This is a genomic window from Salmonella sp. SAL04202, from assembly GCF_046550775.1.
GTDB lineage: Bacteria > Pseudomonadota > Gammaproteobacteria > Enterobacterales > Enterobacteriaceae > Salmonella > Salmonella enterica.
This window is the reverse complement of sequence record NZ_JBGDXK010000001.1, coordinates 1093487-1528977: the sequence shown is the minus strand read 5'-3', so window position 1 is coordinate 1528977 and position 435491 is coordinate 1093487. Positions and strand designations below refer to the sequence as shown.

Below are 435491 nucleotides of genomic sequence, written 5' to 3'. Positions count from 1 at the left end.
CGATGGTGGTGGGGGAAGGATGACTCAGCGCTGCGCGCTTCGCCCTTCGGGTCGTTGCCTGCGGCAACGCTTTCTCGCTTTCGCTCGAATCGAACCTTAGTCGAAGCTTCTCATCCTTCCCGTACGGAGAGATATGAGACACTGTGCTTAACGGGGATAAGATACGCGACGGAAGTGATGGTGGTGGGGGAAGGATTCGAACCTTCGAAGTCGATGACGGCAGATTTACAGTCTGCTCCCTTTGGCCGCTCGGGAACCCCACCAGGGGTAATTCAAATTGTAGGTAAAGCTTGAAGATGGTGGTGGGGGAAGGATTATTCGTCGCTTCGCTCCTCACCCTACGGGCCGTTGCCGTTGGCAACGTTCTCTCGCTTTCGCTCGAGTCGAACCTTAATCGAAGGTTCTCACCCTTCCCCGACAAGTGCAGACTTCTGCATTGCTCATCGAGTTAACTACATCGCTGTAGTGAATAATGGTGGTGGGGGAAGGATTCGAACCTTCGAAGTCGATGACGGCAGATTTACAGTCTGCTCCCTTTGGCCGCTCGGGAACCCCACCACAGGGTAAATTCATTATGCTGCTTGCATTCTATAGCGGGAAGGATTATTCGGAGCTAAAGCTCCTCACCCTTCGGGCCGTTGCCTGCGGCAACGTTCTCTCACTATTGCTTGAGTCGAACCTTGAAGTCGATGACGGCAGATTTGCAGTCAGCTCCCTTATGATCGCTCGGGAACCCCACCACGGGGTAATGCTTAATACTGGCCCGCTTCCTTTCGGGAAGCGGGGCGCATCATATCAAATGACACGCCGCTGTAAAGCATTCCTTTGCCTGAAATGAACTGTTTGCGTACTTTTCATCCGTAACGGATTAAAGCTAATCAATTCATATTACTGACGATTAAAGAATAATCGTCCGATTGCCGTAAACAAAGACCCGCTGCGCCAGAACCTGATACAGCGCGCGGCTTAATACGTTTTTCTCAACGTCGCGCCCGGCACGCATCATATCTTCTGCGGTGTAAGTGTGATCGACATGAATCACGTCCTGCATAATGATTGGGCCTTCATCCAGATTATCATTCACATAGTGCGCGGTAGCGCCGATGATTTTCACGCCGCGCTCATAGGCCTGATGATAAGGGCGCGCGCCAATAAACGCCGGCAGGAATGAGTGGTGGATATTGATAATTTTGTTCGGGAAGCGCGCCACAAAACCTGGCGTCAAAACACGCATATACTTGGCCAGCACTACATAGTCCGGTTGATGGGCATCAATGGCGTCCGCCATCTTCGTGTCATGCTCTTCACGCGTTAATCCCTCATGGCTGACCAGTTCGAAAGGGATCTCAAAACGTTCAACCAGCGAGCGTAACGTTTCATGGTTGCCAATGACCGCGGCGATTTCAACATCCAGCCCGCCATAGTTGGCTTTCATCAGCAGGTCGCCCAGACAATGCGCCTCTTTGGTAACCAGAATCACTACCCGACGGCGTCCGGCGGGATTGAGTTCACGAACAGAGCCTTCCGGTAAGGCGCTGTCCAGATCGGCCAGAAGAGTGGAATCATTGAAGATGCCTTCCAGCTCGGTCCGCATAAAAAAGCGACCGGTGCGATGGTCCACAAATTCATTGTTTTGCACAATATTAAGCTCGTGCTTATAGCAAATGTTGGTAATCCGCGCGATAAGGCCTTTTTGATCGGGACAAATAGTACGCAGAACTTTACGTTGTAGTGATTGCATTGCCGGAAAAATCCTGTTGAGAGTGTTTGCTGTATCGATACTGTCAGGCGTCACTGGCCGCAGCACTTTTTAAATTTTTTGCCTGAACCGCACGGGCAGGGATCATTTCGACCCAACTGCGGGCGGGTACCGTCAATATAATACCACTGACCGTTTTCTTTGATAAAACGAGAACGTTCGATAATCGCCCCGGTTTTCCCTTGTTCGGAAAAACGCGCGATAAAACTAACATACCCTGTATTTTCTGCTTCTGACCAGGTATGTTCAAAAATAGTCAGGCCGAGCCACCTGGTATTGGCAAATCCGGCGATGATATCATCACGAAACGCGGCCGCATTGCAGGTTGGATGCCAGCTCTTAATTAAGTAATCTGCGTCTTTCATCACAAAAGCGCAGTAACGAGAGCGCATGAGATGTGACGGATCGGGTGCTACTCGTTCTCCGGACACAATACGACCACAACATAGGCTATACTCGTCAGCGCTACCACAGGGACAAGGCTGAGACACAATAATCTCCCTGAATATAAAAAACGGCGTTGAACGCCAGGGTGGCATTATGTTAACTGAGCAGTGGCGATGTTGCTACGTCTTGAAGCCAGGGGAAGTCGTTAAGTACGATGAGAAAAATGAAAATAGGGCTGGCGCTGGGATCTGGCGCAGCGAGAGGATGGTCTCATATTGGGGTCATCAAAGCCCTCAAGCAAACAGGCATTGATATTGATATCGTTGCAGGATGCTCAATAGGTTCACTGGTCGGCGCCGCGTATGCCTGTAATAAATTATCGGCGCTTGAACAGTGGGTATGTTCATTCCGCTACTGGGATGTTTTACGCCTGATGGATGTATCCTGGGGCAGAGGAGGGTTGCTTCGCGGCGAACGCGTATTTAATCACTATCGGGATATTATGCCCGTCACGGATTTTGACCACTGTTCAAGACGTTTTGGCGCGGTCGCGACGAATCTTAGCACTGGACGAGAGCTATGGTTTACTGAAGGCGATCTACACCTTGCCGTACGCGCGTCGTGCAGTATGCCAGGGCTGATGTCTCCGGTTGAGCATAACGGTTACTGGCTGGTAGATGGCGCAGTCGTTAATCCGGTACCTGTTTCGTTAACCAGGGCGCTGGGGGCTGATATCGTTATTGCGGTAGACCTGCAACATGATGCCCACCTCATGCAGCAAGATTTGCTCTCTGTAAATGTCGGGAATATCAATGAAGAGAGCGATGATGCGCTGCCCTGGCATAAGCGTTTAAAAGAACGTTTCAGTAGCCTGACTTCACGCCGTGGCGTGAGTTCGCCTGGGGCAATGGAAATCATGACAACCTCCATTCAGGTGTTGGAAAATCGTCTTAAACGTAACCGTATGGCTGGCGATCCGCCTGATATTCTCATTCAACCATTCTGTCCGCAAATCTCTACGCTGGATTTTCATCGCGCCCATGCCGCTATTGCGGCGGGTCAGTTAGCCGTAGAGAAAAAGATGGACGAACTTATACCCTTGGTGCGTACCGACGTTTAATGTACCTTTTACGATCACTTAAGCAAATTCTGACAGGCGCAAGCGGCAATACCATGCCACTATTGATTAAAGCCAGTCAGGGGAGAGAACATGACGCAGCCATTGGTCGGAAAACAGATTCTTATTGTTGAAGACGAGCCTGTATTTCGCTCGCTTCTGGATTCGTGGTTTTCCTCTTTGGGAGCGACAACGGCATTGGCAGGCGACGGGGTGGATGCCCTGGAGTTGATGGGGCGTTTTACCCCTGATCTCATGATATGTGATATCGCGATGCCGAGAATGAACGGTCTCAAACTGGTAGAAAACTTACGTAATCGCGGAGACCAGACGCCTATTCTGGTTATTTCCGCAACAGAAAATATGGCGGATATCGCCAAAGCGTTACGCCTTGGGGTTGAAGATGTCTTGCTGAAGCCGGTAAAAGATCTCAACCGCTTGCGGGAAACCGTATTCGCTTGCTTATACCCTAATATGTTTAACTCGCGGGTTGAAGAAGAAGAACGCCTGTTTCGTGACTGGGATGCAATGGTGAGTAATCCGACCGCCGCAGCGCAATTGTTGCAGGAATTGCAGCCCCCGGTACAGCAGGTGATTTCCCATTGCCGCATTAATTACCGGCAGCTCGTCTCCGCCGATCAGCCTGGACTGGTGCTGGATATTGCGCCGCTATCTGATAACGAACTGGCATTTTATTGCCTGGATGTCACCCGGGCGGGCGATAACGGCGTGTTAGCCGCATTGTTGCTGCGAGCGCTATTTAACGGCTTATTGCAGGATCAGCTCGGCCAACAAAAGCACCGTTTACCGGAGTTAGGCGCGCTATTAAAACAGGTAAATCATCTGCTCAGACAAGCCAATTTACCTGGGCAATTCCCGCTATTTGTCGGCTACTATCACAGTGAGCTCAAAAATTTGATTCTCGTCTCCGCCGGATTGAACGCCACCTTAAATACGGGCGCTCATCAGGTTCAAATTAGCAGCGGCGTGCCGCTAGGAACATTGGGTAACGCCTACCTTAACCAATTAAGCCAGCGTTGCGACTCATGGCAGTGTCAAATATGGGGCGCAGGAGGGCGCCTGCGATTGATGTTGTCTGCGGAATGACCAAACGGAAGAGTGAGCGGAAATTGCTTTACCGGCCTTTCCCGACGAGTGTTACTATCTGCGGCAGATTTATAAGTATTTGTCTTAATTATACCAATATAAGTCCTTTTTGGACCTGAGGCTTGTTCTGGTACTGATATACTGGAACACGATACAGATTAATGAACACGTTCAATACATGAACAGTCCAGGAGAATTTTAAATGGCTGCCCTTAATTCGAAAGTCAAAAAAGCCGTTATCCCGGTCGCGGGATTGGGAACCAGGATGCTGCCAGCGACCAAAGCTATCCCGAAAGAGATGCTGCCGCTGGTTGATAAGCCATTAATTCAGTACGTCGTGAACGAATGTATCGCTGCTGGCATTACTGAAATCGTGCTTGTTACGCACTCGTCTAAAAACTCTATTGAAAACCACTTTGATACCAGTTTTGAGCTGGAAGCGATGCTGGAAAAACGCGTTAAGCGTCAGCTTCTGGAGGAGGTTCAGTCTATTTGCCCTCCGCATGTCACTATTATGCAGGTACGTCAAGGGCTGGCAAAAGGCCTGGGCCATGCCGTATTGTGCGCGCATCCCGTTGTCGGAAACGAACCTGTCGCTGTTATTCTGCCAGACGTTATTCTTGACGAATATGAGTCCGACCTGTCTCAGGATAACCTGGCTGAAATGATCCGCCGTTTCGACGAAACCGGCAATAGCCAGATTATGGTTGAGCCAGTAGAAGATGTGACCGCATACGGCGTGGTCGATTGCAAAGGCGTTGAGCTGGCGCCGGGCGAAAGTGTGCCGATGGTTGGCGTGGTTGAAAAACCAAAAGCGGATGTCGCGCCGTCTAACCTTGCGATTGTCGGGCGTTATGTGTTGAGCGCGGATATCTGGGCGTTGCTGGCGAAAACCCCTCCGGGCGCCGGGGATGAAATTCAGTTGACCGATGCTATCGATATGCTGATCGAAAAAGAAACGGTTGAAGCCTACCACATGAAGGGTAAAAGCCATGACTGTGGTAATAAGTTAGGATATATGCAGGCATTCGTTGAATATGGCATCCGTCATAATTCGCTGGGTGCTGAATTTAAAGCCTGGCTTGAAGAAGAAATGGGTATTAAGAAGTAACGATACGTTATAAATTTTTTAACAGAAGCGCTGGTAAATCCGGCGCTTTTTTTATGCCTGGGGTCGTCAGCGGAGAACTCAGGCATAAAAAAAATCCCGCCAGCGGCGGGATTTTAAGCATCCAGGAAGTAAATTATTCCTTGATCAGGAAATCTTCCAGTTGCTTACCTTGTTCTTCCATTGCTTTTTTGATTACAGCCGGTGTACGACCCTGGCCAGTCCAGGTTTTAGTTTCACCGTTTTCGTCAACGTAGCTATATTTAGCCGGACGAGCTGCGCGTTTAGCTTTGGTGCCGGATTTAGCGGCAGCCATGCTATTCAGCAGTTCATTCGGGTCAATGCCGTCGGCAATTAACATTTCACGATACTGTTGCAGTTTACGAGTGCGTTCTTCCACTTCAGCAGCAGCAGCGCTTTCTTCTTCACGACGCTCATTAACGACAACTTCTAATTTTTCCAGCATTTCTTCAAGCGTTTCCAGAGTACATTCTCTTGCCTGCGCACGAAGAGTACGGATGTTGTTCAGAATTTTAAGTGCTTCGCTCATTGTAGTAATCTCAAACTTATATTGGGGTGGTTTGTTGAGCTAATAATAGAGCGATAAATTCAGTTGTGCAATAGCCAGGAATGTAAGGAATTCAAAATTACGCTTTATTAAGCACACGTTTTAATTATCTCAACTTAAATTTTCCTTGGGGCGCCGCACAAAAAAGAGCTTATTGGCAGGGGGGATACTCACCGTCTGTCGCTAAAAATTTAGGAGTCAGGTCACATTTTATCATGATGAAATACGATCTCATTGCAGAGATATCAATCTCTTGTATTAGCTTTCCTTACAAGAAAACCCTATTACTTTGCACCGGGTATGAGTAACGGTAACAATAAGTACAAGGTTTTCATATTGGCGGGTGATGATAAGCATTGTTGATGAATTTTAACGGCATAATTTGTGAAGGAATGTGTATATACCCTTCATACTTCAAGTTGCTTATGTGTTGGCTACGCTCGCTCACCCCAGCCACATAGATATCTATGCTCCTGGGCACTCACTCCCTTGCTGCCTTTAAGCAACGCGAATTATTTTGGGTATAGTGAGCGATGTTTGTACAATTCTTAATACTCACCGGAGCGCGAGCCGCGCCGTCGCGTCGGTAAATTATGGTACAATCCCGCCAATCTTTATTTCACTCAGGCGAGGTCCTGCGACCAATGGCACAGCTATATTTCTACTATTCGGCAATGAATGCGGGTAAGTCGACTGCACTGCTGCAATCTTCATACAATTATCAGGAACGCGGGATGCGTACCGTCGTATATACGGCGGAAATCGACGATCGTTTCGGCGCAGGCAAAGTCAGCTCTCGTATCGGTTTGTCGTCGCCGGCAAAATTGTTTAACCAAAATACATCCTTGTTCGAAGAGATTCGTGCCGAGAGCGCGCGGCAGACAATACATTGCGTGTTAGTCGACGAAAGCCAGTTTTTGACTCGCCAGCAGGTTTATCAATTATCCGAGGTTGTCGACAAATTAGATATTCCAGTACTCTGCTATGGGCTACGAACAGACTTTCGTGGGGAGCTCTTTGTCGGCAGCCAATACTTGCTGGCATGGTCAGATAAGCTGGTGGAATTAAAAACTATCTGTTTCTGCGGTCGTAAAGCCAGTATGGTTCTGCGCCTTGATCAGGACGGCAGGCCTTATAACGAAGGCGAACAGGTGGTTATTGGCGGGAATGAACGCTACGTTTCAGTTTGCCGTAAGCATTATAAGGACGCGCTGGAGGAGGACTCACTGACGGCGATTCAGGAGCGTCATCGGCACATATGATACCGAGGTAACGATCGGCTTATAAAACGCCCTGTAGCGCTTTGGAGGTCATTATTCAGGCCTCCTGACGAAGGGCGTGCCGTGAACACGTAGGCCAGATGATCAGCATAGCGCCTTCAGGCATCAGATAAACAGGTAAAACAAAAAAACGGCCTCAATTGAGGCCGTTATTGTCATGCTAAAGCAGATAACGAATTAAGCGGATTTTTTCGCTTTTTTCTCTGCTTTCGGTGCGGCAACGACGTCTTTCTTCGCTGCAACTTCACCTTCGGTGAAATCACGACCGTAGTAGGTATCCAGCAGAATCTGTTTCAGTTCGGAGATCAGCGGATAACGCGGGTTAGCGCCGGTGCACTGGTCATCGAAGGCATCTTCAGACAGTTTGTCAACGTGTGCCAGGAAGTCAGCTTCCTGCACGCCTGCTTCACGGATAGACTTAGGAATGCCCAGCTCAGCTTTAATGCTTTCCAGCCATGCCAGCAGTTTTTCAATCTTAGCGGCGGTACGGTCGCCCGGCGCGCTCAGGCCCAGGTGGTCAGCAATTTCAGCGTAACGACGGCGTGCCTGCGGACGATCGTACTGGCTGAAAGCGGTCTGCTTGGTCGGGTTGTCATTCGCGTTGTAGCGGATAACGTTACAAATCAGCAGGGCGTTCGCCAGACCGTGCGGAATGTGGAACTGAGAGCCCAGTTTGTGCGCCATGGAGTGACATACACCGAGGAAGGCGTTGGCAAACGCGATACCGGCGATAGTCGCTGCACTGTGAACACGTTCACGCGCAACCGGGTTTTTAGACCCTTCGTGGTAAGACGCCGGCAGGTTTTCTTTCAGCAGTTTCAGAGCCTGCAGAGCCTGACCGTCAGAGAACTCAGAAGCCAGTACGGAAACGTAAGCTTCCAGGGCGTGAGTTACCGCATCCAGACCACCGAACGCACACAGGGACTTCGGCATATCCATCACCAGGTTGGCGTCGACAATCGCCATATCCGGGGTCAGGGCGTAGTCAGCCAGCGGATATTTCTGACCGGTTGCATCGTCGGTCACAACCGCAAACGGTGTGACTTCAGAACCGGTACCGGAAGTGGTGGTGACGGCGATCATTTTCGCTTTCACGCCCATTTTCGGGAACTTGTAGATACGTTTACGGATGTCCATAAAGCGCAGCGCCAGTTCTTCGAAGTGAGTTTCCGGGTGTTCGTACATGACCCACATGATTTTCGCGGCGTCCATCGGCGAACCACCGCCCAGCGCGATGATCACGTCCGGTTTGAAGGAGTTAGCCAGCTCAGCGCCTTTGCGAACAACGGAAAGCGTCGGGTCGGCTTCAACTTCGAAGAAGACTTCGGTTTCAACGCCAGCCGCTTTCAGCACAGAGGTGATCTGGTCTGCGTAGCCGTTGTTGAACAGGAAGCGGTCAGTCACGATGAGCGCACGTTTGTGGCCATCAGTAATCACTTCATCCAGCGCGATGGGCAGAGAGCCACGGCGGAAGTAGATAGATTTCGGAAGTTTGTGCCACAACATGTTTTCAGCTCGCTTAGCAACGGTTTTCTTGTTGATCAGGTGTTTCGGACCAACGTTTTCAGAGATGGAGTTACCACCCCAGGAACCACAACCCAACGTCAGGGAAGGTGCGAGTTTGAAGTTGTACAGGTCACCGATACCACCCTGAGAGGCCGGGGTGTTGATCAGGATACGCGCGGTTTTCATCATCTGACCGAAGTAAGCAACGCGTTCTGGCTGGTTATCCTGGTCAGTGTACAGGCAGGAGGTGTGACCGATACCGCCCATAGCGACCAGTTTTTCTGCTTTTTCTACCGCTTCTTCGAAATCTTTCGCACGGTACATCGCCAGAGTCGGAGACAGTTTTTCGTGTGCGAACGGTTCGCTTTCGTCAACGACCGTAACTTCACCGATCAGAATCTTGGTGGTTTCTGGTACGGAGAAGCCTGCCAGTTCAGCAATTTTGTAGGCTGGCTGACCGACGATAGCGGCGTTCAGAGCGCCATTTTTCAGGATAACGTTTTGAACCGCTTTCAGCTCCTGGCCCTGCAGCATGTAGCCGCCGTGGCTGGCGAAACGTTCGCGAACGGCATCATAGACGGAATCAACAACGACAACAGACTGTTCAGAAGCACAGATTACGCCGTTATCAAAGGTTTTAGACATCAGAACAGACGCCACAGCGCGTTTGATATCCGCAGTTTCATCAATGACAACCGGAGTGTTGCCTGCGCCTACGCCGATAGCCGGTTTACCGGAGCTGTATGCAGCTTTAACCATGCCTGGACCGCCAGTGGCGAGGATCAGGTTAATATCCGGGTGGTGCATCAACGCGTTAGACAGTTCTACGGAAGGTTGATCGATCCAGCCAATCAGATCTTTCGGCGCGCCGGCAGCGATAGCCGCTTGCAGAACGATGTCTGCCGCTTTGTTGGTTGCTTCTTTAGCGCGCGGATGCGGAGAAAAGATGATGGCGTTACGGGTCTTCAGGCTAATCAGCGATTTGAAGATCGCGGTAGAGGTTGGGTTAGTGGTTGGAACGATACCGCAAATAATGCCGATAGGTTCAGCAATGGTGATGGTCCCGAAGGTGTCGTCTTCAGACAGCACGCCGCAGGTTTTTTCATCTTTATAGGCATTGTAAATATATTCAGAAGCGAAGTGGTTTTTAATCACTTTGTCTTCCACGATACCCATACCGGATTCGGCGACGGCCATTTTGGCCAGCGGAATGCGGGCATCAGCGGCTGCCAGAGCGGCGGCGCGGAAGATTTTGTCGACCTGTTCTTGAGTGAAACTGGCATATTCACGCTGGGCTTTTTTTACACGCTCTACGAGTGCGTTAAGTTCAGCGACATTAGTAACAGCCATAATGCTCTCCTGATAATGTTAAACTTTTTTAGTAAATCATCTGCGCGATACGTGAGTATAGACAGATCGACGATACTTTGTATAAATGCCTGAAATTCAGGTGGTTACTTAACGTCCGTTTCGCTCTGATTTACTAAAAGAGCTTCTGCGTTAGTATCATTTAACTCTAACGCGTTACGTCCAGGTGGCGTAAGCAAGATTACTCACTTCTGAGTAGCGATTGTGTGATCTAAATCAAGATTACGCAAAGCTGACACCTTTCAGCAGGCCATTTTAGCCTTTTATGTAAATTGTTAAGAGATCGTTGTCATGAAGAGTGAGTGGATTAGCATAACGAGTACATATAAATAACAGCGATGAATGGATGAAATTAGGTGTAGATAAGAGGTGAACTATGCGAATAAAAGGCGTATCTTCTGCGCGTTTTGATCATTAACGAACATTGACTTCATCCGGCTAACGCTTCGGAGCTAACCGTGATTCAACCGCTTTTTGATTTTCCTGTTTACTTTAAGTTCTTTATCGGGCTCTTTGCGCTGGTTAACCCGGTGGGGATTATCCCCGTTTTCATCAGCATGACCAGCTACCAGACGGCCACGGCGCGTAATAAAACTAACCTCACCGCGAATCTGTCGGTTGCGATTATCTTGTGGAGTTCCTTATTCCTCGGCGATGGCATCCTGCAGCTGTTTGGTATTTCTATTGATTCGTTCAGAATTGCGGGCGGTATCCTGGTTGTCACCATTGCAATGTCGATGATCAGCGGGAAGCTGGGGGAAGATAAACAAAACAAGCAAGAAAAGTCAGAGACGGCCATACGCGAGAGCATTGGCGTTGTGCCGTTAGCGCTGCCGTTAATGGCGGGGCCAGGGGCGATTAGCTCCACTATCGTCTGGGGAACGCGTTATCACAGCATCGCGCATTTGCTTGGTTTTTCAGTTGCCATTGCGCTTTTTGCGCTTTGCTGCTGGGGCGTGTTCCGTATGGCGCCGTGGCTGGTTCGTTTGCTGGGGCAAACCGGTATCAACGTTATTACCCGAATCATGGGGTTGTTGTTAATGGCGCTCGGCATCGAATTTATTGTCACAGGAATAAAAGGCATTTTCCCCGGCTTGCTCAACTAAACTCCCACCTGTTGATTTACAGGCGGCGCCCTAAGGGGGCCGCCTTGTGACATTCCCAGTGACATTCCCACGTAACACTTCTTACTTTGATAAGCATTCAGCGTTTAAATGATAAAAAATACTAATATAATCTAACGCTATTTATTTTTATTAATCAAACTATTATGAACATTACTGAGTCCGTGAGAAGCGGTAGGTCTGTTATTTTATTCACACCATACTCTGGGGCTTGATGAAGGATTATTGAAATGTTATTAGTTGTTTCAGCTCTATCGTAGATGAATGTGCTAAATAATGAGCATTTGTTAAATTTGTGTGTGTTTTCTGGCGCAGGTATATCCTACGATGTGACAGCGAGGCGATTTTCTTTCAACTTATTGATTATAAAGAATAAATCAAATATTTTTAACATTCTTTAACTGTTTTTCTGAGCAGGAAATTTTCCATAAAAGAGAATTGGTTAACAAAATTGTAAAATGAATTGGCGGTTCAGAAACGCATTTGATACTTTTCGGCCAAACATTTTGCAGAAGATTTCACATTGTTGATAACTATTTTCATTTACATGGTTGTCAGAAATAACGTGCGACGTGGGCAGGTACGTCGTATACCGAATCGACGAAAGGCGATCGAACGAATCGTCAGAATAAATAAAGTCGGTGATAGCAAAAGCAGTGACAGACCTGGCAGTACACCACCAGTGCTGTACAGGAACCCTGACGGGATTAAACAGGCTGGTAAAAACCAGTAATTATAATGAGTGGAGTACAAACACAATGTCTAACATCACGAAAAAAAGTTTGATTGCAGCGGGAATACTCACTGCGCTCATCGCCGCCAGCGCCGCGACTGCGGCAGACGTGCCCGCCGGCGTTCAGTTAGCCGACAAGCAAACGTTGGTACGTAATAATGGATCAGAAGTGCAGTCTCTCGACCCGCATAAAATTGAAGGCGTGCCGGAATCGAACGTCAGTCGTGACCTCTTCGAAGGCTTATTAATTAGTGATGTCGAGGGGCATCCTTCACCGGGCGTCGCGGAAAAATGGGAAAATAAAGATTTTAAAGTCTGGACATTCCATCTACGTGAAAATGCGAAATGGTCAGATGGTACGCCCGTCACCGCCCATGATTTCGTTTATAGCTGGCAACGCCTGGCCGATCCTAATACGGCATCGCCGTACGCCAGCTATCTGCAATACGGTCATATCGCTAATATCGATGACATTATCGCCGGTAAAAAACCCGCCACCGATCTGGGGGTAAAAGCGCTTGATGATCACACCTTTGAAGTGACCTTAAGTGAGCCGGTGCCTTATTTCTACAAATTGTTGGTCCACCCTTCAGTGTCTCCTGTACCGAAATCAGCGGTCGAAAAATTTGGCGATAAGTGGACACAACCGGCCAATATTGTCACTAACGGCGCTTATAAGTTAAAAAATTGGGTGGTGAACGAACGTATCGTGCTGGAGCGTAACCCGCAATACTGGGATAACGACAAAACCGTCATCAATCAGGTAACTTATTTGCCTATCTCTTCGGAGGTGACGGATGTTAACCGCTACCGCAGCGGCGAGATCGATATGACTTATAACAATATGCCGATCGAATTATTCCAGAAACTGAAAAAAGAGATCCCGAATGAAGTCCGCGTAGACCCTTATTTGTGTACCTATTATTACGAAATTAATAATCAAAAAGCGCCGTTTAACGATGTCCGCGTGCGTACCGCGCTGAAACTGGCGTTAGATCGCGACATTATTGTTAATAAGGTTAAAAATCAGGGCGATTTACCCGCTTATAGCTACACGCCGCCGTATACCGATGGCGCAAAACTGGTAGAGCCTGAGTGGTTCAAATGGTCCCAGCAAAAGCGTAATGAAGAAGCGAAGAAATTGTTGGCTGAAGCCGGCTTTACGGCGGATAAGCCCTTAACATTCGACCTGCTGTATAACACCTCCGATCTGCATAAAAAACTGGCTATTGCCGTGGCGTCTATCTGGAAGAAAAATCTGGGCGTCAATGTGAATCTGGAGAATCAGGAATGGAAAACCTTCCTGGATACCCGTCATCAGGGCACCTTTGATGTTGCCAGAGCCGGGTGGTGCGCAGATTATAATGAACCGACCTCGTTCCTGAATACCATGTTGTCCGACAGTTCAAATAACACCGCGCATTATAAGAGCCCGGCGTTTGATAAGCTGATTGCCGACACGCTGAAAGTGGTGGACGATACGCAGCGCAGCGAACTCTACGCTAAAGCGGAGCAGCAGTTAGATAAAGACTCGGCTATTGTGCCGGTGTATTACTACGTTAACGCGCGCCTGGTGAAACCCTGGGTGGGCGGGTATACCGGTAAAGACCCGCTGGATAATATTTATGTGAAAAACTTATATATTATCAAACATTAATGGCAAGACATGGGACAACTGCGGTTGTCCCATGGTGTCTTTTTTCATCGCACTATAACTTTCCCTGGCGGATCTTTTGTCACGTCCGGGAAGTAAAGGCACAGGCCAGAAGGTACGGGCAATGTTGAAATTTATTTTACGCCGCTGTCTGGAAGCGATTCCGACGCTGTTTATTCTTATTACCATCTCTTTCTTTATGATGCGCCTCGCGCCGGGTAGCCCTTTTACCGGCGAGCGCGCATTGCCGCCGGAAGTGCTGGCCAATATTGAAGCAAAATATCATCTGAACGATCCCATCATGACGCAGTACTTCAGCTACCTGAAGCAGCTGGCGCATGGCGATTTTGGACCATCGTTTAAATATAAAGATTACACGGTCAACGATCTGGTTGCCGCCAGCTTCCCCGTTTCGGCGAAACTTGGCGCCGCCGCTTTTTTGCTGGCGGTCATTATTGGTGTCAGCGCTGGCGTGATTGCCGCGCTAAAGCAAAATACGCGATGGGATTATACGGTGATGGGATTTGCCATGACCGGCGTCGTTATCCCCAGTTTTGTGGTAGCGCCGCTACTGGTGATGGTCTTTGCAATAACCTTGCAATGGCTGCCTGGCGGCGGCTGGAACGGCGGGGCGTTAAAATTTATGATCCTGCCGATGGTCGCGCTTTCACTGGCCTATATTGCCAGCATCGCTCGTATTACGCGCGGCTCAATGATTGAAGTTCTGCATTCGAACTTTATTCGTACCGCGCGGGCAAAAGGATTACCGATGCGCAGAATCATCTTCCGCCATGCGTTAAAACCTGCGCTGCTGCCGGTTTTATCCTATATGGGGCCAGCCTTTGTCGGCATTATTACCGGCTCAATGGTGATTGAAACGATTTATGGCTTACCGGGCATTGGGCAGCTTTTCGTTAATGGCGCGCTCAACCGCGATTACTCGCTGGTGTTAAGTTTGACCATTCTGGTCGGGGCGCTGACCATATTATTTAACGCCATTGTCGATGTGCTCTATGCCGTTATCGACCCGAAAATTCGCTATTGATACTGGAGCTCGCGATGATGTTAAGTAAGAAAAACAGCGAGACGCTGGAAAATTTCAGTGAAAAGCTGGAGGTGGAAGGTCGCAGCCTTTGGCAAGATGCCCGCCGGCGCTTTATGCATAACCGTGCGGCGGTGGCCAGTCTTATTGTCCTGTTTCTGATAGCCCTGTTCGTGACAGTGGCGCCTATGCTGTCGCAATTTACCTATTTCGATACCGACTGGGGCATGATGTCCAGCGCGCCGGATATGGCGTCCGGCCACTATTTCGGCACTGACTCTTCCGGGCGCGATCTGTTGGTGCGCGTTGCCATCGGCGGGCGTATCTCATTGATGGTCGGGATTGCCGCCGCGCTGGTGGCGGTCATTGTCGGAACGCTGTATGGCTCGCTGTCCGGGTATCTGGGCGGCAAAATTGATTCTGTGATGATGCGTTTGTTGGAGATCCTCAACTCGTTCCCGTTTATGTTCTTTGTGATTTTGCTGGTGACGTTTTTTGGGCAGAACATTCTGTTGATTTTCGTCGCTATCGGCATGGTCTCCTGGCTTGATATGGCGCGTATCGTGCGTGGCCAAACCCTAAGTCTTAAACGTAAAGAGTTCATCGAAGCCGCGCAGGTGGGAGGTGTGTCGACCGCCAGCATTGTGATCCGCCATATTGTGCCTAACGTCCTGGGCGTAGTGGTAGTGTATGCATCGTTGCTGGTGCCCAGCATGATTCTGTTTGAGTCTTTCCTCAGTTTCCTGGGGCTTGGGACGCAGGAACCGTTAAGCAGTTGGGGAGCGTTGTTGAGCGATGGCGCAAATTCAATGGAAGTCTCACCGTGGCTGCTGCTGTTTCCGGCTGGCTTTCTCGTGGTGACGTTATTCTGTTTTAACTTTATTGGCGATGGCCTGCGTGATGCCCTCGACCCGAAAGATCGTTAAGGAGTACAGCCATGAGCTTATCAGAAACCGCAACTCAGGCGCCGCAACCGGCGAATGTACTGCTGGAGGTAAATGATCTTCGTGTTACGTTCGCTACGCCTGATGGCGATGTGACGGCGGTCAACGATCTGAACTTTACGCTTCGCGCTGGAGAAACGTTAGGCATTGTTGGCGAGTCTGGATCGGGGAAATCGCAAACGGCGTTCGCATTAATGGGACTGCTGGCGACGAATGGTCGAATCGGCGGTTCCGCGACCTTTAACGGACGTGAAATTCTTAATCTACCTGAGCGCGAACTGAATACGCTGCGCGCAGAACAGATTTCGATGATTTTTCAGGACCCGATGACCTCGCTAAATCCTTATATGCGCGTTGGGGAGCAGTTAATGGAAGTCCTGATGCTGCATAAAGGAATGAGCAAAGCGGAAGCTTTTGAAGAGTCCGTCAGAATGCTGGATGCCGTAAAAATGCCGGAAGCGCGCAAACGGATGAAAATGTACCCGCACGAATTTTCCGGCGGAATGCGTCAACGTGTGATGATTGCGATGGCGCTGTTGTGCAGGCCGAAACTGCTTATTGCCGATGAGCCTACCACCGCGCTTGATGTTACCGTGCAGGCGCAGATTATGACCTTGCTTAATGAGCTAAAGCGCGAATTTAATACCGCCATTATCATGATTACCCACGATCTGGGCGTGGTCGCGGGTATTTGCGATAAGGTCCTGGTAATGTATGCCGGGCGTACCATGGAATACGGTAAGGCGCGCGATGTTTTTTATCAGCCCGTCCATCCGTATTCGATAGGCCTGCTTAATGCGGTGCCGCGTCTGGATAGCGAGGGGGCGGAAATGCTGACGATTCCGGGCAATCCTCCCAATTTATTGCGTTTGCCTAAAGGTTGTCCATTCCAGCCGCGTTGTCCTCATGCGATGGAGATCTGCAATAATGCGCCGCCACTTGAAGCGTTCAGTCCTGGTCGCTTGCGCGCCTGTTTTAAACCGGTGGAGGAACTGCTATGAATGCTGTGATTGAACAACGTAAAGTTCTCCTCGAAATCGCCGATCTGAAAGTACATTTTGATATCAAAGAAGGGAAGCAGTGGTTCTGGCAACCGCCGAAAACCCTGAAAGCGGTGGACGGCGTTACGCTACGCCTGTATGAAGGCGAAACGCTGGGCGTGGTGGGCGAATCCGGCTGCGGCAAGTCGACGTTTGCGCGCGCCATTATTGGTCTGGTGAAGGCGACAGACGGTAAAGTCGCCTGGCTGGGAAAAGATCTGTTGGGCATGAAAGCGGATGAGTGGCGCGAAGTGCGCAGCGATATCCAGATGATTTTCCAGGACCCGCTGGCGTCACTCAACCCGCGAATGACGATTGGCGAAATTATCGCTGAACCGCTGCGCACTTATCATCCTAAACTTTCGCGCCAGGACGTGCGTGACCGCGTGAAAGCCATGATGCTGAAAGTGGGGCTGTTGCCGAACCTCATCAACCGTTATCCCCATGAATTTTCCGGGGGGCAGTGCCAGCGCATCGGTATCGCCCGGGCATTGATCCTGGAACCTAAGCTCATTATTTGCGATGAGCCGGTGTCGGCGCTGGACGTTTCTATTCAGGCGCAGGTGGTGAATTTGCTCCAGCAGTTACAGCGAGAGATGGGGCTGTCGTTGATTTTTATTGCGCACGATCTGGCGGTCGTAAAGCACATATCCGATCGTGTCCTGGTGATGTATCTCGGTCATGCGGTAGAATTGGGCACCTATGATGAGGTGTACCATAATCCACTGCATCCTTATACCAAAGCGCTGATGTCGGCGGTACCGATTCCCGATCCCGATCTGGAGCGAAATAAGAAGATACAATTGCTGGAGGGCGAATTACCTTCACCCATTAACCCGCCTTCCGGCTGCGTGTTCCGTACACGCTGTCCGCTAGCTGGGCCAGAATGCGCGCAAACGCGACCGGTGCTGGAAGGGAGTTTTCGCCATGCCGTTTCCTGCCTTAAAGTAGACCCGTTATAATCGCAAGGGCTGACAATTCGTCAGCCCTTCTTTTAGGTGAGGTTACCGTGTCACTTTCTTTGTCGTCGGTTCGCCGTCGTCTTTATCATAATCTGTTCGATTTGACTACGCGCTCAGGTCGCCGTTTTGAAGGGTTATGCGCGCTGTTTGCGCTGCTTAGCGTACTGGTCATTTTTGTTGAATCAGGCGTAGGAACGGAATATCACCTGACATTTGATGAATGGCATATTTTTGTCTGGCTGGAGCTCTGCGTTACCCTGATATTTACCGGTGAATACTTGCTCAGACTGTTTAGCTGGCCCGAACCGGCAAAATACGTTTTTAGTTTCTGGGGATTTATTGATCTGGTGACGATTTTGCCGCTGTACGTCATGTGGCTGTGGCCGGAAATTAGTCTGAACTATATGTTTGCCTGGCGTGCTATGCGAGCGATTCGCGTGCTGCGTATCCTTAAACTGCTACGCTTTATGCCATCCCTGCGCGTATTCTGGAGCGCCATTATTAGCGCGCGTCATCAGCTTATTCTGTTCTATTCATTTATTGCGATCGTGATGATTATTTTCGGTGCCCTGATGTATCTTATTGAAGGACCGAAATATGGCTTTACGACGCTTAATGCCTCGGTGTATTGGGCGATAGTGACAGTCACAACCGTGGGGTACGGTGATATTACGCCGCATACGCCGCTGGGACGTATTGTCGCGTCGGTGCTTATTTTGATTGGCTATTCGGTGATTGCGATTCCTACAGGACTGATTACCACGCACATGAGCAGCGCGTTTCAAAAACGTCACTGGCAGCGAAAATGTCCGCAGTGCCAGCAAAGCCAGCATGAACATAGCGCGCAATATTGTAACCGATGCGGCAGTAAGCTACCGGATTAAACAGGCTTGCCGGAGGGCGCAATCAGACGCCATCCGGCCTGAACCGCTTATTCGCGCCAGAGAATATGGCACAGCTTGTGGTCCTTTTCCCGGCACAGCAGAACGCGGGCGAAAATGTCGTTAATTTCGCCGTCTTCGGTATCCGCCAGGCCAATTACCACCTCGGCAAAAAAGTCTGGATTCAGGTCAAAATCGACGTGCTCTTGCCAGTCTTCAGCGGGATCAAACAACTCCGCGCCGCCGCGCTCCTCGAATTGCAAATTGAACAGAATGATATCAGCCGGATCAAGATTATCCGCCGCCAGCTCAAGAAAAATATCGTAAGCCTGCTCAAGCGTTTCGTCTTCAGTCAGGCGATTGTTCAGATCCATTTCCATAGTGACTACCTGTTTACTCATGTTGGTCACGTTTTACAGCAATGGACTAAAGAAGTAAAACAATCGCTCGGTAATACGCTGCCATAACGGACGTTTTACCCACAAACGCGCATCTAACAGGCGGGAGCGCGAAATATAATCGTCCTGTACCGCAGCCAGATCGGCGCCGAAACCCGTATCATCAATGACCAGCGTAATCTCGAAATTAAGCCACAGGCTACGCATGTCGAGATTCACGGTACCGACCAGGCTCAGTTCGCCATCGACCAGCACGCTTTTGGTATGTAACAGCCCGCCTTCGAACTGATAGATTTTCACGCCCGCCGCCAGTAACTCGCTAAAAAAGGCGCGACTGGCCCAGCCGACGAGCAGTGAATCATTTTTACGGGGCAGGATAATACTGACATCCACGCCGCGCTGCGCAGCGGTACAAATAGCGTGCAGCAGATCGTCGCTGGGGACGAAATATGGCGTGGTCATAATTAAATATTCGCGCGCAGCATAGGTGGCGGTTAATAGTGCCTGGTGAATGAGATCTTCCGGAAAACCAGGGCCGGAAGCAATGGTATGAATGGTATGCCCGCTGGCCTGCTCAAACGGCATAATATTCACATCCGGCGGGGGAGGCAGAATGCGTTTACCCGTCTCGATTTCCCAATCGCAGGAGTAAACAATCCCCATTGCTGTCGCCACGGGGCCCTCCATCCGCGCCATCAAATCGACCCATTGCCCAACGCCGGCATCCTGTTTGAAAAAACGCGGGTCCACCATATTCATACTGCCGGTATAGGCGATGTAATTGTCAATCATCACCATTTTACGGTGCTGGCGAAGATCCATACGGCGTAAAAAGACGCGCATCAGATTCACCTTCAGCGCCTCTACGACTTCAATGCCAGCGTTACGCATCATGGCCGCCCAGGGGCTGCGGAAGAAAGCGACGCTACCCGCGGAATCCAGCATAAGCCGGCAGTGGATGCCGCGGCGGGCGGCGGCCATTAGCGATTCAGCGACCTGATCCGCCATGCCGCCTGGCTGCCAGATGTAAAACACCATTTCGATATTATGCCGCGCCAGTTGGATATCGCGAATAAGCGCCTGCATGACATCATCGGAGTCGGTAAGCAATTGCAACTGGTTGCCTTTGACGCCCGCAATCCCCTGACGTCGTTCGCACAGCTTAAACAAGGACGATGCGACGCTACTGTTTTCTTGCGCGAAAATGTGTTTGCAGGCTTTGAGGTCATTCAACCATTTGGCGGTAGACGGCCACATGGCGCGGGCACGCTCGGCGCGACGTTTGCCTAAATGCAATTCGCCCACGGACAAATAGGCGATGATCCCGACCAGCGGAAGGATATAGATGATTAACAACCAGGCCATTGCGGAGGGAACTGCGCGCCGTTTCATTAGAATACGTAATGTGACGCCGGCAATGAGAACCCAGTATCCCAAAATGACCAGCCAACTCACCACGGTGTAGAAGGTTGTCATAACTTTAAAAATCCTTTAGAAAGCGTGTTGTTAAGAGTTTACGCGTCAGGATTCACATGGCAAATAAAAACACGGGAAAAGCGCTGGTCTGCATCCGGCGAGGGGGTATAATGGCGCTTCTGTTACAGTGAGAGTCGTAAACATGAAGCGTAGTAGAACGGAAGTGGGGCGCTGGCGAATGCTACGTCAGGCGAGCCGCCGTAAAGCGCGTTGGCTTGAAGGGCAATCACGCCGTAATATGCGTATCCATACCATCAGGAAATGCATCTTTAATCGTCAGCGTAATTCATTACTCTTTGCGATTCACGGTGTGTGAGCCAGAAAGGGCACCGTATGCGGTGCCCAACAGGCCATCCTTTTCAAAAGATCTTCTTATATGGTTTGACCGAAACCTGCGCATAGACGCCCGCTGCGACGTAGGGGTCCGCATCAGCCCAGGATTGCGCCGCTTCTAAAGATTCAAATTCAGCAATCACCGTTGACCCGGTAAATCCGGCTACCCCAGGATCGTTACTGTCCACTGCGGGCATCGGCCCGGCAGTTAATAATCGCCCTTCATCATGCAGAAGTTGCAGGCGCGCCAGATGCGCGGGCCGTACCGAGAGGCGTTTTTCAAGCGAGTTGGCATTATCCTGAGCGTAAATAACATACAGCACGGGTAGAGCTCCTTAATCGGTAAAAGTTGCTGATTACGTTATTGGAAAGGGCATTTAACTGCAATGTAAAGATACCGACTTTGTTAAACATGCACATTTTGTGTGGTGTTTTTGCGCGATATCATCTTTTAAATGCCGCTATCGGCAATGCCTTATTGAATATGATTGCTATTTGCATTTAAAATTCAGCTCTGGTTTTTCAACTGAAACGATTATGACTTCAATGACCCTTGATTTACCTCGTCGCTTTCCCTGGCCGACACTTCTTTCCGTAGGCATTCATGGTGCTGTAGTGGCAGGTTTGCTCTATACCTCGGTACATCAGGTTATTGAATTGCCTGCGCCAGCGCAGCCTATCACGGTGACAATGGTTTCACCCGCCGACCTGGAGCCGCCCCAGGCGGTTCAGCCGCCGCCGGAGCCGGTGGTTGAACCCGAACCGGAGCCAGAGCCGATCCCTGAACCGCCTAAAGAAGCGCCCGTGGTGATTGAGAAACCCAAACCTAAGCCAAAACCCAAGCCAAAACCGAAACCGGTGAAAAAGGTTGAAGAGCAGCCGAAGCGCGAAGTCAAACCAGCCGCGCCGCGTCCTGCCTCACCGTTTGAAAATAGCGCCCCGGTGCGGCCAACAAGCAGCACCGCATCGGCGACCAGCAAGCCCGCGGTGAGCGTGCCCACTGGACCTCGCGCTCTGAGCCGTAACCAGCCGCAGTATCCGGCGCGAGCACAGGCGTTACGTATTGAAGGCCGCGTAAAGGTGAAGTTTGACGTGACCTCTGCTGGGCGAGTGGAAAATGTACAGATTCTATCCGCGCAGCCAGCCAATATGTTTGAGCGTGAAGTTAAGAATGCGATGCGCAAATGGCGCTATGAAGCAGGCAAGCCGGGTTCCGGGCTGGTGGTCAATATTATCTTCCGTCTGAACGGTACGGCGCAGATTGAGTAATCTCTGGCGCCGCCAGTAGGAATATACCATCACCTGCTGGCGGCGTAAGCGGGTATACTTAACCCTGAACCGGGAGCGGGCGAGGTTTACCGTCCGGATCGACGGCAACATAAATAAACAGCGCCTCGGTGGCCTTGTAGCGCTGTCCAATCGGTTCTGACGCGACTTTTTTCACCCAGACTTCAATATTGATGCTAATAGACGTCGTACCGCGTTTAACGCAGCGCGCGTAGCAGCATACGACATCGCCAACCGCGACGGGGCGCAGAAATGTCATTCCTTCCACGCGTACGGTTACAACCCGACCGTGCGCGATCTCTTTGGCCAGTATCGCGCCGCCAATATCCATTTGCGACATCAGCCAGCCGCCAAAAATATCGCCGTTCGCATTGGTATCGGCAGGCATGGCCAGTGTACGTAAAACCAGCTCGCCCTGAGGAGTATTATCCATTGTTGTCATTGTAAAACCGACTATCAGAAAAAATTACAGCCGCGATGCTACTATGAATTTTGTGTGGAGAATAGTGGGAATAAAGGTACTGACGGGAAAGCGCAGGGCGTAAAGGCGAAGAAAATATCGCCAGGCGTTCGCAGTCTGGCGATGATAAGTCACGGGAGGGTTATGATTTATCTTCCTGTGGCAGATGCCGGTAGATATAGACGCCGCTCAGCAGGGTAAAAATGAGCGTCAGTGCCGTGAGTCCAAAGACCTTAAAGTTGACCCAGATATTTTGCGGCAACCAGAAGGCGATATAAATGTTAGCCAGACCGCACGCAATAAAAAACAGCGCCCACGCCAGGTTCAGCTTTGACCAGACCTGCTGCGGCAACGCCAGTTCTTTACCTAACATACGTTGGATTAACGGTTTTTTCATCACCCACTGGCTTATTAACAGCGCGCCGGCGAACAGCGCATAAATAACCGTCACCTTCCATTTAATAAATTCATCGTTATGGAAGAAGAGCGTCAGACCGCCGAAGACGGCAACCAGAACAAAGGTAATCAGCGCCATCTTCTCTATTTTCCGATAGCGCACCCAGCTATAAATCAGCACGATTGCCGTCGCGACAATCAGTGCGGAGGTCGCCGCATAGATGTCATAAAGTTTATAAAACGCAAAAAAGACAACCAGCGGTAAAAAATCCAGAAACTGCTTCATTCTTCGATTCCATCATCAACGAGCGTCGAATGCGCCGCGTAACGGCGCATTGCGGATTATTGGCGAATCAACATATACAGGCGGAATAAGTAGATAAGCAATACTGCGGAAATCAGATTGCTCAACGTATTCGCCAGTACAGCGCCTACATTTGGGGTCAGTACAGCGAAGCTGGGCGCGAACAGCAATAGCAATGTTTTAGCCAGTAACCAGCCTATCACCGCGGGCGCGACCAGTCTCATGTTAGCCCAGGCTAAACGCATACTGCTGCGCATTGCGGCAAACACGCCCATTTTCTCTTCAACCAACATCACTGGCGCAAGCGCCAGCACAATGGCCATAATAATCCCCGGAACGACAATCAGCATTATACCGATTTGCACTAACAGGGTAGTCAGAAAAATAAGAATAAACAGTTTAGGCAATGCAGGGGCGCTGGCGCCGATAGCGCGCAGCGCGCTAACCCGATGTCCTGCTGAAACTAACTGAATCATCAGGATGATACCGCCGGCCAGAATAGCATTGCCGATAAGCCCGGAAAACGTCGAGGCGGCAGAGGCGCGCAACAGGATCTGCTGCTGCTCCGGCGTCATATTTTGTACCAGCTCAAACAGGCCAGCGCTGCCTGCCAGATGTTCTCCTTCACTGAGTTGCGCGATTTGCGCATCGCTGGGTGAAAAGGCATGACCTAAGACCACCGTGATAAATGCGCACAGCAACGAAACCAGCAAGATAGTAATAAATTGATTTCGGAAAAAATTTCCGGCGTCACGGTAAACGGACTTCGCCGTGATAGACATGCACTCTCCTTGAGTTTTGCAGGTGTTAATTTGCGGGCAATTGTACCCTGGATAACTCTACAGTGGCAGCATCAGCAGTTGTATGGAAAAGCATATCTTTGTAAAGCGGCGGTAATCCGTATCGCGCGCGGGCGCGATTGCACGCCTCATTCACTTCGCCTCCTTCGCCCGATATCGAAAATTCGCGACAGGTTGAAGGGCGGTTTTCATAAATAGCGCAACTGACGTTTTCACCCGGCGTGCCAATTAGCGCTTTACAGTGCGGCTGTTTTTGGTTGGTACCGGCCATACAACGTAAAAAAGGAGTAACAGGCTCGGTTAATGATGCCGGAACGCGTCCGCTGGCATCGTCGCCTTCAGCCCAATAAAAGGAGACACGAAAATAGGCACAACAGGCACCGCATGTCATGCATGGGTTAAGAACGCTCATGATTCACCTGCAAAAACTCACGTATCAATAGATTACAACGGAAATTAATCTGTCCCGCAGTGTTCGCGAATCTTAACGCCACGCGCCATTGTGGGACATTGATTACCTTAGCCAGCCTTTATCGCCAGGGCAACAGAGCAGACAAATATTTGCATAGCGTGAATATGTCAAAATTGATCTGAATTCCTATAACCAGGATTTTCAATGCAAGTTCTAAATTAATCTGGATCAATAAATGTTAAATTATAAGAACAAATGTGATCTGTGTTAGATCACTTATTACTTCATTGTGGGTATATTCATCACGCTTTTATAACCATAACGATGGAGCGGGTATGAAAAAATTTACAGTGGCGGCACTGGCGTTAACAACTCTTCTCTCAGGCAGCGCGTTCGCGCACGAAGCCGGAGAATTCTTTATGCGTGCAGGTCCGGCAACCGTCAGACCTACAGAAGGGGCGGGTGGTACGCTGGGGCATTTAAACGGGTTTGATGTGAGTAATAACACGCAACTCGGCCTGACATTCACTTACATGGCGACGGACAATATCGGGGTTGAATTGCTGGCGGCTACGCCGTTCCGCCATAAGGTGGGTACGGGCGCGACGGGTGATATCGCCACGGTCCACCTGTTACCGCCAACGTTAATGGCGCAGTGGTACTTCGGCGATTCCAGCAGCAAAGTGCGTCCTTATGTCGGCGTGGGGGTGAACTACACCACCTTCTTCGATAACGACTTTAACGATAATGGTAAAAATGCCGGGCTGTCCGATCTGAGCTTTAAGGATTCCTGGGGCGCGGCAGGGCAAGTTGGGGTAGATTACCTGATTAACCGCGACTGGTTAATTGGCGCCTCTGTCTGGTACATGGATATTGATACTACCGCCAATTATAAAATGGGCGGCGTGCAGCAGCATGACAGCGTGCGTCTGGACCCATGGGTATTTATGTTCTCGGCAGGCTATCGTTTCTAATCGCGTGATGTTGTGACGAAAAAAGACCCCGCCAGGCGGGGTCAAAAAAGGACATGACACACGGATTTTACTTGTCGGAACTCACTTGTCTTCTTTCGGTTCGCCGCAGCCTAGTTCTGCGCCAGTGAGAGGATCAACGGTGGGGTCCGATTTCGTTCTTTCTGCCATCGCTTTGAGCAGCGCCATCTGCTCGCGCGGCAATTTCACTGTCGCCAGGCCATCGCCGCCATCAACAGCAGGCATCGGTTCTGCGACATAGTTGAAGTTCTCATCGCTATTCCAGCTACCTCGCGGATCGTCGCCTTGCGACATGTTGTAGTACACGTCGGTATACTGTTCTACCGGCGGTAATTTACCCGGCGGGAAGTTGTTACGAATCGAATACAGCGCCTTTTCAAAAGAGAGCTGGTGCGCGACTTCACGGGTCATTAAGAAACTGAGCGTGTCTTTTACGCCAGGATCGTCGGTCAGGTTAATCAGGCGTTCATAAATAATCTTCGCTCGCGCCTCTGCCGCGATGTTTGAGCGTAGATCGGCTGTGACTTCGCCGATAGTATCAATATAAGCCGCGGTCCACGGTACGCCGCCGGAGTTCGTCAACGCCGGGCCGCCGCCATACAGCAGAGAGGTGATATGGCTGTCATTACCATTCTGCGTCAACGAGCGATAAAGTTCCGCTTCGCTTTCGATGCCTTCCGCCAGCTCGCCTTTAGCGCCTTTATTAAGCATTCCTACCAGTGAGCCGATAATTTCCAGATGACTCAACTCCTCGGTGGCGATGTCCATTAACATCTCTCTACGACCGGCATCATCATCGCTTAAACCTTGCGTGAAGTAGCGGCAGGCGGCCGCCAGTTCGCCCTGCGGGCCGCCAAACTGTTCCAGCAGCAGGTTCGCTAATCCAGGATTAGGTTCGCTCACTCGCACAGTATATTGAAGTTGTTTTACGTGTCGAAACATATTGCCTCCTGCTTATTATTTATTTTTTGGCTTCAACGCCATCTGCTTCAGATCGCAGTAAAAATTGTTCCGTTGTCTGCGGAATATGTTTGATCAGCCAGTCAGCCATTTGCATTTCTTCTTTCAGAATGGCTTCAATCGTCGGGATTGAGGCAGTGTCGCCAGCTTTTTTTGCCGCCGCCAGCAGGGAGGTATAACAAGCAATTTCGAACTGCTCGAAAACATAACCGCTAATTGAGCCTTTGACAATTTCATCGGAAGGGAACATGCCACCGATAGATTGCCCCATTGCTGCCATTTTACTCATGGAGTCTTTCAACACCGAACGGGAAATGCCATTACGGTCCAACACTTCTTCGAGCATGGTAATTTGATGTTTGGTTTCACTAATATGTTGTTCAATTCTGGCTTTTATATCAGGATAATTTTCAATACGGCTGGCCATAGATTCAAGCATCGATTCTGCCTGTTTTTCCATGGCATGGGCGTCACGAAGCCAGTCATGATAATGTTCAGTATAATTCATTTTAAATTCCTCAATGCGTGATAATCTGCTCCGATAATAAAATCGGAATCATGCAAGCTGATAATTAAAAATATTATTTCGATTTGCGTTCAGCACTTTTATTAACATTGCTGACTGCTAAATCGGTAAGTTTTAAATCAGTTTGTTTTTCCTCGTCGAGGGTTTCTTTGAGCAGTTTTAATGCCTTGCTATAGCCGAGCTGCTCGGCCAGGGTGGCTAGCGTGCCGTAGCTGGCGATTTCGTAATGCTCGACTTTTTGCGCCGCGGCGATAAGCGCTGCATCGCGTACTTCGTTTTTCTCCGTACTTTCGATGACTTCATTGGCTTCTTCAATCAGCCCTTCCATAGCGACGCATTTCATTCTTTTCAGTTTAATGCCAGATTCAGATTCGACGATCTGATCAATACGTTCAATCTGACCCTGGGTTTCTTCAAGATGAGATTGAAAGGCCTGGCTTAATTTTTCATTGGACGTGGCTCTGGCTAGTTTAGAAAGAGCCTTGGTTAATTGTTTTTCTGCACTATAGGTATCTGAAAGTAGATGGATAAAAAGGTCTTCAACGGTTTTGATATTCATAAATCTAATTCTCCTGGGCAAAATACTGCGAGCCAGAAGACTCGCAGATTGCTTGATAAAAGCATGTGTTATATTTACATTACAGTAAATCAGGAATTATCGGATTTACGTCCGCCGTGACTATTCTGACCACCTTTTTTACCGGCTTCAGAAGCTCGTTGCGGATCGTTTTTGAAATTCCCGCCGCTATGCTGACCGCCTTTGCGGCCCGCTTCAGATGCTTTTTCACGATTCTCGGCGAAATTTCCTGAACCACCACGATGTTCGGCCATATTATTTCTCCTGTCTCGTTGCTTGCTGAAAAAATCGGTTTTAACCGTGTCGACACCCTATTAAAATTAGTTGGTTAAACCGATTAGTCAAATTGACGGAAATAGTTGTGATTTACCGCGTAAATAACGCACAAAAAATGGTTTAGAGATAATATATTCTATATTTTCTTTTAGAATAAGCGATTTAACAGAAAATGCTTTGCATTGCTATTAATAACAAGCGTCACTATCTGCGGCCATAGAAACGTTAATGCATTGTTTATTGACATTTCTTTACATAAAGGCGGGGGAAATTGACGTGAAAACGCTAAATTTTTCGGCGTGATTAGGAGTTTTCTTAGCAAAAATTGACTTCAGACTTTTTGAAAGCTGGACAGGGAACAACACCAAAAAGATTGATGATCTACGTCTGAATCGTGATTCTGGTTCGGCGCCAAGCTCTCATTAAGCCGCCAGCGTTATGCTGACGGCTTAACCCGTTATGCGCGGCTGGCGGCTTTCATCGCTGAGACAAAGGACCTGAGCTCCGCCAACATCTGTTCGGGAGACGCGTGGTTTTTCTCGATAATGTTGACAATGGCTGAGCCGGAGATAGCGCCAGCCGCCCCGGCACGCACGGCCGCAGACACCTGTTCCGGAGAGGAGATACCGAAGCCCTGTAACGCAGGCGCGGCATGGTACTCTTTAAGCTTCTCAATGAGATGATGCAACGGCAATGCGCCACGGTTTTCCGCGCCGGTGACGCCCGAACGCGAAAGCAGGTAGGTATAACCGCGGCCGTAAGATGCGACCTGGCGCAGAAGATCGTCATCCGCATTTGGCGGGCAGATGAAGATCGGCGCGATATTATGCCGTAACGCCGCCTGGCGGAAGGGGGCCGACTCTTCAACCGGGACATCTGCGACCAGCACGGAATCTACGCCAACCTGTTCACAACGGGCATAGAACGCATCTATGCCGTTATTGAACACCAGATTCGCGTACATTAGCAGGCCAATCGGAATGGTCGGGTGTTTTTCACGAATCAGCGCCAGCATTTCAAAACACTGAGCCGGCGTGACGCCAGCGGCGAAGGCGCGTAAGTTCGCATTCTGGATGGTAGGGCCATCGGCCAGCGGATCGGAGAAGGGAACCCCCAGTTCCAGAGCGTCGGCGCCAGCGTCAATCAGTGTGTCGATAATTTTCAGTGACTGTTCAATGCCAGGGTCGCCCAGGGTCACGAAGGGGACAAAAGCGCCTTCCCGGCGATCGTTGAGCTGTGCAAATAAATTTTCGTAGCGTTCCATCAGATTTCCCCTCGCGCTTTCAGGATATCGTGTACGGTAAAGATGTCTTTATCTCCGCGGCCAGAGAGATTGACCACCAGCAGTTGCTCTTTTTCCGGCTGCTCGCGCATCATTTTCAGAGCGTGCGCCAACGCGTGGGAGGATTCCAGCGCCGGGATAATTCCCTCATGGCGGCACAACGTTTTGAAGGCTTCCAGCGCCTCATCATCGGTAATGGAGACATAATCCGCGCGTCCGATGCTGTTCAGGTACGCATGTTGCGGCCCAACGGATGGGAAATCGAGTCCGGCGGAAATGGAATAGGACTCTTCAATTTGCCCGTCCGCTGTTTGCATCATCGGCGCTTTCATCCCGAAATAGATGCCAACGCGACCATGTTTAAGCGGCGCGCCATGCTCGCCGGTTTCAATACCGTGACCGCCAGGTTCAACGCCTATTAGCCCGACGCTGGTATCATTAATAAAATCCGCAAACATCCCGATAGCGTTTGAGCCGCCGCCGACGCAAGCGATAACGGCATCTGGCAGACGGCCCTCTTTGTCGAGGATTTGCGCTTTCGTCTCTTCGCCAATCATGCGTTGGAACTCGCGAACGATGGTAGGATAGGGATGCGGTCCTGCCGCCGTGCCGAGCATATAGTGCGCGGTTTCGTAACTACCGGACCAGTCGCGCAGCGCCTCGTTACAGGCATCTTTTAGCGTAGCGGAGCCGCTATGAACCGGGATGACCTCAGCGCCCATCAGACGCATACGGAAGACGTTCGGCGACTGGCGCTCAACGTCTTTGGCGCCCATATAGATACGGCATTTCAGACCCAGCAGGGCGCTGGCGAGCGCAGAGGCGACGCCGTGCTGACCGGCGCCGGTTTCAGCGATAATCTCGCTTTTACCCATCCGTTTGGCCAGCAGCGCCTGACCCAGTACCTGATTGGTTTTGTGTGCGCCGCCGTGCAGTAAATCTTCGCGCTTTAAATACAACGTGGTACGCGTACCGGCGGTAATGTTCTGGCATTTCGTCAGCGCGGTGGGGCGTCCCGCGTAGTTTTTTAGCAGATCGGCGAATTGCGCCTGAAATTCAGGATCTTTTTGCGCGCTGACGAAGGCCTCTTCAAGCTGGTTCAGCGCAGGCATCAGGATCTGCGGCACATACATGCCGCCGAATTCACCAAAGTAGGGGTTGAGAAGTGTTGTCATGTTTTTTCCTTAATATGCGCGCAGTGTCTGAAAAACCGAGGCCAGAAGACGAGCATCTTTGATGCCCGGCTGTGACTCCACACCTGAATTAAAATCGAGACCGGCACAGCCGACTTGCGCCGCCTGGACGCAGTTATCGGCCGCCAGCCCGCCCGCCAGTAACACATCATCCAGCGGTTGCCCCTGTAGCAGTGACCAGTCGAAGCGCTGCCCGCTGCCGCCTTGCCCATTGTCGAAAATGTATTTATCGACATGGTGATAATCGCGTGCGGGAAGGGCATTGCTGACGCTCAGCGCCTTCCAGATTTGCACATTGCGCGGCAACGCCTCGCGCAGCGCGTTGACATACGCCTGGTCTTCGCTGCCATGTAGCTGTACGGCAGAAAGCGCCAGGACGGCGGCTTTCTGGCAAACATCGGCGATATCAGCGTTCTGGAAAACGCCGACATACTGCAATGGCGCGCCGCTTATCACTTCTCGCGCCTGCTCAACGCTCACCGCGCGTGGAGATGAGGGCACAAAAATCAACCCGCCATATATTGCGCCAGCGTCACAGGCCGCTTTAGCGTCCTGGGCGCGGGTCAGGCCGCAGACTTTATTTTCGCCAAGCAGCACGCGACGGACGGCGGCGTTAAGATCGTCATGCGCCATTAACGCGGAGCCAATTAAAAAACCGTTGGCGAAGTGGCTCAGTTCGCGTACCTGGCCATAGGTGTTAATCCCGGACTCGCTGATGACAGTCACGCCGTGGCCCAGTTTTGGCGCCAGCTGGCGGGTGCGATTCAAATCAATCGACAGATCGCGCAGATCGCGATTGTTGATACCTACCACTTTTGCGCCTAACGCTATCGCGCGCTCCCGTTCTTCGTCATTACTGACCTCCGTGAGCACGCCCATTTTCAGACTGTGCGCGACGGCGGAGAGCTGGCGATACTGTTCGTCATCCAGAACCGAGAGCATCAGTAAACAGGCATCGGCCTGATAGTAACGGGCAAGGTAGATCTGATAGGGATCGATAATAAAATCCTTACACAGAATCGGCTGCGGCGCGCTTTGGCTAACGACCGGCAGAAAATCGAAGCTCCCCTGAAAATATTTTTCGTCGGTGAGCACCGAGATTGCCGAGGCGTAATGTTGATAAATACTGGCAATACGCGCCGGATCGAAATCATCGCGAATCACGCCTTTTGATGGCGATGCTTTCTTACACTCCAGAATAAAGGCGGTACGCGCGCCCTGGAGCGCATCATAAAAATGGCGTGTACTTGGCTGGATCTCATTTTGAAAACTGGCCAGCGGCTGTTGCTGTTTGCGGGCTTCTACCCAAATCGCCTTGTCTGCGACGATTTTCGCTAAAACGGTTTGCATTATTTACCCTCTTGCCGCCAGTGCGGTGACTCTGTCATATGCGGTGCCGTTGCGCAGAACATCAAGCACGGTTTGCGCGTTGGCCTTGAGATCTTCCTGACCATGCAGACGCATCAGCATCGCCACGTTGGCGGCGACGGCGGCCTCATGCGCGGCATCGCCTTTACCTTGTAATAACCGCGTCAGAATGTCACGGTTTTCTTCCGGCGTGCCGCCAGCCAACTGATCCTGATGGTAAGGCGTCAGGCCAAAATCCTCCGCCGTAAGTTGATAGCTTTTAATTTCGCCGTCATGCAGCTCCGCGACAATCGTCGGCGCATGGAGCGAAACCTCATCCATGCCGCCGCTATGTACCACCGCCGCGCGCTGATAGCCCAGTACCCGTAAGGTTTCCGCAATCGGCAGCACCAGTTCCGGGCTATAGACGCCAATCAATGCCAGCGGCGGATGCGCCGGGTTGATCAGCGGGCCGAGTACGTTGAACAGGGTTCGCGTTTTTAACTGTTGGCGAACCGGCATCGCGTGACGGAATCCGGTGTGATATTTCGGCGCAAACAGGAAACAGACGCCCAGTTCATCTAACGCCTGACGTGATTTATCGGCGTTCATATCCAGATTAATACCGAACGCCGCCAGCAGATCGGATGACCCCGATTTGCTGGACACGCTACGGTTGCCGTGTTTCGCCACTTTCAGTCCACAGGCCGCTGCGACAAAGGCGCTGGCGGTAGAGATATTGATACTGTTACTGCCATCGCCGCCGGTACCAACGATATCCGCAAACAGATACTCCGGGCGCGGGAACGGGGCGGCATTTTCCAGCAACGCAGTGGCGGCGCCGGCAATTTCATTGGGATGCTCGCCGCGAATTTTCATGCTCACCAGCGCGGCGGCGAGCTGTTCAGGCTTAAGTTCGCCGCGGACGACCGCCGAAAACAACTGATGGCTCTCTTGTTGCGTCAGAGTTTGCGCCTGATAGAGTTTCTCCAGAATTGGCTGTAGGGTGTTGGTCGGTTCCAGCTTTTGCTGCGCCCAGGCTAATGTTTGCTCCAGCAGACGCGCGCCCTGCGTCGTCAGGATGGACTCAGGATGAAATTGAAAACCGCAAACGCGATCCGCATCATGACGTACCGCCATCACCATGCCGTTGAAATGGGCGTTAATGGTCAGCCCGGCAGGAACATTACTGCCGACCAGCGAATGATAACGCGCGACCGGTAGCGGATTCGCCAGCCCGGCGAACATCGCCTGACCGTCATGCTCAATGCTGGAGGCTTTGCCATGCAGGATTTCTCCCGCCTGACCGACATAACCGCCGTAAGCTTCGACAATCGCCTGATGCCCCAGACAAATGCCGATGATCGGTAACTTGCCGCGTAGTCGGGTCAGCAGCTCCGGCATACAGCCTGCCTCGCTGGGAACGCCCGGACCGGGGGAGAGCATTAGCACCGGATTTTTCATTGTCGCCAGGCGATCGATAAGCGTCTGTGCCGGAATATGGTTACGGTAAATCACCACGTTATGACCGTTGGTCCGTAGCTGATCTGCCAGGTTCCAGGTAAACGAGTCGATGTTATCGAGCAGCAGAATATCAGCCATCAGAAGGTCTCCTGTGCATGATGCGCGGTGGCGATAGCACGCAATACGGCGCGCGCTTTATTACGGGTTTCATCGGCTTCAGACTGCGGAACAGAGTCCAGCACAATTCCGGCGCCCGCCTGTACGGTAGCGATACCGTTCTCCACCAGCGCGGAGCGGATAACAATACAGGTGTCCAGATCGCCGTGGGCGGTGAAGTAACCGACCGCGCCGCCATAGCTGCCGCGGCGCTGTCCTTCCGCATCGGCAATCAACTGCATGGCGCGTACTTTCGGCGCGCCGCTCAGGGTGCCCATGTTCATGCAGGCGCGATAGGCGTGCAGCGCGTCGAGATCGTGACGCAGTTCGCCCACTACCCGGGAAACCAGATGCATCACGTACGAATAGCGGTCAACTTTGGTCAGATCGGCAACGTAGCGACTGCCCGGCGTACAGATGCGCGCCAGGTCATTGCGCGCCAGATCGACCAGCATCAGATGTTCGGAAAGCTCTTTATGGTCGGTACGCATATCCAGCTCAATACGGCTGTCGAGATCTCTGTCCAGCGTACCATCGGCGCGGCGACCGCGTGGACGGGTACCCGCGATGGGGTAAATCTCAATCTGACGACTGGCGGCGTCATATTTCAGCGAGCTTTCCGGCGACGCGCCGAAAAGCGTGAAATCATTATCCTGCATAAAGAACATATACGGGCTGGGGTTGCTCTTTTTCAGCACGTAGTAGGCAGCCAACGGCGACGGGCAGGGCAGTGAAAAGCGGCGCGACGGCACCACCTGAAATATCTCGCCCGCGCGGATGGCTTTTTGCAACTGGCGTACCACCGCGCCGAACGCGTCATCGCTCTGATTGCATTCACAGCGCATGTCCGGCACCGGCGTCACCGGCAACGGCGGCGCAGGCTGGGTTAACTGTTGGCTAAGGTACGCCAGGCGGGCGTTCAGGCGCTGTTTTTCCCGGTCGCTGGCGGTAAACAGACTGGCCTGAATACGGGTGCTTTTTTTCTGATGATCTATCACCATCAGCGTTTCCGCTAAATAAAAGCAGTAGTCCGGGCAGTTATTGCCAGCCTCAAGGTGTGGCAGCGCTTCAAAGCCAGCGACCAGGTCGTAGGCAAACAGACCGCCGAAAAACATAGCCTCCCGCTCTTGCGTCGGTATGTTCACCACCCCCTGTAACAGGCGGAACGCATCAAATACCGACAGAGAGCATAAACGGGCGTCTTCATCTAATAATGGGCTGACGGGCGGGAAGCGTAGAACGCGACCGGCAGGCAGGACTTCGTTCTCCACGCCAGCGGGCAGGGCGGTATCCAGTAGCGGCAATAACGAGGCGCCATTATCAGATAACGCCTGAATAGTGACAGTGTCACCTAAAGCGGTAATGCGCAGCGCGCTATCTACCAGCAGCAGGCTTTTTAAATCGTCTTTACTGTCGATATCCGCGGATTCCAGCAGCAGCGTTGCCGGGCGATCGCCGCAGACCTGATGAAAAAGCGCCGTTGGGTTTTCCCGGTAGGCGGCATCGCAGGTCAACAGTTCGAGCGTGGGTTTTGGTGTTTGCATGGTTATTCTCATTATTTTGTTCAAAAAAAAGCCCGCTTAACAGGCGGGCCGGGTATCGTTTGGCTGATTACAGCTGTTCATACACCGCCCGCTATCAGGAAGTGCGCCACCAACCGTGTAATGCAAATGTCGCTGCCATTTTAGATACCCTCTTCATGTGAACTTTCGTACTAGTTAACTAGTTCGATGGAATAATGTCAACACCTATTTCAGTATATTTGCCGGAACCGTTATGATGTACATGACATACCTTTATCTCTATGGGAGCCGCCTTGAGCGACACGAATTACGCAGTGATTTACGATCTGCACAGTCATACCACGGCGTCCGATGGACTGTTGACGCCAGAAACATTAGTACACCGTGCGGTAGAGATGCGAGTCGGCACGCTGGCGATTACCGATCATGACACCACAGCCGCGATTCCTGCGGCAAGAGAAGAAATTTCACGTTGCGGGCTGGCCCTGAATCTTATTCCCGGCGTGGAGATTTCAACGGTCTGGGAGAATCATGAGATTCACATTGTGGGTCTGAATATTGATATTGCGCACCCGGCAATGCGCGATTTTCTGGCGCAGCAGACACAGCGGCGTCAGGCGCGTGGTCGGCTCATTGCGGAGCGTCTGGAAAAAGCCCATATTCCCGGCGCGTGGGAAGGGGCATTGAGACTGGCCAATGGCGGCGCGGTGACGCGCGGCCACTTCGCCCGCTTTCTGGTGGAGTGCGGCAAAGCCGCGACCATGGCGGATGTTTTTAAAAAATATCTCGCGCGTGGGAAAACCGGTTACGTTCCGCCGCAGTGGTGTACAATAGAACAAGCTATTGATGTCATTCATCATTCTGGCGGTAAGGCGGTGTTGGCCCATCCGGGACGCTACGACCTTAGCGCTAAGTGGCTGAAAAGATTAGTGGCATATTTTGCCGACCATCACGGCGACGCGATGGAAGTGGCGCAGTGCCAACAATCGCCCAATGAACGCACCCAACTGGCGACGCTTGCGCGTCAGCATCATTTATGGGCATCGCTTGGATCTGATTTCCATCAGCCCTGCCCGTGGATTGAGTTGGGGCGTAAACTCTGGCTGCCCGCTGGCGTTGAAGGCGTATGGCAGACATGGGAACAGCCGCAAATATCACAGTGAGGGAAGTATGAGCCAGTTTTTTTATATCCATCCGGATAACCCACAGCAACGGCTGATTAATCAGGCCGTCGACATTGTGCGTAAAGGCGGTGTTATTGTTTATCCAACCGATTCCGGCTATGCCCTTGGTTGTAAAATTGAAGACAAAGGCGCAATGGAGCGCATTTGCCGCATCCGTCATCTGCCGGACGGCCACAACTTCACGCTGATGTGCCGCGATTTGTCCGAGTTGTCGACCTACTCCTACGTCGACAACGTGGCATTTCGTCTGATGAAAAACAATACGCCGGGTAATTACACCTTTATCCTGAAGGGAACAAAAGAGGTGCCGCGCCGTCTGTTGCAGGAAAAGCGTAAAACTATCGGCCTGCGCGTACCGTCAAACCCGATTGCGCTGGCGTTATTGGATACGCTGGGCGAACCAATGCTCTCGACGTCGTTGATGCTGCCTGGCAGCGATTTTACCGAGTCGGACCCGGAGGAGATTAAAGATCGGCTGGAGAAGCAGGTGGATCTGATCATCCACGGCGGTTACCTCGGTCAACAGCCTACCACGGTAATCGATTTGACCAATGACTCCCCGGTGGTGCTGCGCGAAGGCGTCGGCGACGTTACACCTTTCTTATAAGGGCGTAAGCCTGTATACTACGCGGCCTTAAAATGGCGCGGCAACGCGCCGTTCATTCTCCTGTTCGACGCCTGTGAAGGCGACACCTGAAGGAAGCTCTATGAGCGAAAAGTTACAAAAAGTGCTGGCGCGCGCTGGCCACGGCTCTCGCCGTGAAATCGAATCCATTATTGAAGCGGGACGTGTCAGCGTTGACGGTAAAATCGCCACGCTTGGCGATCGTGTTGAAGTCACTCCCGGTTTGAAAATCCGTATCGACGGTCACCTGATTTCGGTGAAAGAGTCGGCGGAACAAATTTGCCGCGTTCTGGCCTATTACAAACCAGAAGGTGAACTGTGTACCCGCAATGACCCTGAAGGGCGACCAACCGTTTTTGATCGCTTACCGAAACTGCGCGGCGCGCGGTGGATTGCGGTAGGACGTCTGGATGTCAACACCTGCGGGCTATTGTTATTTACCACCGACGGTGAACTGGCGAACCGCCTGATGCACCCTAGTCGTGAAGTTGAACGTGAATATGCCGTGCGCGTGTTCGGTCAGGTGGATGAATCGAAACTGCGTGATTTAAGCCGTGGCGTACAGTTGGAAGATGGTCCGGCGGCATTTAAGACCATTAAATTCAGCGGCGGCGAAGGCATTAACCAGTGGTATAACGTGACGCTGACGGAAGGGCGCAACCGCGAAGTTCGCCGACTGTGGGAAGCGGTAGGCGTTCAGGTCAGCCGTCTGATCCGCGTTCGTTACGGCGATATCCCGCTGCCGAAAGGCCTGCCGCGCGGCGGCTGGACTGAGCTCGACCTCGCGCAAACGAACTATCTGCGTGGTCTGGTAGAGCTCCCGCCGGAAACCTCGTCGAAGGTTGCCGTCGAAAAAGACCGTCGTCGTATGAAAGCGAACCAGATCCGTCGGGCGGTAAAACGCCACAGCCAGATAGCTGGCGGACGCCGCTCCGGTGGGCGTAATAACAACGGGTAATCTCTACCACGGTCTATAGGCCGAGAATCATCAGACAAGAGGGTTTGTGCCGGATGGCGGCGCAAACGCCTTAATCCGGCCTACGGTTAATAATCAATTCCCATCTGGGCTTTTACGCCCGCGTCGAAAGCATGTTTAACCGGACGCAGTTCGCTGACGGTATCCGCAAGATCAAGAATATCCCGGTGACAGCCGCGACCTGTAATAATCACCGTCTGGTGACCAGGGCGCGCGTTTAGCGCGCTTATGACCTCTTCCAGCGGCAAATAGTCATACGCCACCATATAGGTCAGCTCATCCAGGACCACCATATCAAGCAGCGGATCGGCCAGCATCCGTTTCCCATGCTGCCAAACGGCCATACATGCTGCGGTGTCTGCCTCGCGATTTTGCGTCTCCCAGGTAAATCCCGTTGCCATCACCTGAAATTCGACGCCATGCGGTTCCAGCAGATTACGCTCGCCGTTGGGCCAGGTGCCTTTAATAAATTGCACCACGCCTACGCTTTTACCGTGTCCTACGGCACGGGCGGCAGTCCCGAAAGCCGCCGTGGTTTTGCCCTTACCATTGCCAGTAAACACGATAATAATACCGCGCTCTTCCTGTGCCTGGGCGACACGGGCGTCAACCCGATCTTTTACCTTTTGCTGGCGCTGTTGATAACGTTCATCACTCATTGGGCGATTCCTGGTTTACGGCCCGGTTGGGCGTCAAAGGTCATACCGGTTTTACGGCGACTGTCGTCGCCCATAAGCCACAGGTAAAGCGGCATAATATCGGCAGGCGTTTTTAATTTCTGTGGATCTTCCGTCGGAAAGGCGCTGGCGCGCATACTGGTGCGCGTGCCGCCCGGGTTAATGCAGTTAACACGCAGAGAACGGTTCTGGTATTCGTCCGCCAGCACCTGCATCATTCCTTCAGTAGCAAACTTCGAGGTGGCATAGGCGCCCCAGTTGGCGCGTCCCTGACGGCCAACGCTTGATGACGTAAAGACCAGCGAGCCGGCATCGGACTTCAATAATAACGGTAACAGCGCCTGGGTGAGCATAAAGGTGGCGTTAACGTTTACCTGCATGACATCCTGCCAGATCTGCGGATCTTGTTCGCTCATTGGACCGATTTCCCCCAGTAACCCGGCATTGTGCAGGACGCCATCCAGGCGGGGATAGTGTGCGGCGATGCGGTCGGCCACTTGCCGGCACTCTTCAGCGGTGCAGGTCAGCAGATCGAGCGTAAACCACTGTGGTTGGACATGTTGCTCGTCAGCAATGTGCTGCGCGACCCGACGCAGTTTCTCTTCGTTACGTCCCAGCAGAATCACCGTTGCGCCGTAACGCGCATACGTGAGCGCGGCTTCCCGCCCAATGCCATCGCTGGCGCCAGTGACCAGAATAATGCGGTTTTGCAATAGATCTTGTTTCGGTTGGTAATGCATGGCTACTCCTCAACGGTGTGGTGCACCGTCCTGCCAGGTTGTCTTATCTTCGCGTTAACTTTTCGGGTTTATGCCTGAAAGCGCCTTTTTTTTCAATCAGACAGGGGCGATAACGCCGTAAAATGAACGTCTTGTCATACTTTTTCTTCCTCAACAGGCATACGGATGAAGAGAGACTGACTTCGATGCCTGTTGTACACTGAGCGCAAGTCGCGTTATTTAATCAAGGTGGGAGTCGTGGAATTGTTGTCTGAATATGGCTTATTTTTGGCAAAAATCGTCACCGTTGTGGTGGCCATTGCCGTCATTGTGCTGCTGATCGTGAATGCTACGCAACGCAAACGTCAGCGCGGCGAACTGCGCGTGACCAATTTGAGTGAGCAGTATCAGGAGATGAAGGATGACCTTGCTGCGGCGTTGATGGATGGCCATCAGCAAAAACTGTGGCATAAGGCGCAGAAAAAAAAGCATAAGCAGGAGGCGAAAGCCGCCAAAGCAAAAGCGAAGCTGGGGGACATTGCGACATCGGACAAACCGCGCGTATGGGTGATAGATTTCAAAGGCAGTATGGATGCTCACGAAGTTAATGCGTTACGCGAAGAGGTCACGGCGGTGCTGGCAGTGGCGAAACCCGGCGATCGGGCGGTTGTGCGTCTGGAAAGCCCCGGTGGCGTTGTGCATGGCTATGGCCTGGCGGCATCGCAATTGCAGCGCCTGCGCGATAAAAATATTCCGCTGACCGTGACGGTGGATAAAGTCGCGGCAAGCGGAGGTTACATGATGGCCTGCGTGGCGGAAAAAATTATCGCGGCGCCGTTCGCTATTGTGGGGTCAATTGGTGTTGTCGCGCAAATTCCGAACTTTAACCGCTTTCTCAAAAGTAAAGACATTGATATTGAACTGCATACCGCAGGGCAGTACAAACGTACCCTGACATTGTTAGGCGAGAATACGGAAGAAGGGCGGCAGAAGTTTCGTGAAGATCTCAACGAAACGCACCATCTGTTCAAAAAGTTTGTGCAGCGGATGCGTCCGGCTCTGGACATTGAACAGGTCGCCACGGGCGAACACTGGTACGGTCAGCAGGCGCTGGAGAAAGGACTGGTTGATGAGATTAACACCAGCGATGAGGTTATCCTCGGCCTGATGGAAGGGCGCGAGGTGCTGAATGTGCGCTATATGCAGCGTAAAAAACTGATCGATCGTGTTACCGGCAGCGCGGCGGAAAGCGCGGATCGGCTGCTGCTGCGCTGGTGGCAGCGTGGACAGAAGCCATTGATGTAAACCGCTATTGCCGGATGGCATTCAGCGCCATCCGGCATGGATTAATCCACCAGGTGATACTTCTCAGACAGCACATGCGCCAGGTGTTTAAACATGTTAAACACCGCGGTGCTTTTAGGGGTCGGTAACCCTTGCTCGTCTAAAAAGTAATCGCCGCTAAAAACCAGCACGCCATTTCTCTGCGTTACGCCGGTGGCGACAATACCTGCCATCGTGTCTTCATGTTCCCGAATAATTTTGTTGGCTTCAAGCAACAGTGTTTCGCGATCGATAGGTTGCGTCTCTTTATGCATTTTTTACTCCTTAAACAAGGAGATTAGTCTACGCTGAGCACTTCTGATGGGCAAATATTCTCACAGGAAATTGATGGATTTGTCATGTTGCGTTCACTGGCAAGATTTGTTTTTGCATGCTAATAAAGTTGCGTATCGAATTTTATCAGGTACAGTGTGACGCTTTCGTCAATCTGGCAACAGAATTGCTTGACATTCGACCAAAATTCCGTCGTGCTATAGCGCGTGTGTGCAAAAAAGCCTGTTAACTCAGTCACCTGAGGGTTACATTTCGTACACAAAGCCAGTACAAGGGGTTGATATCCGCAGACGCAGAGACCATATATCGTTGTCTCGTCGCCAGTGGAAGGTGAATCAACGTGCGACGCATTCCTGGAAGAATCAACTTAGGTAAAGGTGAATATGGGTAAAGCTCTTGTCATCGTTGAGTCCCCGGCAAAAGCCAAAACGATCAACAAGTATCTGGGTAATGACTACGTGGTGAAATCCAGCGTGGGTCATATCCGTGATTTGCCGACCAGTGGCTCAGCAGCTAAAAAGAGCGCCGACTCTACCTCCACCAAAACGGCTAAAAAGCCCAAAAAGGATGAACGTGGCGCTCTCGTCAACCGTATGGGGGTTGACCCGTGGCACAACTGGGATGCGCACTATGAAGTGCTGCCCGGTAAAGAGAAGGTCGTCTCTGAACTGAAACAGTTGGCGGAAAAAGCCGACCACATCTATCTCGCAACCGACCTTGACCGCGAAGGGGAAGCCATTGCATGGCACCTGCGGGAAGTGATCGGCGGCGATGACGCGCGCTACAGTCGCGTAGTCTTTAACGAAATAACCAAAAATGCCATTCGCCAGGCGTTTGAACAGCCGGGCGAGCTGAACATTAACAGGGTCAACGCCCAGCAAGCGCGCCGCTTTATGGATCGCGTGGTAGGCTATATGGTCTCGCCGCTGCTGTGGAAAAAGATCGCCCGTGGTTTGTCGGCAGGTCGCGTTCAGTCTGTCGCGGTCCGTCTGGTCGTTGAACGCGAGCGCGAGATTAAAGCGTTTGTTCCGGAAGAGTTCTGGGAAATTGACGCCAATACGACGACGCCGTCTGGCGAGGCGCTACCGCTACAGGTGACGCATCAGAACGACAAGCCATTCCGGCCGGTAAATCGCGAGCAGACGCTTGCCGCCGTCAGCTTGCTGGAAAAAGCGCGCTATAGCGTACTGGAGCGTGAAGACAAACCGACCAGCAGCAAACCTGGCGCGCCGTTTATCACCTCCACGCTACAACAGGCGGCCAGCACCCGGCTGGGCTTTGGCGTGAAGAAAACCATGATGATGGCGCAGCGTCTGTATGAGGCGGGTTACATCACCTATATGCGTACAGACTCCACCAACCTGAGTCAGGATGCGGTCAACATGGTGCGCGGTTATATTGGCGATAATTTCGGCAAGAAATACCTGCCGGATAACCCGAACCAGTACGCCAGCAAAGAAAACTCTCAGGAAGCGCACGAAGCGATCCGTCCTTCCGACGTTGCTGTTATGGCGGAGTCGCTGAAAGACATGGAGGCTGACGCGCAGAAGTTGTATCAACTAATTTGGCGTCAGTTTGTCGCCTGTCAGATGACGCCAGCGCAATATGACTCTACTACGCTTACCGTTGGCGCAGGCGAATTCCGTCTGAAAGCGCGTGGGCGTATTTTGCGCTTTGACGGCTGGACAAAAGTGATGCCGGCGCTGCGTAAAGGCGATGAAGATCGCACATTGCCTGCCGTGAATAAGGGCGATGCGCTGACGCTACTTGAATTGACGCCTGCTCAGCACTTTACTAAACCGCCAGCCCGTTTTAGCGAGGCTTCTCTGGTTAAAGAGCTTGAGAAGCGCGGTATTGGTCGTCCGTCTACCTATGCGTCGATTATCTCGACCATTCAGGATCGCGGCTATGTTCGCGTTGAAAACCGTCGCTTCTATGCGGAAAAAATGGGTGAAATCGTCACCGATCGGCTGGAAGAAAACTTCCGCGAATTGATGAACTACGATTTTACCGCGCAGATGGAAGATAGTCTGGATCAGGTTGCAAATCACCAGGCCGAGTGGAAAGCGGTGCTGGATAACTTCTTCAGCGATTTTACTCAGCAGCTCGATAAAGCCGAGAAAGATCCGGAAGAAGGGGGGATGCGTCCTAACCAGATGGTGCTGACCAGCATCGACTGTCCAACCTGTGGCCGTAAAATGGGAATTCGTACTGCCAGTACGGGCGTTTTCCTTGGGTGTTCAGGTTATGCGCTTTCGCCGAAAGAGCGTTGTAAAACGACCATTAACCTGGTGCCGGAAAATGAAGTTCTGAACGTGCTGGAAGGCGACGACGCCGAAACCAACGCCCTGCGCGCCAAGCGTCGCTGCCAGAAGTGCGGTACGGCGATGGACAGCTATCTGATCGATCCGAAGCGTAAATTGCATGTGTGTGGTAATAACCCGACCTGTGACGGCTACGAGATTGAAGAAGGCGAGTTCCGCATCAAAGGGTATGACGGCCCGATCGTTGAGTGTGAGAAATGTGGTTCCGAAATGCACCTGAAAATGGGGCGTTTTGGTAAGTACATGGCCTGTACTAACGACGAATGTAAAAATACCCGTAAGATCTTGCGTAACGGCGAAGTTGCGCCGCCGAAGGAAGATCCTGTTCCATTGCCGGAACTGCCGTGTGAAAAATCGGACGCGTACTTTGTGCTGCGCGATGGCGCCGCAGGGATATTCCTGGCGGCCAATACGTTCCCGAAATCACGCGAAACGCGCGCGCCATTAGTCGAGGAGCTTTACCGGTTCCGCGATCGCCTGCCGGAAAAACTGCGTTATCTGGCGGATGCGCCGCAGCAGGATCCGGAAGGCAATAAAACCGTTGTTCGCTTTAGCCGCAAAACAAAACAGCAGTACGTTGCGGCGGAAAAAGACGGGAAGGCGACGGGATGGTCAGCGTTCTTCGTCGACGGCAAGTGGGTTGAAGGTAAGAAATAACCCCTGCCTGTCGCCACTGTAGTCAAGCGGGCCGCGTAAGCGGCCCTTTTTTATATCCCCTTCATATTTCAAGTGGCTTATGTGTTGGCTACGGATTACTCGCCCCATCCATGGGCCTCGCCCTGGCGGACCGTCGCACGTGACGTTCAAATCTGCTCCCGGCAGATTTGTCGCTCCCCCCAGTCACATCGTTATCTATGCTCCTGGGAACTCACTCCCTTGTCTCCTTTAAGCAGCTCGAATTATTTTGGGTATAGCGGTCTTATTATTTTATCGCGCTGGCTATACAGTTCAGATATAAATGATATAGTGGTTATAGTTAACACCTTTTTTATTATTAAATCGTATTAGCAGCCCGATTAAGTCTGCAGATAAATGATGGCCTGATGGCGCTAATCTGGATGATGTATTATGAAATTGCAGCAGCTTCGTTACATTGTTGAAGTGGTTAATCATAACCTTAACGTCTCCTCTACCGCTGAGGGGTTGTATACTTCCCAGCCGGGGATCAGCAAGCAGGTTAGGATGCTGGAAGATGAGCTTGGCATCCAGATTTTCGCCCGCAGCGGTAAGCATCTGACTCAGGTGACGCCCGCAGGCCAGGAGATTATTCGTATTGCGCGTGAGGTGCTTTCCAAAGTCGATGCCATTAAGTCGGTCGCCGGCGAGCATACCTGGCCGGATAAAGGCTCGCTCTATATTGCCACTACCCATACTCAGGCGCGTTACGCATTGCCAGGCGTGATTAAAGGCTTCATCGAGCGTTACCCGCGCGTTTCGCTGCATATGCACCAGGGGTCGCCAACGCAGATTGCGGAAGCGGTATCGAAAGGGAACGCCGATTTCGCGATTGCCACGGAAGCGTTGCATTTATATGACGATCTGGTGATGTTGCCATGCTATCACTGGAACCGTTCGATAGTGGTGACGCCGGATCATCCATTGGCGGCAATGTCTTCCGTAACGATTGAAGCGCTGGCGCAGTATCCGCTGGTGACGTATACCTTCGGCTTTACCGGGCGTTCCGAACTGGATACCGCTTTTAATCGCGCAGGATTAACGCCGCGGATCGTCTTTACTGCAACCGATGCGGATGTGATTAAAACGTATGTCAGGTTGGGGCTGGGCGTTGGCGTCATTGCCAGCATGGCGGTCGATCCGCTTGCCGATCCTGATTTAGTGCGGATTGACGCGCACGATATTTTTAGCCACAGCACCACAAAAATTGGTTTTCGCCGTAGTACTTTTTTACGCAGCTATATGTATGATTTTATCCAGCGTTTTGCGCCGCATCTGACGCGTGATGTGGTGGATACGGCGGTGGCGTTGCGTTCTAATGAAGAAATTGAAGCGATGTTTCAGGATATAAAGTTGCCTGAAAAGTAATATCACCGTCGGTTTGCGCCGTAGTGGCATGGCAGACAAAGCCGCCTTTTGCAATATCCCTCTAAGTATTACGGGTAATGATCAGCAAAATAGTGTTGAATTACCCGTCCCGCCAGTTTCTTTTTCCAAATAGTTATCTTGAGTCAAAAGATTGATTTATTCACTGGCAACGATTCGTAAATTGACTGGATTTTTGACTAAAGTTTATTTAGGATTTGTCTCATCTGATGATTAATTGTACCGATTGTTTGGTGCTAAAATGATAAGTGATACCGATAGCATGAGGTTAGTAATGCCTTCTGAAAACCAGGAACCGCGCCGCGACCCTGAGCTCAAACGTAAAGCATGGTTGGCGGTTTTTGTGGGTTCTGCGTTGTTCTGGGTAGTGGTAGCGCTTGTTATCTGGCATTGGTGGGGCTAAGTGAGCATTACGTCGGAACGCGAGCGCGTGATCGCGCCCCCGATTCAATCTTGTGACGATGATAACACCCCGGATACGACCGTTTTTCGGTCTGTTCCGCAACACTGGACGCTCACACCGCAGCAGCGGGCATTTATTGATGCTTTTGCTGACGAGGTGTCACAAAAATAATATTCGTCTTTTTATTGGCGTTACTGTTTTATTAACGCTGTCTTATTACACCGCAGCAACCGTGTGCTGAGCGCTTCTCAGTATTGATTAAACACAGTTGGTGTCGCCTATGTTAACGTCAAATATAAAGTATTGGTCATGGACTGGCGCGTTTATATTATCGCTACTGTTCTGGGCCGAGTTAATCTGGATTGCCGTCTAATCTCGTCAAAGCCCGATAATGTGTTATTTATCGGGCTTTTTCATCTTCGCTTCTCGCCTGTTAGGTTTCTCCTCTTTTAGCAATTTGGGTTGTTATCAAAACGTTACATTTTGTTTGTGTTATCTTTAATACAACCCTGTGGAGAATCAGGGTAACGCAACCCTGTCATTTAAGGAGGAGCTATGTCGTCAACCCTACGAGAAGCCAGTAAGGATACATTGCAGGCCAAAGATAAAACGTATCATTACTACAGTCTGCCGCTGGCTGCCAAATCCCTGGGCGATATCGCCCGTTTGCCCAAATCACTTAAAGTGTTACTGGAAAACCTGTTGCGCTGGCAGGACGGCGAATCTGTGACTGATGAAGATATTCAGGCGCTGGCCGGTTGGCTTAAAAATGCCCATGCCGATCGTGAAATTGCCTGGCGGCCCGCCCGTGTCCTGATGCAGGACTTTACCGGCGTGCCTGCCGTTGTCGACCTGGCGGCGATGCGTGAAGCCGTTAAACGCCTTGGCGGCGATACGTCGAAAGTGAACCCGTTATCGCCGGTTGATCTGGTTATTGACCACTCTGTGACGGTCGATCATTTCGGCGATGACGATGCGTTTGAAGAAAACGTGCGGCTGGAAATGGAACGTAACCATGAGCGTTATATGTTCCTGAAATGGGGAAAGCAGGCATTCAGCCGTTTCAGCGTGGTGCCGCCCGGCACCGGCATTTGCCATCAGGTTAACCTGGAATACCTGGGTAAAGCCGTCTGGAGCGAATTACAGGACGGGGAGTGGATTGCTTACCCGGACTCGCTGGTGGGGACTGACTCCCATACGACCATGATTAATGGTCTGGGCGTATTGGGGTGGGGCGTGGGCGGTATCGAAGCGGAAGCGGCGATGCTTGGTCAGCCCGTGTCGATGCTTATCCCGGATGTCGTCGGCTTTAAGTTAACCGGTAAACTTCGGGAGGGAATCACCGCCACTGACCTGGTGCTAACCGTCACGCAAATGCTGCGTAAGCATGGCGTCGTGGGTAAATTTGTTGAATTTTATGGTGATGGTCTGGATTCGCTGCCGTTGGCGGATCGCGCGACCATCGCTAATATGTCGCCGGAATATGGCGCCACCTGTGGTTTCTTCCCCATTGACGCCATCACCCTGGAATATATGCGATTAAGCGGACGTAGCGACGATCTGGTCGAGCTGGTTGAAGCCTACGCGAAGGCGCAGGGAATGTGGCGTAATCCCGGAGACGAACCGGTATTTACCAGTACGCTGGAACTGGATATGGGCGATGTCGAGGCCAGCCTGGCCGGGCCGAAACGCCCGCAGGATCGCGTGGCGTTAGGCGATGTGCCGAAAGCCTTTGCCGCCAGCGCCGAGCTGGAGCTAAATACCGCGCAAAGAGATCGCCAGCCGGTTGACTATACGATGAACGGACAGCCATATCAGCTTCCGGATGGCGCTGTCGTCATTGCCGCCATCACCTCCTGCACGAATACCTCGAATCCCAGCGTGCTGATGGCGGCGGGATTACTGGCGAAAAAAGCAGTAACGCTGGGGTTGAAGCGTCAACCGTGGGTCAAGGCTTCTCTGGCGCCGGGGTCAAAAGTGGTATCTGACTATCTGGCGCAGGCCAAACTTACGCCTTATCTGGATGAACTCGGTTTTAACCTGGTCGGTTATGGCTGTACGACCTGTATCGGGAACTCCGGTCCGTTGCCGGAGCCTATTGAGACCGCGATTAAAAAAGGCGATCTGACGGTAGGGGCCGTGCTTTCCGGTAACCGAAATTTTGAAGGGCGTATCCATCCGCTGGTGAAAACGAACTGGCTGGCGTCGCCGCCGCTGGTGGTCGCGTATGCGCTGGCCGGAAACATGAATATTAACCTCGCGACAGACCCGCTGGGGTACGATCGTAAAGGCGATCCGGTATACCTGAAGGACATCTGGCCTTCAGCGCAGGAAATTGCCCGCGCCGTTGAACTGGTATCATCGGATATGTTCCGTAAAGAGTATGCGGAAGTGTTTGAGGGTACGGAAGAATGGAAATCGATTCAGGTTGAATCGTCCGATACCTACGGCTGGCAGTCGGATTCAACCTATATTCGCCTGTCGCCTTTCTTTGATGAAATGCAGGCCCAGCCTGCGCCAGTCAAAGATATCCACGGCGCGCGTATCCTGGCGATGCTGGGGGATTCGGTAACGACCGACCATATTTCTCCGGCCGGCAGTATCAAGCCGGACAGTCCCGCCGGACGCTATCTGCAAAACCACGGCGTTGAGCGGAAGGATTTTAACTCCTATGGATCACGGCGCGGCAACCATGAAGTGATGATGCGCGGTACGTTCGCCAATATTCGTATTCGCAACGAAATGCTGCCCGGCGTCGAAGGTGGGATGACGCGGCATTTGCCGGGTACGGAAGCGATGTCGATTTATGATGCCGCGATGCTCTACCAGCAGGAAAAAACGCCGCTGGCGGTGATTGCCGGGAAAGAGTATGGGTCGGGATCGAGCCGTGACTGGGCGGCAAAAGGTCCGCGGCTGTTAGGTATTCGCGTGGTGATCGCCGAGTCGTTCGAACGTATCCACCGCTCAAACCTGATTGGGATGGGGATCCTGCCGCTGGAGTTTCCACAGGGCGTAACGCGTAAAACGCTGGGACTGACCGGGGAAGAGGTGATTGATATCGCGGATCTGCAAAACCTGCGCCCTGGCGCGACCATTCCGGTGACGTTAACGAGAGCGGACGGCAGAAAAGAAACGGTGCCTTGTCGCTGTCGCATTGATACCGCCACCGAGCTGACTTACTACCAGAATGACGGCATATTGCACTATGTCATTAGAAATATGCTGAACTAAAGCCGTTTATCGGGCCTGCCGTAAACAGGCAGGCCCGCGCTTTAATACCGGTGGCTTATTTGCTTAGCAGGTGGCCCATTTTGGCCGCTTTAGTATCGAGATAATGCTCATTATTTGGATTACGACCCACAATGAGCGGAACTCGTTCCACGATATTAATTCCCGCCTCGGTCAGTATTTCGACTTTCTTCGGATTATTGGTCAGCAGGCGAACTTCATCCACGCCCAGTAATTTGAACATATCCGCGCACAGGGTGAAATCACGCTCATCGGCGGCAAAGCCGAGCTGATGATTGGCCTCCACCGTGTCATAGCCTTGATCCTGTAACGCATAAGCGCGAATTTTATTAAGCAGGCCGATATTGCGGCCTTCCTGACGGTGGTAAATCAGAATACCGCGTCCTTCTTCCGCAATATGCGTCAGCGCGGCTTCCAGTTGAAAACCACAATCACAGCGCAGACTAAAAAGCGCGTCCCCGGTAAGACATTCGGAATGAACGCGAGCCAAGACCGGCGTTTTACCTGAAATATCGCCAAAAACCAGCGCGGCATGGTCGTGTCCGGTTGCCAGTTCTTCAAATCCCACCATCAGAAAGTCACCCAATGGGGTTGGCAGTTTGGCTTCTGCCACACGTTTAAGCTGCATGTATTTCTCCAGATTATGCTGACGCCTGCGGTGTCGTCGCCTGTTGGCTTGTATCCCGCTATTTTGCCATAAGGCGGCGGTCATCACCTAATCACTACCACGTAATTGCTCAGGAATGGCACAAATTTGTCAATTTTCCAGTCCGGCGAGAATTTTCAGTTATGATTGTGATACTTACTTATAAAAGGAGCATCCATGCTTTCAATTGCGAAGCGCACCGCGGCAGGCGCCGCCCTGTTGCTTATCATGCCGCTTGCCGTATGGGTATCAGGCTGGCAGTGGCAGCCAGGACATCAGGTCTGGTGGCTAAAAACGCTATTCTGGATAACGGAAACCGTGACCAAACCCTGGGGCGTTATCACGCATGTGATTCTTTGTGGATGGTTCTTATGGTGCCTGCGATTTCGCCTGCGCGCCGCCATTATGCTGTTTGCGATTCTCGGTGGGGCGATTATCGTCGGGCAGGGCGTGAAGTCATGGGTAAAGGAGCGCGTACAGGAGCCGCGGCCATTTGTGGTCTGGCTTGAAAAAACGCACCATATTCCCGTCGATGAGTTCTACACTTTAAAGCGTACAGAACGCGGACATTTAGTGAAAGAGCAGTTGGCCGGGCAACAGAACATCCCCGTTTTCCTGCGTCAGCACTGGCAAAAAGAGACGGGCTTTGCGTTTCCCTCCGGACACACCATGTTTGCAGCGAGCTGGGCGCTTTTGGCCGTGGGTCTGTTATGGCCGCGCAGACGGACTTTCACCATCGCGTTTTTGTTAGTCTGGGCGACCGGCGTAATGGGCAGCCGTTTGCTTCTGGGAATGCACTGGCCGCGAGATTTAGTGGTCGCCACGCTCATCTCCTGGCTATTAGTTACCCTGGCGACCTGGCTGGCGCAGCGAATTTGCGGGCCGCTTATGCCGCCTCGTGAAGAAGCGCAAGAAATTGCTGAACGCGAGCAGGAAAGCTGACAACGGTTGATTTTCTGACTATTGCCCTTAAATCATCTGATGGCGGGCGCATTTCCATTTCGCGCGAGGCGGGAAAATGGTAATTTAGAAGGCTGGATGCGGTAAGTTGGACACGATTTATTCGCGCAAACCACATAACGGGAAGTAATGTGAAATATTTACTCATTTTCTTACTGGTATTGGCGATTTTTGTTATTTCGGTGACGCTGGGCGCGCAGAATGATCAACAGGTGACGTTTAACTACCTGCTGGCGCAAGGGGAGTATCGTATCTCCACGTTGCTTGCTGTGTTGTTCGCCGTCGGTTTTGCGATTGGCTGGCTGATTTGCGGCCTGTTCTGGCTGCGGGTCCGCGTTTCCCTTGCCCGCGCTGAACGTAAAATTAAACGACTGGAAAACAAGCTCTCGCCAGCAACCGACGTTGCGGTCCCTGCCGACTCGTCGGTTGTAAAGGAATAATCATTTATGTTGGAGTTGTTATTTCTGCTGTTGCCTGTAGCCGCTGCCTATGGGTGGTATATGGGTCGCAGAAGTGCGCAACAAACAAAACAGGATGAAGCTAACCGCCTGTCGCGCGATTATGTCGCAGGGGTTAACTTCCTGCTGAGTAACCAACAAGATAAAGCGGTGGATCTGTTCCTCGATATGCTTAAAGAGGATACCGGCACCGTTGAGGCTCATCTCACTCTCGGTAATCTGTTTCGCTCTCGCGGCGAAGTCGATCGCGCCATTCGTATTCATCAAACGCTTATGGAAAGCGCTTCATTGACCTATGAACAGCGTTTACTGGCTGTTCAGCAACTGGGGCGCGACTATATGGCCGCCGGTTTATATGACCGCGCGGAAGATATGTTTAACCAACTTACCGACGAAACGGAATTTCGCGTAGGCGCGTTACAGCAGCTTTTGCAAATCTATCAGCTAACCAGCGACTGGCAAAAGGCGATCGAAGTAGCAGAACGGCTGGTGAAACTGGGCAAAGATAAACAGCGTATCGAAATCGCCCATTTTTACTGTGAGTTAGCGTTACAGCAGATGGGCAACGACGACATGGATCGCGCGATGGCGTTGCTGAAAAAAGGTGCCGCCGCAGATAAAAATAGCGCCCGGGTGTCTATCATGATGGGGCGCGTTTATATGGCGAGAGGGGATTACGCCAAAGCGGTCGAAAGCTTGCAACGTGTGATCGTTCAGGATAAAGAGCTGGTCAGCGAAACGCTGGAGATGCTGCAAACCTGTTATCAACAGCTCGGTAAAAATGCCGAGTGGGCGGAGTTTTTACGCCGCGCCGTAGAGGAGAATACCGGTGCTGGCGCTGAGTTAATGCTTGCCGATATTCTGGAAGCGCGTGAAGGTAGTGACGCAGCTCAAGTCTATATCACGCGTCAGCTACAGCGACATCCTACCATGCGGGTGTTCCATAAGCTGATGGATTACCATCTCAATGAGGCGGAAGAAGGGCGAGCGAAAGAAAGCCTGATGGTACTGCGTGATATGGTTGGCGAGCAGGTGCGCAGTAAACCGCGGTATCGTTGTCAGAAATGCGGTTTTACCGCCTATACCTTGTACTGGCACTGTCCGTCCTGCCGGGCATGGTCGACCATTAAACCTATTCGCGGACTTGATGGGCAGTAGTATATAAAAAAAGCCTCACTTTAGTTACAACATACTTAATGACGTAAAGCTAGAAACGACGCTGGCATCGGCGACCAGGGCTTATCAGGTTGTCAATCGAACCTGTTAATTTCCCTGCGCCGCAGGTAGAATGCACGCCGTTTATCCAATTTGCGCCACTTCCGGTGCCCATCATCAAGAAGGTCTGGTCATGACGTTTACTGCTTCATCTTCTTCCTGCGCTATTACTGAATCGCCTGTCGTTGTGGCGTTGGATTACCATGAACGCGATAAAGCCCTGGCGTTTGTCGATAAAATCGATCCTCGCGATTGTCGCTTAAAAGTGGGCAAAGAGATGTTCACGCTGTTTGGTCCACAGCTCGTTCGGGATCTCCAGCAACGTGGGTTTGATGTCTTTCTTGATCTAAAATTTCATGATATTCCCAACACCACGGCCCGGGCGGTCGCCGCAGCGGCAGACCTGGGCGTCTGGATGGTAAACGTTCACGCGTCTGGCGGGGCGAGAATGATGGCCGCAGCGCGCGACGCGCTGGCGCCATTCGGTAAGGATGCGCCGTTACTCATTGCCGTGACCGTGTTGACCAGTATGGAAACCAGCGATCTGCGCGATCTTGGCGTGACGTTGTCACCGGCGGAGCATGCGGAGCGGCTGGCGCGCCTGACGCAGCAATGCGGGCTGGATGGCGTGGTCTGTTCCGCTCAGGAAGCGGTCAGATTTAAACAGGCCTTTGGCGCTGCATTTAAGCTGGTGACGCCGGGCATTCGGCCCGCAGGCAGCGAGGCAGGCGACCAGCGACGCATTATGACGCCCGAACAGGCATTATCCGCTGGCGTCGACTATATGGTGATTGGCCGCCCGGTTACGCAATCGGTAGATCCGGCGCAAACGCTGAAGGATATTAACGCGTCACTGAAACGGGAGGCATAATGAGCGATTCCAATAGTCGTCTGGTTTATTCAACACAGACGGGGCGCATTGAAGAACCTAAAACGGCGCCGGTTCGTCCCAAAGGGGATGGTATCGTTCGCATTCAGCGTCAAACCAGTGGCCGTAAGGGTAAAGGCGTATGTTTGATTACCGGTATCGAGATGAATGATGCGGAATTAACCAAACTGGCGGCTGAACTGAAGAAAAAATGCGGCTGTGGCGGGGCAGTAAAAGAAGGGATTATTGAAATTCAGGGTGATAAACGCGACTTGATAAAATCATTGCTGGAAGCTAAAGGAATGAAAGTAAAATTAGCTGGCGGCTAATGAAAACGCCACGGTTGTAAATTACCGTGGCGTAAAAGTCAACTTTGTCTATTTTTGTAATCCAGACCTGAAAAGAATAAACGTATTATTTTGAGCCGTTCAATATTTAAACGTCTGGATTATTTTCCAACCTGGTGACCAATCACGCCGCCGACCGCCGCGCCGCCCAGGGTGCCTAATGTACTGCCGTCCGTTAACACTGCGCCGCCTAACGCCCCCGCACCTGCGCCAATAGCCGTGTTGCGATCGCGCTTGGACCAGTTTGAGCAGGCGCTCAGAGACATTGCTACGGTGATTGCCAGCACAGCAGCGGCCATTTTTTTGCTCGTCATAAACATAATACTCTCTCCTGAATTAACGATTCACGGAATTAAGCTCACTATAACTATAGTTAAAATAAAACCTGTTAAGAGATTTTCCGTAAAACCTGATTGCGCAGGGGTATATCACGCAGGTGATAGTCACTTCCTGTTATTTCGCTAATATTAATTTTACGACGTTACGCTCGTTACAACAGGTAAATAGTCTTAATTGGGATGTCAGAAAAGTCTTAGAGAGAGGATGATTTGCCATAGGGCAAACCATCGGGAAATATTTTAAACGGATGAGCCAATAACATTGACTAGCAGCCCCGCATGTTCTAACTGCATTTGATCGCTGGCGGAAATTTTGGAATCCGTAATGACACGATGGAAGCGAGAGAGCGGGCCCAGGGGATAGGGATGCACACAGCCAAATTTGGAGCTGTCGGTGAGGACAATCGCTTCTGAGCCTTTTTCCAGAACAGCGTTAACCACATCCGATCGCATCATATCGCGTCCGGTAAAGCCGGTATCAGCCTGCCAGCCATCAATACCGATAAATGCTTTGCTGAAATGCACTTGATGGATAAACTGTCGCGTCAACGGCCCTACCATGCTTTCACTTTTTTTCTGATAGATTCCACCGAGGAGAATGACTTCGCAAGGGGTTTCTTTGAGCAGATGCGCGATATAACTGCTCACGGTGATGATCGTGACATCTTTTTGTTCCGCCAGCGTCCGGGCCAATAGCGCATTGCTACTGCCATTTTCAATAAAAACGGATTCCCCTGGACTGACCAGCGAGGCGGCGAACTCCGCCAGTCGGCGTTTTAGCGTGTAGTTCGTCATCATGCGAGTCTCTACGTCATCGCTCTCAAGCGAAACGGCGAAACCGTGCGCACGGCGTAAATAGCTCTGTTTTTCCAGGGTATTCAGATCCTGACGAATCGTGACTTCAGATACGCCGGTAATTTTCGCCAGTTCAGCAACGCTCATCTGGCCTTTATCAACCACCATTTGCAAAATTGATTGTTGTCGGGAGTTCATAGTATTAATTTTATACGTTAAGAGGAGTCAACAGACAGTCAGAGAGCCGGGAAGGGCTAACGGCCATCCCGGACAAATAATCGCTATCAGATTTCCCAGGGCGACCCGGGAGCCTGGGATGGCGAGATACCCTCTTTAACCTGATCTAACAGCTCTGCTCTCAATATTTCAAGGTTATTGATGGCCGAGTGGTAATCGCCAGCAACAAGGATATCCAGCACGGTATCAATGCGTGCGGCAATTCGTTGTGCTTCGATATCAGACATGTTTGTCATCCTTAATGTCAGAAAAGGTTTCAATTCATGATGCAGAAATTAATCTGAAAAGAGAAGGGAAAAATAGGGCTATGCCTGTCTGCACAGGCTGTTCTCCCTATTATCGCCGCCATTAACGCATTTTTTTCGTCTGATAACGTTTGTACCAGCGTTCAAAAGAAACGGCGGGCATAGGTTTAGCGAATAAAAAGCCCTGTCGTTCATTGACACCGTTTTTTGTCAGGAAGGCATCTTCTTTAGCATTTTCTACGCCTTCGGCAATCACTTGTAAATTTAGCGCCTGAGCCACCGCGACAATCGCCCGAACCAGAGATTGCGACAGCGGTTGCTTATGGATATCTCTGACGAAAGCCTGATCCAGTTTAACGGCATCAATAGGGAACCGTGCGAGTTGGGAAAGCGAAGAATACCCGGTGCCAAAATCATCCAGATGAATCTGAGCGCCGAGCTGACTAAATTGCTGGATAACCGATAGCGCCAGCGTGTCGTTTTCGATCAGGCAGCTTTCCGTTAGCTCGACATCGATCGGGCAATACTCAAAATTCAGATCGTACAAAGCCTGTTTAAGCGCAGTAAAAAGCGTCTGGTCGGCCAGTTGTCGCGCCGAAAAGTTAACGGCTACGCGCAAGTTAATCCCCTTATCGCGCCATCTCGCAATCTGGCGAACCACATCAAGAATCACCCAGCGGCCCAGCGGGACGATGAGTCCTGACTCTTCGGCATATGAGATGAACTCCAGCGGCGGAATTAATCCGCGTTCCGGCGATTGCCAGCGTACCAGCGCTTCCAGGCTACGTACTTCGCCGCGCCAGGTAATTTTGGGCTGATAGTGAATAAGTAACTGGTCGTTTTCCAGCGCTTTTCGCAGGTTTGTATCCAGCCAGTGATAGTCAAATACGCGCTGATTCATTTCCGGCGAAAAAACGCAGAACTGACCGCGGCCGCCTTCTTTGGCGTTATACATTGCGGTATCGGCAGTGCGAATGAGACTTTCGCTGTCCTGTCCGTGCCGGGGGGCCAACGAAATGCCAATGGCGCATCCCGTGTAAACTTCAATGAGTCCAATGCGAAACGGTTGTCGCAGACGGGTAAGGATTCGTGAGGCTACTGCTTCCAGCGCGGCCTGAGACGTATGGGCAGCGAGGATAATGAATTCATCTCCCCCCAGTCTGGCCAGCAATTGATCTTCCTCCAGACAACTCAACAGCGCCAGCGAAACGGCCTGTAAGAGCTGATCGCCAAACATATGCCCATAGGCGTCATTAATTTTCTTGAAGTTATCCAGATCGAGATAAACGATACCCACTTGCGACTCGCCAGCCGAGGCAATAGCATGATTAATAAATTCATGAATAGCATTGCGATTGGGCAGGCCGGTGACGGTGTCTGTATTCGCCAGTATGCGTAAACGCTCCTGAGCCCGCCTTTCTTCGGTGATATCCGTGCCTGCGCAGATCAGGAAAATTTCGTTTTTTCCGCTACCGTTATGGACGAATTTATTACGAAATAAGAACAGGCGTTGGCCTTTACGGGTCTTTATCCAGCGTTCGATTTCATAGGCATTGCCATTGCGAAAAAAATTCTCAATGTAGTGCCGGGAGGCAACCGCCTCCCGGCGACTCATAAATAATTTAAAGACGCTTTGACCAATTACATCTCGCTCTTTTAAGCCCGTGTACTCTTCGCATAACCGATTAAATCGACAGATTTTTCCCCGACTATCCAGTATCGCAATGACTGAGTTGGCTTCTGATACGATTTGCTCGGCAAAAGAGAGCTCCTGCGCCTGCGTTGGCGCGACGGCAGGCGTATCAGGCCAGGTTGCCAGGTTGCCAGCCCATTCACGGTTATTAATCTTACGGCCTACCAGGTGCACTGCGGTAACCTGTTTTTCTATCAACAACGTTATCAGCAGACTGGACGTAATCGCCGTTATTTCCCGGATACGCCCGGCTTGTTCCGGCGATAGCTCAACCGTTTTTTCTGCATCCGTTTCACCTGTCGGGGAGAGATACAGCACGTTGCGGTCATCAGCCAGACGCCAGTGAGAGTGAAGGGGATTTAGCGCCGTTTGTTCCTGAATCTGTTTCATCATGCGTACCATCCCATTTAAGCGCCAGGTGCCCGAAAAGAAAGGTTAGCCATGTTATAAATAAGGGTAATTATGGCTGAACGTATTGTTTTATCTATGTATTCATATGTAATCCAGATTCTGGAAAAAGCATAGTCGCCAGCTAAAAATAACAAGAAATGGGGCGCTTGAATAAGATTAAACTTAGAGCATGACGGAAGGGAGAAGAAGAAAAGAAACGGCCTTTGCCTTCTCAGCAAAGGCCGTTGAGCGAGCTCAACGTGGTTACGCTGCCGGTCGGGCAATAATGCTGCGGGTTTCCATGCGAACTTCCGCAATAGTGACATCAATGACATCCGTCACTTTATAAACCGTCTCACCTTTAATCTGTACCGTACCGTTTTCCTGGCTGCATACCAGTTCATCGCGAACGGCGTGCAGGAACGGGGCAGGGATAAAGGCGATAGCGCCGTTATCGACCAGTCGCACACGCATACCACCGCGGCTGACGTCAATAATTTCTGCCGCGAAACGGGTATTTGTCCCCGCCTTATCGTTAAGGAAGCGTGCATATAACCAGTCGCCGACATCGCGCTCCGCCATGCGGTTCAGGCGACGGCGTTCCGCCATTTGCTGGGTGATATCTTCCTGCGGACGCGCAATAGCCTCCCCCTTGATGACCGCTTTCAGCAGGCGATGGTTAATCATATCGCCATACTTACGGATGGGAGAGGTCCAGGTGGCATAAGCCTCAAGACCAAGACCGAAATGCGGCCCCGGCTCGGTGCTGATTTCCGCAAAAGACTGGAAGCGACGAATGCGGCTGTCAAGGAAACCGGAGGGCTGCGCATCCAGTTCGCGACGCAGTTTACAGAAGCCTTCCAGCGTCAGCACCTCTTCGGCATCGACATGCAGACCATGCGTTTTCAGCAGCGCGGCCAGCGCGTCGGCATTCGCGGGATCGAAGCCCGTATGTACGTTGTAAATACCGAAACCGAGCTTATCGCGCAGTACGCGCGCGGCGCAAAGGTTAGCGGCGATCATCGACTCTTCTACGATACGGTTAGCGATACGGCGCGGTTCCGCCACAATATCCAGTACTTCGCCTTTTTCGCCAAGCACAAAGCGGTAATCCGGGCGGTCTTTAAAGACTAACGCATGATGATGACGCCACTCACTGCGGCTTAGACAAATACGGTGCAACAGACGAATCTGCTGGGCAATGCTTTCGTTATCCGGCTGCCAGGTGCCGTTATTTTCCAGCCAGTCGGAGACATTGTCGTACGCCAGCTTGGCCTTCGATTCGATCGTGGCCGCAAAAAAGGCGATATCATCGTCAATGGTGCCGTCCGCGGCGATTATCATGCGACAGGCGAGCGCCGGACGCACTTCGTTGGCGCGCAGCGAACACAGATCGTCAGACAGCTCACGCGGCAGCATAGGAATATTGAAGCCCGGCAGGTAGTTGGTGAAGGCGCGAATTTTCGCTGTGTTATCCAGCTTACTGCCTTCGGCAATCCAGGCGGTAGGATCGGCGATAGCCACCGTAAGCTGGAGTCTGCCGTCCGCTAATTCCTCAGCATAAAGCGCGTCATCCATATCTTCAGTGCTGGCGCTATCGATAGTGACGAAATTCAGCGCGGTCAGATCCTGACGCTCCAGCCCTTCGTCAAGCATCTCCGTCGCTACGCCGTTCGGCGCTTCTTTTTCCAGGTTGTGGCGGGCAAGCGTAACCCACCAGGGAACAAAGTGATCGTCGGCAAAGGTGATGTACTGCGTTAAATCGGCGTAAAACGAACGGTCGCCTTTAAGCGGATGGCGGCGCATTTCGGCAACCGCCCAGTCACCTTCTTTGAACTCATGCTGAACGCCGCGCGCGGCGCGGCAGGGAATCGCGTCTTTCAGCAACGGATGATCCGGCACGATGGACAGGCGGTCATTTTTACCCTGAACTTTTCCCACAAAACGCGTCAGGAACGGTTCGATCAGTTCTTCCGGCTCGGCAGACTCACGTTCTTTTTCCGTGTGGATGACCGCGACGATACGATCGCCATGCATCACTTTTTTCATCTGCGGCGGAGGAATGAAATAGCTTTTTTGCGCGTCAACTTCAAGGAAGCCAAAGCCTTTTTCCGTGGCTTTTACGACCCCTTCAGCGCGCGGCGTCTGGGAATGCAGTTGCTGTTTAAGCTGCGCTAGCAGCGGGTTGTCCTGAAACATATTCGTCTATTTTCGTAGCCAAAAGAGCGGCTGACAGTTTTACGCGATTCTGCCTGGCGCAGCAAGCGCTCTTTCTGTAATGGATGAGTTAATAGGTTTCGCCCAACGCGATTTTTAAACGATTTAACCATCCGCACACGCCGCACCAGCCTAACATATTAATGGCCTGCTCCGATGAAACTCCCCTGGTGAGTAGCGGGAAAAAATGCGCGGCGCTAAAGCGATCGGGCGCTCTGGTGAGCCATTGTATCGCCTGTGTCAGTGCAGGCTCAAGTTCCCAACGAGCGATGTCGTCGTCTTCCTGGCGTAACGTGATGACAGCGCGACGCCACGCGCCAGGTTGGGTTGCCTGTTCGTTAAAGCAGGCGGCGCTGCCGTTGATACGTGATGTGAGGAGCGTGATAAGTGGAAGTAAAGAAGGGAGCGACGCAGTGTGTAATGTGCTGGTCAGTATGCGTTCGAGTAACGCGAATGAAGACGGATCGCGCATGAGTACCGGCGCCATCATTTGGCATTGTGAAGACGAATATTGCCGCCGAACTTTGGTATGGGCTGGAGGATATTCTACCAGACTGGCGGCGGGCCGCCATATCGTCTGGGGGTTTTGAAACCGCGCGGCCCTGGCAAAGCGCTGCATCTCCTGGCCGGGCAGTTCGCGCACGGGCAGACGGCAAAACGCCTGAAATATCGCCGCTACCCGCGCCTGAAAACCGATAAACCCAATGATCTGATTGATGAGTACGGTATCCCGGGCGGTTAATCCCACCTCTGCAAGCTGTTCGCGGGCTCGCGTATTGATAACGGAGGGGGAGCCGGCAAGTTGACGAGCGTATTGCGTAATTTGCGCCAGCCGTTGATTGCTCTCTCTTGAGGCGTCAGGGCCAGGTAGCGGCGCCAGACGCGCGGCATAATAGCGGCACAAACGCTGAACCCCAAATACCTGAGCGGCGGTCAGCGCGGTGCTCATACGTTCATAGGCGCTAAACGTATGAAGCCGGTCGTTGAGAACCGTGCGGGGAAATAAGACATCCGCCAACTGGCGAGCGGGCTTTAACCATGACTCAAAAGGCGTCAACGCGGTTTCTGCTACCGTTAAATCCAGTAAAAAACGATCGTTAACATACGCGGCTTCCGGCATTAGCGAAAGCGGGGTTTGTGACGACATAGTGGATTGTGTTTCATGATACCAGTGGCTTTTACCCGCTTTTCGGCATTGTTCCATAGGGTTTCCCGAGGATGAAATGGCGATCGATAATGATTCGGCGTCGGATCGTTTATGCTGGATTATCCTGGCGTATGCGGGAAAGGGATGAAAGATTGTTAGGTGATAACAAATATCAGAACGCTATATAACGAGATGAGTGGTGAGTGAGGGGAATGGGGCAACACAGCCGTGCCGCCCGCTAATAAACTTAATGCGCTTACTTCAGTTCCAGTTCATTCATTGCCGCAATGCTGAACCCGCCGTCAACATGGACGACTTCGCCAGAAATGCCTGCCGAGAGATCGGAGCACAGAAACGCCGCTGAGTTACCCACATCTTCAATGGTCACGGTGCGACGAATTGGCGTAACTGCTTCACAATGCGCCAGCATTTTACGGAAGTCTTTAATACCGGACGCCGCCAGCGTGCGGATTGGACCCGCAGAGATAGCGTTGACGCGAACGCCTTCCGGCCCCATTGCATTTGCCATATAACGCACGTTGGCTTCCAGAGAGGCTTTCGCCAGACCCATGACATTGTAGTTCGGGATGGCGCGCTCCGCTCCCAGATAAGACAAGGTCAACAGCGCAGAACCCGGATTCAGCATGGTGCGGCAGGCTTTCGCCATGGCAACAAAGCTGTAAGAGCTAATATCGTGAGCGATTTTAAAGCCTTCGCGGGTAACCGCATTAACATAATCGCCGTCCAGCTGATCGCCAGGCGCGAAACCAATCGAGTGTACGAAACCGTCAAATTTCGGCCAAACGTTACCCAGCTCTGCAAACATAGCGTCAATGCTGGCATCTTCAGCGACATCACACGGTAAAACGATGCTGGAACCCAGCTGGGCAGCAAATTCTTCTACGCGGCCTTTCAGTTTGTCGTTCTGGTAGGTGAACGCCAGTTCAGCTCCTTCGCGGTGCATCGCCTGTGCGATACCGTAGGCGATGGACAGTTTACTGGCCACGCCAGTGACCAGAATGCGCTTACCGGAAAGAAAACCCATAGCTTTAATCCTTATAGTCATTGCTTATTTTTTGCTTTTACGAACAATGGTTAACAGCAACTTTTCAACATTATTCGAAATTAGTCTGAAATTATATCCCACTCTTGGCCCCGTGTGTCACGCTATTTTTCCGCCGCTATCTCCGGCAGGTGACGTTCTAAAACCACACGGTAACGAAGTCCCTGAAGATTTTGAGCACTCCCCAGGGCCAAACTGGCAAATCAAAGAGTCTAATGGGACAGGCCCTACGGTGCAGTATACCAGCTGGTGTAAGGTTCGCCTCATCCAACCAGAGACACCGGGACGGATAGCAAGTACGATAGCGATGCGCCTTCCACCAGACAAATAAAGGTTCTGTAGGAAGCCTGAATATTCATCCGAATGGTTTACCTCACCTATTAGCGATGTTATATACCCTTCATACTTCAAGTTGCTTATGTGTTGGCTACACTCGCTCACCCCAGTCACATAGTTATCTATGCTCCTGGGGACTCACTCCCTTGCCGCCTGTAAGCAACTCGAATTATTTTGGGTATAGACATGTAATTTTAACCAGCAAATGCTTAACAAAAATAATTTCTTTTTTAGGCGCTGTAAGTTTTCTCTATTTATTGATGCAGAGTAATACTGGATATGAAAAATTTTGGAAATCAGGTGATTACAGTAGTTACAAATCAGGTTTTTATATGTTTGCATGTATATTATAATAAATTTTCAGAGGATGAGACATATGCCGTTTACATTTCATATCGGAAATCATAGTTGTCAGATATCAGAAAAGCATTTAAGAGATATCATCGATAATAAAAGAGAGCATGTTTTTTCAACGTATGAGAAATTCATAGATTTTTTCAGGAATATATTTACCAGGCGAAGTTTAATTTCTGATTATAAAGAGATATATAATCTACTGTGCCAAAAAAACGAGCGTCCCGATATTACGAAGCCTTTCTCGCTACGACCATTTTCGAGGCGAGATGAAGACTGTACACGATGGCGCCCCCTTCTTGGATATATTAAACTTATTGATGCCTCCAGACCTGAAACAAGAGATAAATACACTGTAGAAGTATTAGCGTATCAAGAAAATATGTTACTACTACAGATGTTTTACGATGGAGTATTAGTGACCGAGACGGAGTGTTCTGAACATTGCGTCGATTTTTTAAAAGAAACGATGTTTAATTATAATAACGGGGAAATTACGCTTGCCGCTTTGGATAATGATCACCTGACGCCGAGCGAAGCAGGTAGTAATGGAGTCTATGAGGCTTTTGAGCATCGTTTGATAGACTTCCTGACCACGCCCGCCACGGCGTCTGGTGATGAGAGCTGCGCTACTGATCAGACGGATGCATCACAACCAGCGGCAATAGAGGCGTTTATTAACTCGCCGGAGTTTCAGAAAAATATTCGCATGCGTGATATTGAAAAAAATAAAATAGGTAGCGGAAGTTATGGGACAGTCTATCTGTTAAATGAAGACTTTGTTGTTAAAATTCCAATTAATGAGCGGGGAATAAAAGTGGATGTTAACTCTCCGGAGCATCGTAATTGTCATCCTGATCGTGTCAGTAAGTATTTGAATATGGCCAATGGCGACAAGAATTTTTCTCGTTCGGCCTCCATGAATATTAATGGTAAAGACGTTACGGTTTTAGTTTCAAAATATATTCAAGGTCAGGAGTTCGATATTGGAGATGAAGATAACTATCGAATGGCGGAGGCGCTTCTTGAATCCCGGGGGGTTTATATGCATGATATAGATAACTTAGGTAATATTCTGGTTAAAGGAGGGGATCTTTTCTTTGTGGATGGCGATCAAATCGTGCTGTCACAAGAATCCCGGCAACAGCGAAGCGTTTCTCTTGCAACAAGGCAACTGGAAGAGCAAATTAAGACCCATCACCTGATAAAATTAAAGCGGGCCGAGACCGAAGAAAATACTGAAGATATTGAATATTATAAGTCACTTATTGCGGATCTTGATGCGTTAATCGGAGAGGAAGAACAGACACCTGCGCCAGGAAGACGTTTTAAACTAGCCGCGCCTGAGGAAGGGACTCTTGTGGCTAAGGTATTAAAGAATGAATTAAAAAAATAGCATTTAGTTCAGTTCTTTTCTGCGAATCGCCGGGGGCTCATTCGCTACAGATTTGCCGATCAATTATTGAGAGTTGCTATTCGCTTAAAGGTCGTTCGGGGGATCTGGACAGCCTGTAGCGGAGATGCAACTCGCCATTAGGGTTGGCGATGCCGCGCTGCCATAGTGGGTGAAATGCCTCGCAATGGTGCAACAACATTAACTCGCCTTGATTTTTCCCCTCTGCCTGACAAGAAAAACTTGGCTTTACGGATGGTCTCATGCCGTCGTATTAGCGTTGTTCGGCGTAGTATGTAAATTTCCTTATAGCAATAGAAGAACATTCTCAAAACATAAAATTAGCAAGTTATCATGAAGTTAACATATATTGTTTTTTTCGATCATTTTTTATATATTGATCGTTTTTATTGATTGATTTGCGTTAAAAGCGCATTATCAGGGAGTTAAGATCAAGTGGAGTGGTCACATGCGCTATTTTTTTATGGCAGAGCCGATAAGGGCAATGGAGGGGGATTTACTGGGTGTCGAAATCACTACCCATTTTGCATCGTCGCCCGCTCGTCCGCTACACCCTGAGTTTGTTATCTCGTCATGGGACAATTCGCAGAAGCGCCGTTTTCTGCTTGATCTGTTGCGGACAATCGCGGCCAAACATGGCTGGTTTCTACGCCACGGCCTGTTCTGTATCATAAATATCGATCGGGGTATGGCGCAGTTTGTCCTTCAGGACAAAGATATTCGCGCATTACTACACGCCATGCTATTTGTGGAGCTGCAGGTCGCTGAACATTTTTCATGTCAAGATAACGCCTTAATCGATCCTTTAATACACGCGCTTCATAAGCAACCTAATCCATTATGGCTGGGCGACCTGGGCGTAGGGAACGCAACCGCTGCGCCATTAGTTTGCGGGTGTTTTAGCGGCGTAAAACTTGACCGCAGCTTTTTTGTCTCACAAATTGAAAAAATGACGTTTCCGCTGCTCGTCAAACATATCCGGCATTATTGTGACAAGATTGTGGTGGGTGGTCAGGAAAACACACGCTATTTGCCGGTGTTAAAAACGGCAGGCATTTGGGCAACCCAGGGCACGTTATTTCCTTCCGTTGCGTTAGAAGAGGTTGAAACATTGCTGTTGGGCAGTCGCATGAACACCCTCAGAGAATCGAACTGAGGGTATTTGTTTCGCTTAGCGATCCTTTCGCCATGCGTCAGCGGTCAGCGCCTCGCCAAAATGGCCTGCGATTAAACGGCGGGTAAGCTCATGTAGCGGAGAGGCGAGCACATCGGCGGTGCTGCCGCGTTCAACCACTTCCCCCTGATGCATCACTAATACCTGATCGCTAATATGTTTCATCATGCCGATATGCTGCGTGACATAGATATAGGAGATGCCTTGTTTTTCCTGCAATTCAAGCATCAGATTGATGAGCTGCGAGCGCATGGACATATCAAGCGAAGCCAGCGCTTCGTCCGCGATAATGACTTTAGGGCGTAAAATCAGCGCGCGGGCCAAGCCCAGACGCTGTTTCTGCCCCGGCGCCAGCATATGCGGGTAGTAGCTCACGTGATCGGGCAATAGCCCCACCATACGCATCGTCTCGACAATCTGTTTGCGCCGCTGTTCCGGCTCCAGATCGGTATTAAGGCGCAGGGGGAAGTCAAGGATCTGCGAAATACGTTGACGTGGATTCAGTGACGTTGAGGGGTCCTGAAAAATCATTCGAATACGTTGGCTTCGAAATGAATAGTCGCCGTAATGCAGGGGATGATCGTCAATAAGAAGCTCGCCGCTGGTGGGTTCAATCATGCCGGCCAGCATCTTTGCCAGCGTGGATTTGCCGGAACCGTTTTCGCCGATAATGGCCAGAGTCTGACGCTCACGAAGCGTAAAGCTTAATGGTTTCACGGCGTCGACGGTCTGGCGGCGAAACCATCCTGTCCGGTAGCGAAAGGTTTTACTCAGGTTGCGCACTTCAAGCAGAGTTTCCACCATATCACTCTCTCTCCATATTCAGCGGAAAATGACAGGCATAGAGATGATTTTTCGCGCCGGTTAAGCGTGGCGTGATAATGCATTCTCGTTGCGCGTAAGGGCAGCGCGGCCCCAGACGACAACCTATCGGTAACTGTTCCAGTAGCGGGATCGCACCCGGCAGCGTATTCAGACGGCTTTTATGCGGCATCGCGCTGCCAAAATCCGGAATCGCGCGGATAAGCGCCTGCGTATAAGGATGATGTGGCGTCGTCACCAGATCTTTACTTGGCGCGGTTTCTACCGTCTGGCCGCAGTATAAGACGTTGATTTTGTCAGCCCACTGACTCAGCATTTGCAGGTCGTGGCTAATCAACAGAATGGTGGTATTACTGTTTTGATTCAGTCGGGTCAACAGGCGAAAAATTTGCGCCTGCGTCGTCGGTTCCATTGAGTTGGTGGGTTCATCAGCGATCAGGAGTCGCGGTTGATTCGCCAGCGCGATAGCGATCATGACTTTCTGACACTCGCCATCGGTCAGTTCATAGGGAAAACTGCGCATCGCGTCTTTATGATCTTTAATTCCCACCCGGTGCAGTAATTCAATAGCACGTCGTTTACGCCAGCCTAAACGCTGCCACCAGCGACCTTTATAGGTCCAGGCGGGAATATTTTGCATTAGCTGGCGGCCGACGCGTTCGGAAGGATCAAGGCACGACTGCGGCTCCTGGAAGATCATCGACACATTATGCCCGACCAGCTTACGCCGTTCACGAGAGGAGAGGCGCAGCAGATCGATATCATCAAAACGCATACGGTCGGCAGTGACTCGCCAGTTGTCTTTCGCGACGCCGCAAATAGCTTTAGCAATCAAGCTCTTTCCGGAACCCGATTCACCTACCAGGCCGCGAATTTCGCCTTCGCTTAATGTCATACTGACGCGATCGACCGCTTTTACCCAACCTTCGCTGGTTTTAAATTCAATGGTGAGATTGCGGATATCCAGTAACGGCATTATTCCACCCCCGCAATAATCGCACGACGAATCCCATCTCCGAGCAGGTTTACCAGTAAAACACTGAGCGTTATCGCCGCGCCGGGTAGCATAACGGTCCACGGCGCGACATAGATTAGCTCCAGCGCATCCCCCAACATGGCCCCCCATTCAGGAGAGGGAAGCTGTGCGCCGAGATCTAAAAATCCCAGCGCGGCGATGTCCAGAATCGCCATCGACAGCGCCCGGGTAATTTCGGTGACCAGACCGGCGGTAATATTCGGTAAAATGGCGAACCACAGAATATTCAGCGTTGTCGCGCCATCCAGACGGGCGGCAATGACGTACTCTTTTTCCAGTTCATCATGCACCATGCTATAGACGGAACGTACCATTCGCGGCAACAGGGCCAGCCAGACGGCAAACATCGCGTGTGACAGATGTGGGCCGGCAAATGCCACGACGATAATCGCCAGCAAGAGCGAAGGGATGGAAAGCAGCGTGTCCAGAATATGGTTCAGTACGGCAGAGCGTAAACCGTGCGTCGCGCCTGCCACTACGCCGAGGACTAATCCACATAGCGTAGCCGCCAGCGTTACGATAAACGCGCCGCCGACCGTGGGCGCCGCGCCGCTTAACAGGCGGCTCAGCACATCGCGCCCCAGATCGTCAGTCCCCAGAAAAAAGGAGACTTCGCCATAGCGTGACCAGGAGGGCGGCAGTAGCTGATAGCCCAAAAATTGCTGATCGATGCCATAGGGCGCGATCCAGCCGCCAAAAATACACAACAACGCCAGACCGGCGCATCCATACAGACCCACCATCGCAGGCGCGTCGCTATAAAATTTGCGCCAGGCAGTACGCAGGGTGCCTGGCGGGCGCTTTTCGCTGTAGACGCTATCGTAAGGCATACCATTCCTTATGTTTCAGAGGGTTAGCCATAGCACCCAAAATATCGGAAATCACATTGACCACAATAACCAGCGACCCAATGACCATCACGCCAGCGGAAATAGCGGCATAGTCCTGCTGACGAATGGCGTGAATTAACCATCGTCCCAGCCCTGGCCAGCTGAAAACCATTTCGGTAATCATCGCCAGCGTTAACATGGTTGAAAATTGCAGACCAAGACGGGGAATGACCGGCGGCAGCGCATTATGCAACACGTGACGGCGTAAAATCGTAAAGCGCGACAAGCCGCGCGTGGCCGCCGCTTTAACGTAGTTCTGATCGTAGACCTCAATAGTGCTGATTCGCATCAGGCGGATCACTTCTGTGGTCGGCGCGACGGAAAGCGTGAGCACCGGTAAAACCATATGCCGTATGGCGCTCATCACCATTTCATCACGCCACGGCGAATCTGAAATCCAGGCGTCAATGATGGCGAAACCGGTAACCGGTTTAACTTCATAAAGCAGGTCAAATCGCCCGGATACCGGCAGCCACCCTAGCGTGAGCGAAAAGAACAGTGTGAGCAGAAGCGCCAGCCAGAAAACCGGAATTGAGAAACCTAATAGCGCCAGCGCGCTGATAAAACGATCCGGCCATTTGCTACGCGTCACGCCAGCCAGCATCCCGACCGGGATGCCGACCATCAGCGCAAAACCAAAGGCGAGAATGCACAGCTCCATCGTGGCGGGAAACACCTCTTTAAGCTGCTCGGAGATCAGCTGGCCGTTAATGCTGGACACGCCAAAGTCCCAGTGCAGCAGACCGTTGAACCAGAAAACCCAGGCATTCCATAATGATGCGCCTTGTAGCGGCGCGTGCGGTGTAAAATAGCTCAGGCTAAAGCCGATAAAGGTCAGGAAGAATAGCGTCACCAGCAACAGCAATAACCGACGCAGGGTGAAGATAATCATGGTTTTTTCACCTCTTCGTGTTTTTCGCGGGAGACGCCGGCAAAAGACGCATTGCCGAACGGGCTTAACACCAGCCCTTTAATATCGTAGCGGTATGCCTGCAGGCGTAGTGATGATGCCAGCGGCAGTATCGGCAGCTCTTTCTCCAGGATATTCTGCGCTTCCTCATACGCTTCTATGCGCGAAGCCAACTGCTGCGACGACAGTGCCTTACGTAGCACGCTGTCAAATTCAGGGTTACACCAGTGGGCGAAATTGGTTTGCGAATTGATGGCCGCACAGCTTAACAGTGGTCTGAAAAAGCTATCCGGATCGTTGCTGTCCGTGGCCCAGCCGGATAAGGTCAGATCGTGATTCATATCCATCAGGCGCGCCTCCTGAAAACGACCTTCAACCGGCACAATGACCACTTTTACGCCAACCTGCGCCATATCCGCCTGAATAAGCTCCGCCGTTTTTAGCGGACTTGGGTTCCAGGCCTGAGAACTGGTCGGCACCCAGAGATGCAGCGTAAGATTCTCAATGCCCAGCGCTTTTAGCTGTTCGCGCGATTTTTCCGGATTGTACTCCGTAATTTTGGCATCGTTATCATAAGCCCATGAGGCTCTCGGTAAAATGGAGGCTGCGGTTTCCGCCGTGCCGTAATAAATCGACTGCATCAGACGCTGGTTGTTGATCGATAAGGCCAGCGCATGGCGCACTGCGGGATTATTCAACGGCGGCTTATCGGTGTTAAAGGCCAGATAGGCGATATTCATCCCCGGTCGCAACGTCAGGCGCAAACGCGGATCGTCGCGTAAAATAGTTAGCTGGCTGGCGGCGGGCCAGGCCAGAACATCGCATTCACCGGTCAGTAATTTCGATAAACGCCCGGTACCGCCGGAGCCTAAATCCACCACCACTTGCGGCATCAGCGGTTTGCCGCGCCAAAACCCATCGTGGCGCTGGAGACGAATAAACTGTCCGGCACGGTACTCCGAAAGCTGGAAAGGCCCGGTGCCGACCGGTTGGCGGTCTAGCAGTTCCTGACGATCTTTTCGGCTAAGCTGCGCGGCGTACTCAGCGGACATGACGGAAGCGTAGTGTGTGGCCAGATGCCATAAAAAGGAGGCGTCTGGCTGCGTCAGGCGAAACTCAACGGTGTTATTGTCCAGCTTACGCACGCTTTTTACATTGTCGGCGAACTGTAGGCTATCAAAGTAGGGGAAGCTACTGCCGTTGATGTTATGCCACGGATGCCGACGATCAAAAATCCGCTGAAAGGTAAAGACGACATCATCAGCATTGAGTTTTCGGGTCGGCGTAAACCAGGCGGTTTTTTGAAAGGAAACGTCGCGGCGCAGGTGAAAACGGTACGTTGCCCCGTTATCCAGCACTTCCCAGCTTTCTGCCAGCTCTGGGACTAAACGATAAGTATAGGGATCGACATCCAACAGGCGATCATATAACTGGGCGGCCAGGGTATCGACGATGAGGCCGCTGCTCGCTTTTTGCGGATTAAAGGTGTTGACCTGCCCGCTGACACAATACACAAAGCCGCTATCGCGAATATCTGCACTCGCAGTTTGTTCGGGCGTAGTCGCAGCCGTAGCCTGACTACTCAGTAGACCCGCTATCACGATCAGAGACGATAAAACCAGGCGCATAATAGTTAAGTTTTTGAAGTTCAATTTGCAAAGTGTATCGCACTTCGGCCCGCCACGTAAAAATGTCGGTGGATAACTGGCGTAAATGTCGTCAATTAGTCGGAGAAATAGCTAAAACTGATGCTTTTTAAGCAAGGCGCGAAACTGGTGGTAGGTGAGCGCCAGCAAATCGGCGGCTCGTTTCTGGTTAAATTTCGCCTGCTGTAAGCTACGTTGCAGCAGCGCTTTTTCCTGTTGCAGTTGAAACTCCCGCAAGTTGAGCGGCAGGTCAGGCGTGGCGGATGCCGATGGCAGGGCGGGCGTGGGCGGTTCGGCGGGATGGCGTTGAAAAGGATCGATAACAATTTCATCCAAAGGATGTTCACTGCTGCCGTGGCGATACACTGAACGTTCGACTACGTTTTTCAGCTCGCGGACATTACCCGGCCAGGCGTAATGCAACAACGTTTCTTTTGCCCGATCGGTAAAACCGGGAAATAAGGGCAGACGTAGCTCACGACACATCTGAATAGCAAAATGCTCGGCCATCAGCATAATATCGCTCTGGCGTTCGCGCAGCGGCGGCAGTTGTACAACGTCAAAAGCCAGCCTGTCGAGCAGATCGGCACGAAATGTCCCTTCCTTCACCATGGCGGGTAAATCGGCGTTGGTGGCGCATACTAATCGCACATTAACCTGTAACGGTTGGCTGCCGCCGACGCGCTCTAGCTCGCCATATTCAATCACCCGCAGTAGCTTTTCCTGTACCAGCATCGGCGCTGTCGCCAGTTCATCCAAAAACAGCGTGCCGCCATCGGCGCGTTCAAAGCGACCGGGATGGCGTTTTTGCGCCCCGGTAAAAGCACCCGCTTCATGACCAAACAGTTCGGAGTCCAGCAGGTTTTCGTTAAGCGCCGCGCAGTTAAGCGAGATAAGCGGCCCCTGCCAGCGTGAAGAGAGATAGTGCAGGCGATTGGCGATAAGTTCTTTACCCGTCCCGCGTTCGCCAATAATCAGCACTGGCTTATCCAGCGGCGCGAGCCGGGAGACTTGTTCCAGTACTTCAAGAAAACGGTTTGCCTCGCCGAGCAGGTTATCTTTAAATTCAGCCATGATGAAAATCGCCACTTGTTAGTGTTTTTCACCACTTTATCCTTTTTTGCTGGCGAGGTAAAACGAAACAATTTCTTTATTATCAGTGATATGAAAAGTTGGCACGCAAATTGTATTAATCATGTAGCAGGGCATCGCCCGTTATCAGAACATTATGTGAGGATTGAATTATGGGTATTTTTTCTCGTTTTGCCGACATCGTGAACGCCAATATCAATGCGTTGTTGGAAAAAGCGGAAGATCCGCAGAAGCTGGTGCGCCTGATGATTCAGGAGATGGAAGATACGCTGGTGGAGGTTCGCTCGAACTCCGCGCGTGCTTTAGCGGAAAAGAAACAGTTATCCCGTCGTATTGAACAGGCCACGACTCAGCAGACCGAGTGGCAGGAAAAAGCGGAACTGGCTCTGCGCAAAGATAAAGACGATCTGGCGCGCGCCGCATTGATTGAAAAACAAAAGCTGACCGATTTAATTGCTACGCTTGAACAGGAAGTCACGCTGGTGGATGACACGCTGGCGCGCATGAAGAAAGAGATTGGCGAGCTGGAAAACAAACTCAGCGAAACACGCGCTCGCCAGCAGGCGCTGATGCTGCGTCATCAGGCGGCGAGTTCTTCCCGCGATGTCCGTCGTCAGCTTGACAGCGGCAAACTGGATGAAGCCATGGCGCGGTTTGAATCCTTTGAACGTCGTATCGATCAAATGGAAGCGGAAGCGGAAAGCCATCGTTTTGGTAAGCAGCAATCGCTGGACCAGCAGTTTGCCAACCTGAAAGCCGATGATGAAATCAGCGAGCAGCTGGCGCAGTTGAAAGCCAAAATGAAGCAAGATAATCAATAATGACAATGGCGGCGCCGGTACGCGCCGTCGCTCATCAGCTTTAGGTGTAAGGAGAACGCATGAGCGCGCTATTTCTGGCCATCCCGTTAACCATTTTTGTGTTGTTTGTGTTACCGATTTGGCTGTGGCTGCATTACAGCAACCGCGCCGGTCGGGGAGAACTGTCGCAAAGCGAGCAGCAACGCTTACTGCAACTCACAGACGACGCGCAACGTATGCGCGAGCGCATTCAGGCGCTGGAAGACATTCTTGATGCAGAGCATCCGAACTGGAGAGAGCGCTAATGGGTGGAATCAATCTGAATAAAAAACTATGGCGTATGCCGCAAAAGGGCATGGTGCGTGGCGTTTGCGCCGGGATCGCCGACTACCTTGATGTACCGGTAAAACTGGTGCGTATTCTGGTCGTGCTGTCGATTTTCTTTGGGCTGGCGTTTTTTACCGTAGTGGCCTATATCGTTCTGTCTTTTGTACTGGATCCTATGCCGGATAATCTGGCCGCAGGGAAACCGCAGCCGAGCAGCGGCGAACTGCTGGATACCGTAGACAGAGAGCTTGCCGCAGGCGAAAAGCGTTTGCGAGAAATGGAACGCTACGTCACGTCAGATACGTTCACACTGCGTAGTCGTTTCCGTCAACTGTAAGTGATATATCGGGAAGGTGAAGATGAATACTCGCTGGCAACGCGCCGGGCAGAAGGTGAAGCCCGGCTTCAAAATAGCAGGTAAGCTGGTTCTGTTGACCGCGTTACGCTACGGGCCTGCCGGCGTGGCGGGATGGGCGGTAAAATCCGTCGCCCGTCGTCCGCTAAAAATGTTGCTGGCGTTTGCGCTGGAGCCAGTACTTCGTAAGGCGGCGAATAAAATTTCGCAGCGTTACAAATAGCGAGTCTGGTCATAATATTTCGTTAAGCTCTGGCGTATAGTGTGTGCGAAATACATTACGTGTCAGGACGGAAGTATGTTGAAAAAAGGAATATTTGCGTTAGCGTTATTCGTAGCCATGCCGCTTTATGCCGCAGAATACTGGATAGATGTCCGCATTCCGGAACAATATCAGCGAGAGCATATTCAGGGCGCGATTAATATCCCATTGAAGGAGATTAAATCTCATATCGAAACGGTAGTTCCAGACAGGAACGATACGGTAAAGTTATATTGCAACTCCGGGCGACAGTCGGGCATGGCAAAACAAATGTTGCTTGATATGGGGTATACGCACGCGATGAATATGGGCGGTATCAGTCGTCTTGATATGCCGAAAGTAAAAAAATAGATAATCTATTGCTCAATACTCATACTAACCGCGGCGCTTAATGCGCCGTTGTTGATCTCTCCGGGTAGTTGATAATAACGTTTTTGCACATATCTATAACGCAGGCTCGTTATTATTTTTTCTTCTCTTCAGGCTCAACAGGATGTCAATGAAGCGACTTAAAACTGAACTCAACGCGCTGGTCAATCGTGGGGTAGACAGGCATTTGCGTCTTGCCGTAACCGGGTTGAGCCGCAGCGGCAAAACGGCGTTTATCACGGCGATGGTTAACCAGTTGCTTAATGTCCACGCGGGCGCGCGCTTACCGTTGCTCAGCGCGGTACGAGAAGAACGCCTGCTTGGTGTAAAGCGTGTGCCTCAACGTGATTTTGGTATTCCCCGTTTTACCTACGACGAGGGGATACTTCAGCTTTATGGCAATCCTCCCGCCTGGCCCACACCGACGCGCGGCGTGAGTGAGATTCGGCTGGCGTTGCGCTATCGCTCAAACGACTCGCTGCTGCGCCATTTTAAAGATACCTCGACATTGTATCTGGAGATTGTGGACTATCCAGGGGAATGGTTACTCGATCTGCCCATGCTGGCTCAGGATTATTTAAGCTGGTCCCGTCAGATGAACGGCTTGTTACAAGGACAACGCGCTGAGTGGGCCGCAAAATGGCGGCAACTTTGCGACGGGCTCGATCCGCTGGCGCCCGCCGATGAAAACCGGCTGGCGGAGATTGCCGCCGCCTGGACGGATTATTTGCATCAGTGTAAATCGCAGGGATTGCACTTTATTCAGCCTGGACGGTTTGTTTTGCCGGGCGATATGGCGGGCGCGCCAGCGTTGCAGTTTTTCCCGTGGCCGGATGTGGACGCCTTCGGCGAGTCAAAACTGGCGCAGGCGGATAAACAGACCAACGCTGGAATGCTGCGCGAACGCTTTAACTACTATTGCGAAAAAGTGGTCAAAGGGTTCTATAAAAATCATTTTCTACGCTTTGATCGCCAGATTGTACTGGTCGACTGTCTGCAACCGCTTAATAGCGGGCCGCAGGCGTTTAATGATATGCGTCTCGCCTTAACGCAGTTGATGCAAAGTTTTCACTATGGCCAGCGGACTCTGTTTCGCCGCTTGTTTTCGCCGGTGATTGATAAATTGCTGTTCGCCGCGACGAAAGCCGACCATGTCACCCTCGACCAACATGCCAATATGGTGGCCTTGCTCCAGCAGCTTATTCAGGATGCCTGGCAAAATGCCGCGTTTGAAGGCATTAGTATGGATTGCCTGGGGCTGGCGTCGGTACAGGCGACCACCAGCGGCGTGATTGAGGTCAACGGTGAAAAAATCCCGGCTTTACGTGGAAACCGTTTGAGTGACGGCGCGCCGTTAACCGTGTACCCCGGCGAAGTGCCTTCGCGTTTGCCGGGACAAGCGTTTTGGGATAGTCAGGGTTTTCAGTTCGAAGCCTTTCGTCCGCAGGTGATGGATGTTGATAAACCGTTACCACATATTCGTCTGGACGCTGCGCTGGAGTTTTTAATAGGAGATAAGCTGCGATGAGCGAACCGTTAAAACCGCGTATTGATTTTGCAGAACCGCTAAAGGAGGAACCTACGTCGGCCTTCAAAGCGCAGCAAACTTTCAGCGAAGCGGAGTCGCGTACATTTGCGCCTGCAGCTATCGATGAGCGCCCGGAAGACGAAGGCGTGGCAGAAGCGGCGGTCGATGCCGCGCTGCGCCCCAAACGCAGTCTGTGGCGTAAAATGGTGATGGGAGGGCTGGCGCTGTTTGGCGCGAGCGTGGTCGGGCAAGGCGTACAGTGGACAATGAATGCCTGGCAAACTCAGGACTGGGTCGCTTTAGGCGGCTGTGCCGCAGGCGCGCTGATCGTTGGCGCTGGCGTGGGATCGGTGGTCACGGAGTGGCGGCGGTTATGGCGCTTGCGCCAGCGGGCGCATGAACGCGATGAAGCGCGTGAACTGTTACATAGCCATAGCGTCGGGAAAGGTCGCGCATTTTGCGAAAAACTGGCGCAGCAGGCGGGGATTGATCAATCACATCCGGCATTACAACGTTGGTATGCCGCTATTCACGAAACGCAAAACGACAGGGAAATCGTCGGTTTGTATGCGCATCTGGTACAGCCGGTACTTGATGCGCAGGCGCGACGTGAGATTAGCCGTTTCGCCGCGGAATCGACTCTGATGATCGCCGTCAGCCCGTTAGCGTTGGTGGATATGGCGTTTATTGCCTGGCGTAATTTACGCCTGATTAACCGCATCGCAACGCTGTATGGCATTGAACTTGGTTATTACAGCCGCCTTCGTCTGTTCCGTCTGGTGTTGCTGAATATCGCGTTCGCAGGGGCCAGTGAGCTGGTGCGTGAAGTCGGTATGGACTGGATGTCTCAGGATCTGGCCGCACGCCTGTCCACGCGCGCGGCGCAGGGGATTGGCGCAGGTCTCCTTACCGCTCGACTGGGAATAAAAGCGATGGAGCTATGTCGACCATTGCCGTGGATCGACAACGATAAACCACGTCTCGGTGATTTTCGTCGTCAGCTTATCGGTCAGCTAAAAGAGACGCTGCAAAAGAGTAAGTCGTCGCCTGAGAAATGACCTTCCACAGGGCGCTGATTGCCTGGCTTTACGCCGCAGCGCCCGTTTTTCCGCCATGCTGTCAATATTTGTTGACAGAATCCTTCCTGCCAGCCGAATAGTGGCTTATCATCTATTTAATGGTTCATTATTCAGGTGAAGGTTCCCATGCGTCTGGAAGTCTTTTGTGAAGACCGACTTGGTCTGACCCGCGAATTACTTGATTTACTGGTGTTACGTAGCATTGATTTACGCGGAATCGAGATTGATCCCATTGGGCGAATTTATCTTAATTTTGCTGAGCTGGAATTCACCGACTTTAGCAGCCTGATGGCCGAAATCCGCCGTATTTCTGGCGTAACGGATGTCCGTACCGTTCCCTGGATGCCGTCCGAACGTGAACATCTGGCCCTGAGCGCGCTGCTTGAGGCGTTGCCGGAGCCGGTGCTCTCATTGGATATGAAGAGTAAAGTGGAGATGGCGAACCCGGCGAGTTGTCAGCTTTTTGCCCAGAACCAGGAGCGAATGCGGCATCATACCGCCGCACAATTAATCAATGGCTTCAATTTTCAGCGCTGGCTGGACGGTAACCCGCAAAGCTCCCATAACGAACATGTCGTGATCAACGGGCAAAACTTCCTGATGGAGATTACGCCGGTACATTTACAAAACGAAAATGACGAATACGTGTTGACCGGGGCGGTCGTGATGTTGCGTTCCACGATTCGTATGGGACAGCAGCTACAGAATTTGTCCACGCAGGATCTGAGCGCGTTTAGTCAGATTATTGCCGTGAGCGCAAAGATGAAGCACGTCGTTGAGCAGGCGCGCAAACTGGCGATGCTCAGCGCGCCGCTGCTGATTACCGGCGATACGGGAACCGGCAAAGATCTTTTCGCCTATGCCTGTCACCAGGCAAGCCCTCGTTCAGCGAAACCGTATCTGGCGCTCAACTGCGCTTCAATCCCGGAAGATGCGGTAGAAAGCGAACTATTTGGCCATGCGCCGGAAGGTAAAAAAGGCTTTTTTGAACAGGCGAATGGCGGTTCGGTGCTGCTGGATGAAATTGGCGAAATGTCGCCGCGTATGCAGGCGAAGCTGCTGCGTTTTCTCAACGATGGTACGTTCCGTCGCGTCGGCGAAGATCACGAAATTCATGTTGATGTCCGCGTTATCTGCGCCACGCAGAAAAATCTGGTGGAGCTGGTGCAAAAAGGACTGTTCCGCGAAGATCTCTATTATCGACTTAACGTTCTGACGCTTAATTTGCCACCGTTGCGCGATTGCCCGCAGGATATTATGCCGTTGACCGAACTGTTCGTGGCGCGTTTTGCCGATGAACAGGGCGTTCCGCGACCGAAACTGTCTGCCGATCTGAGTACGGTCCTCACTCGTTACGGCTGGCCGGGTAACGTTCGCCAGCTTAAAAATGCGATATACCGGGCGCTGACGCAGCTGGAAGGGTATGAGCTGCGTCCGCAGGATATCCTGCTGCCTGACTACGATGCCGCGACGGTGGCAGTCGGCGAGGATGCGATGGAAGGTTCGCTGGATGACATTACCAGTCGTTTTGAACGTTCTGTCCTTACTCAGCTTTATCGTAGCTATCCGAGTACGCGTAAACTGGCGAAACGGTTGGGGGTATCGCATACCGCGATTGCCAATAAGCTGCGTGAATATGGTCTGAGCCAGAAGAAGGGTGAAGAGTAGAAAAAAAGAAGGCCTCCGGATAGAGGCCTTCTTGTGACAAAAGAGCACCGCCTGTAGCACTGACAAACGTAGCGCCAGCAGGCGCTGGCTTATGCCTTCAGGACATTAAGCGCGGCGTCGTAATCCGGTTCGTGGGTGATTTCATCCACCAACTGGCTGAAAATAACGTTGTCGTTTTCGTCAAGCACGATGACTGCGCGCGCCGCCAAACCTTTCAGCGGGCCGTCAACGATTTCGACGCCGTAGTTTTTTAGAAACTCGTTATTACGCAGAGTGGAAAGCGTAATAACGTTGCTCAGGCCTTCCGCGCCGCAAAAACGCGACTGTGCAAAAGGCAGGTCAGCAGAAACGCACAATACGACGGTATTCTCCACTTCTGTGGCCAGTTGATTAAACTTACGAACTGATGCGGCGCATACGCCAGTATCAATGCTTGGGAAAATATTCAGCACTTTGCGTTTGCCTGCATATTGGCTGAGGGAAACGTCAGACAAATCTTTTGCGACAAGAGTAAAAGCCTGTGCTTTGCTACCAGCCTGCGGAATAACGTTGGCAACGGTGACCGGGTTACCCTGGAAATGTACAGTCTGTGACATAATTATGTTCCTATTTACTTATAGTTAACGTCGAAATCCAGTTTAAGTCATTATTCATTAACACGGCAAATACTATTTGTAGCAAGCCGCGTCCGGCGCTATCAGAGGGGAAGAGATGAGATCTGTTAAGGTATATGAGGAAACCTGGCCGTTACATACGCCTTTTGTTATTGCGCGTGGTAGCCGAAGCGAAGCGCATGTTGTCGTTGTCGAACTGGAAGAAGAGGGCGTAAAAGGCATCGGGGAATGTACGCCATATCCACGTTATGGTGAAAGTGATGCCTCGGTCATGGCGCAAATCATGAGTATTGTGCCTCAGTTGGAAAACGGGCTGACTCGCGAAGCATTGCAGAAACTGTTGCCGGCAGGCGCGGCGCGCAACGCGGTGGATAGCGCCTTATGGGATTTGCAGGCCCGCCAGCGGCAGCAAAGCCTTGCCGGGCTGCTCGGCGTGACGCTGTCCCCGGTTTTTACTACCGCGCAAACGGTAGTGATAGGTACGCCGGAACAGATGGCAGCCAGTGCGGCGGCACTATGGGAAAAAGGGGCGACGTTGCTGAAAATTAAACTCGATGCTCGTCTGATTAGCGAACGTATGGTGGCGATCCGCTCGGCGGTGCCGGAGGCGACGCTCATTGTGGACGCCAATGAATCGTGGCGTCCGGAGGGGCTGGCGGCGCGTTGCCAGTTACTGGCGGATCTGAATGTCGCGATGCTGGAGCAACCGCTGCCCGCGCAGGATGACGCCGCCCTGGAAAATTTTATTCATCCGTTGCCTATCTGTGCAGATGAGAGCTGCCATACTCGCAGTAGTCTGAAAGCCCTGACGGGGCGCTACGATATGATCAACATTAAGCTGGATAAAACCGGCGGTCTGACTGAGGCGCTGGCGCTGGCAACGGAGGCGCGGGAGCAAGGATTCGGCCTGATGCTGGGCTGTATGCTCTGTACATCAAGAGCGATTAGCGCCGCGCTGCCGCTTATGCCGCAGGTGAGCTTCGCCGATCTTGATGGCCCAACATGGCTGGCGGTTGATGTTGAGCCCGCGCTACGCTTTACGACGGGTCAACTCCATCTTTAGGATGCCAGCGAAGCAGATTCGACATCGCCTGCAAGTATTTTTCGCTGGCTTCATCGGCGGAAACAGGGGGAAACTCGGCGGTAATGCAGTGCAGGTTGAGATCGGCGCACCAGCTGCCAAACGAACCGGGCGTTTCGTAACCTACGCTGGTCACCAGCGGCAACGCAAAAGCATCGGCCAGCCACTCGCCTAGCTCGCTGCGACGTGGATCTTCAATGCAGGCTAGCGGATCGTGAAAAGAGACGACCCAGGCGGGTTGGAGTCGATGAATTAACTGGCAAAGCGCCTGGGTTTCCGGTTCTGAGCCGGGATGGTCGCCGGTTAGCAGCACGACATCACGCTCTTGCGCGCGGCTATTCCAGCGATAAACTGTCTCACCCGCTTTCCAGTTGGCGGCGGGAAAGTTACGGTTTAGATCAATGCCATTCGCATTTGCCCTTAACCCCAGTTGACAGCCATCAGGATTAACGGCAAGTACGACATGATGACGGCGAAGGGTTGGATTTAAGGTGCGTAACGCACAGGAGAGCGTCACCACGGATGAGGTTTCATCCCCGTGGGTGCCAGCCAGTATCAGACCGCTTTCGCGATTGGCGGCAGGCGCCGGAAACCAGATTAGCGGCGCGCCTAGTAGCGAACGTCCATAATGTTCAGTGCCTGGCGGAAATGCGCCGCGCTCGGCACGGGGGCGGGTGACAGTCATACGCGTTTCCCGAAGCTGAGACCAGTAGGGTAATCATCGTAGTGTTGTGTAAAACCCGCCGATTATCAAATGGTTTCTATTTACCCTCTTGTATGGCGCGATATCAACTTTCTGGCGGAAGATAATTGCATTTCTTTCTGCTGAAACAAATAATTACGTTGTCATTTAACTCATCTTTGAGGAACTTCTATGAGGCATTCTGTTTCAGTAACCTGTTGTGCGCTGTTGGTTAGCAGCTTTTCCCTGGCATATGCTGCGGATGTTCCCGGCGGAACGGTACTGGCAGAAAAACAAGAACTGGTGCGTCATATCAAAGATGAGCCCGCTTCGTTAGATCCAGCGAAAGCCGTTGGGCTGCCTGAAATTCAGGTGATCCGCGATCTGTTTGAAGGGCTGGTTAACCAGAACGAAAAGGGTGAAATTATCCCTGGCGTCGCCAGCCAGTGGAAGAGCAATGATAATCGTATCTGGACGTTTACGTTGCGGGATAATGCGCAATGGGCCGATGGAACGCCGGTGACCGCCCAGGATTTTGTCTATAGCTGGCAACGCCTCGTTGATCCCAAAACGCTTTCCCCCTTCGCCTGGTTTGCCGCTCTGGCTGGCATCACTAATGCGCAAGCCATTATCGACGGTAAAGTCACGCCGGATCAGCTTGGCGTCAGTGCCGTGGACGCGCACACTTTGCGTGTTCAGCTTGACAAGCCGTTGCCCTGGTTTGCCAGTCTGACCGCTAGTTTTGCCTTTTATCCGGTCCAAAAAGCGAATGTCGAAAGCGGCAAAGACTGGATGAAGCCGGGAAAACTGATTGGCAATGGCGCGTATGTGCTTAAAGAGCGCGTGGTAAATGAAAAACTGGTGGTCGTGCCTAATACGCATTACTGGGATAACGCGAAAACGGTACTGCAAAAAGTGACATTTTTACCCATTAACCAGGAATCGGCTGCGACGAAACGTTACCTTGCCGGTGATATTGATATCACCGAATCTTTCCCTAAAAATATGTACCAGAAATTATTAAAGGATATTCCAGGGCAAGTTTATACGCCGCCACAATTAGGGACTTATTATTATGCGTTTAACACGCAGAAAGGGCCGACGGCGGATTCCCGCGTTCGTCTGGCGCTAAGTATGACCATTGATCGCCGTTTGATGGCGGAAAAAGTCTTAGGTACCGGTGAAAAACCGGCCTGGCATTTTACACCGGATGTCACGGCAGGATTTAAGCCCGATCCTTCACCGTTTGAACAAATGAGCCAGGAAGAACTTAACGCCCAGGCGAAAACATTGCTGCGTGCAGCAGGCTACGGATCGCAGAAGCCGCTTAAATTAACTCTGCTTTACAATACCTCAGAAAACCATCAGAAAATCGCGATTGCGGTGGCGTCAATGTGGAAGAAAAATCTGGGGGTGGATGTGAAATTGCAAAACCAGGAGTGGAAAACGTATATCGACAGCCGTAATACCGGTAATTTTGATGTTATTCGCGCCTCCTGGGTGGGTGATTACAACGAACCGTCGACTTTCTTATCCTTATTAACGTCCACGCATACGGGGAATATTTCACGCTTTACTAATCCGACTTATGACAAAATCCTGACGCAAGCGACGATGGAAAATACCGCCGAAGCACGTAACGCGGATTACAATGCAGCGGAGAAAATTTTAACGGAACAAGCGCCTATAGCGCCTATTTATCAGTATACCAATGGCCGGTTAATTAAACCGTGGGTAAAGGGATACCCCATTACTAACCCGGAAGATGTGGCCTATAGCCGTACAATGTATATCGTGAAGCACTGATGCGTACTGGTTGCCTTTTGATGAAAGGTAACCACTGCCAAACTCAGAACTGGCGCGGCTTGCAGCGCCAGTTTCTTCTTCTGACCATCTCCTGCTAAAGTTGAAACTGTACTTTCCTGACAGTATTACTGGCGTATTCAAGGAAAAACGGTTGCACTAAATTACGGATAGTACCATCCATTTCCCCTAAAATGGTGGTAGCTTAGAGCAGAGATACCGTTATTTATTCGGCAGGTTGTCGTACACATCCAGTGCGCGTGCTGTGTAGGTGAGGGCTGCCCCAGTGTTCATTTTTATAGCCACGGACAATGCTTCAGAAATCTCTTCCCGGGTTGCGCCATGTTTCACGGCCGCATCGACGTGTACTGCCAGACAACCATCGCAACGGGTAGTAACCGCCACGGCCAGCGCAATCAATTCCTGTGTTTTGGGATCCAGATGCCCATTTTCTAAAGTCCCCTTGTCCATTTGCTGAAAGCCTTTCATGAACTCCGGCTGCAATGTGGCAAATTTACCAATGGCAGCCAGCAGGCCACTACGATACTCATTCCAGTTTGAAAGCATATCTGTTCCTGTTTTATATTAGAGGATTGTGTATTCAGATCACATAATAAATGCGAATATCTGGTGCCTGGTTCAGAAAAGGCTTCAATTCTTCCACAACGTCTTTTGTAAATAATTCACTGGTAAGATACGCCTGCGCTTGAGCAGTAGTTTCAAAGCCATGTAAAACTTGCACGTCTTCATCCCGAATAAGCAATTCTTTTGAGGTCGCTCCGGCAATAGTATTTAAAAATGGCGCTTTATATTTTTGATAAACATTTGCTGCGGCAGGGCGGTTGTGGTTGCTGATATTCAGGGTGATTTGTAAGTAAGCCATAGTATTCTCCTTCAAAAGGGACCGAGATAAGCAAAGTATTCACAGTCATTGACGAATGACAGTAGGGGAATTATCAACATGACCGTCTGATCTAACAAATCACATATTCTTGTGTGGCGGAGAAGATTTTCTATGTTGTGTATTGTCCTGACGAGGACTTAATTCATCTGGGTGAGTCTGGAATATGGAGGCCTCATTAGAATATTTGTTTTGAATAAAGCCCCCTGTATAGGCAATATTAGCGGTGGAGAGGTAGGTTTTTAGTATTGATTGATAACATGGTTTGCCACTTTGCCAGTGTTAAACTCGCCAGTTTTCCCAAAGCCAGATAAAAAGGATGTCCGGCATTCTCAATGAACACCCCGAGGAAACGGGATGACCATGGGAACAGATGCCATGCCAGTAACTGTTCACATTCGCTGTGTCGACGCTGCTCTGCAAGCCAGGCCGCCATCAGTAATAAAGAACCAAAGTGATCTTCTGGCTCATTTTGCTGCATCTCGAACTGAATACTGTTCTCCCGCATCCACTGGCGCAGCGCCAGTGTGGATTCACCAAATAAAACGTTCTCACGATCCAGCCAGACGGAGCCCCATGGCGGTGACGGTAAGGCATAAGGCCCGATAAATAAACGCTGAAAGGACTCAGTAAGAGAGTCATCGCCGCCATCTTTAAACATTCTTGCCAGTTGAGGCAACTCCTCCGACGGCAGCGGCCATTGTGTTTGCCATTCATCAGATGTGAATGCTGAAACCAGCGGAGAGGCTTCAGCACTCTCTGGCGCAAAGTAAAAGAGGGCGCCCAGTACGCGTGCCGTCATGGAAAAATTGTCACATTGTGTGAAATCAGTCATAAAACCATTCCGTAAAGTGCGGGTTCCCCCGCACTAATTTGTTAACCTGCCACTGCCATACCGACAGTCATATGTAGCCCATAAAACAGGCCGCGGCCTAAAATTTCGCCGCCAAGCACCAGGATAAGCCCCAGTAGTAACCCAACAATATGTGGCTCTTTGCGACGTACCAATGGGCAGATCCAGCAGCCCAGGCCGATGACAAGAAGTGCCACACGGCAGACCTGCAATACAGCATAATCCGGTATCAGACTGCTGGCCTGCTGTACTGAGCTATGAATGCTGGCCAGAGCCATACCCTGTAACGCGATGACAGCAATACAGACCAATAGAGCAAGTAAGCTGATGCTGGAAAATATCGTGCTGTTAAAGGGGACTCTGGATGCCTGGAACAGGAGTGCGGCAAACAGTGGGCCGCCGAGGAATGCAGTCAGAAAAAAGGCGAGAGTCGTATAGCCAGTATACCAGGTGGGGACGGTTTCAATCTGATAAACGCGGGTCATCGCCAGGATGAAGATGATACCGAGCACCATACTGATCAGCAGCCAGAGTTTACCAAGCGTTTCTGGCATTTTCCCCAGAACGGCCACCAGCCACCAGAAACCGCCGACAGCGAAAAAGATCGACCCTGCGGCAATTTCATTACTTAATCCGGACGCGCCGACGCGGTTGAGCGAGTTGAACGCCCGCATGGGTGAACCCAGATGCATGATTGACGCCAGAAAGCCCAGCCCCATCACCACCCAAAGAAAAAACATACCGCGTACAATACGCTGCCTGGCGGGCGGATCGTTTTTTTCCGCCAGCCAACCAAGTCCGCTGACAACCAGCGCACCCGCGACACACTGTCCCAGTACCGTAAACAGTACCAGCGGCCATTCATGCCATCCATTTCCCATTTTACACCTCCTTCGGATTGGCCAGATAGCCAGTGGTATCGCCACACGGACGTGCATTGGCATTGGGTTTAATCACTATGCTCGGTTTGGTGAAGTGCGCACCCGGCAATGGCGCTACCGCCGCCAGATCGCCATGTTTTTTGCGCAGCTCGTCGATAGGACCAAAGTCCAGCGCTCGCAGCGGACAGGATTCGACGCAGATAGGTTTTTTGCCTTCCGCCACCCGGTCGTAACAGCCGTCGCACTTGGTCATATGACCTTTGGCCGCGTTGTACTGTGGCGCGCCATATGGACAGGCCATATGGCAATAGCGACAGCCAATACAGACCTCCTCATTCACCACGACAAAACCATCTTCCCTTTTGTGCATTGCTCCGCTCGGACAGACTTTGGTACATGCCGGGTCGGCACAATGGTTGCACGAAATGGAGAGATAATAGGCAAAGACATTCTGATGCCAGACGCCGTTATTCTCCTGCCAGTCACCACCCGCATACTCATAAATGCGGCGGAAGCTGACATCCGGGGTCAAATCTTTGTAGTCTTTGCAGGCCAGTTCGCAGGTTTTACAACCGGTGCAACGGCTGGAATCAATAAAAAATCCATACTGGGTTGTCATCGGTTACTCCTTATACCTTTTCGACCTGAACGAGATTACTGTGCGAAGGATTAGCTTTTGCCAGCGGTGAAGTGCGATGTGTTGTCAGAATGTTAATTGAGCCACCGTGGTCGACTTTGTCACCAAACATATCGGCATTCAGCCACATTCCCTCGCCCATAGCAGTAACGCCAGGCATGATACGAGGTGTGACTTTTGCGGGAATCAACGTCTGGCCATACTGATTAAATACCCGAACGGTGTCTCCGTTTTTGATTCCGCGATCCCGGGCATCAATAGGGTTTATCCAAATCTCCTGTAGGCAGGCCTGTTTCAGAACATCAATATTGCCGTAGCTGGAATGCACGCGGCCTTTAAAGTGGAACCCGGTCATTTGCAATGGATACTCGCGACGGGCTGGATCTTCCCAGCCATTAAAGCCTGGAGTGTAAATGGGTAAAGGATCGATGACTTCATCAGGCTTCAGTTCCCATGTTTTTGCGATATTGGCCAGTCGTTCAGAATAGATTTCTATTTTTCCCGATGGTGTTTTAAGGGGATTGGCAATAGGGTCTTTGCGAAAATCCTTATATGCGACAACATGCTCATCCGGACATTTAAGTTTATAAATACCTGCCGTTTTCATCTCTTCATAATCCGGCATATCGGGATGACGTTCTTTCGTTTTGGCGCAAAGATATTGAACCCATTCATGTTGTGTACGGCCTTCGGTAAAAGTCTGGTAAACATCAGGTCCAAGACGTTTTGCTATTTCACTCATTGTCCAGTAAATGGGCTTGCGTTCAAATTTTGGCGATGTTGATGGTTGTCCCAGAATAACATATGCCATATTCCCGGCCTCTTCATGCGGGATAAGATCTTCCTGCTCAGTAGGCATCAGGTCAGGGAGTAAAATATCGCTATATTTTGCTGAGGCAGTCATGAAATGGTCAATGCAGACAATCATTTCGCACTTATTTTCATCCTGCAAAATATCATGTGTGCGACTAATATTGCTGTTCTGATTTATCAGCGTGTTGCTGGCGTAGCACCACATGAATTTTATTGGCACATCCAGTTTGTCTTTACCTCGTACGCCATCACGAGTAGAGGTCATTTCAGTTCCGCGCTCAATAGCTTCGGTCCAGGTAAAGGAGGATATTTCAGTTTTAACAGAATTTTTTAGAGGGGAAAACATTTCAACACCGAGATCAAAGGTGCCTTCTCGATCGCCAGAGTTGCCGCCAGAAATACCGACATTGCCGGTCAAAATGGCGAGCATTGCAATGGCTCTTGACGTTTGTTCTCCGTTTGATTGACGCTGTGGCCCCCATCCCTGGCAAATATAGGCTGGTTTCGCCTGGCCGATCTCACGCGCCAGCTTAATAATTTTGTCTGTCGGAATACCTGTGATTTGAGCTGCCCACTCAGGTGTTTTTGCTATACCATCCGGACCGTCGCCGAGTATATAAGCTTTATAATGACCATTTTTGGTGCGCTTGCTGGTAACGTAACCTCGTCATAGCCTACACAATATTTATCAAGAAAGGGTTTATCTACCATATCTTCGGTGATGAGAACCCAGGCAAGTGCTGCAGCTAAGGCGGCGTCCGTTCCAGGACGAATAGGTAACCATTCATCTTCTCGTCCGGCTGCGGTATCGTTGTAGCGAGGATCGATAACGATCATCCGCGCATTGGAGCGTTCGCGCGCTTGTTCAACATAATAGGTAACACCACCGCCGCTCATACGTGTTTCGGCTGGATTGTTTCCGAACATTACAACCAATTTAGTATTAGCGATATCATCCGGGCTGTTTCCGCTTCTGCCACCATAGAGATAATTCATGCCCGCTGTGATTTGTGCAGTACTATAGGTACCGTAACGACCTAAAAAGCCACCGCAGGAATTCATCAGGCGGAAGGGCATTGATGATTTAGTAATATTTCCGCCAGCGACACCTGTGGCGTAAATAACATGTACTGCTTCATTGCCATAGTTTGCAATAATTCGTTTCAGATTATCCGCGATAGTATCCAGTGCTTCATCCCAGGATATCCGCTCAAATTTACCTTCACCACGCTTACCAACGCGTTTCATGGGATATTTCAATCGATCAGGATGATTCATACGACGACGAATGGAGCGTCCACGAAGGCAGGCCCGGACCTGATGGTTTCCGTACTCATCGTTGCCTGTGGTATCAGATTCTACCCAATAAACAGAATCATCTTTTACATGCAATCGAAGCAGGCAGCGACTTCCACAGTTTACTGTGCAGGAACTCCAGACGGCCTTATCTTCGACGATAGCGGTTTTGTTCGCGGCTTGACTTGTGAAACTGAATGGTAATGATAATCCTCCCACTGCGGCCATTAGTCCTGTTGTTGCCCCAGCCTGAATTAGCTTTCTCCGGGAGACAGGAACTTCGATTAACCGTTCTTCCTCGCAACGATCCATTACGTTCACCTGTTATTATGACATTGTTTAAAAAGCATACAAAAATAGCCAGTGTTAAAATATGAATATTCATTTTTGTGTAATAATGAATGATATTAATTAACATTAGGCTGGCTTTTATATAATATATATGAGTTAAGGGCGAAGAAAGTTTGAGCTATTTACCTGACGGGTAAAATTCAAATTTTTCTCTATTCGGAAACGAACCCTTTACTTCATTGTGGGTATTATCGAAGTGGATAATGGCACGGGCAAGGGAGATAAACTTTAGTTGCAGTAAAGATTTTCTATCTTAATTGTATGAAAAATAGCCTTTGATGGCTTTAGTCACTAAAATTAAAAGGATGACCTCCTGAAATTCAGGAGGTTGGGCTATTTTTAATCAAAATATCATTAATTAACCAGTCATGAAAAACTTTTACTTCAGGACGCATCACTGCTTTTTGTGGTGTAACAATGTAATAGGACCATGTTAGCGGCCAGCGTATATTTGGATGAAGTTGTATCAGTTGTCCTGTGGCAATTAACTGTTCAACCAGCGCACGGCGGACAATTGCCACACCCTGGCCGCTAAGCGTAGCCATAATAACCGCTGAGGTAGAGTTAATATGCAATCCTGTATAACGCGTAGCTGGAGCTTGCGTTGCGGCTAAGACTTCTTCCCATGAAGGAAAATTTGCACCAGGGTGCAGGGTATCATCATGGATGAGTTTTTGTTCTGCCAGCCATTCGCCGCACGTAATTTTCTCAGGCGGTACAATGCGTGGGCTGCATACCAGAACAGCTTCCTCATCCATTAACCATGTCTTATTTACCCCCGACCAGTCTCCTTTGCCACAACGAACACCAATATCTGCCTCTCCGTGAGCCACATCCATGAGTTTTTCCGTCACATTCAGGCGTAGCTCGATATTTTGATGCGTTTCGGAAAAACGATTTAATTTTTCCATTAACCAGTTCATCACCAGAACTTGTGAGGCCGTGAGAATGACGACGGATCGAGCCTGACGACCGCGCAGTTTATTAAGTCCTGACTCAAGGCTATCGAGCCCTTGAGTGATCTCTTTTAGCGCATCCTGAGCCTCAGTCACGAGCGTGAGCCTTTCTTTACCAGAACGTGTACGGTGTAAAAGGGGGTGGCCTACCCAGTCTTCAAGTGCCCGAACCAGTTGTCCTACGGCTGCCGGGGTGACGCCTAGCTCTTTGGCTGCACCTGTGAAGCTACCATGACGCGCAGTTGCTTCAAAAGCGTGCAGCCATTTCAAGCGATTAAGCGAACGCATTTTATTCTCCATCTCATACAATGGAACTAGTATACGTGATCGAGATAGATTTTCTTCCTCAATTTTCAATGTAAATACTCATGCGGAACCGGATAAACGTTGTTTTGCTTATCTTGAATAAGATAATAAGCTGATGATTTATTTCTTTGTTTATGATGATTTTTTCTGGCATCAGTGATGCCGATACAAAAATCTCTTTAGCGTGTTTTTTTTGCTCCGTCAAGGAATTTATTCTATTTGATGTTGAAATATTTTTTCATTGGTGTTCATTCATTAACAGTGACAGTATATTTAATGTAATAATTTTATATTTTAGGCGATATTATGGAATGGACTTCACTGAATATAGCGCACCATATCACCGCTCCGAATCCGTTAGCCATACGGAAAGAATTTATACCTGCAGCTCATTGTTTTCCTGAGCATAAGCATAAATGGCATCAGGTCGTTTATGCAACAGCAGGTGATTTAATGGTTAAAACAATTGAACAATCATTTTTGATTTCGCCGAAATTACAGGCTGTCTGGTTGCCTGCGGGAACTCAACATCAGGTCGGCTCATCACAAGGGGCTTATTTTAATAGCTTATGGATAGCTAACGATGCTCATAATCAATTTGACATGTCGGAACCTACCATTTTTGATGTTTCCCCATTCCTTAAGGCGCTTATCTTAGAAATATCAGACAGAAGAATAAATGATGAAGTTTATATAGAGAAACTAATACAGTTAATTTTATACCATCTGGGAAATGTTCGTAGCGCTCAATTTATTTTACCCTGGCCTCAAAATCGATCATTGGTAAAAATATGTGAATCATTATGCGAAAACCCGTCGGATACACGATCACAGGAAGAATGGTGCCATGAACTGGGAATGTCGGGGCGTACATTATCAAGACGTTTTACTATCGAAACAGGAATGAGTTTACGTTCCTGGAAAAAACGCCTGCGATTAATGAAAGCTATTGAGTTACTCGACTGTGGTAAAGGAGTAACAGAAATAGCTATAGACTTAGGATATAGCTCGAGTTCTGCATTTGTTTATGCATTTCATCTTACTATGGGACATGCTCCTCTGGATTATATGAAGAGAAGGTATTAGTTTTATTTTATAAATGTGACTTACCTCACTCACTGAATAAGTATGTTAATTTTTATATTTTTCGCTGTAACATAAATGGCGGCTACTCTACATCATTTGTCTTTTTTTAGAAATGACAAACTAGCTATCAGGCGTATAGAATTTTTCGGTACCAAATAATATATAAATGAAAGAACTTAGTAATAACAAAAGTCAGGGCGATAAATTCGGCCAGATGAAAAAATTTATCTAAAGGAGTTTTTAGAGTGAAGATTACGAAGATAGAAACACTTGAAATTGATCTGTCCGGGCAAAATGGACTTGATTTGTGGCGACCAATTTACGTGCGAATACATACCGATGAAGGAATCTCTGGTATGGGGGAAGCGAGCCTTGCTTATGGTACGGCATCAGAGGCTATTGCTCCGATGATTCGTATACTTGCTGAACGTTTTCTTCTGGGACAGGACCCTAATGATACTGAAACGCTATGGGAAATCATGCGACAGCGTTCATTTTGGGCCTTAGGGGGAGGCCCCGTGATATTTGGGGCTATGAGCGCTTTGGATGCAGCACTTTGGGATATAAAAGGCAGAGCCGCAGGCTTATCGGTTCATCGCCTGCTGGGAGCAAAAACACCAGCACCTTTGCGTTGCTATGCGAGCCAGCTTCATTTTGGTTGGACCGATGAATCATTGATGCTTAACGATCCTGCTGAATTTCGAGAAACAGCACAAATTGCGCGAGCTGAAGGCTATGATTGCGTGAAGCTTTGTCCTGTTTATGTTGATGCTAATGGGGAACGTATTCGTAAACGGGGAGTGTTTACTCCAGCCGAACGCAAACTGGCGCGTTCTCGTATGGAGGCGGTCCGTGAAGGAATTGGTGAGGAGTGTGACATCATTATCGAATGGAATTCACTTACTTCAACCTCCGGAGCGTTACAGCTAGCCGATTACTTTTCTGATTTAAATATTTTGTTCATGGAAGAACCTACCCACTACAATAGTCCAGAGGCGCAAATAAAAGTCTCCAGGGAGTCATCCATTCCTGTTGCAACAGGGGAGCGATTATATACCCGATGGGGATTCCTGCCGTATCTACAACAAGGTGCCATCGACATGATTCAACCTGATATTGGCCTGGTTGGTGGTATCACAGAAGGTATGAAGATTGCTCATTTGGCACATGCTTTTGACGTCGGGGTTCAGGCGCATAATTGTGGTTCGCCACTTGCTATCGCGATGGCATTACAATTTGAAGCAGCTATTCCAAATTTTGAGATCCATGAGCACCACTCTTTTAATCTTAAATCTTGTAACCGGGAGTTGTTTGAAGAAGATTTACAGCCAGTAAATGGAAAAATTGCTGTTCCTGTAACACCCGGTTTTGGTATGACACTTAGAAAAGATGCTGAAAAACGGATGAATATAGTAACTATCTGTGAAAAATAATTATTGGTGAAATGAATTCTACTAACTAAATAGTATGGGGGAAATAGATCTGACAGCAGAATCTTTTCTTCCCATATGATCTAAGTAATAAGATCTAATATAAAGCTTTGCCTACTGAACATCTGTCATGGAGTTTATCAATAAATGAAACAAGAAATGGCATTAGACAATGTTAAGGAAAATGTTGGAAAAAATAAAATCCCATTTACTTCTTATGATGTCGGTTGGGTAATAATGTGTATCGGCATGGCAATTGGCTCCGGAATTGTATTTATGCCATTGCAAATGAGTGTTAAAGGTTTTTGGGCAACTGCGATTGCATTACTTATTACATATCCTATAGTTTATCTATTAACAAAATTGTATATTACCTCTCTTTCAGAAACGAAACAGACAGATTATGCGGGGACTATAACGCAATATTTAGGGAGAAACTGGGGGGCTTTTTTGAGCTTCCTCTATTTTTTTACAATATTGAAGGGGATGCTGGGTTATGCGGCTACTATAACTAATGATACTTCCAGTTATTTGCAGCGTTTTGGTGTTACTCAACATTCACTATCCGATACGTTATGGTTTCCTCTGGTATTGTTGGTAGCAATGGTTCTGGTTGCCTCCCGTGGGGAACGTTTGCTCTTTAAAATTTCCGGGCCATTTATTGTATTTAAACTCATGATTATAATTGTGTTAGGTGCATTGATGGTCCCTTATTGGAACATGAATAATGTCAGCATGGCAAGCCCTGATAGTTTAATTGATTTAATGAGAGATGTTTTGGTTTCTCTCCCTTTTGCATTATTTTCGATTGTATTTATTCAGGTTCTTAATCCAATGAATATTGCATTCAGGAAAATTGAATCAGACCCTAAAGTCGCAACATTTCGCGCTCTTAGGGCAAGTCGGATAGCATATATTATCCTTGTTGTGTCTGTTCTGTTTTTTGCGTTTTCATTTATGTTTTCAACCACCCCGGAACAAGCAAAGATAGGGATTTCTCAAAATACATCAGCGCTGGCGCTGATGGCAAAGATTATTCCTGAAAACACTGGCGGATTTATACCAGTACTTTCGGTTTTACTAAGTATTTCTGCTATTTTAACTTCTTTTTTTGGCATTTATCTCGGTTTTTACGATGCATTATCAGGAATTATTATTAATATTGCAGACCGCTTCATTGTACGTGGTAAGAAATTTAATAATTTTCTCCCTTATTTGGTTACACTTACTGCGATCGTGCTTCTTTGGGGATGGGTTGTTGCCGATGTGTCTACAATGGCATTACTCCAATGGACTGTGGGAACCTTTGGATTAGTTTCTTGCCTTATTCCGTGCTATCTGATCTGGCGAGTGCCATCTTTACAAAAATATAAATCCCCTGCGGTAATTTTCGTATCACTAATGGGCTTTATGCTGGTGGTATCGCCATTATTTAAGCTCCTTGAAAAATAAAGGTTTTACAAGTCATTAAACGGTATAACATCTAAGAGAGAATCTGGCTCTTAGATGTTGCTAATTGCGAGATAGATTTTCTTTAGCGGCCAGCAAAATCTTCTGATTCGTCAGTCCTCGTCGTTGAAGCCATCATTAGTTCACATAAAAGCAGTAATCAATTATTTAAGAGGTTAACGATGAGCGCATTATTTACAGGTAAAAAATTGTTAGTAGTAGGTGGTACCAGCGGTATGGGTTTCGAAACAGCGAAACGGGTATTGAAAAATGGTGGTAGCGTGGTGCTGATTGGCAATCGCCAGGACAAAGCAGAGCAAGCCCGTCAGGCTCTGGCGACAGAAGGTCAGGTTGCCATTATTGTTGCCGATTTGATGACAGAAGAAGGAATGAAACATGTGCTGCATACCATCAATGCGGAGCATAAAGACGTTAGCTTGCTGGTGAATGCGGCTGGCGTGTTCTTCCCAAAACCGTTTACCGAGCACGAACCTTCCGATTACGACATGTATATGAGCATTAACCGTGCCACTTTCTTCATTACCCGTGATGTTGTGCGCAATATGGTTAAGGCAGGTATTAAGGGATCTATCGTCAATATTGGCTCTATGTGGGCACGGCAAGCTATAGGCGCTACACCGTCTTCAGCTTACTCCATGGCAAAAGCGGGTCTTCATGCATTGACTAAAAATCTGGCGATTGAGTTGGGCAGTAACGGGATTCGTGTGAACGCAGTTTCTCCTGCGGTCGTACATACACCGATTTACGAAGGTTTTATCCCTAAAGACGATGTGAAGGATGTAATGAACAGCTTTGATAGCTTCCATCCGATTGGTCGTGTGGGGACACCGGTTGATATAGCTGAAACGGTAGCATTCCTGCTGTCTGACAAGACAGGCTGGGTTAGTGGCGCGATTTGGGATATCGACGGTGGTGTGATGGCTGGTCGTAACGCCTGATAACAAGGCCGCACGCGGACAACCGTGTGTGGTTATTAGGGAGCAGATTCAATCCTGTTCACATTATGTCATTGATGCGGATGAACCAGAAGTGTTGGGCGGAGGAAGCATGATAAATTTATTCACATGTTGCCAATCATACGCAGAAAATAACACTAACAAGATTAAGTACGTTATTCGTGTCTGTGGAAATATCCATTAGTTTGAGGAGAGCCATTACTGGGTTATTAATGCCTCACTAAATAGATGGTTTGTGACACAAAACATAACATTGAGGGCGATTTAATTCCGAGCTGGGGCAAAGACGCACTTTACAAGCTAAAAGCAGGAAAGGAACGTTATCAAATTGTACTCGCCATGAATCAGGATAATTTAACTAATGACATTGGAACACACGCTGCCAGTAGCTGCGCAGAATAATAATATCATTCGCTTATCTTTAGCTCAGGCGCTTGCCGGGGCTAACTCTGTAGTCTTCTACGCCACCGGTGCCATTGTTGGTAATGCCATAGCTCCCAGTGGTGCTCTGTCCACACTCCCCATCACTATATTTGTCCTGGGCATGGCCGCCTGCATTCTTCCTTTTGGCGCACTGGCGAAAAAAAAGGGACGTAAAGCCGCATTTATGGTCGGGACGGGGGCCGGAGTGATTACTGGCTTGATTGCTGCCCTTGCGGTTTTTATTGGTTCATTTTTGCTATTTTGTCTTGCCGCTTTCCTGGGAGGGGCTTACGCTGCAGTGGCACTTAGTTTTCGCTTTGCTGCAACGGATGGAGTGACATCCGAAAGGCGAGCGCGTGCATTATCCCTGGTAATGGGGGGCGGTGTGGTAGCTGGTGTCATTGGGCCAATGCTGGTGACGGGAACAATGAATCTTCTGCCACCACACACATTTGTTATTACCTTTATAGCTCAGGCTCTGGTAGCAACCATTTCAGCCTTCATTCTTAAGGGCGTAATTCCTGCCGAGCCAGCCGTGGCAGCCAAATCAGGAGGGCGTTCTCTGAAGGAAATTGTTCGGCAGCCGGGTTTCCTGAAGACCGTGTTTAGCGGCGCGGTTGCGTATATGGTGATGAATTTCCTGATGACCGCCGCTCCCCTTTCAATGCATATGCATGGAATTTCTCAACAAGCCTCCAATCTGGGTATTCAATGGCACGTTATTGCTATGTATGGGCCTGGATTCTTCACCGGTAGGTTAATTAACCGTTTCGGCGCGCTGCGGATTTCCGCAACTGGATTGCTTATTACGGCAGGTTCTGTTCTTGCCGGGCTCAGCGGAACAGATATCTTCCACTACTGGCTCTCTTTGATATTACTGGGAGTTGGCTGGAATTTTGGCTTTACCGGCGCTTCAGCGAAGATCATTGATTATCATCGCCCCGAAGAGAAGACTCAGGTGCAGTCCCTGAATGATTTTGTGGTATTTGGCGTAATGATTGTCGGGTCGTTTTCATCCGGTGCGTTGCTGAATCTTTATGGCTGGAATGCCGTATTATGGGGGTCACTTATCCCTGTTGGCATTGCATTTCTGTGTATCTTAAAAAGGAGTCACAAGACAGTTGTCGTAAAGCATGAGTAATATTTACCTCAGTGTCAGGAAGGTAACCGGTGTAAGTTATGGCAAAATAAGAGGAACGACACCCGCAATCGCAATTCGAGCTGTGGCTTTTTAGTGTTTATCTCTGGGGTGATGAGAACAAGAGAGCACTTTAGTATCATTCTTTCCTTTATTCTTGAGGGCGCATTCAGTTTTGGGCCGGAACCGGAAGCTATTCGTGACGCTATCTCTATGGATTAAAGCGTTTTGTTAAAAGCATCGTTAGATCACAAAACAGAAAACTATTTTCCCTACGGTAAAAATGTCGGCATCAGTTTTTGCAGATAAGAAAAAAGCATTATCAGACATGGTGTTACAGCACGAGTACATAACCAGGCACTGATGCGTACTGGTTTCTTGTTAACTCAAGGTAGCCACGCCCGCCGCCTGATGCTGGCAGAAGGCATGGGGATTAAGCGAGCGCCTGATGCCGCCGTTCTCATTGCTGTGTTTTCAGCCAGGCGGCAATATCCTGTGTCGGCAGATGATGTTGTACATTCCAGGTGTCACTCATCGGCCACCACATACCGTCACCACGCGCGAAGGCGACGCGATAGCGCAGCATTGGGTCATGCGGATGTAAACGGAGTTGCTCCTGTAAGTCAGGTAGCGTCAATACGCCTCGGGTAAAAGTTTGCTGCGTCACGCGTTCGACCGTTTCCGCCAGTTTTGCATAAGAGGTCGTTTCCCCCGCGACAAAGACGACTTCGTTAGTGATACGCGGCTGATGCAGATAAATTTCAGTGGTCAGGCGACCAATATCCGCAGGCGACGTGACGGTGACCTGCCTTTCCCATCCGCCGAGGGCATTGATGGTTTTTTTGGCTAAGTTGACCATATCAAAGGCCGGTTCGAAGAGAAAAGAGGTAAATAAACCGGTTGAAACAATCACCCACTCCGTGACGTTTTGCTCGCGCAAAAGCGTCCTGACGTCATATTGTTCGTCCCACACCGGCTGGCCGCTGCCTTTGCCGACCACATCGTAATTCACGCCAAACTGCCAGGGGAAATAGCGCTTAACGCCCGCCTCCAGTACCGCGCGGGTGATTTTTATCTGGGTACCCGCACCGGCGACAAACCCCATACAATTGATGATCGTATCAAAACCGTGGAATTGATCTTTTAACGCTTCAACTGAACTGCCTGCGATGTCGACCGGGATAAACCGCGCACCGGCATCCGCCAGTTGTTGATGAATGCTGGAACGTCGTTTGCTCTGTTTATCCCTGGATCGCCCTGACACAATAACGCAAACGGAACCATTACGCTGTGTGACCGCCGGAACCAACGACGCCAGCACTGACGCCCCCAGTTGTCCCGCGCCCAGCACCAATACTTTTTCACCCACCTGATTATTGGATTGTTTCATTTGCGCCTCTCTGTGTTGATTCACCTGTAGATAGAGATTACGTCAGGGATCTGCGTTCGATAAGACGCCGAAGACGGGTTAGACTGTTCTGATAAATGGGATAATTGGCGGGGGGAAAATGGACAAGCTGGAAGCGATGCAGGTCTATGTTTGCGTGGTGGATACCCATAGTTTTATCAGAGCCGCCGAAGTGCTGGGCGTGCCGCGCTCAACGGTATCGCGGGTGGTTAAAGAACTGGAATCCTGGCTTAAGATTCAGCTTTTACAACGTACAACTCGCAAACTTAGTGTGACCGCAGAGGGGCGGCGTTACTACGAAGAGTGCAAAAGAGTGCTGGCAGATATCGCGGCCATGGAGTCGTCATTTCCCGGCCGGGCGGCACAACCCAAAGGGCGTTTTAAAGTGGGGATGCCGCAATCTCTCGCCCGACATTGCATTATTCCCACGCTCCCGGCCTTTTTGCGCCAGTATCCGGAGCTGGAGCTGATACTTTGTTCCAGCGATAGCGTGGAGGATATTATCCTGCAAGGGTATGACTGCGTGATTCGGGCCGGCAGGATCGATGATTCCACCACGCTGGTTGCCCGTCCGCTCGCCAGTTTTAACTGGGTGATAGCAGCATCGCCCACTTACATTGAGCGTTACGGTAGCCCTGAAAATTTAGATGATCTGCAAAAACACCATGCGGTCGGCTACCTGAACCACCGCACCGGGCGTACCACCGACTGGTTTTTTACGCGTGAGAGGAAGGATTACGCGATGCGGGTGCAGGAGACGCTGGTTGTCGATGATACGGACGCTTATATTCAGGCCGGAATACAGGGGCTGGGGTTAATTCGCGTCGCCAGCTATCTGGTTGCGCCGTATCTGCACAGCGGGGCGCTGGTGACCTGCATGGACAACCCTTCTTATGATTTGCCGCTTGCGCTGGTCTATCCGCAAAACAGGTTTCTGCCGCCTGCGGTACGCGCTTTTTATGACTGGTGCAAAACGGCGCTGAGCCAGTCGGAGCCTCTTCGCTAAAAAATATTATTCCGGATATCGCATTGCCTGTTCAGAAAACTTTTCCACAGACGTTCAAAATGACGGTACTGGTTTTGACGCATAAGAAAAAGGCATTATCAAACAGGGGGCTACACGGCGAGGATATAGCAAGCACTGAACGTTTGGATGCAATAAAAAATCTGTACAACTGTTATTAATGAACTTTTTGTATAAATATAATCGGATTTAACAATACTCATTGTACCTGTATTTTGCTCTTATCATGGCGTCTTTACGACGAAAGGGTGCTTTAGCGTGGAATATTCAATATTAAGTAACAACCTTAAAATGCCTATGGTGGGTTTTGGCGTTTTTAAGGTAACCGACAAAGAAGAATGTCAGCAGTCAGTGTTAAGCGCTATTCGCAGCGGTTATCGTCTTATCGATACCGCTGCGGTATACGGCAATGAAGATGCCGTTGGTGACGCTGTTCGTGAAGCCATCGCGACAGGTCTGTGTACCCGTGAGGAGTTATTTATTACTTCTAAACTGTGGGTGCAAGATATGGCTAACTACGATCTGGCCAAAGCAGGTATTGAAGCGTCGCTGAAAAAATCCGGGTTAGATTATTTTGATCTCTATTTATTGCATCAGGCAATGGGCGATTATTTTAGCGCGTGGCGCGCGCTGGAAGACGCTTATGAAGCCGGTAAACTAAAAGCCATTGGCGTGTCCAACTTCTATGCGCATGTGTTAGCCAACTTCTGTGAAACCGTCAGAATTACGCCAATGGTAAACCAGGTCGAATTGCATCCATACTTTGCACAACCCGCCGCGCTGGAAACCATGAAGCATTATAACGTTCAGCCTGAAGCGTGGGCGCCGTTAGGCGGCGGGAGACATAAACCGTATGAAAATGTCATGCTTCAAAGGATTGCCGATGCCCATCAAAAAACCATCGCGCAGGTTGTCCTGCGTTGGAACGTGCAGCGTGGCGTCACGGTTATTCCTAAATCCACTCGACAGGAACGCATTGAAGAGAACTTTGCCATCTGGGATTTCTCACTAACGGATAATGAAATGGCTCAAATCAACGCCCTTGATTTAGGCTACGTTGGCGAAGCGGTGAAGCATTTTAATCCTGAATTTGTTCGCGGTTGTCTTGGCGTTAAAATCCACGATTGATCCCGGCGCTTGCGGATGTTTTCTCGCATGAACAGCTTCTAACACGGTTGCCGGAGCGTAGACGGCAACCGTGTGATATTCGCCTGGCCGTCAGGCTCCGAAGGCACCATCGATGGTGTGCATCGCGCCAGTGACGAAAGAAGCTTCCGGACCGGCAAGCCATGCCACCATTCCAGCCACTTCTTCAGGTCTTCCGTGTCGTTTGATTGCCATGAAACTGTGCATCAGCTCTTTCATGGGGCCATCTTCCGGATTGATGTCGGTATCAATGGGGCCTGGCTGCACCACATTTATCGTAATCCCGCGGGGGCCAAAATCACGGGCCAGGCCGCGCGCCAGCCCTTGCAGGGCTGATTTACTGGCGGCGTACGCGGCCATTCCCGGTACGGGCATCCGATCGCCATTCACGGAACCGATAATAATAATGCGTCCACCTTCCGGCATGTTGCGGGCTGCTTCGACTGACGCATGGTAAGGCGCATGGATATTAATACGGAACAAACGATCTATCGCATCGCTATCTTGTTCCAGCGCATCGCCGAAGAGAGCCACGCCCGCATTGACGACCAGAATATCCAGTGGTCCGTACTCACGCACGAGGCTGATGACGGCATCCCGATCGGCGCTATCCGTCTGGATGGCGGTGCTTCCGGTTTCCGCTGCCAGTTTTTCGGCGGCTTCACGCGATCCGGCGTAGCTGAAAACGACCGATGCGCCGTCAGCGCTAAAGCGTCGTACAATAGCCGCGCCGATACCACGACTTCCCCCTAAAACCAGTACAGATTTGTTGCGAAATAGCGTCATCAGGATGTCCTTTATGATATTGTAGTATCCACTACAATATGCGTAATGAAATCATGCCGTCAAGGAGTTATGTAGTAATGACTACAAAACATAGCCGAACGCCGGGTCGCCCTCGCCAGTTCGATCCGGAGCAAGCCATTGAAACCGCTCAACACTTATTTCATTCGCGCGGATACGACGCGGTGAGCGTAGCGGATCTGACAAAAGCGTTCGGGATCAATCCTCCCAGTTTCTATGCGGCGTTTGGCAGCAAGCTGGGGCTGTATACTCGCGTATTAAAGCGTTACAGGATGACCGACGCGATTCCGCTCGGGGCGCTTCTGCGTCACGATCGCCCGACCGCGAAGTGTCTTATCGATGTGCTGATGGAAGCGGCAAGACGTTACGCTGCCGATCCTGATGCCACCGGATGTCTGGTTCTGGAGGGCGCTCATTGTAACGATAAACCGGCACGAGAGGCCGCCTGCGAGTTTTACATCGCTGCTGAAAACCTGATTCGCACTTATGTCGCCATGCGGTATCCGCAAGAGGCTGACCGGACGACGGACTTTATGGGGACGCTAATGGCGGGACTTTCCGCCAAGGCGCGAGCGGGGTATAGCCTGGAGCGTCTTCAGGAGAGCGTGCTTCTGGCTGGGGATGTGCTGGAGCGATTACTGCCGGATTAACGCAGCGCATCAAAAAACCTGAGCCAGTCAGATACGGACAAACAGGGAGCAATAGCCCTAATCATCCATCTTGCCGTTGCGGTATTCGGTAAAGTACATCAAAAATAGAGGTGTCAGGGAAACAAGAAATGCAAAAGTGTAGTCTTATTACGGTACTTAGCTTATCAGTGTTGATGCTAGCCGGATGTACAACGACCTATACCATGACGACCCGGACGGGAGAGATTATTGAAACGCAGGGTAAGCCGGAGGTTGACACCGCAACCGGAATGACGAAATACGCTGATGTTTATGGTTATCATCGCGTTATTAAAACCAGTGAAATAGTGCAGACGACAGAAGGCGCATCGAAGCTGGACTGGTAATGCGCTAAAGCAGTTGGGAGGCCGTGTCCAGTATGGGTACCGGACTGTTTCTGGGCCAGAATTGGATAGAGCGCCTGCATAGCCGAATTCCGGGTCTCGGCTTGATTTGTGTCGTCAGTTATTTGGTTGTTCCCTGTATAGTGAAGATAAACAGTACTCATGGCTAACGGTCTGTTTTGGATTGCTAACTATCCCGGATTCTGCGCGTTTTATTTAGTCACAACCATGGTTAAGAATATTTTGGGTCAGACTTACACGCCGGGTATTAAGATAATCCGTCGCATAGAGAGCTTGATCGGCATCATTCGGTTCAAGAAGAAACGGCGTGACTTTGGGTATGAGATCAGCAAACAGGTTATATTGATCCACAGAGGCAAAATGCCGGGTAGCGCTGGCCCAGGGCATTCGCATCAGCTCTGCGTAAGAAGGGGATAGTTGAACAGGTAAATCAAATTCTTTCAGATTAGCAAGCATCTCCTTATTCATATAAAATGTGACCCTGTTTCGCGAAAAGGTGTTAAGCACTGCCTTCAGTCGTTTAACTTTTGCTTCTTTACTCATGCTATTATCAAAAAAACGTGGTGAAAGCATAATAGCAATCGATGCATTTGATGAAATAACATTATGTAGTGGTTTCAGGGCTACAACAATCTGATCGTTTGTGAAGATACGCTGCGTACCAGAGGAGGTAGTATAGTTTCCACCCAGCCAGATCACATAATCTGTTGTTTTGAGGGGAAGCGCTTTTTCCGGTATATTACCCCTGTCAGGTGCCACTGTTTCAATTGCTAGTGAGTCTTGTCCCCAGACATTATTTACTTTAGAACTCAAAAAATTATATTCTGAAATATTCCTTAGTTTTAGTAGAGTTATCTGCGAGCGGGTAAAAAAGAGATTGAATCTCACTTTGTTCTGCAATTGCCGAAGTAATCTGAGCGTGTTCTGATCGATCAGATGACTATACAGACCAACCGTTTTTCCGGAAAGTATTGCTGAGGCATTGTTTGCAAGAAGCATCTCTTTTATAGCTCCTTGCCCAATAATCAGTACGCAACGGTATTTTTCTGGTCTGATTTTATCTATGGGGATATCGGTAAGATTGACCAGGTCAGGAGTGCCATGCCGCCAATTATCATGAATGACTGTGGCTCCGGAGGCGTCTCCTCCGGCTCCCCTGGTGATAATAAGAGGAGGGTGGGTACTGGCATGTGCGATATACGAAAAACAAGCTACCATTGCTAGCGCTGTGTTTCTGATGGTTGTATACATATCGTCTGCCCTGATTTCGAAAATATGAATAATGTCTCCTCTTATAATGTACATCAAAAAGAGAGCATTTTAATTAAACGTTATCTCAACGAGATAAAAGGTTAGCACAGTAAAGTATAGAGAGAATGTAATCATACCAACATTGTAAATGTGGGAGCATGAAGGCCCCGCAAGCCGCCCGGCCAGCATACTCCCATTAATAGTTAAAGTATGGACTTTGCTTTTACCGTAAACTGTAGCCAGTATTACCTGATTACTACACCGTACAGTACTGTCAGAAATCTGTCTCCGGTGTCGCGTGCACGCAATTTATTTTTTTCAATCCTTTCAAAACGTTAATTTATTTAATAGTCACTTATTTTACCAGAATGAATACTGAGAGTTTTATTACCGTTCTGAAAAGAGAAGACTTTTCAGATGAAATGCGTGGATGGTACGAAGTCATTACAGTACAGGGATGTAATAATAAAGATCGACAATGGATTCATTATTCTGTTGCTGTTGGACGGATGCCAAATGGAAGTATTCAATATCTTCTCCTTCTCTCCTGATAAGATTCAGTTTTGGCAATATACACATATATATTGTATTGGAAAATTGTTGATATTGTTCCTTATGACCAACGAAATGGAATTTTGCATATTTACCACATTTTATTACCCTCGACATGGGTATTTTGCCTCCATCGACGGAATTATGTTCCATACCAAAAAAACTGCTTACGGCGATGACCTGGTCTTTGGTATTATCCGGCTTAAAAGACGAGAGACAATAAACATTTTCGCCCCACGTTCTGAGCGTCTCATGAATGATTTTCCATTTTATAGGCGACGCTTTTTTAGGAAGGTCATTTGTTGCGATCTGATGAGACGTTTGAAATCCGAAAATTTCTTTTGACGTAAGCTGACAAATTTCGAACTGATAATGCTCATCACAGTCAAGCCAGTAGGGAGGCCGTAGGTTTCTGAGATCCCAGAAATCAGCCTTGCGATAGTTATTGGGATTGACGCCAAATGTTTTTTTGAACTCTCGACTATAGGACTGCACTGAATCAAACCCCATTCTGAACGCGATATCTGTGACCGACTGAGAGGTCAGCTTTAGCAGAGTGGCGCTTCTGCTCAACTTGCGTTGTCTGATATATTTTCCGATAGAGACGCCACACTTTTCTTTAAAAAAATCCTGCAAACTCCTTCGCGAATAACCTGTTATAACAACCAGCTTTTCAATATCAATCCTCTCTTCAAGATTTTTTTCTATTTGCTCTAATACTGAGACTATTATGGCTCTTTTCATCATCATTCCTCTTTATTGAAGCCGAAAATATAAACATTTAAGATGTTTGACATACTGTGTTATTAAACTGGTGGGGGTTGTTAGCTTTTCTGGCAAAACAAGAAAGATTTAAATTGCTTGACGTTTCTGAATAAACTTTACACTTGAAGATCGGCTTTTGCCAGTAAAGCTAAGTAATTAGCATGGCGAATGGCATAATTTCACAGGCGGTTAAAATGATTGAATAACCCTGAATTTTTAGCCCGTGAGATTATAAATCTCGTAATTATTTCTAATGATTTAATAAAAGGGAATTGTTTTGTACTTCAAAAGATCTTTATTAGCGTTAGCGATTTGTGCATCCGTGGTCTCAGTAGAGGCGGTGGCGAATACCAGAGCCAATGATATGGCTTCTTCTGCTACGCCTGCTTCTGTTGGTCACCGTCCTGTGGCAACGACTAATGCAAAAAAGATAGAAGTGTCTGGGGAACTGACGACCGGTTCAACCCTCCAGATAGCGGATGTTTTTATTAGGGATGAGGATGGGGATCCCTTATCGCTGGATAAAATGAATAATGCCGACGATATTAAATGGTATCTGGTGGATAATGAGGCCGCCGATCCTTCTGGAACCCCGGCGGCAACCGGGACGGCTTTTACCATTCCTGCTGATGCAGGCGGTAAAAAAATTAAAATCGTTTACCGAATTAAGACGGCAACGGGGACGCCGGATAGTGCATTCTTGCCTGCCACTATCTTATTAACTTCTGCATCTTCTGGGGTGGGCGGCGACTCCGCCGCAGACGGTACGATTTCTAATAAGCTACGTTCTGTCACTATCAATGTGGTGAATGAAAGTGGTAAACCGACTGATGAACTCAACGGTACCAATGACGCCAACACTCCAGTGGTAGGCGGCACCCTTGAAGCGGTACTGGAATGTGCCGCCACAGCGGCGGCTGAGTGTGAGGTCAGTAATTATAACTTTACCTGGCAGATGGCGGATGCCGGGACACCAGATAAGTTCACCGATCTGAATAATAACAACGCTGAAAAACATAAATATATTATTAAGGGAACCGAGCAGAATAAACTGTTCCGTGTCCACGTTACGCCTAAAACGACGAAAGCCACGCCGGAGAATAAACGCGCTATCCGTCGCTGATGGTTATCGCTAAATAAACATCTTATTTAAATACTCCCCCTGCCAGGCAGGTGGGTATAGCAGGAGGCAATAAAGTGGTTTTTTCTAAAAAACCTATTACTAAATATATAACCTGGGCCATTGTTAGCAGTCAGCTTTCACTCCCGGTTATCGCTGATAGCGATAATGAAATTCAGTCGTGGATTGCGGGGACGGCATCGTCTATTTCTCCGCACCTGCAGGAGGGGACGCTGGAGGATTATGCCAAAGGAAAAATAAAGGCATTACCAGGGCAAGCCGCTAATCAGCTGGTGAACGAGGGGATGAAGAGCGCTTTTCCGGAGATTATTTTCCGTGGTGGCGTCAATCTTGAAGATGGCGCGAAATATCGCTCATCAGAGTTCGATATGTTTATTCCCGTCCAGGAAACAACATCGTCTTTACTCTTTGGTCAGCTTGGCTTTCGCGACCACGACAGCAGCAGTTTCGATGGCCGCACCTATGTTAACGTTGGTATGGGTTACCGCCAGGAGGTCAATGGATGGCTGTTCGGCGTCAATACGTTTCTGGATGCCGACATCCGTTATTCCCACTTGCGTGGCGGCATTGGCGGGGAAGTCTATAAAGACAGTCTGGCCTTTTCCGGCAACTATTATTTCCCTCTCACCGGCTGGAAAACGTCAGCAGTTCATGAATTACATGATGAGCGTCCGGCATATGGCTTTGATCTGCGAACAAAAGGCACGCTTCCCGATTTTCCCTGGTTCAGTGGCGAGCTGACATATGAACAGTATTACGGAGATAAAGTTGATCTATTGGGTAACGGTACATTAAGCCGGAATCCCCGCGCCGCAGGTGCGGCTCTGGTCTGGAATCCTGTCCCCTTGCTTGAGGTCAGAGCAGGATATCGGGACGCCGGTAACGGCGGATCGCAGGCAGAGGGCGGTCTGAGAGTCAACTATTCCTTCGGTACGCCGTTACATGAACAGCTTGATTACCGCAACGTTGGGGCGCCGTCGAATACGACTAACCGGCATGCCTTTGTCGATCGTAATTACGATATCGTCATGGCGTATCGGGAGCAGGCCAGTAAAATCCGCATTACGGCAATGCCGGTGTCAGGCTTGTCCGGGACGCTAGTGACATTAATGGCGACGGTAGATAGCCGTTACCCGATTGAGAAAGTTGAGTGGTCGGGTGATGCGGAGCTTCTCGCCGGACTTCAGCTTCAGGGGAGTTTGGGCAGCGGCCTTATCCTTCCTCAACTTCCGCTGACGGCGACCGACGGTCAGGAGTATAGCCTTTATTTAACGGTGACTGACAGCCGGGGTACTCGCGTGACCTCCGAGCGTATCCCGGTCAGGGTGACACAGGATGAGACCAGTTTCCGTTCATGGATAAATGTTATCAATGACGATGTTCAGGTTGAGGACGGCAACTTTGTTATCAGTACGCCGCTTCCTGCCGGAGAAGAGGGGAAGGTTATTGAGTGGCACTACGTGCGCGAGCGTTCTGAAGAGGAGTGGACGTCGCTCAAACCACGTCATATTAAGTATCAATCAGATATGCCGGGTCTGGCATTTAAAGCGCTCGGTGGTACAGAGCGTGACGGCCATTGGGTTGAACGGGTTCTGGTGACCCATATCGGCGATGATGCCCGCTCGCTCAAATTACATATTGAAGCAAGCGGACCAGACGATAAACATCCGGTGAAGGGTACCGTACTACTACAAGCGCAGTCAGACAGTATTGCGCAGAAGGTCGCTTCTGTGGAGGTGCTTTTTACGCCGGGTACTGAAGAAGCCAACGGAAGCGTTACTGCGCCAGTCGTCGGAACAGAAATGCGAGCCAGAACGCTTTGTGTAAATAACACGGACTGTACTGATGCGTTTAATTATCAGTGGGAAATCTCGGATGAAATGAAATCCTGGCAATCCGTACCGGGGGCGACAAAGGCCACCTGGCTTATCCCTTATAGCCTTAACGGGGAACCGCTTCAGAATAAATATATCCGCGTCAGAATTATTTCTGATAAAGAAAATGCCAAGAGTTCTACCGCAGCATCTGATGCGAATTAATGTTTTAAAAAGGATCAACAGTGCGTATGTCGAAACATAATCTTATTATCTATAGCCTGCTTCTGGCGGCTGTGCCGATAAGCGTCTTGGCGGATTCGTCGACAACGTCCGCGGCAACCGTCGGGATGTTTTCTCCTCCTACGGCGCCGAGCGTTGGGCACAGGCCTGGGCAACCGAGGGCTGTCTTCCATTTCCTAAATGAGAAGGGGCAGGCTCTAACGTATGACGATTATTATGTGCCTTTTCCGGGTATGACACTAAAAAGATATTTAAGGTGGCGGGTCAGTGATCCTGATACACAGTATTATCAGGCTAGTGAAACGTTTACTGAGGCATGTACATATTATCTGGTTAATCGAGATGGTTCTCAGCATAAAATTAAACGTGAAAAACCATGTGAATATAGATTTGACTTCAGGGAGGAACATGTTGGTTCAAAACTAAAGTTGGAACTTTATAACGAAACGGATATGGCTTCAGCATCAGGCTACACGCCGGTGCCTACGGTCTCTGTACCCTTCTACTTTGAGTCAAAGGTCATAGTTAATATGCCTCCAGACTTAGCTATCGTGGATATAGATAAACCTGTTCTTTTGCCAGGAGAAAGCGCTATCGTAAAACTTATTTTCAAGGACAAAGATAACAACCCTATAAACGATCTTGAGGTAAGTTATTACTTTGGTTATAATGGGGAATGGGATATTTCCTCGGTCAAGAAAGGTTCTAATCCAGGCGAGTATATACAAACGGTAACCTATAAAGGTGCTAATGGCAGTAGAAACCCAATGGTATTCATCAAATATGATTATCTAGGCAAATCTCTTTTGTCTAAAGAAATTCGGATTACAGGGAAATAATTATGACGCCAACAACAACACAGGATTATATCTCATTGGGTCAGGAACACGCTGTCACCTTTGGCAAAACGCAACTGACCCTCAAACCCGGTATACTGGCTGAAGGCGAACCATTACCCTGCACAAAGGGGCTGGTGAGCCATAATTTATTACCGGGTTACTGTATCCCGGGGATAAAAAAGCAGATTATTGTCGTTCCGTCACTGGATACGCCAGTTTGTGAATGGCAGGTAAAAGACTATAGTGACCGCCTTAAATCAGCGGGTAGCCACTCAAACCGGGCGGTATATGTGCTGAGTATGGATACGCCATTTGCTCAGGCCCGTTTTATTCGGGAACATGATATTCATCCCGGCATAACCTTTGTTTCTGACTACGCTTGCCGCCAGTTTTTGGATAATTCCGGGCTGAAAATTAATGAGCTCAGTATTTTTGCCAGAGCGTTGATAGAGTGCGATGAAAATAATGTGGTTACGCGTGTTAGTGTACCACGAGATATCACTCATCTTCCTGTTTACTAATCACTTATATCAGCACCGTCCCTGCACAGAGAACCGAATAACCGGCAATGCAGGGGCGCAGGCATCCTCCTGTAGTGCCCCCACATTTAACACATATACTATTGCATCACGCATAAGGAACTGAAAATGATGCCAGCGGATGGGGCAGGTTAACGTTATGGCACCCCTGAATTTCTGCAATAATCGTCTGGTAACCGGAAAGCCACTTATGACTTTGTGATTTGGCCTGCTGGTGCTGTAAATTATTTATCAATAGCTCCATTGATTCGCGGGTCTGCCAGTAATAATTATTAACCATTCTTCCGCTGGCGGCATCGGTATAGCTTTCCATCCCAATATAGCCATCAATAGACTGCGTATAGCGCTCAATCCAGCCATCCAGTTGATAAAACTCTTCGTCGTACTCTTTTTTTTCGAAAATAAAACTTGTCAGAAACAGCGACATGGTATTTCTCCTGTTACGCAATATCAATCAAACACCTATCAACGTGGATTCAAAACGTAAACCTGGCATCATTTTTTCAAGGCCGTCAGTCAGCATGTTTCCTGCCGCGTACAATTCATCAACCGGCATTTCCGGCAAGCTTTCAAGGATAAACCACATCGCTTTATCTGAAGCGCTTAGTCGGGTACGTACTCCCTGACGCCAGTTCCAGCGCCGACAGGTGACGCCTCTGTCATCGCGCCAGATAACTTCGCCCGGTTCTGGCGACTCGGTGGCGGGTTGTCCTTCTTTCAGAGTATCAAATGTTTCACTACCGTCTGCGAAAACCAGCCGTGGCGATCCACAATAAGCCGCGCTATTTTCGCCGCCTACCGGTACGGCATAGCGCAGGCTCACCGCGTTATAAAGATCAACGACCGGATCCAGCGCCGCCATTGTTCCATCCTTCAACACGCGTTTTCGTAGCGCTTCAGCCGAGCAGGGGGTGCGCTTTGGTTTTGCGCCGAATGCTTTAAACACTGCATTCCAGGCGTCTATATGCGCCTGTGCCCACGTCGGTTGGCCGTTAATTACGGCCTGACAGGCCTCTTTTAACGCGATTTCTCCGACCTGCGCATCGCGAATCGGAGCGGCAATAACATTAATACTTAATGCACGAAAGCCGGGAGCGATACGGGCCAGTTCCGGGCTGATTGACGGTAACATAGAAGACATCGCATAATCCTGTAATGACTATTTTCTTCTATGATATCGACCAATGACCAAAAAAGTCAACTTATCGACCACGGCGGGCGCCGACGTCAGCACGATAAATGAAGCTGTTTCCCAACGTATCAAACAATTTCGTAGCCAAAAAAAGATGTCGCTGGATGAGCTTGCGCGGCGTTCCGGCGTCAGTAAAGGAATGCTGGTGGAAATTGAAGGCTGTAAAGCCAATCCAAGCATTGCGCTGTTATGTAAGATCGCGGCGGCAATGGGAGTGTCCGTGGCGGATGTTGTTAACGTCGCCAGCGAGCCGATGGTCCATCTTATCGACCGGGATGCTATTCCGGTGTTGTGGCGCGGCGAGAAAGGCGGCAGCGCAAAACTGATGGCGGGAACCAGCGGGCCGGATATGCTGGAACTCTGGCAATGGATAATGCATCCTGGTGAACAGTTTGAATCGGCAGGGCATCCGGCTGACACCTGTGAATTACTGTTTGTTAATCAGGGAACACTGACATTAACAGTCGACGGTAGACGCTTTATTATTCGGGAGGGCTGCTCCGCTGTAGCCAGAACCGACATGCCTCATGCCTACGTTAACGACACTAATGAGGTGCTTGAATTTACCATGACGGTGAATGAAAAGAGCCGTTGATCACCGTAAGGCGCTAACAACCCGTCATTCGGACAGGGAAGCCTCGGCGCCCGATAAGCGTTATCGGGCACCGGCTATCTTTTATTTTGTCGCAGGCGCGGCCTCCGGGTCATCGATATAGAGCGTCTGGCTTGGGAAGGCGAAGTCAGCGCCGTTTTCCTGGACAATCGCAATAATTTTCAGGTAAACATCCTGCTGTACGGCAAGCCATTCCTGCCATACTGTTGTTTTGGTAAAGCAATACACCATAATATTCAGCGAAGAGTCGGCGAATTCATTAAAATAGACCAACAGCGTCTGTTTCTGATCGATATCGCTGTGCGCCTGCAACATGTTTCTGATAGCGTCAACAATGAGGCCAATTTTGTCGGCATCTTCGTAACGTAATCCAATAACCGTTTTTATTCGACGATTGGTCATCCGTCCCGGATTCTCAACGCTAATGGATGAAAAGACGGAATTAGGCACGTACAACGGGCGGTGGTCGAATGTGTTAATTCGCGTAATTCGCCAGCCGATTTCGGCGACCGTACCTTCGATATTTCTGTCAGGAGAACGAATCCAGTCTCCGATACTGAAGGGGCGATCGAAATAGAGCATAATACCGGAGAAAAAATTGCTCAGGACATCTTTGCCCGCCATACCAACAGCGATACCGCCGATACCGCCAAAGGTCAGCAGACCGGACAGACTCATGCCAAAATGTTCGCCATACAGTAAGACAATCGCGACAATAATGGTTATTTTTATGACCCGTGCCAGAATACGGGTACTGGTCACATCTCTACCTTTATTGACCTGTGCTTTTTCAAATTGGTTAATAATCAGGAAAAGTTTTATCGTCAGAATAAGCGCAATGAGCGAGGTGCAGATAAAATCAATGATCCCGGAAGAGATAAAACGCAAATTATAATCTTCAATAGCATTATTCAGGATGCTCCCGATGGTCCCAATAATAATCGCATAAATAAAAAACTGTGCCGCATGGAACGTGAATCCTTTCTTCCACTGTACGTTACGGCTGAGCCAAAATCTCACGACCAGCAACGCCATACCGCAACTGAAAAGTATCGCCAGATTAAATGCGTTTTTGAGAAAAAATTCAGTGAACATTATTGTTTTCCGCTCCTTCCTACGATAACAGCTCAGAATGACCTGATTAACAGGTATTTTACCCAGGATAAACGCGTAGATCATCGATAAGTAAAAAGAAGAAATAGTGCTATCAGCTTTAATCTCAGCGGTTTACTTTTTATGTAAATACAATGTCACGTTTTATGGAGCAGACATCGCGTGATTGTCATGGTATTGTTGCTATCAGGTAACAAAGTCATCTGTAAAGGACAATACTATGATCATGATGAAGCTGAAATCGGCGAAGGGGAAAAAATTTCTGTTATGCCTGCTGGCAGTGTTTATCGTTGCGGCATCGGTGGTAACGCGCGCGACTATCGGCGGTGTGATTGAGCAATATCATATTCCACTGTCCGAGTGGACAAGCTCTATGTATGTCATTCAGTCGGCAATGATTTTCGTTTACAGTCTGGTGTTCACTATTCTGCTGGCGATTCCTTTGGGGATCTATTTCCTCGGCGGAGATGAGTAACAGGAATAGGGTATTGGCCGGATGGCAATGCCATCCGGCAGGACGCAAGAGGGATTAATCGTCCTCGTCGTCCAGTTCCACCGGTGTTTGATACTCATCAGGCTTAATGACTAACAGGTCGCAGCGCAGATGGTCAATGACCTGTTCGGCCGTGTTCCCCAGAAACGCGGCTGAAAGTCCGGTACGTCCAACGGTGCCAAGCACAACGATCCCCGCCTGGAGATGTTCGGCAAGATCCGGGATAACTTCTTCCGGCAAGCCTTTTTCTACATGCGTAACTTTTTCATCGATGCTGAATTTCTGGCGCAGCGCTTTCATCGCCAGTAAATGCTGGCCTCTGATGGCGTCGTTATACACGCTGGGATCAAATTCCGGCAGCTCAATGGCGATATTGATTGGCGTAACGGGGTAGGCGCCGACCAGGTGCACTTCGGTATGATTAACCTGCTCCGCCAATTGTAAGGTCTCTTTTACCAGCTTTTCGTTGAGAGCATTGTGATAGGGCTCTTCGCTTGCCAGGTTCACGGCGACCAGGGCTTTACCGCCCTCTGGCCACGGCTGATCTTTGACCATCCACACAGGGCTTGGGCATTTACGCAGCAAATGCCAGTCGGTAGGGGTAAAAATGACCGCTTCCAGTCGATCGTGCTGATGCGCCATTTTCAACACCAGATCGTGACTGCCGGCGATAACCTCCTGGATGATGGCCTCAAAGGGACGATTGTGCCAGACCACTTTAATTTCAATGGGGACACCGGCTTCAAGATAATATTTCGCCTGCTCACGTATCCAGGCTGTGCGTTGACTTATTACGCCCTGACGCATTGCGGTGCGTTCGTCAGGAGAAAGCAGGGTGGTCATCTCATACGAGAAATCGTAAATAGGCAGGAAAGCTTTAATTTTGCCGCCAATCCGTTGATGCAAATAAACTGCTCGCCGTAATGCGGGTTGGTCGTCCTGATTGGGATCGATGACCACCAGCATATTTTGATACATAGCCATACAGGGTCTCCTTACAACTGTCATCGCAGTTTGTAACTAAAGAGTAACTCAAATATGGTGAATGAAACAGAGGAAGCGCTTCTGCCAGATCAATAAATGAGAAAAATTTAACGATATGGCAGAAGATAACATCAATGGTTTAGCTGACGTTTAAGCGACGTTGCGGGTATGACCGGCGAGGGCCGCCAGCGCATCGCTGTTTTCAATAGTAATATACTTACCTTTCACCGCCAGCATACCGCTTTTCTGGAAACGCCCCAGCAGACGGCTAATAGTTTCGACTGTTAAGCCCAGATAGTTGCCGATATCGCCACGGGTCATCGTCAGGCGGAATTCACGCGGTGAAAAACCACGCTGCGCAAAGCGGCGGGACAGGTTGTAAATAAACGCAGCCAGACGTTCTTCGGCGTTTTTCTTCGACAATAACAGGATCATATCCTGATCGCCTTTAATTTCACCGCTCATCAGACGCATCATTTGCTGACGCAGGTTAGGCATTTTGCCGGACAGGTCATCCAGTGTCTCAAAAGGTATTTCACATACCATTGAGGTTTCCAGCGCCTGTGCAAAGCTCGGATGATGACCGCTGCCAATGGCGTCAAAACCCACCAGGTCGCCTGCTAAATGGAATCCAGTAATCTGCTCATCGCCTTGCTCGGTAATGGTGTAGCTTTTAATCGTTCCGGAGCGGATAGCATAGAGCGATTTCAATTCATCACCTGCTTTAAACAGAGTTTGCCCTTTCTGAATGGGCTTTTTGCGCTCGATGATATTATCAAGCTGATCAAGCTCATGCTCGTTAAGTGTGAACGGGATGCAAAGCTGGCTGATACTGCAATCCTGGCAATGGATAGCACAACCGCCAGACTGAATGCGCCGTATAATTCGCTTTTCCGGGATCATAGGTCTGCTCAAGCCGTAATTGATATTTGTCAATTTTAACATCTTTTTGGTGAGCGCGTAAGTCTGAGCTATCCCGGAGAAGGAATAATTCAAGCATAAGTTTGATGAATACTTTTATCTATTTGAAAATACGTAATTTATTTGTTGTTGCTTTACATAAAAGTGTGACCGATAAGGCACTTTTTGCCTGTATATTCATAATAAAAGATAGCCTTCATGGCGTAATAGCCACTCTTTTCGCTGCACGCCACCAGCGTATCCGGTCAGAGTACCGTTACGCCCAATGACGCGATGGCAGGGAACAACAATACTGATGGGGTTAGCGCCATTCGCAGCACCGACTGCGCGTGCGGCGCCCGGTCGTCCCAGTTGCGCCGCCAGCTGACCATAGTGCATCACCTGCCCGCAGGGGATAGCGCGCAACGCCTGCCATACTTCCCGTTGAAAAGGTGTGCCCCCCGTGGCGGTTTCCAGGGTATCAATTACGGCGAGATTGCCTGCAAAATAATCTGCAAGCTTATCGCTGAGTCCACCGGGGTTAGTCGCAGAAACGCGTTCATAGCCTTCGTGACAGTAGTGGATATTTAGCAGTTGCTCCATACGATCGCGGTACTGTTCCCACTCAATGGCCCGCAGTCGAAACTGCTCATCGCAAACCACCCATAACGGACCTAATGGCGTGGCTATCTTCTCTTCAAGTAATCTCAGCATCCGTTCTCTCACATCGTCTTAATCTAACGTAAGAGACAAGATATCATGCCAGGAATACCCGCAACCATACTCCTTAAAAGATAGTCAGGGATAACACATTTAGCGACAGTAATATCGTAGGCGGAGAAAAAGAGAGCCTGGCGAGGCGGTTAATTGCCTGACATTGTCGCTGTTATTGGAAATAACTGTAAACCGTTGTCGGTATAACAGGGCACGGTTATGATAACGGCAGTCGCAAAAACGCTGGAGGATGAACCATGAACCTTGACGATAAAGCGCTGTTTCTTGACGCCATGGAGGATGTCCAGCCGCTGAAACGCCATACTGATGTACACTGGCAGCCAACGCGTAATCTTAAAACGCCCCAGCGTATCGACACGCTTCAGCTTGATAATTTCCTGACGACGGGCTTTCTGGATATTCTGCCGCTGAATGAACCGCTGGAATTTCGTCGGGAAGGATTGCAGCAGGGTGTCATCGACAAGTTACGCAGTGGGAAATACCCTCAGCAGGCCAGCCTCAATTTGTTACGCCAGCCGGTCGAAACGTGCCGAAAAATGCTATTTCGTTTTATCCTTGAGGCGCAGAAAGAGGGGTTGCGTAATGTCCTGATCATTCATGGTAAAGGGCGAGAGGCGAAGTCGCATGCCAATATCGTCCGAAGCTATGTGGCCCGCTGGTTGACAGAGTTTGAGGATGTACAGGCTTATTGTTCGGCGCTGCCACACCATGGCGGCGGCGGGGCATGTTATGTCGCGTTACGTAAAACGGTGCAGGCTAAACAGGATAACTGGGAGCGCCATGCGAAGCGTAGTCGGTAAATCGTTGCCGCTGGCGGACAGGACCGCCAGCGCAAGCTCGCCACAGTAATAACACGGAGAAACAGTCATTCGCTTATTTAAGCGTCTATTAAAATATACTGGCTTTCGACTTAACTATTAAGCAGAAAATGGTGATAAGTACATCACTTGTCAATATGGATGGATGAATATCCTGGCATAGCGAATATAGGTGATTTTATCTGTTGCACTAAGGGAAATGGCGATGGTCTGGTATTGAATATGGAGAATGTCAAAGAAACGAATGGCAATAGGTATCTGAAATGCTATAAAAATAAAACCTGTCTCCTATCCTGGTTGTAGGCCGTCAAAAATGTTGAGAAATATCAGCGTCAGGACATGCATTATTCTATTCATGGTATGTACGTTTCTTTTGGTGGATACTTTACAAATAGCTTTTCTGCACGATCTCCCTATTTTAATTACGTGTAATATCATTTATCTGATCTCGGCATTACTGCTTTGGTGGTATATGACCTGCTATCTGGTAGTGCCGATTAATACCGTGAAGAAAAGTATTGAAGAGGTCGCAGCAGGAAACTTGTCTATTCATATCTCCGAATTTGGCAATAATTGCGCCGGACGACTCATCCCCGGGATTAATAGCCTGTCGGAGAATATTTCCGCGCTGGTACGTGAAATCAGATCCTCTTCGCAAACGGCAATGACCCTTTCCGAACAACTGGCGGCGCGCAGTATGTCGCTATCCGTAAAGACGGAACAGCAGTCGGCCTCGTTAATTCAAACTGCCGCCAGTATGGATGAAATGGCGGCGAGTACCAAAAACAATGCGGATAATACCCGAATGGCGAGCATACAGGCGGATTGTGCAACCCAATGCGCCCGTAAAGGCGGTGAATTAATGGTGCGGGTTACAGAAAATATGCGTTCTATTACCGACTGTGCCTCGCAGATGACGGAGATTATTTCATTGATTGACGGTATCGCATTCCAGACTAATATTCTGGCGCTTAACGCGGCGGTAGAGGCTGCGCAGGCGGGCGATCATGGAAAAGGTTTCTCCGTGGTGGCCGGGGAAGTGCGTAATCTGGCGCATCGTAGCGCTGAGGCGGCAAAAAATATCAAGGCGCTGATCGACGTTACGCATGACAATGTGCGGCAGGGGGCCGCCATAGTGCAGGAGGCTGAAAAAAATATGCAGGAGATTGTTGGCGGTTCCGGGCAATTAAACGTGCTGATGAGTGAAATTTCCACCACCACGCGGGAGCAGGAAAAAGGCATTAACCAGATAACCCTGGCGTTGAGCGATCTGGAAAGCGCAACCCATAGCAATGTTTTAATGGTTGAAGCGTTATCTGCTTCTTCGGATGTTTTAAAGGCGCAGGTGATCGAGTTACAGACTAAAACCGACAAATTTCGTTTAAGCCAGCCGGGTTACAGTGAACATGCGCTGTCGCGCTCTCATGTATCACCTCTTTCGACCATCACCAGGCGCGGCCAGGCCTGATAATACATGTTTGGTAAGCGCCTGTTGCTAAGGCGCTTTTTTCGCACGTTCCCGTCATTCTTTTTGCGCAATGAGAAAATGAGAGATTGCTTAACCTTTCCCGAAAGCTAGACTAACGGCATGAGAGTTGTAACGTGGAGGCGCTGTGGAAGCCATTAAGGGATCGGATGTGAACGTGCCGGATGCCGTTTTCGCATGGCTACTGGATGGTCGTGGTGGAGTAAAACCGCTCGAAGATAATGATGTGATCGATAGTCAGCATCCCTGTTGGCTACATCTTAATTATACCCACCCGGACAGCGCCCGCTGGTTGGCTTCAACGCCTTTACTCCCCAATAACGTGCGTGATGCGCTGGCTGGTGAAAGCTCGCGCCCGCGCGTAAGTCGTATGGGGGAAGGGACGCTCATTACGCTGCGCTGTATTAATGGCAGTACTGACGAACGCCCGGATCAATTAGTGGCAATGCGTTTATATATGGACGAGCGATTCATTGTGTCTACCCGTCAGCGAAAGGTTCTGGCGCTGGACGATGTGGTCAGTGATTTGCAGGAGGGCACCGGGCCCGTAGATTGCGGCGGCTGGTTAGTGGATGTGTGCGATGCGTTAACCGATCACGCCAGTGAATTTATTGAAGAGCTACACGATAAAATTATCGATCTGGAAGATAATCTTCTCGACCAGCAAATCCCACCGCGCGGTTTCCTCGCATTGCTACGTAAACAGCTAATTGTTATGCGCCGCTATATGGCGCCGCAGCGCGACGTCTATGCCCGGCTTGCGAGTGAACGGCTGCCGTGGATGAGCGACGATCACCGGCGCAGAATGCAGGATATCGCCGACAGGCTGGGAAGGGGGTTGGATGAAATTGACGCTTGTATCGCGCGTACTGGCATCATGGCGGATGAAATTGCCCAGGTGATGCAGGAGTCTCTGGCGCGCAGAACTTATACCATGTCGCTTATGGCGATGGTTTTTCTGCCCAGCACTTTTTTAACAGGGTTATTTGGCGTTAACCTGGGCGGTATTCCCGGCGGCGGATGGCGGTTCGGCTTTTCTCTGTTTTGTATTCTGTTAGTTGTCCTGATCGGTGGTGTTACTTTATGGTTGCATCGCAGTAAATGGTTGTAACAAAAGCGCTTTTCAGACCATTTCGGGTGAAAAAACGCCGAGAAATTTGAGCGAAGTCAATAAACCATCTACCTATTCGGGGCAATATCTCTCTCGCAGGTGAATGCAACGTCAAGCGATGGGCGTTGCGCTCCATATTGTCTTACTTCCTTTTTTGAATTACTGCATAGCACAATTGATTCGTACGACGCCGACTTAGATTAGTCGGCTTTTTTTTGCCTGTAGAATATCAGCGTCTACCCTTTAAGAGTCTGAATGACATTCTGGAGGGTAATATGAGCTGTCTTTTGACCTTATTATATCTACACTCGTCCTTGTCGGACCCGATTCCCACTGACCCTGTTCCCATTCCTGAGCCGCTTCCCCGTCCTCAGCCGATGCCCGACCCGCCGCCGGACGAAGAACCGATTAAAATGTCGCATCAAACGCGCGGATCTGCGAGGATACGCGCCTGCTGACTATGAGTCGTTACCGCGAGAGTAAATTGTGACCGCTTTTTCAACCCTGAATGTTTTGCCCGCCGCCCAGCTCAATAACCTTACTGAGCTGGGCTATCTTGAGATGACGCCTGTTCAGGCCGCAGCATTACCTGTCATTCTGGCGGGAAATGATGTGCGTGTGCAGGCCAGGACCGGTAGCGGCAAAACGGCGGCGTTTGGTCTTGGGCTCTTGCATCGAATTGATGTCACTCTGTTCCAGACACAGGCGTTAGTGCTTTGTCCGACGCGGGAGCTGGCGGATCAGGTTGCCGGAGAGTTACGTCGCCTGGCCCGTTTTCTGCCAAATACCAAAATTCTGACCTTGTGTGGCGGGCAACCCTTTGGCGCACAGCGCGACTCGCTTCAGCACGCTCCGCATATCATTGTCGCGACGCCGGGGCGCCTGCTGGATCATTTACAAAAAGAAACCGTATCGCTGGATGCGCTGCACATTCTGGTAATGGATGAAGCAGACCGAATGCTGGACATGGGATTCAGTGACGCCATTGATGAGGTGATCCACTTTGCGCCTGCGACGCGCCAGACGTTATTGTTTTCAGCAACCTGGCCTGAGGCCATTGCGGCGATTAGCGGTCGTGTACAGCAGCAGCCAATACGTATTGAAATCGATACGGTAGATGCGCTACCGGCTATCGAACAACAGTTCTTCGAAACGTCTGCGCATGAAAAAATTTCGCTGCTACAAACGTTGCTTAGCCAGCATCAGCCAGCGTCCTGCGTGGTGTTTTGCAATACCAAAAAAGATTGTCAGGCCGTTTGTGATGCGCTTAATGCGGTAGGACAAAGCGCGTTGGCGCTCCACGGCGATCTGGAACAACGCGACCGCGACCAGACGTTGGTGCGTTTTGCAAATGGCAGCGCGCGCATTCTGGTTGCCACCGACGTTGCCGCGCGAGGGTTAGACATTAAATCGCTCGAACTGGTGGTTAACTATGAACTGGCCTGGGACCCGGAGGTGCATGTCCATCGTATTGGCCGTACGGCGCGCGCGGGAAGCAGCGGCCTGGCGATCAGTTTCTGCGCGCCGGAAGAGGCGCAGCGGGCGAATATTCTTTCAGAAATGCTGCAACTCAAGCTGAACTGGCTGAATGCGCCCGCCCGGCAGCCGTTACTCCCTCTGGCCGCAGAGATGGCTACCCTATGCATTGACGGCGGCAAAAAAGCGAAAATGCGTCCGGGAGATATTTTAGGCGCGCTGACCGGCGATATTGGATTAGACGGGGCGGATATTGGCAAAATTAACGTGCATCCCATGCACGTTTACGTCGCCGTACGTCAAGCAGTAGCGCAAAAAGCCTGGAAGCAGTTGCAAAACGGGAAGATCAAAGGCAAGTCATGCCGGGTACGGCTATTAAAATGATCGATAGCATGGCGTCTCAGCGGAGTGCTGAGACGCCTGCAGATTATTTCACTTCGATAACATCAAGCCGCAACGCCTCTAAGGAGGTGTCATCTTCTTCCGGCTGCCAGCCAGCGGGCTGCAAGGGAATCTCTTCACGATCGAACGCTAAATCGCCGCCGTCGACGACCTCGGAACCGTGAGTGATCCCTTTGAAATCGAACAGGTTAGTGTCACAAAGGTGAGACGGCACGACATTCTGCATGGCGCTAAACATCGTCTCGATCCGTCCAGGATAGCGTTTATCCCAGTCGCGTAGCATGTCGGCAATCACCTGGCGTTGCAGGTTGGGTTGCGAACCGCACAGATTACAAGGAATGATAGGAAAGGCTTTGGCCTCAGCAAAACGGATAATATCTTTCTCGCGGCAGTAAGCCAGCGGGCGGATCACGATATGTTTGCCGTCATCGCTCATCAGCTTCGGCGGCATCCCTTTCATTTTTCCGCCATAGAACATATTCAGAAACAGGGTTTGCAGAATATCGTCGCGATGGTGGCCCAGGGCGATTTTGGTCGCGCCCAGTTCAGTCGCCGTACGATACAGGATACCCCGACGCAAACGCGAGCACAGCGAGCAGGTGGTTTTTCCTTCCGGAATCTTCTCTTTCACAATGCCGTAGGTGTTTTCTTCGACGATTTTATATTCTACGCCTAGCTGCTCAAGGTAGGCTGGCAGGATATGCTCCGGGAAACCTGGCTGCTTTTGATCGAGGTTGACGGCGACCAGTGAAAAATTGATCGGGGCGCTTTGCTGCAAATTACGTAAAATTTCCAGCATCGTATAGCTATCTTTGCCGCCAGAAAGGCAAACCATAATGCGATCGCCTTCTTCAATCATATTAAAATCGGCAATCGCTTCGCCAACGTTACGGCGCAGGCGCTTTTGCAACTTGTTGAGGTTGTATTGCTCTTTCTTTGTATTCTTTTGAATTTCTTGCATTATTTCAGTTCTCTGGTACTAAATGGGGCAAATTGGGGGCAAACTTTGCAACTACGATAACCGCGCATTCAACATCGCTACTTGTTCGTCGTTCATGTCATCAATCTACATACCGTAAATTTCATACACCATCTGCGCAGTTTCATGCCCCATTTGGCTGGCGATAAATGCCGGTTCGCTCCTGCCGTCAACAGCCAGCAGGCAAAAGTATGTCGCGTATGGTACGGATTACGGCGACGAATGCCAGCACGTTTTAATAGAGATGGTACCTTCGGATATTGTCAACTGTATACATCATGCAGCCAGGCCCGTTAAGAAGTGACGGGCTCAACTGAAATTCAGGCGCTGCTGCGTCCTGATGATGGTACGTTTCAAGTAGTTCCGTGCGGTGAACCGGGACAGGTATAAAATGATATTCGGCACACCTTTTTGCTTTTTATTGGCGATATAAAATAACGTATCAGTATTTTATTATCTAATAAGATAGTGCAGAGTGTTTAATTATCGTTGGGTAAGATCGGTTTACCGTATACTATTTAAAATTTTCTTACCTATTCTGATGATCGTATTGAATTAAAAATAGCCTGTATCATATGTACAGTTCAGACAAATTATTTGCGATGAGAATTGCTACCTGATATCTACATCTTATGATGTATACCATAATTCTGGCTGGAGAACGTAATGCGTATAACAGTAAGTGATATATCAACCAGAGAATCACAGCAGACGGTACAGATACAAGCTATCAGAAGTTGGGATACCATACCGTACCTTTCAATGTTGGATGGACTTTATCAGGACGATATCTTTCATGAGCAAATATCTAATTTACCAGAAGAATATATTAAGCTGGATGAGATGGCCAAAGATGAAGAAAAGAACAGCTTAAATATTTATGAATTCTTCTTTGAGCCAACACATGAAATTATATGTGAAGAAATCCAATCAACATTGGATTTTTATTATTCAAATAGCGCAACCTTCCGTAGGCTGGTTAATTATAAAGTAGAGCGTAGTATCAATGACGATGTAGATACCAATAAATGCGAGTTAAAGATATCTCTAAATTACAGTTACAAAAATATTGATGGGAGGCGAGGATATTTATCGCTTCCATTTGATCAAAACGGCTATCCAATTTCCCCTGACTTTCACAACTGTGCAGATGGAATTACATCAGAAAAATTGTTGTTAGATTTATTTCTAAAATATATTTTGCACGATCATTTAAATGCAAACGGTGAAGTTACAAACGTTTACGCCAATGTTATTTATAAAGAGATTGATCCCGCTGCAATTGCACATACATCGTCGTGTTTTTCTCAGGTAACGATGAGTGGTGAACATGAGCTATTTAATGTGGATAGCGTAACTGTTCCACCTAAAAGTACTGAGCAAATTATATTTGAGGGAAAGGAAATTCAAAAGCAAATTTTCTTATCTTCTCATAGCAGCAATCATCTTCAGCCAGTAACCATTCATAAAATGGACAGGAGTATTAAAAATATTGCAGTAACTAGTTTGTTATTATCATCACGATTAGCAGTAACATCTGGTGATTATAGGATAAAAAATGGTAATTCAGAAGGTGAGAATAATTTTTTACCCGTTAAAGAATTACAGAGATATGAAAGGGCTCTCCCGGAGGATCATCCTGCCCCAACTACGGAGCCTAACCTGGCAGGTAAGGTGTTAGATGGCCTATTTGAACACTTTACATCTATGGCAGGGGGACGCCTTATCTCAATACTTAAACTACTGGTAAAAGAACAAGAGGCAAATAGTTATAAAAGAGGCTATCATGAATTACTTGCGTTTTCTCAAACTGGGCAGTGGACGCATGATGGAAGAGTTATTGCTGCTGAATATATGCTCAAAGGTCTTTTAGTTCATTTAAGTGATCGTCTCATCGTTCTCGGTGAGGGAAGTTTCGTTTCTTTTCTATCTTTTGTAAGAGAAAATATTCAACATCAATATAAAATATATGAACTAATGGCGCGTGATATGTTGGTTCATCCTATGCATTTCAGTACTGAGCCTGAACCACCCATGATAGACAGGCCTTTATGGACAAGGGAAAGCCATTATGCGAAAGTCCTGTATGAAAAGTTTCCTGCTATTTCTGGTTCAAGCTTTGACGTTTTCTATGGTAAGGATGCTATTATTACAGCATTAGAAATAGTATCTTTCAATAGACAAGAAAAAGGAAAGAGCGCTTTTAATAAAAAAAGGATGAATCATCTTTTTAAGCTGGTTCAATTAGTGATACACCATTTATCCAGCAATGGTGGTGATAGAGTATTGCTTAGCCCTGAAGGCATAAAAAATAATTTTATTATTATGCGTAATATTATTTTTTGGTGTGCAAAGATAACGGGGCCAGTTAATGATAAAAAAATAGACACAATAGCAAGAAAAATTGTGGTTAATAATAAATTTACCAAAGGTGTTAGATCAACACTTCCCAAAAGTAACGAGCCTTTAAAATTGTTAATGAAAGCCGCGATCAATAAGCAGCTAGACTGGGCGGAGAAATATTATCGAGCAGAGACTCATATGAAGGAACATATGCAGGAGTGTGATATCTTAGGACTCATGGATATCAACAAAATGGTGCAAGAGGCCGTTGTTGGGCTTATTCACGAGATCAGTGATATTGCGCAAAGCAGTTGGCTGACATTAGAAGAACAACATGAGAGACAGGCTCAGGCTCTCGAATCGTTCAAGGAGAAGCTTTCCTCCATGAATGGCGGGCAAGAATTCGTTTATGCATTTAATAAGATTATTCAGGAGGGGTTGGGAGGATTAATTGAGCTGAGTTTTGATCTTGATGATACTATACATCATCGCACAACTTCCTCATTAAGTCCGGCTGCAAGAGCAGGACTTCACCTCTTAGGAACGGTCTGGAATATTGTAATGGGGCTTATCCCTGGTTTTAACGCTCTGGCTGGTACCAGCAGTATTCTTAATCGGGCTGTTGTGGAAAACTCTGCGGATGTATGCGGTTACGTACAGGATATTATTCGTATCGGTATGGAGGCTGTTCCTGTTGCTGGAGCGAAGTTCACAGAAAGAGCGGCAAATGCAAAGTATACGGGTCTCCGATTTGTTGAAAATAAAATACAAAGAGGTGTGGTACGAGCGCCGATTCAAAAGGGGAGTAATTATAAAATTATAGAGTCAATAGAAAATACAGATTTTATTTATCAAAAAAGTAATCAGAAAGTTCTTGAGTTAGGTCCAGCGGGAAACGATGGGCTCTATCGCGCTACCGGTTTTGATAAACAAACGTATGGTTATTACAAACCGTCAGGAGAAGGCTTTTACAGAAAACAAGCCTCATATCCACCGCAGTCATCGGAAGCGCCTAATACGATAAAATATGGCGACAGAGAGCTCGTTTTAACTAAAGAACCAAATTCAGAAACGTATCAGGCAACCTATTCGGATAGCGGAAAAAATTCAGTCATGACATTTTACCGATCTTCTGATGGAAGATTTTATCAAGCGTCAGGGCTGAAAGGTGGGGGGCTTATTCGCCATATTGATAAGCCTTATTCAGAGTTAAGAGAAGGAGACGCGGGTTATGATGAAGAACTGCTGGATATAACGGATGATTCCCCCTTACTGGAAGATATACTGGCCTCCCTGTCAGAAGATTTATACCCTACATCAGAAGAAAATGTACAAAGTATTTATAAGAAATACCAGAGTGGGGATGCTGCAGCAGGGGAGACTGAAGTTGTATTATGCCGAGGTACAATAGGTCCGCAGGCTGAAAATATTGTTATTTTTAAAACAGCAGGCGGTATTGAGGGGGGCGATGTAGAGGTATTGCCTGTCTCTGCTGAAATAGCCAAAGAGCAGGTTCGAAGTGGAAGAATCGTACCTGAATATACCACCGATCTTAGTGTTGCCGACAGGTTCAGCAGGGAACATTATCTTATTATCGTTAGGGTAAAAGTCAAATATCTTACACGAGGTAGCGTCAGTGAAAGCGGCTGGGTTATGCCAAAAAACACACCAGTGGACCCTGTTGGTATAATTGATAGGACATATGGTAAAGCAGAAAATACGGGGCAGGCAAACGCTTCTAAGTAATCATAAATCCTGAACAAGTTTATTGTTTTTATCTCTTGTGTATAAAAGATTGCTTTTATACTTTAAATAATTCGAGTTGCAGGAAGGCGGCAAGCGAGCGGATCCCCAGGAGCTTACTCAAGTAAGTGACTGGGGTAAGGGAACGCAGCCGCAGCACATGCAACCTGAAGTAGGTTATGGCGAGATACGCAATGGTTCAAAAGCGTCTTTATTCTGTCATCCGTATTAATTAAGATGTCACCACGACCAGAAAAATATCGGAACGAAGAGATGTATGACTAAAGAAGCTGTAATCTTTCTATTTATCGCCATCGTGGTAGAAGTTATCGCCACGATCTCATTAAAATTATCGGATAGTTTTACGCGTCTGGTACCGAGCATCGTTACCATCATCGGATATTGTATCGCGTTCTGGTGCCTTACCATCCCAATGCGAACCATCCCTGCGGGTATCATTTATGCCATTTGGTCTGGGGTAGGGATTGTTCTTATTGGATTGATAGGATGGTTGTTTCTTGGCCAAAAACTGGATGTGCCGGCTATTATTGGCATGTTGCTTATCATCTGCGGCGTAATCGTAATCAATCTGTTTTCAAAAAGCGTCAGTCACTAGGCGATGATGATGGTTGATTTGAGCCCGCACTCTCTTATGCGGGCTCGGGTATTTAGCGCACCACCAGTACGGAGCATTCCGCATGACGCACAACGGCTGCGGCGTTGGAACCCAACAGATAGGTAGTAATATCCGGACGATGCGAGGCGATAATCACCATATCGGCCGGTAATTTTTTTGCCATTTCCAGAATCTTATCTTTAGGAGAGCCTTCTGCAACGTGCGCCTGCACGCGGTCCGCGGGAAGGTTGAATTTCTTGATAATCGCTTCCAGTTGAGATTTTGCTTCGGCTTTCAAATCGTCCATTGCGGGGAGCTCTGCTGAATAAGCCAGTCCCAGTGAAGCGTAATAGGGCAAAGACGGGATTACAGTCAAAAAGTGCACTTTAGCGTCGTCAATCTTTGCTTCGGCTTCAACATGTGAAATCACGCGTTGAGTTAATTCTGAATCTGAAATATCGATGGGTACAAGAATCGTTCTGTTCATAAAACCTCCTGTTTAAGTATCCACTGAAATTCTACTCCCTAAAGGCACTTTATGTACAATGACATACGTCACATTTTAGGTGCTGCTCCACGATACTCTGCGGGGACTACCAACAGGGGAGGACGGCGTAATATTAAGCGCATTCCCCGTAAATAATCAGCGAGTTGACGTTAAAACGTTATTTATGCCTTGTCAGGAAAGACCTAAAAAGAGATGTTACCGTTTAATTCAATAATTAATGAAATAATTCGCAGTGAAATAGATATAATTTATACGAATGCTTTTGGGGGTATTATACGAAATAAAAATTATACAATATCATTCGGTTACGATATTCTACGCCTGTTATATGCCTTTATTGTCACATATTCATTTTGTCGCTGGGCCATTGCGTTAACCTTTGCTTTCCAGCGTATAAATTGACAAGCCCGAACGAATGTTCGGGCTTTTTTTGTTTCCAGGTTAATCCTTAGAATATTTTTTAATCTGCGCCGGTTTTTTCCGCTTTTCCTGCCAGCAAGGCAAGAAAGTCATAGCGTTTTTGCAAATCCAATGCGGCATCTCGCCATAATTGTTCAGCTACTTCAGGCTGTTGCGCATTCAGGCGACGGAAACGCTGTTCATTAAGCAACGTTTCCGCCAGGGCATCAGACGGTGGCCGAGAGTCCAGCGCCAGCGGCGGCTTGCCTTCATCCGCACGGCGGGGATCAAAGCGGTATAACGGCCAGAAACCGGTCGCCGTTAACTGGCGCATCTGGTCATGGCTTAGCGCCAGATCGTAGCCATGTTCCTCACAGGGGCTATAGGCAATGATCAGCGACGGTCCTGGCCAGGCTTCGGCCTCCTGGATGGCTTTCACCGTCTGGTTTAACTGCGCGCCCAGCGAGATTTGCGCGACATAAACATGACCATACATCATCATGCTGACGCCAAGATCTTTACGGGCTTTACGCTTGCCATGTTCGCCAAATTTAGTGACGGCGCCAAGCGGCGTCGCCTTCGACGCCTGGCCGCCAGTATTGGAGTAACACTGCGTATCCAGAACCAGAATATTGACGTTCTCCGTCAGGCTTAACACATGGTCTAAACCGCCAAAGCCGATGTCGTATGCCCAACCATCGCCGCCAATCAGCCAGATTGATTTTTCTACCAGCGCATCAGCATCCTTTAACAGTTCCTCTGCGCCCGCAACCGATTTCAGATGTTGGCGTAATGCGGCGACCTGCTCACGCCGAACGTCAGGCGTTGCTTCGGCATGCAGCGCATCGTTTAATTCCGCCGGGATGCGATCGGCGAATTGCGCCAGTAAACGCATGACGCGCGCCCGGTGCTGATCCACGCTCAGACGGAAACCGAGGCCAAATTCCGCGTTATCTTCAAATAACGAATTCGCCCATGCCGGGCCGCGTCCGTTGGCATCGGTGGTATAAGGCGTTGAGGGTAAGTTACCGCCGTAAATAGAGGAACACCCCGTGGCGTTAGCGATTAACATTCTGTCGCCATATAACTGAGTCAGCAGTTTAATATACGGCGTTTCACCGCAGCCGGAACAGGCGCCGGAATATTCAAACAGCGGCGTAATAAGCTGCGATGTGCGGATATCAATTCGTTCCAGTTTGCTGCGATCGATTTCCGGTAAGTCGAGGAAAAAGTCATAATTCACTTTCTCTTCTTCCACATGCTCCAGGCGCGACATCATGTTAATCGCCTTGATCTGTGGATTTTGCCGATCTTTAGCCGGGCAGACCTCTACGCATAAATTACAGCCAGTACAGTCTTCCGGCGCGACCTGCAGCACATATTTCTGGCCGCGCATATCGCGGGACTTCACGTCCAGCGAATGCAGACTGGCTGGCGCGTTCTCCATCGCCTGCGGGGAAACGACTTTTGCACGAATCGCCGAGTGAGGGCAGGCGGCGACGCAGTGATTACATTGTGTACACAGTTCCTCTTTCCAGACAGGAATCTCTTCGGCGATATTGCGTTTTTCCCAGCGGGTGGTGCCCATTGGCCATGTTCCGTCCGGCGGCAGCGCGGAAACAGGCAGTGCGTCGCCGAGGCCCGCCAACATGGCGGCGGTAACGGTTTTCACGAAATCCGGCGCGGCGTCGGAGACGACCGGCGGGCGATGCGCGCTATGCGGATTAACCGCCTGCAACGGCACTTCCGCCAGCGATTCCTGCGCCAGAGCCAATGCCTGCCAGTTACGCTCAACCAGATCCTGTCCTTTGCTGCTATAGCTTTTGGCAATCGCGCCCTGCAGCTCAACCAGGGCGCTATCGCCCGGAAGAATATGCGTCAGGTGGAAGAAAGCCATTTGCATGACGGTATTGATGCGGGCGCCAAGTCCACATTCGCGGGCGATTTTCGCCGCGTTAACCACGTAAAAACGCGCCTTTTTCTGATTCAACACCGCCTGAACTTCTTGCGGCAGACGCGACCAGACCTCGTCGGCGCTGTACGGCGTATTAAGCAGAAATATACCGCCGGGCTTCAGACGCTCCGCCATCTGATATTTATCGATAAACTGTAATTGATGGCAGCCGACAAAATCCGCCTGAGCAATTAAGTAAGCGGAACGAATGGGTTTCTCGCTGACGCGCAGGTGCGATACCGTGAGCCCGCCAGCTTTTTTAGAGTCATAAACGAAATAACCTTGCGCATACCACGGTGTAGAATTACCGATAATTTTAATATTATTTTTCGTGGCGGATACGCTGCCGTCGCTTCCCAGACCGTAAAATAACGCTTCAAGTTTAGCGCTGCCGGGCAGGGTATTTTCCGGTAATGGCAGCGAGAGGTTAGTAACGTCATCATAAATGCCCACCGTAAACCGTGGCTTGGGTTTCGCATGGCTGAGTTCATTAAAGACCGCCAGTACGCACGCCGGGCCGAACTCTTTGGATGATAGCCCATAACGGCCGCCAATGGTGCGCGGCAACGTTTCGCGCTCGCCATTATTAAAGGCTTCCGCCAGTGCGGTCATCACGTCCAGATAAAGCGGCTCGGCCTGCGCGCCAGGCTCTTTGGTGCGATCCAGCACGGCGATAGCGCGAACGGTTCCCGGTAATGCCTGTAACAAATGTTTGGCGGAGAAGGGACGGAACAGACGGACTTTCAGAACGCCGACCTTTTCTCCGCGTATCAGTAGCTCGTCCACGACCTCTTCGCAGGTGCCGAGGGCGGAGCCCATCATAATGATGACGCGTTCAGCCTGGGGATGGCCATAATATTCAAATGGCTGGTACTGACGGCCCGTAGCGTCGCCAAATGCCTTCATCGCCTCTTCAACATGATCATAAACGGCGTTGTACCACGGATTGGTCGCTTCGCGAGACTGGAAGTAGGTGTCCGGATTCGCTGAAGTTCCACGAATCACCGGATGTTCCGGATTCAGCGCGCGGGCGCGGTGAGCGTCGATCTCCGCCTGCGGCATCAGGTTCAGAATGGTTTCATCCGTTAGCGGTATAATTTTGTTGATTTCATGCGATGTACGGAAGCCATCAAAAAAATGAATAAACGGAACGCGGCTTTTCAGCGTAGCCCTGTGCGCGATCAGCGCAAAATCCTGCGCTTCCTGAACGCTGGCGGCGCATAACATCGCGCAGCCTGTCTGGCGGACCGCCATCACATCGGAATGGTCGCCAAAAATAGAAAGCGCGTGTGTGGCGACAGTGCGCGCGGCAACGTGCAGTACAAACGGCGTGAGCTGCCCCGCCAGTTTATACAGCGTTGGAATCATCAGCAGCAGCCCCTGCGATGATGTAAATGACGTAGAAAGCGAACCGGTTTGTAACGCACCGTGAACGGCGGCGATCGCGCCGCCTTCCGACTGCATCTCTACCACGCGCGGCGTATCGCCCCAGACATTTTTAAGCCCATTACCGGCCCAGGCATCCGCTTGTTCAGCCATTGTTGAACTGGGCGTAATCGGGTAAATGGCGATAACCTCGCTGGTACGGAACGCCACCGACGCTACCGCGCCATTACCGTCAATTGTTTGCATATGACACCCTTACATTGCGCAAAAAAGAGGGACACGCATAATCGTGAGCGCATCCTGTAGTTATCCTTTTATTTTAGCAAAGCCCTTCAAGCCCCATTTTCGCTTTTGTGTCCCTGGCGGGAGGAGAATGACGATTTCTTGCCGAAAAGACGTAAAAAATTGCCAATAAATGTTAATGAAGCGCATAAATGCGCGCTTTGCCTCTCGACGCGTCAGTTTCTGCTGCCTATTATTTAGGGCGGTGTCGTTTGGATGAATAAACAGAGGGGAGAGAAATGCGCGCAGCGTTTTGGGTGGGATGTGCCGCGTTATTATTGTCGGCTTGCAGTAGCGAACCTGTTCAGCAGGCAACCGCGGCGCATGTTTCGCCAGGGATGAAAGCGGCGATGTCCAGCGCCGGCGAAGCGAATTGCGCTATGATTGGCGGTTCGCTTTCAGCGGCCCGGCAGCTTGATGGTTCAGTAATTGGTATGTGCGCGCTACCCAACGGCAAACGTTGTAGCGAACAGTCGCTTGCCGCCGGAAACTGCGGGAGTTACTAAGCGCGGCGTTTCGCCTGACGCGTATAACTTTTCACTTAATGGCTTAGTGCGCTAAATCCGCCAGTTTATACATTAGCGTTGTTTCTGCCGTCGCCAGCGTTAATTGGTTCGCAGTTAAATCGACCTGCGCGCCTTTGCTGAAGAGCTCGCTGAGGGTGCCGTCCAGCGCATTAAGCTGCGGATCGGCGCACATCATTCGGGTCATCGCTAAATTTTTCACTTTTAATTCGCCGTCCGACAGTTTTCCTTCGCCGGTGAATTGATTGCACATTTTGCCGGATACCGTCATGTCCTCGCCAAAGCTGAGCTCCGGGCCGGTGACCGTTTTACCGTTTACGCTTTCCAGAACAAAGCGGTGGTGCTCCAGTTGCTCGCGTTTGACGGACACTTTTCCACTGCTCACACACCCCGTCATTATGATGCTCAGGGCGACCAGCGTGACGATTTTCTTCATTGATATTCTCTGTAATCTGATAGTTAACACTGACTATAGTAATGATATGACCGGATAGATCTTCAGGGGTTATCCGAAAATGCTCCCCTGAGCGCAGGGGAGCGACAGGATTAGAACAGCGCGTTCGGGCAGGCTTCGCCCTTCTCAAGCTGGCTTAAGTTTTGTAACGTGGTTTCAGAGATGCTGATCAGCGCTTCTGCGGTCAGGAATGCCTGGTGCCCCGTAAACAGTACGTTATGGCAGGCCGACAGACGGCGGAAAACATCATCCTGGATAACATCGTTTGACTTATCTTCAAAGAACAGGTCGCGTTCGTTTTCATACACATCCATCCCCAGCGAGCCGATTTTCTGATTCTTCAGAGCTTCGATAGCCGCCTGGGAATCAATCAGCGCGCCACGACTGGTATTAATGACCATAACGCCATTTTTCATTTGGTCGAATGCCGCATGGTTCAGTAAATGGTAGTTTTCCGGCGTGAGCGGGCAGTGCAGGGAAATGACATCCGATTCGGCAAACAACGTTTGCAGATCCACATACTCGACGCCGAGATCAAGCGCGGCGGTGCTGGGATAGGGATCAAACGCCAGTAAACGCATTCCAAAGCCTTTCAGGATACGCAGCGCGGCGACGCCGATTTTACCGGTACCAATGACGCCAGCGGTTTTTCCGTGCATGGTAAAGCCGGTCAGTCCCTCAAGGGAAAAGTTAGCGTCGCGGGTGCGTTGATAAGCGCGGTGAATACGGCGGTTCAATGTCATCATCATGCCAATCGCATGTTCAGCGACGGCTTCCGGAGAATAAGCCGGCACGCGGACCACCTGCAAACCGAGCTCTTTAGCGGCATCCAGGTCGACATTATTAAATCCGGCGCAACGCAGCGCGATGTATTTCACGCCGTGTTTTTTCAGCTCTTCCAGTACCGGTCGGCTCCCGTCGTCATTCACGAAGATACAAACTGCTTCACATCCATTGGCGGTTTTCGCTGTTTTCTCGGTCAGCAGAAAATCAAAAAACTCCAGTTCAAAACCGAACGCTTCGTTCACTTGCTGTAGATATTTCTTGTCATACTGTTTGGTACTATAGACGGCGAGTTTCATATGACCTTCTCCAGTGATGTTAGAATCACACAAATATGCTTAAAATTATCTTACAAAAAATCAAAAATAATTGATAGTCATACATATAATGAATAATTTTAGGTTATCATTCTCCACAACGCCTCAAATAGCCGGAGGGCGCCCCTGCAACATGAACTATTAGGCTATGTACGGGCAATCATGCCAAAATAAAGAGATAGCCGACTGAATTTTTCGTTAAATCAGGAAATTAATGGCCCATGAAGGGTAAATATAAAGCCGCCCTTGCGCTACTGTTACTGCTGATTCTTGTCCCTCTGACGCTACTGATGACCCTCGGGCTGTGGGTTCCCACTCTGGCGGGAATTTGGCTACCCGTCGGTACCCGTATCGCTCTGGAACAAAGTCCACGCCTGACACGTCATGGGTTAGTGATTCCCGATCTTCGCTATCTGGTCAATGATTGTTCGTTAGCGCATATTACCCAGGCGGAACTGACGCATCCCAGCCGTTGGTTGCTGAATATTAAAAGCCTCAAACTGGATGCCGCGTGCCTGGCGAAACTGCCCGCTACGGAAGCTTCTCCCGCCGCGCCGCGTACGCTGGCGCAGTGGCAGTCAATGCTGCCCAATACCTGGATTAACATCGATAATGTTATTCTCGCGCCCTGGCCGGAATGGCAGGGCAAGCTGGCGATCTCCATGACGCCGATCATTCAGCAGATACGTTATCAGGGCGAAAAAGTAAAATTTCAAGGGCAGCTACGCGGTCAGGCATTGACGGTGAGCCAACTGGAGATCGCCGCGCTGGCCAACCAGCCTCCCGTTAGCCTGGCGGGGGAGTTTATGTTGCCGCTGGTACCGGATGGCCTGCCGGTCAGCGGTCATGCGGCAGCGACCTTGCGTCTGCCGCAGGAACCGTCGCTGGTGGATGCGGAACTGGAGTGGCGTGATAATGCCGGACAGCTCATCGTGATGGCGCGAGGTAATCCTGATCCGATTCTCGATCTCCCCTGGGCGGTAACGCGTCAGCGGCTTACCATCAGCGATGGCCGCTGGAACTGGCCATATCAGGGATTCCCCTTGAGCGGACGTCTGGCTTTTAATATCGATAACTGGCAAGCCGGACCAGATAATGCGCGAGTCAGCGGACGCCTGAATATTCTGACCCAGGGCGATGCCGGTAAAGCGAACGCGGTACTGACTATCGGCCCGGGAAAACTCAGCATGGATAGCAGTGAGATGCCTCTACAGCTTACCGGCGAGGCTAAACAGAAGGATTTAATCTTTTATGCCGTCTTGCCCGCTATGTTCCGCGGCAGTCTGGTCGATCCGCAGCTCACCTTTGCACCTGGCGCATTGCTACGCTCACGTGGGCGAGTGATTGATGCGTTAGATATTGATGAAATTCGTTGGCCGCTGGCGGGCGTTAAGGTGACGCCGCGCGGCGTTGATGGTCGATTACAGGCTATTTTACGGGCGCACGAAAATGAGATGGGCGATTTCGTTCTTCATCTTGATGGCCTGGCCAATGATTTTCTCCCTGATGCTGGTCGCTGGCGGTGGCGCTATTGGGGGCAAGGAAGCTTTACGCCAATGCGCGCCCGCTGGGATATTGCCGGACAGGGCGAATGGCATGATAACACCATCAGGTTGACCAGTTTGTCCACCGGTTTTGATCAGTTGCACTATGGCGCAATGACTGTCACATCGCCAAGACTGGCGCTGAATAAACCTATTGTCTGGGTTCGCGACGCCACAACGCCGTCGCTACAGGGCGCGCTGTCTCTGGAGGCGGGAAAAACCGTATTTACCAGCGGGAGCGTGCTGCCGCCTTCTACCATTAATTTTAGCGTTGAAGGGCGCGAGCCAACCCTGTTCCAGTTTAAAGGCGACCTTCGGGCGGGGGCGATAGGGCCGGTACGGCTGAATGGGCGCTGGGATGGCGAACGCCTTCGCGGACAGGCCTGGTGGCCGAAGCAGTCGCTTATCGTTTTCCAGCCGTTGCTTCCACCAGACTGGAAAATGACGCTGCGCGAAGGCTCACTGTATGCGCAGGTGGCTTTTTCCGCCGCACAGGGGCAGGGGTTTGAAGCGGGTGGACACGGCGTGTTAAAAGGCGGCAGTGCCTGGATGCCGGATAACAAAATCAACGGCGTCGATTTCATTCTGCCATTTCGCTTCCACAACGGCGCGTGGCAATTGGGGACGCGCGGGCCCGTCTCGCTGCGTATTGCCGGGATAGTTAACCAGGTCACGGCGAAAAATATCACCGCTGATTTACAGGGCGGTTATCCCTGGAGCGAGTCGAATCCATTACTGCTAAGCGATGTCAGCGTAGACGTGCTGGGCGGTCAAATCATTATGAAACAGTTGCGAATGCCGCAGCACGACCCGGCGCTTTTACGGGTGCAAAATATTTCATCCAGCGAATTGATTAGCGCCATAAATCCAAAGCAATTCGCCATGTCTGGTCCGGTTAGCGGCGCGCTGCCGCTGTGGCTGAACAATGAAAAATGGATAATCAAAGATGGCTGGCTTACGAATCCCGGGCCAATGACGTTGCGTATCGATAAAGATACTGCGGATGCGGTGGTGAAGGATAATGTCACGGCAGGCTCGGCGATCAACTGGCTACGTTATATGGAGATTACGCATTCGTGGACGAAAATTAACGTTGATAACCTGGGCGTACTAACGATGCAGGCGGCCATTACCGGCAAAAGCTGGGTAGATGGTAAAACCGCGATCGTTAACTTGAACTATACCCATGAAGAAAATGTGTTTACGCTGTGGCGCAGTTTGCGTTTTGGCGACAATTTACAGGCATGGCTTGAACAAAATACAGCGTTGCCGCAACCTCCTTGCCGGAAAGACAAGGACTGTGAGGATAAATAATGAAAATGAGTATTGCCATGCTGTCAGCGCTTGCGTCATTTATCGTGGTGGGCTGCACGCCACGTATTGAAGTCGCCGCGCCGGAACAGCCGATTACCATCAACATGAATGTAAAGATCGAGCATGAAATACATATCAAAGTCGATAAAGATGTTGAAGAACTCCTGAAATCACGCAGCGATCTATTCTGAGGCCATAATGAAAAAGTATTTAATGCTATGGGTGCTGACGCTGAGCTTGCTCACACCTTCTGTGTGGGCCTTAACCCTGGACGAAGCGCGCACGCAGGGCCGGGTCGGGGAAACGCTGAATGGCTATCTGGTGGCCTTAAAGAATGATGCCGAAACCCAGAAACTGGTGCTTGATATTAATCATGCCCGCCGCGCCAGTTATCAGCAGTTAGCGGATAGCAATCATCTTCCCGTGGACGAGGTGGCGAAGATGGCAGGGCAAAAACTGGTTGAGCGCGCCAGGCCGGGAGAATATGTCCAGGGAATTAATGGCAAATGGATGCGTAAATAACCGCTTCCCGACAATTTTTTTACCGCAAAATGCATTTTTATATTGGTAATTTCTGAATTTAGCCGTTTGCGCCGAAATTAGGATAGCCGTGCGGCGTCATCTCTGATGGAGTGTCTCGCGTTGAGTCGTTTTTCAGAGAATACCGATGACGCTTTATCAAATTAAACCTGCTTTTCAGGCGCTGCTTCGCCCCGTAATGGCATGGCTATATCGGCATCATATTACAGCCAATCAGATCACCCTTTCCGCTATGGCTCTCTCTATTGCGACCGGCCTGATATTGATTGTAGTGCCCCTGTATTTTCTGTTGCCCATCGTGTTATTTGCGCGCATGGCGCTCAACGCGCTGGATGGTATGTTAGCGCGCGAATGCCGCCAGCAATCTCGTTTAGGCGCCATTCTGAATGAAACGGGCGATGTGATTTCAGACATCGCGCTTTACCTACCGTTTCTTTTTCTGGCCGACAGCAGCGCGCCATTGGTGCTCGCCATGCTCCTGGCGATGGTGATGACTGAGTTTTGCGGAATATTAGCGCAAACGATCAACGGCGTACGTAGTTATGCCGGACCGTTTGGCAAAAGCGACAGAGCGCTGGTGTTTGGCGCAGGGGGGCTGGCGCTGACCTTTTGGCCTCAGGTGGCGCAGTGGAGCAATATAGTCTGGAGCATTGCTCTCGTATTGCTGCTTTGGACGACAGTAAACCGTTGTCGAAGCGCATTAATTGCGGTGGATGTCAAATGATGCTGCTCGAAAAATCCCTGCTCGTCATTTTTGCGCTTTTGCTGGTGGCCACTCTGGTAAATCGAATTCTGGTGTGGCGTCGTCCTGATAAGGACTGGCGCGAATTGGCGCTACGCATTCGGACCTGGTGGCTAATCATCATTCTATTTTCGCTGGCGCTATTGAGTCCGACCTGGCTGGCATTGACCTTTTTCGCCTTACTCAGCTTTATGGCGCTAAAAGAATTCCTGACGCTGGTTCCCTCCCGTCATTCTGACCGAATGCCGCTGTTGTGGATGTTTATCGCGATTCCCATCAATTATTGGCTGATTGGAATTGGCTGGTACGGCATGTTCGTGGTGTTTATTCCGGTTTATGTCTTCTTATTTTTACCGGCGCGTATGGTGATCGCGGGTGATACGCAGGGGTTTTTACGCACCGCGTCGCAGCTTCACTGGAGTCTGATGACCACGGTTTTTGCCTTTAGCCATGTCGCTTTTTTGTTGGTGCTGCCTGCGGACGGCAAACAAACCGGCGCGCTACTGGTATTGTTTCTGGTCGGGCTGACTGAGTTTAACGACATTGCTCAGTATTTATGGGGTAAATCATTCGGGCGCATCAAAGTGACGCCGACCGTAAGCCCGAATAAAACCCTGGCCGGGTTGGCGGGGGGCGTGATGACAACGACGCTGGCGGGACTGGCATTGGGACCGTTACTCACCCCACTAAATGCGCCAATGTCAATACTGGCCGGGTTAATGATTGGCGGCACCGGGTTTTGCGGCGATGTGGTGATGTCCGCCGTAAAACGTGATGTCGGCGTAAAAGACAGCGGTACATTGTTACCCGGTCACGGCGGCTTGCTTGATCGGCTGGACTCCCTGATCTTTACCGCGCCGGTGTTTTTTCATTTTATTCGTTATTTTTGCTACTGAACCGTTATGAACCGATTTCTTCGCACCTTATTTACGTTGTGTCTTGTCTGGCCCGTAATCCGGTTGTGGCTTGGGCTGCGGGTGAAGCACCGGGAGCGACTTCCCCATCGCGGCCCGCTGATCGTGGTGGCCAATCATAATAGCCACATGGATGTGTTTGCGCTTTTGTCGCTGTTTTCACTACGTCAACAGGGTTATGTTCATCCGGTCGCTGCCGCTGACTATTTTTTGCGTAACAAGTGGATGGGCTGGTTTGCGATTAACATTCTTAATATTGTTCCTGTAACCCGCAAAGGCGGAGAGGCAAACCCGCTGGCGCGGTGCGAGCAAGCGTTGCGTGATAATAAAATCCTGATTTTGTTTCCCGAAGGAACGCGCGGCGAACCGGGAATATTATCGCCGCTGAAATCAGGAATCTGGCATTTGAGCCAGCGCGTGCCGGAGGCGAGCGTGGTCCCCGTCTGGCTATGCGGCACAGAGCGAATCATGGCGAAGGGGAACCGCATCCCGCTCCCGCTCTTTATTGATGTCACGATTGGCGATGCGTTGCATTCACACCCCGAAAAAAAGCAATTTATGGACGATCTCAGGCACAGACTGCTTGAGCTTCAGCAACAGACGTCAGGGAATCTTACTCATGCCTCACCTTCGCACGCCGAATAAACGGTGTTTTTTGACGAGTGACAACACTGAACTCTTCTACCGTCACTGGCCTGCAATGTCGGTAAGCACAACGCCGAAAGTCATTGTTTTATTTCATCGCGGCCATGAACATTCGGGGCGCCTGCAACATATTGTCGATGAGCTGGCGATGCCAGAGATGATATTTTACGCATGGGATGCCAGAGGACATGGATATTCTCCTGGCCAACGCGGCTATAGCCCGTCGCTCGCCCGCTCGGTACAAGATATGGACGAGTTTATTCGTTTTGTCGCCGCTGATAGCCAGACTCCGTTGGAAAATATCGTTGTAGTGGCGCAGAGCGTCGGCGCGGTGTTAGCGGCAACCTGGGCGCATGATTACGCGCCAAACATTCGTGGTCTGATACTGGCTTCTCCGGCATTTAAAGTGAAACTGTATGTACCGTTTGCACGGGCAGGGTTAGCCTTGTGGCATCGTTTGCGAGGTCTGTTCTACGTTAATTCCTATGTAAAAGGTAAATATCTGACGCATGATCCTGAACGCGTGACAAGTTTTAATCATGATCCACAGATTACCCGCGCTATTGCGGTGAATATCCTCCTTGATTTGTATAAAACATCGGTACGTATTATCGCCGATGCCAGTGCGATTACTTTACCCACACTGCTACTGGTATCCGGTAAGGATTATGTCGTTCACCGCCAGCCGCAGGTGGATTTTTATCAGGGGCTACGTAGTCGACTGAAAGAGCTTCATGTTTTTGCAGGTTTTTTTCACGATACGCTTGGCGAAAAAAACAGACATCTGGCATTTGAGAAAATGCGTTGTTTTATTGAGACGCTGTATAACTTGCCGCCGCAGCGTTTTGACTACCAGCATGAAGACCGCTGGAGTCCGGGCGCGGATACCTGGCGTGTACTCAGTGGAGGGGCTGCTCCCTGTTCATGGGATGATATCGCTTATCGTAGTTTGCGTTATGTAATGAAAAGATGGGGCGCTCAATCGGCGGGTATACGCCTGGGGTTTGAGACGGGATTTGATTCCGGTAGTACGCTGGATTATGTCTACCGTAATCAGCCGCAGGGAGGCAATATAGTGGGACGTTTAATCGATAAAAATTATCTTAATAGTGTCGGCTGGAAAGGTATTCGTCAGCGTAAGATTCATTTGCAAAACCTTATCCGTCAGGCGGTTCAAAAGCTGACAGAGCAGGGAAAACCGGTCCGGGTAGTAGATATTGCCGCAGGACACGGGCGTTACATCCTTGATGCGCTGGAAGATGAGGCGGCGGTTAGCGATATATTATTGCGTGATTTCAGCGAATTAAACGTCGCACGAGGGCAGGAGATGATTGCGAGCCGAAGAATGTCCAGCAGAGTGCGTTTTGAACGCGGTGACGCCTTCAATAATGACGAACTGGCGGCGCTGAAACCACGTCCGACATTAGGTATTGTCTCTGGTCTTTATGAACTTTTTCCGGATAACGCTTTGGTTCGACGTTCGCTTGCTGGGCTGGCTGCCGCTATCGAACCTGGGGGCATGTTGTTATATACCGGACAACCCTGGCATCCTCAGTTGAAAACTATCGCCTGGTCGCTTACGAGCCACAAAGATAATAAAGCATGGGTTATGCGTATACGCACGCAGGGTGAGATGGATGCTTTAGTGCATGAGGCGGGATTTGATAAATGCGCGCAGCTAATTGATGAATTCGGGATTTTTACCGTTTCGATGGCGGTGCGCCGTGGAAACTGAGCGTCGCAAGGTATTCATACAGGGTGCTGGCTGGCTGCTGCTACTGGCGCCGTTTTTCTTTGTCACCTACGCAAAAGTAAATCAATTTACCGCCTGGCGAGGTACCCAATCCCATGATATTGGGAGCGTGGTACTTGGCTGGGAATCTGCCATTCCCTTTATTCCGTGGAGTATTGTTCCTTACTGGAGTCTGGATTTGCTCTATGGGCTGTCACTATTTATCTGCGCGACAAGCTTTGAACAATGTCGGCTGGTGCGCCGTCTGGTACTGGCGTCAGTTATAGCCTGCGTTGGATTTCTACTTTTCCCTTTACAGTTTAGTTTTACGCGTCCGCCTGTTTCCGGCGTTGCGGGGTGGTTGTTTACGCAACTTGAACAGTTCGACTTGCCATATAACCAGTCGCCGTCGCTACATATTATTCTTTGTTGGCTGCTGTGGAGGCATTTCAGCCGCCATCTTTCCGGTGGTTGGCGCAGGCTGTGCGATGGCTGGTTCCTGCTGATTGCCATTTCGGTTTTGACAACCTGGCAACATCATTTTATTGATATTATTACCGGTCTGATGGTGGGGATGTTGATCGACTGGATGGTGCCGGCCCAGAGTCGTTGGCACTGGCAGGCACCCAACGCGGTTCGGTTCCGGTTGGTACGGCGTTACGTATTCGGGATGTCCTTATGCATTATTGTGGGGGTATTGCTGGCGCCATGGTCATTCTGGCCGTCGGTGTGTCTGTGCTGGCCAGCATTATCCTTGTTGATTGTGGGACGCGGCTATGGCGGATTCGGCGCTGCAGCGTTGTGTAAAGACAAAGAGGGGCGGTTATCGCCTTCCGTCTATTGGCTAACGCTTCCGTGGCGCTGTGTGATGTGGTTATCGATGCGTTGGTTTACGCATCGTCTGCCCCCGGTCAATCACATCGCCGCCGGCGTTTATCTTGGTAGTTATCCGCGCCACACCCCCATGCAAAACGCGGTGCTGGATGTAACCTGCGAGTTTCCTCGTGGCCAGGCAACAAGGTTGAAGACCTATTATTGCGTACCGATGTTGGATCTGGTTACGCCGGACGATGCGCAGTTACGGCAGGCGGTGGCTATGCTGGAGGCGCTGCGTGAGGAACAGGAAACGGTGTTGGTACATTGCTCGCTGGGGTTGTCTCGTAGCGCGATGGTGGTTGCGGCATGGCTATTATGCTATGGCCATGCCGCAACGGTAGAACAGGCGGTAGCATATATTCGTGCGTGTCGGTTACAAATTGTGCTAACGGATGAACATCTGGACGAACTGCGGCAATGGCAATAAAAAATGACACTGTAACAAATGGAGATATACTTCAGCGCGAGTTATTGTCGCAGACGTTAGCGAGTTGGCGATTTTTTCTACTTTTTACTCTCCTTCCTGGTGTATGGGTGATATTTATCTCCCCGCCAGGGGCGCTGCGCGTGGTTATCGCATTGTTGTGCGGCACGGCCTGTTTCGGCTGTTGGCGGATCTGGTTAGATAAGCGCTATTTTGTGCTGATTACGCAGGAGAATAACCAGCAAGCTGGGGAAGGGCTTTTTATTATCTGGCGGCGCGAAAGAGTGCGAACGCTAACACTAAGTGAACGTCAGCAGGGGGCGCTCAAACAATTTCGCCGCACGCTGGTTACGATAGTCGCGCTTTGGGGGATATGGCTATTCGCGCTTGCTCTTTGATTATCGCGAGACACGACCCCTACTCGCTGAGAGCCAACTTTCGGGGCAGTTTGAGCTATCAGGCAGCCACGACGCTGTCAATCGCGGCTTTTGCATCGGCCTGGGCTTTAGCTGCCACTTCCGGCCCGTAGGCGATGCCTTCGGCAAAGACAAAATTCACGTCGGTAATACCGATAAAACCAAGGAACACTTTCAGGTAAGGCGCAATCAAATCCGTCGGGGTGTCTTTATGGATACCGCCGCGGCTGGAGAGAACCACCGCGCGTTTACCGGTTACCAGACCTTCCGGGCCTTTTTCGGTATAGCGGAAAGTGATACCGGCGCGGGCAATCAGATCAAAGTAGTTTTTCAGCTGCGTCGGGATATTGAAATTGTACATCGGCGCCGCAATAACGATGACGTCGTGGGCTTTCAGTTCAGCAATGAGTTCATCAGACAGCGCCAGAGCGTCCTGTTGACGTGGCGTTAAAGGCGCATCGCCCGGACGCATCGCGCCCACCAGCTCGCTATCCAGCACCGGAACAGGGTTGGCCGCCAGATCGCGGACAGTAATTTCATCTGCGACGTGTTTTTCGCGCCATTGTTCAATAAAATAGTCAGTCAACTGACCAGACTGAGAGTACCCTGCCAGAATACTGGATTTAAGAACTAATACCTTGCTCATGGGTGTTTCCTTTTATGTGTTTGAAGGGGCGTGCCCCGTTGCTTGTTGACACTTTATTCACAAATATGTCGCAGGGATAGCGCAATATATCGAACCCTTTGTTCGAAATTATTGAACAACACAAAAAAAGCCCCAATGTGGTACTCTATACCTATCATTTAAAACGATTTTAAACAGGCAGAATGCTGCCCAAGAGCTTTATGACTGAACAATCTATGTTGACGCTTCAGGTGTTACAGCAGCGGCTGGATGCACTGATGCTGCGCGACAAACAGCGCTTTGCGCGCCGCCTGCATGGCGTAAAGAAAGTAAAAAATCCTGATGCGCAACAGGCCATTTTCCAGACGATGGCGAAAGAAATTGAACAGGCTGCGACGCAGGTCGCTCTCCGCGAAGCGGCGCGTCCCTCAATCACTTATCCGCAAAATCTGCCTGTTAGCCAGAAGAAACAGGACATTCTGGAAGCGATCCGCGATCATCAGGTAGTGATCGTGGCAGGGGAAACCGGTTCCGGTAAAACCACCCAGTTGCCGAAAATTTGTATGGAACTGGGACGCGGAATTAAAGGACTTATTGGACATACTCAACCGCGTCGCCTGGCGGCGCGCACCGTCGCTAACCGCATTGCCGAAGAGTTGCAAACGGACCCAGGCGGCTGCATCGGCTATAAAGTTCGTTTCAGCGATCATGTCAGTAGCAACACCATGGTCAAACTGATGACGGACGGTATCCTGCTGGCGGAAATCCAGCAGGACAGGCTATTGATGCAGTATGACACCATCATTATTGATGAAGCGCATGAACGCAGCCTGAATATTGACTTCTTGCTCGGCTATCTGAAAGAGCTTCTGCCGCGTCGCCCCGATCTGAAAGTGATTATTACCTCTGCGACCATCGACCCGGAACGCTTCTCGCGCCACTTTAATAACGCGCCGATTATCGAAGTCTCTGGCCGAACGTATCCCGTAGAAGTTCGTTATCGCCCCATCGTGGAAGAGGCTGACGACACTGAACGCGATCAGCTACAGGCAATTTTCGACGCTGTTGATGAACTGGGGCGTGAAAGTCCCGGCGATATCCTGATTTTTATGAGTGGAGAGCGGGAAATCCGCGATACCGCCGACGCCCTGAACAAGCTGAACTTACGGCATACCGAAGTGTTGCCGCTGTATGCACGCTTGTCGAACAGCGAACAGAACCGCGTTTTCCAGTCGCACAGCGGACGCCGTATCGTGCTGGCAACTAACGTGGCGGAAACGTCGCTGACGGTGCCGGGTATCAAGTATGTGATCGATCCTGGCACTGCGCGCATCAGCCGCTACAGCTACCGCACTAAAGTGCAGCGCCTGCCGATTGAACCGATCTCACAGGCTTCCGCCAACCAGCGTAAAGGGCGTTGCGGACGCGTATCGGAAGGGATCTGCATTCGTCTGTATTCGGAAGATGACTTTTTGTCACGTCCGGAATTTACCGACCCGGAAATTCTACGTACCAACCTGGCGTCGGTTATTTTGCAGATGACCGCCCTGGGGCTGGGTGACATTGCCGCCTTCCCGTTTGTCGAAGCGCCGGATAAGCGCAATATTCAGGATGGCGTGCGTTTGTTGGAAGAGCTGGGGGCGATTACCGCCGACGAACAGCAATCGGCATATAAGCTGACGCCGCTGGGCCGACAATTATCCCAGTTGCCGGTCGACCCGCGCCTGGCGCGTATGGTTCTGGAAGCGCAAAAGCATGGCTGTGTGCGCGAAGCGATGATCATTACTTCCGCACTCTCTATTCAGGATCCGCGCGAGCGCCCAGTGGACAAGCAGCAGGCTTCCGATGAGAAACACCGGCGCTTCCATGATAAGGAGTCCGATTTTCTGGCGTTTGTTAACCTGTGGAATTACCTCGGCGAGCAACAAAAGGCCCTGTCGTCGAATCAATTCCGCCGTCTGTGTCGCACCGACTATCTGAACTATTTACGCGTGCGTGAGTGGCAGGATATCTATACCCAACTGCGTCAGGTGGTAAAAGAACTGGGGATTCCGGTAAACAGCGAACCCGCAGAGTACCGGGAAATTCACGTTGCGTTGTTAACGGGGCTGTTGTCGCATATCGGGATGAAAGATGCCGATAAACAAGAGTACACCGGCGCGCGTAACGCCCGATTCTCTATTTTCCCCGGTTCCGGTTTATTCAAAAAACCGCCGAAATGGACAATGGTCGCCGAGCTGGTGGAGACCAGCCGTTTGTGGGGGCGCATCGCTGCCCGTATTGAGCCAGAATGGGTGGAACCGGTAGCCCAGCACCTGATTAAACGTTCATATAGCGAACCGCACTGGGAGCGGGCGCAAGGCGCGGTGATGGCGACGGAAAAGGTTACTGTCTACGGTCTGCCGATTGTCGCCGCGCGCAAGGTGAATTATAGCCAGATTGACCCGGCGTTGTGTCGCGAGTTGTTTATCCGCCATGCGCTGGTGGAGGGGGACTGGCAAACCCGTCACGCCTTCTTCCGTGAGAATCTAAAATTGCGTGCGGAAGTCGAGGAACTTGAGCACAAATCTCGCCGCCGCGATATCCTGGTGGATGACGATACCCTGTTTGAGTTTTATGACCAGCGTATTAGCCATGACGTTATTTCCGCCCGCCACTTTGATAGTTGGTGGAAAAAAATCAGCCGCGAGACGCCGGATCTGCTCAACTTTGAAAAAAGTATGCTGATTAAAGAAGGCGCGGAAAAAATCAGCAAACTGGATTACCCGAATTTCTGGCACCAGGGCAATCTCAAGCTGCGTTTGAGCTATCAGTTTGAACCGGGCGCGGATGCTGACGGCGTGACCGTCCATATTCCGTTGCCGCTACTTAACCAGGTTGACGAGAGCGGTTTTGAATGGCAGATCCCAGGGCTGCGCCGTGAATTAGTTATTGCGCTGATTAAATCGTTGCCAAAACCGGTACGTCGCAACTTTGTTCCGGCGCCAAACTATGCTGAAGCGTTTTTAGGTCGCGTAACGCCGCTGGAGCTGCCGCTGCTGGACGCTCTGGAGCGTGAACTGCGCCGGATGACCGGCGTCACGGTCGATCGGGAAGACTGGCATTGGGATCAGGTGCCCGAGCATCTGAAAATCACGTTTCGCGTGGTGAATGACAAAAACAAGAAACTGCAGGAAGGGCGTTCGCTCGCCGAGCTTAAAAATGCGCTGAAAGGCAAAGTGCAGGAGACGCTCTCGGCGGTGGCGGATGACGGCATCGAGCAGAGCGGGCTGCATATCTGGAGTTTCGGCGAGCTGCCGGAAAGCTACGAACAGAAACGCGGTAATTATAAAGTGAAGGCGTGGCCGGCGTTAGTGGATGAGCGTGACAGCGTCGCTATCAAATTGTTTGATAATCCGCTGGAACAACAACAGGCGATGTGGTGCGGTTTACGCCGTCTGCTGTTGCTCAATATTCCTTCACCGATTAAGTATCTGCATGAGAAATTGCCGAATAAAGCCAAGCTGGGGCTGTACTTTAACCCGTACGGCAAAGTACTGGAGTTGATTGATGACTGTATTGCCTGCGGGGTAGATAAACTGATAGATGCCAACGGCGGGCCGGTGTGGAGCGAAGCAGGTTTCACCGCGCTGCACGAAAAGGTACGCGCCGAGCTGAATGATACTGTGGTGGATATCGCGAAGCAGGTTGAGCGCATCCTGACGACCGTATTCAATATCAATAAGCGTCTGAAAGGGCGGGTGGATATGAGCATGGCGTTGGGGCTTTCCGATATCAAGGCGCAGATGAGCGGTCTGGTATACCGTGGTTTTGTGACTGGCAACGGCTTTAAACGTCTCGGCGATACGCTGCGTTATCTGCAGGCAATTGAAAAGCGGCTGGAGAAACTGGCTGTCGATCCGCACCGCGATCGGGCGCAAATGCTGAAAGTCGAAAGCGTCCAGCAGGCGTGGCAACAATGGATAAATAAATTGCCTCCAGCGCGTCGCGAAGATGATGATGTTAAAGAGATCCGTTGGATGATTGAAGAACTGCGTGTCAGTTATTTCGCCCAACAGCTCGGTACGCCTTATCCTATTTCCGATAAGCGTATTTTACAGGCCATGGATCAGATTACGGCCTAAAAAGCCAGGCGACGATGTCTTTCAAAGAGATCCGGTACAAGTTCGGAACAAAAAGGAGGAATTATGAATACAACGCCATTTCCGGCGCTCTCTGCGGAAACATTGCTGGCGGTGAATACCGTCGGACAGTGGCTGGCGCAAAATGATTTTTCCGGCGAACAACCTTATTCGTCGGATTGCGTCGTCCTGGCGGGCAATGCGGTGATCCCCACTATCGACGCGGCCTGTCGCATCGCCAAAGCGCAAGGCGTTCCTTTACTGATTAGCGGCGGTATAGGTCATTCGACGCCGTTTTTGTACGCCGTGATTGCCCGGCATCCGCGCTACCATACTATTCGCACAACCGGACGCGCTGAAGCCGCGATCCTCGCGGATATCGCGAACCAGTTCTGGCATATTCCGGCTGAGAAAATTTGGCTGGAAGATCGGTCAACTAATTGCGGCGAAAATGCCCGTTTCTCCTGCGCACTGATCCGTCAGGCGAAAGAAAACATTAACACGGCTATCGTTGTACAAGACCCCACCATGCAGCGGCGCACTATCGCGGCATTCCGGCGCGTGACAGACGACGACACCGATGCGCCGCGCTGGCTGAGTTTTCCTGGTTTTGTTCCGGTACTGCGCCACCTTAACGGCGGTACACATTTTGCCAACGTTGAAGAGGGCATCTGGACGGTGGAGCGTTATCTGTCTCTGATTGCCGGCGAGCTGCCACGTTTGCGTGACGATGAAACAGGGTATGGACCGCGTGGTAAAGATTTTATCATTCACGTTGATATCCCACGCGATATTGAAAAGGCATGGCAGGTATTGCAGGCAGATACGACGCTGCGCAGTGCGTTAGAACAGAGAGCTTTACGCTAAAAATCGCCCGTTTACGAGGGTGAACGGGCAAGTGCGACCACCATTTCATAAATTTGATGAATTATTTATAAAAGCTGGTTATGTTGTCGCTTTACGGTTTTCATTCAGGACGCGCTATGGGCAATAAGTATTCCGGCCTGCAAATTGGTATTCACTGGTTAGTCTTTTTTCTGGTTATTGTGGCTTACGCCGCGATGGAGCTACGCGGTTTTGCGCCGCGTAGTTATCGGCCCTGGTTTAATATGACGCATGTTTCATGTGGCATCACTATTTTGCTTTTAATGGTGGCGCGCTTGATTATTCGGCTGAAATATCCCACGCCGCCCATTGTTCCTCGTCCAAAACCGATGATGACCGGAATGGCGCATTTGGGACATCTGGTGATTTACCTGTTATTTATCGCGCTGCCTGTTATTGGTCTGGTCATGATGTATAACCGCGGCAATCCCTGGGTCGCATTTGGCATTACTATGCCGCATGCCGCCGAAGCTAACTTTGAACGCGTAGATATGCTGAAATCCTGGCACGTCACGCTGGCGAATCTGGGCTATTTTGTTATTGGACTTCATGCCATCGCTGCTTTGATGCATCACTATTTCTGGAAAGACAATACGCTGTTACGGATGATGCCGCGTAAGCGTGACTGACCGTCCTGCATGACGTTTGTCGCAGGTGGGGTTAACTGCTTCAGGCAAACAAGGCATCTATCAGAGGGGATTGCGTATTCCATACAGAAAACGCCTGCGTCTAACCAGGACCCGTGACGCAGGCGAAGGAGGACGGGTCTACATCGGAAGCGGGTATTATACTTATTTGTATGACAAATAAAATAAACAATTACTATTCCGTAATCCAATGTTTAATCAACGGGTTAAACCCACATGATCGCGCTGCCGACCGCCCGGAAGTGCCTACACTTACAATGAACGTGGCATAGTGGCGGAAAATAGCGCAACGGCGCCATGTTGCTCCAAAGTCACCTTAGCGAAATGTTCGTCCAACACGCTGCGTAACGTATCGGCTGAATCATTGGTATTACTGAATATTCCTTTCTTGTTATAAACAGCCATTAATTTCTTACCAAAAGCATTGTGAGGAACCTCTTTGCCCAGAATCGTGGCGCCAAAAAGTGTGCCGCCGGGTTTAAGCGCCATACCGGCATTTTTAATTGCCTTCGCTTTTGTTGTCATCTCACCAGGTAAGCAGTGCAGAAGATAGTACATCGAAACGGAATCGAAGCGCCCGTGCCAGTCCGCCGGGAACGTGTCGAAAACATCGTGTTGTAGTGTGGCGCGGATTTTCGTATTACCCACTCGGCTGGCGGCTATTTTCAGGCTCTCCGGATTTAAATCCATCAGCGAAATGGCATGAGTCGCAGGTGCATGTTTCAGGTAATAACCTGTACCTACGCCAATATCCAGGTGAGTCTCGCCTATGTGATGCAGGAAGAAAGGAAGTAGTCGCGTATCAGTAGGACACTTCCATGCATATTTGTTTGAGATATTGAGTACCCACCAGTCATATAAGCTAAGCGTGAATGGGTTATAGACTTTTGCGCCTGATTGTTGTGTATGCTTCATTGTTCTCTCACTAAATAATTTCGCGCTGGAATTAAAACAACGAAGCAATCGTTAGGCAAGCATTAATCAGGTGAGTGAGTAATTTAATGCGATGAATAAAGGAGATATTATGAATTAAGCGGCTATCTTAAAGAATATAGAGGATAATAATAGCTGATAAATGAATTGATCAGTCATATTATTATAAGCTGATAATTAATAATCGTTAATATAAATATATTAAGCCTTATGATAATAGCAATGCAATTAAAAGCATGAGAAACAATATTTATTCATACACATAAAGCGATTATTGCACATTAATTGATATTTTAAATGTTACGCTGAGATAGCCATCTTTATTTAATATCACCTACCTGGAGGCGATATGATTGAGGTTTTTGAAGCGTTTGGCTGGACCTTACTTTTAGGCGGTCTGGCAGTGGCAGTACTGTTTATCACTGCACTGGATAGAAAACGGTAATCATTGCATTTGACGCGCCTGTTGAGTTGGTATTACAAATAATTGTACCTGAAATCTACCACTTCTGAATTTTGCGATATTTTGCCATTCTGACGGCAAGGGGTAATCCTGACTAAAGTTACCGCCGCTTACCAACCAGACACGATGGTAACTTTTTGAAAGCGTTGTCAGAGTATCAATATATGTCTGATCGGCTTGCGCATAAAACAGTGAACCAAAGCCATAGGCATTCGGTCTGCCTGATGTTCCGTGTGCGTTAGGCGGTGTATAAAGAAACGTACGATAATCTCGCTTATTATAATACACATAACTTAAATAATCGAACATTTTACTGACTACCACGGCATCATTAGGCTGGTGACGGGTATTAATATAGTTTACCAGTGGTTTAAACTCGTCTATGTGCTCAGGGTTATTATGATATGAACCATAGCCGAATAATAAGATGAATAAGATAAACCAGAAGCCACAAACCGCTTTTTTTGCGCGGGTAAGTAATACCGCGAGCAGGGGAGGAATGCTCAGCGATGAGAAGAAGAAATAACGATCGATAAATAACGGCATCCACCAGGAAATGATGAAGACCAGCATTACAGGGATGACCAGATTACAAAATAATATCAGCTGATATCTTTCATATTCTCCGTTGCATAAAGATATTCGCCCCACAGTACCGATAAAACCTCCCACAGCCAGCCACAGAATGAACGACGGAAAACCCTGTCCGTTGTTTCCGGTAAAAAAATGCCAATACATCGCAGGCAGGTCACGCCATGTTACGGGGGGAATCCAACCGATATCATTACCGGCTCTCAACTGCGCCAGATGAGTCAGTAAATTAAACAATACGGGCAACCAGGGGAGATAAGCGACAGCAATCGCCAGGTTAGCAAACCACCAGCCGGGAAGTTTAAGGTAGCAGGCCGTTTTATGGCTTTGGCAGGATAATATTGTTACTGCGATCCAGTGGGCAATAAGTGTAAATAGGGTGAAATAATGGGTGTAAAAGCTGAACGTCATAAGTAAAGCATACGCGACAAGATAGCGATTATGGGTGGGTGTTTTTATCCACATCATCAATGCTAACGCGGCAGCGAGCGTTAGCATTCCCATTAACGCGTACATGCGCGTTTCTTGACTGTAATGAACTGCCATCGGCATCAGGGCGGCGAACCATCCCGCCAATAAGGCTGTACGTTCATTTGCCAGCCATCGCGTAAGCGCGATAACCAGCACAACTGTCAGGATCCCAAAGAGTAGACTGAGAGAGCGTACCGCTGCAATGCTATCACCCCATAATATGATCCAGTCATGCAGTAACAGATAATAAAGCGGGGGATGCACGTCAAAAGCGGCATGGAATAGCAGATTATCTACGCTATGTCGACTAATCAGCACGCTGGACGCTTCGTCACACCAAAGGTAGCGGTCAGTTAAAAACAGCAACCGTATAAGGACGGAGAATATGACAATGAGACAAACATGATATTTATACTTTATTTTCCTTAACCCATCGCCGGGCTGCCATATTGATAGTTGTGGTAGCGCCATAATATCCTCAATGGAGTAAGACTTAGACCAGAATGGACACCTAACGCAATAATGAAGGTTAAAATCTTAACCAACACTAAATAAAAATAACTTTGATAATGTCAGCGGTGAATTAATCAGAATAGTGCAGTACAACTCAGTAATCCTGACCGTAATGGCGAAGCAGTCTATGCTCTAAAAACCGGGTCAAACCGACAATAAAGGTAACGCCAATAAGGTACACTATGGCGGCAAAAAGGTAAGCATGGAAGAATTTAAAGCTGGTTGCAGCAACCTCCTGAATTCGCGCGAAAAACTCAGTATATTGGATAAGAAAAACGATGGTGCTGTCTTTAAGGTTATTAATCACCTGATTCGTTAAGGCTGGAATGGAAGACAGCAATACCTGAGGCAGTATAATCCACAAAAAGACTTGCCGTTTGTTCAACCCCTGAACGACTGCTGCCTCCGTTTCATACTTATTCAATGCGTTATAGGCCGTTGTCATGTACGCGGCATTATATGCGCCGACATTCAAGGTAAAACCTGTAACCGCCACGGTAAAAGAGGACAGGTGAATGCCAGATTGAGGTAAACCATAATAGATAACAAACAGAATAAGAATGAGTGGCGTACCGATAAAAAAATCCATGTACAGCCGAGTTATGGCTTTTACCACGGGGCGATGGCTCAGGCTCAGAAAGAAAATAATAATTCCCCACAAAAAACCGGTGATGGAAACAATCAGCGCAAGTTTACAGGTTTCTTTAATACCGTCCACAACAAGTGGCAGTTGTTCAGTCAGGTCATTAAAGAAGAGAGACCAGCCAGCGATCATCGTTGTGCCTCGCTAAAAAAACAGTGGATATCTGGATCCGTTTCTCGTAAGGCAAGATCGGTAAAAGCGCCTTCTGCACGAATCTTGCCATGATTAAGAAACGTTACGTTATCGCTTAGTAATCTGGCGAGGCGAATATCATGAGTGACGCATAATATAGTGACGCCATTGTCGTGAAGTTGCTTGATCAACATTCCGACTTCACGAGTCATGAGCGGATCAAGCGCAGACGTCGGCTCATCAAAAATAATGAGTTCTGGGTCGGTGACCATTGTACGGGCCAGGGCGACGCGCTGTTGCTGGCCGCCCGATAATTGCGAAGGGTATTTCGCGCTATGCGAGACCATATCAAGTTTTTGTAGCTCATGTAAGGCTTTCTCCCGAGCTAGTTGTCCCGGCATGCCAAACACTTTACATAGGGCAAGGGTAATGTTATCCATGACGTTAAGATGGCGATACAAAGCGTAATTCTGGAAGACACAACCGACTTTTTTTCTGAACTCAAGAATAGTAAATTCCTTGTCATAAATATTTCTCCCGTGAAAATAAATATCACCATAATCAGGCTCTTCTAATCGAAGCAGACAGCGTAAAAGCGTCGTTTTTCCACAACCCGATGGCCCCATGACTACTTTCATGTCTCCCGATTGAATTTTCAGACTAACCGTATCAAGAACCTTTTTTCCTGAATATTCCTTACTTATCTCTTTTAATTCCAGTAAAGCCATGAGTATCACCTCTATTTTTATGCTTCAACTGATGCGATATTTTTTCTCAAACACTCCGGCCAGAAGAGTAAAAACTTTATAAATAATGAAATATAATACCCCGGCAAGAGTATAGATCTGTAACCCGTTCAGCGTGATGGCTGTCAGTGACATTGCCTGCTTCGTTATTTCAGCGATACCTACAGTATAAGCAAAGGGCGTCGCTTTTAATACAGAAGAAAACTCATTGATAATACCGGGCACAGAAAATCGCAACATCTGTGGCAGTTCAATATTTATTATAACCTGTAATTGACGCATTCCTGCTACTTTCGCTACCGTAATTTCGTATGGCTCAACTAATTTAAGCGCCCCTCTGAACACCTCGGCAAGATAACTCCCGCTGATTAAGCCGACGCTGAGGTTCATGGCCACCAGAGGTGAAACATATATGCCAATCGATGGCAATCCAAAATAAACAAGAAAAACAGCAATAAGTATTGGAATTCCCCGAAGAATAAAGACCAGTACGTCGAGTATCTTCTGTAGTGGAAGGGGGGATAGTCGCCGTAATACGGCGACTGTAAGCCCGAACAAAAACGCTGAGAGAAAACAGGTAAATGTTACAAGCAGCGTATTACCAATCCCTTCCAATAGGAAATAAAAGATAGCCAGCATATTACCTGATGACATAGCTTACTATTTCATCCAGTTATCGACGATGCCAGATATTTTTTGTGGCCCTTGCTCTTTAAGCCATAAGTTAAAATCATCGCGCACGGAAGAGCCTTTCTTAAAGGCAATGCCAAGCTGATCAACATTCTTGAAAACATAACGACTTTCTATCGGTATCTTTTTCTTATTTTTGAAGGTAAAATAAACCGGCTCTTCTATAAAAGCCAGATCAAGATTGCCATTTTTTAGATCAGCCATCGTCTCATTATAGGTTGGATACAATTTTACTTTACTTAACGAGTAGTATCCTTTGGGCTCCAGATCGTTTTTGATAAGGTCGGAGTAAGCCATTCCTCGAGGGTATCCAATAGAATATTGATTTAATTCATTGAGGTTATTGAGCGTTATTTTATGATTGGCCATACTGACCAGATAAAAAGAGTTGATGTAATAAGGTTCAGAAAAATCAATAACTTTCTTACGTTTATCTGTGATTGAAATTCCCGAAAATGCGACATCTGCTTGACCACTCGCCACTGCGCCAAGCATTCCATCCCAGGCATATTCGGTGATGTTTAGCTTACAATGCCGTGACTGACAGTAAGACGAAAAAAGCTCCAGATCTATCCCCTGCAATTTGCCATCAGCACTTTTAAATAACATAGGGGGAGAGGCCGGTGATACTGCGACATTGAGTGTTCTCCCTTCAACGATGCTATCAGCAAAAGCTGAAGACGACATTATTCCCAACACTATCATTGATAAGCCAATTTTTTTGGATAACATGCTATCTATTTCCTGTGGTAAGGTAATGCGTATTATAAATTAAGCATTAGGGCGTGAACCTGACATTTGCAGGCGTAAAGTACTTAACGTTATGTATTCCATCGCTGTTAACTAATTTAATCAGGAGGTTTGACAGGAATCATCAAAGGGAATGGATTGAATATACCATGAGATATCAAATGGATATGAGTGCAGCGACCCCATGAAAGGTGAAAATGTAAAGATACCATAGACATTAGTATACTGGACATAGTTTATGCTCCATTTACGCATACATATTTACATGATAAGCAGATAAATGCTTCAGTGACGGTGTATTTAATGTCTCTAAGTATCATCTTATCACTCTATCCAGGGCCAATATAAAGACTTATCTTTGCTTGTCAAATACATTTTCTGAGTTAAGTTGATTTGCGTGCTATCTATATTTGCAAGCATATAAATTATTTATCCTAAGAACAAGCGACAACAAATCAGGAGTTCTGACGATGTTGTTATGTTTATCAAAACGTTAACTTGTTTTAATCGATAATAATCTTAATTCAGAAATGTCTTAATATATGCGGTTGTCGAGATAAAATTCTCAAATTAACATCGTACATCTTATGTAATAAATATAAATACGATAAATAAATCCAAAACTGAGACTGCCAACCGGATAACAAACAGCAATAAAGAGGGTTCTCCATTAAGTTATCCTGGCAATGGTTAAGGTGGTAACATTTTTGGTGGCTTTACCCATTTTAATCGTGTTCACAACACGTTAATTACCTTATGATTACCATGGTAATTAAAAATCAATCCTTAATGACTCGTTGGCTGAGTGAAAAAAATTCTACATCACATAGGCGCATGTATCGCGTATAATGGGCTCCGATGACCCTAATTATTGCTATGACATAATGATATGTATCTTAACCGCTTTTGTTATTTACTCCTGCTCTTCGCTGCGGTCGGAAGCATTTTTACATCGCATCCCGTCGCGATGTGGTTCCTGCTCGCCAATGTGCTAACGCTGGCGATCTACGGTATAGACAAAACGGCGGCACGTAAAACCTGGCGCAGAGTGCCGGAATCCACTTTGTTGGTGTTTGGGATTGTCGGTGGGTGGCCTGGTGCGATTGTTGGTCAACAACTCTTCCGTCATAAAACGCAAAAGCAGCCATTCAAAACATACTTTATCGTCAGTGTGATAGTGAGTATTGTAGTTACGGTGGCGATCTATCGACTCTATCCATTTTTGTCCTACTGAACATAGAGTATGGATCACTTATTGACCAACCGGCAGCAAAGACAGCCTCATATTTTCATGCCACCGGCACTATGATATTGAGCGGTGTTTTGCTCAAGGCGTACCGCAGCCGATGGAACATTATTCAGTGGAATAATGATGAGCTATAAAACTTTCTAACATTGTGGCAAAACAATGATGGACTTCCTGGGTTGGATGGACAAAGTCATTGAAGACGTATTGCGGACATATATCCAGCTGAGGGTCTTTAGCCCCTAGAACATGTACATAGCCGTGGTGAGTATAAGGGTTTTCCGTATCATAACCAATATTACTGGCCACCTCCATTATTATCTTAAATACATCGGCAGTCTCGAAATAGCATATTTTGTGCTGGGGGTATTTTTCTTTTAATTCTTCAACATTAGCTTTTAACAGGGCATTGTGAGCGATGCTTTCATCCTTAAGTTTTCTTTTTTCATCAGATTGTTTGCCATAGGGCGTTAAAGACAAATCGGGAATCCCCATGACTAAAACATTATTAACTCCACCGGAAATTATTTTTTCAATATCATCAATTTGTTGCTCAACGACCATCATTACATTATCTTTGTGTAGTGTCATATAGTCATTAGCCCCCAATAAAAATATCGCCAGGTCCTGGTGAGAAGGGGTGTAAGATGCGACTTGTCTGTCCGTATTTGATACAAAGTCACCGAGGCAATTAAAGCAGGAATAGCTTGCCGATGTACTTCCCCCTTCAGCAAAATTAAGCATCTCTTTACCTAAGAAGTGTGGAGATGATAAAAACTCAGTCCAGGTAAATCCATTAGTAAACCTTCCGCCAAAGTATTGACCATAGGAGGGTAAGATATGATGTGTTTTTTCAAACATACGCCCCATGGAGTCAGATAAACTGTCGCCAAAAAATACCAGTCTGGTAATATCACCTAAAGAAATATTTTTTGGCTTGGGATGTAATTTATTGATTTCTTTGGCAAGACCAAAAGGTTCCGGATGACATTCAACCTCAATAGATAAAATATTTTCATCATTATCATCTTTAATAATCAACTTATCGGCGTGTGCCTGTGATTCTATAATAAACTGTTCTTTACATCCCTGAGACGCTAAGGCTCGAAGCTTGATGTAGGCTCCGCGAACCTGTACCGGTGTTAGATTCAGTTCCTGATAGTGGTAAAGTTTAAAGATACATTCGAGCGCCTCTGCATGGTAAGTGGTGAAGAAATATGCTTTGATTTTCTCCCATAAACTTAATTCCGGAGGGCGTGCGCTTTCTTTTATCACATTAAATCTTTCAGAACTGATAGATGATGTGAAATAACCCTGTCCAACACTCAATGGCATAGTATCCTCCTTACTATATTAATCACGCTTTAGCAAAACATTAATTAGCAAATATTAGCAAGAAAAGTAATCAGGTAAATAGTGTATATAGAATGGCGTTTCTTTAACAGTTTGTCGCCGTCAATAAAATATATGCAGTGTATATTGTTTTTCAGCGAAGTAAATACATCATCAACAACGTGAAGTTAATACCGGGTACATGTTATCTGACTGCTATCATTATTGAGTATGCGCCTGGCTAAGGCAAAGATCTAAAAAGCAGCCACTCCTGATTTTAGTGTGCTGGCGTGAGTATGAGCTGGCTTGATATTCAGTAAAATTAGGTAAACTTATCATTCAACTATTATTATTTCCAAGGGGGTGGTGTTTTATATAATGTGTTGATTTCTATTTTCATATTAAATATTTCTTAAGTGAGTTAACTATAATGAGTGATGATTCAATTATTAAAAACTCTTCAATGCTTTTGGCCTATTTAGGTGGTCTGGGATGGGGGAGCGCCTATTTTTATGGCTGGGGCGTCTCCGCGTACTATGGTTTCCCGTGGTGGTATGTAGGCGTCGGCCCTGACAACATTGCCCGAAGTCTATTCCATGCGATTAGCCTGATGGCTATATTCATAATAGCATGGGGAGTGGGTATTCTATTATTTTTTCTAGTAAAGCAAAAAGCACGTATCCACGACCTTAGCTTCTTACGCCTTTTTTTGGCAGCGGTTTTGTTCTTTATTCCAATTGTTATCGAGTTTTCTCTCTTAACAGAATCGTTTTTGTGGGAGCTTTTTTTTATCATTTTACTGGTGGCTTTATGCCTGTCGGTGGGGATGCGTTTTTATAGTAAATTGATGCCAGTGATTTGTTTTACGCAACTCAGTTGGGTGCGAAGACATTGTTTCACTATAGTTATGATTGGTTTTATTATATATTTTTTTATATTTTCTTTTTTTGTTGGAATCTATAAGCCACAATTAAAGAAAGAATACGAAATGATATTGTATGATGGAGGCTGGTACTACGTCCTGGCCAGATATCATGATAGTTTTATTTTGTCGAAATCCTTTACTAAAAATAACAATAGATTTATTATTTTTAGACCAGAAGATGGACACTCTTATGAAATTACCCTGGTAAAAGTCAGACTTTAATAAAATACTGGTTGGCAAGAGCGTGAAATGACGCCAGAGCTTCCCATAGCAGAGATTAGAGAAAGAACTGAGCGCCCATATCTGTAGGCTGTGGAATAGCAATGCCGGGAAGGGCATGGCATGACACTTTATCTGACATTACCATTTGAGTGACAGGTTAGCAGATGTTTCAGGCCAAACCCAAGTTGAACTGGAGCGCTCAGAAGCCGATTACCTACATAACAAATATTGGCCGCAAGCTTATGCTGTGGGCGAAATATACGACCGCTATTAGCCAGACTGGCTGTTAACTTATTTACCTTCCCATAGTAACCTATAACAGGGCTCCCTGAGGCATTGGCTAGCATCTGTGCATTGGAAAAACATCTTCCATTTGCACTATAGCAACTTATAAAGTTTATTGCCTCATGAGAGTTGCTAATATGGCGGATTGATTTGAAAAGTGATGATGACTGACTTGCCCCGGAACCGTACCGATTTTCATGTTGAACAACAAAAGGGGCACCATGTTTACAAATCGAAATAGGCATGGATTATTACCTGAGATTGATTTCAAATTAACAATAATGATGACACTTTTGGGTATTAAAAAACTTTCAAATAACGCTCATTTGATTTTTTGTCCACATTGATTAAGCCTGGAAAGACACAGGGTTGAGATATTTTCGCTACCCGACGGCGGTGTATCGCAGTTGTGATGTTACGTTTTTACAAGACTGACATCTGCATATCATAACCTTTATTCATTACCACCTGATGATTATATAAAAACTATTGAGCAAATATTTACTTCTGGGTAATGGGACTGGATTCACACGGCATTACCTCTGTGCCCCAGTCGGGCAGAACATTGCAGCTTAGAAAGGAAGCTTTGGCGTTTATTGTCTGTGGCCAGAAAAAGTTCCCGTGAGCTGAATATGCTGAATGTGAACTGATTCTTGATGACCTATGCCGGTAAGTTATAAGCGATTGATTTTTATATTGTGTGTAATTTTACAATTACATAAACATTAAATTCTGATAGTATACTACCCTATAGTATATGGAGGCCGAATGCCGCATTCACCTGAAGATAAAAAACGTATTCTTACCCGTGTTCGTCGCATACGCGGGCAGGTCGAAGCGCTGGAGCGGGCGCTTGAGTCTGGCGAACCTTGTCTGGCGATTCTGCAACAGATTGCCGCCGTGCGCGGCGCGTCTAATGGCCTGATGAGTGAAATGGTTGAAATCCATCTGAAAGATGAGCTGGTCAGCGGGGAAACTACGCCAGATCAGCGCGCGGTTCGGATGGCGGAAATCGGCCATCTTCTTCGCGCTTATCTAAAATAACAATTTCCCTCACCGTAACAGGAAGAGATATATGAAATCACGTGCAGCAGTTGCTTTTGGTCCCGGTCAGCCGTTAAAAATTGTCGAGATTGACGTTGCGCCGCCGAAAAAAGGCGAAGTTCTGGTCAAAATCACTCATACCGGCGTTTGCCATACCGATGCTTTTACCCTTTCCGGCGATGATCCGGAAGGCGTATTCCCGGCAGTCCTGGGTCACGAAGGCGGCGGCGTGGTAGTTGAGGTCGGCGAGGGGGTAACCAGCCTGAAACCCGGTGACCATGTTATTCCACTGTATACGGCGGAATGCGGCGAGTGTAAGTTCTGTAAGTCCGGTAAAACTAACCTTTGTCAGGCCGTACGCGCCACTCAGGGAAAAGGGCTGATGCCGGATGGCACTACCCGCTTTTCTTATAACGGCGAACCCGTTTATCACTATATGGGAACCAGCACGTTCAGCGAATATACCGTTTGCGCGGAAATTTCTCTGGCGAAAGTGAACCCGCAGGCGCCGCTGGATAAAGTGTGTCTGTTGGGCTGTGGCGTGACGACGGGTATTGGCGCCGTCCATAACACCGCTAAAGTGAAAGCGGGCGACACCGTTGCCGTTTTTGGTTTAGGCGGTATTGGGCTGGCGGTTATTCAGGGCGCGGTTCAGGCTAAAGCCGGGCGTATTTTAGCTGTCGACACGAATCCGGAAAAATTTACGCTGGCGGGCGAAATGGGGGCCACGGACTTTATTAATCCGAATGATTACGACAAACCGATCCAGGACGTTATTGTTGAGCTTACTGATGGCGGCGTAGATTTCAGTTTTGAATGTATCGGCAACGTTAACGTGATGCGAGCGGCGCTGGAATGTTGTCATAAAGGCTGGGGCGAAAGCATTATTATTGGCGTAGCGGGGGCAGGGCAGGAAATCAAAACCCGTCCCTTCCAGCTAGTGACCGGTCGCGTCTGGCGTGGCTCCGCCTTTGGCGGCGTGAAAGGGCGCACGCAGCTGCCAGGGATGGTAGAAGATGCGATGAACGGTAAAATCCGTTTAGATCCTTTTATTACTCACCGCCTGCCGCTGGAGCAGATTAACGATGCCTTTGAACTGATGCATCAGGGTAAATCCATCCGTACTGTTATCCACTTTAGCGATAACTGATTCATCCGCCAGCGGATTTTCCGCTGGCGCTTTTCTGAATTTTCTGGAATGAATGTTGTGAAAATGTGACGAAGGCGATGCTTTTCGCGGTAAGCAAACGTCACGAAGTGCCGATGACTATCTAACGGGCGTGTTTTACGCATAAAACCTACAAGAGAGTCGACGGTCATGGGCAACACATTCTCGATGCAAGCCTCGCATAAACTGAGCTTCCTGCATCATATTCGGCTGGTTCCGCTGTTTTCCTCCATTCTCGGTGGCATCCTTCTTCTTTTTGCTTTGAGCGCCGGGCTGGCAGGCTATTTTCTGTTACAGGCCGATCGCGATCAGCGTGATGTCACGGACGAGATTCAGGTACGGATGGGATTATCCAACAGCGCTAACCACTTACGTACCGCACGTATCAATATGATCCACGCTGGCGCGGCGAGCCGGATTGCCGAAATGGATGAAATGAAAGCCAATATTGCCGCTGCGGAAACGCGGATCAAGCAGTCTCAGGACGGCTTTAACGCTTATATGTCCAGAGCGGTGAAAACACCCGCCGATGACGCGCTGGATAACGAGTTAAACGCCCGCTACACCGCCTATATCAACGGCCTGCAACCGATGCTGAAATTTGCCAAAAATGGCATGTTCGAAGCGATCATTAATCATGAAAACGAGCAGGCAAAACAACTAGATGCCGCATATAACCATGTCCTGTTGAAAGCGATTGAACTGCGCACCGAGCGGGCGAGACTACTTAGCGAGCAGGCTTACCAACGTACCCGGCTCGGTATGATGTTTATGATTGGCGCATTTACGTTGGCGCTGGTATTGACGTTAATGACCTTCATGGCGCTGCGTCGCACGGTGATACAACCCTTGCAGCAGTCTGCGTCACGTATCGAACGCATTGCGGCGGGCGATCTGACCATGGCTGACGAGCCCACAGGGCGCAGTGAAATTGGTCGCCTGAGTCATCATCTTCAGCAGATGCAGCATGCGTTGCAACAAACGGTAGGGGCGGTGCGTCAGGGGGCGGAGGAAATTTATCGAGGCACCAGCGAAATTACCGCCGGTAATACGGATTTATCTTCTCGTACTGAACAGCAGGCTGCCGCCATTGAACAGACCGCGGCCAGTATGGAACAGTTGACGGCAACCGTTAAGCAGAATGCGGATAATGCGCATCACGCCAGCAAACTGGCGGAAGATGCTTCCGGTAAAGCCAGCCGCGGAGGCCAGATGGTTTCCGGGGTCGTACAAACGATGGGGAATATTTCCACCAGCTCGAAAAAAATCTCGGAAATTACCGCCGTCATTAACAGTATCGCTTTCCAGACCAACATCCTGGCGCTAAACGCGGCGGTCGAGGCGGCACGCGCCGGGGAACAAGGACGCGGTTTTGCGGTGGTCGCCAGTGAGGTTCGTACCCTCGCCAGTCGCAGCGCGCAGGCGGCAAAAGAGATTGAAGGCTTGATCGGCGCATCGGTCAGCCTGATTGAACAAGGATCTGAAGAGGTTATCGCTGCGGGGAGCACCATGAATGAGATTGTGGATGCCGTCAAACGCGTCACCGATATTATGCTCGATATCGCGGCAGCCTCTGATGAGCAAAGTCGCGGTATTGTTCAGGTCAGTCAGGCGATTTCTGAGATGGACAAGGTTACGCAACAAAACGCGTCGCTGGTCGAAGAGGCGTCCGCGGCGGCGGCTTCGCTTGAAGAACAGGCCGCCCGCTTGACGCAAGCCGTTGATGCGTTTCGTTTACAGGATACTGGCGCGACGATGCGATCATCCTTCCTTTAATAAGCGTCGCGCCAGCGGGCTATTTTAGCCGCGGGCGCGTTTAATGTCCGACAGCCGCTATCACAGCGGCATCGATTTACGGATCGCCGCAATCAGCATTTGCGCCCCGGTTGAGAGCGGGATATCAACTCGCGTAAGAATACCTATCGGTTCGCCTGCGCTCTGGGTCGGCACGGGTAATGAGACCAGCGTCGCCTGGCGAAGATCTTCTTTAACCGCGCCAGAGGGGACGAACCAGACGTAATCGTAATCTACGGTCAGTTGTCGTGATAACGATGCGGATAGCGTTTCGATACATCCGGCAGGCATTTTACACCCCTGGCTTTGCAACAGGGCTTCCGCATTCTGGCGCGGTACCGTGCCTTTTGGCGAGACGACTACCGGCCACTCCATAACCCGACTGAGCGTGATCGTCTCCTGTAACAGGGGATGACCGGGGCGTACCACTAATTTAAGCGATTCTAAAAACAGCAGTTCGTAATTTAAACCGCCCATTAATTCCGGGTCTGACATGCGGCCAATACCCAGATCGATCTCGCCTGATTTCAGACCTGCAAGCAACATCGTATTGTTCATGGTCGCGACCTGTAACGAGGTCGATTTTTGCTGTTGATGGAACCGCCCAATAGCCGCCGGGAGTATACCCAGCGCAGCGGTGGGGAGCGCGCCAACACGCACCACATCGGCGCTGGCGTCCTCTTTGCGATTCAACGCCTGCCCGGCGGTATTCAATGCATCTAATACTTTTACCGCATGAGTCAAAAATTGTTCGCCAGGAACCGTTAATTGCGCGCCCAGTCGCCCGCGTTCGAACAGACGGGTTCCGGTGAGTTGTTCCAGTTCGTTCAGCGTTTTAGAAAGCGCTGGCTGGCTCAGGTTAAGAGTTTCAGCCGCGCGCCCCAGAGTTCCCTGTTGCGCAACGGCGACAAATGTATGAAGGTGGCGCAACCGAATGCGCTGACTAAACAGACCATTTTTTTCCATAAGCGATGTTAAAAACAGAGCCGTGCGGGTGACAAGTAAAGTTGTTTGTTTTTGATAACCTGATAGCAAAATATTATTAACATTTTACCATTTCAAGTTACAACTGTTTTATTTTACTGATGATTCAACTGCCGTTAAGCGTGTTAAGCCGCGATCTGGTCGGGGATATGCCAGCTCATGTCAATCCGTTCTGCATAATGAATTCAGGTCGGATCACACTTTATAAATTCTTCTCCCCGGAATGGATGAGGTTTTCTACACTCCAGGTAACATTCACTGGAGGCATGACATTATGGCGAACACCATCACGGCAGATGAGATTCGGGAACACTTTTCGCAGGCAATGTCGGCAATGTACCAGCAGGAAGTTCCGCAGTACGGTACGTTACTGGAGCTTGTGGCTGACGTGAATCTGGCGGTGCTGGAAAATAATCCCAAACTGCATGAGCAGTTGGCTAATGCCGATGAACTGGCGCGATTGAACGTGGAACGACATGGCGCCATTCGTGTTGGCACCGCAGAAGAACTTTCTACCTTGCGTCGGATATTCGCCATCATGGGGATGTACCCAGTAAGTTATTACGATCTCTCTCAGGCGGGCGTGCCTGTGCACTCCACGGCATTTCGTCCCATTGACGAGGCTTCGCTCTCGCGTAATCCCTTTCGCATGTTCACTTCGCTATTACGCCTGGAGCTCATTGAAAACGCGGCATTACGCCAGCGGGCGGCGGAAATCTTATCGCAGCGGGATATTTTTACATCGCGCTGCCGACAATTGCTGGATGAGTACGACGAGCAGGGCGGTTTTAGTGCTGCTCAGGCCGAAGAGTTCGTCCGTGAAACGCTGGAGACTTTTCGCTGGCATCGTCAGGCTACCGTTGATGAAGAAACGTACCGCAGCCTGCATCGTGAGCATCGTTTAATTGCCGACGTGGTCTGTTTTCCGGGATGCCACATTAACCATCTGACGCCACGTACTCTGGATATCGACCGGGTACAGGCCATGATGCCGGAGTGCGGCATTACGCCTAAAATTCTTATCGAAGGTCCGCCTCGCCGCGAAGTGCCTATTCTGTTGCGGCAAACCAGTTTCAAAGCCCTGGAAGAGCAGGTGCTCTTCGTTGATGAAAAGCAGGGTACGCACACGGCGCGCTTCGGCGAAATTGAGCAACGTGGCGTCGCGCTGACGCCAAAAGGTCGTCGATTATATGACGAACTGTTGCACAAGGCGGGAACGGGTAAGGATAACTTCACGCATCAACTCCATTTGCGGGAGGTCTTTAACGCCTTTCCGGATAGCGAATTTCTGCTTCGCCAGCAGGGGCTTGCCTGGTTCCGCTATCGCTTAACGCCTTCCGGCGAGGCGCATCGTCAGGCGATCCATCCTGGCGACGATCCGCAGCCGCTTATTGAGCGCGGTTGGGTAATCGCGCAGCCGATTATCTATGAAGATTTTCTTCCGGTCAGCGCAGCCGGCATTTTTCAGTCGAATTTGGGAAATGAAACGCTGGCCAGAAGCCACGGCAATGCCAGCCGCGACGCCTTTGAACAGGCGCTGGGATGTGCAGTACGGGATGAATTTTCGTTATATCAGGAAGCGGAAGAACGCAGTAAACGCCGTTGCGGTCTGCTTTAAAAGCGGTAAGCTTCACAGGCTGTGAGGATACTGTAAAAGGAAGGCGTTATGTTGAATCCCTCCATCCCGCTGGTGGCGACGCGTCACGGTAAAATCGTGGGCGTCGTACAGGAAGAAATCCATATCTGGCGCGGTATACCTTATGCCGCGCCGCCAACAGGGGAGCTACGCTGGCGTGCGCCGCAGCCTGTTACGCCCTGGCAGGATGTGCGCCAGGCGGATTGTTTCTCCTGCGCCAGTTGGCAGGATATTACCTGGTGTCGCGAACTCGGCGGCGGCGATCCGGGAAATTTTTCCGAAGACTGTCTCTATCTGAACGTCTGGGCTCCCGCCGTGCGTCATGAACCGTTGCCGGTCATGGTCTGGCTACACGGCGGCGGTTACACCATTGGCGCGGGGAGTTTGCCGCCCTATGACGGTCAAGCGCTGGCGAAGCGCGGCGCGATCGTGGTGACGGTCAATTATCGGCTTGGCCATCTGGGCTTTTTCGCGCATCCGGCGCTGGAAGGCGAAGAGGCGGAGTGTATTCATAATTTTGCTTTACTCGATCAAATCGCTGCGCTGCGCTGGGTGCAGGACAATATTGCCGCGTTTGGCGGCGATACGCAGAATGTGACGTTATTTGGCGAATCCGCCGGCGCCCGCAGCGTGCTGTCGTTGATGGCTTCGCCGTTGGCGAAGGGGCTTTTTCATAAAGCGATTATTCAGAGTGGTTATACGCTGCCGGATACGCCCCGCGAGGTGGCGCTAAAAAAAGGCGTTGCGCTGGCGGAACATCTTGGTTTAGCCCATGCCACTGCCGAACAGCTACGCGCTTTACCGGCAGAGACGTTTTGGCCGCTGGACGCGCCTTTTAAAATTGCGCCGACGCCGATTTCCGGAGATGTCGTGCTGCCGCATCCGATGCTGGAAACCTTCTTTGCGGCGAAACAGCATCCGATACCGGTGATGATCGGCTCGAATAGCGATGAAGCCAGCGTATTGGCAGTTTTTGGCGTCGATATTGCCGGTCAAATTCAAAAAATGCGCCGTGAGCGGCGTGTTGGTCTGGGGTTAATCCGGCTGCTTTATCCTGGAGTGAAAGGCGACGAAGCGCTAGGGCGGCAGGTCTGTCGGGATATGGTATTTACCACGTTGGGCTATGTCGTCATGCAAGCGCAGCAGCGGATCGGCGAACCGTGCTGGCGTTACTGGTTTGATTATGTCGCCGAAGCGGAGCATAACACCTACGCGAATGGTGCCTGTCATGGCAATGAAATACCGTATGTATTCGATACGTTAACGCGGGCTGAGCCCACATGCCATTATGTGAATGAGAATGACCTGGCCTTTGCCTCGCAGGTGGCGGATTACTGGGTGAATTTCGCTCGTCATGCCAGCCGCACGCGCGACGTGCTGCACGGCCCGGTTCGCTGGCCCGCCAGCATTCGGGGGCGAGATCGTCTGTTGCGGATTGGGCTGAACAAACTTGCCGGTTTTAAAGTGGAAAACCGCTTTATGCGTGCGCGTCTGGCGCTGTTTAAACGAGTCATGAAACATCACGTTAGTCTGGAATAAACTTTTCATAACCTGAAGAATGCTGCGTGAGGTTTACATCCGATTAGGTCGGTTCTTATCGACATAAAATATTTACGCTTTTGCACAGTTTCCAGGCGACCAACAATTGGATTATTAATGAATTTTGTCTAGAGTGAGCGGTCAGAAACGGGCACATTCTTGCTGCTGAAAAAACCAGCGCGGGACCATTCACAAGACCAGAAGGACTCATTTTCAGGTATGAATCGTAGACGATTTATTAAAGGTTCAATGGCAATGGCCGCCGTGTGCGGTTCCAGCGGTATTGCTTCCCTCTTTTCTCAGGCGGCGTTTGCCGCGGAATCCGATATTGCGGATGGTAAAATTGTCCGTTTTGATTTTGCTGGTCTGCAATCAATGGCCCAGGCGTTAGCGAAAAAGCCCTGGGGCGGCGCGCCGGGACCCTTGCCGGATACGCTCGCCAATCTGACGCCGCAGGCCTATAACAGCATTCAGTATGACGCGGCGCATTCACTCTGGAACGGTGTTGCCAACCGGCAGCTCGATATTCAGTTTTTCCACGTAGGGATGGGCTTTCGTCGTCGCGTACGCATGTTTTCCGTTGATACGACGACGCATCTTGCTCGCGAGATTCATTTTCGCCCGGAACTGTTTAAATACAACGATGCCGGCGTCGATACGACGCAACTGGAAGGGCAGAGCGATCTCGGTTTCGCCGGTTTCCGTGTCTTTAAAGCGCCGGAACTGGCGCGGCGCGATGTCGTCTCCTTCCTGGGCGCCAGTTATTTCCGGGCGGTAGATGATACTTATCAGTATGGCCTGTCGGCTCGCGGGCTGGCGATAGATACCTATACTGACGGTCAGGAAGAGTTCCCTGACTTCACCGCATTCTGGTTTGACACCGCGAAGCCGGGCGATACTACGTTTACCGTTTACGCTCTGCTGGACAGCGCCAGCGTGACGGGCGCGTATAAATTTGTGATTCATTGCGAAAAATCGCAGGTGATCATGGATGTAGAAAACCATCTCTACGCCCGTAAAGATATTAAGCAACTTGGCATTGCGCCGATGACCAGTATGTTTAGCTGTGGGAATAATGAACGCCGGGTATGCGACACCATTCATCCGCAAATTCACGATTCCGATCGGCTGGCGATGTGGCGGGGTAACGGCGAGTGGATTTGCCGCCCGCTGAATAATCCGCAGAAATTGCAGTTCAATGCATATATGGACGATAACCCGAAAGGGTTCGGCCTGCTGCAACTCGATCGCGATTTCTCGCATTATCAGGATGTGATGGGCTGGTACAACAAACGTCCGAGCCTGTGGGTGGAGCCGCGCAGTAAGTGGGGGAAAGGCGCGGTTAGCCTGATGGAGATCCCAACCACTGGTGAAACTCTGGATAATGTGGTCTGTTTCTGGCAGCCGGAAAAAGCGATCAAAGCCGGGGATACGCTGGCGTTCAATTATCGTTTGTACTGGAGCGCGCAGCCGCCGGTACAATCGCCGCTTGCGCGGGTCATGGCGACCCGTACAGGGATGGGCGGCTTTCCCGAAGGTTGGGCACCGGGCGAACATTACCCGGATAAATGGGCGCGCCGTTTTGCTATTGATTTTGTCGGCGGCGATCTGAAAGCGGCCGCGCCAAAAGGCATTGAGCCGGTAATTACGCTCTCCAGCGGTGAGGCGAAGCAGATTGAGATCCTCTACGTAGAGCCTTTCGACGGTTATCGTATCCAGTTTGACTGGTATCCGACCTCGGATTCTACGGCACCGGTGGATATGCGTATGTTCCTGCGCTGCCAGGGGGAGGCTATCAGCGAAACCTGGCTGTATCAGTATTTCCCGCCCGCGCCGGATAAGCGCCGTTATGTTGACGATCGTATCATGCGTTAGTCAGTTTGCCTTCTGTACCGCCACAAAGGCGGTACAGGTTGCGGAAATTGCCCTGGCATAAACCCATTCGTGAGCCGCTGTTTTTGTAACACGGCCTTTTCATCGTTCTATTTTTGCAACAGTCCTTCCTGTTTATCCCTCTCGATCCTGCGGACAGGGGACATTAAGATAGCTTCACCTTATTTAAGATATAAAGTGAATATAATGAAAAAGAGTTTTTTTGGTGCTCTCCTGTCTCTGGGTTTATTAAGTGCTGCTCATGCAGATGTATATAAATTTGATAATACGCATACCAATGCGGTATTTAATATCGATCATTTCCAGACCTCAACCAATCATGGCGGGTTTTATGCTATTAGCGGCGAACTGAAATATCAGCCGGAAAAGCAAGATGCAGAGATGCGTGTGACGATTCCCGTGAGCGCCTTAAATACCGGGGTGGATGCGTTTGATAACCATATCCGCAGTAGCGATATTCTGGATGCGGAAAAATATCCAGAGATGGTATTTAAATCAACAAAATGGCATTTTGAAGATAATAAACCGGTTTCTATTGACGGTTTGCTAACAATGAAGGGAGTAACTAAGCCCGTTACCTTAACCACCACCAAGTTTGGCTGTTATATGAGCCCGATATTCAAGGCGCAGGTTTGCGGTGGTGATTTTGTCACGCAAATAGATCGCACCCAGTGGGGGATAGATTATCTGGTCGATATGGGGATGACGAAAGTTGTCGATATAAAAATCCAGGCAGAGGCGGTTGAGCAATAAAGGGAATGATGATGAAAATTATTGTATGTTAAGGGGGATTGGCTATTTGAAGCTTCGCTGATTTCAGGCCGCACTGCCACGATTTTAAAGTGGGACTATGTCACTAAATAGTTGATGGCAACTATTTCGGATTCAGATATGTTAAATTGTCCTACTACTTGAGCTTGTAACCAACGGTTATTTTGTCCCTGATGTCTCTGTAGATTTGATTTTTTCGATCGCAATAATATTGCCTGACATCGCTTCATTGAGCACTTCGACGGCCGTGCTGGCATCGCGATTCTTTATCGACATGTAGACCTTGATATGGGCTTCCACACTTTCAAGGGTAATACCCAGCGCACGGTTAAGCTCTTCAAGATAGTAGTAATAGATGTCTTTAATCGAGCTCATCACGTTGTAGAACACGCTGTTGTGCGATGCTCTGACAATCGCCAGATGGAACTCGTAGTCCGCTTCCGAGTATTTTTTATAATCACCTTTGTGGATCAGCATGTTGTTCAATGCTTCCTCGAGCTGGCGAATGTCATCATCGGTGGCGTGTGTGACGGCGAGCTCCACGCATTTGAACTCCACGGTCTGACGAAAAATCATCATATCGTGAAACTCTTCGCGGCTAAGGTGCATGATTGGGCGGGGATCGTTACTCAACATCTGCGGAGTGAAGTTTTCGCTCACGTAGCTGCCGCTGCCCTGACGCGTCACCACAATCCCCAGGTCACGAAAACGCTGTACTGCGCTGCGAACGCTGACCCGGCTGACGTTAAATGAGGCGGTCAGTTCCGCTTCTGAGGGCAAACGGCTACCCGGCGCCCAACTGCCGTCCAGCAGTTTGCTGCTTATCTGATCATAAATTTCATTTACAACATTCTGTTTTTGAATGGATTTTATGCTCAAGATGGGTATCCGTTAAGATGTCGCTGAAGTGCTTTATTATATAACAATTCTCTTTTAAGAACAAAGCGCCCGGCCGGGCGCTTTTCACCGTTAATCGAAACGAATGAGTACCTTAGCAGAGACATTTTTGTCTGTGGCGGTAATCAGCGCGTCTTCAATTTGCTGGGGCGGGAACTCGGCGCTGATAAGCGGGCGAGGATCGACACGCCCATCTTCCAGCCAGCGTACCGCGGTGATGAACTCACCGATAAAACGGAATGAGCCGACCCAGTTGAGTTCTTTAACCAGCATCGTTGACACCGGCCAGCTTACCGGGCTGGCGCCCATCCCCACCTGAACGATAGTGCCGGCAGGGCGGGTGAAGTCGACGGTGGATGCCACGGCAATCGGCGCGCCGGAGGCCTCAAACACGACATCAAAGTAGCCTTTATGCTGCTGATAATGGGCAACCTGTTCTTCATCGCGCGGATCCATCACCGCTGTGGCCCCCATCTGGCGTGCCAGTTCCAGACAGCGTGGGCTGAGATCGGATGCCACCAGTTCAGATGCTCCGGCACTGCGTGCCGCCGCGAGGATCAGACAACCAATGGGGCCTGCTCCAATCACCAGTACGCGTTTGCCGGTCAACTGGCCCGCCTTTTTTACTGCATGAATGGCGACCGCTAGCGGTTCCGAAAAGGCCATTACGTTTGCGGGCACGCGCCTGTCATAAGGAATGCATTGCTCCGGTTTTACCACCACGTATTCAGAAAAACCGCCATTCACATGCGGATTGAACTGCGCGCTGCCCATAAAGCGCATGGAGCCGCACAGATTTTGATGGCCGGAAAGGCACATCTCGCACTGATTGCAGGGGCTGGACGGGTTCACCGCAACCGTCTGGCCCACTTCCAGGTCGCTGCCTGCTGGCACTTTGCTGATCACGCCAACAAACTCATGGCCAATCACCATCGGATGCTTGAGGACAGACATCCCCGCGCGGCCATGCTGATAGTAGTGAATATCAGAGCCACAGATGCCGCCGCAGGCGACCTTCACGACGACGTCATGTTCACTGTGCTCGATTTCACGTGATTCAAAGCGTACGTCTTTTTCCGCATGGGCCAGACAAGCGTTACAGGTTATTTTTTCCATTTTGATAATGACCTCATTATTTGTTGGCAGTTGCCGGGTTAATGGCATTCTTATCCACAGTGTCGGCATTCTTTTTTTCAGGCAGGATCACTTCAATTTTGCCCACCAGGAATATGTAGGCTAATAAGCCCAGTCCGGCGACGCCTGCGATATACCACATGGCATACTGGAAGTTTTGCGTGCGCTGGAGAATAACCCCAATAACAATTGGGCTAACGATCCCCGAAAGGTTGCCGCAAATATTTAAAAAGCCACCCATAGTCCCGAGAAAATTACGGGGAATTACATCGCTCCAGACCACCCAGCCCAGGTTTGAAAAGGCGTTGGCAAAGAACGCAACAGACAGAATGACAATCGCAATAACCGGCTGGTTTTCAAAGAAATTGACCAGGCCAATAATCATGGTGACGCACAGGCCAGCCATAACGGGTAATTTTCGTGCCAGCGTTCGGGATTTTCCTTTTTTCAGCAGCATGTCGCTTAGCGTACCGCCACAGAGCACCCCAAGCATCGCCATAATATAGGGCAGCATGGCGCCTATCCCGGCTTTGGAAATAGAGAGATGCAGTCCTTTTTCCAGGTAAACAATAAACCAGGTCAGGAAAAAATAGAGCGTAGACGAGCAGGCAAACTGGGTGATGAACAAACCCCAAATCGTTTTTTTGCTGAGGAAGAATTTAATATTTTGCCAGCTGATTTTTGCACTCACGGAGGATTGGTTCTCCGAGCCATAGCCGCCGCCTGCTTTGATATAATCCAGTTCGGCCTGGTTCACAGCAGTGCTGTGCTGTGGATCGCGGTAATACATAAGCCAGTAGATGCCAAACAGAATACCGGCGCCACCGGACAGATAAAACGACATTTCCCAACCGTAGTTAGCCACAATAAAGGCGAGGGCAGGCGTCAGCAGCGCGAGACCGATATATTGTGCACTGGAATAAATCGCGGTCGCACGGGCACGTTCATGGTCCGGGAACCAGGTGGCGATTATTTTTGTGTTAGACGGGAAGGATGGCGCTTCGGCAACACCAATTAATGCGCGGCAGGCCAGAAGCATTGCAAATGAAGCGGTTGCCGTCGCGAATAAATGGTGTGAGGCGAACCCCATCATAAAGGTAAAAATACTCCACAGAATAATCGCACCACCATAAAGAATACGTGAGCCAATGCGATCAAGAACATAGCCGACAGGAATTTGACTGGCAGCGTAGGCCCAGGTAAACATGGAGAAAAGCAAACCCAGTTGTGTTGGCGTCAGACTGAAATCATTCTGGATATTCGAACCAGCAACGGCAAGATTGGCGCGATCCATATAATTAATTGCAGTCACAATAAACAGCAATGTGAGAATAAAGAGTCGTTGTCTTGAAGCCTTCATAATAATACCTGTGTTATATCGGCATGCATCGGGGTAAACACATGCCATCAATTTTAAAGGCGAGTAGGTAGAGTGCGGGCGACTTATAAAACTGCGAGCCAGCCACCATCGACGTAAATAATCTGCCCGTTGATATAATCTGATGCTCTGGATGATAAGAAGATGGCGGTGCCGATGAGCTCTTCCGGACGACCCCAACGTTGAGAAGGGGTGCTGCTTTTCACCCAGCTATCGAACTGCTTGTCTTCAATAAGCGCGGTGTTCATGTCGGTCAGAATGTAGCCAGGTCCAATGGCGTTGGTCTGGATATTAAACTGCGCCCATTCAGCAGCCATCGAGCAGGTGAGCATTTTGATGCCGCCTTTTGCTGCCGTGTACGGGGCAACAGTCGGGCGGGCCGCCTGGCTGGTAAGCGAGCCGATATTAATAATTTTACCGCCGCTGTTGCGGGCGATCATCCGTTTTGCCGCCGAGCGGGAGACTAAAAATGCGCTGGTCAGGTTAGTGTCGATCACCTTCTGCCAGTTTTCCAGCTCCAGCTCGACCATTGGTTTGCGGTACTGAATACCGGCGTTATTGATCAGGATATCAACATGGATCCCTTCTGCATCAAGTTTGCTAAAAGCTGCCTCAATCGCCAGTTCATCGGTGACGTCAAAAGCCACGCCATGCGCGTCGTAGCCTTTTCTGGTCAGCGTATCCACTGATTCGGCCAACAGCGTGGCGCGAATATCATTCAGCATAACCCGTGCACCCGCAGCGGCAAGACCCTCTGCGTAGGCAAAGCCCAGTCCTCGTGCAGAACCCGTTACCAGCGCCGTTTTCCCAGTTAAATCAAATAAAGCGGTCATGTTGTTTCCTCACTTGTTTAATTTGTATGACGACTATCCTTTTTTAGGTTGAATTTTCGCCCTGATAAAATCAACAGTTCACCCATGAATTTGCAACAAGGATCACAAACAGCTCCACATAGCGACCGCGTAATTAACATTAATTAATTGAATTATATGTATATATTTGATTTGAATTTAACGCAGTTTTGATCGCTGTCACAGAATGGCACTCGCAGCGATCCGCTGTAAAAGAAGCGTGATATAACAGCATAAAGTTGTAGGACAACTTACATATATCTGTTGTATCATCCACAACGGTATGACATGCGGTAAATTCGCTGAGTTAAGGAGTGAAAGTGAGTAACCTGAAAATTACCAACGTGAAAACGATTCTGACGGCGCCGGGCGGCATTGATTTGGCAGTCGTTAAGATAGAAACCAACGAGCCAGGGCTGTATGGGCTAGGATGCGCGACATTTACCCAGCGTATCTTCGCGGTAAAAAGCGCGATCGATGAGTACATGGCGCCTTTTCTGGTTGGCAAAGATCCGACCCGTATTGAGGACATCTGGCAGTCAGGCGTGGTGAGCGGCTACTGGCGCAATGGCCCGATCATGAACAATGCATTGTCCGGCGTGGACATGGCACTGTGGGATATCAAAGGTAAGCTAGCGGGGATGCCGGTTTATGATCTGCTGGGCGGCAAATGTCGTGATGGGATCCCACTGTACTGCCACACCGATGGTGGTGATGAAGTTGAAGTGGAAGATAACATCCGAGCCAGAATGGAAGAGGGTTACCAGTACGTTCGCTGCCAGATGGGAATGTATGGCGGTGCGGGGACCGATGACCTTAAACTGATCGCCACGCAGCTAGCTCGTGCGAAGAACATTCAGCCGAAACGTTCACCGCGCAGCAAAACGCCCGGCATCTACTTTGACCCGGATGCCTACGCCAAAAGCGTTCCGCGTCTGTTCGACCACCTGCGTAACAAGCTCGGTTTTAGCATCGAATTTATTCATGATGTACATGAGCGCGTGACCCCGGTGACTGCCATTAATCTGGCCAAAACGCTTGAACAGTATCAACTATTTTATCTTGAGGATCCGGTGGCACCGGAAAACATCGACTGGCTGAAAATGTTGCGCCAGCAGTCTTCCACTCCGATATCCATGGGTGAGCTGTTTGTGAATGTGAATGAGTGGAAGCCGCTCATCGACAACAGGCTCATCGACTACATTCGCTGCCACGTGAGTACCATCGGCGGCATTACGCCGGCAAAGAAACTTGCTGTCTACAGCGAACTGAACGGTGTGCGCACCGCATGGCACGGGCCGGGCGACATTTCTCCAGTCGGGGTTTGCGCCAATATGCATTTGGATTTGAGTTTACCGAACTTTGGCATTCAGGAATACACGCCAATGAACGACGCGCTGCGTGATGTCTTCCCGGGCTGCCCTGAGATTGACCACGGTTATGCCTATCTGAACGATAAGCCGGGTCTGGGTATTGACATTGATGAAGCCAAAGCGGCGAAATATCCGTGCGAGGGGGGAATCCCATCCTGGACAATGGCGCGCACACCAGACGGTACGGCCTCAAGACCGTAAGCAATGAAGGCCCGGCTTACATCTGCCGGGTCTTATTCCCGACGTCCTGATGGACTCCGTTTTAGAAACAGGAATTATTGTATATTGAGGCTGCTTTTTAATCAGTGACCACTTCTCTATAAGGAGCCTGAATATTTCCCTCAACAACGCTTCCGGTAGAAAATGACGCGCTCTGTTTCCTCAAATCCTAACGCCTGGTGAACTTTCTGGGAAATTGTATTTTCCGGCGAGGTATCGGAGGCCATTTCCCGACACCCTTTATTCGTTCCCCATCGTTGCACCGCTGCAATCAATTGTTTCGCTACGCCGCGTTGACGGAATGAGGGGAGAACAAAAATACCTTCAAGGAAAGCCACGGGCGAACTGTCACAGCCATTGACATAATCGTGGCGGATTGAGGCATCCGCAAAGCCAATCGCCACCCCGTCTGCCATCGCAATAAATGATGCCAGATGATCGGCTTGCAGAATTTCTTCGCCGTCCGCCAGATGGGCGTCATCCGGGTGACCAGGCCAGAGCTGTTTTCGCAATCCGCGCCAGTGATCCAGATGGGTTCTGTTCATTTGCCTGATGTCCATTAACGCGCTCCTGATGAGGGGTCTGACATGATGAGACGGCATCCCGCCTGCTGATAACGTCGGGCGATAGCAGACGGGAGCGCACTGTCGCTAAGAATGGTAGTAATACAGGACAGCGTCGCCACCGCATGGGGTTCTACAGTATCAAACTTTGAGTGATCGGCCATCAATATGACCTCGCGTGAGCGCTGAATAATGCGCGTTTTAACGCCCACTTCAAACATGGTAGCGTTGGTGATGCCCGTTTCAATCGACAGCGCATCGCAGGAGATAAAGGCGCGTTCAACGGCAAAGGCGTTAATCATCTCCAGCGCCAGACTCTCGCCCACCGAAAAGTAACCGGGGCGAATCAGTCCGCCGATAATGTAACTCTCTACGTGTGGGAAGCCACCCAGTTCATTAGCGATTTTGATGTCATTGCAAATGACTTTTACTTTGGCGTCGACCAGACATTTTGCCAGTTCCAGACAGGTGGAGCCGGAGTCGAGAAAAAAGCAGTCTCCATCCTTGATGAACGTGCGGGCGAGGGCGGCGATTTCGCGTTTCGCCTCGCTTTGTAACGTTCGCTTAACGTCGAAAACATATTCTTTATCTTCCGTACTGTCGTCGAAGTCAATACAACCATGGCCGCGAACCATACCGGGATAACGGCTGGCAATATAGTGAAAATCCCGGCGCACGGTTGCCTCTGCATAGCCAAAAAGCTCAATAGCTTGTTGTGTTGAGAGGTGCCTGTGTTGCCAAAGGTAATGCAACATCTGTTTGATACGGTCGGGGCGCTGTTGGCTCATCAGCATATGACTCCTTTATAGCGCGGTGAATTGTGACAACGTCACATCATAGTTCGCCGTCGTGAATAACGCCCGGCCAATCACCAGATGCTGTGCGCCTGCGGCGGCAAGCAGCCGTGCGGCGCGAAGTGTAATACCGCCGTCCGCCCAGCATTCCGCAGCAGGGAAATGCTCTCTGCTTTGGCTCACTTTTTCACACATCGTGGCGATAAATTGCTGCCCGCGCCCGTCAGGTTCGCTGGTCATGATCATCAGCGCATCCAGTTGCAATGCCAGATAACGATAAGGCAATAGCGGCGTTGCCGGGTTAAGCGCCAGTCCTGCTTTCGCCCCGATAGCGCGAATATCCGCCAGAATCTCCGGGGGGTTTTGCACGCTTTCGGCATGAATGAAAATCCAGCCGGGGCGGATAGCTGCAAGCCAGGGTAACCAGCGTTGCGGTGATGAGACCATCAGGTGCAATGAGAGCGGATGGCGAGTGTGTTGTGCGACTGCCTGAATGGTTTTCATACCGAAGGTAATATTGTTGATGAAACTGGTATCTTCGATATCCAGATGCAGCGAGCCGAGAGGCGCATCGTGTAAAGCGGTCAACGCCTCGGCATAGCGCAGCGGATCGGCGGAGGCCAGTGAAGGGTGCAGGATCATCGAAACCTCCATCAGCGCAATGCGGTTAATTGCGCGAAAAGCGCGGCGTCATTTGGCGCATCTTGCAGCATCGCGACGCTTTTCGGCGAGTCGAGCCACTGGCTGATGCGTTGAATGGTGCGAATATGTGCTTCGGCATCCGTGGCGCTGGCGCAAAGCAACAGCCAGATGGGATCGCAATCCGCATTGCCGAAAGCGACCGGCGTTGCTAACGTAGTGACGCTGATTTGATTATGGTTAGCGCCTTGCTCTGGTCTGGCATGGGGCAGCGCAATCCCCGGCGCGATAAGATAATATGGCCCCCATTTAAGGGTGTTCTCAATAATACCGTCCAGGTAGCAGGGGGCCGCCGCGCCGAAGGTAATCAGCGGACGAACGGCGATATCCAGCGCGTGTCGCCAGTCGCTGGCATGGCGTTGCGCCTGAACCCACTTAACATCATTAATCATCGATCGTTGACTCCTTGCCGGTTCGGGTTACTCTGGAACCGATCCCCGGCGTGTCTTTTGGCGAAGGCGACGGAGATCGGCAGAAGAGTTATCGCTCTCTGCAGGGGATAAGCGTTTTGCTTATCCCCATTTTATTGTCGGATATGGCGTACTTTCTCCATAAACTTCGCCACGCGCGCCTGGTCGACAAAGTTGGCGAAGACGCCGTCTTTTTTAAACGTGGTTGCCGTTACGCATCCGTCGGCAATGCAGAGCTGCTCCTCGACGTTTTCCAGACACACCCCGGTATTCGCCAGCACGACCGTGTCGGGGACGGTCTCTTTTACCCGCTTCAGTATGGCGCTATCCGTGCGAGCGCCCGCCGTCAGTCCCGAGACGCACAGGGCATCGGGGTTATTGTTAAATACGGTCGATTTCGCAATTGAACAGACATCCCGGTTACCCAGATACACCGCCGCTTCCGGAACGATGTTAAACAACGTTTTCACGTGGCCTGCGCCGATGCGATGCTGATGGCGAATGGTTTCGCCGACATTCGTATCCCAGACGCCAAAATCGCTGGCGTAAGCGCCGGTGAAAATTTCGCGAATAAATTTTGCGTCGGTCGCCATCGCCAAATCAAACGAGGCCACAGGGTCCCACAACACGTTTACCCCAAACGGTACGCGAATTTCACTCATTAACTGACCGATGATTCTTGCCATCGCGGCGGTCGTTTCCGGTCTGACTTTCGTTAAATAAGGCAGACTAAATTCGTTGGAGAACATCACCGCATCCACGCCGCCATTTTGTAGCGCCATTAAATCGTCATGGGCGCGGTCAATTACCCAGTTCATGCCTTTCCTGGTATCGAACCCGGGATCGCCCGGCAACGCCCGTAAATGGCACATGGCGATAACGGCTTTTTCTGTTCCTATTACCTCTTTTAGCCAACTCATTCTGGGTTGCTCCTTATTCCGGTAGTTCACGTTTACGTAAGACAAGTATGATGCTGGCGACAATGCCGACCACAATAACCACGCCAATCATGCCCAGCGACATCAATTCAGATATTGACCAGCCAAACATATTTCCCACCGACAGCGCGGTAATTTGCGCGTTTTCAGCGGCGAAGCTAAAGCCGCCTTTGAGCGCCATATCGGTAAAGTACGGCGCGAACTGGGTGGCGATCAGCAAAACGGTAATCATGACAATGATGCCGCTGAGCAGAGTACGAATCAGATCGCCGCGATGAATAACCGTGGCCATGCAGATAAAAAACGGCGCAACCGGTAAATCAGCCAGCGGCAGGACTTTATTGCCCGGCAGTATGCTCGCCAGAATTAACATGATGGGAATTAACAGCAGTCCAACCGCGATGGTGGTCGGGTGGCCTAACGTCACTGCGGTATCCAGACCGATAAAGACCTCGCGCCCTTTAAAGTGTTTCTGGAAGAACTTACGCGCGCCGTCGGAAATGGGCATTAATCCCTCAACGATAAGGCGAATCATGCGCGGAAACAGCACCATAATCGCCGCTACGGTAATCATTAAGGTTGCGCACCCTTTAAAGCCTTCGCCTGCGGCAAGTCCGAAGATCAGCCCGAGAACAACGCCAATGATCACCGGGTCGCCGACCATCCCATACCGTTTTTGGATCTCCTGAGCGTCAATATTGCGTCCTTTCATAAACGGTATTTTTTCGTATATCGCATCCAGTAATACGAACAACGGCACGGAACTGGAGCCATACCCTTGCGGAATAGAAATCCCTTCCAGACCCACAATGTTCTGTACCCGTTTCGCCGTCCAGTCGGCCATTTTCAACGACAAGGCGGCGTGGCAAATCGCGCCCAGTACGCCATAAATCAGACTGCCGGTCATCAACTGGACGACCGTTCCGGTAATGGCGTAGTGCCAGTAGTTATAAATATCAACGTTCATGGTTTTGGTCAGTCGAGTCACCAGCATACCGACGTTGAGCAGAAAGATAACGGGAATGATCATCGCGCCGATGGCCGTCGCATAGCCGACGCCGGATGCGGGTCCGGCGCCGACGTCAAACACATGCAGCGTCAGGCCAAAACGCTCAATCATCACTTTAATCGGCGGACTGAGACTGTCGATCGCCATGACGATCACCAGCCCCATGCCGACAAAACCGATGCCGACCGTCACCCCCGCTTTCACCGCCTGCAGCCAGGGAATACGAAAGATTAAGCCGATGATAATCATAATGATGGGCACAAAAACGGTGCCGCCGAGAGACAGGATGTAATCAAACATAATGCCCCCTTTATTGTGTTAACAGCGCCTTGATTTCTTGTTTTAATGCGTCGTCGTTGATGCCTGTCAGCAGGGCGGCGCCGTTGAGCGTCGGGATGCCATAGTCACTGTGCGTACGCATGGACGTTACGATGAGATCCATACCGTTACAGTTCAACGGGATCTCATTCAGACAACATTGCGCCGTGGTTGCCGCAATGCCTTGCTCCGCAAGAAAGTCCTGCAGTTTTTGTGCAATCATGGTTGATGTCGACATGCCGGTACCACATGCCACAAGGATCTTTTTCATCATGGTCGTGCCTCTTGTGTAGCGCCTGTTTCAGGCTCAATGGGAAACTGTTCTGGCGACATGTTGGCCAGCGCAGTCAGTAAACGGATACAATCAGCCAGGTCGCGCAGGCTGGCGACTTCGGCTGGTGAATGGGTATAGCGGCAGGGAATAGAAAGACTGGCGCAGGGAATACCGTCCAGTTCAACCTGAATGTAGCCGGTTTCGGTGATGACGCCTGGCGCGACTTCTCGCTGTACGGGAATATTATTTTCGTGCGCGGTGGTCTCCAGCATCCGCAGCAAACGCGGCGGCGTAATCAGTCCCGCCAACGTACCGCGTCCGTGATAGTTCAGACAGGTGATGCCGACGCCGTGGTTGACCCGCACATCAGAGTAATCCTGCAGGTCAGGCGTGTCGCAGGAGGGGGTGATATCAATACCAATCGCCAGGTCGGGGCGCACGCGTCGTAAAACGGGAACAATACCGCGAATATTGAACTCTTCCTGTACCGACGCGACCAGGAATACCGCGATATCGAGCGGTGTGGAGGCGAGGGCCTCGGCGACGCCCAGTAGCGCCGTACACCCCAGCCTGTCATCCAGCGCCTTACTGCACACCAGGTCGTTGCCCAGACAGTGCGGCGGGTTGTAAAGGGTTACTGGCGTCCCCACCTGAATACCCATTCGTTCAGCATCCGCTTTATCTTTTGCGCCGATATCAATCCAGAGTTTATCGAGAGCGGGTGGCTGGGTGCGCTCGTCACCGTTCGCGAAGTGATATGCTTTAATACCGATACAGCCCATGATATCGCCTGAACGTCCGGCAAGCGTCACAATCGAACCGGGCATAGTAATTTGCGCCGGGCCGCCCACGCGTTCAAAACGTAAAAAACCGGAGGGTTCGATCTTGCGTACCATAAAACCCACTTCATCCATATGCGCAAAAATCATCAGGCGAAGCGCGTCGGGTTTATCGCTGCCATAACGGGCAACGACATTGCCTAAGCGATCCCGCCAGACGTCTTTGGCCTGCTGTTCAAACGCGTGCTGCATAACGTTTGCAATACTGCTTTCATGTCCTGAAATCCCGTTTAGCCGCAGTAAAGAAAAAAGCGTTTCCTGCACAGAAAAGGTCATTGGCGTCTCCGTGGTGATAAAACAATCAGTCGTTGAGCGTTTTATAGGCGGAGAATGGTTGGATAAGTGTGAAATGTGTCACGCGGAAATACGCTAAATATGGCCAATAAAAAATAATGTGATGGCGATACAATAAAAACGCTCATATCACCTGCGGGTTATCGGTAAACCAGGCTATTTATGTGATCACGACCAACAACGAAGAAGGGCAACGCGATGGTGGAAATTATTCCTGTTAGCACGACGCTGGAACTACAAGCGGCAGATGAAAGTCATGTTCCGGCGCTGCACCAACTGGTACTCAAAAACAAAGCGTGGCTACAACAGTCGCTCGACTGGCCGCAATATGTCACGTCGCAGGAGGAAACGCGTAAGCATGTGCAGGGTAATATGCTGTTGCACCAGCGTGGTTACGCCAAAATGTACCTGATTTTCTGCCAGAATGAGATGGCGGGCGTACTCTCATTTAATGCCATCGAACCGATAAACAAAGCCGCCTATATCGGTTACTGGCTGGATGAGTCCCTCCAGGGACAAGGGATAATGTCGCAATCATTACAGGCGCTGATGACACATTATGCCCGGCGCGGCGATATTCGGCGCTTCGTCATTAAATGCCGCGTTGATAATCAGGCCAGTAACGCAGTCGCACGGCGCAACCATTTTACGCTGGAAGGCTGTATGAAGCAGGCGGAGTATCTTAACGGCGACTATCACGACGTTAATATGTATGCCCGCATTATTGATGCGGATTAAAGGGAACCGACTAAGGGGGTACGCGTAATACGATCCTCGCCATTGATCACTTTTGGGCCGCGCAGGTGAATAGTATTGCCGTCAAAGGCTATCACCGCCGCCCGTCCGCTAATCTCGACCTGGTGCTCAATCAGAATTTCGCCCTGTATACAGGCATGGCCTTCAATCAGCACGCGGTCGTCCAGTAAAATCGGGCCTCCGCGTACCTCAGCATGTCCGCCTACCAGCACATGATGTTTTAACACACAGTTGCCTTCGATTAACGCATGTTCCGCTACCTGTGAGCTGTAGCGAAGGGTAGGGATAGCATCTTCCTCTGTGCCGGCGATAACCCGCGCATGGCCATAGACTTTGGCGCAGTCACAGATCCAGACATTATTGTCTTTGTTGCCTTCGATGAGCGCGAAATCAAAGACCTCCGCCCGGTGCTCAATAAAAGCGTGTGTGATAGTGGCGTCGCCATAAAGCTGTACCTGATGGACAATCCGCGAATGGTTCACGGTGGCGCGATCGTAAATTTGTAAAATCTGCGCATGTTCATGCGTTAGTCCCTGAACGGCGAGAATTTCTGACTGGTTTAACACGCGGGCATCGCCATAAATCGCACACTCTCCGCGCACGGAAGAGGACTGAATGGTGACGTTGTCACTTATCCGTGCGCCATCGCTGATATCAGCGCGATCAATCCAGACGTTATCGCCTATTCGCACGTTATTGTAGAGCGTGCACGGCTGCGTGATACGCGCGTTCCCCGTAATTTCCGTGCCCGCAAAGGCCATCGCGTTTTCATCATAAATCCAGCAATCCCCCTGTTGTGACAGCACATTATCGGCATCAACCCAGCCGCCGGAGGTTCCGGCTTTAACATCGTTAAAATCCGTTACGGCAATAACTTGTCGTAATAAGACGCTTTTCTTCTCACCGTCTACCTGATAAGTAAAAGCACGAGGTTCTTCACTCAGTCGATATTTGGTCATAGGGAAATTCCGTGTGAACGATTAAGATAACCGTAGCAAAGGTACTGGCGAAACAACCAGAAATTCCATAAAATGCATTTCAAATATACTTTATAAATTAAACAAAATGCGTAATCACAAGCAGAGCGATCGCGTGCTCAATCTGCCTGCGGGCTATTTTGGCATCGTCCTTGGCACTATCGGTATGGGATTCGCCTGGCGTTATGCCAGCCAGATATGGGGAATAAGCCACTGGCCCGGCGACATCATGGTGATCCTGGCGATGATTATTTGGGCACTCTTGACCCTGGCGTTCCTTAGCCGTCTGGTGCGCTTTCCCCATAGCGTGATGGCTGAAGTGCGACATCCGGTAATGAGCAGTTTTGTCAGCCTGTTTCCCGCCACCACGATGCTGGTCGCGATCGGTTTCGTTCCCTGGTATCGCCCGTTGGCCGTTGCGCTATTCAGCGTGGGGGTCGTCATACAACTGGCGTATGCCGCCTGGCAGACGGCGGGACTTTGGCGCGGAGCGCATCCGGAAGAAGCGACAACCCCAGGACTTTATCTGCCCACGGTAGCGAATAATTTTATCAGCGCTATGGCCTGTGGAGCGCTCGGTTACAATGATGCCGGACTGGTGTTTTTAGGCGCAGGCGTCTTTTCGTGGTTAAGTCTGGAGCCGGTTATTTTGCAGCGACTGCGTAGCTGCGGCGAATTACCGGCGGTGCTGCGTACGTCGCTGGGTATCCAACTGGCGCCCGCGCTGGTCGCCTGTAGCGCCTGGCTGAGCGTCAATGGCGGGGAGGGCGACACGCTGGCGAAAATGCTATTCGGCTACGGTCTGTTACAACTTTTATTTATGCTGCGATTAATGCCCTGGTATTTATCACAACCGTTTAATGCTTCCTTCTGGAGTTTTTCGTTCGGCGTTTCCGCGCTGGCGACCACGGGGTTACATCTTGGTCACGGTAGTGAATCAGGGCTTTTCCATATTCTGGCCGTCCCGCTGTTTATTTTCACTAACGCTATTATCGCCTTATTGCTGGTTCGTACATTTCTATTGCTGGTGCAGGGGACGTTGCTTATTCGCACTGAGCGCGCTGCACTGTTGAAAACGGAGGAAAAAAATGACCGTTCGTGACGAAAATTATTTTACTGAGAAATACGGATTAACCCGCACGCATTCGGATGTGCTGGCGGCGGCAAAGGTTGTCGCGCCGGGCCGAACGCTGGATTTGGGATGTGGCAATGGTCGCAATAGTCTGTATCTGGCCGCGAACGGTTATGATGTTACCGCGTGGGATAAAAATCCGGCCAGTATGGCTAACCTTGAGCGTATTAAAGCGGCAGAAGGGCTGGATAATCTGCAAACCGACCTGGTCGATCTGAATACATTGACCTTTGACGGCGAGTACGATTTTATTCTCTCGACGGTGGTTATGATGTTTCTTGAGGCGCAAACCATTCCCGGTTTAATTGCCAATATGCAACGCTGCACAAAACCCGGCGGGTATAATTTGATTGTTGCGGCAATGGATACGCCGGACTTTCCCTGTACGGTGGGATTCCCGTTCGCTTTTAAAGAAGGCGAATTACGCCGCTATTACGAAGGATGGGACATGCTGAAATACAACGAAGATGTCGGCGAGCTTCACCGCACGGACGAAAACGGCAACCGTATCAAACTGCGCTTTGCTACGATGCTGGCGAGAAAAACGGCCTGACCGATGCAAGTTCTGTAAGTCTCGCAGCGTTCGGCATTTTTTTGTCGGGCGCCGCGTTCAAATTGTGCTGTCGTTACCATTTTTAGTGCATCCAGAATGATTTCGTTTTGCTATTATTTCCTTTGCATCATTGCGAAGACTAAAGGGATCGTTTCATGCGTACTCATACTTTATTTAAAGTTGCAGTGCTTACTGGCTTGCTGGCGTTATCCGGCTGTGCGTCCAAAGTCACACAGCCGGATAAGTATTCTGGATTCTTAAAAAATTATTCGGACCTGCAGGAAACTACCTCCGCCACGGGAAAACCGGTGTTGCGCTGGGTAGATCCACATTTCAATGACTCTAACTATGACAGTATTGTTTACAATCCGATAACATACTATCCCGTCCCCAAACCAACGACCCAGGTCGGGCAGCAAGTTCTTGATAAACTGCTGGCTTATACGAACACTAAAGTAAAATCAGCAATTGAACAGCGCAAACCGCTGGTCACGACGCCAGGGCCGCGCAGTTTGATTTTCCGCGGGGCGATTACGGGCGTGGATACCAGCAAAGAAGGGCTGCAATTCTATGAGGTAATCCCTGTAGCGCTGATTGTGGCGGGCACGCAAATGGCGACAGGCCACCGGACCATGGATACCCACCTCTATTTTGAGGGTGAGCTGATAGATGCCGCGACCAACAAGCCGGTCGTCAAGGTAGTACGTCAGGGTGAAGGTAAAGACCTGAGCAATTCCAGTACGCCAATGGCGTTTGAGACGTTGAAACAGGTCGTGGATGATATGGCTACGGATACCTCTATGTTTGACGTTAACAAAAAATAATTCTGCGGCGCCATCGCAAGATGGCGCAAACCCCGGCAGATTAGCGGTCACCATCAGCCAGACAACGATGGGCGGCGCGTTCTCGTTAATACTGCGTAGCCTATCCCACCAGCGATCAACCCCCAGAATGCCGATCCGATGCCCATCAGCGTTAGCCCGCTGGCGGTGACGAGAAATGCGATAACTGCCGCGTCACGCTCACTTTCGTGAGTAAGCGCCTGATACAGGCTACCGCTAATCGTACTTAACAGTGCCAGACCAGCCAGCATTTGCACCCAGCTAACCGGCAGGGCGACCATCAGCGCGGTTATCGAACCGCCAAACCACCCGGCAAGTAAATAAAAAACGCCTGCGGCGGCGGCCGCTAACCAGCGACGCGTTGGATCGGGGTGCGCGTCCGGGCTTTGACAAATGGCGGCCGTAATGGCGGCAATGCAGATAGAATAAACGCCAAATGGCGAAAGCAGCAGCGCCAACAATCCGGTAAAAATCATTAACGGAGAGACAGGAAGCTGATAGCCAGACGCCTTCATTGTGGCGACGCCGGGGGCGTTTTGCGATGCCATCGTCACCAGGAAGAGCGGTACCGCGACGCTCAGGCTTTGAGCGAATGAAAAGTGGGGGGGAACGAAGGTGGGCCACACCGGCGCGAAATGAATACCGCCCATCGCCACCTTACCCTGGATGAGCGCCACCGTTATTCCCATCACCATGGCAGCAATAACGGCATAGCGGGGCGCGAATACTTTAAAGAGTAGCCACGCCAATAGCATACCGCCGCACATGACAAACTCTCCGTTGAGCGTCCCGAACGCCTGCAGGCCGAAGCGTAGCAGTATTCCCGCCAGCATTGCGGCGGCAAGAGAATGGGGGATTATCCGCATCAAACGCGCAAACAATCCCGTGACGCCGCACAGCACAATCAGGGCATTGGCGACAATGAATATGCCCACGGCGTCTGGCAACGATAATCCCTGAAGCCCTGTTACCAACAGAGCGGCGCCAGGCGTTGACCAGGCGGTTAAAACCGGCGCACGATACCACAAGGTTAACGTTAGTGTGCTTATGCCCATGGCTATACCGAGGGCGGTCATCCAGCCGGCGATCTCTGCGGGTGTTGCGCCAGCGGCAAGCGCCGCCTGCCAGATAATGGCGGCGGAACTTGCATAGCCGACCAGAACGGCGACCAGACCAGATAATACAGTAGGTAACGGCAGTGATAACAGACGCATGATCGCCTCTTGTGCGTTATAACGGTCAGTCAATGTAGCATTGTGCGTTATAGCGTACAAGTGATACGCTATGGCCTTACAGGGGGGGAAAATGGATAACCTGACACACTATCTGGCGACCACGTTAAGAACGTTACGCCATCAGCGAGGCTGGAGTTTATCGCGTCTGGCGGAGATCTCCGGCGTCTCAAAAGCCATGTTGGGGCAGATAGAGCGTAATGAATCCAGCCCGACAGTCGCAACGCTGTGGAAAATTGCGACGGGCCTGAACGTTCCATTCTCAATGTTTATTTCGCCTCCGCAGGCCGAATTTCCGCCAACCTTCGATCCCCAGCAGCAAGCGATGGTAATTACACCGCTGTTTCCGTGGGACCCTGAACTCTGTTTTGACTATTTTTCCCTATTGCTGGCGCCTGGCGCGTGCAGCGAATCAGCGCCGCATAAAGCCAGCGTTATCGAACATGTGGTGGTGATTCAGGGTCGGCTGGACATGTGTACTGGTGGGGTATGGCAAACCATAGACGCCGGTAAAGGTTTGCGTTTTGCCGGCGATACGGCGCATACCTATCGCAACAGCAGTGACCAGACGGTTCATTTTCACTCGCTGATCCATTACCCGCGTGATTAAGCGGGAAAACTATTTCGTTAGTTTGCGCTTCTGACTACAATAGCCGCCATTTCGCTGCTATTGGATAAGAAAGACTGTATGCGCCAGCAACCTCACTATCTCGAATTGTTAAGTCCGGCCCGTGACGCCGCAATTGCTCGCGAAGCGATTTTGCATGGCGCAGATGCCGTCTACATCGGCGGACCCGGTTTTGGCGCACGTCATAACGCCAGTAACAGTCTGCGCGATATCGCCGATCTGGTTCCGTTTGCTCACCGTTACGGCGCCAGGATTTTTGTCACGCTGAATACTATTCTGCATGATGATGAGCTGGAGCCCGCGCAGCGGTTAATCACCGATTTGTACAACACCGGGGTGGATGCGCTGATTGTGCAGGATATGGGCATTCTGGAACTGGATATCCCGCCGATTGAGCTTCACGCCAGTACACAGTGTGATATTCGCAGCGTGGAAAAAGCGAAGTTTCTTGCCGATGTCGGTTTTTCACAGATTGTACTGGCGCGCGAGCTTAATTTGAGTCAGATAGCGGCTATTCATCAGGCTACTGACGCCACGATTGAGTTCTTCATTCATGGCGCGCTGTGTGTCGCTTATTCTGGGCAGTGTTATATCTCTCATGCGCAAACCGGGCGCAGCGCCAATCGGGGCGACTGTTCGCAAGCCTGTCGCTTACCGTATACGTTAAAAGACGATCAGGGGCGGGTGGTCTCTTACGAAAAACATTTGCTATCGATGAAAGATAACGACCAAACGGCTAACCTCGGCGCGTTGATCGATGCAGGCGTACGTTCCTTCAAGATTGAAGGGCGCTACAAAGACATGAGCTATGTCAAAAACATCACCGCGCATTATCGTCAGATGCTGGACGCGATTATCGAGCAACGTGGCGATCTGGCGCGTGCGTCGGTTGGTCGGACCGAACACTTTTTTGTTCCCTCCACGGAGAAAACCTTCCATCGCGGCAGCACCGACTATTTTGTTAACGCGCGGAAAGGCGATATTGGCGCATTTGATTCACCAAAATTTATTGGCTTGCCGGTAGGCGAGGTGCTGAATGTGGCGAAGGATTATCTCGACGTAGAAGCTACGGAGCCGTTGGCGAATGGCGATGGTCTGAACGTGTTGATTAAGCGTGAAGTGGTAGGTTTTCGCGCCAATACGGTGGAGAAAACCGGTCATAACCGCTACCGCGTTTGGCCAAATGATATGCCTGCCGACCTGCATAAAGTCCGTCCGCATCATCCGTTGAATCGTAATCTGGACCATAACTGGCAGCAAGCGCTGACAAAAACCTCCAGTGAGCGCCGTGTGGCGGTTGATATCATGCTGGGCGGCTGGCAGGAACAGCTTATTCTGACGCTGACCAGTGAAGACGGTGTCTGCATCACGCATACGCTTGACGGGGTATTTGAGGAAGCCAATAACTCTGAAAAAGCGTTGAATAACCTAACAGCCGGACTGGCGAAGCTGGGACAGACGCCTTACTACGCGCGTGATATGCAGGTGACATTACCGGCGGCGTTGTTCGTGCCAAATAGCCTGCTCAATCAGTTCCGTCGGGAGGCGATTGATATGCTTGACGCGGCGCGGCTGGCCCATTATCAACGAGGTCGTCGGAAACCCGTGGCGCAGCCTGCGCCGGTCTATCCGCAAACGCATCTCAGCTTTCTCGCTAATGTCTACAACCACAAAGCGCGGGAATTTTATCACCGTTACGGCGTACAATTGATTGATGCGGCCTATGAGGCGCATCAGGAGAAGGGCGAGGTACCGGTCATGATCACCAAACACTGCCTGCGTTTTGCGTTCAACCTTTGTCCTAAGCAGGCGAAAGGAAATATTAAGAGCTGGAAAGCCACGCCGATGCAGTTGGTGCATGGCGATGAAGTACTGACGCTAAAATTCGACTGCCGCCCTTGCGAAATGCATGTCATTGGCAAAATTAAAAACCACATCTTAAAAATGCCCCAGCCCGGCAGCGTTGTCGCTTCAGTGAGCCCTGAAGCGCTGATGAAAACGCTGCCGAAGCGTAGGGGCGTTTAATTAACGAAAATAGCTCTCTGGTTTGCGCGATTTCTGCCAGTTGTGGTGCTCGCGCAAGCCTTCCGCGGATTCTTCTGCTGCCGCCCGTAATTCATCACTGTCGGCTTCGTGTCTAAGCTGGTGCCCTCCCGTCGCAAACCATACGAATGCGTGGTCTTGCTGTTTCGCCAGTAACTGGCCTGAAAACAGCGCACAGGTCAGTAAAACTACTGATAACGTTTTTGTAAGCATCATGCCACCTTCCAGTTACGTCGTGAGGCTATGATGCCAATAATTTCTTTGAGTTATTATTCAACACTTCAAATTAGCGAAAACGGTTTGTCAATAAGTGCGATAAGTTGTATGAGAAAATATACTTATACTCAGGATATCAATTATAAAAATAAGAACCAATTCGCTCTATAGTAAATCCATTACTCCATGGAAGTATATTTTAAAGGTATTGTATTAGATGGTTTTGGTATTGCCAGGGGATTGTAAGCCATACTATTTATGGTGTGGTCAACTCTGGTGATGAGCCTCATTTTTTGCTGTCTCAACGAGTGAAGATAAATCTTCAGAAAAAAGGCTGTTATGAACTTGTAGCGCTACATATTCAGCAAGATCGTTTAAACATAGCAGGTCATGAGAGGAATTTTCTTCCAGCATATTTATTAATATCTCATTCTTAAACAAACAGGAATAAACTAGTTGAGTAACTGAACTTTGTGTATGATTGGGCTCAAATATTGCATTCGTTAAGTTAGTATTCTCAATAACCTTTGCGGCTATTTTATTTTTGATAGCGTCGTCAATAGCTGTTACACCTGACTGGGCGATGCCCAGATTAATCCTGGAGGAGATGGCGGCTTTTCTTTCCTGTTCCTTCCAGTCACATAAATTACCCTTTTCTGACATGGCGATAAGCGTCTCTTCTATATTTTTTAGGTCAACGGGAAATGTTATACCGCCGGATAGCGAGAGTAGTAACCGCTCAGGGAACAAGCAACATAGTGGTTCACAAACATAAGTGCTAGCTTTTATATTAATATCAGAATATCTTTTCAGGTGGGCAGACTGAGTATCAACACAGAGCACTGTTCTATTCATTATCTCATAATAGTAGTGATCCTGACGTATCATAATGCATAACGGAATATCTTCGCCATCTTTAATACAGAGATTTGTATATTGACACTCAGCATCTTTATAGTGCTGAAAATGGAAATTTCCTCTGCATGATGGTGATGATAATTCATATAACGCACAAAATAAATCAAATAAACGTTGCGCGTCAGGCGGAGAGGCAACATCACATAATTCCTTTATATATTGATCGGCAGTGGATCTTTGCGTGTCACAAAAAAAATCTTTAATCTTTTCCCATAGTAACGTAAAGAAGGAGCGTTGAGAGATGGCACTTTGGGAAAACATCTCACTTTTTAGAAACCCTCTCCCGATAGTAATTGGCATAATGTAGACCACAAGTGAGTATATAATACTTCATTACTGGATATAGGTGGTATTCAAAATATTATCCCATGTTGCCCATCGGTTTGCCTATCGGTGAAACACCTGATTTTTGCTTTGTCCTGAACCGTCAACATTATTGTTCAAATCGACCCGTAGCTTTAGTCATGCCCACGCCTCCTGGTCATGAAGTATGTCAGGTAAAACGAATGAAAGTAAAATGGTTTTCTTAATTCTCACATCATCATGTACCATGAGCAATGATTAATTACGCGCTATATTATTTTTAGAGAAAGTAAATAGTTGCTCAACCGTGTAGAAATTGTCTTATAAGAAGTTAAACTAAAAGTATTATTAGGCTAACAACAATGAGATATTTAGCGGCAGGGCAGAAGGCCAATACTGATAGCACTTATGATATAAACACCTTACTCTTTAGTTTTTGTCTTAATTATATTTGTTGTAACGATTAGCTGACGGCTTTATTTCCTGTTGGGCGATAAAATTATAAAAACCTGCGAGGAGGCTCAAAATGAAGAAATCAGATGGTGAAATTCACGAAAAGACAGCATCCTGGAGCATTTTGCAGTCAGAATGGCTAAGAAAATGTGGACGGCTATTATTGCTGTTACTTTACCGTTTCGTTATCGGATGGGCTTTTTTTCAATTACTTGCCATGATCGTGGCAGGGATATTTTTGTTAGGCGTCTTATTATTTCATCCCATAATATTTGTACAGACTATCGCAATCACTGAGAAGTTAAATCATGCTTCGCTTGATTTATGGCATATCCTTAAGTTATGCCTATGGCATTACGGTATCATCGCAGGGTTTATTTTTATGGCGGAGTGTACGTTAAGTAAAAGTATACGGCAGGTTCAGCGCTTGTCCAAAAAGCTTGGGGCACAGGATTTTTCTTCACGCCCGTGATCCGCCGCTGCAACCTGCGTTGTTACTGAATAATGGCTATGACCAGCAGACCGAATTATCTCGGTTCGAGGGGGATTCTATGTGTTTGCACAACTGCGGTGAATCGTAATTTCAGATGCATTATCGCCGACAATTGGCGCGTTCCTCACTAATTGTCTTCCTGACTATATAGTGGTCTTATCTTTGGCGAAATAATGTTATTTAGTTATGGAAGGCGACAACAACTGTACTACTGATTATCAAATAACCTTTCTGGTCAGGTAGACTCGCCTTTGTGAAAACACATCGTTATCTGTGTTCCTGGGGCTCACTCCCTTGCCGCCTTTAAGCAACTCGAATTATTTTGGGTATAGAACAGGCGGCATCATGGTCATATAAGCAAAATATAACCTCTCCGTTTGTGATAAGGCACAGATTACAGGGGGAATGATGTTTATTTTAACCATCTGTTTAAGCGGTGTCCGCTAATCTTTACCTGCTCAAATACATAATCACCCCTGTGACTCTCGCGAGGTGTAACATATGGTAAAATGCGTATCTTCTTTCCTCCTGTTCAGCCTGTTGTCCGTTCAGGCAATGTCAGCTGAAAGCCATATTGATCTCCACCAGCCAAAAGACTTTGTCGATATTACTACGGTCACCCCCGACGTACAGGTAGACATGCGATACTTCACTTCCCATAACTTTGTTGGTCGCCCCATTAAAGGCTATAACGCGCCTGTTTGCCTGTTAACACGACCAGCCGCGAACGCAGTGAAGCAGGTCGCCGATCGTTTACGCCCCTTCGGACTTACCTTGAAAATATATGATTGCTACCGTCCGCAAAGCGCAGTGAACGACTTTATCGCGTGGGCCAAAGATCCTTCTCAAAACCAAATGAAAAACGAATTTTATCCGCTGGTAGAGAAAAAGCGTCTGTTTGAGGAAGGTTATCTTGCCGCCAGATCCGGCCACAGTCGGGGAAGTACGCTTGATCTAACAATTGTTCCACTCGACAGTAAAATACCGATATACCATCCCGGACGACCACTGGTGAATTGTACTGCGTCCGCGGCGCAACGCTCGCCAGATAATAGTCTGGATTTTGGTACCGGCTTTGACTGTTTTAGTCCGTTATCCCATCCCGATAATGTCATGCTTACCGCTCAGCAACGCGCAAATAGGTTGTTATTACAAACGTTGATGCGTGATGCGGGCTTTACGCCACTGGATACCGAATGGTGGCACTTCTCCCTTACTCATGAACCATACCCGAACACCTGGTTTGACTTTCCCGTTAAGCAGAGACCCTGAAACGGCGTTTTGTTGCGAAATCTAATCATTACGCCTGTTGGAAAGCACCATAACAGTTAGCAAATCATTGTTAATTTTAACAACTGATATACACTGCGGTTGCCACCTGCAAGCAGCGCTCAATGAGAACGAATAATGAAAAAATATCAACGTCTGGCGGAGCAAATTAGAGAACAAATCGCCTCTGGCGTTTGGCAGCCCGGCGATCGATTACCCTCGCTGAGGGAGCAGGTCGCCAGTAGCGGCATGAGTTTTATGACTGTCGGTCATGCGTACCAGTTGCTGGAAAGTCAGGGACGGATTATCGCCCGTCCGCAATCCGGTTATTATGTCGCGCCGCATCCGGTTTGTCGGTCAGTCGCGACGGCAGCGCACGTTATTCGGGATGAAGCCGTAGATATCAATACCTATATTTTTGAGATGCTGCAGGCGAGCCGTGATACCTCTGTGGTGCCCTTTGCCTCAGCGTTTCCCGATCCGCGTCTGTTTCCCTTGCCGCAATTGAACCGCTCTCTGGCGCAGGTCAGTAAAACCGCGACGGCAATGAGCGTCATCGAAAACTTGCCGCCAGGTAATGCAGAATTGCGCTATGCGATAGCACGCCGTTACGCGCAGCAGGGGATTACCGTTTCTCCTGACGAGATTGTCATTACCGCCGGCGCGCTGGAAGCGTTGAATCTTAGTTTACAGGCGGTGACGGCGCCGGGAGACTGGGTGGTGGTGGAGAACCCCTGTTTCTACGGTGCGCTACAGGCCCTGGAGCGATTGCGCCTGAAAGCGTTGTCGATACCTACCGATGTTAAAGAAGGTATCGATCTTATGGCGCTGGAACAGGCGTTACAGGAATATCCGGTGAAAGCGTGCTGGTTAATGACCAACAGCCAGAATCCGCTAGGATTCACGCTGAGTGCTGAGAAAAAAGCGCGGCTGGTCGCGTTACTCACGCACCATAACGTGACGCTAATTGAAGACGATGTTTATAGCGAACTCTACTTTGGCCGCGAGAAACCTCTGCCTGCCAAAGCATGGGATCGCGACGATACCGTGTTGCATTGTTCGTCTTTTTCCAAATGTCTGGTTCCCGGTTTTCGCATTGGCTGGGTTGCGGGAGGAAGCCATGCCAGACAAATTCAGCGTTTGCAGTTAATGAGCACATTATCCACCAGTTCCCCCATGCAATTGGCGTTAGTGGATTATCTCTCGACACGTCGATATGACGCACATCTGCGCCGATTGCGAAGGCAGCTTGCCGAACGTAAACAGCAAGCCTGGCAAACCCTTTTGCGCCATCTCCCGGCGGAAGTAAAAATTCACCATAACGATAGCGGTTATTTTCTTTGGCTGGAGCTACCTGAGCAGCTTGATGCCGGTGAACTTAGCGCCAAAGCGCTTGAACACCTTATCAGTATCGCGCCGGGGAAAATGTTTTCAACGTCCGGCGCCTGGACGCGTTTCTTTCGTTTTAACACCGCATGGCATTGGGGAGAACGGGAAGAACAGGCCGTAAAACAGCTTGGAAGCCTGATTCGCGAGATGCTGAGCGCTAAAAGCCTTGTGTGAGGTGGAATGCGTGTCAGCTCACAACCTGACTAAATTTCCCGAGTGTGCCGGGTGAGCATCTGGCGCGCCGTCTATTTTTAGGAAAGCGGCGGCCCGTTCGCCGGAAATCGATTAATGACGATATGGGAAAATGCTATGCAATATCAATTACTGATTAATGGCGTGCTGGTGGACGGCGAGGGAGAAAGGCAGTCTGTTTATAACCCGGCGACAGGCGAGGTCATACTTGAGATTGCGGAAGCGTCGCCCGCGCAGGTTGACGCCGCAGTGCTGGCCGCCGATAGCGCGTTTGCCGAATGGGGGCAGACCACACCCAAAGCACGGGCGGAATGTCTGTTAAAACTGGCGGACAGCATCGAGCAAAACGCCCTTGAGTTCGCCCGGCTTGAATCGCAAAACTGCGGTAAGCCTTTGCACTGCGTAATTAATGATGAAATTCCGGCAATCGTGGATGTCTTTCGCTTTTTTGCCGGCGCGGCCCGTTGTTTGAGTGGGCTGGCGGCGGGCGAATATCTGGAAGGACATACGTCGATGATCCGCCGGGATCCGATTGGCGTGGTTGCCTCTATCGCGCCGTGGAATTATCCGCTCATGATGGCGGCCTGGAAGCTGGCGCCAGCGCTTGCGGCAGGTAACTGCGTGGTGATTAAGCCTTCTGAAATCACGCCGCTGACGGCGCTTAAACTTGCCGCGCTGGCGAAGGATATCTTTCCGCCGGGGGTGCTCAATGTCCTGTTCGGACGAGGGCAGACTGTTGGCGATGTATTGACCGGTCATGAAAAAGTACGCATGGTCTCTTTAACCGGTTCTATCGCGACCGGGGAGCATATTCTGCGCCATACTGCGCCAGCGATAAAACGTACGCATATGGAACTCGGTGGTAAAGCCCCGGTAATTGTTTTTGATGACGCCGATCTGGATGCGGTGGCGCAGGGCGTCCGGACTTTCGGTTTCTATAATGCCGGACAGGATTGTACTGCGGCGTGCCGTATATACGCGCAGCGCGGTATCTATGATGCGCTGGTCGAAAAGCTGGGGAACGCGGTGAGCAGCCTGAAAATGGGCGCGCCGGAGGATGAGTCGACAGAGCTGGGGCCGTTAAGTTCGCTGGCGCACCTGAAGCGCGTCACAGCGGCTGTAGAGGAGGCGAAGGCCCTCAGCCATATCCGCGTGATTACTGGTGGAAGTCAAACGGAAGGTAAAGGTTACTATTTCGCTCCGACGTTGCTGGCAGACGCAAAACAGGAAGATGCCATCGTGCAACGCGAGGTCTTCGGCCCGGTGGTCAGTATAACCGTCTTTGATGATGAAGATCAGGTTCTGAGGTGGGCCAACGATTCTCGCTATGGTCTGGCATCCTCCGTCTGGACTCAGGACGTCGGGCGGGCGCACCGGCTTAGCGCCAGATTGCAGTATGGCTGTACCTGGATTAATACCCATTTCATGTTGGTTAGCGAAATGCCGCATGGAGGGCAAAAACAGTCGGGATACGGCAAAGATATGTCATTGTATGGTCTGGAAGACTACACCCTTGTCCGCCACATCATGGTTAAGCATTAAGGATCATTTACTGTTCAGAAAAATCGTGAAAAAATAGGCGGGTGTCGGCGGAGAGGGGGACCTCCCCGCCGACATGCGCAGCAAGTACTCAAAGGTTGAACACCTCAAGCAAACCAGCCGAATCTCAACGAGATCAGACCCAAAAGTCCTGCAGCAGCAAAGACATTAATCAGCACGACGGTTTTACTGGAAACATTCATTTTCGCCACCTTTCATCATAACCCCTATGGGTATAGTACGGGTTGGCGAGATCCGCAATAATACGTAAACAGGATATTCTGTGAGCGGAGCCGTGCATTGGGAACGTTTTGCTGTCAAGGCTGAAAACCTTGATGTGTGTCAAATAAAAAGAGCATATTGCGCGCGTTTTTTCCTCTGGTTGGCGCGGATGCCTGATATGACCCTCTTTCAAAAGATATTAATTTTTTACGCCGTCATGGCGGTGATATCATCCCTGATCACCTGGTTTTTGACTCATGACAAAAAACGAATTCGTTTCCTGAGCGCCTTTTTGGTTGGCGCGACATGGCCGATAAGTTTCCCCGTCGCATTGCTGTTTTCGCTTTTCTGACCTCAAGCCCGATACACGTTACCGGGCATGGTTTTTCCGCAAGGTCAGGCTATCAGGGCAATTAATTGCGCTCTGTCTACGTCGGTAACATCCTGCGGATGCCGATATCCTGCGTTCTCATTGGCCAGGGTATACAGCGCAACAAGCCAGTCATAGACATAGCGGCTGGCGGCGTGAACGGGCTGTTCGTCAAGCTTTGTTAGACGCAACATTGTCGAACGCGGCGTTGCGGCGAAAATGGCTGCGCCTTTCTGAACGCGGCTGGCCGGGCGTTGGGCCTCCTCGATATTGGCGTAGCCGAGCCAGGCGATGAAGTTACCAATGATGGCATGAAGCTGCGCGCCGCTCACCTCCTCGCGCTGCATGGTTTTCTGTAACTGCTGAGGTAAACCGAGGCGATAGCTGGCGGTAATTAAAATCTCCGCCACGGCGTTGAGCATCTGCGGTTCCAGTCCCAGACGCTGCGCATTATCCCGGCAATGGGCCCACTGGCGCAGATGATTGATCCACATTTTGTGCGCCTGGTAGCCTGTTTCATGACCTTCTGACGCTGAAGCGCGCGTTGGTTCGTCGGCAAAGAGATCGATCGCGTCATTAAATAAACCGCTGACCTGTTCTTCTCGCGACTGTCGGGTGCGCAGCAACGCTTCGAAGTTCTGTACCGGCGGTAACAGCCCGGCCAGCAGGTCGCCATGTCTGGCGGCCTGGGCCTGAAGACGCCGGATCACGGTTTCAACCGGTAGCCGCGCGTCATCAAACATCGGTAACAGATCGCGCACGCGGCCTCGCAGTTGTTCGCGTAACGCCTGTAAGCGTGCCTGTCGCTGTGGTGCCGATGTCGCCTGCGATAACCACTCCACCAAACGCTGCATACTGTGTTTATCCAGCGCCTGCAACGTTCCCCAGTGCACGCCAGGTTTACCCATCAACTGCTGGACGGCTTCATCCAGATTTTGCTGGGTGGCAAAACGGGCATCCTGTGGAGTAATAGCCCAGACGACGCCGGGTAACGCTGATTCATGCTGCGGCTGCGTGGCGTTAACCCACTCCAGTAAGTGACGGGCGGCGGCGGATGTTTGCGAGCGAGATGCCAGAGCATTGCAAATCACCAGAACATCGGGCTGTACCTGCTGACGGTAATGGGCCAGCATCCAGCCTAATTTCGCCCGCCATAACGGATGAGGATGACTGTCTGGCGCGACCGGAATATCCAGTAAATCAACGTTATCCAGTACGCTGTTTTCAACGGTTAGCACCAGTTCGCGGGTAAGCAGCGCCAGAGAATCAAGCGAAAGGCTGACCGCATTGAGCAGTCGGCCTTCCTTAACCGGATGCACCACCACATCGCTTTGCGTATCGCTGGCGGTTAGCGCCATTTGCGTCAGGAAGTTTTCCGCCGGTAAGCCAAAATGATCGACCAGCAGGCTGAGCGGCGCCGCCAGTTCCCCGGCATGGCTGGTTTGTTGCAATATATGCGCCAGCGCCAGCCATTGCTGGGTGATCTCCGGTTGCTCTCCCCACAGTAATGCCCAGGCGTGCGCCCGTGTCGTGAGATCCAGTGCAGGCAAGAGCGAGGCAAAGTGTTGCCATGTCGCATCATCAATATGTTGTCTGGCGGACGGCAGGCAAGAGCGCCAGAAACTCGCGATGGTCGCTACCTCTTCAGCGGTAACGCCGGGGACGGGCTGCGGTTGGCGAAGCGATTGCCATTTCTCCAGGCGTGATGTGATAATGGATTTTTCGACCTGGCGACAAACGGGGGACGAGCTGGTCCAGGCAATAAAGATCTGCACCAGTTCGGCTTCACTGATCAAGCGCAGGCGCAACGGCCAGCCGCTCTCGTTTGAAAAAATGTCGCGCGTAAAGCGAATAGCCATATTCGCTGGCGCATGACCCGGATTGATGTGGCTGAAATAATCATAGTCACGGTCCGGCGTGATAATTTCCAGCTTGCCATTCTCGTTACCGCATAGCGTCGTTAACAGATGCGCTTTTGCGGATTGCGCATACCCGTACAGACCAACGCAGCCATGTGATGCGCAGGCGGCGTTGAGCGCTGACTCATCCGCTGCGGCAAGCGTAAGTTGCGCCAGCAGAGCATCGGCTTCATCATCCAGCCGCGTTGCGTAACGGCGCGTGTTGTTAACCCACTCGATAACAGCCTGGGTGGCGTTTAACGGTTTTGTCATTTCAGGTATACACTCCCGCTATCTATCCAGTAGTGGCTGCCGCTGTGGCGACGGTCAGCCAGCGTATTCAATTTTAATGTCAGCGCATCGGCGGCGACCGGCGTCCCGTCCTGGAGCCAGGCATCACTTAATATGAACGATTCCGGGGCGCTATCTTTGCTACTGCCGCGTAATTTCAGTCGCACATTCAGTACGCCGTCGCCAGCGATGGTTTTCGCCAGTTCGGCGGAATTAATGCTCAGGCAATAGAGTGGGGTTGCCGGCCAGCGACTATTCGCCAGTTGACGAAAGCCCAACGTCACGTTGCCGCGTAGCGGAAAATGCAGGCGAGCGTCCAGCGTCGCGCCGGGTTTATCCAAATCGATCTCGTGATACCAGATGTTTTCATCGCGAAGGGTATTAACGGTATTATCCAGTACGCCAAGATAACGCACAGTCGAATACGCGCCGATATCAGCCGCTTTAAAATTGAAACGCGGCAGACGTAAGTCCAGCGCCAGGCTGCATAACATCGCACCCACCGCAGCAGTGGATTTTGGATTACCGATACGCCCTTGTTGACTGAAGGGATACCATTCATGTACCTGATACTTATCCATCCACACAATGCGATTAACCGGCACCGGTTGTAAGTGCCGGATGAGCGCCTGTACGCCGGGTAAGCAGGTCGGTCTCCCCGTCACCAGCAAGATATCGCAGTGATAGTGGGAGATCGCTTCGCAGACCGCATGAAGCGGCGTTGTCAGCGTAAACTGACCGGCCAGCAGAGCCTCCTGAAGCTGGCTAAACTGAATTTGCAACGGCACATTGAATATATCAAATGTCGGCGAACCAGACGGTAAGGCATGATCGATCGCCTGCTGGATATAGTTCATCACGTTGCTTGTTGGGCGGCGGATCAGCAGATCGCCAAATGTTGCATGTAAACCAGCAAACGGATCGTTAATGTCGCTTTGCTCCCAGGCGGAAAGTACCGCATGGCCCAGCGGCATAAATAATTGCAGCGCCGTTTGCTGGCGCAAAATGGCCTGAGTATCAATTCGTCCCGAATCGCCAAATAAGGTCGCCAGCAGGGCGGCGGCATCCGTAACGCCTGCCCGTTGCAACGCCGTTTGCAGGGAAGGGAGTACGCAGCGCTGAATGATATCCAATAGCAGATCGTCCCCGGCGACTTTAAAACCTTCGCGAAACAGGAGATGAGGCGTAATTTTTACATTGGCCCCCACGCCGTCATCTAACTGATAGTGAACGATCGCCATATCCGTCGTGCCGCCGCCGATATCAATCGATGCCACGCGCAACGCGCGTCCGGGGACGACGCCGGGTTCAGGCTGGCGATCCGGTCTGGCGAGTGCATTAAAAAAGGATTCGGTACGCCCGGCGTAATGCGAAATGGCTTCGTTATAAAGCCATACCAGTTGGCCGCAACTTGCTTCGTCCCATTCCATCTGTATTTCTGGTACCGGCACCACGCTTTTTTCACGCTGCTTAGGCGTGGTGAAATCCTCATCCTGCGGATGCCAGCCCATGGCTTTCCAGACCAGCGCCAGCGCTTCAAACATTCGCTGGCGGAAAATTTCTCGTTCCTGTTTCGGCATGGCGGAAGGCAGCGTTAAAATCAGGGTGCGTAGCTGGCGCGGCGAGGCGGGAAAGCCGAGCCGCAGCCGGGTGGCGACGCTGTTAATTTGCCCCAGCGCCTGAGCCAGAATTTCGCACAACATATGCGTCATCAAGGTGCTACGACTGTATTGCGGCGAAAAAACCGGTAGCCTTTCTTCATGCGGCAGGCGGAATAACGGCTGTCCGTCGTCGTTCATCAGATTCATCAGCGGAAACGCGGTGGCAAGCGGTTCGCGCTGCGTTTTACCGTGGATCTGGCTAAAGCGCCAGTCCTGCAAGGCGGGGGTTTCATCCCACAGGTAGCGGCGCGGGCTGGAGATACCGCTGCTGCCTTCGGTGCCCACACGCTGCATAGCAAGGGCGCGAGCCTCGTCGCCCACACGCACAATGGAAGGCCAGACAAAGGCGTCGTCTCGTCCGCTTTCGACAGAAAAGTGTTGCTTGCCAAAGCGTGCTTCCGAGAATTCTACCCGGCTGGTAAATAAAGGATCGTTCAGATACTGCGGCTCGCTTAAAGAACGCACCTGAAGCTCTGCCGTCTGGCGTAAGCCGTCATTCGCGTCGCCATGATCCTCGATCAAGACGCCGCAGGTATGCGTATTGCCGACATCCAGAATCAGATCGACCGGGATTGCGGGCGTGCTTAACGTATGTGTCACAAACTTCACTTCCGGCACCGTAAGCTGTTCGCCTAACAGCGTCAGTAAATTCAACCAGTGCGCCTGATACTCAAAGCTACGCAGCGCTTGTTGTATGGCCTGTTCCGGACGGTTTTCCACCTGTGAGGCATACTGAAGAAACGACTCGCGCAGCCAGCCGTCAATCCATGTCTGGTCAAGAAAATCGGCAACTTCTTCATCGCGCCAGGCGAGCGCAAAACGTGTGCCATTGAGCAGATCGTTTTCGCAAGGCGCCAACGCCGCAGGCATATTTTTGGCCAGTTGACTGTCGAAGGCGAGGGTGATGCGGTGTGTGTTTCCGGCGCTATCTGGCTCGCTGAGTTTACGTACCTGAATGCGCGCCCAGTTATCCGGCCCGTCAATAAAGGTACGCGGCGGATTAAAACGCAGGAACGGCAGGGGGAGCCAGATTCCGTCGAGTACATCCAGAGAATAGTGCAGCATCTGAGTGCTTTCCGGTTTCACGACTTCGGGTTGGCCGCCAGCACGTCCAGGCAACGTGTAGCGCCCGTTGGTCAGATCAAAATCGAGGCGCAGTAGCGGACCGTTTGCCGTTTTGCGCACAAAACGTCCGTAGTGGGCCGACTCTTGCGGCGTTAAGCCAAAATCAAGAAACTGGACGCCGCTGTTTGCAATGAGCGTGACGCTCTGTTTGTAATCACACAGATTGACCAACATAAAATCAGGCACCTATCTTTTTAAACGTCAACGGAATTGCCGCGTGGTCGCCATAACGGGCGGTACAGGTTGCGACGTCATTGACGCCTGCTTTACAGGTAATTTCCGGCATCGGATAACGTGAGCCGTCGGTGCAGCGCGCATTGCCGCGACTTTTAATCATCAGCTCGCCCGTTTGATGCAGACCAGAGAAAATTTCCGCCCGACAAACCACGTTATCGCCATGTACTACGCGCGCGATACCTTTGTTATTTTGGATCTGATAACGCAGAGAGGGCGGCTTGCCGGTAATCGGATCTTTGACATCCACGCTGACCCGCCAGCTACCGTTTAAAAAGCGCGTGGTTCCAAGCTTCATCTGCGTACTGTCCATCACCAGCGCGTCTTTGGGGATAGCGGCAATGATAACAGGCGCTTCCGGCAGCGGCGCCGCTTTGGGGGCGGGCGTCACCTCAGCGCGATGCAGCGGCAAATGCGCGGTGAGTTCAGGCAATGGGGTAACGTCAGTTTTCGCGGTAGCGACAGGCGCGGCGCGAACAGGAGAGGACCCGTTAACGGATGAAGATGGCCAGAAAAAAGGCGTGGCGACGGCGGCGATAACCACGGCAGCGACAGGTAAGCTCCACAGCGGTAGACGGCGAGCTCTTTTCGCCTCAGCAACCGGGATGGGTGTGGCCGTCTTCGGCTCGCTAACGATAACGGGCGGCGCAACAGGTTCCTCCGGCATTTTCGGCGGCTCAATGACAGACGTTAACAAGGGTTCATCCGCCTGACTAAACGCCGCCTCTACCAGCGGCTTTTCTTCGGGCTCCGGCTCGACCAGAGGAATGTCGGGGATTGCCTCGGTTATCCGCAGGCAGTCCAGCACATCATCGCGTGTATTTTCGTTGAGATTAACGAATCCCCAGAAGGTGATAACCGGTTTGCCGTTAACCAGGAAAACATGATTTTCGCCGGGAAATTGCGTCGCTTTCTCAAGTAGCGACCCAAATAGCTGGAGCGCTGTTTTACCGGATTGCAGACTTTTGCGACTGAGTGCAGCCGCGCTTTCAAAAGTGCTGGCTAAATAACGTAAAGCCCGAGAACGTGTCTCTTCGTCAGCCGCTTTCCACGCTATCGCCTGACCTTCAATCGGCGAATACCAGTCAACCCGATCGCCATTATCGTTAAGTTGCGGAATCGCCAGACAGTCAACCATCGCCTGCTGTTTACGCAGACGAAGCGTTTCGCGAATTTGCAATGCTGATTCAAATACGGCCTGACCGCCGCCGCCCACGGCCTGATAATCATCCAGATTGCCGCTGCGCAAGAGAGATTTTGCCACGTTGTTATCCCTTAGACTTCTTCACGCGTCTACTTTACGGGGTCTATACGCAAGCAAACGGCGGAAGAAAGGCAAAAAGGCGCGAATTCTCGGTCTATTAAGCCCCGTGTTTCCACTTGACGTAAGTTAAATCAGGGTGGCGGCGGCGAATTACCGCATCGGGCGACAATAACGCGTATAATAGGCGAATCATGCTGTTACAGAATAAAGAGTAGGAGAGCTTATGTCGCACCTGGAGGAAGTGAGCGCCCGCGTGGATGCCGCCATCGCGGAGAGCGTAATTGCCCATATGAATGAATTGCTGATTGCCTTAAGCGATGACGCTGAATTACGTCGCGAAGATCGTTATGTGCAGCAGCAGCGTTTACGCACGGCTATCGCGCATCACGGCAGGCAATATCAAGAAGATCGGGACGCGCGCCGCGAGCAGCTCACCAAAGGCGGCACGATCCTGTAACCCATTAAAACTGGCGCTTCGCAATCAGCCATGCGCCAATGACCAGCAACAGCGCGCCAAACGCCGGCCCGACCATTGCGCGTAACGTGACGCCGTGGCTACGCGCGATATCCAGCGCCAGTCCGCCGATTAACTGGCTGGCGACCAGTACCGCGATAGTCGTCGCGGCGCCAACGTTCTGATACCCGCTAATGCTGGCAAATACAAAAAATGACCCCAGCAAACCGGGGATCAATGTCCACCAGCGAACGCTGGCGACCAGCTCGCCGAAGCCCGTAGCGCCTTGCTTAAACCACAATATCGTCACAAATAAAACGATCCCTACCAGCGAGTTCAACAGCATAGCGATCAGAATCGTCGATGATGTCTGCGTAATACGCACCATAATACTGTTTTGTACCACCAGCCCGACGCCGGCGGCGATCAAAAAGATAAGCGTCAGCGACTGGTTCATCAGCAGGCGTCCGGCGCAGCGTGTTCATCAAGCTGGAGCTGCATAAACGTAAGATCTAACCAACGGCCAAATTTTACGCCGACCTGTGGCATTTGCGCGGTGACGGTAAATCCCAGCGAATGATGCAGGCGTATCGAGGCGGCATTCTGTGACTCAATACCGGCCACCATCACATGCTTGCCGCAGCGTCGGGCTTCGTCGATCAGTCTGCTGAGCAGTTTTCGCCCCAGTCCTTTCCCCTGGTGCGCCGGATGAACATAAACCGAGTGCTCGACGGTATAGCGAAAACCGTCGAAACTGCGCCAATCGCCAAATGATGCATAGCCAGTCACCACGCCATTTTCTTCGCTTACCAGCACCGGATAGCCCAGTAATTGACGGGCCTCATACCAGGCAAGGCGATTATCCGTATCGACCGTCCGATCGTTCCAGATGGCCGCAGTATGTAATACCGCATGGTTATAGATTTCGGTAATCGCGGCGCAGTCTGCTTTATCGGCAAAGCGAATCGTCATAGGGAACCCCAGGGAATGTTTACGATAGTGTTAGAAATACTATTGAAGGCGGCATAAATCAACGAATTAGCGCAAGAATTCATATTTAGCGAGAGGGGAAAGAAAGTCGTTCATAAAAGCGCACAGCCTGATATCTGAGAGTGTTTAACTCCCTCAGAAAGCTAATGTTCGACTATTATTGATGGATTATGCCAGGCATGAGGAGAATAGAATGAAGCAACAGACCAACCGAAATCGTCGTTGGGTTTTGGCCTCGCGTCCCCACGGCGCGCCGCAGATGGATAACTTCCGCCTCGAAGAAGATGACGTCGCGACGCCCGGTGAAGGGCAGGTGCTATTGCGTACCGTTTTTTTATCACTCGACCCTTATATGCGTGGCCGCATGAGCGATGAACCCTCTTATGCGCCGCCAGTTGAACCTGGCTGCGTTATGGTTGGCGGTACGGTCAGTCGCGTTGTCGCGTCAAACCATCCTGATTACCGACCAGACGAATGGGTGTTGAGTTACAATGGTTGGCAGGATTATGACATTTCAGATGGCGAAGGGTTGGTAAAGCTGGGTGATAATCCGCAACATCCTTCCTGGTCATTGGGTATTTTAGGAATGCCGGGGTTTACCGCCTATATGGGGTTACTGGATATCGGCCAGCCGAAAGAGGGCGAAACGCTGGTTGTCGCCGCCGCCACCGGCCCCGTAGGCGCAACGGTTGGGCAAATTGGCAAGCTGAAGGGCTGCCGGGTCGTGGGTATTGCTGGCGGCGCGGAAAAATGCCGTCATGCGACAGGCGTTTTGGGATTTGATCTGTGCCTTGATCATCACGCTGATAATTTCCCACAACAGCTTGCGCAGGCCTGCCCGCAGGGTATCGATATCTATTATGAGAATGTCGGTGGTAAAGTCTTTGACGCCGTCTTACCGCTACTGAATACGTCGGCGCGGATTCCGCTCTGCGGTCTGGTCAGCAGCTACAATGCGACAGCGTTGCCGGACGGTCCAGACAGACTGCCTCTGCTGATGGCGACATTACTTAAAAAGCGTATTCGTCTGCAAGGTTTTATCATCAACCAGGACTATGGTCACCGGATACATGAGTTTCAGCAAGAAATGGGGCGTTGGATCAAAGAAGGGAAAATACATTACCGGGAGCAGATTACTGATGGGCTGGAAAATGCGCCAGAAGCGTTTATGGGGCTGCTGGCGGGGAAGAACTTTGGCAAAGTCGTGATACGTTTAGCGGACGATGCGTAAAGAAAAAATGGCGGCATTATGTCGCCATAAAAATGTGCAAATTTTAAAATTCCGGCTTTACTTATATTCATCATTCAGATCGCGGTGGGGCAGCTTGTCTCCCTCAGCGGCCTGAACCGGTCAAAAATCTCGATACATGAAGGAATGACGGAGATAAAACGGTTGCCATAAAGAAACCTGTATTCTTGTAAAAGATGAGAATATCACGCAAGTAAATTATCACTTTTATTTATTTGGCCGTTCAGGCCTGGATTATCTTTTTTACAATTAAGTTCCGAAACTTCTTCGGGACTCGATTGCGATGTTGTTCTGCCAAGAGGTGAAGGAAGGAAAATGCCGGGTACGGAAAAAACACAACATATAAGCCTGACCACACAGGTTGAAAATCGGTTAAAGCATCAATTGTCTATTGGCGCATTAAAACCAGGCGCAAGGCTTATCACTAAAAATATCGCTCAAGAGTTAGGCGTCAGTATTACGCCGGTGCGTGAGGCCCTGTTAAGGCTGGTCTCTTCCAGTGCTTTGGCGGTGGCGCCAGCACAGGCGTTTATGGTGCCGGAGATCTCGCTGGAAAGTTTGCTGGAAATTAATACGATTCGTACTGCCCTGGAGGAGATGGCGGTGGTCGCCGCTGCGGGTAAGATTACCCCGGATCGCGAGCAGACGCTGAATGCGCTATTAGATGAATTTCAACAGGCGCTGGAAAGTGGCGTTATGGAGAAAATTCTTTTGGCCAACCGCGCATTCCGCTTTGAGATCTACCACTACGCGGATATGCCAACGCTGTATGCCATGATCGAGCAATTATGGGTACGCCTGGGGCCAAGCCTGCATTTTTTATATGATAATTTTAAACTTGATGATTATCAAAACGGCGTTAATCTGTACAGAAAATTGCTTAATGCGTTAGTGACTGGTGATAAAGAAGCCAGTCGCCACTGCCTACAGAACGTTTTGCAACAAAACGTAGCGACGATTAAAAATCAGTACTTCATGTAACCTTCATGAAACTATGACTTATCAATAGCGGGGATTCCCCGCTATTGCCGGATATTTGCCGGATATTTATTCAAACTGCCATGCCAGATTAATCCCCACGCCATAGTTACGTCCTGGCGCTGGCTCATAATATCGGCCATTAGATTCATTAACGATCACCGAACCGATATATTCTTTATCAAATAGATTATCTACCCGCCCAAAAATATCGACGGTAAGCTGACTGTAATTAAATTTATACCCTGTATTTAGTCCAACAACGGTATACGAAGGCGCTTTGGCGGTATTTTCATCATTGGCCATGATATCGCCCATATACCGCACGTCTGTTCCGGCGTACCACCCCTCATCCGGGATAAAACCTAATGAGGCGAATCCCATATTACGGGCGATGCCGGGCATCCGGTTTCCATCACAGTTTTGCCCCTGACAAACGTTACTGCGATAGGTCGCATCCAGCCAGGTCCATGATGCTTTCACCCGCCAGTCGCCGGCGAAGCGCTGGTCCAACGAGAGTTCTGCGCCCTGGCGGCGTGTTTTGCCCGCGTTTTTGTAGGTAGTGCGTCCTCCCATACTACTGGCGACGACAATTTCATCATCGGTATCGGTTTGAAATAACGCGGCGGTCAACAAGCCGTTGCCAATCCGCGTTTTACTGCCGACTTCCACCGTATCATTGGTCGACGGTTTGAGGTCAAAGTTGAACCCGCTTTGGCCGTCAGCGCGATAAGAAAGCTCATTGATTGTAGGAGTTTCAAATCCGCGACCGGCAGCAAGATAGAGATTCCAGGCGTCAGTTAACGCATATTTTAGCGATCCGGCGGGTAGCCAGTGGTGATAGCTGGCGTCGCCGCTGTCATCGCCATTGCCGGGCGCGATATAGTGATCGTTAGAATCGAACCACACGGAACTGTAGCGCACGCCAGCATCCAGCGAGAGTTTTTGCGTAAGCTGCCACTGGGTTTGCAGATAAGGATCGACATTCCACATCAGGTTACGCTCATCCCGGCGTAAATCGCCTTTATGCCCAAACTCAGGGGTGCCGTTGTTGAGACGGAAATTATTGTAACCCTTGCGGTTTTCGCTCATGTTTTCATAGTTTACTCCGCCAGTGAAGGTGACCGGCACACCTAATTCTCCCCGGTGAGTCCAGCGGGAATCAATGCCCTGATAGTGGCGTTGCAGTGTAATTACGCCGCCAGCCTGGGCCGGTTTTAGCTGTGCCACCAGGGGAATAGACTGGTATTGCGTGGTTTCCCGCTCTCCGGCGTAGGCCATCACGCTGATATCATCCTGCGCGCTGAGCTGACGTTCATAACGCAATCCTGCCTGAGTTTGTTTGATGGTTTTACGCGTATTGTACTGTTCAGCGCGGGGCGCCTGTTGCGGATCGGCTTTCCATTCAGATTCGGTAAGTCCGCCGGGATCGTCCGCCTTAATGTCCACACTATTAAAAATCAGCGAGAGTTTACTGACATCGTCAAGGCGCACGCCCAGTTTGGCATTAGCCAGATTTTTTCGCGCGCCGCTGTGATCGCGGTAGCCGTGGGTGGTGAAACGGGTAGTTGATACCGTGTAATCCACGTCGCCAGGCTGTGTGCCGTCACCCATCGCGCCCGTGGCTTTTAGCCCATAGCGCCAGCTTCCATAACTGCCGTAGTAGCTGCTGGCCTCAAGGGTGGGCGGCTGTCTCCCGGTTTCGGTGGTGACATTTATCACGCCGCCGGAAGCATTGCCGTATAGCGCTGAGAAGGGGCCGCGTAACACTTCAACGTCTTGTATGCTGTTAATATCAATATTCGAAATCTGGCCTTGTCCATCCGGCATGGTGGCGGGAATGCCATCAACATACAGACGAATGCCGCGCACGCCAAAGGCGGAACGCGAGCCAAATCCACGGATAGAGATTTGCAGATCCTGCGCGTAGTTCTGCCGGTTCTGCACCTGCAATCCCGGGACGCTGGTTAAAGACTCAGATAAATTGACGCGCGGCGTCGCCAGACGCATGTCTTCTCCCTCAATGACGCTAACGGCGGCAGGTGTATCCAGTTCGGATACGGTTTGCGGCGTTGCGGTGACTATCATGGTTTGTTCATTGGGCGCGCTGGCGGCCTGAAGAACCGGGGAGAAGGTCAGAGGCAATAAGAGGGCGGGATAAAGTCGCTGTCTAACGGAAATAATTTTCATGAAAATGCCGGATAAATGTAAGCGTATCAACGGAAAACGTGACATTAAGGGTAGTCAATATGTAAAGTTTTGAAATTTTAATCGCACATTAAGTTAAGAAAATGTGCGGTATTTAAGAGCCATGACATTCGCAGGCGAGGAAAAGCTCCACTTTCTGATAAATAATGATTATTATTCTCAACTTATAATAAGTGCGGAACGAAGATCCCGCGCAGCGAAGTAGTGTGAAGCAGCTATACACGTTTTTATCAAAGGGAGTCGTCATGCACTTACGTCATCTTTTTTCGCCGCGCCTGCGTGGTTCTTTATTGTTAGGTTCGCTCCTCGTCGCATCCTCATTTAGCACGCTGGCGGCGGAAGACATGCTGCGTAAAGCGGTAGGCAAAGGCGCTTATGAGATGGCCTGGAGTCAGCAAGAAAACGCGCTCTGGCTGGCTACATCGCAAAGCCGTAAACTGGATAAAGGCGGCGTAGTTTATCGTCTCGACCCGGTGACGCTGGAAATCACGCAAGCGATTCATAACGATCTCAAGCCGTTCGGCGCCACCATCAATGCCGCGACCCAAACGCTGTGGTTTGGCAATACCATCAACAGCGCTGTTACCGCGATTGATGCCAAAACGGGTGATGTAAAAGGTCGTCTGGTACTTGATGCGCGCAAACGTACTGAAGAGGTTCGTCCGTTACAGCCCCGTGAGCTGGTTGCCGATGCGGCGACCAACACGATCTACATTAGCGGTGTTGGTAAAGAGAGTGCTATTTGGGTAGTGGATGGCGAAACCATCAAACTGAAAACGACGATCGAAAATACCGGCAAAATGAGTACGGGTCTGGCGCTCGACAGTAAAGCGCAACGCCTGTACACCACCAATGCGGATGGCGAATTTATCACCATCGATACCGCCAGCAATAAAATTCTCAGTCGTAAGAAGTTGCTGGATGACGGTAAAGAACACTTCTTTATTAACCTGAGTCTCGATACCGCAGGTCATCGCGCGTTTATCACCGACTCGAAGGCAACTGAAGTCCTGGTTGTCGATACCCGTAATGGCAATATTCTTGCCAAAATCGCGGCGCCTGCCTCTTTGGCCGTCCTGTATAATCCGACACGTAACGAGGCGTATGTGACGCACCGTCAGGCAGGGCAGGTCAGCGTGATCGATGCGAAGACCTATAACGTTGTTAAAACGTTCGATACGCCAACGTACCCGAATAGCCTGGCGCTATCGGCAGACGGTAAAACGCTCTACGTCAGCGTGAAGCAGAAATCGACACGTGAACAGGAAGCGACGCAGCCGGATGATGTTATTCGCATTGCTCTGTAAATAGGATATGGAGGGGGAAACCCCTCCAGTCATCTCTTTAAACGCACCGATACGCCTCGTTACACCCCGCCGATAGCCTGATGATTCTGTGAGAATTACACTGCCTTTTTGCTGTAGTTAACTCATTATATTCACGAGGAAAATATGAAAAAGTTATTTATATGCTCAGGTTTGGGCATGATGTTTTTTATGCTTGCGGGTTGCACAACCAACTATGTGATGACGACGAAGAATGGGCAAACGATCGTAACTCAGGGTAAGCCGCAGTTAGATAAAGAGACGGGGATGACCAGTTATACCGATCAGGAAGGCAACCAGCGGGAAATTAACAGCAATGATGTGGCGCAGTTGATTAAGGCTGACTAAGCATTGGGCGCGATGCGGTGTTGGCGGCAATGCGCATTAAACCCGGCAGGCCTGGGGCTGCCGGGGAAGGGGAATGTTATGTCGCTGCTTCTTCTTTCAATACGACACTCTCTGTCGAATCCGCCGTTACTGGCGCAGTGCGATGGATCTCCGCCACGCGACGTCGCACGCCAAACCAGCCGGCAACCAGCAGAATGGCGATCAGCGGCAACGAGGCGATAGTGTAAGTTCCATTCGGGTAGTCAAACGCCATGAGTACCAGCACGCTTAGTAAAAACAGCAGCGTTAGCCAGGAGGTAAAAGGCGCGCCGGGCAGTTTAAAACTGACGTCTGCGGCTTTGCCTTCTTTTATCGCCTGGCGTAAACGCATCTGGCACACCATGATAAACGCCCACGACGCGATAATGCCGAGCGAGGCAAAATTAAGAACGATCTCAAACACGCGGGAGGGGACCAGGTAATTCAGGAACACGCCGACCACGTAAACCACCAGAGTCGCCAGAATACCCGCATAGGGCACATGCTGACGGCTCATTTTCGCCATGAATTTCGGCGCGGACCCCCCCATCGACATTGAACGTAAAATTCTCCCCGTACAGTAAAGCCCGGAGTTCAGGCTGGAAAGCGCGGCGGTTAACACCACGATATTCATAATACTGCCGATATAAGGCACGCCAAGTTTAGAAAAGAAGGTGACAAACGGACTTTGCCCCGCCTGGTAGGCGTTCCACGGCAGCAGCAAAACCAGCAATACGACCGATCCTACATAGAAAAGACCAATACGCCAGATCACGCTATTGATGGCTTTTGGCACCATCGTCTGTGGATCTTTGCACTCCCCAGCGGCGGTACCGACCAGTTCAATCGAAGCAAAAGCGAACACCACGCCCTGAATCAGTACCAGCGCGGGCAACAGGCCGTGCGGGAAAAAGCCGCCATTATCTGTAATCAGGTGAAAACCGGTGGCATTACCCTCAAGCGGTTGACCGGTACCGAGAAAAATCGTGCCTACCACCAGGAAGATAACAATGGCGAGTACTTTTATCAGCGCGAACCAGAACTCCATTTCGGCAAACCATTTTACGCCGATCATGTTCATGGTACCGACAATGGTTAACGCGCCGAGCGCGAACACCCATTGCGGAACGTCGCCAAATGCGCCCCAGTAGTGCATGTATAACGCCACTGCGGTGATATCGACGATCCCGGTCATCGCCCAGTTAATAAAGTACATCCAGCCTGCGACGTAGGCCGCTTTTTCACCCAAAAATTCACGGGCGTAGGAGACGAAACTCCCGCTGGAAGGGCGATGCAATACCAGTTCGCCCAGCGCGCGTAAAATGAAAAAAGAAAAAATGCCACATATCAGATAGACCAGCGCCAGTGCCGGTCCGGCCATTTGCAATCGGGCGCCTGCACCTAAAAATAAACCGGTGCCAATCGCGCCGCCGATAGCAATCATCTGAACCTGACGATTCCCCATCGCTTTGTGATACCCCTCTTCATGGGCGTTCAGCCAGCGTCGTTTCGCCGCATGTTGTTCTGCGGCGTGCGTAGTCTGTGTTTTCATTACGTTACCTGTTATAGCCTGTCCTGACAGAAAAATTCCTTATGCCGCGACGGGCGCTCACCAATCGATTGCCTGCAATGGCGAATGCCGCTTTTCCCTGATTCTGTGACAAGGATAAAACCGCCGGCGGAGCATCCTACCTGCAATTGTTAAATGACGCAAAACATACGGGAAGAACAAAATGAGGATGTCGAGTTTATTTGTGTGGTCAGATGTGGTGCGGTGTGGTCACGATTCAGCCAGATAAGACGCCAGCACAAATCCGCAGTGCTTGCGTTGCGCAATAATTAACCAGCGCTAATCACTTGTGGGATTTATGGTCATAGATATAACCTCGAACGGTAAACTACCTGACGATATTGCAGCAGCATAAGATAAGGCCGTTGCGCCTGTTATTCTCATTTTCTCCTGAAAATATATGCCTTTGAGCAATTTTGTTGATTGACATATCGTCATAATGAGAGAGGAGTAGGACATATAAAGCTATTGAGCAAAATTTGAAGGAGCAGGATATGCCACATACATCAGTTTCTACCTATGCCAGAGCTTTATCAGGAAATAAGCTACCTCATGTTGCTGCAGGAGATTATGAAAATAAATTATCAACAAAAATCATGAAAGGCATCTTGTATGTGCTTACCGCAGGATTAGCCTACGGATTTACAAGAGTAATTGAACATTATTGCAATGTTACGCCTAAAGTTGAGGAGTTCTGTGCCAATGCAGGGAATATCCATAATCACCTTGCTGATGCTGTGTGTGATGGACTGTTTACTATAGATGTCGAGCTTTCTGATGGTCGGATGTTAACATTCGAACAACTCTCGCTGATAGCTGGAGGTGAGCCAATCGTCAGGATATCGGATGGCGAACATACCGTTGAGGTTAAGGGGTCCTTTGAAAAGATCTGTATGAAACTGGAAGAGGGCTTTTTTGAAGCGCCAGCGTACTATAATTATGATATTGATGAAAAATATAAAACCGTCAGCGAGCGAATAGCAGCATATAATGCCTTACCTCAGGCATTAGGCGCCATTCCAAGTTTAGAACATTATATCGCTCGGGCCAGCGACATGCAGGAAGCGAAAGCGCAACGGGCGGCCGACATAAAAACTCGCTACCATAACTATTTGGACGCTTATTAAAAAGCGTTTATGTTTAGCCAGTTTTGTTAGAAATCAGACTCGCTGAGCTGACGTTAAAAATTTTAACACGCCGCTATTTTGGCGGCGTGTCGCAAAGAGATTCTCAGAACCCGATTTCCGTTTGTAGGCCAAAATCCCACGTACCTCCGGCGGCTGTAGCCGGCCTGTCTTATTTTTTCAAAAGTATCCAACGCTATTCCACGGATAGGGTATCCTGTTGCGCAGCGATATCCACCTCAGCCTGTGTGCCGAACGCAAGCATTAATGTTAATGGAAGCCTCAGATGACCTCTTTTTTACATGCTTATTTTACGCGATTACATTGTCAGCCGTTGGGGGTTCCTACGGTTGAAGCGCTCAGAACGCTTCACTTAGCGCACAACTGCGCGATTCCTTTTGAAAATCTGGATGTGCTACTGCCTCGTGAAATACAGCTCGATGAGACGGCATTAGAGGAGAAACTGCTTTATGCCCGACGCGGTGGATACTGTTTTGAACTGAATGGCCTGTTTGAACGCGCGTTACGCGACATCGGTTTTAACGTCCGAAGCTTATTGGGGCGGGTCATTCTGTCTCATCCCGCCAGTTTACCGCCGCGCACGCACCGTTTGCTGCTGGTTGATGTTGAGGATGAACAGTGGATCGCGGACGTGGGGTTTGGCGGCCAAACGCTAACCGCGCCGCTTCGTCTGCAGACCGAAATTGCCCAGCAAACGCCGCATGGCGAATACCGCCTGATGCAGGAGGGGAGCACATGGATTTTACAATTCCACCACCATGAGCACTGGCAGTCGATGTACTGTTTTGATCTGGGGGTGCAGCAGCAGAGCGATCATGTGATGGGCAATTTCTGGTCGGCTCACTGGCCGCAATCCCATTTTCGTCATCATTTGTTGATGTGCCGCCATTTGCCTGATGGCGGCAAGCTGACATTAACGAATTTCCACTTCACGCGTTACCACCAGGGACATGCCGTTGAACAGGTCAATGTACCGGATGTACCGTTGTTGTATCAGTTACTTCAGCAGCAGTTTGGTCTCGGCGTAAATGATGTAAAGCACGGTTTTACCGAGGCGGAACTGGCCGCGGTAATGGCTGCATTTGATACCCATCCGGAGGCGGGAAAATAATTTTTTGCCGCGAGGATTTGCGGGCCTGACAAAGATTAAAAAGTAATGGCCCATTCGGCATGAAACAGAATGACCGCCTGGCCGGAGATGGTGACGTTTTCCGGCTGGTTATCGCGAATGGTGACGGTAACATCAACAGTACCCTCTTTGCCTAAAGCGCGCCCCTGATGGCCTTGAATCTGCAGCGTTTTACCGTCATGCACCATCAGACCATGATGGACGAGCCATGCACCCATCGGGCCATTGGCGTTTCCCGTTACCGGATCTTCCACAATCCCTATCGCCGGGGAAAACATTCGCCCATCGGTTTCGTTTTTTCCCGGACGAATCTGGAAAGGAAAAAAGCCGTTACAGCCAATTTGCTGGCTGATTGCCGTCAGGGCTGCCAGATTCGGAGAAAGGGCATCAATATCAACGTCTGGTTTGAGCAGGATCATCACTTTTGCATGTCCTGTTGAAGCCACCTGAATTGGCGCTCCCGGCACGATATCATCTTCAGTCAGGTTCAACGCGGTGATGATGGCAGCCCGAATTTCTCCGACTAGCGGTGGTTCAAAAGAGGGCTGACCTTGTTCCAGCGTGATGCGATAGTCGTTGTGTTCGGCATGAATTTCAACGCGATGACGGCCCGCTAACGAGGTTTGCCAGACGGTGGTGTTTCCCAACCCCAGTACCGTTGCCCGAACATAATGCGCGGCCACAGTGGCATGACCACAGATGGGGACTTCTACTGTCGGTGTAAAGTAGCGTATGCGCACATTACTCTCTTCGCTTTTTAGCAAAAAGGCGGTTTCCGAGTGACGAAGTTCACGGGCAATCAGCTGCATCTGCGCGTCGCTTAGCGTATCCGCATGTAAGACAACGCCAGCAGAGTTGCCGCGAAAGGGTTCGCTGGTGAAGGCGTCAACATGGTAAATCTGCGGTTTCATTGATGTTCTCCTTTGACTGAAGAATCATCATAGCCTGTGCGTTGCCGAATGACGACGCCCAGGCGTTTTTCTTTGCCCGGTAAGCGTACCCCCGGGCAAAGAGAATTAGCGGCGGGTACGAACAATCTGGTAGCGACGGGTGAAATACTCAAACGGCGCGCTCCAGACATGAACCAGGCGGGTGAACGGGAAGAGCAGGAAAATAGTCATTCCCAGCACCAGATGAACGCGGAAAACAAACGCCACACCGCTCAGCATTTCCGAAGACCCGCCGCGGAAGGTGACAATACTTTGCGCCCAGCCCACCAACTTCATCATTTCGCTGCCATCCGGATATTGCGCCGAAAATGGAATGGTGCTCAGGCCAAGCAGGCACTGAATCAGCAAAATACTCATGATGATAATATCAGGTGTAGTGGATGTCGCCCGCACACGCTGATTGGTCAGACGACGCCACAGCAATCCCGCGCCGCCGATCAACGTTAATACGCCGCACACGCCGCCGAGGATCATCGCCATCTGCTGTTTTACCGCAATCGGCAGGAACCAGGCATACATCCAGTGTGGCGTCAGCATCCCAAACAGATGGCCAAAAAAGATCCCCAGAATGCCAATATGGAACAGATTCGACCATATCACCATCCCACGCTTATCCAACATCTGGCTGGACGACGCGCGCCAGGTATATTGTCCGTAGTCATAGCGCAGCCAACTGCCGAGGAAGAAGACCGTGGCGCAAATATAGGGGTAGATATCGTAAAAAAAGACGTTCAGGTACTGTATCATTTCGGGCCTCCCGCGCTGACGTCGACGTACTGCGGCGCCGCGTCCTGGCTAAAGCGTCGTTGATAATGGTGTAACGGTGAACTGTCACAGGTCGTGGCGTTATCTTCGATAAACTTCACCTGTTCTTCTTCCCAGACGGCATCCAGTGCCTGACGGGTATCATCCCGCGATTCCTGAACAATCTGTTTGGTGACACTGTCACTTGTAAGCGTACTGCCCGCCAGCGTCAGCAGGGCGTCAAACAGTTGATACCACGGCGCTCCTCGCTGTTTCAGACGACCGCCCAGTAGCGCCAGAATAGGGGCAATATTCTGTAATCCCTCGCGCGCTTCCGCTTCCGGCAACACGCTTAAGTACTCCAGATAGAGTGGCAGGTGATCCGGCAGTTCGCGGCAGTTGAGGTGCAGGCCCACGGTTTCATACTGGCTTAACAAATCGACCATCGCCTGGCCGCGATCGCGGGACTCCGCATGAACATGCTCGAATAACAGCAATGAAGTGGCGCGCCCGCGGTCAAACACTTCGCACCATTCTGCTTGTTTATCCAGTAACGGCGCATAAAGCAGCTCGCGAGTGAAGTCGGCCAGCATTGGCGCATCGTGTTGGATAAGGGCAAGCGCTTCATCCCGACATTCCCACAACTCGTCGTCCGGATACTCCATCAACAGGCCAATCGCTTTGAGGATTTGCATTATTCCCCCTCCGCTTTATCACGTACTTCGGTGATATTGATGGCATCAATACGGCTACTGTTGAACAGGTTGAATTTGGTATCCGACCCGTGGCAACCGTCGCCAAAAGTAAAGCCGCAGCCGTTGCGCTCCGGAAAGGCATCGCGCGCCATTTCCCGGTGGCTGGTGGGAATGACAAAACGATCTTCATAATTGGCAATCGCCAGGTAGCGATACATCTCTTCAACCTGTTGTATGCTCAGACCAACTTCCTCAATGGCGCGGGTATCCGTCACGCCTTCAACCGTCTGCGAGCGCATGTAGTGGCGCATCGCCATCATCCGCTTTAGCGCCCGAATGACCGGGCCGGTATCGCCCGCGCTGAGCATATTGGCCAGGTACTGAACCGGAATACGCAGCGTTTCCACCGCCGGCAGAATATTGCCATTGTGCGGCAACCCGCCCGCGTCAGCGTATGACTGGATGGGCGATAGCGGCGGTACGTACCAGACCATCGGCAGGGTACGGTATTCCGGGTGCAGCGGAAGCGCCAGCTTCCAGTCCATCGCCATTTTGTACACCGGCGACCGTTGGGCGGCGTCGATGACGTTTTGCGGGATGCCTTGTTTAAGCGCCTCTTCGATAACCGCCGGATCGTGCGGATTGAGAAACACATCGCACTGACGTTCATACAAATCTGTCTCGTGTTCGGTACTGGCCGCTTCTTCAATCCTGTCGGCGTCGTAGAGCAGAACGCCAAGATAACGGATGCGCCCGACGCAGGTTTCCGAGCAAACGGTCGGCTGGCCGGATTCAATACGCGGATAGCAAAATATGCATTTCTCAGACTTGCCGCTCTTCCAGTTAAAGTAGATTTTTTTGTACGGGCAGCCGCTGATACACAAACGCCAGCCCCGGCATTTATCCTGGTCGATTAGCACGATGCCGTCTTCTTCACGCTTGTAAATAGCGCCACTTGGGCAGGTGGCGACACAACTGGGGTTCAGGCAGTGTTCGCACAGGCGCGGCAGGTACATCATGAAGGTGTTTTCGAACTGACCGTACATCTCCTTTTGTATGTTGTCGAAGTTACGGTCGCGGGCGCGTTTTTCAAACTCGCCGCCGAGCAGCTCTTCCCAGTTTGGCCCCCAGATCACCTTGTCCATCCGTTTTCCGTCGATCAGTGAACGTGGACGGGCAGTGGGCTGATGCTTACTCTCCGGCGCTGTATGTAAATGCTGATAATCGAAGGTAAAGGGTTCATAGTAATCATCGATTTGCGGAATCACCGGGTTGGCGAAAATTTTGCTAATTACCCCCATTTTGCCGCCCAGACGGGGCCTTATCTTGCCATTAACATCACGAACCCAACCGCCTTGCCACTCCTGCTGGTCTTCCCAGTTTTTGGGATAGCCGATGCCCGGTTTAGTTTCGACGTTATTGAACCATGCGTATTCCATCCCTTCACGTCCGGTCCAGACGTTTTTACAGGTGACGGAGCAGGTGTGACAGCCAATACATTTATCGAGATTCAGTACCATCCCAACCTGTGAGCGTATTTTCATTTTTTCGCCTCCTGTACCTGATCCCGGCCCTCATCATCCAGCCAGTTAATGTTTTTCATCTTCCTGATCATGATGAATTCATCGCGATTCGAACCCACGGTTCCGTAATAGTTGAAGCCGTAAGCCAGTTGCGCATAGCCGCCGATCATATGCGTCGGTTTTGGACAGACCCGGGTCACGGAGTTATGGATCCCGCCGCGCATCCCGGTGACTTCCGAACCCGGAATGTTCATAATCCGCTCCTGGGCGTGGTACATCATGGTCATACCCGGCGGGACGCGCTGGCTGACCACCGCACGAGCGGTAAGGGCGCCATTAGCGTTGAAGGCTTCAATCCAGTCGTTATCTTCAATACCCAGTTCACGGGCATCGGCTTCGCTGATCCAGACAATCGGCCCGCCGCGCGACAAGGTCAGCATCAGCAGGTTTTCGCTGTAGGTGGAGTGAATTCCCCATTTCTGGTGCGGCGTCAGGAAGTTAAGCGCTTTTTCCGGGAAACCGTTGGGCGGAATTTCTCGCATTTCGCTGACGCTGCGGGTATCAATCGGCGGACGATATGCCACCAGGCTTTCGCCAAAAGCGCGCATCCACGCATGATCCTGATAGAGTTGTTGCCGCCCCGACAACGTACGCCACGGGATCAGTTCATGTACGTTGGTATACCCGGCGTTATAAGAGACATGTTCGCTTTCCAGTCCTGACCAGGTCGGGCTGGAGATAATTTTGCGCGGTTGCGCCTGGATATCACGAAAGCGAATTTTCTCATCTTCTTTATTGATGGCCAGATGGGTGTGCTCGCGCCCGGTCATCTCGCCCAACGCCTGCCAGGCTTTCACCGCCACCTGGCCGTTAGTTTCCGGCGCTAAGGCAAGAATCACTTCCGAAGCATCCAGCGCGGTGTCTATTCGCGGACGTCCTTTCGCCGGACCATCGTGTTTGGTGTAATTGAGCTTACCGAGGAAATTGACTTCATCTTGCGTATTCCAGGCAATACCCTTACCGCCGTTGCCTAATTTATCCAGCAGGGGACCCAGAGAGGTAAAACGTTCATAGGTGGCCGGATAATCGCGTTCAACCACGACGATATTGGGGGCGGTTTTGCCCGGAATAAGTTCGCACTCGCCTTTACGCCAGTCGAGAATATCAAATGGCTGCGCCAGTTCCGCCGGGGAATCATGCTGGAGCGGGTGTAACACCACATCGGTTTCCTGTCCGAGATGTCCGACACACACCTCAGAAAAGACGCTGGCGATACCTTTGTAGATCTCCCAGTCGCTTTTGGATTCCCAGGCAGGATCGACCGCGGCGGAAAGGGGGTGGATAAACGGATGCATATCCGAGGTATTCATATCGTCTTTTTCATACCAGGTGGCGGTCGGCAAGACGATATCGGAAAACAGACAGGTACTGGACATACGGAAATCAAGCGTGACCAACAGATCGAGCTTGCCCTCAATCGCGGCGGACTGCCATTCCACCTCTTCAGGCTTAATTCCTTCGCTGGAACCCAGCGCTTCGCCCTGGATACCGCTGTCGGTGCCCAGCAGATATTTGAGCATGTACTCATGACCTTTCCCGGAGGAGCCGAGCAGGTTAGAGCGCCAGACAAATAAATTTCGCGGGTGATTATGACCACTGTCAGGCTGTTCGCAGGCAAAACGGATAGCGCCTGATTTCAACGCCTGCACGGTATAATCCGCCGCAGACAGCCCGGCTTTATCGGCGCTCGCTTTCACGCTGAGCGGGTTAAGATTAAGCTGCGGCGCCGAGGGTAGCCAGCCCATACGTTCCGCGCGCACGTTGAAATCGATCAGGTGTCCGGAAAATTTAGCCGGATCGGCCAGCGGCGACAGCAACTCTTGCGCAGTCAGTTTTTCATAGCGCCACTGGCTGGCATGGTTGTAGAAAAACGAGGTACTGTTCATCTGACGCGGCGGGCGATTCCAGTCCAGCGCGAAGGCCAGCGGCAGCCAGCCGGTTTGCGGCCGCAGCTTCTCCTGGCCGACATAGTGCGCCCAGCCGCCGCCGGTTTGTCCAACACAGCCGCAGAACACCAGCATGTTAATCATCCCACGGTAATTCATATCCATGTGATACCAGTGATTCACTCCCGCGCCGAGGATGATCATCGAACGACCGTGAGTTTTATGGGCGGTCTCGGCAAATTCACGCGCAATAGTTTCGATATGTCGACGCGGCACGCCGGTAATCTGTTCGCCCCAGGCCGGCGTGTAGGCTTTTACGTCGTTATAATTATTGGCGCTATGGCAGTCATCCAGACCACGATCCAGCCCATAATTCGCCAGCACCAGATCGTAAACGCTGACGACCATCCGCTCGCTACCGTCCGCCAGAGCCAGGCGTTTCACCGGTAACTGACGTACCAGCACCGGTTCCTGCCGCACGCTGCGGAAATGTGGGTTTTCGTTACCGCCAAAATAGGGGAAGGCGACACCCGCCACGTCATCATACTGACCTAGTAAAGAGAGCGACAGTTCAGTTTCGACGCCCGCCGCCACCGGTTCCAGGTTCCATTTTCCCTTTTCGCCCCAGCGAAAACCGATAGAACCGTTGGGCGCGACCAGTTCGCCCGTACTGTTGAGCGCGACGGTTTTCCATTCCGGATTATTGGCTTCTCCCAGTCCATCCACCAGATCCGACGCGCGCATCATACGCCCCGGTACATAACTGCCGTCTGCGCGCTCATCCAACAGGACCAGCATTGGCATGTCGGTATAACGGCGGCAATAGTTAAGAAAATAGTCGCTGGGATTATCGAGATGAAACTCTTTTAAAATAACGTGACCCATGGCCATCGCCAGCGCGCTGTCGGTACCTTGCTTTGGCGCCAGCCACTGATCGCACAGTTTAGCGACTTCGGAATAGTCCGGGGTGATGGCGATCGTCTTGGTGCCTTTGTAGCGCACTTCGGTAAAGAAGTGGGCGTCCGGGGTACGCGTCTGCGGCACGTTAGAGCCCCAGGCAATAATGTAGGCTGAGTTATACCAGTCGGCGGACTCCGGCACGTCAGTCTGCTCGCCCCAGGTCATTGGCGACGCGGGCGGAAGATCGCAATACCAGTCATAGAAGCTCAGGCAAGTACCGCCAAGCAATGACAGATAACGTGTTCCGGCAGCGTAAGAAACCATCGACATCGCCGGAATAGGTGAAAACCCCGCCACACGATCCGGACCATAGGTTTTGATTGTCCAGACGTTAGCAGCGGCAATGAGCTGATTCAGCTCTTTCCAGTTCGAACGAATAAAGCCGCCATGTCCGCGCACCTGTTTGTAACTTTGGCATTTTTGCGGGTCGTTCATTATAGATTCCCATGCCAGTACCGGATCGCTGTGCCGGGAAAGGGCCTCGCGCCACAGTTCTATCAGCCGCTTACGCACCAGAGGGTATTTCAGACGATTGGCGCTATAGAGATACCAGGAGTAGCTGGCGCCGCGCGGGCAGCCGCGCGGTTCATGGTTCGGTAAATCGGGACGCGTGCGCGGGTAGTCGGTTTGTTGAGTTTCCCACGTCACCAGACCGTTTTTGACATAAATTTTCCAGCTACAGGAGCCCGTGCAGTTGACGCCGTGGGTTGAGCGCACGATCTTATCAAACTGCCAGCGCTGGCGATAACTGTCTTCCCAGTCGCGGTTGGTATGCATCACCTGACCATGGCCGTCGGCAAAGGTATCGCCTTTTTGTTTAAAGTAACGAAAGCGATCCAACAGTTTACTCATGACATTTCTCCTGCTTCGATAAATTTTCCGCCACCCTGTCGATTTGGCGTTAAACCATTGCCGGATGGCCGTCCTACAGGTGCGTATGTTGTTATTGTTGTTTAGGCTTACGACGCCCGTAGACCAGCCAGGTCAGCAGGACGCAAGCGAGGTAAAACAGCAAAAAGATTTTCATGGCGCCCACCGGCGAGCCGGTCAAGGCCAAAGAGGTGCCAAACGCTTTTGGAATAAAGAAGCCGCCCACAGCGCCAATAGCGGAGATAAAACCGAGCGCGGCGGCGGTATCCGTCACCGCTTCGCGCTGCGCCTGCTCATCGCTCCCGCCGCGCAGTTTGACGTTGTAGAGCGTGATCTGACGGAAGATCACCGCAATCATCTGGAAGGTAGAACCGCTGCCGAGACCCGCTGTCAAAAACAGGCCCATAAAAACAAGATAGAACGCGCTAAAGCTGCCTGCGCCGGAGCCTGGCAGCGTGAGGAATAGCAGGGCGGTAAACAGCGCCATAAAGATAAAATTAATGAGCGTTACGCGAACGCCGCCGAATTTATCGGAGATCACGCCGCCTGCCGATCGCGCCAGCGCGCCGATAAAAGGGCCAAAGAACGCCAGTTGCAGAATGTTTACGTCGGGAAATTGCGTTTTGGCGAGCATGGCGAAACCTGCGGAAAAGCCGATGAATGACCCGAATGTCGCCAGGTACAGCAGGCTAAGCAGCCACAGGTGCAGACGTTTTAGCACCGGCAATTGCGAAGCGACAGACGCTTTTGAACTGCCGATATCGTTCATACCAAACCAGGCGGCAAGCGTCGCGACAGCCAGTAACGGCACCCAGATCCAGGCGGCGTTAGTGAGGGCGAGCAGGGAGCCATCAGGTTGCGACACGCCCCGGACGCCTAAAAAAGTAAATATCGGCAGAAAAATAACCAGCGGCGCAATCAACTGCATCACACTGACGCCAAGATTTCCCAGGCCGCCGTTAATACCCAACGCGCTACCTTGTCTGGCTTTTGGAAAGAAAAAACTGATGTTGCCCATACTGGACGCGAAGTTTGCCCCCGCAAAACCGCACAATAGAGCGATGAGCATAAATACCCCGAAAGGGGTGGCGGGATTTTGCACGGCGAATCCCAGCCAGGCGCAGGGAATAATCAATATTACGGTGCTTAATACGGTCCATTTACGCCCACCAAACAGTGGCACCATAAAGGAGTAGGGAACGCGTAATATTGCGCCGGAAAGAGAAGGTAATGCGGTTAATAAAAAGAGTTGGTCGGTGGTAAAATTAAATCCAATTTTATTGAGGTTGACGGCAACAGCGCTAAACAACATCCAGACGCAAAATGCCAGGAGCAAACAACTTACTGAAATCCATAAGTTTCTTCTGGCGATGCCTTTCCCTTTATTCTCCCAGAAGGCTGGATTTTCGGGTCGCCAGTCACTCAAGAGATAACGGTTATAATTCTCGTTTTGTCGTGTCATTTTACCCCTCACATGCGCATATCATTTGAAAAAAAACACAAAAAAGAGACAGAGCGTCACGCGCTCTTTTGAGAACTTATTGAAGTTTTTTTAGAATATTGAGTGAAAGAATAGATAAAAAACCAGGCCAGCGCGGCGCGAAGAGGAGATATGATGTTTCTTAATTGTTACTATTTGTAAACTAAAAGTGATTTTTATTAAATTATTTGTAACTTTACGCAAAGAGTTCAAGCGTAATCATCCGATCCAGATGGTATTTAAACGCGGGATCGGCCATTTCCGGAATACCCAGCACATACATACCGTCTAGCCCGCACACCAGTGCGATAAGCCGCCAGGCGATATCCGTGGCGTTAGCAGTAAACGTAAATTCTCCTGCCTGTTTGCCCTGCTCGATAATTGTGACCGTTTCCTCATGCCACATCTGCATCGTGAGGAGATAAGCATCTCTGATGTGCGGATCCCGATCGGCCAGAATTTGCGCCTCTCGCCACAATTTTATGTAAGGCTCAAAGCCGCCGTCTTCGCTACCCAACATAGCGTGAAGCCGTGCACGCCATGTGGCGGGCGGCGGAACTTGCCCGGCATCAAGCAGGGTGCGGATCAAATGGACAAAGGCCAGCGCTTTGAGCTCGCCCGCCGAGCTGAAGTGGTGATGCACCTGGCCGGCGGCGACATCGGCTTCTGATGCGATTCGTCGCACCGTCATGGCGGCAAACCCCTCTGCAAGCGCCACGCGCATCGCCGCTTGCAGGATCACTTCGCGGCGTTCATCCCGGTTAAGGTAACTCATATTTTCCCCACATTAGCCAATGCGCGCAGTGTAACAAAAAGCTGGACATTCGTTCAACTTACCGTAGGATCCTGAAACTGGACAAGCGTCCAAATTTGAGTTTTTGAAGGGAGAGTTATGTTTCGTCAGTGGTTAACGTTAGTCATTATTGTGCTGGTCTATATTCCTGTCGCCATTGATGCCACGGTCTTGCATGTCGCCGCGCCGACACTGAGTATGACACTGGGGGCCAGCGGCAACGAGCTGCTGTGGATCATTGATATTTATTCTTTGGTCATGGCTGGCATGGTGTTGCCGATGGGCGCGCTTGGCGATCGTATCGGTTTTAAACGCCTGCTGATGCTGGGCGGGACGCTCTTTGGCCTGGCGTCACTGGCGGCGGCGTTTTCGCATACCGCCAGTTGGCTTATCGCCACCAGGGTATTACTGGCTATTGGCGCGGCGATGATTGTACCGGCGACGCTGGCCGGGATACGCGCCACCTTTTGTGAAGAAAAGCATCGCAACATGGCGCTGGGCGTCTGGGCAGCGGTAGGTTCGGGCGGAGCGGCGTTTGGGCCGCTCATCGGCGGCATATTATTAGAGCATTTTTACTGGGGATCGGTTTTCCTGATCAACGTGCCGATTGTGCTGGTCGTCATGGGCTTAACCGCCCGCTATGTTCCTCGTCAGGCGGGCCGTCGCGATCAACCGCTCAATCTTGGCCATGCGGTGATGCTGATTATTGCCATTTTGCTGTTGGTCTATAGCGCTAAAACCGCGCTGAAAGGGCATCTGTCGCTGTGGGTCATCTCGCTTACCCTGCTTACCGGCGCGCTGCTCCTGGGACTCTTTATCCGCACACAGCTTGCGACATCGCGTCCGATGATTGATATGCGGCTATTTACCCATCGCATTATCCTGAGCGGCGTCGTGATGGCGATGACCGCGATGATCACTCTGGTGGGCTTTGAGCTGCTGATGGCGCAAGAGCTACAGTTTGTTCACGGGCTATCGCCTTATGAGGCCGGGGTATTTATGCTGCCGGTGATGGTCGCCAGTGGATTCAGCGGGCCGATTGCGGGCGTGCTGGTCTCGCGTCTGGGACTACGGCTGGTCGCGACGGGCGGCATGGCGTTAAGCGCGCTGAGTTTTTATGGCCTGGCGATGACGGATTTCAGCACCCAACAATGGCAGGCCTGGGGGCTGATGGCGCTGCTGGGATTTAGCGCCGCCAGCGCATTGCTGGCTTCCACGTCGGCAATTATGGCCGCTGCGCCGGCAGAAAAAGCGGCGGCGGCCGGCGCGATAGAAACGATGGCTTATGAACTGGGCGCGGGACTGGGCATTGCCATTTTCGGTCTGTTGTTAAGCCGTAGCTTCTCCGCGTCTATCCGTCTGCCTGCCGGGCTTGAGGCGCAAGAGATTGCCAGAGCGTCATCTTCAATGGGAGAAGCCGTGCAGTTGGCGAATAGCCTACCGCCCACGCAGGGGCAGGCAATACTGGACGCCGCCAGACATGCCTTTATCTGGTCGCATAGCGTGGCGTTAAGCAGCGCCGGGAGTATGCTTCTTTTGCTGGCGGTAGGGATGTGGTTCAGCCTGGCAAAAGCCCAACGCCGATAACATAACGCCTGATGAGATAAGCGCTTAATGCGCTAGCTGGCAGGGGGAGTCCATTTCCTCAACCTCTTTACCGCTGAGGCGTGCGTATTGCCCCGTCAGTCGCCAGAAGGCAGGCTGGGTTTCGGTATAAATTTCCGCAGCCAGAATCAGCCGACGGCGATCAACTTCGTTCAGTTCCAGTAAGGTCCAGGGAATAAAATAGCGATCGGTATCGGTAAGCCGAAACCACAGCGGACACCCGCAGCCGGAACAGAAGTAGCGTTCGCCGCGCGAAGAGGATGAAAAGTATGGCGGTTCCGGGGAAAGGGGGGCTAGCTGTGGTTGCCCGCAGGCTTCCAGATACATGGCTATTCCACCCGACCATTTTTGACACAGCGTACAATGGCAGGCATAGACATCCAGCATTTCGACGTCAACGGTAAAATGGCTCTGTCCGCAAAGACAACGACCAGTGAACGTCTGCACGGCATACTCCTTATGACCGAGTCTACATCAAGAGAAAAAGCCAGCCCTGAAAGGACTGGCTTTGTATTCAGACTACAACAAAATTAGAACTGGTAGTTCAGACCAACAGCAACGATGTTGTCGGTAGACACTTTAGCCGCTTTGGTGAAGTCGCTGTCGTCCAGCAGGTTGATTTTGTAATCAACGAAGGTGGACATGTTTTTGTTGAAGTAGTAGGTAGCACCGACATCGATGTACTCAACCAGATCCTGGTCGCCGTAAGTACCCAGGTTTTTACCTTTGGATTTCAGGTAAGCGATGGACGGACGCAGACCGAAGTCGAACTGATACTGAGCAACTGCTTCAAAGTTCTGGGTTTTATTCGCGATAAACGCATCACCCGCTGAATCTTCACCAAAGGTGGTCATGTTCAGCGTTTCGGAGTAGGTGGTCGCCAGGTAGATGTTGTTCGCATCATATTTCAGACCAGCAGCCCAGACTTCAGCGTTTTTACCCGCAGCATTCAGGTTGCTCGCTGCTTTCACCTGGTTGTTAGTACGGTCAGACTTCGCATAGGCCGCACCTACGCCAAAACCTTCGTACTCATACGTTGCGGACAGACCGAAACCGTCGCCGTTAGACTCGTACGCGCCGTCACGGTCGTTTTTGCCCTGGTACTGCGCGGCAAAGTTCAGACCTTCAACCAGGCCAAAGAAGTCAGTGTTACGGTAGGTGGCAACACCAGTAGTACGGCCAGTCATGAAGACGTCAGTCTGAGTCCAGGTATCGCCACCAAACTCTGGCAGAACGTCGGTCCATGCGCCGATGTCGTAAGCAACGCCGTAGTTACGACCGTAGTCGAAAGAACCGTAGTCAGCGAATTTCAGACCAGCAAACGCCAGACGGGTTTTGTCTTTGTCAGCGCCCTGGCTTTCAGTACGGTTGCCTTTGAATTCATATTCCCACTGGCCAAAACCGGTTAACTGATCGTTGATCTGCGTTTCGCCTTTAAAGCCCAGACGCGCGTAAGTTTTGTCACCATCACTTCCGTTATCATCAGAGAAATAATGCTGAGCGTGAACTTTACCGTACAGATCCAGTTTATTGCCGTCTTTGTTATATACCTCGGCTGCATTTACAACGCCTGCTGCCAACAGGGAAGTCACTGCCACTGCCACTAACTTAAGTTTCATTTTAATAATCCTTATAATTTTCTTAGCGTGTTTCCTCAACCATTGTTAAACGAGGCGTTTGTCAATGGCAGACTATTTTTAAATGACGGAGTGGCATAAGTTCAATAATAAGTTTCATAAGATTACAAATTATTTTAATTTGTGTGATCGAGATCTCCTTAATACATTTGAGAGTATTAATTCAAATAGGGACTGTCTAATAAGATATATTTTCGGAGGGGACTATTGGGCTGTTTATGGTTTTATTTTTGGTAGTAACGACTGATTATTATATGCACTAATAACAGTTGCGAGCTAACGTTAATTATATATTTGTTAATATAATTACATCATTACATTAACATATTTAACGATTTTATAAAATTCATTTTTACCAGCGCAATCCTGGTATGGCGCAGGAGGAGCACGTGAAAATGGAAAATCGTCAAATACGCACAGGCAATAGATAAAAGCGTAGTTGTGTTATGAAGAGTGTCAAGGTACAGCGGGTCGATTTAATATCAATATCGGCCCGCCCGTCGCTATTAGCGCCGCCGCGTTGCCAGCCAACAAAGTAGTGAACCTACGCAAACCATGACTGCGCCTTGCCAGAAGGAGAATGACAGTGGTGAGCTGAGTAACAGCGCTGCCAGAGCAGAGGACATGACGGGGGTAAAATAAGACCCTACGGCCATGATAGTCACATTGCCATGAAGTATGCCCACATTCCATGCTGCGTAGGCAAACCCCAACGTTAATGCCGCGGTAAAAAGTTTAGCAATCACCGGTAGGCTAAATATCATGGCAGGTTGCGGCGTAAGAAAATAGTGTAACCACAGCGCTACGGCGGTGAGTAACACAAAGACGGTGATACCGTTAAAACCACGCGCATATTTATTGGTGACCGTGCAGTACGTCGCCCATATAAACGCCCCAAGAAATGCCAGGAAATAACTTAGCGGACTGGTGGCGACATTGTTGATAATTTCTCCGGCATTAAGACCATTCTCGCCCCCCAGAACCCAGCAAACGCCAGTAAGTGCAATAAGCAATCCAGGAACAATAAGCCAGTTAGTTTTTTGCCCATTAAAAAGAATGGCAAACAGAATAGTCAGGCTGGGCCATAAATAGTTAACCATGCCGACTTCGATAGCCTGATGGCGAGTGGCGGCATAACCGAGAGAAAGCGCCAGGCATATTTCATAACTGACAAACAGTACGCTGCCTGCGATGAGGTATCGCCCCGGGAAACGGCGGATATCAGGTAATCCGACGGTAAAAATCAGCAGCAGGCCGCTTAATGAATAGATCATGGCTGCGCCGCCTACCGGTCCAAGACCTTCGCTGACGCCGCGAATTAACCCAACCATCGTGCTCCACAGAACGATGGCAACAAGCCCTATTAGCGTTGCTTTTTGTGATGTCATGCTTTGTGACTGTCCTGAATACCGCGCAAAATAAACTGCCACTTATAGCACTTTTTCCGAGGGCGATGCCATGCAGTGTCATTTTTTAGTACCTCCCTGGAGTTATTGCGGTTTAAAAATAGGGCTATTTAATAGCGGAACCGTTTCAATATTGATTTGACGCAAAAAAGTTATCGATTTTGCTGTTAGTTTCCTCGCGAAGTTATACACGCATCCTGGGCTGAGGTTTTGCTGCAGTTCGAAGGAGGCGTGCATCCGTGGAAAAAAGAGGAAAGCAATGGACGTCAGCCGCAGACAATTTTTTAAAATCTGCGCGGGCGGTATGGCGGGAACAACGGTGGCCGCACTGGGTTTTACCCCTAAAATGGCCCTGGCTCAGGCGCGAAACTATAAGCTGTTGCGCGCAAAAGAGATCCGTAACTCCTGCACATACTGTTCCGTAGGTTGCGGGCTATTAATGTATAGCCTGGGAGATGGGGCAAAAAACGCGAAAGAAGCGATTTACCATATTGAAGGCGACCCGGATCATCCGGTAAGCCGTGGCGCGCTGTGCCCGAAAGGGGCCGGTTTGCTGGACTATGTTCACAGTGAAGATCGCCTACGCTATCCGGAATACCGCGCGCCGGGTTCCGACAAGTGGCAGCGCATTAGCTGGGATGACGCTTTCACTCGTATTGCTAAATTAATGAAAGCCGACCGCGACGCCAACTTTATTGAAAAGAATGAGCAGGGCGTCACGGTTAACCGCTGGCTCTCTACCGGAATGCTGTGCGCCTCGGCGGCCAGCAATGAAACGGGTATGCTGACGCAGAAGTTTGCGCGTTCTCTCGGTATGCTGGCGGTAGATAACCAGGCGCGCGTTTGACACGGACCAACGGTAGCAAGTCTTGCTCCAACATTTGGTCGCGGTGCGATGACCAACCACTGGGTGGATATTAAAAACGCCAACGTCGTGATGGTGATGGGCGGTAACGCCGCTGAAGCACATCCGGTGGGATTCCGCTGGGCGATGGAAGCTAAAAACAACAATGACGCCACGCTGATTGTTGTTGACCCTCGTTTTACACGTACAGCCTCGGTGGCGGATATTTACGCACCGATCCGTTCCGGCACGGACATTACGTTCCTGTCCGGGGTTTTGCTGTACCTGATTGAAAACAACAAAATCAACGCTGAATACGTTAAGCATTACACCAACGCCAGCCTGCTGGTGCGGGATGATTTTGCCTTTGATGACGGTCTTTTCAGCGGCTATGACGCCCAAAAGCGTCAGTACGATAAATCCTCCTGGAACTACCAGTTCGATGAAAACGGCTATGCCAAACGTGATGAAACGTTGACGCACCCACGCTGTGTGTGGAATCTGCTGAAGCAGCACGTTTCGCGCTATACGCCGGACGTCGTGGAAAACATTTGCGGTACGCCGAAAGCAGACTTCCTGAAGGTGTGTGAGGTGTTGGCCTCTACCAGCGCTCCGGATCGCACTACCACCTTCCTGTATGCGCTGGGCTGGACGCAACATACCGTCGGGGCGCAGAACATCCGTACTATGGCGATGATCCAGTTGCTGCTCGGCAATATGGGGATGGCTGGCGGCGGTGTGAACGCTTTGCGCGGCCACTCTAATATTCAGGGTTTAACGGATTTAGGACTGCTCTCCACCAGCCTGCCGGGTTACCTGACGCTACCGTCAGAAAAACAGGCCGATCTGCAAACTTATCTGGCAGCGAATACCCCCAAAGCGACGCTGGCCGATCAGGTCAACTACTGGGGTAATTATCCTAAGTTCTTCGTCAGCCTGATGAAATCTTTCTATGGCGATGCGGCGCAGAAAGAGAATGACTGGGGCTTTGCCTGGCTGCCTAAGTGGGATCAGTCCTATGACGTGATCAAATATTTCAACATGATGGATAGCGGGAAAGTCACCGGCTATTTCTGTCAGGGCTTTAACCCGGTGGCGTCCTTCCCGGACAAAAACAAAGTGGTGCAAAGCTTAAGCAAACTGAAGTATCTGGTCGTTATCGATCCACTGGTGACTGAAACGTCAACGTTCTGGCAGAACCACGGCGAATCTAATGATGTTGATCCGACAACGATTCAGACCGAAGTCTTCCGTCTGCCGTCTACCTGTTTTGCGGAAGAGGATGGCTCTATCGCTAACTCCGGTCGCTGGTTACAGTGGCACTGGAAAGGTCAGGACGCGCCGGGCGAAGCGCGTAACGACGGCGAGATTCTGGCCGGTATTTACCATCGTCTGCGTGAAATGTATCGCGCAGAAGGCGGTAAAGGCGCCGAACCACTATTGAAGATGAGCTGGAACTACAAGCAGCCGGATGAACCGCATTCGGAAGAAGTGGCGAAAGAGAACAACGGCTATGCGCTGGAAGATCTCTATGACGCTAACGGTACACTGCTTGCCAGGAAAGGCCAGTTGTTGAGCAGTTTTGCATTACTGCGCGATGACGGTACGACATCCTCCTCCTGCTGGATTTATACCGGTAGCTGGACGGAGCAGGGCAACCAGATGTCCAGACGTGATAACGCCGACCCGTCAGGGCTTGGCAATACACTGGGTTGGGCGTGGGCGTGGCCGCTAAACCGTCGCGTATTGTATAACCGCGCTTCGGCGGACCCGCAGGGTAAACCGTGGGATCCAAAACGGATGCTGATCCAGTGGAACGGCGCGAAGTGGACAGGGAACGATATTCCGGACTTTAACAACGCGGCGCCGGGGAGCGGGACCAATCCGTTTATCATGCAGCCGGAAGGGCTGGGACGTCTGTTTGCTATTGATAAAATGGCGGAAGGGCCGTTCCCTGAACACTACGAGCCGATGGAAACGCCGCTGGGCACTAACCCGCTGCACCCGAATGTGGTCTCGAACCCGGCGGCGCGTCTGTATGAAGAAGATGCGCTGCGCATGGGTAAGAAGGAGCAGTTTCCGTACGTGGGCACGACTTACCGCCTCACAGAGCATTTCCATACCTGGACCAAACATGCGCTACTTAACGCTATCGCTCAGCCGGAACAGTTTGTGGAGATCAGTGAGACGCTGGCGGCAGCGAAAGGTATTGCTAACGGCGACTATGTGAAGGTGAGCAGTAAACGCGGGTTTATTCGCGCGGTCGCGGTGGTAACTCGTCGTCTTCGCACCCTGCATGTCAACGGTCAGCAGGTTGAAACGGTGGGGATCCCGATTCACTGGGGCTTTGAGGGTGTCGCGCGCAAAGGCTATATCGCCAATACTCTGACGCCAAATGTCGGTGATGCCAACTCGCAAACGCCGGAATACAAAGCGTTTTTAGTTAACATCGAGAAGGCGTAAGGGAGGCGAACATATGTCTATGGAAACGCAGGACATTATTAAACGGTCCGCAACAAACGCCATCACGCCGCCTCCGCAGGCGCGTGATTACAAAGCCGAAGTCGCGAAACTGATCGACGTCTCCTCCTGTGTCGGCTGTAAAGCCTGCCAGGTAGCCTGTTCTGAATGGAACGATATTCGCGATAACGTTGGTCATTGTGTCGGGGTGTACGATAACCCTGCCGATCTCAGCGCCAAGTCCTGGACGGTGATGCGCTTTACCGAAACCGAGCAGAACGGCAAGCTGGAGTGGCTGATTCGTAAAGATGGTTGTATGCACTGTGAAGATCCAGGCTGTCTTAAAGCCTGTCCATCTGCCGGGGCTATCATCCAGTACGCGAACGGGATTGTTGATTTTCAATCTGAACACTGTATCGGCTGTGGTTACTGTATCGCCGGGTGTCCGTTTAATATTCCGCGCCTCAACAAAGAGGACAACCGCGTTTATAAATGTACGCTCTGCGTCGATCGCGTCAGCGTGGGCCAGGAACCGGCCTGCGTCAAAACTTGTCCGACCGGGGCTATTCACTTCGGCACCAAAAAAGAGATGCTGGAACTGGGTGAGCAACGCGTGGAGAAGTTAAAAGCGCGCGGCTTTGAACATGCCGGTATCTACAACCCGCAGGGCGTTGGCGGTACGCACGTCATGTATGTGCTGCACCATGCCAATCAGCCGGAGTTGTACCACGGCTTGCCGAAAGATCCGCAGATCGATACCTCAATCAATCTGTGGAAAGGGGCGCTAAAACCGCTGGCCGCAGCGGGCTTTATCGCCACTTTCGCCGGTCTGATTTACCACTACATCGGTATTGGCCCGAATAAAGAAACGGACGACGATGAGGAGGATCATCATGAGTAAGTCGAAAATGATTGTGCGCACGAAATTTGTCGACCGCGCCTGTCACTGGACGGTGGTGATCTGCTTCTTCCTGGTAGCGCTGTCGGGGATTTCGTTTTTCTTCCCGACGCTACAATGGTTGACGCAAACTTTCGGCACGCCGCAGATGGGACGTATTTTGCACCCGTTCTTCGGTATTGCCATCTTCATCGCGCTGATGTTTATGTTCGTGCGTTTCGTCCACCACAACATCCCGGATAAAAAAGACATTCCGTGGCTGAAAAATATTGTCGAAGTATTGAAAGGCAATGAGCATAAGGTGGCAGATGTCGGCAAATACAATGCCGGACAGAAGATGATGTTCTGGTCCATTATGAGCATGATTTTTGTGCTGCTGGTGACTGGCGTGATTATCTGGCGTCCGTATTTCGCGCAGTATTTCCCCATGCAGGTGGTGCGTTATAGCCTGTTAATTCATGCGGCGGCGGGCATTATTTTAATGCACGCGATCCTCATCCATATGTATATGGCGTTTTGGGTGAAAGGCTCGATTAAAGGCATGATCGAAGGGAAGGTCAGCCGTCGCTGGGCGAAGAAACATCACCCACGCTGGTATCGTGAAATCGAGAAGGCGGAAGCAAAAAAAGAGAGCGAAAAAGGTATTCAGTAATTCTTTCGCGATCTGATAAACAAGGCGCTATCCTCGTAGCGCCTTGTTTTCATCTGCTGTCTGTATACTCAGACGACCACAGCAAATCGTTTAACGACGGAAATCGATGACCATACGGCCACGAATTTGCCCTTGTTCCATCTCTTTAAAAATAACGTTGATATCTTCAAGCGGACGTAAAGCGACTTTTGGCACGACTTTTCCTTCCGCCGCGAACTGGAAGGCTTCGGTCAGATCCTGGCGTGTCCCCACCAACGAACCGACAACCTGAATGCCATCCAGCACCAGGCGAGGGATATCAAGGTTCATGGCTTCTGGCGGCAGTCCGACTGCCACCACGCGGCCTCCGGCGCGAACGGCATCTACTGCGGAATTAAACGCCGCCTTAGCGACCGCGGTAACCACCGCTGCGTGCGCGCCACCGGTTTTTTCCTGCACAATTTTAGCCGCATCTTCCGTACGTGAATTAATGGTCAGATCTGCGCCCATTTCCTCGGCCAGTTTCAGTTGTCCATCATTGACATCAATGGCGATCACTTTCGCATTGAAAACGTTTTTCGCGTACTGCAAGGCCAGATTACCCAGACCGCCCAGACCGTAGATGGCAATCCACTGGCCAGGTTTAATATGAGAAATCTTCACCGCTTTATACGTGGTAACGCCCGCGCAGGTAATACTACTTGCCGCCGCAGAGTCCAGACCTTCCGGTACTTTCACCGCATAATCCGCGACGACAATACACTCTTCGGCCATGCCGCCATCTACCGTGTAACCGGCATTTTTCACGTTGCGGCATAAGGTTTCATTGCCCGTATTGCAATACTCACAGTGTCCGCATCCTTCATAAAACCACGCGACACTCGCGCGATCGCCGGGTTTCAGCGAGGTGACACCGGGACCGACTTCCGCCACGACGCCAATGCCTTCGTGTCCCAGAATGACGCCGGTTTTGTCACCGAAATCGCCGTTTTTCACGTGTAGATCGGTATGGCATACGCCGCAGCACTCCATTTTTAGCAAAGCTTCACCGTGGCGAAGGGGACGCAGCGTTTTCTCAGTAACATCAACCTGATGATCTTGTGTGACAACAGCAGCTTTCATAACCTTCTCCTTTTATTAATAGTGAACTGCATAGCAGGTAATAGCAGGTAATAGCAGGTAAGGTGCTATTACCTCTTTAGGATTAATATTTCTGATGAGTTATGCAAGGCGGCAGAAATACAATGTAATAGTTTAGCCAGGATTATCCTGATAAATCCCCGTTCAATACATAAAGGTGGCTAATATTAGTAGCTTGACAAATAAGCATGGAAAGGAATTCAGGCGTGTCGACAGACTCACCAAAACTAAAGAAGAAAGTGATATCCGGCGGCATTCACCGCCGGGTACGTATTAAATGGAAGTCCGACGGTAGTCGCGGTATTCCGGTTTCCAGAAGTTATCGTCAATCGCCTGTTGCAGCGCTTCCGCAGAGGTTTTCACCGCTACGCCTTGTTGCTGCGCCATTTTGCCTACGGCAAAAGCGATAGCGCGCGACACAACCTGGATGTCTTTAAGCGCTGGCAACACTAATCCTTCGCCGTTATTCACCAGCGGAGAATGTTTCGCCAGCGTCTCACTGGCTGACATCAGCATTTCATCAGTAATGCGCGATGCGCCGGAAGCGATAACCCCCAGACCGATGCCGGGGAAAATATAGGCGTTATTACATTGTGCGATCGGATAAACCTTATCTTTCCAGATGACCGGCGAGAATGGGCTGCCGGTTGCCACCAGCGCGTTGCCTTCCGTCCAGGCGATAATGTCCTGTGGCGTGGCCTCCACGCGAGAGGTGGGATTAGAGAGCGGCATGACGATCGGGCGAGGGCAATGCTTATGCATCTCGCGGATGATCTCTTCAGTAAAGAGCCCGGTCTGGCCGGAAACCCCGATCAGGATATCCGGCTTCACGTTACGCACCACATCCAGCAGCGACAGCACGTCATTTTCGGTATCCCAGTGCTGGAGATTGTCGCATTTCTGCACCAGTTTTGCCTGGAACGGCAATAAATTAGGCATCCGGTCCGTCAACAGGCCGAAGCGATCGACCATAAAAACGTTCTGTCGGGCGGCATCTTCGCTTAAACCTTCACGCTGAGTCTGCGCGATGATTTGTTCAGCAATCCCACATCCGGCGGAACCCGCGCCGAGAAAAACGATTTTCTGCTCGCTAAGCTGACTGCCGGCAGCGCGGCTGGCGGCGATCAACGTACCAACGGTCACGGCTGCGGTGCCCTGAATATCATCGTTAAAGGAGCAAATCTCATCACGATAGCGCGTCAACAGCGGCATTGCGTTTTTCTGCGCGAAATCTTCAAACTGTAGCAGGATATCTGGCCAGCGCTGCTTAACGGCCTGAATAAACTCATCGACAAACGCATAATACTCATCGTCGGTAATGCGCGGATGACGCCAGCCCATGTAAAGCGGATCGTTGAGTAACTGTTGATTGTTGGTGCCGACATCCAGCACAACGGGAAGGGTATAGGCCGGACTAATGCCGCCGCAGGCGGTGTATAATGACAGCTTACCGATAGGGATCCCCATCCCGCCGATGCCCTGATCGCCAAGCCCCAGAATCCGCTCGCCATCCGTCACCACAATAACTTTAATGTTGTGGTTAGGCACATTCTGCAAAATGTCGTCCATATTGTGACGGTTCGGATAAGAGATAAATACGCCGCGCGCCCGGCGATAAATCTCAGAGAAGCGCTCACAGGCCGCGCCCACGGTCGGGGTATAGATAACCGGCATCATCTCTTCAAGATGGTTTTGCACCAGTCGATAAAAGAGCGTTTCGTTGGTATCCTGGATGTTACGCAGGTAAATATGCTTATCGATTTCTGTTTTAAACCCCTGATACTGGAGCCAGGCGCGTTCGGCCTGTTCTTCAATCGACTCGACGACCTCTGGCAGCAGCCCTGACAAATTGAAGTTGCGGCGCTCTTCTACGCTAAAAGCGCTGCCTTTGTTTAACAGGGGGAATTCCAGCAATACAGGGCCAGCGTAAGGGATATAAAGGGAACGTGCTTTCTTGGTTGTAGTTTCCATGTTACTCACTCTTTTTCGAATAACTGTCCCTGGCACCGTCGTTTATCATCATATATTGCCTTCCACCAGGGAACCGACCCTGAGTATAAAGCATTGTGAGACGTTAAGGTCATTCCTATAAACAAAAACACCATTGCAGATGCAATGGTGTTTAACGTCATTTCAGGACTGTACGATTACTTTTGGCTGTCGGCGCGGCGCTTTCTGCCGGTTGGGTTATTCACCACGCTGCTGGTGTCGCCTTCAGTAACAACCTTACGCTGGTTGGAAATTCTGTAATCCAGTCCAAGTATATGACGAGCCTGACGGTTCGATTTCATGTTAACTCCTCAATCCTGTTGCTAGTTTTAAGGACAAATTCGCTTACGCGAAAGAAACGTAACCCCTAAGGTTGCCGATACAGCATAGCAGGTTTTACAGAGTCGGGTGCTGCCCGCTTACCACATAGTTGATGGTCTGCTGGTAGATGTCACTGAGGATGTCATTGTCGGAAGCCTCAACCCATTTGGTCAGCTCCATTAAAATATCATCTTCAGTGACAACGCCTAACTCCGCGCGTAATCCTTGCTCAATCGCGTTGACCAGGGCCGGTTGTGCTGCTGAGGTATTTGCTGAGTGATAAGTAAACATATAATGCCTCCGTGAACATGTATTTATTTAGTACGGCTCGCAGAAAATTAATTCGTACTCAGCATGGCAAATATTTTTGCGGCTGTGGTTAAGATTAGTCCTGGAGTTATTTTAACGCAAGGCGGAACTCTAATTGTTTACCCCAGAAGAAAATATATTACGTTTGCCAATTACATATCCTCATACGAGTAGTGGTCAATTAATATACATTTAAAAGGCTACTTATTGCGATTTTTATCCTTTATTACAACGAGATAAGACAAATCTTAATTTGAATGAAAATATACATAATGGAATACGCCTCCGGAAGAAAAAGTAAGGATAAAAAGAAGGATATATTCTTTAAAGAAAGGGAGGCCTGTTGGTTTAATATTCATCACTGAAAAAGCATACAACTATTTTCTATATCTGAAATACGGGTAATCGACAACATGCTACCTCCATCGGCATGGACAACGCAGATTAGCAGCATGGTCTATACTTTATTTTTTGAGCCAACAGGAGAGCAAAAATGACAATCCATAAGAAAGGTCAGGCACACTGGGAAGGCGACATCAAACGAGGTAAAGGTACTGTATCAACAGAAAGCGGCGTGCTTAATCAACAACCGTATGGATTCAATACCCGGTTCGAAGGCGCGCAGGGAACCAACCCGGAAGAGTTAATTGGCGCCGCACATGCGGCCTGTTTCTCCATGGCGCTATCACTCATGCTGGGAGAGGCTGGATTTACGCCGACATCCATTGACACCACCGCTGACGTATCGCTTGATAAGGTGGAGGCGGGCTTCGCCATTACCAAAATTGCGCTACAAAGCAAAGTTGCGGTAGCAGATATTGATGCTTCAACTTTCGATCAAATCATCCAGAAAGCAAAAGCCGGGTGCCCGGTATCGCAGGTTCTGAATGCGGAAATCACCCTCGACTACCAGCTTAACGCCTGATAACCTCTCCAGCCCGGTAACGATGGGTTGATCGGGCTGATGAATATACATTCAGACGGAGGGCTCGCTCCCGGTCTATCTGAATGCCTGCCGTATTTCTATCACCTCAACGCGCCGTAGACCACGTCTGCGGCTATTGTCGTGGCCTACTTTTTCGCCTTAAAATCTGCTCGCCATGTTGCTTTATTCATCAAACATCAAAATCAGTCAACGTAAATATCAATAATAGCCATATCGCGGAGGGTGATCTTTATTCCTGAGAGAGGAGGGGTATTATTTTCTGCGTTCTACATTAACGGGTTAACGCGCAGATGTAGAGGTTATTTATATAATTATTGGAGTAACAACAATGAATAAATTCTCCCTTGCTACAGCAGGTATTATCGTGGCAGCGCTGGTAACCAGTGTTAGCGTGAATGCGGCAACAGATACTACTAAAACAAACGTTACGCCTAAAGGTATGAGCTGCCAGGAGTTTGTTGACCTCAATCCGCAGACGATGGCGCCAGTCGCTTTCTGGGTGCTGAATGAAGATGAAGATTTTAAAGGCGGGGACTACGTTGATTTCCAGGAAACTGAGACGACAGCAGTGCCGCTAGCCGTTGAGCTTTGTAAGAAAAACCCGCAGAGTGAATTAAGCAAAATAAAAGACGAAATCAAGAAAGAACTCTCAAAATAAGAGTAAACTGATATCAAAACCCGGCCTGTGTGTCGGGTTTTACTATTTGTGACACCGTCACAAATAACATCTTCCATTTCTTCTACCAATCACGTGGTATTGCACTATTTTCATTAGAGCCCTTCACTATATGGAGACCTAATGAAAATTTTACCGCTGGCACTCTTTATCATTCCTTTTCTGGCCGGATGCGGCGCCAATAATACGCCGCCGCAAACGCCTATTCCCGGGGAAAAAACATCTGCCAAATTACGTACCCTGGAAACAGGCGCGGCGGCTATTCAATCCAGACCACCTGTCGATGCCATCAGTACCTACCTTGACGGGTTCCATTTTTATAGCGGTGATAAAAACGGACAGATGGAAGCGCACCATTACGTTACCGTCCTGAACGAAGATGTCATGCAGGCGGTGATTTACGACGGCAATACGAAAAACGCGCGCCTGATGGGGGTGGAGTACATTATCAGCGAACGTTTATTTAAAACGCTTCCTCCCGAGGAGAAAAAACTGTGGCACAGCCACCAGTACGAGGTGAAATCCGGTAGCCTGGTGGCGCCTGGCTTACCGCAGGTCGCTGATAAAGCGTTGATGAGTAAGATTGTTAATACTTATGGCAAGACCTGGCACACCTGGCATACCGACCGGGATAAAACCCTGCCAATCGGTATCCCTGCGCTGATGATGGGCTTTACTGGCGACGGGCAGCTTGACCCCGCGCTGCTGGCCGATCGGGATCGCCGTCTGGGAATTGATACCCAGGCCATTAAACGCGAGCGGCAGGATCTGCCTGAACATCCCGTTGTTAAGGGGGCTAACGCCTGGGAGCAGGGGGAGGTTATCCAGCTACAGCGTGTTCAGGGCTCTGGCGAACACGGGCGAGGCGATACCGCGCACTTCGGTACATCTGAGCAATCCCGACAATAATTCCACGGTTTTACACGCAGATAGGAAAAAGAATGCCTGTCAAGTGACAGTGTCACGTAAAAATTAGCCCCATAGTCTATGCTTGTTTTTCGGATGCTGTAGAGGTTATGGGTTAAACGGAGCGACAAATGAGTTCAAAAATTTTTTGCAAAAGCTGGGGGGCTGAATATATCGCCGCTGATGTTGTCCGCTTTCGTCTTTGGGCCACCGGTCAGCAAAAGGTTATGCTCAGGCTTGCGGGTAAAGACCAGGAAATGCAGGCGAGCGGTGACGGCTGGTTTACGCTGGATGTATCCGGGGTGACGCCAGGTACGGAGTATAACTTTGTACTCAGCGATGGCATGGTGGTCCCCGATCCGGCTTCCCGCGCCCAAAAAACTGACGTCAACGGTCCGTCATATGTGGTTGATCCAGGCAGCTACGCGTGGCGCAACACCGGGTGGAAAGGTAGCCGTTGGGAGCAGGCCGTGGTGTATGAGATGCATACAGGCACGTTCACTCCGGAAGGTACCTTCCGCGCCGCAATAGCGAAGCTGCCTTATCTCGCTGAACTCGGCGTTACCGTTATTGAAGTGATGCCCGTTGCGCAATTTGGCGGCGAGCGCGGCTGGGGCTATGACGGCGTCCTGCTTTACGCGCCGCATTCTGCCTATGGGACGCCGGATGATTTCAAAGCGTTTATTGACGCCGCGCATGGGTATGGTCTTTCCGTCGTCCTGGATATTGTGCTGAACCATTTCGGCCCGGAGGGAAATTATTTACCGCTATTGGCGCCGGCGTTTTTCCACAAAGAGCGCATGACGCCGTGGGGAAATGGTATCGCCTATGATGTCGACGCCGTGCGGCGCTATATCATCGAGGCGCCGTTATACTGGCTGACAGAATACCATCTCGACGGCTTACGCTTTGACGCTATCGATCAGATTGAGGACAGTAGCGCCAGGCATGTGCTGGTTGAAATCGCACAACGTATTCGGGAAGACATTACCGACAGATCCATTCATCTGACCACCGAAGATAGCCGCAATATTATTTCTCTGCATCCCCGAGATCAGGATGGCAATGCGCCGCTGTTTACCGCCGAATGGAATGACGATTTTCATAATGCCGTCCACGTTTTTGCGACCGGAGAGACCCAGGCCTACTACAACGATTTTGCTGATGCCCCGGAAAAACACCTCGCAAGAGCGCTGGCCGAAGGATTCGCTTATCAGGGAGAAATTTCACCACAAACCGGCGAACCTCGCGGCGTAAAAAGTACCGGACAACCCCCGGTCGCTTTTGTGGATTTTATTCAGAATCACGATCAGGTCGGTAACCGCGCCCAGGGCGACAGACTGATAACCCTGGCGGGTGCTGAACGAACAAAAGTATTGCTCGCCACGTTGCTGCTTTCACCGCATATTCCGCTGCTTTTTATGGGCGAAGAGTATGGCGAAAGCCGTCCTTTTCTTTTTTTTACCGATTTCCATGGGGATTTAGCCCGCGCCGTTCGTGAAGGTCGCGCAAAAGAGTTTGCCGATCATGCAGGGGAAAATGTTCCGGACCCGAATGCGCCAGAGACCTTTCAACGCTCAAAACTTAACTGGAAGCAACAGCACAGTGAAGAGGGTAAAGCGTGGCTGGCGTTTACCCGCGAACTACTGCTTTTGCGCCAGAAGCATATCGTGCCGCTGTTGTCCGCTGCCCGTGAGAGCTCAGGAACGGTATTGCAAACCGCGCCCGGGTTTATTGCCGTTAGCTGGCGTTTTCCGGGAGGAACACTGTCACTGGCGCTGAATATTAGCGCCACGACGGTATTGCTGCCCGATTTACCGGGTAAGACCCTCTTCGCCTGGCCGAATGAATCCACCGGGTCGCTTTCCCAACATTCTCTTATTGTCCGCTTAGCCCAGGGAGAGTCTGCATCATGATCCCAACTGCAACGTATCGTCTTCAGTTTCGCAATGGCATGACCTTCGACCGCGCTGCGGCGCTGGTGCCTTACCTTAAAAATCTGGGTATCAGCCATCTTTATGCCTCACCCATCTTTACCGCCACCAAAGCGTCAACGCATGGTTATGATGTCACCGATGCGAATGAGATTGAGCCCTCTATTGGCGGGCGCGAAGGATTTGAAAGACTGGTGGCCGAACTTAAAGCGCAAGGGCTGGGATTGATCATCGATATTGTGCCTAATCACATGGCCAGCTCGCTGGAAAACGCCTGGTGGCGCGACGTGCTTGAATATGGCAAGGAGAGCCGTTACGCGCGCCATTTCGATATTGACTGGTCGCGCCGACTGACGCTGCCTTTTTTAGGCGACACGTTTGACGCCGTGCTGGAAAACGGAGAAATTGCGATCAAGCCCGATCCCGCTACGGGTAAGCCCACGTTCGCCTATTATGATAACTATTATCCGCTTGCGCCGGCGACGTGGCAGGGGCGCGAGGCCGAAATACTGGCGCTTACCGATAAAGCCGCTATTGCTGATTTGCATGAGCGCCAGCCGTGGAAATTAATGTCCTGGCGCGAGGCCGCTCGCTCGCTTTCATATCGGCGTTTCTTTGAGGTCACAGGGCTGGTGGGAATGCGGGTGGAAGATAAAACCGTCTTCGACGATACACATCGGCTGATTCTGGAGCTGGTCAGAACAGGGGCGGTTGACGGTTTACGTATCGATCATATCGACGGCCTTGCCGATCCGAAAGCCTATCTTGCGCGTTTACGTCAGGAAGTGGGGCCGGCGTGCTATATCACCGTGGAAAAAATTCTCGCTAAAGGCGAGCAACTTCCTGATGACTGGCCGGTTTCCGGCACCACAGGCTATGAATTTATCGCCTCTCTGGCGGAGGTGCTGGTTGACGATGAGCAGATAGACAATCTGCGCCAGGCTTACGAGACCGTTAAAGGCGCGCCAGTGGATATGCGGGCGGAATTACGGGCGGCTAAATTGCTGATGGTCGATCGCAATTTCGAGGGGGAATTTACCCGGCTGCTCGCGCTTGCGCTGTCGATTGCCAGCGAGCTACAGATCGCACAGGAAGAGAGCGTCGTTCGGCAGGCGTTACGCGAGTTATTAATTGCCTTTCCCGTATATCGCACTTACGGCACGGCAGAAGGGCTACCGCCGACCGATATTTGCCTGTTACACCGTATTGTGGAACGGGTAAAGACGCTTGAAAATCCTCCGCAGCCAGAAGCGCTTACATTTCTGAGCCGTCTTCTTACCGGCGATGTTCCCGCCTCCAGCCAGGAGGAGGCGACACAGTTTCGCGTTCGGTTCCAACAACTCACCGGTCCGCTGATGGCGAAATCGGTAGAGGATACGCTTTTCTTTCGTCAAAACATGGGACTGGCGTTAAATGAAGTCGGCGCCGAGCCCGTCACGCATCACTTCTCCATCGAACGCTTTCACCATGAGATGAAAACCCGACAGGCGCGACAGCCTGATGCGCTATCCGGTACGTCGACCCACGATACCAAGCGAGGCGAGGATGCGCGAGCACGCCTGTATACGCTTACCGAAGCGCCGGAACAGTGGAGCGAATGCCTTGCCCGCTGGCGGCAGATGAACCAGACCCATGTCAAATTTTTGAATGATGGCACTGCGCCAAAATCGGCGGATACGTGGATGTTATATCAGGCGCTGACCGGCGTCTGGCCCCCGATGCTACAACCACAGGACGAAACAGGTTTAAACACGCTGAAAACACGCTTTGAAGCTTTTGTGGAGAAAGCGCTACGCGAAGCGAAGCTACGTACCGATTGGGTGGACAGTAATGAGGCTTACGAAACGGCAATGCTTGATTACGCCCGTTATTTACTGGCGCCGGATAATCAGACATTTTTGCAAGATTTTTATCGTTCCTTGCAACCCTTCATCCGCGCAGGGCTGGTTAACAGCCTGACGCAGACCGTTATCAAATTAACCGCGCCGGGGGTACCTGATATCTATCAGGGGAGCGAGGCGTTAAATTTTAGTCTTGTCGATCCCGACAACCGCCGCGAACCGGATTTCGCCACGCTGGCGCAGCAGTTAGACCAACTGACGCCGGGAGTTTTCTCGCGCGAAGAGAGTTGGCTGAACGGGCAGGTGAATCAGTATGTCACCGCTGCATTACTGCGTTTGCGTCAGCAGAATCATGAGCTCTTCCGTTTTGGCGACTATATACCGCTGCGGGCTGTTGGTCAGCGTGCCGACAAGGTCATCGCTTACGCCAGAGTCAATCATGATGATGCGCTGATTGTTGTTGCGCCCCGACTGGTGTTCGCCGAATGTGACGGCTTATTGTCACAATCGCATAGCGGTTTCTGGTCAGGAACCGACATTATTATACCCGGACAGCTTAATCAGCGTCGTTATCGCAATGTGCTTACCCAGGAGAGGTTAATGCCTGGTGAACACCTGTCGTTGGCCTCACATCAGGGCGGCGTACTGGTTTTAATGAGCGACTGAGTTTATGTGTTGATGTGCCGTGACAGGACAACGTTTACCGTGGGTGGAGAAAGAGAATGACAACGAACAGGGCTTTTGAAATCAGATCAGGATACAACCATACGCTTGGCGCAAATTATGACGGCGAAGGTGTGAATTTCGCTATTTTTTCCGCCCATGCGGAACGCGTCGAGCTTTGCCTTTACGATCCGAGCGGGGAGCATGAAATCGCTCGTCTGGAGTTACCGGAATATACCGACGAAATATGGCACGGCTATGTCCCGAAGTTGCAGCCCGGCGCGCTGTATGGGTACCGCGTTTACGGTCCTTATGACCCGGAAAATGGTCATCGTTTTAACCCCAACAAGCTGCTTATTGACCCTTATGCCCGTGAGCTGGTGGGCGATATTCAGTGGAACGATGCGCATTTCGCGTATCAATTACTTCATGACGATAAAGATTTGACCTTTGATGACCAGGATAGCGCGCCATTTACGCCTAAATGCCGGGTGATTGATCCGGCTGAGGCTAACTGGGAGGATAGACAACGGCCCTCCATACCGTGGTCGAACGCCATTATTTATGAAACGCATGTAAAAGGCTTTACCCAGCTTAATTCCGCGATCCCTGAGCCTCTACGCGGTACGTTTGAGGGCATGGGACATAAAGCCAGCGTGGATTACATTAAAAGTCTGGGTATTACCTCCGTCGAGCTTTTACCCGTTCACTGGTTCCCGGACGATCAGCATCTGCTTGATAAAGGACTGAAAAATTTCTGGGGATACAACTCGCTGGGCTTTTTTGCGCCGGCGACGCGCTACTATGGTCCAAAAGGTATTCAGGGATTCCGCGATATGGTGCGCGCTTTCCATGATGCCGGCGTCGAAGTGATACTGGACGTGGTCTATAACCATACGGCAGAAGGGAATGAGCTTGGCCCCACGCTGTCATTTAAAGGTATCGATAACTTCTCTTACTATCGCACCATGCCCGATCAGCATCGCTATTACATTAACGATACAGGGACAGGTAATACCGTCAATACCTCTCATCCACGGGTACTGCAAATGGTGATGGATTCCCTTCGCTATTGGGCGGAGTCAATGCATGTCGACGGCTTTCGTTTTGATTTGGGCACCATTCTTGGTCGTGAGCCGGAAGGCTTTGATCAGAGAGGCGGCTTTTTTGATGCGGTAACGCAAGACCCGGTGCTGGCAAAACTGAAACTGATTGGCGAACCCTGGGATATCGGACCGGGCGGCTATCAGGTTGGCGGTTTTCCACCAGGGTGGGGCGAATGGAATGATAAATACCGCGATACGGTACGCGAATATTGGAAAGGTGACAACGTCACAAATGATTTCGCCGCACGCCTGCTGGGTTCCGGCGATCTCTATGATTTGCGCGGCCGTCGCCCCTGGTCAAGCGTTAACTTTATTACAGCCCATGACGGCTTCACGCTGAACGATCTGGTGTCTTATAACGACAAACATAATGAAGCCAATGGCGAAGATAATAATGACGGGCATAATGATAACCGCTCCTGTAACTATGGCGCAGAAGGGCCAACCGACGACGAAGGCATCAATGCGATACGCGAGCAACAGAAACGCAATTTCCTGACCACCTTGCTTTTCTCGCACGGCACGCCGATGTTATTAGCGGGCGATGAGTTTGGCCGCAGTCAGATGGGCAATAATAATGGCTACTGTCAGGACAGTGAAATATCGTGGGTCCACTGGGATAATTTGCCGGAAACCGCCAATGCGCTACGGGAGTTTACCCGTCATCTGATTCAACTGCGCGCCACGCAACCGCTGCTGCGCCGGGAAAGCTGGCGTGACGGTCTGGAGATCCGCTGGTTTAACGCCGGCGGAGGGGCGCAGCAATCCGAACAATGGGATGAGGGATCGACGATAGGCGTATGCATTAGTCGTCCCGATCTTCAGCCGGAAGCGGGGATCTGGCATGACGCCTTACTGCTTTTCAATCCGTTTGAAGGCAGCGTACCGTTCCGTATTCCGATGTGGGGAGAAGGCGGCTGGGTACTTGAACTGACGACTGCCGATAACGCGCAGCAGGGAATACGGATTACCGAAGAAATGGATTTCGATCTGGCCGGGCGCAGTATCGTGTTATTCAGACGCCCCTGATAGTAAAACCGCGCTCCGGACCCAACCGGCCTTGATGGCCGGTTTTTTACTGGCGCTCAGGCGATATCATGCCGCAGAAATAACACCGGTGTCAGTTTACCGCCCGAAAAATTCATCCGCCTGTTGGTATTCCTTTGATTGTCTTCACCGATATTCGCTTCAGGCCGTCTATTGCCATTTCAAGGTAGGTACGTGGACATCCCAGATTTAAACGGATAAATCCGCTGCCCGCCGGGCCAAAGCCGCTGCCCATTGAAGGAGCAATACCCGCGACATCCGCCATTACCCATTTTAGCTGTTCGTCATCCAGTCCCAGTTTTTTACAATCCATCCATAATAAATAGGTTCCCTGCGCCGGGACAATTCTTGCCCAGGGAAGGTGCTCTGTCGCCTGTTCAACAAACCAGCGGCGGTTTTCAGCCAGGTAATCCAGTAGCGAATCCAGCCACTGTCTGCTTTCATTCCATGCGGTAGTCGCCGCCTGAACGGAGAGGGCGTTAAAGACATCCAGCCCATGAGCGTCCAGACGAGACAGGAAACGCTGGCGAAGCGTAGGATCGGGAATGAGAAAATTAGAAATTCGCAACGACGATAAGCCAAACGTTTTGCTGGCCGCAGTGGCGGAGATGACCCGTTTATGCCAGCGCTCCCCTAAATGCAGTACCGAGGTAAAGGTTTCGCCGGGCAGCAATAGATCGGCCCATATTTCATCCGAGATGAGAGTGACATCATAAGCTTCACATAATAAAAGCAGTTGCTCCAGCTCGTTGGCCGACCAGCAACGCCCGGTTGGATTATGTGGATTACACAAAATCATCAGCGGAGGGCGCTCATGGCGAAACAGCCTTTCCAGTTGGCATAAATCCATCTGGTAGCCGTCGTCCAGCGACTCGCTAAGGGGATTCTCCAGCAGTTTTCTACCATTAAGCGTGATTATTTTGGCGAAGGAGCCATAGTATGGTCCCTGTACCACTACGCCGTCGCCTGGATGCGTCAACATTTGCACTAAGAGCGCCAACCCTGGTACGACGCCTTCCACGCTGCATACCCATTCCTGTTTTAACGTGAGCTGGTGGCGTGACGAAAACCAGTGAAGCAGGGCGTTAAAATAGGCCTCATCACGTTCACTATAGCCAAATACGCCATGCTCGATTCGCTGATGCAATGCCGCCTGAACCTCAGGCGGGCAGGCAAAATCGAAATCAGAAACCCACATCGGCAGCAGTTTCCCTGCGCCATCGCCAAAGTGACGCTCAATAAAATCCCACTTTACCGAACCAGTATTGTTGCGATTGATAATCTGGTTAAAATCCATCTTGTTTCCTTATTATTCCGTCACTGACGATTGCGGCGACTTTTCTGAGGCGGAGGCAGTTCTGGCAATACCAATTCCGCTAAAACCATAAATTAATGCGAAGAAGATTGCCGCATAGCATTGGATAGCCCAGGGCAGAAGATCAAGCGTGCTAACGCCCAGCGTGGTTGCCATGTAGACGCCAGCCGAGGTCCACGGCAGGAGAGGTTCGATAACGGTACCGGCATCTTCTATCGTCCGTGAAAGGTTTTTAGTATCCAGCCCCATACGACGATAGGCATCTTTAAACAGTTCGGCGGGAACTAACAATGCCAGTTTACCGTCGCTGGTCGCTCCTGTGACCAAAATTGTGGTGCCGATAGTGGCGGCAATGAGTTGACCAACGCTATGAATAATGGTCAGCAGTCGGTTAATGATGATCGTTAACGCGCCAGTTAACGTTAGCGCTCCGGCGAATGAAAAAGCGCAGAAAACTAACAGTATTGTTCCCATCATCGAGAACATTCCGCCCCGGTTTAGCAGGCGCGGAACATCGGCCACGACACCTTCTGCGCCTTGTGGGAACATGGCGATATCAAATCCATCAATGAAAGCGTCCAGTCCCTGTTTGATGCTCAGTCCCTGCATGATGACGCCAAGGAATAAGGCAAGTACGCAGGCGCTTAACATTAATGGGATGACAGGCTTCTTGCGAATTGCGCCCCACAGTACGATCATCGGCGGCAAAATAAGAACAATATTAAAATGGTATAGCGACTCCAGCGAGTGGATGATGTCCGTAACGCGCTGCGGCGTGGCCACCTCGCCCAGCATATTACTGTGTCCGGCGATAAGATAAACCACGGCGGCAAGCAGGAAACTTGGCAGGGTCGTCCAAAGTAAATGCTGAATATGCTCAAACAGAGTAGTGTCTGCGACAATCGCGGCAAAGTTAGTCGAGTCGGACAACGGTGAGATTTTGTCGCCGAAATAAGCGCCAGAAACGACGGCGCCAGCTGCTGCTGCAAGAGACACGTCCAACCCGGCGGCAACCCCCATTAACGCAACGCCAACCGTCCCGGCGGACCCCCACGATGTACCGGTACAGACGGAGACCACGCTGGTTAAAAAGAAGGCTGCAATCAAAATATATTCCGGGCTTATGAGTTTTAGCCCCCAGTACACCATGTAGGGAATGGTGCCACTAAACATCCAGGTGCCAATCAAACCGCCCACGCAGATCAGGATCATGATAACCGGCATTGCCTTAGCCAGTTTATCCACCACTGAGTTGATGATGTCTTCCCAACAGTATCCTTGCCACCATGCAATGCCTGCCGCTACCGCCGCAGAGCATAGAAGGAGCGGTTCGATACGTAGCCCCATGATGCCGTAACCGATAATCAACAATAGCAACATGGAGATGACTGGGATTAGCGCTAAACCCAATGACAGCGTTTTCTTCTTGTTTTGTGATGCACTCATAATGGAGCTCCGGTCAGTAAGGTAGCTCAAGGGTAGGGGGATACGCTTCCCACTACTGTGATCCATTACTTTCGTCCATGTAACCGATTACATGAGAAGGGTTAATTTGACAGCCATCACGGTTTTTACTGTTGACGACGCATTCACCGTGAAAAATAGGGCGCGACAGAATCGCGGATCACCAGTTCGGCATTGAAATGATTGCTGCTGGGCGGCGGCGTAATGCCCTGGTATAACTGTATCGCCAGTTGCGCGGCACAACGCGCCATTTGTTCGACCGGATAATGCATTGTTGTTAACGCCGGATAAAGATACCGGGCCAGCACCACATCATCAAAGCCGACAATAGAGAGCTGTTGCGGAAGCTGAACGCCGCGTTGATGAAGAATACGCATAATGCCAGCGGCCATCACATCGTTAAACGTGACCGCTGCCGTAAGGGGAAGCCCGCTATTAATAAGTTGATGCGCGGCCCGCTCGCCGCCTTCTTCGTTAAACGGAACGCTAATCACCCAGCGAGGGTCTGGAGAAATACCATATTCTTCCAGCGCCTGACGGTAACCATCAAGGCGTTCCTGACGATCGATAATTGGCAAGTCAGATGTCACACAGGCGATGCGCCGATGCCCGTTCGCCAGGAGATATCGGGTCGCTTCCCTGGCGGCGCTGCGATTTTCCAGCCAGATACACCGGTTGGCCATACCGGCGATATAACGATTAACAACAACCAGCGCTGGAAAGTGGGCTGCGTAGCGCAGCAGCTCTTTATCCGGTAATCGGCTGGCGTGTACAACAATAGCCTCACAGCCTTGATTAACCAGAAAATCCAGTCCCGCTTTTTCCATTTCTTCATCGTGGCCGCCGCTACATACCATCAAGCGATACTGCTGCTTACGAGAAACATCTTCTACGCCGCGAGCAAGGTGGGCAAAAAAAGGATCAGCCAGATTGCCGGTTAACAATCCGAGCATATCGCCGCTACGTTTCGCCAGCGCGATAGCGGCGGCATTCCGGCGATAATTGAGATCGCGCATGGCTTTCTCTACACGTTCGCGCGTGACGGGTTCAACCCACGCGGTCTGGTTAATGACACGTGATACAGTCGCGGTTGATACACTGGCCAAAGATGCAACATCCTTTATTGTCGCCATGTTAAGCTCATATTTGTTCGTTTAAAGGGTATCAAAGCCATTGATTATCATGTTACGTGGAAATCAGTGCAATCACTGCGGCGCAGCCTGAATTTATAAACATTTTTAAAATCATCTTAAATCCTGGTAACTGCAAATTTTAGTAGCTACCTCAATGAGTTATTGACCACTGAATTTTCTACGATAACATGACTAACAATATACACATGATAAGAACCACTACACTGGGAAATCGTTATGTAGTGAAGTCGATATTATTTGACATTTTTTAAAAAAATAATATCAACCTATTATTTTAAATGGTTTTTTATCACCATTCGGAGATAGATGATGAGTAGTATTACAAAAAGCATACAGAATGAATATGTTTTATTGATGGAAAACGCTTTTTCTGAAAAATATAAATATGCATTTAGAAATTTAGAACTGAAAGAATTACGTAGATTCATCCTGAAAGAGCTAATTAGCTCTCCCGAGTTAGATAATCAACTTACAAACCTAATTGTGTTGCTAAATAAATTTTGGGATACTCACGCCGCGGCGCTTATAACAGAAGTTCGGGCGTCTAAAAGTTATCGATTATTACTTCCGATTCAACGCTTTGGTTATAACATATCTAATCATCTTAGATCTCTTGGAATTTATTTTGATAGCATCATAATGGTTGATCCATTACATTTTCCTTCTCTTAGCTCTCTGCATTCATTTTTGTCATTGCCACCAGATAATAGTTATGTCCGCATGCGCAGGTTGGTATTACTTGAACATGTTTCCAATCTATTTCGCGCCATCCCATTTATGACTATTGATGATGATTATCCAATTTTTCTAATCGTTCCTGAATTACTGGATTTTGATAAAGAACGCAATCATGAACAATCTGCCGCTTTTCTAAGCCAGCTCTTTTTTAAAGATAGAAAAATGGATTACGCTACTTATTTAGCGTTTCTTGAGCACTTTGGGAGAAATGAAGAAACATTCCAGAAGATCCTAACAAATAAAGAATTATTAAAAACATTGCTGAATAATTTCAATAACATCGAAAAAGAAGTCTGGGTTTACGATACAGATTTAAAGAGTTTTACAACAAGAGAGGTAGATCTTCTGGATTACGATCTGCCGTCAGCTATAGCAACCTTACTGGGTAAGGTTGAAGGTGCAATTTATGCACAACGATCAACTCAATTATCGGCAACACTATTAGGCATTGATCCGGTTATTTATAGTAACCATATGTTTTTACATGAATGGACTACGGAGCAGTTGGTCAAAGATTATGGTAAATTAAATCCTCTTTCTTCTGAAGAGCAAGCGATTACAATGGGCCTTTCAGCCGCGGAAGTAAAATTCCTTACTGCGCTTTCCGATCTGGAATTAAAAAAGATTAGAGAAAGAGGTCAACTGGAATCCTTAAGGCATGAACTAAGAATCTCAAGGAATGACTTGCAAGGAAAAACACCAGATCAAATGCAAGATGCGGCAAATAATTTTTCAAAACATTTAATCAATGTGGTCGAAGAGTATGGAAAGTCGCATGAATCAGCCATTAAGAATTCAAAGAAAAAAAAGATCTCATCTGGATTAATTTTTGCAGGAACAGCCACGTTAGGTATAGCTTCACTTGCCATGCCGCAATTGACATTACTTTCAGCAGCAGCAACGGGAATTGGCCTGGCCTTTGGAGGTAAAAGTCTGGCAGATATTTTTAGTGAACATAAAGCACATAAAAATGAAATCCAGATATTAGAAAAAACACCCGTATCGCTTTTGTATGGGGCATATAAAAAGAAATAGTCATACTGTGTATACCGTCTGGTAGCGGAAGTCAGTTTTTGAAGCAATTGTCGTAAAGTTACTCAAACAATCATTTCGGCTTTGCTGATAAGCACAGCGGCTTGTCCGGTGGTGAGCCGGTAGTCACAGGGTAGGGGAGGAATACAGCCTATGGCGTTTCAATGTCTGAAAACACTACCACATTTTGTGTCAGAGGGCCGCTGCGCGCCAGGCCGTTTCGCAAAGTTCGATTGTTTTTGCAGTCAGTACTGTCCTTAACAAATGGCCAGCTCGTTCACGACCTCAGCTACGCTCTTGATGCTGCGGATATTTCCGATGCCCGTGCCCAGCGCAATGTATCCTTCATCTATATTACCTTCCAGCATGCCGATACGCAACCCGCGTAAACCTCCCATCGTCTGGGCCAGTTCTTCATTGCTTGCACCAGCTTTATCCATCGACACGAGCTTGTCAGCCAGCTTGCCAGGAAGTGAGCGGTAGTAATCTGGCAGGGTACGGAAAAGCAGCAAATCCAGGCCGTTAGCATTAATGATTTTATCCTTTACTGACTGCGGCACACGGCTTTCTTCTGTCCCAATAAACACCGAACCAGCAAAGACACCCTCTGCTCCCAGCGCATGGGCAGCACGGGCGGTACGGCTATCGGCAATCCCGCCTGCAGCCATGACGGGAACACTTTGCACCGAGTCCGCAATCAGCGGCACGATCGAAAAGGTGCCAAGCGCGGTGCCAGGCAATGTGCCACCTTCATCAAAACCTGTTGCAACAATAATGTCGGCACCGGCTTTTTCCGCTAAACGTGTATTTTCAGGTGTCGGATTAATATCGCGGTAAATAATTGCAATACCCGACGCTTTTAGTTCATTAAACAGCGAAGTGATAATAGCTCCTTCTCCGTAACCGGTATAAACAACAGCTTTTACTCCCTCTTCCTTTATTACCTGTAGGATAGGCGGAGTCCAGATGTCGTTTTCAGGGGTTGGAATAAGGTTCACCCCGAATGGTTTTTCGGTAAGTTTTTTGGTTTTACGAATTTCTTCACGCATTTTTTCTGCTGTTTCTTCAGGCGTTGATACAGCAGTTTCCGCTGTTAAGCCCGCATTTGGGCCAAGCACACCCAAACCACCGGCGTTGCTTACGGCTGCAACCAGTCTTGCATCGGTAAGCCAGGACAGTGGGCCTTGTATAACAGGTTTTTCGATACCCAGGATCTGGCAGATACGGTTGTACTTCATGACGTGATCTCCTTCGAACAAATTTTCAGCCAGCCTTTTAGGCGACTGTGGTAGTTAATTAATCTGAAGAAGATCTTAAGCCTCTTTATTGTTACGAAAAACCATCCAATCTTTAAAACAGAATTACTGATAAAGTAACAATAGTCAGGTCGGATATGCACGAAAGAGCGTTATCAGAGATGTGCATCCGGACCAAAAACCTCGCACAGCCAGTCGATGAATACGCGGACTTTAGGTGCCAGATACCGACGATCCGGGTAAAGCAGTGAAACCGGTTTTGGCGGGGGCGGGAAATCAGTGAGGATCTCTGTCAGCTCTCCACTGGCAATAAAGGGTGCAAGAGACGGACGCAATCCGTGTAGAACACCCAACCCCGCAAGCCCGCATGAAAGAAACGCTTCTGAATTGTCTACCAGGATGCTGGAGGGAATTTTTATTGACGCGATACTGCCATCAACCGTGAATTTCCACTCCATTATCTGCAGGCTGTGATTACTGAAAAAATTTACAGCCCGGTGGGACTTCATCAGCTCATCGATAGAGTGCGGCGTGCCATGCTTCGCAAGATAAGATGGCGCAGCACAAGTCACCATGGCTGCCGTTCCCAGACGTCTGGCAACAAAACTGGAGTCATTAAGCTCACCAAGTCGTATGACGCAGTCCACACGCTCGGCAATCAAATCAATCTTGCGATCGGACGTGCCAAGTACAATCTCAATATCCGGGTATCGGTTCTGAAAATCTCCAAGAGCCGGAATGATGACTGCCCGGGCGAGCGTAATAGGGACGTCAAGGCGCAGGCGGCCTTTCGGCGGTTGCGTGCTGGAAAATAATCGCCGGACGTCGTCCAGCTCGCTTAAGAGCGACAGGCAACGCTGGTAAAACTCTTCCCCTTCATCCGTCATACTGACCTGTCGTGTTGTACGATGCAGGAGCTTAACGCCCAGATCATGTTCCAGATTCTGAACGGCGCGGGTAACAGCAGGGCGGTGCAGCTCAAGCACCTCCGCCGCGCGGATAAAGCTCCCTTGCTCTACCACATTGACATAAATATTCATGGCTTCCAGCATATTCAGCTGCATCTGTTCTCAGTCCTCAACCATTATTTGTGTCGAAGGGGGAAGCTCCTTATAACATTCCTGTCTGCTGGAACATATCCCTTTCTGAGCTGCTTGTTTCATCTGGAGTAACATACTGCTATCGATATATGACTTTTACCGGGTGATTGAGGTAAGACATGCCATTTGTAAAATCGCTACCAATTCTTCGCAACCTTTTTGGATGTTCGGCGGCGTCGTATACAAAAACAAACAGGCCAGGCGATACGGTTACGCATGTGCAGGTCATGCCAGGCGCGACGTTAAAATACGAACTGATAACCGATGAATTATGTTTGACCGCCGCCAGTGTAGGTGGCGAGTATGAATGCAAGACATTGGCAGACAGTGAATAATCAAACCTCATGAAATGAGGTTCCCATTGATTTTTTAGTCCATGTCAGCGCAGCGCAGGAAAATTGCCCGTCGTCTGGAAAAAAGCCCGTGATTAAAACGGGAACTGTCGGAAATGGCTGTTGAGTCCTACGGCGATGCCGTGTTATCTGCAGCGCGTGAAAAGAGTTTTCCGTCTGAAATGCCGTGGGCGCTCGCTGATGCGCTGCGCGACGATTTCATCCTGGACTGACATACTGACAGTGACGAACCGGTCACAATGGCCGGTTTTTTTATGCCTGCGCGGCGTATGCTGCGTGAAATCATGTGCAGGATAGCGGGTGCAAATCAACAGAATTCACGCAGCGTCACGGCAGGGAAGGGATCAAACTTATGGGCCAGAAGTTTTTTGACATGCACGAATCCAGCCGCCTTAACATGTCTTTTAAATGTTCTGGTGAATTTAACATAATATACATTATGCGCACCATAATAGCGGAAGGCGAAAAGCAGCACCCAAGCGTGAATCAGTCAGTCATACAACCAGCGACCAGCCCTGGCAGACGCAATGAGCATACCTATCGTGAACTCCGGCACCTGAGGAATATCGTTTTTGCGAAACGGATTAAGCAAATGCTTTAGCGGTGGTTCTGGCGGATAGTATGTTGTGATCGAGAAATTCCCTTTATCTACATTGAATGTCGTAAAAAAATCATCCATCAATGCCAGTGCTTCATCATCTTCCAACCGCAGATCTGAATCCAAATCTGTTGACGGTGTCAGTTCTTTTTTCTTAAAAAGGTAAATTCCATCATGGCTTCTTACCAGTTCATAAATCCGCTGTTCAAGAGTATCACTTACCATATTTTATCGCTTCCCCTGGCAATGCGTTTGAAGGACGAGCGCCGAAATGCTGCCTGCTTGTTTTTATTGATGATGCTATCGGTCACCTGATGCACCTCCGCTTTGGTGAGACTGAATCAGCCTTTGGTATGATGAGTTAAGCCGCAGGGCTATCGGGAAGTATATCGAGGTCTGGCACTACCCGGATGGTCATAAAGAACTCCGCCTTAATGACGCTGTTCTTCCCTACTCCACCTGTGATCGGCTCCAGGAAATCGACCAGGGCGCTATCGTGGACAACAAACGCCTCGGGCGGACACTTGAATTCATCAAACTGGTTCAGGAATATCATTCACCGAGGGAAGATTGCATTTTCTGAGTTTAATCGCCAAAAGAAAGCAGTAATAAAAATGATTCAGAATAAGAAGCTCATGCAGCGGTTTCATGATACTCCCATATAAAACAAGAGTGATGATGAGAAATGCAATCTTCCACACGTTCCTCAGGATAACGCTTCAACGTTGATCAGGACCTTAACGAAAAACGATTTTCGGTTGTAAAGCTCTGGCAAAAGTGATGGAACATCTTCCATCCGAACCTGCCGGGTAATCAATGGGGATACATCAATCTTTCCAGAACTGAGATAATGGATGGATGTCTGCCATTCTTTTCCAGGAAACGGTGCAGACATAGAGTTCCAGGAACCAATGACTTTCAGTTCATTACGCACAATTTTTTCAAAATTCAGCCGGGGTAAAGCAACGTCACCATAAGGGATGCCCATCAGTACTACCGCGCCGCCTTTTGCCGCCAGAAGCAGCGATGAGCCAATCCCAGCAGCATTACCAGATGATTCAAAAACGATATCGACACCTTTGTCATAGGTGATTTCATGGAACCGGGATAAATAGTTTTCATCTTTGACGCAGAAAGTTTCCGTTGCCCCTGTTTTCGTCGCGACCGCGAGTTTAGCTTCGTCGGTATCAAATGCGAACACGTCCCCCGCACCGCAGATTTTTGCCCATTGAACGGCAAGTAAGCCGATAGTCCCGCACCCGACAATGGCCACACTGCTACCCGGCTTGATATCAACTTGCCGCATGCCATGCACAACCACACTGGATGGCTCAATAAAGCTTGCTGTCGCAAAGTCCATCGAATCGGGTAATTTCAGGACGTTCTCCGCAGGCATTCGAATATATTCAGCAAAAGCACCGTTGACCTGGCCTCCCAGTACCTTCATATCCGTACACCGGGCATAATTTCCCTGTTTACAGTAGTCGCAATGGAAGCATGGAAAGCAGTTACAGGCCGTAACGCGGTCGCCTTTGCTGACCGATGTAACCCCCCTCCCCGTGCTCTCCACGATACCGGAAAACTCATGCCCCCATGTCAGACCGGGATTATATGATCCTATTTTCCCGAAACGAGATATATCAGACCCACATATACCCGCTGTATTTACTTTAATCAGAACATCATTTTCTTTTTCAATTTCAGGTTTCCGCACGTCTTCATAGCGGACATCCTGTACACCATACAAATTCAGTGCCTTCATCGTGATCTCGCTTCTGTATCAGGTTAAACACACGAGTTTGAGTAAATGTCGCCCCCTAAAGGGCGACAACGACAAACGTACCGGCCATACCAGGGACTACTGCGTTGAATTCAGATCCATGGACAGCTGATGCCAGCTTTCCATGGCTGTTCTCTCAAACATTAAAGGCGTCACAGACACATATCCTTCTGAAACCGCACCGGCCTCACTATGTTCAGGAAACTCGGTGACCCCATGTTCCACGCGGATCCAGTAATAATTTTCTCCGTGTGGATCTGTTGTGGGAAGAACCTGTAATCCTTTCACCTTGCCGATACCCTGGCGCGTGGCTTTAATTCCCTTGATTTCTTCCATTAGCAGATCAGGGAAATTAATACTCAGGCAACAGTCAGTAGACAATCCCCGGCTTATTAACGTATCCAGTACGGGCAGACAAAATGCTTCTGCGGTTCGCCAGTTCACAGCATCCTCAGGTCGTTTGTCCTGACTTAACGCAACCGACGGAACACCGAGCAAGAGGCCAGTAATTGCCGCCCCGACCGTCCCGGAAAGAACTGTCTCAAAACCGATATTGGAACCATTGTTAATCCCTGACAATATCAGCTGCGGAGGACATTCCTTCATCAACTGCCGAACTGCCATCGTGACACAATCAGCCGGAGTACCATGCACGGCATACCGGCGCTCCGCTCGTTGTTCCACTCGGACAGGCTCCCTGAGGCTGACAGAGTTAGCCACGCCGCTTTTATCAGTTGCAGGTGCTACTACCCAGACTTCAGCAGCAAGTTGTTTTGCCACACGTTCAAGCAATTTAATTCCCGGCGCATCAATACCGTCATCATTGACAAGTAAAATCCGTTGTAAATATTTTTGAGCCACAGCATTACCTCCCTTTCAGGGATAAATTGAGACCAGTCAGGGATATAAATTTTCCCGGAAATAAAGGGGGTTATTCTTCTTTTTCGCCAAAGCCACTGGCAAATAATTCTTTTATTTCATCCATCAGAATTTGTTCGTCAGGACCCTCGCAGATGATTTCAATACTGGACTTTCCTTTTACTCCGGCTCCTAATACACTCATCAGACCTTTAATAACGGTTTCTTTACCATTATTAATAAGCGTAACAGAAGACTCATATTTTTTTAGTGTTTTAATAAATGTGGCAGCAGGACGTGCGTGCAGGCCCGTGCTGTTTACAACACGAATATTTTCTCGAATCATTTTTACATCCAACTCTACTTGTTGAATTAAAAGAAAAAGTGTCAGGATGCCTTGTTCATCATCAAAATTTTACTGTAGACATCTGCTTCCACAGCTTCTTTCGCTCCCGACATTACTTTTGCCAGATTCGCTTCGTTGTTATTTTTCGTCCAGGCTTGCCCAACAGTGGTAATAAATGCCTTACGCAGATCACTGGCAATATTAAGCTTAACAACATTATATTTCACAAAACTACGGATGATAGCTTCATCGATCCCGGATCCTCCATGAATAACCAGCGGGCACGGACATACTTTGGCAATCTCCTGTAATAAAGGGATATCAATACGCGGGATATCTTCCAGTCCGTGAACGTTTCCGACGGAGACCGCCAGCATGCTGCATCCGGTCTCTTCCACAAAACGACGAACCTGATTAACATCCGTCTTACAGTCCGCTTCGCTGACGTGGTCATCTTCTTTACCCAGAATCGCGCCAAGTTCCGCTTCTACAGGTACGCCAAACGATTTACAGAAATCTACAGCCTCTTTAGTAAACGCAATATTTTCTTCATACGGCAACTCTGCACCATCAATCATCACGGATGTGAAGCCGGCACGAACAGCCCGCTTAACATCATCCAGCTCTTTACCATGGTCAAGGTGAAGACTGACTGGCACATCCATGGTCGCAGCGCGTTTCCGTACGATTTCATAGATATAATCATAACCTGACAATTTTGCGTTTGTTGGTGCAATCTGAATAAAGTTAGGCAATCCTGAACGCTCAATTGCGTCCAGGATAGAAATGGTTGTTTCCAGATTAGTGGTATTGAATGCACCTGCCAGAACACGTTTTTCACGAATGCGATCAAGCAGAATATTACCGTTTACTAATGGCATAAGATTTACCTCTTTCTTCGTTGAAGTACAGTACCTAAATAATATTTATCTGATTTCAGCCAGACATTACCGAAATCAAATGGCATGTGATTATCGAGGAATACCAGTTGTTCCAGATGAAGCACTGGCGCTTCTTCATTAACTTCCAGATAGTGTCCTCGTTCGCTGCCCACAATTTTTGCAGCGTAGCGGCTTTCCGAATATTCAATTTTTCGTCCCGTCATGGCTTCGACAGTCTGAAACAGGTTGTGCTTATTGAAATCAACTTCAGTTATTCCCGGGCACAGCGAAATATTGATTCTGTTTTCAATTAACATAACCCTTTCCCCATCCACACTCCGGATACGCTTAAGATAAAAAATGGGTGTTCCAGGTTCTATCTGTAACTTTGCAGCTACCCCTTTTGACGCCTTCTCTATGTAAGCATCAATAACCTCAGTCGTAAAAGATAAGTGCTGGCTTTCAAGCGATTCAGCGAAAGATAGCAACCCTTCGCCAAGTGAGTAGGAGATATTTTCCTTTTTAACAAAGGTCCCCTTTCCCTGCACCTGAACCAGTAACCCTTCATTTACCAGCATGGTGACACCTTTCTTTACCGTGCCCCGACTGACCTGTAGGATTTCCATGATCTGATTTTCAGACGGGATCCTGTCCCCTTTACCCAGTTCACCTTTATAAATTTTTCCGCGAACCCATTCTGAAACCTGCATATATAATGGAACTTCAGAATCCTGCAGTATGGTACTCATGTGATGCTTCTCCCGTGTTTAGATCATCTGTATACAAGTATGAACAACTCCTGATAGTACAGCGTTTTTAAAAAATTAACTATATGACCTACTTCACAGTTTCAGCTCACACACTAAAAACCATACGTTAACCTTTACATTCTGTTGAGATGAGAGCCCCTGCACAGGCATACAGAGGCACATCCGTCATTCGTCAGCTTTGATAATGACTTTCAGTACGTCATTGTCCGGATTGGAAGCAAAATCAATTGCTTCAGCAATACGGGACAGTGGCCAGGTATGAGTGATCATGTCCTTCGTATTGATTTTGTCTTTTTCCACAATCTCAATCGCTTCCTTCATGTCATATGGCGTCAGTGAATAAGTGCCAACGATTGAAATTTCGTCGCGGAACAACCTGCCAGCATCAATTTCTACGACAGGATTCTTATCAAATGGTGAGAACACAACGATTCTTCCCCCGCGACGTACAACGTTCACGGCCTGAGAAACCAGTGACGAGACCCCGGCGGCGATGATGACGACATCCGGACCTTTACCCTGAGTGATTTCTGCCACGCGGGTTTCAATATCTTCTTTTGCCGGGTCGATCGCGTGGGTTACTCCCACCTTCAGTGCCAGTTCACGCTTGAACCGGGAAAGGTCAGAAACAATCACGGTCGAGGCACCTTTCAGCGCCGCTAGCTGAGCGCTGACCAGCCCAATGGTCCCGGAGCCCAGAACCAGCACCGTATCTTTTGGATGAATGTTGGAAGATTTCAGACCATGTAAGCAGCAGGCAACAGGCTCAATCATTGCTGCCCGGTCCCAGTCAAGACTGTCGATAATACGATGCGTCAGATGTTCAACATGCTGGCGCGGGATACGAATAAACTCACTAAACCCACCGGGTTCCAGATTCGTTTTCTTGAACTGATCACACAGAGTGAAGAACCCCCTGTCACAGTAATGGCAGTTAAAGCAGGGAACATGAATGGCAGTCACTACACGTTCGCCAACCCGGTAGCGTGTAACATCCTTGCCAACTTTCACCACTTCTCCCGATACTTCATGACCGAGGATAATCGGACCGGTCACCGTCTGGTGCTGCGCTTTATGAATGTCAGTACCGCACAAGCCACAGGAATGCATTTTGATGAGCATGTCCCCGTCGCCAATTTCTGGCTCCTCAACATCTTCATAGCGGATATCATTTTTACTGTAGTAAACACTGGCTTTCATTAGTTAACTCCATTGCAGAGACGCTCAGTACGCATCTTGGATTCATAAAGCGGTTTGTAGACCTGAGTGTAAATTGCCTGATAGTGAGTCACGGCATCACTCTCCGGCAGGTAGCGTCGGGTCTGTTCTTCACTTGTTCCGGGCAGGCACTCCACTTCCACACCGACAGCTTTCGCAGCCAGCATGGCGGCCCCTTTGCTCACGGCCTCATTGACATTACATGCCACGATTTCCCGGTTAAGAATATTGGCCTTAAGCTGTAACCAGTATGGGTTTTTGCAGGCAGCGCCAATCACATTCACTACAGGGTAATTATTCCCTGTCAGCGTTTCGTATAAATCCAGCAGATTGCGAAGTTCAAAACACAATCCCTGGAACACAAAGCGCAAAACATCCTGCGGTCGGGATTTATCATCAAGACCGTAAATTAATGCCCGGGACCAGGTATTTCTGTCCGGGGGACCGCTGCCCCGCAGATGGGGTATAAAGATACCGTCAAGCGCACTGGCCACAGCCATATCCTGCTCGTTACGCAGGGTATCCACCATTCTCAGGAATGCGGACATATCCAATTCAAAAAGGTTTCTGAACCATTCAATGGCATACCCGGCAGAAGGCAGTGAGGCATAAAGGGAATGAAGCCCCGGAAGCACATGCACACCATTAGACACTCTGGCGCGGAAAAAACGTCCGGAGTTATTGACCGATTCGGTCACCACCAGTAATCCCTCCGTCGTTCCTGTTGAATTAAGGATCTGATCTTCACGGGTCAGTCCCACCGCTACGGAACCGCACATATGATCATGCCCTGCGATGGCGACATGGGTATGCGTAGTCAATCCAGTCAGTTCAGAAACATCAGATGTGACGGTACCAATCGCCACCCCGGCCTGGACCAACGGACTGAATAAAGAAGGAGAAAGTTCAGCCGCATGAATGAGCTGCTCATCCCAGTTCATATCAGTGATGTTTAATGCCATCGTCCGTGATGCCAGGGAATATTCCGAGCGTTTCACGCCGGATAATTTGAAGGCAATATATTCCGCCAGACATAACCATTTCCAGCCTTCGTGGACACTGCTGATATTATCCTGCAACCACTTAATTTTGTTGATGCTGTAATTTGAATGCGCAGGGATACCTGTAATTTCATAGATATGCTCTATATCCATGGCAGAAATAATGTTTTCCAACTGCTGTTTCGGACGGGTGTCATACCAGGTCAGTGCCGGGCCCACAACATCATCATTATTATCAAGCAGGACACCGGCTTCGCCAACACTGGCGACCGCTACTGCACGAATTTGCTCTGCATCACCCAGATTATTGGTTATTGTTTTGAGGCCATAAAGAACGCCTTCCCAGATGAGGCGAACATTAAAATCAGTATTTTCTCCGTCTTCAATTTTGGGCGTCTCAAATCTGTACTGATTAATTAATTCCAGAGAAGGAATTTCGAACAAACACACCTTACAATTGGTCGTGCCAATATCGATCCCGATCGTATACATCACTCTCCCCTTTTTTTTGCAAGGGACAACGTTTGTTTGATTCAGAAGCAGAACTTTCTGCTTCTGAATAGACAGGCTTATTTTGCTACCGGAATATCAGTCGAGATTGCTTCATTTTCTGCTATCTCGTCTGCTTTTAGCTGTTTTTTGGTGACACGATATAGCCACAGGCACAACAGGAAGATGACGGGAATAAGCACCAGGGCAATGGTATTTCCTTCAAAGATTTTGACTGCCCAGAAACGATACGGGTTACCACCGTCCAGCAGGCTAGAAATTTCACCGCCTGTTTTCACTGGGAAATTCATATCCCGGGCAATTTTCGTCAGTATCGGCGCTGCTGCTGAAGCCACATACAAATTCACTGCCAGGCATGGAATACCAATGATAAATGCTCTGACAATATTGCCACGACAGGCCAGCACTACCATGGAAATCGGTACCCAGATGTTCGCCAGGTCACCCAGTGGCAGCAAGCGGTTACCCGGCAGAACCACGGATAGCAATACAGCGACCGGGATCAGCAGGAGTGCTGTGGACAGTACGGACGGATGCCCAACCGCAACGGCGATGTCCAGGCCGATATACAAATCGTGACGATCAGGGTAACGCTTCTTAAGGAAGCTACGCACGGCGTCTGACAGAGGCAATAGACCTTCCATCAGTAACTTAACCATGCGGGGCATAATCAACATCACGGCCCCCAGACTCATCGCCAGGTTAAGGACGCCTTTGAAATCGTATTCTGCCAGCAGGCCAATCCCCGCTCCCAGAATAACCCCTAACATCATCGGCTCGCCAAAGACACCAAAACGTTTCTGGATCTGATCTGGATCGGCATTCAGTTTGTTGATGCCCGGTACTTTATCAAGCACCATATTACCTAACACACCGATCGGGAAGAAAATAACCGATGATAAAGTTGGCAGGGAAATTCCCGGTAGATTGAAATATTTCTGAATCATCGGGGCACACCAGTCAGCCATCACAAACGTAATCGCTGCTGTGGCACCGGCAATAAGCAGGCCAAAGAAGAAATTACCGGTTACCCCGTAAACCATGGCGCCAACCATCGAGAAATGCCAGAAGTTCCAGACATCAATATCAACCGTCTTGGTCCAGTTCAACGTCAGCATCAAAACGTTAATACCAATCGTCATAGGTACAACAAACGGCGCGATCTGAGAAGCCCATGCAATAGCTGCCAGTGGAGTCCAACCCAGGTCTACAACCGGTAAATCGATTCCAGTGTGGTTGACCATTTCTTTGGCTGCTGGCCCCAGACTGTCGACCAGTAAGCCAAAAACCAGGAAGATACCGATGAAACCCATGCCGATGGTCAGCGCCGAGCGTATTGCCCGGCTAAAACCGGTCTGAAGACACATTGCCATGATAAATATAATTATCGGCAACATGACCGTCGGACCGAGCCCCAGAATATACTGGACGGCGGAAAATACTTTATCCATCATGCTCACCTTTATTTTTTCAGGATGGCTACGATTTTTTCCAGCAACTCTTCTTCGCCAAATCCTGTCAGCAGAGGAAGGCCATTAAGAACGGGCGTCTTCAGTTCTGTTTTAACCGCCGATGTCACGATAATTAAATCGGCCATGCCATCCTGTTTACCAATTGTGCCAATATTCGACTGTATTGGCTCAACGTTAATCCCTTGAGTTTTGCAGAACTGAACTACTTTTTCAGTTGCTACCGCAGAAGTCGCAATACCACTAGTACAAGCGAAGATAATTTTTTTGTTCATTTCAGACTCCAGATATTAATTAGGGTAATGGGGTAATAAAAAACTCAAGCTTAGAATTTTTAATAAAGATTCTTTGCCAGAAGTTCCATAACGTCATCCTTTGATTTCGCCCAAAGAATTTGGTCCATTTCATTGCTGCGCTGAAAAAGCGAAATTAGCTTCATCAGAAATTCAAGATGCGCATCTTTTTCCTTCAGCAGTAAAAAGAAAATGACATTCACTTTCATGGTGGAGTCGGGATCTTCAGCCTGATTGAATTCGATACCTTCAGGACAGGTGACCACAACCAGTTTTTCTTCACGGACATGCTCAACATCGACATGAGGGATCGCAACCCCCATTTTTTCCAACTGCATTGCTGTGGGGTGATTTTCTTCCCGGGCGATCAATGCCTCCGGATAACTCTTTTCTACATAGTTCTTTGAAAGCAATAAGTTACTGACAGAATTGAAAAGGATATTTCTGTCCAGGGGGGCTTCATTCAGGAGAATGAGTTCGGGTTCGAGTCTGGAATTCAAAGACATAACACTTGGCCTCATAATGGCTGTCAATGTTTAAGGATTTAAACTGATGACAGGTATACTTGTCTATATACAACTATGTTCAACTTGTCTAAAAGTTACTCCCGACCACGCGATTAACGCAACCAGAGTCGTTGAAATTTGAGTCTGAGTTCACAAAAAAGCTTTTAACTATTTTTTATCAGCATGGAGTAACTCAGAAAAAGACGTTTTAAATTAATTAGTTAATGAATTTTCACGTTCTATTAATGCACAAGAATTTAACCATTAGCTTCATTCATTCAGAGCTACCTGAATCCGTGTTTTGGCATCTCCTGTTTGGAACGTGCGATGTCTGATCTGAACTTCCAGGCAATCTGCTTAATTCCAGCTCTATCCAAGAACGTATGGAATGCAACGCCCTGACGTTTCAGTTGCACCAGGTAAAGGAATTCCGGATCTGTGTGATTTCTTCAGTGGACGCAGTAATGAATATGCAGATGAATGTTAGGTTCTGGACATCTGAAATTAGCCTTGAAAAAACCGTCAGCTGCCCGCATCACTGACCGGGCTGGAGCTGAATCCCCTTCGTGAAGGAAGCTTTTATTAGTACTATTAAAGGTGCTATATTTAGTCATCAACCAGGAGGTAAATTATGGCATTTCAAATTTTAACGACTACTGCAGCAAGCATTACAGAACTGAAACGTGATCCAATGGGAACTTTCAATGCCGGAGAGGGCGCTCCAGTTGCCATTCTTAACCGTAATGAACCGGCTTTCTACTGTGTGCCTCCGGCACTTTATGCTCATCTTATGGATATTCTTGAGGATGAAGAACTCGGTCGTATTATCGATGAGCGTGCGAATGAACGCGTCATTGAGGTCAACATTGATGACTTATAAGCTGGCATTTAACGAATCAGCACTAAAAGAGTGGAAAAAACTGGGTCATACCATACAGGAACAGTTTAAAAAAAAGCTAAGGGAACGGCTTGAAAACCCTCGGGTTCCGGCTTCTCAATTACATGGAAGAAAGGATCAGTACAAAATTAAGCTGCGTGGTGCAGGATACAGACTGGTGTACAGCGTCGAAGATGAAATTATCACGGTAACTGTCATTGGTGTTGGAAAGCGTGAAAATGATGCCGTCTACAAAATGACACGACACAGAAGCTAATCACTCAGAAAATGCTCTCTTTCCCGTCAAGCGATACGACAAACAGGCCCAGTTCTTTTATGTGACGGCACCTTGACATATGCCACGTATATGAAACTATGACCTACGTTGTGTATGTGACATTCATTTTATTCCCGCCCGAAGTGTTTACGCTATCTGAGGATAACATTATGACGCAACGTATCGCGGTTTTTCCTGCTGACCGCCATTCTCTGTATGAGGAACATGGGTATTCCGCAGCCATCCGTTCTGGTGATTTACTGTTTGTTTCAGGCCAGGTAGGCAGTCATACAGACGGCACGCCGGAGCCTGATTTTCAAAAACAAGTGAGGCTTGCTTTTGAAAACCTGAAAGCAACACTGACTGCAGCAGGATGCACATTCGATGACATAGTGGATGTCACCACCTTCCATACCGATCCAGAGCAACAACTTAACGACGTGATGGCGGTGAAACAGGAGATATTTGCCCATCCCCCTTATCCTAACTGGACCGCTGTTGGCGTTAGCTGGCTGGCCGGCTTTGATTTTGAAATAAAGGTTATTGCCCGAATCCCCTGATGCTTATTCTCGGTAAAACCGGTAGCATTATGTGTACCGGTTTTATTTTATTCATCCCTACCCTTCATCCTGTATGATTAACATGCAATCACCAAACATATCGAACTGACATGACTGGATATCTTCTGAGGCATAGGCCTTCATGAGTAGATCAACCCCAGCAAACTGACCGGTTAACACCATATGCGTCGTTTTTGGCTGATGTAAGTTCGTTAGCAGGCAGTCAACCACTTTCAGTTGATAGCCTGGATGTATATAAAGCGCAGTCCAGCCAGAACTTGCTTTGAGGCAATTGTGCTCCCTCGAATACGCGGATTCCAGGCATCGTGTAACGGTAGTTCCTACGGCAAAAATACGTCCGCCATTTTGCTTCGCAGTATTAATGATATCCGCTGTTGCTTGCGGAACCTCGTAGTATTCTTCGTTGATAGTCACTTCCTCTACACATTTTGTTTGTATTTTTCTGTTGGACAACATTTCTGTTGATGCAACATGTAAAGTAATAAAAGATATTAACCCACCTTTATCTTTGATTCTTTGGATAAGATCCCAGGTAAAATGAATGCCGGCAGAAGGTATTTCCAAAGAACCATACTTTTTAGAAAAAACGGAACGGTAAGCATCTGGATATTTATAAAACAAGCTGGAATCCACATACTCATCAAGACGCTCACCATGACTGGCTAAATAGCAAATTAAGGTCTCATGATTTTCTACAACGGCCCGGTACTGGCTCTCCTCGCTAAACTTTTGCTCTACCTTAATGGAAATTTCAGGGTTATCAACCAAATAGAAAACATCATTCGCGTTAAGCCTTTCTTTTAAAAGTCCGGAAATAATTATTCTATTATTTGGTAAAAATCCCTCTAAAACAATTTTAATTAACCTATTCTGTCTTGTTTTACAGATAAACATATGGTTTATTATAGTACTGTCGTTAAAACAGATTACATCACCTTCTTTGATATAATCTGTTAATTTACTAAAGTCTACCTTATGAATTTCCCCTTTACTCCGGTTGAGGACAAGCATTTTACACTTTTCCCTGTATGAATCATTGGCTATCCAATGAGGTCTGAGTGGGATAGTCATCTGATCGGTAATGCGAAAATCATATTTTTCGGTAAGCATATATTTACCCTTTGAAAAACCATTGATACGGCGATTGTTATATAGCCGTATTCTGCAGTATACGTTGGCCTTTCAAAGGGTGAAAATTAACTCAATAAATGTTGTTATTATATTTACTTTGCTGGCTATTTAATCAATGTCAGATACCGATATTAGCCTGGACGATCGGATTTGACCGCCCTTTTCTTTTGCTTATTCCGGCATTGAAGCATCGCTATCCATTGCATCGGCAAACTTTTGCATTAACCGAACAAAGACATCAAGTTCCTCCTGAGGCCAGTCTTTAAAAACAACTTTGCCCATTTGCTCTCGAGCAGCGTCTATACGCTCCGTCATCGCCTTTCCTGTCCGGGAGATAACGGCCTCGCGTATACGACGATCGATGGCATTATGTTGCCGTATTATCAATCCCAGCTTCTCCAGTTTGGCGACCTGTCGGCTCACCGTCGTATAATCACGACCGGCACGTTCGGCTAACTCAACAACGCCAATCGGCCCTAAACGTTCGATACTAATAAGGATCGAAAATAGCGCACGATCGAGTTGAATCCCCGCCTCTGCAATTAATTTCTCATCATTACGAGGCCGGTTAAGCGCGCTCACCACGCGAATCAACGCACCGTGAAGCGCCTTCATTTGCTCGGAAATATGTGTATCTTGCACATTTTTATTTTCTGACATAGCATGTCTCCTCTTATGTGCATAATACACATATCGGAGAGACGATGACAAGATACACCACTACAGATGTACTGATCTGCGGCGCTGGCGTTACCGGGCTTACTTTAGCCATCGAACTGGCGCGTCACGGGGTCTCATTTCGCCTGATTGAGAAAAGAACGACGCCTTTTATCGGTTCTCGCGGTAAAGGTATTCAGGCGCGAACGCAAGAAATCTTCGAGGATCTTGGAATACTCAATAAAGTGGTCGCCGCCGGCGGGCTCTATCCCCGATTACGAACCTACCGTCACGACGGAAGCTATGTAGATTCAGATATTGCGCATCATACAAAACCGACCCATGCCGAACCCTACCATCTGCCATTGATGGTTCCACAGAACGTGACAGAAACGATTATGCGAGAGCAATTAAAAGCGTGGGGACATCGGGTGGAGTTCGGCTGCGAGTTACGGCATTTTGCGCAAACCCCACGCACGGTCACCGCGTATGTTGCCGGGCCGGCTGGAGAAGAGGTCATCATCGCGCATTATTTGATAGGCGCGGATGGCGGCGGAAGCTTTGTCAGAAAGAAATTAGGCGTCAGCTTCCCCGGTCGTACGTTGGGAATCCATGCGCTTGTGGCTGACGCTTCGCTTTCCGGTCTGAACCGGGATGTATGGCACCATTTTAACGATGGCGATATGGCGCGGATGATAACGATTTGCCCTCTCGCCGGCACGCAGCTCTTTCAAATCCAGGCATTGTTGGCCCCGGACGACTCGCAGAATTTCTCAGCCGACGTGCTCACGGCTTTTCTTACTGAACGAATCGGGCGGACGGATGTTCGCATCCATTCGATTCCCTGGGTATCGAAGTACCAGATGAATGCGCGCATAGCGGAACATTACCGTGTGGGTAAGGTATTTTTAGCCGGTGATGCCGCTCATGTGCATCCGCCGACGGGTGGGCAAGGGTTAAATACCAGCATCCAGGATGCCTATAACCTGGGATGGAAAATGGCAGCCTCGCTGCGGGGCGCAGGAGAAGAGCTTCTCGATAGCTATGAACAGGAACGCCGCCCGGTAGCCGAATCACTGCTACACCTTTCTACCCGATTACTTGACTCTCAAAAACAGGGCGGCATCAAACGAGAACGCGACGTTCAACAACTTGACATCCAGTATACCAACTCCCCCTTAGCCCACACGTTGCCCGAACGTCAGCATGGGTTACAAGCGGGAGAAAGAGCGCCGGATGCTCCTCTTTTGGGCGCCGGCGGCCAATCATTACGATTATTTCAGTTACTACAAGGTCCGGACTGGAATCTGTTGGCCTACGAAACCCACGGTAAGGTCATCGATGCGCGGCGAGGTCTGCGTATTCATCACATTGGCGAGCAGGACGAGCTCATCGATACCCTGGGGCACTTCCGGGAGTCCTATCATCTGGCCCCGGGTCAATGCGTGCTGATCCGACCCGATGGCTATGTCGGCGCATTCTTTCACGGCAAACAGAGCAACGATATTGAAAATTATCTCTCTCGTTTTGCCATAGGGATTAAAGATGAATACTAATGTCTATGAGAACACCGACAGCGAAACTATCACCCCGCTCAACAAGCGGCGTATTTTGCCTGTTTTCCTGCTTGTCGGCCTTTACGCCGCCAGTACAGCGGCTGTAATGTCGGTACTGCCTTTTTATATCCGCGAGATGGGCGGTTCGCCGCTTATCATTGGAATCATCATCGCCACTGAGGCTTTTAGCCAATTTTGTGCGGCGCCCCTGATTGGCCACCTTTCCGATCGCGTTGGCCGCAAGCGAATACTGATTGTCACGCTGGCTATTGCGGCGATAAGTTTACTATTACTCGCCAACGCGCAATGTATCCTGTTTATCCTGCTCGCCCGCACTCTTTTTGGCATTAGCGCCGGGAATTTGTCAGCCGCCGCAGCCTATATTGCCGATTGTACGCACGTCAGAAATCGGCGCCAGGCAATCGGTATCCTCACAGGCTGCATTGGTTTAGGCGGTATTGTCGGGGCAGGCGTTTCGGGGTGGCTATCGCGTATCAGTCTGGGTGCGCCGATCTACGCCGCCTTTATACTTGTCCTTGGGGCTGCCCTGGTCGCGATTTGGGGGTTAAAAGACCCTTCCACAACATCACGTACCACAGATAAAATAGCGTCGTTCTCTGCCCGCGCTATTTTAAAGATGCCAGTCCTTCGCGTCTTAATCATCGTAATGCTTTGTCATTTCTTCGCCTATGGCATGTACTCTTCACAATTACCTGTTTTTCTTTCTGACACCTTCATCTGGAATGGGCTTCCCTTTGGGCCAAAAGCGTTAAGCTATCTGTTAATGGCGGACGGGGTTATTAATATTTTCGTTCAGCTATTTCTGTTAGGTTGGGTGAGCCAATATTTTTCGGAGCGAAAGCTAATTATCCTCATCTTCGCCCTTCTTTGTACTGGATTTCTCACTGCGGGTATCGCCACGACCATACCTGTGCTTGTTTTTGCTATCGTTTGTATTAGCATCGCTGATGCGCTAGCCAAACCCACTTATCTTGCCGCCTTGTCCGTCCATGTATCGCCTGCCCGACAAGGTATCGTCATCGGAACGGCGCAGGCATTAATCGCAATCGCTGATTTTATATCCCCCGTATTGGGCGGATTTGTCCTGGGTTATGCTCTGTATGGCGTCTGGATCGGTATAGCTATCTCTGTCGCCATTATTGGTCTGGTGACGGCAATGATTTACCTTTCAAAAAGTTCACCGCTAATAGTGAAACCAGAAACAGAATAATGTGACAACGTCACAAACATTATTGTTCCCTTCTTCCCTTATTTATCAAAAGTATTGTACTTATATTGAATGTTTAAGAGGTATTTATGGAAATTATGCTGGCTGGCATTTGCCCTTGTAACGCGCGGGGAAAGCATGAAAAAAATATATCTCGTTGTTATCGTACTGTTTTTTATTTCTACAAAAGTTTATACACTACTTCATAACAACATCTTCTTTTGTCGAAACAGCCCGGAGTGTGATTTGTCTCATGTTCTCCCCGACTACCGGGAGCAGATTTCAGGCACACCGCTAAAATATACTTTGATTAATATAGCTCCATTAGCACAGGTGGTAGTCAGACACTATGAATTATTATCGCAACACTGGTCGCCAGATGACATGGTAACCCCTGCGCAATGGCGACATAACATTGATATTTATATCCCTGAAACGGCAAAAGAGCACCATGCTTTGGTGGTTGTAAACAACGGAATTAATTATGAAAAAGGCGTACAAATCCCCAGTAAAGCTGGTGATTTCCCCCAGGAAACACTGGCAAGCATCGCCCGTGATACGAATACCATCGTAATATCAGTGAGTGATATACCTAACCAATATTTAACCTTTCAGGATGATAAAAAACCACTGAAAGAGGACGAGAGCGTTTCCCGAAGCTGGGCATTATTTATGGAAGCGCCGGAGCAACGCGAGTTAATGCCTTTAAATATTCCTATGGTCACTGCCATATCGCAAGCGATGAGATTAGCAAAAAAGGAGTTAACGCAATGGAATATAAATTCCTTTATCATTACAGGTATTTCAAAGCGTGGGTGGACCACCTGGTTGTCAGCTATTGCCGATCCTGATGTTGAAGCAATTGTTCCCTTCGCCATTGATCTACTTGATATTGATGCTTCACTTGAGCATATTTATCAATCATACGGTGGAAATTGGCCCATTACATTCTACCCCTACTACCAGCAAGGCATAGATGAGAAAATAAAATCCCCCACATTTACCCAGCTAAGGCAAATAATAGATCCGCTAAGATATCTCAACACTATTTATCAACCCCGCCTTGCAATACCGAAATATATTATTAATGCAAGCGGCGATGATTTTTTCGTACCAGACAATACTCGCTTTTATTATAGCAAACTTCCTGGCGTAAAATCATTACGTATAGTGCCTAATATGAACCACTACTCAATTAACCAGTTCGCTGAAGGAAGCCTCGTTCCATTTATTAACCGGTTTCAAAGTAAAAAAACATTACCGCAGTTGATCGGCCTTATTCACCACCATCTTCTTACGGTCTATTTCTCAGAAGCGCCGGTAAAAGTCGTTCGCTGGACAGCCAACAATCCAAATGCGCGTGATTTTCGTTATGCCTGTGGCATCCGCTATCAGCCGCTTACAATAGATATTCCCGCCAACAATAAGATCAGTATTACGCTAAATGAACCGAAGACAGGTTGGGAAGCTACCTATATCGAAGCAACTTTTAATGATGGCTATGTCGCTACGAGTCAGGTTTATATTACGCCCGATGAAAAATACCCACAGACAGCGCCACCTTCCGTTAACGCCGCATGTCAAACGTTACCGGGGCGTGGATTAGGGGAAAACGATAGTCCCGATTAAATTTTCAAGTAATTAGCTGATTTTAAATGATTTAATCCATCACGCTTGCGATGACAAGGAATCCTCTGCGATAAATTTTTGTTATATTGATCACGTTCTAACCATAAGAGAGGTGATTTGAAAATAACCTTAAAATATTGTGGTCAGGCCGCTAGACCACAATAAGAGGATTAATCATGAAAAGAAAAACAATGGGATGGCTTATCGTTTTTCTTCTATTTATAGTTTACATGCTCAACTATATGGATCGTTCAGCATTGTCGATAACTGCCCCCTTGATCGAAAAGGAGTTAGGATTTAACGCCGCGGAGATGGGGATGATCTTCAGCGCGTTTTTTATCGGATACGCCCTGTTTAATTTTATTGGTGGCTGGGCCAGCGATAAAGTTGGGCCAAAAACGGTTTTTCTCATCGCAGCGTTACTATGGTCTGTATTTTGTGGCTTAACTGGTTTGGTCACCGGATTGTGGACAATGCTTATCGTGCGCGTTCTTTTCGGTATGGCTGAAGGACCGGTCAGCGCTGCCGGAAATAAAATCATCAATAACTGGATTTCCCGAAAGGAGTCTGCCACGGCGATCGGAATTTTTAGCGCCGGTTCCCCGCTCGGCGGCGCGGTGTCCGGGCCGATTGTGGGCCTGTTGGCGTTATCCTTAGGCTGGCGCCCCGCATTTGGCATTATTTTCTTATTTGGCCTGGTCTGGGTACTGCTGTGGTACTTTATCGTTAGCGATAAGCCAACAATGAGTAAACGCCTGGCGCCGGAAGAACGCATTGATTTTGAAAATCATGAGGACGTTATTTTATCTGATGATGGCCGGGCTACACCTTCACTCGGCTATTACATGAAACAACCAATGGTATGGGCGACAACTCTGGCTTTTTTCAGCTACAACTATATTCTTTTTTTCTTCCTGACCTGGTTCCCAAGTTACCTGAACCATTCGTTACATCTCGATATTAAAGAAATTAGTATCGCCACGGTAATTCCCTGGGTCATCGGTGCCATTGGTATGGTGCTCGGCGGCGTCTGTTCTGATGTAATTTATCGGATTACCGGTAATGCTCTGCTCTCACGTCGACTTATTCTGGGCGTATGTCTGGCAGGCGCAGCGGTATGTGTTGCCGTTTCCGGTACCGTTAGCACTATTAGTAGCGCAATTACGCTCATGTCAGTTTCACTCTTCCTGCTCTATTTAACAGGCCCAATTTATTGGGCGGTTATTCAGGATGTTGTTCATAAAGATAAGGTAGGGAGCGTCGGCGGAGCCATGCATGGCCTGGCTAATATATCCGGCATTATCGGCCCGCTTGTCACCGGTTTTATCGTTCAATTTAGCGGTAAATATGACTATGCGTTCTATCTGGCTGGTGCTATCGCTATCGTTTCAAGCCTGTTGGTCTTCGTGTTTGTAAAAAGTAAAGGATTCAAAGCCAATGAAAGTCAAAGCTGTGTTCATTAATAAGCCTGGTGAAGTTGAAACCCGCTGGGTGGATTATCCCCATAAGAAAGAAAATGAAGTATTAATTAAGGTTGATGCTGCAGGCATTTGCGGATCGGATATCGGGGCTTTTCGTGGAACGAACCCACTGGTTACTTACCCAAGAATTATTGGGCATGAAGTGACCGGAATTGTTCTTCAGGAAGGCACCGGAATGCCGGACAATATTAAAAAAGGCGACCGCGTGATTGTTGACCCTTATATTTATTGTGGTCACTGCTACCCTTGCTCTGTCGGCAGAACTAACTGTTGTGAAAATTTAAACGTCATTGGCGTGCATGTCGATGGCGCAATGCAGGAGGTGGTTACTCATCCCGCACATTTAATTCATAAAATTCCAGATAACGTGCCTTCTGAAATGGCGCCGCTGGCAGAACCGCTGACCATCGCTCTGCACGCGCTGCACCGGGCAAACGTTAAGGCCGGGGAATATGTTGCCATCATCGGCGCGGGGGCCATTGGTCTTATGGCGGCATTAAGCGCGCGACATTACAAGGCAACGCCTATTCTGATCGATATTGTGGAAGAAAGGTTACGCTATGCGCAAAAGCTTGGCGTTCCTTATGTACTGAACGCCGCTGACGATCAGGTTATCGACGCTATTAAAAATATCACCCACGGCACCATGGCGCAGGTCGTGATAGAAGCCTCCGGCGCAAATAGCGCTATTCGAAATACGCTTGATTTAGCATCGTTTGCTGGTCGTATTTCGTTTACCGGATGGCCAAAACAGGAAACGTCGCTGCCGACGAACCTGATCACCTATAAAGAACTGGATTTACGCGGTTCCCGCACCAGTGCCGGTGAATTTGATGAGGCATTACGTATGCTGTCTACGCTGGAGATTAATCCGCAAGATGTTGTCAGTAAGGTCGTCAATCTTGATGAGATCCCTGATGCAGTTAAAGAACTTGATCGCTATCCGGAGCGCTACTTAAAGATTAATGCTGTTTTCCATTGATTTACGGCAAGCTCCACCGCATGGCATGACCGCCATGCGGTGTTATTCATCGACAAAATTAGCCGCCGACAATCTTTCTCACATAGCGTAAATGTTCCAGCGATCCCTCATAGGCGCTGTCAGCATCAGACTGTCGCATCGCATCCACTATCGCTTTATGTTGTTTGTTCAGATTAAGTAAAACATTTCTGTCTCCAGACTGCTCATCAAGCCCGGCATAAGGGATATTAATCCGTTGTTCCCATAACATACGGGACATATCGAACAACACCCGGTTACGGCTGGCCTCAGAGATCGCAAGGTGAAACTCTTTATCCAGCGAGTAAAAGCCGTGGACGTTATTATCGTTAATGGCTTGATCCATACGATGATAAATCGCCTCTATTTGGTTGATGACGTCAACGTTATCGTTTTGTGCGGCTAAGCGCGCACAATGGCTATCGACCAGCTCGCGAGTAGAGAGAATTTCTTCGATGGTATAGTCGCTGGCAAGGTGTTTTTTATCTGAAACGATAACCCCATTACCGGACTGAATCACGATCCATCCGGAGATCTCCAGTACAATAAGGGCTTCTCGCAAGGAGGCGCGGCTCACGCCAAGCTGTTTTGCCAGTTCGCGTTCTGGCGGTAAAAAAGTTCCCGGTGGAAAAATATTATCATTGATCAGCTTAATGATGAGGTTGGCTATCTTCTGATAGAGCCTCTCCTGCCTGACCTCAGGTATAACCATGCGCCCTCCAATCCATATCCAGGGGATTTTGAATGGATTTAGCATACCATCCTGGCGCTGGTGATCGTGATAATTAATTACCGTGCATGATAAAGAGAAGCAACCGCCGGTAGTCTCCATTACCTTCGCCGAGACTACCGGGGAAACTAAACCGAGACGAGCGATTTATCCTTTGACGTTGATTTTCTCGAATACGGGCGCAGTCGCGTTCTTAAACTGAGAAAGAGACCAGGTTTTATAGTTGATATCATTGTAGCCGCGCACCATCATCTCACCGTGTGTTAAGTCAGACAGCGTTGTCCAGACCGTATATTCTGAGACCGGTTTGCGGGTGGCGTTGCCTTCCCCTTCACTCCCCATATAATCAACCGTAATATTTTTCGGACGATCGAAACGGCTCATAATATGCGCAAGCGTATTCATTGCATCGTGGGCGGATGTCGCTTGCGGTGCATATGTGGTGTAATAAACGCCGCGTATAAAACGGGAAACCGACGTATCGGACGATGGCAAGTCTGCAATAGCAATCCCGCTATCAGGCTGCATCACTTTTATCCCGCCCAATGTGCCTGAAGAGCGGTCCACATTGGTTAATTGCGTATAATTATTCAGATTTGTCAGATGCCAGGGGAATGCGGGACCATTTGTCATCACGCGAGTGGGATTGTCATAGACATGGAATTTGCCATTTTCCACTTCAACGACAATGCTTCCTCCTTTCTTGTCGTAAAACGCATAATGAAATGGCGATTTCAGATCGCCAAACCGATGCAGTTCCGGTGACCAGAATTTGCCCTCTTTTATTGCCTGTTTTACCTCGCCGACAGTAGCAAAACGGGCCAGCGCCCATTCTCCCAACGAGGTGACAGGAATTGCCTGTTTATATTCACTCGCAGGCAATGGCGGCAACTGCGCATTCATGATCATGTTTTCACTAAATGACAATCCCGCGCTATTCATGCCTTCAAGTATGTCTCTGCTATCGCCATCAGTAATGGTGGAAGTAATGGCCAGTATCGGATACTTCGCCTGATAGCTTATCCCCTGGCTGCCATCCGGCGTTTTTTTATCAAACTGTGTTCCCGCCGGGTAATACGTTAACCATGAGGGTAAATCCTGCATATATTCCAGCGTACGCCCATGAAAAATATCGCCTTGTTTATCCTGAATGGCAAGGGTTGTGCAGGCCTGTGCAGCCAGGGCGTATGAAAACAGCGCCGGAGCGATAAATAACATTGCTTTACTTTTTTTCATCATGCTCTCCTTGTTTGTAAAATGGATTGGACGAATATATTAAATTAAACCTATCAATGGTTATGCAGCACGTAATTAATTGTGATCTTATTTTACAAGCTAATAAATTTAACTGACGGGTTTAAAGGAGAGTTAAACACAGCGAACTAACATGAAAACGCGTTATCCGTGTGACCATTTTAAAAAATCCCATCATGTTATAAATAAAAAACACGGTTTCTTATCAACATTAAGAGATATCTTCACAACGCTATATTTACTCCACATCACCAATAACATTAAATTAATTTATGTTTTTGAGTAATGTGAGTAGCACACATGTAATCAGTTGTTACGAATTAGAAACATAATTGCTACTAAAACACATTGAGAAAGACAAGAAATGCAACATATGATGCCCACACTAACTATAGTGGTTTGGGATAAACGTTATGCAAACACAAGATACATTTTATCAAGTTATGCGTAGACACGGCGTGACAAGGCGTAGCTTCCTCAAGTTTTGCAGCCTTACCGCAACGTCTTTAGGCCTGAGCAGTTCGATGATTCCTCAGATAGCTTATGCCCTGGAGAATAAACCGCGTACGCCAGTGATATGGCTGCATGGTCTTGAATGTACCTGCTGTACCGAATCTTTCATTCGCTCTGCGCACCCGTTGGCAAAAGATGCCATTTTGTCGCTCATTTCCCTGGATTATGACGACACCATTATGGCCGCCGCAGGGCAACAAGCCGAGCAGGCGTTGGCGGATGTGATGCGTGAGTACAAAGGAAATTATATCGTTGCCGTGGAAGGTAACGCGCCGCTGAATGAAGATGGGATGTTTTGCATACTGGCTGGCGAGCCGTTCCTGGAGAAGTTAAAACGCGTCAGCGCGGATGCTAAAGCGATTATCGCCTGGGGGTCCTGCGCATCATGGGGCTGCGTGCAGGCAGCCCGCCCCAACCCAACTAAAGCCACGCCGGTTCACAAATTAATTACCGATAAACCCATTATTAAAGTGCCAGGCTGCCCGCCTATACCTGAAGTGATGTCCGCCGTTATCACCTATATGCTGGCATTTGATCGCATCCCTCCCCTTGATCGTCTTGGACGACCAAAAATGTTTTATGGCCAGCGAATTCATGACAAATGCTACCGACGCGCGCATTTCGATGCCGGTCAGTTTGTGGAAGCGTGGGATGACGAAGGCGCCAGAAAAGGGTATTGCCTGTACAAGATGGGCTGTAAAGGCCCGACCACCTATAACGCCTGTTCAACCGTTCGCTGGAATGATGGCGTGTCTTTTCCTATCCAGTCGGGTCATGGATGCCTCGGATGTTCGGAAGATGGATTCTGGGATTACGGTTCTTTTTACAGCCGGGCAACGGGCATTCCGCAAACCGGCATTGAAGCTACCGCCGATAAAATCGGACTGGGCGTTGCCGGCGTCGCGGGCGCTGCCGCCATCGCTCACGCCACGGTGAGCGCCATAAAACACGCCCGCAATAAAAACAACACGTCATCAGAAAACGCTCCGGAAGAGAAAAAATAATTATGGCATATCCTTATCAGACTCAGGGTTTTACGCTGGACAATAGCGGACGGCGAATTGTGGTCGATCCGGTTACTCGCATCGAAGGGCATATGCGTTGCGAAGTGAATATCGACAGTAATAATGTTATTACTAACGCCGTGTCGACCGGCACCATGTGGCGCGGCCTGGAGGTTATCCTGAAAGGTCGCGATCCGCGAGACGCCTGGGCATTCGTTGAACGCATTTGCGGCGTCTGCACCGGTACACACGCTCTGACCTCAATCCGTGCCGTAGAAAATGCGCTGGGAATCGCGATTCCTGACAACGCAAACTGTATCCGTAATATGATGCAGGCTACGCTACACGTTCACGATCACCTGGTGCATTTTTATCATCTGCACGCGCTGGACTGGGTTGATGTGGTTGCGGCCCTGAAAGCCGACCCGCATCAGACCTCCGCCATCGCGCAAAGCCTTTCCGCATGGCCGCTATCCTCGCCGGGATATTTCCGCGATTTGCAAAATCGGCTGAAGCGGTTTATCGAGTCCGGTCAACTTGGCCCTTTCCGTAATGGCTACTGGGGACATCCGGCGATGAAACTTCCGCCGGAAGCCAATTTGCTGGCGGTCGCCCACTATCTTGAAGCGCTCGATTTTCAAAAAGAGATCGTAAAAATTCACACCGTTTTCGGTGGTAAAAACCCGCATCCTAACTGGCTGGTGGGCGGCGTTCCTTGCGCCATCAACCTTGACGAAACGGGCGCGGTCGGCGCAGTGAATATGGAACGCCTGAACCTTGTCAGTTCCATCATCCAAAAAGCTCGCCAGTTCTGCGAACAGGTTTATCTTCCGGACGTCTTGCTGATTGCCAGTTATTACAAAGACTGGGCAAAAATCGGCGGCGGGTTATCGAGCATGAACCTGCTGGCTTATGGCGAGTTTCCGGATAACCCTAACGATTATTCCGCCAGTAATCTTCTGCTTCCGCGTGGGGCTATCATTAACGGTCGTTTCGACGAAATTCATCCTGTCGATTTAACCGCCCCCGATGAGATTCAGGAGTTTGTCACTCACTCCTGGTATACCTATGGTAACGGCAATAACGATAAGGGCCTGCATCCGTGGGATGGTCTGACCGAACCGCAACTGGTCATGGGCGAACACTATAAAGGCACAAAAACCTTTATCGAACAGGTGGATGAATCCGCTAAATATTCATGGATTAAATCGCCGCGCTGGAAGGGACATGCGATGGAGGTAGGTCCGCTGGCGCGTTATCTGATTGGATATCATCAAAATAAACCGGAATTTAAAGAACCTGTGGATCAACTGCTTAGTGTATTAAAGCTGCCTAAAGAAGCGCTCTTTTCTACATTAGGGCGTACTGCCGCGCGTGCGCTGGAATCCGTATGGGCAGGCAATACGCTGCAATATTTCTTCGATCGTCTGATGCGTAACCTCAAGTCCGGCGATACGGCGACGGCAAACGTCACGCTCTGGGAACCCGATACCTGGCCTACATCGGCAAAAGGCGTTGGTTTCAGCGAGGCGCCGCGCGGCGCGCTGGGGCACTGGATAAAAATTGAAAATCAGAAAATCGACAGCTATCAATGTGTGGTACCGACAACCTGGAATGCCGGGCCGCGTGACGATAAAGGTCAAATTGGCGCGTACGAAGCGGCGTTAATGGGGACTAAACTCGCCGTTCCCGATCAACCATTGGAGATTTTACGTACTCTGCACAGCTTCGATCCCTGCCTGGCCTGCTCCACCCATGTTATTGATAATCATGGAGGGGAGCTGGTCAGGGTTCAGGTACGATGACGACGATTCGGAGGTCTCAATGCATCTCAAAGAAATAACCAGCCAGGGGTACTATATCTATGAAGCGCCGGTCCGTTTATGGCACTGGATCACGGCGTTATCCATTGTCGTCCTGGCTGTTACAGGATATTTCATTGGCCGCCCCCTGCCATCGATTCAAGGTGAAGCGACCTTTATGTTTTGGATGGGCTGGATACGACTGATCCATTTTACCACGGCGTATATTTTTACTGTCGCGCTGCTGTTTCGTATTTACTGGGCATGTGTCGGCAATGAGTACGCCAGGGAGATGTTTCTGGTTCCGTTCTGGCGCCGCGCCTGGCGCAAAGGCGTTATCAGCGAAATCCGCTGGTATTTTTTCCTCGAAAAAGAGGCCCATCGTTACTATGGACATAATCCGGTAGCGGGACTGGCGGTAATGTTCTATTTCTGGATGTCCGTACTGATGGTGTGTAGCGGCTTTGCGCTCTATGGCGAAGGACTTGGAACAGACAGTTGGGCGTATCAATGGTTTGGCTGGATGATTCGCCTGACTGGCAACGATAGCCTCGCGCTACATTTCTGGCACCGGCTGGGCATGTGGTTCATTATCGCCTTCGTCATTGCGCATGTTTATACCGCTATCCGTGAAGACATTATGAGCCGACAAAGCGTGATTTCCGTCATGATAAGCGGCTGGCGCTGGTTCAGGTGATAACAATGGCAGAAGTAACAATCTTAGGGCTTGGCAACCTGCTTTGGGCAGATGAAGGGTTCGGCGTCAGAGCGGCGGAAAAGCTGTTTGAACAGTATGCCGATAACGAGAAAGTTGACGTTGTTGATGGCGGTACGCAGGGACTGGCGCTGCTGCCCTGGCTGCAACAGACCGAAAAACTGTTAATCATGGATGCTATCGATTTTGGTATGGCGCCAGGTTCGCTGGCGATGTTTCGTGATGAACAGGTTCCCGCCTATCTGACGGCGAAAAAACTCAGTTTACATCAGACCAGTTTTTCTGAAGTGCTGGCATTGCTGCAATTAACCGGCGGCCAGTTATCGGAGATTGTGCTGATTGGCGTGCAGCCGGAATGTCTGGATGACTATGGCGGGAGTCTTACGCCGCAGGTAAAGGCGCAACTGATGCCTGCGGTCTATCTCGCGCAGGAAGTGCTGGCGCAATGGGGTATCACCGCCTCTTCAGCGGCCTTGCCCACTGAAAGACTCAATCATTACAGCCTGTGTATGGAACGCTACGAAGATGAACGGCCAGATGCGCAAAGCGCTTGCCGGGTCGGCGATATTCGGGTGCTACAGAGAGAGAAATCATAATGTGTATCGGCGTTCCTGTGCAGGTTATTTCCCCCGGTCAGTGGTTCGCCAAATGCCGCGACCGACACGGCGAGCTTATCGACGTTGATATTCGGCTTGTGGCTCCCCCCTTAGCAGGCGCATGGCTGCTGACATTTGGCGACGCAGCACGACGAGAAATGGACGAAGCGGAAGCCGCTGAGGTACTGGCGGCGCTGGACTCGCTGGAACAGGCCATGCTCACGCAAAGCGATCCGCTGACCGGTTTTGCCGATTTATTATCTCGCACGCCTGAATTACCGGAGCATTTAAAAAAATGACTATCTCACCCCAAAATCCTGTTTGTCCACTGGCGGATAAAGGCTTTCTGGTTACCGATGCGCAAACGCTCCCGTCGTTGATTAATGCGCATCCGACTCTGCTGGTTTTGCTGCAAAGCGACCCCAACAAACATCCGGAAGTCGCCGACAGTTGGGTCATTATCCCGGAGATCCTCAAGCAATTTCCGGCGACGTCTTATACCGCGGCATTTGCGGATAGCGAACAGAGTGAACTGATCGCCCGGGAGTATCGCATTCTGAAATATCCGGCGCTGCTTTTCTTTCGCCAGCACCGTTTTGTCGGCAGTCTGGCGGGATTATATAGCTGGCAAGAATACTCTCAGCGGGTGGCCGCATTGCTGACCACACCGGGCTATCGTCAGGATATTCCCGTTATCACGCAATAGAATGAAAGGTAACACACGTGAATCATTCCAGAACTATTCCAGTCGTTAATATTGCCGGACCAGGCTCGCAGCCAGAAGAGGAAGACTTTAACTTTCTTCCTATCCCCGCCGGCATTAATCTCCCGCTGACGCCGGTTTTACCGGAACAGGCGCTGCCCGCTGAGCTCCGTGTTGCCAGACACATCCTGACTACGCTTATTCGCGATATGGATAACCCAGTGGCAACGCTCCCCTTTCCCCTGAGCTATAAGCTGAATGCCACTGAGCAACAGAATAGCGGTTTATTGGATCAACTGCTCGGCGAAGGTGAAATCTCCGCCCGGGTACTATTATCCGATGGAAAAGAACAGCGTATTCAGGAGACGGTTTTTACGGGCGTCTGGCGTGTGCGTGAATATAACGCTGACCAGCAACGGGTTGCCGATGAAATTATCATTGGCCCGATCCCGGAGAGCATCTGGCAGACGCATCCGCAACCGCCGATTACGCCAGAATTGCCGCCGCAACCGGCGGGATTGATGAATGGCGCCTTTATCGCGCATGAAATAGCCGAGCGCGTAAAACAGCCGGTAAAAGAGCCGCATATCATTAACTTAACGCTATTGCCAGTAAACGATGCCGATCGCGAGTATCTGGATCATTTTTTAGGCGAAGGCTGTAGCGCTATTTTTTCACGCGGATATGGTAAATGCCGGATTGTAAGCACGCATTTTCCCGGCGTATGGCGGGTCAATTATTTCAATGATATGAACACATTACTGCAAGATATGATTGAGATAGCGGACATTCCTGATATCGCCGTTGCAGGCATCGACGATATCGAAGATGCCTACGCGGGGCTAAAAAATACGTTGGAATGGTTGAAAGAATACCCGGTCACAGAAAATGAGCCAGTGGTGCGCATGGAGTGCAAAGTATGTTGGTGGGTTTACGACCCTGCGCTGGGCGATGATGTATGGCAAATTCCACCCGGCGTGCCCTTCAGCCAGTTACCTGATTACTGGTGCTGTCCGGTTTGCGAAACCAGTAAGTCCGGGTTTATGGTGATCGATGAAGGTAATAATTCGTGCAAAGATTGACCGTCTATTCTCACCCGCTACGGATTACCTGGCAGGAGGCGCCGATCGGTCGTTTGTTACAGGGCGCAACGCCGGTATACGCAAAAACGCTTATTTCACGTTTGTTTACGTTGTGCGCTCAGGCGCACAGCGCGGCGGCGGCTTTACTGTTGTTTCCTGAAGAGAAGCCAGATATGCAGGCCGCACAACAAGAGCTGGCGCGAGAAACGCTCCGTCGCGCGTTGACCGACTGGCTCCCCCTGTTTAGCCACCGACAGGCAACCGCTGAAGAATGGGCGTTGTTACGTCGCGGAGAGTTATCCCCGCTGGCAAGCACAATCTTTTTTGACGATGATCCTCAGACCTGGCTTGCCGCTGGCGTAAAGGGCTGGGAAGCCTGGTTTTTGCAAGAGCGTTCTGAAACCGCCCGCTGGCTGGCGGCAGTACAGAATATCATTACACCTACACTACCGATGGCGTCGTCCCCGGACCATACGTTAATAACCCATGGTCCCCTGGATGTCTCGCCTCTGGCTATCGAATATCCGCTACTGTCAGCCTGTTGTCTTAGCGGAAAAACGACTGCGCTACGTCTGCTGGCCCGCTGCATTACGCTCGCCCGAAGTTTGAGCGCCCTTCCTACCCTGCGCTGGAATCGTTTTGATGATGGCGAATGGAAAATAGCGGTAGTGGAAACCGCGCGAGGATGGTTAGTTCATCAGGCCAGACTGACGACGTCAGGCAATATTCTTGATTACCGTATTATCTCGCCTACCACACGTCACGCCCAATCTGACGGCGTCATTGCTCGCGAACTGGCCACTATTCCACTCTCATTGTGGTCGCAACAGTTACAGGTAATTGATCCTTGTGTCGCCGTAAATATTGTTGAATGAAGGAGCTGGCCCATGCATGAATTAGCCCTGGCGCAAAATATTATCGAATTGCTGGAGGAACAGGCAGTAAGTCACCAGTTCAGCAAGGTAAAGCAAGTCTGGCTGGAGATTGGCGTTATGGCCTGTGTTGAGGTGCCGGCGCTGCATTTTGGCCTGGACGTCGCCGCTCGTCATACCCTTGCTGACAATGCGAGTTTCCACATTACTATCGCACCGGCGCAAGGTTGGTGTCTGTCCTGTAATCAACCCTTCACCTCTCAAACATCCACACTCTGTTGTCCCTTTTGTCATTCAGGCAAAGTGCAGATAGATGACAGTAGCAGAATGCGCATTCGCGAGATCGAAGTCGAATAGTCAACGAATAGGCAATAAAAAAGGACGCCAGAAGCGTCCTGAAATAATAAAAGAATAAATTAACAATAATAAAGGTTAAGCAGTGACACAGTTTTGGGAAAAGGAGGGTATCCCTAAACTGTCTTAATCAGCAAGTTTTATCAAAACTCGTAGACTAAGCCGAGCGCCACGGTGTTGTCTGTATTAGGATTCGATGGGTTGCCATCTTTTAGCAGATTGATTTTGTAGTCAACATACGCGGACATATTTTTATTGAAGTAGTAGTAAGAACCCACATCAATATATTTCACAAGGTCGAACGAACCCAGTCCATCAACATCATTGGCTCTGGATTGCAGGAACGCCAGTGACGGGCGTAAGCCATTATCAAATTGATATTGCCCTACCATTTCCCAGTTATCGGTTTTATGTGCAAAGCCGCCCAATGTATCGCCCATATAGGTCATATCATAAGTACGGGTATAGTTTGCCGCCAGGTAAATATTATTGGCATCATACTTCACGCCGCCAGTCCAGGCTTCAGCGCGGTCGCCATTGTCGTATTTATCTTGCGTCATCTGATCAAGCGTGCGTTTGGAACTGGTATAGGCTGCCCCCAGGCTCACCCCCATGCCCAAATCATATGTCGCTGATGCCCCGAAACCATCGCCATTCTGGTACGCGATACTTTTTCTGGCATTATTACTTAAAGGATCGCCTTCTTTCGACAGGCCGTCATTTTTACCCTGATACTGCAACGCAATATTCAGACCATCAACCAGACCAAAGAAATCATTATTGCGATAAGTCAGAACGCCATTCGCGCGTCCGGTCATAAAATTATCGGAAGCTTCATACGAATCATTACCAAATTCAGGCAGTACGTCAGTCCATGAACCAATGTCGTATAACACGCCATAGTTACGACCATAATCAACAGACCCCATATCGGCAAATGCCAAACCAGCAAAACCGAGACGCGTCCAGCTTTGCGGAGAACCGCTGGAGTCACCATCTTCCGGACGATTGGCGTTGACCTGATACTCCCACTGTCCAAAACCGGTTAGTTGATCGGTAATTTGAGTCTCGCCTTTAATACCCATACGGATATAAGATTGATCGCCATCCGTACTATGATTACTGGAAAAATAATGCAGGCCGTCGACCTTGCCATACAAATCCAGTTTATTGCCATCCTTGTTATAGATTTCTGCTGCATTGGCGGCTCCAGCCATCATTACGGCTGCGGCTACCGCAGATAACACCACTACTTTTTTCATTTTATATGCCTTATTTGTCTTATTTTTGGACTTTCCGCAAAACCTGCTCGCGGAACTGTCCAGGACAATATCACTAACAATTACCGTGCGTTAAGTTTCAAAGTGTAATATTAGCTTGCTATGTATTAGTGATGTTAAAATGCAAGTTAAGCATGACTACATCAATGATATGCCCTGTTTTCTGCTGTAATAACAAGGGGGTTACCAGTAGAGAACAGGCTTACGGTCGGGGATGCCAGGGCGAGAATGGCACTGAACACTCGGCTGACATTCGTTAAGACGGAATCATAATCAAGTCAGTTGAGGCCACAGCCCTTCTTATTTTTGTGTATAATTTGTTACGTTTACATTTATTTTTAAATTAGCGTTATGAAAATATCAGTACTACTGAAATAGCACTTCTTCGCTTCGTGTATTTTTACCATAGTTAATTATCACATAGCGCAAACGATCATTTGCATATCACTATTCATAAGATTAACTATTTACCAGCGGTAATAAACATAAAAGTAAGTCAATGGACAACAACAATACTGAAACTCTAAATGTTGATATTTTGAGTCATGTCGTTACAAACAAATACGATATTCTTAATTGCACTACTCCCTTTTCGGGGTAATTTTATAGAAGGATGTTTTTTATTGTTCGTGAGCCATGCTCCTTTAGTATAAAAGTGTACGTAACAGGAAAGATAAAGCGTCTCAAAAACAGACCATATGGGTATAACTATTATGCAAAAAACGTCACTATTGTTTTCGGCCGCCGCGATAACGTTAACTCTGATGGTGTCATCGGCATCAGCGGCAACGCCAACCGCCGCACAAAATGAAGCTACGTCGACCGTTAAACAAGAAATTACAGAAGGCATTAACCGTTACCTTTATTCAATAGATAAGGCAGACCCAACGTTAGGCAAGCAGCTCTTTTATGTTTCACCGGAAACCAGTTTTATTCATCCACGCGGTCACGAACGCGGATGGTCGCAGATCGCTGAAAATTTTTATGGCGCCACTATGGGTAAAACCTTCAGCAAACGCACGTTAAAACTGGACGCTCCCCCGGTTATTCACGTGTATGGCAATGCCGCCGTTGCAGAGTTCGACTGGCATTTTACCGCGGTACGCCGTGATAATGGGCAAACTCAACACACGACAGGCCGCGAAAGCCAGGTGTGGGCGAAGATACCAAACACAGGATGGCGAATCGTTCATGTCCACTACTCCGGTCCAGCCAAAACCGGCGTTGGAGAAGGCTATTAAGCTTTGCTCTTCAGGTTATGGCGCAGATGAACATTCTGCGCCAGTTAAGTCGAGCTCAGGTCAGTTGATAGCGTTTATCCGGTATCCGTTTTGCCGGAATATCCCTTTCATCATTCATTTGCAGTAAATCGATTTCTATCGCATTGCATATCGCATCCAGCGGTAAATCATTATTTTCAGTACCGAACGGATCTTCCAACTCTTCCGCCAACGCATCCAGCGCGATAAACGTATAAGAAATAAGCACCGAAATAAACGGTGTCATATAGTGCAGATCAACCACCAGTGCAAATGGCAACATAATGCAGAAAAGATAAACCGTACGATGCAAAATTAACGTATAGGCAAAAGGCACCGGTGTGTTGGCGATGCGTTCACAGCCGGCCAACACTGACGACATATCATTTAAACGGTTGTTGAGGCTATGAAATAAAATATCGGAAAGCTTTCCGCTGCGGCGGCGAATCGCCAGCCACTCTCCCATCAGCAATAAGATACGGTTAGCGGGGGAATGGGAAGCGACAACTTTCTGTAACGCCTCCTGGTCAAGATAGTTTCCCAGAACTTGCGTTTGAAGCTGTCGACGCAATGTCATACGCAAACAGTGGGCAAAAGCGATTTGTAACCGAACAAAATCCTCGATACCGCGTTCATCAGGTAAGGTTGTTTTCACCTCACGCAGTATTGAGCGTGAAGCGATCATCAACTGCCCCCACAAATGTCGCGCTTCGACGTAACGCGCATAACAGGCATTATTGCGAAACCCAAGAAAAATGGCGATAGCGACGCCCAGTATGCTAAACGGCGCAAGGGTAAACTTAATACCCAGCATTGTGTACCAGGGCAGCATGATAATAACGGCGATAGAAAGAAGAAAGTTAAGGAGCAGTCGTGAAAAGATTTTAGATAACACGGAACCATGCCAGACAAATATCAGGCGAATCCAGTGCTGTTGTGGTCTAACGATCATGATTATCTTCAGCAGGTAAAAAAGCACTGTCATTAAACGTGATCCAGATCAAGGTTGCAAGCTTCTGGTGATACACGGATCCCCTGCCCTGTAGAACATTTTTTTGCACAGTGCTGACAGGCGTTGAAAAAAAACAACCAAATGTATGTTGTAACTAAAAAGACACTTCAGCACATGAGATATATGACGGTCAACGGCTGCTATCAGTGGTATAGGGTGATTTATCGGGGAAAGCGTCAGCAACGACGCGCTGCTCTACCGCTGATTCATTTGTATGACCAGCCAGTAATGGATAACGCTGACAATATACTGTTGCTGCGCTTCGCTCAGCGGTTCTCCCTGAGGAATCTGGTGCCACTTCGCCAGGCACCCGCGACAGCAGGTTGCCGTCGCATGTTGCGCGATAAATACCGGATGGCCCCGCATCGGCGTTTGCTTACCATCATTCGCCGGGTGAGCTGGCGCCAGTCGCTGGGCGATAAAATCGGCGGCGTGTTTATCAATTACCTCCGCGCCTTTATCCCAGCAATATTGTCTTTCTTTTATCCCGAGACGAAAACGCGAACGAAATGTCGATCGCGCCAGGCGGGCAAAGAGCGGTTCAAGCGCATTCATCAGTATACCGAACGTCCTAACGTTTGTGTTAATTGCTCAAGCGCGGCGATACCTGCCAGAGAGTTTCCCGCAGGATCCAGCTCCGGACTCCAGACGGCAATCGCCATTTCATGCGGCACTATGGCGACAATACCGCCGCCCACGCCGGATTTAGCGGGCAATCCCACCCGCCAGGCAAACTCGCCGGCATTCTGATACATCCCGCTGGTCGCCATTAGCGCATTAATCTGCCGGGCCTGCATAGGGGTAACTACCGGCTCGTCGAGATGAAACGCCTCGCCCTGATTCGCCAGAAAGACAAACGTCCTCGCCAGTTCCATGCAGCTCATTTTCAACGCACAGTAGTGGAAGTAATTTTGCAACACGGTAGGCACATCATGATGAAAATTACCGAATGATTTCATCAGCCAGGCAATAGCGGCGTTACGGGCGGAATGCTCAAATTCAGAGCGCGCGACCGTAGCGTCATACGTAATATCCGATACGCCACAAAGCGCGCGCACAACTTCCAGCATCCGCTGACGCGGCGCGCTAAGCCGGCCTTGCAACATGTCGCATACCACCAGCGCGCCCGCATTAATAAATGGATTACGCGGGATGCCTTGTTCCATCTCTAACTGAACCAACGAATTGAACGGCGAGCCGGAAGGATCTTTTCCGACGCGCTGCCAGATCTCCTCTTCCGGATAATGACGCATCGCCACCACCAGACTAAGCACTTTCGAAATAGACTGAATAGAGAAGCGTTCGTGCGCATCGCCCGCCTGATAATGCTGCCCGTCCACGGTACAAATCGCTATCCCCAGCTTTGAACCCTCGACGGACGCTAATGCCGGAATATAGTCAGCGACTTTGCCCTGGCCAATGAGGGGGCGAACGCGCTGTAAAATCGTCTCTAAAATTGCATTATCCATGGCCCTGGCCACAACATGCTCCTTGCTCGCAGGTCTGAAAAGGCCTGCGAGTATAGCAGAGGGCGCCACGCGACGTCAGGGCGATTAGACGCGGTTCTTCCAGACGGTCTGCACATTACAAAATTCGTGTAAACCAAAGTGCGAAAGCTCGCGACCGAAGCCGCTTTTCTTCACCCCGCCGAATGCCACGCGCGCATCGCTGGCGCTGTACCCATTAATGAATACCCCACCGCACTCAAGACGCGCCGCCATCTCCGCGGCCAGCGTATCGTCGGCGGTAAAGATCGTCGCCGACAGGCCAAACTCACTGTCATTCGCCAGCGCGAGGGCGTGCGCCGCATCTCTTGCAACGGTAATGGCGGCAACAGGCCCAAAAAGTTCCTGACGAAATGCCGTCATATCAGGTGTAACATCCGCCAGAACGGTCGCGGCATAATAGTTGCCCTCCCCGGCGATTTTCTCCCCGCCCAACAGTAGCCGTGCGCCTTCGGCGACGGAAGCCTGCACCTGTTGATGGAGTTCATCACGCAAATCAAAGCGCGCCATCGGCCCCAGGTCATTCTCTTCAACCAGAGGATCACCTATCTTTAATGCTGCGGCAGCCGCCACAAAGCGATCGGTAAACGCCCGCGCAATGCCCTCTTCGACAATAAAACGTTTGGCGGCGGCGCAGACTTGTCCGGTGTTTTGATAGCGTCCTGCAACCGCAGCTTTTACCGCCAGCTCAAGATCGGCATCATTGAGTACAATAAACGGATCCGAGCCCCCCAGTTCCAGTACGCACTTTTTCAGCGCCGCCCCAGCCTGAGCACCAATCGCCGCGCCGGCGCGCACGCTACCGGTCACCGTCACCGCCGCGATTCGCGGATCGTTAATCATCTGACTCACGCCCTCATTATTAGCGTTCACCCATCCATAGACGCCAGCGGGAGTACCGGCTTCCGTCAAGATTCGGGCTATCATCTGCGCGCAACCCGTGACATTGGGCGCATGTTTTAACAAGTAGCTATTCCCCGCCAGCAGTATCGGCACTGCCCCGCGTAACACCTGCCATAAAGGAAAATTCCACGGCATTATCGCCAGGATGACGCCCAGCGGACGGTATTCAATCACCGCCTGCTGATTTTCTACCAGCGTAGGCTCAGGATTCAGCATTGCCGGGCCATGTTCCGCATACCAGTCGCATAACGCGGCGGATTTCGTCACTTCCGCACGCGCCTGCTTTATGGGTTTACCCATTTCACGCGTAATACATTGCGCCATCTCTTCTGCATGAGCGCGAAGCGCCTGACCAATATCGCGTAATGTTTGCGCCCGTTGCGCTACCGATGTCATTTTCCACTTTTTGAAACCGCTCGCCGCCAGACTCAGCGCATGTTCAATCTCTTGCGCGTTAGCCCAGGGCATTGCCGCCAGCGTCTGGCCGGTCGCAGGGTTAACGGATAACGCCTGTGTTGCAGTCATCATGGTCATGTTCTTTCTCTCGTTATCAGGGGAGTTGTACCATCATGACGCCCTTTACCCTTTCTGAAAAATGAATAATATTAACCAGACTATTCACGAATTGAGAAAACCATGGACCTGACGCAACTGGAAATGTTTAACGCTGTCGCTCTGACGGGCAGCATTACGCAGGCGGCGGCAAAAGTACACCGCGTTCCGTCCAACCTGACCACGCGTATCCGCCAGCTTGAAGCCGACCTGGGCGTCTCTCTGTTTATTCGCGAAAACCAGCGACTCAGGCTGTCACCAGCCGGGCATAACTTTTTACGTTACAGCCAGCAGATCCTGGCGCTGGTCGATGAAGCCCGCATGGTGGTTGCCGGAGAGGAACCGCAAGGACTGTTTTCACTCGGCGCGTTAGAAAGTACTGCCGCCGTACGTATCCCCGCGCTGCTGGCGGGTTATAACCAGCGTTACCCTAAAATTCAGTTCGCGTTAACGACCGGTCCTTCCGGCGCCATGCTGGATGGCGTGCTCGAGGGAAAGCTGAACGCCGCCTTTATTGATGGCCCGCTAATGCATCCGGGGCTGGAAGGTATACCGGCTTACCAGGAAGAGATGATGATCGTCGCGCCACACGGCCATTCCGTCGTTTCGCGGGCCAGCGAGGTGAATGGTTATAACATCTATGCTTTTCGCGCCAACTGTTCTTACCGACGGCATTTCGAAAGCTGGTTTCATGCCGATGGCGCGACCCCCGGTACGATTCACGAAATGGAGTCATATCATGGAATGTTGGCGTGCGTAATTGCCGGCGCAGGTATTGCGCTGATGCCAGCAAGTATGCTCAACAGTATGCCAGGACATCATCAGGTGGAAGCCTGGCCGTTGGCGGAGAAGTGGCGCTGGCTTAACACATGGCTAATGTGGCGGCGCGGGGCGATGACGCGTCAGCTTGAGGCCTTTATCGAGTTACTTAACGCCCAACTGGCGAGCGTCGACTGAAGACGAAACGGCCTGCGAAGTAAATGAGAAGCAGGTCACAAAATGATTGTCTTTTCGCCAGTAAACGTTTTAAGATCGCGGCCTCACCTTCTCGCAACTAACCCGAAATATTTTTATGACAATCAATCCAGTTTCCCGCAAGGTCGCGTGGCTACGGGTAGTTACGCTTGCTATTGCCGCTTTTATTTTCAATACCACAGAATTTGTGCCGGTTGGTTTGCTATCAGACATTGCTGAAAGCTTTCATATGCAAACCGCGCAGGTCGGCATCATGCTAACCATTTACGCCTGGGTAGTTGCCGTCATGTCGCTGCCTTTTATGCTTCTTACCAGTCAAATGGAGCGCCGTAAGCTACTCATTTGTCTGTTTGTTTTGTTTATTGCCAGCCATGTGCTCTCCTTCCTGGCATGGAACTTTACCGTGCTGGTCATTAGCCGTATTGGTATCGCTTTCGCCCACGCTATTTTCTGGTCGATAACCGCCTCGCTGGCGATCCGCCTGGCCCCTGCCGGGAAACGCGCGCAGGCATTAAGTCTGATAGCGACCGGCACCGCGTTGGCCATGGTGCTTGGGCTGCCGATAGGTCGCGTTGTTGGTCAGTATTTTGGCTGGCGCACCACCTTTTTTGCCATCGGCATGGGCGCATTAATTACGCTGCTATGTCTGATTAAGCTTCTACCGAAATTGCCGAGCGAGCATTCCGGCTCACTAAAAAGTTTACCTTTGCTATTCCGACGCCCGGCGCTGATGAGCCTCTATGTACTGACCGTCGTTGTGGTGACTGCGCATTACACAGCTTATAGCTATATTGAACCGTTCGTTCAGAATGTCGCCGGACTCAGTGCGAATTTTGCTACCGTCCTGTTACTGATCCTCGGCGGCGCCGGGATCATCGGCAGCCTCGTGTTTGGTAAACTGGGTAATCGCCATGCCTCGTCGCTCGTCAGTATCGCTATTGCCCTGCTGGTTGTCTGTCTGCTTCTGCTGCTGCCTGCGGCGGATAGCGAAGCGCATCTGGCCATACTGAGCATTTTCTGGGGCATCGCGATTATGGTGATAGGGCTCGGTATGCAGGTGAAAGTACTGGCGCTGGCCCCGGACGCGACCGATGTCGCAATGGCGCTATTTTCAGGCATCTTTAATATTGGTATTGGCGCTGGCGCGCTGGTAGGCAATCAGGTGAGTTTGCACTGGTCAATGTCGGCCATCGGCTATATTGGCGCCATACCCGCCTGTGCCGCGCTGGTATGGGCTGTGCTCATATTCCGCAAATGGCCAGTGACGCTGGAAGAACAACCACATTAAGACATTCGTCTGCCGGGAACAGGTTTCCGGCAGACGAAAATGCGCCTTAGTGGTACGTTTTAATAATTTCCAACACGCCGTTGATAATAAATTGCACGCCCATACACACCAGCAGGAATCCCATTAAGCGGGAGATCGCTTCAATCCCCCCTTTACCCACCAGCCGCATAATAGCGCCAGAACTGCGTAAGCATCCCCACAGGATCACCGCCACGGCAAGAAAAATAATCGGCGGCGCGACCATAATGACCCAGTCGGGAAACTCGCCGCCATGACGCACCGTGGAAGCGGAACTGATGATCATTGCGATGGTCCCCGGTCCTGCGGTGCTTGGCATAGCCAGTGGAACAAACGCAATATTCGCCGTCGGTTCGTCTGCCAGCTCCTCCGATTTGCTTTTCGCTTCCGGCGACTCATGCGCCTTCTGCTGCGGGAAAAGCATTCTGAAGCCGATAAACGCCACGATTAACCCCCCGGCGATCCGTAGCCCTGGAATCGAAATACCGAAGGTGTTCATGACTAACTGCCCGGCATAGTACGCCACCATCATAATAGCGAAGACATAAACCGAAGCCATATAGGACTGCCGGTTGCGTTCCGCACTATTCATATTGCCCGCAAGGCCAAGAAACAGCGCCACGGTGGTTAGCGGATTGGCTAACGGGAGCAGTACGACCAGCCCCAATCCAATCGCTTTAAACAAATCCATCATAATACTATCTCTTACCCATCAGCGTTTCATGAACCGGAAGTATAAAGTGAAATTGCCCAGGCGCGCCATTTCGCCAGTGTGCAAGTTAATATCCTCTACAACCTATAACCTGTAATTATCAATTAGTTACAAGTTATCACAGCACAATACCCCGGACGCCTTTTAGCAAATCGTGGCATCGGCCAATTCATTTAGTTGACTTATACTTGCCTGGGCAATAGTATCTGACGAAATTAATTACTTGCCGGGGCAACCATTTTGAAAAGCACCAGTGATCTGTTCAATGAAATCATTCCGCTGGGTCGCTTGATCTACATGGTAAATCAAAAAAAAGATCGCCTGTTAAATAACTATTTATCCCCGCTGGATATCACCGCAACACAGTTTAAAGTGCTTTGCTCGATACGCTGCGCGGGATGTATTACCCCGGTTGAACTTAAAAAAGTGCTGTCTGTCGATCTCGGCGCATTGACGCGGATGCTCGACCGCCTGCTGTGCAAAGGCTGGATCGAAAGACTGCCGAATCCTAATGACAAACGCGGCGTACTGGTGAAGCTAACGCCGGACGGCGCGGCAATTTGTGAGCAATGTCATCAACGACCAGGGCAAGACCTGCATCAGGAATTAACAAAAAACTTAACGGCGGACGAAGTGGCAACGCTTGAGTATTTGCTCAAGAAAATTCTGCCGTAGACAAAAAAGAGGTATGACGATGTCCAGACGCAACACTGACGCTATTACTATTCATAGCATTTTGGACTGGATCGAGGATAACCTGGAGTCGCCGCTCTCACTGGAAAAAGTGTCTGAGCGTTCAGGATATTCCAAATGGCACCTGCAACGGATGTTTAAAAAAGAGACCGGTCATTCATTAGGTCAATACATCCGCAGCCGTAAGATGACGGAAATCGCGCAAAAATTAAAAGAGAGCAACGAGCCCATTCTCTATCTGGCGGAACGCTATGGCTTTGAGTCACAGCAAACATTGACCCGGACGTTCAAAAACTATTTTGATGTGCCGCCACACAAATACCGGATCACCAATATGCATGGCGAATCACGGTATATGCTGCCGCTGAACCATGGCAACTACTAGTTTGTTTATGCGCCACGCGAAGAGCACCATGAAAATGCTGTTTCCCGCCCTGCCGGGTCTGTTACTTATCGCCTCCGGATATAGCATTGCAGAACAAACTTTGTTACCTGTGGCGCAAAATAGCCGCGATGTGATGCTGCTGCCCTGTGTAAGCGATCCGCCAAATGACCTTCACCCCGTGAGCGTGAATAGCGATAAGTCAGATGAATTAGGCGTGCCCTATTATAACGACCAACACCTTTAACCTCTTTGCCCCGTTTTGCGGGGCATTTTTTTAGTACCATCTGGCGATGACAAGTCCGCCGCTATTACCTCGCGGCATGGTCTGAAATTAGCGTTTGTCTTCTTAGTAACATAATGCCTCATCCCCTGACGCGCGCAGTACGGCGCACACGAAATCCAAACACATTGATATAGAGTCCAGCCATAATCAGTACTGCGCCCGCAAGCTGCATCCCGGTCAACGTTTCCCCGAGTAACACCGCGGCGCTCGCCAGCCCGACTACCGGCACCAGCAATGATAACGGCGCCACGCGCCAGGTCTCATAGCGCCCCAGTAACGTGCCCCAGATGCCGTAGCCAAGTATAGTGGCGACAAAAGCCAGATAAAGCAGCGACAATATCGTCGTCATATCGATGGTAATAAGGCTTTGCGTAATGTGATCCGCCCCCTCCAGTAGCAGCGATGACAGCAGGAACGGCAGGATCGGGATCAGCGCGCTCCAGACCACCAGCGACATCACCGCCGGGCGCGGACTATGTTGCATAATTTTTTTATTAAAGATATTGCCGCAGGCCCAGCTAAATGCCGCCGCCAGAGTCAGCATAAATCCCGACATCGCTATATGCTGTCCGTTGAGACTGGCTTCAATCAATACCAGTACACCTATAATCGCCAGGGCGATCCCCGCCAACTGCTTACGTTGTAACCGCTCGCTAAAAACAAACGCCCCCAATGCCATGGTAAAAAAGGCCTGCGCCTGTAATACCAACGACGCCAGTCCTGCGGGCATACCAAACTTTATCGCGCAAAAGAGAAAGGCGAACTGCCCAAAGCTTATCGTTAGCCCATAGCCCAGCAACAGCGTAAGCGGGACTTTAGGCCGGGCGACAAAGAAAATTGCCGGAAACGCCACCAGTAAAAATCGTAATCCTGCCAGCAATAATGGCGGCATATGATGCAGGCCTACTTTGATGACAACAAAATTGAGCCCCCATACGACAACCACCAGTAACGCCAAAAAACCGTCTTTACGCGACATCATCGGCCCCTGTCATTATTAAAATTTTGTAAAAAGGTAAGTTATCGGAAATCAGTGCGCCATAACAGGACTTTTCTTTTTACCGTGAGCATGGCATTGAACAACACACGATGGGCAAAATCCTGCGTTATGGTATGTTAAGACTACGCTATAGCGTATAGACATCATGCTTTTGCGGGCACGGTAGATTAAAACGTCCCGATACGTAACCTCCATTTCAGGCAGGAAAAATGAATCCAGGATTGAGACGTTCGACGTTGGCTCTACTCGCCTCATCGCTGTTATTGACAATTGGACGCGGTGCCACGCTCCCCTTTATGACCATCTATCTTAACCGTCAGTACGGTTTAGGCGTGGATCTGATTGGCTACGCGCTGACCAGCGCGTTAACGATCGGCGTCATCTTTAGTCTTGGCTTTGGGATTCTGGCGGACAAGTTTGATAAAAAGCGCTACATGTTACTCGCGATTATCGCCTTCGCCTGCGGATTTATCGCCATCCCAATGGTGCATAATGTCGTACTGGTTGTCCTGCTTTTTGCGCTTATTAACTGCGCCTATTCGGTTTTTTCTACCGTCCTGAAGGCCTGGTTCGCCGATAATCTCACCGCGACAACAAAAACACGGATTTTTTCGCTCAACTATACCGTACTCAATATCGGCTGGACGGTTGGCCCGCCGCTTGGCACGCTGCTGGTGATGCAAAGCATCAATTTACCCTTCTGGCTTGCCGCCATCTGTTCCGCATTTCCGCTGGTCTTTATTCAGGTATGGGTGACACGTTCGGTTGCCGCCAGCGAGGGGAAAAACGCCGCTATCTGGTCTCCCTCCGTTCTGCTGCGCGACAAAGCATTATTGTGGTTTACGCTTTCGGCATTTCTGGCCTCCTTTGTGGGGGGCGCCTTTGCGTCCTGTATTTCACAGTACGTTATGGTCGTTGCCGATAGCGGCTTCGCGGAAAAAGTGGTAGCCGTCGTCCTGCCGGTTAATGCGGTTATTGTGGTCAGTTTGCAATACGCCGTGGGCCGTCGACTTACCGCCGTCAATATTCGACCAATGATGACGACCGGCACCGTCTTTTTTATCGCCGGGCTCATCGGATTTATTTTTTCAGGCGACAATCTGTTTTTTTGGGGGCTTTCAGCGGCAGTATTCACGATTGGCGAAATTATTTATGCCCCCGGCGAATATATGTTAATTGACAACATTGCGCCTGCCGGGATGAAAGCCAGCTATTTTTCAGCGCAATCGCTGGGCTGGCTGGGTGCGGCGGTAAACCCGCTGGCCAGCGGCGTCATCCTGACGACGCTTCCCGCCTGGTCGCTTTTCGTTGTCCTGATAATCGCCATTGTGTTCGCTTGGGCACTGATGTTAAAAGGAATGCGGATTCCCCCTACGCAACAGGCTATCACCTGCTAATTATCTGCAGCCAGTGATGTGCGCCGTTTCTGGCGCACCGGGTTAACCCTATATATTGCAGGCTAATTATCTGCTGTCACTGCGATAATTCAGGAATATTCCTGGGCGCTGACGAAAATATTCTAATGCTTTACCCTTCCAGTAAAATAAATACTCAATTAAGACTTTGCTTAAGTATAAATTAGTACTATAGTCTGTACGAGGTTTTTTAAAAAAGAGGATGCACGCTAAAATAAGGAGAAACGAGATGTTAGGCAGTATTAACCTTTTTATCGTTGTATTAGGAATTATTTTATTTTCCGGATTTCTGGCCGCCTGGTTCAGTCACAAATGGGATGATTAATGAACGGAGATAATCCCTCGCAGAGCCGGCCCCTTGCTGCATCGTTGCGCAAGGGGCCGCTTTTGTCTGGATGGCAGGCAAAAAAAACCGCCGGTTCACCAGCGGTAAATGCTTGCATGGATAGATTTGTGTTTTGCTTATACGCTACCGGGCAAATTCTTGCGAGGATAACGGATCGCTAACGACTGTAGCACCGTCAATATCAATGAAGCTTAAACGATACGCAACCAGACCTGAATAAGACATTATGGGACCTTTTGTCCCCAGGGCGCTTTTACAAGACCCATGGTATCAGGCCAGCCGCGTGCCCCGTATGGCTGACCTGGAGATTGCCGGTTAGCGCGCGTTATTTTTGCAATCGGTTCACGCGAACAAGCGGTTCCTTCGCTTTCTTGTCCAGACTACCGTTAATGTTGATCATTTGATCCGGCTGAACTTCCCGCCCATCAAATACGGCGGAAGGAATTATCACGTTAATCTCGCCGGATTTATCACGAAATACATAGCGATCGTCGCCTTTATGATCAATAAGGTTGCCGCGCAGCGAAACGGTCGCGCCATCATGCAGGGTTTTTGCCTGTTCGATGGTCATTTTTTCTGCATCATCCGTACCACGATAACCATCCTCAATAGCATGAGGCGGCGGCGGTGCCACGTCTTTTTTTAATCCCCCTTGATCATCCGCTAGCGCGTAAGGCATTATCAGAAAACTTAAAAATGCAGCCACCTGTAGTTTCATGCTCTCTCCTTAATAACGTCTATTTGACGTATTAAGTCTGGCCGCTATTTTTAGTTTTTACAAACATGAATTTATCCGCAGAATATTAAGCAATAAAATCAACCCATCCGGATTAATATGCAACCGATATCAGCGCCGGTGAGCGCGAAAGCGTAACGGCGTAATAGAGAACTTGCCACATAGCTGAAGTCAGATGCATCAACGTCTGGACAGCAATTCAGAATAATCGGCTTTATTTTTTGAGGATAATGGCCTTACGCATAATCAATGACTGTCATCGCCGCAGGAAAATAATCATTCACTGACAATGTCATAAAATAAATATGCCATACTTGAGAAGAACGAACAGATTTCATTTGTCTCTGTAACGGAAAAATAAACGATGAGATTAGAACAGCACGATATTGTCACCCTTGATGAAGCCGAATCCGTCGATAGCCTGACAAAAAAACTTGGTGATTTACTGGTTAACCAGAAACTCCGTCTGACCACTGCAGAATCCTGCACTGGCGGGAAACTGGCTTCAGCATTGTGCGCAGCAGAAGATACGCCCTCATTTTACGGTGTGGGGTATGTCACCTTTACTGATGAAGCCAAAGCAAAAATCTTACGCGTACAACGCCACAGTCTTGCCGAACATACCGCCGTCAGCGAAGCGGTTGTTACTGAAATGGCACAGGGCGCTAAGGATCAGGCTGAGGTCAATATCAGCATAGCGATCAGCGGCTATGGCGGTCCGGAAGGCGGCGAAGATGGCACGCCGGCGGGCACCGTTTGGTTTGCCTGGAATATTAACAATACAACTTTTACAAGCCGACAACATTTCAACGGAGATTGTCAGGAAGTATTAGAAAAATGCGTACGCTTCGCCCTCGCTGAATTGCTTTTTCTGTTAACGAAGAAAGCATAAACAATAATTTTATCTGACCGGCCAGAATAACTCCCGGTCAGAATAAAAAATGCGAGCCTATGGCCCGCATCGTATGCGCAATATTTCAGAATATATTTACGAAATATCAGGAGTAAAATTAATTGCCGGATTTCCGTCCGCCACTGTGGCTATTCTGGCCACCTTTTTTACCCGCTTCAGATGCACGCTGTGGGTCGTTTTTAAAGTTCCCACCGCTATGCTGGCCGCCTTTACGACCTGCTTCTGAGGCTTTCTCTTTATCTTCTGCAAAATTACCGGAACCGCCGCGATGTTCTGCCATAATATAATCCTCATGATGATGTTGCGTTTTAAATATGATATGTCTTCTCATATCATGTGATACAGTTCTAAATCTAGTCGCCCTGTGCGCAGTGTCAAATTCATTTCTGCATTATTTACATAATACCACCACATGGCGGAAAATATATTTTTTGAAAACATCAACAGCGAAGCGGTAATAAATCTTTGGCAATCAAGCCACCACGAGAAAATAAGTAGAAAAATCCGAATGCACACCCTTGTTATATTCAGACAATTTAACCCCATAAATTTAACTGGCTGTCATCAGAAATGCAGGATTCATTTTCAGGCGGTTGTTCGACAGTGCCGAACAACCGTATCAGCTTAGCGATCGAGCCCACGATATTGCAACATGGGGTCAATATGCGGTTCATGTCCACGCCAGGCTGAATAAAGCGTTTCTAAATCAGTACTATTCCCCCGGGAAAGGATAGCATCACGAAAACGCTGCCCGTTTTCACGCGTCAGGCCGCCCTGCTCTACAAACCATTGATAACCGTCATCCGCTAACATTTGCGTCCAAAGATAGGCGTAGTATCCCGCTGCGTAGCCGCCGCCGAAGATATGGGCAAAATAACTACTGCGATAGCGGGGCGGCACTGCCGGTAAATCAAGATGCTCGGCGGCCAGCGCCTGCTGCTCGAACTCAGCGACAGACTGCTCTGCTACGCTCTCCTCCAGCATATGCCAGCGCATATCCAGCAATGCGGCGCCGAGCAATTCAGTCATATCGTAACCTTTATTAAATAAACTCGCCTTGCGCATTTTTTCCTGTAAATCAGCGGGCATTTTTTCACCGCTGTCGACATGACGCGCGTAGCGTTCGAACACGCGTGGATGGCTCGCCCAATGCTCATTAATCTGGGAGGGAAACTCGACAAAGTCGCGGGGCGTATTGGTACCTGAAAGCGTGGCATAGCGCTGAACGGCAAACAAACCATGTAACGTATGACCAAACTCATGGAAGAGCGTAATAACGTCGTCCCAAAGCAGTAATGCAGGCTGCCCATCAACCGGTTTCTGATAGTTACATACATTGTATATAACGGGCCGGGTTTCATTGAGTGTGGATTGCTCGACAAAATTCCCCATCCACGCGCCGCCGCTTTTCGAGTCCCGCGCGAAGAAGTCGCCATAAAATAACGCCATGCCGACACCATCGGAGTCGAAAATCTCCCACACCCGAACATCAGGGTGATACACCGGAATGTCAAAACGCTCGACGAAGGTGATGCCGAATAGCTGGTTGGCGGTCCAGAAAACCCCCTCTTGCAACACCGTATTTAAGGCAAAATAGGGCTTCAGTTGCGCTTCATCTAACGCATATTTTTCCCGCCGTACCTGTTCGGCATAGAACATCCAGTCCCAGGCCTGAACGGTGTAGCCGCCCTGCTCACCATCAATGACGTTCTGAATTTCCGCCTGTTCATTGAGTACACGCTGACGCGCTGGCGGCACAATGCCACGCATAAAGCTCAGTGCGGCTTGCGGCGTTTTCGCCATCTGATCGGCCATTTTCCATGCGGCATAATTGGGGAAACCCAGCAGTTTTGCCTGACAGCGACGAATCTCTACCAGACGCTGAACGATAGCGCGGGTATCGTGGGCATCTCCTTTTTCCGCCCGAGTCCATGACGCTGCGAATAAATTTTCGCGGGTCTGGCGATCGCGCAGCGTAGCAAGCGCAGGCTGTTGCGTCGTATTAAGGAGCGGAATGAACCAGCGCTCCTCCAGGCCTTTTTCACGCGCCGCTTCAGCAGCGACGGTCATTTCTTCCGGGCTTAATCCTGCCAGGCAATGCGCGTCATCGACCGCCAGCCCGCCCGCTTTACTTGCCGCCAGCAGACGCTGATTAAACTGACTCATTAAGGTCGCGGATTCAGTATTCAATACTTTCAGTCGCGCTTTATCCTCTTCGGCAAGCTGCGCGCCTGCCAACACAAAACGCTGATGGATCACATCGACCAACCGTAGCGACTCATCATCCAGCCCCAGTGAGTGACGCTGTTGCCAGACGGCATCCACGCGAGCGAATAACGCGCTATTCAGATAAATATCGTTGGAGAGCGCCGCCAGCTCGGCAGAAAAGGCCTCATCCAACCGCTGGAGTTCATCGTTAGTGTGTGCGGCCGTCATCGCGAAAAAAACGCTGGTGACGCGTGACAGAAGCGCCCCGCTTTGCTCCAGCGCCAGAAGCGTATTCGTAAAGTCAGGGGCCGCCGGATGATTGACGATGGCCTCGATTTCCACGCGTTTTTGCCGCACGCCCTCATCAAAAGCAGGACGATAATGGCAATCTTTGATCCGATCAAAACGCGGTGCCTGATAAGGCAACATACTCTGGTCTAACAAAGGATTCGTCGACATTTTTCCCTCCTGAAAATAGGTTGATCATAAGAGTAAGCTTCCCCCTATGCTGACCGCAACCGTGTTAACCAGGATTACCCTTTCATAAACGCCGCGTGCTATGGTAATACAACACAAAAAGCGTTGAGGAACTGTGTGATGATCGTTTTAGTAACTGGAGCAACCGCAGGGTTTGGCGAGTGCATTGCACGCCGTTTTGTTGAGAATGGACATAAAGTCATTGCCACGGGACGTCGTCATGAACGCCTGCAAGCGTTAAAAGATGAGCTTGGCGAGAACGTATTGACCGCCCAACTGGACGTGCGCAACCGCGCGGCCATCGAAGAGATGATGGCCTCTCTGCCTGCGCAGTGGCGCGATATTGATGTGCTGGTCAATAACGCCGGTCTGGCGCTGGGTCTTGAGCCGGCGCATAAAGCCAGCGTAGAAGACTGGGAAACTATGATCGATACTAATAATAAAGGCTTAATTTATATGACCCGCGCCGTGCTGCCAGGAATGGTCGAACGTAATCGCGGTCATATCATTAACATCGGTTCAACCGCCGGCAGTTGGCCTTATGCTGGTGGCAACGTCTATGGCGCGACGAAAGCCTTTGTGCGCCAGTTTAGCCTGAATTTGCGCACGGATTTACACGGCACGGCGGTTCGCGTGACCGACATTGAACCGGGTCTGGTTGGCGGTACCGAGTTTTCCAGCGTCCGTTTCAAAGGCGACGATGAGAAAGCGGGTAAAACCTACGAAAATACCACCGCGCTCACGCCAGAAGACATTACCGAAGCGGTATGGTGGGTGGCCACACTCCCCGCGCATGTGAATATTAATACCGTTGAAATGATGCCTGTTACCCAATCTTTCGCAGGGCTCAACGTCCACCGTAGCTAAGAGGTTATACCCGGTCTGCGGGCCGGGTAATCCCTGGCAAACGTATCTGCAACCAAGAACATGATCGGTATAGACCACCACGGAAAAGTGGTAGAGTATCCGGGTCAACCGCCTAAAAAGTAAGAATGAATGACCGTCGAAACGCAGCTTAACCCTACACAGCCTGTCAACCAGCAAATTTACCGTATTCTTCGGCGTGATATCGTGCATTGTCTGATCCCGCCTGGCACGCCGCTATCAGAAAAAGAGGTCTCAACCCGTTTTAACGTTTCGCGTCAACCGGTGCGCGAGGCTTTTATAAAGCTGGCGGAAAATGGGTTGATTCAGATCCGCCCTCAGCGCGGTAGTTATGTGAATAAGATTTCGCTTTCTCAGGTACAGAATGGCTGTTTTGTACGGCAGGCGATCGAATGCGCGGTGGTCCGCCGTGCGGCGGCGATGATCACCGACAACCAGTGCTATCAACTGGCGCAAAACCTGCACCTGCAACATATTGCCATCGAGCGCAAACAGATTGATGATTTTTTCCAGCTTGATGACGATTTCCACCAAAAACTGGCGCAGATCGCCGATTGCCAGTTAGCGTGGGATACCATTGAAAATATCAAAGCGACAATCGACCGGGTTCGCTATATGAGTCTGGATCATGTTTCTCCGCCGGAGATGTTGTTGCGCCAGCACCATGATATTTTCTCCGCACTGGAAAATCGTGACGGCAATGCGGTTGAGAGCGCAATGACCCAGCATTTGCAGGAAATTAGCGAATCCGTCCAGCTTATTCGTCAGGAAAACAGCGGCTGGTTTAGCGAAGAGTAACTCCCTTTAACGTCGGGGTGAGACGCCTTCTCCGCTTTCTCACCCTGCACATTCCTGCCTAAAAAGCCGTGAGCTTGATCAAAAACAAAAAAAATCCGCAACGATAAGCGTATTTATATGTCGCCCGTCATGCGGGGAAACCTGCGGGCTTTGGCAGTAAGTTTGAAAGGAGAAAACACCATGATGACATACGATCGTAACCGTAACGCAATCACTACCGGTAGCCGGGTCATGATAAGCGGCACGGGTCATACCGGGATTATCAAAGCCATTGAGAGCGAAGGTCTGGATGCAGGTCAAATTCGCCGCGGCAAAACGGTGATTGTCGAAGGTTGTGAAGGTAAATTCGCGCCGGTCGAACTGATTCGTCTTGGCATGAACTGATACCACTGGCCGCTAAGAACCGCTCCGGCCTTCCCGGTAGCATAATGCTACCGGGTCTCTGTTACGCTATTTCAACCGCTCGGCATATTTCGCCACGCTCGCTTTCGCGCCATATGTCAGTAAACTGTCATAGGCTTCTTGCACTTTTTGCGTAAACCGCGCCACCTGCGGCAAATCGTTGCCGAAAATTTCAGCCATTCCCAGCAGCGCCTTAACACGACTGGCGCCTTCTTCACTGTTTGCCACGGCGCGCTGAATAACCGGCAATAGCGGATCGCTAATGTCGATCGCCTTGCCCTGTTCATCCACGCCGCCAACGTAACGCATCCACCCCGCCACGCCCAGCGCCAGCAAATCAAAATCGCTATGATTAGCAAGATGCCAGCGAACGGAGTCCAGCATACGCTGCGGAAGTTTCTGGCTACCATCCATCGCAATCTGCCAGGTACGATGACGCAGCGCCGGATTACAGTAACGCGCAATCAACTGATCGGCATAACGCTGTAAATCTACCCCCTGGACTTTCAGCGTTGGCGCCTGCTCGCGTAACATTAACGCCTGCGCGGTCAGACGATAGTTGTCGTCAGCCATGCAGTCATTAATATGCTGATAGCCGGCAAGATACCCCAGATAAGCCAGGAATGAATGACTGCCGTTAAGCATTCGCAGTTTCATCTCTTCAAACGGAACCACGTCGGCGACCAACGTCGCGCCCGCGTTTTCCCACTGCGGACGCCCCGCCACAAACGTATCTTCTATCACCCACTGACGAAACGGCTCACAGGCGACACCCGCCGGATCGCGCACGCCGGTCAGTTGTTCGATTTTATCCAGCGTCTCCGGCGTGACCGCAGGGACAATCCGATCAACCATGGTTGACGGAAATGTCACGTTTTGCTCGATCCATATCGCCAGTTCCGCATCCACCTCCCGGGCGTAAGCCGTCACAACCTGACGCGTCACATGCCCATTTTCCGGCATGTTGTCGCAGGACATCACGGTAAATGCCGGTAAGCCTGCGGCTTTACGACGCGCTAACGCTTCGACAATAATACCCGGTGCCGTTAGCGGTTGATGCGGATTTTGCAGGTCGGCGGCAATCATGGGATGTTCCAGCAGAAGTTGGCCCGTGGCTGGCGAATGACAATACCCTTTCTCGGTAATGGTCAGAGACACAATCGCTATTTGCGGTTCGCACATCGCCGCCAGCACACGTTCCAGACCATCAACCTGAACATGCAACGCCGCTTTGACGACGCCCACCACACGCGCCGTCCAGGCATCCGCCGACATCTCCGCCACGGTATAGAGGTTATCCTGCTGCTTTAGATCGGCAATCTGCTGTTCGCCGCCAATAAGATTAACCTCATAATAGCCCCAGTCGCTATGCTGCTCCGCAGCCAGAATATCTGTATAAACCCCCTGATGCGCGCGATGAAACGCGCCAAAACCGAGATGGACCATCCGCGCCGCCAGCGCCGCGCGATCGTAATCAGGAAGCGTCGCCTTTGCCGATAAAAGCCTGTTTTGCATTTTATAACCTCTATATTCTGAAAGCGGAACAGTCGCAGAGTAACGCCTGCCCTGGTGCATTTGGATTTACGCTAATTAAACAAAAGTGACCGGACAGCATGGCCGAAACCGCATTAGCGTTCCGGCCATACCGTCGACACGATTTAACTCGTCTGGGTTGCGGAGTGGCGTAACTTCTCTGCCGCTGTCGCTTCCGCCGCATCCTCAGGCAAGCTCAGATCGCGATCTCTGACCTCCGGCATCAACAACGCAGAAATCAGACCAATACACGAGTAGAGCACCAGCATAATTAAGATGGGCAGCCAGGAATCGGTCATGTTACAAAAGATCCCTGCGAGGACGGGGCCAAAGCCAACCGCCACCAGGCCCCCTGCCTCTTTTGAAATCGCCATCCGGGTGAAGCGATTACGCGATCCGAAAATTTCCGCCATGGTGATGTTTTCCAGCGCAAATAATCCCAGCACGGCAAAGTTATGAATAACAATGAGCGCCGCCATAATTACGCCAGGGCTATACGTTTTATCTACCACAATAGACAGCATCGGCCAGGCGAGAATAATCGCGGAGATATTCAATATTATATACGGCAGCCGACGACCGTATTTATCGGACAACCACCCCAAGAGTGGGATAGTGATAAAACCAATTACGGAACTTATCATTAACGCATCGGTTGGGATAGATTTGTTAAATAATAACGTCTGAACTAAATATCCGGCAAGGAAGGTTTGAATAAGCCCCGAATTCCCCGCTTGTCCAAAACGTAAACCGGTGGCCAGCCAGAAAGATTTGCTGGTAAACATCGCGCCCAATGTATTTTCTGACGCAGGCGTTAACGCTGGCGATTTTTCGCCTTCGCTTACTTTTTCGAATACCGGACTTTCTTTCAAATTCATTCGCAGCCAGATCGCGAATATCATAACAACGACGCTCGCCAGGAAAGGAATACGCCATCCCCAGGCGATCAGTTGTTCGCGTTCAAGCGCAAAGAACATCACCGCCCAGATCGCCGTCGCGCTCAACGTACCGCAGTTGGTGCCCATCGCGACCAGCGAGGAAATGATGCCACGCTTTCCTTTCGGCGCATACTCGGCCAGCATGGTACCCGCGCCGGAAATTTCCGCCCCGGCGCCCAGCCCCTGTATAATTCGCAATGTTACCAGTAATACTGGCGCAAAAATGCCGATTTGCGCATACGTCGGCAGTACGCCAATCAGCGTGGTGCAGATCCCCATCATGGTGATAGTAATAAACAATACTTTTTTTCGTCCGATGCGGTCGCCCATTTTACCAAAAACAAAGGCGCCGATAATTCTGGCTATATAACCTGCACCATAGGTGCCCATTGCCAGAATAAGCGCCATCGCGGCAGACTGTTCTGGGAAAAATATCTCATGGAAGACCAGAGCCGCGCCTAGTGAATATAACTGAAAATCCATAAATTCAAGCGCGGTGCCTAACCAGCCAGATACGGCAGCGCGCACTAAATCCTGAGTCGATCGTTCATGCTTTATTTGTGTCATATAGGCAATCTCTAAGAGGTAAGATGCGTACCACTTACTCGCAATTATTTATATTATTTCGCAAACGTGAGTAAGACTTTGCAGCATTGACGCTGGTCTTTCTCGAAAAGCTCAATCGCGTCGGTGACATGTTGATAATCAAATGTATGCGTTATCAGCTTATCCGGATCAATAAGCCCTTTATTCAGCCAGTCAATCACGACCGGGAATTTATTGGCATTAAGACGCGATGAATAAATAGCCAGCTCTTTTCCGGTAATACCCTGCTGTACAATCTCACACGGGTCACTGGAAAATCCCATCAGGACAATGCGTGCCGCAGGCGATGCAAGGGTAATCGCCTCTTGCAGGATAGCGGGATGACAGGCGGCATCGACAATCAAGGTCGGCTTTAGCGCCTTCTGCTGTAGAAATTCCGCCAGTGAATGTTGACCATTATTGAGGGTCCAGTCAGCGCCGCTCTGCTTCGCCATCGCTAAACGCTCTTCAATGCGATCAACGACTATGACCGTTTTAACCTGATAAACCCCCTTCAGCGCCTGTACGGTCGTCAGTCCCATCGGGCCTGCGCCATAGATAAGCGCCACGTCCTGCTCGGTCGGATTCACTTGCCCCGTCACATTTGCCGCAATGGTAAACGGCTCAACCATGACGGCATGATGATCTGCGATGTTGTCCGGTATGCGATGAGCATTACGGGCCGGCGCCACCGCATACTCGCTGAAACCGCCGTCACGATGCACGCCCAGCACCACCAGCGAGGTACACACATTGGGTTTACCGACTGAACAAGGGTAACAATGCCCGCAACTGATCACCGGATCGACGGATACCCGTTCTCCTATCCGGTCGCGATTGACGTTGTCGCCTACCGCGTCGATGACACCGAAAAATTCATGGCCTATGACACGGGGATATTTTGCAAAGGGATTATGTCCCCGATAAATATGACTGTCGGAACCGCAGATACCCGCCAGTTTCACTTTAATACGAACTTCACCCGGCGCAGGCTGCGGAAGCGCGCGCGTTTCGATAGTTAATGTATTCGGTTTTTCGATTACGATGCTTTTCATTTTTCGCTCCTTACCAGTTCCACAGTGTGCCGTCTTCCAGGCGGGCCACCGGCAAATAGGCTGGATCGTACGGATATTTCGCCGCCAGTTTTTCATCGAACTCAATGCCCAGTCCTGGCTTGTCGCCCGGATGCATATAGCCGCCCTCGAACGTCCAGTTATGCGGGAAAACCTCCAGCATCTGTTCGGAGTATCCCATAAACTCCTGCACGCCAAAGTTAGGCACCCACAGGTCGAAATGTAATGCAGCGGCCATACAAACCGGCGACAGATCGGACGGCCCATGCGAACCGGTACGCACCTGGTAGAGCGAGGCAAAATCGGCAATGCGGCGCATCCCGGTAATACCACCGGCATGGGTAAGCGTGGTGCGGATATAGTCAATCAATTGCTCTTCAATGAGCTGTTTGCAATCCCAGATACTGTTAAAGACTTCGCCTACGGCAATCGGCGTGACCGTATGCTGGCGGATCAGGCGGAAGCACGCCTGATTTTCAGCCGGCGTCGGGTCTTCCATCCAGAACAAACGATAGTCTTCAATACTTTTGCCAAAGCGGGCAGCCTCAATAGGCGTCAGCCGGTGATGCATATCGTGCAGAAGATGTTCATTAAAACCGAACGTATTACGCACGGCGTCAAACAGCTTTGGCGTAAAATCGAGATACTTTTCTGTTGACCACAATTGTTCTTCCGGCCACTGGCCTTTTGTCGCGGGCTCATAGGCCAGCCCCTTGCCTTTCGCCATGCCGTAGGTGGTTTTCATCCCCGGAACGCCGCACTGCACGCGGATTGCTTTGAACCCTTGCTCTTTATGACGCGCGTAGTCTTCCAGCACATCGTCGATGGTGTGGCCTGTGGTATGGCAATACACCATGACGCCTTCACGCGAAGCGCCGCCGAGTAACTGATACAACGGCATATTGGCGGCTTTGGCTTTAATATCCCATAGCGCCATATCAACCGCGGAAATGGCGGACATGGTGACAGGGCCACGGCGCCAGTACGCGCCTTTGTAGAAGAACTGCCAGATATCTTCGATGCGGCGAGCATCCCGCCCGATGAGCTGTGGGCACAGGTGATCGGTAAGGTACGAGGCCACCGGGAGCTCGCGTCCGTTCAGGGTGGCATCCCCCAGACCGGTGATCCCGTCTTCCGTGGTTATCTTTAAGGTGACGAAGTTACGCCCTGGACACGTAACAAAAACTTCAGCCCCTACAATCTTCATTTTTATTCCTTACATCGCATTATGGGATGCAGGAAATTTACCCAACTGAGCTACTACCATACAAGTATATTGATGTAAAAAGCGCTGCCAGATCACAAAATGTTCTGGTCGCGCGGCAATGTTACGTACGTCCCCATCCGACGACGATAATCAGCATTCCACACAGCGCGATCAGCGCGCCGCACCAGTCATAAACCGTGAGCCGGACGCCATCGACAACACGTAACCACAGGAGCGCAGTACAGACATATACCCCACCGTAAGCCGCATAAACCCGCCCACTCGCCGCCGGATGCAAGGTCAAAAGCCAGACGAATAACGCGAGTGACGCGGCAGCGGGCAGAAGCCACCACACGCTGGCGCCGCGCTTAAGCCATAGCCAGGGAAGAAAACATCCAATGATTTCACAGAGGGCGGTGACAAAGAAAAGCAGAGTCGTCTTTAGCATGAGATTCATTTGGTTACGAAATGATAAGTGATAATACAACAGAATATCGTTACGGTTATCCGGCCATTCTTGTGTATATGCCAGGCATAAGGATTGGTGTAGAATTTACAGGTGGTTTACCGCTTTTTCCCCTCTAATGAAAGGATGTTGTGATGAACAATACGCTGAGCAAACGCCTGTGCCTGACGGCAATGCTTACGTTGGCGGCCGTTGTATATACTACTTCCGCATTCGCTGAAACCAGTAAACTGGTGATTGAATCGGGAGATAGCGCACAAAGTCGTCAGGAAGCGGCGATGGAAAAGGAACAATGGAACGACACTCGCAGTCTGCGTCAGAAAGTGAATACCCGCGCAGAAAAAGAGTGGGACAAAGCCGATGCCGCCTTTGATAACCGCGATAAATGCGAGCAAAGCGCCAACATCAACGCCTATTGGGAACCCAATACGCTGCGGTGTCTGGATCGTCGTACAGGTCGCGTTATTACGCCCTGATGCAGGATAACTAAAAGGAAGTGTAAGGATACAGTATGACAAGTGACTATAAGGTCAGACTGCGCCCGCTTGAGCGTGAAGATTTACGATTTGTCCACCAGCTTGATAATAATGCCAGCGTTATGCGTTACTGGTTTGAAGAGCCGTATGAGGCTTTTGTCGAACTGTCGGATCTCTACGACAAACACATCCACGACCAAAGCGAACGGCGCTTTGTCGTCGAATGCGATGGTGAAAACGCCGGGCTGGTAGAACTGGTGGAAATTAACCATGTGCATCGGCGGGCGGAATTTCAGATTATTATCTCGCCGGAGTACCAGGGAAAAGGCCTGGCGTCACGCGCGGCCAAACTGGCGATGGATTACGGATTTACCGTACTCAATCTCTATAAATTGTATTTGATCGTCGATAAAGAGAATGAAAAAGCGATTCACATCTACCGTAAACTCGGGTTTAGAGTAGAAGGCGAGCTGATTCATGAGTTCTTCATTAACGGCGAATACCGTAACACCATCCGCATGTGTATCTTCCAGCAGCAGTATCTGGATGAACATAAAACGTCCGGTTCTACGCTCCTGAAACCCACCGCGCAGTAAACGCGGCGCGGTAGTCACGGAGAGTCGCACCGCGCCCGGTTTAGTAGTAATCGATACGATTTTTAATGGTGTAATGGTGGGACACTGCCGGCTTAACGCTCTCATCGACGATAACAAGCCGGCAGTCAACAGGGTTCGCGTACGCATCATATTCGCAGCTCTGTGTGACGTTGCCGACCTGTCGATCATCCACCCGGCTGACTGCCGTATAGTCCAGCTTTTTACGCGGGTCCGCGGAGGGTTTTGCCGTTACAGAGAGCGTATTCTGCGAGTTTATGGTTGTCTTACCTAACGGATAACCTTCGCTATCATAGCGATACTCGACTTTCATCTCTTTGCCCGTCGCCGATACCACAAAACCGTTGTCGTCCGTCTCCCAGGTCACGCCCGCCGAAGGCAACGCCGCCAGCTGGCACTTCCCCTGTAACTGCACCTTTTTTTCCAGCGTCTGAGCATCCCGGTAATAATTGGCATCCAGCACGAGCGCCAGCCCCGTATTATTCTCCAGATCGTGTAACTCAAGCGTATCAAAACAGCCTTCCTGTGAAAGCGTACCGGTGACCTGCTTCGCCACTTCGCCATGCTCACTCATCAATGTCTGGCTGAAATCCTTTACCGGACCACGTAATGGATCAAAATCAAATTCGTTCGAAAAACTGGCCATTTCCGGCGTAAAAGACTCAAGGGATTTCGGGTTATCACAACCTGCCAGTATCATGCACAATAACGTCAGTAAAAGGGGTTTCTTCACACGTATCACCAGGATGAAAAGATATTTATCATCATATTAGCAAATACAGTTATTTACACGAAAAATGCTAAGCTTAGAACATCGTCATTAATCACAGGAGTTCATGATGAAAATCGCAACTGCAGTAGCCGCTCTGGCGTTAGTCAGCGCCCCCTCGCTGGTGATGGCGGCACCGGGATCGTGCGAGAGAGTAAAAAGCGATATTGAACAACGTATCATCAATAACGGCGTGCCGGCGGATAATTTTACGCTCACTATCGTTCCTAATGACCAGGCCGATCAGCCGGACTCACAGGTGGTGGGCCATTGCGCGAACGACACGCATAAAATTCTTTATACCCGCACCAACAGCGGCAATGCGCCAGCCAATACCTCTCCCGCTCAGGACGGTTCATCCGCCGAACCGCAATAACCTCCTCCTGCCCTCCGGGTCCGGAGGGTAACGCTCTTTGACATGGATTAATAATCCTTACTCCCAAAGGGGTAAACTCATTACATCATTAGCATGTTAATAATTTCGTTATAGTTATCAATATATAGCGAAATAATAACGACAATGGAGTGAGTGATGCCCGGAGGAAAGCAACAAACAGGCGTTAGCCGCAGGACGTTAGTGAAATCAGCGGCGCTTGGCTCACTGGCGCTGGCTGCCGGAGGCGTATCTTTACCGTTTGGGATGCGTACCGCGGCCGCGGCGGTGCAGCAGGCCATGCGCAACGAAGAAGATAAAATCGTCTGGGGCGCCTGTTCGGTCAACTGCGGCAGTCGCTGCGCCCTGCGTCTGCATGTAAAAGATAATGAAGTCTGGTGGGTTGAAACTGATAACACTGGCGACGATGTCTACGGCAATCATCAGGTTCGCGCCTGTCTGCGGGGCCGTTCAATCCGTCGGCGCATTAACCATCCGGATCGCCTTAACTATCCCATGAAACGCGTTGGCCGCCGCGGCGAAGGCAAATTTGAACGCATTAGCTGGCAGGAAGCACTGGACACCATTAGCGCCAGCCTGAAAAAGACCGTAGAGACCTACGGCAATGAAGCCGTTTATATCCACTATTCATCCGGCATCGTAGGCGGCAACATAACCCGCTCGTCGCCTGCCGCCTCGCCGGTGAAGCGTTTGATGAACTGCTACGGCGGTTCGTTGAATCAATACGGCTCATACAGTACCGCGCAAATTTCTTGCGCCATGCCCTACACCTATGGCTCCAACGACGGCAACAGCACATCTGATATCGAAAACAGTAAACTGGTGGTCATGTTCGGCAATAATCCGGCTGAAACACGCATGAGCGGCGGCGGCATTACCTGGTTTCTGGAGCAAGCGCGTGAACGCTCAAATGCGCGCATGATCGTGATAGATCCGCGCTATACCGATACCGCTGCCGGACGTGAAGACGAGTGGATACCGATTCGCCCCGGCACCGACGCCGCGCTGGTGGCGGGAATTGCCTGGGTATTGATTAACGAAAATCTCGTTGACCAGCCTTTTCTCGATAACTATTGCATCGGCTACGATGAAAAGACCCTTCCGGCTGACGCGCCCCCCAATGGCCATTATAAGGCTTATATTTTGGGTCAGGGCGAGGACGGTATCGCCAAAACGCCGCAGTGGGCATCGCATATTACCGGCATCCCCGCCGATCGAATTATCAAACTGGCGCGCGAGATAGGCAGCGTCAAGCCGGCCTACATCTGTCAGGGTTGGGGCCCGCAGCGTCAGGCGAACGGCGAACAAACCGCTCGCGCCATCGCCATGTTACCGATTCTGACCGGCAACGTCGGCATTCATGGCGGTAATAGCGGCGCACGCGAATCCACTTACACCATTACCATTGAACGTCTGCCGGTCCTGGAGAATCCCGTTAAAACCGCCATCTCCTGCTTTAGCTGGACGGACGCCATTGCGCGCGGCCCGGAAATGACCGCCCTGCGCGACGGCGTACGCGGCAAAGATAAGCTGGATGTCCCGATCAAATTTCTATGGAACTACGCTGGCAACACCCTGATTAATCAGCATTCGGATATTAATAAAACCCATGAAATTCTTCAGGATGAAGCAAAATGCGAAATGATTGTGGTCATCGACAATTTTATGACCTCTTCCGCGAAGTACGCCGATATTTTACTGCCGGATCTCATGACCGTCGAACAGGAAGATATCATCCCCAATGATTACGCCGGCAATATGGGATATCTGATTTTTATCCAACCGGCGACGACGCCTAAGTTTGAACGCAAGCCCATCTACTGGGTACTCAGCGAAATCGCCAGACGCCTCGGCGACGATGTGTATCAGCGGTTTACCGAAGGCCGTACCCAGGCGCAATGGCTGCAATATCTGTACGCCAAAATGCAGGCAAGAGATCCGGCATTGCCCGCGTATGACGATCTGAAAAAAATGGGCATCTATAAACGCAAAGATCCCAACGGCCACTTTGTCGCCTATAAAAAATTTCGTGAAGATCCGCAGGCCAATCCGTTAAAAACGCCGTCCGGTAAAATCGAAATCTACTCGAGCCAACTCGCTCACATCGCCAGTACCTGGGAGCTGGCGGAAGGCGACGTGATAAGCCCACTGCCGATTTATACCCCTACTTTTGAAGGATGGGACGATCCGAAACGGAGCACCTTCCCGCTACAGCTGTTTGGCTTTCACTATAAATCCCGTACCCATTCAAGCTACGGCAATATTGATGTTCTGCAGGCCGCCTGTCGCCAGGAGGTGTGGATAAATCCGCTCGATGCGCAAAAACGCGGTATCGCGAATGGCGATAAGGTTCGCGTCTTTAACGATCGTGGAGAGGTGCGTCTACCCGCCAAAGTCACGCCGCGTATTCTGCCGGGCGTCAGCGCGATGGGTCAGGGCGCATGGCATAATGCGGATATGGCTGGCGATAAAATCGACCACGGCGCCTGCATCAATACGCTCACGACGCTGCGTCCTTCCCCCCTGGCAAAAGGGAATCCTCAACATACAAATCTGGTGGAAATCGAAAAAATCTAAGCCGCCTGCTCCGGGACGTTTTTACGCGCCCGGAGCTCCCCGTTTTGCGAACACAACGACATTTAAAACTCTTTTTTGGATGAGCATAGTGAGCTGTTATGAAAATCACCAACCCTGAGGCATTAATGTCGGCCAGTATCAGCCGACGAAGCCTGGTGAAAACCTCCGCTATCGGTAGCCTTGCGCTTGCCAGTAGCGCTTTCACCCTTCCGTTCTCCCGCATCGCCCACGCCGCAGCAGACCTCGCATCTGGCAATGTGGCAGAAAAAGCGGTCTGGAGTTCATGTACCGTTAACTGCGGCAGCCGCTGCCTGCTGCGCCTGCACGTAAAAGATGACACCGTATATTGGGTTGAATCAGATACCACGGGCAACGATGAATATGGCAACCATCAGGTACGCGCCTGCCTGCGCGGTCGTTCTATTCGTCGCCGGATGAATCATCCCGATCGCCTGAAATATCCGATGAAACGCGTTGGTAAACGAGGAGAAGGCAAATTCGAACGTATCAGTTGGGATGAAGCGTTGGATACCATCGGCGATAACCTGAAACGCATCCTCAAAGACTACGGCAACGAAGCGGTACATGTGCTTTACGGTACCGGCGTGGACGGCGGCAATATTACCAATTCTAACGTACCGTATCGCCTGATGAACGCCTGCGGCGGCTATCTCAGCCGTTACGGTAGCTACAGCACCGCCCAAATCAGCGCGGCCATGAGCTATATGTTCGGCGGCAACGACGGCAACAGTCCGGATGATATCGCCAATACAAAACTGGTGGTGATGTTTGGCAATAACCCCGCGGAAACACGTATGAGCGGCGGCGGCGTGACATACTATGTCGAACAGGCGCGCGAACGCTCCAACGCCCGGATGATCGTCATTGACCCGCGTTATAACGACACTGCCGCCGGCCGCGAAGACGAGTGGCTGCCGATTCGCCCAGGTACCGATGGCGCGCTGGCGGCGGCAATCGCCTGGGTGCTGATTACCGAAGATCTTATTGATAAACCGTTTCTGGATAAATACTGCATCGGCTACGACGAAACCACTCTGCCCGCCTCGGCCCCGCGTAACGCGCACTATAAAGCCTATATTTTGGGTCAGGGCGAAGACGGTATTGCTAAAACGCCGCAATGGGCCGCGCAGATTACCAGTATTCCGGCGGAAAAAATCATTCAACTGGCGCGGGAAATCGGCTCGGCGAAACCGGCTTACATTTGCCAGGGCTGGGGACCGCAACGCCACTCTAACGGGGAGCAGACCGCACGCGCAATCGCCATGCTGTCTGTACTCACCGGTAACGTCGGCATAAATGGCGGTAATTCCGGCGTGCGCGAAGGCACCTGGGATCTGGGCGTCGAATGGTTTTCTATGCTGGAGAACCCGGTAAAAACCCAGATTTCGGTCTTTACCTGGACCGACGCTATCGATCATGGCGCGGAAATGACCGCCACACGCGACGGCGTGCGGGGAAAAGATAAGCTCGACGTGCCGATCAAATTTTTGTGGTGCTACGCCAGTAATACGCTGATCAATCAGCATGGCGATATCTCCCACACTCACGAGGTGCTTCAGGACGACAGTAAATGTGAAATGATCGTCGGCATTGAGCACTTTATGACCGCGTCGGCAAAATATTGCGACATTCTGCTGCCTGATTTAATGCCGACCGAGCAGGAAGATCTGATTTCCCACGAATCCGCAGGCAATATGGGCTATGTCATTCTTGGTCAGCCCGCCACCTCGCCGAAATTTGAAAGAAAGCCCATTTACTGGATGCTCAGTGAAGTGGCTAAACGGCTTGGTCCGGACGTATACCAGACCTTCACAGAAGGCCGCACGCAGCATGAGTGGGTCAAATACCTGCACGCAAAAACCAAAGCGCGTAACCCGGAAATGCCGGATTACGAAGAGATGAAACAGACAGGGATTTTCAAGAAAAAATGCCCGGAGGAGCACTACGTCGCTTTCCGCTCATTCCGCGAAGACCCTGCCGCCAACCCACTGAAAACGCCGTCCGGTAAAATCGAAATCTATTCCGAGCGTCTGGCAACCCTCGCCAACACGTGGGAGCTGAAGAAAGATGAGATTATCCATCCTTTACCCGCCTATACACCAGGCTTTGACGGCTGGGACGATCCGCTTCGTCAGCGCTACCCGCTACAGCTAACCGGCTTCCACTATAAAGCGCGTACCCACTCCAGCTACGGCAATATCGACGTCCTGCAACAGGCGTGTCCGCAGGAGATCTGGATCAACCCGATTGATGCGCAAGCGCGCGGCATTCAGCACGGCGACACCGTGCGGGTCTTTAACCAGAATGGAGAGATGCTCATTCCGGCAAAAGTCACGCCGCGCATATTGCCCGGCGTCACCGCTATCGGCCAGGGCGCCTGGTTAAATGCCGACATGTTTGGCGACAAAGTCGATCGCGGCGGCTCCATTAACATTCTGACGTCGCACCGGCCTTCCCCACTGGCGAAAGGTAATCCGTCACACAGTAATCTTGTTCAGGTTGAAAAGGCGTAAGGAGTAACCGATGACAACCCAGTATGGATTTTTTATTGATTCCAGTCGTTGCACCGGTTGCAAAACCTGCGAACTGGCCTGCAAGGACTACAAAGATCTCACTTCCGACGTCAGTTTCCGCCGCATTTATGAGTATGCGGGCGGTGACTGGCAGGAAGATAACGGCGTCTGGCACCAGAACGTCTTTGCCTATTATCTCTCCATTTCATGCAACCACTGCGAAGACCCGGCCTGTACCAAAGTCTGCCCGAGCGGCGCGATGCACAAGCGCGATGACGGTTTTGTGGTGGTGAACGAAGAGGTCTGTATCGGCTGCCGCTACTGCCACATGGCCTGCCCGTACGGCGCGCCGCAGTACAACGCCGCCAAAGGTCATATGACCAAGTGCGATGGCTGTTATGATCGCGTCGCCGACGGCAAAAAGCCTATCTGCGTGGAATCCTGCCCGCTGCGGGCGCTGGATTTCGGCCCGATAGACGAGCTGCGTAAAAAACACGGTGAGCTGGCTGCCGTCGCGCCGTTGCCGCGCGCGCATTTCACGAAGCCGAATATTGTGATTAAACCCAACGCCAACAGCCGCCCGACCGGGGACACTACCGGTTATCTGGCCAATCCGAAGGAGGTATAAGATGGGAAGTGGATGGCATGAATGGCCGTTGATGATCTTCACGGTCTTTGGTCAGTGCGTGGTCGGCGCGTTAATCGTTAGCGGACTGGGCTGGCTGACGGCAAAAGACGATACCATCGCCCGTCAGCGCATCGTGCGCAGTATGTTTTTTCTGTGGCTGGTGATGGGACTGGGATTCCTCGCGTCGATTATGCATCTCGGCTCGCCGATGCGCGCGTTTAACTCGCTTAACCGCGTAGGCGCTTCCGCACTGAGTAATGAAATCGCCGCAGGATCGGTGTTCTTTGCCGTAGGCGGCATCTGGTGGCTGGTGGCGGTACTCGGTAAAATGCCCCCGGTGCTGGGTAAAGTGTGGCTGCTGGTCAGTATGGCGCTCGGCGTTGCATTCATCTGGGCAATGACGCTCGTTTATCAGATAGATACCGTGCCAACCTGGTATAATGGCTACACCACGCTGGCCTTTTTCCTCACGGCATTCCTGTGCGGCCCGGTGTTTGCGGCGTTACTGCTACGCATCGCGCGCGTCCCATTTTGCAGCGTGACGTTTGCCAGTATTAGCGGCCTGGCATTGGTGGTGTGCGTGACGGTCATCGTACTACAAGGACTGTCTCTCTCAACCATTCACAGTTCCGTGCAACAGGCCAGCCATCTCGCACCGGATTACGGTATGCTACAGGTCTGGCGCATTGTCTTGCTTGCTGCCGGATTAGGCTGCTGGCTATGTCCGCTAATCCGTCGCCGCGAACCGCATACCGTTGGTTTGCTGCTCGGTGTCGTGCTGGTGCTGGCAGGCGAAATTATTGGCCGCGGACTTTTTTATGGCCTGCATATGACCGTAGGTATGGCCGTCGCAGGTTAATTTATGCGTGCGGGGCGACCCGCACCTTTCGGGATTGTTTGAATGACCACTTTTTTACAACGTGATGATTTTTCAGTAACGGCGCGTGTTCTTGGCGCGTTGTTTTATTATTCGCCGGAAAGCCACGAAACCGCTCCTCTGGTTCAGGCGCTATTAACCGACGACTGGCAGGCGCAGTGGCCGCTTGATGCCGAGGCGCTTGCGCCTGTGGCGGCTATGTTTAAGACCCACAGCGAAGAGTCGTTGCCACAGGCCTGGCAGCGTCTGTTTATCGGCCCTTACGCTCTGCCGTCTCCGCCGTGGGGTTCCGTCTGGCTGGATCGTGAGAGCGTATTATTTGGCGATTCTACGCTGGCGCTACGTCAGTGGATGCGCGAAAACGGAATTCAGTTTGAAATGCAGCAAAACGAGCCAGAAGATCATTTTGGGTCGCTGTTGCTGCTGGCGGCCTGGCTTGCCGAGAATGACCGTCATCATGAATGCGAACAACTCCTGGCCTGGCATCTGTTTCCGTGGTCGTCCCGCTTTCTGGACGTATTTATCGATCATGCCGGGCATCCGTTTTATCAGGCGTTGGGGCAACTGGCGCGTCTGACGCTGGCGCAATGGCAAGCTCAACTCATTATTCCCGTCGCTGTAAAACCGTTATTCCGTTAATCCCCACAAAAGGCAGGATTTTACCTGCCTTTTCTCCCATTGCGGCCTATTTTTATCTACAAAAAGTGACAACGTCACACCACGCTTCTGTTTTTAAGATAATTCTTTATCGTGAATGTTCACGCTAAGCCGCATAAGGGCAAAACATAATTGTTAATAGATGTTTAACAGTGTTAAACATCACGCTCCGCTGGAATCCTTCCCAACCTGTTGCTATAGCTCAAAGTACCCTGCCGGAACATGGCATAACAACACGCGACTCTTAACGTCGCCATAACACATGCAAACAGGGAGACACACCGCAATGCACACCCTCACCCTAAAACGCGTACTTGGGTTCACTATCGTCATTTTGCTGTTACTGGCGCTGTTTATCTGGGGAATCGGTCTGGAGACGCTGAAAGCGCGTCAGGTCGATCTGCTGTATCTCGGACAACGGCATTTGATGCTGGTCTTTACGTCCATGTTTTTTGCTTTACTGGTCGGTATCCCGAGCGGGATTTTACTCAGCCGACCTGCGGCAAAAGGATTTGCTGAATATGTCATGCAAATCTTTAATGTTGGTAATACCTTGCCGCCGCTGGCCGTTCTGGCCTTAGCGATGGTGATTATCGGGATCGGCGATACGCCCGCCATTGTCGCGCTATTTCTGGCCTCCCTTCTGCCTATCGTCCGCAATACCTATGCGGGCCTCTGTTCCGTTCCCGCCTCACTGATTGAAGCGGCGAACGGGATTGGGATGACAAAATGGCAGCGGCTTCGCCAGGTAGAGCTACCTAATGCGTGGCCAGTGATGCTGTCCGGTATTCGCATCGCGACCGCCATCAATGTCGGCACCGCGCCGCTGGCCTTTCTGATTGGCGCCAGCAGCTACGGCGAGCTGATTTTCCCGGGAATTTATCTCAACGATTTTCCGACGTTGATCCTCGGCGCAACGGCCACGGCGTTATTCGCGCTGATTCTTGACACTCTGCTTGCCTGGTTTGGGCGACGCCTTAGCCCTCATACCGTCTGAACGCATAAATAACAATAAGGAGCGTTAAATGAGATTCAAAAAACACCTGTTAGGATGGCTTGCCGCAACGCTGTTGTTCAGTAACCAGACGCAGGCCGCGCCGCTGGTTCTCGCCACCAAAAGCTTTACCGAGCAGCATATTCTTTCCGCTATGACCGTTCAGTATTTGCAGAAGAAAGGCTTTCAGGTTCAGCCGCAAACCAATATCGCCGCGGTGATTTCACGTAATGCGATGGTGAATAAACAAATTGATATTACCTGGGAATACACCGGTACATCGCTGATTATTTTCAACCGTATCGATAAGCGCATGAGTCCACAGGAAACCTACGACACGGTAAAACGCCTGGATGCGAAGCTGGGCCTGGTATGGCTCAAACCGGCTGACATGAACAATACTTACGCGTTCGCGATGCAGCGCAAACGCGCCGAGTCGGAAAATATCACCACCATCTCGCAAATGGTGGCAAAAATCGAACAGGTCCGGCAGAACGATCCTGACCACAACTGGATGCTCGGCCTCGATCTGGAATTTGCCGGGCGCAGCGACGGAATGAAGCCCCTTCAGCAAGCCTACCAGATGCAGCTTGATCGCCCGCAAATACGACAGATGGACCCAGGGCTGGTCTATAACGCCGTTCGGGATGGGCTGGTTGACGCCGGGCTGGTCTATACCACCGACGGACGGGTGAAAGGGTTTGATCTGAAAGTGCTGGAAGATGATAAAGGCTTCTTTCCAAGTTACGCTGTCACGCCCGTGGTGCGTAAAGAGGTGCTGGAAGCCAATCCTGGCCTTGATGACGCCTTAAACACCCTTTCCGGCCTGCTCAATAACGATGTGATATCGACCCTAAACGCCCAGGTCGATATCGAGCATCGCACGCCGCAACAGGTAGCCCATCAATTTTTGCAGGACAAAGGTCTGCTGTAAGGAGCGCCTATGGATACGATACATTATATGCTGGATAACGCAGGCTATCTCGCCAGCCTTACCTTTCAGCATCTCTGGCTGGTCGCGCTGGCCGTCGGTCTGGCGATTATCATCGGCGTACCGTTAGGCGTTTTGATTGTACGCCACAAATGGCTGGCAACGCCGGTATTGGGCGCCGCCACGCTACTTCTTACCATTCCGTCTATCGCGCTGTTTGGATTAATGATCCCGCTCTTTTCGCTGATCGGACATGGTATTGGCGTTCTGCCCGCTGTGACGGCCGTTTTTCTCTACTCTTTACTGCCGATTGTCCGTAATACCCATACTGCGCTTGATAGTTTGCCGCCCGGTCTGCGTGAAGCGGGACGCGGCATCGGTATGACTTTCTGGCAACGGCTGCGCTGGGTCGAAATCCCAATGGCCCTACCGGTTATTTTCGGGGGTATCCGCACCGCGGTAGTGATGAATATCGGCGTGATGGCGATTGCCGCGGTGATCGGCGCCGGCGGTCTGGGGCTGCTACTGTTAAACGGCATTAGCGGCAGTGATATTCGCATGTTAATTGCCGGCGCGCTGATGATCTGTCTACTGGCAATTGTACTTGACTGGCTGTTGCATCGTCTGCAAGTCGTACTGACACCTAAGGGGATACGATAATGATAAAACTGGAAAATCTCACCAAACAATTTGTACAGAAAAAGGGTCAGCCGCTAAAAGCCGTCGACAACGTCAACCTGAACGTGCCGGAAGGCGAAATGTGCGTCTTACTCGGTCCCTCCGGCTGCGGCAAAACCACCACGTTAAAGATGATCAACCGGCTGATCGCGCCCAGCAGCGGTAATATTCTTATCAACGGCGAGAATACCAACGATATGGATACGGTAACGCTACGCCGCAATATTGGGTATGTTATCCAGCAGATCGGCCTGTTTCCTAATATGACGATTGAAGAAAATATTACCGTTGTGCCGCGCATGTTGGGTTGGGACAAAGCGCGCTGCAAGCAACGCGCCGAAGAGTTGATGGACATGGTGGCGCTGGATGCCAGAAAATTTCTGCATCGCTATCCAAAGGAGATGTCCGGGGGACAGCAACAGCGTATTGGCGTGATCCGCGCTCTGGCCGCCGATCCGCCGGTACTGCTGATGGATGAGCCCTTCGGCGCGGTGGACCCCATTAACCGCGAAGTGATCCAGAACCAGTTTCTGGATATGCAGCGTAAGCTAAAAAAGACTGTGATGCTGGTCAGCCATGATATCGACGAAGCGCTAAAACTCGGCGACCGTATCGCCGTGTTCCGTCAGGGGCGAATTGTACAGTGCGCCAGTCCTGATGAACTGCTGGCCAAACCGGCTAACGAGTTTGTCGGGTCGTTTGTCGGTCAGGACAGAACGTTAAAGCGTTTGCTACTGGTCTCCGCGGGCGATGTTACCGACCAACAGCCAACCATTACCGCGCGGCCTTCCATGCCGTTAAGCGAGGCATTCGGCATTATGGATGATCACGATATTCGCGCCATTACCGTCATTGACAACGACGGTAAGCCACTGGGATTTGTGAAGCGCCGGGAAGCGCGGAACGCCAGCGGAATCTGCGCCGATATCACCCATCCTTTCCGTATTACGGGCAAAGCGGAAGATAATCTGCGTATTGTGCTGTCCAGATTGTACGAAAGTAATACTAGCTGGATGCCGATCGTTGATGAAGACGGACGCTATAACGGTGAAATCTCTCAGGATTACATCGCCGATTATCTCAGCTCAGGCCGCACGCGTCGGGCGCTAAATATTCACGAAAACAGCTAACGCTGCCGCCGGATGGCCTCTCGCTATCCGGCAATATCATTATTGTACGCAATATTATATCGCACATAGTGCTTTTGCGTCTGACGCCATTTCCCCGCAGAATAGGCTATCCTGAAACTCCCTGTTTACCCGCTCATGCATCGTTTACACGCTTACCCGGATCTGCGCGCGATGTTTCGTCGCCTGCTGATCGCTACGCTCATCGGTATTCTCGCGGCGCTGGCTGTCGCCGCCTTCCGTCATGCGATGCAATTGCTGGAGTGGATTTTCCTGAGTAATGACACTGGCAGTCTGGTGAATGCGGCTGAGGGGCTTTCGCCCTGGCGACGGCTGATTACGCCGGCGCTTGGCGGCCTGGCCGCTGGTCTGTTGCTGTGGGGGTGGCAAAAAATGAACCAACAGCGCCCCCATGCGCCCACTGACTATATGGAAGCATTGCAAACCGACGGGCAATTTGACGTTGGCGCCAGTCTGGTGAAATCGCTGGCCTCGCTGCTGGTCGTGGTCAGCGGCAGCGCAATTGGTCGCGAAGGCGCAATGATCCTCCTCGCCGCGCTGGCGGCATCCAGCTTTGCCCGACGCTTCACGCCGCGTGAGGAATGGAAATTATGGATCGCCAGCGGCGCCGCTGCGGGCATGGCGGGCGCTTACCATGCGCCGCTGGCGGGCAGCCTGTTTATCGCGGAGATCCTGTTCGGTACCTTAATGCTGGCTTCCCTCGGCCCGGTTGTCGTTTCCGCCGTCGTCGCCCTGCTAACCACCCATGTATTAAACGGTAGCGATTCACTACTCTATACCGTACATCTGACCGTTGATCTCCACGCGCGGGAGTACGTCATGATAGTCAGTACCGGCCTGGTCGCCGGTCTGTGCGGCCCGTTGCTGATGTGGCTGATGACAGCCAGCCATAATAGTTTCTTACGTTTAAAACTGTCGCCGCCCTGGCAACTGGCGTTGGGCGGGCTTATTGTCGGATTACTGTCGTTACTCACGCCCACGGTATGGGGAAACGGCTATAGCGTCGTACAATCATTTCTGCTCTCCCCACCGCTATTCTCGCTGATTGGCGGAATTTTTGCGTGCAAAATCCTGGCGGTGCTCGCCAGCAGCGGGTCTGGCGCGCCGGGCGGCGTCTTTACGCCAACATTATTTGTCGGATTATCCATTGGAATGTTTCTGGGTCGGATATGGGGATTCTGGCTGCCAGGCTCGGATGAAATAGCGATTTTATTGGGGCTGGCGGGTATGGCGACGCTACTGGCGGCGACAACCCATGCGCCGATAATGTCCACCCTGATGATTTGTGAAATGACCGGCGAGTATCAGTTACTCCCCGGTCTGCTGATTGCCTGTGTAGTCGCGTCAGTGCTCTCGCGAACGTTACGCCATGATTCTATCTACCGCCAGCACGCTGCCGAGCATTGACAAACGAATATACTGCCCCAGCTCACGCTGCTCGGCGCGCGGCAGGTACGGTAACTCGCCAATCAGCGGCGCTGGCAGTTTTTTCCCAAGCACATCAATAATTTCAGCATAATGCGCCAGGCCAGGATTGATACGATTCGCCACCCAGCCAATTAATGGCAGTCCATCGTTAGCGACAGCTTGCGCAGTCAGTAGCGCATGATTAATGCACCCCTCCTGAATCCCTACCACCATCAATACCGGTAACTGTTCCTGTACCACCCATTCGGACAATGGACGTAAATCATTCATCAAACTACGCCAGCCGCCAGTGCCCTCCACAACCACGTGGTCCACTTTATCGCTCAGGCTCGCCAGACCGTTGGACAGCAAGGTGTAATTTATAGGACAGCTATGCGCGACGCTGCTTTCTTCTTCGCTTAACGCGATCGGATTAATCGCCTCATACGGCAACTCCAGCGAAGAGACGCTTTGCAATACCAGCGCGTCTTTGTTGCGCATCCCTTCTGCAGTCTCTTTGCTCCCTTTAGCGACAGGTTTATACCCTGCAACGCTCTTACCACCCGACGCTAACGCTTGTAGTAATGCGCGGGAAACCACCGTCTTCCCAACAGAAGTGTCTGTACCTGTAATAAAGAAACGCTTCAGCATCACTAACTCCACCGTTATGCTTCGAAAATATAAGCCAGGAAAATAATACAGTGGAGAAAGTCTAAGATATGGCAAGGGCAATCAGCTTGAGTTAGCGCAAATTTTTGTACAACAGTTAAAAAATGTTAACCCTGTAATAGACGAATCAACAAAGAGCCGTTATACATCGCGTCTTTTACCAACGCCGCCCCGGCCATCGTGCCCTGGTTGGTAAACTGCGTGCTTTCCACTACCGTATTCCTACTGTAGGCGGGCAGCGCCTGCTGACGGATACTGTCAGCAATGGCCGGAAAAAGGATATCAGCCGCTTTACTTAGCGGCGAACCAATAAGAATTTTTTGCGGATTAAATAAATTCACCATGATAGCCAGAATGCGTCCGACATGCGCGCCAACGCCGCTAATAATATCTTTTGCTAATAGATCTCCCTGCATCGCCGCCTGACACAGTGAATCTACCGTTAACGGCTGGCCGTGCAACATTGAACTCATCGACTGATTAAGCCGAAGCTGCGTAAGTTCCAGCACGCTATCGACGCTGGCGATGGTCTCCAGACAGCCATGATTACCGCAATAACAGCGCTTACCATAAGGATCGACCTGGGTATGCCCAATCTCTACCAGACTGCTACTGCCCGCATGAAGCAAATGACCGTCGGTGATAACGCCCGCCCCCACATTATGATCAATCACCACCTGGATAACGTCGCGCGCGCCGCGTGAGGCGCCAAAAAGCGCCTCTGCCATCGTCCAGGCGCTAATATCATGCTGAATGTAAACCGGTACGCCAGTGTGCCGCTCCAGCACATCTCCCAAAGGCATCTCTTTGACATCTTCGTAATACGGCATCCGGTGCACAACGCCGTTTTCGGTATCGATAATGCCCGGTAACGTAATGGCAATAGAGGTCAGACGCTCCAGTTTCTGCTGATGGCGGGTAAAAAACCGATCAACGTGCGTAATAATTCGCTCAAGCAACGGCGTGGCTTCGGTTAACGGCAGCGGCAGACACTCTTCTACCACCAGTTTGCTGCTAAGATCGCGTAGCGCAAGGAAAATTTCGCCACGGCTAATACGAATAGATAAATAGTGCCAGGCCTCCGTTTCCACCATCAGCCCGACGGCGGGACGTCCACGACTGCCCGCCTCTTTAATTTCAAGTTCCTGAACCAAATGCGCTTCCAGCATTTCGCGAACAATTTTCGTAATACTGGCAGGCGCCAACTGCGCCAGACGAGACAGGTCAATTCGCGATACCGGTCCGAGCTGATCAATCAGGCGATACACTGCGCCAGCATTGGTCTGCTTAATTTGATCGATATGCCCAGGCTGACTATCAGCAACCACCGCTCACTCCCTTTATTTTCGCGCTCCGAAATAATCTGTGTGCTATGGTGAAACACTTCAATACTCGCCGTCAACTTTTTGCTTAGCCGTGTGATTAACTGCACATTTTCACCCTTTTTAAGCGTAATTAATCCCGTCGGGCAGCCAGTAATAGCAGTTGGCAAAACCGCTGTACGGCATGACTCTGTTCATGATGCTTTGGCCATACCAGCCACATTTCAGATACGGCGTCCTCTTCTGCCAGGGGAACCCAGCGCATCTCGCTCATCTGTACACGCTTAAAGGATGCCGGCAGAATCGAGACGCCCAGTCCCGCCGCCACCAGACCGATAATAGTCATTGCCTCGCCAACCTCCTGCGTGATGGTCGGCGACAGGTTATAGCGCCGCATCAGGCCGAGAATATCGTCGTAGAGGCCCGTCCCGACATGTGGATCGAAAAAGACGAAAGGTTCTTCCGCCAGTTCTGTCAGACTGACGACCGGCTTTTGCGCCAGCCGATGTTCGCGCGGGATCATGGCCATAAGCGGCTCATGCAAAATCACCTCGCGATTAAGTGTGTCGGGCAACGGCGTATTCCGCAGTAAGCCAATATCCAGTACGCCTTCGTTGAGCGGCGCGATTTGCTCACGCGTATTCATTTCACGCGTTTGCATATGCACCCCCGGATAGGACTGGCGGAACAGCGAAAAGGTATGCGATACCGCCCGAATAAAAGGCGCTGAAGACGTAAAGCCAATACGGATTTCACCCGCTTCGCCCTGATGCAGCCGCTCGGCGCGAGCGGCGGCGTCGTTTACCAGACTCAGGATGTGTCGGCTGTCCACCAGAAACTGTCGCCCGGCGGCCGTTAACGCTACGCTGCGGTTGGTCCGCGCCAGTAATCGCGCGCCGACCTGCTGCTCCAGAATTTGTATCTGCTGACTCAGCGGCGGCTGCGAGATATTGAGGCGCGCGGCGGCGCGACCAAAATGCAGCTCTTCTGCTACCGCCACAAAGTAACGTAAATGACGTAATTCGATATTCATATTTTTAACGTCTTATTTGAGACAATTAATATATTAGACAGAATATTTTGCTTTTTCTATGCTTTACATGTCGGTTATACCCGTCTCCTGTTGACGGAGATGTAAAGCAAGGATTTAACGTGAGTCGTACAACTATTCTCGATGACGCCACGGCGAGCGATATCGATGAACAACGCCATTCTCAGCCGGTTCAATTTATTAAACGCGGTACAGCGCCTTTCATGCGCGTCACGCTGGCCCTTTTTTCCGCGGGCCTGGCGACTTTCGCGCTCCTTTATTGCGTTCAGCCTATACTACCGGTACTTTCCCAGGAGTTTGGCGTCTCCCCCGCCAGCAGCAGCGTTTCACTTTCTATTTCTACCGCCATGCTGGCTATCGGCTTACTTTTTACCGGCCCGCTTTCTGATGCGATAGGCCGTAAACCGGTGATGGTCACCGCCTTGTTATTAGCCTCCTGCTGCACATTGTTATCAACCATGATGACCAGCTGGCATGGTATTCTGATTATGCGCGCGCTGATCGGTCTGTCGTTAAGCGGCGTCGCCGCGGTGGGAATGACCTACCTGAGCGAAGAAATCCATCCCAGCTTTGTCGCTTTCTCTATGGGGCTTTATATTAGCGGTAATTCCATCGGCGGGATGAGCGGGCGTTTATTAAGCGGCGTCATGACCGACTTTTTTAACTGGCGCATCGCGCTGGCGGCCATCGGATGCTTTGCGCTGGCGTCCGCGCTGATGTTCTGGAAGATTTTACCCGCCTCGCAACATTTCCGTCCCACGTCGCTACGGCCTAAAACGCTATTTATTAATTTTCGTCTCCACTGGCGCGATCGAGGGTTACCTCTGCTGTTTGCGGAAGGCTTTTTACTGATGGGCGCGTTCGTCACCCTGTTTAACTACATTGGCTATCGCCTGATGCTCTCCCCCTGGGAATTAAGCCAGGCCGTGGTCGGACTGTTATCCGTAGCCTATCTCACCGGCACATGGAGCTCGCCGAAAGCTGGCGCAATGACCTCACGCTATGGCCGGGGGCCGGTGATGCTGTTCTCTACCGCAGTAATGCTGGGTGGGCTTTTACTGACGCTTTTTACCTCGCTTTGGCTGATTTTTGCCGGGATGCTGCTTTTTTCCGCCGGCTTTTTCGCCGCGCACTCCGTGGCCAGTAGTTGGATTGGCCCGCGTGCGCGCCGGGCGAAGGGACAGGCCTCGTCACTTTATCTTTTCAGCTATTATCTGGGGTCCAGTATCGCCGGGACGCTAGGCGGCGTATTCTGGCATAGTTACGGCTGGAACGGCGTAGGCGGTTTTATCGCGCTAATGCTGGTGCTGGCCATCCTGGTCGGGACGCGGTTACATCACCGTCTTCACGCCTGAAAAGAAATAATCCGGCGATAGCAACGTGCGCTATCGCCGGGCTGGTTTCACGCCACGACTCACTGTTCACCACAGACCTGTCAGGCTTGATACGCCCATAACTTCTCTGATTGCATCCAGCGCCAGAAGCGTAAATACCACCCAGATTATCGGATTCATATACGGTGTGCCTGTTATTCTGGAGGGCGGATATTACCGACTCTGCGACCAAAAATAACGACCGGTAACGTAAAGCTACCTATTATGGTGGGGGGCTGACATCGCGTTACCGGGGGATTGTACATAGCGTTACATGCCGAAACCAATCACTCACGGAAGCCTTTTGATAACAGCGATATAGTCATTTCACCGGCCCCGCAGTGGGGTTGAATGAAAACCAAATCGAGGGTATCAAAATGAAAAAAGTATTAGCTCTGGTTGTTGCCGCTGCAATGGGTCTCTCTTCCGCAGCATTCGCGGCTGAGACTGCAACGCCTGCGAAAACCGCAACGCCTGCCAAAACAACCCAGAACACCCAGCACCACAAAAAACAGCATAAAAAAACCGTTGAGCAAAAAGCGCAGGCGGCTAAAAAGCACCAGAAAAAAGGTGGTAAAGCGCCAGCCAAAACCCCGTCAAAACCAACTACTCAACCGGCTGCGTAAGTCGTAACATGCTGCGGCGCGCCCCCGCGCCCGTTTTTACGGCGCTAAATTGTTCTGGTTTAGCGCCGCCTTCCGGGAGGGCAAAAAAGTGTCTCGCTACCGCTTTGAGCTCATTCTTATCGTGCTTATTTTATGCGCCGCTATTGCCACGCATTTCTATCTTTCCTGAGTGTAGTTATCTGATTTTACTCCCACTTTCTTACCGTCACGTCTATAGTAGTACTGAGGGTTTGTTGTTAATAATCATAATTACCCACCAGAGTGTGATATGCATAAAACCATTGCTGTATTACTGGGCATAGTGTGTTTTTTACCGGTTATGGCGAAAGCCAGGGGGGCTGAAACAGACGCCACGGATGCCAGCGACGTTAAAACGCTTTTTTTTAACCATGACGATCGGGTGCCCGTCGCCGATCCTACCCAATCGCCGTGGGATGCCATCGGGCAACTAGAGACCGCCAGCGGTAATTTGTGTACGGCAACGCTTATCTCCCCGCATATCGCCCTGACAGCAGGTCACTGCCTGCTAACGCCACCGAAAGGAAAACCAGATAAGGCGGTTGCGCTGCGTTTTGTGGCGCGAAAAGGAGTATGGCGCTATGAAATCCACGGCATTGAAGGCCGCGTTGAACCGTCGCTGGGCCGACGCCTGAAAGCGGATGGCGATGGCTGGATTGTGCCGCCTGCCGCGGCAAGCTGGGATTTTGGTCTGGTAATATTGCGCTACCCACCTTCCGGTATCACGCCAGTGCCTTTATTTACCGGCGATAAAGCGGCGCTCACTGCGGCGTTGAAAGCCGCAGACCGAAAAGTCACGCAGTCTGGTTATCCGGAAGATCATCTGAATGCGCTCTATTCCCATCAGGATTGCGTCGTGACCGGCTGGGCGCAGAATGCCGTACTCTCACACCAGTGCGACACGTTACCGGGCGACAGCGGCTCGCCGCTCTTATTGCACACGGATAGCGGATGGCAGCTTATTGGCGTACAAAGCTCCGCCCCTGCGGCTAAAGATCGCTGGCGCGCCGATAACCGCGCTATATCCGTCACCGGCTTTCGCGATAAGCTGAAAGCTCTGGCGCAGGATTAATGCGGGAATCGCTGCCTGAACCGACAGGCAGCGATCGTCTCAGGCAAATTTGATCATGACCATTCCGGCGAGCAGCAATATCACGCCAACCCAGCCTTTGGGGTTTAAGCGCTGGCCGAAGAGCACCCAGCCCGCCGCCAGCGTGGCGGCAATACCAAAACCGCCCCATAACGCATACGCCACCGACAGGTCTATCCCTTTTACCGCCTGGGAAAGCGCGCTGAAGGCGGCCAGAACAGCGGCAAGCGATAAGATGCCATAGCATTTACGGCGAAAGCCGTCCGAAAATTTCAACAGTACGTTAGCCGCGATTTCCAGCATTATTGCCAACCCAAGCCAGGCGCCGTGTATCCATTCAAATTGTTGCACGAGTCGCCTCCTTCACCGGTTTGCCGGGTTTACGCGTCCCTGATTTGATCAATACGATGCCGGCGACCAGCGTCAGCAAGCCGGCAATCTTCATGGTTGATAATGCTTCATCAAATAGCAGCACGCTAAAAATGGTAATAAATAAAATGCCGATCCCTTCCCATAAGGCATACGCCACACCCAGGGCAATCTTTTTTACCGCAAAAGAAAGAAATATATATGACAGCGTGATCATCACCAGCATTAAAATAAAACCCGCATTGCCATTACCCACGCTAGCCCATTTCATTGAGAGCGTGCCGGTAATTTCAGTCGCGATAGCCAGAGCTAATAAAATCCAGTAAAACATGACACTTCTCCTGCATGAGAATATACTCTTTCGAGTCTGCTGCACGCAGCAAACTAAAAAATAAAATCAGTTAGCACAGCGCATTGCGCCAGCTCAGGCAGAAGTGAGAGACTAAAGTGCGTTACGCCAGTGCTGCTCGCCGATAAGCAGGAAAAAGGAGGTAGAGTGAAGATGCGTTTGCGTGGAGAAAAAAGCGCTGAACATATTGTCCATAATATTACAATTATCCGCAGTGTTGCTTCTCGTCATCGCGGATGATAATTGTCCTCGGTAGTTGAACACGCCTGATTTGTATCATAAGCCAGGAATTAACTCAAAATATTTTCACTTCTTTACCTGAAGTGTTTGATTTTAACCAGAACAGGTCGACCGACATCACATTATTATTCGTGTCGGCATCAGAAAACAGGGACTGATATGGCAAAACCGATCATCACGCTCAATGGTCTAAAAATCGTCATTATGCTGGGAATGCTGGTGGTTATTCTGAGCGGTATCCGCTTCGCCGCAGATATCATTGTTCCCTTTATTTTGGCGTTATTTATTGCAGTCGTTCTCAATCCCGTTGTGCAACGGATGACCCGATGCCGAATTCCGCGCGTTATCGCCGTATCATTGCTCATTGTGATTATTGTTATGTTAATGGTACTGCTACTGGCCTATTTGGGGACATCATTAAATGAACTGGCTCGTACCCTACCGCAATATCGCTCCTCATTGGTGATACCGTTGCAACGTATTGAACCGTGGTTACAGCGAGCAGGCATTGGCGTGTCGGTTGATGAGCTGGCGAAATATATCGATCCAAACGCCGCCATGACTCTGGTAACGAACCTGCTCACCCAGCTGTCCAATGCCATGTCGTCCATCTTTTTATTGTTATTGACCGTGGTATTTATGCTGCTGGAGGTTCCACAATTGCCTGAAAAACTGCAGCAGATGATGAGCCGTCCGGTGGAAGGCATGGCGGCAATTCAACGCGCGCTTGATAGCGTTTCCCATTATCTGGTGTTAAAAACAGCGATCAGTATCGTGACGGGGCTGGTCGCATGGGGCATGCTGGCCGCGCTGGATGTCCGCTTCGCCTTTGTCTGGGGTCTACTGGCCTTCGCGCTGAACTATATTCCTAATATTGGATCGGTGCTCGCTGCCCTGCCACCCATTATTCAGGTGCTGGTATTTAACGGGTTTTATGATGCGCTGCTGGTGCTGGCAGGCTATCTGCTGATTAATCTGGTCTTCGGCAATATCCTTGAGCCACGAATCATGGGACGTGGTTTAGGTCTTTCAACCTTAGTGGTATTTTTGTCGTTAATTTTCTGGGGCTGGCTATTAGGTCCGGTGGGCATGTTGCTCTCCGTTCCGTTAACCATCATTGTCAAAATCGCCCTCGAACAGACCACCGGCGGGCAGAGTATCGCCGTTCTGCTTAGCGATTTAAACAAAAGATAAAATGCAATATATACACAAAATCATTCAAGATGCCTCGCGGCGGCAAGGGAAGAAATCCCCGGGAGCATAGATAACGATGTGACCGGGTTTTCTGAGCGCAGCCAACAAAGAGGCAGCTTAAAGGATGAAGTGTATAAAAACGGCCTCCGAAGAGGCCGCCGCACGTTTAAAAGATTAAAGCGCTTTCAGAATTGCATCCACGCTGGCTTTGGCATCGCCAAACAGCATTTGCGTATTCTCTTTAAAGAACAGCGGGTTCTGCACACCAGCATAACCAGTATTCATTGAACGCTTAAAGACCACGACATTCTGTGCTTTCCACACTTCGAGAACCGGCATACCGGCGATCGGGCTGCGGGGATCGTCTTGCGCCGCCGGGTTCACCGTATCGTTCGCGCCAATCACCAGCACGGTATCGGTATCGGCGAAATCATCATTGATTTCGTCCATTTCCAGCACGATGTCATAAGGCACTTTCGCCTCCGCCAACAGCACGTTCATATGCCCCGGCAGGCGACCCGCCACCGGATGAATGCCGAAACGCACGTTGATACCGCGTGCACGCAGTTTTTCGGTGATTTCCGCCACCGGATACTGCGCCTGCGCCACCGCCATCCCGTACCCCGGCGTAATAATGACGGAGTGGGAGTTTTTCAGCATCTCAGCGGTCTCTTCCGCCGTAATTTCGCGATGTTCGCCAGCTTCCTGATCGTCGCCCGTTGAGGAGCCGTCAGTACCGAACCCACCGGCAATAACGCTGATGAAAGAGCGGTTCATCGCTTTACACATAATGTAAGACAGGATCGCGCCTGACGAACCGACCAGCGCGCCGGTCACAATCAGCAAATCGTTGCTCAACATGAAGCCAGCCGCCGCGGCAGCCCAACCGGAATAGGAGTTCAGCATTGAAACAACCACCGGCATGTCCGCCCCGCCGATAGAAGCGACCAGATGCCAACCAAACGCCAGCGCGATAATGGTCATCAGCAGTAGCGCCAGAACCTGTAGACCCACGCTTTCGGTACGAACAAAAACCAGCAGCAACAGGAAAGAAACAACCAGCGCCGCCAGGTTCATTTTGTGACGGTTAGGCAACATCAACGGCTTAGAAGAGATTTTGCCGCGCAGTTTACCAAACGCTACGATCGATCCAGTGAAAGTGACTGCGCCAATAAAGATACCGAGGAAGACTTCGGTCAGATGGATATTCACCAGCACCGGCGCCAGACTGGCGTCATGGTACAGATAGCTGTTAAAACCAACCAGTACCGCTGCCAGACCCACGAAACTGTGCAGAATCGCGACCAGCTCCGGCATCTCGGTCATCTCAACTTTTTTCGCCATGCGGATGCCAATCGCGCCGCCAATAATCATGGCGACCAGAATCCATGCCACGTTGCCGGTATCCGGCCCGAAAATGGTCGCCAGCAACGCGATCGCCATCCCGGCAATACCGAAGTTATTCCCCTGGCGGGACGTTTCATGCTTTGAAAGCCCGGCAAGACTGAAAATAAACAGGATCGCGGCAACAATGTATGCAGCTGTAACTAATCCTCCAGACATGTGTTACCCCTTAGTTTTTCCGGAACATTTTCAGCATACGCTGAGTCACGGTGAAGCCACCGAAAATATTAATGCTGGCGATAAGCACCGCGATAAAGCTCAGGAAGCTGACCCAGCCGCCCTGACCAATTTGCAATAATGCCCCGACAACAATAATCCCTGAAATTGCGTTGGTCACCGACATTAATGGCGTATGAAGCGCATGAGACACGTTCCACACCACGTAATAACCAACCACGCAGGCGAGCGCAAACACGGTAAAATGGCCGAGGAACTCTTTTGGCGCGACATCGGCCAGCCAGCCAAAAAGAATGATCGCCAGCGCCATTAACGCATACTTCCGCCAGGGTGAAGCGGGCTTTTCCGGCTCTTTTGGCGCAGGTGCTGCTTTAGGCGCGGCCTGTGGCTGCGCGGAAACCTGGATTGGCGGCGCAGGCCAGGTAATGTCGCCGTCGCGAATCACCGTCACGCCACGGATCACGACATCGTCAAAATCCACGTCAATATTGCCGTCTTTCTCTTTGCACAGCAGCTTCAGCAGGTTAACCAGGTTGGTGCCATAAAGTTGGGATGACTGCGTCGGCAAACGCCCCGGTAGATCGGTGTAGCCAATTACTTTCACGCCATTGTCCGTCGTCACAACCTGATTGGCGACGGTATATTCGCAGTTACCGCCATTCTGCGCGGCCAGGTCGACAATCACGCTGCCGGCCTTCATAGAATCGACCATATCGCGGGTAATCAGCTTCGGCGCAGGTTTGCCCGGAATCAACGCGGTGGTAACAATGATATCGACTTCTTTGGCCTGGGCGGCAAAGAGCGCCATTTCCGCTTTGATAAACGCCTCGGACATCACTTTGGCGTAACCATCGCCGCTACCGGCTTCCTCTTTAAAATCCAGTTCGAGGAACTCAGCCCCCATACTCTGGACCTGCTCTTTGACTTCAGGACGAGTGTCAAACGCGCGGACAATCGCCCCCAGGCTGTTTGCCGCGCCGATAGCCGCAAGACCGGCTACGCCCGCGCCAATCACCATCACCTTCGCCGGCGGCACTTTCCCGGCGGCAGTGATTTGGCCGGTAAAGAAGCGCCCAAATTCATGCGCGGCCTCTACAATGGCGCGATAACCCGCGATATTCGCCATTGAGCTTAACGCGTCGAGCGACTGCGCGCGGGAAATACGCGGCACGGAGTCCATCGCCATCACCGTAACCTTACGTTCGGCAAGTTTCTCCATTAACCCAGGATTTTGCGCAGGCCAGATAAAACTGACCAGCGTAGTCCCGGGGTTCAGTAAAGCGATTTCCTCTTCTTCAGGCGCATTAACCTTGAGAATAATTTCCGACTGCCAGATAGCATTGCCGTCGACAATATCCGCGCCAGCCTGCGCAAACGCTTTGTCGTCAAAACTTGCCAGTTGACCCGCCCCGCTTTCGATAGCGACGCTAAACCCCAGCTTCAGTAGCTGCTCTACCGTTTTCGGCGTCGCAGCGACACGGGTTTCATTGGGTAACCGCTCTTTTGGTATGCCAATTCGCATAAATGTTCCCTTCCATCGTTATTTTTGATGATGGTTTGTCAGTAAGCGCGAGAAGCGTACGCCTGCCCGCGTTTGAGGTAAATGTTACCCCAGCAGAATAAAACCGTTACAAACTCTCTATAACCTACTGAAAATAACGCCTGTGATCTAGCGCCAAAAAACAGAATTTTTTATCAAATTTGCAAAACATGAACGATTCAGCCGCTAAGCAGCCATAATGCCTTGAAAATGGCCTGCGAGGGCTGATAATTCGCTCAAATTTGACAGCAAAACATCATTAAACCCCTGGCGCGATCAAGAAATTAACATTAAATTAACTTATTAAATTTATGCGCTTCATTAGCTTAGCCGCCCGGACGCCGTTTTTTTCGACATATCGGCAAATGTTATCATCAAAGATAGGATACATGACACGATGCGTGAAAAATCCCGCAGACATCCATATGGTTTAAATGCAATAATCAGCCACGTTTCTAGTCAATAACAATACCAGTACCTGGTTTGCGCAAGGCGAAGGATTATTTTTATGAAGCTTAAGAACACTCTCCTGGCGTCGGCTCTGCTTTCTGCGGCTGCTTTTTCTGTCCATGCAGCAACAGAACTGACGCCGGAGCAAGCGGCTGCACTAAAACCTTATGACCGCATCGTTATTACCGGTCGTTTTAATGCTATTGGCGATGCGGTCTCCGCCGTGTCCCGCCGCGCAGATAAAGAAGGCGCAGCCTCCTTCTATGTTGTCGACACCTCGGAGTTCGGCAACAGTGGTAACTGGCGTGTTGTGGCGGACGTGTATAAAGCCGACGCGCCGAAAGCCGACGCGCCCAAAAATCGTGTCATTAATGGCATCGTGGAATTACCGAAAGACCAGGCCGTACAATTAGAACCGTATGACACCGTCACCGTTCAGGGCTTCTACCGTAGCCAGCCGGAAGTTAACGATGCCATTACGAAAGCGGCGAAACAAAAAGGCGCATACGCTTTCTATATTGTTCGTCAGATAGATGCGAATCAGGGCGGAAACCAGCGCATCACTGCATTTATCTATAAACAAGATGCGAAAAAACGCATCGTCCAGAGCCCGGACGCTATTCCGGCAGACTCTGAAGCTGGCCGCGCCGCGCTGGCTCAGGGCGGCGAAGCTGCGAAGAAAGTCGAAATTCCAGGCGTCGCCACGTCAGCCTCGCCGAGCGCCGAAGTAGGCCGTTTCTTCGAAACGCAATCCTCCAAAGGCGGGCGTTACACTGTCACACTACCGGATGGCACAAAAGTTGAGGAGCTGAATAAAGCGACGGCTGCGATGATGGTGCCTTTCGACAGCGTTAAGTTCACCGGCAACTACGGCAATATGACAGAAATCTCCTACCAGGTCGCCAAACGCGCGGCGAAGAAAGGCGCTAAGTATTATCATATTACGCGTCAGTGGCAGGAGCGCGGCAATAACATCACCATCAGCGCCGACCTCTATAAATAAGGCGCGCGTCGCCATCAGGCTTCTCGCCGGATGGCGACATACCTGCCTTATCAGGCCTACACGATCGTTCAACGGCAGGCCTGATAAGCCGCCATCCGGCACTTTCTCGCGGGATGCCAGTTCCGTCAAATATCGCGATGAATCTCACTTTTCGCTTTTTTGGCGATAAATCTTATCCAGGCCGTTGCATGCGGTCCCTTCTCTCCGTAAAATCCCGCGCCTTAGTGGCTTTCACCATTTTTATGCGTTTTGCCATAATAATTATTCTTCCAATTTCATTTTTATAGCTGGATACCAATGGAAAAAAAACTGGGACTGAGCGCGCTGACCGCGCTGGTTTTAAGCTCAATGCTTGGCGCAGGTGTTTTCAGTCTGCCCCAGAATATGGCCGCCGTTGCCAGTCCGGCTGCGTTGTTAATTGGCTGGGCCATTACCGGCGTGGGGATACTCTTACTGGCATTCGCCATGTTAATCCTTACGCGCATTCGCTCCGAGCTTGACGGCGGCATCTTTACTTACGCCCGCGAAGGCTTCGGCGAACTGATTGGCTTTTGTTCTGCCTGGGGCTATTGGCTGTGCGCGGTCATCGCCAACGTATCCTATTTGGTTATCGTTTTTTCAGCGCTGAGTTTCTTTACCGATACGCCTGCCCTGCGTCTGTTTGGCGACGGTAATACCTGGCAGGCTATTGTCGGCGCTTCAGTCCTGCTCTGGATTGTCCATTTCCTCATCCTGCGCGGCGTACAAACGGCAGCCAGCATCAATCTGGTTGCGACTCTGGCGAAACTGTTGCCGCTCGGCGCGTTTATTGTGCTGGCTATCATGATGTTCAAACTGGATACCTTCACACTGGACTTCACCGGTGTTGAACTCGGTATTCCCGTATGGGAACAGGTCAAGAACACCATGCTTATTACGCTGTGGGTGTTTATTGGCGTTGAAGGCGCCGTCGTCGTCTCGGCCCGAGCGAAAAATAAACGCGATGTAGGCCGCGCCACGCTACTGGCAGTACTCGCAGCGCTGGGAATATATCTCCTGGTCACGCTGCTTTCTCTTGGCGTTCTTGCGCGTCCGGAACTGGCGGAGATGCGCAACCCGTCGATGGCCGGACTAATGGTAAAAATGATGGGGCCGTGGGGAGAAATTATTATTGCAGCGGGACTGATTGTGTCTGTCTGCGGGGCTTATCTAAGCTGGACTATTATGGCGGCGGAGGTGCCATTTCTGGCGGCAGCCTATAAATCCTTCCCGGGCATCTTCGCGCGACAAAATGCGCAAGGCGCGCCTTCTGCATCGTTATGGCTCACCAATATCTGTGTGCAAATCTGTCTGGTGCTGATCTGGCTGACCGGTTCGGACTACAACACGCTATTGACGATTGCGTCAGAAATGATTCTGGTGCCCTACTTTCTGGTCGGCGCATTTCTGCTGAAGATTGCAACGCGTCCCCTCCATCGGGCGGTCGGTATCGGAGCCTGTATTTATGGCTTATGGTTATTATATGCGTCGGGCCCTATGCACCTGCTGCTGTCCGTCGTACTGTACGCGCCTGGATTACTGGTTTTCCTGTATGCGCGTCGGACGCACAAGCATGACAATGTATTAAATCGTCAGGAAGTCGTGCTGATTGGTTTATTGCTGGTCGCAGCGGTTCCGGCTACGTGGATGCTGGTGGGTTAACAACCTCCCCATCGTAATATCCGTATGTATTACGATGGGGAAACCACGGTCTTTGCCAATATTAATGCCATTTAATCCAGCAAAAAATCAGCAGCCACGCGCTTAGCCCCCAGCAGACCACCGCACCGCCAAGCGCGACGGGCAGGCGCATCACGCCGCTGAAATACCATAGCGTTGCAAGATAAATGAAATAAGGAATGATCGACCACATGCTAAAGACGATGGTGGTACGCATCGCGTCGATGCCCCGCTCGCTGGCCACGATATAGTGCGCGATAAGCGCAAACGTTGGAAACAGAGGAATTAATCCGGCGATATAATAATTTTTCGTTTTTGACAGCAGACCAATCAATACGACGACCAGCGCCCCCAGGGCAGCTTTAATCACGAGTCCCATTACCTTGCCTTAACACGCTAATAACAACAGCGTGTAGCATAACGGAACCGCTCTCGTTTAGAAAAGATTTATGGAAGGGAAAACAGAGGCGGTGTATGTTGGCGTTTTCTATTCTCCATTTATAATATGAACCGCATTGTATTTGTTGAAGACGACGCTGAAGTGGGTTCTCTCATTGCCGCTTATCTGGCGAAACATGATATTGATGTCATTGTTGAGCCGCGTGGTGACCGGGCGGAGGATCTTATCCTCACCACTCAGCCCGATCTGGTTTTACTGGATATTATGCTTCCAGGTAAAGATGGCATGACGATATGCCGCGATTTACGCCACCGCTGGCAAGGCCCGATTGTCCTGCTCACCTCGCTGGACAGTGATATGAATCATATTCTGGCGCTGGAGATGGGCGCCTGCGACTACATCCTCAAAACCACGCCTCCGGCCGTTTTGCTGGCGCGTCTGCGCTTACACCTGCGGCAAAGCGAACAAACGCAACAGGCAAAAAGTCTTCAGGAGAGCGCGCTTACGCCGCATAAAGCGCTGCGTTTTGGCGCGTTAACCATCGATCCCCTTAACCGGGCGGTCCAGCTCAATGGCGATTTCATATCGCTCTCCACCGCCGATTTTGAATTGCTCTGGGAACTGGCGACACACGCCGGACAAATTATGGATCGCGACGCGTTGCTAAAAACGCTGCGCGGCGTCAATTATGATGGTCTGGATCGCAGCGTGGATGTGGCGATTTCCCGCCTGCGTAAGAAACTGCTGGATAGCGCTGCTGAGCCCTATCGTATAAAGACCATTCGCAATAAAGGCTATCTTTTTGCCCCTCATGCCTGGGACGAAACGACGGGATAAGTTAGCCGACAGATTTTACCTGCCTTTATTAAGTCATAGTGGCGATGCTCATCACCGCCACTGTTCAAAAAACAGACATTGTATACATGGATGCTATTTTTATTAGTCGGAACAGCCCCTTTATTACCGTTTTCTCTGCGTTGTGGTTCATCATTACGTCTTTTTCGCTCAAGAAAATTAAATTAAAAAAACTCGAAGCCAGTTCACAAAATTGATAACAGAATGTCTGCCCGCCGCTATATTGCCATCTTTTTTCGCAAATTGTGAAATAAAACAAATCACAACCATGAATATATAATAACAAATATATTCACCATAAATATATGCGTTTCCGATAGTAACTTTTGTATTAATTAATAACATATAAGAAAAGTTAGCATTTGCTGAAATAATATTATTCAGATTAGGATGCCTTTGATTCAACGAATCTGTAGAAGTTCAATCTTTTGCAAATAAGTTAAGTTTTTAAGGATAAAAAAATGAAAAGAAAAGTATTGGCACTTGTCATCCCGGCTCTGCTGGCTGCTGGCGCAGCACACGCCGCTGAAATTTATAACAAAGACGGCAACAAACTGGACCTTTACGGGAAAGTAGACGGCCTGCACTATTTCTCTGATGACTCTTCTAAAGATGGCGATCAGACCTATATGCGTGTCGGCTTTAAAGGCGAAACGCAGATTAACGACCAACTGACCGGTTACGGCCAGTGGGAATATAACGTTCAGGCTAACACTACCGAAGGCGAAGGCGCGAACTCCTGGACTCGTCTGGCATTCGCCGGTCTGAAATTCGGCGACTACGGCTCATTCGACTATGGTCGTAACTACGGCGTCCTGTACGACGTGGAAGGCTGGACCGATATGCTGCCTGAGTTCGGCGGCGACTCCTATACTTACGCTGACAACTACATGACCGGTCGTGCTAACGGCGTGGCCACCTACCGTAACACTGATTTCTTCGGTCTGGTAGACGGTCTGAACTTCGCGTTGCAATATCAGGGTAAAAATGAAAGCCAAAGCGCTGACGATGTAAATATCGGTACCAATAACCGTAATAATGGCGACGATATTCGTTACGATAACGGTGATGGCTTCGGTATTTCTACTACCTATGATATTGGCATGGGCTTCAGCGCAGGCGCTGCGTATACCACTTCCGATCGTACTAATGAGCAAGTCAATGCTGGCGGCACGATTGCTGGCGGCGACAAAGCGGATGCATGGACAGCTGGCTTGAAATATGATGCCAACAACATCTATTTAGCGACTATGTATTCTGAAACCCGTAATATGACGCCTTATGGTAAAACGGACAAGGGTTATGATGGCGGCGTAGCAAACAAAACGCAAAACTTCGAAGTTACAGCCCAATATCAATTTGATTTCGGTCTGCGCCCGGCGGTTTCTTTCCTGATGTCTAAAGGTAAAGATCTGACCTATAACAACGTTAATGGCGATGATAAAGACCTGGTTAAATATGCTGATGTAGGTGCTACCTACTATTTCAACAAAAACTTCTCCACCTATGTTGATTATAAAATCAACCTGCTGGATGATGACGACCAGTTCTATAAAGATGCCGGTATCAGCACTGATGATATCGTCGCGCTGGGTATGGTTTACCAGTTCTAATTATTCATTAATTCTTCTCAAGCCCGCCGTTTCGGCGGGCTTTTCTTTTTTCATCACCACCGTTCTAAAAACAGAACGCACTGTTCCCTGGGCACAGATTGAACAATTCTTGTTCGCTCTCTATGGTTTGCTTATCGCCCGACAAAAGGAACATGCTAATGATCAGTCTCGTCCCGCCTCTGCTTTCCAGAACCGCGCTTCTCTTTCTGCTCACGGCCACAGGCGCAGCCACCGCCGCCCGCCCGGCAGCGGATATTATTTTGCATAACGGTAATATCATCACTCTGAATGATGCCCAGCCGCAGGCCAGCGCGCTGGCGATTTCCGGCTCGCGGATTGTGGCGATTGGCGATGATACGGCGACAGATGAATGGCGCGGCGACCATACCCGTACCATTGATTTACAGGGTAAAACCGTGATACCCGGCCTGACCGATACCCACATTCACGCCATTCGCGGCGGACAAACCTGGACATTCGAAACCTACTGGTACGACAGCCCTTCGCTTAAAGACGCGCTGGATAAATTACGCGCCGACGCTAACCGTCGTCCCCACGATCAATGGGTAGCCGTAGTGGGATCGTGGATACCGGCGCAATTTGCAGAAAACCGGGCGCCGACGGTAGCCGAATTGAGTCACGCCCTTCCCGATCATCCGGCTTATATTCAGTATCTGTACGACTATGCGTTAGTGAATCAGCGCGGTATAGACGTACTTGGCCTTAACAACACCCCTCCTCCTGATTTAGCGGGAATCCGCGTAGAGCGCGACGCAAAAGGTAGCGCCACGGGGAAATTATTTGGTGACATCGCCGCGTTTAACCAGCTTTTTGCCAGCATAAGTAGTAACGCCGATCGTGAGGGTGGTCTGCGGCAATTTTTCGCTGATATGAACGCTCGCGGCGTGACCGGCATCATTGACCCCTCTGCCGGGCCTGCCGCCGCTTATGAGCCTTTATTTGCAATGCGAAACCAGGGGGATTTACCGCTGCGCGTGGGGTATCGCATTCCGGTACAGCCAGAAGCGAAAGGTCATGAAGCGCAGTGGTTCAGCAACCTGATGGCCTTTCGCCCGGCGCGTGCCGATGACGGGCAACTGGCTTTTCTTGGCCTGGGGGAAAGCCTGGTGGCCGGAATGAATGACGGCGTGCGGATGGCCCCAGGGTTTTCTTCCTCAGAGCAGGACAAAACCGCGCTTCGCCAGGTCGCGACATTTGCGGCAAAACGGGGAATACCGCTTGAGATCCACGCCTATACCGATGATAGCGCCGACGCGATATTGACGATTTTTGAGCAGGTAGCGCAGCAGTACGATCTGCGCCCTCTCCGTTGGTCTATTGCGCATCTGAATACCGGTTCGCCACAGACGCTTGAGCGAATGCGTAAGCTGGGTCTGGCATACACTGTGCAAATGGGGCCTTACTTTGAGGGGCTTGCCATCCGTGACGCCAATCCACCCGGCGCGACGGACAATTCGCCGCCGGTTCGACTGGCGCTGGATAAAGGGCTTGTCGTAGCTGGCGGTACCGATTCGACGCGTATTGGCATTGCCGGTGTCTGGCACGCTATCGAATATCATATCACCGGTATAGCGTCAGGCGGTTCCGTGCGTAAACCCGCCAGCGAGCGGCTCACGCGTCTGGAAGCGCTAGCGTTATATACACGTCATGCCGCCTGGCTCGCCTTTGCCGAACAACACCGGGGCCAGCTTAGCGTCGGAAAACAGGCCGATCTGGCGGTACTCAATCAGCCATTTATGACGATGCCCGAAGACAGAATTGATACCATTCGCGCTGTTTTGACGCTTGTCGATGGACGCATTGTTCACGAAAGTCCGGACCTTAACGCCGGACAATGAGGTTGTCAGTTGACGCAAAGCCTGCTTTTATAACCCACCAGCGGCGCTGACGGGAAATCTTTTCCGCCAGCGCCGCGATAGAGTTAATGTATTGATATCCGGTGGGCGTTGATGAAAAAGCTGTTTGTGCAGTTTTACCTTTTGCTGTTCGTCTGTTTTCTGGTCATGACCTTATTGGTCGGACTGGTGTACAAATTCACCGCCGAACGCGCGGGCAGACAATCGCTCGACGATCTGATGAAAAGTTCGCTCTATCTGATGCGCAGCGAACTGCGGGAAATCCCGCCGCGTGAATGGGGGAAAACGTTAAAAGAGATGGACCTGAACCTCTCTTTCGATTTACGCGTTGAACCGTTAAATCACTATAAGCTTGATGCCGCCACCACGCAGCGACTGCGTGAAGGCGATATCGTCGCGCTTGACGATCAATACACCTTTATTCAGCGTATCCCACGCAGCCATTACGTCCTGGCGGTTGGCCCGGTTCCCTACCTCTATTTCCTGCATCAAATGCGACTGCTGGATATCGCCTTAATGGCGCTCATTGCCTTTTCTCTCGCCTTTCCTGTGTTTATCTGGATGCGCCCGCACTGGCAAGAAATGCTCAGGCTCGAATCCGCCGCGCAGCGCTTTGGCGAGGGTCATTTGACTGAACGCCTGCACTTCGATAATGGCTCCAGTTTCGAACGTCTGGGCGTCGCGTTCAACCAGATGGCGGATAACATTAATGCACTGATCGCCAGTAAAAAACAGCTGATTGACGGTATCGCCCACGAGCTTCGCACGCCGCTGGTACGTTTACGCTATCGGCTTGAAATGAGTGAAAATCTGACACCGCCGGAATCACAGGCGCTCAATCGCGATATTGGTCAACTGGAAGCGCTGATTGAAGAACTGCTCACCTATGCGCGCCTTGACCGACCACAAAATGAACTGATGTTGACCGAACCCGACCTCCCCGCCTGGTTGCTCGCGCATTTGCAGGACGTGCAAAGCGTGACCCCGGAACGCGCCGTAAACCTTGTCACATGTGTAATCGGCGATTATGGCGCGCTTGATATGCGGTTAATGTCGCGAGTGCTGGATAACCTGCTGAATAATGCGTTGCGCTACAGTCGTACCACCGTTCAAGTCAGTCTGTTACTCGACGGCAGTCAGGCAACATTGATAGTCGAAGATGATGGCCCCGGCATTGAAGCGGATGCGCGTGAGCGCATATTTGAACCTTTTGTCAGACTCGACCCCAGTAGAGACCGGGCGACAGGCGGCTGCGGGCTTGGACTCGCCATCGTACACTCTATCGCCCTGGCGATGGGCGGTAGCGTCGTCTGTGACGAGAGCGAACTGGGCGGCGCAAAATTTAGCTTTCGCTGGCCGGTCTGGCACGCGATGCCCGACATGACCGCTGCCTGACGCATTTTGCACGCTGGTTGAGCGGCGGGAACTGTGCTATACAGATAGTATGTTGTAACTAAAGTGAATGATACCATGTCCCGCTACGATCTCGTTGAACGCCTGAATGGCACTTTTCGCCAGATAGAACAACACCTGGCGGCGCTGACGGATAATCTACAGCAGCATTCGCTACTTATCGCCCGTGTCTTTTCACTGCCGCAGGTGACCAAAGAGGCGGAACATGCGCCGCTGGATACTATCGAGGTAACGCAACATCTGGGGAAAGAGGCCGAAGCGCTGGCGCTACGTCACTATCGCCATTTGTTTATTCAACAGCAGTCCGAAAACCGCAGCAGTAAAGCCGCCGTCCGCCTGCCTGGCGTCTTATGCTATCAAGTGGATAATGCGACACAGTTAGATCTGGAAAATCAGATACAGCGCATTAACCAGTTGAAAACCACCTTCGAGCAGATGGTTACGGTAGAGTCCGGTCTTCCCTCAGCGGCACGTTTTGAGTGGGTGCATCGGCATCTACCCGGCTTAATTACGCTGAACGCTTACCGCACGCTGACGCTTATCAATAACCCCGCTACCATACGTTTCGGCTGGGCAAATAAACATATTATTAAAAATTTAAGCCGGGATGAGGTTCTGAGCCAGTTGAAAAAAAGCCTCGCGTCGCCGCGCAGCGTCCCGCCGTGGACGCGCGAACAATGGCAATTCAAGCTGGAACGGGAATATCAGGATATCGCTGCCTTACCGCAGCAGGCCCGACTCAAGATTAAGCGTCCGGTTAAAGTACAGCCGATCGCCCGCATCTGGTATAAAGGCCAGCAGAAACAGGTGCAACACGCCTGCCCCACGCCGATTATCGCATTAATCAACACGGACAACGGCGCTGGCGTGCCGGATATTGGCGGGCTGGAAAACTATGACGCCGATAATATTCAGCACCGTTTTAAACCACAGGCGCAGCCGCTGCGACTGATTATTCCGCGACTGCACCTGTATGTGGCGGATTAACGTCCCGGCGTCATACTGCCAACCATTAACTCCGGACGTACCCAAGCGTCGAACTCCTCGACGCTAAGGTATCCTAATGCCACGGCTGAGGCTTTGAGCGTCAGCCCTTCTTTATGCGCCTTCTTCGCAATCTCCGCCGCTTTATCGTAACCGATGTGCGTATTGAGCGCAGTGACCAGCATCAGCGACTCATTCAGCAACTGCGTAATACGCTCGCGGTTTGGCTCGATTCCTGACGCACAGTGTTGATTGAAACTCGCCATGCCATCGGCCAGCAGGCGCACCGTTTGCAGAAAATTATGAATAACCATCGGACGATAGACGTTGAGCTCAAAGTTGCCCGATGCGCCCCCCATATTGATGGCCACATCATTACCCATCACCTGGCAACATAGCATCGTTACCGCTTCACACTGGGTCGGGTTCACTTTACCAGGCATAATGGAACTGCCTGGCTCATTTTCCGGGATAGCAATCTCGCCAATGCCGCAGCGCGGGCCGGACGCCAGCCAGCGAACATCGTTGGCGATTTTCATCAGCGAGGCCGCCAGTCCTTTTAATGCGCCATGCGCCTGTACCAACGCGTCACAGGTCGCCAGCGCTTCGAATTTATTCGGGGCGGTAACAAACGGCGCCGCGGTAATCGTCGCCAGTTCCTCGGCCACGCGCCGGGCATATTCCGGGTGGGTATTAAGCCCTGTCCCTACTGCGGTTCCGCCGAGCGCCAGTTCCGCGACGTGCGGTAAACTGTGCTCAATGTGCCTGAGGTTATGTTCCAGCATGGCTACCCAACCGGAAATCTCCTGGCCTAAGGTGAGCGGCGTCGCGTCCTGCAGGTGAGTACGGCCAATTTTGACAATATCGGCGAAAGCGTGGGATTTATCGCGAAGCGTATCCGTTAATGCGGATAATTGCGGGATAAGGTGTTCGCGTAACGCCAGTAACGCCGCCACGTGCATGGCGGTTGGGAACACATCGTTTGAGCTTTGACTCTTATTGACGTCATCATTGGGATGCACCTTGCGTTCCATACCGCGAACGCCGCCCAAAATTTCACTGGCGCGGTTCGCTAACACCTCATTCATATTCATGTTGCTTTGCGTACCGGACCCGGTCTGCCAAATCGCCAGCGGAAACTCATCAGCATGTTTTCCCGCCAGCACTTCATCAGCCGCCTGGATAATCGCGCTGGCTTTTTCCGCCGCCAACAACCCTAAGTCCTGGTTGACCTTCGCAGCGGCGCGCTTGGTCAACGCCAGAGCGTGAATGAGCGAGACGGGCATTTTCTCCGTGGAAATCCGAAAATGCTCCAGCGAACGTTGAGTCTGCGCCCCCCACAGTTTATCTGCCGGGACTTCAATCGCGCCCATTGAATCTTTCTCGCGGCGTACCGTTACCATTACCTGCTCCTTACTCAAGTTGATGAGATCATGTGTCGACATTGCTCACATGTTTGCGGTCTTATGAGTATTAACGATAACAACACAACGGTGTAGACCGGATAAGGCGCTTGCGCCGTTCTCCGGCAAAATAGCGAATCATGTTACCGCCCCGCAGGGCGGCGACATTACTTAACGCAGCGTGCGCACTGCGATGACTGAATCTGCTGGAAGAAATCGTTGCCTTTATCATCCACCAGAATAAAGGCCGGAAAATCCTCCACTTCAATTTTCCAGATAGCCTCCATACCCAGTTCAGGATATTCCACGCACTCCAGGCGCTTGATACTGCCCTGCGCCAGAACGGCTGCCGGGCCGCCGATACTGCCCAGGTAGAAGCCGCCATGTTTCTTACAGGCATCGGTCACCTGCTGGCTGCGGTTGCCTTTCGCCAACATGATCATACTGCCGCCCTGCGACTGGAGCTGATCAACATAAGAGTCCATCCGTCCTGCGGTAGTCGGCCCAAGCGACCCGGAGGCGTACCCTTCCGGCGTTTTTGCCGGCCCCGCATAATAGATAGGATGATCTTTGATGTACTGCGGCAAACCTTCGCCTCTGTCCATCCGCTCTTTCAGTTTAGCGTGCGCGATATCGCGGCCCACAATAATCGTGCCGTTCAGCGACAGGCGCGTTGATACCGGATACTGCGACAATTGTTGCAGTATCTCGCTCATGGGACGGTTAAGATCAACGCGCACCGCCTCGCCCTCTCCCGCCTGGCGCAGCGCCTCAGGAATATATTTACCGGGATTGCGCTCCAGCTTCTCGATCCAGATCCCTTCCCGGTTGATCTTCGCTTTAATGTTTCGATCCGCGGAGCAGGACACGCCCATACCTACCGGACACGATGCCCCGTGACGCGGCAATCGGATGACACGAATATCGTGAGCGAAATACTTGCCGCCAAACTGCGCGCCCAAGCCAAGATTTTGCGCCTCAAGCAACAATTCTTTTTCCAGTTCAATATCGCGGAAGGCCTGCCCGTGTTCATTGCCTTCGGTCGGTAGCGCATCATAGTATTTTGCCGAGGCCAGCTTAACGGTCTTCAGGTTCGCTTCCGCCGAGGTGCCGCCAATGACAAACGCAATGTGATACGGCGGACAGGCGGCGGTGCCCAGCGTACGCATCTTATCGACGAGATAATTTTTGAGCTTACCCGGCGTCAGAAGCGCTTTTGTCTCCTGATAGAGGTAGGTTTTATTCGCCGATCCGCCGCCTTTAGCGATACAGAGGAATTTATATTCATCGCCATCGACGCTGTAGAGATCGATCTGCGCCGGCAGGTTAGTACCGGTATTGACCTCTTTGTACATATCCAGCGCCGCGTTTTGCGAATAGCGCAGGTTATCTTCGATATAGGTGTTATATACGCCGCGAGCCAGCGCCGCTTCATCACCTCCGCCAGTCCAGACGCGTTGGCCTTTTTTGCCGACAATAATGGCCGTACCGGTATCCTGGCAGGTGGGCAACACGCCCTTGGCCGCAATATCGGAGTTTCGCAGGAATTGCAGCGCGACATATTTGTCGTTTTCACTGGCCTGCGGATCGCGCAGAATATCCGCCACCTGCTGCTGATGCGCGGGACGTAACATAAAAGACGCATCGTGGAAGGCCTGACGCGCCAACAACGTTAGCGCTTCCGGCGCGACTTTCAGGATCTCTTGTCCTTCGAATTCGGCGACGGAAACATGTTCGCTGGTCAACAAGTAGTACTCGGTATCGTCCTTTTTGAGGGGAAAAGGGTCTTGATAAAAGAAGGGTTTGTTTGACATTGTGCTCTCACTTACCGCTCGGTATGGTTATTCTCTGGGCAGGTGTTCCATTGCCCGACTCAAAGCGAGTAACACTATCCTACACAATTTTTTAACAAAAACTGAGACAAGTACGACTTTTTACGCCCGGAGGTTACTTCATGCGGGTTTCTTGGTTTAATACTTCCCATTGATCTCCACATTGAAACAGGGCTTGATAATGCAAAAACTCATTAACTCAGTGCAAAACTATGCCTGGGGAAGTAAAACTGCGTTAACGGAACTTTATGGCATCGCCAATCCGCAGCAGCAGCCAATGGCTGAACTCTGGATGGGCGCGCATCCCAAAAGCAGCTCGCGAATCACCACCGCCAACGGCGAAACCGTCTCCCTGCGTGACGCCATCGAAAAGAATAAAACCGCCATGCTGGGCGAAGCGGTAGCCAACCGTTTCGGCGAACTGCCGTTTCTGTTTAAAGTACTGTGCGCCGCACAACCGCTCTCTATTCAGGTGCACCCGAATAAACGCAACTCCGAAATCGGTTTCGCGAAAGAAAATGCGGCGGGTATCCCCATGGATGCCGCAGAGCGGAACTATAAAGATCCTAACCATAAACCAGAGCTGGTTTTTGCCCTGACGCCTTTCCTGGCGATGAACGCGTTCCGCGAATTTTCTGACATTGTCTCTTTACTGCAACCTGTCGCCGGCGCGCATTCCGCTATCGCCCACTTTTTGCAGGCGCCGAACGCTGAACGTCTGAGCCAACTTTTCGCCAGCCTGTTGAATATGCAAGGCGAAGAAAAATCCCGCGCGTTAGCCGTACTCAAAGCGGCGCTTAACAGCCAGCAAGGCGAACCGTGGCAAACGATCCGCGTGATTTCAGAGTATTATCCTGACGACAGCGGGCTTTTCTCTCCTTTGTTGCTGAATGTGGTCAAACTGAATCCCGGCGAGGCGATGTTCCTGTTTGCCGAAACGCCTCACGCTTATCTGCAGGGCGTTGCGCTGGAAGTCATGGCAAACTCCGATAACGTTCTGCGCGCTGGCCTTACGCCAAAATATATCGACATCCCTGAGCTGGTCGCGAACGTGAAGTTCGAACCTAAGCCTGCCGGCGAGTTGCTGACTGCCCCGGTGAAAAGCGGCGCGGAGCTGGACTTCCCCATTCCGGTTGACGATTTTGCTTTTTCACTGCACGACCTGGCGCTTCAGGAGACGAGCATCGGCCAACACAGCGCCGCGATTCTGTTCTGCGTTGAGGGTGAGGCGGTGTTACGTAAAAATGAACAGCGTCTGGTACTGAAGCCGGGTGAATCGGCCTTTATCGGCGCGGATGAGTCTCCGGTTAACGCCAGCGGCACGGGCCGTTTAGCGCGTGTTTATAACAAGCTGTAGCAACGTACTGAATTTTTTAACAACTCTTGCTAAGCTTATAACAGACGTAAAACTCCTCCAGGCGGTTTAATCCGCCTGGTTTCATTTTTATGGACAATTGATATGAAAAAAACACTGGTAGCTGCAGGTGTAGTGATTGCACTTGGCATCGTCTGGACAGGCGGCGCCTGGTATACGGGGAAAAAGCTGGAGAACCATCTTTCAGAAATGGTGACTCAGGCCAATGAACAGCTCAAGCGTACTGCGCCGGAGGCCGGTGTCGAATTAAGTTATCAAAACTACCAGCGTGGCGTGTTCAGTAGCCATCTGCAACTGGTTGTCAAACCGGTTGCCGGCGCAGACACTACCTGGTTGAAACCCGGGCAAAGCATTGTGCTGGACGAGTCCGTTTCACATGGCCCCTTCCCGCTCGCCCAGCTCAAAACGCTCAATCTGATCCCTTCTATGGCGTCGGTAAAAACCACCCTGGTGAATAACGATGCGGCAAAACCCCTCTTTGATATCGCGAAAGGCGACGCGCCCTTTGTTATCAATACCCGCATTGGTTATGGCGGCGATACCCGCTCCGATATCTCTCTCAAGCCGTTAAACTACGAGAATGCCGGTGAAAAGGTCGCCTTTAGCGGTGGCGAGTTCCAGCTTAACGCCGATAAAGACGGTAATGTGGTTTCGCTGTCGGGCGAAGCGCAGAGCGGCCTGGTCGATGCCGTTAACGAATATAACCAGAAGGTCCAACTCACCTTTAATAATTTGAAAACCGACGGTACCAGTAAACTGGCAAGTTTTGGCGAACGTGTGGGCGACCAAAAGTTAACGCTGGATAAACTGTCCATCGCCATTGAGGGTAAAGAGATGGCGGTGCTGGAAGGGATGGAAATTGCCGGCAAGTCCGATCTCGTCAACGACGGAAAAACCATTAACAGCCAGTTGGATTACTCGCTTAACAGCCTGAAAGTGCAGAATCAGGATTTAGGCAGCGGTAAATTAACGCTGAAAGTCGGTCAAATCGACGGCGAAGCCTGGCACCAGTTTAGTCAGCAATATCATGCGCAAACGCAGGCGCTGTTGAATCAGCCGGACGTGGCGCAGAATCCTGAGCTTTATCAGCAAAAAGTCACTGAAGCGTTCTTTAGCGCTCTCCCCGTGCTGTTAAAAGGCGATCCGGTACTGACTCTGGCGCCGCTTAGCTGGAAAAACGCCAAAGGGGAAACCACGCTGAATCTGTCGCTGTTCCTCAAAGATCCGGCAATCACAACGGCACAACCGCAAACGCTGGCGCAGGAAGTCGACCGCTCCGTGAAATCGCTGGATGCGAAACTGGCAATTCCAATGGACATGGCGGTCGAGTTTATGACGCAGATAGCAAAACTGGAAGGCTATCAGCAGGATGATGCGGAAAAACTGGCAAAACAGCAGGTGCAGGGGCTGTCCGCAATGGGTCAGATGTTCCGACTGACAACGCTGAAGGATAATACTATCGCCTCCAGTTTGCAGTACGCCAATGGCCAGATCACGCTCAACGGACAAAAAATGCCGTTGGAAGACTTTGTCGGCCTGTTTGGGATGCCGGCGCTTTCCGTACCGGACGTTCCGGCGCTGCCTCAACAATAATCGCCTTGCCGGGTGTCGCGACGCTGCACCCGGTCTGCGCCGAACGACGCGCAGCCTCTACTTTTGCGTTACCAGGCGAGCGGCTATCGTTTGACTCCGCACATGGTGCTCGTCGTGAGCAATACGCTGCAATATTCGTTCGGCCAGGGTATAGCCTATTTCTCGCGCCGGCGTACTGGCCCAGATAATCGGCAGGTCGTCGAGGGCGTTCTCCGCCACATCAGCAAACGCCGCCAGCGACACCTGCTGCTCGAAATAACGATCGACACCGCTCTCGCCACTCTGTCGTCCGGCTCTCAGCAGGCCAAACCACGCCCCCATCGCAATGGTTTCGTTGAAACAAACGACAGCGCTAATGGTCGGATTGTATCGCAACAGCGCGGTAATGCTTTCTGCTGCCTGCTTCTGACTGGAAGCGCATTCCACGACCCACTCGCTGTGAAACGGTAGACCGTATTTTAACAACGTCGCGCAATAGCCGCCCACGCGCTCCGCGCGGGTTAAAGATGCGCTTTGTCCTCCCAGCCAGGCGATGCGCTGATGGCCCTGACGAATAAGGTACTCCGTCAGGAGTTGCGCCGCCTGCATGTTGTCAGGCCGAACGGTATCCGCATCATCAAGATAGCTGGCGCGTGACGCAAACACCACCGGAATTCCTTGTGCGTCGGCCTGCGCTCTCAGCGCTTCGCTACTACCCGCCGCACCGGCGATCACCATGCCATCCACGCCCTGATTAAGCAGCATGGTAAAACGCTGATTTAGCTGTTCGCCATCTTTCCCCCCGTGCAGGAGAAAAACCATACGGCCTTGCGCTTCCAGCGCTTCCGTTAACCCGGCGGTCAATTCGGCATAAAAGGGTGCCGATAAATCACGCACGATCAAACCGATAACGCCGCTTTGCCCGCCACGCAGCGCGGACGCCTGGCGGTTACGCACAAAGCCCAGTTGCTCAATTGCCGCGTTCACGCGCTCGCCGGTCGCGGCCGATATTCGCCCCTTGCCGCTCAGCACTAAGGAAACGGTGCTCACCGACACGCCAGCCGCCAGCGCAACATCGTGGATAGTGATTTTTTTGGCGATAGCCATGTCAACAAATCGCTCCAGAATCTGACAGATAAAACGTTTTACCTATCTGTTATCTTTATACGCGTTATTATCGGTCAGTAATTTGATTAATGCCGCACTAAAATTTGATAAAACGTTTTATCTTTTCGCCATCATAACCTGACACCGGCCTTTATTAACAAGGAGTCGTTAGATGACGACGAAAACCACGCCAAAAATAACGCTATGGGAATTTTTCCAGCAACTGGGCAAAACGTTTATGTTGCCCGTCGCCTTGCTCTCGTTCTGCGGCATTATGCTCGGTATCGGCAGCTCACTCAGTAGCCACGACGTTATCACCCTGCTCCCCGTGCTGGGTAATCCCTTGCTACAGGCTATCTTCACCTGGATGAGTAAAGTAGGTTCTTTTGCCTTTAGCTTCCTGCCGGTGATGTTTTGTATCGCGATTCCGCTTGGTCTGGCGCGGGAAAACAAAGGCGTCGCCGCGTTTGCCGGGTTCGTCGGTTATGCAGTCATGAACCTTGCAGTCAACTTCTGGCTCACGGCAAAAGGCATTCTGCCGACCACCGATGCGGCGGTGCTGAAAGCCAATAACGTACAAAATATTCTGGGCATCCCCTCTATCGATACCGGCATCCTCGGCGCCGTTATCGCTGGTATTATTGTCTGGATGCTGCATGAACGGTTTCATACCATTCGTTTGCCGGATGCGCTGGCTTTTTTCGGCGGTACGCGTTTTGTGCCTATCGTTTCCGCCGTTGTGATGGGGCTTGTCGGCCTGGTTATCCCGCTCGTCTGGCCGGTTTTTGCGATGGGAATTAGTGGACTGGGTCATATCATCAATAGCGCCGGCGACTTCGGACCGATGATTTTCGGCACCGGCGAGCGCCTGCTGTTGCCTTTTGGTCTGCACCATATTCTGGTAGCGCTGATTCGCTTCACCGAGGCGGGGGGTACGCAAGAGGTATGCGGGCATACCGTGAGCGGCGCATTGACTATTTTCCAGGCCCAACTCAGTTGCCCAACGACGCACGGCTTCTCTGAAAGCGCCACTCGCTTCTTATCGCAAGGCAAAATGCCGGCGTTTCTCGGTGGGTTGCCGGGCGCCGCGCTGGCAATGTACCACTGTGCCCGCCCAGAAAACCGCCCTAAAATTAAAGGATTATTGATTTCCGGTTTAATCGCCTGCGTTGTCGGCGGTACAACGGAGCCGCTGGAATTCCTGTTCCTGTTCGTAGCGCCGGTGCTGTACGTTATTCATGCTCTGCTGACCGGGCTGGGCTTTACCATCATGGCTATTCTCGGCGTCACTATCGGCAATACGGATGGCAATATTATTGACTTTGTGGTGTTTGGCATCCTGCATGGTCTGTCAACAAAATGGTATCTGGTACCGGTAGTGGCGGCAATTTGGTTTGCGGTTTACTACCTCATTTTCCGCTTCGCCATTACACGCTTTAACCTCAAAACACCGGGGCGCGAAGCAGAGATCGCCACCAGCATTGAAAAAGCGATCGCTGGCGCGCCAGGAAAGTCCGGCTACAACGTGCCTGCTATCCTGGCGGCATTAGGCGGCACGGAAAACATCGTGAGTCTGGACAACTGCATCACCCGCCTACGTCTGTCCGTGAAAGATATGTCGCTTGTCGATGTCCAGGCATTGAAGGACAATCGTGCGATAGGCGTCGTACAGCTCAATCAGCATAATTTGCAGGTGGTTATCGGCCCGCAGGTTCAGTCGGTAAAAGATGAAATGGTTGGTCTGATGAATACCGTTCAGGCATAAGGAAGAGATATGTTCGATTTTTCACAGGAAGTTGACCGTCGCGGGACATGGTGTACGCAGTGGGATTATGTCGCCGATCGTTTTGGCGAAGCCGATCTGCTCCCCTTTACGATCTCGGATATGGATTTTGCCACCGCGCCGTGTATCCTGGAGGCGCTAAACCAGCGCCTTTCCCACGGTGTGCTGGGCTATAGCCGCTGGAAAAATGAGGCGTTTTTAGGGGCGATTACCCACTGGTTTGCGACACGCCATCAGACCACGATAGATGCCCACTCCCTCGTATACGGCCCCTCCGTTATCTATATGGCGTCCGAGCTTATCCGCCAGTGGTCCGACGAAGGCGATGGCGTGGTAGTTCATACCCCCGCTTACGATGCTTTTTATAAAGCGATTGAAGGCAACCATCGCATCGTCACTCCCGTCCCGCTGGAGAAAGAAGGCAACGCCTGGTATTGCGATATGGCCAAACTGGAGGCGGCGCTGGCGCGTCCGGAAAGCAAAATCCTGCTGCTGTGCAGTCCGCAAAATCCCACCGGTAAAGTGTGGACGCGTGACGAGCTGGAAACGATGTCAACGCTGTGCGAGCGCCATGGCGTACGGGTGATTTCCGATGAAATTCACATGGATATGGTATGGGGAAACCAGCCGCATATTCCCTGGAGCAATGTCGCGCGCGGAGACTGGGCGCTGCTCTCCTCCGGCTCGAAAAGCTTCAACATTCCGGCATTAACCGGCGCTTATGGAATCATTGAAAATAGTGAAAGCCGTGAACGCTACCTGGCAGCCTTAAAAGGGCGCGACGGCCTCTCTTCGCCAGCGGTGCTCTCACTCACGGCGCATATTGCCGCGTATCAGCACGGCGCGCCGTGGCTGGATGCGTTACGCGCCTCGCTGGCGGCTAATATGCGCTATATTGAGCAGGCGCTGAATGGCGCCTTTCCGACGTTGAACTGGCAAGCGCCGCCATCGACCTATCTGGCCTGGATTGATCTCCGTCCACTCGGCATTGACGATCAAAAATTACAGCACACGCTCATTCATCAGGAGAAAGTCGCCATTATGCCCGGCGATACCTATGGCGCAGAAGGCCGGGGATTTGTACGTCTGAATGCCGGATGCCCTCGTCTGAAACTTGAAAAAGGCGTCAACGGATTGATTAACGCTATCCGCACCGTTCGCTGATACCGTCTACAAGCGGGGGGTTGACCCTTTATCCTAAGATGCGATAACAGAGACGCCACCCGTGAGCTGACCGGGGGCGCGTTAAAGAGAATGATACAAAATTTCTCCCGCGCTCTCGCGAAGTTGCAACGTAATGACTCCGTTTTTGCAAAATTTCCAGAGCATTATCAATCTGTAGTATAATGGTGCGCACTTTTATTAAAAATTGAGTGCGCCCATGATTGATATTACGCTTCCTTTGACTGACATCCACCGCCACCTTGATGGCAACATTCGCGCCCAAACAATTCTGGATCTTGGTCGGCAGTTCAACATCGCCCTTCCCGCCCAAACGCTGGAAACGCTGATTCCGCATGTCCAGGTCACCTCAACCGAACCCGATTTAGTAAGCTTTCTCACTAAGCTCGATTGGGGGGTAAAAGTCCTGGCATCGCTTGACGCCTGCCGCCGTGTGGCCTTTGAAAATATTGAAGATGCCTCACGTAACGGCCTGCATTACGTCGAGCTTCGCTTTTCGCCCGGCTATATGGCGATGGCGCATCAGTTACCGATCGCAGGCGTGGTTGAAGCCGTTATCGACGGAGTACGCGACGGCTGTAACACGTTTGGCGTCGAGGCGCGACTCATTGGCATTATGAGCCGTACCTTCGGCGAGGCGGCATGTTTACAGGAGCTTGATGCGCTGTTGGCGCACAGAGAGAAAATCACCGCGCTGGATTTAGCCGGTGATGAGCTGGGCTTTCCCGGCAGTCTGTTTTTGTCGCACTTTAATCGGGCGCGCGATGCGGGCTGGCATATTACCGTTCACGCTGGCGAAGCCGCAGGGCCGGAAAGTATCTGGCAGGCGATTCGCGAACTGGGGGCCGAACGTATCGGACATGGCGTAAAAGCTGTCGAAGATCGCGCGTTAATGGATTTTCTTGCACAGCAGCGTATCGGTATTGAATCCTGTCTGACCTCGAATATTCAGACCAGTACCGTCGCATCGCTGGCGGATCATCCACTCAAAACCTTCCTTGAGCATGGCGTTCTCGCCAGTCTTAATACGGACGATCCGGCTGTTCAGGGCGTAGATATTATCCATGAATATCACGTCGCCGCGCCAGCGGCAGGATTGAGCCGCGAACAGATTCGCCAGGCGCAGATTAACGGTCTGGAAATCGCCTTTCTGAGCGATAGCGAAAAACGTGCGCTGCGCGAAAAAGTGGCCGCGGCGTAAGATTGCTTTATTGACACTAACGCTCTTCTCCGCCTGCGGTTTAATGCTATCCCAGGCGGAGAAATGCGACATCTCAGGCAAGACACAGCGTCGCGCGATGTTTTGCCGATTCCATGCCCAGTTCAATCAACTCCATAATTTGAATCGCCTGACTTGCCGGCACGGGATTTTCACCGTTACCGTTTAACGCATCGCGGATGGCGGCATAATATGCCGGATAGTTACCCGGCAACGTAAGCCAGTTCTCTTCTTTGCGCGTCTCTCCCTCAACCAGGGTCAATACGCCGTCACGCATGTCATATCCCCAGTCTTCCTGCGGTAAACGCTCGCCGTTTTTTAACCGTTCTTCCTGGGGATCGAGGCCATATTTTACATAGCTACCGCGCGAACCATGAACGATGTATCGCGCGGATTCCGCCGCGGCCAGCATCGTACCGTGCAAAATCACGCGGCGCTGGGGGTAGGATAAAATCGCGTGGAAATAATCTGTAGATTGCGCGCCCGGACGCAGTTGCGCTAAATCCACCGTCATGCTGACCGGCAGGCCAAAAAGTTGAATGGCCTGATCCAACAAGTGCGGCGCCAGATCGTACCAGATACCACTTCCTGGCCCGCCTTGCTCGCGCCAGCGGTCGCGCACCTGGGGACGGAAACGATCAAAGTGGGATTCAAACAAGGACACCTCGCCGAGCACGCCATCCGCCAGTAAGGCCTTCAGCGTCAAAAAATCGCTGTCCCAGCGTCGGTTGTGGAAGACGGAAAGTACCCGACCAGTGCTCCGCGCAAGCGCATCCAATTCTCGCGCCTGTGACAGTGTCACGGTAAAGGGTTTATCAACCACCACATGCTTACCGGCTTCCAGCGCAGCTTTCGCCAGCGGGAAATGGGTATCGTTGGGCGTCGGGATCACGATCAGGTCGATATGCGGATCGTTAAATAAATGTCGGGGCTCAGAGACCACGGAAACCGCCGGCCAATCTGCTTTCACTTTTGTTTCATCGCTGCTGGATACCGCCGCAAGCTCTAGCCCTGGCGTTCCCATAATTAAGGGCGCATGAAAGGTTTTACTGGCGTAGCCATAACCGATTAACCCAACGCGGATTTTATCATTCATCTCACTGCCTCCGGTTTTAGATATCGCTATTCCACACCATCGTGCGATTAGCCGCAATAGCGTCCTGACCATCAACGTAGCATCAAATGATTAACTTGTTACAGAACAGAGGCTGAAAACGTTTCCCTCCCTCTTGCCGACCGTTCGCCAGGAAAGTAACATTTACCCCCTGTGTTTATGGATAAATCAAAGCAAATGTCGTCAATAATGAATCGTCTTATTGAATTAACTGGGTGGATAGTTCTCGTTATCTCAGTCATTCTTTTAGGTATTGCCAACCATATTGACAATTACCAACCACCAGAGCCCACGGCTTCCGTTCAGAAGAAGTAAGCGTCAGATAATGTAAAGGCATTTTCGCGTGGTACGGTCAGCGGCGCCCCGGGGGGGGGTGCAAAGAAAAGTCAAAAACCGGCAAAAAAAACGAAATATGTCCTATCTGGTCTGACGTTTATTGCCTGTTGTAGGAAAGCGCGTTAACCTTTCGCCCCAGGCGCCATGTGGCGCCTGACTCTTTACCGGTAAGAATATTCCCTTTTTACCTGCACCCCTGACCTCTCACTGGTGCGGTTTTGTTTATTTTTTATCAGTGACTACTCCGTTGGCATTATATTTAATATGGATCAACTTTATATGACTGTTCAGGATTATCTATTAAAATTCCGCAAAATTAGTTCGCTCGAAAGTCTGGAAAAACTGTTCGACCACCTTAACTATACCCTTACTGATGACATGGACATTGTTAATATGTATCGCGCTGCAGATCACCGCCGTGCCGAACTGGTTTCCGGAGGACGCCTGTTTGATGTAGGTCAGGTTCCGCAATCCGTCTGGCGCTATGTGCAATAAAGAAAGTAGCGTTTAACATCAAAAACCTTATAATATTTGCCCCAAAATGAGCGGCATGACCGTTAACGCGCGTAACCCCGGAGAAGATATGACTACAACACCGCCACAACGAATTGGAGGCTGGCTTCTTGGCCCGTTAGCCTGGCTGTTAGTCGCGTTGTTGAGCGCCTCGCTGGCGTTATTACTCTACGTTATGGCGCTTGCCACACCGCAAACGTTCAAGACGCTTAGCGGACAGGAAACCGGTAATTTACTGCTATGGGGCATTTCATTTATTACCGCTATCGCCATGTGGTACTATACCCTGTGGTTGACAATCGCATTCTTCAAACGCAGACGCTGCGTGCCGAAGCATTACATTATCTGGCTGCTGGTGTCGGTGTTACTGGCGGTTAAAGCATTTGCCTTTTCGCCCGTCTCAGATGCCTTTGCCGTGCGTCAGTTACTCTTCCCACTGTTGGCGACGGCGCTCATTGTGCCTTATCTCAAACGTTCAGCGCGCGTTAAAACAACGTTTGTTAATCCGTAATAACCCTACAGTTAACCTGTTGTCGCCTGTGGTAGTTTGACAGATAATAGGCGGCTTTTTTATTTCAGGCCGAAACATGACTGATTACCTGCTGCTCTTTGTCGGAACTGTACTGGTCAATAACTTTGTACTGGTCAAATTCCTGGGCCTTTGTCCCTTTATGGGCGTATCCAAAAAACTGGAAACCGCCATGGGGATGGGCCTCGCGACGACCTTTGTCATGACGCTGGCGTCGATATGCGCCTGGCTTATCGACACCTGGATACTTATTCCGCTGGATCTGATTTATCTGCGGACGCTGGCCTTTATCCTCGTCATTGCTGTGGTCGTGCAATTTACCGAAATGGTTGTGCGGAAAACCAGCCCGGCGTTATACCGCTTGTTAGGCATCTTCTTACCACTGATTACCACTAACTGTGCGGTTCTGGGCGTAGCGTTACTGAATATTAATCTCGGTCATCACTTTCTTCAGTCGGCGCTGTACGGATTTTCCGCCGCCGTCGGCTTTTCATTAGTGATGGTTCTGTTTGCCGCCATCCGCGAACGCCTTGCCGTGGCGGATGTGCCCGCCCCTTTTCGTGGTAACGCGATAGCATTGATTACCGCAGGATTAATGTCTTTGGCCTTTATGGGCTTTAGTGGTTTGGTGAAGTTGTAATGAATACTATCTGGATTGCCGTTGGCGCCCTGACCCTTCTGGGTCTGGTGTTCGGCGCCATTCTGGGTTATGCCTCCCGCCGATTCGCGGTTGAAGATGATCCGGTTGTTGAAAAAATCGATGCGATTTTGCCGCAGAGTCAGTGTGGTCAGTGCGGCTATCCCGGCTGTCGCCCCTACGCCGAAGCCGTGGGTCTCCAGGGCGAGAAAATCAATCGTTGCGCGCCCGGCGGCGAAGCCGTCATGCTGAAAATGGCAGAGTTGCTAAACGTAGAGCCGCAGCCATGCGATGGTGAAGAACAGCAGGCTGCGCCAGTACGTATGCTGGCAGTTATTGATGAAAATAACTGCATTGGCTGCACAAAATGCATTCAGGCCTGCCCGGTTGACGCCATCGTTGGCGCAACGCGCGCCATGCACACGGTCATGAGCGATCTCTGTACTGGCTGTAATCTGTGCGTCGATCCGTGTCCGACGCACTGCATCGAATTACGTCCGGTGAATGAGACGCCCGACAGTTGGAAATGGGATTTGAACACCATTCCCGTTCGCATCATTCCCGTGGAACAACATGCTTAAACTATTTTCCGCTTTCAGAAAAGATAAAATCTGGGATTTCGACGGTGGTATTCATCCGCCCGAAATGAAGTCCCAGTCAAACGGCACGCCGCTGCGCCAAGTGCCTTTAGCGCCGCGCTTTGTTATCCCTTTAAAACAGCACATTGGCGCTGAGGGCGAGCTGTGCGTTAGCGTCGGCGATCGCGTGCTACGCGGCCAGGCGCTTACCCGTGGACGTGGGAGAATGCTGCCGGTACACGCGCCCACCTCCGGGACGGTTATCGCTATTGCCCCCCACTCGACGGCACATCCTTCGGCGCTGGCGGAGTTAAGCGTCATCATTGATGCCGACGGCGAGGACCGCTGGATTGAACGCGAGGGCTGGTCTGATTACCGCGCCCACAGCCGTGAAGCGCTCATTGAACGCATTCATCAGTATGGCGTTGCCGGGCTTGGCGGCGCAGGGTTTCCCACCGGCGTTAAATTGCAGGGCGGCGGCGATAAAATCACCACGCTTATTATCAATGCCGCAGAGTGCGAACCTTACATTACGGCGGACGATCGTCTGATGCAGGACTGCGCCGCGCAGATTGTGGAAGGTATTCGCATCCTGGCGCATATTCTGCAACCGCGTGAGGTATTAATCGGCATTGAAGATAACAAACCGCAGGCTATTTCCATGCTGCGCGCCGTACTGGCTGACGCCCACGATATTTCGTTACGTGTGATCCCAACCAAATACCCTTCCGGCGGCGCAAAACAGCTCACCCAAATACTGACGGGAAAACAGGTTCCCCACGGCGGGCGCTCCTCTGATATTGGCGTGCTGATGCAAAACGTCGGTACGGCGTATGCCGTTAAACGCGCCGTGATTGACGGCGAACCGATCACAGAACGCGTTGTCACCTTAACGGGTGAAGCGGTAAGCCGTCCGGGTAACGTCTGGGCGCGGCTCGGCACTCCCGTTCGTCATTTGCTTAACGATGCCGGGTTCTGCCCTTCCGCTGACCAGATGGTCATCATGGGCGGCCCGTTGATGGGATTCACCCTTCCCTGGCTTGACGTACCGGTCGTAAAAATCACCAACTGCCTGCTGGCGCCATCCGTGACTGAAATGGGGGCGCCTCAGGAAGAGAAAAGCTGTATTCGTTGCAGCGCTTGCGCTGACGCTTGCCCTGCCGACCTTTTACCGCAGCAGCTTTATTGGTTCAGCAAAGGGCAGCAGCATGACAAGGCTACCGCTCACCATATTGCTGATTGTATAGAATGCGGCGCCTGCGCCTGGGTCTGCCCGAGTAATATTCCGCTCGTCCAATATTTCCGTCAGGAAAAAGCGGAGATTAATGCGATCAGGCTTGAAGAAAAACGCGCCGCCGAAGCCAAAGCACGTTTTGAGGCTCGTCAGGCAAGACTGGAGCGCGAAAAAGCCGCCCGCCTTGCACGTCATAAGAGCGCAGCGGTACAACCAGCGGCAAAAGATCAGGATGCCATTGCCGCTGCGCTGGCGCGGGTAAAAGAGAAACAGGCGCAGGCCACGCAACCGGTGGTTATTCAGGCGGGTAGTCTGCCAGACAATAGCGCCGTCATCGCGGCCCGTGAAGCGCGTAAAGCGCAAGCGCGCGCTAAACAAGCCGCTCATCCGGTGGCTGACAGCGCGATATCCGGCGGCGACCCGCGTAAAGCCGCATTGGAGGCGGCTATCGCTCGCGCCAAAGCCCGCAAACAGGAGCAGCAGGCCGGAAGCGAACCTGCCGAACCGGTCGATCCGCGCAAAGCCGCGGTGGAGGCGGCCATCGCCCGCGCCAAAGCCCGCAAACAGGAGCAGCAGGCCGGAAGCGAACCTGCCGAAGCGGTCGACCCGCGCAAAGCCGCGGTGGAAGCGGCTATCGCCCGCGCCAAAGCCCGCAAGCAGGAGCAGCAGGCCGGAGGCGAACCTGCCGAAGCGGTCGATCCGCGAAAAGCCGCGGTGGAAGCGGCTATCGCCCGCGCCAAAGCCCGTAAGCAGGAGCAGCAGGCCGGAAGCGAACCTGCCGAACCGGTCGATCCGCGTAAAGCCGCGGTGGAAGCGGCCATCGCCCGCGCCAAAGCTCGTAAACAGGAGCAGCAGGCCGGAAGCGAACCTGCCGAACCGGCCGACCCGCGTAAAGCCGCGGTTGCTGCGGCTATCGCCCGCGTTCAGGCAAAAAAAGCAGCACAGCAGCAGGTTGTTAACGAGGATTAAATGGTATTCAGAATCGCAAGCTCGCCTTATACCCATAACCAGCGCCAGACATCGCGAATCATGTTGCTGGTAGTAATCGCCGCTCTGCCGGGGATTGCCGCGCAGACGTGGTTTTTTGGTTGGGGAACGCTTTTCCAGATCGTTCTGGCTGCTATCACGGCGCTCGTCGCAGAAGCCATTGTCCTCAGGCTGCGCAAACAATCGGTCGCCAGTCACCTGCAGGATTATTCCGCGTTATTGACGGGGCTTTTGCTGGCGGTCAGCATCCCTCCGCTTGCGCCCTGGTGGATGGTCGTGCTGGGAACCGGATTCGCCATTATTATCGCTAAACAGTTATATGGCGGGCTGGGACAAAACCCCTTTAATCCGGCCATGATCGGTTACGTGGTGCTATTAATTTCCTTTCCGGTGCAAATGACAAGCTGGTTGCCGCCTTATGAAATAGCCGCAATAACGCCCGATATGCTGGACACGTTGCGGATGATTTTTACCGGGCATACCGCCAGCGGCGGCGATATGACGCTGCTACGTATCGGTATTGACGGTATCAGCCAGGCAACGCCGCTGGATACATTTAAAACGTCCTTGCGCGCCGGGCACTCCGTTGAGCAAATCATGCAGTACCCGATATACAGCGGCGCGCTGGCTGGCGTGGGCTGGCAGTGGGTTAACCTCGCCTGGCTTGTCGGCGGCGTATTCCTGCTGTGGCAAAAAGCTATCCGCTGGCATATCCCGGTCAGTTTTCTGCTGACGCTGGCGTTATGCGCCGCGTTAGGCTGGCTTTTCTCGCCCGCTACGCTGGCCTCGCCGCAGCTTCATCTGCTGTCAGGCGCCACCATGCTGGGCGCATTTTTTATCTTGACGGATCCGGTTACCGCCTCCACGACCAACCGTGGACGTTTAATTTTCGGCGCGCTGGCTGGGGTATTAGTGTGGCTGATTCGTAGCTTCGGCGGCTATCCGGACGGCGTTGCTTTTGCTGTCCTGTTGGCGAATATCACGGTTCCTCTGATCGACTACTACACGCGCCCCCGCGTCTATGGACATCGCAAAGGATAAACCATGCTGAAAACGATTCGTAAACACGGTATTACGCTGGCGCTTTTTGCCGCAGGTTCTACGGGATTGACCGCGGTGATTAATCAGATGACAAAATCAACCATCCACGAACAAGCGCTGCAACAACAGCATGCCCTGTTCGATCAGGTATTGCCGCCAGATCGTTACAATAATAATCTGCAAGAGAGCTGTTATCTGGTCGATGCGCCCGCCCTCGGCAAAGGCACACACCGTGTTTTTATCGCTCGCAAGGATGATAAACCCGTAGCGGCCATCATTGAGGCCACCGCCCCAGATGGCTATTCCGGCGCTATCCAGCTTATTGTTGGCGCAGATTTCAACGGTACCGTCCTGGGGACGCGTGTGACGGAACATCATGAGACGCCAGGGTTAGGTGATAAAATTGAGCGCCGTTTGTCTGACTGGATTACCCACTTTAGCGGTAAAACCATCAGTGGTGAAAATGATACGCACTGGGCGGTGAAAAAAGATGGCGGTGATTTTGATCAATTTACCGGGGCGACAATAACGCCGCGCGCCGTGGTGAATGCGGTTAAACGCGCCGGGCTGTACGCCGAATCACTGCCCGCTCAGCTCCCCCATTTAACCGCCTGTGGAGAATAACCATGAGCGAAATAAAAGACATTGTTGTTCAGGGGTTATGGAAAAATAACTCTGCTCTGGTGCAGCTACTTGGCCTGTGCCCTTTACTGGCGGTGACGTCTACGGCAACCAACGCTCTGGGGCTGGGTCTGGCCACAACGCTGGTATTAACGCTGACCAACCTTACGGTGTCCGCACTACGTCGCTGGACGCCGGCAGAAATCCGTATCCCGATTTACGTCATGATCATTGCCTCGGTGGTAAGCGCAGTACAGATGCTGATCAATGCGTATGCGTTCGGTTTGTATCAGTCTTTAGGGATTTTTATTCCTCTGATTGTAACGAACTGCATTGTTGTTGGTCGCGCCGAAGCGTTTGCCGCGAAAAAAGGACCGTGGCTTTCCGCGTTGGACGGTTTTTCCATCGGCATGGGCGCGACAGGCGCGATGTTCGTGCTGGGTTCGCTGCGCGAGATCCTCGGGAATGGTACGCTTTTCGATGGCGCGGATAGCCTGCTGGGAGGCTGGGCAAAAGTATTACGGGTCGAGATATTTCACACCGACTCGCCTTTCCTGCTGGCGATGCTGCCGCCAGGCGCGTTTATCGGCCTGGGACTCATGCTGGCGGTAAAATATCTTATTGATGAAAAAATGAAGAAACGCCGCGCCGAAACCGCGCCTTCCGCAGTTCCGGCAGGTGAAACAGGGAAAGTCTGATGAACAAAGCAAAAAGGCTGGAAATTCTGACGCGCCTGCGCGACAACAATCCGCACCCCACAACGGAACTCAATTTCACGTCGCCGTTTGAGTTGCTGATTGCCGTGTTGCTTTCCGCGCAGGCAACCGACGTCAGCGTGAACAAGGCTACCGCCAAACTTTACCCGGTCGCCAATACGCCAGCCGCGATGCTGGAACTGGGCGTAGAAGGCGTGAAATCCTATATCAAAACCATCGGTTTATTTAACAGTAAAGCGGAAAACGTGATTAAGACCTGCCGTATTTTACTGGACAAGCATAATGGCGAAGTGCCGGAGGATCGGGCGGCGCTGGAAGCGCTTCCCGGCGTGGGGCGTAAAACCGCTAACGTAGTACTAAATACCGCCTTCGGCTGGCCGACCATCGCCGTTGATACGCATATATTTCGTGTATGCAACCGAACACAGTTCGCGCCGGGTAAAAATGTCGAGCAGGTAGAAGAGAAGTTGCTGAAAGTGGTGCCGAATGAGTTCAAAGTGGACTGCCATCACTGGTTAATTTTGCATGGCCGCTATACCTGTATCGCCCGAAAACCCCGCTGCGGCTCCTGCCTCATTGAAGATCTTTGCGAATACAAAGAAAAAGTCGATATTTGATATGGTCGGAGTGCGTCCGTCACGCCAGCGCGCTCCCACCTTCGGCCTGGATCTATTTTAGCCATCAATCATTCCAGTCTCTGTCCTTTTTCTGATGTAATGTGCTTTCGTTTTCACTCCACGTCAGGTTAATCATTTTTTTAATCGCAAAAATTTCTATCTATCCGTGATCAGGATCACTTTGATAACTTCATGTAAAATTTAATGACACCTAAGGTTACATTTACAACCGGATAGACTGACGCCCCGTTTTCACTACAAAACATTACTCTGCCATTTTTTCAGATAATGGCCTATATCACTGCTTTTCACCTTAAATAGCAGAAGATATCGCCTTTCACCCAAGCTAATGGCCTTTTTGCAGTGTAAAAATCTGCCATTCTTCAAATGAAGAAATTTAACGCTGGATAACATTTCTGACATCGGACGATTCAACCAGAAGAGTTATATGTAACAGATTATTACAAAGCTCTTGTCTGGAGAGGAAAGATAGTGAACATTACCTGCCGTTTCCCCTCCAATATAACAATCGGACGGATGAGTCTGACTCATCACGCGCCAGACAATCCCTGTTAATACGGGGCGTAAAAAAGAGGTAAAAGTGTCTACTGCAAACAAAAAACCAACTGAAAGCGTCAGTTTGAACGCTTTCAAACAACCGAAGGCGTTCTATCTCATCTTCTCGATAGAGTTATGGGAGCGTTTTGGTTATTACGGCCTGCAAGGCATTATGGCCGTCTACCTGGTAAAACAACTGGGTATGTCAGAAGCGGATTCCATCACCCTTTTCTCTTCCTTCAGTGCGCTGGTGTACGGCCTGGTCGCCATTGGCGGTTGGTTAGGTGATAAAATTCTGGGCACCAAACGCGTTATTATGCTGGGTGCCGTGGTGCTTGCTATCGGTTATGCGCTGGTCGCATGGTCTGGTCATGACGCTGGCATCGTCTATATGGGCATGGCGGCTATCGCTGTGGGTAACGGTCTGTTTAAAGCTAACCCGTCTTCCCTGCTGTCTACCTGTTACGCGAAGGACGATCCGCGTCTCGACGGCGCATTTACGATGTATTATATGTCCGTCAACATCGGCTCCTTCTTCTCTATGCTGGCGACGCCGTGGCTGGCGGCGCGTTATGGCTGGAGCACCGCGTTTGCGCTTAGCGTCGTCGGTATGCTGATAACCGTCGTTAACTTTGCTTTCTGCCAGCGCTGGGTGAAAAGCTACGGTTCCAAACCCGACTTTGAACCGATCAACTTCCGTAATCTGCTGCTGACAATCGTGGGTATTGTCGTTCTGATTGCGGTCGCCACCTGGCTGCTGCACAACCAGGATATCGCGCGTATGGTGCTGGGCGTAATCGCTCTTGGCATCGTCATTATCTTCGGTAAAGAAGCGTTTTCCATGCACGGCGCGGCTCGCCGTAAAATGATCGTCGCCTTTATTTTGATGCTGCAGGCGATTATCTTCTTCGTACTGTACAGCCAGATGCCGACGTCGCTGAACTTCTTTGCCATTCGTAACGTCGAGCACTCTATTCTCGGTATCGCGTTCGAACCGGAACAGTATCAGGCGCTGAACCCATTCTGGATCATTATCGGCAGCCCGATTCTGGCCGCTATCTATAACAGGATGGGCGATACGCTGCCGATGCCGATGAAATTCGCCATTGGTATGGTGCTGTGTTCCGGCGCGTTCCTGATTCTGCCGCTGGGCGCCAAATTTGCGAACGATGCCGGCATCGTATCCGTAAACTGGCTGATCGCAAGCTACGGCCTGCAAAGTATCGGTGAGCTGATGATCTCCGGTCTGGGACTGGCAATGGTCGCACAGTTGGTTCCGCAGCGTCTGATGGGTTTCATCATGGGTAGCTGGTTCCTGACAACGGCAGGCGCTAACATCATCGGCGGTTATGTCGCCAACCTGATGGCTGTGCCGAGCGACGTGACTGACCCACTGATGTCCCTGGAAGTCTATGGTCGCGTATTTATGCAGATTGGCATAGCAACCGCCGTTATCGCCGTCCTGATGCTGCTGACAGCGCCTAAGCTGAACCGTATGACCCAGGACGATGATACCGCTGAAAAAGGCTCTAAAGCCGCTACAGTTTAATTTTCCGGGAAACAACATTCAGGCCGCTAACTGTGCGTTAGCGGCTTTTTTTTTGCTCGTCCCCGCACTACCATACTTTAAACCTCAGCAAAAAGGAGTTACCGATGAAACTGTTCTACAAACCGGGTGCCTGCTCTCTTGCTTCCCATATTACCCTGCGCGAAATTGGCAAAGACTTTACGCTTGATGGCGTCGATCTCGCAAAAAAACGCCTGGAAAACGGTGATGATTACCTGGCAGTCAACCCTAAAGGACAGGTTCCGGCTCTGCTGCTGGATGACGGCACACTGTTGACTGAAGGCGTCGCCATTATGCAGTACCTCGCCGACAGCGTTCCCGACCGCCAGCTTCTGGCGCCGGTAAGTAGTCTTGCTCGCTATCATACGCTGGAATGGCTCAACTATATTGCAACGGAACTGCATAAAGGCTTTACCCCGCTGTTCCGCCCTGACACGCCGGAAACACTCAAACCCGCCGTTCGCGCCGGTCTGGAAAAGAAATTGCAGTATGTGGATGAGTCGCTTTCAGACGACCAGTGGATTTGCGGCCAGCGTTTTACCATTGCAGACGCTTATCTGTTTACCGTATTGCGTTGGGCCTATGGCGTAAAACTGAATATGGACGGGTTAACGCATATTGAAAGTTATATGCAGCGTGTCGCAAAAAGACCGACCGTTGCGGCAGCGCTTAAAGCGGAAGGACTGAATTAATGTCATGTTGCCGGATAGCTCGCTGTACCGCCATCCGGCCTCTTTTTAGCAGCAATAATTACAGCCGCGTTGCGCTGAAGTAATGTTCAGGGTTAGCGATCCTGTCCTGGGCCGCCACGACCTGCAGTTCGTACTCCTGCATCGTTTTGGTGGCGATCATAATCTCATAGACTGCCGCCGTAACGTGCTCCAGCGCCTGCTGCAACGTCGCGCCCTGCAAAAGTTTGACCAGCAATAAACCACTGGTGACATCGCCAACGCCAACCGGCTGACGTGAGCCGAAATCCACCAGCGGACGGCTAATATGCCAGGCTTCCTGCGCTGTCACCAGCAGCATTTCAAAGCGTTCTGAACTGTAACCGGCGCGGGCGAGATGTTTTACCAGTACAATTTCTGGCCCCTGAGCAATCAGTTCGCGCGCCGCCTGCACGGCGTCATCCACATTATTCACGCTATGTTTGCTGAGAATTTCCAGTTCAATCAGGTTAGGCGCGATAATATCGCTGGCGGGTAGCGCATAACGCACATGGAACTCTGCGACGCCAGGCGCCACGATACAGCCCTTTTCCGGATGCCCCATCACGGGATCGCAGAAATATTTTGCCTGCGGATTTGCTGCTTTAACCTGGCGCACAATACCGAGAATGTGTTCTCCCTGTTCGGCAGATCCCAGGTAACCGCTAAGTACGGCGTCGCAGTGCGCTAACTGGCCAATGTCCGCAATCCCCTGGACAATCTCAGTCAGATGGCTGGGCGGCATGACACAGCCGGTCCATTTACCATATTGCGTGTGGTTAGAAAACTGAACGGTATTCAGCGGCCAAACATTCGCGCCAAGACGGCGCATGGGAAATTCGGCGGCGCTGTTGCCCGCATGTCCGAAAACAACATGGGACTGGATAGCGAGGATATTCTTCATTTTTTTACCTGAACATCAAAAATAAGGGAGTGATTTCTCACTCCCTGTTACTTAATGCCTTATTTCCAGCAAATCAGACAATAGTTCTTTTTGCCGCGACGTAATAAGGTATAGCGGCCAAACAGACGGTCCTCATCGTTAAAGATGTATTCAGGATCGGATTGTTTTTCACCATTGATAGTGACAGCGTTGGAGGCGATAGTCTTACGCGCCTGACCACGCGACGGCTGGAGTTCGGCGTCTACCAGCGCCTGCATCAGGTCGGCGCCTTTTTCCATTTCAACCATCGGTACGCCGTCCTGCGCCAACTGCTCAAAGTCAGCTTCGCTCAGCGCGCTCAGTGAACCGCTGAACAGGCATTCAGTGATCCGTTTCGCCGCAACCAGCCCCTCTTCACCATGAACCAGGCGCGTCACCTGCTCGGCCAGCACATACTGCGCGCGCGGCGCTTTACCGCTGTTTTTATCTTCTTCTTCCAGGGCATTGATCTCTTCAATGTCCATAAAAGTGAAGAATTTCAGGAAGCGATAAACATCGGCATCTGCGGTGTTAATCCAGAACTGGTAGAATTTGTACGGACTGGTTTTCTTCGGATCCAGCCAGACAGCGCCGCCTTCGGTTTTACCGAATTTCGTGCCGTCAGCTTTGGTGATCAGCGGAACGGTCAAACCAAATACCTGATTCTGGTGCAGGCGACGGGTCAGGTCGATACCGGAAGTGATGTTCCCCCACTGGTCAGAACCGCCAATCTGTAAGGCAACGCCGTGCAGTTTATTCAGACAAGCGAAGTCGTACCCCTGTAGCAGGTTATAAGAGAACTCCGTGAAAGAGATACCCTGATCGTCACGGTTCAGACGCTGCTTCACCGCTTCTTTGTTGATCATCTGATTAACGGAAAAATGTTTACCGATATCGCGCAGGAAAGTCAGCACATTCATGCTGCCGAACCAGTCATAGTTATTGGCCGCGATGGCGGAGTTTTCGCCGCAATCAAAGTCCAGGAATGGGGCAACCTGTTTACGAATTTTCGCCACCCACTCCTGAACGGTCTCTTCAGTGTTCAGTTTACGCTCGGCGGCTTTGAAGCTCGGGTCGCCAATCAGACCGGTCGCGCCGCCTACCAGCGCAACAGGTTTGTGCCCTGCCTGCTGGAAGCGTTTCAGGCATAACAATGGAACCAGATGCCCCAAATGCAAGCTGTCAGCGGTAGGATCGAAGCCGCAATAGAGCGCGATCGGGCCTTGCGCCAGTCGCTCTGCCAACGCGTCTTCGTCCGTCACCTGGGCTACCAGCCCCCGCTCTTGCAATTGTTTAATCAAGTTACTGCTTGCCATCAAAATCTCCATGTATAAAACGACTGCACCTTTGCCGGTACACGACTTTTCGCCAGACGCGAAAGAGACATAGCATAAAACGGCGGATTCATCCGCACCAGTGCTTAAAACAAGATTTTTGCATCTTTAGGGCGCAAGACGGTCGATTTTCCATGCGCCGTCGTCGCGTTGGTACAAAAAGCGATCGTGCAGACGATGTTCGCCGCCCTGCCAGAACTCCATCTGTTCGATACTCACGCGAAAACCGCCCCAGAAGCTGGGTAACGGCACTTCGCCCTGTTGAAATTTCTGCTTGAGCTCCAGGAATTTGCTTTCGAGGATACCGCGCGCGGAAATGCGGCTGGATTGTTTAGAGACCCATGCGCCAATCTGGCTGTCGCGCGGACGGCTGTGGAAATACCTCACCACCTCAAGTGTGGAGAGACGCTCGGCTTTGCCTGTCACCATCACCTGGCGTTCAAGCATATGCCAGGGAAATAACAGACTGATACGCGGATTGTGCTCAATTTGATGCGCCTTGCGGCTTCCCAGGTTGGTATAAAAGACCAGGCCTTTTTCATCATAATGCTTGAGCAATACAATACGCTGGTACGGTTGCCCCTTGTCATCTACGGTCGCCACGACCATTGCCGTCGGATCGGCCAGTCTGGCGTCGCACGCTTGCCCAAGCCAGCGCTCAAATAAGGTTAACGGTTCAGCGGGTAAATCGCGGCGACGCAAGCCGCCTTTCGTGTATTCACGGCGCAGATGCGCGATCTGCTGCAATTGGTCGTTATCAGACATGGCGTTGATCAGAAATAATCAGTGGGTGGCGCTATTGTGCGCCCCCATACTGAAAATCTCAACGCTTCGGATTTTGTAACTGACAGTTATTAAGCACAATTCTGTCTCGTTTATAGACCGTGGCGCTCTCGCCTTGCGACCAGAAAACATAAATCCCGTCGGTATAACGCGCGCCCGAGGCCGAGATTCCTTGCTTCAGGGTCAGCAGCTTATTGTCATAGACAAAACTGACCTCTTCACGCGGGTTATTGACTTTAACGGTAAGCGGCTTCTCATCACACTGGTATTCCAGCGTATCCGTTTGCATACGTTCAACAAATTGTTGATAAACGCTACAGCCGGTCAGCAGCACAGGTAAACACATTATTGCGATCTTTTTCATAGGCATATCCCGAAAGCTCTCCTGCTTCTGGAAGGGCAAACGCCCCTTCCTGACCTTGCTAGTTTACCGATATAGGGTCCGGGAAAAATTCAGTTAACTCTGAGTTATTGGGTTAGCCGGGTAAATAGCGCCTAAAACACTGGCTTCTGTAGCCCCCGTCACGGAAGGTAAATTTCCCGGCAGGCCCGCGAGCGTTCGCCAGGCAAGCCATGCAAAGGCCAGCGCTTCCATATCATCGCCGCTGATCCCCGCCTTATCGGTGGTCGAAACCTCGATACCGGGCAACAGCGCCGCCAGACGGGCCATCACTAACGGATTCCGGCTTCCGCCGCCACAGACCATCAGCCGCTCGCAGCCGCCATTGAGCAGCACCTGTTGGGCGATGGAGACCGCCGTCAGCTCCGCCAGCGTGGCCTGTACATCGCGCGCGTCTGCGCCAGGGAAAGCCGTAAGATGACGCTCTAACCAGCCATAGTTGAAATATTCGCGTCCTGTACTTTTGGGCGCCGACGCAGCAAAGTACGGATCGCGCAACATCTTTTGCAGCAATGGAAGAATAACCTGACCTTCTTTCGCCCATGCCGCGTCTTTGTCGTAGGGCTGCGCGCATTGTCGCCAAATCCACGCATCCATCAACATATTACCCGGCCCCGTGTCGTACCCGCGCACCGCCTGTCCCGGGAAAAGCAGAGATAAATTGGCGATGCCGCCGATATTCAGGACCATACGTTTTTCCGTCGGATGTCCCAACAGCGCGTGATGGAAAGCAGGCACCAGCGGCGCGCCTTGTCCGCCCAGCGCAATATCCCGCCGCCGAAAATCGCCGACCACTGTAATCCCCGTATGGGCGACGATGTGATTATTATCGCCAATTTGCAGCGTATGCGGGGCCTCGCCGGTCGGCTCATGCCAGACCGTTTGCCCATGACAACCAATGGCGACGATATCCCGCGGCTGCAAACGTTGTTGCGCTAACAGCGCATTAACCGCCTGTGCAAAAAGCCGGCCTAACTGGGTATCCAGCTGGCCGAGTTGCGAGAGCGTAAGCGGTTGTCCCTGGCAAATATCGAGAATGCCTTTTTTCAGATGAACGGGAATGGGCCAGGTGAGACTTGCCTGTTGCGCAACCATGGTTTCATCAATTGCCGCCAGTACAACATCCACGCCATCAAGGCTGGTTCCGGACATAACGCCAATAAAACGGCCCGATTTCATACCTCTTCCTTATTAAGCTGGGTTAAGCCTTAACACTCGGCATAACGTATTTTGCAATGCGATGCCCGCGTCACGTTTTTTGCCGTGCCGTCCACGGATATCAATAACCTATCTTTTCTTGCTTCCCACTTCGTTTAAGATTAGTTAATTAACTTCTGATTATGATTTTTACATTCTTTCGGCAGAAGATATGACCTTAACTGCATAAATGCCATATAATTTAGCTATAGGGATGCTGAAATAGCGTTTCGTGAAGAACAGGAGATGGGTAAATGATTAAACGTGTACTGGCCGTTTCACTGATGGGGTTATCCTTAGCTGGGTGTGTTAACAATGATAGCCTTTCGGGTGATGTTTATACCGCATCCGAGGCTAAACAAGTTCAGAATGTAACGTACGGTACTATCGTTAACGTTCGTCCGGTTCAAATTCAGGGCGGTGATGATTCTAACGTGATTGGCGCTATCGGCGGCGCGGTGTTGGGCGGATTCCTCGGCAACACTATCGGCGGCGGTACGGGTCGTTCACTGGCGACCGCGGCAGGCGCGGTGGCTGGTGGCGTAGCGGGCCAGGGCGTCCAGAGCGCAATGAATAAAACCCAGGGTGTGGAACTGGAAATTCGTAAAGACGATGGCAACACCATTATGGTTGTGCAGAAACAAGGAAATACGCGTTTCTCGGCAGGTCAGCGTGTCGTGCTGGCCAGCAACGGCAGCCAGGTTACTGTCTCTCCACGCTAAACCAGGCTTTACGTGTGGTCACATGGCCACACGTATGCCCCTGCACCTCAATCGTGAGAGTGCAATTCCATAATGTTGTGTTCAAGTTTAGCGACAAGTTTAATCAGAAGCTCAATCTCCTCTGAAGAAATCCCAGCCAAAATTTCACCGCGCGTTTTATGAATGACCTCTTCCATCTCAGCGATCAGCGGCTCCGCTTTTTCGGTCAGTTTAATCCGCTTAGCGCGACGATCGCTGGCGCAGGTTTGCCGCGAAATTAGCCCCTTATCTTCAAGTTGATCCAACGTGCGTACCAGCGATGGCTGCTCAATGCCTATCGCTTTAGCCAATTGAATCTGCGACTGGTCAGGCGGCAATTGATGAATATTGTGCAACGTGACCCAATGTGTCTGCGTCAATTCCAGAGGCTTGAGGCGATGGTCAATCAGAGCACGCCAAATGCGCACCAACCGTGCCAGATCAGAACCTAGTGGCGATTCCAATTTCATCTCCTTATAATTAGCTTGCTAAGTTATTATGCTGATTTTAGAATAGTGTGCAGTATTTGTATTCTCAAAACAAATGTATTGCTAAATTTGCTTACCAATAGACATTTTTTCAGACATAGTGCGCACCTGGCACCTGTAGCTTCGGTTTTGGCTAAAACTAAAGCATCGATGTCTGACGCAAAGGAACATTGCTTGTGAAGTGTATACTCAACGCCACAGGATTGCCCTTACAAGATCTCATGTTGGGAGCATCTGTTTACTTTCCGCCATTCTTTAAAGCCTTTGCGCTTGGGTTCGTTATCTGGTTGTTTATTCACCGACTCCTGCGTGACCGGATATACTCTGATGAAATCTGGCATCCCCTGTTAATGGATCTCTCCCTCTTTACGCTGTGCGTATGTCTGGGCCTCGTTTTACTGATCGCGTGGTAAATATGTCGTTAAAAACAATAAAATATTTTTCTACTCTCATTGTCGCCGTCGTCGCCGTTCTGGCCGCGTGGTGGTTATGGAATTACTATATGCAGTCACCGTGGACGCGCGATGGTAAAATCCGCGCGGAACAGGTCAGCGTAACGCCACAGGTTTCTGGCAGCATTACCCAACTCAATATCAAAGATAATCAGTTCGTCAACGCCGGGGACGTTCTCTTTGTCATTGATAAAACGCCCTTCCATATTGCAGAACTTAACGCGCAGGCGCAGTTGGCCAAAGCGCAGTCCGATCTGGCAAAAGCGAATAATGAAGCCGATCGACGTCGACATTTATCGCGTAACTACATCTCTGCTGAAGATCTGGATAGCGCCAATCTGAATGTTAAAGCGATGCAGGCCAACGTAGATGTCGCACTGGCAACGTTAAAACAGGCGCAGTGGCAGCTTAGCCAGACGGAAGTAAAAGCGCCGGTATCCGGCTGGGTGACCAACCTTTCCACGCGTACCGGTGATTATGCCAGCACCGGTAAGCCACTTTTCGCCCTGGTAGATAGCCACTCATTTTATGTAATGGGATATTTCGAAGAAACCAAACTACGCCATATCCGCGAAGGTGAGCCTGCATTAATAACACTGTATAGTGGCAATATTAAGTTACAGGGTCACGTTGGCAGTATCGGGCGCGCTATTTACGACCAAAGCGTGGAAAGTGACTCTGGTTTAGTGCCCGATATCAAACCCAACGTACCGTGGGTACGTCTGGCGCAACGCGTACCGGTACGTATCGAATTTGACGCTTTGCCGCAGGATATCACGCTCGTCTCCGGCACTACCTGCAGCGTAGCCATTGGACAGCGGTAATGAAACTCTCCCTGCCGGCCCTGCGAAATACGCCCTGGTTTAAAGCGACCTCCGGCCAGTGGCGTTACGCGTTGCGCAATACCATTGCCATGTGTCTCGCGCTGACATTCGCTTATTATCTCAATCTGGATGAGCCCTACTGGGCGATGACTTCGGCCGCAGTGGTGAGCTTTCCGACCGTAGGCGGCGTAATCAGTAAAAGTCTGGGGCGTATTGCCGGGAGTTTACTCGGCGCGACCGCCGCGTTGATTATTGCCGGCCATACGCTGAATGAACCCTGGTTGTTCTTATTTAGCATGGCCGCCTGGATCGGTTTTTGTACCTGGGCCTGCGCGCATTTTACCAATAATGTCGCTTATGCTTTCCAGTTGTCCGGCTACACGGCGGCGATCATCGCGTTCCCGATGGTTAATATTGTAGAAATCACGCAGTTGTGGGATATCGCCCAGGCACGTGTATGTGAAGTTATCGTCGGCATCCTCTGTGGCGGCATGATGATGATGATCCTACCCAGCACATCGGATGGCACTGCCCTGCTCACCGCGTTGAAAAACATGCATGCGCGCTTGCTGGAACATGCCAGTCTACTGTGGCAGCCGGAGACTACCGACGCTATCCGCTCCGCGCATGAGGGCGTGATTGGGCAAATCCTGACCATGAACCTGCTGCGTATTCAGGCCTTCTGGAGTCACTACCGTTTTCGCCGCCAGAATGCATTGCTAAATGCATTGTTACACCAGCAATTACGGCTAACCAGCGTGATCTCCAGTCTGCGTAGAATGCTTTTAAACTGGCCGACGCCGCCGGAAAACAGCCGCGAAGTTATTGAACAACTCTTAGCCGCGCTAGCGAAACCGCGCGCGGACAGCTACACCGTGGCGCGGATTATTGCGCCGCTACGCCCGCAGGATGAACAGGATTATCGTCACCTCGCGTTCTGGCAGCGATTACGCTATTTTTGCCACTTATATCTGCGCAGCAGCCGTCAGTTATATCTGATCGAAAGCGGCGCGCCGGTGGATCAAATCCATATCCGCCGCACTCCCGGCCTTGCGCGGCATACGGATAACGCAGAGGCCATCTGGAGCGGCGTGCGTACCTTTTGCACGCTCACGGTAATTGGCGCCTGGAGTATTGGTGCGCAATGGGAATCCGGGCCCGGCGCATTAACCCTGGCGGCGATCAGTTGCGTCCTCTACTCCATCGTCGCCACGCCGTTTAAGTCGCTCACCTTATTGATGCGTACTTTAGTGCTGCTGTCCTTATTCAGCTTCGTGGTGAAATTTGGCCTGATGGTGCAAATCACCGATCTGTGGCAATTCTTGCTTTTCCTTTTTCCGCTGTTCGTCACGATGCAACTGCTTAAACTGCAGATGCCTAAGCTGGCGGGACTGTGGGGGCAGCTTATCGTTTTTATGGGCTCATTCATCGCCGTGACCAATCCGCCGGTGTACGACTTCGCCGACTTCCTTAACGATAATACCGCCAAGATCGTCGGCGTCGCGATTTCCTGGCTGGCGTTTGCGATTTTGCGCCCCGGTTCCGATGCCGTAAAAAGCCGCCGCCATATCCGCGCGCTACGCCGGGATTTCGTCGATCAGCTTAGCCGTCACCCTTCCCATAGCGAAAGCGAGTTTGAGTCGCTGACCTATCATCACGTCAGTCAGCTCAGCAATAGCCAGGATGCGCTGGCGCGCCGGTGGTTATTACGTTGGGGAGTGGTACTGCTGAACTGCTCGCATGTGGTGTGGCAGCTGCGCGCCTGGGAGTCGCGTTCCGATCCGCTTTCCCGGGTGCGGGATATTTGTATATCCCTGCTGCGCGATGTGATGAGCGAGCGCGGCGTGCAGCAACGCCCGCTTGCCGTCACGCTACAGGAACTACAGCGTATCTGCGACACGCTCGCACATCATCATCAACCCGCCGCGCATGAGCTGGCGGCGATTATCTGGCGTTTACACTGTTCGCTGTCGCAGCTGGAACAGGCTCCAGCACAGGGAACGCTGGCTCCAGGTTATTTAATGACGCCGCAGGCGTAACGCATTCCGCCGCCGCCGAGCGGTTTCGGCTGATCGGACATGTTATCGCCGCCCACATGGATCATGAGCGCTTTATCTTTCACTTCATCAAGAGACTTCAGACGCGGCGCAGTAACCGGTTCGGTGGCGATACCATCATTATTAACGACTAACACCGGGAGGTCGCCCAGATGCCCCTGGCCTTCCGGTCCTTCATGCTTGCCGGTATTTTGTGGGTCCAGATGACCACCAGCGGCTTCTGCGGCAACCGCTTTGCCGTCTTTAATCGCGGGCTGGCAGCTACCGTTGGCATGAATGTGAAAACCATGCTCGCCCGGCGGCAACGCTTTAAGGTGTGGGGTAAATTTTAAGCCGCCTTCGGTTTCATCGATGACGACGGTGCCGATAGACTGTCCTACGCCTTGCGCCGTCACCAGGTTCATCTCTACTTTCTCGCTGGCGGCCTGCGCACCCGCACAGGCCAACAGCGTTACTATCGCTAAACTTAATCGCTTCATAAAACCTCCGTTACATGTGGTCGCCTGTTAAGTGTAAACCACTGGCGAAAACATGAACGGAAAGTCAACGAGTTGGCGATTACGGCACGTCATAACCCAGTGCCGCCTTGCGGATTCGGAACCACTGTTGACGCGACAATGACAGCATTTCCGCTTCTAGTGCGGCGCGTACGCGTTCGATTTTACCCGAGCCAATAATCGGCAGCGGCTGCGACGGCAAACGTAAAATCCAGGCATAGACCACCTGTTCAATAGAACTGGCGTTGAGTTCTTGCGCGATAACGGAAAGTTCCTGGCGCAACGGCTGATAAGCCTCATCATTAAACAGCCGACCGCCGCCAAGACATGACCAGGCCATCGGACGAATACGCAGTTGCTGTAATTGATCTAATGTGCCGTCCAGCAACAAAGGCTGATGAACCGGCGAGATCTCCACCTGGTTGGTCGCAAGGGTGAACGGCAGGCGCGATTGCAGCAACGTAAATTGCGCTGGCGTAAAATTAGAAACGCCAAAATGGCGCACTTTGCCGCTTTGGTGCAGATGTTGAAACGCCTCGGCGACGTCATCCGCATCCATTAACGGATCGGGACGGTGAATTAACAACATATCCAGATAATCTGTCGCCAGATTTTTTAATGACTGTTCGGCGCTCAGAATAATATGGCGGCGATCGGTAATATAATGACCGAGCCTATTTTCCGCTCTGGCGGTGGTCGCAATACCGCATTTGGTAACGATTTGCAGTTTTTCCCGCAAATGCGGCGCCAGCGTTAGCGCCTCGCCAAACGCCGCTTCGCACTGATAACCGCTATAAATGTCCGCATGGTCAACGGTAGTGACGCCCAAATCCAGATGTTCTTCGATAAAACTCACTAACTGACGCGCGGACATATTCCAGTCCATCAAACGCCAGTAACCCATGACAAAACGCGAAAACTCCGGGCCTTGTGGAGCGATGGTGACACGCTGAACCATAACAGATTCCTCATAGAGAATAATGAGGTTGAGTATACGCAATTCCGCGTTTAAAAGAGTGAAGGTTGTTGAGGATCTTCCGATGGGAGAGGCTTATTTGCGCGTATTTTACGCAAGAAACGCTGGCGACAAAGCCGCAGTACATTTTGTTTCTCGGCATCGCTCATTTTTTGCCAGTTAAACCGTTCGTCGCGGCTGCGCATACAGCCCCGACAAAAGCCACGCTCATCAGACTGGCAGATACCGCGACATGGGCTTGCTACAGGAAAAAACTCCAACTGCTCGGCCACATCCCCTCCTCAACGTTTGACGCTTATGACTATTGAAGACGCTAACTGACATTATGGCAACTCTGCTTGCAGTAGACCGACTGGTCTACTATACTGCCTGCTATGAATAAGCAAACCGAACATGATACCCGCGAACATCTGCTGGCCACCGGCGAGCAGCTTTGTATGCAACGGGGTTTTACCGGCATGGGGCTTAGCGAATTGCTCAAAACCGCCCAGGTGCCTAAAGGGTCGTTTTATCACTACTTTCGCTCGAAAGAAGCCTTCGGCGTCGCCATGCTTGAGCGACATTACGCCTGCTATCATCAGCGTCTTACGGCGCACTTCACCTCCGGTCCCGGTAATCATCGCGATCGTCTTCTCGCCTGGTATCAGGAAACGTTAAAGCAGTTTTGCCAGCAAGGCGCCATTAGCGGTTGCCTGACGGTGAAACTGTCAGCGGAGGTCTGCGATCTGTCGGAGGATATGCGCTCTACGATGGATAAAGGGGCGCAGGAGATCATGGCACTGCTTGCACGCGCGCTGGAAGATGGCCGTAATAGCCACTGTTTACATTTCACCGGCCAGCCGTTGCCACAGGCGCAGGTACTTTATGCCCTGTGGCTGGGCGCCAATTTGCAGGCCAAAATATCCCGTAGCGCCGCGCCGCTGGAAAATGCGTTGGCGCATGTTAAGACCATCATTGCAACGCCTGAGCAGTAACAGGCGTTTTTATTTCCTTTATTACAAGACGACCGGTCTACTTATATCAGGAGCCACTATGTCATCAGCAAAACTGTTTACCCCCCTCAAGGTGGGTGCCATCACGGCGACAAATCGCGTATTTATGGCGCCTTTGACGCGTTTGCGGAGTATTGAACCGGGCGACATTCCTACGCCGTTAATGGCGGAATATTACCGTCAACGCGCCAGCGCCGGATTGATCATCAGCGAAGCCACACAAATCTCCGCACAGGCGAAAGGCTATGCCGGCGCACCGGGATTACACAGCGATGAGCAGATCGCCGCCTGGAAAAAAATCACTCAGGGAGTTCATGCTCAGGGCGGCCATATGGCGGTGCAACTGTGGCATACGGGCCGTATTTCACACGCCAGCCTGCAACCAGGCGGACAAGCGCCCGTTGCGCCATCCGCTATCAATGCGGGAACTCGCACCTCTTTGCGTGACGAAAACGGCCAGGCCATCCGCGTAGAAACTTCCACGCCGCGCGCGCTGGATACTCACGAGATCCCCGGGATCGTCAACGATTTCCGCCAGGCTATCGCCAATGCCCGAGAGGCAGGCTTCGACCTGGTGGAGCTGCACTCCGCGCACGGTTATCTGCTGCACCAGTTCCTCTCTCCGTCTTCTAATCACCGTACCGATCGGTACGGCGGCAGCGTAGAGAATCGCGCCCGTCTGGTGCTGGAGGTGGTTGATGCCGGCATTAAGGAATGGGGCGCCGACCGTATCGGCATCCGCCTTTCTCCTGTCGGCACTTTCCAGAATGTCGATAACGGCCCGAATGAAGAAGCTGACGCCCTTTATCTGATTGAAGCGTTAGGCAAACGCGGCATTGCTTATCTGCATATGTCTGAACCAGACTGGGCGGGCGGAGAACCGTACAGCGACGCATTCCGTGAAAAAGTGCGCGCGCGTTTCCACGGTCCCATCATCGGCGCTGGCGCCTATACGCCAGAAAAAGCGGAAGATCTGATCGAAAAAGGGCTGATTGACGCCGTGGCGTTTGGTCGCGATTACATCGCTAACCCGGATCTGGTAGCGCGTCTGCAACGTAAAGCGGAACTTAATCCACAGCGTCCCGAAAGCTTTTATGGCGGCGGCGCGGAAGGCTACACTGACTACCCTACTCTGTAATTTCATTGATAGCGGCCTCACATCGCCGCTATACTTTGAATATCTTGACTATTTTAAGGACAACGAAAATGCGTTTATTGCATACTATGCTGCGCGTCGGCGATTTGCAGCGTTCCATCGCTTTTTACACTAACGTTCTGGGCATGAAATTGCTGCGTACCAGTGAGAATCCGGAATACAAATACTCGCTGGCCTTTGTGGGATATGGTCCGGAAACGGAAGAAGCGGTCATCGAACTAACCTATAACTGGGGCGTTGAGAGCTACGACATGGGCAATGCGTATGGGCACATCGCGCTGAGCGTTGACAATGCTGCTGAAGCCTGTGAACGCATTCGTCAGAACGGCGGCAACGTGACCCGTGAAGCGGGGCCGGTAAAAGGCGGTTCGACCATCATCGCCTTCGTTGAAGATCCGGATGGCTATAAAATCGAATTGATTGAAGCTAAAGACGCAGGCCGCGGTCTGGGTAACTGATCCCCCGCCGGGCGCAGGTCACTGCGCCCGTTGTTTTACTGCATCCCGGCGTAAAATTTGCCATAATACGCGCTGCATTTTTTCGTATTAAGAGACTCAGATGTCCGATAACGCTCAACTTTCCGGTCTGTGCGACCGTTTTCGTGGTTTTTATCCTGTCGTCATCGACGTTGAAACTGCAGGATTTAACGCTAAAACCGATGCGCTGCTCGAAATCGCCGCCATCACGCTGAAAATGGATGAACAAGGCTGGCTGATGCCGGACACGACGCTGCATTTCCATGTGGAGCCGTTCGCTGGAGCCAACTTACAGCCGGAAGCGCTTGCGTTTAACGGTATCGATCCCTCTAACCCGCTACGCGGCGCGGTGAGTGAATATGAGGCGCTACACGCTATTTTCAAAATGGTGCGTAAAGGTATCAAAGACAGCGGTTGTAGCCGCGCCATTATGGTCGCGCATAACGCCACTTTTGATCACAGTTTTATGATGGCCGCCGCAGAGCGCGCCTCGCTGAAACGTAACCCGTTTCATCCGTTCGTCACCTTTGATACTGCGGCATTGAGCGGACTGGCGCTGGGACAAACGGTGTTATCAAAAGCGTGCCTGGCGGCAGGTATGGAGTTTGACGGTGAAAAGGCCCACTCCGCTTTGTATGATACCGAGCGGACAGCGGTGCTGTTTTGTGAAATTGTCAATCGCTGGAAGCGCCTGGGCGGCTGGCCGTTACCTTTGTCGACGGACAAATAACGAGGCTAACAACGCCGCTCTTGCTTTCTATGGCAGTAAAAAAGCGACCTTTACAGGTCGCTTTCCCCTTTCACAGATTACTCTGCGTCCGGCTCCTGAGTTTTATATTTTGCCGCAGTTTCTTTAATAAGCTGCTGCAGCTCACCACGCTGATACATTTCAATCACAATATCACACCCGCCGACCAGCTCGCCGTCCACCCACAGTTGTGGGAATGTCGGCCAGTTGGCGTATTTCGGTAATTCAGCGCGAATATCCGGGTTTTGCAGGATATCAACATAGGCAAAACGTTCCCCGCAGGCTGAAAGCGCCTGAACGGCCTGCGCAGAGAAACCACAGCTTGGCAGTTTCGGTGAACCCTTCATATACAGGAGAATCGGGTTTTCAGCGATCTGGCGCTGAATTTTTTCGATAGTGGTGCTCATTGTCTCGCTTCCTTAAACTACTTTTACGACCGAAGCCTGTCATTGTAACGGGTCAGGCTGGCAACGGAAAATAACATTTTCATCATGCCTTATTATTTTACCGTCTGCGGGAATAAGTTGTATACAAAATATCTTTTAAGCGGGTTGCCGCGCAGTGATTTGTAGATAACGCGTTCGTGTTTAGCATTAATTGCTATTTTTTTACATCTGTTAACGAAACACAGCTTCAGAAACCAAAAGCAATTACCAATCTGTGCTTTTGTAGATTAGAATTATCAGGTTTTGTAAATCATACGCAGGCATGAATCGCCTGCCTTTAACAGAGGATTGCTCAGTGGCGCGGATAAACAAAATCTCGATCACGCTCTGTGCTTTACTTTTTACTACTCTCCCCTTTACGCCAATGGCCCATGCTTCCAGGCAAGCCAAAGCGACGCCTGCTGTTTCTCATGTCACGAAAACGGCAGATAAAAAGAAAAGCACAACGAAAAAGATCAGTAAAACCAGCAAAAAAAACGTAAAAAAAAACTCAAAAACCAGCCGTTCTTCTTCCGCTTCTACGCCAAAACGTACCACCGCCTCCACAAAATCTCGTCATACGACGCATCGTCGTAACAGAACCGCGCCCACGTCAATCGCCGCCCTCGACGTAACGGAAAAATGCACGACGCGTAAAGGCCGTAAGCCGCACTGCGTGAAGGGGAAAGGAACATTGCCGGTCTCTATTGCCGATGCGCATCGTGCAAAAGTACAAAAAGCGACGAAAACCGCGATGTCCAAACTCATGAACCAGATTGGTAAACCGTATCACTGGGGAGGCGCGTCGCCGCGCACCGGTTTTGATTGCAGCGGTCTGGTTTATTATGCCTATAAAGATTTAGTGAAGATCCGTATCCCCCGAACGGCGAATGAGATGTATCACCTGCGTGACGCGGCGCCCATTGAGCGTAGCGAGTTGAAAAACGGCGATCTGGTGTTCTTCCGTACGCAGGGGCGCGGCACCGCCGATCACGTTGGCGTCTATGTCGGCAACGGTAAGTTTATTCAGTCCCCGCGCAGCGGTCAGGAAATTCAGATCACCTCACTGAACGAAGAATACTGGCAACGTCATTATGTCGGCGCCCGCCGGGTGATGACGCCTAAAACAATTCGCTAATATTTTATCCTGTCGTTTAACGACAGGATAACTTCTTCTTTTGCGCCACCTCTCAATTTGCTACCCTATCCTTACGCGCACCAGGGTTATTGTGCGTGCGCAATATTAATAATAAGGAGAGAAGCAATGTCGTTCGAATTACCTGCATTACCGTATGCCAAAGATGCTCTGGCGCCGCATATTTCTGCTGAGACGCTGGAATATCACTATGGCAAACATCATCAGACTTACGTGACCAATCTTAACAATTTGATCAAAGGCACGGCATTTGAAGGCAAATCGCTGGAAGAGATCGTGCGCGCCTCCGAAGGCGGCATCTTTAATAACGCCGCTCAGGTGTGGAACCACACCTTCTACTGGAACTGCCTGGCGCCAAACGCTGGCGGCGAACCGACCGGGAAACTGGCTGATGCTATCGCGGCATCTTTTGGCAGCTTCGCGGAATTTAAAGCGCAGTTCACCGATGCCGCTATCAAAAACTTTGGTTCCGGATGGACATGGCTGGTAAAAAGCGCTGATGGCAAACTGGCTATCGTTTCTACCTCAAATGCCGGTACGCCGCTGACTACGGATGCAACGCCGTTGCTGACGGTTGATGTGTGGGAACACGCGTATTACATCGACTACCGCAACGCCCGTCCAAACTATCTGGAGCATTTCTGGGCGCTGGTTAACTGGGAATTTGTTGCGAAAAATCTCGCCGCATAAGTCTGAGTACGCAGAAGGTACGCCTTCTGCGTTTTAGAGAGGGATAGAATAGAGGAGACGCCCACCCTCAGAAGAGAGGAAATCAGTGCAGAGCGGCCGTTAATCCACCTGCGACAATCACGCCCAGAACAATCAGCGTAGTAATCAACGAAAATTTCAGGTCGGTACTCATCAAGTTTTCTCCTTTTTATTCCCACACAAAAAGTGATATAGCGCATTTTTGCACATTCCCGCCCAAAAATCTCTCATGTTTTATATTGATAACTGTTTTTAACGCTTCCCCTTTTCCTCAAGATCAGACAAAATTCCAGGCTTACTGAATTAGCGTAACGGCCATTGACCCCTTCCTGACGTTCCGTGTCGTTTTTCCGGCGTGCCGCAACCCTGATGTTGCGATTAGGGTGTGTGTAGGCAAACGTTTACCTGGCGTTTCTCAGGAGCTTAGCGAGGGTCTGGAGTGAAATGTAATGGCAACAATTAAAGATGTAGCGAAACGAGCAAACGTTTCCACTACAACTGTATCACACGTAATCAACAAAACGCGTTTTGTCGCTGAAGAAACGCGTAACGCGGTCTGGGCGGCAATTAAAGAGCTGCACTACTCTCCCAGCGCCGTCGCGCGTAGCCTGAAGGTTAACCATACCAAGTCGATAGGCTTACTGGCGACCAGCAGCGAAGCGGCCTATTTTGCCGAAATTATCGAGGCAGTTGAAAAAAACTGTTTCCAGAAAGGCTATACGCTGATTTTAGGCAACGCCTGGAATAACCTGGAAAAACAGCGCGCCTACCTGTCCATGATGGCGCAAAAGCGCGTGGATGGCCTGCTGGTGATGTGTTCTGAGTATCCAGAACCTCTGCTTTCCATGCTGGAAGAGTATCGCCATATTCCGATGGTGGTGATGGACTGGGGTGAGGCGAAGGCCGATTTTACCGACACGGTGATTGATAACGCCTTTGCAGGCGGCTATATGGCGGGTCGTTATCTGGTTGAACGCGGCCACCGGGATATCGGCGTTATTCCCGGCCCGCTGGAGCGCAACACCGGCGCGGGCCGGCTGGCAGGCTTTATGAAAGCCATGGAGGAGGCGCTGATCAACGTGCCGGACAACTGGATTGTTCAGGGCGACTTCGAGCCGGAATCCGGTTACCACGCGATGCAGCAAATTTTATCGCAGTCACATCGCCCTACCGCCGTTTTCTGCGGCGGCGATATTATGGCGATGGGCGCGCTTTGCGCGGCTGACGAAATGGGGCTTCGCGTACCGCAGGACGTTTCGGTGATCGGTTATGACAATGTGCGTAACGCCCGTTTCTTTACCCCGGCGCTGACGACGATTCACCAGCCCAAAGACTCTTTAGGTGAAACCGCATTTAATATGCTATTGGATCGCATCGTCAATAAGCGTGAAGAGTCACAGTCTATTGAAGTTCATCCACGCCTGGTTGAGCGTCGCTCGGTCGCTGACGGCCCGTTCCGCGACTATCGGCGTTAATCCCCGCTGTCGGGAGCCTCTTCTGGCTCCCGCAGCCACTCCCGATTCAACGTTTCGCTATCGCCCAAATAGTCCAGCAGCCATGCCAGCGCGGGCGAGGCTTCGTTTTGCTGCCACGTCACGCAACAGGCCGCATCGGGAAACGGATTCTCTAACGTCAGCGCCACCCATTTTCCGCTGTCTATCCACTGTCGGGCAAAATGCGTCGGCACCATTCCCACGCATAGTCCTGCCGACAGGCAGGTTGCCGATGACTCCCAGTCCGGTACGACGACCCTTTTTTGGTTATCCAGCAGCCAGGTAATCCGTTTCGGTAAGGTTCGCGAAGTGTCTTCCCTGACCAGCGACGGCCAGTTGCGCAGGGTATCATCGCTTAACGGCCCAGGCATCGACGCCAGCGGGTGATCGCTTGCCACTACGCAGCTCCAGCTCAGGGTCCCCATATCCCGAAAAGCGTAACGCCCCCCTACCGGAATCGCCTGCGTCGCCCCAATCGCCAGTTCGACACGCCCGTCGGAGAGCGCGTCCCAGACGCCGTTAAACACCTCCTGAAAAACCAGCAGTTCCACATCGTCAAAATGGCGATAGAAATCGACGATCATCTGCCGGGTACGTTCTGGTCTCACGATATTGTCCACCGCAATAGCTAACTGCCCGCGCCAGCCATTAGCAATTTGCTGACACTGTTGGCGAGTGATCTGCATTTTTTTGATAACAGAACGCCCTTCTTTTAAAAACCAGACGCCAGCAGGCGTCAGTTCAACATCACGGTGACGTCGTACAAAAAGCGGTACGGCCAGCCACTCCTCTAACTGACGAACGGTGTAACTGACTGCTGAAGGCACACGGTGCAGTTCCTGCGCCGCCGCGCTAAAACTGCCATTGCGCGCCACGGCGTCAACCACTTCAAGCGAGTATTCCGACCACATAATTTGCCTACAAAAATTTTGAATTCACTGGACAAATATTAACGTTTCACAACCGTAATTTCACTCCCTACACTCTGCGACAATGTCTGTCTGATAAGAAAGAGAAACAAATATGCAACCTGGAAAAGGTTTTTTAGTCTGGTTAGCCGGCCTTAGCGTGCTGGGATTTCTGGCTACGGACATGTACCTGCCCGCGTTTGCCGCCATACAGGCGGATTTACAAACGCCTGCCGCCGCGGTCAGCGCCAGCCTCAGCCTGTTTTTAGCTGGCTTTGCCGTCGCGCAACTCCTCTGGGGACCGCTATCGGATCGTTATGGCCGTAAACCGATTTTACTGCTGGGGTTATCTATCTTTGCACTCGGAAGTCTGGGGATGCTGTGGGTAGAAAGCGCGGCAGCACTGCTGACGCTGCGCTTTGTGCAGGCCGTCGGCGTTTGTGCGGCAACGGTAATTTGGCAAGCGCTGGTGACCGATTATTATCCTTCGCAAAAAATTAATCGTATCTTCGCCACTATCATGCCACTGGTGGGATTATCCCCGGCGCTTGCGCCCTTACTGGGAAGCTGGATACTGACGCATTTCTCATGGCAGGCGATTTTCGCCACCCTGTTCGTGATTACGTTGTTGCTGATGTTGCCGGCGTTGCGCTTAAAACCATCGTTAAAAGCGCGTACCGAGGGACAGGATAAACTCACTTTCGCGACGTTGTTACGCTCTAAAACCTATCGCGGTAATGTGCTGATTTATGCCGCCTGTTCCGCCAGCTTTTTTGCGTGGCTAACAGGGTCGCCGTTTATTCTCAGCGCGATGGGTTACAGCCCGGCAGTGATTGGCCTGAGCTATGTTCCGCAAACCATCGCTTTTCTGATTGGCGGATATGGTTGCCGCGCGGCGCTACAAAAATGGCAGGGCTACCAATTGCTTCCGTGGCTGTTAGGGCTGTACGCGCTGAGCGTTATCGCCACCTGGGGAGCGGGCCTTCTGAATAATGCCTCACTGGTGGAGATCCTGATTCCTTTCTGCGTAATGGCGATTGCTAATGGCGCAATTTACCCTATCGTCGTCGCGCAAGCGTTACGCCCTTTCCCTCAAGCCACGGGACGCGCTGCGGCGCTACAAAATACGCTGCAGCTGGGGTTATGTTTCCTGGCAAGCCTGGTGGTTTCATGGCTCATCAGCACGCCGCTGCTGACCACCACCAGCGTAATGCTCTCTACCGTTGTTCTGGCGGCGTTAGGCTACAAAATGCAGTCTCATGCAGATTGCGCTGAGACCGGGTTTCCTCATGCCAATGTCGCCCACGACAAGTCTCACTAAAAGCTTGTTAACCGCTGGTAATTAGCACGCTAACAATTTTCGGTTGAATCATCAAAAATTGCGGCCTATACTGATTCACGGTTGTTTATATTACGATAATTATTAGGCATTAACGGGAACCGGAGCGTTCCCGATTCACCATGGATGGCCTTTTCGGCAAGGGTTCCTCCCTTCCTCTGTTCTACGTCGGATAACTGGCTCACGGAATTGTCCGTGGGATTTCTCACAAAGCCAAAAAAGCGTCTACGCTGTTTTAAGGTTCTGATCACCGTCCAGTGATGGAGAAACTATGAGTTCATCGTGTATAGAAGAAGTCAGCGTACCGGATGATAACTGGTACCGAATCGCCAACGAATTGTTAAGTCGCGCGGATATTACAATTAATGGTTCCGCCCCGTCTGACATTCGTGTTAAGAATCCCGATTTTTTTAAACGCGTCCTTCAGGAAGGATCGTTGGGGTTAGGTGAGAGTTACATGGATGGCTGGTGGGAATGCGAGCGTCTGGATATTTTCTTCAGCAAAGTCTTACGTGCCGGTCTTGAAAATCAACTCCCCCACCATGTTAAAGATACGCTCCGTATCCTCGGCGCGCGTCTGATTAATCTACAAAGTAAAAAACGCGCCTGGATTGTCGGCAAGGAACATTACGATCTTGGTAATGACCTTTTTTCCCGTATGCTCGATCCCTATATGCAATATTCTTGCGCCTACTGGAAAGATGCCGATACGCTGGAAGCGGCACAGCAAGCCAAGCTGAAATTAATTTGCGAAAAGCTACAGCTACAACCGGGGATGCGTGTGCTGGATATCGGCTGCGGCTGGGGCGGCCTGTCGCAATATATGGCGACCCATTATGGCGTTAGCGTGGTGGGCGTAACGATCTCCGCTGAACAACAAAAAATGGCGCAGACGCGTTGCGAAGGTCTGGATGTTTCCATTCTCCTCGAAGATTATCGCGACCTTAACGATCAGTTTGACCGAATCGTCTCTGTCGGCATGTTCGAACATGTCGGGCCAAAAAACTACAACACCTATTTTGAGGTCGTTGACAGGAATTTAAAACCGGATGGTCTTTTCCTGCTCCATACTATTGGTTCTAAAAAAACCGATCATAATGTCGATCCGTGGATCAATAAGTATATTTTCCCCAACGGTTGTTTGCCATCTGTTCGTCAAATCGCCGAGGCCAGCGAATCACACTTTGTAATGGAAGACTGGCATAACTTTGGCGCCGACTATGACACGACTCTGATGGCGTGGCATGAGCGCTTTATCAATGCCTGGCCAGAGATTGCGGGCAATTATAACGAGCGCTTTAAACGTATGTTCAGCTATTATCTCAACGCCTGCGCGGGTGCGTTTCGCGCGCGTGATATCCAGCTTTGGCAGGTGGTATTTACGCGCGGCGTTGAAAACGGACTGCGCGTTCCTCGCTAATCATCTCCCCCGCATTTCATGCGGGGGAATCTTATTTTCCGTTAGCCAATGTCGGCCTGATTTCTGACCGCATTTTCTCGCGCAGCCATTACGCGTTCTACGGTATCGACAACCGCCTGCGTTTGCGGATCGATCTCGATATTCACACGCTCACCCAGTTTTTTTCTGCCAAGCGTAGTACGTTCCAGCGTTTCCGGAATGAGATGCACGCAGAAGCGCGTTGGCGTTACCTCGCCGACGGTCAAACTGATGCCGTCGACGCCGATAAAGCCTTTGTACAGGATATACTTCATCAGGGACGCATCCTGCACTTTAAACCACACCTGATGGTTATTTTCGGAGGTCAGGATTTTCGCGATCTCCGCCGTCGTAATAATATGCCCCGACATCAGATGTCCACCGATTTCATCGCTGAATTTGGCGGCGCGCTCTACGTTGACCTCATCACCTACCCTCAACGCGCCCAGATTGGTGATGCGCAACGTTTCTTTCATCAGATCAAAACTGATCTGGTTGCCGTTTATTTCAGTCACCGTCAAACAGCATCCGTTATGCGCTACCGACGCCCCCGTCTCCAGCCCCTCCAGCATGTAGTCCGGTAACGTCACCACATGGGTGCGAAAGTTGGGTTTTTCATCAATCGATACCAGTTTCGCGGTACCCTGTACGATCCCCGTAAACATATCTTCAACTCCTGAAATAAATAAAAGCAGAACTGTTCAGCACAATAGCAGGTGGAAAAACAGCTTGCCAGCAATGCGCCGTTAACAACTGTTTTTTCGCTGGAGAAATAGTAATACCCCGCTACAATAGACTGAAATTTCCCCTGCTATTTCTTTTGGCTGCCACTACGGCGGCTTTTTAGTCTTTCATATAACAACAAAATAAAAGGTGAATACGTGCAGAAGTATACCAGTGAAGCGCGTCAGTTATTAGCGTTAGCGATACCGGTGATCCTTGCGCAAGTGGCACAGACCGCAATGGGATTCGTCGATACCGTCATGGCGGGAGGCTATAGCGCTACGGACATGGCTGCCGTCGCTATCGGCACCTCTATCTGGCTTCCCGCCATTTTGTTTGGTCACGGCTTACTGCTGGCCTTGACGCCTGTGATTGCGCAACTCAATGGCTCCGGCCGCCGTGAGCGTATCGCGCATCAGGTTCGACAAGGGTTCTGGCTGGCAGGCTTTGTCTCCGTGCTGGTGATGATCGTCCTGTGGAATGCCGGATACATTATCCGCTCCATGCATAATATTGATCCGGCGCTGGCCGATAAAGCCGTGGGTTATCTTCGCGCGCTGCTGTGGGGCGCGCCAGGATACCTTTTCTTTCAGGTAGCGCGAAACCAGTGCGAAGGTCTGGCCAAAACCAAACCGGGTATGGTGATGGGATTTTTGGGCCTGCTGGTGAATATTCCGGTGAACTATATTTTTATCTATGGCCATTTTGGTATGCCGGAACTCGGCGGTATCGGCTGCGGCGTTGCGACCGCGGCGGTCTATTGGGTGATGTTTATCGCCATGCTTTCTTACATTAAACACGCGCGTTCAATGCGTGATATTCGTAATGAAACAGGCTTTGGCAAACCCGATAGCGTCGTCATGAAGCGCCTGATTCAACTGGGGTTGCCGATTGCGCTGGCGCTGTTCTTTGAAGTGACGTTGTTTGCGGTCGTTGCGCTGCTGGTTTCGCCATTAGGTATTGTGGATGTCGCGGGTCATCAGATTGCGCTTAACTTTAGCTCGCTGATGTTCGTGCTGCCGATGTCGCTGGCTGCGGCGGTAACAATTCGAGTGGGTTATCGTCTGGGCCAGGGCTCAACGCTGGATGCGCAAACCGCAGCGCGTACCGGTTTAGGCGTCGGCATTTGTATGGCTGTGGTTACCGCGATCTTTACCGTGACTCTGCGTAAGCATATTGCTTTGCTCTACAATGACAACCCCGAGGTCGTGGCGCTTGCCGCACAATTAATGCTGCTCGCTGCGGTTTACCAGATTTCCGACTCTATACAGGTTATCGGCAGCGGTATTCTGCGCGGTTATAAAGATACGCGTTCCATCTTTTTTATCACCTTTACCGCCTACTGGGTGTTAGGTTTACCCAGCGGTTATATCCTGGCGTTAACGGATCTGGTGGTGGATCGTATGGGACCGGCAGGCTTCTGGATGGGGTTCATCATCGGCCTGACCTCGGCGGCGGTGTTAATGATGCTACGGATGCGCTATCTACAACGTCAGCCGTCCGCCATCATTTTGCAGCGCGCTGCGCGATAATACGACGATAGCCGTCGCATGGCGGCTATTTTCTCGACATGTTGCATATTTCCACCGCAATCAGGTGATTTCAGGAAGAAAATTGCGATTTCCCTCTTGCCTCATTGCGGTTGTGACGCTAATATTCGTCCCCGTTGTCACCTACAACGTTGCGTTCATAGCTCAGTTGGTTAGAGCACCACCTTGACATGGTGGGGGTCGTTGGTTCGAGTCCAATTGAACGCACCATCATTTTAATGCGTCTGTAGCTCAGTTGGTTAGAGCACCACCTTGACATGGTGGGGGTCGATGGTTCGAGTCCATTCAGACGCACCAATCCATTATCTTGTTTAAGTTTATAATACGCTATCTGGTGCTTGTGTCAGCCTAAAAGCGATTATTTTCAGTCTCTCATCTTTATCGTCAAGCGCTGCTCTATACGCTATTACCCCTCTTAACCTTCGCAGTGTCTTGAAGAAGCATACCAAAGGCATTTATGGTGTTTCGGTAGAATGCGCATAATCTATCTTCATCACCATACGTAACAAGGCTGCAACGGGTTCAAATAACGTTTCAGGAATTTTATCTCCGCGTTCCACTTCAAAAAATAATGAGCGGGCCAGCTCAACATTTTCAACAACGGGAATGCAGTTGCGTTCAGCGATGTTAACGATATAGTTAGCTTGAGCATCTCTGCCTTTTTCCAGAACGCGTGGTATTGGCATATCGGTGGGATGATAGCCGAGACAAACCGCAATATGCGTTGGATTACGCACTACCGCAACAGATTGTTTAACAGATTGAGCTAAACTCCCACTCTGTATTTCACTCTGCATTTCCCGACGCCGTGTCTTCATTTGAGGATCGCCCTCCAGATCTTTATGCTCCTGTTTTACGTCATCTTTACTCATTTTTAGATCTTTTCTAATCTTATAATATTGAAAAGAATAGTCCAGTATGCCAACGACGATATAAAAAGCCATTACCCCTACCCATAACCATTTTATTAAAGAAGAAACCACAAGCAGACCACAGACTAACCCACAGTACGGTAGCGCCCGAAAAGTACTGGCATAATAATAAAAGAAAAAGGCAAAGATAAGAGATAACATGATAACTTTCAGGCTGGATTTACATAATTCTACTACGCTATGTAAAGAGAATATCTGCTTAAAATTACTTACCGGATTTATGTGCTCGCTTTTAAAACCAATGGCCTTGCTGGCAATAACCACCCCCACCTGAAGAAACACGCTACCCACAGTAGCAACTATTACCCCAGCGCCCAGAAACAGCAGTGCAGAAGTCAATGACTCTATTAAAGCATGACTCAATTGCGTTAATGCATAAGAAAATGGTTTATTTACTAATTGTAATGTGAAAGTTATTGACTCAATCAGTATCAAAATCATCTTTTCAGTAAAGAAATGAAAATACAAATAAAGCGCAATCAGCTGAAATAATGATGTTATTTCGATACTTTTGACGACCTGCCCTTCCTTACGACCATCACGTAATTTCTTTTCTGTAGGCTGTTCTGTTTTCTCGCTCATACAGATGGGAACCAGTCTTTCAGATAAATATAAAACTTATCACTTTCAACCAAATAGTGATGAAGAGCATAAGGGAATGAGATCAGGAGCGTGAGTAGAACTAATATACTTTTGAGCGGCATTGAGAAAAAAAACACATTCAGTTGTTGTGCCGACCGATTTAAAAGACCTAAAGCCAGATCGGCTAATACCATACATATTATGGCAGGAACAGAGAAACTGACACATAATTGATAAAGCGTTCTCCACTCTGCCTGGATATATTTTAAAAATTGCCGGTCAAATAATAAAGTACGCCCTGGTGGTAAATATTGATATGACTCATACAGAATATTTAATATAAACTCCATGCCGCCGCTTATAAAGAAAATAACACACAAAAACTGGCTGAAAAGCAAGCCAAAAAGTGAGGTTTCAGCTTCCATTGTAGAATTGAATATCGTACCCATTGTCGCGCCACGTAAAGTATCAAGCAGAAACCCCGCCATATCAACGGCCCAAAAAGGAACCGCCGCACAAAACCCAATTAAAAAACCAATAATCACCTCTCCAGTGACTAACCCTAACCAACTGTAATCTTTACCAATATGCATCATAATCTTCTGCTGGTAAATGATTGGTAATATCGGAAAGGTAAGTGACATAAGCACGCCATTACGTAAAAGTGCGGCCCCTAAACTGCCACTTTTTAATAAGGGAAGTAATAAAGAAAGGCTCAATGGTCGAATAAAAGCCACAGCCAATGCAATAAGCCACTCATTTACCTGTTGTGCCATTCAACCATGCTCTCCAATTCGTAACATTATCTGCCGGGTATAATTCAACAGGATACCGCTAAGCCATGGGTAGCTGACCATTAAGGTTATTGCAATTGCCAATAATTTAATCATAAACTGTAGCGTTTGGTCCTGTATTTGAGTCAAGGCCTGAACAAGGCTTACGATGACACCAACTACCGATGCCACCAACACTACCGGCATAGACGTAAAAAGGACGATCCATAAAAGTTGCGTTACAAATTGCGTCAATTCAGAATCATTCATGAAAAGCTCTGTACCAATTGCGCCAGTGTCAGATCCCAACCGCCTGCCAGTAAAAATATTAGCAGCTTAAACGGTAATGAAATGGTCATCGGCGACACCATCATCATCCCCATAGCCAGCAGTATATTTGAAATAAGCAGGTCAATAGCCAGAAAGGGAAGATAAATAAGTAATCCAATCCGAAACGCCTGCGTTAACTGACTCACCGTAAATGCCGGAATTAATATGAGCAAAGAATCAGGTTTTATCTTTCTTTTTATGTCTTCAGGCCAGGTTCGTTTTATCAAATTCCGAAAATAATTGGCTTCCTTCTCTTCAGAGTTTTTTTGCAAAAACTGTCGATAAGGCGCTAATGCTTTACTGTCCCACTCAGACGTCCAGAAAGGAGCGCCAGCAACCTGAACCGGATGCCAGCGCTCTTTTACAGCTAATAACGTCGGTCCCATAATGAATAAGGAAAGTACAAGCGCAAGGCCATACAGTGCGATATTTGGGGGAACTTGTTGAATACCCAGAGCATTTCGTAAAATCGAAAATACCACCGCCAGTTTAAGGAAAGAAGTTCCCATGACGATAATGAGAGGCAGTATTGAAAGCAGAAACAATATACCAATCAGTTGCAAAGGCGAATCGGGTAAAGACATACTGTATCTCTCATGACACGACCTGGAACGCTATTATATTGTTCGCATATTATTTTTGTTATCAGGTTTACGCTGTATTTTTGGAAAGATACCAACGTGTAATACGCACCATAAATTCATTACCACAGGCAATCAACTCACCTTGCCCAATAATACGGTCATTTACTCTTATCGTCACCTCTGGCGCAAAACATCCCCCTACAGGCAAAACGTCCCCCGTTTTAAGTTGTCGTAATTGTCCAATTTCCAGACTCGCACGTCCGACCTCAAAGAGCACCTGTTGTGGTATCTGCTCAAGTTCGACTGAAGACGTTCCGTCACTCTTTGACATTGGGCTCCCTGACGCAAGTAGCGTTTCGATATCCTGGACTAATTCGTCAAATTTCATCGTGTTATCCTCTGTCAGCAACACCCTTGCGTAGATTCCCCCAGGTAGTTGAATAGCAAAAAAACCGAGTCTGATGTCGCCGAAGCAATGAATCCGAACGCCCATGCCGATTTCGATAGACTCAAGTTCAATTAATGTAAGCTGGCACCAGCCTGAATATACAGGGACTACCACAGGAGGGGCAGGATAAATCTGTTGACGCTCAGCAGAAAGCTCTCCGACTATATTGCGCAGAAAACCCGTTGGCCATGTAAAAATAATGCTATGGAACTCATGTTCTTCAACTGTCCATTTAATATGCAACGCTAGCTGATGTGGTAGATTACTGCAGGATGTTGGCGGTTCGTTCTGACAGAGGGTGGCATCACTGGCTTGCAATAACGGCGCCAGCCCCCATTCAGCTATTCCGTATAGCAATTCAGGATCGATAACCGATCGATTAGCGGTGCCAATTAACCCTTCACACCAGCGCTGCCAGCATTGTTCTGCAATCCACACCCTACCCAGCTCATTATGATAATGTATGGTAAATAATGTCCCTTGCTGTACTGGATATTGTTGCATACTCAATGTCAGCTCACCAATGGTAGCGCCTTGCGTTGGAAGCATCTCCATCCACGGACGCTCTTCATTCGCTATTCTTAACATAGAATATCTCCAGGGAAATTATATACCCCATATGCAGCAACTGAGACTCCAGCCACTGCTTTAGCGCTTTCATCGAACGGTAAATTTCATGATGAGGGACATTGATTTTTAGCTGGATTAGCCCCCCTGATTCACATACTTCACACTCTACACCGTCAAGATAACCGCCACTAACACGATAACGCTGCGTGAAAACCACGTTCTTATTCAATGCTGCAGGAGAATTATTCTCACCAATGGGTAATGCCTGGTGCATGAGTTGTTCAAAGTCCATACGTTCCGCCTCCGCCTCGTTATCATCCTGATAAGACTGGCATGGCAACCCTAGACTTCCTTCAACTTTGGTAATACGCATCGCTTAATACCATAGTAATTTTTTCTTTCTTTTTCATAAGCGCATTAAAATTCTTCTGTAATTCGCTTCGCCGGGAGACAAGCTGCTGATACTGATTCTCTAACTGCTGCCGTTGCGTCAAAAAGCTCTGCGCCTGAGTGAATAACCCGGCCATTTGTTGTTTCTTATCCAACAATAAATGACAAGATAACGTACCTTGCCAGCCCATTAATTCTTTCAGTCTGGTAGACACTGCTAAAGCGCGCGTCTGGCAAATCTGCTGTTCAGTAATAATCGCCTGTTGCTGCTGATCAAGTACGGTAAGTTTGCCGCGTAATTGCTTTTCACGCCGCGCGATTATCTCCAGCAAAGTTTCCATGATCACTCGGTGAGTATTTGGTGTAATTTTTCTATGAGTAGCTCGGGTCCGCATACTTCATCCTTACTTTGTCGCAAAAATGTGCAAATATCCGGATAGGTATCAATGGCTTTGTCAGTATCTGTATCAACTCCTCGCTGGTATTCCCCAATGCGTATTAATAGTTCAACCTCCTGGTAAAGCGCCAGGCACCGTCGCAAAATCGCCGCCAGTTGACGATGCTCATGGCTGGTAACGACTGGAAAAACGCGGCTGAGCGTTGCCAACACGTCAATGGCAGGATAATGCCCCCTCTCTGCAAGCCGTCGGGATAGCACAATATGTCCGTCAAGCAGTGAACGGACTTCATCCGCCAACGGCTCATTCATATCATCGCCTTCCACCAGTACCGTATAAAATGCGGTAATACTGCCTTTTTCTCCCATTCCTGTACGTTCTAAAAGTCGTGGCAATGCACTAAATACGCCTGGCGGATATTCTCCAGAAACCGCGGTCTCTCCGGCGGCCAGAGCGATTTCCCGTGCGGCCCTGGCATAACGCGTCAGTGAGTCGGCAAGCAAGACGACTCGCTTTCCATTATCGCGAAAAAATTCTGCTATCGTGGTGGCCACAAACAGCGCCCTCACGCGCTCTAAGGCGGGTCTGTCAGAGGTTGCGACAACAATGACACAACGTTTTCGGGTCTCTTCAGACAGTGTAAAATCGATGAACTCGCGGACTTCTCGTCCACGTTCACCAATTAACACCAGAACATTGCAGTCTGCGTCTGGCGCATTACACAGCATCGCCAGAAGCGTGCTTTTCCCCACGCCAGGAGCAGAAAAAATACCCACTCGTTGCCCTTCACCACAGGTCGCAACGCTATCAATAGCGCGAATCCCCGTCATTAATGGTTGAGTGATAGGCTGTCGAACCATTGCGGGAGGAGGCATTGCATCATAGTCTTTCCAGCAGACGTCGGGCAGTTCGCGGCCATCAAGGGGACGACCAAAACCATCAATGACTCGCCCTAATAACGCTTCGCCCACAGGAACCTGATGGCGTCGCCTTAAGGCCATCACTTGCTGCCCGCAGTGAAGCCCGATAGTACTCGTAAAAGGAGATAGCAAAGCTTTGCTGCCATTAATCCCCACGACTTCAGCAAGTTCTTCTCCAGGCTTTATACAGCACAACTCACCCATAAATACCCCAGGTAACCACGCATTTAACAACGTTGCGCTGACATCCTGAATTCGGCCCCATCGACAATAACCATCGGGGGGCGGATATTTCAGCCTCAGACGTTGCATCAATTCATTCTTCATTGTCCGCCAACTCCTCTTCGCTAAGGTCAATACTTTCTACCACTTGTATAAGGCTCTCCTCTCCTAATTCCTGCCATGACAAAATCGGTACGTCGAACAAGGTGGCTTCTGTAATTTTTCGCAAGAAACGTCGGGTGTCGACAGAAGTGACAATGAATAATTTGGCTGACTGCTTCAGCGCCTGCTCGATAAGTTGCAGGATCTGCGTCTTATGACGAGACGACAGCGCAGTATAGGTCCCCATTGCCGTCTGGCGAATGGATTCACGCACGAGGTTCTCAATACCTTCGCCGATCCGCAAAATCGGCAGCGGTTTTCCTTCCGGATTAAGACGACGCAGAATATGACGGCGAAGCGCGATACGGACATATTCTGTCAACATCAGGACATCTTTTTCACGTGGCGCCCAGTCAATTAAGGTGCCGAAAATAAGACGTAAATCTCTAATAGAAACCCGTTCTGATACAAGCCGTTGCAAAGTTTCAGCGATTTTATTAATGGGTAACTGGCGCTGAAGCTCTTTCACCAGCTCAGAGTAGTTTTTTTCCATCGCATTCATTAGATAACGCGTTTCCTGAACACCAATAAACTCTCCCATATGGCGAAGCAGGACACATTTTAATAAGGCAGAGATACGTTGGCTGCCCGCGAAAACGTCCAGTCCAAAACCTTGCGCCTTATGGGCCATGTCTTTTGTAAGCCAACAGATCTGTCCCATCCCGTTCGGTAACGTCTGGCTGTCACCCACCACACTAGCGTCCGCGCCTATCAATAAATAATCCGCCTGGGCGGGAATAGATAAACTAAATACGGGTTCCTGATATAGCAGTACCGTCAATTTTTCGGTGGGTTCAGGCAAAACCTCAATATTCACCTCAGGGAGAGGGACGCCGGTATCCTCAAATAAAAACCATCGCATGGCGTCAATATCACGAATCAGGTCGGCAGAATGTAACGTCGGGGTAAGACGTAAGATTAGAGGACATGCGCCGGGAACCATACTATCTTTTTCCGGCGCTTCGACGCCATTTGCGGAAACCACAGACTTTTTGCGGCGAATGAGGATAATTGGCAATGCTAACAACGCTGAAAAGAAAGCGAGAGTGATAAAAGGAAAGCCAGGAATTAAAGCGAGGAGCATTAAAACCACAGCGGTTAATATGAGCGACTGAGGTTGTCTGGCAATTTGAGAACTCAACTCTGTCGCCAGGTTCTGGCGTTTCTCACCCGGCACACGGGTGACAATAATTCCCGCGCTAAGGGAAATCAGCAGCGATGGAATTTGCCCACATAAACCATCTCCGATTGAAAGTACGCTATAAGTGTGAACAGCCTCACTCATCGACATATCATATTGCACGATAGCGATAATGATACCGCCGATAATGTTCACCAGAACAACAATAATACCGGCAATCGTATCGCCTTTAACAAATTTCATCGCACCGTCCATCGCACCGAGAAAGCGGCTTTCCTGCTGGACGTGCTGTCTTAATGTACGGGCATGGTCTGCATCGATAACTCCGGCACGCAAATCGCCATCGATACTCATTTGTTTGCCTGGCATCCCATCAAGCGAGAAACGTGCGCTAACTTCCGCCACCCTCTCGATACCTTTTGTAATGACAATAAACTGCACGATAGTAATGATGGTAAATACGACCAACCCAACGGTGAGATTTCCTCCTACGACAAACTTACCGAAGGCATCCACAATATTACCGGCATTATGTTGTAACAGTACCAGCCGTGATGTGCTGATTGTGAGTGACAAACGATATAATGTAGTAATAAGTAATAAAGACGGAAATACCGATAAATCGAGAGGGTCACTAAGATAAATAGCAATTAAGAGCAGGATCACTGAAAACATAAGGTTGATAGTAATCAGGATATCAACCATCCAGGTCGGTAAAGGTAACAGCATCATCACAATAGCGATTAATAACACCGTCGCCAGAACCATATCCTGCCGACCCGCGCATACACTGAGCCACTGTTGCGCCCTGATTCCCTCACCTAACCATGAACGCATTGCGACTCCAGAAATTTTATTTGTCGATGATGTAATCGTAACCAGAGCTCGGCGGAGCTGGAAAGAGGAGGAGAACAGCTCATTGCAAGCCCATCGCGCAACAAAAATAATCGCTGCGGAATACCCTGGAACGCTGCAGGTTTCCAGTGAGTTAAGGCTTTAAAAAGCAGATCTTCGTCTAAGAAGGTTTGCTTGAGTATCTGACATAAGTGAATACGACCGTTATGATAGTTTAGATAGGTTTCATATTGTCCTTGCCGCCAGAACATATTGGTTGCTAAAGGCCGTTCAGCTAATCCTGCTAATTGAATAAAAAGCTGAATATTACGTTCAGTAATGAGATCCCAATCCATCCTGACGCCTCATGATGAGCCAGAAAGCCAATTTACCTAAATATTGAAAGCCAGGTATCAGAATAAAACCTGATTTATCTTTACTTCACGAAGCGTTTCGAGAATTTGTTCACGTTGATCTTCGTCGTTAAAACAGTTATCGGGTATCAGCATAAACTGCGCATCAAGTTGTTGGAGTAACCGATTGAACATCTTCGATGAAGAAACTATAGCGGTAAGTCTATCAAGCAACCAATCACTGAAAAGCCAGCGCTCACAAATAATATCGAGTAGTAGTGGCAGTAATGTATTAGGCGGCAACTGGCAAATCCACTCCTCACGCTGGCACTCTTTTTCAAGGCCAAGGAATAACAACAAACGACGCAAACGTACTAATGCTGCGGCCAAACGACTTTGCTCCGAAGGTTCGATGCATATGCTAAGTTCAAAGGCTATTGCTCTTAGCAAAATACGGACCCGTTCACAGCGATCCGGCCAGTCTGCCACGCGTCTGAACCACTGCGATAAGGGCATTTCATCGTTGTCTATCGCCTGTTGCATAAAACGCTTCAGCGAGGACAGCGTAGCGGTATCCACTTCGCCAAGTTCCAGTAAACTAAAAACGGCAAGTTCCCATCCCTCCTCCGCTGTAAGCGTATCCAGTTGCGATTGCAAATCGCGTTTTTTCTTTTTTGACAACCCGCCGGCAGTAAGCGCCATTGCAAGAGCGATAATTTGATACGCATTCTGTAAATCAGGATCACTATTCTCTTCGGTAAGCGGACGCAACGTTGCCCCATTATCCTCCTGTATTTGTTTTATCAAACGCAGCAAAGCCTGCTGTCTGCGCTCCAGTTTCTCAGCATCCGTGAATTTATAACTTTCGCGCAGTTTACCACTCAGCGCCATTCCTATTTCTTCCATCGTCTCATAGAGCGCTGCCCCCGTCGTTTCCTGTAACTCCTGGAGAGCTAACATTGAAGGCGAAATAACCTCTTGTTCCTCTATAACCTGACCAGGGGTAAATGCTGTAGGGGGCGTCATTTTTATCTCATTAATTTTAATATTCATCGCTACCTCTTTTATCTTCACCATTACGTAACCATTTCAGTAACGCGTTGAAATGACGAGAAAGTGAAAATTCAACGGCATATCGTGTTGAGGAAAGTTCAGCCTGATCGGGAGAGAAACCAGGCTCGATAATCAACGTAAACCGCTTGCCAAAAGTTTCACGCATCAATGCCTCTTTTTCAGGATGAATACGCAAATAAAGCGCTCCCTCTTCCGCCATAGCCGTGGCCTGGCGTGCCAGACGATGGCACATAACATTGTCTACCGACTGTTGGTCGAACCAGGCCAACAGAACCTGTTCTATACTATTCTTAATATGATGCGCTGCGTGATCGACCAATGAACGAAATTGATTTTCATCGTCTTGTAAATGTTTTACATGCTGTTCCAGCCATTCCACTTCCATTTTTTCCAGCGTATTTTTACGCAAGCACGCTAGTTCTTGTTGCTGCTCAACTTTCTGTTCACGCTGATAACGATAGGCGTCTCGGATGATTTTTTCAGCCTTACGGTAAGCGGAGCTCACAATAGCATGTGAAACTCTCTTAGCTTGTTGCTCTTGTGCAAATAAAGTTAATTGTAATGTTATCCACGGTGACTCAATAATATTTCGAGCGGGTAGCTTATGGTTAATTTCCGTCAGAGGAAGTGAAGTAAAACTCATAGCAAATGCTCCATGAAGATAATCTCGGTAAGAGAAGTCTTCGGCCAAAGTATACGCTGCGGAGGGGGTAATAATACTAATAGCGCATGTAAAACCGCATCATCATGCGCTTCCCGATTAAGAATGGCGGTACCGATCTGCAATGCAGTTTGTTGCATCACTTGCGGAGGAAGTAATTTGCCATCTCTTTGCCCCAACCAACCATATAGCTGCCAGATCTCATCCTCGCTAAACCACTGTAGAAGCAATTGCCGATACTCTGGTAGCATAAAATAGTCACTACACCTGAGTTTGAATAATCCCAGCCCAAAGGCAAATGCCGATATACGCGGCGCAAGACGAACCTGCCGTATTTGCCTGTCATTTAAACAGGCTGGAATAACAGAGCTTCCTCTTAGTCTATTTAACGCTCTGTCAAGAAGACGATCCAACTCGGGCCGATCGCCATAACGCCAGCAGTTTGAAGGATGAAAACCCAGCTTATCCAGCCATTCCGGTACAGCGTAACGAGCAGGTTGCCAGAAATAACGATAAAGTTGCAACACCTCGGGATCAGGTCGGCTCAAAAACGGCGTCTCAGGCAAAAATAGCCGATCAGGATGCCCACTCCTAATAACAGTCCTGTCAACGATAACATCAACTGATAAGGGTATTTCATCAACCACTTCTCCACCTTCCCTTTATTGGCGTTGATCACGTCCATAATCCAGAATGTTTGTCTCGCGGGTACATCAGGTACCATTCTGAATTCAGCAGGCTGCATCAAGATACTAATCTTACTGTATTGCAACCCAGGGATTGACATCTCTATTAAATCTTTAATTTTTACCCGAAAGGCCTCCATATTGACCTGAGGTGAATATTTTATAAATACGGCAACTGAGCTCGGAGAAGCGTTACTTCCCTCATCATAAGTCGGTAGCGCAATGGTCACTTTTGCATTAATCACGCCCTCCATCTGACTCAGCATTCCTTCAATTCTTTGTTCTTTTAAAAAATTAATCTTCTGCTGTTCTTCCTGGGGTGATACCACTAACTGATTAGCCGGAAACATCTTATCCGCCGTTGTAAACTGACGATGCGGATAACCGTTAAGTCTAAGTAGCTCAACCGCATTAATAAACTGCGACTGCTCGACACGTAAGGTAACACCGTCCTCTTCCTGTTTTTTTTCCGCATCGATATGATGCTGCATAAGTAATGCCAGCATTTGATTCGCCTCATCCTCTGGCAATGAGCGATAAAGATCCACATCACATGCCGTAAGAAAGAACGTAAGGACAGTAAGAAATACTATACGATGAACCTTCATGTCATGCTATCCAGCTTATTAAGCGCTTGCGATGCTGCGCCTGATATTCTGGCAAGATAATCGACGCCTACCGTTAACTGCATATAATCCATTTGTCTGGTCAACATAACCTGCGGTAATAAAGCACTGGCGTTACTGGTGGATGCATCATCTTTCAGCAATTGTTCAAAAAAATTAATTTGCTCCTGGCTCGGTTCTGCAGAGGACTTTACATAAGATTGAGTGCTTACAGGCACTACGCTCATATCAGAAATATTCAATTTTCAAACCCCTCATTTGGTGCAGGAAATAACAGACGCAGCGCCATAGCCTCTGGCAAATCAATATCCGATAAAATTTTCGCGGCTTTTAGCGGCTCATTTAAACCCGCCAATAATAATGCCAGACATACCAACTGTAATTTTTTATCCGGAACAATAACCGTTAGCGCTGGTAACATCGCATGTACCTGGGAAATCAAGCTATGGTTAACGCCCGCAAACATGATTTCCAGCAGCAACCTTCGAACATCGTCGCTAATAACTTCAGATTTTAGCAATGATTCCACTAAGCATATCCTTGATCATTTTGATCATTGAACTTTCGTAATTAATAAATGTAGAATACTGCTGTAAGGCAAATTGCACTTTAATCATCGATTCTGGGTTTAGCAAATCATTACCATTCATTTTGTCATTAATGGCCTGACCTGCCTGGTGCGCCATATGGGAGAGCATATCCACTAATTGTGCAATATCCATAATGCTTTTCCTTAAAATAAATACATCGTAAGGATACTGGCAACATAGCAAAATTTTGAAAGCAATGAACATCCGGTATATACCTGAAAACGATTACTCCGGCGCACGTTGTTCTGGCGTCACCTGAGCCAGCAAACGATATAATGGGCTGCTGACCTGCATACCGGTCATTGCCATCCCATCCATACCGAAGCGAGTAAAACTCATTAGTCCATAGGTAATATCATTAAGACGCTCTAATAAATGAGGCTGTAATCCCAAACTACCACTCCAGTATGAATGCGTCATTACCGTCGCGGTTAAGGCTAATCTACCGCCCAGGGAGACGGCTTTAGCAATCGCCATACTTTTGCGTTGATTGGCGAAACAATTAGCAATATAAAAAACGGCATTGCCTATACTGTCGTGAGCCATAGGCAAATGATGTTTATGATGGTAGATAAGACAGGCGACATCCGCGATGGCAATAGCAAGGCCAATCCCTGCCAGGGCTACGAGCGGCGCGCCTCCACCACTTAGCACTGTTAATGCTATTCCAGCGGAACAGCATAAAATCTGTCCGCCCAAAATAACCGTTTGCCAACTAAAAATTTCTTTTGGAAAACACTCTATCACTCGTTTCGCAAGTCCGGCCAATAACCGCTCTTTTCCTTGTTGAGGACCTATTCTACCACTCTCCATATTGGTTTCCGGATGTGGCAATGAAGGACATGGAGGTGATTCCTCAGGCGCGTTAACAGGACGTTGCCCTGCTACCTGAGCATTTGGGCTAACAGGTTTCATGGTTCTCCCCGAGATGTATGACCAGAACTGTCCATTAATGCAGGTGCAGTAGCAGATTGACAGAGCGCTGCCATTTGTTCTGCCAATAACACACTGGGATCGGTATGAAGTTCATCAACAGAATTTTCCTGATCGTCGCCAGAGGGGCGGGCAAGGCAATAATCCAGTACCGCACCTATCGCCGTCAGGCTAACGGAGGTAATTACACTCCCCATGTCCAAAGAGGCCGCAATATTTTCAGCGGCGGGCAGCGGAAACTGTAGGTGTATAACCAACGAAGAAATAGCGATTCCTGAACGTATTAATAAAGAAAGACAATTAGCAAGGGTGTTAGCGCAGTTAAGACTTGCCCCACATTTTAAGGCCAGCGCACTGACCACAAGAGCAACGCTATCACTGGCGGTTTGTAACGGCTCCTTTTGCTGACATATCAATTGATAATTATGATACGCACAGCAAGCATCCCCAATAGCAATCACGAGCGCCGCCCCCGCAAGAATAGCAATGGGTAATCCTGCCCCGCCAGAAATTACCGCTGCAGCAACCGATAATCCAAACACGACAGTCGCGCCCAGCGCACGAATAGTGTATTGCATAAAATGTATAGCATAATCCCTCTGCTGCCTTATTTGTTCAGGCGTAAGCAGCACAGGGGCTGCGGGGGTGCCAGGGGCTGGAATTTCAGGGGGAGGAAACGATGCCTCCTTCGCTTGTATATCGGAAGGAGGACTATTACCATCGACTATATTGCTTGCCGCTGACGGAATATGAATTTTCATATTTCGTTCTGTTATTTAAGCAATAAGAGTATCAACCATTATTTGCGCATTCTGGCGAATCTCACTCCATGAGGCATCCGCATAACTCATCTTGATTGCGGTTTGAAAAGCCTCTCTCGCCAACCCGGGTTCCCCCATCATTTTGAGACAGACGCCCGTTTGGTAAACCGGTTCTGGATGGCTGGCATCCAGCATCAAGGCATGTCCATAGAAATTAATGGCTGTCGTGTATTCTTTAAGCATCATCCAGGTGCCAGCCAATGCAATATGGGCACGCCAACTCCATGGCTGGGCCATCACCAGCCAACTAAAATCGATTACGGCGCGCGAATAATCCCCCTCCTGCCATGAGGCGTAACCACTGGCATAAACGGTTTCGGGATCAACGGATAATAGCTGTTTCAGAATGTCTTCGGGTATTTTATTTTTCTGATCTTCTTTCATCATCATACCTATTGATTGTTATTTTCACGTGATAATGATTTACGTCAGGAAGGTTATTTAAAAACGTCGCTGGATAAGATGCTCGGCGGATAAAACTGTCCAGTTATCGCCATCAAGCTGTGTAAAGGTCGCTCCCATTACTGTCAGGATGCGCAATAATTTCCTGCGTAGCATGGCTTTTTTTTCATCCAGAACGTCGGTGATTATCAACATCTTTAAACATGTTAACTGCGGGTGATGCACAAATATCCCGCGTAAAAGTCCCAGTAAGCGAAACAATTGCTGTGGTCGAGGTTGCCCGGGCGTCAGGCGCCTGAACTCACAAATAATCATTTCTTTTGCCTCAATACGATAGATCACCAGGTAAGGCGATAATATAAACTGTTGCCCAAGTAATATGGCGGTCTCCCCTAAATATGCAGGCTCAGTAAACACCTGATGCCGACGCAACCATTGCTCTATTTCTTGCACCATGTTTACCTCGTTAATGCCCGGAGTATTTCAGCAAGAACCGCGACCAGTGACGACCCCACGCCCATGATTTGTTGCATAATTTCAGTTGCTTTCTCCATAATTTCCGTCAGGGATTTATTATAAGATTGGGCCCCATTTTGTTGCAGGTCGGCAATCGCTTTATCCTGATCACTTTGACGTTGCGCTACACCAGCCCCCAGGCCCATGACGCCCCCAGCTGTGTGGCCTACGGCTTGACCCGCTATAAGACCGGTTTCCCCGCCTACAGCCCCTAATCCTATCGTCAGCACGCCCGACAATATTGCACCGCCCGCATTAATCATTGATGCTCTAAACGCTTCATCAATTGTTTTCATTTGCGTCTGTAAAACATTGACCTGTAGTCCCCAGGCCAGCTGTTGTTTTACTACGTTATAGTCGCGCATGATATTGCGCAGCTTTTTGGCAAGCTCCATTAGCTTCATCCAGATATCATCAAATAACAGAAGCATTGATTCAGTACCCATTCCCTCCCCGGAGGGAGATTGACTGGAAGAAGACGTTAACCAGGAAGGCGCTGGTAATACCAGTGCTACGTTACTCGCTTCCATATTTTTATCCTCAGATTAAGCGCGACAGCCAGCTATTCTCGACTGAACGCTACTATAGTGATCAATGGTATCTAATACATCTCTAAGCGCGGCACCGCTACTCTTATAAAGCTCCTCTAAGCGTTTTTGTTCTAACTTTTTTTGGTCTTCCGTTTGTTGCATTATGAAATCCAGAAACCGTTGCTGAGTTATTAATTGCTCTATTTTCTTTTCGAGCTTCGCTTTATCTGCGTTAACCATGCCAGTATTCATCTGATTGGCACCCTCGGTTGCACATCTGATAGCCTGTAAGCCTTTAAATGAACAATCACTCAGTAAGGCATACAGGATTTTTTTGAACATATTCCAGAGAACTTTATTACGAAAATTTTTTAACAGAAACTTTCCCCCTTCCTGCGCATATTTTTCCAGGGCTTCTTTTGCCGCTTCTTTTGCCATGGCTTTCACCCCCGCTTTCGTAAAACTTTTTCCCGCATTTTTTGTCATATTTTTTTCTACGTTACGAGAAAATTCGGCAGACTCCTCTTCCATCTCACCCGGCGAAACCATTTCACGTTCAATCGCCTCAAATTGTTTGGAAAAATTTTCGCTCACCTCTTCGCCAAACTTTTCAGCCAACTCCTCTATTTCTGCTTCCCCTGCACCTACCATACGCTCAACCATTTCTTCGCCTAAGCCGGAGTCAAGCACTTTTTCAGCTGCGCCAGATAAGCCTCTCGTCGCCATAAAAGCACGACCAATCTGGAAAACATCCAGTGCCATCGCGACGACTTCACAACCAACTTGAATTTTACTTGCCACGTCAATAATCGCCTGACAGGTATCGTGGTCAGCACCGCACATCATTGCCGTTTCAGCTCCGGCTTTAACCATTCCTGCACAACCTGCGGCTATATAAGCTACGCCGCTAGCCATTTCTGCGGGATTACCGGACAGAAAACCTTCCACAACTTTTAAGGCGCCAATCACGGTTTCAAATATGCCGGTAAGCCAGTCAAAAATAGCGCCAAAAATGCCCGCTTTACGCGCTTTATCCTCCTGCTCTATCGCTTTCTGGATCTGCTCCTGATACTCCTTTACCTGCTTATCACGTAATGCATTTTGCACCTCAGTTGCCCGCTCAAGCTGTTGGCATAACGATTGAGCGTTATTACCAAAGACGTTGAGTATTAATGACGTCATCATCATTGATAAAACAGTGGGATTGATATGCAAAAAGTCAGGCAATGATGGACGCTTATGATCTCCGGGTACGGCATCAAGCAGTTGCTTCAACGCATTGCTTGCCTCCTGAAGACTAATTTTCCCTGATAACAGGCACGCGGCGTTGCCATCGCCAAAAGTAGAATTCACACGATGCTGGCGCTTTCCCAGCGAACCCGAGGAAACGCAACTGACATTGCTTAAGTGATGATGTGTTAAGGCGGTTACTCCTGCAGCGCTGTCGCTATTACTGTGAATTCGATTCATTTTTAGCTCCTGTCAGAAAGTTGCTGTAACATCTTTTCTGCACGCAGTCGGAGAATTTGATGTTCACTGACCTCGCCACAAATACGCACCACGGCCTTTAACGCTTTTATTGCATAACAGACGTTATCACACGCGAGGTAGCATTCCGCTGCGGCCCATGGCGCCTGCGGCGCATCAATCTTAATTTGCGCCGCGCGTCCATAAGCGTATATCGCTTCCCCCCAATGTTTTTGAGCCTGGCAGCATTCCCCTAACCGAAACCAGTAGTCAAATGACCAGGCATCATATATCGTCAGCAATTGAAAAAGTCGCGCTGCGCCGGCGAACTCTTTTACCTCCATAAGCTGCATGGCATAGCGATACAGAGTATTAAGCGGCTGTGTAACATCGTCATCCAACAACATACGCAGCGAGCCGCCACGCCGGAAAAATCGCATCGTGTCATGAGCCTGTTGTAGGGTCGGGTCTTTTTTCATGAGTACGTTTTCTGCGCTATCATACTGGAAATCTCCCCCCACTTACTGATAAGCCCTGTCAGTTGGGTAAGGACAGCGTTAAGCTCCTGAGACATTTTTTGAATTGTTATCTGCCCCTGACTCATAAGATCGGTATTCCGGTTGGCGTCATTATCCAAAGCCGCTTTGACCGCCTGTAGACCACCTTTATCCAGCTTCCCATGATCACCATATTTAGCCATATATTCATCAATGGTCAGACCATCGATGAGAATACCATTATCACGCATGTATTTAATTACATCCTCAGGTACCTCCTCTTTGGTTTTAGCATCCCCTTTGGCTGCTTTAGCAATCACCTCATCCATCTCATTTGATTTTTCCTGGGTATTTCTGGCACGTTCAGCGTTCTGCTGGACTTCAATAAATTTATCGTTTGCGATAGCCTGAATAACCATAAGGAGAATAAGCAAAACACCATACCCTTCGGCAAACGGATTTTGCTGGGATAAGTCATCCTGCCCCCCGGTATCAGTGTTACTGACGCCGAAGCTATTTTTAAACACAATAGGGTTTTGATTTCCCCATAAGATGTTTCCTGAAGACATTATGCTTTACCTTTTTGTTTTTCCTGACGGTATCTCCACCGGGGCTTGAGCATTAAGTTGTTTCAGTCGTACTTCAAGTTGTTTAAACAAACTTACTATTTTCTTTAAATCCTTCTCGGCCTCCTGGTTAACCCCGGCAACGCCTTGTGGAAATAGGTTATGAAGAATACTCTCTGTCTCTCTGCTCTTTTTGGGGCTCTCTGCCCTTTCAGCAAGCTGTTGACTCACCTTAGCCCGGATTTGGTGAAATTTTTTAAGACAGTGATTTAGCTGCATGTAACTTTGCTCTAAATCACGATATTCACTAAACGCAGCCTTTTTCTTTATCATCATTCCCCTCCATATACACGATAGATAATTAACGTGCTAACTAAGAGCCTATCCCATTAGGGCTATTTTACTTGCCATTTTGGACCTGGGCAGTGCTCGCCAAAACGCGTTAGCGTTTTGAACGCCGCTAGCGGCGGCCCGAAGGGCGAGCGTAGCGAGTCAAACCTCACGTACTACGTGTACGCTCCGGTTTTTGCGCGCTGTCCGTGTCCAGGCTGGCTGCGCCAATTAACGCCTGGTGGGATAGGCTCTAAGATATTTTTACTTTACTCTTGCTCACTCACTACAAGTGCGCTGTTATGGTAACGATAATAAATAATGTTGATGATATTTTCGGCCTGCTCGATCGCTTCAAGCAATAAGGTGTTTTGCTGATATTGCTGCGGATCCTGTAACCTACCGTTGTTCTCTTCTAACTGTTTCCGGGCAGCCCTTAATTGTAAAATTATGCCTTTGGCCTCTTCACGCGAATGAAGCAGCAAATCTTCTAACCGGGTCAGAGTTGTCATTTTCCACTCACTTAAAATCTAATGGATAGTTAATCAAAGTATCATTATGTTTAATCGTTACCACATCGGCACTCAGATGGACAATTTCTCCCCCATTGGGTAACAATGCCCCTACACGTAAACGCTCTTTATTCGTCAGTAATAAGTAATTACCATGGCGACTCTGTACAAAGCCAGCCACTGGCGCAGGCAGATACTTGCTTTCATCATGAGAAGGCGCAATATCCTGATAAATTAAAGAAAGAGCGGGGTCCTTTTTCTTTAATGCTGCTAACGTTTCTTGCAAAATGCGTTGATGAGATTCATCCAGTACACCACTGATAACAAAAGAGCGCCGCATTGGCGTAACATTGACAAGCCCCACTAAACCGTTCTCTATTATCGCAGAAATAATATCATCCCCCTGAGACTGATGAGAATGGCTAATCTGCCAGTGCAATAACCCGGGAATATCTGCAAGTAATGGTTGAACCTTACGCCATTGCTGATCCATTTGTATATCATCATGAATTAACACGCTTCCCGGCCCTTCGCTGGATACTTCAGCATGCGGGTAACCCATTTTTATCAAAACATCCTGCACTTCTCGTATCAATAAGTCATCACAGATTACACCATCCCGATACATGACCCCCCATGATTCGAGAGTCGCTCTCACCTTTTGCATCTGTTCGCTTGACGAGCAATAACCGGACAACTGCAGGCTTCCATCTTCTTTCCATTGCGCCCGCACATAATGAATATTGCTTTTGTCTAATAAAAACTTAACCCGCAAAGGTAAATCATTTACCGTTTCAGGCTGACCGCCAATACTTAACAGGACACCCATTCCACCGATGAAAATCAAGAATACGCCAGCCAACCACCAGTACCCTGATCTGGAAACGGGTATTTGATAATCAGCAAGTTCACAATCCTGTTTACCAAACGCGATAGCCACTCCCGCAACCTGCAAAACCCCACTGGATGGTAGCGGCTTATTTGGATTAAATCTGCGGCCATTAACTCTAACTCTGGCTTTCCCGGCATCAACAAATAAACTATCTGCCTGTTCTCTCAGAATAATTTTTTCATTTATAGTAAGCGGAATACAAATATCGCATCCTTTCTCCCCCAGTGACAGGTTACCTTCATTCAGCCATACTTCCCGGCCTTGTAAAACGTGACCTAAAAAACGTATTTTCCAGGAGCTCTTTGGATTAACCATGAGATATGCCATTATTTACTACTGAGGCTTTAATCAAAAACAGCCTGATTACACTATGTACTTGAGTCGTATCATTGCGAAACAAATGGCCTACGACAGGAATATCGCCCAATAAAGGGATTTTGTTTTGCGAGTGGATTTGTTTACCTTGTTTAAATCCTCCCAGCAATAGACTCTGTCCGGCTAATAATGTGGCTTGCGAAGCAATTTCAGAATTTTGCACTTCGGGTAGCGGATCTGTTTCGCTTTGCGTATCACTTTGTTGTCCATCCTGAATATTAAGATTAAGCATTATTTTTTGCGTGCCATTGTCATTTAACAAGCGAGGTGTAACGCGCAACAAAGAACCCGTAGTGATGGATTCAAGTTTAGCCACTTTTTCTCCCTGCAGTTTGGTATAGAAAGTAATATTTTTATCCAGCACAGCCTGGATATTATTTAAAGTCACCACAGATGGCTGGGAAAGTACATAAGCCTGAGAGCTTTTTTCCAGGGCATTCAAACGCACCATAAAGTTTGAGGTATCGCTGATTACCGTTGAAAAACCGCTAGCACCGCCGTCATTCAAACCTGTATTGAACGCAATTTTCTTGCCACCCAGCGACACTGCCGTTCCCCAGTCGATACCTAACTGGTTAATATCTCCAGCATTAACATCGATAATTTTCACCGAAATCTCTATCATCTGCTGGCGTTGATCTAATTCTGTGATGAGTTTCCGATACCCGGCCATATTGGCCGCATAATCACGAACGATCACTGCATTCTGGCGTGGGTCGGCAGCAAACATGGGCAATGCCTGTGTAGCGGGTGAACCATTGGTCGTCGATGACGCCGGTACGCTGGTTTTACTCATCTCACGCAATACACTCACGACCCCTGGAACCACGACGGACTGATCGCGATATTGGTATTGGGTATCCATCGCAGTGGCATACTTAAGCGTGTATATACTTACACTTACCGCACTGTCTTTTCGTTTGATTAACGCATTATCCAGCACTGAAGCTAATTGACTAATACGAGTCAGACAGCTGGGAACACCGCTCACCTCCACAGCTCTGGTACCGGTAATTTCTTTAACCTCGCATCCCGGTGATGAAAGGATATTCTGGCTGCGTAAGTAATGAATGAACCGCCCAGTAGATAAAATATTGAAAGTGATAACCTGATGTTTTAATAACGATGCAGGATATACATATAACATGCTGCCATCAAACCAGGTAAGCAAATCATATTGTGCTGCCAGGTTATTCAAAATATCGACCGGTGGTCCAGGCGGAATTTTTCCACTAAATGTAGCTGTTATCAATGGGCTAATAGTAATAGCCGTATCATAGTTCTCTGAGAGCAGATGTAAAACCTCTGCTAATGGCATTTGTCTGGCATAAAGGGTGAAGTCATTACCTTTCCATGATAACTCATCACTCTTTGCTGTATTGAGTATAAATAGTAAAATTAAGATTAAACGTTTATTTACTACCATTTTATACCCCACCCGAATAAAGTTTATGGTGATTGCGTATTACATTTTTTAAAATGCATGTTAAAGCCAGGTGTTTTTCTATCTCAATAGCAATAAGCTCAGAGCTACTACTTGTGGTATAATAACCGTTTAACCATCCCCCATCCGCTGTGAGCTGTATAGCATAATCATGGACGTCCGGGTGTGCTGCAAGCAGTAGTGTCACATAGGCAAGACAAGGCTTAGGTAAGCTTTCCAGGTCATTTAAGAACAAAGAAATAGAAAATGCTTCTGAGAAAATTTCTCCTCTGGCAGGATGCCCATCAATAGTCATTATCCAGGATCGGCTATTACCTTCGGCCTTGATATCCTGAATTAATGGAATGCCTTTTAAAACTGCCAGCATGAATCCCTCCTCAGACATAAATGGGAGTTTCTATCAAATTCGCTCACAACCACATCCGTAAAAAGCCTGATTCACATTTATTTCGACTATACTCTTCTTGTACAATATCAGGATGCTGTCTACATATACCTTGTCACAGGCGATTCTATCATTCGGATTTTCCGATAAATTCACAATTACACTTTCAGCATTGACATAAAAAATTACAATTTGAAAAATTATTTATTAAATAAACTGTTACGATGTTTTTACATCGCCACCTTATTAAAAAGTAATTGTAGTCATCGACTGGGTTATATATGAAGAAATTTATCTTCCTAATGATAACACCATCGATTAATCTTCTGATGAAACTATATGTACTGCGATAGTGATCAAGTGCCAAAGATTTTGCAACAGGCAACTGGAGGAAAGCATTATGAATTTGCTCAATCTCAAGAATACGCTGCAAACATCTTTAGTAATCAGGCTAACTTTTTTATTTTTATTAACAACAATAATTATTTGGCTGCTATCTGTGCTTACCGCAGCTTATATATCAATGGTTCAGAAACGGCAGCATATAATAGAGGATTTATCCGTTCTATCCGAGATGAATATTGTACTAAGCAATCAACGGTTTGAAGAAGCTGAACGTGACGCTAAAAATTTAATGTATCAATGCTCATTAGCGACTGAGATTCATCATAACGATATTTTCCCTGAGGTGAGCCGGCATCTTTCTGTCGGTCCTTCAAATTGCACGCCGACGCTAAACGGAGAGAAGCACCGTCTCTTTCTGCAGTCCTCTGATATCGATGAAAAAAGCTTTCGTCGCGATAGTTTTATTCTTAACCATAAAAATGAGATTTCGTTATTATCTACTGATAACCCTTCAGATTATTCAACTCTACAGCCTTTAACGCGAAAAAGCTTTCCTTTATACCCAACCCATGCCGGGTTTTACTGGAGTGAACCAGAATACATAAACGGCAAAGGATGGCACGCTTCCGTTGCGGTTGCCGATCAGCAAGGCGTATTTTTTGGGGTGACGGTTAAACTTCCCGATCTCATTACTAAGAGCCACCTACCATTAGATGATAGTATTCGAGTATGGCTGGATCAAAACAACCACTTATTGCCGTTTTCATACATCCCGCAAAAAATACGTACACAGTTAGAGAATGTAACGCTGCATGATGGATGGCAGCAAATTCCCGGATTTCTGATATTACGCACAACCTTGCATGGCCCCGGATGGAGTCTGGTTACGCTGTACCCATACGGTAATCTACATAATCGCATCTTAAAAATTATCCTTCAACAAATCCCCTTTACATTAACAGCATTGGTGTTGATGACGTCGGCTTTTTGCTGGTTACTACATCGCTCACTGGCCAAACCGTTATGGCGTTTTGTCGATGTCATTAATAAAACCGCAACTGCACCGCTGAGCACACGTTTACCAGCACAACGACTGGATGAATTAGATAGTATTGCCGGTGCTTTTAACCAACTGCTTGATACTCTACAAGTCCAATACGACAATCTGGAAAACAAAGTCGCAGAGCGCACCCAGGCGCTAAATGAAGCAAAAAAACGCGCTGAGCAAGCTAACAAACGTAAAAGCATTCATCTTACGGTAATAAGTCATGAGTTACGTACTCCGATGAATGGCGTACTCGGTGCGATTGAATTATTACAAACCACCCCTTTAAACATAGAGCAGCAAGGATTAGCTGATACCGCCAGGAATTGTACACTGTCTTTGTTAGCTATTATTAATAATCTGCTGGATTTTTCACGCATCGAGTCTGGTCATTTCACATTACATATGGAAGAAACAGCGTTACTGCCGTTACTGGACCAGGCAATGCAAACCATCCAGGGGCCGGCGCAAAGCAAAAAACTGTCATTACGTACTTTTGTCGGTCAACATGTCCCTCTCTATTTTCATACCGACAGTATCCGTTTACGGCAAATTTTGGTTAATTTACTCGGGAACGCGGTAAAATTTACCGAAACCGGAGGGATACGTCTGACGGTCAAGCGTCATGAGGAACAATTAATATTTCTGGTTAGCGATAGCGGTAAAGGGATTGAAATACAGCAGCAGTCTCAAATCTTTACTGCTTTTTATCAAGCAGACACAAATTCGCAAGGTACAGGAATTGGACTGACTATTGCGTCAAGCCTGGCTAAAATGATGGGCGGTAATCTGACACTAAAAAGTGTCCCCGGGGTTGGAACCTGTGTCTCGCTAGTATTACCCTTACAAGAATACCAGCCGCCTCAACCAATTAAAGGGACGCTGTCAGCGCCGTTCTGCCTGCATCGGCAACTGGCTTGCTGGGGAATACGCGGTGAACCACCCCACCAGCAAAATGCGCTTCTCAACGCAGAGCTTTTGTATTTCCCCGGAAAACTCTACGACCTGGCGCAACAGTTAATATTGTGTACACCAAATATGCCAGTAATAAATAATTTGTTACCACCCTGGCAGTTGCAGATTCTTTTGGTTGATGATGCCGATATTAATCGGGATATCATCGGCAAAATGCTTGTCAGCCTGGGCCAACACGTCACTATTGCCGCCAGTAGTAACGAGGCTCTGACTTTATCACAACAGCAACGATTCGATTTAGTACTGATTGACATTAGAATGCCAGAAATAGATGGTATTGAATGTGTACAATTATGGCACGATGAGCCGAATAATTTAGATCCTGACTGCATGTTTGTGGCGCTATCCGCTAGCGTAGCGACAGAAGATATTCATCGTTGTAAAAAAAATGGGATTCATCATTACATTACCAAACCAGTGACGTTGGCTACCTTAGCTCGCTATATCAGTATTGCCGCAGAATACCAACTTTTACGAAATATAGAGCTACAGGAGCAGGATCCAAGTCGCTGCTCAGCGCTACTGGCGACAGATGATATGGTCATTAATAGCAAGATTTTCCAATCACTGGACCTCTTGCTGGCTGATATTGAAAATGCCGTATCGGCTGGACAAAAAATCGATCAGTTAATTCACACATTAAAAGGCTGTTTAGGTCAAATAGGGCAGACTGAATTGGTATGCTATGTCATAGACATTGAGAATCGCGTAAAAATGGGGAAAATCATCGCGCTGGAGGAACTAACCGACTTACGCCAGAAAATACGTATGATCTTCAAAAACTACACCATTACTTAATATTATCTTAATTTTCGCGAGGGCAGCAAAATGAAAGAATATAAGATCTTATTAGTAGACGATCATGAAATCATCATTAACGGCATTATGAATGCCTTATTACCCTGGCCTCATTTTAAAATTGTAGAGCATGTTAAAAATGGTCTTGAGGTTTATAATGCCTGTTGCGCATACGAGCCTGACATACTTATCCTTGATCTTAGCTTACCTGGCATCAATGGCCTGGATATCATTCCTCAATTACATCAGCGTTGGCCAGCAATGAATATTCTGGTTTACACAGCATACCAACAAGAGTATATGACCATTAAAACTTTAGCCGCAGGTGCTAATGGCTATGTTTTAAAAAGCAGTAGTCAGCAAGTTCTGTTAGCGGCATTGCAAACAGTCGCAGTAAACAAGCGTTACATTGACCCGACGTTGAATCGGGAAGCTATCCTGGCTGAATTAAAGGCTGACACGACCAATCATCAACTGCTTACTTTGCGCGAGCGTCAGGTTCTTAAACTTATTGACGAGGGGTATACCAATCATGGGATCAGCGAAAAGCTACATATCAGTATAAAAACCGTCGAAACACATCGGATGAATATGATGAGAAAGCTACAGGTTCATAAAGTGACAGAGTTACTTAACTGCGCCCGAAGAATGAGGTTAATAGAGTATTAACCAGGGGCATCCGATGGTATTAAGCATTGGTCATATTTTGATGAGCCTTACGCCACGCAGTATTGCTCATCATCGACAAAATCCATACGGATGCCCTGGTATGCCGCACCATTTATCACTACCTTAGTCTTCATTTAATCATGATATAGTAGAATCCCCTTATTTAACGGGCTTTACCATGTCGTATTCTATCGGCGAATTTGCCAGACTATGCGGTATCAATGCCGCCACGCTAAGGGCATGGCAGCGACGCTATGGTTTATTGAAACCGCAGCGTACTGATGGCGGGCATCGCTTATACAGCGATGACGATATTCGACAAGCGCTTAGCATCCTCGACTGGGTGAGAAAAGGCGTACCGATAAGCCAGGTCAAACCCTTACTGTCGCGTCCGGTCATTCGCCTGGGCGATAACTGGATAACGATCCAGGAGACGATGCTTCAACATCTCCACGAAGGGCGAATTGACGCGCTGCGGCAGTTGATTTATGACTGTGGCCGGGAATATCCCCGCGCAGAACTGGTGACCCATTTATTGCGTCCGTTGCGCAGCAAAGTGTCCGCGCATCTTCCCGCCGTGATGACGCTGCGCGAAATACTGGATGGCATCATTATTGCCTACACCTCTTTTTGCCTTGAAGGCGACAGAAAAGCGCCTGGCAACAATGCCTTTATTAGCGGATGGCATCTCTCGGATCACTGTGAAATCTGGCTGGAAGCGTTGACTCGTACCGGACAAGAGCTGCGGCTCAATGTGCTTCCCTCTCCACCAGCCGTGCTGGCGCCCGAGCTGTTCGCCCAGAGAAAATGGTTCCTGGTGACCACCGGCAAGCTCACTGCCGGGCAGAAAAAACAGCTTGCCCAGTGGCGCAACGTGGTCGCTTCGCTGGAGGTTATCACACTATAAGCGCTGAAATAGATTTCTTCCCCTCATTCTATCTTATTGATATTTAACCACATCAAAAAAATCTCTGCGAAAACTTAGACAAAAAAACAAAGTTGTGTAAGTTTTAAATCAGCGTGAGATAACATTTTGCGCCATTGGCGTCAGTCGTCGTACTTTTAATAAGGGGGAATCATGAATAACAAACCCGTAGTCGGCATTAGCGGATGTCTGACTGGCGCCGCGGTACGCTTTGATGGCGGACATAAGCGTATGGATTTCGTCATGAACTCTCTGGCACCGTGGGTGGCCTACAAACCGATCTGTCCGGAGGTGGCGATCGGCCTGCCCGTGCCTCGCCCTGCGCTGCGTCTTATCCAGACGACCTGTGGCGACATTCGGATGCGCTATAGCCATGCCCCGCACGATGACGTCACCGAGCGAATGAATGCCTTTGCCGATCGGTTTCTGCCAACAATAGGCGAACTGGCGGGGTTTATTGTGTGTGCAAAATCGCCCAGTTGCGGAATGGAGCGCGTTCGCCTGTATGATGAAAAGGGTAACAGGGGCCGCAAAGCTGGCACGGGGCTGTTTACCGCCGCGATGATGGACAAATATCCCTGGCTGCCGATAGAGGAAGATGGTCGCCTGCACGATCCGGTACTACGCGAAAATTTCATCGCACGTATTTTCGCGCTACATGAATTAAATGCGCTACGCGCGCTGGGCTTGAGTCGTCACAGTTTGCTCGCGTTTCATAGCCGATATAAACTTCAGCTTCTCGCCCACCACCAGGCCGGCTACCGCGAAATTGGCCCTTTCGTCGCGCGTCTGCATGAGTGGGACGATCTGGATGCCTTCTTTGTCCGATACAGAGAAAAACTGATGGCTATCCTGCGCCACCCCGCTTCACGTAAAAATCACACCAATGTGCTGATGCATATCCAGGGCTATTTTCACCGCGCGTTGAACAGCAGGCAACGCGCGGAATTACGCGAGGTGATTCTCGGCTACCGGGCGGGCCGACTACCTATCCTGGCACCGTTAACGCTGCTGAAGCACTATCTGGCGGAACATCCGGATGACTATCTACGCAGCCAGAATTATTTTGAGCCGTACCCTGATACATTAGGGCTGCGCTTAGCCATCACCTGATAACCCTGCGCATCGCTAACGGCGGGCAACCCGCCCGCCATGGTGACAATCGCGACGATTCAAAGGCGATTTCGTTATTGCCACCCTGATAGCGGCTATGACCGCGCCAGAGCGTTAATCACGGTTTCCATAGCCTGTTTTTCTAACGCGCTACGTTGGATGCGTTGATTCGCCAGCGCGGTTCTTAACACGCCCGCAATAACAATATATTTAGGCTCCTGCCCCAGATCGCGCATTTCCAGCACGACCTTGCCCACCACCCGGCACATCTCGCGGTACAGTTCGTCATCTTTTGTCGGTTTTGTCATACGTTTTACTCGTCGCCAGCTCAAACCAACAGAATATAACAGTCTTCTCAATTAAACAAAATTTGATGCAAATCAAAGAAATAACGCAGTTTATTATTCATGGCTCATACGTTGTTCGTATTCTGGTCTCTGGCGAGGCCATTTTTTCGAAACGCCTAATCAGTTCCGCCAGGCTACCGGCCTGCATTTTTTCCATGACTCTGGCGCGGTGCACCTCTACGGTACGCACCGCGATATTCATCGCTTCCGCAATTTCACGGTTCATAAATCCTTTTGCCACCAGGCTGGCCAGCTCACGCTCTTTCGGCGTCAACTGCTGGTAACACAGTATAATCTCACGACGCGCCACCGCTGCCGATGAAACCGTCAGCGCACGCTCCAGCGCCGCCTGTAGCGGTTTTACCGATACCGGTTTTTGCAGAAAATCGACGGCGCCGCGTTTCATCTGCTCCACGGCCATCGGTACATCGCCATGCCCGGTAAGAAAAACAACCGCCAGGGTACTTCCGCACTGGCGCAACGCATCATGAACGCCCTGCCCATCCAGTACCGGCATTCGCATATCCAGTAATACGACCCCGGCCTGATACAGACTGGCCTGCGCCAAAAAATCCGCCCCCTGCGTCCAGCATTTTACGTCATATCCCAGACTTTCCAGTAAAAACGCGCACGCGTTAGTGACCGCCGTATCATCATCCAGTAGATGAATTGTCGCCATCCCTGCCCCCATTTTCATGTAAGAAATGTATCGTGACCTCCGTTCCCGACAGACCGTCCGGCGCGGTCTGGGTCCTGATACTGATATCGCCCCGCCCATACCGCACCAGCCGCTGGCAAATCGCCAACCCTAAGCCCATCCCCTCTTTGCGGGTGGTCATAAACGGCTGAAACGCCTGACGTAATAGCGCCTCATCGATTCCCCCGGCGTTATCCTGTAAAGCGATACTGATGCCGTTTTCAGTGCGTTCAGCAACGACCCATAAATGGGTGGCGCCCGCCTGAGCCGCATTAAGAATGATATTCGCCAGCACCTGTTCCAGCAGCACTGACGGCAGCGTTACGCGCAGCGCAGCGCTAACCTCGGTATGCAGAGTCACTGTCGGAAACTGTTGCGCCATACGCAACAATTGCCAGACATGATCAATCGCCTCGCGAATGGCTATGGCCTTCCACGCTTCGGTTAGCACCGGGTTGCCCTGCGCCTGGCTGACCCAGTGACGCAGGTTACGCAGAGTATCCGCACCGCGTTGCGCCTGCTGGTCAATCTGCTCCAGCGCCGGCAGCAAGGGATGCTGTTCATCTGCAGCGCGCAGTCGAATCAGGCACCCCTGGGCATAATGTCGAATCGCGGAAAGCGGCTGATTAAGCTCATGGGCAAACCCGGAGGTCATTTCACCCAACACGCTCATTTGCCGGGCGGTTTCCAGCGCCCGCTCATGCTGATGAAGGACTACGCTATTACGTTCCAGTTGCTTTCCACGTCGACGCACCAGCAGCATGACCCAAATATAATTGAGCGTGAGCAACAGGAACGCCAGAATCACGCCGCCGACCATTAGCTGGTGCTGGATTAACCAACTTTTGACATCCAGCCACAGTCGACGCTGCTGAGGGTGCTGACGAACATCGCGCAGCAACGCTTCCACCTGACTGGTCGACGCTGGCGCGCCCCAGTGAAATGACGCGGCGGCGGGCGCGTTGAATAGCGCTCGCGTTACGCGATCCGCCAGCGCATCGCTTACCGCAGGTAGCGCCGCGAACGACCAGTCAGGATATAACGGCGTACTGGTTAAGCAAGGCAGGGGCGTCGGTCGGGAAAGCAGCGCGATAAAGTCCTTTTTATTAATCAAGCCTTCCTGATCCATATTTTCTAACAGGCACACTGGCACAATTGCCGCCTGCACCGCTTTTTCGCGCAGCATATAGACTAAAGCATCGCCAGGAAATCCGGTAAAACGGAGATGAAAATCGCGCTCCGGGCGTAAGCCCGCGTCGCTGAGCGCTTTATAGCCTAATAAATAGCCGCCAAACGCCTGAGCATCAATCGCGCCGACGGTCTTACCGATGAGATCATGCGCCGTGGTGATGCCGCTATCGCGTCGGGTCAAAATCACGCTGCCAATAACATTACTCACCGCTTTCCCATCGCGCGTGGAGCGCAGGGAAGCTAACCAGCGCAGCGGCGCATGGCTGTTCAGTTGGACAAATTGCGCCGGGTTGGTTATCACAAACTGCACGGTTCCCTGGTTAACGGCCTCCTGCATTTGATGCAGATCCAGCGGCTGGATGTGAAAGGTTTCGCCTGGAAGCTGTTGGCTTAATGTCTTTGCCAACGGTTGCCAGTGGCTACGCGTAGACGCCTCGCCGCGCATGGCCAAAATACCGATATTCCACGTCCCTGCCCACGCGCCATGACAAAGTAGCCCTACTGCCGCCAACACCGCCAGGCGCCTTACGGTTTTACCTCTCACCCCAATATCCCTGTCAATTATGTTGTTTTAGATCAACAACAAGCCGGGTATGTGGTTAACCACAATAGAGCGCACCCCGTCTCGATTTTTACACTGTAAATCATCAACATTTTTTATTCATTACACATGAACCAACATCGTGACAAATGTTTCATTGTTGGCAATGTGGACGGGAGTCAATATGGACAGCAGTAAACGGCAATTTCTCCAGCAGCTCGGCGTCCTGACCGCTGGCGCCTCGCTGGTTCCGCTGGCTGAAGCGAAATTTCCTTTTTCGCCGGAGCGGCATGAAGGCTCTCCCCGACACCGTTACGCCATGCTTATCGACCTGCGGCGTTGTATCGGCTGTCAGTCCTGTACCGTAAGTTGCACTATTGAAAACCAAACGCCGCAGGGCGCGTTTCGTACGACCGTGAACCAATACCAGGTCCAGCGTGAAGGTAGTCAGGAAGTCACGAATGTGCTGTTGCCGCGTCTGTGCAACCATTGCGATAACCCCCCCTGTGTGCCGGTCTGCCCGGTACAAGCCACCTTTCAGCGGGAAGATGGCATTGTGGTGGTGGATAACAAACGCTGCGTCGGCTGCGCCTATTGTGTCCAGGCGTGTCCTTACGACGCCCGATTTATCAATCATGAAACGCAAACTGCCGATAAATGCACGTTTTGCGTCCATCGTCTGGAAGCCGGGCTGTTACCCGCTTGCGTAGAGTCCTGCGTCGGCGGCGCGCGTATTATTGGCGATATCAAAGATCCCCATAGCCGCATCTCCACCATGCTTCATCAACATCGCGACGCTATCAAGGTATTAAAGCCGGAAAACGGCACGTCGCCCCATGTTTTCTACCTGGGTCTGGACGACGCCTTTGTCACCCCATTAATGGGCCGTGCGCAGCCCGCGCTTTGGCAGGAGGTCTGAATGACGCATTCACTCATCATTGAAGAAGTGCTGGCTCACCCGCAGGACATTAGCTGGCTGCCGTGGGCGGTACAATATTTCTTTTTTATTGGTATTGCCGCCTGCGCCGCACTGTTTGCCTGTTATCTTCACTGGCGGAAAAAAGACGCCGCAACAGAAGAAAATCGGGCATTACTGATTGCTATTACCTGTGCGATTACCGCACCGTTGGCGCTGACGGCGGATCTGCACCAGACCGCCCGCGTCTGGCATTTCTATGCCTGGCCGACGCCCTGGTCGTGGATGCCCTGGGGAGCGTTATTCCTGCCGCTGTTTACCGGGTTTCTCGCTCTGTGGTTCCTGGCGCAGCAAATAAAACGATTATTCAATAAAAGTTACAACGTCACTAAATGGTTGGCGTTAGCCAGCGCGCTTTGCGCGGTGGGCCTGTTGATTTATACCGGCCGCGAAGTCTCCGTTGTGCTGGCGCGCCCAATCTGGTTTAGCTACGCCTTCCCCGTGGCGATGTTTCTTAGCGCCTTACAGGCGTTCTTCGCGCTGATGATTGTCGCCGCCCGACGCGACTCGGTAAGGCTGCCAAAAATATTGTGGGGACAACTCTGGACGCTGGCGGCGCTGGGGCTGGTGGTGGCCATGTGGGTGAGCGGCGATACGCTTTCCGGCACGGCAATCCGTCAGTGGATTTCCGTCGCCCTGTCAGCCAAATATTACGCTGTCGGCTGGCTAGCGCTGTGGGTATTCACGCTGCTGTTCTGTAGCCTGGCGCTACGTCATCCGTTATCGCAGCTAAGACGCGTCCTGCTGGTTCTGAGCGCGCTGGCGCTATGTTGGCTGATGCGCTGGACATTGTTGATTCAGGTACAAACCGTACCCAAGTTCAACGCGCAATTTAACCCTTACTCGTTACCAGGCGGAACGGATGGCTGGCTGGCTATTCTCGGCACCTTCGGCCTGTGGATAGCGCTACTGATTATTATTCGTGAAACGCTGAACGGACTCACCAGGAGATTACAACATGGCTAATTTAACCCGTCGTCAGTGGCTAAAAGTCGGTCTCGCCGTCGGTGGGATGGTCACTTTTGGTCTGAGCTACCGTGATGTGGCGAAACGCGCAATTGATGGCCTGTTAAACGGGACGTCCGGCAAGGTAACGCGCGACCGCATCTTTGGCAATGCGTTAATTCCGGAGGCGCAGGCGCAAACGCACTGGCAGCAAAATCCACAACAAACCATCGCCATGACACAATGCTTCGGCTGTTGGACACAGTGCGGTATCCGCGCCAGGGTAAATGCCGATGGCAAAGTGATACGCATCGCCGGCAATCCCTATCACCCCTTGTCGCAGGAACACCCTATTGACTCGTCCGTCCCTTTTAGCGAAGCCATGGAGCAACTGGCGGGAGAAAGCGGTCTTGACGCCCGCTCAACCGCCTGCGCGCGCGGCGCCACGCTGCTGGAAAGCCTGTACAGTCCGCTACGACTGCTTGAACCGATGAAACGCGTGGGTAAACGCGGCGAAGGGAAATGGCAGCGCATCAGCTTTGAGCAACTTATTGAAGAAGTCGTGGAAGGCGGCGATCTGTTTGGCGAAGGTCATGTGGACGGACTGCGCGCGATTCATGCGCCGGATACGCCAATTGACGCAAAGCACCCCAGTTTCGGGCCCAAAACCAATCAGTTACTGGTCACGAATACCAGCGACGAAGGCCGCGATGCGTTTCTGCGTCGTTTTGCGCTAAATAGCTTCGGCAGCAAGAATTTCGGCGCGCATGGCGCCTACTGTGGACTGGCTTACCGGGCCGGCTCCGGGGCATTGATGGGCGATCTGGATAAAAACCCGCATGTCAAACCCGACTGGGAAAACGTGGAGTTTGCGCTCTTTATGGGCACCTCCCCGGCACAGTCCGGCAATCCGTTTAAACGCCAGGCACGTCAGTTGGCGAGCGCCCGACTGCGTGAGAATTTTCAATACGTCGTGGTCGCCCCCGCCCTCCCCTTATCAACGGTGCTCGCCGATCCTCGCGGTCGCTGGCAACCGGTCATGCCCGGCAGCGATTCGGCGCTGGCAATGGGGATGATCCGCTGGATCATGGATAATCAACGTTATAATGCTGATTATCTGGCGATTCCCGGCGTACAGGCGATGCAGCAGGCCGGCGAGCAAAGTTGGACCAACGCCACGCACCTGGTCATTGCGGATGAACTGCCGACGCTTGCCGGACAACACCTGACGCTGCGCCATCTTACGCCCGATGGCGAAGAGACCCCTGTCGTACTGAATACCGACGGCGAGTTGGTCGATGCGTCCACTTGCCGACAGGCACGGCTTTTCGTGACGCAGTACGTTACGCTCGCCGACGGCCAACGGGTCACGGTGAAGAGCGGGTTGCAACGCCTGAAAGAGGCGGCAGAAAAGCTCTCGTTGGCGCAATACAGCGAACAGTGCGGCGTGCCGGAAGCGCAAATTATCGCGCTGGCGGAAACCTTTACCAGTCACGGACGTAAAGCTGCGGTCATCAGTCACGGCGGCATGATGGCCGGCAATGGGTTTTATAACGCCTGGTCGGTCATGATGCTTAACGCGCTGATCGGCAACCTCAGCTTGTCCGGCGGCGTCTTTGTCGGCGGCGGCAAATTCAACGGCGTTAGCGACGGCCCCCGCTACAACATGAACAGTTTTGCCGGAAAAGTGAAACCGTCCGGGTTAAGTATTGCCCGTAGCAAAACCGCTTATGAAGCATCGGAAGAATACCGCGACAAAATTGCCGGCGGGCAATCCCCTTATCCAGCCAAAGCGCCGTGGTATCCCTTTGTGGCAGGCCAGCTTACCGAACTGTTGACCTCCGCGCTCGAAGGCTATCCTTATCCGCTTAAAGCCTGGATTTCCAATATGAGCAACCCGTTTTACGGTGTTCCCGGTCTACGCGCCGTGGCGGAAGAAAAGCTAAAAGACCCTCGCCGACTGCCGCTCTTTATCGCGATTGACGCCTTTATGAATGAAACGACGGCGCTGGCGGATTACATTGTGCCGGATACGCACAATTTTGAGAGCTGGGGCTTTACGGCACCCTGGGGCGGCGTAGCCAGTAAAGCCACTACCGCCCGCTGGCCGGTTGTCGCCCCCGCCACTCACCGAACGGCGGACGGGCAACCTGTCTCAATGGAAGCATTTTGTATTGCGGTAGCAAAACGGCTCCGTCTGCCCGGCTTCGGCGACCGGGCGATAACCGATCCGCAGGGCAATACTTTTCCACTGAACCGGGCGGAAGATTTCTATCTGCGCGTAGCCGCTAATATCGCCTTTATGGGCAAGACGCCGGTCGCGCCGGCAAATCAGGAAGATATTTCGCTTACCGGCGTCAGCCGCATTCTGCCAGCAATTCAGCACACGCTTAAAGCTGATGAGATCGGTCGCGTGGCGTTTATCTACTCGCGTGGCGGCCGGTTTGCGCCCGAGGATAGCGGCTATACGGAGCAACGGTTAGGTAACGCGTGGAAAAAACCCTTACAGATCTGGAATGCAGATGTCGCCGCCCACCGTCACGCCATCACCGGGGAGCGTTTCAGCGGTTGCCCGGTCTGGTATCCGGCGCGTTTGTCAGATGGTCGTGCGATTGACGACCAGTTTCCCATTGGGCAATGGCCGCTGAAACTGATTTCATTTAAATCAAATACCATGTCCAGCTCAACTGCCGTCATCCCGCGCTTACACCATGTGAAGCCAGCAAACCTGGTGGCGCTGAATCCGCAAGACGGCGAGCGTTATGGACTGCAACATGGCGATCGGGTACGGATCATTACGCCGGGCGGTCAGGTCGTGGCGCAAATCAGTTTGTTAAATGGCGTGATGCCAGGCGTCATCGCCATCGAACACGGATATGGCCACCGCGAGATGGGCGCAACGCAGCACTCTCTGGATGGCGTGCCTATGCCGTATGATCCACAAATCAGGGCAGGCATAAATCTTAACGATCTGGGCTTTGCCGATCCGACAAGAACCATTACCAACACCTGGCTCGACTGGGTTTCCGGTGCGGCAGTACGGCAGGGGCTGCCGGCAAAAATCGAGCGTATATAACCCCAGGGCCGGAGAGCGATATCGTCTTATTTCGTCGAGGGTAGCGACTGATAAGCGAACGCTGTCCGGCTGCATATACTCACTGAATCGTGCAAGCCCAACTATTTTACGTTCACCTCGTCATATTACATAGAAAATATATGACAACACTCACAAAACTATTTTCCCCTTCTGTAAGCAATTAATATTTAACACATTGACTGCGCTTCTGATTATTGACATTCATTTGGGGTTACTTCCGGTTGACCGCATAATCTGTGATTGAATTCACCGCATGACAACATTGCCATAAATACAATTCAACTCACTACCCGGAGGCAATATGTTTAAAGAAGAAAGACGTCATGCCATCATTAATTTACTGATAAAGGATAATAGTGTTAGCGTCAGTAAACTTTCAGACCTTTATAAGGTTAGCCAAGAGACTATTCGTTCCGATCTACGCTATTTCCAGAAATCAGGTATGCTTCAGCGTTGCTATGGCGGAGGGATTTTAAACCGTGACGCGCTGAGTAAGCTTATCACTGAAAATAAGATTGATATCTCCAGCACTATCGCCACGCCAATCCATCAGGATGCAAAACTGCGCCGGGAAAACACAAAAAAAGCAGGCAAGGTGTGTGTTTTAGGCTCCTTCAATATTGATGTTTCAGCAACCGTGCCGTGGTTTCCACAAAGCGGAGAATCCATTCTGGCCAGTCAATTTGGATTCTATCCTGGCGGTAAAGGAGCCAACCAGGCTTTAGCGGCAAACAATGCTGGTGCTGCGGCGCATTTTATTTTTAAAGTGGGCAAAGATCAGTTCAGCGCATTTGCTATGAATCATATTATTCAATCAGGCATCACCTCATACAGCGCGTATCAAACAGATAAAGCGCCCACCGGTAGCGCATTGATCTATGTCTCCGCCGTAGATGGCGATAATATTATCGCCATCTACCCTGGCGCCAATATGATGCTCACCACGCAAGAGATTAACGAGCAACACCGTTATATCGCCGAGTCTGACGTTATGTTAATGCAGCTCGAAACGAACATTGAAGCGTTGACTGAATTTATTCGCCTGGGCAAACAAGAAAATAAAATGATCATGCTGAATCCTGCCCCCTATACGAAACAGGTGACGCATTTATTATCTGATATTGACATCATCACGCCGAATGAAACTGAAGCCTCTTTTTTATCCGGCGTAACCATTACTGATATTAATGATGCGAAAAAAGCCGGAAATATTATTCTGCAATCCGGGGTGAAAAAAGTCATTATTACCCTTGGCGCCCGTGGTTCTCTGCTCTGTGAGCACGCCCGCACGTTGTATATTCCTGCGTGGAGCGCCGTGGTAAAAGATGCCGCTGGGGCCGGTGACGCTTTTAATGGCGCCTTAGCCGCCGCGCTGGCGCGACAAGCAGATATGGTCGCAGCCATTCAATATGCCTCCGCTTTCGCTTCTCTGGCGGTGGAACAAGTCGGTGCGTCGAGTATGCCTCAGCACTTGCAGGTTTTACATCGAATGCGTACCCAATCTAATAAAGTCATTAACATTAATTAACAGGTGACATAATGAAAATTTTATTTATTGGCGAATCCTGGCACATTCATATGATTCACTCTAAAGGTTTTGATAGCTTTACATCGAGCAAATATGAAGAAGGCGCAGACTATTTATTATCCTGCTTACGCCAGGGTAATATCGATGTGGACTACATGCCTGCCCATATTGTGCAAACTCGTTTTCCACAAACCGCCGAAGCATTAGCCTGCTATGATGCGATCGTCATCAGTGATATCGGTAGCAATACGTTCCTGCTACAAAACAGAACGTTTTATAATATGGACATTATTCCTGATGCATTACAACTTATCGCCGATTATGTTGCTGAGGGCGGCGGTCTGTTGATGATCGGCGGGTATTTATCCTTTACGGGAATAGAAGCAAAAGCCAATTATAAAAATACGGTTCTGGCGGAGGTATTGCCGGTTGATATGCTGGATGTAGATGACCGCGTAGAACTACCGCAAGGATGTAAAGCAGTAAATACTGCGGTAGAGCATGTTATTACCCAGCCATTTAGCGAATGGCCGCCGCTATTGGGCTATAACAAGCTTATCGCCAAAGAAAATAGTCAGGTCCTTGCTGAAATTAATGGCGATCCACTGTTAGTTATGGGTACTTACCATAAAGGGAAAGTATGTTGCTTTGCCAGTGATTGTTCACCGCACTGGGGAAGCCCGCAGTTTCTGCAATGGGAACATTACGCCACCTTCTGGTGTAATGTTTTACACACAATAAAAAAATAATATTACCCAGGCGAATATAAACTTCGCCTGCCCTGCCACACACTGAGTCATTAAGAATATGAATGATACTTATCTCTATGGCGAAATGTTTTCTGAAAACATATTGACAAGCTATCGGATTTATGGAGACAGAAAATCATTACTCACGCCGCTCATTATCCTTCACGGCGGCCCTTCTGGCGGCTTTGATTATTTATTAAATTATCGCCATCTGGCTGATGACGGGCGCATGGTAATATTTTACGATCAATATGGCTGCGGTCGTTCAACGCATTTTCCTCATGCCGACGCGTCTTTCTGGACTATTGCGCGTTATCTCCGTCAATTAACCCAATTAATTAATCACCTGGGTATCGGACAAGGGTATTCGATACTGGGACATTCCTGGGGCGGAATGCTTGCCGCAGAGCACGCCTGCTTACAGCCTGCCGGGCTTCGCGGGACGATACTGGCCAGTTCGCCGGCCAGTATCGCCCTGTGGCAACAGGAAGCCATACGGCTCTTTAACGCTCTGACGCCAATGTCCGATGACGATATCAAAAACGTCATTATGCCCGCCGTCATTTATCAAAACCCACCGGAACAGCTGGTCGCTTACTATGCCAGGCACGTTTATACCCTCGCGGAAGAAGCCGTTCATGTTCAGCGATCTAATGCGCAGTTCGCCGCCGACCCTACGGGTTATCACATTTTATGGGGAACCAATGAACTGGCGGCAAATGGCAAACTTGCCGACTGGGATATTACGCCCCATTTGTGCCAGATACGCTGTCCTGTTCTGGTACTACGCGGCGAAAACGATCAGGCAACCGAGCGCGTCGTCTCTCCGCTGCTCTCTCACATTTCAGACTGCCGCGCGGTCACTATTCCTGGCAGCAGCCATAACCCGCATGAAGAAAATATCGCGCCCTGCCTCGCAGCGGTAAGCGCGTTTTTACGCGATCTGGCATAAAAAGCCATTAAGGTATTTATCATGAAAAAAGTCAAAAAATTGTCTCTTACCGATTTAGTGCTTTATGGTCTGGTGTTTATGGTGCCTATCGCGCCAGTCTCTCTTTATGGCGTCGTTTATAATCTTTCGCACGGTATGGTTGCGCTGGTTTATATTATTGGCGCTATCGCGATGTTTTTTACCGCGTACAGCTACTCTACCTTATCGCAGCATATCTCCTCGTCGGGTTCGGCCTATGCGTATGCTGGCGTATGCATTAATCCCGCCGTAGGGTTTCTGACCGGATGGATATTACTGCTGGATTATCTTTTGTTCCCTACGCTCGTAGCGGTGCTGGGCGGCGTCGCGGTCCACGCTATTTTACCGCAAATTCCGGTCTGGGTCTGGCCGTTGATTTATGTGGCTATTGGCACCGGAGTCAACTATCTCGGGATACAGCAAACGGCGAAATTCGATAAGTTACTGGTCTTTATTCAACTCGGTATTCTGGCGATTTTCGTGCTACTCATTGTCCGTCTGTTGATGCTGGACAGTAGTCAGATAACGCTTTCCTTCCGGCCTTTTTTCGATTCACAGTGGTTCACTCCTGGGCTCATCGCGACGGCGATTTCGGTGGCTGCGCTGAATTTTCTCGGCTTTGACGCTATCAGTACATTAAGTGAAGAAAGCGAAGGCGGGGGACGCGCCGTCAGTAAAGCAACGCTGTTGGCGTTAGTTTTGGCGACGGTACTGTTTATTATCGTTGTGGCGTTTGCGGCGTTCGCCACCGGTAATGTCGACCGCTTCGCGGAAGGTAATGCGACGAATGAAGCATTTTTCACCATTGCCGGCAACGTTGGCGGTATCTGGCTCAAAGTGGCGTTTTCCATCATTGTGGCGTTTGTGTGCGCCGTCGGCAACATTATTACCGCGCAAACGGCGGTGTCCAGAGTGCTATTTTCAATGGGGCGCGACCGAATGTTGCCCGCCTTCCTCGCTCACGTCCATACCACGCGTAAAACGCCGGATTATGCCATTCTGTTTACCGGCGGCGTCACCCTGCTGCTCAGCTACCTGTTTTCCGGCAAGATTGAATCTATCTCCACGCTGGTGAACTTTGGCGCGCTTTTCGCTTTTTTTGTCGTGAACCTGTGTGTGTTTATCCTGTTCAATTTCCGGATGAAAGCCCAGCGGCGCATTTTCGCCCATGTCATTTCGCCGATCATGGGGATGATCGTCATCGGCTACGTCTGTTTAAACATGAACATTCACGCTCTGATACTCGGAATTAGCTGGGCGGCGATCGGGATAGCGATACTGTGCTACCGAAAAGCACACAACCAAAACATCGCCATCGACCTGGAAGGCAAAAAGTTGCTCGATTGACATTATGCGCAACAACACCCGCTGTTGCGCAACGCCGCCCCTGTTCGGGCGGCGTCATCGCCAGCGACATCGTAAACGGCGTAATAACAAACCGTTGTGGATCTGCACAGATGTCTTTTGAAACAGGGTTTTCATTTTCCTTTTTTGTAAATTTCAGCGTATAATGCGCGCCAATTGTCTCTTGAATGGTTTCAGCGCATTGGACTGTAAAACTCAACGACTAAAATTATCCCCTTCCCGTTGGGCTGAAACGCGAGCACACATTCCTCTGCACGCTCTTTCGATGTCACCTATCCTTAGAGCGAGGCATCATCACTTTAGCAACACAGGCTTAGCTTCCGGGCCGTGCGCGCCCGAAGCCAGATTTCCATATCCTCCTCAACTTAAAGACTAAGACTGTCATGAAAAAGACGAAAATTGTTTGTACTATCGGTCCGAAAACCGAATCCGAAGAGATGTTAAGCAAAATGCTGGACGCGGGCATGAACGTGATGCGTCTGAACTTCTCTCATGGCGATTATGCAGAACACGGTCAGCGTATCCAGAACTTGCGCAACGTGATGAGCAAAACTGGTAAAAAAGCCGCTATTCTGCTTGATACTAAAGGACCAGAAATCCGCACCATTAAACTGGAAGGCGGTAACGACGTTTCGCTGAAAGCGGGTCAAACCTTCACTTTTACCACCGACAAATCCGTGGTCGGTAATAATGAAATCGTTGCCGTCACCTATGAAGGCTTCACCAGCGACCTGAGCGTTGGCAACACCGTCCTGGTTGACGATGGTCTGATCGGTATGGAAGTGACCGCCATCGAAGGCAATAAAGTCATTTGTAAGGTGCTGAACAACGGCGATCTGGGCGAGAACAAAGGCGTTAACCTGCCGGGCGTTTCTATTGCTCTGCCGGCGCTGGCTGAAAAAGACAAACAGGACCTGATCTTCGGTTGCGAACAGGGCGTTGACTTTGTTGCTGCGTCCTTTATCCGTAAACGTTCTGACGTTGTCGAAATTCGCGAGCATCTGAAAGCCCACGGCGGCGAAAACATCCAGATTATCTCTAAGATCGAAAACCAGGAAGGCCTGAACAACTTCGATGAAATTCTCGAAGCTTCCGACGGCATCATGGTTGCGCGTGGCGACCTGGGCGTAGAAATCCCGGTTGAAGAAGTGATTTTTGCGCAGAAAATGATGATCGAAAAATGTATCCGCGCACGTAAAGTCGTGATCACCGCGACTCAGATGCTGGATTCTATGATCAAAAACCCGCGTCCGACCCGCGCAGAAGCAGGCGACGTAGCGAACGCCATCCTCGACGGTACGGATGCGGTTATGCTGTCCGGCGAATCCGCCAAAGGGAAATACCCGCTGGAAGCCGTTTCTATCATGGCGACCATCTGCGAACGTACCGACCGCGTCATGAACAGCCGTCTGGACTACAACAACGACAGCCGTAAACTGCGCATTACGGAAGCGGTATGCCGCGGTGCGGTAGAAACCGCCGAAAAACTGGAAGCGCCGCTGATCGTGGTAGCGACCCAGGGCGGTAAATCCGCTCGCGCCGTGCGTAAATACTTCCCGGACGCCACCATCCTGGCATTGACCACCAATGAAGTGACCGCCCGTCAGTTAGTACTGAGCAAAGGCGTGGTATCGCAGCTGGTGAAAGAAATCAATTCTACTGATGATTTCTACCGTCTGGGCAAAGATGTCGCCCTGCAAAGCGGCCTCGCCCAGAAAGGCGACGTCGTAGTGATGGTCTCCGGCGCGCTGGTTCCAAGCGGCACCACTAACACCGCCTCTGTTCACGTACTGTAATAATTGTTGTGTGAATTAATTTGTTTAAAAAAGCGCCCTTCCGGCGCTTTTTTTATTTAATCGATAGCCACTATTAATAAAAAAATCAAATCGGATTTTACTATCTAATTGCGGATTATCTAAGAAGAATCCGATGGAAGCCCCCTGTTTTCTTTCGGTTTTTTAGGGACTTTCATGCATTTCGATGCTTCTTTGAGCGAACGATCAAAAATAAGTGCATTCCCATCAAAAAAATATTCTCAACATAAAAAAGTTTGTGTAATACTTGTAACGCTACATGGAGATTAACTCAATCTAGAGGGTATTAATAATGAATCGTACTAAACTGGTACTGGGCGCGGTAATCCTGGGTTCTACTCTGCTGGCTGGTTGCTCCAGCAACGCTAAAATCGATCAGCTGTCTTCTGACGTTCAGACTCTGAACGCTAAAGTTGACCAGCTGAGCAACGACGTGAACGCAATGCGTTCCGACGTTCAGGCTGCTAAAGACGACGCAGCTCGCGCTAAC

The 435491-nt window shown here is 50.3% G+C and carries 416 protein-coding genes, 4 tRNA genes, 3 other RNA genes, 6 pseudogenes and 1 other annotated feature (1 of these 430 cut by a window edge); of the genes and pseudogenes, 215 read left to right on the top strand and 214 right to left on the bottom strand.

Annotated elements, in window-relative coordinates:
• Positions 1-3: 3 nt before the first annotated feature.
• The 7 genes from ACLJQJ_RS07625 to ACLJQJ_RS07595 form a co-directional block, all read right to left on the bottom strand.
• Positions 4-135: non-coding RNA, RtT sRNA (locus tag ACLJQJ_RS07625), on the bottom strand.
• Positions 136-178: 43 nt separating this feature from the next.
• Positions 179-263, bottom strand: a tRNA-Tyr gene (locus tag ACLJQJ_RS07620).
• 34 nt (positions 264-297) lie between these two features.
• Positions 298-429: non-coding RNA, RtT sRNA (locus tag ACLJQJ_RS07615), on the bottom strand.
• Positions 430-473: 44 nt separating this feature from the next.
• A tRNA-Tyr gene (locus ACLJQJ_RS07610) sits at positions 474-558 on the bottom strand.
• 28 nt (positions 559-586) lie between these two features.
• Positions 587-728, bottom strand: a non-coding RNA gene (locus ACLJQJ_RS07605) — RtT sRNA.
• A 170-nt stretch (positions 729-898) separates the two neighbouring features.
• Positions 899-1741, bottom strand: a complete 843-nt coding sequence (gene purU / locus ACLJQJ_RS07600) for a formyltetrahydrofolate deformylase (protein ID WP_001191156.1) — start codon at positions 1739-1741, stop codon at positions 899-901.
• Positions 1742-1791: 50 nt separating this feature from the next.
• Positions 1792-2250, bottom strand: a complete 459-nt coding sequence (locus ACLJQJ_RS07595) for a YchJ family protein (RefSeq protein WP_001540172.1) — start codon at positions 2248-2250, stop codon at positions 1792-1794.
• A 110-nt stretch (positions 2251-2360) separates the two neighbouring features.
• Here ACLJQJ_RS07595 and rssA point away from each other — a divergent pair, with 110 nt between their 5' ends.
• The 3 genes from rssA (at position 2361) to galU (ending at position 5481) form a co-directional block, all read left to right on the top strand.
• The gene (gene rssA, locus ACLJQJ_RS07590; RefSeq protein ID WP_001230575.1) at positions 2361-3266 is read left to right on the top strand and encodes a patatin-like phospholipase RssA; all 906 of its coding nucleotides are present in this window, start codon (positions 2361-2363) and stop codon (positions 3264-3266) included.
• Between the two features lie 90 nt (positions 3267-3356).
• Positions 3357-4370: a two-component system response regulator RssB gene (rssB, locus tag ACLJQJ_RS07585; protein WP_000193432.1), complete on the top strand. Its 1014-nt coding sequence runs from the start codon at positions 3357-3359 to the stop codon at positions 4368-4370.
• A 202-nt stretch (positions 4371-4572) separates the two neighbouring features.
• A complete protein-coding gene (gene galU / locus ACLJQJ_RS07580; protein WP_000729450.1) occupies positions 4573-5481 on the top strand; it encodes a UTP--glucose-1-phosphate uridylyltransferase GalU in 909 nt (302 codons plus the stop codon).
• A gap of 133 nt (positions 5482-5614) precedes the next feature.
• Here the strand turns inward: galU and hns are convergent, their stop codons facing one another.
• Positions 5615-6028, bottom strand: coding sequence for a histone-like nucleoid-structuring protein H-NS (gene hns / locus ACLJQJ_RS07575; RefSeq protein WP_001287383.1), 414 nt, complete (start codon positions 6026-6028; stop codon positions 5615-5617).
• Positions 6029-6690: 662 nt separating this feature from the next.
• On the opposite strand from hns, the gene tdk reads away from it, so the two are divergent.
• On the top strand, positions 6691-7308 hold the full coding sequence (tdk, locus tag ACLJQJ_RS07570; RefSeq protein WP_000068095.1) for a thymidine kinase: 618 nt from the start codon (positions 6691-6693) through the stop codon (positions 7306-7308).
• 195 nt (positions 7309-7503) lie between these two features.
• On the opposite strand, the gene adhE is transcribed toward tdk, so the two are convergent.
• Positions 7504-10182: a bifunctional acetaldehyde-CoA/alcohol dehydrogenase gene (gene adhE, locus ACLJQJ_RS07565; RefSeq protein ID WP_000301678.1), complete on the bottom strand. Its 2679-nt coding sequence runs from the start codon at positions 10180-10182 to the stop codon at positions 7504-7506.
• A gap of 476 nt (positions 10183-10658) precedes the next feature.
• On the opposite strand from adhE, the gene ACLJQJ_RS07560 reads away from it, so the two are divergent.
• From ACLJQJ_RS07560 to ACLJQJ_RS07530, 7 genes are all read left to right on the top strand, one after another.
• The gene (locus ACLJQJ_RS07560; RefSeq protein ID WP_000615840.1) at positions 10659-11306 is read left to right on the top strand and encodes a YchE family NAAT transporter; all 648 of its coding nucleotides are present in this window, start codon (positions 10659-10661) and stop codon (positions 11304-11306) included.
• Positions 11307-12082: 776 nt separating this feature from the next.
• Entirely contained in the window at positions 12083-13714 is a 1632-nt protein-coding gene (gene oppA, locus ACLJQJ_RS07555) for an oligopeptide ABC transporter substrate-binding protein OppA (protein ID WP_063809295.1), read from the top strand.
• A gap of 121 nt (positions 13715-13835) precedes the next feature.
• Positions 13836-14756, top strand: a complete 921-nt coding sequence (gene oppB / locus ACLJQJ_RS07550; RefSeq protein ID WP_000911097.1) for an oligopeptide ABC transporter permease OppB — start codon at positions 13836-13838, stop codon at positions 14754-14756.
• Between the two features lie 14 nt (positions 14757-14770).
• Positions 14771-15679 carry an oligopeptide ABC transporter permease OppC gene (oppC, locus tag ACLJQJ_RS07545; protein WP_000979653.1) on the top strand — a complete coding sequence of 303 codons (909 nt, stop codon included), beginning with the start codon at positions 14771-14773 and terminating at the stop codon, positions 15677-15679.
• 11 nt (positions 15680-15690) lie between these two features.
• Positions 15691-16698 (top strand): ABC transporter ATP-binding protein, encoded by a 1008-nt coding sequence (locus ACLJQJ_RS07540; protein WP_000058857.1) that lies wholly within the window; start codon positions 15691-15693, stop codon positions 16696-16698.
• Positions 16695-17699 (top strand): murein tripeptide/oligopeptide ABC transporter ATP-binding protein OppF, encoded by a 1005-nt coding sequence (gene oppF, locus ACLJQJ_RS07535; RefSeq protein WP_000994698.1) that lies wholly within the window; start codon positions 16695-16697, stop codon positions 17697-17699. The genes ACLJQJ_RS07540 and oppF overlap by 4 nt, the downstream gene beginning before the upstream one ends.
• A gap of 47 nt (positions 17700-17746) precedes the next feature.
• Positions 17747-18583 (top strand): ion transporter, encoded by an 837-nt coding sequence (locus ACLJQJ_RS07530; protein WP_000059074.1) that lies wholly within the window; start codon positions 17747-17749, stop codon positions 18581-18583.
• A 47-nt stretch (positions 18584-18630) separates the two neighbouring features.
• On the opposite strand, the gene ACLJQJ_RS07525 is transcribed toward ACLJQJ_RS07530, so the two are convergent.
• Positions 18631-18960, bottom strand: coding sequence for an HI1450 family dsDNA-mimic protein (locus ACLJQJ_RS07525; protein ID WP_000425070.1), 330 nt, complete (start codon positions 18958-18960; stop codon positions 18631-18633).
• Positions 18961-18993: 33 nt separating this feature from the next.
• Positions 18994-20454 (bottom strand): cardiolipin synthase, encoded by a 1461-nt coding sequence (gene cls, locus ACLJQJ_RS07520; RefSeq protein ID WP_000206886.1) that lies wholly within the window; start codon positions 20452-20454, stop codon positions 18994-18996.
• A gap of 142 nt (positions 20455-20596) precedes the next feature.
• On the opposite strand from cls, the gene ACLJQJ_RS07515 reads away from it, so the two are divergent.
• Complete coding sequence (locus ACLJQJ_RS07515; protein WP_001531561.1) at positions 20597-20770, top strand: YciY family protein; 174 nt, start codon at positions 20597-20599, stop codon at positions 20768-20770.
• A gap of 43 nt (positions 20771-20813) precedes the next feature.
• Here the strand turns inward: ACLJQJ_RS07515 and ACLJQJ_RS07510 are convergent, their stop codons facing one another.
• Positions 20814-21110 carry a YciI family protein gene (locus ACLJQJ_RS07510; protein WP_000967605.1) on the bottom strand — a complete coding sequence of 99 codons (297 nt, stop codon included), beginning with the start codon at positions 21108-21110 and terminating at the stop codon, positions 20814-20816.
• Positions 21111-21333: 223 nt separating this feature from the next.
• Here ACLJQJ_RS07510 and tonB point away from each other — a divergent pair, with 223 nt between their 5' ends.
• Positions 21334-22056, top strand: a complete 723-nt coding sequence (gene tonB / locus ACLJQJ_RS07505; protein WP_001531563.1) for a TonB system transport protein TonB — start codon at positions 21334-21336, stop codon at positions 22054-22056.
• A gap of 58 nt (positions 22057-22114) precedes the next feature.
• Here the strand turns inward: tonB and yciA are convergent, their stop codons facing one another.
• The 4 genes from yciA to ACLJQJ_RS07485 all read right to left on the bottom strand — a co-directional run bounded on the left by yciA (position 22115) and on the right by ACLJQJ_RS07485 (position 24446).
• Entirely contained in the window at positions 22115-22516 is a 402-nt protein-coding gene (yciA, locus tag ACLJQJ_RS07500; RefSeq protein WP_000210317.1) for an acyl-CoA thioester hydrolase YciA, read from the bottom strand.
• A 160-nt stretch (positions 22517-22676) separates the two neighbouring features.
• On the bottom strand, positions 22677-23216 hold the full coding sequence (locus ACLJQJ_RS07495; protein ID WP_000808682.1) for a septation protein A: 540 nt from the start codon (positions 23214-23216) through the stop codon (positions 22677-22679).
• A 56-nt stretch (positions 23217-23272) separates the two neighbouring features.
• Positions 23273-24016, bottom strand: a complete 744-nt coding sequence (locus tag ACLJQJ_RS07490; protein WP_000028507.1) for a YciC family protein — start codon at positions 24014-24016, stop codon at positions 23273-23275.
• A gap of 25 nt (positions 24017-24041) precedes the next feature.
• Positions 24042-24446 (bottom strand): YkgJ family cysteine cluster protein, encoded by a 405-nt coding sequence (locus ACLJQJ_RS07485; RefSeq protein ID WP_000114955.1) that lies wholly within the window; start codon positions 24444-24446, stop codon positions 24042-24044.
• 335 nt (positions 24447-24781) lie between these two features.
• Between ACLJQJ_RS07485 and ompW the strand changes: the two genes are divergently transcribed.
• Entirely contained in the window at positions 24782-25420 is a 639-nt protein-coding gene (gene ompW, locus ACLJQJ_RS07480; RefSeq protein ID WP_000714800.1) for an outer membrane protein OmpW, read from the top strand.
• 81 nt (positions 25421-25501) lie between these two features.
• On the opposite strand, the gene ACLJQJ_RS07475 is transcribed toward ompW, so the two are convergent.
• The 10 genes from ACLJQJ_RS07475 to trpL all read right to left on the bottom strand — a co-directional run bounded on the left by ACLJQJ_RS07475 (position 25502) and on the right by trpL (position 34902).
• Positions 25502-26380, bottom strand: a complete 879-nt coding sequence (locus ACLJQJ_RS07475) for a manganese catalase family protein (RefSeq protein WP_000488346.1) — start codon at positions 26378-26380, stop codon at positions 25502-25504.
• A 19-nt stretch (positions 26381-26399) separates the two neighbouring features.
• Positions 26400-26906: a ferritin-like domain-containing protein gene (locus ACLJQJ_RS07470; protein ID WP_001109977.1), complete on the bottom strand. Its 507-nt coding sequence runs from the start codon at positions 26904-26906 to the stop codon at positions 26400-26402.
• Positions 26907-26979: 73 nt separating this feature from the next.
• Complete coding sequence (locus tag ACLJQJ_RS07465) at positions 26980-27483, bottom strand: ferritin-like domain-containing protein (RefSeq protein ID WP_001022826.1); 504 nt, start codon at positions 27481-27483, stop codon at positions 26980-26982.
• Between the two features lie 89 nt (positions 27484-27572).
• Entirely contained in the window at positions 27573-27755 is a 183-nt protein-coding gene (locus ACLJQJ_RS07460; RefSeq protein ID WP_000807657.1) for a general stress protein, read from the bottom strand.
• A 479-nt stretch (positions 27756-28234) separates the two neighbouring features.
• Entirely contained in the window at positions 28235-29041 is an 807-nt protein-coding gene (gene trpA, locus ACLJQJ_RS07455) for a tryptophan synthase subunit alpha (RefSeq protein WP_000443031.1), read from the bottom strand.
• A complete protein-coding gene (gene trpB, locus ACLJQJ_RS07450; protein ID WP_000209485.1) occupies positions 29041-30234 on the bottom strand; it encodes a tryptophan synthase subunit beta in 1194 nt (397 codons plus the stop codon). The genes trpA and trpB overlap by 1 nt, the downstream gene beginning before the upstream one ends.
• Before the next feature lie 9 nt (positions 30235-30243).
• A complete protein-coding gene (trpCF, locus tag ACLJQJ_RS07445; protein ID WP_063809294.1) occupies positions 30244-31602 on the bottom strand; it encodes a bifunctional indole-3-glycerol-phosphate synthase TrpC/phosphoribosylanthranilate isomerase TrpF in 1359 nt (452 codons plus the stop codon).
• A gap of 3 nt (positions 31603-31605) precedes the next feature.
• A complete protein-coding gene (trpD, locus tag ACLJQJ_RS07440; protein ID WP_000763492.1) occupies positions 31606-33201 on the bottom strand; it encodes a bifunctional anthranilate synthase glutamate amidotransferase component TrpG/anthranilate phosphoribosyltransferase TrpD in 1596 nt (531 codons plus the stop codon).
• Positions 33201-34763 carry an anthranilate synthase component 1 gene (locus tag ACLJQJ_RS07435; RefSeq protein WP_001194386.1) on the bottom strand — a complete coding sequence of 521 codons (1563 nt, stop codon included), beginning with the start codon at positions 34761-34763 and terminating at the stop codon, positions 33201-33203. The genes trpD and ACLJQJ_RS07435 overlap by 1 nt, the downstream gene beginning before the upstream one ends.
• Before the next feature lie 22 nt (positions 34764-34785).
• Positions 34786-34881: a sequence feature (Trp leader region), on the bottom strand.
• Positions 34858-34902 (bottom strand): trp operon leader peptide, encoded by a 45-nt coding sequence (gene trpL, locus ACLJQJ_RS07430; protein ID WP_010989026.1) that lies wholly within the window; start codon positions 34900-34902, stop codon positions 34858-34860. Its footprint overlaps the feature before it by 24 nt.
• A gap of 121 nt (positions 34903-35023) precedes the next feature.
• On the opposite strand from trpL, the gene rnm reads away from it, so the two are divergent.
• From rnm to rluB, 3 genes are all read left to right on the top strand, one after another.
• The gene (gene rnm, locus ACLJQJ_RS07425) at positions 35024-35905 is read left to right on the top strand and encodes an RNase RNM (RefSeq protein ID WP_000500437.1); all 882 of its coding nucleotides are present in this window, start codon (positions 35024-35026) and stop codon (positions 35903-35905) included.
• A gap of 7 nt (positions 35906-35912) precedes the next feature.
• Positions 35913-36533: an L-threonylcarbamoyladenylate synthase gene (locus ACLJQJ_RS07420; protein ID WP_000077250.1), complete on the top strand. Its 621-nt coding sequence runs from the start codon at positions 35913-35915 to the stop codon at positions 36531-36533.
• A 100-nt stretch (positions 36534-36633) separates the two neighbouring features.
• Positions 36634-37509, top strand: coding sequence for a 23S rRNA pseudouridine(2605) synthase RluB (gene rluB, locus ACLJQJ_RS07415; RefSeq protein WP_001291233.1), 876 nt, complete (start codon positions 36634-36636; stop codon positions 37507-37509).
• A gap of 86 nt (positions 37510-37595) precedes the next feature.
• Here rluB and cobO read toward each other — a convergent pair whose 3' ends face one another.
• Together cobO and ACLJQJ_RS07405 are read right to left on the bottom strand one after the other, a co-directional pair.
• Complete coding sequence (cobO, locus tag ACLJQJ_RS07410; RefSeq protein WP_001278865.1) at positions 37596-38186, bottom strand: cob(I)yrinic acid a,c-diamide adenosyltransferase; 591 nt, start codon at positions 38184-38186, stop codon at positions 37596-37598.
• Positions 38183-38944 carry a YciK family oxidoreductase gene (locus ACLJQJ_RS07405; RefSeq protein WP_000559310.1) on the bottom strand — a complete coding sequence of 254 codons (762 nt, stop codon included), beginning with the start codon at positions 38942-38944 and terminating at the stop codon, positions 38183-38185. The genes cobO and ACLJQJ_RS07405 overlap by 4 nt, the downstream gene beginning before the upstream one ends.
• Before the next feature lie 237 nt (positions 38945-39181).
• Between ACLJQJ_RS07405 and sohB the strand changes: the two genes are divergently transcribed.
• Positions 39182-40228: a protease SohB gene (sohB, locus tag ACLJQJ_RS07400; RefSeq protein ID WP_063809293.1), complete on the top strand. Its 1047-nt coding sequence runs from the start codon at positions 39182-39184 to the stop codon at positions 40226-40228.
• 41 nt (positions 40229-40269) lie between these two features.
• Here sohB and ACLJQJ_RS07395 read toward each other — a convergent pair whose 3' ends face one another.
• Complete coding sequence (locus ACLJQJ_RS07395) at positions 40270-40521, bottom strand: YciN family protein (protein WP_000548616.1); 252 nt, start codon at positions 40519-40521, stop codon at positions 40270-40272.
• Between the two features lie 402 nt (positions 40522-40923).
• Here ACLJQJ_RS07395 and topA point away from each other — a divergent pair, with 402 nt between their 5' ends.
• From topA to acnA, 5 genes are all read left to right on the top strand, one after another.
• Positions 40924-43521 (top strand): type I DNA topoisomerase, encoded by a 2598-nt coding sequence (topA, locus tag ACLJQJ_RS07390; protein ID WP_000513593.1) that lies wholly within the window; start codon positions 40924-40926, stop codon positions 43519-43521.
• Positions 43522-43932: 411 nt separating this feature from the next.
• Positions 43933-44907, top strand: a complete 975-nt coding sequence (gene cysB, locus ACLJQJ_RS07385) for an HTH-type transcriptional regulator CysB (protein WP_023232099.1) — start codon at positions 43933-43935, stop codon at positions 44905-44907.
• Between the two features lie 280 nt (positions 44908-45187).
• Positions 45188-45328: a YmiA family putative membrane protein gene (locus ACLJQJ_RS07380; protein ID WP_213083417.1), complete on the top strand. Its 141-nt coding sequence runs from the start codon at positions 45188-45190 to the stop codon at positions 45326-45328.
• A 280-nt stretch (positions 45329-45608) separates the two neighbouring features.
• Positions 45609-45701, top strand: coding sequence for a small membrane protein YmiC (gene ymiC / locus ACLJQJ_RS07375; RefSeq protein ID WP_223148964.1), 93 nt, complete (start codon positions 45609-45611; stop codon positions 45699-45701).
• A gap of 182 nt (positions 45702-45883) precedes the next feature.
• Complete coding sequence (gene acnA / locus ACLJQJ_RS07370) at positions 45884-48559, top strand: aconitate hydratase AcnA (protein ID WP_063809292.1); 2676 nt, start codon at positions 45884-45886, stop codon at positions 48557-48559.
• Positions 48560-48614: 55 nt separating this feature from the next.
• Here acnA and ribA read toward each other — a convergent pair whose 3' ends face one another.
• Positions 48615-49205, bottom strand: coding sequence for a GTP cyclohydrolase II (gene ribA, locus ACLJQJ_RS07365; protein ID WP_001176284.1), 591 nt, complete (start codon positions 49203-49205; stop codon positions 48615-48617).
• A gap of 195 nt (positions 49206-49400) precedes the next feature.
• Between ribA and pgpB the strand changes: the two genes are divergently transcribed.
• The 5 genes from pgpB (at position 49401) to yciH (ending at position 53053) form a co-directional block, all read left to right on the top strand.
• Positions 49401-50165 (top strand): phosphatidylglycerophosphatase B, encoded by a 765-nt coding sequence (gene pgpB, locus ACLJQJ_RS07360; protein WP_000948636.1) that lies wholly within the window; start codon positions 49401-49403, stop codon positions 50163-50165.
• Between the two features lie 149 nt (positions 50166-50314).
• On the top strand, positions 50315-50623 hold the full coding sequence (locus ACLJQJ_RS07355) for a LapA family protein (RefSeq protein WP_000876301.1): 309 nt from the start codon (positions 50315-50317) through the stop codon (positions 50621-50623).
• Between the two features lie 6 nt (positions 50624-50629).
• On the top strand, positions 50630-51799 hold the full coding sequence (gene lapB / locus ACLJQJ_RS07350) for a lipopolysaccharide assembly protein LapB (protein WP_000891378.1): 1170 nt from the start codon (positions 50630-50632) through the stop codon (positions 51797-51799).
• A gap of 190 nt (positions 51800-51989) precedes the next feature.
• The gene (gene pyrF, locus ACLJQJ_RS07345) at positions 51990-52727 is read left to right on the top strand and encodes an orotidine-5'-phosphate decarboxylase (RefSeq protein WP_001537903.1); all 738 of its coding nucleotides are present in this window, start codon (positions 51990-51992) and stop codon (positions 52725-52727) included.
• The gene (gene yciH, locus ACLJQJ_RS07340) at positions 52727-53053 is read left to right on the top strand and encodes a stress response translation initiation inhibitor YciH (RefSeq protein WP_001285199.1); all 327 of its coding nucleotides are present in this window, start codon (positions 52727-52729) and stop codon (positions 53051-53053) included. The genes pyrF and yciH overlap by 1 nt, the downstream gene beginning before the upstream one ends.
• Before the next feature lie 119 nt (positions 53054-53172).
• Here the strand turns inward: yciH and osmB are convergent, their stop codons facing one another.
• The 9 genes and pseudogenes from osmB to ACLJQJ_RS07295 form a co-directional block, all read right to left on the bottom strand.
• Complete coding sequence (gene osmB / locus ACLJQJ_RS07335) at positions 53173-53391, bottom strand: osmotically-inducible lipoprotein OsmB (protein WP_000481166.1); 219 nt, start codon at positions 53389-53391, stop codon at positions 53173-53175.
• 258 nt (positions 53392-53649) lie between these two features.
• Positions 53650-54402 (bottom strand): DNA-binding transcriptional regulator YciT, encoded by a 753-nt coding sequence (locus tag ACLJQJ_RS07330; RefSeq protein WP_001088593.1) that lies wholly within the window; start codon positions 54400-54402, stop codon positions 53650-53652.
• 86 nt (positions 54403-54488) lie between these two features.
• Positions 54489-54668 (bottom strand): hypothetical protein, encoded by a 180-nt coding sequence (locus ACLJQJ_RS07325; RefSeq protein ID WP_063809291.1) that lies wholly within the window; start codon positions 54666-54668, stop codon positions 54489-54491.
• A 121-nt stretch (positions 54669-54789) separates the two neighbouring features.
• Positions 54790-56772, bottom strand: coding sequence for a cyclic di-GMP phosphodiesterase (gene pdeR, locus ACLJQJ_RS07320; RefSeq protein WP_077950949.1), 1983 nt, complete (start codon positions 56770-56772; stop codon positions 54790-54792).
• 261 nt (positions 56773-57033) lie between these two features.
• Positions 57034-58968 (bottom strand): exoribonuclease II, encoded by a 1935-nt coding sequence (locus ACLJQJ_RS07315; RefSeq protein WP_063809289.1) that lies wholly within the window; start codon positions 58966-58968, stop codon positions 57034-57036.
• Between the two features lie 244 nt (positions 58969-59212).
• Positions 59213-60190 (bottom strand): annotated as a pseudogene (locus tag ACLJQJ_RS07310) (CMD domain-containing protein); the annotation flags it as partial.
• A gap of 199 nt (positions 60191-60389) precedes the next feature.
• The gene (fabI, locus tag ACLJQJ_RS07305) at positions 60390-61178 is read right to left on the bottom strand and encodes an enoyl-ACP reductase FabI (RefSeq protein ID WP_000506501.1); all 789 of its coding nucleotides are present in this window, start codon (positions 61176-61178) and stop codon (positions 60390-60392) included.
• Between the two features lie 117 nt (positions 61179-61295).
• Positions 61296-61589, bottom strand: coding sequence for a hypothetical protein (locus ACLJQJ_RS07300; protein WP_033903593.1), 294 nt, complete (start codon positions 61587-61589; stop codon positions 61296-61298).
• 81 nt (positions 61590-61670) lie between these two features.
• A complete protein-coding gene (locus ACLJQJ_RS07295; RefSeq protein WP_001518100.1) occupies positions 61671-61874 on the bottom strand; it encodes a hypothetical protein in 204 nt (67 codons plus the stop codon).
• 34 nt (positions 61875-61908) lie between these two features.
• On the opposite strand from ACLJQJ_RS07295, the gene steC reads away from it, so the two are divergent.
• Both steC and ACLJQJ_RS07285 read left to right on the top strand, forming a co-directional pair.
• Entirely contained in the window at positions 61909-63282 is a 1374-nt protein-coding gene (steC, locus tag ACLJQJ_RS07290) for an SPI-2 type III secretion system effector kinase SteC (RefSeq protein WP_063809287.1), read from the top strand.
• Between the two features lie 466 nt (positions 63283-63748).
• A complete protein-coding gene (locus ACLJQJ_RS07285) occupies positions 63749-64456 on the top strand; it encodes an EAL domain-containing protein (RefSeq protein WP_063809286.1) in 708 nt (235 codons plus the stop codon).
• Positions 64457-64471: 15 nt separating this feature from the next.
• Here ACLJQJ_RS07285 and sapF read toward each other — a convergent pair whose 3' ends face one another.
• The 6 genes from sapF to pspF form a co-directional block, all read right to left on the bottom strand.
• Positions 64472-65278: a peptide ABC transporter ATP-binding protein SapF gene (sapF, locus tag ACLJQJ_RS07280; RefSeq protein WP_000230462.1), complete on the bottom strand. Its 807-nt coding sequence runs from the start codon at positions 65276-65278 to the stop codon at positions 64472-64474.
• 1 nt (position 65279) lies between these two features.
• Complete coding sequence (gene sapD, locus ACLJQJ_RS07275) at positions 65280-66272, bottom strand: peptide ABC transporter ATP-binding protein SapD (RefSeq protein WP_001128869.1); 993 nt, start codon at positions 66270-66272, stop codon at positions 65280-65282.
• Positions 66272-67162 (bottom strand): peptide ABC transporter permease SapC, encoded by an 891-nt coding sequence (gene sapC, locus ACLJQJ_RS07270; RefSeq protein ID WP_001146150.1) that lies wholly within the window; start codon positions 67160-67162, stop codon positions 66272-66274. Before sapC ends, sapD begins: the two co-directional genes overlap by 1 nt.
• On the bottom strand, positions 67149-68114 hold the full coding sequence (sapB, locus tag ACLJQJ_RS07265; protein WP_000583298.1) for a peptide ABC transporter permease SapB: 966 nt from the start codon (positions 68112-68114) through the stop codon (positions 67149-67151). Before sapB ends, sapC begins: the two co-directional genes overlap by 14 nt.
• Complete coding sequence (gene sapA, locus ACLJQJ_RS07260; protein WP_001522791.1) at positions 68111-69760, bottom strand: peptide ABC transporter substrate-binding protein SapA; 1650 nt, start codon at positions 69758-69760, stop codon at positions 68111-68113. Before sapA ends, sapB begins: the two co-directional genes overlap by 4 nt.
• A gap of 111 nt (positions 69761-69871) precedes the next feature.
• Positions 69872-70852 (bottom strand): phage shock protein operon transcriptional activator, encoded by a 981-nt coding sequence (pspF, locus tag ACLJQJ_RS07255; protein WP_063809299.1) that lies wholly within the window; start codon positions 70850-70852, stop codon positions 69872-69874.
• Between the two features lie 170 nt (positions 70853-71022).
• Here pspF and pspA point away from each other — a divergent pair, with 170 nt between their 5' ends.
• The 8 genes from pspA (at position 71023) to tyrR (ending at position 77258) form a co-directional block, all read left to right on the top strand.
• On the top strand, positions 71023-71691 hold the full coding sequence (gene pspA / locus ACLJQJ_RS07250; protein WP_000511006.1) for a phage shock protein PspA: 669 nt from the start codon (positions 71023-71025) through the stop codon (positions 71689-71691).
• Between the two features lie 59 nt (positions 71692-71750).
• Positions 71751-71975, top strand: coding sequence for an envelope stress response membrane protein PspB (gene pspB / locus ACLJQJ_RS07245; protein ID WP_001274953.1), 225 nt, complete (start codon positions 71751-71753; stop codon positions 71973-71975).
• Entirely contained in the window at positions 71975-72334 is a 360-nt protein-coding gene (pspC, locus tag ACLJQJ_RS07240) for an envelope stress response membrane protein PspC (RefSeq protein WP_063809285.1), read from the top strand. The genes pspB and pspC overlap by 1 nt, the downstream gene beginning before the upstream one ends.
• A 22-nt stretch (positions 72335-72356) precedes the next feature.
• Positions 72357-72575: a phage shock protein PspD gene (gene pspD / locus ACLJQJ_RS07235; protein WP_001097607.1), complete on the top strand. Its 219-nt coding sequence runs from the start codon at positions 72357-72359 to the stop codon at positions 72573-72575.
• Positions 72576-72650: 75 nt separating this feature from the next.
• Positions 72651-72965 (top strand): thiosulfate sulfurtransferase PspE, encoded by a 315-nt coding sequence (gene pspE, locus ACLJQJ_RS07230; RefSeq protein WP_000913432.1) that lies wholly within the window; start codon positions 72651-72653, stop codon positions 72963-72965.
• 148 nt (positions 72966-73113) lie between these two features.
• The gene (locus ACLJQJ_RS07225; protein ID WP_000825860.1) at positions 73114-74511 is read left to right on the top strand and encodes a YcjX family protein; all 1398 of its coding nucleotides are present in this window, start codon (positions 73114-73116) and stop codon (positions 74509-74511) included.
• A complete protein-coding gene (locus tag ACLJQJ_RS07220) occupies positions 74508-75569 on the top strand; it encodes a TIGR01620 family protein (protein WP_001294472.1) in 1062 nt (353 codons plus the stop codon). The genes ACLJQJ_RS07225 and ACLJQJ_RS07220 overlap by 4 nt, the downstream gene beginning before the upstream one ends.
• 147 nt (positions 75570-75716) lie before the next feature.
• Complete coding sequence (tyrR, locus tag ACLJQJ_RS07215; protein WP_001235484.1) at positions 75717-77258, top strand: transcriptional regulator TyrR; 1542 nt, start codon at positions 75717-75719, stop codon at positions 77256-77258.
• An 89-nt stretch (positions 77259-77347) separates the two neighbouring features.
• On the opposite strand, the gene tpx is transcribed toward tyrR, so the two are convergent.
• A complete protein-coding gene (gene tpx, locus ACLJQJ_RS07210; RefSeq protein WP_000084401.1) occupies positions 77348-77854 on the bottom strand; it encodes a thiol peroxidase in 507 nt (168 codons plus the stop codon).
• A gap of 115 nt (positions 77855-77969) precedes the next feature.
• On the opposite strand from tpx, the gene ycjG reads away from it, so the two are divergent.
• On the top strand, positions 77970-78935 hold the full coding sequence (ycjG, locus tag ACLJQJ_RS07205) for an L-Ala-D/L-Glu epimerase (RefSeq protein WP_001258076.1): 966 nt from the start codon (positions 77970-77972) through the stop codon (positions 78933-78935).
• On the opposite strand, the gene mpaA is transcribed toward ycjG, so the two are convergent.
• The gene (gene mpaA / locus ACLJQJ_RS07200) at positions 78910-79638 is read right to left on the bottom strand and encodes a murein tripeptide amidase MpaA (protein WP_000219109.1); all 729 of its coding nucleotides are present in this window, start codon (positions 79636-79638) and stop codon (positions 78910-78912) included. The two genes, ycjG and mpaA, sit on opposite strands and share 26 nt — an antisense overlap.
• 189 nt (positions 79639-79827) lie before the next feature.
• Between mpaA and ACLJQJ_RS07195 the strand changes: the two genes are divergently transcribed.
• Entirely contained in the window at positions 79828-81441 is a 1614-nt protein-coding gene (locus tag ACLJQJ_RS07195; protein ID WP_001216563.1) for an ABC transporter substrate-binding protein, read from the top strand.
• Between the two features lie 219 nt (positions 81442-81660).
• Here the strand turns inward: ACLJQJ_RS07195 and ACLJQJ_RS07190 are convergent, their stop codons facing one another.
• The 7 genes and pseudogenes from ACLJQJ_RS07190 to ACLJQJ_RS07160 all read right to left on the bottom strand — a co-directional run bounded on the left by ACLJQJ_RS07190 (position 81661) and on the right by ACLJQJ_RS07160 (position 88414).
• Positions 81661-82005 carry a carboxymuconolactone decarboxylase family protein gene (locus tag ACLJQJ_RS07190; RefSeq protein ID WP_000950636.1) on the bottom strand — a complete coding sequence of 115 codons (345 nt, stop codon included), beginning with the start codon at positions 82003-82005 and terminating at the stop codon, positions 81661-81663.
• 34 nt (positions 82006-82039) lie between these two features.
• Positions 82040-82321, bottom strand: coding sequence for a hypothetical protein (locus ACLJQJ_RS07185; RefSeq protein ID WP_000323820.1), 282 nt, complete (start codon positions 82319-82321; stop codon positions 82040-82042).
• A 238-nt stretch (positions 82322-82559) separates the two neighbouring features.
• Positions 82560-83174, bottom strand: coding sequence for a Tat proofreading chaperone DmsD (gene dmsD / locus ACLJQJ_RS07180; protein WP_000129294.1), 615 nt, complete (start codon positions 83172-83174; stop codon positions 82560-82562).
• Positions 83175-83215: 41 nt separating this feature from the next.
• Positions 83216-84073: a dimethyl sulfoxide reductase anchor subunit family protein gene (locus ACLJQJ_RS07175; RefSeq protein WP_023182219.1), complete on the bottom strand. Its 858-nt coding sequence runs from the start codon at positions 84071-84073 to the stop codon at positions 83216-83218.
• Position 84074: 1 nt separating this feature from the next.
• Positions 84075-84692: a DMSO/selenate family reductase complex B subunit gene (locus tag ACLJQJ_RS07170; RefSeq protein WP_023182218.1), complete on the bottom strand. Its 618-nt coding sequence runs from the start codon at positions 84690-84692 to the stop codon at positions 84075-84077.
• A 10-nt stretch (positions 84693-84702) separates the two neighbouring features.
• Positions 84703-87131, bottom strand: a pseudogene (locus tag ACLJQJ_RS07165) (DMSO/selenate family reductase complex A subunit).
• Positions 87132-87490: 359 nt separating this feature from the next.
• The gene (locus ACLJQJ_RS07160; protein WP_001257182.1) at positions 87491-88414 is read right to left on the bottom strand and encodes a LysR substrate-binding domain-containing protein; all 924 of its coding nucleotides are present in this window, start codon (positions 88412-88414) and stop codon (positions 87491-87493) included.
• 324 nt (positions 88415-88738) lie between these two features.
• Here ACLJQJ_RS07160 and ACLJQJ_RS07155 point away from each other — a divergent pair, with 324 nt between their 5' ends.
• From ACLJQJ_RS07155 to ACLJQJ_RS07135, 5 genes are all read left to right on the top strand, one after another.
• On the top strand, positions 88739-89518 hold the full coding sequence (locus ACLJQJ_RS07155) for an AraC family transcriptional regulator (protein WP_001649234.1): 780 nt from the start codon (positions 88739-88741) through the stop codon (positions 89516-89518).
• Between the two features lie 245 nt (positions 89519-89763).
• Complete coding sequence (locus ACLJQJ_RS07150) at positions 89764-90951, top strand: mandelate racemase/muconate lactonizing enzyme family protein (protein WP_000704980.1); 1188 nt, start codon at positions 89764-89766, stop codon at positions 90949-90951.
• 144 nt (positions 90952-91095) lie between these two features.
• Positions 91096-92400 carry an aromatic amino acid transport family protein gene (locus ACLJQJ_RS07145; RefSeq protein ID WP_074182152.1) on the top strand — a complete coding sequence of 435 codons (1305 nt, stop codon included), beginning with the start codon at positions 91096-91098 and terminating at the stop codon, positions 92398-92400.
• 179 nt (positions 92401-92579) lie between these two features.
• Positions 92580-93356, top strand: coding sequence for an SDR family NAD(P)-dependent oxidoreductase (locus ACLJQJ_RS07140; protein WP_063809284.1), 777 nt, complete (start codon positions 92580-92582; stop codon positions 93354-93356).
• A 379-nt stretch (positions 93357-93735) separates the two neighbouring features.
• Positions 93736-94938 carry an MFS transporter gene (locus ACLJQJ_RS07135; RefSeq protein ID WP_023137140.1) on the top strand — a complete coding sequence of 401 codons (1203 nt, stop codon included), beginning with the start codon at positions 93736-93738 and terminating at the stop codon, positions 94936-94938.
• A 457-nt stretch (positions 94939-95395) separates the two neighbouring features.
• Here the strand turns inward: ACLJQJ_RS07135 and ACLJQJ_RS07130 are convergent, their stop codons facing one another.
• A complete protein-coding gene (locus ACLJQJ_RS07130) occupies positions 95396-96325 on the bottom strand; it encodes an aromatic alcohol reductase (protein WP_063809283.1) in 930 nt (309 codons plus the stop codon).
• A 118-nt stretch (positions 96326-96443) separates the two neighbouring features.
• Here ACLJQJ_RS07130 and ACLJQJ_RS07125 point away from each other — a divergent pair, with 118 nt between their 5' ends.
• Together ACLJQJ_RS07125 and ACLJQJ_RS07120 are read left to right on the top strand one after the other, a co-directional pair.
• Entirely contained in the window at positions 96444-97349 is a 906-nt protein-coding gene (locus ACLJQJ_RS07125; RefSeq protein ID WP_063809282.1) for a LysR family transcriptional regulator, read from the top strand.
• Between the two features lie 276 nt (positions 97350-97625).
• Positions 97626-98495, top strand: a complete 870-nt coding sequence (locus ACLJQJ_RS07120) for an aldo/keto reductase (RefSeq protein ID WP_000456775.1) — start codon at positions 97626-97628, stop codon at positions 98493-98495.
• Positions 98496-98585: 90 nt separating this feature from the next.
• Here ACLJQJ_RS07120 and bdcA read toward each other — a convergent pair whose 3' ends face one another.
• Complete coding sequence (bdcA, locus tag ACLJQJ_RS07115; protein ID WP_020839314.1) at positions 98586-99299, bottom strand: SDR family oxidoreductase; 714 nt, start codon at positions 99297-99299, stop codon at positions 98586-98588.
• Between the two features lie 77 nt (positions 99300-99376).
• On the opposite strand from bdcA, the gene ACLJQJ_RS07110 reads away from it, so the two are divergent.
• Positions 99377-99967 carry a TetR/AcrR family transcriptional regulator gene (locus ACLJQJ_RS07110; protein WP_000208474.1) on the top strand — a complete coding sequence of 197 codons (591 nt, stop codon included), beginning with the start codon at positions 99377-99379 and terminating at the stop codon, positions 99965-99967.
• Positions 99968-100095: 128 nt separating this feature from the next.
• A complete protein-coding gene (locus tag ACLJQJ_RS07105; protein ID WP_001168017.1) occupies positions 100096-100332 on the top strand; it encodes a YgdI/YgdR family lipoprotein in 237 nt (78 codons plus the stop codon).
• 213 nt (positions 100333-100545) lie between these two features.
• Here ACLJQJ_RS07105 and ACLJQJ_RS07100 read toward each other — a convergent pair whose 3' ends face one another.
• Both ACLJQJ_RS07100 and ACLJQJ_RS07095 read right to left on the bottom strand, forming a co-directional pair.
• Positions 100546-101655 carry a hypothetical protein gene (locus ACLJQJ_RS07100; protein ID WP_063809281.1) on the bottom strand — a complete coding sequence of 370 codons (1110 nt, stop codon included), beginning with the start codon at positions 101653-101655 and terminating at the stop codon, positions 100546-100548.
• Between the two features lie 390 nt (positions 101656-102045).
• Positions 102046-102903: a GyrI-like domain-containing protein gene (locus ACLJQJ_RS07095; protein ID WP_077950945.1), complete on the bottom strand. Its 858-nt coding sequence runs from the start codon at positions 102901-102903 to the stop codon at positions 102046-102048.
• A gap of 292 nt (positions 102904-103195) precedes the next feature.
• Between ACLJQJ_RS07095 and zirU the strand changes: the two genes are divergently transcribed.
• From zirU to ACLJQJ_RS07075, 4 genes are all read left to right on the top strand, one after another.
• Complete coding sequence (gene zirU, locus ACLJQJ_RS07090; RefSeq protein ID WP_063809279.1) at positions 103196-104041, top strand: two-partner-like secretion system exoprotein ZirU; 846 nt, start codon at positions 103196-103198, stop codon at positions 104039-104041.
• Between the two features lie 74 nt (positions 104042-104115).
• The gene (gene zirT / locus ACLJQJ_RS07085) at positions 104116-106098 is read left to right on the top strand and encodes a two-partner secretion translocator ZirT (protein ID WP_063809278.1); all 1983 of its coding nucleotides are present in this window, start codon (positions 104116-104118) and stop codon (positions 106096-106098) included.
• 26 nt (positions 106099-106124) lie between these two features.
• Positions 106125-106955: a ZirS family two-partner secretion-like system exoprotein gene (locus ACLJQJ_RS07080; RefSeq protein WP_031605286.1), complete on the top strand. Its 831-nt coding sequence runs from the start codon at positions 106125-106127 to the stop codon at positions 106953-106955.
• Positions 106956-106957: 2 nt separating this feature from the next.
• The gene (locus ACLJQJ_RS07075; protein WP_031605287.1) at positions 106958-107476 is read left to right on the top strand and encodes a redoxin family protein; all 519 of its coding nucleotides are present in this window, start codon (positions 106958-106960) and stop codon (positions 107474-107476) included.
• 106 nt (positions 107477-107582) lie between these two features.
• Here the strand turns inward: ACLJQJ_RS07075 and ACLJQJ_RS07070 are convergent, their stop codons facing one another.
• Positions 107583-107921, bottom strand: a complete 339-nt coding sequence (locus ACLJQJ_RS07070; RefSeq protein ID WP_000051812.1) for an antibiotic biosynthesis monooxygenase family protein — start codon at positions 107919-107921, stop codon at positions 107583-107585.
• A 27-nt stretch (positions 107922-107948) separates the two neighbouring features.
• A complete protein-coding gene (locus tag ACLJQJ_RS07065) occupies positions 107949-108635 on the bottom strand; it encodes a B3/4 domain-containing protein (protein ID WP_017441303.1) in 687 nt (228 codons plus the stop codon).
• Positions 108636-108678: 43 nt separating this feature from the next.
• Here ACLJQJ_RS07065 and ACLJQJ_RS07060 point away from each other — a divergent pair, with 43 nt between their 5' ends.
• Positions 108679-109281: a helix-turn-helix domain-containing protein gene (locus ACLJQJ_RS07060; protein WP_000163371.1), complete on the top strand. Its 603-nt coding sequence runs from the start codon at positions 108679-108681 to the stop codon at positions 109279-109281.
• Positions 109282-109362: 81 nt separating this feature from the next.
• Here the strand turns inward: ACLJQJ_RS07060 and ACLJQJ_RS07055 are convergent, their stop codons facing one another.
• Positions 109363-110394 carry a mechanosensitive ion channel family protein gene (locus ACLJQJ_RS07055; protein ID WP_063809277.1) on the bottom strand — a complete coding sequence of 344 codons (1032 nt, stop codon included), beginning with the start codon at positions 110392-110394 and terminating at the stop codon, positions 109363-109365.
• A gap of 238 nt (positions 110395-110632) precedes the next feature.
• Between ACLJQJ_RS07055 and ACLJQJ_RS07050 the strand changes: the two genes are divergently transcribed.
• Entirely contained in the window at positions 110633-110887 is a 255-nt protein-coding gene (locus ACLJQJ_RS07050; protein WP_063809276.1) for a DUF2534 family protein, read from the top strand.
• A gap of 54 nt (positions 110888-110941) precedes the next feature.
• On the opposite strand, the gene uspE is transcribed toward ACLJQJ_RS07050, so the two are convergent.
• The 3 genes from uspE to ogt all read right to left on the bottom strand — a co-directional run bounded on the left by uspE (position 110942) and on the right by ogt (position 113503).
• Positions 110942-111889 carry a universal stress protein UspE gene (gene uspE, locus ACLJQJ_RS07045; RefSeq protein ID WP_001262138.1) on the bottom strand — a complete coding sequence of 316 codons (948 nt, stop codon included), beginning with the start codon at positions 111887-111889 and terminating at the stop codon, positions 110942-110944.
• A 150-nt stretch (positions 111890-112039) separates the two neighbouring features.
• Entirely contained in the window at positions 112040-112792 is a 753-nt protein-coding gene (gene fnr, locus ACLJQJ_RS07040; RefSeq protein ID WP_000611914.1) for a fumarate/nitrate reduction transcriptional regulator Fnr, read from the bottom strand.
• A 195-nt stretch (positions 112793-112987) separates the two neighbouring features.
• Positions 112988-113503 (bottom strand): methylated-DNA--[protein]-cysteine S-methyltransferase, encoded by a 516-nt coding sequence (gene ogt / locus ACLJQJ_RS07035; RefSeq protein ID WP_000945031.1) that lies wholly within the window; start codon positions 113501-113503, stop codon positions 112988-112990.
• 257 nt (positions 113504-113760) lie between these two features.
• Here ogt and smrA point away from each other — a divergent pair, with 257 nt between their 5' ends.
• The 4 genes from smrA (at position 113761) to dbpA (ending at position 118799) form a co-directional block, all read left to right on the top strand.
• Complete coding sequence (gene smrA / locus ACLJQJ_RS07030; RefSeq protein ID WP_001046799.1) at positions 113761-114324, top strand: DNA endonuclease SmrA; 564 nt, start codon at positions 113761-113763, stop codon at positions 114322-114324.
• Positions 114325-114655: 331 nt separating this feature from the next.
• A complete protein-coding gene (locus ACLJQJ_RS07025; RefSeq protein WP_063809275.1) occupies positions 114656-115810 on the top strand; it encodes a methyl-accepting chemotaxis protein in 1155 nt (384 codons plus the stop codon).
• A 145-nt stretch (positions 115811-115955) separates the two neighbouring features.
• Positions 115956-116939 carry a zinc transporter ZntB gene (zntB, locus tag ACLJQJ_RS07020; RefSeq protein WP_000387373.1) on the top strand — a complete coding sequence of 328 codons (984 nt, stop codon included), beginning with the start codon at positions 115956-115958 and terminating at the stop codon, positions 116937-116939.
• Positions 116940-117425: 486 nt separating this feature from the next.
• A complete protein-coding gene (gene dbpA / locus ACLJQJ_RS07015) occupies positions 117426-118799 on the top strand; it encodes an ATP-dependent RNA helicase DbpA (RefSeq protein WP_063809274.1) in 1374 nt (457 codons plus the stop codon).
• Between the two features lie 43 nt (positions 118800-118842).
• Here the strand turns inward: dbpA and ttcA are convergent, their stop codons facing one another.
• On the bottom strand, positions 118843-119778 hold the full coding sequence (gene ttcA / locus ACLJQJ_RS07010) for a tRNA 2-thiocytidine(32) synthetase TtcA (RefSeq protein ID WP_001156210.1): 936 nt from the start codon (positions 119776-119778) through the stop codon (positions 118843-118845).
• A gap of 105 nt (positions 119779-119883) precedes the next feature.
• A pseudogene (locus ACLJQJ_RS07005) lies at positions 119884-120035 on the bottom strand (tyrosine-type recombinase/integrase); the annotation flags it as partial.
• Between the two features lie 427 nt (positions 120036-120462).
• Between ACLJQJ_RS07005 and ACLJQJ_RS07000 the strand changes: the two are divergent.
• Both ACLJQJ_RS07000 and ACLJQJ_RS06995 read left to right on the top strand, forming a co-directional pair.
• Entirely contained in the window at positions 120463-123885 is a 3423-nt protein-coding gene (locus tag ACLJQJ_RS07000) for a DUF4765 family protein (protein WP_063814046.1), read from the top strand.
• A 274-nt stretch (positions 123886-124159) separates the two neighbouring features.
• Positions 124160-124498, top strand: coding sequence for an SMR family transporter (locus ACLJQJ_RS06995; protein ID WP_000159237.1), 339 nt, complete (start codon positions 124160-124162; stop codon positions 124496-124498).
• Positions 124499-124550: 52 nt separating this feature from the next.
• Here ACLJQJ_RS06995 and uspF read toward each other — a convergent pair whose 3' ends face one another.
• The 3 genes from uspF to ACLJQJ_RS06980 all read right to left on the bottom strand — a co-directional run bounded on the left by uspF (position 124551) and on the right by ACLJQJ_RS06980 (position 129363).
• Positions 124551-124985 (bottom strand): universal stress protein UspF, encoded by a 435-nt coding sequence (uspF, locus tag ACLJQJ_RS06990; protein WP_001082296.1) that lies wholly within the window; start codon positions 124983-124985, stop codon positions 124551-124553.
• Positions 124986-125466: 481 nt separating this feature from the next.
• Entirely contained in the window at positions 125467-128991 is a 3525-nt protein-coding gene (gene nifJ, locus ACLJQJ_RS06985; protein WP_063809272.1) for a pyruvate:ferredoxin (flavodoxin) oxidoreductase, read from the bottom strand.
• Between the two features lie 60 nt (positions 128992-129051).
• Entirely contained in the window at positions 129052-129363 is a 312-nt protein-coding gene (locus ACLJQJ_RS06980; protein ID WP_031602436.1) for a hypothetical protein, read from the bottom strand.
• Between ACLJQJ_RS06980 and ACLJQJ_RS06975 the strand changes: the two genes are divergently transcribed.
• The gene (locus ACLJQJ_RS06975; protein ID WP_001200679.1) at positions 129267-129533 is read left to right on the top strand and encodes a DUF333 domain-containing protein; all 267 of its coding nucleotides are present in this window, start codon (positions 129267-129269) and stop codon (positions 129531-129533) included. The genes ACLJQJ_RS06980 and ACLJQJ_RS06975 overlap by 97 nt on opposite strands.
• Before the next feature lie 43 nt (positions 129534-129576).
• On the opposite strand, the gene hslJ is transcribed toward ACLJQJ_RS06975, so the two are convergent.
• Positions 129577-129987 (bottom strand): heat shock protein HslJ, encoded by a 411-nt coding sequence (hslJ, locus tag ACLJQJ_RS06970; protein WP_000725242.1) that lies wholly within the window; start codon positions 129985-129987, stop codon positions 129577-129579.
• Positions 129988-130097: 110 nt separating this feature from the next.
• Positions 130098-131087 (bottom strand): D-lactate dehydrogenase, encoded by a 990-nt coding sequence (gene ldhA, locus ACLJQJ_RS06965; protein ID WP_000762206.1) that lies wholly within the window; start codon positions 131085-131087, stop codon positions 130098-130100.
• Positions 131088-131326: 239 nt separating this feature from the next.
• Between ldhA and ACLJQJ_RS06960 the strand changes: the two genes are divergently transcribed.
• The 9 genes from ACLJQJ_RS06960 to ACLJQJ_RS06920 all read left to right on the top strand — a co-directional run bounded on the left by ACLJQJ_RS06960 (position 131327) and on the right by ACLJQJ_RS06920 (position 140234).
• Positions 131327-133963 (top strand): YdbH family protein, encoded by a 2637-nt coding sequence (locus ACLJQJ_RS06960; protein WP_063809271.1) that lies wholly within the window; start codon positions 131327-131329, stop codon positions 133961-133963.
• Positions 133963-134154, top strand: a complete 192-nt coding sequence (locus ACLJQJ_RS06955; RefSeq protein WP_000784063.1) for a YnbE family lipoprotein — start codon at positions 133963-133965, stop codon at positions 134152-134154. Before ACLJQJ_RS06960 ends, ACLJQJ_RS06955 begins: the two co-directional genes overlap by 1 nt.
• 7 nt (positions 134155-134161) lie before the next feature.
• Positions 134162-134485 (top strand): YdbL family protein, encoded by a 324-nt coding sequence (locus tag ACLJQJ_RS06950; RefSeq protein WP_000760414.1) that lies wholly within the window; start codon positions 134162-134164, stop codon positions 134483-134485.
• A 145-nt stretch (positions 134486-134630) separates the two neighbouring features.
• Entirely contained in the window at positions 134631-135227 is a 597-nt protein-coding gene (locus ACLJQJ_RS06945) for a CDP-alcohol phosphatidyltransferase family protein (RefSeq protein ID WP_010835226.1), read from the top strand.
• Positions 135224-136141, top strand: a complete 918-nt coding sequence (locus ACLJQJ_RS06940) for a phosphatidate cytidylyltransferase (RefSeq protein WP_063809270.1) — start codon at positions 135224-135226, stop codon at positions 136139-136141. Before ACLJQJ_RS06945 ends, ACLJQJ_RS06940 begins: the two co-directional genes overlap by 4 nt.
• A gap of 6 nt (positions 136142-136147) precedes the next feature.
• Positions 136148-136804 (top strand): lysophospholipid acyltransferase family protein, encoded by a 657-nt coding sequence (locus ACLJQJ_RS06935; protein ID WP_024156942.1) that lies wholly within the window; start codon positions 136148-136150, stop codon positions 136802-136804.
• Positions 136779-138539, top strand: coding sequence for a bifunctional alpha/beta hydrolase/class I SAM-dependent methyltransferase (locus ACLJQJ_RS06930; RefSeq protein WP_063809269.1), 1761 nt, complete (start codon positions 136779-136781; stop codon positions 138537-138539). Before ACLJQJ_RS06935 ends, ACLJQJ_RS06930 begins: the two co-directional genes overlap by 26 nt.
• Positions 138529-139839 (top strand): phosphatase PAP2/dual specificity phosphatase family protein, encoded by a 1311-nt coding sequence (locus ACLJQJ_RS06925; protein WP_063809268.1) that lies wholly within the window; start codon positions 138529-138531, stop codon positions 139837-139839. Before ACLJQJ_RS06930 ends, ACLJQJ_RS06925 begins: the two co-directional genes overlap by 11 nt.
• 107 nt (positions 139840-139946) lie before the next feature.
• Positions 139947-140234 (top strand): hypothetical protein, encoded by a 288-nt coding sequence (locus ACLJQJ_RS06920; RefSeq protein ID WP_077916080.1) that lies wholly within the window; start codon positions 139947-139949, stop codon positions 140232-140234.
• 58 nt (positions 140235-140292) lie between these two features.
• On the opposite strand, the gene azoR is transcribed toward ACLJQJ_RS06920, so the two are convergent.
• Positions 140293-140898 carry an FMN-dependent NADH-azoreductase gene (azoR, locus tag ACLJQJ_RS06915; RefSeq protein WP_063809267.1) on the bottom strand — a complete coding sequence of 202 codons (606 nt, stop codon included), beginning with the start codon at positions 140896-140898 and terminating at the stop codon, positions 140293-140295.
• A gap of 200 nt (positions 140899-141098) precedes the next feature.
• Between azoR and hrpA the strand changes: the two genes are divergently transcribed.
• The 3 genes from hrpA (at position 141099) to cybB (ending at position 146512) form a co-directional block, all read left to right on the top strand.
• Positions 141099-145001, top strand: coding sequence for an ATP-dependent RNA helicase HrpA (gene hrpA, locus ACLJQJ_RS06910; RefSeq protein ID WP_063809297.1), 3903 nt, complete (start codon positions 141099-141101; stop codon positions 144999-145001).
• A 63-nt stretch (positions 145002-145064) separates the two neighbouring features.
• Positions 145065-145865, top strand: coding sequence for a YdcF family protein (locus tag ACLJQJ_RS06905; RefSeq protein WP_023242334.1), 801 nt, complete (start codon positions 145065-145067; stop codon positions 145863-145865).
• A gap of 116 nt (positions 145866-145981) precedes the next feature.
• Positions 145982-146512, top strand: a complete 531-nt coding sequence (gene cybB, locus ACLJQJ_RS06900; protein ID WP_000527277.1) for a cytochrome b561 — start codon at positions 145982-145984, stop codon at positions 146510-146512.
• 270 nt (positions 146513-146782) lie between these two features.
• Here cybB and ACLJQJ_RS06895 read toward each other — a convergent pair whose 3' ends face one another.
• The 6 genes from ACLJQJ_RS06895 to ACLJQJ_RS06870 all read right to left on the bottom strand — a co-directional run bounded on the left by ACLJQJ_RS06895 (position 146783) and on the right by ACLJQJ_RS06870 (position 152444).
• Positions 146783-147445 (bottom strand): class I SAM-dependent methyltransferase, encoded by a 663-nt coding sequence (locus tag ACLJQJ_RS06895; protein ID WP_063809266.1) that lies wholly within the window; start codon positions 147443-147445, stop codon positions 146783-146785.
• A 463-nt stretch (positions 147446-147908) separates the two neighbouring features.
• Positions 147909-149459: a glycosyltransferase family 39 protein gene (locus ACLJQJ_RS06890; RefSeq protein WP_063809265.1), complete on the bottom strand. Its 1551-nt coding sequence runs from the start codon at positions 149457-149459 to the stop codon at positions 147909-147911.
• 136 nt (positions 149460-149595) lie between these two features.
• The gene (locus tag ACLJQJ_RS06885; RefSeq protein WP_000560165.1) at positions 149596-150276 is read right to left on the bottom strand and encodes an amino acid ABC transporter permease; all 681 of its coding nucleotides are present in this window, start codon (positions 150274-150276) and stop codon (positions 149596-149598) included.
• A complete protein-coding gene (locus tag ACLJQJ_RS06880; RefSeq protein WP_001185903.1) occupies positions 150273-151004 on the bottom strand; it encodes an amino acid ABC transporter ATP-binding protein in 732 nt (243 codons plus the stop codon). The genes ACLJQJ_RS06885 and ACLJQJ_RS06880 overlap by 4 nt, the downstream gene beginning before the upstream one ends.
• Positions 151005-151028: 24 nt before the next feature.
• Positions 151029-151676, bottom strand: coding sequence for an amino acid ABC transporter permease (locus ACLJQJ_RS06875; protein ID WP_000094446.1), 648 nt, complete (start codon positions 151674-151676; stop codon positions 151029-151031).
• 6 nt (positions 151677-151682) lie between these two features.
• Complete coding sequence (locus ACLJQJ_RS06870; RefSeq protein WP_063809264.1) at positions 151683-152444, bottom strand: transporter substrate-binding domain-containing protein; 762 nt, start codon at positions 152442-152444, stop codon at positions 151683-151685.
• A gap of 907 nt (positions 152445-153351) precedes the next feature.
• Here ACLJQJ_RS06870 and ACLJQJ_RS06865 point away from each other — a divergent pair.
• Positions 153352-153696 (top strand): DUF1294 domain-containing protein, encoded by a 345-nt coding sequence (locus ACLJQJ_RS06865; RefSeq protein ID WP_063809263.1) that lies wholly within the window; start codon positions 153352-153354, stop codon positions 153694-153696.
• 120 nt (positions 153697-153816) lie between these two features.
• Here the strand turns inward: ACLJQJ_RS06865 and sseJ are convergent, their stop codons facing one another.
• The gene (gene sseJ / locus ACLJQJ_RS06860) at positions 153817-155043 is read right to left on the bottom strand and encodes an SPI-2 type III secretion system effector SseJ (protein ID WP_031605304.1); all 1227 of its coding nucleotides are present in this window, start codon (positions 155041-155043) and stop codon (positions 153817-153819) included.
• A gap of 427 nt (positions 155044-155470) precedes the next feature.
• Between sseJ and ACLJQJ_RS06855 the strand changes: the two genes are divergently transcribed.
• Positions 155471-156187 (top strand): hypothetical protein, encoded by a 717-nt coding sequence (locus ACLJQJ_RS06855; RefSeq protein WP_001527697.1) that lies wholly within the window; start codon positions 155471-155473, stop codon positions 156185-156187.
• 128 nt (positions 156188-156315) lie between these two features.
• Here the strand turns inward: ACLJQJ_RS06855 and steB are convergent, their stop codons facing one another.
• Positions 156316-156717: a type III secretion system effector SteB gene (gene steB, locus ACLJQJ_RS06850; RefSeq protein ID WP_077950944.1), complete on the bottom strand. Its 402-nt coding sequence runs from the start codon at positions 156715-156717 to the stop codon at positions 156316-156318.
• Positions 156718-157240: 523 nt separating this feature from the next.
• Between steB and ACLJQJ_RS06845 the strand changes: the two genes are divergently transcribed.
• The 3 genes from ACLJQJ_RS06845 to ACLJQJ_RS06835 all read left to right on the top strand — a co-directional run bounded on the left by ACLJQJ_RS06845 (position 157241) and on the right by ACLJQJ_RS06835 (position 160460).
• Positions 157241-157516: a metal/formaldehyde-sensitive transcriptional repressor gene (locus ACLJQJ_RS06845; RefSeq protein WP_001120770.1), complete on the top strand. Its 276-nt coding sequence runs from the start codon at positions 157241-157243 to the stop codon at positions 157514-157516.
• 31 nt (positions 157517-157547) lie between these two features.
• Positions 157548-158666, top strand: coding sequence for an S-(hydroxymethyl)glutathione dehydrogenase/class III alcohol dehydrogenase (locus ACLJQJ_RS06840; RefSeq protein WP_000842142.1), 1119 nt, complete (start codon positions 157548-157550; stop codon positions 158664-158666).
• A gap of 168 nt (positions 158667-158834) precedes the next feature.
• Complete coding sequence (locus ACLJQJ_RS06835; RefSeq protein WP_063809262.1) at positions 158835-160460, top strand: methyl-accepting chemotaxis protein; 1626 nt, start codon at positions 158835-158837, stop codon at positions 160458-160460.
• Between the two features lie 60 nt (positions 160461-160520).
• Here the strand turns inward: ACLJQJ_RS06835 and ACLJQJ_RS06830 are convergent, their stop codons facing one another.
• On the bottom strand, positions 160521-161444 hold the full coding sequence (locus ACLJQJ_RS06830) for a LysR substrate-binding domain-containing protein (protein WP_000414259.1): 924 nt from the start codon (positions 161442-161444) through the stop codon (positions 160521-160523).
• A gap of 292 nt (positions 161445-161736) precedes the next feature.
• On the opposite strand from ACLJQJ_RS06830, the gene ACLJQJ_RS06825 reads away from it, so the two are divergent.
• From ACLJQJ_RS06825 to ACLJQJ_RS06810, 4 genes are all read left to right on the top strand, one after another.
• Positions 161737-163080: a VOC family protein gene (locus ACLJQJ_RS06825; protein ID WP_063809261.1), complete on the top strand. Its 1344-nt coding sequence runs from the start codon at positions 161737-161739 to the stop codon at positions 163078-163080.
• A gap of 48 nt (positions 163081-163128) precedes the next feature.
• On the top strand, positions 163129-164637 hold the full coding sequence (locus tag ACLJQJ_RS06820) for a carboxylesterase/lipase family protein (RefSeq protein ID WP_000933978.1): 1509 nt from the start codon (positions 163129-163131) through the stop codon (positions 164635-164637).
• Between the two features lie 219 nt (positions 164638-164856).
• Positions 164857-166512 (top strand): glucan biosynthesis protein D, encoded by a 1656-nt coding sequence (locus ACLJQJ_RS06815; protein ID WP_001081947.1) that lies wholly within the window; start codon positions 164857-164859, stop codon positions 166510-166512.
• A gap of 195 nt (positions 166513-166707) precedes the next feature.
• On the top strand, positions 166708-167283 hold the full coding sequence (locus ACLJQJ_RS06810; RefSeq protein WP_074182151.1) for a YceI family protein: 576 nt from the start codon (positions 166708-166710) through the stop codon (positions 167281-167283).
• Positions 167284-167460: 177 nt separating this feature from the next.
• On the opposite strand, the gene ACLJQJ_RS06805 is transcribed toward ACLJQJ_RS06810, so the two are convergent.
• The 4 genes from ACLJQJ_RS06805 to ACLJQJ_RS06790 all read right to left on the bottom strand — a co-directional run bounded on the left by ACLJQJ_RS06805 (position 167461) and on the right by ACLJQJ_RS06790 (position 171543).
• Positions 167461-168180, bottom strand: a complete 720-nt coding sequence (locus ACLJQJ_RS06805) for a FadR/GntR family transcriptional regulator (protein WP_000023779.1) — start codon at positions 168178-168180, stop codon at positions 167461-167463.
• A 90-nt stretch (positions 168181-168270) separates the two neighbouring features.
• The gene (gene idnD / locus ACLJQJ_RS06800; RefSeq protein WP_063809259.1) at positions 168271-169362 is read right to left on the bottom strand and encodes an L-idonate 5-dehydrogenase; all 1092 of its coding nucleotides are present in this window, start codon (positions 169360-169362) and stop codon (positions 168271-168273) included.
• Positions 169331-170692 carry an MFS transporter gene (locus ACLJQJ_RS06795; protein ID WP_000648129.1) on the bottom strand — a complete coding sequence of 454 codons (1362 nt, stop codon included), beginning with the start codon at positions 170690-170692 and terminating at the stop codon, positions 169331-169333. Before ACLJQJ_RS06795 ends, idnD begins: the two co-directional genes overlap by 32 nt.
• Positions 170693-170775: 83 nt before the next feature.
• Complete coding sequence (locus tag ACLJQJ_RS06790; RefSeq protein ID WP_052932078.1) at positions 170776-171543, bottom strand: SDR family oxidoreductase; 768 nt, start codon at positions 171541-171543, stop codon at positions 170776-170778.
• Between the two features lie 338 nt (positions 171544-171881).
• Here ACLJQJ_RS06790 and ACLJQJ_RS06785 point away from each other — a divergent pair, with 338 nt between their 5' ends.
• Positions 171882-173135 carry an enolase C-terminal domain-like protein gene (locus ACLJQJ_RS06785; protein ID WP_063809258.1) on the top strand — a complete coding sequence of 418 codons (1254 nt, stop codon included), beginning with the start codon at positions 171882-171884 and terminating at the stop codon, positions 173133-173135.
• 140 nt (positions 173136-173275) lie between these two features.
• Here the strand turns inward: ACLJQJ_RS06785 and aac(6') are convergent, their stop codons facing one another.
• From aac(6') to ACLJQJ_RS06745, 8 genes are all read right to left on the bottom strand, one after another.
• Complete coding sequence (gene aac(6') / locus ACLJQJ_RS06780; protein ID WP_023203148.1) at positions 173276-173713, bottom strand: cryptic aminoglycoside N-acetyltransferase AAC(6')-Iy/Iaa; 438 nt, start codon at positions 173711-173713, stop codon at positions 173276-173278.
• A complete protein-coding gene (locus ACLJQJ_RS06775; RefSeq protein ID WP_001670738.1) occupies positions 173713-174504 on the bottom strand; it encodes a DeoR/GlpR family DNA-binding transcription regulator in 792 nt (263 codons plus the stop codon). The genes aac(6') and ACLJQJ_RS06775 overlap by 1 nt, the downstream gene beginning before the upstream one ends.
• A gap of 15 nt (positions 174505-174519) precedes the next feature.
• Positions 174520-175152, bottom strand: coding sequence for a ribulose-phosphate 3 epimerase family protein (locus ACLJQJ_RS06770; RefSeq protein ID WP_063809257.1), 633 nt, complete (start codon positions 175150-175152; stop codon positions 174520-174522).
• Positions 175153-175163: 11 nt separating this feature from the next.
• Positions 175164-175601 carry an SgcA family PTS sugar transporter subunit IIA gene (sgcA, locus tag ACLJQJ_RS06765; RefSeq protein WP_020898784.1) on the bottom strand — a complete coding sequence of 146 codons (438 nt, stop codon included), beginning with the start codon at positions 175599-175601 and terminating at the stop codon, positions 175164-175166.
• Between the two features lie 131 nt (positions 175602-175732).
• Entirely contained in the window at positions 175733-176539 is an 807-nt protein-coding gene (sgcQ, locus tag ACLJQJ_RS06760; RefSeq protein WP_000118615.1) for a BtpA family protein SgcQ, read from the bottom strand.
• 13 nt (positions 176540-176552) lie between these two features.
• The gene (sgcC, locus tag ACLJQJ_RS06755; protein ID WP_000460835.1) at positions 176553-177866 is read right to left on the bottom strand and encodes a PTS sugar transporter subunit IIC SgcC; all 1314 of its coding nucleotides are present in this window, start codon (positions 177864-177866) and stop codon (positions 176553-176555) included.
• A 10-nt stretch (positions 177867-177876) separates the two neighbouring features.
• Entirely contained in the window at positions 177877-178158 is a 282-nt protein-coding gene (gene sgcB, locus ACLJQJ_RS06750) for a PTS sugar transporter subunit IIB SgcB (RefSeq protein ID WP_000976132.1), read from the bottom strand.
• Positions 178155-179273 (bottom strand): M42 family metallopeptidase, encoded by a 1119-nt coding sequence (locus ACLJQJ_RS06745; RefSeq protein ID WP_063809256.1) that lies wholly within the window; start codon positions 179271-179273, stop codon positions 178155-178157. The genes sgcB and ACLJQJ_RS06745 overlap by 4 nt, the downstream gene beginning before the upstream one ends.
• A 216-nt stretch (positions 179274-179489) precedes the next feature.
• On the opposite strand from ACLJQJ_RS06745, the gene rimL reads away from it, so the two are divergent.
• A complete protein-coding gene (gene rimL, locus ACLJQJ_RS06740; protein ID WP_023206029.1) occupies positions 179490-180029 on the top strand; it encodes a 50S ribosomal protein L7/L12-serine acetyltransferase in 540 nt (179 codons plus the stop codon).
• On the opposite strand, the gene ydcK is transcribed toward rimL, so the two are convergent.
• Entirely contained in the window at positions 180026-181006 is a 981-nt protein-coding gene (gene ydcK, locus ACLJQJ_RS06735; RefSeq protein ID WP_000170584.1) for a YdcK family protein, read from the bottom strand. The two genes, rimL and ydcK, sit on opposite strands and share 4 nt — an antisense overlap.
• Before the next feature lie 106 nt (positions 181007-181112).
• Between ydcK and tehA the strand changes: the two genes are divergently transcribed.
• The 3 genes from tehA (at position 181113) to ACLJQJ_RS06720 (ending at position 183533) form a co-directional block, all read left to right on the top strand.
• The gene (gene tehA, locus ACLJQJ_RS06730) at positions 181113-182126 is read left to right on the top strand and encodes a dicarboxylate transporter/tellurite-resistance protein TehA (RefSeq protein WP_001244002.1); all 1014 of its coding nucleotides are present in this window, start codon (positions 181113-181115) and stop codon (positions 182124-182126) included.
• Complete coding sequence (gene tehB / locus ACLJQJ_RS06725) at positions 182113-182709, top strand: tellurite resistance methyltransferase TehB (protein WP_000218280.1); 597 nt, start codon at positions 182113-182115, stop codon at positions 182707-182709. The genes tehA and tehB overlap by 14 nt, the downstream gene beginning before the upstream one ends.
• A gap of 155 nt (positions 182710-182864) precedes the next feature.
• A complete protein-coding gene (locus tag ACLJQJ_RS06720) occupies positions 182865-183533 on the top strand; it encodes a DUF3313 domain-containing protein (protein ID WP_001259025.1) in 669 nt (222 codons plus the stop codon).
• 53 nt (positions 183534-183586) lie between these two features.
• On the opposite strand, the gene ACLJQJ_RS06715 is transcribed toward ACLJQJ_RS06720, so the two are convergent.
• Positions 183587-184765: a benzoate/H(+) symporter BenE family transporter gene (locus ACLJQJ_RS06715; protein WP_045717715.1), complete on the bottom strand. Its 1179-nt coding sequence runs from the start codon at positions 184763-184765 to the stop codon at positions 183587-183589.
• A gap of 91 nt (positions 184766-184856) precedes the next feature.
• Between ACLJQJ_RS06715 and ACLJQJ_RS06710 the strand changes: the two genes are divergently transcribed.
• Both ACLJQJ_RS06710 and ACLJQJ_RS06705 read left to right on the top strand, forming a co-directional pair.
• Positions 184857-185393 (top strand): helix-turn-helix domain-containing protein, encoded by a 537-nt coding sequence (locus ACLJQJ_RS06710; protein WP_060454505.1) that lies wholly within the window; start codon positions 184857-184859, stop codon positions 185391-185393.
• 78 nt (positions 185394-185471) lie between these two features.
• Positions 185472-187436 carry a peptidase U32 family protein gene (locus ACLJQJ_RS06705; RefSeq protein WP_001249761.1) on the top strand — a complete coding sequence of 655 codons (1965 nt, stop codon included), beginning with the start codon at positions 185472-185474 and terminating at the stop codon, positions 187434-187436.
• Here ACLJQJ_RS06705 and ACLJQJ_RS06700 read toward each other — a convergent pair whose 3' ends face one another.
• Positions 187437-187667, bottom strand: a complete 231-nt coding sequence (locus ACLJQJ_RS06700) for a DUF2554 family protein (RefSeq protein WP_000956438.1) — start codon at positions 187665-187667, stop codon at positions 187437-187439.
• A 270-nt stretch (positions 187668-187937) separates the two neighbouring features.
• Complete coding sequence (gene sifB, locus ACLJQJ_RS06695; protein WP_063809255.1) at positions 187938-188888, bottom strand: SPI-2 type III secretion system effector SifB; 951 nt, start codon at positions 188886-188888, stop codon at positions 187938-187940.
• A gap of 529 nt (positions 188889-189417) precedes the next feature.
• Here sifB and ACLJQJ_RS06690 point away from each other — a divergent pair.
• The 5 genes and pseudogenes from ACLJQJ_RS06690 to patD all read left to right on the top strand — a co-directional run bounded on the left by ACLJQJ_RS06690 (position 189418) and on the right by patD (position 194229).
• Positions 189418-189816: a hypothetical protein gene (locus tag ACLJQJ_RS06690; protein ID WP_063809254.1), complete on the top strand. Its 399-nt coding sequence runs from the start codon at positions 189418-189420 to the stop codon at positions 189814-189816.
• Between the two features lie 32 nt (positions 189817-189848).
• Positions 189849-190080 (top strand): annotated as a pseudogene (locus tag ACLJQJ_RS06685) (hypothetical protein).
• A gap of 258 nt (positions 190081-190338) precedes the next feature.
• A complete protein-coding gene (locus tag ACLJQJ_RS06680; protein ID WP_063809253.1) occupies positions 190339-191109 on the top strand; it encodes a M15 family metallopeptidase in 771 nt (256 codons plus the stop codon).
• A gap of 135 nt (positions 191110-191244) precedes the next feature.
• A complete protein-coding gene (gene ycdR, locus ACLJQJ_RS06675) occupies positions 191245-192669 on the top strand; it encodes a GntR family transcriptional regulator YdcR (RefSeq protein ID WP_000760692.1) in 1425 nt (474 codons plus the stop codon).
• A gap of 114 nt (positions 192670-192783) precedes the next feature.
• The gene (patD, locus tag ACLJQJ_RS06670) at positions 192784-194229 is read left to right on the top strand and encodes an aminobutyraldehyde dehydrogenase (RefSeq protein ID WP_000158093.1); all 1446 of its coding nucleotides are present in this window, start codon (positions 192784-192786) and stop codon (positions 194227-194229) included.
• Positions 194230-194333: 104 nt separating this feature from the next.
• On the opposite strand, the gene yncL is transcribed toward patD, so the two are convergent.
• Entirely contained in the window at positions 194334-194429 is a 96-nt protein-coding gene (gene yncL / locus ACLJQJ_RS06665) for a stress response membrane protein YncL (protein ID WP_001103198.1), read from the bottom strand.
• A gap of 197 nt (positions 194430-194626) precedes the next feature.
• On the opposite strand from yncL, the gene ACLJQJ_RS06660 reads away from it, so the two are divergent.
• A complete protein-coding gene (locus ACLJQJ_RS06660; RefSeq protein ID WP_000171943.1) occupies positions 194627-194800 on the top strand; it encodes a GhoT/OrtT family toxin in 174 nt (57 codons plus the stop codon).
• Positions 194801-194844: 44 nt separating this feature from the next.
• Here ACLJQJ_RS06660 and srfC read toward each other — a convergent pair whose 3' ends face one another.
• Genes srfC through srfA form a run of 3 tightly spaced genes read right to left on the bottom strand, consistent with a single transcriptional unit; the run spans position 194845 to position 201291 of the window.
• Positions 194845-196989 carry a virulence-associated effector SrfC gene (gene srfC / locus ACLJQJ_RS06655; protein ID WP_063809252.1) on the bottom strand — a complete coding sequence of 715 codons (2145 nt, stop codon included), beginning with the start codon at positions 196987-196989 and terminating at the stop codon, positions 194845-194847.
• Positions 196986-199967, bottom strand: coding sequence for a virulence factor SrfB (locus tag ACLJQJ_RS06650; protein ID WP_063809296.1), 2982 nt, complete (start codon positions 199965-199967; stop codon positions 196986-196988). Before ACLJQJ_RS06650 ends, srfC begins: the two co-directional genes overlap by 4 nt.
• Before the next feature lie 4 nt (positions 199968-199971).
• Entirely contained in the window at positions 199972-201291 is a 1320-nt protein-coding gene (srfA, locus tag ACLJQJ_RS06645) for a virulence-associated effector SrfA (RefSeq protein WP_063809251.1), read from the bottom strand.
• A gap of 223 nt (positions 201292-201514) precedes the next feature.
• Here srfA and ACLJQJ_RS06640 point away from each other — a divergent pair, with 223 nt between their 5' ends.
• Entirely contained in the window at positions 201515-201748 is a 234-nt protein-coding gene (locus tag ACLJQJ_RS06640; protein ID WP_000018720.1) for a YdcY family protein, read from the top strand.
• 4 nt (positions 201749-201752) lie between these two features.
• Here ACLJQJ_RS06640 and ACLJQJ_RS06635 read toward each other — a convergent pair whose 3' ends face one another.
• Both ACLJQJ_RS06635 and mddA read right to left on the bottom strand, forming a co-directional pair.
• Positions 201753-202202: a DMT family transporter gene (locus ACLJQJ_RS06635; RefSeq protein ID WP_001076571.1), complete on the bottom strand. Its 450-nt coding sequence runs from the start codon at positions 202200-202202 to the stop codon at positions 201753-201755.
• The gene (mddA, locus tag ACLJQJ_RS06630; protein ID WP_000155373.1) at positions 202202-202717 is read right to left on the bottom strand and encodes an L-methionine sulfoximine/L-methionine sulfone acetyltransferase; all 516 of its coding nucleotides are present in this window, start codon (positions 202715-202717) and stop codon (positions 202202-202204) included. The genes ACLJQJ_RS06635 and mddA overlap by 1 nt, the downstream gene beginning before the upstream one ends.
• Positions 202718-202928: 211 nt before the next feature.
• On the opposite strand from mddA, the gene ACLJQJ_RS06625 reads away from it, so the two are divergent.
• Positions 202929-203966 carry an NADP-dependent oxidoreductase gene (locus ACLJQJ_RS06625; protein ID WP_063809250.1) on the top strand — a complete coding sequence of 346 codons (1038 nt, stop codon included), beginning with the start codon at positions 202929-202931 and terminating at the stop codon, positions 203964-203966.
• Positions 203967-204299: 333 nt separating this feature from the next.
• Positions 204300-204965, top strand: coding sequence for a colanic acid/biofilm transcriptional regulator McbR (gene mcbR, locus ACLJQJ_RS06620; RefSeq protein ID WP_001119592.1), 666 nt, complete (start codon positions 204300-204302; stop codon positions 204963-204965).
• 66 nt (positions 204966-205031) lie between these two features.
• On the opposite strand, the gene pqqU is transcribed toward mcbR, so the two are convergent.
• The gene (gene pqqU, locus ACLJQJ_RS06615; RefSeq protein ID WP_023220225.1) at positions 205032-207152 is read right to left on the bottom strand and encodes a TonB-dependent receptor PqqU; all 2121 of its coding nucleotides are present in this window, start codon (positions 207150-207152) and stop codon (positions 205032-205034) included.
• Positions 207153-207415: 263 nt separating this feature from the next.
• Here pqqU and ACLJQJ_RS06610 point away from each other — a divergent pair, with 263 nt between their 5' ends.
• Both ACLJQJ_RS06610 and ACLJQJ_RS06605 read left to right on the top strand, forming a co-directional pair.
• The gene (locus ACLJQJ_RS06610) at positions 207416-208477 is read left to right on the top strand and encodes a YncE family protein (RefSeq protein ID WP_000550638.1); all 1062 of its coding nucleotides are present in this window, start codon (positions 207416-207418) and stop codon (positions 208475-208477) included.
• Positions 208478-208621: 144 nt separating this feature from the next.
• Complete coding sequence (locus ACLJQJ_RS06605) at positions 208622-208843, top strand: YgdI/YgdR family lipoprotein (RefSeq protein ID WP_000732362.1); 222 nt, start codon at positions 208622-208624, stop codon at positions 208841-208843.
• Between the two features lie 76 nt (positions 208844-208919).
• Here the strand turns inward: ACLJQJ_RS06605 and ansP are convergent, their stop codons facing one another.
• On the bottom strand, positions 208920-210413 hold the full coding sequence (gene ansP / locus ACLJQJ_RS06600) for an L-asparagine permease (RefSeq protein WP_000857112.1): 1494 nt from the start codon (positions 210411-210413) through the stop codon (positions 208920-208922).
• A 512-nt stretch (positions 210414-210925) separates the two neighbouring features.
• Here ansP and steA point away from each other — a divergent pair.
• Positions 210926-211558, top strand: a complete 633-nt coding sequence (steA, locus tag ACLJQJ_RS06595; RefSeq protein WP_063809249.1) for a type III secretion system effector SteA — start codon at positions 210926-210928, stop codon at positions 211556-211558.
• Between the two features lie 283 nt (positions 211559-211841).
• A complete protein-coding gene (nhoA, locus tag ACLJQJ_RS06590; RefSeq protein WP_063809248.1) occupies positions 211842-212687 on the top strand; it encodes an N-hydroxyarylamine O-acetyltransferase in 846 nt (281 codons plus the stop codon).
• A 35-nt stretch (positions 212688-212722) separates the two neighbouring features.
• Here nhoA and ACLJQJ_RS06585 read toward each other — a convergent pair whose 3' ends face one another.
• The 7 genes from ACLJQJ_RS06585 to ACLJQJ_RS06555 form a co-directional block, all read right to left on the bottom strand.
• Entirely contained in the window at positions 212723-213616 is an 894-nt protein-coding gene (locus ACLJQJ_RS06585; RefSeq protein ID WP_063809247.1) for a PhzF family isomerase, read from the bottom strand.
• Between the two features lie 105 nt (positions 213617-213721).
• Positions 213722-214402, bottom strand: a complete 681-nt coding sequence (narI, locus tag ACLJQJ_RS06580; protein ID WP_000617106.1) for a respiratory nitrate reductase subunit gamma — start codon at positions 214400-214402, stop codon at positions 213722-213724.
• The gene (narW, locus tag ACLJQJ_RS06575; protein WP_063809246.1) at positions 214399-215094 is read right to left on the bottom strand and encodes a nitrate reductase molybdenum cofactor assembly chaperone; all 696 of its coding nucleotides are present in this window, start codon (positions 215092-215094) and stop codon (positions 214399-214401) included. Before narW ends, narI begins: the two co-directional genes overlap by 4 nt.
• Positions 215094-216638, bottom strand: a complete 1545-nt coding sequence (narH, locus tag ACLJQJ_RS06570) for a nitrate reductase subunit beta (RefSeq protein WP_052932064.1) — start codon at positions 216636-216638, stop codon at positions 215094-215096. Before narH ends, narW begins: the two co-directional genes overlap by 1 nt.
• The gene (locus tag ACLJQJ_RS06565; protein WP_063809245.1) at positions 216635-220375 is read right to left on the bottom strand and encodes a nitrate reductase subunit alpha; all 3741 of its coding nucleotides are present in this window, start codon (positions 220373-220375) and stop codon (positions 216635-216637) included. Before ACLJQJ_RS06565 ends, narH begins: the two co-directional genes overlap by 4 nt.
• Before the next feature lie 91 nt (positions 220376-220466).
• Positions 220467-221855 (bottom strand): NarK family nitrate/nitrite MFS transporter, encoded by a 1389-nt coding sequence (locus tag ACLJQJ_RS06560; RefSeq protein ID WP_063809244.1) that lies wholly within the window; start codon positions 221853-221855, stop codon positions 220467-220469.
• Positions 221856-222069: 214 nt separating this feature from the next.
• Entirely contained in the window at positions 222070-222648 is a 579-nt protein-coding gene (locus tag ACLJQJ_RS06555; RefSeq protein ID WP_000121044.1) for a TetR family transcriptional regulator, read from the bottom strand.
• Positions 222649-222765: 117 nt separating this feature from the next.
• Here ACLJQJ_RS06555 and smvA point away from each other — a divergent pair, with 117 nt between their 5' ends.
• Positions 222766-224253 carry a methyl viologen efflux MFS transporter SmvA gene (smvA, locus tag ACLJQJ_RS06550; RefSeq protein ID WP_000489736.1) on the top strand — a complete coding sequence of 496 codons (1488 nt, stop codon included), beginning with the start codon at positions 222766-222768 and terminating at the stop codon, positions 224251-224253.
• Positions 224254-224277: 24 nt separating this feature from the next.
• On the opposite strand, the gene ACLJQJ_RS06545 is transcribed toward smvA, so the two are convergent.
• From ACLJQJ_RS06545 to yddG, 3 genes are all read right to left on the bottom strand, one after another.
• On the bottom strand, positions 224278-224658 hold the full coding sequence (locus ACLJQJ_RS06545) for a GFA family protein (RefSeq protein ID WP_014343841.1): 381 nt from the start codon (positions 224656-224658) through the stop codon (positions 224278-224280).
• Between the two features lie 143 nt (positions 224659-224801).
• Positions 224802-225890, bottom strand: coding sequence for a porin OmpD (gene ompD / locus ACLJQJ_RS06540; protein ID WP_000769037.1), 1089 nt, complete (start codon positions 225888-225890; stop codon positions 224802-224804).
• Between the two features lie 524 nt (positions 225891-226414).
• Positions 226415-227296, bottom strand: a complete 882-nt coding sequence (yddG, locus tag ACLJQJ_RS06535) for an aromatic amino acid efflux DMT transporter YddG (protein WP_063809242.1) — start codon at positions 227294-227296, stop codon at positions 226415-226417.
• 277 nt (positions 227297-227573) lie between these two features.
• On the opposite strand from yddG, the gene fdnG reads away from it, so the two are divergent.
• Genes fdnG through fdnI form a run of 3 tightly spaced genes read left to right on the top strand, consistent with a single transcriptional unit; the run spans position 227574 to position 232168 of the window.
• Positions 227574-230621, top strand: coding sequence for a formate dehydrogenase-N subunit alpha (fdnG, locus tag ACLJQJ_RS06530; protein ID WP_001574320.1), 3048 nt, complete (start codon positions 227574-227576; stop codon positions 230619-230621).
• Between the two features lie 13 nt (positions 230622-230634).
• Entirely contained in the window at positions 230635-231519 is an 885-nt protein-coding gene (gene fdxH, locus ACLJQJ_RS06525) for a formate dehydrogenase subunit beta (RefSeq protein ID WP_000061599.1), read from the top strand.
• Positions 231512-232168, top strand: coding sequence for a formate dehydrogenase-N subunit gamma (gene fdnI / locus ACLJQJ_RS06520; RefSeq protein WP_000045658.1), 657 nt, complete (start codon positions 231512-231514; stop codon positions 232166-232168). The genes fdxH and fdnI overlap by 8 nt, the downstream gene beginning before the upstream one ends.
• Positions 232169-232258: 90 nt before the next feature.
• Here the strand turns inward: fdnI and adhP are convergent, their stop codons facing one another.
• The 4 genes from adhP to bdm all read right to left on the bottom strand — a co-directional run bounded on the left by adhP (position 232259) and on the right by bdm (position 235888).
• Positions 232259-233269, bottom strand: a complete 1011-nt coding sequence (gene adhP / locus ACLJQJ_RS06515; protein WP_000642447.1) for an alcohol dehydrogenase AdhP — start codon at positions 233267-233269, stop codon at positions 232259-232261.
• A 291-nt stretch (positions 233270-233560) separates the two neighbouring features.
• Positions 233561-235258 (bottom strand): NAD-dependent malic enzyme, encoded by a 1698-nt coding sequence (locus ACLJQJ_RS06510; RefSeq protein WP_000450511.1) that lies wholly within the window; start codon positions 235256-235258, stop codon positions 233561-233563.
• Positions 235259-235434: 176 nt separating this feature from the next.
• Positions 235435-235578, bottom strand: a complete 144-nt coding sequence (gene sra, locus ACLJQJ_RS06505) for a stationary-phase-induced ribosome-associated protein (RefSeq protein WP_000841559.1) — start codon at positions 235576-235578, stop codon at positions 235435-235437.
• Between the two features lie 94 nt (positions 235579-235672).
• The gene (gene bdm, locus ACLJQJ_RS06500; RefSeq protein ID WP_000495700.1) at positions 235673-235888 is read right to left on the bottom strand and encodes a biofilm-dependent modulation protein; all 216 of its coding nucleotides are present in this window, start codon (positions 235886-235888) and stop codon (positions 235673-235675) included.
• A gap of 511 nt (positions 235889-236399) precedes the next feature.
• On the opposite strand from bdm, the gene ACLJQJ_RS06495 reads away from it, so the two are divergent.
• The 6 genes from ACLJQJ_RS06495 to glgX all read left to right on the top strand — a co-directional run bounded on the left by ACLJQJ_RS06495 (position 236400) and on the right by glgX (position 245007).
• On the top strand, positions 236400-236831 hold the full coding sequence (locus ACLJQJ_RS06495; RefSeq protein WP_000152297.1) for an OsmC family protein: 432 nt from the start codon (positions 236400-236402) through the stop codon (positions 236829-236831).
• Positions 236832-237180: 349 nt separating this feature from the next.
• Entirely contained in the window at positions 237181-237510 is a 330-nt protein-coding gene (gene hdeB / locus ACLJQJ_RS06490) for an acid-activated periplasmic chaperone HdeB (RefSeq protein WP_001032161.1), read from the top strand.
• Between the two features lie 141 nt (positions 237511-237651).
• The gene (locus ACLJQJ_RS06485) at positions 237652-238437 is read left to right on the top strand and encodes an OBAP family protein (protein WP_063809241.1); all 786 of its coding nucleotides are present in this window, start codon (positions 237652-237654) and stop codon (positions 238435-238437) included.
• 128 nt (positions 238438-238565) lie between these two features.
• Complete coding sequence (gene treZ, locus ACLJQJ_RS06480; RefSeq protein ID WP_023254711.1) at positions 238566-240350, top strand: malto-oligosyltrehalose trehalohydrolase; 1785 nt, start codon at positions 238566-238568, stop codon at positions 240348-240350.
• Positions 240347-242875: a malto-oligosyltrehalose synthase gene (treY, locus tag ACLJQJ_RS06475; protein WP_063809240.1), complete on the top strand. Its 2529-nt coding sequence runs from the start codon at positions 240347-240349 to the stop codon at positions 242873-242875. Before treZ ends, treY begins: the two co-directional genes overlap by 4 nt.
• A gap of 56 nt (positions 242876-242931) precedes the next feature.
• Positions 242932-245007: a glycogen debranching protein GlgX gene (glgX, locus tag ACLJQJ_RS06470; RefSeq protein ID WP_063809239.1), complete on the top strand. Its 2076-nt coding sequence runs from the start codon at positions 242932-242934 to the stop codon at positions 245005-245007.
• Positions 245008-245119: 112 nt separating this feature from the next.
• On the opposite strand, the gene ACLJQJ_RS06465 is transcribed toward glgX, so the two are convergent.
• From ACLJQJ_RS06465 to ACLJQJ_RS06455, 3 genes are all read right to left on the bottom strand, one after another.
• Complete coding sequence (locus ACLJQJ_RS06465) at positions 245120-246322, bottom strand: MalY/PatB family protein (RefSeq protein ID WP_063809238.1); 1203 nt, start codon at positions 246320-246322, stop codon at positions 245120-245122.
• Positions 246323-246334: 12 nt separating this feature from the next.
• Positions 246335-247786, bottom strand: coding sequence for a Na+/H+ antiporter NhaC (nhaC, locus tag ACLJQJ_RS06460; RefSeq protein WP_001522538.1), 1452 nt, complete (start codon positions 247784-247786; stop codon positions 246335-246337).
• Positions 247787-247929: 143 nt separating this feature from the next.
• Positions 247930-248937, bottom strand: coding sequence for a LacI family DNA-binding transcriptional regulator (locus tag ACLJQJ_RS06455; protein WP_063809237.1), 1008 nt, complete (start codon positions 248935-248937; stop codon positions 247930-247932).
• 327 nt (positions 248938-249264) lie between these two features.
• Here ACLJQJ_RS06455 and ACLJQJ_RS06450 point away from each other — a divergent pair, with 327 nt between their 5' ends.
• Complete coding sequence (locus ACLJQJ_RS06450) at positions 249265-250731, top strand: hypothetical protein (protein WP_077950943.1); 1467 nt, start codon at positions 249265-249267, stop codon at positions 250729-250731.
• Between the two features lie 254 nt (positions 250732-250985).
• Here the strand turns inward: ACLJQJ_RS06450 and ACLJQJ_RS06445 are convergent, their stop codons facing one another.
• Together ACLJQJ_RS06445 and ACLJQJ_RS06440 are read right to left on the bottom strand one after the other, a co-directional pair.
• Positions 250986-251966 carry an NAD(P)H-dependent flavin oxidoreductase gene (locus ACLJQJ_RS06445; protein ID WP_063809235.1) on the bottom strand — a complete coding sequence of 327 codons (981 nt, stop codon included), beginning with the start codon at positions 251964-251966 and terminating at the stop codon, positions 250986-250988.
• 173 nt (positions 251967-252139) lie between these two features.
• Complete coding sequence (locus ACLJQJ_RS06440; protein WP_001176641.1) at positions 252140-253048, bottom strand: LysR family transcriptional regulator; 909 nt, start codon at positions 253046-253048, stop codon at positions 252140-252142.
• A gap of 412 nt (positions 253049-253460) precedes the next feature.
• Here ACLJQJ_RS06440 and ACLJQJ_RS06435 point away from each other — a divergent pair.
• Positions 253461-253649: pseudogene (locus ACLJQJ_RS06435) on the top strand (DUF29 family protein).
• Between the two features lie 278 nt (positions 253650-253927).
• Here the strand turns inward: ACLJQJ_RS06435 and ACLJQJ_RS06430 are convergent.
• On the bottom strand, positions 253928-254260 hold the full coding sequence (locus ACLJQJ_RS06430) for a DUF1493 family protein (RefSeq protein ID WP_023241922.1): 333 nt from the start codon (positions 254258-254260) through the stop codon (positions 253928-253930).
• Between the two features lie 133 nt (positions 254261-254393).
• Between ACLJQJ_RS06430 and ACLJQJ_RS06425 the strand changes: the two are divergent.
• Positions 254394-254582: pseudogene (locus tag ACLJQJ_RS06425) on the top strand (ISNCY family transposase); the annotation flags it as partial.
• Positions 254583-254741: 159 nt separating this feature from the next.
• On the opposite strand, the gene ACLJQJ_RS06420 reads toward ACLJQJ_RS06425, so the two are convergent.
• The 10 genes from ACLJQJ_RS06420 to ACLJQJ_RS06375 form a co-directional block, all read right to left on the bottom strand.
• On the bottom strand, positions 254742-255797 hold the full coding sequence (locus tag ACLJQJ_RS06420; protein WP_063809233.1) for a galactitol-1-phosphate 5-dehydrogenase: 1056 nt from the start codon (positions 255795-255797) through the stop codon (positions 254742-254744).
• 96 nt (positions 255798-255893) lie between these two features.
• On the bottom strand, positions 255894-256676 hold the full coding sequence (surE, locus tag ACLJQJ_RS06415) for a 5'/3'-nucleotidase SurE (RefSeq protein WP_063809232.1): 783 nt from the start codon (positions 256674-256676) through the stop codon (positions 255894-255896).
• Between the two features lie 70 nt (positions 256677-256746).
• Positions 256747-257019 (bottom strand): HPr family phosphocarrier protein, encoded by a 273-nt coding sequence (locus ACLJQJ_RS06410; protein ID WP_023218031.1) that lies wholly within the window; start codon positions 257017-257019, stop codon positions 256747-256749.
• 41 nt (positions 257020-257060) lie between these two features.
• Entirely contained in the window at positions 257061-257900 is an 840-nt protein-coding gene (locus ACLJQJ_RS06405) for a class II aldolase (protein ID WP_023218030.1), read from the bottom strand.
• A gap of 5 nt (positions 257901-257905) precedes the next feature.
• The gene (locus ACLJQJ_RS06400) at positions 257906-258649 is read right to left on the bottom strand and encodes a GntR family transcriptional regulator (RefSeq protein WP_023218029.1); all 744 of its coding nucleotides are present in this window, start codon (positions 258647-258649) and stop codon (positions 257906-257908) included.
• A 186-nt stretch (positions 258650-258835) separates the two neighbouring features.
• Entirely contained in the window at positions 258836-259870 is a 1035-nt protein-coding gene (locus ACLJQJ_RS06395; protein ID WP_023218028.1) for a zinc-dependent dehydrogenase, read from the bottom strand.
• Entirely contained in the window at positions 259870-261381 is a 1512-nt protein-coding gene (locus ACLJQJ_RS06390; RefSeq protein WP_023231843.1) for an FGGY-family carbohydrate kinase, read from the bottom strand. Before ACLJQJ_RS06390 ends, ACLJQJ_RS06395 begins: the two co-directional genes overlap by 1 nt.
• 77 nt (positions 261382-261458) lie before the next feature.
• Positions 261459-262853, bottom strand: a complete 1395-nt coding sequence (locus ACLJQJ_RS06385) for a PTS galactitol transporter subunit IIC (protein WP_024147325.1) — start codon at positions 262851-262853, stop codon at positions 261459-261461.
• 8 nt (positions 262854-262861) lie between these two features.
• Positions 262862-263143, bottom strand: coding sequence for a PTS sugar transporter subunit IIB (locus ACLJQJ_RS06380; protein WP_023218025.1), 282 nt, complete (start codon positions 263141-263143; stop codon positions 262862-262864).
• A gap of 59 nt (positions 263144-263202) precedes the next feature.
• Positions 263203-263667 (bottom strand): PTS sugar transporter subunit IIA, encoded by a 465-nt coding sequence (locus ACLJQJ_RS06375; RefSeq protein WP_072275481.1) that lies wholly within the window; start codon positions 263665-263667, stop codon positions 263203-263205.
• Positions 263668-264298: 631 nt separating this feature from the next.
• Between ACLJQJ_RS06375 and ACLJQJ_RS06370 the strand changes: the two genes are divergently transcribed.
• The 3 genes from ACLJQJ_RS06370 (at position 264299) to ACLJQJ_RS06360 (ending at position 265381) form a co-directional block, all read left to right on the top strand.
• Positions 264299-264547 (top strand): type II toxin-antitoxin system Phd/YefM family antitoxin, encoded by a 249-nt coding sequence (locus tag ACLJQJ_RS06370; protein WP_000885426.1) that lies wholly within the window; start codon positions 264299-264301, stop codon positions 264545-264547.
• Positions 264537-264821: a type II toxin-antitoxin system RelE family toxin gene (locus ACLJQJ_RS06365; RefSeq protein WP_000221343.1), complete on the top strand. Its 285-nt coding sequence runs from the start codon at positions 264537-264539 to the stop codon at positions 264819-264821. The genes ACLJQJ_RS06370 and ACLJQJ_RS06365 overlap by 11 nt, the downstream gene beginning before the upstream one ends.
• 170 nt (positions 264822-264991) lie before the next feature.
• Complete coding sequence (locus ACLJQJ_RS06360) at positions 264992-265381, top strand: RidA family protein (protein ID WP_023206403.1); 390 nt, start codon at positions 264992-264994, stop codon at positions 265379-265381.
• A 57-nt stretch (positions 265382-265438) separates the two neighbouring features.
• On the opposite strand, the gene ACLJQJ_RS06355 is transcribed toward ACLJQJ_RS06360, so the two are convergent.
• On the bottom strand, positions 265439-266512 hold the full coding sequence (locus ACLJQJ_RS06355; protein ID WP_063809231.1) for an S-adenosylmethionine:tRNA ribosyltransferase-isomerase: 1074 nt from the start codon (positions 266510-266512) through the stop codon (positions 265439-265441).
• Between the two features lie 192 nt (positions 266513-266704).
• The gene (locus ACLJQJ_RS06350) at positions 266705-267193 is read right to left on the bottom strand and encodes a MarR family winged helix-turn-helix transcriptional regulator (RefSeq protein ID WP_001293635.1); all 489 of its coding nucleotides are present in this window, start codon (positions 267191-267193) and stop codon (positions 266705-266707) included.
• A 44-nt stretch (positions 267194-267237) separates the two neighbouring features.
• Between ACLJQJ_RS06350 and ACLJQJ_RS06345 the strand changes: the two genes are divergently transcribed.
• The 5 genes from ACLJQJ_RS06345 to ACLJQJ_RS06325 all read left to right on the top strand — a co-directional run bounded on the left by ACLJQJ_RS06345 (position 267238) and on the right by ACLJQJ_RS06325 (position 274066).
• Positions 267238-268746, top strand: coding sequence for an FAD-dependent oxidoreductase (locus ACLJQJ_RS06345; protein WP_063809230.1), 1509 nt, complete (start codon positions 267238-267240; stop codon positions 268744-268746).
• A complete protein-coding gene (locus ACLJQJ_RS06340) occupies positions 268736-269977 on the top strand; it encodes an MFS transporter (protein WP_063809229.1) in 1242 nt (413 codons plus the stop codon). The genes ACLJQJ_RS06345 and ACLJQJ_RS06340 overlap by 11 nt, the downstream gene beginning before the upstream one ends.
• Positions 269978-270046: 69 nt before the next feature.
• Positions 270047-271603, top strand: a complete 1557-nt coding sequence (locus ACLJQJ_RS06335) for a PhoPQ-activated pathogenicity-related family protein (RefSeq protein ID WP_074182147.1) — start codon at positions 270047-270049, stop codon at positions 271601-271603.
• A gap of 176 nt (positions 271604-271779) precedes the next feature.
• Positions 271780-273066 (top strand): MFS transporter, encoded by a 1287-nt coding sequence (locus ACLJQJ_RS06330; protein ID WP_063809227.1) that lies wholly within the window; start codon positions 271780-271782, stop codon positions 273064-273066.
• The gene (locus tag ACLJQJ_RS06325) at positions 273041-274066 is read left to right on the top strand and encodes a zinc-binding alcohol dehydrogenase family protein (RefSeq protein WP_000864935.1); all 1026 of its coding nucleotides are present in this window, start codon (positions 273041-273043) and stop codon (positions 274064-274066) included. Before ACLJQJ_RS06330 ends, ACLJQJ_RS06325 begins: the two co-directional genes overlap by 26 nt.
• Positions 274067-274124: 58 nt before the next feature.
• On the opposite strand, the gene ACLJQJ_RS06320 is transcribed toward ACLJQJ_RS06325, so the two are convergent.
• Positions 274125-274916, bottom strand: a complete 792-nt coding sequence (locus ACLJQJ_RS06320) for a FadR/GntR family transcriptional regulator (RefSeq protein ID WP_001518759.1) — start codon at positions 274914-274916, stop codon at positions 274125-274127.
• Positions 274917-274961: 45 nt separating this feature from the next.
• A complete protein-coding gene (locus tag ACLJQJ_RS06315) occupies positions 274962-276053 on the bottom strand; it encodes a choloylglycine hydrolase family protein (RefSeq protein ID WP_000976500.1) in 1092 nt (363 codons plus the stop codon).
• Positions 276054-276481: 428 nt separating this feature from the next.
• Here ACLJQJ_RS06315 and ACLJQJ_RS06310 point away from each other — a divergent pair, with 428 nt between their 5' ends.
• From ACLJQJ_RS06310 to hypA, 9 genes are read left to right on the top strand one after another with little or no spacing between them, the layout of a single operon-like run.
• Entirely contained in the window at positions 276482-277585 is a 1104-nt protein-coding gene (locus ACLJQJ_RS06310; RefSeq protein ID WP_001194448.1) for a hydrogenase small subunit, read from the top strand.
• A 2-nt stretch (positions 277586-277587) separates the two neighbouring features.
• Positions 277588-279390: a nickel-dependent hydrogenase large subunit gene (locus ACLJQJ_RS06305; protein ID WP_000331200.1), complete on the top strand. Its 1803-nt coding sequence runs from the start codon at positions 277588-277590 to the stop codon at positions 279388-279390.
• Positions 279341-280084, top strand: a complete 744-nt coding sequence (gene cybH, locus ACLJQJ_RS06300; RefSeq protein WP_000924456.1) for a Ni/Fe-hydrogenase, b-type cytochrome subunit — start codon at positions 279341-279343, stop codon at positions 280082-280084. Before ACLJQJ_RS06305 ends, cybH begins: the two co-directional genes overlap by 50 nt.
• 5 nt (positions 280085-280089) lie before the next feature.
• Positions 280090-280698 carry a HyaD/HybD family hydrogenase maturation endopeptidase gene (hybD, locus tag ACLJQJ_RS06295; RefSeq protein WP_000852664.1) on the top strand — a complete coding sequence of 203 codons (609 nt, stop codon included), beginning with the start codon at positions 280090-280092 and terminating at the stop codon, positions 280696-280698.
• Positions 280698-280997, top strand: a complete 300-nt coding sequence (hypC, locus tag ACLJQJ_RS06290) for a HypC/HybG/HupF family hydrogenase formation chaperone (protein ID WP_000334902.1) — start codon at positions 280698-280700, stop codon at positions 280995-280997. The genes hybD and hypC overlap by 1 nt, the downstream gene beginning before the upstream one ends.
• Positions 280994-281404, top strand: a complete 411-nt coding sequence (locus ACLJQJ_RS06285; protein ID WP_000155978.1) for a hydrogenase — start codon at positions 280994-280996, stop codon at positions 281402-281404. The genes hypC and ACLJQJ_RS06285 overlap by 4 nt, the downstream gene beginning before the upstream one ends.
• A gap of 17 nt (positions 281405-281421) precedes the next feature.
• Entirely contained in the window at positions 281422-282483 is a 1062-nt protein-coding gene (locus ACLJQJ_RS06280) for a hydrogenase expression/formation C-terminal domain-containing protein (RefSeq protein ID WP_001016745.1), read from the top strand.
• Entirely contained in the window at positions 282471-283358 is an 888-nt protein-coding gene (locus tag ACLJQJ_RS06275) for an ATP/GTP-binding protein (RefSeq protein ID WP_039589782.1), read from the top strand. The genes ACLJQJ_RS06280 and ACLJQJ_RS06275 overlap by 13 nt, the downstream gene beginning before the upstream one ends.
• Before the next feature lie 12 nt (positions 283359-283370).
• The gene (gene hypA / locus ACLJQJ_RS06270; RefSeq protein ID WP_039589783.1) at positions 283371-283712 is read left to right on the top strand and encodes a hydrogenase maturation nickel metallochaperone HypA; all 342 of its coding nucleotides are present in this window, start codon (positions 283371-283373) and stop codon (positions 283710-283712) included.
• A 140-nt stretch (positions 283713-283852) separates the two neighbouring features.
• On the opposite strand, the gene ompC is transcribed toward hypA, so the two are convergent.
• Complete coding sequence (gene ompC / locus ACLJQJ_RS06265; protein ID WP_000758335.1) at positions 283853-284971, bottom strand: porin OmpC; 1119 nt, start codon at positions 284969-284971, stop codon at positions 283853-283855.
• 716 nt (positions 284972-285687) lie between these two features.
• Between ompC and ACLJQJ_RS06260 the strand changes: the two genes are divergently transcribed.
• Entirely contained in the window at positions 285688-286230 is a 543-nt protein-coding gene (locus tag ACLJQJ_RS06260; RefSeq protein WP_061383148.1) for a YybH family protein, read from the top strand.
• 55 nt (positions 286231-286285) lie between these two features.
• Here ACLJQJ_RS06260 and ACLJQJ_RS06255 read toward each other — a convergent pair whose 3' ends face one another.
• From ACLJQJ_RS06255 to sad, 4 genes are all read right to left on the bottom strand, one after another.
• Positions 286286-287200 (bottom strand): bestrophin family protein, encoded by a 915-nt coding sequence (locus tag ACLJQJ_RS06255; RefSeq protein WP_001748393.1) that lies wholly within the window; start codon positions 287198-287200, stop codon positions 286286-286288.
• A gap of 255 nt (positions 287201-287455) precedes the next feature.
• Positions 287456-287815: a DUF4186 domain-containing protein gene (locus tag ACLJQJ_RS06250; RefSeq protein ID WP_000992449.1), complete on the bottom strand. Its 360-nt coding sequence runs from the start codon at positions 287813-287815 to the stop codon at positions 287456-287458.
• Positions 287815-288741, bottom strand: coding sequence for a glutaminase B (gene glsB / locus ACLJQJ_RS06245; protein ID WP_000090081.1), 927 nt, complete (start codon positions 288739-288741; stop codon positions 287815-287817). Before glsB ends, ACLJQJ_RS06250 begins: the two co-directional genes overlap by 1 nt.
• A gap of 72 nt (positions 288742-288813) precedes the next feature.
• Positions 288814-290202, bottom strand: a complete 1389-nt coding sequence (sad, locus tag ACLJQJ_RS06240; protein ID WP_063809226.1) for a succinate-semialdehyde dehydrogenase — start codon at positions 290200-290202, stop codon at positions 288814-288816.
• 102 nt (positions 290203-290304) lie between these two features.
• Here sad and ptrR point away from each other — a divergent pair, with 102 nt between their 5' ends.
• Complete coding sequence (ptrR, locus tag ACLJQJ_RS06235) at positions 290305-291177, top strand: putrescine utilization regulator PtrR (protein WP_000366539.1); 873 nt, start codon at positions 290305-290307, stop codon at positions 291175-291177.
• 115 nt (positions 291178-291292) lie between these two features.
• A complete protein-coding gene (locus tag ACLJQJ_RS06230) occupies positions 291293-292483 on the top strand; it encodes a sugar transporter (RefSeq protein ID WP_000154617.1) in 1191 nt (396 codons plus the stop codon).
• Between the two features lie 46 nt (positions 292484-292529).
• Here the strand turns inward: ACLJQJ_RS06230 and ACLJQJ_RS06225 are convergent, their stop codons facing one another.
• Complete coding sequence (locus tag ACLJQJ_RS06225) at positions 292530-293195, bottom strand: MarC family NAAT transporter (RefSeq protein ID WP_000968968.1); 666 nt, start codon at positions 293193-293195, stop codon at positions 292530-292532.
• A gap of 258 nt (positions 293196-293453) precedes the next feature.
• Here ACLJQJ_RS06225 and marR point away from each other — a divergent pair, with 258 nt between their 5' ends.
• Genes marR through marB form a run of 3 tightly spaced genes read left to right on the top strand, consistent with a single transcriptional unit; the run spans position 293454 to position 294535 of the window.
• Positions 293454-293888, top strand: a complete 435-nt coding sequence (marR, locus tag ACLJQJ_RS06220; RefSeq protein WP_000843434.1) for a multiple antibiotic resistance transcriptional regulator MarR — start codon at positions 293454-293456, stop codon at positions 293886-293888.
• Positions 293889-293907: 19 nt separating this feature from the next.
• Positions 293908-294291: an MDR efflux pump AcrAB transcriptional activator MarA gene (marA, locus tag ACLJQJ_RS06215; protein WP_000091194.1), complete on the top strand. Its 384-nt coding sequence runs from the start codon at positions 293908-293910 to the stop codon at positions 294289-294291.
• A gap of 28 nt (positions 294292-294319) precedes the next feature.
• Positions 294320-294535 carry a multiple antibiotic resistance protein MarB gene (marB, locus tag ACLJQJ_RS06210; protein WP_063809225.1) on the top strand — a complete coding sequence of 72 codons (216 nt, stop codon included), beginning with the start codon at positions 294320-294322 and terminating at the stop codon, positions 294533-294535.
• Positions 294536-294653: 118 nt separating this feature from the next.
• Here the strand turns inward: marB and eamA are convergent, their stop codons facing one another.
• Positions 294654-295556, bottom strand: a complete 903-nt coding sequence (gene eamA / locus ACLJQJ_RS06205) for an O-acetylserine/cysteine exporter (RefSeq protein ID WP_000987753.1) — start codon at positions 295554-295556, stop codon at positions 294654-294656.
• A gap of 227 nt (positions 295557-295783) precedes the next feature.
• Here eamA and ydeE point away from each other — a divergent pair, with 227 nt between their 5' ends.
• Together ydeE and mgtS are read left to right on the top strand one after the other, a co-directional pair.
• A complete protein-coding gene (gene ydeE, locus ACLJQJ_RS06200; protein WP_023182121.1) occupies positions 295784-296971 on the top strand; it encodes an efflux MFS transporter YdeE in 1188 nt (395 codons plus the stop codon).
• Between the two features lie 247 nt (positions 296972-297218).
• Positions 297219-297314 carry a protein MgtS gene (mgtS, locus tag ACLJQJ_RS06195; protein ID WP_000901531.1) on the top strand — a complete coding sequence of 32 codons (96 nt, stop codon included), beginning with the start codon at positions 297219-297221 and terminating at the stop codon, positions 297312-297314.
• A gap of 346 nt (positions 297315-297660) precedes the next feature.
• Here mgtS and ACLJQJ_RS06190 read toward each other — a convergent pair whose 3' ends face one another.
• Complete coding sequence (locus ACLJQJ_RS06190) at positions 297661-298053, bottom strand: YdeI family stress tolerance OB fold protein (RefSeq protein WP_000776348.1); 393 nt, start codon at positions 298051-298053, stop codon at positions 297661-297663.
• A gap of 382 nt (positions 298054-298435) precedes the next feature.
• Between ACLJQJ_RS06190 and ACLJQJ_RS06185 the strand changes: the two genes are divergently transcribed.
• Positions 298436-298963 (top strand): 2-oxo-tetronate isomerase, encoded by a 528-nt coding sequence (locus ACLJQJ_RS06185; protein ID WP_001235357.1) that lies wholly within the window; start codon positions 298436-298438, stop codon positions 298961-298963.
• 118 nt (positions 298964-299081) lie between these two features.
• On the opposite strand, the gene ACLJQJ_RS06180 is transcribed toward ACLJQJ_RS06185, so the two are convergent.
• Together ACLJQJ_RS06180 and dcp are read right to left on the bottom strand one after the other, a co-directional pair.
• A complete protein-coding gene (locus ACLJQJ_RS06180) occupies positions 299082-299264 on the bottom strand; it encodes a general stress protein (protein WP_000807642.1) in 183 nt (60 codons plus the stop codon).
• A 344-nt stretch (positions 299265-299608) separates the two neighbouring features.
• Positions 299609-301651 (bottom strand): peptidyl-dipeptidase Dcp, encoded by a 2043-nt coding sequence (gene dcp / locus ACLJQJ_RS06175; protein WP_000106261.1) that lies wholly within the window; start codon positions 301649-301651, stop codon positions 299609-299611.
• A gap of 138 nt (positions 301652-301789) precedes the next feature.
• On the opposite strand from dcp, the gene ydfG reads away from it, so the two are divergent.
• The 3 genes from ydfG (at position 301790) to ydfZ (ending at position 303736) form a co-directional block, all read left to right on the top strand.
• A complete protein-coding gene (gene ydfG, locus ACLJQJ_RS06170; protein WP_063809224.1) occupies positions 301790-302536 on the top strand; it encodes a bifunctional NADP-dependent 3-hydroxy acid dehydrogenase/3-hydroxypropionate dehydrogenase YdfG in 747 nt (248 codons plus the stop codon).
• 129 nt (positions 302537-302665) lie between these two features.
• Positions 302666-303352 carry a GntR family transcriptional regulator gene (locus ACLJQJ_RS06165; RefSeq protein ID WP_000215563.1) on the top strand — a complete coding sequence of 229 codons (687 nt, stop codon included), beginning with the start codon at positions 302666-302668 and terminating at the stop codon, positions 303350-303352.
• A gap of 180 nt (positions 303353-303532) precedes the next feature.
• Positions 303533-303736: a putative selenium delivery protein YdfZ gene (ydfZ, locus tag ACLJQJ_RS06160; RefSeq protein WP_000989267.1), complete on the top strand. Its 204-nt coding sequence runs from the start codon at positions 303533-303535 to the stop codon at positions 303734-303736.
• A 66-nt stretch (positions 303737-303802) separates the two neighbouring features.
• On the opposite strand, the gene ACLJQJ_RS06155 is transcribed toward ydfZ, so the two are convergent.
• From ACLJQJ_RS06155 to ACLJQJ_RS06135, 5 genes are all read right to left on the bottom strand, one after another.
• Complete coding sequence (locus ACLJQJ_RS06155; RefSeq protein ID WP_063809223.1) at positions 303803-305269, bottom strand: mannitol dehydrogenase family protein; 1467 nt, start codon at positions 305267-305269, stop codon at positions 303803-303805.
• A 143-nt stretch (positions 305270-305412) separates the two neighbouring features.
• On the bottom strand, positions 305413-306792 hold the full coding sequence (locus ACLJQJ_RS06150) for an MFS transporter (protein WP_000192118.1): 1380 nt from the start codon (positions 306790-306792) through the stop codon (positions 305413-305415).
• A gap of 53 nt (positions 306793-306845) precedes the next feature.
• The gene (locus ACLJQJ_RS06145) at positions 306846-307865 is read right to left on the bottom strand and encodes a Zn-dependent oxidoreductase (protein WP_000836494.1); all 1020 of its coding nucleotides are present in this window, start codon (positions 307863-307865) and stop codon (positions 306846-306848) included.
• Positions 307866-307875: 10 nt separating this feature from the next.
• Positions 307876-309090 carry a starvation-sensing protein RspA gene (rspA, locus tag ACLJQJ_RS06140; protein ID WP_000706269.1) on the bottom strand — a complete coding sequence of 405 codons (1215 nt, stop codon included), beginning with the start codon at positions 309088-309090 and terminating at the stop codon, positions 307876-307878.
• A 121-nt stretch (positions 309091-309211) separates the two neighbouring features.
• The gene (locus ACLJQJ_RS06135; RefSeq protein ID WP_000921389.1) at positions 309212-309538 is read right to left on the bottom strand and encodes a YnfA family protein; all 327 of its coding nucleotides are present in this window, start codon (positions 309536-309538) and stop codon (positions 309212-309214) included.
• Between the two features lie 152 nt (positions 309539-309690).
• Here ACLJQJ_RS06135 and ACLJQJ_RS06130 point away from each other — a divergent pair, with 152 nt between their 5' ends.
• A complete protein-coding gene (locus tag ACLJQJ_RS06130) occupies positions 309691-310032 on the top strand; it encodes a DUF1283 family protein (protein WP_001066440.1) in 342 nt (113 codons plus the stop codon).
• A gap of 35 nt (positions 310033-310067) precedes the next feature.
• Complete coding sequence (speG, locus tag ACLJQJ_RS06125; protein WP_000199997.1) at positions 310068-310628, top strand: spermidine N1-acetyltransferase; 561 nt, start codon at positions 310068-310070, stop codon at positions 310626-310628.
• 40 nt (positions 310629-310668) lie between these two features.
• On the opposite strand, the gene ACLJQJ_RS06120 is transcribed toward speG, so the two are convergent.
• Positions 310669-311379: a YnfC family lipoprotein gene (locus tag ACLJQJ_RS06120; RefSeq protein ID WP_001618776.1), complete on the bottom strand. Its 711-nt coding sequence runs from the start codon at positions 311377-311379 to the stop codon at positions 310669-310671.
• 103 nt (positions 311380-311482) lie between these two features.
• Between ACLJQJ_RS06120 and ACLJQJ_RS06115 the strand changes: the two genes are divergently transcribed.
• The 11 genes from ACLJQJ_RS06115 (at position 311483) to clcB (ending at position 324240) form a co-directional block, all read left to right on the top strand.
• A complete protein-coding gene (locus tag ACLJQJ_RS06115) occupies positions 311483-311791 on the top strand; it encodes a DUF1161 domain-containing protein (RefSeq protein ID WP_077950942.1) in 309 nt (102 codons plus the stop codon).
• Positions 311792-311947: 156 nt separating this feature from the next.
• Positions 311948-314386, top strand: a complete 2439-nt coding sequence (gene ynfE / locus ACLJQJ_RS06110) for a selenate/tellurate reductase subunit YnfE (RefSeq protein ID WP_063809221.1) — start codon at positions 311948-311950, stop codon at positions 314384-314386.
• A gap of 98 nt (positions 314387-314484) precedes the next feature.
• Positions 314485-316920, top strand: coding sequence for a selenate/tellurate reductase subunit YnfF (gene ynfF, locus ACLJQJ_RS06105; RefSeq protein ID WP_063809220.1), 2436 nt, complete (start codon positions 314485-314487; stop codon positions 316918-316920).
• Between the two features lie 10 nt (positions 316921-316930).
• Positions 316931-317548 (top strand): dimethylsulfoxide reductase iron-sulfur subunit DmsB, encoded by a 618-nt coding sequence (gene dmsB / locus ACLJQJ_RS06100; RefSeq protein ID WP_063809219.1) that lies wholly within the window; start codon positions 316931-316933, stop codon positions 317546-317548.
• 1 nt (position 317549) lies between these two features.
• Positions 317550-318407, top strand: a complete 858-nt coding sequence (locus ACLJQJ_RS06095) for a dimethyl sulfoxide reductase anchor subunit family protein (RefSeq protein ID WP_000534704.1) — start codon at positions 317550-317552, stop codon at positions 318405-318407.
• A gap of 42 nt (positions 318408-318449) precedes the next feature.
• Complete coding sequence (dmsD, locus tag ACLJQJ_RS06090; RefSeq protein ID WP_000206571.1) at positions 318450-319064, top strand: Tat proofreading chaperone DmsD; 615 nt, start codon at positions 318450-318452, stop codon at positions 319062-319064.
• 304 nt (positions 319065-319368) lie between these two features.
• Positions 319369-320079 carry an osmoprotectant ABC transporter permease OsmY gene (gene osmY / locus ACLJQJ_RS06085; protein WP_000557304.1) on the top strand — a complete coding sequence of 237 codons (711 nt, stop codon included), beginning with the start codon at positions 319369-319371 and terminating at the stop codon, positions 320077-320079.
• A 28-nt stretch (positions 320080-320107) separates the two neighbouring features.
• Positions 320108-321010 carry an osmoprotectant ABC transporter substrate-binding protein OsmX gene (osmX, locus tag ACLJQJ_RS06080; RefSeq protein ID WP_001211186.1) on the top strand — a complete coding sequence of 301 codons (903 nt, stop codon included), beginning with the start codon at positions 320108-320110 and terminating at the stop codon, positions 321008-321010.
• Positions 321011-321019: 9 nt separating this feature from the next.
• Positions 321020-321667: an osmoprotectant ABC transporter permease OsmW gene (osmW, locus tag ACLJQJ_RS06075; protein ID WP_000379677.1), complete on the top strand. Its 648-nt coding sequence runs from the start codon at positions 321020-321022 to the stop codon at positions 321665-321667.
• On the top strand, positions 321667-322815 hold the full coding sequence (gene osmV, locus ACLJQJ_RS06070) for an osmoprotectant ABC transporter ATP-binding protein OsmV (RefSeq protein WP_000593088.1): 1149 nt from the start codon (positions 321667-321669) through the stop codon (positions 322813-322815). Before osmW ends, osmV begins: the two co-directional genes overlap by 1 nt.
• A gap of 135 nt (positions 322816-322950) precedes the next feature.
• On the top strand, positions 322951-324240 hold the full coding sequence (gene clcB / locus ACLJQJ_RS06065) for a voltage-gated ClC-type chloride channel ClcB (protein ID WP_000554908.1): 1290 nt from the start codon (positions 322951-322953) through the stop codon (positions 324238-324240).
• On the opposite strand, the gene bioD is transcribed toward clcB, so the two are convergent.
• From bioD to ACLJQJ_RS06050, 3 genes are all read right to left on the bottom strand, one after another.
• Positions 324196-324891 (bottom strand): dethiobiotin synthase, encoded by a 696-nt coding sequence (gene bioD / locus ACLJQJ_RS06060; protein WP_000919206.1) that lies wholly within the window; start codon positions 324889-324891, stop codon positions 324196-324198. The genes clcB and bioD overlap by 45 nt on opposite strands.
• A gap of 125 nt (positions 324892-325016) precedes the next feature.
• Positions 325017-326237 carry a sugar metabolism global transcriptional regulator Mlc gene (gene mlc / locus ACLJQJ_RS06055; protein WP_063809218.1) on the bottom strand — a complete coding sequence of 407 codons (1221 nt, stop codon included), beginning with the start codon at positions 326235-326237 and terminating at the stop codon, positions 325017-325019.
• 127 nt (positions 326238-326364) lie between these two features.
• Entirely contained in the window at positions 326365-327264 is a 900-nt protein-coding gene (locus ACLJQJ_RS06050) for a LysR family transcriptional regulator (RefSeq protein WP_001019577.1), read from the bottom strand.
• Positions 327265-327383: 119 nt separating this feature from the next.
• Here ACLJQJ_RS06050 and ACLJQJ_RS06045 point away from each other — a divergent pair, with 119 nt between their 5' ends.
• Positions 327384-328637 carry an MFS transporter gene (locus tag ACLJQJ_RS06045; RefSeq protein WP_000091796.1) on the top strand — a complete coding sequence of 418 codons (1254 nt, stop codon included), beginning with the start codon at positions 327384-327386 and terminating at the stop codon, positions 328635-328637.
• A 66-nt stretch (positions 328638-328703) separates the two neighbouring features.
• Here the strand turns inward: ACLJQJ_RS06045 and ACLJQJ_RS06040 are convergent, their stop codons facing one another.
• A complete protein-coding gene (locus ACLJQJ_RS06040) occupies positions 328704-328796 on the bottom strand; it encodes a KPN_01571 family protein (protein WP_001068154.1) in 93 nt (30 codons plus the stop codon).
• Between the two features lie 236 nt (positions 328797-329032).
• Here ACLJQJ_RS06040 and asr point away from each other — a divergent pair, with 236 nt between their 5' ends.
• On the top strand, positions 329033-329281 hold the full coding sequence (asr, locus tag ACLJQJ_RS06035; RefSeq protein WP_063809217.1) for an acid resistance repetitive basic protein Asr: 249 nt from the start codon (positions 329033-329035) through the stop codon (positions 329279-329281).
• A 268-nt stretch (positions 329282-329549) separates the two neighbouring features.
• Positions 329550-330371 carry a trypsin-like serine peptidase gene (locus ACLJQJ_RS06030; protein ID WP_000549649.1) on the top strand — a complete coding sequence of 274 codons (822 nt, stop codon included), beginning with the start codon at positions 329550-329552 and terminating at the stop codon, positions 330369-330371.
• Positions 330372-330410: 39 nt separating this feature from the next.
• Here ACLJQJ_RS06030 and mdtI read toward each other — a convergent pair whose 3' ends face one another.
• Entirely contained in the window at positions 330411-330740 is a 330-nt protein-coding gene (gene mdtI / locus ACLJQJ_RS06025; protein WP_001183821.1) for a multidrug/spermidine efflux SMR transporter subunit MdtI, read from the bottom strand.
• The gene (gene mdtJ, locus ACLJQJ_RS06020; RefSeq protein ID WP_000500278.1) at positions 330727-331089 is read right to left on the bottom strand and encodes a multidrug/spermidine efflux SMR transporter subunit MdtJ; all 363 of its coding nucleotides are present in this window, start codon (positions 331087-331089) and stop codon (positions 330727-330729) included. The genes mdtI and mdtJ overlap by 14 nt, the downstream gene beginning before the upstream one ends.
• A 417-nt stretch (positions 331090-331506) precedes the next feature.
• Here mdtJ and ACLJQJ_RS06015 point away from each other — a divergent pair, with 417 nt between their 5' ends.
• Positions 331507-332541, top strand: coding sequence for an AI-2E family transporter (locus ACLJQJ_RS06015; protein WP_001118268.1), 1035 nt, complete (start codon positions 331507-331509; stop codon positions 332539-332541).
• 174 nt (positions 332542-332715) lie between these two features.
• On the opposite strand, the gene pntB is transcribed toward ACLJQJ_RS06015, so the two are convergent.
• On the bottom strand, positions 332716-334104 hold the full coding sequence (gene pntB, locus ACLJQJ_RS06010) for a Re/Si-specific NAD(P)(+) transhydrogenase subunit beta (RefSeq protein ID WP_000014056.1): 1389 nt from the start codon (positions 334102-334104) through the stop codon (positions 332716-332718).
• A 10-nt stretch (positions 334105-334114) separates the two neighbouring features.
• A complete protein-coding gene (gene pntA, locus ACLJQJ_RS06005; RefSeq protein ID WP_001219360.1) occupies positions 334115-335644 on the bottom strand; it encodes a Re/Si-specific NAD(P)(+) transhydrogenase subunit alpha in 1530 nt (509 codons plus the stop codon).
• Positions 335645-336170: 526 nt separating this feature from the next.
• Here pntA and ydgH point away from each other — a divergent pair.
• Positions 336171-337115 (top strand): DUF1471 family protein YdgH, encoded by a 945-nt coding sequence (gene ydgH, locus ACLJQJ_RS06000; RefSeq protein ID WP_000769294.1) that lies wholly within the window; start codon positions 336171-336173, stop codon positions 337113-337115.
• Positions 337116-337412: 297 nt separating this feature from the next.
• The gene (locus ACLJQJ_RS05995) at positions 337413-338795 is read left to right on the top strand and encodes an amino acid permease (RefSeq protein ID WP_000412353.1); all 1383 of its coding nucleotides are present in this window, start codon (positions 337413-337415) and stop codon (positions 338793-338795) included.
• 61 nt (positions 338796-338856) lie between these two features.
• On the opposite strand, the gene ACLJQJ_RS05990 is transcribed toward ACLJQJ_RS05995, so the two are convergent.
• Positions 338857-339192, bottom strand: a complete 336-nt coding sequence (locus tag ACLJQJ_RS05990) for a GlpM family protein (protein ID WP_000524877.1) — start codon at positions 339190-339192, stop codon at positions 338857-338859.
• Between the two features lie 126 nt (positions 339193-339318).
• On the opposite strand from ACLJQJ_RS05990, the gene rstA reads away from it, so the two are divergent.
• The 5 genes from rstA to tus all read left to right on the top strand — a co-directional run bounded on the left by rstA (position 339319) and on the right by tus (position 345958).
• Positions 339319-340050, top strand: coding sequence for a two-component system response regulator RstA (rstA, locus tag ACLJQJ_RS05985; RefSeq protein ID WP_001080048.1), 732 nt, complete (start codon positions 339319-339321; stop codon positions 340048-340050).
• A 479-nt stretch (positions 340051-340529) separates the two neighbouring features.
• Entirely contained in the window at positions 340530-341681 is a 1152-nt protein-coding gene (gene ompS2 / locus ACLJQJ_RS05980) for a porin OmpS2 (protein ID WP_063814039.1), read from the top strand.
• A 152-nt stretch (positions 341682-341833) separates the two neighbouring features.
• Positions 341834-343540, top strand: coding sequence for an amidohydrolase (locus tag ACLJQJ_RS05975; protein WP_074182798.1), 1707 nt, complete (start codon positions 341834-341836; stop codon positions 343538-343540).
• A gap of 111 nt (positions 343541-343651) precedes the next feature.
• Positions 343652-344953 (top strand): two-component system sensor histidine kinase RstB, encoded by a 1302-nt coding sequence (gene rstB, locus ACLJQJ_RS05970; RefSeq protein WP_000732953.1) that lies wholly within the window; start codon positions 343652-343654, stop codon positions 344951-344953.
• Between the two features lie 75 nt (positions 344954-345028).
• On the top strand, positions 345029-345958 hold the full coding sequence (gene tus / locus ACLJQJ_RS05965; RefSeq protein ID WP_000092489.1) for a DNA replication terminus site-binding protein: 930 nt from the start codon (positions 345029-345031) through the stop codon (positions 345956-345958).
• On the opposite strand, the gene fumC is transcribed toward tus, so the two are convergent.
• Positions 345955-347358 carry a class II fumarate hydratase gene (gene fumC, locus ACLJQJ_RS05960; RefSeq protein ID WP_020839369.1) on the bottom strand — a complete coding sequence of 468 codons (1404 nt, stop codon included), beginning with the start codon at positions 347356-347358 and terminating at the stop codon, positions 345955-345957. The two genes, tus and fumC, sit on opposite strands and share 4 nt — an antisense overlap.
• 167 nt (positions 347359-347525) lie before the next feature.
• Positions 347526-349172: a class I fumarate hydratase gene (fumB, locus tag ACLJQJ_RS05955; protein WP_000066609.1), complete on the bottom strand. Its 1647-nt coding sequence runs from the start codon at positions 349170-349172 to the stop codon at positions 347526-347528.
• 199 nt (positions 349173-349371) lie between these two features.
• On the opposite strand from fumB, the gene manA reads away from it, so the two are divergent.
• A complete protein-coding gene (manA, locus tag ACLJQJ_RS05950) occupies positions 349372-350547 on the top strand; it encodes a mannose-6-phosphate isomerase (protein WP_063809214.1) in 1176 nt (391 codons plus the stop codon).
• 102 nt (positions 350548-350649) lie between these two features.
• Complete coding sequence (locus tag ACLJQJ_RS05945; protein WP_063809213.1) at positions 350650-352158, top strand: YdgA family protein; 1509 nt, start codon at positions 350650-350652, stop codon at positions 352156-352158.
• Between the two features lie 57 nt (positions 352159-352215).
• Here ACLJQJ_RS05945 and ACLJQJ_RS05940 read toward each other — a convergent pair whose 3' ends face one another.
• Positions 352216-353244 carry a Mal regulon transcriptional regulator MalI gene (locus ACLJQJ_RS05940; protein ID WP_063809212.1) on the bottom strand — a complete coding sequence of 343 codons (1029 nt, stop codon included), beginning with the start codon at positions 353242-353244 and terminating at the stop codon, positions 352216-352218.
• Between the two features lie 172 nt (positions 353245-353416).
• Between ACLJQJ_RS05940 and malX the strand changes: the two genes are divergently transcribed.
• The 3 genes from malX (at position 353417) to add (ending at position 357410) form a co-directional block, all read left to right on the top strand.
• On the top strand, positions 353417-355009 hold the full coding sequence (malX, locus tag ACLJQJ_RS05935; RefSeq protein ID WP_000208903.1) for a maltose/glucose-specific PTS transporter subunit IIBC: 1593 nt from the start codon (positions 353417-353419) through the stop codon (positions 355007-355009).
• Between the two features lie 9 nt (positions 355010-355018).
• Positions 355019-356191: a MalY/PatB family protein gene (locus tag ACLJQJ_RS05930; RefSeq protein ID WP_000459427.1), complete on the top strand. Its 1173-nt coding sequence runs from the start codon at positions 355019-355021 to the stop codon at positions 356189-356191.
• Positions 356192-356408: 217 nt separating this feature from the next.
• Positions 356409-357410, top strand: a complete 1002-nt coding sequence (gene add / locus ACLJQJ_RS05925; RefSeq protein WP_063809211.1) for an adenosine deaminase — start codon at positions 356409-356411, stop codon at positions 357408-357410.
• A gap of 73 nt (positions 357411-357483) precedes the next feature.
• On the opposite strand, the gene ACLJQJ_RS05920 is transcribed toward add, so the two are convergent.
• Complete coding sequence (locus ACLJQJ_RS05920) at positions 357484-358524, bottom strand: oxidoreductase (RefSeq protein ID WP_000998242.1); 1041 nt, start codon at positions 358522-358524, stop codon at positions 357484-357486.
• 207 nt (positions 358525-358731) lie between these two features.
• Between ACLJQJ_RS05920 and blr the strand changes: the two genes are divergently transcribed.
• The 12 genes from blr (at position 358732) to gstA (ending at position 369168) form a co-directional block, all read left to right on the top strand.
• Positions 358732-358857: a division septum protein Blr gene (blr, locus tag ACLJQJ_RS05915; RefSeq protein ID WP_001708800.1), complete on the top strand. Its 126-nt coding sequence runs from the start codon at positions 358732-358734 to the stop codon at positions 358855-358857.
• Positions 358858-359157: 300 nt separating this feature from the next.
• Positions 359158-359373 (top strand): transcription modulator YdgT, encoded by a 216-nt coding sequence (gene ydgT, locus ACLJQJ_RS05910; protein WP_000217946.1) that lies wholly within the window; start codon positions 359158-359160, stop codon positions 359371-359373.
• A gap of 88 nt (positions 359374-359461) precedes the next feature.
• Positions 359462-359902 (top strand): DUF2569 domain-containing protein, encoded by a 441-nt coding sequence (locus ACLJQJ_RS05905; RefSeq protein WP_000214061.1) that lies wholly within the window; start codon positions 359462-359464, stop codon positions 359900-359902.
• Positions 359903-359978: 76 nt separating this feature from the next.
• Entirely contained in the window at positions 359979-360560 is a 582-nt protein-coding gene (gene rsxA / locus ACLJQJ_RS05900; RefSeq protein ID WP_000133179.1) for an electron transport complex subunit RsxA, read from the top strand.
• On the top strand, positions 360560-361138 hold the full coding sequence (rsxB, locus tag ACLJQJ_RS05895) for an electron transport complex subunit RsxB (RefSeq protein ID WP_001092600.1): 579 nt from the start codon (positions 360560-360562) through the stop codon (positions 361136-361138). The genes rsxA and rsxB overlap by 1 nt, the downstream gene beginning before the upstream one ends.
• Positions 361131-363338, top strand: a complete 2208-nt coding sequence (rsxC, locus tag ACLJQJ_RS05890; protein WP_063809210.1) for an electron transport complex subunit RsxC — start codon at positions 361131-361133, stop codon at positions 363336-363338. The genes rsxB and rsxC overlap by 8 nt, the downstream gene beginning before the upstream one ends.
• Complete coding sequence (gene rsxD / locus ACLJQJ_RS05885) at positions 363339-364397, top strand: electron transport complex subunit RsxD (RefSeq protein ID WP_063809209.1); 1059 nt, start codon at positions 363339-363341, stop codon at positions 364395-364397. It abuts the gene before it with no gap.
• Between the two features lie 3 nt (positions 364398-364400).
• A complete protein-coding gene (gene rsxG, locus ACLJQJ_RS05880) occupies positions 364401-365021 on the top strand; it encodes an electron transport complex subunit RsxG (protein WP_000920822.1) in 621 nt (206 codons plus the stop codon).
• Between the two features lie 2 nt (positions 365022-365023).
• Positions 365024-365716 (top strand): electron transport complex subunit E, encoded by a 693-nt coding sequence (locus tag ACLJQJ_RS05875; RefSeq protein WP_001289628.1) that lies wholly within the window; start codon positions 365024-365026, stop codon positions 365714-365716.
• Entirely contained in the window at positions 365716-366351 is a 636-nt protein-coding gene (gene nth, locus ACLJQJ_RS05870; RefSeq protein ID WP_001030318.1) for an endonuclease III, read from the top strand. The genes ACLJQJ_RS05875 and nth overlap by 1 nt, the downstream gene beginning before the upstream one ends.
• A 601-nt stretch (positions 366352-366952) precedes the next feature.
• Complete coding sequence (dtpA, locus tag ACLJQJ_RS05865) at positions 366953-368458, top strand: dipeptide/tripeptide permease DtpA (protein ID WP_000100911.1); 1506 nt, start codon at positions 366953-366955, stop codon at positions 368456-368458.
• 104 nt (positions 368459-368562) lie between these two features.
• On the top strand, positions 368563-369168 hold the full coding sequence (gene gstA, locus ACLJQJ_RS05860; RefSeq protein ID WP_000765727.1) for a glutathione transferase GstA: 606 nt from the start codon (positions 368563-368565) through the stop codon (positions 369166-369168).
• Positions 369169-369226: 58 nt separating this feature from the next.
• On the opposite strand, the gene pdxY is transcribed toward gstA, so the two are convergent.
• The 5 genes from pdxY to anmK form a co-directional block, all read right to left on the bottom strand.
• Positions 369227-370087 (bottom strand): pyridoxal kinase PdxY, encoded by an 861-nt coding sequence (pdxY, locus tag ACLJQJ_RS05855; protein WP_000789732.1) that lies wholly within the window; start codon positions 370085-370087, stop codon positions 369227-369229.
• 59 nt (positions 370088-370146) lie between these two features.
• Complete coding sequence (gene tyrS / locus ACLJQJ_RS05850) at positions 370147-371421, bottom strand: tyrosine--tRNA ligase (RefSeq protein ID WP_000168626.1); 1275 nt, start codon at positions 371419-371421, stop codon at positions 370147-370149.
• 126 nt (positions 371422-371547) lie between these two features.
• Positions 371548-372204 carry a pyridoxamine 5'-phosphate oxidase gene (gene pdxH, locus ACLJQJ_RS05845; RefSeq protein ID WP_001282334.1) on the bottom strand — a complete coding sequence of 219 codons (657 nt, stop codon included), beginning with the start codon at positions 372202-372204 and terminating at the stop codon, positions 371548-371550.
• Between the two features lie 58 nt (positions 372205-372262).
• A complete protein-coding gene (gene mliC / locus ACLJQJ_RS05840) occupies positions 372263-372592 on the bottom strand; it encodes a C-type lysozyme inhibitor (RefSeq protein WP_001132086.1) in 330 nt (109 codons plus the stop codon).
• 87 nt (positions 372593-372679) lie between these two features.
• Entirely contained in the window at positions 372680-373801 is a 1122-nt protein-coding gene (gene anmK / locus ACLJQJ_RS05835; RefSeq protein ID WP_000835021.1) for an anhydro-N-acetylmuramic acid kinase, read from the bottom strand.
• A gap of 272 nt (positions 373802-374073) precedes the next feature.
• Between anmK and slyB the strand changes: the two genes are divergently transcribed.
• Positions 374074-374541: an outer membrane lipoprotein SlyB gene (gene slyB / locus ACLJQJ_RS05830; RefSeq protein ID WP_000597179.1), complete on the top strand. Its 468-nt coding sequence runs from the start codon at positions 374074-374076 to the stop codon at positions 374539-374541.
• Between the two features lie 47 nt (positions 374542-374588).
• Here slyB and slyA read toward each other — a convergent pair whose 3' ends face one another.
• Positions 374589-375029, bottom strand: coding sequence for a transcriptional regulator SlyA (gene slyA, locus ACLJQJ_RS05825; protein ID WP_000764554.1), 441 nt, complete (start codon positions 375027-375029; stop codon positions 374589-374591).
• Positions 375030-375223: 194 nt separating this feature from the next.
• On the opposite strand from slyA, the gene ACLJQJ_RS05820 reads away from it, so the two are divergent.
• Genes ACLJQJ_RS05820 through ACLJQJ_RS05810 form a run of 3 tightly spaced genes read left to right on the top strand, consistent with a single transcriptional unit; the run spans position 375224 to position 378362 of the window.
• On the top strand, positions 375224-375460 hold the full coding sequence (locus ACLJQJ_RS05820) for a DUF1656 domain-containing protein (protein WP_000649755.1): 237 nt from the start codon (positions 375224-375226) through the stop codon (positions 375458-375460).
• Positions 375461-375462: 2 nt separating this feature from the next.
• The gene (locus ACLJQJ_RS05815) at positions 375463-376323 is read left to right on the top strand and encodes an HlyD family secretion protein (RefSeq protein ID WP_001527784.1); all 861 of its coding nucleotides are present in this window, start codon (positions 375463-375465) and stop codon (positions 376321-376323) included.
• Entirely contained in the window at positions 376323-378362 is a 2040-nt protein-coding gene (locus tag ACLJQJ_RS05810) for an FUSC family protein (protein WP_063809208.1), read from the top strand. The genes ACLJQJ_RS05815 and ACLJQJ_RS05810 overlap by 1 nt, the downstream gene beginning before the upstream one ends.
• Here the strand turns inward: ACLJQJ_RS05810 and sodC2 are convergent.
• From sodC2 to ACLJQJ_RS05795, 3 genes are all read right to left on the bottom strand, one after another.
• The gene (gene sodC2 / locus ACLJQJ_RS05805; protein ID WP_000826812.1) at positions 378338-378859 is read right to left on the bottom strand and encodes a superoxide dismutase [Cu-Zn] SodC2; all 522 of its coding nucleotides are present in this window, start codon (positions 378857-378859) and stop codon (positions 378338-378340) included. The two genes, ACLJQJ_RS05810 and sodC2, sit on opposite strands and share 25 nt — an antisense overlap.
• Positions 378860-378938: 79 nt before the next feature.
• The gene (locus tag ACLJQJ_RS05800) at positions 378939-379835 is read right to left on the bottom strand and encodes an aldo/keto reductase family oxidoreductase (protein ID WP_063809207.1); all 897 of its coding nucleotides are present in this window, start codon (positions 379833-379835) and stop codon (positions 378939-378941) included.
• 50 nt (positions 379836-379885) lie between these two features.
• The gene (locus tag ACLJQJ_RS05795; protein WP_001538148.1) at positions 379886-380125 is read right to left on the bottom strand and encodes a DUF1289 domain-containing protein; all 240 of its coding nucleotides are present in this window, start codon (positions 380123-380125) and stop codon (positions 379886-379888) included.
• A 102-nt stretch (positions 380126-380227) separates the two neighbouring features.
• Between ACLJQJ_RS05795 and ACLJQJ_RS05790 the strand changes: the two genes are divergently transcribed.
• The 4 genes from ACLJQJ_RS05790 to rnt all read left to right on the top strand — a co-directional run bounded on the left by ACLJQJ_RS05790 (position 380228) and on the right by rnt (position 383207).
• Positions 380228-380827 carry a TetR/AcrR family transcriptional regulator gene (locus tag ACLJQJ_RS05790; protein WP_001041823.1) on the top strand — a complete coding sequence of 200 codons (600 nt, stop codon included), beginning with the start codon at positions 380228-380230 and terminating at the stop codon, positions 380825-380827.
• Between the two features lie 58 nt (positions 380828-380885).
• A complete protein-coding gene (locus ACLJQJ_RS05785) occupies positions 380886-381983 on the top strand; it encodes an alkene reductase (protein WP_000092935.1) in 1098 nt (365 codons plus the stop codon).
• Between the two features lie 68 nt (positions 381984-382051).
• Complete coding sequence (gene gloA, locus ACLJQJ_RS05780; RefSeq protein WP_001237787.1) at positions 382052-382459, top strand: lactoylglutathione lyase; 408 nt, start codon at positions 382052-382054, stop codon at positions 382457-382459.
• Positions 382460-382559: 100 nt separating this feature from the next.
• Entirely contained in the window at positions 382560-383207 is a 648-nt protein-coding gene (gene rnt / locus ACLJQJ_RS05775; RefSeq protein WP_001282273.1) for a ribonuclease T, read from the top strand.
• Positions 383208-383284: 77 nt separating this feature from the next.
• Here rnt and grxD read toward each other — a convergent pair whose 3' ends face one another.
• Positions 383285-383632, bottom strand: a complete 348-nt coding sequence (gene grxD / locus ACLJQJ_RS05770; protein ID WP_000108176.1) for a monothiol glutaredoxin 4 — start codon at positions 383630-383632, stop codon at positions 383285-383287.
• 334 nt (positions 383633-383966) lie between these two features.
• On the opposite strand from grxD, the gene ACLJQJ_RS05765 reads away from it, so the two are divergent.
• Positions 383967-384788: a C40 family peptidase gene (locus ACLJQJ_RS05765; protein ID WP_063809206.1), complete on the top strand. Its 822-nt coding sequence runs from the start codon at positions 383967-383969 to the stop codon at positions 384786-384788.
• 126 nt (positions 384789-384914) lie between these two features.
• Positions 384915-385496 carry a superoxide dismutase [Fe] gene (sodB, locus tag ACLJQJ_RS05760; protein ID WP_000007294.1) on the top strand — a complete coding sequence of 194 codons (582 nt, stop codon included), beginning with the start codon at positions 384915-384917 and terminating at the stop codon, positions 385494-385496.
• Positions 385497-385578: 82 nt separating this feature from the next.
• Here sodB and ACLJQJ_RS05755 read toward each other — a convergent pair whose 3' ends face one another.
• Positions 385579-385668, bottom strand: a complete 90-nt coding sequence (locus ACLJQJ_RS05755) for a YnhF family membrane protein (protein WP_000102277.1) — start codon at positions 385666-385668, stop codon at positions 385579-385581.
• 295 nt (positions 385669-385963) lie between these two features.
• Between ACLJQJ_RS05755 and purR the strand changes: the two genes are divergently transcribed.
• Positions 385964-386989, top strand: a complete 1026-nt coding sequence (gene purR, locus ACLJQJ_RS05750; protein WP_000190992.1) for an HTH-type transcriptional repressor PurR — start codon at positions 385964-385966, stop codon at positions 386987-386989.
• On the opposite strand, the gene punR is transcribed toward purR, so the two are convergent.
• Entirely contained in the window at positions 386986-387918 is a 933-nt protein-coding gene (gene punR / locus ACLJQJ_RS05745; protein WP_000269523.1) for a DNA-binding transcriptional activator PunR, read from the bottom strand. The genes purR and punR overlap by 4 nt on opposite strands.
• A gap of 112 nt (positions 387919-388030) precedes the next feature.
• On the opposite strand from punR, the gene punC reads away from it, so the two are divergent.
• Together punC and cfa are read left to right on the top strand one after the other, a co-directional pair.
• Complete coding sequence (gene punC / locus ACLJQJ_RS05740; protein ID WP_063809205.1) at positions 388031-389236, top strand: purine nucleoside transporter PunC; 1206 nt, start codon at positions 388031-388033, stop codon at positions 389234-389236.
• Between the two features lie 289 nt (positions 389237-389525).
• Positions 389526-390674, top strand: a complete 1149-nt coding sequence (cfa, locus tag ACLJQJ_RS05735) for a cyclopropane fatty acyl phospholipid synthase (RefSeq protein ID WP_000098879.1) — start codon at positions 389526-389528, stop codon at positions 390672-390674.
• Positions 390675-390715: 41 nt separating this feature from the next.
• Here the strand turns inward: cfa and ACLJQJ_RS05730 are convergent, their stop codons facing one another.
• Positions 390716-391357 carry a riboflavin synthase gene (locus ACLJQJ_RS05730; RefSeq protein ID WP_063809204.1) on the bottom strand — a complete coding sequence of 214 codons (642 nt, stop codon included), beginning with the start codon at positions 391355-391357 and terminating at the stop codon, positions 390716-390718.
• A gap of 216 nt (positions 391358-391573) precedes the next feature.
• On the opposite strand from ACLJQJ_RS05730, the gene mdtK reads away from it, so the two are divergent.
• The 3 genes from mdtK to ACLJQJ_RS05715 all read left to right on the top strand — a co-directional run bounded on the left by mdtK (position 391574) and on the right by ACLJQJ_RS05715 (position 393262).
• Positions 391574-392947 (top strand): multidrug efflux MATE transporter MdtK, encoded by a 1374-nt coding sequence (gene mdtK, locus ACLJQJ_RS05725; RefSeq protein ID WP_001175081.1) that lies wholly within the window; start codon positions 391574-391576, stop codon positions 392945-392947.
• 151 nt (positions 392948-393098) lie between these two features.
• A tRNA-Val gene (locus tag ACLJQJ_RS05720) sits at positions 393099-393175 on the top strand.
• A 10-nt stretch (positions 393176-393185) separates the two neighbouring features.
• Positions 393186-393262, top strand: a tRNA-Val gene (locus tag ACLJQJ_RS05715).
• Positions 393263-393420: 158 nt separating this feature from the next.
• Here the strand turns inward: ACLJQJ_RS05715 and ssaU are convergent.
• From ssaU to spiC, 30 genes are all read right to left on the bottom strand, one after another.
• On the bottom strand, positions 393421-394479 hold the full coding sequence (gene ssaU / locus ACLJQJ_RS05710) for an SPI-2 type III secretion system apparatus protein SsaU (protein WP_063814040.1): 1059 nt from the start codon (positions 394477-394479) through the stop codon (positions 393421-393423).
• Entirely contained in the window at positions 394476-395255 is a 780-nt protein-coding gene (ssaT, locus tag ACLJQJ_RS05705; RefSeq protein ID WP_000068763.1) for an SPI-2 type III secretion system apparatus protein SsaT, read from the bottom strand. The genes ssaU and ssaT overlap by 4 nt, the downstream gene beginning before the upstream one ends.
• Positions 395256-395522 carry an SPI-2 type III secretion system apparatus protein SsaS gene (gene ssas, locus ACLJQJ_RS05700; protein ID WP_000999982.1) on the bottom strand — a complete coding sequence of 89 codons (267 nt, stop codon included), beginning with the start codon at positions 395520-395522 and terminating at the stop codon, positions 395256-395258.
• Positions 395519-396166: an SPI-2 type III secretion system export apparatus protein SsaR gene (ssaR, locus tag ACLJQJ_RS05695; protein WP_000056367.1), complete on the bottom strand. Its 648-nt coding sequence runs from the start codon at positions 396164-396166 to the stop codon at positions 395519-395521. Before ssaR ends, ssas begins: the two co-directional genes overlap by 4 nt.
• A 67-nt stretch (positions 396167-396233) precedes the next feature.
• Positions 396234-397202 (bottom strand): SPI-2 type III secretion system cytoplasmic ring protein SsaQ, encoded by a 969-nt coding sequence (ssaQ, locus tag ACLJQJ_RS05690; protein WP_000944180.1) that lies wholly within the window; start codon positions 397200-397202, stop codon positions 396234-396236.
• Entirely contained in the window at positions 397183-397557 is a 375-nt protein-coding gene (gene ssaP / locus ACLJQJ_RS05685; protein ID WP_001223307.1) for an SPI-2 type III secretion system apparatus protein SsaP, read from the bottom strand. Before ssaP ends, ssaQ begins: the two co-directional genes overlap by 20 nt.
• Entirely contained in the window at positions 397538-397915 is a 378-nt protein-coding gene (ssaO, locus tag ACLJQJ_RS05680; protein WP_000449089.1) for an SPI-2 type III secretion system apparatus protein SsaO, read from the bottom strand. Before ssaO ends, ssaP begins: the two co-directional genes overlap by 20 nt.
• Positions 397916-397917: 2 nt before the next feature.
• On the bottom strand, positions 397918-399219 hold the full coding sequence (ssaN, locus tag ACLJQJ_RS05675; protein WP_000787210.1) for a SctN family type III secretion system ATPase SsaN: 1302 nt from the start codon (positions 399217-399219) through the stop codon (positions 397918-397920).
• Positions 399209-401254, bottom strand: a complete 2046-nt coding sequence (ssaV, locus tag ACLJQJ_RS05670; protein WP_001258221.1) for an SPI-2 type III secretion system apparatus protein SsaV — start codon at positions 401252-401254, stop codon at positions 399209-399211. The genes ssaN and ssaV overlap by 11 nt, the downstream gene beginning before the upstream one ends.
• Positions 401239-401607, bottom strand: coding sequence for an SPI-2 type III secretion system apparatus protein SsaM (gene ssaM, locus ACLJQJ_RS05665; protein WP_000383700.1), 369 nt, complete (start codon positions 401605-401607; stop codon positions 401239-401241). The genes ssaV and ssaM overlap by 16 nt, the downstream gene beginning before the upstream one ends.
• A gap of 57 nt (positions 401608-401664) precedes the next feature.
• Positions 401665-402681, bottom strand: coding sequence for an SPI-2 type III secretion system apparatus protein SsaL (gene ssaL, locus ACLJQJ_RS05660; RefSeq protein ID WP_077916086.1), 1017 nt, complete (start codon positions 402679-402681; stop codon positions 401665-401667).
• Complete coding sequence (gene ssaK, locus ACLJQJ_RS05655) at positions 402647-403321, bottom strand: SPI-2 type III secretion system apparatus protein SsaK (RefSeq protein WP_045340890.1); 675 nt, start codon at positions 403319-403321, stop codon at positions 402647-402649. Before ssaK ends, ssaL begins: the two co-directional genes overlap by 35 nt.
• Entirely contained in the window at positions 403318-403866 is a 549-nt protein-coding gene (locus ACLJQJ_RS05650) for a type III secretion system domain-containing protein (RefSeq protein ID WP_045341269.1), read from the bottom strand. Before ACLJQJ_RS05650 ends, ssaK begins: the two co-directional genes overlap by 4 nt.
• Before the next feature lie 17 nt (positions 403867-403883).
• Positions 403884-404633, bottom strand: a complete 750-nt coding sequence (gene ssaJ / locus ACLJQJ_RS05645; protein WP_000862878.1) for an SPI-2 type III secretion system apparatus lipoprotein SsaJ — start codon at positions 404631-404633, stop codon at positions 403884-403886.
• Positions 404630-404878, bottom strand: coding sequence for a SctI family type III secretion system inner rod subunit SsaI (gene ssaI / locus ACLJQJ_RS05640; protein WP_001562742.1), 249 nt, complete (start codon positions 404876-404878; stop codon positions 404630-404632). Before ssaI ends, ssaJ begins: the two co-directional genes overlap by 4 nt.
• Positions 404879-404889: 11 nt before the next feature.
• Entirely contained in the window at positions 404890-405180 is a 291-nt protein-coding gene (locus ACLJQJ_RS05635) for an EscG/YscG/SsaH family type III secretion system needle protein co-chaperone (RefSeq protein WP_000444713.1), read from the bottom strand.
• A complete protein-coding gene (gene ssaG / locus ACLJQJ_RS05630) occupies positions 405158-405373 on the bottom strand; it encodes a type III secretion system needle filament protein SsaG (RefSeq protein ID WP_000350227.1) in 216 nt (71 codons plus the stop codon). The genes ACLJQJ_RS05635 and ssaG overlap by 23 nt, the downstream gene beginning before the upstream one ends.
• 93 nt (positions 405374-405466) lie before the next feature.
• Positions 405467-406156, bottom strand: coding sequence for a pathogenicity island 2 effector protein SseG (sseG, locus tag ACLJQJ_RS05625; protein ID WP_000805835.1), 690 nt, complete (start codon positions 406154-406156; stop codon positions 405467-405469).
• A complete protein-coding gene (sseF, locus tag ACLJQJ_RS05620; protein ID WP_063809202.1) occupies positions 406153-406935 on the bottom strand; it encodes a type III secretion systems effector SseF in 783 nt (260 codons plus the stop codon). Before sseF ends, sseG begins: the two co-directional genes overlap by 4 nt.
• A 15-nt stretch (positions 406936-406950) precedes the next feature.
• Positions 406951-407385, bottom strand: a complete 435-nt coding sequence (gene sscB, locus ACLJQJ_RS05615) for a SycD/LcrH family type III secretion system chaperone SscB (protein ID WP_000979963.1) — start codon at positions 407383-407385, stop codon at positions 406951-406953.
• Between the two features lie 51 nt (positions 407386-407436).
• Positions 407437-407853 carry an LcrR family type III secretion system chaperone SseE gene (gene sseE, locus ACLJQJ_RS05610; protein ID WP_023209473.1) on the bottom strand — a complete coding sequence of 139 codons (417 nt, stop codon included), beginning with the start codon at positions 407851-407853 and terminating at the stop codon, positions 407437-407439.
• 2 nt (positions 407854-407855) lie between these two features.
• Complete coding sequence (gene sseD, locus ACLJQJ_RS05605) at positions 407856-408443, bottom strand: SPI-2 type III secretion system translocon protein SseD (protein ID WP_063809201.1); 588 nt, start codon at positions 408441-408443, stop codon at positions 407856-407858.
• A 15-nt stretch (positions 408444-408458) separates the two neighbouring features.
• On the bottom strand, positions 408459-409913 hold the full coding sequence (locus ACLJQJ_RS05600; RefSeq protein WP_063809200.1) for a type III secretion system translocon protein: 1455 nt from the start codon (positions 409911-409913) through the stop codon (positions 408459-408461).
• A 2-nt stretch (positions 409914-409915) separates the two neighbouring features.
• A complete protein-coding gene (gene sscA, locus ACLJQJ_RS05595; RefSeq protein WP_000711023.1) occupies positions 409916-410389 on the bottom strand; it encodes a SycD/LcrH family type III secretion system chaperone SscA in 474 nt (157 codons plus the stop codon).
• Positions 410386-410976: an SPI-2 type III secretion system translocon protein SseB gene (sseB, locus tag ACLJQJ_RS05590; RefSeq protein ID WP_063809199.1), complete on the bottom strand. Its 591-nt coding sequence runs from the start codon at positions 410974-410976 to the stop codon at positions 410386-410388. The genes sscA and sseB overlap by 4 nt, the downstream gene beginning before the upstream one ends.
• A 6-nt stretch (positions 410977-410982) precedes the next feature.
• Complete coding sequence (gene sseA, locus ACLJQJ_RS05585) at positions 410983-411309, bottom strand: SPI-2 type III secretion system chaperone SseA (RefSeq protein WP_000972855.1); 327 nt, start codon at positions 411307-411309, stop codon at positions 410983-410985.
• Positions 411310-411572: 263 nt separating this feature from the next.
• Positions 411573-411815 (bottom strand): YscE family type III secretion system co-chaperone SsaE, encoded by a 243-nt coding sequence (gene ssaE, locus ACLJQJ_RS05580; protein ID WP_000210204.1) that lies wholly within the window; start codon positions 411813-411815, stop codon positions 411573-411575.
• Between the two features lie 7 nt (positions 411816-411822).
• On the bottom strand, positions 411823-413034 hold the full coding sequence (gene ssaD / locus ACLJQJ_RS05575) for a SctD family type III secretion system inner membrane ring subunit SsaD (protein WP_063809080.1): 1212 nt from the start codon (positions 413032-413034) through the stop codon (positions 411823-411825).
• A complete protein-coding gene (gene spiA / locus ACLJQJ_RS05570; protein ID WP_000261287.1) occupies positions 413015-414508 on the bottom strand; it encodes an SPI-2 type III secretion system protein SpiA in 1494 nt (497 codons plus the stop codon). The genes ssaD and spiA overlap by 20 nt, the downstream gene beginning before the upstream one ends.
• 1 nt (position 414509) lies before the next feature.
• Entirely contained in the window at positions 414510-414911 is a 402-nt protein-coding gene (gene spiC / locus ACLJQJ_RS05565) for an SPI-2 type III secretion system protein SpiC (RefSeq protein ID WP_001562740.1), read from the bottom strand.
• 400 nt (positions 414912-415311) lie between these two features.
• Here spiC and ACLJQJ_RS05560 point away from each other — a divergent pair, with 400 nt between their 5' ends.
• The 4 genes from ACLJQJ_RS05560 to mlrB all read left to right on the top strand — a co-directional run bounded on the left by ACLJQJ_RS05560 (position 415312) and on the right by mlrB (position 420781).
• The gene (locus ACLJQJ_RS05560; protein WP_063809081.1) at positions 415312-418074 is read left to right on the top strand and encodes a hybrid sensor histidine kinase/response regulator; all 2763 of its coding nucleotides are present in this window, start codon (positions 415312-415314) and stop codon (positions 418072-418074) included.
• Between the two features lie 30 nt (positions 418075-418104).
• Positions 418105-418743, top strand: coding sequence for a two component system response regulator (locus tag ACLJQJ_RS05555; RefSeq protein WP_000666334.1), 639 nt, complete (start codon positions 418105-418107; stop codon positions 418741-418743).
• A gap of 178 nt (positions 418744-418921) precedes the next feature.
• Positions 418922-419650 carry a MerR family transcriptional regulator gene (locus ACLJQJ_RS05550; protein ID WP_000122320.1) on the top strand — a complete coding sequence of 243 codons (729 nt, stop codon included), beginning with the start codon at positions 418922-418924 and terminating at the stop codon, positions 419648-419650.
• 171 nt (positions 419651-419821) lie between these two features.
• Complete coding sequence (gene mlrB / locus ACLJQJ_RS05545) at positions 419822-420781, top strand: transcriptional regulator MlrB (protein ID WP_058653060.1); 960 nt, start codon at positions 419822-419824, stop codon at positions 420779-420781.
• Between the two features lie 95 nt (positions 420782-420876).
• On the opposite strand, the gene fumD is transcribed toward mlrB, so the two are convergent.
• The 3 genes from fumD to ttrS all read right to left on the bottom strand — a co-directional run bounded on the left by fumD (position 420877) and on the right by ttrS (position 423560).
• Positions 420877-421089, bottom strand: coding sequence for a fumarate hydratase FumD (gene fumD, locus ACLJQJ_RS05540; protein ID WP_000165779.1), 213 nt, complete (start codon positions 421087-421089; stop codon positions 420877-420879).
• A gap of 97 nt (positions 421090-421186) precedes the next feature.
• The gene (ttrR, locus tag ACLJQJ_RS05535; protein ID WP_000190927.1) at positions 421187-421807 is read right to left on the bottom strand and encodes a tetrathionate respiration response regulator TtrR; all 621 of its coding nucleotides are present in this window, start codon (positions 421805-421807) and stop codon (positions 421187-421189) included.
• Positions 421782-423560 (bottom strand): tetrathionate respiration histidine kinase TtrS, encoded by a 1779-nt coding sequence (ttrS, locus tag ACLJQJ_RS05530; RefSeq protein ID WP_077910837.1) that lies wholly within the window; start codon positions 423558-423560, stop codon positions 421782-421784. Before ttrS ends, ttrR begins: the two co-directional genes overlap by 26 nt.
• 181 nt (positions 423561-423741) lie before the next feature.
• Between ttrS and ttrB the strand changes: the two genes are divergently transcribed.
• The 9 genes from ttrB to lpp form a co-directional block, all read left to right on the top strand.
• Positions 423742-424476, top strand: coding sequence for a tetrathionate reductase subunit TtrB (gene ttrB, locus ACLJQJ_RS05525; RefSeq protein WP_001527654.1), 735 nt, complete (start codon positions 423742-423744; stop codon positions 424474-424476).
• Positions 424477-425499: a tetrathionate reductase subunit TtrC gene (gene ttrC / locus ACLJQJ_RS05520; RefSeq protein ID WP_063809082.1), complete on the top strand. Its 1023-nt coding sequence runs from the start codon at positions 424477-424479 to the stop codon at positions 425497-425499.
• Complete coding sequence (gene ttrA / locus ACLJQJ_RS05515; RefSeq protein WP_063809083.1) at positions 425492-428554, top strand: tetrathionate reductase subunit TtrA; 3063 nt, start codon at positions 425492-425494, stop codon at positions 428552-428554. The genes ttrC and ttrA overlap by 8 nt, the downstream gene beginning before the upstream one ends.
• A 322-nt stretch (positions 428555-428876) precedes the next feature.
• Positions 428877-430103 carry a PfkB family carbohydrate kinase gene (locus ACLJQJ_RS05510; RefSeq protein WP_000471823.1) on the top strand — a complete coding sequence of 409 codons (1227 nt, stop codon included), beginning with the start codon at positions 428877-428879 and terminating at the stop codon, positions 430101-430103.
• An 11-nt stretch (positions 430104-430114) separates the two neighbouring features.
• The gene (locus ACLJQJ_RS05505; protein WP_000697187.1) at positions 430115-430852 is read left to right on the top strand and encodes a glutamine amidotransferase; all 738 of its coding nucleotides are present in this window, start codon (positions 430115-430117) and stop codon (positions 430850-430852) included.
• A 58-nt stretch (positions 430853-430910) separates the two neighbouring features.
• Entirely contained in the window at positions 430911-431804 is an 894-nt protein-coding gene (locus ACLJQJ_RS05500) for a proline iminopeptidase-family hydrolase (RefSeq protein WP_001000506.1), read from the top strand.
• 21 nt (positions 431805-431825) lie between these two features.
• Positions 431826-433169 carry an APC family permease gene (locus ACLJQJ_RS05495; protein ID WP_000756083.1) on the top strand — a complete coding sequence of 448 codons (1344 nt, stop codon included), beginning with the start codon at positions 431826-431828 and terminating at the stop codon, positions 433167-433169.
• A 401-nt stretch (positions 433170-433570) separates the two neighbouring features.
• Entirely contained in the window at positions 433571-434983 is a 1413-nt protein-coding gene (gene pykF / locus ACLJQJ_RS05490; RefSeq protein ID WP_000751447.1) for a pyruvate kinase PykF, read from the top strand.
• A gap of 310 nt (positions 434984-435293) precedes the next feature.
• A protein-coding gene (gene lpp / locus ACLJQJ_RS05485) for a murein lipoprotein Lpp (RefSeq protein WP_001082307.1) crosses the window boundary here: on the top strand, positions 435294-435491 show its 5' portion. 39 nt of this gene lie beyond the right edge of the window; 198 of the gene's 237 nt are visible here — the first part of the coding sequence; the start codon lies at positions 435294-435296; the stop codon falls past the right edge of the window.

What these genes read in the sequence shown, in the direction of transcription:
- purU (WP_001191156.1), bottom strand. Translation starts at nt 1,741, where the DNA reads ATGCAATCACTACAACGTAAAGTTCTGCGTACTATTTGTCCCGATCAA.
- rssA (WP_001230575.1), top strand. Translation starts at nt 2,361, where the DNA reads ATGAGAAAAATGAAAATAGGGCTGGCGCTGGGATCTGGCGCAGCGAGA.
- rssB (WP_000193432.1), top strand. Translation starts at nt 3,357, where the DNA reads ATGACGCAGCCATTGGTCGGAAAACAGATTCTTATTGTTGAAGACGAG.
- galU (WP_000729450.1), top strand. Translation starts at nt 4,573, where the DNA reads ATGGCTGCCCTTAATTCGAAAGTCAAAAAAGCCGTTATCCCGGTCGCG.
- hns (WP_001287383.1), bottom strand. Translation starts at nt 6,028, where the DNA reads ATGAGCGAAGCACTTAAAATTCTGAACAACATCCGTACTCTTCGTGCG.
- tdk (WP_000068095.1), top strand. Translation starts at nt 6,691, where the DNA reads ATGGCACAGCTATATTTCTACTATTCGGCAATGAATGCGGGTAAGTCG.
- adhE (WP_000301678.1), bottom strand. Translation starts at nt 10,182, where the DNA reads ATGGCTGTTACTAATGTCGCTGAACTTAACGCACTCGTAGAGCGTGTA.
- oppA (WP_063809295.1), top strand. Translation starts at nt 12,083, where the DNA reads ATGTCTAACATCACGAAAAAAAGTTTGATTGCAGCGGGAATACTCACT.
- oppB (WP_000911097.1), top strand. Translation starts at nt 13,836, where the DNA reads ATGTTGAAATTTATTTTACGCCGCTGTCTGGAAGCGATTCCGACGCTG.
- oppC (WP_000979653.1), top strand. Translation starts at nt 14,771, where the DNA reads ATGATGTTAAGTAAGAAAAACAGCGAGACGCTGGAAAATTTCAGTGAA.
- ACLJQJ_RS07540 (WP_000058857.1), top strand. Translation starts at nt 15,691, where the DNA reads ATGAGCTTATCAGAAACCGCAACTCAGGCGCCGCAACCGGCGAATGTA.
- oppF (WP_000994698.1), top strand. Translation starts at nt 16,695, where the DNA reads ATGAATGCTGTGATTGAACAACGTAAAGTTCTCCTCGAAATCGCCGAT.
- ACLJQJ_RS07525 (WP_000425070.1), bottom strand. Translation starts at nt 18,960, where the DNA reads ATGGAAATGGATCTGAACAATCGCCTGACTGAAGACGAAACGCTTGAG.
- cls (WP_000206886.1), bottom strand. Translation starts at nt 20,454, where the DNA reads ATGACAACCTTCTACACCGTGGTGAGTTGGCTGGTCATTTTGGGATAC.
- ACLJQJ_RS07515 (WP_001531561.1), top strand. Translation starts at nt 20,597, where the DNA reads ATGAAGCGTAGTAGAACGGAAGTGGGGCGCTGGCGAATGCTACGTCAG.
- tonB (WP_001531563.1), top strand. Translation starts at nt 21,334, where the DNA reads ATGACCCTTGATTTACCTCGTCGCTTTCCCTGGCCGACACTTCTTTCC.
- yciA (WP_000210317.1), bottom strand. Translation starts at nt 22,516, where the DNA reads ATGACAACAATGGATAATACTCCTCAGGGCGAGCTGGTTTTACGTACA.
- ACLJQJ_RS07495 (WP_000808682.1), bottom strand. Translation starts at nt 23,216, where the DNA reads ATGAAGCAGTTTCTGGATTTTTTACCGCTGGTTGTCTTTTTTGCGTTT.
- ACLJQJ_RS07490 (WP_000028507.1), bottom strand. Translation starts at nt 24,016, where the DNA reads ATGTCTATCACGGCGAAGTCCGTTTACCGTGACGCCGGAAATTTTTTC.
- ACLJQJ_RS07485 (WP_000114955.1), bottom strand. Translation starts at nt 24,446, where the DNA reads ATGAGCGTTCTTAACCCATGCATGACATGCGGTGCCTGTTGTGCCTAT.
- ompW (WP_000714800.1), top strand. Translation starts at nt 24,782, where the DNA reads ATGAAAAAATTTACAGTGGCGGCACTGGCGTTAACAACTCTTCTCTCA.
- ACLJQJ_RS07475 (WP_000488346.1), bottom strand. Translation starts at nt 26,380, where the DNA reads ATGTTTCGACACGTAAAACAACTTCAATATACTGTGCGAGTGAGCGAA.
- ACLJQJ_RS07470 (WP_001109977.1), bottom strand. Translation starts at nt 26,906, where the DNA reads ATGAATTATACTGAACATTATCATGACTGGCTTCGTGACGCCCATGCC.
- ACLJQJ_RS07465 (WP_001022826.1), bottom strand. Translation starts at nt 27,483, where the DNA reads ATGAATATCAAAACCGTTGAAGACCTTTTTATCCATCTACTTTCAGAT.
- ACLJQJ_RS07460 (WP_000807657.1), bottom strand. Translation starts at nt 27,755, where the DNA reads ATGGCCGAACATCGTGGTGGTTCAGGAAATTTCGCCGAGAATCGTGAA.
- trpA (WP_000443031.1), bottom strand. Translation starts at nt 29,041, where the DNA reads ATGGAACGCTACGAAAATTTATTTGCACAGCTCAACGATCGCCGGGAA.
- trpB (WP_000209485.1), bottom strand. Translation starts at nt 30,234, where the DNA reads ATGACAACACTTCTCAACCCCTACTTTGGTGAATTCGGCGGCATGTAT.
- trpCF (WP_063809294.1), bottom strand. Translation starts at nt 31,602, where the DNA reads ATGCAAACCGTTTTAGCGAAAATCGTCGCAGACAAGGCGATTTGGGTA.
- trpD (WP_000763492.1), bottom strand. Translation starts at nt 33,201, where the DNA reads ATGGCTGATATTCTGCTGCTCGATAACATCGACTCGTTTACCTGGAAC.
- ACLJQJ_RS07435 (WP_001194386.1), bottom strand. Translation starts at nt 34,763, where the DNA reads ATGCAAACACCAAAACCCACGCTCGAACTGTTGACCTGCGATGCCGCC.
- rnm (WP_000500437.1), top strand. Translation starts at nt 35,024, where the DNA reads ATGGGAGCCGCCTTGAGCGACACGAATTACGCAGTGATTTACGATCTG.
- ACLJQJ_RS07420 (WP_000077250.1), top strand. Translation starts at nt 35,913, where the DNA reads ATGAGCCAGTTTTTTTATATCCATCCGGATAACCCACAGCAACGGCTG.
- rluB (WP_001291233.1), top strand. Translation starts at nt 36,634, where the DNA reads ATGAGCGAAAAGTTACAAAAAGTGCTGGCGCGCGCTGGCCACGGCTCT.
- cobO (WP_001278865.1), bottom strand. Translation starts at nt 38,186, where the DNA reads ATGAGTGATGAACGTTATCAACAGCGCCAGCAAAAGGTAAAAGATCGG.
- ACLJQJ_RS07405 (WP_000559310.1), bottom strand. Translation starts at nt 38,944, where the DNA reads ATGCATTACCAACCGAAACAAGATCTATTGCAAAACCGCATTATTCTG.
- ACLJQJ_RS07395 (WP_000548616.1), bottom strand. Translation starts at nt 40,521, where the DNA reads ATGCATAAAGAGACGCAACCTATCGATCGCGAAACACTGTTGCTTGAA.
- topA (WP_000513593.1), top strand. Translation starts at nt 40,924, where the DNA reads ATGGGTAAAGCTCTTGTCATCGTTGAGTCCCCGGCAAAAGCCAAAACG.
- cysB (WP_023232099.1), top strand. Translation starts at nt 43,933, where the DNA reads ATGAAATTGCAGCAGCTTCGTTACATTGTTGAAGTGGTTAATCATAAC.
- ACLJQJ_RS07380 (WP_213083417.1), top strand. Translation starts at nt 45,188, where the DNA reads ATGAGGTTAGTAATGCCTTCTGAAAACCAGGAACCGCGCCGCGACCCT.
- ymiC (WP_223148964.1), top strand. Translation starts at nt 45,609, where the DNA reads ATGTTAACGTCAAATATAAAGTATTGGTCATGGACTGGCGCGTTTATA.
- acnA (WP_063809292.1), top strand. Translation starts at nt 45,884, where the DNA reads ATGTCGTCAACCCTACGAGAAGCCAGTAAGGATACATTGCAGGCCAAA.
- ribA (WP_001176284.1), bottom strand. Translation starts at nt 49,205, where the DNA reads ATGCAGCTTAAACGTGTGGCAGAAGCCAAACTGCCAACCCCATTGGGT.
- pgpB (WP_000948636.1), top strand. Translation starts at nt 49,401, where the DNA reads ATGCTTTCAATTGCGAAGCGCACCGCGGCAGGCGCCGCCCTGTTGCTT.
- lapB (WP_000891378.1), top strand. Translation starts at nt 50,630, where the DNA reads ATGTTGGAGTTGTTATTTCTGCTGTTGCCTGTAGCCGCTGCCTATGGG.
- pyrF (WP_001537903.1), top strand. Translation starts at nt 51,990, where the DNA reads ATGACGTTTACTGCTTCATCTTCTTCCTGCGCTATTACTGAATCGCCT.
- yciH (WP_001285199.1), top strand. Translation starts at nt 52,727, where the DNA reads ATGAGCGATTCCAATAGTCGTCTGGTTTATTCAACACAGACGGGGCGC.
- osmB (WP_000481166.1), bottom strand. Translation starts at nt 53,391, where the DNA reads ATGTTTATGACGAGCAAAAAAATGGCCGCTGCTGTGCTGGCAATCACC.
- ACLJQJ_RS07330 (WP_001088593.1), bottom strand. Translation starts at nt 54,402, where the DNA reads ATGAACTCCCGACAACAATCAATTTTGCAAATGGTGGTTGATAAAGGC.
- ACLJQJ_RS07325 (WP_063809291.1), bottom strand. Translation starts at nt 54,668, where the DNA reads ATGTCTGATATCGAAGCACAACGAATTGCCGCACGCATTGATACCGTG.
- pdeR (WP_077950949.1), bottom strand. Translation starts at nt 56,772, where the DNA reads ATGATGAAACAGATTCAGGAACAAACGGCGCTAAATCCCCTTCACTCT.
- ACLJQJ_RS07315 (WP_063809289.1), bottom strand. Translation starts at nt 58,968, where the DNA reads ATGTTTCAGGACAACCCGCTGCTAGCGCAGCTTAAACAGCAACTGCAT.
- fabI (WP_000506501.1), bottom strand. Translation starts at nt 61,178, where the DNA reads ATGGGTTTTCTTTCCGGTAAGCGCATTCTGGTCACTGGCGTGGCCAGT.
- ACLJQJ_RS07295 (WP_001518100.1), bottom strand. Translation starts at nt 61,874, where the DNA reads ATGCAAACATATAAAAACCTGATTTGTAACTACTGTAATCACCTGATT.
- steC (WP_063809287.1), top strand. Translation starts at nt 61,909, where the DNA reads ATGCCGTTTACATTTCATATCGGAAATCATAGTTGTCAGATATCAGAA.
- ACLJQJ_RS07285 (WP_063809286.1), top strand. Translation starts at nt 63,749, where the DNA reads ATGCGCTATTTTTTTATGGCAGAGCCGATAAGGGCAATGGAGGGGGAT.
- sapF (WP_000230462.1), bottom strand. Translation starts at nt 65,278, where the DNA reads ATGGTGGAAACTCTGCTTGAAGTGCGCAACCTGAGTAAAACCTTTCGC.
- sapD (WP_001128869.1), bottom strand. Translation starts at nt 66,272, where the DNA reads ATGCCGTTACTGGATATCCGCAATCTCACCATTGAATTTAAAACCAGC.
- sapC (WP_001146150.1), bottom strand. Translation starts at nt 67,162, where the DNA reads ATGCCTTACGATAGCGTCTACAGCGAAAAGCGCCCGCCAGGCACCCTG.
- sapB (WP_000583298.1), bottom strand. Translation starts at nt 68,114, where the DNA reads ATGATTATCTTCACCCTGCGTCGGTTATTGCTGTTGCTGGTGACGCTA.
- sapA (WP_001522791.1), bottom strand. Translation starts at nt 69,760, where the DNA reads ATGCGCCTGGTTTTATCGTCTCTGATCGTGATAGCGGGTCTACTGAGT.
- pspF (WP_063809299.1), bottom strand. Translation starts at nt 70,852, where the DNA reads ATGGCTGAATTTAAAGATAACCTGCTCGGCGAGGCAAACCGTTTTCTT.
- pspA (WP_000511006.1), top strand. Translation starts at nt 71,023, where the DNA reads ATGGGTATTTTTTCTCGTTTTGCCGACATCGTGAACGCCAATATCAAT.
- pspB (WP_001274953.1), top strand. Translation starts at nt 71,751, where the DNA reads ATGAGCGCGCTATTTCTGGCCATCCCGTTAACCATTTTTGTGTTGTTT.
- pspC (WP_063809285.1), top strand. Translation starts at nt 71,975, where the DNA reads ATGGGTGGAATCAATCTGAATAAAAAACTATGGCGTATGCCGCAAAAG.
- pspD (WP_001097607.1), top strand. Translation starts at nt 72,357, where the DNA reads ATGAATACTCGCTGGCAACGCGCCGGGCAGAAGGTGAAGCCCGGCTTC.
- pspE (WP_000913432.1), top strand. Translation starts at nt 72,651, where the DNA reads ATGTTGAAAAAAGGAATATTTGCGTTAGCGTTATTCGTAGCCATGCCG.
- ACLJQJ_RS07225 (WP_000825860.1), top strand. Translation starts at nt 73,114, where the DNA reads ATGAAGCGACTTAAAACTGAACTCAACGCGCTGGTCAATCGTGGGGTA.
- ACLJQJ_RS07220 (WP_001294472.1), top strand. Translation starts at nt 74,508, where the DNA reads ATGAGCGAACCGTTAAAACCGCGTATTGATTTTGCAGAACCGCTAAAG.
- tyrR (WP_001235484.1), top strand. Translation starts at nt 75,717, where the DNA reads ATGCGTCTGGAAGTCTTTTGTGAAGACCGACTTGGTCTGACCCGCGAA.
- tpx (WP_000084401.1), bottom strand. Translation starts at nt 77,854, where the DNA reads ATGTCACAGACTGTACATTTCCAGGGTAACCCGGTCACCGTTGCCAAC.
- ycjG (WP_001258076.1), top strand. Translation starts at nt 77,970, where the DNA reads ATGAGATCTGTTAAGGTATATGAGGAAACCTGGCCGTTACATACGCCT.
- mpaA (WP_000219109.1), bottom strand. Translation starts at nt 79,638, where the DNA reads ATGACTGTCACCCGCCCCCGTGCCGAGCGCGGCGCATTTCCGCCAGGC.
- ACLJQJ_RS07195 (WP_001216563.1), top strand. Translation starts at nt 79,828, where the DNA reads ATGAGGCATTCTGTTTCAGTAACCTGTTGTGCGCTGTTGGTTAGCAGC.
- ACLJQJ_RS07190 (WP_000950636.1), bottom strand. Translation starts at nt 82,005, where the DNA reads ATGCTTTCAAACTGGAATGAGTATCGTAGTGGCCTGCTGGCTGCCATT.
- ACLJQJ_RS07185 (WP_000323820.1), bottom strand. Translation starts at nt 82,321, where the DNA reads ATGGCTTACTTACAAATCACCCTGAATATCAGCAACCACAACCGCCCT.
- dmsD (WP_000129294.1), bottom strand. Translation starts at nt 83,174, where the DNA reads ATGACTGATTTCACACAATGTGACAATTTTTCCATGACGGCACGCGTA.
- ACLJQJ_RS07175 (WP_023182219.1), bottom strand. Translation starts at nt 84,073, where the DNA reads ATGGGAAATGGATGGCATGAATGGCCGCTGGTACTGTTTACGGTACTG.
- ACLJQJ_RS07170 (WP_023182218.1), bottom strand. Translation starts at nt 84,692, where the DNA reads ATGACAACCCAGTATGGATTTTTTATTGATTCCAGCCGTTGCACCGGT.
- ACLJQJ_RS07160 (WP_001257182.1), bottom strand. Translation starts at nt 88,414, where the DNA reads ATGCGTTCGCTTAATCGCTTGAAATGGCTGCACGCTTTTGAAGCAACT.
- ACLJQJ_RS07155 (WP_001649234.1), top strand. Translation starts at nt 88,739, where the DNA reads ATGGAATGGACTTCACTGAATATAGCGCACCATATCACCGCTCCGAAT.
- ACLJQJ_RS07145 (WP_074182152.1), top strand. Translation starts at nt 91,096, where the DNA reads ATGAAACAAGAAATGGCATTAGACAATGTTAAGGAAAATGTTGGAAAA.
- ACLJQJ_RS07140 (WP_063809284.1), top strand. Translation starts at nt 92,580, where the DNA reads ATGAGCGCATTATTTACAGGTAAAAAATTGTTAGTAGTAGGTGGTACC.
- ACLJQJ_RS07135 (WP_023137140.1), top strand. Translation starts at nt 93,736, where the DNA reads ATGACATTGGAACACACGCTGCCAGTAGCTGCGCAGAATAATAATATC.
- ACLJQJ_RS07130 (WP_063809283.1), bottom strand. Translation starts at nt 96,325, where the DNA reads ATGAAACAATCCAATAATCAGGTGGGTGAAAAAGTATTGGTGCTGGGC.
- ACLJQJ_RS07125 (WP_063809282.1), top strand. Translation starts at nt 96,444, where the DNA reads ATGGACAAGCTGGAAGCGATGCAGGTCTATGTTTGCGTGGTGGATACC.
- bdcA (WP_020839314.1), bottom strand. Translation starts at nt 99,299, where the DNA reads ATGACGCTATTTCGCAACAAATCTGTACTGGTTTTAGGGGGAAGTCGT.
- ACLJQJ_RS07110 (WP_000208474.1), top strand. Translation starts at nt 99,377, where the DNA reads ATGACTACAAAACATAGCCGAACGCCGGGTCGCCCTCGCCAGTTCGAT.
- ACLJQJ_RS07105 (WP_001168017.1), top strand. Translation starts at nt 100,096, where the DNA reads ATGCAAAAGTGTAGTCTTATTACGGTACTTAGCTTATCAGTGTTGATG.
- ACLJQJ_RS07100 (WP_063809281.1), bottom strand. Translation starts at nt 101,655, where the DNA reads ATGTACATTATAAGAGGAGACATTATTCATATTTTCGAAATCAGGGCA.
- ACLJQJ_RS07095 (WP_077950945.1), bottom strand. Translation starts at nt 102,903, where the DNA reads ATGATGATGAAAAGAGCCATAATAGTCTCAGTATTAGAGCAAATAGAA.
- ACLJQJ_RS07080 (WP_031605286.1), top strand. Translation starts at nt 106,125, where the DNA reads ATGTCGAAACATAATCTTATTATCTATAGCCTGCTTCTGGCGGCTGTG.
- ACLJQJ_RS07075 (WP_031605287.1), top strand. Translation starts at nt 106,958, where the DNA reads ATGACGCCAACAACAACACAGGATTATATCTCATTGGGTCAGGAACAC.
- ACLJQJ_RS07070 (WP_000051812.1), bottom strand. Translation starts at nt 107,921, where the DNA reads ATGTCGCTGTTTCTGACAAGTTTTATTTTCGAAAAAAAAGAGTACGAC.
- ACLJQJ_RS07065 (WP_017441303.1), bottom strand. Translation starts at nt 108,635, where the DNA reads ATGTCTTCTATGTTACCGTCAATCAGCCCGGAACTGGCCCGTATCGCT.
- ACLJQJ_RS07060 (WP_000163371.1), top strand. Translation starts at nt 108,679, where the DNA reads ATGACCAAAAAAGTCAACTTATCGACCACGGCGGGCGCCGACGTCAGC.
- ACLJQJ_RS07055 (WP_063809277.1), bottom strand. Translation starts at nt 110,394, where the DNA reads ATGTTCACTGAATTTTTTCTCAAAAACGCATTTAATCTGGCGATACTT.
- ACLJQJ_RS07050 (WP_063809276.1), top strand. Translation starts at nt 110,633, where the DNA reads ATGATCATGATGAAGCTGAAATCGGCGAAGGGGAAAAAATTTCTGTTA.
- uspE (WP_001262138.1), bottom strand. Translation starts at nt 111,889, where the DNA reads ATGGCTATGTATCAAAATATGCTGGTGGTCATCGATCCCAATCAGGAC.
- fnr (WP_000611914.1), bottom strand. Translation starts at nt 112,792, where the DNA reads ATGATCCCGGAAAAGCGAATTATACGGCGCATTCAGTCTGGCGGTTGT.
- ogt (WP_000945031.1), bottom strand. Translation starts at nt 113,503, where the DNA reads ATGCTGAGATTACTTGAAGAGAAGATAGCCACGCCATTAGGTCCGTTA.
- smrA (WP_001046799.1), top strand. Translation starts at nt 113,761, where the DNA reads ATGAACCTTGACGATAAAGCGCTGTTTCTTGACGCCATGGAGGATGTC.
- ACLJQJ_RS07025 (WP_063809275.1), top strand. Translation starts at nt 114,656, where the DNA reads ATGTTGAGAAATATCAGCGTCAGGACATGCATTATTCTATTCATGGTA.
- ttcA (WP_001156210.1), bottom strand. Translation starts at nt 119,778, where the DNA reads ATGCAAGAAATTCAAAAGAATACAAAGAAAGAGCAATACAACCTCAAC.
- ACLJQJ_RS07000 (WP_063814046.1), top strand. Translation starts at nt 120,463, where the DNA reads ATGCGTATAACAGTAAGTGATATATCAACCAGAGAATCACAGCAGACG.
- ACLJQJ_RS06995 (WP_000159237.1), top strand. Translation starts at nt 124,160, where the DNA reads ATGACTAAAGAAGCTGTAATCTTTCTATTTATCGCCATCGTGGTAGAA.
- uspF (WP_001082296.1), bottom strand. Translation starts at nt 124,985, where the DNA reads ATGAACAGAACGATTCTTGTACCCATCGATATTTCAGATTCAGAATTA.
- nifJ (WP_063809272.1), bottom strand. Translation starts at nt 128,991, where the DNA reads ATGCAAACAATTGACGGTAATGGCGCGGTAGCGTCGGTGGCGTTCCGT.
- ACLJQJ_RS06975 (WP_001200679.1), top strand. Translation starts at nt 129,267, where the DNA reads ATGCGCGCAGCGTTTTGGGTGGGATGTGCCGCGTTATTATTGTCGGCT.
- hslJ (WP_000725242.1), bottom strand. Translation starts at nt 129,987, where the DNA reads ATGAAGAAAATCGTCACGCTGGTCGCCCTGAGCATCATAATGACGGGG.
- ldhA (WP_000762206.1), bottom strand. Translation starts at nt 131,087, where the DNA reads ATGAAACTCGCCGTCTATAGTACCAAACAGTATGACAAGAAATATCTA.
- ACLJQJ_RS06960 (WP_063809271.1), top strand. Translation starts at nt 131,327, where the DNA reads ATGAAGGGTAAATATAAAGCCGCCCTTGCGCTACTGTTACTGCTGATT.
- ACLJQJ_RS06955 (WP_000784063.1), top strand. Translation starts at nt 133,963, where the DNA reads ATGAAAATGAGTATTGCCATGCTGTCAGCGCTTGCGTCATTTATCGTG.
- ACLJQJ_RS06950 (WP_000760414.1), top strand. Translation starts at nt 134,162, where the DNA reads ATGAAAAAGTATTTAATGCTATGGGTGCTGACGCTGAGCTTGCTCACA.
- ACLJQJ_RS06945 (WP_010835226.1), top strand. Translation starts at nt 134,631, where the DNA reads ATGACGCTTTATCAAATTAAACCTGCTTTTCAGGCGCTGCTTCGCCCC.
- ACLJQJ_RS06940 (WP_063809270.1), top strand. Translation starts at nt 135,224, where the DNA reads ATGATGCTGCTCGAAAAATCCCTGCTCGTCATTTTTGCGCTTTTGCTG.
- ACLJQJ_RS06935 (WP_024156942.1), top strand. Translation starts at nt 136,148, where the DNA reads ATGAACCGATTTCTTCGCACCTTATTTACGTTGTGTCTTGTCTGGCCC.
- ACLJQJ_RS06930 (WP_063809269.1), top strand. Translation starts at nt 136,779, where the DNA reads ATGCCTCACCTTCGCACGCCGAATAAACGGTGTTTTTTGACGAGTGAC.
- azoR (WP_063809267.1), bottom strand. Translation starts at nt 140,898, where the DNA reads ATGAGCAAGGTATTAGTTCTTAAATCCAGTATTCTGGCAGGGTACTCT.
- hrpA (WP_063809297.1), top strand. Translation starts at nt 141,099, where the DNA reads ATGACTGAACAATCTATGTTGACGCTTCAGGTGTTACAGCAGCGGCTG.
- ACLJQJ_RS06905 (WP_023242334.1), top strand. Translation starts at nt 145,065, where the DNA reads ATGAATACAACGCCATTTCCGGCGCTCTCTGCGGAAACATTGCTGGCG.
- cybB (WP_000527277.1), top strand. Translation starts at nt 145,982, where the DNA reads ATGGGCAATAAGTATTCCGGCCTGCAAATTGGTATTCACTGGTTAGTC.
- ACLJQJ_RS06895 (WP_063809266.1), bottom strand. Translation starts at nt 147,445, where the DNA reads ATGAAGCATACACAACAATCAGGCGCAAAAGTCTATAACCCATTCACG.
- ACLJQJ_RS06890 (WP_063809265.1), bottom strand. Translation starts at nt 149,459, where the DNA reads ATGGCGCTACCACAACTATCAATATGGCAGCCCGGCGATGGGTTAAGG.
- ACLJQJ_RS06885 (WP_000560165.1), bottom strand. Translation starts at nt 150,276, where the DNA reads ATGATCGCTGGCTGGTCTCTCTTCTTTAATGACCTGACTGAACAACTG.
- ACLJQJ_RS06880 (WP_001185903.1), bottom strand. Translation starts at nt 151,004, where the DNA reads ATGGCTTTACTGGAATTAAAAGAGATAAGTAAGGAATATTCAGGAAAA.
- ACLJQJ_RS06875 (WP_000094446.1), bottom strand. Translation starts at nt 151,676, where the DNA reads ATGTCATCAGGTAATATGCTGGCTATCTTTTATTTCCTATTGGAAGGG.
- ACLJQJ_RS06870 (WP_063809264.1), bottom strand. Translation starts at nt 152,444, where the DNA reads ATGTTATCCAAAAAAATTGGCTTATCAATGATAGTGTTGGGAATAATG.
- ACLJQJ_RS06865 (WP_063809263.1), top strand. Translation starts at nt 153,352, where the DNA reads ATGTATCTTAACCGCTTTTGTTATTTACTCCTGCTCTTCGCTGCGGTC.
- sseJ (WP_031605304.1), bottom strand. Translation starts at nt 155,043, where the DNA reads ATGCCATTGAGTGTTGGACAGGGTTATTTCACATCATCTATCAGTTCT.
- ACLJQJ_RS06855 (WP_001527697.1), top strand. Translation starts at nt 155,471, where the DNA reads ATGAGTGATGATTCAATTATTAAAAACTCTTCAATGCTTTTGGCCTAT.
- steB (WP_077950944.1), bottom strand. Translation starts at nt 156,717, where the DNA reads ATGCCTATTTCGATTTGTAAACATGGTGCCCCTTTTGTTGTTCAACAT.
- ACLJQJ_RS06845 (WP_001120770.1), top strand. Translation starts at nt 157,241, where the DNA reads ATGCCGCATTCACCTGAAGATAAAAAACGTATTCTTACCCGTGTTCGT.
- ACLJQJ_RS06840 (WP_000842142.1), top strand. Translation starts at nt 157,548, where the DNA reads ATGAAATCACGTGCAGCAGTTGCTTTTGGTCCCGGTCAGCCGTTAAAA.
- ACLJQJ_RS06835 (WP_063809262.1), top strand. Translation starts at nt 158,835, where the DNA reads ATGGGCAACACATTCTCGATGCAAGCCTCGCATAAACTGAGCTTCCTG.
- ACLJQJ_RS06830 (WP_000414259.1), bottom strand. Translation starts at nt 161,444, where the DNA reads ATGGAAAAAAATGGTCTGTTTAGTCAGCGCATTCGGTTGCGCCACCTT.
- ACLJQJ_RS06825 (WP_063809261.1), top strand. Translation starts at nt 161,737, where the DNA reads ATGGCGAACACCATCACGGCAGATGAGATTCGGGAACACTTTTCGCAG.
- ACLJQJ_RS06820 (WP_000933978.1), top strand. Translation starts at nt 163,129, where the DNA reads ATGTTGAATCCCTCCATCCCGCTGGTGGCGACGCGTCACGGTAAAATC.
- ACLJQJ_RS06815 (WP_001081947.1), top strand. Translation starts at nt 164,857, where the DNA reads ATGAATCGTAGACGATTTATTAAAGGTTCAATGGCAATGGCCGCCGTG.
- idnD (WP_063809259.1), bottom strand. Translation starts at nt 169,362, where the DNA reads ATGCCATTAACCCGGCAACTGCCAACAAATAATGAGGTCATTATCAAA.
- ACLJQJ_RS06795 (WP_000648129.1), bottom strand. Translation starts at nt 170,692, where the DNA reads ATGAAGGCTTCAAGACAACGACTCTTTATTCTCACATTGCTGTTTATT.
- ACLJQJ_RS06790 (WP_052932078.1), bottom strand. Translation starts at nt 171,543, where the DNA reads ATGACCGCTTTATTTGATTTAACTGGGAAAACGGCGCTGGTAACGGGT.
- ACLJQJ_RS06775 (WP_001670738.1), bottom strand. Translation starts at nt 174,504, where the DNA reads ATGAGCCAACAGCGCCCCGACCGTATCAAACAGATGTTGCATTACCTT.
- ACLJQJ_RS06770 (WP_063809257.1), bottom strand. Translation starts at nt 175,152, where the DNA reads ATGATCCTGCACCCTTCACTGGCCTCCGCCGATCCGCTGCGCTATGCC.
- sgcA (WP_020898784.1), bottom strand. Translation starts at nt 175,601, where the DNA reads ATGATTAATGATGTTAAGTGGGTTCAGGCGCAACGCCATGCCAGCGAC.
- sgcQ (WP_000118615.1), bottom strand. Translation starts at nt 176,539, where the DNA reads ATGAGTTGGCTAAAAGAGGTAATAGGAACAGAAAAAGCCGTTATCGCC.
- sgcC (WP_000460835.1), bottom strand. Translation starts at nt 177,866, where the DNA reads ATGTTTGATTACATCCTGTCTCTCGGCGGCACCGTTTTTGTGCCCATC.
- sgcB (WP_000976132.1), bottom strand. Translation starts at nt 178,158, where the DNA reads ATGATGAAAAAGATCCTTGTGGCATGTGGTACCGGCATGTCGACATCA.
- ACLJQJ_RS06745 (WP_063809256.1), bottom strand. Translation starts at nt 179,273, where the DNA reads ATGACCTTTTCTGTGCAGGAAACGCTTTTTTCTTTACTGCGGCTAAAC.
- rimL (WP_023206029.1), top strand. Translation starts at nt 179,490, where the DNA reads ATGGTGGAAATTATTCCTGTTAGCACGACGCTGGAACTACAAGCGGCA.
- ydcK (WP_000170584.1), bottom strand. Translation starts at nt 181,006, where the DNA reads ATGACCAAATATCGACTGAGTGAAGAACCTCGTGCTTTTACTTATCAG.
- tehA (WP_001244002.1), top strand. Translation starts at nt 181,113, where the DNA reads ATGCGTAATCACAAGCAGAGCGATCGCGTGCTCAATCTGCCTGCGGGC.
- tehB (WP_000218280.1), top strand. Translation starts at nt 182,113, where the DNA reads ATGACCGTTCGTGACGAAAATTATTTTACTGAGAAATACGGATTAACC.
- ACLJQJ_RS06720 (WP_001259025.1), top strand. Translation starts at nt 182,865, where the DNA reads ATGCGTACTCATACTTTATTTAAAGTTGCAGTGCTTACTGGCTTGCTG.
- ACLJQJ_RS06715 (WP_045717715.1), bottom strand. Translation starts at nt 184,765, where the DNA reads ATGCGTCTGTTATCACTGCCGTTACCTACTGTATTATCTGGTCTGGTC.
- ACLJQJ_RS06710 (WP_060454505.1), top strand. Translation starts at nt 184,857, where the DNA reads ATGGATAACCTGACACACTATCTGGCGACCACGTTAAGAACGTTACGC.
- ACLJQJ_RS06705 (WP_001249761.1), top strand. Translation starts at nt 185,472, where the DNA reads ATGCGCCAGCAACCTCACTATCTCGAATTGTTAAGTCCGGCCCGTGAC.
- ACLJQJ_RS06700 (WP_000956438.1), bottom strand. Translation starts at nt 187,667, where the DNA reads ATGCTTACAAAAACGTTATCAGTAGTTTTACTGACCTGTGCGCTGTTT.
- sifB (WP_063809255.1), bottom strand. Translation starts at nt 188,888, where the DNA reads ATGCCAATTACTATCGGGAGAGGGTTTCTAAAAAGTGAGATGTTTTCC.
- ACLJQJ_RS06690 (WP_063809254.1), top strand. Translation starts at nt 189,418, where the DNA reads ATGAAGAAATCAGATGGTGAAATTCACGAAAAGACAGCATCCTGGAGC.
- ACLJQJ_RS06680 (WP_063809253.1), top strand. Translation starts at nt 190,339, where the DNA reads ATGGTAAAATGCGTATCTTCTTTCCTCCTGTTCAGCCTGTTGTCCGTT.
- ycdR (WP_000760692.1), top strand. Translation starts at nt 191,245, where the DNA reads ATGAAAAAATATCAACGTCTGGCGGAGCAAATTAGAGAACAAATCGCC.
- patD (WP_000158093.1), top strand. Translation starts at nt 192,784, where the DNA reads ATGACGATATGGGAAAATGCTATGCAATATCAATTACTGATTAATGGC.
- yncL (WP_001103198.1), bottom strand. Translation starts at nt 194,429, where the DNA reads ATGAATGTTTCCAGTAAAACCGTCGTGCTGATTAATGTCTTTGCTGCT.
- ACLJQJ_RS06660 (WP_000171943.1), top strand. Translation starts at nt 194,627, where the DNA reads ATGACCCTCTTTCAAAAGATATTAATTTTTTACGCCGTCATGGCGGTG.
- srfC (WP_063809252.1), bottom strand. Translation starts at nt 196,989, where the DNA reads ATGACAAAACCGTTAAACGCCACCCAGGCTGTTATCGAGTGGGTTAAC.
- ACLJQJ_RS06650 (WP_063809296.1), bottom strand. Translation starts at nt 199,967, where the DNA reads ATGTTGGTCAATCTGTGTGATTACAAACAGAGCGTCACGCTCATTGCA.
- ACLJQJ_RS06640 (WP_000018720.1), top strand. Translation starts at nt 201,515, where the DNA reads ATGTCGCACCTGGAGGAAGTGAGCGCCCGCGTGGATGCCGCCATCGCG.
- ACLJQJ_RS06635 (WP_001076571.1), bottom strand. Translation starts at nt 202,202, where the DNA reads ATGAACCAGTCGCTGACGCTTATCTTTTTGATCGCCGCCGGCGTCGGG.
- mddA (WP_000155373.1), bottom strand. Translation starts at nt 202,717, where the DNA reads ATGACGATTCGCTTTGCCGATAAAGCAGACTGCGCCGCGATTACCGAA.
- ACLJQJ_RS06625 (WP_063809250.1), top strand. Translation starts at nt 202,929, where the DNA reads ATGAAGCAACAGACCAACCGAAATCGTCGTTGGGTTTTGGCCTCGCGT.
- mcbR (WP_001119592.1), top strand. Translation starts at nt 204,300, where the DNA reads ATGCCGGGTACGGAAAAAACACAACATATAAGCCTGACCACACAGGTT.
- pqqU (WP_023220225.1), bottom strand. Translation starts at nt 207,152, where the DNA reads ATGAAAATTATTTCCGTTAGACAGCGACTTTATCCCGCCCTCTTATTG.
- ACLJQJ_RS06610 (WP_000550638.1), top strand. Translation starts at nt 207,416, where the DNA reads ATGCACTTACGTCATCTTTTTTCGCCGCGCCTGCGTGGTTCTTTATTG.
- ACLJQJ_RS06605 (WP_000732362.1), top strand. Translation starts at nt 208,622, where the DNA reads ATGAAAAAGTTATTTATATGCTCAGGTTTGGGCATGATGTTTTTTATG.
- ansP (WP_000857112.1), bottom strand. Translation starts at nt 210,413, where the DNA reads ATGAAAACACAGACTACGCACGCCGCAGAACAACATGCGGCGAAACGA.
- steA (WP_063809249.1), top strand. Translation starts at nt 210,926, where the DNA reads ATGCCACATACATCAGTTTCTACCTATGCCAGAGCTTTATCAGGAAAT.
- nhoA (WP_063809248.1), top strand. Translation starts at nt 211,842, where the DNA reads ATGACCTCTTTTTTACATGCTTATTTTACGCGATTACATTGTCAGCCG.
- ACLJQJ_RS06585 (WP_063809247.1), bottom strand. Translation starts at nt 213,616, where the DNA reads ATGAAACCGCAGATTTACCATGTTGACGCCTTCACCAGCGAACCCTTT.
- narI (WP_000617106.1), bottom strand. Translation starts at nt 214,402, where the DNA reads ATGATACAGTACCTGAACGTCTTTTTTTACGATATCTACCCCTATATT.
- narW (WP_063809246.1), bottom strand. Translation starts at nt 215,094, where the DNA reads ATGCAAATCCTCAAAGCGATTGGCCTGTTGATGGAGTATCCGGACGAC.
- narH (WP_052932064.1), bottom strand. Translation starts at nt 216,638, where the DNA reads ATGAAAATACGCTCACAGGTTGGGATGGTACTGAATCTCGATAAATGT.
- ACLJQJ_RS06565 (WP_063809245.1), bottom strand. Translation starts at nt 220,375, where the DNA reads ATGAGTAAACTGTTGGATCGCTTTCGTTACTTTAAACAAAAAGGCGAT.
- ACLJQJ_RS06560 (WP_063809244.1), bottom strand. Translation starts at nt 221,855, where the DNA reads ATGACACGACAAAACGAGAATTATAACCGTTATCTCTTGAGTGACTGG.
- ACLJQJ_RS06555 (WP_000121044.1), bottom strand. Translation starts at nt 222,648, where the DNA reads ATGAGTTACCTTAACCGGGATGAACGCCGCGAAGTGATCCTGCAAGCG.
- smvA (WP_000489736.1), top strand. Translation starts at nt 222,766, where the DNA reads ATGTTTCGTCAGTGGTTAACGTTAGTCATTATTGTGCTGGTCTATATT.
- ACLJQJ_RS06545 (WP_014343841.1), bottom strand. Translation starts at nt 224,658, where the DNA reads ATGCTGGATGTCTATGCCTGCCATTGTACGCTGTGTCAAAAATGGTCG.
- ompD (WP_000769037.1), bottom strand. Translation starts at nt 225,890, where the DNA reads ATGAAACTTAAGTTAGTGGCAGTGGCAGTGACTTCCCTGTTGGCAGCA.
- yddG (WP_063809242.1), bottom strand. Translation starts at nt 227,296, where the DNA reads ATGACATCACAAAAAGCAACGCTAATAGGGCTTGTTGCCATCGTTCTG.
- fdxH (WP_000061599.1), top strand. Translation starts at nt 230,635, where the DNA reads ATGTCTATGGAAACGCAGGACATTATTAAACGGTCCGCAACAAACGCC.
- fdnI (WP_000045658.1), top strand. Translation starts at nt 231,512, where the DNA reads ATGAGTAAGTCGAAAATGATTGTGCGCACGAAATTTGTCGACCGCGCC.
- adhP (WP_000642447.1), bottom strand. Translation starts at nt 233,269, where the DNA reads ATGAAAGCTGCTGTTGTCACACAAGATCATCAGGTTGATGTTACTGAG.
- ACLJQJ_RS06510 (WP_000450511.1), bottom strand. Translation starts at nt 235,258, where the DNA reads ATGGAAACTACAACCAAGAAAGCACGTTCCCTTTATATCCCTTACGCT.
- sra (WP_000841559.1), bottom strand. Translation starts at nt 235,578, where the DNA reads ATGAAATCGAACCGTCAGGCTCGTCATATACTTGGACTGGATTACAGA.
- bdm (WP_000495700.1), bottom strand. Translation starts at nt 235,888, where the DNA reads ATGTTTACTTATCACTCAGCAAATACCTCAGCAGCACAACCGGCCCTG.
- ACLJQJ_RS06495 (WP_000152297.1), top strand. Translation starts at nt 236,400, where the DNA reads ATGACAATCCATAAGAAAGGTCAGGCACACTGGGAAGGCGACATCAAA.
- hdeB (WP_001032161.1), top strand. Translation starts at nt 237,181, where the DNA reads ATGAATAAATTCTCCCTTGCTACAGCAGGTATTATCGTGGCAGCGCTG.
- ACLJQJ_RS06485 (WP_063809241.1), top strand. Translation starts at nt 237,652, where the DNA reads ATGAAAATTTTACCGCTGGCACTCTTTATCATTCCTTTTCTGGCCGGA.
- treZ (WP_023254711.1), top strand. Translation starts at nt 238,566, where the DNA reads ATGAGTTCAAAAATTTTTTGCAAAAGCTGGGGGGCTGAATATATCGCC.
- treY (WP_063809240.1), top strand. Translation starts at nt 240,347, where the DNA reads ATGATCCCAACTGCAACGTATCGTCTTCAGTTTCGCAATGGCATGACC.
- glgX (WP_063809239.1), top strand. Translation starts at nt 242,932, where the DNA reads ATGACAACGAACAGGGCTTTTGAAATCAGATCAGGATACAACCATACG.
- ACLJQJ_RS06465 (WP_063809238.1), bottom strand. Translation starts at nt 246,322, where the DNA reads ATGGATTTTAACCAGATTATCAATCGCAACAATACTGGTTCGGTAAAG.
- nhaC (WP_001522538.1), bottom strand. Translation starts at nt 247,786, where the DNA reads ATGAGTGCATCACAAAACAAGAAGAAAACGCTGTCATTGGGTTTAGCG.
- ACLJQJ_RS06455 (WP_063809237.1), bottom strand. Translation starts at nt 248,937, where the DNA reads ATGGCGACAATAAAGGATGTTGCATCTTTGGCCAGTGTATCAACCGCG.
- ACLJQJ_RS06450 (WP_077950943.1), top strand. Translation starts at nt 249,265, where the DNA reads ATGATGAGTAGTATTACAAAAAGCATACAGAATGAATATGTTTTATTG.
- ACLJQJ_RS06445 (WP_063809235.1), bottom strand. Translation starts at nt 251,966, where the DNA reads ATGAAGTACAACCGTATCTGCCAGATCCTGGGTATCGAAAAACCTGTT.
- ACLJQJ_RS06440 (WP_001176641.1), bottom strand. Translation starts at nt 253,048, where the DNA reads ATGCAGCTGAATATGCTGGAAGCCATGAATATTTATGTCAATGTGGTA.
- ACLJQJ_RS06430 (WP_023241922.1), bottom strand. Translation starts at nt 254,260, where the DNA reads ATGGTAAGTGATACTCTTGAACAGCGGATTTATGAACTGGTAAGAAGC.
- ACLJQJ_RS06420 (WP_063809233.1), bottom strand. Translation starts at nt 255,797, where the DNA reads ATGAAGGCACTGAATTTGTATGGTGTACAGGATGTCCGCTATGAAGAC.
- ACLJQJ_RS06410 (WP_023218031.1), bottom strand. Translation starts at nt 257,019, where the DNA reads ATGATTCGAGAAAATATTCGTGTTGTAAACAGCACGGGCCTGCACGCA.
- ACLJQJ_RS06405 (WP_023218030.1), bottom strand. Translation starts at nt 257,900, where the DNA reads ATGCCATTAGTAAACGGTAATATTCTGCTTGATCGCATTCGTGAAAAA.
- ACLJQJ_RS06400 (WP_023218029.1), bottom strand. Translation starts at nt 258,649, where the DNA reads ATGAGTACCATACTGCAGGATTCTGAAGTTCCATTATATATGCAGGTT.
- ACLJQJ_RS06395 (WP_023218028.1), bottom strand. Translation starts at nt 259,870, where the DNA reads ATGAAAGCCAGTGTTTACTACAGTAAAAATGATATCCGCTATGAAGAT.
- ACLJQJ_RS06390 (WP_023231843.1), bottom strand. Translation starts at nt 261,381, where the DNA reads ATGTATACGATCGGGATCGATATTGGCACGACCAATTGTAAGGTGTGT.
- ACLJQJ_RS06385 (WP_024147325.1), bottom strand. Translation starts at nt 262,853, where the DNA reads ATGATGGATAAAGTATTTTCCGCCGTCCAGTATATTCTGGGGCTCGGT.
- ACLJQJ_RS06380 (WP_023218025.1), bottom strand. Translation starts at nt 263,143, where the DNA reads ATGAACAAAAAAATTATCTTCGCTTGTACTAGTGGTATTGCGACTTCT.
- ACLJQJ_RS06375 (WP_072275481.1), bottom strand. Translation starts at nt 263,667, where the DNA reads ATGTCTTTGAATTCCAGACTCGAACCCGAACTCATTCTCCTGAATGAA.
- ACLJQJ_RS06370 (WP_000885426.1), top strand. Translation starts at nt 264,299, where the DNA reads ATGGCATTTCAAATTTTAACGACTACTGCAGCAAGCATTACAGAACTG.
- ACLJQJ_RS06365 (WP_000221343.1), top strand. Translation starts at nt 264,537, where the DNA reads ATGACTTATAAGCTGGCATTTAACGAATCAGCACTAAAAGAGTGGAAA.
- ACLJQJ_RS06360 (WP_023206403.1), top strand. Translation starts at nt 264,992, where the DNA reads ATGACGCAACGTATCGCGGTTTTTCCTGCTGACCGCCATTCTCTGTAT.
- ACLJQJ_RS06355 (WP_063809231.1), bottom strand. Translation starts at nt 266,512, where the DNA reads ATGCTTACCGAAAAATATGATTTTCGCATTACCGATCAGATGACTATC.
- ACLJQJ_RS06350 (WP_001293635.1), bottom strand. Translation starts at nt 267,193, where the DNA reads ATGTCAGAAAATAAAAATGTGCAAGATACACATATTTCCGAGCAAATG.
- ACLJQJ_RS06345 (WP_063809230.1), top strand. Translation starts at nt 267,238, where the DNA reads ATGACAAGATACACCACTACAGATGTACTGATCTGCGGCGCTGGCGTT.
- ACLJQJ_RS06340 (WP_063809229.1), top strand. Translation starts at nt 268,736, where the DNA reads ATGAATACTAATGTCTATGAGAACACCGACAGCGAAACTATCACCCCG.
- ACLJQJ_RS06335 (WP_074182147.1), top strand. Translation starts at nt 270,047, where the DNA reads ATGTTTAAGAGGTATTTATGGAAATTATGCTGGCTGGCATTTGCCCTT.
- ACLJQJ_RS06330 (WP_063809227.1), top strand. Translation starts at nt 271,780, where the DNA reads ATGAAAAGAAAAACAATGGGATGGCTTATCGTTTTTCTTCTATTTATA.
- ACLJQJ_RS06325 (WP_000864935.1), top strand. Translation starts at nt 273,041, where the DNA reads ATGAAAGTCAAAGCTGTGTTCATTAATAAGCCTGGTGAAGTTGAAACC.
- ACLJQJ_RS06320 (WP_001518759.1), bottom strand. Translation starts at nt 274,916, where the DNA reads ATGGAGACTACCGGCGGTTGCTTCTCTTTATCATGCACGGTAATTAAT.
- ACLJQJ_RS06315 (WP_000976500.1), bottom strand. Translation starts at nt 276,053, where the DNA reads ATGATGAAAAAAAGTAAAGCAATGTTATTTATCGCTCCGGCGCTGTTT.
- ACLJQJ_RS06310 (WP_001194448.1), top strand. Translation starts at nt 276,482, where the DNA reads ATGCAAACACAAGATACATTTTATCAAGTTATGCGTAGACACGGCGTG.
- ACLJQJ_RS06305 (WP_000331200.1), top strand. Translation starts at nt 277,588, where the DNA reads ATGGCATATCCTTATCAGACTCAGGGTTTTACGCTGGACAATAGCGGA.
- cybH (WP_000924456.1), top strand. Translation starts at nt 279,341, where the DNA reads ATGTTATTGATAATCATGGAGGGGAGCTGGTCAGGGTTCAGGTACGAT.
- hybD (WP_000852664.1), top strand. Translation starts at nt 280,090, where the DNA reads ATGGCAGAAGTAACAATCTTAGGGCTTGGCAACCTGCTTTGGGCAGAT.
- hypC (WP_000334902.1), top strand. Translation starts at nt 280,698, where the DNA reads ATGTGTATCGGCGTTCCTGTGCAGGTTATTTCCCCCGGTCAGTGGTTC.
- ACLJQJ_RS06285 (WP_000155978.1), top strand. Translation starts at nt 280,994, where the DNA reads ATGACTATCTCACCCCAAAATCCTGTTTGTCCACTGGCGGATAAAGGC.
- hypA (WP_039589783.1), top strand. Translation starts at nt 283,371, where the DNA reads ATGCATGAATTAGCCCTGGCGCAAAATATTATCGAATTGCTGGAGGAA.
- ompC (WP_000758335.1), bottom strand. Translation starts at nt 284,971, where the DNA reads ATGAAAAAAGTAGTGGTGTTATCTGCGGTAGCCGCAGCCGTAATGATG.
- ACLJQJ_RS06260 (WP_061383148.1), top strand. Translation starts at nt 285,688, where the DNA reads ATGGGTATAACTATTATGCAAAAAACGTCACTATTGTTTTCGGCCGCC.
- ACLJQJ_RS06255 (WP_001748393.1), bottom strand. Translation starts at nt 287,200, where the DNA reads ATGATCGTTAGACCACAACAGCACTGGATTCGCCTGATATTTGTCTGG.
- ACLJQJ_RS06250 (WP_000992449.1), bottom strand. Translation starts at nt 287,815, where the DNA reads ATGAATGCGCTTGAACCGCTCTTTGCCCGCCTGGCGCGATCGACATTT.
- sad (WP_063809226.1), bottom strand. Translation starts at nt 290,202, where the DNA reads ATGACCATGATGACTGCAACACAGGCGTTATCCGTTAACCCTGCGACC.
- ptrR (WP_000366539.1), top strand. Translation starts at nt 290,305, where the DNA reads ATGGACCTGACGCAACTGGAAATGTTTAACGCTGTCGCTCTGACGGGC.
- ACLJQJ_RS06230 (WP_000154617.1), top strand. Translation starts at nt 291,293, where the DNA reads ATGACAATCAATCCAGTTTCCCGCAAGGTCGCGTGGCTACGGGTAGTT.
- ACLJQJ_RS06225 (WP_000968968.1), bottom strand. Translation starts at nt 293,195, where the DNA reads ATGATGGATTTGTTTAAAGCGATTGGATTGGGGCTGGTCGTACTGCTC.
- marA (WP_000091194.1), top strand. Translation starts at nt 293,908, where the DNA reads ATGTCCAGACGCAACACTGACGCTATTACTATTCATAGCATTTTGGAC.
- marB (WP_063809225.1), top strand. Translation starts at nt 294,320, where the DNA reads ATGAAAATGCTGTTTCCCGCCCTGCCGGGTCTGTTACTTATCGCCTCC.
- eamA (WP_000987753.1), bottom strand. Translation starts at nt 295,556, where the DNA reads ATGATGTCGCGTAAAGACGGTTTTTTGGCGTTACTGGTGGTTGTCGTA.
- ydeE (WP_023182121.1), top strand. Translation starts at nt 295,784, where the DNA reads ATGAATCCAGGATTGAGACGTTCGACGTTGGCTCTACTCGCCTCATCG.
- mgtS (WP_000901531.1), top strand. Translation starts at nt 297,219, where the DNA reads ATGTTAGGCAGTATTAACCTTTTTATCGTTGTATTAGGAATTATTTTA.
- ACLJQJ_RS06190 (WP_000776348.1), bottom strand. Translation starts at nt 298,053, where the DNA reads ATGAAACTACAGGTGGCTGCATTTTTAAGTTTTCTGATAATGCCTTAC.
- ACLJQJ_RS06185 (WP_001235357.1), top strand. Translation starts at nt 298,436, where the DNA reads ATGAGATTAGAACAGCACGATATTGTCACCCTTGATGAAGCCGAATCC.
- ACLJQJ_RS06180 (WP_000807642.1), bottom strand. Translation starts at nt 299,264, where the DNA reads ATGGCAGAACATCGCGGCGGTTCCGGTAATTTTGCAGAAGATAAAGAG.
- dcp (WP_000106261.1), bottom strand. Translation starts at nt 301,651, where the DNA reads ATGTCGACGAATCCTTTGTTAGACCAGAGTATGTTGCCTTATCAGGCA.
- ydfG (WP_063809224.1), top strand. Translation starts at nt 301,790, where the DNA reads ATGATCGTTTTAGTAACTGGAGCAACCGCAGGGTTTGGCGAGTGCATT.
- ACLJQJ_RS06165 (WP_000215563.1), top strand. Translation starts at nt 302,666, where the DNA reads ATGACCGTCGAAACGCAGCTTAACCCTACACAGCCTGTCAACCAGCAA.
- ydfZ (WP_000989267.1), top strand. Translation starts at nt 303,533, where the DNA reads ATGATGACATACGATCGTAACCGTAACGCAATCACTACCGGTAGCCGG.
- ACLJQJ_RS06155 (WP_063809223.1), bottom strand. Translation starts at nt 305,269, where the DNA reads ATGCAAAACAGGCTTTTATCGGCAAAGGCGACGCTTCCTGATTACGAT.
- ACLJQJ_RS06150 (WP_000192118.1), bottom strand. Translation starts at nt 306,792, where the DNA reads ATGACACAAATAAAGCATGAACGATCGACTCAGGATTTAGTGCGCGCT.
- ACLJQJ_RS06145 (WP_000836494.1), bottom strand. Translation starts at nt 307,865, where the DNA reads ATGAAAAGCATCGTAATCGAAAAACCGAATACATTAACTATCGAAACG.
- rspA (WP_000706269.1), bottom strand. Translation starts at nt 309,090, where the DNA reads ATGAAGATTGTAGGGGCTGAAGTTTTTGTTACGTGTCCAGGGCGTAAC.
- ACLJQJ_RS06135 (WP_000921389.1), bottom strand. Translation starts at nt 309,538, where the DNA reads ATGCTAAAGACGACTCTGCTTTTCTTTGTCACCGCCCTCTGTGAAATC.
- ACLJQJ_RS06130 (WP_001066440.1), top strand. Translation starts at nt 309,691, where the DNA reads ATGAACAATACGCTGAGCAAACGCCTGTGCCTGACGGCAATGCTTACG.
- speG (WP_000199997.1), top strand. Translation starts at nt 310,068, where the DNA reads ATGACAAGTGACTATAAGGTCAGACTGCGCCCGCTTGAGCGTGAAGAT.
- ACLJQJ_RS06115 (WP_077950942.1), top strand. Translation starts at nt 311,483, where the DNA reads ATGATGAAAATCGCAACTGCAGTAGCCGCTCTGGCGTTAGTCAGCGCC.
- ynfE (WP_063809221.1), top strand. Translation starts at nt 311,948, where the DNA reads ATGCCCGGAGGAAAGCAACAAACAGGCGTTAGCCGCAGGACGTTAGTG.
- ynfF (WP_063809220.1), top strand. Translation starts at nt 314,485, where the DNA reads ATGAAAATCACCAACCCTGAGGCATTAATGTCGGCCAGTATCAGCCGA.
- dmsB (WP_063809219.1), top strand. Translation starts at nt 316,931, where the DNA reads ATGACAACCCAGTATGGATTTTTTATTGATTCCAGTCGTTGCACCGGT.
- ACLJQJ_RS06095 (WP_000534704.1), top strand. Translation starts at nt 317,550, where the DNA reads ATGGGAAGTGGATGGCATGAATGGCCGTTGATGATCTTCACGGTCTTT.
- dmsD (WP_000206571.1), top strand. Translation starts at nt 318,450, where the DNA reads ATGACCACTTTTTTACAACGTGATGATTTTTCAGTAACGGCGCGTGTT.
- osmY (WP_000557304.1), top strand. Translation starts at nt 319,369, where the DNA reads ATGCACACCCTCACCCTAAAACGCGTACTTGGGTTCACTATCGTCATT.
- osmX (WP_001211186.1), top strand. Translation starts at nt 320,108, where the DNA reads ATGAGATTCAAAAAACACCTGTTAGGATGGCTTGCCGCAACGCTGTTG.
- osmW (WP_000379677.1), top strand. Translation starts at nt 321,020, where the DNA reads ATGGATACGATACATTATATGCTGGATAACGCAGGCTATCTCGCCAGC.
- osmV (WP_000593088.1), top strand. Translation starts at nt 321,667, where the DNA reads ATGATAAAACTGGAAAATCTCACCAAACAATTTGTACAGAAAAAGGGT.
- clcB (WP_000554908.1), top strand. Translation starts at nt 322,951, where the DNA reads ATGCATCGTTTACACGCTTACCCGGATCTGCGCGCGATGTTTCGTCGC.
- bioD (WP_000919206.1), bottom strand. Translation starts at nt 324,891, where the DNA reads ATGCTGAAGCGTTTCTTTATTACAGGTACAGACACTTCTGTTGGGAAG.
- ACLJQJ_RS06050 (WP_001019577.1), bottom strand. Translation starts at nt 327,264, where the DNA reads ATGAATATCGAATTACGTCATTTACGTTACTTTGTGGCGGTAGCAGAA.
- ACLJQJ_RS06040 (WP_001068154.1), bottom strand. Translation starts at nt 328,796, where the DNA reads ATGAATCCGATAATCTGGGTGGTATTTACGCTTCTGGCGCTGGATGCA.
- asr (WP_063809217.1), top strand. Translation starts at nt 329,033, where the DNA reads ATGAAAAAAGTATTAGCTCTGGTTGTTGCCGCTGCAATGGGTCTCTCT.
- ACLJQJ_RS06030 (WP_000549649.1), top strand. Translation starts at nt 329,550, where the DNA reads ATGCATAAAACCATTGCTGTATTACTGGGCATAGTGTGTTTTTTACCG.
- mdtJ (WP_000500278.1), bottom strand. Translation starts at nt 331,089, where the DNA reads ATGTTTTACTGGATTTTATTAGCTCTGGCTATCGCGACTGAAATTACC.
- ACLJQJ_RS06015 (WP_001118268.1), top strand. Translation starts at nt 331,507, where the DNA reads ATGGCAAAACCGATCATCACGCTCAATGGTCTAAAAATCGTCATTATG.
- pntB (WP_000014056.1), bottom strand. Translation starts at nt 334,104, where the DNA reads ATGTCTGGAGGATTAGTTACAGCTGCATACATTGTTGCCGCGATCCTG.
- pntA (WP_001219360.1), bottom strand. Translation starts at nt 335,644, where the DNA reads ATGCGAATTGGCATACCAAAAGAGCGGTTACCCAATGAAACCCGTGTC.
- ydgH (WP_000769294.1), top strand. Translation starts at nt 336,171, where the DNA reads ATGAAGCTTAAGAACACTCTCCTGGCGTCGGCTCTGCTTTCTGCGGCT.
- ACLJQJ_RS05995 (WP_000412353.1), top strand. Translation starts at nt 337,413, where the DNA reads ATGGAAAAAAAACTGGGACTGAGCGCGCTGACCGCGCTGGTTTTAAGC.
- ACLJQJ_RS05990 (WP_000524877.1), bottom strand. Translation starts at nt 339,192, where the DNA reads ATGGGACTCGTGATTAAAGCTGCCCTGGGGGCGCTGGTCGTCGTATTG.
- rstA (WP_001080048.1), top strand. Translation starts at nt 339,319, where the DNA reads ATGAACCGCATTGTATTTGTTGAAGACGACGCTGAAGTGGGTTCTCTC.
- ompS2 (WP_063814039.1), top strand. Translation starts at nt 340,530, where the DNA reads ATGAAAAGAAAAGTATTGGCACTTGTCATCCCGGCTCTGCTGGCTGCT.
- ACLJQJ_RS05975 (WP_074182798.1), top strand. Translation starts at nt 341,834, where the DNA reads ATGCTAATGATCAGTCTCGTCCCGCCTCTGCTTTCCAGAACCGCGCTT.
- rstB (WP_000732953.1), top strand. Translation starts at nt 343,652, where the DNA reads ATGAAAAAGCTGTTTGTGCAGTTTTACCTTTTGCTGTTCGTCTGTTTT.
- tus (WP_000092489.1), top strand. Translation starts at nt 345,029, where the DNA reads ATGTCCCGCTACGATCTCGTTGAACGCCTGAATGGCACTTTTCGCCAG.
- fumC (WP_020839369.1), bottom strand. Translation starts at nt 347,358, where the DNA reads ATGGTAACGGTACGCCGCGAGAAAGATTCAATGGGCGCGATTGAAGTC.
- fumB (WP_000066609.1), bottom strand. Translation starts at nt 349,172, where the DNA reads ATGTCAAACAAACCCTTCTTTTATCAAGACCCTTTTCCCCTCAAAAAG.
- manA (WP_063809214.1), top strand. Translation starts at nt 349,372, where the DNA reads ATGCAAAAACTCATTAACTCAGTGCAAAACTATGCCTGGGGAAGTAAA.
- ACLJQJ_RS05945 (WP_063809213.1), top strand. Translation starts at nt 350,650, where the DNA reads ATGAAAAAAACACTGGTAGCTGCAGGTGTAGTGATTGCACTTGGCATC.
- ACLJQJ_RS05940 (WP_063809212.1), bottom strand. Translation starts at nt 353,244, where the DNA reads ATGGCTATCGCCAAAAAAATCACTATCCACGATGTTGCGCTGGCGGCT.
- malX (WP_000208903.1), top strand. Translation starts at nt 353,417, where the DNA reads ATGACGACGAAAACCACGCCAAAAATAACGCTATGGGAATTTTTCCAG.
- ACLJQJ_RS05930 (WP_000459427.1), top strand. Translation starts at nt 355,019, where the DNA reads ATGTTCGATTTTTCACAGGAAGTTGACCGTCGCGGGACATGGTGTACG.
- add (WP_063809211.1), top strand. Translation starts at nt 356,409, where the DNA reads ATGATTGATATTACGCTTCCTTTGACTGACATCCACCGCCACCTTGAT.
- ACLJQJ_RS05920 (WP_000998242.1), bottom strand. Translation starts at nt 358,524, where the DNA reads ATGAATGATAAAATCCGCGTTGGGTTAATCGGTTATGGCTACGCCAGT.
- blr (WP_001708800.1), top strand. Translation starts at nt 358,732, where the DNA reads ATGAATCGTCTTATTGAATTAACTGGGTGGATAGTTCTCGTTATCTCA.
- ydgT (WP_000217946.1), top strand. Translation starts at nt 359,158, where the DNA reads ATGACTGTTCAGGATTATCTATTAAAATTCCGCAAAATTAGTTCGCTC.
- ACLJQJ_RS05905 (WP_000214061.1), top strand. Translation starts at nt 359,462, where the DNA reads ATGACTACAACACCGCCACAACGAATTGGAGGCTGGCTTCTTGGCCCG.
- rsxA (WP_000133179.1), top strand. Translation starts at nt 359,979, where the DNA reads ATGACTGATTACCTGCTGCTCTTTGTCGGAACTGTACTGGTCAATAAC.
- rsxB (WP_001092600.1), top strand. Translation starts at nt 360,560, where the DNA reads ATGAATACTATCTGGATTGCCGTTGGCGCCCTGACCCTTCTGGGTCTG.
- rsxC (WP_063809210.1), top strand. Translation starts at nt 361,131, where the DNA reads ATGCTTAAACTATTTTCCGCTTTCAGAAAAGATAAAATCTGGGATTTC.
- rsxD (WP_063809209.1), top strand. Translation starts at nt 363,339, where the DNA reads ATGGTATTCAGAATCGCAAGCTCGCCTTATACCCATAACCAGCGCCAG.
- rsxG (WP_000920822.1), top strand. Translation starts at nt 364,401, where the DNA reads ATGCTGAAAACGATTCGTAAACACGGTATTACGCTGGCGCTTTTTGCC.
- ACLJQJ_RS05875 (WP_001289628.1), top strand. Translation starts at nt 365,024, where the DNA reads ATGAGCGAAATAAAAGACATTGTTGTTCAGGGGTTATGGAAAAATAAC.
- nth (WP_001030318.1), top strand. Translation starts at nt 365,716, where the DNA reads ATGAACAAAGCAAAAAGGCTGGAAATTCTGACGCGCCTGCGCGACAAC.
- gstA (WP_000765727.1), top strand. Translation starts at nt 368,563, where the DNA reads ATGAAACTGTTCTACAAACCGGGTGCCTGCTCTCTTGCTTCCCATATT.
- pdxY (WP_000789732.1), bottom strand. Translation starts at nt 370,087, where the DNA reads ATGAAGAATATCCTCGCTATCCAGTCCCATGTTGTTTTCGGACATGCG.
- tyrS (WP_000168626.1), bottom strand. Translation starts at nt 371,421, where the DNA reads ATGGCAAGCAGTAACTTGATTAAACAATTGCAAGAGCGGGGGCTGGTA.
- pdxH (WP_001282334.1), bottom strand. Translation starts at nt 372,204, where the DNA reads ATGTCTGATAACGACCAATTGCAGCAGATCGCGCATCTGCGCCGTGAA.
- mliC (WP_001132086.1), bottom strand. Translation starts at nt 372,592, where the DNA reads ATGCCTATGAAAAAGATCGCAATAATGTGTTTACCTGTGCTGCTGACC.
- anmK (WP_000835021.1), bottom strand. Translation starts at nt 373,801, where the DNA reads ATGAAATCGGGCCGTTTTATTGGCGTTATGTCCGGAACCAGCCTTGAT.
- slyB (WP_000597179.1), top strand. Translation starts at nt 374,074, where the DNA reads ATGATTAAACGTGTACTGGCCGTTTCACTGATGGGGTTATCCTTAGCT.
- slyA (WP_000764554.1), bottom strand. Translation starts at nt 375,029, where the DNA reads ATGAAATTGGAATCGCCACTAGGTTCTGATCTGGCACGGTTGGTGCGC.
- ACLJQJ_RS05815 (WP_001527784.1), top strand. Translation starts at nt 375,463, where the DNA reads ATGTCGTTAAAAACAATAAAATATTTTTCTACTCTCATTGTCGCCGTC.
- ACLJQJ_RS05810 (WP_063809208.1), top strand. Translation starts at nt 376,323, where the DNA reads ATGAAACTCTCCCTGCCGGCCCTGCGAAATACGCCCTGGTTTAAAGCG.
- sodC2 (WP_000826812.1), bottom strand. Translation starts at nt 378,859, where the DNA reads ATGAAGCGATTAAGTTTAGCGATAGTAACGCTGTTGGCCTGTGCGGGT.
- ACLJQJ_RS05800 (WP_063809207.1), bottom strand. Translation starts at nt 379,835, where the DNA reads ATGGTTCAGCGTGTCACCATCGCTCCACAAGGCCCGGAGTTTTCGCGT.
- ACLJQJ_RS05790 (WP_001041823.1), top strand. Translation starts at nt 380,228, where the DNA reads ATGAATAAGCAAACCGAACATGATACCCGCGAACATCTGCTGGCCACC.
- ACLJQJ_RS05785 (WP_000092935.1), top strand. Translation starts at nt 380,886, where the DNA reads ATGTCATCAGCAAAACTGTTTACCCCCCTCAAGGTGGGTGCCATCACG.
- gloA (WP_001237787.1), top strand. Translation starts at nt 382,052, where the DNA reads ATGCGTTTATTGCATACTATGCTGCGCGTCGGCGATTTGCAGCGTTCC.
- rnt (WP_001282273.1), top strand. Translation starts at nt 382,560, where the DNA reads ATGTCCGATAACGCTCAACTTTCCGGTCTGTGCGACCGTTTTCGTGGT.
- grxD (WP_000108176.1), bottom strand. Translation starts at nt 383,632, where the DNA reads ATGAGCACCACTATCGAAAAAATTCAGCGCCAGATCGCTGAAAACCCG.
- sodB (WP_000007294.1), top strand. Translation starts at nt 384,915, where the DNA reads ATGTCGTTCGAATTACCTGCATTACCGTATGCCAAAGATGCTCTGGCG.
- ACLJQJ_RS05755 (WP_000102277.1), bottom strand. Translation starts at nt 385,668, where the DNA reads ATGAGTACCGACCTGAAATTTTCGTTGATTACTACGCTGATTGTTCTG.
- purR (WP_000190992.1), top strand. Translation starts at nt 385,964, where the DNA reads ATGGCAACAATTAAAGATGTAGCGAAACGAGCAAACGTTTCCACTACA.
- punR (WP_000269523.1), bottom strand. Translation starts at nt 387,918, where the DNA reads ATGTGGTCGGAATACTCGCTTGAAGTGGTTGACGCCGTGGCGCGCAAT.
- punC (WP_063809205.1), top strand. Translation starts at nt 388,031, where the DNA reads ATGCAACCTGGAAAAGGTTTTTTAGTCTGGTTAGCCGGCCTTAGCGTG.
- cfa (WP_000098879.1), top strand. Translation starts at nt 389,526, where the DNA reads ATGAGTTCATCGTGTATAGAAGAAGTCAGCGTACCGGATGATAACTGG.
- ACLJQJ_RS05730 (WP_063809204.1), bottom strand. Translation starts at nt 391,357, where the DNA reads ATGTTTACGGGGATCGTACAGGGTACCGCGAAACTGGTATCGATTGAT.
- ssaU (WP_063814040.1), bottom strand. Translation starts at nt 394,479, where the DNA reads ATGAGCGAGAAAACAGAACAGCCTACAGAAAAGAAATTACGTGATGGT.
- ssaT (WP_000068763.1), bottom strand. Translation starts at nt 395,255, where the DNA reads ATGGCACAACAGGTAAATGAGTGGCTTATTGCATTGGCTGTGGCTTTT.
- ssas (WP_000999982.1), bottom strand. Translation starts at nt 395,522, where the DNA reads ATGAATGATTCTGAATTGACGCAATTTGTAACGCAACTTTTATGGATC.
- ssaR (WP_000056367.1), bottom strand. Translation starts at nt 396,166, where the DNA reads ATGTCTTTACCCGATTCGCCTTTGCAACTGATTGGTATATTGTTTCTG.
- ssaQ (WP_000944180.1), bottom strand. Translation starts at nt 397,202, where the DNA reads ATGTTAAGAATAGCGAATGAAGAGCGTCCGTGGATGGAGATGCTTCCA.
- ssaP (WP_001223307.1), bottom strand. Translation starts at nt 397,557, where the DNA reads ATGCGTATTACCAAAGTTGAAGGAAGTCTAGGGTTGCCATGCCAGTCT.
- ssaO (WP_000449089.1), bottom strand. Translation starts at nt 397,915, where the DNA reads ATGGAAACTTTGCTGGAGATAATCGCGCGGCGTGAAAAGCAATTACGC.
- ssaN (WP_000787210.1), bottom strand. Translation starts at nt 399,219, where the DNA reads ATGAAGAATGAATTGATGCAACGTCTGAGGCTGAAATATCCGCCCCCC.
- ssaV (WP_001258221.1), bottom strand. Translation starts at nt 401,254, where the DNA reads ATGCGTTCATGGTTAGGTGAGGGAATCAGGGCGCAACAGTGGCTCAGT.
- ssaM (WP_000383700.1), bottom strand. Translation starts at nt 401,607, where the DNA reads ATGGATTGGGATCTCATTACTGAACGTAATATTCAGCTTTTTATTCAA.
- ssaL (WP_077916086.1), bottom strand. Translation starts at nt 402,681, where the DNA reads ATGGTGAAGATAAAAGAGGTAGCGATGAATATTAAAATTAATGAGATA.
- ssaK (WP_045340890.1), bottom strand. Translation starts at nt 403,321, where the DNA reads ATGAGTTTTACTTCACTTCCTCTGACGGAAATTAACCATAAGCTACCC.
- ssaJ (WP_000862878.1), bottom strand. Translation starts at nt 404,633, where the DNA reads ATGAAGGTTCATCGTATAGTATTTCTTACTGTCCTTACGTTCTTTCTT.
- ssaI (WP_001562742.1), bottom strand. Translation starts at nt 404,878, where the DNA reads ATGAGCGTAGTGCCTGTAAGCACTCAATCTTATGTAAAGTCCTCTGCA.
- ssaG (WP_000350227.1), bottom strand. Translation starts at nt 405,373, where the DNA reads ATGGATATTGCACAATTAGTGGATATGCTCTCCCATATGGCGCACCAG.
- sseG (WP_000805835.1), bottom strand. Translation starts at nt 406,156, where the DNA reads ATGAAACCTGTTAGCCCAAATGCTCAGGTAGCAGGGCAACGTCCTGTT.
- sseF (WP_063809202.1), bottom strand. Translation starts at nt 406,935, where the DNA reads ATGAAAATTCATATTCCGTCAGCGGCAAGCAATATAGTCGATGGTAAT.
- sscB (WP_000979963.1), bottom strand. Translation starts at nt 407,385, where the DNA reads ATGATGATGAAAGAAGATCAGAAAAATAAAATACCCGAAGACATTCTG.
- sseE (WP_023209473.1), bottom strand. Translation starts at nt 407,853, where the DNA reads ATGGTGCAAGAAATAGAGCAATGGTTGCGTCGGCATCAGGTGTTTACT.
- sseD (WP_063809201.1), bottom strand. Translation starts at nt 408,443, where the DNA reads ATGGAAGCGAGTAACGTAGCACTGGTATTACCAGCGCCTTCCTGGTTA.
- ACLJQJ_RS05600 (WP_063809200.1), bottom strand. Translation starts at nt 409,913, where the DNA reads ATGAATCGAATTCACAGTAATAGCGACAGCGCTGCAGGAGTAACCGCC.
- sscA (WP_000711023.1), bottom strand. Translation starts at nt 410,389, where the DNA reads ATGAAAAAAGACCCGACCCTACAACAGGCTCATGACACGATGCGATTT.
- sseB (WP_063809199.1), bottom strand. Translation starts at nt 410,976, where the DNA reads ATGTCTTCAGGAAACATCTTATGGGGAAATCAAAACCCTATTGTGTTT.
- sseA (WP_000972855.1), bottom strand. Translation starts at nt 411,309, where the DNA reads ATGATGATAAAGAAAAAGGCTGCGTTTAGTGAATATCGTGATTTAGAG.
- ssaE (WP_000210204.1), bottom strand. Translation starts at nt 411,815, where the DNA reads ATGACAACTCTGACCCGGTTAGAAGATTTGCTGCTTCATTCGCGTGAA.
- ssaD (WP_063809080.1), bottom strand. Translation starts at nt 413,034, where the DNA reads ATGGCATATCTCATGGTTAATCCAAAGAGCTCCTGGAAAATACGTTTT.
- spiA (WP_000261287.1), bottom strand. Translation starts at nt 414,508, where the DNA reads ATGGTAGTAAATAAACGTTTAATCTTAATTTTACTATTTATACTCAAT.
- spiC (WP_001562740.1), bottom strand. Translation starts at nt 414,911, where the DNA reads ATGTCTGAGGAGGGATTCATGCTGGCAGTTTTAAAAGGCATTCCATTA.
- ACLJQJ_RS05560 (WP_063809081.1), top strand. Translation starts at nt 415,312, where the DNA reads ATGAATTTGCTCAATCTCAAGAATACGCTGCAAACATCTTTAGTAATC.
- ACLJQJ_RS05555 (WP_000666334.1), top strand. Translation starts at nt 418,105, where the DNA reads ATGAAAGAATATAAGATCTTATTAGTAGACGATCATGAAATCATCATT.
- ACLJQJ_RS05550 (WP_000122320.1), top strand. Translation starts at nt 418,922, where the DNA reads ATGTCGTATTCTATCGGCGAATTTGCCAGACTATGCGGTATCAATGCC.
- mlrB (WP_058653060.1), top strand. Translation starts at nt 419,822, where the DNA reads ATGAATAACAAACCCGTAGTCGGCATTAGCGGATGTCTGACTGGCGCC.
- fumD (WP_000165779.1), bottom strand. Translation starts at nt 421,089, where the DNA reads ATGACAAAACCGACAAAAGATGACGAACTGTACCGCGAGATGTGCCGG.
- ttrR (WP_000190927.1), bottom strand. Translation starts at nt 421,807, where the DNA reads ATGGCGACAATTCATCTACTGGATGATGATACGGCGGTCACTAACGCG.
- ttrB (WP_001527654.1), top strand. Translation starts at nt 423,742, where the DNA reads ATGGACAGCAGTAAACGGCAATTTCTCCAGCAGCTCGGCGTCCTGACC.
- ttrC (WP_063809082.1), top strand. Translation starts at nt 424,477, where the DNA reads ATGACGCATTCACTCATCATTGAAGAAGTGCTGGCTCACCCGCAGGAC.
- ttrA (WP_063809083.1), top strand. Translation starts at nt 425,492, where the DNA reads ATGGCTAATTTAACCCGTCGTCAGTGGCTAAAAGTCGGTCTCGCCGTC.
- ACLJQJ_RS05510 (WP_000471823.1), top strand. Translation starts at nt 428,877, where the DNA reads ATGTTTAAAGAAGAAAGACGTCATGCCATCATTAATTTACTGATAAAG.
- ACLJQJ_RS05505 (WP_000697187.1), top strand. Translation starts at nt 430,115, where the DNA reads ATGAAAATTTTATTTATTGGCGAATCCTGGCACATTCATATGATTCAC.
- ACLJQJ_RS05500 (WP_001000506.1), top strand. Translation starts at nt 430,911, where the DNA reads ATGAATGATACTTATCTCTATGGCGAAATGTTTTCTGAAAACATATTG.
- ACLJQJ_RS05495 (WP_000756083.1), top strand. Translation starts at nt 431,826, where the DNA reads ATGAAAAAAGTCAAAAAATTGTCTCTTACCGATTTAGTGCTTTATGGT.
- pykF (WP_000751447.1), top strand. Translation starts at nt 433,571, where the DNA reads ATGAAAAAGACGAAAATTGTTTGTACTATCGGTCCGAAAACCGAATCC.